This is a genomic window from Sorangium sp. So ce1153, from assembly GCF_051521595.1.
Lineage (GTDB): Bacteria > Myxococcota_A > Polyangia > Polyangiales > Polyangiaceae > Sorangium.
Genome location: NZ_CP150361.1, coordinates 10,239,486 through 10,700,858, shown reverse-complemented (window position 1 = coordinate 10,700,858; position 461,373 = coordinate 10,239,486). Strand labels below are relative to the sequence as shown.

The 461,373-nt window shown below is 71.0% G+C and carries 346 protein-coding genes, 3 tRNA genes, 1 other RNA gene and 3 pseudogenes (2 of these 353 running past the window's edge); 175 read left to right on the top strand and 178 right to left on the bottom strand.

Annotated features, from left to right (window positions below):
- Both WME85_RS38690 and WME85_RS38685 read right to left on the bottom strand, forming a co-directional pair.
- Positions 1 to 1,034, bottom strand: the 5' portion of a protein-coding gene (locus tag WME85_RS38690) for a hypothetical protein (protein WP_437828312.1). Its footprint begins 799 nt before the window's first position; the window shows 1,034 of its 1,833 coding nt (coding positions 1-1,034); the start codon lies at positions 1,032 to 1,034; its stop codon lies beyond the left edge, outside the window.
- A gap of 222 nt (positions 1,035 to 1,256) precedes the next feature.
- On the bottom strand, positions 1,257 to 3,893 hold the full coding sequence (locus WME85_RS38685) for an alpha/beta fold hydrolase (RefSeq protein WP_437828310.1): 2,637 nt from the start codon (positions 3,891 to 3,893) through the stop codon (positions 1,257 to 1,259).
- A 231-nt stretch (positions 3,894 to 4,124) separates the two neighbouring features.
- Between WME85_RS38685 and WME85_RS38680 the strand changes: the two genes are divergently transcribed.
- Positions 4,125 to 4,457, top strand: a complete 333-nt coding sequence (locus WME85_RS38680) for a transcriptional regulator (protein WP_437828308.1) — start codon at positions 4,125 to 4,127, stop codon at positions 4,455 to 4,457.
- A 44-nt stretch (positions 4,458 to 4,501) separates the two neighbouring features.
- Here WME85_RS38680 and WME85_RS38675 read toward each other — a convergent pair whose 3' ends face one another.
- Positions 4,502 to 5,512 carry a tetratricopeptide repeat protein gene (locus WME85_RS38675; protein ID WP_437828305.1) on the bottom strand — a complete coding sequence of 337 codons (1,011 nt, stop codon included), beginning with the start codon at positions 5,510 to 5,512 and terminating at the stop codon, positions 4,502 to 4,504.
- Positions 5,513 to 5,853: 341 nt separating this feature from the next.
- Here WME85_RS38675 and WME85_RS38670 point away from each other — a divergent pair, with 341 nt between their 5' ends.
- The 3 genes from WME85_RS38670 (at position 5,854) to WME85_RS38660 (ending at position 9,541) form a co-directional block, all read left to right on the top strand.
- Positions 5,854 to 6,465, top strand: a complete 612-nt coding sequence (locus tag WME85_RS38670) for a hypothetical protein (RefSeq protein WP_437828303.1) — start codon at positions 5,854 to 5,856, stop codon at positions 6,463 to 6,465.
- Positions 6,466 to 6,781: 316 nt separating this feature from the next.
- Positions 6,782 to 7,981 carry a threonine--tRNA ligase gene (gene thrS / locus WME85_RS38665; protein ID WP_437753273.1) on the top strand — a complete coding sequence of 400 codons (1,200 nt, stop codon included), beginning with the start codon at positions 6,782 to 6,784 and terminating at the stop codon, positions 7,979 to 7,981.
- Positions 7,982 to 8,107: 126 nt separating this feature from the next.
- Complete coding sequence (locus tag WME85_RS38660) at positions 8,108 to 9,541, top strand: cytochrome P450 (RefSeq protein WP_437828300.1); 1,434 nt, start codon at positions 8,108 to 8,110, stop codon at positions 9,539 to 9,541.
- Between the two features lie 16 nt (positions 9,542 to 9,557).
- Here WME85_RS38660 and WME85_RS38655 read toward each other — a convergent pair whose 3' ends face one another.
- Positions 9,558 to 10,901, bottom strand: a complete 1,344-nt coding sequence (locus WME85_RS38655) for a cytochrome P450 (protein WP_437828297.1) — start codon at positions 10,899 to 10,901, stop codon at positions 9,558 to 9,560.
- Positions 10,902 to 11,110: 209 nt separating this feature from the next.
- Positions 11,111 to 11,533, bottom strand: a complete 423-nt coding sequence (locus tag WME85_RS38650) for a Nif11-like leader peptide family RiPP precursor (protein WP_437828295.1) — start codon at positions 11,531 to 11,533, stop codon at positions 11,111 to 11,113.
- Between the two features lie 297 nt (positions 11,534 to 11,830).
- On the opposite strand from WME85_RS38650, the gene WME85_RS38645 reads away from it, so the two are divergent.
- From WME85_RS38645 to WME85_RS38635, 3 genes are all read left to right on the top strand, one after another.
- Positions 11,831 to 12,400, top strand: a complete 570-nt coding sequence (locus WME85_RS38645; protein WP_437828292.1) for a sugar O-acetyltransferase — start codon at positions 11,831 to 11,833, stop codon at positions 12,398 to 12,400.
- 438 nt (positions 12,401 to 12,838) lie between these two features.
- On the top strand, positions 12,839 to 14,101 hold the full coding sequence (locus WME85_RS38640) for a pectate lyase family protein (protein WP_437828289.1): 1,263 nt from the start codon (positions 12,839 to 12,841) through the stop codon (positions 14,099 to 14,101).
- Positions 14,102 to 14,458: 357 nt separating this feature from the next.
- Positions 14,459 to 14,782, top strand: a complete 324-nt coding sequence (locus tag WME85_RS38635) for a hypothetical protein (protein WP_437828286.1) — start codon at positions 14,459 to 14,461, stop codon at positions 14,780 to 14,782.
- A gap of 54 nt (positions 14,783 to 14,836) precedes the next feature.
- On the opposite strand, the gene WME85_RS38630 is transcribed toward WME85_RS38635, so the two are convergent.
- Positions 14,837 to 15,622, bottom strand: a complete 786-nt coding sequence (locus WME85_RS38630) for a DUF481 domain-containing protein (RefSeq protein WP_437828284.1) — start codon at positions 15,620 to 15,622, stop codon at positions 14,837 to 14,839.
- A 134-nt stretch (positions 15,623 to 15,756) separates the two neighbouring features.
- Here WME85_RS38630 and WME85_RS38625 point away from each other — a divergent pair, with 134 nt between their 5' ends.
- Positions 15,757 to 17,088, top strand: coding sequence for an aminotransferase family protein (locus WME85_RS38625; RefSeq protein ID WP_437828282.1), 1,332 nt, complete (start codon positions 15,757 to 15,759; stop codon positions 17,086 to 17,088).
- Between the two features lie 105 nt (positions 17,089 to 17,193).
- On the top strand, positions 17,194 to 18,009 hold the full coding sequence (locus tag WME85_RS38620; RefSeq protein WP_437828279.1) for a Uma2 family endonuclease: 816 nt from the start codon (positions 17,194 to 17,196) through the stop codon (positions 18,007 to 18,009).
- 158 nt (positions 18,010 to 18,167) lie between these two features.
- On the opposite strand, the gene WME85_RS38615 is transcribed toward WME85_RS38620, so the two are convergent.
- The 6 genes from WME85_RS38615 to WME85_RS38590 all read right to left on the bottom strand — a co-directional run bounded on the left by WME85_RS38615 (position 18,168) and on the right by WME85_RS38590 (position 25,439).
- Positions 18,168 to 19,451 carry an RNA polymerase sigma factor gene (locus tag WME85_RS38615; protein ID WP_437828277.1) on the bottom strand — a complete coding sequence of 428 codons (1,284 nt, stop codon included), beginning with the start codon at positions 19,449 to 19,451 and terminating at the stop codon, positions 18,168 to 18,170.
- A gap of 92 nt (positions 19,452 to 19,543) precedes the next feature.
- On the bottom strand, positions 19,544 to 19,993 hold the full coding sequence (locus WME85_RS38610; protein WP_437828274.1) for a YciI family protein: 450 nt from the start codon (positions 19,991 to 19,993) through the stop codon (positions 19,544 to 19,546).
- A gap of 199 nt (positions 19,994 to 20,192) precedes the next feature.
- The gene (locus tag WME85_RS38605) at positions 20,193 to 21,197 is read right to left on the bottom strand and encodes a tetratricopeptide repeat protein (protein WP_437828272.1); all 1,005 of its coding nucleotides are present in this window, start codon (positions 21,195 to 21,197) and stop codon (positions 20,193 to 20,195) included.
- Between the two features lie 23 nt (positions 21,198 to 21,220).
- Complete coding sequence (locus tag WME85_RS38600) at positions 21,221 to 22,804, bottom strand: protein kinase domain-containing protein (protein WP_437828269.1); 1,584 nt, start codon at positions 22,802 to 22,804, stop codon at positions 21,221 to 21,223.
- 215 nt (positions 22,805 to 23,019) lie between these two features.
- On the bottom strand, positions 23,020 to 23,808 hold the full coding sequence (locus WME85_RS38595; protein WP_437828267.1) for a VTT domain-containing protein: 789 nt from the start codon (positions 23,806 to 23,808) through the stop codon (positions 23,020 to 23,022).
- A 104-nt stretch (positions 23,809 to 23,912) separates the two neighbouring features.
- Complete coding sequence (locus tag WME85_RS38590; protein WP_437828264.1) at positions 23,913 to 25,439, bottom strand: deoxyribodipyrimidine photolyase; 1,527 nt, start codon at positions 25,437 to 25,439, stop codon at positions 23,913 to 23,915.
- A 375-nt stretch (positions 25,440 to 25,814) separates the two neighbouring features.
- Between WME85_RS38590 and WME85_RS38585 the strand changes: the two genes are divergently transcribed.
- On the top strand, positions 25,815 to 27,950 hold the full coding sequence (locus WME85_RS38585) for a S9 family peptidase (protein ID WP_437828261.1): 2,136 nt from the start codon (positions 25,815 to 25,817) through the stop codon (positions 27,948 to 27,950).
- Positions 27,951 to 28,037: 87 nt separating this feature from the next.
- Here WME85_RS38585 and WME85_RS38580 read toward each other — a convergent pair whose 3' ends face one another.
- Complete coding sequence (locus WME85_RS38580) at positions 28,038 to 28,496, bottom strand: response regulator (RefSeq protein ID WP_437828260.1); 459 nt, start codon at positions 28,494 to 28,496, stop codon at positions 28,038 to 28,040.
- A gap of 179 nt (positions 28,497 to 28,675) precedes the next feature.
- Positions 28,676 to 29,461 (bottom strand): TerC family protein, encoded by a 786-nt coding sequence (locus WME85_RS38575; RefSeq protein WP_437828257.1) that lies wholly within the window; start codon positions 29,459 to 29,461, stop codon positions 28,676 to 28,678.
- 433 nt (positions 29,462 to 29,894) lie between these two features.
- On the opposite strand from WME85_RS38575, the gene WME85_RS38570 reads away from it, so the two are divergent.
- Positions 29,895 to 32,099, top strand: coding sequence for a hypothetical protein (locus WME85_RS38570; protein WP_437828255.1), 2,205 nt, complete (start codon positions 29,895 to 29,897; stop codon positions 32,097 to 32,099).
- Positions 32,100 to 32,337: 238 nt separating this feature from the next.
- Positions 32,338 to 32,718: an STAS/SEC14 domain-containing protein gene (locus WME85_RS38565; protein WP_437304044.1), complete on the top strand. Its 381-nt coding sequence runs from the start codon at positions 32,338 to 32,340 to the stop codon at positions 32,716 to 32,718.
- Positions 32,719 to 32,806: 88 nt separating this feature from the next.
- Here WME85_RS38565 and WME85_RS38560 read toward each other — a convergent pair whose 3' ends face one another.
- Positions 32,807 to 35,182 carry an Rv1355c family protein gene (locus WME85_RS38560; RefSeq protein ID WP_437828253.1) on the bottom strand — a complete coding sequence of 792 codons (2,376 nt, stop codon included), beginning with the start codon at positions 35,180 to 35,182 and terminating at the stop codon, positions 32,807 to 32,809.
- A gap of 76 nt (positions 35,183 to 35,258) precedes the next feature.
- Complete coding sequence (locus tag WME85_RS38555; RefSeq protein WP_437828252.1) at positions 35,259 to 35,687, bottom strand: hypothetical protein; 429 nt, start codon at positions 35,685 to 35,687, stop codon at positions 35,259 to 35,261.
- Between the two features lie 643 nt (positions 35,688 to 36,330).
- Here WME85_RS38555 and WME85_RS38550 point away from each other — a divergent pair.
- From WME85_RS38550 to WME85_RS38525, 6 genes are all read left to right on the top strand, one after another.
- Positions 36,331 to 37,779 (top strand): CoA-acylating methylmalonate-semialdehyde dehydrogenase, encoded by a 1,449-nt coding sequence (locus WME85_RS38550; RefSeq protein ID WP_437828250.1) that lies wholly within the window; start codon positions 36,331 to 36,333, stop codon positions 37,777 to 37,779.
- The gene (locus WME85_RS38545; RefSeq protein ID WP_437828248.1) at positions 37,779 to 38,651 is read left to right on the top strand and encodes a nitrilase-related carbon-nitrogen hydrolase; all 873 of its coding nucleotides are present in this window, start codon (positions 37,779 to 37,781) and stop codon (positions 38,649 to 38,651) included. Before WME85_RS38550 ends, WME85_RS38545 begins: the two co-directional genes overlap by 1 nt.
- A 214-nt stretch (positions 38,652 to 38,865) precedes the next feature.
- On the top strand, positions 38,866 to 40,269 hold the full coding sequence (gene hydA, locus WME85_RS38540; RefSeq protein WP_437828247.1) for a dihydropyrimidinase: 1,404 nt from the start codon (positions 38,866 to 38,868) through the stop codon (positions 40,267 to 40,269).
- A 62-nt stretch (positions 40,270 to 40,331) separates the two neighbouring features.
- On the top strand, positions 40,332 to 41,738 hold the full coding sequence (locus tag WME85_RS38535; protein ID WP_437828244.1) for an FAD-dependent oxidoreductase: 1,407 nt from the start codon (positions 40,332 to 40,334) through the stop codon (positions 41,736 to 41,738).
- Positions 41,739 to 41,741: 3 nt separating this feature from the next.
- Positions 41,742 to 43,130 carry an NAD-dependent dihydropyrimidine dehydrogenase subunit PreA gene (gene preA / locus WME85_RS38530; protein ID WP_437828242.1) on the top strand — a complete coding sequence of 463 codons (1,389 nt, stop codon included), beginning with the start codon at positions 41,742 to 41,744 and terminating at the stop codon, positions 43,128 to 43,130.
- Between the two features lie 84 nt (positions 43,131 to 43,214).
- Positions 43,215 to 44,690, top strand: coding sequence for an NCS1 family nucleobase:cation symporter-1 (locus WME85_RS38525; protein ID WP_437828241.1), 1,476 nt, complete (start codon positions 43,215 to 43,217; stop codon positions 44,688 to 44,690).
- A gap of 28 nt (positions 44,691 to 44,718) precedes the next feature.
- On the opposite strand, the gene WME85_RS38520 is transcribed toward WME85_RS38525, so the two are convergent.
- The gene (locus WME85_RS38520; RefSeq protein WP_437828239.1) at positions 44,719 to 48,366 is read right to left on the bottom strand and encodes a DNRLRE domain-containing protein; all 3,648 of its coding nucleotides are present in this window, start codon (positions 48,364 to 48,366) and stop codon (positions 44,719 to 44,721) included.
- Between the two features lie 555 nt (positions 48,367 to 48,921).
- On the opposite strand from WME85_RS38520, the gene WME85_RS38515 reads away from it, so the two are divergent.
- The 3 genes from WME85_RS38515 (at position 48,922) to WME85_RS38505 (ending at position 51,480) form a co-directional block, all read left to right on the top strand.
- Positions 48,922 to 49,341, top strand: a complete 420-nt coding sequence (locus WME85_RS38515; protein WP_437828236.1) for a hypothetical protein — start codon at positions 48,922 to 48,924, stop codon at positions 49,339 to 49,341.
- Positions 49,342 to 49,503: 162 nt separating this feature from the next.
- Positions 49,504 to 50,634: a VIT domain-containing protein gene (locus WME85_RS38510; RefSeq protein WP_437828234.1), complete on the top strand. Its 1,131-nt coding sequence runs from the start codon at positions 49,504 to 49,506 to the stop codon at positions 50,632 to 50,634.
- A 33-nt stretch (positions 50,635 to 50,667) separates the two neighbouring features.
- Positions 50,668 to 51,480 (top strand): hypothetical protein, encoded by an 813-nt coding sequence (locus tag WME85_RS38505; protein WP_437828231.1) that lies wholly within the window; start codon positions 50,668 to 50,670, stop codon positions 51,478 to 51,480.
- A 101-nt stretch (positions 51,481 to 51,581) separates the two neighbouring features.
- Here WME85_RS38505 and WME85_RS38500 read toward each other — a convergent pair whose 3' ends face one another.
- A complete protein-coding gene (locus WME85_RS38500) occupies positions 51,582 to 52,805 on the bottom strand; it encodes a hydroxymethylglutaryl-CoA synthase family protein (protein WP_437828229.1) in 1,224 nt (407 codons plus the stop codon).
- Positions 52,806 to 53,223: 418 nt separating this feature from the next.
- Here WME85_RS38500 and WME85_RS38495 point away from each other — a divergent pair, with 418 nt between their 5' ends.
- Complete coding sequence (locus WME85_RS38495) at positions 53,224 to 54,552, top strand: hypothetical protein (RefSeq protein WP_437828226.1); 1,329 nt, start codon at positions 53,224 to 53,226, stop codon at positions 54,550 to 54,552.
- 208 nt (positions 54,553 to 54,760) lie between these two features.
- On the opposite strand, the gene WME85_RS38490 is transcribed toward WME85_RS38495, so the two are convergent.
- Positions 54,761 to 56,080, bottom strand: coding sequence for a formylglycine-generating enzyme family protein (locus tag WME85_RS38490; RefSeq protein ID WP_437828224.1), 1,320 nt, complete (start codon positions 56,078 to 56,080; stop codon positions 54,761 to 54,763).
- Between the two features lie 216 nt (positions 56,081 to 56,296).
- Complete coding sequence (locus tag WME85_RS38485) at positions 56,297 to 60,154, bottom strand: serine/threonine-protein kinase (protein WP_437828221.1); 3,858 nt, start codon at positions 60,152 to 60,154, stop codon at positions 56,297 to 56,299.
- A gap of 291 nt (positions 60,155 to 60,445) precedes the next feature.
- Between WME85_RS38485 and WME85_RS38480 the strand changes: the two genes are divergently transcribed.
- The 4 genes from WME85_RS38480 to WME85_RS38465 all read left to right on the top strand — a co-directional run bounded on the left by WME85_RS38480 (position 60,446) and on the right by WME85_RS38465 (position 67,117).
- Positions 60,446 to 61,057: a Dps family protein gene (locus WME85_RS38480; protein ID WP_437828219.1), complete on the top strand. Its 612-nt coding sequence runs from the start codon at positions 60,446 to 60,448 to the stop codon at positions 61,055 to 61,057.
- Positions 61,058 to 61,304: 247 nt separating this feature from the next.
- Entirely contained in the window at positions 61,305 to 62,045 is a 741-nt protein-coding gene (locus WME85_RS38475; protein ID WP_437828218.1) for an enoyl-CoA hydratase/isomerase family protein, read from the top strand.
- 292 nt (positions 62,046 to 62,337) lie between these two features.
- Complete coding sequence (locus WME85_RS38470) at positions 62,338 to 66,192, top strand: RHS repeat-associated core domain-containing protein (protein ID WP_437828215.1); 3,855 nt, start codon at positions 62,338 to 62,340, stop codon at positions 66,190 to 66,192.
- Between the two features lie 10 nt (positions 66,193 to 66,202).
- On the top strand, positions 66,203 to 67,117 hold the full coding sequence (locus WME85_RS38465) for a hypothetical protein (protein WP_437828212.1): 915 nt from the start codon (positions 66,203 to 66,205) through the stop codon (positions 67,115 to 67,117).
- A gap of 1,309 nt (positions 67,118 to 68,426) precedes the next feature.
- Here WME85_RS38465 and WME85_RS38460 read toward each other — a convergent pair.
- The 8 genes from WME85_RS38460 to WME85_RS38425 form a co-directional block, all read right to left on the bottom strand.
- Positions 68,427 to 68,771, bottom strand: coding sequence for a DUF4288 domain-containing protein (locus WME85_RS38460; RefSeq protein WP_437828211.1), 345 nt, complete (start codon positions 68,769 to 68,771; stop codon positions 68,427 to 68,429).
- Positions 68,772 to 69,204: 433 nt separating this feature from the next.
- A complete protein-coding gene (locus WME85_RS38455) occupies positions 69,205 to 70,284 on the bottom strand; it encodes a hypothetical protein (protein WP_437828209.1) in 1,080 nt (359 codons plus the stop codon).
- A gap of 322 nt (positions 70,285 to 70,606) precedes the next feature.
- Positions 70,607 to 72,232 (bottom strand): serine/threonine protein kinase, encoded by a 1,626-nt coding sequence (locus tag WME85_RS38450; protein ID WP_437828207.1) that lies wholly within the window; start codon positions 72,230 to 72,232, stop codon positions 70,607 to 70,609.
- On the bottom strand, positions 72,226 to 73,227 hold the full coding sequence (locus tag WME85_RS38445; RefSeq protein ID WP_437828205.1) for a hypothetical protein: 1,002 nt from the start codon (positions 73,225 to 73,227) through the stop codon (positions 72,226 to 72,228). Before WME85_RS38445 ends, WME85_RS38450 begins: the two co-directional genes overlap by 7 nt.
- Positions 73,228 to 73,397: 170 nt before the next feature.
- Entirely contained in the window at positions 73,398 to 77,168 is a 3,771-nt protein-coding gene (gene hrpA / locus WME85_RS38440) for an ATP-dependent RNA helicase HrpA (RefSeq protein WP_437828203.1), read from the bottom strand.
- A 165-nt stretch (positions 77,169 to 77,333) separates the two neighbouring features.
- Positions 77,334 to 78,032, bottom strand: coding sequence for a hypothetical protein (locus WME85_RS38435; protein WP_437828202.1), 699 nt, complete (start codon positions 78,030 to 78,032; stop codon positions 77,334 to 77,336).
- Positions 78,029 to 78,967: a PEGA domain-containing protein gene (locus tag WME85_RS38430; protein ID WP_437828199.1), complete on the bottom strand. Its 939-nt coding sequence runs from the start codon at positions 78,965 to 78,967 to the stop codon at positions 78,029 to 78,031. The genes WME85_RS38435 and WME85_RS38430 overlap by 4 nt, the downstream gene beginning before the upstream one ends.
- Before the next feature lie 12 nt (positions 78,968 to 78,979).
- Positions 78,980 to 80,314: a serine/threonine-protein kinase gene (locus WME85_RS38425; RefSeq protein WP_437828196.1), complete on the bottom strand. Its 1,335-nt coding sequence runs from the start codon at positions 80,312 to 80,314 to the stop codon at positions 78,980 to 78,982.
- 664 nt (positions 80,315 to 80,978) lie between these two features.
- On the opposite strand from WME85_RS38425, the gene WME85_RS38420 reads away from it, so the two are divergent.
- The 5 genes from WME85_RS38420 to WME85_RS38400 all read left to right on the top strand — a co-directional run bounded on the left by WME85_RS38420 (position 80,979) and on the right by WME85_RS38400 (position 85,717).
- A complete protein-coding gene (locus WME85_RS38420; RefSeq protein ID WP_437828193.1) occupies positions 80,979 to 81,626 on the top strand; it encodes an Isoquinoline 1-oxidoreductase subunit in 648 nt (215 codons plus the stop codon).
- The gene (locus tag WME85_RS38415) at positions 81,623 to 82,081 is read left to right on the top strand and encodes a (2Fe-2S)-binding protein (RefSeq protein ID WP_436621557.1); all 459 of its coding nucleotides are present in this window, start codon (positions 81,623 to 81,625) and stop codon (positions 82,079 to 82,081) included. Before WME85_RS38420 ends, WME85_RS38415 begins: the two co-directional genes overlap by 4 nt.
- A gap of 2 nt (positions 82,082 to 82,083) precedes the next feature.
- On the top strand, positions 82,084 to 84,354 hold the full coding sequence (locus WME85_RS38410; protein ID WP_437828190.1) for a molybdopterin cofactor-binding domain-containing protein: 2,271 nt from the start codon (positions 82,084 to 82,086) through the stop codon (positions 84,352 to 84,354).
- Positions 84,355 to 84,917: 563 nt separating this feature from the next.
- The gene (locus WME85_RS38405) at positions 84,918 to 85,478 is read left to right on the top strand and encodes an RNA polymerase sigma factor (protein WP_437828187.1); all 561 of its coding nucleotides are present in this window, start codon (positions 84,918 to 84,920) and stop codon (positions 85,476 to 85,478) included.
- Positions 85,475 to 85,717, top strand: a complete 243-nt coding sequence (locus WME85_RS38400; RefSeq protein ID WP_437828185.1) for a hypothetical protein — start codon at positions 85,475 to 85,477, stop codon at positions 85,715 to 85,717. Before WME85_RS38405 ends, WME85_RS38400 begins: the two co-directional genes overlap by 4 nt.
- A gap of 191 nt (positions 85,718 to 85,908) precedes the next feature.
- Here WME85_RS38400 and WME85_RS38395 read toward each other — a convergent pair whose 3' ends face one another.
- Both WME85_RS38395 and WME85_RS38390 read right to left on the bottom strand, forming a co-directional pair.
- Positions 85,909 to 86,088 carry a hypothetical protein gene (locus WME85_RS38395; RefSeq protein ID WP_437828183.1) on the bottom strand — a complete coding sequence of 60 codons (180 nt, stop codon included), beginning with the start codon at positions 86,086 to 86,088 and terminating at the stop codon, positions 85,909 to 85,911.
- A gap of 12 nt (positions 86,089 to 86,100) precedes the next feature.
- Positions 86,101 to 87,255: an SDH family Clp fold serine proteinase gene (locus WME85_RS38390; RefSeq protein ID WP_437828180.1), complete on the bottom strand. Its 1,155-nt coding sequence runs from the start codon at positions 87,253 to 87,255 to the stop codon at positions 86,101 to 86,103.
- 725 nt (positions 87,256 to 87,980) lie between these two features.
- On the opposite strand from WME85_RS38390, the gene WME85_RS38385 reads away from it, so the two are divergent.
- A complete protein-coding gene (locus tag WME85_RS38385) occupies positions 87,981 to 89,126 on the top strand; it encodes a 2'-deoxycytidine 5'-triphosphate deaminase (RefSeq protein WP_437828178.1) in 1,146 nt (381 codons plus the stop codon).
- A gap of 201 nt (positions 89,127 to 89,327) precedes the next feature.
- On the opposite strand, the gene WME85_RS38380 is transcribed toward WME85_RS38385, so the two are convergent.
- Both WME85_RS38380 and WME85_RS38375 read right to left on the bottom strand, forming a co-directional pair.
- Positions 89,328 to 89,726, bottom strand: a complete 399-nt coding sequence (locus WME85_RS38380; protein ID WP_437828176.1) for a hypothetical protein — start codon at positions 89,724 to 89,726, stop codon at positions 89,328 to 89,330.
- A 103-nt stretch (positions 89,727 to 89,829) separates the two neighbouring features.
- Positions 89,830 to 90,330, bottom strand: a complete 501-nt coding sequence (locus WME85_RS38375; RefSeq protein ID WP_437828174.1) for a CARDB domain-containing protein — start codon at positions 90,328 to 90,330, stop codon at positions 89,830 to 89,832.
- Positions 90,331 to 90,770: 440 nt separating this feature from the next.
- On the opposite strand from WME85_RS38375, the pseudogene WME85_RS38370 reads away from it, so the two are divergent.
- A pseudogene (locus WME85_RS38370) lies at positions 90,771 to 91,871 on the top strand (IS1 family transposase).
- Positions 91,872 to 92,082: 211 nt separating this feature from the next.
- On the opposite strand, the gene WME85_RS38365 reads toward WME85_RS38370, so the two are convergent.
- The gene (locus WME85_RS38365) at positions 92,083 to 92,904 is read right to left on the bottom strand and encodes an ExeA family protein (protein WP_437828173.1); all 822 of its coding nucleotides are present in this window, start codon (positions 92,902 to 92,904) and stop codon (positions 92,083 to 92,085) included.
- On the bottom strand, positions 92,891 to 94,108 hold the full coding sequence (locus tag WME85_RS38360; RefSeq protein WP_437842472.1) for a DDE-type integrase/transposase/recombinase: 1,218 nt from the start codon (positions 94,106 to 94,108) through the stop codon (positions 92,891 to 92,893). Before WME85_RS38360 ends, WME85_RS38365 begins: the two co-directional genes overlap by 14 nt.
- A 171-nt stretch (positions 94,109 to 94,279) precedes the next feature.
- Here WME85_RS38360 and istA point away from each other — a divergent pair, with 171 nt between their 5' ends.
- Both istA and istB read left to right on the top strand, forming a co-directional pair.
- Positions 94,280 to 95,767, top strand: a complete 1,488-nt coding sequence (istA, locus tag WME85_RS38355) for an IS21 family transposase (protein ID WP_437828171.1) — start codon at positions 94,280 to 94,282, stop codon at positions 95,765 to 95,767.
- The gene (gene istB, locus WME85_RS38350) at positions 95,764 to 96,552 is read left to right on the top strand and encodes an IS21-like element helper ATPase IstB (RefSeq protein WP_437826890.1); all 789 of its coding nucleotides are present in this window, start codon (positions 95,764 to 95,766) and stop codon (positions 96,550 to 96,552) included. Before istA ends, istB begins: the two co-directional genes overlap by 4 nt.
- A gap of 487 nt (positions 96,553 to 97,039) precedes the next feature.
- Here the strand turns inward: istB and WME85_RS38345 are convergent, their stop codons facing one another.
- Both WME85_RS38345 and WME85_RS38340 read right to left on the bottom strand, forming a co-directional pair.
- Positions 97,040 to 97,180, bottom strand: coding sequence for a hypothetical protein (locus WME85_RS38345; protein WP_437828170.1), 141 nt, complete (start codon positions 97,178 to 97,180; stop codon positions 97,040 to 97,042).
- A gap of 123 nt (positions 97,181 to 97,303) precedes the next feature.
- Positions 97,304 to 97,867, bottom strand: a complete 564-nt coding sequence (locus WME85_RS38340; RefSeq protein ID WP_437828168.1) for a DUF6431 domain-containing protein — start codon at positions 97,865 to 97,867, stop codon at positions 97,304 to 97,306.
- 600 nt (positions 97,868 to 98,467) lie between these two features.
- Between WME85_RS38340 and WME85_RS38335 the strand changes: the two genes are divergently transcribed.
- Positions 98,468 to 98,785 (top strand): hypothetical protein, encoded by a 318-nt coding sequence (locus WME85_RS38335; protein WP_437828166.1) that lies wholly within the window; start codon positions 98,468 to 98,470, stop codon positions 98,783 to 98,785.
- A 371-nt stretch (positions 98,786 to 99,156) separates the two neighbouring features.
- On the opposite strand, the gene WME85_RS38330 is transcribed toward WME85_RS38335, so the two are convergent.
- Positions 99,157 to 99,372: a hypothetical protein gene (locus WME85_RS38330; RefSeq protein WP_437828164.1), complete on the bottom strand. Its 216-nt coding sequence runs from the start codon at positions 99,370 to 99,372 to the stop codon at positions 99,157 to 99,159.
- 7 nt (positions 99,373 to 99,379) lie between these two features.
- Positions 99,380 to 99,925 carry a hypothetical protein gene (locus tag WME85_RS38325; RefSeq protein ID WP_437828162.1) on the bottom strand — a complete coding sequence of 182 codons (546 nt, stop codon included), beginning with the start codon at positions 99,923 to 99,925 and terminating at the stop codon, positions 99,380 to 99,382.
- Positions 99,926 to 100,123: 198 nt separating this feature from the next.
- Between WME85_RS38325 and WME85_RS38320 the strand changes: the two genes are divergently transcribed.
- From WME85_RS38320 to WME85_RS38305, 4 genes are all read left to right on the top strand, one after another.
- Positions 100,124 to 100,435, top strand: a complete 312-nt coding sequence (locus WME85_RS38320; protein ID WP_437828160.1) for a hypothetical protein — start codon at positions 100,124 to 100,126, stop codon at positions 100,433 to 100,435.
- A gap of 438 nt (positions 100,436 to 100,873) precedes the next feature.
- Positions 100,874 to 101,932, top strand: a complete 1,059-nt coding sequence (locus tag WME85_RS38315; RefSeq protein ID WP_437828157.1) for a 3-keto-5-aminohexanoate cleavage protein — start codon at positions 100,874 to 100,876, stop codon at positions 101,930 to 101,932.
- Between the two features lie 27 nt (positions 101,933 to 101,959).
- Positions 101,960 to 102,940 (top strand): quinone oxidoreductase family protein, encoded by a 981-nt coding sequence (locus WME85_RS38310; protein WP_437828155.1) that lies wholly within the window; start codon positions 101,960 to 101,962, stop codon positions 102,938 to 102,940.
- Positions 102,941 to 102,996: 56 nt separating this feature from the next.
- The gene (locus tag WME85_RS38305; RefSeq protein WP_437828153.1) at positions 102,997 to 103,902 is read left to right on the top strand and encodes a TauD/TfdA dioxygenase family protein; all 906 of its coding nucleotides are present in this window, start codon (positions 102,997 to 102,999) and stop codon (positions 103,900 to 103,902) included.
- On the opposite strand, the gene WME85_RS38300 is transcribed toward WME85_RS38305, so the two are convergent.
- The 5 genes from WME85_RS38300 to WME85_RS38280 form a co-directional block, all read right to left on the bottom strand.
- Positions 103,896 to 105,200, bottom strand: a complete 1,305-nt coding sequence (locus WME85_RS38300; protein WP_437842470.1) for an MFS transporter — start codon at positions 105,198 to 105,200, stop codon at positions 103,896 to 103,898. The genes WME85_RS38305 and WME85_RS38300 overlap by 7 nt on opposite strands.
- Positions 105,201 to 105,327: 127 nt before the next feature.
- Positions 105,328 to 106,347 (bottom strand): HTTM domain-containing protein, encoded by a 1,020-nt coding sequence (locus WME85_RS38295; protein WP_437828151.1) that lies wholly within the window; start codon positions 106,345 to 106,347, stop codon positions 105,328 to 105,330.
- Positions 106,344 to 106,895, bottom strand: a complete 552-nt coding sequence (locus WME85_RS38290) for a hypothetical protein (protein WP_437828150.1) — start codon at positions 106,893 to 106,895, stop codon at positions 106,344 to 106,346. Before WME85_RS38290 ends, WME85_RS38295 begins: the two co-directional genes overlap by 4 nt.
- A gap of 103 nt (positions 106,896 to 106,998) precedes the next feature.
- On the bottom strand, positions 106,999 to 107,373 hold the full coding sequence (locus WME85_RS38285; protein ID WP_437828148.1) for a hypothetical protein: 375 nt from the start codon (positions 107,371 to 107,373) through the stop codon (positions 106,999 to 107,001).
- A 115-nt stretch (positions 107,374 to 107,488) separates the two neighbouring features.
- The gene (locus WME85_RS38280; protein ID WP_437828146.1) at positions 107,489 to 107,944 is read right to left on the bottom strand and encodes a GNAT family N-acetyltransferase; all 456 of its coding nucleotides are present in this window, start codon (positions 107,942 to 107,944) and stop codon (positions 107,489 to 107,491) included.
- Positions 107,945 to 108,165: 221 nt separating this feature from the next.
- Between WME85_RS38280 and WME85_RS38275 the strand changes: the two genes are divergently transcribed.
- From WME85_RS38275 to WME85_RS38250, 6 genes are all read left to right on the top strand, one after another.
- On the top strand, positions 108,166 to 108,858 hold the full coding sequence (locus tag WME85_RS38275; protein ID WP_437828144.1) for a DUF969 domain-containing protein: 693 nt from the start codon (positions 108,166 to 108,168) through the stop codon (positions 108,856 to 108,858).
- A complete protein-coding gene (locus WME85_RS38270) occupies positions 108,855 to 109,811 on the top strand; it encodes a DUF979 domain-containing protein (protein WP_437828141.1) in 957 nt (318 codons plus the stop codon). Before WME85_RS38275 ends, WME85_RS38270 begins: the two co-directional genes overlap by 4 nt.
- A gap of 13 nt (positions 109,812 to 109,824) precedes the next feature.
- Positions 109,825 to 110,844, top strand: coding sequence for a DUF2891 domain-containing protein (locus WME85_RS38265; RefSeq protein WP_437828139.1), 1,020 nt, complete (start codon positions 109,825 to 109,827; stop codon positions 110,842 to 110,844).
- A gap of 851 nt (positions 110,845 to 111,695) precedes the next feature.
- Positions 111,696 to 113,192: an RICIN domain-containing protein gene (locus WME85_RS38260; protein WP_437828137.1), complete on the top strand. Its 1,497-nt coding sequence runs from the start codon at positions 111,696 to 111,698 to the stop codon at positions 113,190 to 113,192.
- A gap of 242 nt (positions 113,193 to 113,434) precedes the next feature.
- On the top strand, positions 113,435 to 114,856 hold the full coding sequence (locus WME85_RS38255) for an RICIN domain-containing protein (RefSeq protein ID WP_437828134.1): 1,422 nt from the start codon (positions 113,435 to 113,437) through the stop codon (positions 114,854 to 114,856).
- Positions 114,857 to 115,719: 863 nt separating this feature from the next.
- Complete coding sequence (locus tag WME85_RS38250; RefSeq protein WP_437828133.1) at positions 115,720 to 117,501, top strand: right-handed parallel beta-helix repeat-containing protein; 1,782 nt, start codon at positions 115,720 to 115,722, stop codon at positions 117,499 to 117,501.
- Positions 117,502 to 117,946: 445 nt separating this feature from the next.
- Here WME85_RS38250 and WME85_RS38245 read toward each other — a convergent pair whose 3' ends face one another.
- The 6 genes from WME85_RS38245 to tnpA form a co-directional block, all read right to left on the bottom strand.
- On the bottom strand, positions 117,947 to 118,150 hold the full coding sequence (locus tag WME85_RS38245; RefSeq protein ID WP_437828131.1) for a hypothetical protein: 204 nt from the start codon (positions 118,148 to 118,150) through the stop codon (positions 117,947 to 117,949).
- Positions 118,151 to 118,235: 85 nt separating this feature from the next.
- Positions 118,236 to 118,664: an IS66 family transposase gene (locus WME85_RS38240; RefSeq protein ID WP_437842468.1), complete on the bottom strand. Its 429-nt coding sequence runs from the start codon at positions 118,662 to 118,664 to the stop codon at positions 118,236 to 118,238.
- Positions 118,665 to 119,102: 438 nt separating this feature from the next.
- On the bottom strand, positions 119,103 to 119,255 hold the full coding sequence (locus tag WME85_RS38235) for a hypothetical protein (protein ID WP_437828130.1): 153 nt from the start codon (positions 119,253 to 119,255) through the stop codon (positions 119,103 to 119,105).
- Positions 119,228 to 119,794, bottom strand: coding sequence for an IS66 family insertion sequence element accessory protein TnpB (gene tnpB / locus WME85_RS38230; protein WP_437842466.1), 567 nt, complete (start codon positions 119,792 to 119,794; stop codon positions 119,228 to 119,230). Before tnpB ends, WME85_RS38235 begins: the two co-directional genes overlap by 28 nt.
- Before the next feature lie 44 nt (positions 119,795 to 119,838).
- Positions 119,839 to 119,961: a hypothetical protein gene (locus WME85_RS38225; RefSeq protein ID WP_437828127.1), complete on the bottom strand. Its 123-nt coding sequence runs from the start codon at positions 119,959 to 119,961 to the stop codon at positions 119,839 to 119,841.
- Complete coding sequence (gene tnpA / locus WME85_RS38220) at positions 119,958 to 120,131, bottom strand: IS66 family insertion sequence element accessory protein TnpA (RefSeq protein ID WP_437842463.1); 174 nt, start codon at positions 120,129 to 120,131, stop codon at positions 119,958 to 119,960. The genes WME85_RS38225 and tnpA overlap by 4 nt, the downstream gene beginning before the upstream one ends.
- Before the next feature lie 194 nt (positions 120,132 to 120,325).
- Here tnpA and WME85_RS38215 point away from each other — a divergent pair.
- Positions 120,326 to 120,475, top strand: a pseudogene (locus tag WME85_RS38215) (DUF899 family protein); the annotation flags it as partial.
- A 105-nt stretch (positions 120,476 to 120,580) separates the two neighbouring features.
- On the opposite strand, the gene WME85_RS38210 reads toward WME85_RS38215, so the two are convergent.
- Positions 120,581 to 120,826 carry a transposase domain-containing protein gene (locus tag WME85_RS38210; protein ID WP_437828125.1) on the bottom strand — a complete coding sequence of 82 codons (246 nt, stop codon included), beginning with the start codon at positions 120,824 to 120,826 and terminating at the stop codon, positions 120,581 to 120,583.
- Positions 120,827 to 121,694: 868 nt separating this feature from the next.
- Between WME85_RS38210 and WME85_RS38205 the strand changes: the two genes are divergently transcribed.
- Positions 121,695 to 122,507, top strand: a complete 813-nt coding sequence (locus WME85_RS38205; RefSeq protein WP_437828122.1) for a hypothetical protein — start codon at positions 121,695 to 121,697, stop codon at positions 122,505 to 122,507.
- Here the strand turns inward: WME85_RS38205 and WME85_RS38200 are convergent.
- The 3 genes from WME85_RS38200 to WME85_RS38190 all read right to left on the bottom strand — a co-directional run bounded on the left by WME85_RS38200 (position 122,500) and on the right by WME85_RS38190 (position 123,743).
- Positions 122,500 to 123,003 carry a hypothetical protein gene (locus tag WME85_RS38200; RefSeq protein ID WP_437828120.1) on the bottom strand — a complete coding sequence of 168 codons (504 nt, stop codon included), beginning with the start codon at positions 123,001 to 123,003 and terminating at the stop codon, positions 122,500 to 122,502. The genes WME85_RS38205 and WME85_RS38200 overlap by 8 nt on opposite strands.
- Positions 123,004 to 123,258: 255 nt before the next feature.
- Complete coding sequence (locus tag WME85_RS38195) at positions 123,259 to 123,645, bottom strand: helix-turn-helix domain-containing protein (protein WP_437842460.1); 387 nt, start codon at positions 123,643 to 123,645, stop codon at positions 123,259 to 123,261.
- Positions 123,646 to 123,668: 23 nt separating this feature from the next.
- A tRNA-Gly gene (locus WME85_RS38190) sits at positions 123,669 to 123,743 on the bottom strand.
- Between the two features lie 400 nt (positions 123,744 to 124,143).
- Between WME85_RS38190 and WME85_RS38185 the strand changes: the two genes are divergently transcribed.
- The 7 genes from WME85_RS38185 to WME85_RS38155 all read left to right on the top strand — a co-directional run bounded on the left by WME85_RS38185 (position 124,144) and on the right by WME85_RS38155 (position 131,837).
- Complete coding sequence (locus WME85_RS38185) at positions 124,144 to 124,851, top strand: FadR/GntR family transcriptional regulator (protein WP_437828118.1); 708 nt, start codon at positions 124,144 to 124,146, stop codon at positions 124,849 to 124,851.
- Positions 124,848 to 126,284 carry an FAD-binding oxidoreductase gene (locus tag WME85_RS38180; RefSeq protein ID WP_437828115.1) on the top strand — a complete coding sequence of 479 codons (1,437 nt, stop codon included), beginning with the start codon at positions 124,848 to 124,850 and terminating at the stop codon, positions 126,282 to 126,284. Before WME85_RS38185 ends, WME85_RS38180 begins: the two co-directional genes overlap by 4 nt.
- Positions 126,285 to 126,747: 463 nt before the next feature.
- Complete coding sequence (locus WME85_RS38175; protein WP_437828112.1) at positions 126,748 to 126,951, top strand: hypothetical protein; 204 nt, start codon at positions 126,748 to 126,750, stop codon at positions 126,949 to 126,951.
- Positions 126,952 to 127,082: 131 nt separating this feature from the next.
- Complete coding sequence (locus WME85_RS38170) at positions 127,083 to 128,354, top strand: hypothetical protein (protein WP_437828109.1); 1,272 nt, start codon at positions 127,083 to 127,085, stop codon at positions 128,352 to 128,354.
- On the top strand, positions 128,351 to 128,896 hold the full coding sequence (locus WME85_RS38165; protein WP_437828107.1) for a glycine-rich domain-containing protein: 546 nt from the start codon (positions 128,351 to 128,353) through the stop codon (positions 128,894 to 128,896). Before WME85_RS38170 ends, WME85_RS38165 begins: the two co-directional genes overlap by 4 nt.
- Positions 128,893 to 130,062 (top strand): MFS transporter, encoded by a 1,170-nt coding sequence (locus tag WME85_RS38160; RefSeq protein ID WP_437828104.1) that lies wholly within the window; start codon positions 128,893 to 128,895, stop codon positions 130,060 to 130,062. Before WME85_RS38165 ends, WME85_RS38160 begins: the two co-directional genes overlap by 4 nt.
- Positions 130,063 to 130,193: 131 nt before the next feature.
- Positions 130,194 to 131,837 carry a flavin-containing monooxygenase gene (locus tag WME85_RS38155; RefSeq protein WP_437828101.1) on the top strand — a complete coding sequence of 548 codons (1,644 nt, stop codon included), beginning with the start codon at positions 130,194 to 130,196 and terminating at the stop codon, positions 131,835 to 131,837.
- Positions 131,838 to 131,948: 111 nt separating this feature from the next.
- Here WME85_RS38155 and WME85_RS38150 read toward each other — a convergent pair whose 3' ends face one another.
- The 3 genes from WME85_RS38150 to WME85_RS38140 all read right to left on the bottom strand — a co-directional run bounded on the left by WME85_RS38150 (position 131,949) and on the right by WME85_RS38140 (position 134,639).
- Positions 131,949 to 133,388: a PLP-dependent aminotransferase family protein gene (locus tag WME85_RS38150; protein ID WP_437828099.1), complete on the bottom strand. Its 1,440-nt coding sequence runs from the start codon at positions 133,386 to 133,388 to the stop codon at positions 131,949 to 131,951.
- 3 nt (positions 133,389 to 133,391) lie between these two features.
- Positions 133,392 to 133,979 carry a LysE family translocator gene (locus WME85_RS38145; protein ID WP_437828096.1) on the bottom strand — a complete coding sequence of 196 codons (588 nt, stop codon included), beginning with the start codon at positions 133,977 to 133,979 and terminating at the stop codon, positions 133,392 to 133,394.
- A gap of 126 nt (positions 133,980 to 134,105) precedes the next feature.
- Positions 134,106 to 134,639, bottom strand: a complete 534-nt coding sequence (locus WME85_RS38140; protein ID WP_437828094.1) for a GNAT family N-acetyltransferase — start codon at positions 134,637 to 134,639, stop codon at positions 134,106 to 134,108.
- Positions 134,640 to 134,922: 283 nt separating this feature from the next.
- Here WME85_RS38140 and WME85_RS38135 point away from each other — a divergent pair, with 283 nt between their 5' ends.
- Entirely contained in the window at positions 134,923 to 136,194 is a 1,272-nt protein-coding gene (locus WME85_RS38135; RefSeq protein WP_437828092.1) for a carotenoid oxygenase family protein, read from the top strand.
- A 33-nt stretch (positions 136,195 to 136,227) separates the two neighbouring features.
- On the opposite strand, the gene WME85_RS38130 is transcribed toward WME85_RS38135, so the two are convergent.
- Positions 136,228 to 137,409 carry an FAD-dependent oxidoreductase gene (locus WME85_RS38130; protein WP_437828090.1) on the bottom strand — a complete coding sequence of 394 codons (1,182 nt, stop codon included), beginning with the start codon at positions 137,407 to 137,409 and terminating at the stop codon, positions 136,228 to 136,230.
- 282 nt (positions 137,410 to 137,691) lie between these two features.
- Here WME85_RS38130 and WME85_RS38125 point away from each other — a divergent pair, with 282 nt between their 5' ends.
- Together WME85_RS38125 and WME85_RS38120 are read left to right on the top strand one after the other, a co-directional pair.
- On the top strand, positions 137,692 to 143,592 hold the full coding sequence (locus tag WME85_RS38125) for an nSTAND1 domain-containing NTPase (protein ID WP_437828088.1): 5,901 nt from the start codon (positions 137,692 to 137,694) through the stop codon (positions 143,590 to 143,592).
- Positions 143,593 to 143,709: 117 nt separating this feature from the next.
- Complete coding sequence (locus WME85_RS38120) at positions 143,710 to 146,670, top strand: penicillin acylase family protein (protein ID WP_437828086.1); 2,961 nt, start codon at positions 143,710 to 143,712, stop codon at positions 146,668 to 146,670.
- 269 nt (positions 146,671 to 146,939) lie between these two features.
- Here the strand turns inward: WME85_RS38120 and WME85_RS38115 are convergent, their stop codons facing one another.
- The 4 genes from WME85_RS38115 to WME85_RS38100 form a co-directional block, all read right to left on the bottom strand.
- The gene (locus tag WME85_RS38115) at positions 146,940 to 147,356 is read right to left on the bottom strand and encodes a GFA family protein (RefSeq protein WP_437842457.1); all 417 of its coding nucleotides are present in this window, start codon (positions 147,354 to 147,356) and stop codon (positions 146,940 to 146,942) included.
- Between the two features lie 259 nt (positions 147,357 to 147,615).
- The gene (locus WME85_RS38110) at positions 147,616 to 148,710 is read right to left on the bottom strand and encodes an alpha/beta hydrolase family protein (RefSeq protein WP_437828083.1); all 1,095 of its coding nucleotides are present in this window, start codon (positions 148,708 to 148,710) and stop codon (positions 147,616 to 147,618) included.
- A gap of 508 nt (positions 148,711 to 149,218) precedes the next feature.
- Positions 149,219 to 149,728 (bottom strand): RNA polymerase sigma factor, encoded by a 510-nt coding sequence (locus tag WME85_RS38105; protein ID WP_437828080.1) that lies wholly within the window; start codon positions 149,726 to 149,728, stop codon positions 149,219 to 149,221.
- A 179-nt stretch (positions 149,729 to 149,907) separates the two neighbouring features.
- Entirely contained in the window at positions 149,908 to 151,011 is a 1,104-nt protein-coding gene (locus tag WME85_RS38100; protein ID WP_437828078.1) for an RNA polymerase sigma factor, read from the bottom strand.
- Positions 151,012 to 151,189: 178 nt separating this feature from the next.
- Between WME85_RS38100 and WME85_RS38095 the strand changes: the two genes are divergently transcribed.
- The 3 genes from WME85_RS38095 (at position 151,190) to WME85_RS38085 (ending at position 155,583) form a co-directional block, all read left to right on the top strand.
- Positions 151,190 to 152,323, top strand: a complete 1,134-nt coding sequence (locus WME85_RS38095) for a hypothetical protein (protein WP_437828076.1) — start codon at positions 151,190 to 151,192, stop codon at positions 152,321 to 152,323.
- Positions 152,317 to 153,978, top strand: coding sequence for a hypothetical protein (locus WME85_RS38090; RefSeq protein ID WP_437828074.1), 1,662 nt, complete (start codon positions 152,317 to 152,319; stop codon positions 153,976 to 153,978). The genes WME85_RS38095 and WME85_RS38090 overlap by 7 nt, the downstream gene beginning before the upstream one ends.
- A gap of 294 nt (positions 153,979 to 154,272) precedes the next feature.
- Positions 154,273 to 155,583 carry a hypothetical protein gene (locus WME85_RS38085; protein ID WP_437828072.1) on the top strand — a complete coding sequence of 437 codons (1,311 nt, stop codon included), beginning with the start codon at positions 154,273 to 154,275 and terminating at the stop codon, positions 155,581 to 155,583.
- 93 nt (positions 155,584 to 155,676) lie between these two features.
- Here the strand turns inward: WME85_RS38085 and WME85_RS38080 are convergent, their stop codons facing one another.
- On the bottom strand, positions 155,677 to 155,976 hold the full coding sequence (locus tag WME85_RS38080; protein ID WP_437828069.1) for a hypothetical protein: 300 nt from the start codon (positions 155,974 to 155,976) through the stop codon (positions 155,677 to 155,679).
- 133 nt (positions 155,977 to 156,109) lie between these two features.
- Between WME85_RS38080 and WME85_RS38075 the strand changes: the two genes are divergently transcribed.
- Positions 156,110 to 156,337, top strand: coding sequence for a hypothetical protein (locus tag WME85_RS38075; protein ID WP_437828067.1), 228 nt, complete (start codon positions 156,110 to 156,112; stop codon positions 156,335 to 156,337).
- A 45-nt stretch (positions 156,338 to 156,382) separates the two neighbouring features.
- Here the strand turns inward: WME85_RS38075 and WME85_RS38070 are convergent, their stop codons facing one another.
- From WME85_RS38070 to WME85_RS38060, 3 genes are all read right to left on the bottom strand, one after another.
- The gene (locus tag WME85_RS38070) at positions 156,383 to 157,006 is read right to left on the bottom strand and encodes a hypothetical protein (protein WP_437828066.1); all 624 of its coding nucleotides are present in this window, start codon (positions 157,004 to 157,006) and stop codon (positions 156,383 to 156,385) included.
- A gap of 286 nt (positions 157,007 to 157,292) precedes the next feature.
- Positions 157,293 to 158,171: a hypothetical protein gene (locus tag WME85_RS38065; RefSeq protein WP_437828064.1), complete on the bottom strand. Its 879-nt coding sequence runs from the start codon at positions 158,169 to 158,171 to the stop codon at positions 157,293 to 157,295.
- 497 nt (positions 158,172 to 158,668) lie between these two features.
- A complete protein-coding gene (locus tag WME85_RS38060; RefSeq protein WP_437828062.1) occupies positions 158,669 to 159,049 on the bottom strand; it encodes a hypothetical protein in 381 nt (126 codons plus the stop codon).
- A 655-nt stretch (positions 159,050 to 159,704) separates the two neighbouring features.
- Here WME85_RS38060 and WME85_RS38055 point away from each other — a divergent pair.
- Positions 159,705 to 159,866, top strand: a complete 162-nt coding sequence (locus WME85_RS38055; RefSeq protein WP_437828060.1) for a hypothetical protein — start codon at positions 159,705 to 159,707, stop codon at positions 159,864 to 159,866.
- A 177-nt stretch (positions 159,867 to 160,043) separates the two neighbouring features.
- Here WME85_RS38055 and WME85_RS38050 read toward each other — a convergent pair whose 3' ends face one another.
- Complete coding sequence (locus WME85_RS38050; protein ID WP_437828058.1) at positions 160,044 to 160,748, bottom strand: hypothetical protein; 705 nt, start codon at positions 160,746 to 160,748, stop codon at positions 160,044 to 160,046.
- Between the two features lie 843 nt (positions 160,749 to 161,591).
- Positions 161,592 to 161,935, bottom strand: a transfer-messenger RNA (tmRNA) gene (gene ssrA, locus WME85_RS38045).
- Positions 161,936 to 162,359: 424 nt separating this feature from the next.
- Between ssrA and WME85_RS38040 the strand changes: the two genes are divergently transcribed.
- The gene (locus WME85_RS38040) at positions 162,360 to 162,650 is read left to right on the top strand and encodes an oxidative damage protection protein (RefSeq protein ID WP_437828056.1); all 291 of its coding nucleotides are present in this window, start codon (positions 162,360 to 162,362) and stop codon (positions 162,648 to 162,650) included.
- Between the two features lie 195 nt (positions 162,651 to 162,845).
- On the opposite strand, the gene WME85_RS38035 is transcribed toward WME85_RS38040, so the two are convergent.
- Positions 162,846 to 163,601: a hypothetical protein gene (locus WME85_RS38035; RefSeq protein WP_437842454.1), complete on the bottom strand. Its 756-nt coding sequence runs from the start codon at positions 163,599 to 163,601 to the stop codon at positions 162,846 to 162,848.
- 392 nt (positions 163,602 to 163,993) lie between these two features.
- Here WME85_RS38035 and WME85_RS38030 point away from each other — a divergent pair, with 392 nt between their 5' ends.
- Both WME85_RS38030 and WME85_RS38025 read left to right on the top strand, forming a co-directional pair.
- Positions 163,994 to 165,034, top strand: coding sequence for an alpha/beta fold hydrolase (locus WME85_RS38030; protein ID WP_437828053.1), 1,041 nt, complete (start codon positions 163,994 to 163,996; stop codon positions 165,032 to 165,034).
- A 127-nt stretch (positions 165,035 to 165,161) separates the two neighbouring features.
- Entirely contained in the window at positions 165,162 to 166,937 is a 1,776-nt protein-coding gene (locus WME85_RS38025) for a hypothetical protein (RefSeq protein WP_437828051.1), read from the top strand.
- 288 nt (positions 166,938 to 167,225) lie between these two features.
- Here WME85_RS38025 and WME85_RS38020 read toward each other — a convergent pair whose 3' ends face one another.
- On the bottom strand, positions 167,226 to 168,827 hold the full coding sequence (locus WME85_RS38020; protein WP_437828049.1) for a BamA/TamA family outer membrane protein: 1,602 nt from the start codon (positions 168,825 to 168,827) through the stop codon (positions 167,226 to 167,228).
- 288 nt (positions 168,828 to 169,115) lie between these two features.
- Here WME85_RS38020 and WME85_RS38015 point away from each other — a divergent pair, with 288 nt between their 5' ends.
- Positions 169,116 to 170,786, top strand: coding sequence for an NTP/NDP exchange transporter (locus WME85_RS38015; RefSeq protein WP_437828046.1), 1,671 nt, complete (start codon positions 169,116 to 169,118; stop codon positions 170,784 to 170,786).
- 156 nt (positions 170,787 to 170,942) lie between these two features.
- Here the strand turns inward: WME85_RS38015 and WME85_RS38010 are convergent, their stop codons facing one another.
- From WME85_RS38010 to WME85_RS37990, 5 genes are all read right to left on the bottom strand, one after another.
- Positions 170,943 to 172,535, bottom strand: a complete 1,593-nt coding sequence (locus WME85_RS38010; protein WP_437828043.1) for a GDSL-type esterase/lipase family protein — start codon at positions 172,533 to 172,535, stop codon at positions 170,943 to 170,945.
- A 52-nt stretch (positions 172,536 to 172,587) separates the two neighbouring features.
- Positions 172,588 to 174,096 carry an FHA domain-containing protein gene (locus WME85_RS38005; RefSeq protein ID WP_437828041.1) on the bottom strand — a complete coding sequence of 503 codons (1,509 nt, stop codon included), beginning with the start codon at positions 174,094 to 174,096 and terminating at the stop codon, positions 172,588 to 172,590.
- Positions 174,097 to 174,566: 470 nt separating this feature from the next.
- Positions 174,567 to 175,253 (bottom strand): TIGR00266 family protein, encoded by a 687-nt coding sequence (locus WME85_RS38000; RefSeq protein ID WP_437828038.1) that lies wholly within the window; start codon positions 175,251 to 175,253, stop codon positions 174,567 to 174,569.
- A 15-nt stretch (positions 175,254 to 175,268) separates the two neighbouring features.
- Positions 175,269 to 175,937: a TIGR00266 family protein gene (locus tag WME85_RS37995; RefSeq protein WP_437303978.1), complete on the bottom strand. Its 669-nt coding sequence runs from the start codon at positions 175,935 to 175,937 to the stop codon at positions 175,269 to 175,271.
- A gap of 63 nt (positions 175,938 to 176,000) precedes the next feature.
- On the bottom strand, positions 176,001 to 176,696 hold the full coding sequence (locus WME85_RS37990; protein ID WP_437303977.1) for an AIM24 family protein: 696 nt from the start codon (positions 176,694 to 176,696) through the stop codon (positions 176,001 to 176,003).
- 159 nt (positions 176,697 to 176,855) lie between these two features.
- Here WME85_RS37990 and WME85_RS37985 point away from each other — a divergent pair, with 159 nt between their 5' ends.
- A complete protein-coding gene (locus WME85_RS37985; RefSeq protein WP_437828034.1) occupies positions 176,856 to 179,456 on the top strand; it encodes a protein kinase domain-containing protein in 2,601 nt (866 codons plus the stop codon).
- Between the two features lie 11 nt (positions 179,457 to 179,467).
- On the opposite strand, the gene WME85_RS37980 is transcribed toward WME85_RS37985, so the two are convergent.
- From WME85_RS37980 to WME85_RS37970, 3 genes are all read right to left on the bottom strand, one after another.
- Positions 179,468 to 179,989, bottom strand: coding sequence for a hypothetical protein (locus WME85_RS37980; RefSeq protein WP_437828032.1), 522 nt, complete (start codon positions 179,987 to 179,989; stop codon positions 179,468 to 179,470).
- A 9-nt stretch (positions 179,990 to 179,998) separates the two neighbouring features.
- The gene (locus WME85_RS37975; RefSeq protein WP_437828030.1) at positions 179,999 to 181,981 is read right to left on the bottom strand and encodes an ABC1 kinase family protein; all 1,983 of its coding nucleotides are present in this window, start codon (positions 181,979 to 181,981) and stop codon (positions 179,999 to 180,001) included.
- A 66-nt stretch (positions 181,982 to 182,047) separates the two neighbouring features.
- Positions 182,048 to 183,106 carry a serine hydrolase domain-containing protein gene (locus WME85_RS37970; protein ID WP_437828029.1) on the bottom strand — a complete coding sequence of 353 codons (1,059 nt, stop codon included), beginning with the start codon at positions 183,104 to 183,106 and terminating at the stop codon, positions 182,048 to 182,050.
- A gap of 214 nt (positions 183,107 to 183,320) precedes the next feature.
- Between WME85_RS37970 and WME85_RS37965 the strand changes: the two genes are divergently transcribed.
- The 6 genes from WME85_RS37965 (at position 183,321) to WME85_RS37940 (ending at position 192,555) form a co-directional block, all read left to right on the top strand.
- A complete protein-coding gene (locus WME85_RS37965; protein ID WP_437828026.1) occupies positions 183,321 to 184,196 on the top strand; it encodes a protein-L-isoaspartate O-methyltransferase family protein in 876 nt (291 codons plus the stop codon).
- A 533-nt stretch (positions 184,197 to 184,729) separates the two neighbouring features.
- A complete protein-coding gene (locus tag WME85_RS37960) occupies positions 184,730 to 185,947 on the top strand; it encodes a type II secretion system F family protein (RefSeq protein WP_437828024.1) in 1,218 nt (405 codons plus the stop codon).
- The gene (locus tag WME85_RS37955) at positions 185,944 to 187,479 is read left to right on the top strand and encodes a sensor histidine kinase (protein WP_437828021.1); all 1,536 of its coding nucleotides are present in this window, start codon (positions 185,944 to 185,946) and stop codon (positions 187,477 to 187,479) included. The genes WME85_RS37960 and WME85_RS37955 overlap by 4 nt, the downstream gene beginning before the upstream one ends.
- A 348-nt stretch (positions 187,480 to 187,827) precedes the next feature.
- Complete coding sequence (locus WME85_RS37950; protein ID WP_437303969.1) at positions 187,828 to 188,433, top strand: MlaC/ttg2D family ABC transporter substrate-binding protein; 606 nt, start codon at positions 187,828 to 187,830, stop codon at positions 188,431 to 188,433.
- A 154-nt stretch (positions 188,434 to 188,587) separates the two neighbouring features.
- Entirely contained in the window at positions 188,588 to 191,194 is a 2,607-nt protein-coding gene (locus WME85_RS37945) for a tetratricopeptide repeat protein (RefSeq protein ID WP_437828019.1), read from the top strand.
- Between the two features lie 80 nt (positions 191,195 to 191,274).
- Positions 191,275 to 192,555: an aspartate kinase gene (locus tag WME85_RS37940; RefSeq protein WP_437828016.1), complete on the top strand. Its 1,281-nt coding sequence runs from the start codon at positions 191,275 to 191,277 to the stop codon at positions 192,553 to 192,555.
- Positions 192,556 to 192,647: 92 nt separating this feature from the next.
- Here WME85_RS37940 and WME85_RS37935 read toward each other — a convergent pair whose 3' ends face one another.
- On the bottom strand, positions 192,648 to 194,339 hold the full coding sequence (locus WME85_RS37935; RefSeq protein ID WP_437828014.1) for a hypothetical protein: 1,692 nt from the start codon (positions 194,337 to 194,339) through the stop codon (positions 192,648 to 192,650).
- A gap of 361 nt (positions 194,340 to 194,700) precedes the next feature.
- Here WME85_RS37935 and WME85_RS37930 point away from each other — a divergent pair, with 361 nt between their 5' ends.
- From WME85_RS37930 to WME85_RS37905, 6 genes are all read left to right on the top strand, one after another.
- The gene (locus WME85_RS37930; RefSeq protein ID WP_437828012.1) at positions 194,701 to 195,738 is read left to right on the top strand and encodes a DUF4388 domain-containing protein; all 1,038 of its coding nucleotides are present in this window, start codon (positions 194,701 to 194,703) and stop codon (positions 195,736 to 195,738) included.
- Positions 195,735 to 196,763 (top strand): PAS domain-containing protein, encoded by a 1,029-nt coding sequence (locus WME85_RS37925; RefSeq protein WP_437828010.1) that lies wholly within the window; start codon positions 195,735 to 195,737, stop codon positions 196,761 to 196,763. The genes WME85_RS37930 and WME85_RS37925 overlap by 4 nt, the downstream gene beginning before the upstream one ends.
- A gap of 211 nt (positions 196,764 to 196,974) precedes the next feature.
- The gene (locus WME85_RS37920; RefSeq protein WP_437303963.1) at positions 196,975 to 197,184 is read left to right on the top strand and encodes a hypothetical protein; all 210 of its coding nucleotides are present in this window, start codon (positions 196,975 to 196,977) and stop codon (positions 197,182 to 197,184) included.
- 7 nt (positions 197,185 to 197,191) lie between these two features.
- A complete protein-coding gene (locus WME85_RS37915) occupies positions 197,192 to 197,914 on the top strand; it encodes a hypothetical protein (protein WP_437828007.1) in 723 nt (240 codons plus the stop codon).
- On the top strand, positions 197,911 to 198,477 hold the full coding sequence (locus WME85_RS37910; RefSeq protein ID WP_437828005.1) for a TlpA family protein disulfide reductase: 567 nt from the start codon (positions 197,911 to 197,913) through the stop codon (positions 198,475 to 198,477). The genes WME85_RS37915 and WME85_RS37910 overlap by 4 nt, the downstream gene beginning before the upstream one ends.
- 94 nt (positions 198,478 to 198,571) lie before the next feature.
- Positions 198,572 to 198,958, top strand: coding sequence for a VOC family protein (locus tag WME85_RS37905; protein WP_437828002.1), 387 nt, complete (start codon positions 198,572 to 198,574; stop codon positions 198,956 to 198,958).
- Positions 198,959 to 199,047: 89 nt separating this feature from the next.
- Here WME85_RS37905 and WME85_RS37900 read toward each other — a convergent pair whose 3' ends face one another.
- Together WME85_RS37900 and WME85_RS37895 are read right to left on the bottom strand one after the other, a co-directional pair.
- The gene (locus WME85_RS37900) at positions 199,048 to 199,884 is read right to left on the bottom strand and encodes an SHOCT domain-containing protein (RefSeq protein ID WP_437828000.1); all 837 of its coding nucleotides are present in this window, start codon (positions 199,882 to 199,884) and stop codon (positions 199,048 to 199,050) included.
- 100 nt (positions 199,885 to 199,984) lie between these two features.
- On the bottom strand, positions 199,985 to 201,262 hold the full coding sequence (locus tag WME85_RS37895; RefSeq protein ID WP_437827997.1) for an aminotransferase class I/II-fold pyridoxal phosphate-dependent enzyme: 1,278 nt from the start codon (positions 201,260 to 201,262) through the stop codon (positions 199,985 to 199,987).
- 469 nt (positions 201,263 to 201,731) lie between these two features.
- Between WME85_RS37895 and WME85_RS37890 the strand changes: the two genes are divergently transcribed.
- Positions 201,732 to 202,430, top strand: coding sequence for an alpha/beta hydrolase (locus WME85_RS37890; RefSeq protein ID WP_437827994.1), 699 nt, complete (start codon positions 201,732 to 201,734; stop codon positions 202,428 to 202,430).
- Positions 202,431 to 202,784: 354 nt separating this feature from the next.
- On the opposite strand, the gene WME85_RS37885 is transcribed toward WME85_RS37890, so the two are convergent.
- Together WME85_RS37885 and WME85_RS37880 are read right to left on the bottom strand one after the other, a co-directional pair.
- A complete protein-coding gene (locus tag WME85_RS37885) occupies positions 202,785 to 204,713 on the bottom strand; it encodes a 2-hydroxyglutaryl-CoA dehydratase (protein ID WP_437827991.1) in 1,929 nt (642 codons plus the stop codon).
- A gap of 71 nt (positions 204,714 to 204,784) precedes the next feature.
- Complete coding sequence (locus WME85_RS37880) at positions 204,785 to 208,393, bottom strand: BadF/BadG/BcrA/BcrD ATPase family protein (RefSeq protein ID WP_437827988.1); 3,609 nt, start codon at positions 208,391 to 208,393, stop codon at positions 204,785 to 204,787.
- Between the two features lie 320 nt (positions 208,394 to 208,713).
- Here WME85_RS37880 and WME85_RS37875 point away from each other — a divergent pair, with 320 nt between their 5' ends.
- On the top strand, positions 208,714 to 209,454 hold the full coding sequence (locus tag WME85_RS37875) for a TetR/AcrR family transcriptional regulator (protein WP_437827986.1): 741 nt from the start codon (positions 208,714 to 208,716) through the stop codon (positions 209,452 to 209,454).
- A 33-nt stretch (positions 209,455 to 209,487) separates the two neighbouring features.
- Here WME85_RS37875 and WME85_RS37870 read toward each other — a convergent pair whose 3' ends face one another.
- Positions 209,488 to 210,234: a glutamine amidotransferase gene (locus WME85_RS37870; RefSeq protein WP_437827983.1), complete on the bottom strand. Its 747-nt coding sequence runs from the start codon at positions 210,232 to 210,234 to the stop codon at positions 209,488 to 209,490.
- Between the two features lie 78 nt (positions 210,235 to 210,312).
- Here WME85_RS37870 and WME85_RS37865 point away from each other — a divergent pair, with 78 nt between their 5' ends.
- Positions 210,313 to 210,960 (top strand): YkgJ family cysteine cluster protein, encoded by a 648-nt coding sequence (locus WME85_RS37865; protein ID WP_437827981.1) that lies wholly within the window; start codon positions 210,313 to 210,315, stop codon positions 210,958 to 210,960.
- Between the two features lie 36 nt (positions 210,961 to 210,996).
- On the opposite strand, the gene WME85_RS37860 is transcribed toward WME85_RS37865, so the two are convergent.
- Positions 210,997 to 213,501 carry a hypothetical protein gene (locus WME85_RS37860; protein ID WP_437827978.1) on the bottom strand — a complete coding sequence of 835 codons (2,505 nt, stop codon included), beginning with the start codon at positions 213,499 to 213,501 and terminating at the stop codon, positions 210,997 to 210,999.
- Positions 213,502 to 213,532: 31 nt separating this feature from the next.
- Positions 213,533 to 214,222 carry a PGRP and LysM peptidoglycan-binding domain-containing protein gene (locus WME85_RS37855; RefSeq protein WP_437827969.1) on the bottom strand — a complete coding sequence of 230 codons (690 nt, stop codon included), beginning with the start codon at positions 214,220 to 214,222 and terminating at the stop codon, positions 213,533 to 213,535.
- A 28-nt stretch (positions 214,223 to 214,250) separates the two neighbouring features.
- Here WME85_RS37855 and WME85_RS37850 point away from each other — a divergent pair, with 28 nt between their 5' ends.
- Positions 214,251 to 214,409: a hypothetical protein gene (locus WME85_RS37850; RefSeq protein WP_437827966.1), complete on the top strand. Its 159-nt coding sequence runs from the start codon at positions 214,251 to 214,253 to the stop codon at positions 214,407 to 214,409.
- A gap of 140 nt (positions 214,410 to 214,549) precedes the next feature.
- On the opposite strand, the gene WME85_RS37845 is transcribed toward WME85_RS37850, so the two are convergent.
- Positions 214,550 to 217,069: an SUMF1/EgtB/PvdO family nonheme iron enzyme gene (locus tag WME85_RS37845; RefSeq protein WP_437827965.1), complete on the bottom strand. Its 2,520-nt coding sequence runs from the start codon at positions 217,067 to 217,069 to the stop codon at positions 214,550 to 214,552.
- 98 nt (positions 217,070 to 217,167) lie between these two features.
- Here WME85_RS37845 and WME85_RS37840 point away from each other — a divergent pair, with 98 nt between their 5' ends.
- Positions 217,168 to 217,725: a DJ-1 family glyoxalase III gene (locus WME85_RS37840; RefSeq protein ID WP_437827962.1), complete on the top strand. Its 558-nt coding sequence runs from the start codon at positions 217,168 to 217,170 to the stop codon at positions 217,723 to 217,725.
- 19 nt (positions 217,726 to 217,744) lie between these two features.
- On the opposite strand, the gene WME85_RS37835 is transcribed toward WME85_RS37840, so the two are convergent.
- Positions 217,745 to 218,317 carry a Uma2 family endonuclease gene (locus WME85_RS37835; RefSeq protein ID WP_437827959.1) on the bottom strand — a complete coding sequence of 191 codons (573 nt, stop codon included), beginning with the start codon at positions 218,315 to 218,317 and terminating at the stop codon, positions 217,745 to 217,747.
- Positions 218,318 to 218,471: 154 nt separating this feature from the next.
- Here WME85_RS37835 and WME85_RS37830 point away from each other — a divergent pair, with 154 nt between their 5' ends.
- Entirely contained in the window at positions 218,472 to 220,214 is a 1,743-nt protein-coding gene (locus WME85_RS37830; protein WP_437827957.1) for a carbon starvation CstA family protein, read from the top strand.
- Between the two features lie 57 nt (positions 220,215 to 220,271).
- Here the strand turns inward: WME85_RS37830 and WME85_RS37825 are convergent, their stop codons facing one another.
- Positions 220,272 to 221,321: a Glu/Leu/Phe/Val dehydrogenase dimerization domain-containing protein gene (locus WME85_RS37825; protein ID WP_437827954.1), complete on the bottom strand. Its 1,050-nt coding sequence runs from the start codon at positions 221,319 to 221,321 to the stop codon at positions 220,272 to 220,274.
- A 297-nt stretch (positions 221,322 to 221,618) separates the two neighbouring features.
- On the opposite strand from WME85_RS37825, the gene WME85_RS37820 reads away from it, so the two are divergent.
- Together WME85_RS37820 and WME85_RS37815 are read left to right on the top strand one after the other, a co-directional pair.
- Positions 221,619 to 223,148, top strand: coding sequence for an AlkA N-terminal domain-containing protein (locus WME85_RS37820; protein WP_437827951.1), 1,530 nt, complete (start codon positions 221,619 to 221,621; stop codon positions 223,146 to 223,148).
- Entirely contained in the window at positions 223,129 to 223,707 is a 579-nt protein-coding gene (locus WME85_RS37815) for a methylated-DNA--[protein]-cysteine S-methyltransferase (RefSeq protein WP_437827950.1), read from the top strand. Before WME85_RS37820 ends, WME85_RS37815 begins: the two co-directional genes overlap by 20 nt.
- Positions 223,708 to 224,104: 397 nt before the next feature.
- Here the strand turns inward: WME85_RS37815 and WME85_RS37810 are convergent, their stop codons facing one another.
- The 4 genes from WME85_RS37810 to egtD all read right to left on the bottom strand — a co-directional run bounded on the left by WME85_RS37810 (position 224,105) and on the right by egtD (position 227,965).
- Positions 224,105 to 224,812 carry a thioredoxin-like domain-containing protein gene (locus WME85_RS37810; RefSeq protein WP_437827947.1) on the bottom strand — a complete coding sequence of 236 codons (708 nt, stop codon included), beginning with the start codon at positions 224,810 to 224,812 and terminating at the stop codon, positions 224,105 to 224,107.
- On the bottom strand, positions 224,809 to 225,507 hold the full coding sequence (locus WME85_RS37805; RefSeq protein ID WP_436621635.1) for a hypothetical protein: 699 nt from the start codon (positions 225,505 to 225,507) through the stop codon (positions 224,809 to 224,811). The genes WME85_RS37810 and WME85_RS37805 overlap by 4 nt, the downstream gene beginning before the upstream one ends.
- 7 nt (positions 225,508 to 225,514) lie before the next feature.
- A complete protein-coding gene (locus WME85_RS37800; RefSeq protein WP_437827945.1) occupies positions 225,515 to 226,852 on the bottom strand; it encodes a vitamin K epoxide reductase family protein in 1,338 nt (445 codons plus the stop codon).
- 126 nt (positions 226,853 to 226,978) lie between these two features.
- Positions 226,979 to 227,965 carry an L-histidine N(alpha)-methyltransferase gene (gene egtD / locus WME85_RS37795; protein WP_437827943.1) on the bottom strand — a complete coding sequence of 329 codons (987 nt, stop codon included), beginning with the start codon at positions 227,963 to 227,965 and terminating at the stop codon, positions 226,979 to 226,981.
- Between the two features lie 193 nt (positions 227,966 to 228,158).
- Between egtD and WME85_RS37790 the strand changes: the two genes are divergently transcribed.
- From WME85_RS37790 to WME85_RS37740, 11 genes are all read left to right on the top strand, one after another.
- Positions 228,159 to 228,701, top strand: coding sequence for a hypothetical protein (locus WME85_RS37790; RefSeq protein WP_437827941.1), 543 nt, complete (start codon positions 228,159 to 228,161; stop codon positions 228,699 to 228,701).
- A 148-nt stretch (positions 228,702 to 228,849) separates the two neighbouring features.
- Positions 228,850 to 229,401, top strand: a complete 552-nt coding sequence (locus WME85_RS37785; protein WP_437827939.1) for a hypothetical protein — start codon at positions 228,850 to 228,852, stop codon at positions 229,399 to 229,401.
- Between the two features lie 94 nt (positions 229,402 to 229,495).
- Complete coding sequence (gene ygfZ / locus WME85_RS37780) at positions 229,496 to 230,509, top strand: CAF17-like 4Fe-4S cluster assembly/insertion protein YgfZ (RefSeq protein ID WP_437827936.1); 1,014 nt, start codon at positions 229,496 to 229,498, stop codon at positions 230,507 to 230,509.
- A 182-nt stretch (positions 230,510 to 230,691) separates the two neighbouring features.
- Complete coding sequence (locus tag WME85_RS37775) at positions 230,692 to 231,270, top strand: contractile injection system protein, VgrG/Pvc8 family (protein WP_437827934.1); 579 nt, start codon at positions 230,692 to 230,694, stop codon at positions 231,268 to 231,270.
- Positions 231,271 to 231,558: 288 nt separating this feature from the next.
- Positions 231,559 to 233,655: a transketolase gene (gene tkt, locus WME85_RS37770; protein WP_437827932.1), complete on the top strand. Its 2,097-nt coding sequence runs from the start codon at positions 231,559 to 231,561 to the stop codon at positions 233,653 to 233,655.
- A 385-nt stretch (positions 233,656 to 234,040) separates the two neighbouring features.
- Positions 234,041 to 234,532, top strand: a complete 492-nt coding sequence (locus WME85_RS37765; protein WP_437827929.1) for a hypothetical protein — start codon at positions 234,041 to 234,043, stop codon at positions 234,530 to 234,532.
- A gap of 197 nt (positions 234,533 to 234,729) precedes the next feature.
- Positions 234,730 to 236,217 (top strand): RCC1 domain-containing protein, encoded by a 1,488-nt coding sequence (locus WME85_RS37760; RefSeq protein WP_437827926.1) that lies wholly within the window; start codon positions 234,730 to 234,732, stop codon positions 236,215 to 236,217.
- Between the two features lie 131 nt (positions 236,218 to 236,348).
- Positions 236,349 to 237,929, top strand: coding sequence for a hypothetical protein (locus tag WME85_RS37755; protein ID WP_437827924.1), 1,581 nt, complete (start codon positions 236,349 to 236,351; stop codon positions 237,927 to 237,929).
- 257 nt (positions 237,930 to 238,186) lie between these two features.
- Positions 238,187 to 239,881 carry a serine/threonine-protein kinase gene (locus WME85_RS37750; RefSeq protein WP_437827921.1) on the top strand — a complete coding sequence of 565 codons (1,695 nt, stop codon included), beginning with the start codon at positions 238,187 to 238,189 and terminating at the stop codon, positions 239,879 to 239,881.
- Positions 239,882 to 239,883: 2 nt separating this feature from the next.
- The gene (locus tag WME85_RS37745; protein ID WP_437827919.1) at positions 239,884 to 242,685 is read left to right on the top strand and encodes a hypothetical protein; all 2,802 of its coding nucleotides are present in this window, start codon (positions 239,884 to 239,886) and stop codon (positions 242,683 to 242,685) included.
- On the top strand, positions 242,682 to 243,941 hold the full coding sequence (locus WME85_RS37740; RefSeq protein ID WP_437827918.1) for a PEGA domain-containing protein: 1,260 nt from the start codon (positions 242,682 to 242,684) through the stop codon (positions 243,939 to 243,941). Before WME85_RS37745 ends, WME85_RS37740 begins: the two co-directional genes overlap by 4 nt.
- 369 nt (positions 243,942 to 244,310) lie before the next feature.
- On the opposite strand, the gene WME85_RS37735 is transcribed toward WME85_RS37740, so the two are convergent.
- The 5 genes from WME85_RS37735 to WME85_RS37715 all read right to left on the bottom strand — a co-directional run bounded on the left by WME85_RS37735 (position 244,311) and on the right by WME85_RS37715 (position 252,671).
- Positions 244,311 to 244,532: a hypothetical protein gene (locus WME85_RS37735; RefSeq protein WP_437827915.1), complete on the bottom strand. Its 222-nt coding sequence runs from the start codon at positions 244,530 to 244,532 to the stop codon at positions 244,311 to 244,313.
- A 600-nt stretch (positions 244,533 to 245,132) separates the two neighbouring features.
- On the bottom strand, positions 245,133 to 249,299 hold the full coding sequence (locus WME85_RS37730) for a pYEATS domain-containing protein (RefSeq protein ID WP_437827914.1): 4,167 nt from the start codon (positions 249,297 to 249,299) through the stop codon (positions 245,133 to 245,135).
- A gap of 47 nt (positions 249,300 to 249,346) precedes the next feature.
- Positions 249,347 to 250,360, bottom strand: coding sequence for a hypothetical protein (locus WME85_RS37725; RefSeq protein WP_437827913.1), 1,014 nt, complete (start codon positions 250,358 to 250,360; stop codon positions 249,347 to 249,349).
- Positions 250,312 to 251,253 (bottom strand): AAA family ATPase, encoded by a 942-nt coding sequence (locus tag WME85_RS37720; protein WP_437827912.1) that lies wholly within the window; start codon positions 251,251 to 251,253, stop codon positions 250,312 to 250,314. Before WME85_RS37720 ends, WME85_RS37725 begins: the two co-directional genes overlap by 49 nt.
- Positions 251,253 to 252,671, bottom strand: coding sequence for a trypsin-like serine peptidase (locus WME85_RS37715; protein WP_437827911.1), 1,419 nt, complete (start codon positions 252,669 to 252,671; stop codon positions 251,253 to 251,255). Before WME85_RS37715 ends, WME85_RS37720 begins: the two co-directional genes overlap by 1 nt.
- A 99-nt stretch (positions 252,672 to 252,770) precedes the next feature.
- On the opposite strand from WME85_RS37715, the gene WME85_RS37710 reads away from it, so the two are divergent.
- Complete coding sequence (locus WME85_RS37710) at positions 252,771 to 254,948, top strand: hypothetical protein (protein WP_437827910.1); 2,178 nt, start codon at positions 252,771 to 252,773, stop codon at positions 254,946 to 254,948.
- A gap of 693 nt (positions 254,949 to 255,641) precedes the next feature.
- Here WME85_RS37710 and WME85_RS37705 read toward each other — a convergent pair.
- From WME85_RS37705 to WME85_RS37680, 6 genes are all read right to left on the bottom strand, one after another.
- Positions 255,642 to 256,664 (bottom strand): hypothetical protein, encoded by a 1,023-nt coding sequence (locus WME85_RS37705; protein WP_437827909.1) that lies wholly within the window; start codon positions 256,662 to 256,664, stop codon positions 255,642 to 255,644.
- Between the two features lie 47 nt (positions 256,665 to 256,711).
- On the bottom strand, positions 256,712 to 257,665 hold the full coding sequence (locus WME85_RS37700; protein WP_437827908.1) for a toll/interleukin-1 receptor domain-containing protein: 954 nt from the start codon (positions 257,663 to 257,665) through the stop codon (positions 256,712 to 256,714).
- 713 nt (positions 257,666 to 258,378) lie between these two features.
- The gene (locus tag WME85_RS37695; RefSeq protein ID WP_437827907.1) at positions 258,379 to 259,800 is read right to left on the bottom strand and encodes a putative sensor domain DACNV-containing protein; all 1,422 of its coding nucleotides are present in this window, start codon (positions 259,798 to 259,800) and stop codon (positions 258,379 to 258,381) included.
- A 359-nt stretch (positions 259,801 to 260,159) separates the two neighbouring features.
- Positions 260,160 to 261,533: a protein kinase domain-containing protein gene (locus WME85_RS37690; RefSeq protein ID WP_437827906.1), complete on the bottom strand. Its 1,374-nt coding sequence runs from the start codon at positions 261,531 to 261,533 to the stop codon at positions 260,160 to 260,162.
- Between the two features lie 726 nt (positions 261,534 to 262,259).
- Positions 262,260 to 262,889 (bottom strand): JAB domain-containing protein, encoded by a 630-nt coding sequence (locus WME85_RS37685; protein ID WP_437827905.1) that lies wholly within the window; start codon positions 262,887 to 262,889, stop codon positions 262,260 to 262,262.
- A gap of 91 nt (positions 262,890 to 262,980) precedes the next feature.
- The gene (locus WME85_RS37680; RefSeq protein WP_437827904.1) at positions 262,981 to 263,631 is read right to left on the bottom strand and encodes an RNA polymerase sigma factor; all 651 of its coding nucleotides are present in this window, start codon (positions 263,629 to 263,631) and stop codon (positions 262,981 to 262,983) included.
- 167 nt (positions 263,632 to 263,798) lie between these two features.
- Here WME85_RS37680 and WME85_RS37675 point away from each other — a divergent pair, with 167 nt between their 5' ends.
- Together WME85_RS37675 and WME85_RS37670 are read left to right on the top strand one after the other, a co-directional pair.
- On the top strand, positions 263,799 to 264,089 hold the full coding sequence (locus tag WME85_RS37675; protein ID WP_437827903.1) for a helix-turn-helix domain-containing protein: 291 nt from the start codon (positions 263,799 to 263,801) through the stop codon (positions 264,087 to 264,089).
- 346 nt (positions 264,090 to 264,435) lie between these two features.
- Positions 264,436 to 265,776 carry a hypothetical protein gene (locus WME85_RS37670; protein ID WP_437827902.1) on the top strand — a complete coding sequence of 447 codons (1,341 nt, stop codon included), beginning with the start codon at positions 264,436 to 264,438 and terminating at the stop codon, positions 265,774 to 265,776.
- A 214-nt stretch (positions 265,777 to 265,990) separates the two neighbouring features.
- On the opposite strand, the gene WME85_RS37665 is transcribed toward WME85_RS37670, so the two are convergent.
- Positions 265,991 to 266,512 (bottom strand): hypothetical protein, encoded by a 522-nt coding sequence (locus tag WME85_RS37665; protein ID WP_437827901.1) that lies wholly within the window; start codon positions 266,510 to 266,512, stop codon positions 265,991 to 265,993.
- Between the two features lie 1,631 nt (positions 266,513 to 268,143).
- On the opposite strand from WME85_RS37665, the gene WME85_RS37660 reads away from it, so the two are divergent.
- From WME85_RS37660 to WME85_RS37630, 7 genes and pseudogenes are all read left to right on the top strand, one after another.
- Positions 268,144 to 268,635, top strand: a complete 492-nt coding sequence (locus WME85_RS37660; RefSeq protein WP_437827900.1) for a hypothetical protein — start codon at positions 268,144 to 268,146, stop codon at positions 268,633 to 268,635.
- Between the two features lie 121 nt (positions 268,636 to 268,756).
- Entirely contained in the window at positions 268,757 to 269,239 is a 483-nt protein-coding gene (locus WME85_RS37655) for a hypothetical protein (protein WP_437827899.1), read from the top strand.
- 145 nt (positions 269,240 to 269,384) lie between these two features.
- A complete protein-coding gene (locus WME85_RS37650; RefSeq protein WP_437827898.1) occupies positions 269,385 to 269,696 on the top strand; it encodes a hypothetical protein in 312 nt (103 codons plus the stop codon).
- A gap of 828 nt (positions 269,697 to 270,524) precedes the next feature.
- A complete protein-coding gene (locus tag WME85_RS37645) occupies positions 270,525 to 270,824 on the top strand; it encodes a hypothetical protein (RefSeq protein ID WP_437827897.1) in 300 nt (99 codons plus the stop codon).
- 261 nt (positions 270,825 to 271,085) lie between these two features.
- Positions 271,086 to 278,828, top strand: coding sequence for a SpvB/TcaC N-terminal domain-containing protein (locus WME85_RS37640; protein WP_437827896.1), 7,743 nt, complete (start codon positions 271,086 to 271,088; stop codon positions 278,826 to 278,828).
- A 626-nt stretch (positions 278,829 to 279,454) separates the two neighbouring features.
- On the top strand, positions 279,455 to 289,603 hold the full coding sequence (locus tag WME85_RS37635) for a neuraminidase-like domain-containing protein (protein WP_437827895.1): 10,149 nt from the start codon (positions 279,455 to 279,457) through the stop codon (positions 289,601 to 289,603).
- A gap of 472 nt (positions 289,604 to 290,075) precedes the next feature.
- Positions 290,076 to 291,401, top strand: a pseudogene (locus tag WME85_RS37630) (tyrosine-type recombinase/integrase); the annotation flags it as partial.
- Between the two features lie 533 nt (positions 291,402 to 291,934).
- Here the strand turns inward: WME85_RS37630 and WME85_RS37625 are convergent.
- The 4 genes from WME85_RS37625 to uppS form a co-directional block, all read right to left on the bottom strand.
- Positions 291,935 to 292,807, bottom strand: a complete 873-nt coding sequence (locus tag WME85_RS37625) for a hypothetical protein (protein ID WP_437827894.1) — start codon at positions 292,805 to 292,807, stop codon at positions 291,935 to 291,937.
- Between the two features lie 583 nt (positions 292,808 to 293,390).
- Complete coding sequence (locus tag WME85_RS37620) at positions 293,391 to 294,716, bottom strand: Glu/Leu/Phe/Val family dehydrogenase (RefSeq protein WP_437827893.1); 1,326 nt, start codon at positions 294,714 to 294,716, stop codon at positions 293,391 to 293,393.
- A 274-nt stretch (positions 294,717 to 294,990) separates the two neighbouring features.
- Entirely contained in the window at positions 294,991 to 295,812 is an 822-nt protein-coding gene (locus WME85_RS37615; protein WP_437827892.1) for a phosphatidate cytidylyltransferase, read from the bottom strand.
- A 3-nt stretch (positions 295,813 to 295,815) separates the two neighbouring features.
- Positions 295,816 to 296,730 (bottom strand): polyprenyl diphosphate synthase, encoded by a 915-nt coding sequence (gene uppS, locus WME85_RS37610; protein WP_437827891.1) that lies wholly within the window; start codon positions 296,728 to 296,730, stop codon positions 295,816 to 295,818.
- Positions 296,731 to 296,788: 58 nt separating this feature from the next.
- Here uppS and WME85_RS37605 point away from each other — a divergent pair, with 58 nt between their 5' ends.
- Complete coding sequence (locus tag WME85_RS37605; protein WP_437827890.1) at positions 296,789 to 298,174, top strand: 3-keto-5-aminohexanoate cleavage protein; 1,386 nt, start codon at positions 296,789 to 296,791, stop codon at positions 298,172 to 298,174.
- Positions 298,171 to 300,981, top strand: a complete 2,811-nt coding sequence (locus WME85_RS37600; protein ID WP_437827889.1) for a hypothetical protein — start codon at positions 298,171 to 298,173, stop codon at positions 300,979 to 300,981. Before WME85_RS37605 ends, WME85_RS37600 begins: the two co-directional genes overlap by 4 nt.
- 40 nt (positions 300,982 to 301,021) lie before the next feature.
- Here the strand turns inward: WME85_RS37600 and WME85_RS37595 are convergent, their stop codons facing one another.
- Both WME85_RS37595 and WME85_RS37590 read right to left on the bottom strand, forming a co-directional pair.
- The gene (locus WME85_RS37595) at positions 301,022 to 301,948 is read right to left on the bottom strand and encodes a sigma-70 family RNA polymerase sigma factor (RefSeq protein ID WP_437827888.1); all 927 of its coding nucleotides are present in this window, start codon (positions 301,946 to 301,948) and stop codon (positions 301,022 to 301,024) included.
- 203 nt (positions 301,949 to 302,151) lie between these two features.
- Positions 302,152 to 303,363 (bottom strand): DUF882 domain-containing protein, encoded by a 1,212-nt coding sequence (locus WME85_RS37590; RefSeq protein WP_437827887.1) that lies wholly within the window; start codon positions 303,361 to 303,363, stop codon positions 302,152 to 302,154.
- Positions 303,364 to 303,658: 295 nt separating this feature from the next.
- On the opposite strand from WME85_RS37590, the gene pilM reads away from it, so the two are divergent.
- The 5 genes from pilM to pilQ all read left to right on the top strand — a co-directional run bounded on the left by pilM (position 303,659) and on the right by pilQ (position 309,116).
- Complete coding sequence (gene pilM, locus WME85_RS37585) at positions 303,659 to 304,720, top strand: type IV pilus assembly protein PilM (protein WP_437303898.1); 1,062 nt, start codon at positions 303,659 to 303,661, stop codon at positions 304,718 to 304,720.
- Positions 304,717 to 305,361, top strand: coding sequence for a PilN domain-containing protein (locus tag WME85_RS37580; protein WP_437827886.1), 645 nt, complete (start codon positions 304,717 to 304,719; stop codon positions 305,359 to 305,361). Before pilM ends, WME85_RS37580 begins: the two co-directional genes overlap by 4 nt.
- The gene (locus WME85_RS37575; RefSeq protein ID WP_437303896.1) at positions 305,361 to 305,999 is read left to right on the top strand and encodes a type 4a pilus biogenesis protein PilO; all 639 of its coding nucleotides are present in this window, start codon (positions 305,361 to 305,363) and stop codon (positions 305,997 to 305,999) included. The genes WME85_RS37580 and WME85_RS37575 overlap by 1 nt, the downstream gene beginning before the upstream one ends.
- 11 nt (positions 306,000 to 306,010) lie before the next feature.
- A complete protein-coding gene (locus tag WME85_RS37570; protein WP_437827885.1) occupies positions 306,011 to 306,652 on the top strand; it encodes a pilus assembly protein PilP in 642 nt (213 codons plus the stop codon).
- Positions 306,653 to 306,740: 88 nt separating this feature from the next.
- Positions 306,741 to 309,116, top strand: coding sequence for a type IV pilus secretin PilQ (pilQ, locus tag WME85_RS37565; protein WP_437827884.1), 2,376 nt, complete (start codon positions 306,741 to 306,743; stop codon positions 309,114 to 309,116).
- 54 nt (positions 309,117 to 309,170) lie between these two features.
- Here the strand turns inward: pilQ and WME85_RS37560 are convergent, their stop codons facing one another.
- The gene (locus WME85_RS37560) at positions 309,171 to 310,109 is read right to left on the bottom strand and encodes a LysR family transcriptional regulator (protein ID WP_437827883.1); all 939 of its coding nucleotides are present in this window, start codon (positions 310,107 to 310,109) and stop codon (positions 309,171 to 309,173) included.
- A gap of 370 nt (positions 310,110 to 310,479) precedes the next feature.
- Between WME85_RS37560 and WME85_RS37555 the strand changes: the two genes are divergently transcribed.
- From WME85_RS37555 to WME85_RS37535, 5 genes are all read left to right on the top strand, one after another.
- On the top strand, positions 310,480 to 311,835 hold the full coding sequence (locus tag WME85_RS37555; protein ID WP_437827882.1) for a wax ester/triacylglycerol synthase domain-containing protein: 1,356 nt from the start codon (positions 310,480 to 310,482) through the stop codon (positions 311,833 to 311,835).
- A gap of 11 nt (positions 311,836 to 311,846) precedes the next feature.
- Positions 311,847 to 313,670 (top strand): NAD(P)/FAD-dependent oxidoreductase, encoded by a 1,824-nt coding sequence (locus WME85_RS37550; RefSeq protein WP_437827881.1) that lies wholly within the window; start codon positions 311,847 to 311,849, stop codon positions 313,668 to 313,670.
- Between the two features lie 421 nt (positions 313,671 to 314,091).
- Positions 314,092 to 319,335, top strand: a complete 5,244-nt coding sequence (locus WME85_RS37545; RefSeq protein WP_437827880.1) for an AAA family ATPase — start codon at positions 314,092 to 314,094, stop codon at positions 319,333 to 319,335.
- 542 nt (positions 319,336 to 319,877) lie between these two features.
- On the top strand, positions 319,878 to 320,168 hold the full coding sequence (locus tag WME85_RS37540; protein ID WP_437827879.1) for a hypothetical protein: 291 nt from the start codon (positions 319,878 to 319,880) through the stop codon (positions 320,166 to 320,168).
- 316 nt (positions 320,169 to 320,484) lie between these two features.
- The gene (locus WME85_RS37535; protein WP_437827878.1) at positions 320,485 to 322,077 is read left to right on the top strand and encodes a peptide chain release factor 3; all 1,593 of its coding nucleotides are present in this window, start codon (positions 320,485 to 320,487) and stop codon (positions 322,075 to 322,077) included.
- Between the two features lie 117 nt (positions 322,078 to 322,194).
- Here the strand turns inward: WME85_RS37535 and WME85_RS37530 are convergent, their stop codons facing one another.
- The 5 genes from WME85_RS37530 to WME85_RS37510 form a co-directional block, all read right to left on the bottom strand.
- A complete protein-coding gene (locus WME85_RS37530) occupies positions 322,195 to 324,039 on the bottom strand; it encodes a DUF885 domain-containing protein (RefSeq protein WP_437827877.1) in 1,845 nt (614 codons plus the stop codon).
- Between the two features lie 67 nt (positions 324,040 to 324,106).
- Complete coding sequence (locus tag WME85_RS37525) at positions 324,107 to 325,303, bottom strand: hypothetical protein (RefSeq protein WP_437827876.1); 1,197 nt, start codon at positions 325,301 to 325,303, stop codon at positions 324,107 to 324,109.
- Positions 325,304 to 325,371: 68 nt separating this feature from the next.
- Complete coding sequence (locus WME85_RS37520; RefSeq protein WP_437827875.1) at positions 325,372 to 326,022, bottom strand: DNA-3-methyladenine glycosylase; 651 nt, start codon at positions 326,020 to 326,022, stop codon at positions 325,372 to 325,374.
- 14 nt (positions 326,023 to 326,036) lie between these two features.
- A complete protein-coding gene (locus tag WME85_RS37515) occupies positions 326,037 to 326,507 on the bottom strand; it encodes a peroxiredoxin (RefSeq protein WP_437827874.1) in 471 nt (156 codons plus the stop codon).
- Between the two features lie 211 nt (positions 326,508 to 326,718).
- Positions 326,719 to 328,203: a sigma-54-dependent transcriptional regulator gene (locus WME85_RS37510; protein ID WP_437827873.1), complete on the bottom strand. Its 1,485-nt coding sequence runs from the start codon at positions 328,201 to 328,203 to the stop codon at positions 326,719 to 326,721.
- 307 nt (positions 328,204 to 328,510) lie between these two features.
- On the opposite strand from WME85_RS37510, the gene frr reads away from it, so the two are divergent.
- Both frr and WME85_RS37500 read left to right on the top strand, forming a co-directional pair.
- The gene (gene frr, locus WME85_RS37505) at positions 328,511 to 329,068 is read left to right on the top strand and encodes a ribosome recycling factor (RefSeq protein WP_437303882.1); all 558 of its coding nucleotides are present in this window, start codon (positions 328,511 to 328,513) and stop codon (positions 329,066 to 329,068) included.
- A gap of 444 nt (positions 329,069 to 329,512) precedes the next feature.
- Positions 329,513 to 330,376, top strand: a complete 864-nt coding sequence (locus WME85_RS37500; RefSeq protein ID WP_437827872.1) for a Stp1/IreP family PP2C-type Ser/Thr phosphatase — start codon at positions 329,513 to 329,515, stop codon at positions 330,374 to 330,376.
- A 104-nt stretch (positions 330,377 to 330,480) separates the two neighbouring features.
- On the opposite strand, the gene WME85_RS37495 is transcribed toward WME85_RS37500, so the two are convergent.
- The 4 genes from WME85_RS37495 to WME85_RS37480 all read right to left on the bottom strand — a co-directional run bounded on the left by WME85_RS37495 (position 330,481) and on the right by WME85_RS37480 (position 334,321).
- Positions 330,481 to 331,047, bottom strand: a complete 567-nt coding sequence (locus WME85_RS37495; RefSeq protein ID WP_437827871.1) for a hypothetical protein — start codon at positions 331,045 to 331,047, stop codon at positions 330,481 to 330,483.
- A 176-nt stretch (positions 331,048 to 331,223) separates the two neighbouring features.
- Positions 331,224 to 332,387, bottom strand: coding sequence for a cystathionine gamma-synthase (locus tag WME85_RS37490; protein ID WP_437827870.1), 1,164 nt, complete (start codon positions 332,385 to 332,387; stop codon positions 331,224 to 331,226).
- Positions 332,388 to 332,403: 16 nt separating this feature from the next.
- Positions 332,404 to 333,345: a protein kinase domain-containing protein gene (locus tag WME85_RS37485; protein WP_437827869.1), complete on the bottom strand. Its 942-nt coding sequence runs from the start codon at positions 333,343 to 333,345 to the stop codon at positions 332,404 to 332,406.
- Between the two features lie 55 nt (positions 333,346 to 333,400).
- Entirely contained in the window at positions 333,401 to 334,321 is a 921-nt protein-coding gene (locus tag WME85_RS37480; RefSeq protein ID WP_437827868.1) for a hypothetical protein, read from the bottom strand.
- A gap of 266 nt (positions 334,322 to 334,587) precedes the next feature.
- Here WME85_RS37480 and WME85_RS37475 point away from each other — a divergent pair, with 266 nt between their 5' ends.
- Positions 334,588 to 335,250: a hypothetical protein gene (locus WME85_RS37475; RefSeq protein ID WP_437827867.1), complete on the top strand. Its 663-nt coding sequence runs from the start codon at positions 334,588 to 334,590 to the stop codon at positions 335,248 to 335,250.
- Between the two features lie 16 nt (positions 335,251 to 335,266).
- Here WME85_RS37475 and WME85_RS37470 read toward each other — a convergent pair whose 3' ends face one another.
- Together WME85_RS37470 and WME85_RS37465 are read right to left on the bottom strand one after the other, a co-directional pair.
- Positions 335,267 to 335,788 carry a YqaA family protein gene (locus tag WME85_RS37470; protein ID WP_437827866.1) on the bottom strand — a complete coding sequence of 174 codons (522 nt, stop codon included), beginning with the start codon at positions 335,786 to 335,788 and terminating at the stop codon, positions 335,267 to 335,269.
- A 149-nt stretch (positions 335,789 to 335,937) separates the two neighbouring features.
- On the bottom strand, positions 335,938 to 336,441 hold the full coding sequence (locus WME85_RS37465; protein WP_437303874.1) for a response regulator: 504 nt from the start codon (positions 336,439 to 336,441) through the stop codon (positions 335,938 to 335,940).
- 417 nt (positions 336,442 to 336,858) lie between these two features.
- Between WME85_RS37465 and WME85_RS37460 the strand changes: the two genes are divergently transcribed.
- A complete protein-coding gene (locus tag WME85_RS37460; RefSeq protein WP_437303873.1) occupies positions 336,859 to 337,146 on the top strand; it encodes a hypothetical protein in 288 nt (95 codons plus the stop codon).
- An 87-nt stretch (positions 337,147 to 337,233) separates the two neighbouring features.
- Here the strand turns inward: WME85_RS37460 and WME85_RS37455 are convergent, their stop codons facing one another.
- Complete coding sequence (locus WME85_RS37455) at positions 337,234 to 338,616, bottom strand: hypothetical protein (RefSeq protein ID WP_437827865.1); 1,383 nt, start codon at positions 338,614 to 338,616, stop codon at positions 337,234 to 337,236.
- A 480-nt stretch (positions 338,617 to 339,096) separates the two neighbouring features.
- Here WME85_RS37455 and WME85_RS37450 point away from each other — a divergent pair, with 480 nt between their 5' ends.
- Positions 339,097 to 339,687, top strand: coding sequence for a Uma2 family endonuclease (locus WME85_RS37450; RefSeq protein WP_437827864.1), 591 nt, complete (start codon positions 339,097 to 339,099; stop codon positions 339,685 to 339,687).
- Between the two features lie 315 nt (positions 339,688 to 340,002).
- The gene (locus WME85_RS37445) at positions 340,003 to 340,593 is read left to right on the top strand and encodes a Uma2 family endonuclease (RefSeq protein WP_437827863.1); all 591 of its coding nucleotides are present in this window, start codon (positions 340,003 to 340,005) and stop codon (positions 340,591 to 340,593) included.
- A gap of 135 nt (positions 340,594 to 340,728) precedes the next feature.
- Here the strand turns inward: WME85_RS37445 and WME85_RS37440 are convergent.
- Both WME85_RS37440 and WME85_RS37435 read right to left on the bottom strand, forming a co-directional pair.
- A tRNA-His gene (locus WME85_RS37440) sits at positions 340,729 to 340,804 on the bottom strand.
- Between the two features lie 311 nt (positions 340,805 to 341,115).
- Positions 341,116 to 342,228: a histone deacetylase family protein gene (locus WME85_RS37435; protein WP_437827862.1), complete on the bottom strand. Its 1,113-nt coding sequence runs from the start codon at positions 342,226 to 342,228 to the stop codon at positions 341,116 to 341,118.
- 81 nt (positions 342,229 to 342,309) lie between these two features.
- On the opposite strand from WME85_RS37435, the gene WME85_RS37430 reads away from it, so the two are divergent.
- Entirely contained in the window at positions 342,310 to 343,758 is a 1,449-nt protein-coding gene (locus WME85_RS37430) for an MXAN_5187 C-terminal domain-containing protein (RefSeq protein WP_437827861.1), read from the top strand.
- 48 nt (positions 343,759 to 343,806) lie between these two features.
- On the opposite strand, the gene WME85_RS37425 is transcribed toward WME85_RS37430, so the two are convergent.
- Positions 343,807 to 345,072, bottom strand: coding sequence for a hypothetical protein (locus tag WME85_RS37425; protein WP_437827860.1), 1,266 nt, complete (start codon positions 345,070 to 345,072; stop codon positions 343,807 to 343,809).
- Positions 345,073 to 345,297: 225 nt separating this feature from the next.
- Between WME85_RS37425 and WME85_RS37420 the strand changes: the two genes are divergently transcribed.
- From WME85_RS37420 to WME85_RS37405, 4 genes are all read left to right on the top strand, one after another.
- Entirely contained in the window at positions 345,298 to 346,281 is a 984-nt protein-coding gene (locus WME85_RS37420) for a hypothetical protein (RefSeq protein ID WP_437827859.1), read from the top strand.
- Between the two features lie 121 nt (positions 346,282 to 346,402).
- Entirely contained in the window at positions 346,403 to 348,742 is a 2,340-nt protein-coding gene (locus WME85_RS37415) for a transglycosylase SLT domain-containing protein (protein WP_437827858.1), read from the top strand.
- Positions 348,743 to 348,862: 120 nt separating this feature from the next.
- The gene (locus tag WME85_RS37410) at positions 348,863 to 350,179 is read left to right on the top strand and encodes a hypothetical protein (protein ID WP_437827857.1); all 1,317 of its coding nucleotides are present in this window, start codon (positions 348,863 to 348,865) and stop codon (positions 350,177 to 350,179) included.
- Positions 350,180 to 350,341: 162 nt separating this feature from the next.
- Positions 350,342 to 351,049 (top strand): DUF4230 domain-containing protein, encoded by a 708-nt coding sequence (locus WME85_RS37405; protein ID WP_437827856.1) that lies wholly within the window; start codon positions 350,342 to 350,344, stop codon positions 351,047 to 351,049.
- A gap of 55 nt (positions 351,050 to 351,104) precedes the next feature.
- Here the strand turns inward: WME85_RS37405 and WME85_RS37400 are convergent, their stop codons facing one another.
- On the bottom strand, positions 351,105 to 351,833 hold the full coding sequence (locus WME85_RS37400) for a class I SAM-dependent methyltransferase (RefSeq protein ID WP_437827855.1): 729 nt from the start codon (positions 351,831 to 351,833) through the stop codon (positions 351,105 to 351,107).
- A gap of 386 nt (positions 351,834 to 352,219) precedes the next feature.
- Here WME85_RS37400 and WME85_RS37395 point away from each other — a divergent pair, with 386 nt between their 5' ends.
- Together WME85_RS37395 and WME85_RS37390 are read left to right on the top strand one after the other, a co-directional pair.
- Positions 352,220 to 355,114: an endo-1,C4-beta-glucanase gene (locus tag WME85_RS37395; protein ID WP_437827854.1), complete on the top strand. Its 2,895-nt coding sequence runs from the start codon at positions 352,220 to 352,222 to the stop codon at positions 355,112 to 355,114.
- A gap of 98 nt (positions 355,115 to 355,212) precedes the next feature.
- Entirely contained in the window at positions 355,213 to 355,371 is a 159-nt protein-coding gene (locus tag WME85_RS37390; RefSeq protein WP_437827853.1) for a hypothetical protein, read from the top strand.
- Between the two features lie 74 nt (positions 355,372 to 355,445).
- Here WME85_RS37390 and WME85_RS37385 read toward each other — a convergent pair whose 3' ends face one another.
- The 3 genes from WME85_RS37385 to WME85_RS37375 all read right to left on the bottom strand — a co-directional run bounded on the left by WME85_RS37385 (position 355,446) and on the right by WME85_RS37375 (position 359,615).
- Positions 355,446 to 356,498: a M20/M25/M40 family metallo-hydrolase gene (locus WME85_RS37385; protein ID WP_437827852.1), complete on the bottom strand. Its 1,053-nt coding sequence runs from the start codon at positions 356,496 to 356,498 to the stop codon at positions 355,446 to 355,448.
- 182 nt (positions 356,499 to 356,680) lie between these two features.
- A complete protein-coding gene (locus tag WME85_RS37380; RefSeq protein WP_437827851.1) occupies positions 356,681 to 358,075 on the bottom strand; it encodes a serine/threonine-protein kinase in 1,395 nt (464 codons plus the stop codon).
- 1,225 nt (positions 358,076 to 359,300) lie between these two features.
- Positions 359,301 to 359,615 (bottom strand): hypothetical protein, encoded by a 315-nt coding sequence (locus WME85_RS37375; RefSeq protein WP_437827850.1) that lies wholly within the window; start codon positions 359,613 to 359,615, stop codon positions 359,301 to 359,303.
- On the opposite strand from WME85_RS37375, the gene WME85_RS37370 reads away from it, so the two are divergent.
- Positions 359,596 to 360,300 (top strand): hypothetical protein, encoded by a 705-nt coding sequence (locus WME85_RS37370; protein ID WP_437827849.1) that lies wholly within the window; start codon positions 359,596 to 359,598, stop codon positions 360,298 to 360,300. The genes WME85_RS37375 and WME85_RS37370 overlap by 20 nt on opposite strands.
- Here the strand turns inward: WME85_RS37370 and WME85_RS37365 are convergent.
- From WME85_RS37365 to WME85_RS37325, 9 genes are all read right to left on the bottom strand, one after another.
- Positions 360,276 to 360,608, bottom strand: coding sequence for a hypothetical protein (locus tag WME85_RS37365; RefSeq protein ID WP_437827848.1), 333 nt, complete (start codon positions 360,606 to 360,608; stop codon positions 360,276 to 360,278). The genes WME85_RS37370 and WME85_RS37365 overlap by 25 nt on opposite strands.
- A gap of 99 nt (positions 360,609 to 360,707) precedes the next feature.
- On the bottom strand, positions 360,708 to 361,025 hold the full coding sequence (locus WME85_RS37360) for a type V toxin-antitoxin system endoribonuclease antitoxin GhoS (RefSeq protein ID WP_437827847.1): 318 nt from the start codon (positions 361,023 to 361,025) through the stop codon (positions 360,708 to 360,710).
- A gap of 19 nt (positions 361,026 to 361,044) precedes the next feature.
- On the bottom strand, positions 361,045 to 361,308 hold the full coding sequence (locus WME85_RS37355) for a DUF3892 domain-containing protein (protein WP_437827846.1): 264 nt from the start codon (positions 361,306 to 361,308) through the stop codon (positions 361,045 to 361,047).
- Positions 361,309 to 361,618: 310 nt separating this feature from the next.
- Positions 361,619 to 362,608, bottom strand: coding sequence for a trypsin-like peptidase domain-containing protein (locus tag WME85_RS37350; protein WP_437827845.1), 990 nt, complete (start codon positions 362,606 to 362,608; stop codon positions 361,619 to 361,621).
- Between the two features lie 63 nt (positions 362,609 to 362,671).
- Positions 362,672 to 366,298 carry an effector-associated domain EAD1-containing protein gene (locus WME85_RS37345; RefSeq protein ID WP_437827844.1) on the bottom strand — a complete coding sequence of 1,209 codons (3,627 nt, stop codon included), beginning with the start codon at positions 366,296 to 366,298 and terminating at the stop codon, positions 362,672 to 362,674.
- Between the two features lie 82 nt (positions 366,299 to 366,380).
- Positions 366,381 to 369,638: an AAA family ATPase gene (locus WME85_RS37340; RefSeq protein ID WP_437827843.1), complete on the bottom strand. Its 3,258-nt coding sequence runs from the start codon at positions 369,636 to 369,638 to the stop codon at positions 366,381 to 366,383.
- A gap of 77 nt (positions 369,639 to 369,715) precedes the next feature.
- On the bottom strand, positions 369,716 to 370,678 hold the full coding sequence (locus WME85_RS37335) for a hypothetical protein (protein ID WP_437827842.1): 963 nt from the start codon (positions 370,676 to 370,678) through the stop codon (positions 369,716 to 369,718).
- Complete coding sequence (locus WME85_RS37330; RefSeq protein WP_437827841.1) at positions 370,675 to 371,025, bottom strand: TfuA-like protein; 351 nt, start codon at positions 371,023 to 371,025, stop codon at positions 370,675 to 370,677. The genes WME85_RS37335 and WME85_RS37330 overlap by 4 nt, the downstream gene beginning before the upstream one ends.
- A 502-nt stretch (positions 371,026 to 371,527) precedes the next feature.
- Positions 371,528 to 372,442, bottom strand: coding sequence for an FHA domain-containing protein (locus tag WME85_RS37325; protein WP_437842453.1), 915 nt, complete (start codon positions 372,440 to 372,442; stop codon positions 371,528 to 371,530).
- 61 nt (positions 372,443 to 372,503) lie between these two features.
- Here WME85_RS37325 and WME85_RS37320 point away from each other — a divergent pair, with 61 nt between their 5' ends.
- Positions 372,504 to 375,092 (top strand): SUMF1/EgtB/PvdO family nonheme iron enzyme, encoded by a 2,589-nt coding sequence (locus tag WME85_RS37320; protein ID WP_437827840.1) that lies wholly within the window; start codon positions 372,504 to 372,506, stop codon positions 375,090 to 375,092.
- Positions 375,093 to 375,102: 10 nt separating this feature from the next.
- Here WME85_RS37320 and WME85_RS37315 read toward each other — a convergent pair whose 3' ends face one another.
- The 5 genes from WME85_RS37315 to WME85_RS37295 all read right to left on the bottom strand — a co-directional run bounded on the left by WME85_RS37315 (position 375,103) and on the right by WME85_RS37295 (position 379,383).
- The gene (locus WME85_RS37315; protein WP_437827839.1) at positions 375,103 to 375,726 is read right to left on the bottom strand and encodes a hypothetical protein; all 624 of its coding nucleotides are present in this window, start codon (positions 375,724 to 375,726) and stop codon (positions 375,103 to 375,105) included.
- A gap of 359 nt (positions 375,727 to 376,085) precedes the next feature.
- Positions 376,086 to 376,322, bottom strand: coding sequence for a hypothetical protein (locus WME85_RS37310; RefSeq protein WP_437827838.1), 237 nt, complete (start codon positions 376,320 to 376,322; stop codon positions 376,086 to 376,088).
- A gap of 120 nt (positions 376,323 to 376,442) precedes the next feature.
- Positions 376,443 to 377,051, bottom strand: a complete 609-nt coding sequence (locus WME85_RS37305; protein WP_437827837.1) for a hypothetical protein — start codon at positions 377,049 to 377,051, stop codon at positions 376,443 to 376,445.
- Positions 377,052 to 377,488: 437 nt separating this feature from the next.
- Complete coding sequence (locus WME85_RS37300; protein ID WP_437827836.1) at positions 377,489 to 378,487, bottom strand: HupE/UreJ family protein; 999 nt, start codon at positions 378,485 to 378,487, stop codon at positions 377,489 to 377,491.
- Complete coding sequence (locus WME85_RS37295) at positions 378,484 to 379,383, bottom strand: peptidyl-prolyl cis-trans isomerase (RefSeq protein WP_437842450.1); 900 nt, start codon at positions 379,381 to 379,383, stop codon at positions 378,484 to 378,486. The genes WME85_RS37300 and WME85_RS37295 overlap by 4 nt, the downstream gene beginning before the upstream one ends.
- 257 nt (positions 379,384 to 379,640) lie before the next feature.
- Here WME85_RS37295 and WME85_RS37290 point away from each other — a divergent pair, with 257 nt between their 5' ends.
- Complete coding sequence (locus WME85_RS37290; protein WP_437827835.1) at positions 379,641 to 381,848, top strand: metallophosphoesterase; 2,208 nt, start codon at positions 379,641 to 379,643, stop codon at positions 381,846 to 381,848.
- Positions 381,849 to 382,168: 320 nt separating this feature from the next.
- Here WME85_RS37290 and WME85_RS37285 read toward each other — a convergent pair whose 3' ends face one another.
- Both WME85_RS37285 and WME85_RS37280 read right to left on the bottom strand, forming a co-directional pair.
- On the bottom strand, positions 382,169 to 382,786 hold the full coding sequence (locus tag WME85_RS37285) for a hypothetical protein (RefSeq protein ID WP_437827834.1): 618 nt from the start codon (positions 382,784 to 382,786) through the stop codon (positions 382,169 to 382,171).
- Positions 382,787 to 383,046: 260 nt separating this feature from the next.
- Entirely contained in the window at positions 383,047 to 383,244 is a 198-nt protein-coding gene (locus WME85_RS37280) for a hypothetical protein (RefSeq protein WP_437827833.1), read from the bottom strand.
- 1,299 nt (positions 383,245 to 384,543) lie between these two features.
- Here WME85_RS37280 and WME85_RS37275 point away from each other — a divergent pair.
- Positions 384,544 to 384,626: transfer RNA gene (locus WME85_RS37275), tRNA-Leu, on the top strand.
- A 512-nt stretch (positions 384,627 to 385,138) separates the two neighbouring features.
- The gene (locus WME85_RS37270; RefSeq protein WP_437303811.1) at positions 385,139 to 385,339 is read left to right on the top strand and encodes a hypothetical protein; all 201 of its coding nucleotides are present in this window, start codon (positions 385,139 to 385,141) and stop codon (positions 385,337 to 385,339) included.
- A 375-nt stretch (positions 385,340 to 385,714) separates the two neighbouring features.
- Here the strand turns inward: WME85_RS37270 and WME85_RS37265 are convergent, their stop codons facing one another.
- Both WME85_RS37265 and hutH read right to left on the bottom strand, forming a co-directional pair.
- Positions 385,715 to 386,020, bottom strand: coding sequence for a hypothetical protein (locus WME85_RS37265; RefSeq protein ID WP_437303810.1), 306 nt, complete (start codon positions 386,018 to 386,020; stop codon positions 385,715 to 385,717).
- Between the two features lie 149 nt (positions 386,021 to 386,169).
- Entirely contained in the window at positions 386,170 to 387,705 is a 1,536-nt protein-coding gene (gene hutH / locus WME85_RS37260; RefSeq protein ID WP_437842448.1) for a histidine ammonia-lyase, read from the bottom strand.
- 421 nt (positions 387,706 to 388,126) lie between these two features.
- On the opposite strand from hutH, the gene WME85_RS37255 reads away from it, so the two are divergent.
- From WME85_RS37255 to WME85_RS37245, 3 genes are all read left to right on the top strand, one after another.
- Positions 388,127 to 389,914, top strand: coding sequence for a hypothetical protein (locus WME85_RS37255; protein WP_437827832.1), 1,788 nt, complete (start codon positions 388,127 to 388,129; stop codon positions 389,912 to 389,914).
- A 229-nt stretch (positions 389,915 to 390,143) separates the two neighbouring features.
- Positions 390,144 to 390,647 carry a biotin/lipoyl-containing protein gene (locus tag WME85_RS37250; RefSeq protein ID WP_437827831.1) on the top strand — a complete coding sequence of 168 codons (504 nt, stop codon included), beginning with the start codon at positions 390,144 to 390,146 and terminating at the stop codon, positions 390,645 to 390,647.
- 52 nt (positions 390,648 to 390,699) lie between these two features.
- The gene (locus WME85_RS37245) at positions 390,700 to 391,689 is read left to right on the top strand and encodes a D-cysteine desulfhydrase family protein (protein ID WP_437827830.1); all 990 of its coding nucleotides are present in this window, start codon (positions 390,700 to 390,702) and stop codon (positions 391,687 to 391,689) included.
- Between the two features lie 28 nt (positions 391,690 to 391,717).
- Here the strand turns inward: WME85_RS37245 and WME85_RS37240 are convergent, their stop codons facing one another.
- Complete coding sequence (locus tag WME85_RS37240) at positions 391,718 to 392,488, bottom strand: NTP transferase domain-containing protein (RefSeq protein WP_437827829.1); 771 nt, start codon at positions 392,486 to 392,488, stop codon at positions 391,718 to 391,720.
- A gap of 142 nt (positions 392,489 to 392,630) precedes the next feature.
- Between WME85_RS37240 and WME85_RS37235 the strand changes: the two genes are divergently transcribed.
- On the top strand, positions 392,631 to 393,404 hold the full coding sequence (locus WME85_RS37235; RefSeq protein WP_437827828.1) for an acyl-CoA desaturase: 774 nt from the start codon (positions 392,631 to 392,633) through the stop codon (positions 393,402 to 393,404).
- Positions 393,405 to 393,508: 104 nt separating this feature from the next.
- On the opposite strand, the gene WME85_RS37230 is transcribed toward WME85_RS37235, so the two are convergent.
- The gene (locus tag WME85_RS37230) at positions 393,509 to 394,609 is read right to left on the bottom strand and encodes a hypothetical protein (protein WP_437303805.1); all 1,101 of its coding nucleotides are present in this window, start codon (positions 394,607 to 394,609) and stop codon (positions 393,509 to 393,511) included.
- A 149-nt stretch (positions 394,610 to 394,758) separates the two neighbouring features.
- Between WME85_RS37230 and WME85_RS37225 the strand changes: the two genes are divergently transcribed.
- A complete protein-coding gene (locus WME85_RS37225; protein ID WP_437827827.1) occupies positions 394,759 to 395,676 on the top strand; it encodes a TIGR01777 family oxidoreductase in 918 nt (305 codons plus the stop codon).
- Positions 395,677 to 396,279: 603 nt separating this feature from the next.
- On the opposite strand, the gene WME85_RS37220 is transcribed toward WME85_RS37225, so the two are convergent.
- Complete coding sequence (locus WME85_RS37220) at positions 396,280 to 398,151, bottom strand: HEAT repeat domain-containing protein (protein ID WP_437827826.1); 1,872 nt, start codon at positions 398,149 to 398,151, stop codon at positions 396,280 to 396,282.
- A 154-nt stretch (positions 398,152 to 398,305) separates the two neighbouring features.
- Between WME85_RS37220 and WME85_RS37215 the strand changes: the two genes are divergently transcribed.
- Positions 398,306 to 399,610 carry a glycosyl hydrolase family 18 protein gene (locus tag WME85_RS37215; protein WP_437827825.1) on the top strand — a complete coding sequence of 435 codons (1,305 nt, stop codon included), beginning with the start codon at positions 398,306 to 398,308 and terminating at the stop codon, positions 399,608 to 399,610.
- Between the two features lie 19 nt (positions 399,611 to 399,629).
- Here the strand turns inward: WME85_RS37215 and WME85_RS37210 are convergent, their stop codons facing one another.
- Complete coding sequence (locus WME85_RS37210; RefSeq protein WP_437827824.1) at positions 399,630 to 400,715, bottom strand: acyltransferase family protein; 1,086 nt, start codon at positions 400,713 to 400,715, stop codon at positions 399,630 to 399,632.
- Between the two features lie 363 nt (positions 400,716 to 401,078).
- Here WME85_RS37210 and WME85_RS37205 point away from each other — a divergent pair, with 363 nt between their 5' ends.
- The 3 genes from WME85_RS37205 to WME85_RS37195 all read left to right on the top strand — a co-directional run bounded on the left by WME85_RS37205 (position 401,079) and on the right by WME85_RS37195 (position 402,614).
- On the top strand, positions 401,079 to 401,660 hold the full coding sequence (locus WME85_RS37205; protein ID WP_437827823.1) for a thioredoxin family protein: 582 nt from the start codon (positions 401,079 to 401,081) through the stop codon (positions 401,658 to 401,660).
- A 457-nt stretch (positions 401,661 to 402,117) separates the two neighbouring features.
- Entirely contained in the window at positions 402,118 to 402,375 is a 258-nt protein-coding gene (locus tag WME85_RS37200; protein ID WP_437827822.1) for a hypothetical protein, read from the top strand.
- On the top strand, positions 402,372 to 402,614 hold the full coding sequence (locus WME85_RS37195) for a hypothetical protein (protein ID WP_437827821.1): 243 nt from the start codon (positions 402,372 to 402,374) through the stop codon (positions 402,612 to 402,614). The genes WME85_RS37200 and WME85_RS37195 overlap by 4 nt, the downstream gene beginning before the upstream one ends.
- 310 nt (positions 402,615 to 402,924) lie before the next feature.
- Here the strand turns inward: WME85_RS37195 and WME85_RS37190 are convergent, their stop codons facing one another.
- On the bottom strand, positions 402,925 to 404,433 hold the full coding sequence (locus tag WME85_RS37190; RefSeq protein WP_437827820.1) for a hypothetical protein: 1,509 nt from the start codon (positions 404,431 to 404,433) through the stop codon (positions 402,925 to 402,927).
- A gap of 2 nt (positions 404,434 to 404,435) precedes the next feature.
- A complete protein-coding gene (locus WME85_RS37185) occupies positions 404,436 to 406,673 on the bottom strand; it encodes an SUMF1/EgtB/PvdO family nonheme iron enzyme (RefSeq protein ID WP_437827819.1) in 2,238 nt (745 codons plus the stop codon).
- 471 nt (positions 406,674 to 407,144) lie between these two features.
- Here WME85_RS37185 and WME85_RS37180 point away from each other — a divergent pair, with 471 nt between their 5' ends.
- Positions 407,145 to 407,603, top strand: coding sequence for a VOC family protein (locus WME85_RS37180; RefSeq protein ID WP_437827818.1), 459 nt, complete (start codon positions 407,145 to 407,147; stop codon positions 407,601 to 407,603).
- A 38-nt stretch (positions 407,604 to 407,641) separates the two neighbouring features.
- On the opposite strand, the gene WME85_RS37175 is transcribed toward WME85_RS37180, so the two are convergent.
- Entirely contained in the window at positions 407,642 to 408,541 is a 900-nt protein-coding gene (locus WME85_RS37175; protein ID WP_437827817.1) for a hypothetical protein, read from the bottom strand.
- A 22-nt stretch (positions 408,542 to 408,563) separates the two neighbouring features.
- Positions 408,564 to 408,695 carry a hypothetical protein gene (locus WME85_RS37170; protein ID WP_437827816.1) on the bottom strand — a complete coding sequence of 44 codons (132 nt, stop codon included), beginning with the start codon at positions 408,693 to 408,695 and terminating at the stop codon, positions 408,564 to 408,566.
- Between the two features lie 305 nt (positions 408,696 to 409,000).
- Between WME85_RS37170 and WME85_RS37165 the strand changes: the two genes are divergently transcribed.
- Complete coding sequence (locus tag WME85_RS37165; protein WP_437842446.1) at positions 409,001 to 410,470, top strand: DUF4832 domain-containing protein; 1,470 nt, start codon at positions 409,001 to 409,003, stop codon at positions 410,468 to 410,470.
- Between the two features lie 153 nt (positions 410,471 to 410,623).
- Here the strand turns inward: WME85_RS37165 and WME85_RS37160 are convergent, their stop codons facing one another.
- The 11 genes from WME85_RS37160 to WME85_RS37110 form a co-directional block, all read right to left on the bottom strand.
- On the bottom strand, positions 410,624 to 411,922 hold the full coding sequence (locus tag WME85_RS37160) for a lactonase family protein (protein WP_437827815.1): 1,299 nt from the start codon (positions 411,920 to 411,922) through the stop codon (positions 410,624 to 410,626).
- 105 nt (positions 411,923 to 412,027) lie between these two features.
- Positions 412,028 to 412,717, bottom strand: a complete 690-nt coding sequence (locus WME85_RS37155) for an NrsF family protein (protein WP_437827814.1) — start codon at positions 412,715 to 412,717, stop codon at positions 412,028 to 412,030.
- Positions 412,707 to 413,408, bottom strand: coding sequence for an RNA polymerase sigma factor (locus tag WME85_RS37150; RefSeq protein WP_437827813.1), 702 nt, complete (start codon positions 413,406 to 413,408; stop codon positions 412,707 to 412,709). The genes WME85_RS37155 and WME85_RS37150 overlap by 11 nt, the downstream gene beginning before the upstream one ends.
- Positions 413,409 to 413,523: 115 nt before the next feature.
- The gene (locus tag WME85_RS37145; RefSeq protein ID WP_437827812.1) at positions 413,524 to 414,108 is read right to left on the bottom strand and encodes a hypothetical protein; all 585 of its coding nucleotides are present in this window, start codon (positions 414,106 to 414,108) and stop codon (positions 413,524 to 413,526) included.
- Positions 414,109 to 414,305: 197 nt separating this feature from the next.
- The gene (locus WME85_RS37140; protein WP_437827811.1) at positions 414,306 to 415,280 is read right to left on the bottom strand and encodes a hypothetical protein; all 975 of its coding nucleotides are present in this window, start codon (positions 415,278 to 415,280) and stop codon (positions 414,306 to 414,308) included.
- Positions 415,277 to 415,816 (bottom strand): RNA polymerase sigma factor, encoded by a 540-nt coding sequence (locus WME85_RS37135; protein WP_437827810.1) that lies wholly within the window; start codon positions 415,814 to 415,816, stop codon positions 415,277 to 415,279. The genes WME85_RS37140 and WME85_RS37135 overlap by 4 nt, the downstream gene beginning before the upstream one ends.
- 100 nt (positions 415,817 to 415,916) lie before the next feature.
- A complete protein-coding gene (locus tag WME85_RS37130; RefSeq protein ID WP_437827809.1) occupies positions 415,917 to 416,993 on the bottom strand; it encodes a hypothetical protein in 1,077 nt (358 codons plus the stop codon).
- Positions 416,994 to 417,051: 58 nt separating this feature from the next.
- Positions 417,052 to 417,945 carry an HvfC family peptide modification chaperone gene (locus tag WME85_RS37125; RefSeq protein ID WP_437827808.1) on the bottom strand — a complete coding sequence of 298 codons (894 nt, stop codon included), beginning with the start codon at positions 417,943 to 417,945 and terminating at the stop codon, positions 417,052 to 417,054.
- Between the two features lie 42 nt (positions 417,946 to 417,987).
- Positions 417,988 to 418,869, bottom strand: coding sequence for a DUF692 domain-containing protein (locus WME85_RS37120; RefSeq protein ID WP_437827807.1), 882 nt, complete (start codon positions 418,867 to 418,869; stop codon positions 417,988 to 417,990).
- Between the two features lie 19 nt (positions 418,870 to 418,888).
- A complete protein-coding gene (locus WME85_RS37115) occupies positions 418,889 to 419,281 on the bottom strand; it encodes a hypothetical protein (RefSeq protein ID WP_437303775.1) in 393 nt (130 codons plus the stop codon).
- A 196-nt stretch (positions 419,282 to 419,477) separates the two neighbouring features.
- Complete coding sequence (locus tag WME85_RS37110) at positions 419,478 to 420,335, bottom strand: hypothetical protein (protein ID WP_437842443.1); 858 nt, start codon at positions 420,333 to 420,335, stop codon at positions 419,478 to 419,480.
- A 403-nt stretch (positions 420,336 to 420,738) separates the two neighbouring features.
- Between WME85_RS37110 and WME85_RS37105 the strand changes: the two genes are divergently transcribed.
- Entirely contained in the window at positions 420,739 to 421,374 is a 636-nt protein-coding gene (locus tag WME85_RS37105; protein ID WP_437827806.1) for a hypothetical protein, read from the top strand.
- Between the two features lie 146 nt (positions 421,375 to 421,520).
- Entirely contained in the window at positions 421,521 to 421,913 is a 393-nt protein-coding gene (locus WME85_RS37100; RefSeq protein ID WP_437303773.1) for a hypothetical protein, read from the top strand.
- Between the two features lie 46 nt (positions 421,914 to 421,959).
- On the opposite strand, the gene WME85_RS37095 is transcribed toward WME85_RS37100, so the two are convergent.
- The 3 genes from WME85_RS37095 to abc-f all read right to left on the bottom strand — a co-directional run bounded on the left by WME85_RS37095 (position 421,960) and on the right by abc-f (position 426,715).
- On the bottom strand, positions 421,960 to 422,217 hold the full coding sequence (locus tag WME85_RS37095; RefSeq protein WP_437827805.1) for a hypothetical protein: 258 nt from the start codon (positions 422,215 to 422,217) through the stop codon (positions 421,960 to 421,962).
- Between the two features lie 178 nt (positions 422,218 to 422,395).
- Positions 422,396 to 424,954: an ATP-binding protein gene (locus WME85_RS37090; protein WP_437827804.1), complete on the bottom strand. Its 2,559-nt coding sequence runs from the start codon at positions 424,952 to 424,954 to the stop codon at positions 422,396 to 422,398.
- Positions 424,955 to 425,092: 138 nt separating this feature from the next.
- The gene (gene abc-f / locus WME85_RS37085) at positions 425,093 to 426,715 is read right to left on the bottom strand and encodes a ribosomal protection-like ABC-F family protein (RefSeq protein ID WP_437303770.1); all 1,623 of its coding nucleotides are present in this window, start codon (positions 426,713 to 426,715) and stop codon (positions 425,093 to 425,095) included.
- Positions 426,716 to 427,036: 321 nt separating this feature from the next.
- Between abc-f and WME85_RS37080 the strand changes: the two genes are divergently transcribed.
- Together WME85_RS37080 and WME85_RS37075 are read left to right on the top strand one after the other, a co-directional pair.
- Positions 427,037 to 428,104 (top strand): SMP-30/gluconolactonase/LRE family protein, encoded by a 1,068-nt coding sequence (locus WME85_RS37080; RefSeq protein ID WP_437827803.1) that lies wholly within the window; start codon positions 427,037 to 427,039, stop codon positions 428,102 to 428,104.
- A gap of 227 nt (positions 428,105 to 428,331) precedes the next feature.
- Positions 428,332 to 428,688 (top strand): arsenate reductase family protein, encoded by a 357-nt coding sequence (locus tag WME85_RS37075; protein WP_437500983.1) that lies wholly within the window; start codon positions 428,332 to 428,334, stop codon positions 428,686 to 428,688.
- Between the two features lie 69 nt (positions 428,689 to 428,757).
- On the opposite strand, the gene WME85_RS37070 is transcribed toward WME85_RS37075, so the two are convergent.
- Together WME85_RS37070 and WME85_RS37065 are read right to left on the bottom strand one after the other, a co-directional pair.
- Positions 428,758 to 429,471, bottom strand: a complete 714-nt coding sequence (locus WME85_RS37070) for a hypothetical protein (protein ID WP_437827802.1) — start codon at positions 429,469 to 429,471, stop codon at positions 428,758 to 428,760.
- A 222-nt stretch (positions 429,472 to 429,693) separates the two neighbouring features.
- Positions 429,694 to 431,757, bottom strand: a complete 2,064-nt coding sequence (locus WME85_RS37065; RefSeq protein ID WP_437827801.1) for a hypothetical protein — start codon at positions 431,755 to 431,757, stop codon at positions 429,694 to 429,696.
- A gap of 218 nt (positions 431,758 to 431,975) precedes the next feature.
- Between WME85_RS37065 and gndA the strand changes: the two genes are divergently transcribed.
- Positions 431,976 to 433,508 carry an NADP-dependent phosphogluconate dehydrogenase gene (gene gndA, locus WME85_RS37060; protein WP_437827800.1) on the top strand — a complete coding sequence of 511 codons (1,533 nt, stop codon included), beginning with the start codon at positions 431,976 to 431,978 and terminating at the stop codon, positions 433,506 to 433,508.
- A gap of 133 nt (positions 433,509 to 433,641) precedes the next feature.
- Here the strand turns inward: gndA and WME85_RS37055 are convergent, their stop codons facing one another.
- The gene (locus tag WME85_RS37055) at positions 433,642 to 433,941 is read right to left on the bottom strand and encodes a hypothetical protein (protein WP_437827799.1); all 300 of its coding nucleotides are present in this window, start codon (positions 433,939 to 433,941) and stop codon (positions 433,642 to 433,644) included.
- A gap of 18 nt (positions 433,942 to 433,959) precedes the next feature.
- Here WME85_RS37055 and WME85_RS37050 point away from each other — a divergent pair, with 18 nt between their 5' ends.
- From WME85_RS37050 to WME85_RS36955, 20 genes are all read left to right on the top strand, one after another.
- Positions 433,960 to 435,024 (top strand): hypothetical protein, encoded by a 1,065-nt coding sequence (locus tag WME85_RS37050; RefSeq protein WP_437827798.1) that lies wholly within the window; start codon positions 433,960 to 433,962, stop codon positions 435,022 to 435,024.
- A gap of 412 nt (positions 435,025 to 435,436) precedes the next feature.
- Positions 435,437 to 435,889, top strand: coding sequence for a hypothetical protein (locus WME85_RS37045; RefSeq protein WP_437827797.1), 453 nt, complete (start codon positions 435,437 to 435,439; stop codon positions 435,887 to 435,889).
- Positions 435,886 to 437,781, top strand: a complete 1,896-nt coding sequence (locus WME85_RS37040; RefSeq protein WP_437827796.1) for a serine/threonine-protein kinase — start codon at positions 435,886 to 435,888, stop codon at positions 437,779 to 437,781. The genes WME85_RS37045 and WME85_RS37040 overlap by 4 nt, the downstream gene beginning before the upstream one ends.
- A 60-nt stretch (positions 437,782 to 437,841) precedes the next feature.
- Entirely contained in the window at positions 437,842 to 438,102 is a 261-nt protein-coding gene (locus WME85_RS37035) for a hypothetical protein (RefSeq protein WP_437827795.1), read from the top strand.
- Complete coding sequence (locus tag WME85_RS37030) at positions 438,095 to 438,808, top strand: sigma-70 family RNA polymerase sigma factor (protein ID WP_437827794.1); 714 nt, start codon at positions 438,095 to 438,097, stop codon at positions 438,806 to 438,808. The genes WME85_RS37035 and WME85_RS37030 overlap by 8 nt, the downstream gene beginning before the upstream one ends.
- An 82-nt stretch (positions 438,809 to 438,890) precedes the next feature.
- Positions 438,891 to 439,988: a hypothetical protein gene (locus WME85_RS37025; RefSeq protein ID WP_437827793.1), complete on the top strand. Its 1,098-nt coding sequence runs from the start codon at positions 438,891 to 438,893 to the stop codon at positions 439,986 to 439,988.
- A 191-nt stretch (positions 439,989 to 440,179) separates the two neighbouring features.
- Entirely contained in the window at positions 440,180 to 441,031 is an 852-nt protein-coding gene (locus tag WME85_RS37020; RefSeq protein ID WP_437827792.1) for a PEGA domain-containing protein, read from the top strand.
- Between the two features lie 35 nt (positions 441,032 to 441,066).
- Positions 441,067 to 442,644, top strand: a complete 1,578-nt coding sequence (locus tag WME85_RS37015) for a hypothetical protein (RefSeq protein ID WP_437827791.1) — start codon at positions 441,067 to 441,069, stop codon at positions 442,642 to 442,644.
- Positions 442,645 to 442,782: 138 nt separating this feature from the next.
- Positions 442,783 to 443,139 carry a hypothetical protein gene (locus WME85_RS37010; protein WP_437827790.1) on the top strand — a complete coding sequence of 119 codons (357 nt, stop codon included), beginning with the start codon at positions 442,783 to 442,785 and terminating at the stop codon, positions 443,137 to 443,139.
- 187 nt (positions 443,140 to 443,326) lie between these two features.
- Complete coding sequence (locus WME85_RS37005) at positions 443,327 to 444,103, top strand: PP2C family protein-serine/threonine phosphatase (RefSeq protein WP_437827789.1); 777 nt, start codon at positions 443,327 to 443,329, stop codon at positions 444,101 to 444,103.
- A 406-nt stretch (positions 444,104 to 444,509) separates the two neighbouring features.
- Positions 444,510 to 445,454 carry a hypothetical protein gene (locus tag WME85_RS37000; RefSeq protein WP_437827788.1) on the top strand — a complete coding sequence of 315 codons (945 nt, stop codon included), beginning with the start codon at positions 444,510 to 444,512 and terminating at the stop codon, positions 445,452 to 445,454.
- Positions 445,455 to 445,456: 2 nt separating this feature from the next.
- Positions 445,457 to 446,539, top strand: a complete 1,083-nt coding sequence (locus WME85_RS36995; protein WP_437827787.1) for a PEGA domain-containing protein — start codon at positions 445,457 to 445,459, stop codon at positions 446,537 to 446,539.
- Positions 446,539 to 448,122, top strand: a complete 1,584-nt coding sequence (locus WME85_RS36990) for a PGRS family protein (protein ID WP_437827786.1) — start codon at positions 446,539 to 446,541, stop codon at positions 448,120 to 448,122. Before WME85_RS36995 ends, WME85_RS36990 begins: the two co-directional genes overlap by 1 nt.
- A gap of 320 nt (positions 448,123 to 448,442) precedes the next feature.
- Positions 448,443 to 448,583, top strand: a complete 141-nt coding sequence (locus WME85_RS36985) for a hypothetical protein (protein ID WP_437827785.1) — start codon at positions 448,443 to 448,445, stop codon at positions 448,581 to 448,583.
- Positions 448,583 to 450,187 carry a PGRS family protein gene (locus WME85_RS36980; protein WP_437827784.1) on the top strand — a complete coding sequence of 535 codons (1,605 nt, stop codon included), beginning with the start codon at positions 448,583 to 448,585 and terminating at the stop codon, positions 450,185 to 450,187. The genes WME85_RS36985 and WME85_RS36980 overlap by 1 nt, the downstream gene beginning before the upstream one ends.
- A 392-nt stretch (positions 450,188 to 450,579) precedes the next feature.
- Positions 450,580 to 450,960 (top strand): PEGA domain-containing protein, encoded by a 381-nt coding sequence (locus tag WME85_RS36975; RefSeq protein WP_437827783.1) that lies wholly within the window; start codon positions 450,580 to 450,582, stop codon positions 450,958 to 450,960.
- A gap of 236 nt (positions 450,961 to 451,196) precedes the next feature.
- On the top strand, positions 451,197 to 451,973 hold the full coding sequence (locus tag WME85_RS36970; RefSeq protein ID WP_437827782.1) for a PP2C family protein-serine/threonine phosphatase: 777 nt from the start codon (positions 451,197 to 451,199) through the stop codon (positions 451,971 to 451,973).
- A gap of 404 nt (positions 451,974 to 452,377) precedes the next feature.
- Entirely contained in the window at positions 452,378 to 452,692 is a 315-nt protein-coding gene (locus tag WME85_RS36965) for a hypothetical protein (RefSeq protein ID WP_437827781.1), read from the top strand.
- 516 nt (positions 452,693 to 453,208) lie between these two features.
- The gene (locus WME85_RS36960) at positions 453,209 to 453,553 is read left to right on the top strand and encodes a PEGA domain-containing protein (protein ID WP_437827780.1); all 345 of its coding nucleotides are present in this window, start codon (positions 453,209 to 453,211) and stop codon (positions 453,551 to 453,553) included.
- Between the two features lie 104 nt (positions 453,554 to 453,657).
- Complete coding sequence (locus tag WME85_RS36955; protein WP_437827779.1) at positions 453,658 to 453,783, top strand: hypothetical protein; 126 nt, start codon at positions 453,658 to 453,660, stop codon at positions 453,781 to 453,783.
- 44 nt (positions 453,784 to 453,827) lie between these two features.
- Here the strand turns inward: WME85_RS36955 and WME85_RS36950 are convergent, their stop codons facing one another.
- The 5 genes from WME85_RS36950 to WME85_RS36930 form a co-directional block, all read right to left on the bottom strand.
- Positions 453,828 to 454,316, bottom strand: a complete 489-nt coding sequence (locus WME85_RS36950) for a hypothetical protein (protein WP_437303754.1) — start codon at positions 454,314 to 454,316, stop codon at positions 453,828 to 453,830.
- Between the two features lie 399 nt (positions 454,317 to 454,715).
- Positions 454,716 to 455,858 carry a hexokinase family protein gene (locus WME85_RS36945; RefSeq protein ID WP_437827778.1) on the bottom strand — a complete coding sequence of 381 codons (1,143 nt, stop codon included), beginning with the start codon at positions 455,856 to 455,858 and terminating at the stop codon, positions 454,716 to 454,718.
- 130 nt (positions 455,859 to 455,988) lie between these two features.
- Positions 455,989 to 457,224, bottom strand: a complete 1,236-nt coding sequence (locus tag WME85_RS36940; protein WP_437827777.1) for an AgmX/PglI C-terminal domain-containing protein — start codon at positions 457,222 to 457,224, stop codon at positions 455,989 to 455,991.
- A 167-nt stretch (positions 457,225 to 457,391) separates the two neighbouring features.
- Entirely contained in the window at positions 457,392 to 457,817 is a 426-nt protein-coding gene (locus tag WME85_RS36935; protein WP_437827776.1) for a response regulator, read from the bottom strand.
- A gap of 471 nt (positions 457,818 to 458,288) precedes the next feature.
- Positions 458,289 to 461,373, bottom strand: the 3' portion of a protein-coding gene (locus tag WME85_RS36930) for a chemotaxis protein CheB (protein ID WP_437827775.1). The gene runs 1,022 nt beyond the window's last position; the window shows 3,085 of its 4,107 coding nt (coding positions 1,023-4,107); its start codon lies beyond the right edge, outside the window — the gene reads right to left on this strand; the stop codon is at positions 458,289 to 458,291.

The following is a 461,373-nucleotide window of genomic DNA, read 5'->3' as shown; positions in this document are numbered from 1 at the left end:
AGCGAGGGATACTGGCAGAAGAACGTCGTGGCGATGTGCCCGCCCTGGCCGCTGCGCGCGCCAAGGCCGCTCTTGACCTCGGAGACGCCGCTCTCCTGGGTCGCGGTCCAGCCGGAGTCCCCCGCCTCGAAGTCGCCGTTCAGCACCTGCCCCGGCGCGGGGCACTCGTGCGTTGCGTCCGGCTGGATCGCGACGTCGTCGAACGCCAGCGTGTAGCCCTGTCCGGTCGCCTCATCGCACAGGGGAGAGCGCCGGGAAGGCCCGAGGAGCAGCTCGATCGGCCCGCCGTAGGCGCGCGCCCCCAGACACACGCGCTGGGGGGTGAAGGACGAAGAGGGCATGAGATCGATGTTGCTGAAACCGCCGTTGATCCGGACCCCGACCCCCGGGGGGCCGATGCAGTCCATGGCGTCGCAGCCGATGTGCGCGGCGAAGGTGAGGAGGAGCGGCTCGGCGCACGCGAGCTCCGGCATCGTGAGCTGCTGATAGAAGCCGGCCATCTCGCACACCGCCTCTGTTCCGATGACCCCGGCCCCCGGGTTGCCGTTGCCCTCGGCCTCGGGAGAGACGAGCGCGGCGCCCCTGGTGCTCCAGCCATCCGAGCTGCCATCCGCGCTCTGGAACGAGGGGTCCAGCGGGCCTCCCTTCCAGACGCACTCGCCGTCGACCACCTCGTAACCATCGGCGCAGCCGCAGCCCGAGATACACACGCTGTCCACGCACCGGAGATCGCCGTCGCACCGGTCTTCAGGCCCGCACGGGCAGCCTTCCTCGCCGGCGGGACAGCCGGCGCCGCCCGCGCCCCCGGCACCCTCGCCGGCGCCGCCGGCGCTACCCGCGCCGCCGACCTCGCCGCCGGCGCCGCCCGCGCCTTCGCCCGCGCCGCCGGCGCCCACGGGGACGCCTCCGCCTCCGCCCTCGCCCGCGCCGCTCGACGTCGCGGGGGCAGGGCGCTGCTCCGCGTCGGAGCAGCTCGCGAGCGCGCCGACCAGGACCCAGCCGCAGCAGGTCAACGCGCGTGTCCGTCTGATCATCAAATGAAGTTAGCGGCCACCACATGCTGCTGCAAGGAAGAGACCTTATTTCAACAACAAGGCAGCGAGATAAGGAGAACTCTCAAGTGGTGTCGGGTAAAACCGTATACAGCGACGTCCGCTCGCCGAACTCGGGCTCACCGCGAGGTGCTCAACATGGTTGGGGTCGAGCGCGAGCGCCCGAGAGGCAACTCACGGTTTGGCCGCGAACGAGAGCGCGCGTCAGCTGCCGGAGGCCGCGCCGCTCGAGCCCAGTGTCGGGCCCGCTGTCGAGCCCACTGTCGGGGAAGACATGAGGCTCGATACGGGGCTCCCCCCGGCGGCGCCCGCGCCGAGGAAGGCCCGCAGCTCGGCGAGCAGCGGCCGTGGCTCGCCGACGAACGGCAGGTGGTCCTCGCCCGGGAGCTCGACGTACCGCGCGCCGCGGATGCGGCCGGCGAGATCGCGCCCGGCCGCCGCGGGCACGGCCCGATCGCCGGCCCGGTGCAGCACCAGCGACGGGGCGCTCACCCGGCCCAGCGCGGGCCGGAGGTCGGCCGCCGCGTGGGCCCGGAGCATGCGCGCCGCCCCGCTCGGGCTCGCGCCGAGCCGCAGGTACGAGGCCCAGAAGCGGCGCAGCCCGGCGTCCTCCGCCGCGGACGGGGCGAGGCGATCGAGGAACAGCGGCTCGCCCCAGCCGCTGCGCAGCGACCGCTCGGCCTCGTCGGCGTCCGCCCCCGTGAGGCCGAAGAGGCACCCCGGCCAGGCGGCCATGTGCGCCGCGCTCCCGATCGCGACCAGCGCGCGCGCCCGCGCCGGGTGCGCCGCCGCGAGCAGCGCGCACGGCGCGAACCCGGCGCCGACGCCGAGCAGCGCCGCCCGCTGCACCCCGGCCGCGTCCAGCACGGCGAGCAGGTCCTCGGCCTGCTGCTCCGCCGGCGCGCCGGCGCCCTCGCGCTCGCTCATCCCGGTGCCGCGCTGGTCGAGCACGATGAGCCGCGACCACGCGCTGAGCTCCGCGAAGAGCCGGGACATCGGCGGGTGCTCCCACGCGGCCTCGACGTGCGTCACCCACCCCTGGACGAGCACCAGATCGACCGGCCCGTCGCCCGCGGTCTTGTAGGCGAGGCTCGCGTCGGCGCTCGTGGCGAAGCGGGTCTCCGCCGCGCGCTGCGGCGCGGGCGCCCGCATGGACGAGACCGTCGCCTCCCGCGCGGCGTCGAGCCCGCGCCGCATCGCCTCCGCGAGCTGCGCGTAGGCGCCGGCCCATGCCCGCGCGGTGGCGGGCGTCCACGCGTCGCCCTCGAGCTCCTCCAGCGCCCCGAGCAGCGCGCGCCCCACGGCGTCGAAGTGCTCGGGCAGCGCGGCGTAGGCGGCGTGCCGGCGCCCGAGCGCGTCGAGCAGCTCGAGCAGCTTGTCCGGCGCGCGCAGGTTGTCGACCACGAGCTGCAGCGTCGCGGCGAGCTTGAGCCGCTGCTCGCGCATGTCCGGCGGGAACAGCGCGCGGAGCGCCGGCTCGCCGGCGAAGAGCCGCTCGTAGAAGCGCGCGACGAGCGCCTCGGCGCGCGACGCGAGGCGCGCGAACGAGGCGCGCACGACGTCCGCGTCCGTCTCCTGCGGCCCCGCCGCCCCCGACGGCGGCGCCACGGCGCGCACGATATGGAACGCCCGGCAGAGCGCCTCGGTCTCCTCGAGCGCGGCTTGCACGTCCTCGGCCGACGCGAAGCGCGCCTCGGGCGCGCGCACCACGCAGCGGTCGATGACGTCCGCCAGCATCTCCGGGACCTCGGGGCAGAGCGAGCGCAGCGGCGGGAGCGCCCGCGCCGTCACCCAGCTGGCGATGGCGTGCACCTCGAGCCCCGCGTGGGGCAGCCGGCCCGCGCACAGCTCGTAGAGGACCAGCCCGAGCGCGTAGACGTCGGAGTGGGGCGTGGCGGCGGTTCCGGCCCAGAGCTCCGGCGCGAGGTAGAGCGGCGTGCCCATCATCATGGCGCCGTCGGTCAGGCTGACGCTCGGGGGCGCGCCGAGCGCGTCGGGCGCCAAGGGGATGGCGGTCGTCACCGCCGACGGATCCGAGGGCGCCCAGGACGCGGGCGCGGCGGGGACGATGGGCGCCCGGGGCCGGGCGAGGTCGAGGCCGGCGCCGGGCTGGTCGGCGAGCTTGGCGAGCCCGAAATCGAGCAGCTTCACCTCGCCGCGCGCGTCGAGCATCACGTTCGCGGGCTTGATGTCGCGGTGCAGGACGCCCCGCCGGTGCGCGGCGGCGAGGCCGCGGGTGAGGCCGAGCGCGATGCGCAGCGCGGCCGGCCACGGGACCGGCTTGGGGAGCAGCTCGAGCGGCTCGCCCTCGACGAACTCGTAGGCGATGTACGGCCGCCCGCGCACCTCGCCGATCCGGAAGACGGCGACGACGTTGGGGTGCTGGAGGCGCGCGATCGCGCGGGCCTCGACGCGCAGCCGCTCGATCGTCCTCGGATCGGGGCTCTCCGCGGCGACGAACTTGAGCGCGACGGGCCGGTCGAGGACCTCGTCGTGGGCGAGGTACACCTGCCCCATGCCCCCGCGGCCGAGCGGCCGGATCATGCGGTAGTCGTCGAAGGTGGAGGGCGGCGCCCAGGGGACCGAGGACGACGGCGGCGGCTCGTCGCCGTCGTCCAGGTACAGCACCGTGGAGGGCAGGGCGAGCGGGGCGCCGATGTCGCTCTCTCTCGGGCGCGCGGAGATCAGCGCGCGGCAGTCCGCGCACCCGTCCACGTGCCCGCGGAGGCTCGTCGCAGCCTCGTGCGGGAGCTGGCCCTCGATCCAGGCGGCCAGGGCGTCTTCGGGCGGGCACGGGCTCATGGCGCTGCTGTTCTCCGGAGGGGCATTGTCGGTGCCCATCGCGGGCAGCGCAATGGCCGCGCGGGATCTGCCGCGCTGCGCCGCGATCTCCGGGGCGAGCCCCGCGCGCCTGTCGTGTCCTGTCCGTGGCCGCGCCGCGTCGGCGCGCGGCGCGGGCCTCGCGCGCGCCTGTCCTGGCGCGTTTGTGCGCTGGCGGTGGAGGGGCGCGCCGGCGCGCCGCGCCGGCCGGCTCTGGCCTGGCGCAGCCGGGGTGTCACGCTCTTGCGACCCATGAGCAATCCGAAGCCACCGCCGAGCCCAGCGCCCCGCTCCGAGACGGCGCGGCAGGCGCTCCTCGAGGAGCTCCGCAGGGGCGGGGCGACCGCGTGGGAGCTCTCCACGCGCCTCGGGATGCGCGAGCGCGACGTGACGCCGCACCTCGAGCACCTCGCGCGCTCGCTGCGCGCGCGCGGCGAGCGGCTCTCGGTCGCGCCGGCGCACTGCCTGCGGTGCGGCTACTCGTTCGACGAGCGGCGCTCGCTCGCGAAGCCGAGCCGCTGCCCGGCGTGCCGGGGCGAGCGCATCGAGGCGCCGCGGTTCCGGATCGACGCCGGCGACGGGTGAGGCGCGCTCGTGGGCGACGGCGAGGGAGCGCCGCCCCGGCGCGCTCACAGCGATGGCCGATCCACGGGCCCGGGGCGCCGCCGCCGAGCCGCGCGCGCCTCGACCTCGCCGAGCAGCCGCGGGCCCGCGCGGTCGCCGGCGCGGGCGAAGAACGCGCGCGCCTGATCGAGGTCGCCGTGCGCGGCGTAGAGCTCGACGAGCTCGCGCTCCGCGGCCTCGTCGATCGTCGCCTCCGGCGAGCCGGCGCGCGCGGGGCCGAGCCGCACGATCGCGCGCAGCGCCTCCATCGCCTGCTCGGTGGCGGCGCTGCCGCCGAGGCCCCGCAGGCTCCACGACTTCACGTAGAGCGCGCGCTTGCGCAGCCCCGCCCTCGCGGCGCCGCGGAGCGCGGCGTCGCAGGCGCTCACGGCCTCGTCGAGGCGCCCCGCCGCGAACGCCAGGTCGGCCAGCGCGAGGTGGGCCTCGGGCGCCTCGCTGGACGCCGGGTGCTCGAGGGCGAGCTGGCGCAGCCGCGCCTCGGCGCCGCGCAGATCCCCGCCGTCCTGGAGCGCCCGCGCGAGCCCGAGGAGCGCCGCGGGTCGCTGCCTCGCCGCGCGCAGCGCCGGCGCGTCGACGAGCGCGGCGTAGGCCGCGGCGGTCCTCGCCTGCACCCGCGCCGCCTCCGCCTCGAGCGCAGCGCGCCGCGCCGCGCCGCGCTCGCCCGCCGCGCCCGCCATGGCGGCCTCGTCGAGCACGAAGAGCTGCACGCCGATGACGCGGCGCTGGCGCGCGAGCGACTCCGCCTCCCGGAAGAGCTGCGCTGCCCTCGCCGCGCGCGCGCCGCCTCCCTGCGCGGCGCGCGCCGGAGCTCCCGTCTGCGCGCCGCCTCCCTGCGCGGCGCGCGCCGGAGCTCCCGTCTGCGCGCCGCGCGCGTCGCGCGCGTCGCCGCCACGCGCCGCGCACCCCGCCGTGGCGAGGGCGATCGCCACCAGGGCGGCGAGCCGCCGCGCCGCCGCGCCGCGCGGCTCCGTGAACCTCCCGGCGGGCCTCGCCGCGCGCTCCAGCACCCGTGACACGTCCTCTCCTCGCGGCTCGCCCGCAGGGGCGCGAAACGTCGCGCGCCCCGTCGAGCCGAATGGCGCCGGAAGATAGCCGCGCGCGCCCAGCGGACCAGGGCAATCCACGGTGGACGCGGCGATTCCTGCCCTGAACCGCGCGGAGAACACGGCCTTTCCGGCGCCCGCGCGCGGCGGCTCACACGCGGCGGCGGACACGCGGCGCGCGGCACGTGCGTCGCCGCGCGCGCCGGGAGCCCGCTCCGCGTCGGCCCGCCCGTTGCGTCTCGGCCTTCATCTTCCCCCGCTCGGGCCGGCGCTTCACACAGGGCGGGGAACGCATCGAGATGGAGAGTCACGACATGGCGACAAAAGTGAACTGCCTCCCGTTCACGATCCCCACGCTGCCGCGCCTCGGGCTCGCCGACCTCGAGAAGTGCTTCCGACGGCTGGCGCTCCTCATGTACGACACGAGCGTTCCGGCCGCGACGCTGGAGAAGGAGGTCTATCCCTACCTGTCCCCAGGTATCGAGTTCGTCAATCCATGGCGGCGCGTGCGCGGGGTCGAGACGTACCGGGTCGATCTCTCCGGAGCGCGCGGCGGCGCCCGTTTCGACCTCGACATCTCCCAGCTGCACGTGCAGCTCTCCGAGCCGCGCCACGCGGGCCGCGCCCTCGTCGACAGCACCATGCACCTGAGGCTGTCCCCGCGCCGCGCGTCCCCCGTGCGGATGATCCTGACCTACGATTTCGACCTGATCGACGCCGGCGAGCGCTTCCAGATCACGCGCCACGAGGAGATGTGGAGCTTCGGGGACATCCTCCGGAGCGCACCGCTGATCGGCCGCTCCTACGATGTCGTCCGTTCGTGCTCGGGTTACCTCTTCACCGGGGCGGTGCTCCTGTCCCGCGCCCTCGCCGGCCACCTATCCGGCGCCGCTGTCGCGCGGGACGCGCCGGCGCGCTCGCGTTGACGCGGGTTGTGACGCGCGTTGACGACAGAGCCCATGCCATGTCCGCCCGGCTGCCCCCTGACCATGCCGCCGCGCGCTGCGCCGGAAAGCAGCCACGCAGACGTCCCGCTTGACGAGTCCTGCGCGGCGCGATACACATGTCCTCGTGAACTCCGGTTTCACCGCGACCACGACGACCACCACCCGCAGCGGCGGGATTGGTCTCGTGTGCGTGCGGTGAACTGACGAACACACGAAACCAAGCCCCGCCGGAAATCCGGACGGGGCACGTCGCATCGAGCGCTCCGTCTGGCCGGCATCGCCGACGGAGACTGACATGCTCGACGAAGACGATCATCGTTCTCTAGGCCAGCGCCTCGACCTGTTCCACTTCCAGGAGGAGGCGCCCGGCATGGTGTTCTGGCACGCGCGCGGCTTCGCGCTCTATCGCCTCCTGGAGGAGGCGATCCGGCGCCAGATGATGCGCGACAGCTATCGAGAGGTCCGCACGCCGCTGATCCTGCGCCAGGCGATCTGGAAGGCCAGCGGTCACTGGGACAATTTCTCCTCGAACATGTTTCGGCTGTCCGAGGAGGATCACGCCGCGGCCATCAAGCCCGTGAACTGCCCGGGTCACATGCAGATCGTGGCGCGCATGGCGCCGTCGTACCGGGATCTTCCGCTCCGGATCGGCGAGTTCGGGATGGTGCACAGGGACGAGCCGAGCGGCACGCTCCACGGCCTCTTCCGCCTGCGGCAGTTCACTCAGGACGACGGCCACATCTTCTGTGTCGAGGAGCAGATCGAGGCAGAGGTCGCGCGCTTCGCGAGCGCGCTCCGCGACTTCTATGCTGGCTTCGGCTTCGACGACATGGTGGTTGGCTTCTCGACGCGCCCCGCCGAGCGCTCCGGGAGCGACGAAGTGTGGGACCGGGCGGAGGCGGCGCTGTCGGCCGCCGCGAGGAGCGCGGGGCTCGAGTACCGGCTGCAGCCCGGGGAGGGGGCCTTCTACGGGCCCAAGCTCGAGTTCGTGCTGCGCGACCGGCTCGGGCGGAGCTGGCAGTGCGGGACGATCCAGCTCGATCTCGTGCTGCCGGAGCGCTTCGACATCACCTATGTCGACGCGTCGGGCGCGCGCCGGCGACCAGCCCTCCTGCACCGGGCGCTGCTCGGCAGCCTGGAGCGCTTCCTGGGCATCCTGCTCGAGCATTACCGGGGCGCGCTCCCGCTCTGGCTATCTCCCGAGCAGGTCGTCGTCGTGCCGGTGACAGACGCGCAGCGCGCCTATGCCGAGGAGGTCCTGAAGCGGCTCCAGCAGAAGGGGGTGCGCGCGATCCTCGACGCGGGCGACGACTCGCTGTCGCGGAAGATCGCCGTCGCGCACGCGTCCGCGATCCCCCTCGTCGCGGTGGTCGGCAAGCGCGAGGCCGAGCGCCGCTCCGTGGCGCTCCGGGAGCGCGAGGGGGGGCAGCAGCGCGAGCTCCCGCTCGACGAGGCGGTCGTCGAGGTCGTGCGGCGGAGCGAGCTGCAGTCCTGAACGAGCGCGCGCCGGCGATCTTCCGGAACCGGACGCCGGCGCGCGTGTCGTACCGATCCCCGGCGCCCTCGCGCGTCAGGCCCGGGGACAGGACGACAACCCTCGCTTCACCCGCGGAGCCACACGATGGGAAATCTGCCGCCCGGGCCGACGTCATTCAGCCTCGTGGACTACCTCCGATCCGGATTCATCTCCCCCGAGCCCATGTTCAGGCGTTATGCCGCCGCGTATGGCCCCACGTTTCGCGTGAAGTCGACGAGCGGCATGCTCACCATCACGGGCGATCCCGAGGCGATCCGCGCGATCTACACGGCCGACCCCGACGGATTCGATGTCTGGGGCGCCCAGCTGACCGAGCCGGTGTTCGGGACGTCATCGGTCGTGGTGACGACGGGCGCCCGCCACCGGCGCGACCGGAAGCTGCTCGGGCCGCCGTTCAGCGCCGGGGCGATGCGCGCCTATGGCAAGGCGATCGCGGACATCAGCCTGGACGTCGCGTCGCGGTGGCGGCCGGGCCGCTCGTTCTCGATGCTCGCGGCGACCCAGGCGATCGCGCTCGACGTGATCGTCCGCGTCGTCTTCGGCGTGAAGGGGGAGGCGCGCGTCGGCAGGGCCCGCGAGGCCGTGCTCGAGCTGATCGAGTCGCTGAGCCCGAGCTTCATCATCCTCCCCGCGCTCCGCCGCGAGTTCGCCGGCTTCGGCCCCTACGCGCGCAACCGGCGCGCGGCCAGGGCGCTCGAAGCGTTGCTCCTCGACGAGATCCGGACGCGGCGGACGGCGGGCGACGCCTCGCAGGACATCCTCGGTCTCATGATGAGCGCTCGCCACGACGACGGCGTGGGCATGAGCGACGCCGAGATCGCGGATCAGCTCCGCGCGCTCCTGTTCGCGGGCCACGAGACGACCGCGATGTCGCTCGGCTGGGCGATGTACTGGCTGCACCGCGAGCCGGCCGTGCTCGCGCGCCTGCTCGACGAGATCGACGCGCTCGGCCCGGCGCCCGGGCCGGACGCGCTGGCGTCGCTCCCCTACCTGGAGGCGGTGTGTCTGGAGGCGCTCCGCATCCACCCGCCGGTGGTGGACGTCGCTCGCGTCGTGAAGAGGCCATTCCAGCTGAACGGCCACACCGTCCCGGCCGGCGAGGCGGTCGCGGCCTCTCCGCTGCTCCTGCACGGCCGCGAGGACCTCTATCCGTCGCCCGAGCGATTCCGCCCTTCACGCTTCCTCGAGCGGAAGTTCTCTCCGTTCGAGTTCATCGCCTTCGGCGGCGGCGCCCGCCGGTGCCTGGGCGCTGCGTTCGCGATGTACGAGATGAAGGTCGTGCTCGGCACGATCCTCGGAAAGTACCGGCTGCGGCTGGAGAGCCAGGCGCCCGTCCAGCACGCGCGACGGGGGCTCACCATGGGGCCGAGCGGGCGAGTGGCGATGATCATGGAAGGAGAGCGGGAAAGGCGCGCGGCGGAGGGCACGGACACCGCGGTCCAGGGCAGCCAGGCGGAGCCGGCGCTCGGGGACGTCACCGCGCCGCCGGCGGCGCGGTGCCCCATGGGCTTCTCCTGAGCGCCGCTCGCCGGCCTCACCGGCTCGATGCGGAGATGGCAGCACCACCAGCCACCGCATCACCCCGCAACCAGCGCTCCGTCCTGCTGCGCCGCTCCAGGAGGAGCGGCAAGCCGTCCCGCGGCACGAGCGGCCGCCGGCCGCCGACGCCCGCCTCGTACCCGGCGGGCAGCTCGAAACGGAACTCCCGCACGAGCGCGGCCAGCATCAGCTTCATTTGCAGGATGGCTGTCCGCTCGCCGATGCACTTCCGGATCCCGAGCCCGAACGGCAGGAACGCCGCCGACGGGCGATCCTCGTGCCATGGTGAGCCCGCCAGGAAGCGCTCCGGCAGGAACGCCTCCGGACGCTTCCAGTAGCGCGGGAGCCGCTGCATGACATAAGGGCTCACGAGCACCTCGTTGCCGGTGGTCACCGCGTGCGGCCCATGGCGGAACTCCCTCCGCGCCTCGCGCGCCAGCACCCATACCGGCGGGTGCAGCCGCAGCGTCTCCAGCACCACCGCGGAGAGCAGCGAGGCGCGCTCCACCTCGGCGCCGTGCGCGCCGGTCGCGTCGAGCTCCTCCTCGAGGCTGCTCCGCACCTCCGGGCGCTGAGCGAGCTCGTAAAGCGCCCAGGCCGAGGCCGCGGCCGTCGGCACGTGCGTCACCAGCATCATCACGATCTCGTCGATCATGGCCTGCTCGTCCATCTGCCCGGCGTCCACGGCGCGCACGAGCGGGTCGAGCAGATCGGGGGTACCGGGGCTCCCGGCGGCGCGGCGGTGCTCCGCCGCCTCCCTGATCGACGCCGCCAGCGCCTCTCTCGCCTGGTCGTAGGCCGCCTCGTCGTCTGCGGCGTGCCCGAGCCACGCCTCCACGCGCGGCAGCTCGGCCGCGATGTGCTCCACGACCCGCTCTCCCGCGTCGCCGAGGAGCAGCATCGACGCGCTCCGCAGGGCGACGTCCTCGAGCACCGGCAGCGCCGCGCGCGCCTCGCCGGTGCGCAGCCGCCCGAGCGCCTCGCGCACGACGCGCGCGGCGCCCTCGGCGCGCGCGAGGACCGCCTCCCGCTGGAACGCCGGCGCGAGCGCCCTCCGGCGCTCGAGGTGCTCGCTCCCCTCGAGGCGGGCGACGCTCCGCGGATACGCGTCCTGCATCCGGTGCGGCGGTGTCTTGTCGGTGAAGCCTTCCCGGTCCGAGAACACCTTCTGGATCGCGGTCGGATCCGAGACGGCAAAGTACTGCTGCAGCCCCAGACGGAACCGGAAGAAATCGCCGTACGCCAGCGTGCCATCGAGCAGGAATGCGAGGGGATCCGCGCGGAATTCCGGCCAGGAGCCGTGCAGCGGGTGCCCTTTCGGACCGGGGGATGAGCTCATGGAAAGTCCTCTTGAGAGCGCTCAACGTGGTTTGCACGCAAGGGGGTGAGATCGCGAGCACGGCGCCGCCGGCCGCGCCACGGCGGCGGGGTCGCTGTCCGGACCGCGCGCTCTCGAGGGAGCGGACGCCGGCGGCCCGACCCGAGGCTCGCCTCGGAGGTCGGGTCGGACCGATAGCGCTTCCACGCTCGAGGGCGCGCGCGGTTTGTTCAGGCAGTCATCGGGAGGCCGGCGTCCGAGGGCGCGCGGAGGCTCAGGTAGACCGCCGCGTGGCTGAGATCCGAGGGCGCGCGGAGGCTCAGGTAGACCGCCGCGTGGCTGAGATCCGAGGGCGCGCGGAGGCTCAGGTAGATCACCGGATACCCGAAGTCGTCGGCCGAGGCGCCGGGCTCGGCGCGCACGTGCTCCTCATAGGCCCTCGCGAGCTCCTGCGCGGTGCACGCACACCCCGCCTCGGCGGCGATCGCGAGGATGCGCGCCATGTCCCCGTCGGCCTCCGCCATCTTCTCGGCGAGGCGCTCGTCCACCTCGACCCGCGCCAGGAACGCGCGCGCGTCGCTCCTGTTCACGTCTCCTGCCCTCGTTCCCTGATCCATGCGAGAGAAACCGGTCGTCGCGAGCTGTTCGTTCATGGTGATGAGTCCTCCTTCGGGCCGCCCGAGGTCACGGGGCGGCGGCGGCGGCGCGCCGCGCGCCGTCCGTCGTCACTCCTCTTCACGTCAGAGCAGGTCCCGCGCCAGCGCCGCGGGCGCGCGAGATGGCCGAGAACCGGCGCGTTCGCGACGTCGGTTGCGCGCGCGGTTGAGCGCGTGATTGCGCGAGTCGCGCGTGGTTGCGCGAGATCCCGCGCAACCCGCGCGACCGCTCTCCCTGGACCGGCCGCGCGGGGCGCGGTACTTCCGGCGCATGCTCACCGACAAGGGAAGAGGATGAAGACCGAGAAAGAAAAGATGCTGGCGGGCGAGCTGTACGACTTCCGCGACCCCCAGCTGACCGCCGAGCGCCGCCGCGCGCGCGACCTGTGTCAGGCGCTGAACGCCACCCGCGACGAGCAGCAGGACGAGCGTGCCCGCCTGATCCAGGAGCTGTTCGGCGCGCCGGTCGTCGCCTGGATCGAGCCGCCTTTCTACTGCGATTATGGCACCAACATCTCGCTGGGCGAGCGGGTGTTCTTCAACTTCAACTGCGTGGTCCTGGACGTCGGCCCGGTGCGCATCGGCGACAACGTCCTGTTCGGCCCGGCGGTGCAGATCTACACGGTGAACCACCCGATGTCCGCCGCCGAGCGGCGCACCGGGGTGGAGTTCTCGCGCCCCGTGGAGATCGGCTCCGACGTGTGGATCGGCGGCGGCGCGATCCTCTGCCCCGGCGTGCGCATCGGCGCCGGCACGGTGATCGGCGCCGGCAGCGTGGTCACCCGGGACATCCCGGCCAACGTGTTCGCCGCCGGCAACCCGTGCCGGGTGGTGCGCCAGCTCCTCGAGCCACAGGGGGCATGAGGCGAGTCCGGCGCCGGGCTCGCTCGCCGCGACGTGCCGGTGATCTTCGCGCCCACGTCCTTCGAGCAGCCGCCGACCCGCGCGGCGTCCGTCAGCTCGCCTCACCCGTGAGCCGGCACGCGCGGATGGCCCACGATCGGCCAGGCCAGCGCGCGGCCGTCAACTGCAGCCGTCAACCCGTGTCAAGCGCCGGTTGACAGCTCTCCTGGGCGCCCATCCGGCGAGCGTCCCCGAGATCGCTCCCATCAAGACCGACAGGATGCCTCACCGGCCGGTCCGTCGCGCGGCGCTGGATCGCCGTGTGCATGGAACCGATCAGCGCTCGATTTCACGAGCTGCGGACGAGGCGCTTTGCTTGAGAGGGAACTCGTGAGCATCCATCATTTCAAATCTCAGCTTGATGTCGCAACGAGGAGGTCGACGCTGCGCGCAGCAGCGATGGCGCTCGGATGCGTGACGCTCCTCGCCGCCTGCGGCCAGAGCGCGACGGACGACGGCACGGAGCCCGACCCTGGAGGCGTCGCCGCTCCGGACGGCTCCTCCTCGTCGAGCGGCAGTCCCGACAGCGGATCTTCCTCGGGCGGCGGCTCGGGCACGTCGTCCGGCATCGGCACCTCGTCAGGCGGCGGCTCGGGCGCGTCGTCCACGGGCGGCGGCCCGGGCGCGTCGTCCACGGGCGGCGGCCCGGGCGCCTCGTCCACGGGCGGCGGCCCGGGCACGTCCTCCACGGGCGGCGGCTCGAATGGAGACCCCACCCTGGTGGGCTTCGCGGCCCACAGCGCCGATGGCCTGGACACCACGACGGGCGGCGCCGGTGGCGAGGTCGTGACCGTGACTTCCTATGCGGAGCTGGCCGCCGCCGTGGCCGATCACACCCCGAGGGTGATCCGGATCTCGGGCACCATCGCCGGCCCCGGGGGCGTGGAGATGCTGGACGTGGGCTCCAACAAGACCCTCATCGGCCTGGGCGCGAGCGCGACGATCGACGGCTTCGGTCTCGACGTCAACGGCTGGACGCCGGACCTTGTCGCTGCTCACGGCGTCACGTGCGATCCCGACAAGGCATCGCTCTTCACGCCCATCTCCAACGTCGTCATCCGCAACCTGACGTTCATCAACTCGACGGACGACTCGATCAACGTGCAGTGCTACTCGCACCACGTGTGGGTGGACCACAACACGTTTTACAAGAGCTACGACGGCTCCGTCGACGTCAAGCGCGGGTCGGACTGGGTGACGGTCTCGTGGAACCACTTCGTGGAGACGGACAAGACCATGTTGCTGGGCCACGATGACAGCAACGGCCCGCAGGACACCGGGCGCCTGCACGTCACCTACCATCACAACTGGTTCGACCACACCATCCAGCGCAACCCACGCGTGCGGTTCGGCCAGGCGCACGTCTTCAACAACTTCGCGAACGAGATCAACGACTACTTCATCGGCCTCGGCACGGGCGCCTCCGTGCACGCGGACGGCAACTACGTTGATGTCGTCAAGCGCACCTCGAAGGACTACGGCGGGACGGATCTGACATGGACAGACACCAACCTCGTGGGCGAGACGCTGCACGGCGGCGTCGAGAACGGGAGAGGGTTCGACCCGGGGACGTACTACGCAACCACCCCTGATCCGGCGGCCGACATCCCGGCTGTGGTCATGAGCCACGCTGGCGCAGGGAAGCTGACCGGGATGGAGTAGCCGCCTCCCCGTCACCTGGTGGCCGGCGGAGCCGACCTTGTCAGGGCGCGCCGGCCTGGGCCATCCCCGCGCCCAGAACATGTCCCCGAGCGGCAGCGCGACCGTCGCGCCCGCCTCGAGCGCGCGCTCCCAGGTCGCGCCGACGTCGGGCAGATCGAGGTGGGTCGTCACCGCGGAGCCGCCGCGCGCCTTCGGCGTGCGGCTCACCCCGCCGCGCATCTCGCCGACGCTGCGGCGGGCTCATCGGCCTCGGCCCGCTCCCCGGTCCGCGACGGAGGCCTGGCCGGCTTGTGATCCGGGCGAGCGGCTCCAGGATGTCCTTCCAGACCCACGGCGCGAGGAGGCGCGAGGAGAGCCATGCTGCAAAAACCTATCGAAGGTGGTGCGTGTTTCTTGTGCGAGGCCAGCTCGGCGCGCTGGAACGACCCGGCGGCCGCCGGGGATCCGGCCCAGGCTGGCCACGAGACGGCGGGCCTCGCGAGGCGGCTCGACGAGCTGAGGAGCGGGAAGTGCACCCCCGAGGGCCTCCGGTCCCACCTCCTGGAGATGTGCGCGATGTGTCAGAAGGTGCTGATGGACGTGGGCGACGGCGCGACCAAGGAGGAGGTCATCTCCCGGCTCGAGTACCGCGTCGCCCGCCTCCGGGACGTGGCGCAGGCGGAGGGCGGGGCCGCGCCCTGAGGGCGCTGGCGTCGCCGGCGGCGCCGGTCGGGCCGCGCGCCGGCGCGAGGCGGCTCAGAAGCTCACCTGGAGCGTGCTCTTCAGCGTCGCGTCGAGCGGGAGGACGCCCGCCGGCGGCGCGGCGTCGTAGGCCGAGCTGAACGACAGCTTGAGCGAGAGGTGCTTCGTCGCCGCGGCGAGGATCGATGTCTCGCTGAGCACGCGCACGTCCCCGGCGCGGCCGAGCCGCGGCTGGAGGTAGAAGGTGTTGCCGAGCTTGAGGTGGGGCGTGACCGAGGACGAGAGCACGAGATACGCCGACAGCCGCGCGTCGGTCACGCGCTCGCCCGCGTCCGGCTCCGGGCCCGCCGCGAGCCGCTCGTGCTCGAGCAGGAGCGCCACGCTGACGGCGGCCTCGAAGCCCTCGATGGGCGCGACCCGGAGCCGCGGCCCGGCGCCGGCGAGCGCCCGCAGCGCGAGCCGCCGGAAGTCGTCCCGGTCGTGCTGGACGAACACCTCGCCCTCGAGCGGCCCCGTGATCGCGAGCCGGTAGCGGAGGTGCTCGAGGTCCTTGTTCACGATCGGGTCGCCGTTCTCCTCGGAGAACTCGGCGCGCGTCATGAGGAAGGCCTGGTGACGCCCGGCGCGGTATCCCGCGATGGCGCTGCCGGAGAGCGCGACGAGCCGCGTGTTGCCGGTCCGGACGTCGGCCGAGCCCTCGACGGCGATGGCGAACCCGTCCTTGCCCCCGTTCGCCGCGATCAGCGGGTGGACATTGACGATCTGGGCGCCGGCCGAGGAGGCGAGGAGCGCGAGCGAGAGGGCGAGCAGCGAGCAAGCGAGGCGATAAGGACGGATCACGGCCTTCCGCTTTAGGCGATCGCGCGGCGCGCGGCGAGCGCGCGGGAGCGGGCGGGCGGCTCCGGGGAAATTCGCGTGCGAGGAGGTCGGATCACCCTCTACGCTGGGCGCCTCCTCGAACCGCGAAGGTTGCCATGAGCGATGACATCGTCGAGCTGACCACGAAGCACACGTACGGCACCTGGCGCGCCCAGCGCGGCTGGAAGCCGATCCACGTCACGCGCGCGGAGGGGTGCGCCTTCTGGGACGCGTCCGGCAAGCGCTACCTGGACCTGTCCTCCCAGCTCATCTGCTCGAACCTCGGCCACCAGAACGAGGCCGTGATCGAGGCCATCTGCGCGCAGGCGAGGCAGCTCGCCTACATCAGCCCGGCGCACACGTGCGAGGTGCGGGCCAGGGCGGCGCAGAAGCTCCTCGAGGTGATGCCGAAGGGGCTCGACAAGTTCTTCTTCGCGACGTCGGGCACGGAGGCGAACGAGGCGGCGTTCAAGATGGCGCGGCTCTACACGGGCAAGCACAAGATCATCGCGCGCTACACGTCGTACCACGGCTCGACGGCGGGCTCGGTCGCGGCGACCGGGGACTTCCGCCGCTGGTTCATCGAGCCGACGGGCAAGATCCCGGGCGTCGTGTTCGGCCCGGAGGTGAACTGCTACCGCTGTCCGCTCGGCCGGAGCTACCCCGAGTGCGGCGTCGCGTGCGCCGACTACCTGGCCTACATGATCGACCACGAGGAGAACGTGGCGGCGGTGCTCGTCGAGCCGATCGTGGGCACGAACGGCGTCCTCATCCCGCCGGCCGAGTACCTGCCGAGGATCGCGGAGGTCGCGCGGAAGCGCGGCGTGCTCCTCATCGCGGACGAGGTGATGAGCGGCTGGGGCAGGACCGGAAAGTGGTTTGCCGTCGATCACTGGGGCGTGGTGCCGGATATCCTGACGACCGCGAAGGGCGTGACGAACGCGGCCGCGCCGCTCGGGGTCGTGGCGACCTCCCGCGCGATCGCGGACTACTTCGATGACAACATGTTCGCTCACGGCCACACCTACGAGGCCCACCCGCTCACGCTGGCCCCGGTGATCGCCGCGATCGACGAGTATCGCCGGCTGGACCTCCTGAACCGCTCGACGAAGATGGGTGAGATCGTGGGCGAGAGGCTCCGCGCCCTGAAGGAGAAGCACCCCTCGATCGGCGACGTGCGCGGGCTCGGCCTGTTCTGGGCGGTGGAGCTCGTGAAGGACCGCGCGACGAAGGAGCCGTTCAACGTCCCGCAGGACAAGGCGGCCCGGCGGCCGCTGGTGGTCGACGCGGTGGTCGCCGAGGCGGCGAAGCGCGGGGTGTCCATCATGGGGTGGGTGAGCCACCTGATCGTGGCGCCGCCGCTCATCGTCAGCGAGGCGGAGATCGACGAGGGCATCGCGGCGCTCGACGCGGCGCTCGACGTGGCGGATCAGAAGCTCGCGGCCTGAGGCGCTCCGCGGGCGAGGCGGCCTCTGGCAGGCTGTCCGACCGGCCTCTGGTCGTCGCGAGCGCGCCGGGCAGGGGCGCGCGCGCGCCGTGCTATGCTCGCGAGCATGACGGCACGCACGAACGGCTTGCAGCCCCGTCCGCCCCGGGACACGGGGCCGATCGAGCTGCGGGACTTCGGCCCGACCGGCCGCCGGCTGGGCACGGAGGCCGACTGTTACGACGGCAGCCCGTGGGAGCTGCACCGCGGGGAGCTGATAGAGCAGATGGGGAGCAAGGATATCCACGGCATCGTGATGGCCCTGCTCGCCGCCCTCTTCCGCACGCACGCGCGCGAGGGGTTCACGGTGATGACGGACGTCTACTGCGACCTCAGCGACCCCGGGGGGCCGTCGCTCCGGGCGCCGGACGTGGTGGTCGTGGGCGATCTCTCGTCGCCGCGGAACGACGCATACCGCGGCACCCCGGTGCTGGCCGTCGAGATCCGGGGGACGCAGTCGAGGCGTTACCTCGAGGAGAAGGTGAAGCTCTACCTGGAGCACGAGTGGCCCTGGGTGTGGATCGCGCACGCGGAGCGGCGAGAGCTCGAGGTCGTGCGGCCGGGGACGGCGTCGATCACCTACCGGCCGGGCGCGGACGTGCCGCTCCTGCCGGAGCTGGGCAAGCACGGCCTCGGCGCCGTGCCCGTCGCGGCGCTGTTCGAGGAGCGCGACGCATCGCGGTTCACGGACGAGTGGGTGCAGGCGCGCACCCAGGCACGCGCGATCCTCGCGGTGCTCTCGGCCCGGGGGATCGCGGTGCCCGAGGCGGTGCAGGCGCGGGTGCTCGCGTGCGAGGAGCCGGCGGCGCTCGAGCGGTGGCTGACCAGCGCGGCGACGGCGGCGAGCGGGGCGGCGTTCGCAGCGGCGGTCGACCGAGGCTGATCCGGCGGCCGCCGCTCCCCGGCGGCGGGCCGCGTCTTCCCCGGCGGCGGGCCGCGTCTTCCCCGGCGGCGGGCCGCGTCTTCCCCGGCGGCGGGCCGCGTCTTCCCCGGCGGCGGGCCCGCGTCCTCCTGGCTCGCTCCGGGACGCCGCGCCCCCCGTCACCGCGGCGGCGGCGCCGAGCTGCGGGCGCACTCGGCGGCGCGCCCGAGGAGCAGCTCGCGCTCGCGCGCGTTGCGCGTGAGCGACGCCGCGCGCTCGAACTCGGCGCGGGCCTCGCCGAGGCGGCCGAGCTTCGCGAGCAGGTCGCCGCGCACGCTCGGCAAGAGGTGGTAGTTCTCGAGCGAGCGCTCCGAGCTCAGCGCGTCGACGACGGCGAGGCCCGCGGCCGGGCCGAACGCCATCGACAGCGCGACGGCGCGGTTCAGCTCGACGACCGGCGACGGCGCGACCCGCGCGAGCGCCGCGTAGAGCGCCGCGATGCGCGCCCAGTCCGTCTCCTCCGCGGTGCGCGCGCGCGCGTGGCAGGCGGCGATCGCGGCCTGGAGCGCGTACGGGCCGAGCGCGCCGCCGAGCGCCCCGGCGCGCTCGAGCGCCGCGAGGCCGCGGCGGATCAGGAGGTGATCCCAGCGCGCGCGGTTCTGCTCCAGGAGCAGGATCGGCTCTCCCGACGGGCCGACCCGCGCCCTGGAGCGCGAGGCCTGGATCTCCATGAGCGCGACGAGGCCGTGGACCTCCGGCTCCTTCGGGACGAGCTCGGCCAGGATGCGGCCGAGGCGGAGCGCGTCCTCGCAGAGCGCGGGCCGCATCCAGTCGTCGCCGGCGGTCGCCGAGTAGCCCTCGTTGAAGACGAGGTAGATGACCTGGAGCACCGACGACAGGCGGGGCGCGAGCTCCTCCCCGCGGGGGACCTCGAAGGGGACGCGCGCCTCGGCGAGGGCGCGCTTGGCGCGGACGATGCGCTGGGCGACGGTCGGCTCCGGGACGAGGAACGCGCGCGCGATCTCCTCGGTCGTCAGGCCGCCGAGCAGGCGGAGCGTGAGCGCCACCTGCGCCTCGGTCGAGAGGACCGGGTGGCACGCCGTGAACACGAGGCGCAGGAGGTCGTCGCCGACGTCGTCGTCGAGCGCGGCGTCCAGATCCGGCGCGGCCCGCGCGCGCTGGGCCTCGATCTCGTGGCCGAGCTCCTCGTGCTTGCGCTCGAGCCGCTTGTTCCGGCGGAGCTCGTCGATCGCGCGGCGCTTCGCGGTGGCCATGAGCCAGGCGCCCGGGTTGTCCGGGACCCCCGACTCCGGCCACCGTTCGAGCGCGGTGACGAGCGCGTCCTGCGCGAGCTCCTCGGCGAGGCCGACGTCGCGCACCATCCGCGCGAGCCCGGCGATGAGCCGGGCCGACTCGATCCGGAAGACCGCGTGGATCGCGCGGTGCACATCGGGGGCCGTCACGGCCGCCGATCAGAGCACCTTCCTCCGCCGGCGCAAGCCCCGTCCGCCGGGGCAGGGGCCCTCCGCCGGCGCGAGCCCCGGGCGCGCCGCGGCTACTGCTTTCCGGACGACTCCGCGCGCAGGCGCTCCTCGGTCTGCGCGCGCAGGCGGTCCTCCTGCTCCCTGAGCTCGGGCGTGAGCGCGGGGCCGAAGTCGTCCGCCGTGAACACCTGGCGGATCTCGATCTCGGACTCCTCGAGCATCGGGTTGGGACAGCGCTTCACCCACTCGATGGCCTCTTCCTTCGACTTCACGTCCCAGATCCAGAAGCCGGCGATCAGCTCCTTGGTCTCGGCGAAGGGCCCGTCGATCACGGTTCGTTTGTCGCCCGAGAACCTGACGCGCGCGCCCTTCGCGCTCGGGTGGAGCCCCTCGCCCGCGACAAGCACGCCGGCCTTGACCAGCTCCTCGTTGAACTTCCCCATCTCGGTGAGGAGCTTCTCGTCCGGAATGGCGCCCGCTTCGCTGTCCTTGGTGGCCTTGATCAGGATCATGAATCGCATGGTCGTGTCTCCTTGCTTCCGGGTTGGGGCTGGGCCTCCGGGGAGGCTCCGGCGGGGGTTGAACCCTGGCTTCATCGTCACGACGAACGGGGGTCGGCGGGATCGACACGCCGGGCGATCTTTTTGTATGACGTCTCTAAGTGGCCGAAATGTATGATGAATTCTGCTGTTTGCCCGCCCGCTGCGCCGGGCGAGGAGCTCAGAAGCGGCTGCGCAGCAGCGCGCCGCCGCCGCCGGGCAGGATCGCGGGCGTGAGGGCGACCGAGGTGCCCTGCTCCGGCGCGGTCAGGAGGAGCACCACGCCGACGCCGAGCCCGACGAGCCCGACGGCGCCGAGCACGGTGCTCGTGGTGGTGAGCGTCTGACCTCGTGACCTGAGGGACATGCCGTCATCGCTGCACCGCGAGGGGGTCGGACATTCCTCTTCGAGGTCGCCCTTCGTGCCGAGCGCGAGCCCGCCCGTGATGAGGCTCACGCCCACGGCCGCGGCGCCGACGCCGCCGATCGCGAACGCGAGCGTGCGCCGGCCGCTGGAGGGGGGCGTCGAGGGCGCGTCCCGGGGAGGCGAGGGGGCCTGCGCCGCGTCCGGCACGGGGGCCGGATGCGGCGTGGCGCCGGCCGGCACGGGTGCCGGAGGCGGCGTGGCGGCGGCCGGGGGCGGCTCGAGGCGGACGTCCTTGCGCACGCCCTCCGGGAGCGACTCGCGCGTCTCGGTCTGCCGGCCGTCTGCCCATCTCACGACGAGCACGTGGTCCCCGGGATCGACCGGGAGCTCGCTGCCGACGCTGGTCTGCGGCAGCGGGGCTCGATCGAGGAGCAGCTCCGCTGGCGCCGGCGCGCCCGGGGCGAGCTTGATGACCAGCCTGGGCAGGCGCGGCTCGAGCGACGTGAGCTCCTGCTTGGCGGTGGGGAGGCGGGGGTCGCCGGGCGCCAGCTGCGGCAGCAGCTCCTTGAGGTGCCGCCAGGCGCTCGCCACCTGGCCGATCTCCTTCTCGCACAGGGCGAGGTTGTACAGGGTGCCGCGCGCCGGATAGGTCTCCTGGCTCTTGCGGAAGAGCGGAATCGCACGGGGGCAGTCGTGCGCCTCCGCCAGCACGAGCCCCTGCTGGAAGAGCTCATAGGCCGCGTCCTTGGGGGCTTTGGGCTGCGCCGACGCCGGGTGGCTCATGGCGCAGAGGACAGCGAGCGACAGCGCGCAGCGCATCGCCGGAAGAACTCCTGTTCGCCTCAATCGAAAATCTCCCGATGGTTTCTGGGCGTCCTGGATGAGCTGGCCCCCGCTGGGGCCGACGGTCTTGCCGGGGCCGGCGTTGCGGCGCTTCCGGTCGACTTCACCTTCACCGGCGCTGGCGCCGTGGGGCGCGGCGCTGTCTTCGCCTCGGGGGCGGCGGAGGGGCTCGCGGAGGGCTCTGGGGTGGCCGCGGGCCCAGGGGGCGCGGTCTCCGTGGCGGCACCGGTGGGTATCACCGTCACCGCGCTGGCAGCGCCCGGGGACGCCGACGCGGGCTCGGGCGCCGCGGTCGAGACCAGCGGGGCGCTGGCGCTGCTGTCCGCGGGCGCGCTCGCGGTCAGCCGCCACGCGAGGGCGAACCCGGCCAGGACGAGCGCGCCCGCAGCGCCGGCGAGCAGCGCCACGCGGCTGCGCGGCACGCGGGCTCGCGTTGTGTTGCCCCAGGAAGCGTGGGGCAGCGTCCCGTGCGCCGTCCCCGCCGCGTCGCTCCCGTGCGCCGAGGTCATGTCCGGGCGAACCGGCATGGGGGCCGTCGTGTCCTCGGGCGCGCCGGGCGCCGCGTCCCACGAGGGCGAGGAGGTGCCGAGCGCGCCGCGCGCCCCGGAGGGAGCGCCCGCCACGGGCGGGTATCCGGCGCGGGCGGCGGGCTCGGGCAGGAGCCGGTCGATGCTCTCGAACGAGAGCCTCGCGCGCTGCGACCCGAAGGGCGAGAGCACGCGGCCGATCTCGGTCACGCTCTGGACGCGGGCGGCCGGGTCCTTCGTGAGGCACCTGCTCACGAGCGCCCCGACGGCCGGCGGCAGATCCGGCCGCAGGGCCATGATGGACACGGGCGTATCCATCATGATGGCCGCCGTGACCGCGGTGATGCTGTCGCCCTCGAACGGGTGTCGCCCCGTGAGCATGCGATACAGGATCACGCCGAGGGCCCAGATGTCCGTGCGCACATCCGCGTATTTCAGGCTGCGAATCTGCTCGGGCGACATGTAGTGGATGGAGCCCATGATGAGGCCTGTCGCCGTCAGGCTCGCTTCCTTCACGGAATCGCCGGTGGCGATGAACTTCGACAGGCCGAAGTCGAGGACCTTGAGGAGGGGAGTCCCGTCGGGGCGGCGGGTGAGGAACAGGTTCTTTGGCTTGAGGTCGCGGTGGATGATGCCGCGCGCGTGGGCCTCGGCGAGCGCCTCGCAGGCCTGGAGGAGGTAGTCGGCGGCCTCGACGAGCGGGAGGGGGCCGCGGGTCTGGAGCACGTGGCCGAGATCGTCGCCGGTCAGGTACTCCAGCACCATGTAGGCCGCGCCCGAGTCGAGCGTGCCGACGTCGATGACGCGCGCGATGTGCTGTCCGTCGAGCGCGGCGGCGGCGCGGGCCTCGCGGAGGAAGCGAGCGCCGGCGTCGGGGAGCGCGGCGGCCTCCGGGAGGAGGAACTTGACCGCGACGCGCCGCTCCAGGACGAGGTGCCAGGCCGCGAGCACCACGCCCATACCGCCGGCGCCGAGGACGCGCTCGATGCGGTACTTGCCCGCGAGGACGTCGCCGGGGACGGGGACGCCGGAGGGCACGGGGTGCTGCTGCTGCATGGTGGGAGGAGAGCGTAGCCGGGGGGTGGTGCGGAGTACAAGAGGCTGCAGCCGGCTGACAGGATGTCGTCAATCGTGCAGTCGCCTGCTTCGCTCCCGCCTCCGGGGCGGTTGAACAAGGCTCTCTGTGAGCCATGCAGGCCGAGCTGCGAACGCCGTCTCCCCCCGCCGGCGCGGTCAGCCTCGCCCCGCCTGGGCGGCGCCTCTGCCCCCTCTTACGGCTCGGCCCCGAGCCGCTCGGCGGCCTTCTTCTGCTGGAGCCTGTGCTTGATGGCCCCGAAGGCGAGCGGCGCCACCGAGACGAAGACGATCAGGTAGACGACCCGCTCGATCTGCTTCGCGTTGAAGATCTTGCCAAGGAAGTACCCGATAAAGGTCATCGACAAGACCCAGAGCACGCCGCCAACCACATTGAACATCGCGAAGCGCCGGTATGCCATCTGACCCACGCCCGCCACCACCGGCGCGAACGTCCGAGCGAACGGCATGAAGCGCGCCAGGATGATCGTCTTGCCGCCGTGCTTCTCGTAGAACTTCTGCGTCGCGATCAGGTGATCCTTGCGGAACAGCAGCGACTGCTCGCGCGAGAAGATCTTCGGCCCGGCGCGCCGCCCGATCGAGAAGCCCACCGCGTCGCCGATGATCGCCATCGTCATCAGCGTGACGTTCATCAGCAGCAGGTTCTCGAAGTTCGTCAGGTTGAGCGGGTTGATGAGCCCCGCGTTGACCAGCACCCCGGCGGTGACGAGCAGCGAGTCGCCCGGAAGGAAGAACCCGATGAGCAGCCCGGTCTCGGCAAAGATGATGATCATCAGGACCGGGTAGCCGCCCCACTTGAGGAGCTCCTCGAGCTCCCTCAGCTTGCTGAAAAATTCACGGAGGAGTTCCACGCCCGCTCGATAGCTCACCTCGGCGGCCGCGTCGAACCCCGCGTACGCCCCGCATCGACCCGCGCCGCCGCGGCGCGGCCAGCGCTCGGCAGCGCCGCCGCCGGCCGAGGGCACCCCCGTTCGATCGCCCCGCAGCCCAGCGCCGCGATCGCCCGGATCCCCGACGGCGAGCGCCCCGGCGCCTCGCGCGCGGCCCCCGGCGGTGCCCGCGCCCGCTGCTACCGCGCATACCGCGCCAGGTACTCCTTGAGGTGCAGCTTCCGCGCCGTGTTCTCGGACGACATGTAGCGCACCGTACCGAAGATCTCCCGCTCCGGGCCCCAGGCCCGATCGTAGCGGCCGAGCACCCAGAAGATGCCCGAATAAGAGTTCGGATCGCGGCCGTCGAGCGCATACCGGTTGTTCAGCTCGACCATCACCTCGAGCGCCTCGCGCGCGCTCGGCGACCACTCCAGGATCTTCTTGCCCCAGAGCATCCGCAGGTAATTGTGAATCCGCCCCTCGCGGAGGAGCTCGCCCTGCGACGCGTTCCAGATCCGGTCGTAGGTCGCGCCGGCCGCGAGCGCCTCGAGCGAATAGACGCGCGGGCGCCGGTCGCGCTCGTGCTTCTTCAGCGTCGCGAGCGCCCAGTCCGGGAGAGACTCGTATTCGGTCGGCTCGCGCTTCCAGGCGAGGCGCGGCCCGTCGCCCTCGCTCGCCCCCAGCGCGAAGGCGTTGAACCCGAGCTCCCGCCACGTGACGAGCTGCTCGACGAACGCCTCGGCCGAGGGGCTCATCCCCCAGAACCCCTCGCGGCTGCCGCTGGGCCGCTTGACGCCGTCGTCCGGCCGGCCGAGTCGATCGAGGCGGAGGCCCTCGCGCCGGGCGACCGCGGCGAAGACCTCGTGCGCCGCGAGGTGGCCGAAGTGCAGGTACGGCGACAGGCCGCTCGCCGCGCCGGCGTCGGGGTGATCGCGCTCGTCCAGGTAGCGCGGGAGCCGCTCCGAGACGAAGCGCGCGAGCTCCTTGCCGGCCGTCTCCGGGCCGCCGCGGCAGGGCGCCGGCGGGACCGCGTGATCGATGGGGAGCGCCGCGAGCGCGGCAGGGTCGCCCGCGAGCAGCGCCGGCGAGGCCGCGGGCCACCGCCGCGCGATCGCGCGGGGGAGGGGAGCCGCCGGCCGGAGCCGCGCCTTCTTCAGCGGATCAACCGCCGGGAGAGCGACGAGGTGATCGGCGATCACCCGCTGCCAGAAGATGCGGAAGGAGCGCGCGGTCGTGAACACGCGGTCGGCCGCGCGGACAGGCAAGAGGCCGTTCGAGTCGACCTGCTCCAGACGGACCGGCACCTGCCGCGCCGCCGAGGCGACCATCCGGGGGAGGAAGAAGCAGGGATAGTCGTCCGTCACCACCACGCACGCCCGCGCCGCGAGCGCGCCGAGCAGCCCCTTGCCGGCCCCCTCGGCCGGCTCGACGTAGGGGTGATACAGCACGTCCGCCGCCGCGAAGCGGCGCGCGTTGTCGGCCATGCCGTCGATCACGAAGCGATGGAGCCTGTCGCTCGCCCACCGGTAGCCGCACCGGAGCGCCTCCAGCACGACGAGCGGCCGATCGAGCTCCAGCGACCAGGCGATCGCGCGCTCCAGGGCGAAGTTGTGGCGTGTCCGGCGATTCGCGATCATCCAGTAAAGGACATGGTCGCCGGCCTCGCGGACGGGCATCGCGTTGCGGGTGCGGAGCCGAAGCTCGGGGACGCTGCTCGAGATCACGGTCGGGCGGTGCTCTAGCACAGCGCAGCCCGGCCCGCGCCGCCGCGCCTCCGCACGACCGGAAGACAGCGCACCTGATCACGAAGCTCAACGCGCTCACGATCACGGCGGCCGAGCAGCAGACGCACAACGACTACGCCAACATCGGGCCGTTCTCCGCGGACCCGGTAGAGCGCGATGGAGCGGCTCGGCGCCGATCCGACCGCGATGACACCAGGGGTCGACATGATCGGCCTGGCGTCGGCCGGCGTGCCGCCTGAGGGCGCGCCGGGCGACGCGGCCGTGGACCGGCCTCCGGGATCTCGGTATGACGCTCGGCGCGCGGGCGCGGCGCATGTGGGGTGCCGCCGGCGGCTCCGCGCCTCGGGTGAACCCATGAACCTGCCCCAGAAGCTCCGAACGCTGTTCCTGCTGCCCCTCGTCGCTCCGCTCGCCTGCGGCGGGGCCCCGGCGCAGGCGCCGGCGCCGCCCCAGAAGGCCGCCGCCGCGCCGCCCCCGGCAGCCCCGGCGGGCGCGGCGGCCCCGGCGGTCGCCGCCCCGGCCGCGCCGTCGCAGGCCGGGCCGCGCGCCGATGCGACGCTCGTGCCCCGGCGCCTGCTCTTCGGCAACCCGGATCGCATGTCGCCCCAGATCAGCCCCGACGGGCAGCGGCTCGGCTTCCTCGCCCCCTCCGAGGGCGTGCTCAACGTGTGGGTCGGCCCGGCCCTGGAGCCGGCGGCCGCCAAGCCGGTCACGAAGGAGAAGAGCCGCGGCGTGCGCACCTTCATGTTCCCGTACGCGAGCGACGTCGTCCTCTATCGGCAGGACAAGGGCGGGGACGAGAACTGGCACGTCTACGCCGTCGATCTCAGGACCGGTCAGATCAAGGACCTCACGCCGTTCGAGGGCATCTCCGCGACGATCGAGGGGCTGAGCCAGAAGATCCCGAACGAGGTCCTGATCGGCATGAACGACCGGGACAAGAAGCTCCACGACCTCTACCGGGTCGACGTCCGCACCGGCGAACGCAAGCTCGTGCGGCAGAACGACGGGTTCTCCGGGTTCGTCGCCGACGAGGACTTCAAGGCGCGGCTCGCGGCGCGGATGACCCCCGCCGGAGGCCAGGAGTACCTCGATCTCACCGGCAAGGAGCCGAAGCCGTTCGTCGCGTTCGGGCCGGAGGACGCGGTCACGAGCGAGGCGATCGGCTTCGACGCGACCGGCAGGACGCTCTATTTCCGGGACAGCCGCGGCCGCGACACCTCCGCGCTCGTGACGCTGGACCTCCGGACCGCGAAGCCCAAGGTGCTCGCCGAGGACGCGAAGGCCGACATCGCCGGCGCGATCGTCCACCCGAAGACGGGCAAGGTCCAGGCGGCGGCCTCCGAGCGCGAGCGCAAGCGCTGGCAGGTGCTCGACAAGAGCATCCAGCTCGACCTCGACGCCCTACGCGCCGTCGCCGACGGCGACCTGGACGTGCTGAGCCGCTCGCTCGACGACAGGCGCTGGACGGTCGGCTACACCGTCTCCAACGGCCCGGCGCGGTATTACCTCTACGATCGCACCACGAAGAGGGCGACGTTCCTCTTCACGAACCGGCCGGCGCTCGAGTCGGCGCCGCTCGTGAGGATGAAGCCCGTGGTCATCAAGGCGCGCGACGGCCTCGAGCTCGTGAGCTACCTGTCGCTGCCGCGCGCCGCCGATCCCGACGAGGACGGCAAGCCGGACAAGCCGCTCTCGACGGTGCTCCTCGTCCACGGCGGCCCCTGGGCGCGCAGCTCCTGGCGCCTCGACCCGATGCACCAGTGGCTCGCCAACCGCGGCTACGCCGTGCTGAGCGTCAACTTCCGGGGCTCGACGGGGTTCGGGAAGAAGTTCGTCAACGCGGGCAACCTCGAGTGGGCGGGCAAGATGCACAACGACCTGCTCGACGCGGTGGCCTGGTCGGTGGCGCAGGGCATCGCCGACAAGGACCGCGTGGCGATCATGGGCGGCAGCTACGGCGGCTACGCGACGCTCGTGGGCCTGACCTTCACGCCCGAGACCTTCGCCTGCGGCGTCGACATCGTCGGCCCGTCGAACCTCGTGACGCTGCTCGAGTCGATCCCGCCCTACTGGGCGCCGATGCTCGAGCTCTTCGCCAAGCGGGTCGGCGACCCCCGCACCGAGGACGGCCGCGATCGCCTGCGATCCCGCTCGCCGCTCTACCTCGCCGACCAGATCAAGCGGCCCCTCCTCATCGGCCAGGGCGCGAACGACCCGCGCGTGAAGCAGGCCGAGAGCGATCAGATCGTCAAGGCGATGACGGGCAAGGGGATGCCGGTGACGTACGTGCTGTACCCCGACGAGGGCCACGGGTTCGCCCGCCCGGAGAACGCCATGTCGTTCAACGCGATCGCGGAGACCTTCCTCGCGCAGTGCCTCGGCGGCTCGTACGAGCCGATCGGCAACGACTTCAAGGGGTCGACCGTCACCGTGCCCGTCGGCGCCGAGGCCGTCCACGGGCTCTCCGCGGCGCTCCCCGGGCGCTGAGCTCCCCGCCTCTCCCGCGGGCGCGGCGCGACGGCCGGGCCCGCGGAGGCCCGCCGCGTCGGGCCCTGGCGCGCCGTCCCGCCGCCGCTACGTCTGCTGCGGCGACGCGCTCCGCGGGCGCCGCCGCGACCCGGGCTCGCTGGCCGGAGAGACGCTCGACAGGTCGTCGAGCGTCTCGAGCAGCTGCTCCAGGTCGAACGGCTTGTTGATGATCCGCGTCGCGTCCGGGTGGTTCGGGTCGATGCAGAACCCGGGGTCGCTGAGCGCGGTCACGAGCACGACCGGCACCGCCCTCCCCTCGGCCGCGAGCGTCTCCATGAGGCGCGGCCCGTCCATGAACGGCATCACGCAGTCGAGGACGATGACGTCCGGCAGCGCCTGGGAGCGCAGCCGCTCCAGCGCCTCGAGCGAGTCGGTGTACCCCTCGACGTCGTATCCCTCGGCCAGCAGCACCTCTTCCAGCGTCTCGACGATCGCGTCGTCGTCGTCGACGATGACGATGCGCCGCCGCCTCCCTCGTACCGCGTCTCCTTGCTCGTCGCTCACGCTCACCTCGGTGGAGAACCCCGGTGTCACTTCTGGGACCGGCCGCTGTCTCCGTCGACCCTCGGGCGCCCCCCTCTGTGCGAATTGTTTACAGGCTCTCCCGGTGCTCGCGCCAGCAGCTCCAGCAGCCCCCGCCTCCGCCGCCGCTCCGGCTCTCCCGTGACGAGCCGGCCGCGGCCTCACCCCTGGCGCTGGGCCTGCCCGGCCGGCGGCGAGAGGTCTGGCGCGTTCGCCAGCTTGGTGTGCAGCTGGACAGGCTGCTGCCGCAGCCGCAGGCGCATGTTGACGAGCTCGACGCCGAGCGAGAAGGCCATGGCGAAGTAGATGTACGCCTTGCTGATGTGCTGGCCCATGCCGTCGGCCACGAGCACCACGCCGATGAGCATCAGGAAGCTCAGCGCGAGGATCTTCATGCTCGGGTGGCGGTGGATGAAGGTGCCGATTCTCCCGGCGAAGACGAGCATCACGCCCACCGCGATGAACATGGCAAGCATCATGATCGAGATGTGCTGCGCCATGCCGACCGCGGTGATGACCGAATCGAGCGAGAAGACGATGTCGAGCAGCACGATCTGCACAATGACCGACGGGAACGACGCCCCGGTCTTCGGCTGGTCTTCCTTGACGTCGGCGACCTCGAGCTTGTCGAACATCTCGTGCGTCGCCTTGCCGATCAGGAACACTCCGCCGCCGAGCAGGATCAGGTCACGCCCGCTGAAGTCGTGTCCCAGGAGGCTGAACAGGCTGGCCTTGAGCCCCATGACCCACGAGATCGTGAGCAGGAGGAGCAGCCGCATCCCGAGGGCGAGCAGGAGGCCGATGCGGCGGGCCAGCGGCTGCTGCTCCGCCGGCAACTTCGCCGTCATGATGGACAGGAAGACGATGTTGTCGATGCCGAGGACGATCTCCAGCGCGCTGAGCGTCGCCAGCGTGATCCAGCCATCGGCGTGCAGAAAGGCGCTCATGTCGGGCATCGGGGTGGCCCGTTGTAGCATGAGGCGCCGCGGTCGCCTGCAACGTCATCGTCACGCTGGCACGGGTTCCCGCTCGTTCCCCGCTGGATGCAGGGAGGATCTTGCTTCCTTGTTCAGGGAGCGCGGGCGATCGCAAGGCAGCGGCCGCGCATGCGGCCGCATGCGCTGACCGCGCGCCGGCGCTTTCGCCCGCGCTCCCACGCTCCCGCGCGCCGCTTGACGTGGCATGTTGGGATCCGGTACAGATGGTAGGGAAGTACGATCAAGTGGATCTGCCTCCTTCCTGGCTTCCAGGTGAGCTCCTGAGGGGTGTTGGCGAGCTCTCCGGTCATTGCCGTGCCTTCGCGTTGCCACACGGGCGAGGCGCCAGGGTCGCCTGTTGCTCACAGGGGACAGGTAGTCTGGCGCGAGAGGAGACGACCTCGTGACGGTGGTTCCGAAGGTCGGCCTGGGGGAGGAAGAGCGCTGGGCCGCCGGCGGCGATGACGCCATGTCGCTGGAGCGGGCCATTTTTCGGACAGATCCGCGGGCAGATCCGCAGGAAGAGCCGCCGTCGGAGCTGCCTCAGGCGTGCTGGCTGGACGGCGACGCGGTCTGGCTACGACTCGATGGGCTCGACCACGGCCACCCGGTCGTCCTGCTCGGCGCGATGGGCGCCTGGGTCGAGCCCGATTATCAGACCTCGTTTCCCTTCGGCAGCGTCGTCGGCGTGCGCCTGTACTTCCGCGGCGTCGAGATCGGCCCGCTCCCCGCCCTCGTGGGCCTGCAGTCGATGGGGCTGCGGGGCCCGCTCATCGGGCTGTGCTTCCAGGAGGTGTCCGCGCGCGCGAGCGGCCAGATCCGCGACGCGCTGCGCGCGCTCGTCGCCGCCGGCACGGCAAAGGCCGCCGCCGCCAACCTCTTCCGGCCCTCGGCCACGGGCGCCGCGCAGGTGCGCGAGATCATCGACGACCCGCGGCGGGTGCGCGACATCCTGAGCGTCCTCCTGCGGAAGAAGGGCGTCGTCCGCCGCGCCGCCGAGGGCGCGCCCTCCATGTGCGTGATGCTTAGCGAGGTGGGGGTCGGGACGGTCCGGTGGTTCGGCGTCGAGGGCTGGAGCGAGGCCGCCGCGGTCGAGATCGCCGGGCACAGCTCGGTCTTCCGGTTCAACATCCGGGCAGAGCAGGTGCGCCCGGGCGAGATCGTGTCCGCGCTGCCCGCCCGGGTGGAGCGCCTCCGCCAGAGCCTCCAGCAGCGGGGCGTCGAGGTCGAGCTCACCGCGCGCTTCCTGCACCCGCACTGGCTCCACCTGCCGCCCGTCGAGGCCGAGGTGGTCGACGTGTCGTTCTCGAGCCTGCGGCTCGCGCTCGGGGAGGGGCAGCCCCCGCTCACGCCCAGGCTCAAGCTGGCGCTGGAGCTCCCCGACGGCGATGACGGGGTGATCCACCTCCTCGGCGAGGTGCGGTCCGTCTCCGCGGGCGAGGGCGCCGCCGCCCAGCTCGGCAGCGTGCACGTCGTGGCCGCGAAGCGCGAGGACGAGCGGCGCTGGCTGCGGCTCGTGTCGCGCATCCTGCACGCGACGACCTACGGCGGGAGCGCCTGGCAGGCGGAGTTCTGGGACCTCTTCGCCTCGTCAGGCTACTTCAACCTGTCCGGGCGGCGCCCGGAGCACTTCGAGTCCATCAAGCCGTGCGTCATGAGGATGGCGCAGAAGGCCGCGGCGACGCCGCACCTCCTGCACAACGTGACCTGCCTCTCCGAGCACGGCATCGAGGGCAATTTCTCGGTGATGAAGCCTTACCACAGCACGTGGATGTTTCATCAGCTCGCGAAGCGGCCGAAGAGCGCGTCGAACCTGAGCTCCCGGCAGGTGCTCCGCGACATCTTCACGCGCTGCTGCGAGTACGCGCTGGCGGACCCGGACTGCCGGTGGGTCATCGTCTACGCCGAGGCGCACGTCGCCTGGAACGAGCGGTCGTTCTTCGAGTTCGCCCGCAGGCACGAGGCGACAGGGCTCGCCCTCGCGATGCCGTTCCGCCTGATCGGCGTCGACGTGCCGGCGCTGCCTCCGCAGGTCTCTTGGGCGGGCGCGGGCGCGGGCGCGGGCGCTGACGTGGACGTGCGCGAGAAGCCCTTCGAGATCGGCGAGGCGACCCCGGGGGAGCAGGCGGCGCTGCTCGGGCAGCTGTGCGCCACGTCGCCGCGCCTGTACACCGAGGCGCTCGACCTCGTGCCGGGCAGGCTCGCGCTCGGGCCCTGCGTCGAGCGCTGGCGCAGCGCGGGCTTCGAGCGGGAGCGCGCGCTGCTCGTCGCGCGCCAGGGCGGCGAGCCCCTGGCGGCCGCCGTCCTCGAGCTCGGCGAGCTCGGCACGAACCTCTTCCGGCTGCTCGACTCGGTCCGCCTCGTCCCGCTGTGCCCCGGCGGCGACGCCGCGTTCGGCCCGCTCCTCGACGCCGTGTGCGGCTGGTTCCAGGAGCACCACCGGACGTCGTTCATCTACTTCGGCGAGCGCGGCAGGATGACCTACTCCGGTCCTGCCAGCCTGAACGACCTCGGCGAAGGGCGGCTGTGGATCGTCGCCAGAGAGCTCGTCCCGGAGTTCGTGGAGCACGTTTACCAGCTCACCGAGCCCAAGCCGCCGCACCGCTAGAGTGACAAATGGGTTGAAACCACGAGAAAAAGCAGGAATTTTCACAGGGAGGCGGGGAGGCGGGGAGGCGGGGAGCTAAAGACGGCAAGAGAAAGAACTTCATTTTTTTTTCTTCCTCCCCGCCTCCCCGCCTCCCTGTGAAAATTCTCCGGCTTTCAACGTGATCGGTGTTCTAGCGGTCCAGGGCCGTCGGGACAGGCGCTGTCGTCTCTGGATCTCGGCTCCCCAGCGAGGAGGCATGTACCAGCTCAAGATCGACAGGATCAACGCCGTCATCGAGGTCACGTTGAAAGGCGTCGTGCGCGCCGAGGAGGCGCAGGCGTACGCCGCCGAGTACAAGAAGGCGCTCGGCTCGCTCTATGGCCGGAGGATCCGCGTCCTCGTGGACTTCCGGGGCTTCTCCATCGCCTCCGAGCAGGCGACGGAGCTGCTCCGCGATACAGGGGCGACCTCGGCCGCGATGGGGGTGATCAGGACCGCCGAGCTGGTCCAGAGCGACCTCGCCGCGCTGCAGGCGGGCCGGATCGCCCGCGAGTCGGGGACCGCGGAGCTCGTGCGCGTCTTCAAGGACGAGGGCGCGGCGCGCGCCTGGCTCTTCGGCGACCGCGCCGCGACCTGACCGCGGCCGCGGGGCTGCCCGGGCCGGCGCGCGCGAGCCGTCGCCCAGCTCGCGCCAGCGCTGGGCGACGGCTCGCGCGCCGGCCCGCTCAGCGCGCGACGAGCACTTCCTCGAGGGGCCGGCGGAGCGAGCGCGTCGACGCCGGGCCCGCGAGCGACAGGCGGAAGAGCAGGATCTCGGCCGTCGCGTCGGCGACGTCGAACAGCCGGAGGTACCGCTCCCGGAGCGCCCTCGCGACCTCGACGGTCTCCGGATCCATCCCCTCGCCGCCGCCCCGGACGAGGCGCGCGAACAGGTACGGCAGCGTCGCCATCGGGTAGACGGCGATGCCCCGCTGCGTCGCGGTCAGCCACGCCCGCTCGAGCGCCCGGCCGCCCTGGAAGTAGTCCGCGAGCCCGGCGCGCGGCATGGTGATCAGCGCGACGGCCATCGCCCCGGCGACCGCCTTGTGCGCCATCTTCTCCAGCGCGCCGCCGCCGCCCCAGCGCCGCACGAGGTCCATCGTGCGCCAGTCCCGGCAGATCCTGAACCCCGCCAGATCGGCCGGCGACAGCTCGAAGGCGCCGGCGAAGATGCCGTCCCGGCGCGCCGCGGCCTCCGCCTCGGTCCAGCGGATCTCCTTCATCATGTCGGCGTGCGTGCGCTGCGCGAGCAGCCGGGCGCGATCGCCGGCGCCGATCAGGGCGGCGACCTCCTCGAGCTCCGCCGGCGACTCGAGCAGCTGGAGGTCCGCTCCGGGGACGGACCGGACCGCGGCGGCGAGGGCCTCGCGGTGCTCGTCCGCGAGCGCCGCGCGCCCGCTCTGGCGCCGGTTCGTGTGCCGGAGCCCGATGGCGTCCGCCAGGGCATCCATCGCGTGGCCCTCCGCGCCGCGCACGGGCGCGCCGAAGAACTCGAACGCGGCGGTCAGGTCGTCGTCGCCCTCGCGCGGGAACGGCGAGACGCGCACGCTCAGCCCCTCGCGGTGCGCGGCGAGGACGACGTTCTCGGCGGCCGCGCCGAGCGCGACGACGCCGCCCGCCCCCTGGAAGTCGGCGAGCGACTCGGAGCGCGCCCGGTCGTGGAACAGCCCGAGGCGGCCCGCCTCGTACACCCACAGCCAGGGCTGGCAGTTGCCGCCCGAGGGCGCCGCGATCCCCGCCTCGACGAGCCGGCGCAGCTGCTCGCGGTCGAGCTCGACGGCGCCGGCCTCCCCGGCGGGCAGGCGCGCGAGCGACGCCGCGGCGAGCGCGGGGCGCGGCGTGGCCGACGCGGGCGGCGTGGCCGACGCGGGCGGCGTGGCCGACGCGGGCGGCGTGGCCGACGCGGGCGGCGTGGCCACCGCGGCGGCCGGCTCCTGCTCCGGGCCGCTGATGATCTGCTCCAGGTCGACGTAGTACCGGCCCGACCGCACCGGCTCGCCCAGGGCGATGCGGCGCGCCGTGTCCGCGGCCGCCGCCCCGCCGTGGACGACCGCCGACCCGAGCTGAGGCCACGTGCTCACCGTCTGCTGCACCTCGAGGAGCGTGGCGGCGAAGCGCGTGGAGAGCGTGTCTTGCCCGATGATCTGCATGACATACGGCACCTTGTCCTCGGTCGACAGGCCGCGGATGCGCTCGGGCCTGAGGTCGCCGACGAGCCCGTGGAGGATCGGCCGATCCGGCTCCAGATCGAAGCGCTCGACGTCGATGAGCCCCCGGTCGCTCGTGTCCATCACGACGGGGATGCGGTGGGCGCGCGCGCGCAGGCGGAGCTCCAGCTTGATATCGAGGCTGTCGCACTCGTCCACGGCGATATCGAGCTTGCCGCCCTCGAGCAGGAAGCGCTCCAGGTTGTCCGAATTGACCCCTTCGGAAAAGCACTTTACCTGGAGGAACGGGTCGAGCTCGGCGATGTCGCGCGCCGTGGCGACCACCTTGGGCACGTCGAGGTTGTGCACGCCGGTCCGGATCCGGTTCATGTTCGAGAGCTCGAGGTCGTCGAAGTCCGCGATGCGCAGCTCGCCGGCGCTCCGCTCGAGCGCGATGGTCAGCGCCACGGACTGGCCCACGGAGAGCCCGACGACGCCGATCCGCCGGCCCGCGAGCGTCGCCTGCTCCGCGGCGCTGATCTTGTACTTGTTGCGGTTGGTCCGCAGCTCGACGAACTCCGCCTCATCGAGCAGGTGCACGAGCCGGTGCGACCACGGGTAATGGACCCAGACGCCGTACGAGAGGCGCGGGACGCCGCGCAGGTGCTCGTCCACGAGCCGCGCGATCTCTTGATCTCCGAGGGTCCGGCGGGGGTGCCGGGTCTTGACGAGATCCCTGAGCTGCCGGTCGATCGTGTCGAAGACCTGCACGCGCGGGTCGTCGCGGAGCAGGCGCCCGAGCAGCTCGGCGTCCTCCTCGCGCGCCGGCCGGAAGAAGCGGGGCCACCACCCGGCCGACTCGGCGTCTCGTTGCGAAGGATGCGAGATGAGCTGCTGCCAGCTGGTCGTGGTCATCGTTGTCTCGGCCTCTCCCTGCGCGCCCGGCGCCGACCGTGCCAGCGCCGCCGCGACCTCCAGACGCTCCCTCGGCTCAGCGCGTCGTGCGGGGCGCCCGGCCGTCGATCTCGAGCCTCATCTTCGCGACCTTGTGGTGCACGAGGGCGGCTTCAGGCCCGTTGACCTCGAGATAGCGCAGGGCGGCAGCGATGTCGTTGCCCCGGAACGACCTGACCCGCGGGTTGAACCAGCTCAGCGCTATCCCGATCTGCCGCACGAGCAGCGCGTCGGTGCAGATGGCCACCGTGAGGGTGTGTTTGCTTACAAAATCGTTGATCGACGCGCGCTGCTTCGCGTTGGGGCCGCCACCGGCGGTCACCACCAGCGTCCTGGTGCACGTGGCCGGGAGCGCGATCACCGCCTGCATGTAGAGCTCCCAGTCCTCGTCGCTCGGCGGTTCCCTGCCATGGACGGCGATGAGCACGTGCTCCGTCGTGTCGAACAGCATGGTGGGATGGGTCATCGTCTCACCGAGCGCCCGCAGAGCTTACGTCCTCGCGCCGCCGAGCCGCCAGTTCGTGCAGGCGATCCCGGGGACAGCCGCGCGCGCGGCGGCCGGGCAGGGGTCCGCGAAGTCCATGGGTTGCACCTAGGACGGTTCGAACGACGCAGCAACGCTCCAGAGCGACTTTCGATGCGGTGCTGGCCTGATGCGCGGCGCGGCTCGCGACGAAGCGCCCGCGGCGCCGGGCCCCGCGCGCTGTCGCGTCCCCGCCGCGGCGCGAGGGGGACGCAGCGGATGACGCCGCCCGAGCGCGATGACGGCGGCGAGCGCTCGCGGCGACCGCGGCGCTCGCGTCGCTCGGTTCAAGCCGCGCGCGGCGCGCCCAGGGCGTACCCGAGTTGTTTCCAAAGGATTTCATGACGTGATGCTGGGAGTCGCGCCGGACGCTGTCAGCTGCGCTGTGGTCTATACTACGGAACGTGCGTGAGAGGTCACCCTCCCGTCGCGGCGACGCACTGCAATGCTGCACCGAGGCTTGACGGATGACCCCAACCGCATGTAGCGCTCGATCGGTGGGTTGTATTGTCCAGCAAACAGGGCCGGCGCCCTGCCTGCTCCGGATCTCGATGTGACCACCTCGCCGGGGGAGGGGAGTTTCGCGATGCGCGTGCTGGAAAACTTCGTCGGCGGCGCCTGGACTCGCTCTTCGGGGAAGACACACCTCGAGGTGAAGAACCCGGCGACCGGGGAATCTCTCGCCAGGGTCCCGCTCTCGACGGCGGCGGACGTGGACGCGGCGGTGAAGGCCGCGCAGGCGGCGTTCCCCGGCTGGAGCGCGACGCCGGCGGTCCAGCGGGCGCGCTACCTCTTCAAGCTGCGCGAGGTCTTCGACGCCCACCGCGACGAGATCGCGGCCATCTGCACCTCGGAGCACGGCAAGACGCTGGCCGAGGCGAGGAACGATTTCGGGCGTGGCATCGAGAACGTCGAGCACGCGGCCGGCATCCCGGCGCTGATGATGGGGCAGGCGCTCGAGGACGTGGCGTCCGGGATCGACTGCCAGGCGATCCGCCAGCCGCTCGGCGTCTTCGCGGCGATCACGCCGTTCAACTTCCCCCCGATGGTCCCGCTCTGGTTCCTGCCGTACGCGATCGCCACGGGGAACACCTTCGTCCTCAAGCCGTCGGAGCAGGTGCCGCTCTCGCAGCAGCGCATCTTCGAGCTGATGGAGCAGGTCGGGCTGCCGCCCGGGGTCGTGAACCTGGTCCACGGCGGCCGCGACGTGGTGAACGCCCTCTGCGAGCACAGGGACATCGCGGGCGTGTCGTTCGTCGGCTCGTCGTCGGTCGCGCGCCATGTCTACAAGAGCGCCGCGGAGGCGGGCAAGCGGGTCCAGGCGCTCGGCGGGGCGAAGAACTTCCTCGTGGTGATGCCGGACGCCGAGCGGCTGAAGACGATCGTCAACATCGCCGAGTCCATCTACGGCTGCTCCGGCCAGCGCTGCCTCGCCGGCAGCGTCGTCGTGTGCGTCGGCGACACCTACGAGACGGTGCGCGAGGGGCTCGTCCGCTACGCGCAGGCGATCGTCCTGGGCGACGGGTCGAAGCAGGGCGTGACCATGGGCCCGGTGATCTCGGCGGCGCACCGGGACCGGGTGCTCTCGTACATCAAGCAGGGCGTGGCGGAGGGGGCGACGCTGCTCCTCGACGGCCGGGACGCCAAGGTCGAGGGCTACCCGCACGGCAACTGGGTGGGGCCGACCCTCTTCGACGACGTGCGGCCGGGGATGGTGATCGCGACCGAGGAGATCTTCGGCCCGGTCGCCTGCCTGATGCGCGCCAAGGACCTCGACGAGGCGATCGCGATCGCGAACCGGAGCGAATACGGCAACGCGGCGTCGATCTTCACGTCGAGCGGCCGCGCGGCGCGCGAGTTCCAGCACCGCGTCGGGGCCGGGATGGTCGGCGTGAACATCGGGGTCGCGGCGCCGATGGCCTTCTTCCCCTTCGGCGGGCAGAAGGGCAGCTTCTTCGGCGACCTCAAGGCGCACGGCCCGACGGCCATCGACTTCTACACGGAGCGCAAGATCGTCATCACGAGGTGGTACTGATGGCACGAAACGTACTTGGCGGGCTGATCCAGTGCTCGACGCCGATCAACGACGAGGGCGCCTCCGTCGCGGCCATCCGGGACGCGATGTTCGAGAAGCACCTCCCGTTCATCGACGAGGCGGGGAAGAAAGGCGTGCAGATCCTCTGTTTGCAGGAGGTCTTCAACACGCCTTATTTCTGTCCCTCGCAGGACGCGAAGTGGTGTGACGTGGCCGAGCCCGTCCCCGGCCCGACGGTCGAGCGGCTCGCCGCCTACGCCAAGAAGTACAAGATGGTGATGATCATCCCCATCTACGAGCGGGAGATGGCCGGCGTCTATTACAACACGGCCGCCGTGGTCGACGCCGACGGCACCTACCTCGGCAAGTACCGGAAGACGCATATCCCGCACACGAACGGGTTCTGGGAGAAGTTCTTCTTCAAGCCCGGAAACCTCGGATATCCCACGTTCCAGACGCGGTATGCGCGGATCGGCGTGTACATCTGCTACGATCGGCACTTCCCGGAGGGGGCGCGGCTGCTCGGCCTGAACGGCGCGGAGATCGTGTGGAACCCCTCGGCGACGGTGGCCGGGCTCTCCCAGTACCTCTGGAAGCTCGAGCAGCCCGCGCACGCCGTGGCCAACGGCTACTTCATCGCCGCCTCGAACCGGGTCGGCACCGAGGCGCCATGGAACATCGGCAAGTTCTACGGCACGAGCTACTTCTGCGACCCGAGGGGCAGCTTCCTCGCGACAGGGAGCGAGGACAAGGACGAGCTCGTCGTCGCCGAGATGAACCTCGACGTGATCGAGGAGGTCCGGAGGACGTGGCAGTTCTACCGCGACCGCCGGCCCGAGAGCTACGGCGAGCTCACGAAGCAGCTGCCCTGAGGGCCGTCGGCCGCGGCGCGAGGACGGCGCGTGCTGACCGAGCCGCGTGTTGACCGGGCGTCGAGCGCCAAGCCACGCCGAAGCCCACCGCGAGGGCACCAGCAGCGCCGGGGCGCTGGTCGCGGGCGGCACTCTCCCCCGGCGTTTCCCTCGCCATGGCGGCGCCGCCCCCCGGAGGGGCTCGCCGCCCGGCGCTCACCCGCGGAGGAGCGACATGGGCATCCTGATCAAGAACGGCGAGATCATCACAGCGAGCGACCGGTTCGTCGGCGACGTCTACTGCGAGGACGGGAAGATCGCCGCCGTCGGCGCGGGGCTCGCGAAGGAGCGCGCGGGGGACACGGTGATCGACGCCTCGGGCCAGCTCATCTTCCCCGGCGGGGTCGACGCCCACGTACACATGGAGCTGCCGTTCATGGGGACGGAGAGCTCGGACGACTTCGAGACGGGCACCGCGGCGGGCGTCGCGGGGGGCACGACCTCGATCATCGACTTCGTGATCCCGAGCCGCGGGCAGCCGCTGCTCGACGGGCTCGCGATGTGGAACGAGAAGGCGAAGAAGGCGGTCGCCGACTACGCCTTCCACATGGCCGTCACCTGGTTCGGCGACGACACCCTCAAGGAGATGGCCGTCTGCACGCGCGAGCACGGCATCCCGTCGTTCAAGACCTTCATGGCCTACCGCGGGGCCATCGGCGTCGACGACCCGGAGCTCATCCAGGTGATGGAGGCCGCGAAGGGGCTCGGCGCGCTGGTGACCGTCCACGCCGAGCACGGGGACGCCGTCGTCGCGCTCCAGAAGAAGCTCCTGAAGGAGGGCAAGACGCACCCGCGGTACCACGCAGAGAGCCGCCCCGCGCCGATCGAGGGGGAGGCGACGGGGCGCGCGATCATGCTCGCGCGGGTGATCGGCGAGCCGATCTACATCGTCCACCTCACCTGCAAGGAGGCGCTCGCCGCCGTCACCGAGGCGCGGAGCCGGGGGCAGGTGGTCATGGCCGAGACGTGCCCGCAGTACCTCCTGCTCGACGACTCGGTCTACGAGAAGCCCGGCTTCGAGGGGGCGGCGTACGTGATGAGCCCGCCGATCCGGCCGAAGGGCCACCAGGAAGCGCTGTGGGCCGCGCTCTCGTCGGGGCTCATCCAGACCGTGGCGACCGACCACTGTCCCTTCAACCAGGTCGGCCAGAAGGACATGGGCAAGGACGACTTCTCGCGCATCCCGAACGGCGCCGCCGGCATCGAGAACCGCCTCGCGCTCCTCTGGACCTACGGGGTGCTCGCGGGGCGGATCGACGTCCACCGCTTCGTCGACCTCTTCTCCACGCAGCCGGCCAAGATCTTCGGGCTGTACCCGCGCAAGGGCTCGATCGTGCCGGGCGGCGACGCGGACCTCGTGGTCTTCGACCCGCAGGGGACGAGCACGATCTCCGCGAAGACCCACCACCACCGGTGCGACCGGAGCATCTTCGAGGGCTTCGAGGTGAAGGGGAGGCCGACGCACGTGATCGTCAACGGCCGGGTGCAGTGCTCGGACGGCAAGCTCGACGTGGAGCGCGGCGCGGGCCGCTACCTGCCGCGCCGGCTCGGCCAGGCCCAGGGCGCCCGGGCCGTGTAGGCGCGACCGGCCGTCGATCACCGCATGTACCGCACGCACCGCATGACCGCGCGAGCACCAGCATGACCCGAGCCCCAGCCAGCCTGTCAGCCCTCCCGTCCGGCCGGATCGAAGAGCGATTCGAGGACAAGAACCCGCGCTACACCGAGGCCGAGGCGTTCGCCGAGGCGAACCGGTGCCTCTACTGCGTCGACGCGCCCTGCGTGAAGGCGTGTCCGACGGAGATCGACATCCCGAGCTTCATCCGGAAGATCGCGACGGGCCAGGTGAAGGGCGCCGCGCGGACCATCCTCACGGCCAACCTGCTCGGCCAGTCGTGCGGGCAGGCCTGCCCCGTGGAGGTGCTCTGCGCGGGCGACTGCGTCTACAACGCGTGGGGGCGCGAGCCGATCGCGATCGGCCGCCTCCAGCGCTACGCGGTCGAGGCGGCGCTCGCGAAGGGCCCGGGGCTCCTGCGGGCGAAGCCGCCCACGGGCAGGAGCGTCGCGCTCGTCGGCGCGGGGCCGGCGTCGATCGCGGCGGCGGGCTACCTCGCGCTCGAGGGGCACCGCGCCGTGATCTTCGAGCGCAAGTCGATCCCGGGCGGGCTGAACACGCTCGGGATCGCGCCCTACAAGATGAAGGGGCACGAGGCGCTGCGCGAGCTCGAGTGGGTGCTGTCGCTCGGGGACATCGAGCTCCGCGCCGGCGTGTCGGTCGTCGAGCAGGCGGCGGCGCCGGGGGAGGTCTCGGCGCGCGACCTGCTGGCGGAGTTCGACGCAGTCTTCCTCGGGCTCGGCCTGGGCGACGACACGCGCCTCGGCATCCCCGGGGAGGACGGCGAGGGCGTGGTGGGCGCGACGGCGTTCATCGAGCGGCTCAAGGCCGATCCGCGCCTGGAGCTGACGGGCGTGCGGCGCGCGGCCGTCGTCGGCGGCGGCAACACGGCGCTCGACGTCGCCCACGAGCTCGCGCTGCTCGGCGTGGACGTGGCGATCGTGTACCGCCGGTCGGAGGCCGAGATGTCGGGCTACGCGCACGAGCTCGAGGGCGCGCGGGTCGCGGGCGCGCGGCTCATCGAGAACCGGGTGCCGGTCGAGGTGGCGCGCGACGGCGGGCGGCTCGTCGGGCTGCGGATCGCGCCCGCCGACGCGGGGGCGCGGCGGGAGGCGCCGCAGGGCGCCGCGCCGGCCGCGGAGGAGCTCGTACCGGCCGACCTCGTCGCCGTCGCGATCGGGCAGAGCCGGGCGACGCGGGTGGCGCTCGCGTTCGAGGGCGTGGCGCTCGACGCGCGGGGGCGCGTGGTGGTCGACCCGGCGACGCACCGCACGGGCAACCCGAGGGTCTACAGCGGCGGCGACTGCGTGAACGGCGGCAAGGAGGTCGTCAACGCGGTCGCCGAGGCGAAGATCGCCGCGCGCGCGATGCACGAGGCGATGATGCAGCGGGCGGGCGCCGCGGCGCCCGGGCCCGCACCGCAAGGGGAGTGAGCGATGGCCGATCTGTCTGTCGACTTCGCCGGGATCAAGAGCCCGAACCCGTTCTGGCTCGCCTCGGCGCCGCCGACGAACACCGGCGACCAGGTCCGGCGCGCCTTCGACGCCGGCTGGGGCGGCGCCGTCTGGAAAACGCTCGGAAACCCGATCGTCAACGTGTCGAGCCGGTTCGGAGGCATCGACTACGGCACGATGCGGCTCATGGGGCTCAACAACGTCGAGCTCATCACCGACCGCCCGCTGGAGGTGAACCTCCGGGAGATGCGCGAGGTCAAGCGGCGCTACCCGGGCCACGCGCTCATCGCGTCGCTGATGGTCGAGACGAAGGACGAGTGGCGCGAGATCATCCGCAAGGCCGAGGACACGGGCGCCGACGGGCTCGAGCTCAACTTCGGCTGCCCGCACGGGATGTGCGAGCGCGGCATGGGCTCGGCGGTCGGCAACGAGCCGGCGGTGCTCCAGGAGATCGCGCGCTGGGCCGTCGAGTTCGCGACGACGCCCGTCATCGTGAAGCTCACGCCGAACGTCGGCGACATCCTCGAGCCGGGCGAGGCGGTGCTCCGCTCCGGGGCCCACGGCATCTCGCTGATCAACACGATCAAGTCGCTCATGGGCGTCGATCTGGAGCGGATGGTCCCGCTGCCGCGGGTGGGCGGCGCGTCGACCAACGGCGGCTACTGCGGGCCCGCGGTCAAGCCGATCGCGCTCCACATGCTGAGCCAGCTGGCGCGCCACCCCGAGATCGGCCGGCTGCCGATCTCGGGCATCGGCGGCATCTCGAGCTCCCGCGACGCCGCGGAGTTCATCGCGCTCGGCGCGACCAGCGTGCAGGTGTGCACCGCGGTGATGCACCACGGCTACCGCATCGTCGAGGAGATGATCGAGGGGCTCGGCGACTGGCTCGACGAGCGCGGGATGCGGTCGGTGAGCGAGCTCCGCGGCAGGGCGGTCGCGCAGGTGCAGGAGTGGGGCGAGCTCGACCTCTCGTACCGCGTGGTGGCCGAGATCAGCGCCGAGAAGTGCATCGGCTGCCAGCTGTGTTACGTGGCGTGCATGGACGGGGCGCACCAGTGCATCCACCTGCCCGGCAGGACGGAGGCGGAGGCGCGCGCGGCGGGGCACACGCACCTCCCGAAGGTCCTCCCGGACCGCGCGGTGACGGCGGATCCGAGCGGGGTCGCGGCGCCGTCGCGGGTCCCGTTCGTGGACGAGGAGGAGTGCATCGGCTGCAACCTGTGCGCGCTCGTGTGCCCGGTGTCCGGGTGCATCACGATGAAGGAGGTGCCTTCAGGCAAGCCGCCCGAGACGTGGAACGACCGTGTCCAGAAGGGGACAGACTTCGTGCCTGGCGGCCTGGAAGCGACCGCCCGCGCGCGCAGCTCTTGATCCCGGGCTCCTCACCCGCCGGCCTGGAGCCCGCGACGACCGCGAACGCGCACGCGCCGGCGGAGCTCGCAGGGAGGAGCATCGATGTCCTTGATTAACGACGATCTCGCGCCCACGCCGGAGGCGGCGCGCACCTGGAAGCTGGGGCACTTCGCGGCGCTCTGGATCGGGATGGCCGTGTGCATCCCGACGTACACGATGGCCTCGGGGCTCATCGATCAGGGGATGAGCTGGCAGCAGGCGCTCGCGTGCGTGGCGCTCGGCAACGTCATCGTGCTGCTCCCGATGATCCTGAACGCCCACGCGGGCACCCGGTACGGCATCCCGTTCCCCGTGTTCGCGCGCGCGTCGTTCGGGGTGACGGGCGCGAACGTGCCCGCGGTGCTGCGCGCGCTGGTCGCCTGCGGGTGGTTCGGCATCCAGACGTGGCTCGGCGGACAGGCGCTCTGGCAGCTCCTCGTCGCGCTCGCGCCCTCCGTGGAGGCGCCGCTCACCTCGGCGGCGTTCAAGGGGGCGATCGGCATCCAGCCCGGCGAGCTCCTCGGGTTCGCCGTCTTCTGGCTCATCAACCTGTATTTCATCCTGAAGGGCACGGAGTCGATCAAGTTCCTCGAGACCTGGGCGGCGCCGTTCCTCATCGTCATGGGCCTCGTGCTGCTCGGCTGGGCGTACGCGCGCGCGGGCGGGTTCGGCCCGATGCTGTCGCAGCCGTCGAAGATCCCCGAGGGGCAGCTCCTCAGCGTGTTCGCGCCGAGCCTCACCGCGATGGTCGGGTTCTGGGCCACGCTCTCGCTGAACATCCCGGACTTCACGCGGTACGCGCGCAGCCAGCGCGACCAGGCGCTCGGGCAGGCGCTCGGTCTGCCGGCGACGATGGTGCTCTTCTCGTTCATCGGCGTGGCGGTCACGTCGGCGACGCCGGTGATCTTCGGGGAGCTCCTCTGGGACCCGGTGAAGCTGCTCGCCCGGGTCGGCGGCGCGTTCATCACGGTCCTCGCGATGGTGGGCCTGTCGGTCGCCACGCTGTCGACGAACCTGGCGGCCAACGTCGTCTCGCCGGCGAACGACTTCTCCAACCTGGCGCCCCAGCGCATCTCGGCCAGGGCCGGCGGCGTGATCACGGCCGTCCTCGGGGCGGTGATCCTGCCGTGGAAGCTGATCGAGTCCTCGAAGGGGTACATCTTCACGTGGCTCGTCGGCTACTCGGCGCTCCTCGGGCCGATCGGCGGGATCCTGATCGCCGACTACTTCCTCCTCCGGAGGACGCGGCTCGAGGTCGACGACCTGTACCGGCGCGGCGGGGCCTACGAGTACCAGGGCGGGGTGAACTGGCGGGCGATGGCGGCCCTCGCGATCGGGGTGCTCATCAACCTGCCCGGCTTCCTGGCCGAGGCGGTCCCGTCGATGAAGGACGGGGTGCCGGAGGTGCTGCGCTCGATCTACACGTACGCGTGGTTCGTGGGGTTCTTCGTCTCGGGAGGGCTCTACGTGCTGTTCTCGCTGGTTGGTCGACCCGCGGCGGAGCCCGCGGCGGCGCGCGGGGCGTCGGCGGCGCGCTGACGAGGGGAGGGCGCCGGCCGAGCTCCGGTCAGGGGGCGAGCTTCACGATGAACGCGCTCCCGTTGTCGTACGAGCCCGCGCCGATCACGTTGCCGGCGCTGTCCACGGCCACATCGACGATCCCGCCGTAGCTCGCCGCGCCGAGCGGATCGGCCGACCACAGCACGTCGCCCGACGGCGAGAGCTTCACGATCGCGCCGTTCGGGGTGATGATCGCGTTGCCGGCGTCGTCGACGGCGACGGACATCTCGCTGTAAGTGTCGCTCCCCGAGCCGAGGCCGGTCGTGTCGACGCTCCACAGCGGCGCGCCCGAGGCGGTGAACCGCGTCACGGCGCCGCGGAAGGCGACGACCAGATCGCCGGAGGGGGCCACGGCGACGTCGCCCGCCTGCGCCGTGCCCGAGACGACTTGACTCCACACGTGGTGGCCGGCCGCGTCGAACTTCGCCAGGTACATGCCGTCGTCCACCGGCGAGCTCGTGAGCGGCCCGCCGCCGAGGTCGACGACGCCGAAGTACTTGCCGAGGACGACGACGTTGCCGGCGCCGTCGACGGCGACGCTCCTGGGGCCGCTCTCGTAGGCGTTCGTCGGGAAGGTCTTGGCCCAGGTCGGCGCGCCCGCCGCGTCGAGCCGCGCGATCAAGAGCTCGCTGCCCGGCCCGCCGCCGAGGGTGCCGGTGCCGAGATCCACCGTGTCCCAGACGACGGCCGCGAGCGCGGCGCCCGAGCCGGCGCGGGCGATCTCGATCTGGTCGAGGCCGTCGATCTGCGCGAGGAGGCCGCCCGACGCGCTGAACCGCCGCAGCCCGAGGTCCGAGCCCGCGAGCACCTCGCCGGACCCCGACTCGGCGACGCTCAAAAAGATGCTGTCGCCTGCCGGGCGCCGGTCCCACACGTGGCGCCCCGCGGCGTCGAGCTTCACGAGGAAGCTCGTGTTGAACAGCTCGAACGACGTCGGCCCGCCCTGCCCGGCGAAATCGACGGGGCCGTAGCCGTAGCCGCCGAAGATCACGCTGTCCCCGCCGCCGACCGTGACGGTGTACGCCCGCATTCCCTCGTTCCAGCCGTTGACGAAGAGCCTGCTCCAGAGGACGGCGCCGGGGGCGCACGGCGCGCAGCTCGGGCCCCCGCAGTCCACGCCGGACTCGGCGCCGTTGCGGATCCCGTCCTCGCAGGTGTCGTGGTAGCAGACCGTGAGCGCCGGCCGCTCCGCGGCGCTCGCGCTCTCGCTGCTCCGCACGGTGCTCCGGGTGACCGCGTCCTCCTCGAGCAGCACGCCGTGGTTGCCCTGCGCGCCGCTCACCCAGGCCTGCGCGAGCGCGGTCACGTCGATGTTGCGGAAGCCGGTGGTGCCGCCGGGCCCCCCGGCGGCGAAGGAGGCCTCGACCGCCGGATCGAAGTGGCCGCCGCCGGAGTTGCCCCACGTGATCGCCGACTCCGACCAGGGGGCGGTGACGCGGTGGACGCGCACGGCGCTGCTGTCGAGCTTGTAGGTCTGGTAGACCGAGAGCGTCGCCGAGGCGATCTGCGCGCTCGCCGGGAGCCCGGCGAGGTTGAACCGGACGAGGCTCCGCCGGACGCCGCCGGTGCCGGTGCCCGTCGTGAGCGTGGTGCTCGCGCCGTCGTTCCAGGTGGGCGATACCTGCCAGATCGTCGCGTCGGCCACCTCGCCGCCGAGGCCGCGCCGGATGGTCACGCACCGCGGGTCGCACGCGTCGCCGAGGCCGTCGCCGTCGCCGTCCACCTGCGAGGGGTTCGCGGCGGCAGGGCAGTTGTCCTGCGCGTCGACCACCCCGTCCCAGTCGACGTCCTGCGCGACCTCGATGGCGTAGGCGGGAGAGCCGACCACGACCGAGGTCCCCGACACGGCGACGGCCTTGCCGAAGGCGCCGCCGGTCGGGCCGCTGCCGGTGAGCGTGGCCTGGGGGCTCTCTCGCCACTCGCCGCCTGTTGGTGAGAACACGTAGGCAGCCCCCGCGTCCGGCTGGTCGAAGCGGTCGGCCAGGATCGCGCCGGCGACCACCAGGCCCCCGGAGAGCGCCACCGCACCTCCCAGGCCGTCACCGGTGCTGCCGTTCGCGACCAGCTTGGACTCCTCGCCCCAGCCGTCTCCCACGCGGTCGAACACGTAGGCCATGCCGCTCCCGAGCTGGTACCAGGGCATCGGCGGGCTGAAGGTGCCCGGCGCGCCCACGACGATGCGCGAGCCCGAGGTCGCGACCGAGCTGCCGAACCGATCGTACTGCGTGTAGGGCGTGTACCCGGTGAGCTTGCGCATGCCGCTCCAGTCGCTCGCGTCGAACACGAACGCGGCGCCCACGCCGTCGTGGTCCAGCCACCACGCGTCCCCCGGCGAGCCCACGACCACCGTGCTGCCCGCGATCGCGACGGGCGGGGTCTCCCAGACGTTCTCCCCGACAGGGGGGGCGAGCTCGATCTCCTCGCTCCAGGCGCCGCCGCTGCGCGCGAACACGTAGACCGAGCTCTCGGCGGAGAGGACGGCCCGGTCGCCGTCGACGGCGACGGCCTCGCCGATCGGGTTCGACGCCCCGCCGCTCGCGACGAGCTTGGCCTGCTCGGACCAGACGCCCCCGCTCCGCACGAACACGTAGGCGGCGCCTGCGCCTCCTGTGCCCCAGGGCGCCCCGACCACGAGCGTGTCCGCCGAGAGCGCGACGGAGCGTCCGAAATGGCCGCCCGCGCCCCCGTCGCTGGGGACGAGCCGGGCCTGCTGCGCCCAGCCGCCGCCGCTCTTCACGAAGACGTAGGCCGCGCTCCCGGGCGCCCCGACGACCGCCGTGTCGCCCGACATGGCGATCGCGTCGCCGTTCAGGTGGACCTGGCTCGCGCCGTCGACGGCGATCAGCGCCGTCCGCTCCGAGGCGGCGAGCGGGTCGACCGTCACCGGGTACGCGGCGCCGGCGGTGTCCACGCGCAGCGACAGCGCGCGCTGGTCGGCGCCGAGCTCCATCCACGCGGGCAGGGCCCGGCCCGCGGCGTCGGTGGCGTGGAGGTCCGTGTACCGCAGCGCCACCGCGCCGGAGGGCTCGCGCAGCGCGACCCCGTCGCCGCCGCCGAGCGGCGTCGCGCTGAGCTCACCGCCGAGGGCGAGCTCGATCACGAGGTCCTGGTCCCCCGGGGCGCCGCAGGGCGGGGCCGCGGGCACGGTGAAGCCCTGCTCCAGCCCGAGCGGCCCGTTCACGTACCACTCCACGAGCTCCTCGCCCGGCGACGGGCCTCGCCGGCGAAACTCCACGCGGTTCCTCGCGGCGCTCGGCGCCGCGCTCGCCACCTCGCGCAGATCGCCCGCGCACCCGTACCGCGAGGGCGCCATCGAGAAGCTCCACCGCGCCTCGCCCTCGTCCGGCGCGATCCGCACGCCCGACGCGCTGAAGTCGGCCGCGAGCCGGTGCGCCGGGTTCGGCGCGCGCAGGCGGGCGCTCTTCCCGGACGGAGAGCCCTCGATCACCCGGTAGCTCTCGGGCGCGTCCGACTGCACGGCCGCGATGTACGCCGCGCGCAGGTGCGCGGGCGACGAGGCCGCGCGAGGCGCCGCGGGGGCCGCCGCCGCGCCTTCGGCGGGCGACGAAGGCCCGCTCGGCTCCGCGCCGGAGCCGCACCCTGCCACCACGGCGGCGGCGATCATCTGCCCGAACCACCCCATTCCAGTTCGCATCGATCGGCTCTCCATCGAGTTGAGGCTCCCTCCGCGCGGACACCCCCCGCGCGGACGCACCGGTGCGCCGGCGCGCTCTCGCGCGGAAGGGCAGCGAGCGCGCGGCCGAGCTCGCAAATCCCGCGCCTCGTCCGCGGAGGAAGCGCGCCACGTCTCCGCGTGTTTTCCGCATGAAGGCGAGGCCATTTTGCTGCCGGCGCCAGGGCCATTGGCCGGCCACGGCCGGCCGCGCGGCGGCCCTACTGCGGGCGAGAGCCGCGAGGCGCTCGCGCCCCTGCGCGGTGGCCTCCACGGTGCCGGGCGCCGCCGCCCTTTCGGGCCGCGGCGGCCGTTGGGATGGCGCGCGTCGGCCCGCCCGGACGGCGCGCGGTCGCGGGGTTCACGCGCCGCCGCGGCTGATTTCGTGACACGCGCTGCGAGGTGACCGGAACTGGCAACAGTGAGGGTGAGGAGCCCTCGCTGGAGGACACATGGTTCCCGAACATGCAGCGACGAAGACCCCGCTGAATTGCGGTCTCACGACGAGCGCCATCACGAAGAAGGGAGAGGACGAGCATGTCTGAACACAATGAGCGGGCCGAGCTGCTCGACGACCACCGTCAGGAGCTCGCGCGGCTGCTGCGGAGCCAGCCGACGCGCAGCGGCACCGCCGCGTCGCTGTCCGGGTATCTCCTCTCCCTGCGAGAGCCGACAGGCTATCTCATCGCCATCGGCCTGCAGCAGCGCGACCCGAACCTCGAGCCCGAGCGCACGCTCCGCTCGGCCCTGGCTGCCGGCGTGCGCGCGCCGACCTTGGCCGGCGTGATGGCGCGCTCGGCGCTGGCGGAGATCATTGCCCCGCTGGCGCCTGTCACGCGGGCGGTCGCCGCGGAGCTGAAGAGGCCGGTCTCTTCCGGCACGCTGCGCGTCATCGTGGCGGCGGCCGGCGGCGCGGAGCTCTTCACGGTGAAGCTCTCGGACCTGCCAGCCGGCTGAGCGAGACGTGAACCGGGTGCGTCGGCGACCGGTTCGACAGCCGCGCAGCCAGAGCACGAGCTCGTCGCGACGCACGAGCCCTGCCTCGAGCGGACTGTTCTAACGTGGTGGTCGTAGGCCGGCGGGCAACCGCCGGCCGCGCCCAGCGAGCGGGCGAACCTCATGAAGCGAGCCCTCGCCCACCTTCTCCCCCTCATCCCCCTCGTCGCCGCCGCGTGTGGACCTGCTCCTGACCCCGCGTCGGCCAGGGCGAACACGCCGTCTCCCGTGGCGAGCCCCGTTCGATTCGACTGGGCGGCGCAGCCGGCCGGGAACGCGGAACCGACGCTGGGCCCGCCTGTCTCGCTCACCACGCCCGACGGCAATCGCCTGGCGATGGTGGCCCTCGACGCGCGCGTCGTGGTCGAGGACCCCCTCGCGTTCACCGAGCTCCGCTATCTCTTCAGAAACCCCGGCGCCCGCCTCGTCGAGGGGCGCTTCGAGACGATCCTCCCCGCGGGCGCGGCCGTCAGCCGCTTTGCCATGCGAATCGGCAATCGCGTGCAGGAAGGCGAGGTCGTCGAGGCCACGAAGGCGACACGGGTCTATGAGGCGTTCCTCCACCGGCAGGTCGACCCGGCGCTGCTCGAGAAGCAGCCAGGAAATCGATTCCAGGCGCGGGTGTTTCCCATCTTCCCCGGCGAGGTGAAGGAGATCTTCCTCTCGTACTCGCAAGAGCTCGCCCGCGCAGACGAGCCGTACCGGCTGCGGTTGCGAGGCATGCCGCGGCTCGACGCGCTCGATCTCCGGATCTTCCTTGGCGCCGGCGCCGCGCCGGGACCCACGACCTCCCCGGGCGCCGCCTCGCCGGCGTTCGGGCTCTACGAGCGAGGATTCCTCCCGGATCGCGACATCGTTGTCCCCCTCGCGCGCCCAGGCGAGGAGCAGGAGCGCGCGCTCCGGTCCGGCACCAAGGTCGTCGCGCGCGTCACGCCCTTGCCCGAGGAAAAGCAGGCGCCCGCGCCCCTCAGAGGCCTCCTCGTGCTCGTCGACACGAGCGCCTCGCGCGCGTTCGGCTTTGGAGCCCAGGTGCGCTGGCTCGGGTCGCTCCTCGACTCGCTCCGGCAGAGCGCGGGCCCCGGCGCGGCGCTCCGGGTCGCGTGCTTCGATCAAGGCGTCGCCGATGTGTACCGCGGCGATCTCGCCGGCTTCGGCCCCCAGGCGCTCGAGGCCATCAAGGCCCGTGGGCCGCTCGGCGCGTCCGACCTGGAAAAGGCGCTCGACCATGCGGCGCGCGGTGGTGGCCGGATTTGAACATGAAGGCGGGAAGGCGGGAAGAAAAGATCAATGATCTTCCTGCCTTCCCGCCTTCATGTGAATCACTCCGGGGCAAATTGGGCCACCACCCGCCGCGCGGCCGGCGCCTATCTGGAGCGCCTCGCCGGCCAGTCACGGAGCGCGCTTCTGCTCGCGATCGATGCATATCGCCGTGGGGTCGAGCTCCGGCCGGACCACCCGAGCAGCCACCGCCTGCTCGCCTTCGGGCTGGCGCGCGAGGGAAGCCTGGAAGCGGCGTTCTCCGTGCTCGAAGAGGCGACGCGGCGCGCCTTCGACGCGGAGCGATTCCCGGGCGTGGATGTCGCGCTGAAAGACGACCTGGGGCTGCTCGCCGCCGCATGGAGGAAGGCGCAGCCGGCGCGCGCCAGGGAGATCGAGGGGCGCGCCGCGGCGGCAGGGGCTCGGCCGGACCGGGAGCGCTCGGTGCGCTTCGCGCTGACCTGGGAGAACGACGCGAACGACGTCGAGCTCGACATCGTCGACGACGGCGGGCCGACACCCAGGACTGGCTTCCTCGAGAAGCCGGCGCGCATCAAGGGGTGGACCCAGGCGAGCTCGGGCTACGGGCCCGAGGTGCTCGTGATCGAGACGCCGCCCGGCGGCTTCCGGTACCGCGTTCACGCGCGCTACCAGCGGCGCGGCGCGATGGGGCACGCGCTCGGCAAGGTGCAGATCATCGAGCACGACGGCAGCGGCGGGCTGCGCTTCGACGACCGCCCGTTCGTGCTGATGAACGAGGGCGGCAGCGTCGACCTCGGCGTCGTCGAGGAGGCCGTGCGCCCACGCGCCGCCGGGGCGAGCCCGCCCGCCACCGGCCCGTGAAGCGCGTCCGTTCCTCGACCACGACGGGCAGAGTCGCGGGAGCGCCGAGCGCGAGGAGCTCACCAGGCGGCCAGCCCTCATCGCGCCGAGCCCCCGAGCGCTCATGCGTTCGCGTAAATGCGCCGCTCGCTCGAGTCGAGCCCCAGGTACACGACGCGGCGGTCCAGGCTCGGGCCCCCGCGCTCGGCGTCCTCCGGCGCCGGCCGCCGGTCGGCGGCCTCGTCGCCCCTGCGCAGCGCCTCGTACTCGTCGACCGCGGCGCGCTGGCACGCGTCGAGCGGGGCGTCGATCTGGAGCTGGGCCACGAGCGCCCCGGCCTCCGGACCGACCCTGGCCGCGAAGAACTCGGCGCAGCAGCCCGATCCGTAGCTGAACAGCCCGACGCGCTTCCCCTCGAGGGCGCGGGCCTCGGCGTTGAGCAGGGACGCGAGCGCGAGGTAGAGCGAGCCCGTGTAGATGTTGCCGATGCGCGCCGGCAGGTCGAGCGAGGGCTCCACCTCGACGGCGAAGCTCTCGTCGGCGGCCTGCTCGGTCAGGCCGTCCACCATCCGCCGGTGCCGGTGGGCCTTGCGGGCCATCTTGCCGTACGGGACGTGGTAGCAGGTGCGCGCGAGCGGCTCGCCGTCGCCGCCCAGGCGGCGCCACTCGTCGTAGGCGCCGGCGAGGGCGTCCAGGTAGCACTGCACCGAGAAGTGGCCGTCGACGAGCGCCTCCTTGTGGTGCAGCGGCCGCCAGAAATCGTAGACGTCGCGCGCGTAGGTGCCGGTCCGGCCGACCTCGATCTCCACGAGGCGCGGGCGCTCGCGCACGAGCAGCGCCACGGCGCCGGCGCCCTGGGTCGGCTCGCCCGCGGAGCCGAGCGCGTAGCGCGCCACGTCGGAGCAGACGACGAGGGCGGCGCGGCCCCGGGCCGAGCCCGAGGCGATCCAGTCCACCGCGTTGAGCAGGCCCGCCGTGCCCCCGAAGCAGGCGTGCTTGGCCTCGAAGACCCGGCACGCGCTGGGTAGCCCGAGCAGGCCGTGGAGGAAGGAGGCCGCCGGCTTCGAGTGGTCCACGGCGGTCTCGGTGCCCACGACGCAGAGCCCGATGTCCGCCGGGCTCGCGCCCGAGCGCTGGAAGAGGCGGCGGGCCGCGTTGGCCGCGAGGGTGATCGGATCCTCATCGGGCGCCGCGATCGCCATCCGGCGGGTGCCCAGGCCGGTCAGGTACTTGGACGGCGCGACGCCCCGGGCTTCGGCGAGCTCGCTGAGCTCGACGAAGCGGCGGGGGACGCTGAGGGCGATCGCATCGATGCCGATGGGGGGAAAGTCAGGACGTACGCTCATCCCCTGCATCGTAGGGGCGCATTGTGCAGAGACCATCGAGCCCTCGCGGAAGCTCGGAGGAGCCCGCCGGCCCGCCGGCCGCCCAGCCGCGTTGCCGCGTTGCCGCGTCCGCTGATTCGCGGCGCCCGGCGTGCGCCGAGCTGCGGCGCCCGGCCTGCGCTGGGGCGCCGCGCCTGCGTCGCTCGGCGTGCGCCGAGTCGCCGCGCCCGCGCGCGCGGTCCGCACCCCGCCACGCACAACCACCCTCTCAGGACACATGTCATGTAACAGTCACCAGGACAGCACCAGGACAGTCAGCAGGAAAAATCGCGTTCCGGTCAAATTTTGATCACCACCTCTCGTTTCAATTGTGCAATCTAGTATGGCGCGTTCTTGCGCCCTAGCGCTCGAGGTTCATGTGAAGCTCTCCCGGTCTACCATGTTGGTTCCGCTTCTTGGGTTGGGTGTTCTGGTGATGACCGGCGCGGCGGGGTGCTCCTGCAGCTCCGGAGCGGAAGGCGACGCAGGCTCGGCGGCCGGAGACAGCAGCGTCGGTGGGGGCGGCGGCGTGGGCGGCGCGGGTACCGCCGGCGGCGGTGAGGGGGGCGAGGGCGGCGAGGACGGGATCGGCTCCGGCTCCACCGGCAACATGGGAGGCGCGCCGCCGGTCACGCCCGACACGGCGTGTGTCGCCACGGTCGCCGAGGCCACGCTCACGAAGCTGCCGGTCGACATCATCTTCGTGATCGACAACTCGGCCAGCATGGCGAACGAGATCATCAGCGTACAGAACAACATCAACGATAGCTTCGCCGCGATCATCGGCGAGAGCGGCATCGACTACCGCGTCATCATGATCTCCGCGCACGGCACCGCGCAGGTCGACGACTCCATCTGCGTCGGGGCCCCGCTGAGCTCGGCGAGCTGCGCCCCGGCCGTCCCGGAGCAGCCGGGGAACAACCCTCCTGTCTTCTACCATTACAGCCACGAGATCAGGAGCAACGACGCGCTCTGCGTCCTCCTCGGCAGCTACAACGCCGTCCAGCCAGACCAGTACGGCCTCGCGCCGAACGGGTGGTCGGAGTGGGTGCGCGAGGAATCGCTCAAGGTGATCACCGTGATCACCGACGACCACGTGGGCTGCCAGTCGACGCACCTCGAGCGCAACATCTATATCGACGACACCAGGCAAGAGCTGGACGATGTCGTCGAGGATTTCGAAGGTCTGCTGTTCGGCCTGGACCCGGCGGTCTTCGGCGACGCGAGCGCGCCCAAATACGTGTTTCACAGCATCGTCGGGCTCCAGGAGAACACGCCGGCCACGGACGCTTACGGGCCCGACGGCGACGTGGTCGAGGGGATGTGCGGCACCGCCGTCGCGCCCGGCACGGGCTACCAGGCGCTCAGCAAGCGGACTGGCGGCCTCAGGTTCCCGCTCTGCCAGACGAGCTCCTATGACGTGGTGTTCCGGAAGATCGCCGAGGGCGTCATCACCGGCGCGGTGGTCGCGTGCGACTTCGCGGTGCCGGACTCGCCTCCGGGGGAGGTCATCGATCTCTCCACCGTGGTCGTCCAGTACACGCCCGGCGACGGCGGCGAGCCGCAGTCGTTCGACCAGGTGGCGAGCGCGCAGGCGTGCGCCGCGGGCTCCTTCTACATCGCGAACGACACGATCACGCTCTGTCCCGACGCGTGCCAGGCGGTCCAGGCCGACGCCGGGGCGGCGGTCGACGTCCTCTACGGCTGCGATCCCGAAGCGGCGAAGTGAGCTCCCCAGCCGGCCGGGCGCGCTCCCGCCGCCCGGCCGGCGACCTCGCCGGGCGCGCCGGCTACCCTGGAGAGCACGCGGGCGCTGCCGCCTGGCCGGTCGCCCGGCGCGCGGCGGCGGTCGCCCCGGCTCCGCGCTTCAGGGGCCGCCCACGCCCTTCATGAAGCGCAGAGCAAGGCACGACAAGCGCGGAGCAAGGCACGACCGCTCAGAGGCAGCAGCGGAAGCCGATGTTCGGATCGGTGTTGTCGAGCCGCGGCGCGGACTGGACCGCATCGCACCTGACGTTCGTGAACTCCGTCGCCGGTTCCCCCGCGTCCGGCCGGGACGCCCGTGAGCCGCCACGGATGAGGCAGCGGCCTTCCGCGTCGCAGGAGTTCTCCCACTCGGCCGCGTTGCCGCTCATCTGGTAGAGGCCCGTCACGCCGCCTTCGCAGGCCGGGACCGGCGGGAGCGGCGCGGGAGGCACCGGCTTCCTGGCGAACTCTCCGGTCGGGTCGTCGACCTTGCACTTGTCCTCGTAGGTGTGCCCGTACGGGTACTCGTTCGTGCCCTGGCCGGAGCACGCGTTGAACCACTCGCTCCGCGAGGCGTTGGCGGCGTCGGCGGGCGAGCTCTCTCCGCCGCCGATCCTGCCGCAGAGGTGCTTGTCCACGTAGGTGCAGTACGCGTATGCATCGCACCAGTCGACGTAATTGACGGGCACTCTCCCCTCGGTGTAGGGCCACCCGTTCGAGGGCCGGTAGATGTTCCCTGCGCACGCGGCCGGCAGGCCGGCGAGCACCGGGTTCGCCTGCATGAACAGGTCATACTCCTGCTTCGTGACCTCGTATTGATCGACGCAGTAGCTGCCGCCGCCCGCCACGGGCGAGATCACCATCCACGCGGGGCACGCGCAGGTGTGGCTCGTGGCGTTGCAGATCGACGTCGCGCAGTCGGTGCTCGTCATGCACCGCTGTCCCGCGGGGCACCGGGTGCTGCACTTCGTTCCGCCGCAGTCGATGTCGGTCTCGTCGCCGTTCTTCACGCCGTCACTGCAGCTCGGCGCGAGGCAGACCTGCGCGGCACAGACGAGCTCGCTGCAGTCGGTCGACTCCTCGCACCCCTCCCCGGGCGCGCAGCCGGCGCAGAGCCCACCGCAATCGGTGTCGGTCTCGTCGCCGTTCTTCACGCCGTCGCTGCAGCTCGGCTCCAGGCACCTGCCGCCAACGCAGCTCAGCGACTCGCAGTCCGATCCGGCCGCGCAGTCCTGGCCCACGCGGCAGGGAGCGCAGCCGCCGCCGCAATCGAGGTCGCTCTCATCGCTGTCCTTCACGCCGTTGGAACAGCTCGCTCCGCCGCTCCCGCCGCTCCCGCCGCTCCCGCCGCTCCCGCCCTGTCCGCCGGTGCCGCCGCCCTGCCCGCCGGTGCCGCCGCCCTGTCCGCCGGTGCCGCCGCCGTCCCCTCCGCCCGCCCTGGCGCTGCTCGTGGTCAGGCTTCCCTCCCTGGGGGGTGGGCGCTTCTCTTCGCTGCTGCACGAGGCAGCCACGGCGAGGGCTACGAGGGGAATCAGAACAACGGACGACCGGATCATGGCGCTGCCTCCCTGCGTGCAATCACGAGGTCAGATGGAGGCGCTCAGCTTACGCGCGACGTCTCCTGTGCAGCGCGATAAAACAACTTCACCCGCCGAGGCGCCGAAAAAGGCGCGAAATGTGCTCTCCCCTTGGCGCCTGGCGGCCTGTCCCTGCAAAGGCCCGGCGCTTCACATCTCGCCTTCGTCGAGCCATCCGTGGGCGAGCGCGAGGATGCGCGCGTTGTCGGGCACGTCGCGCAGGAAGCGCTCGCGCCAGGCCGGGTCGCTGATCCTCCCGGCCCGGACGAGCAGCCCGTTGCGGGCCAGGGCGATGGCGCCCCTGGCCTCGGCCAGCTGGCCTGACGCCGCCAGCGCCTCGGCGTGGACCAGGCGCACGAGGAAGCCCTCCTCCTCGTCGCGGTCCGACTCGAGCAGCGACAGCGCCTCCGTCGTCGCCGCGAGCGCCTCGCCGGCGCGCCCGAGCTCGAGCAGGGCGCGCGCGCGGGCCGCCATGGCCGCGGGCAGCCGCTCCGGCACCGCCCTCGCGAGCGCCTCGGCCGCCCGCGACTCCTCCTCGGCGAGCGCCGGCTCGCCCGCGAGCAAGAGGACCCGCGCGAGCTGGAGCCGGCTCTCGCACTCCCGGCGCCGGTCGCCGCGGCGCTGCAGCGCCTCGATCGAGCTCCGCAGGGCCGCCCTGGCCGCGTCGACCTCGCCCGAGTGCGCGAGCGCGAGGCCGAGGTTCTGGAGGGCGTTCGGGACCCTGTCGTCGAGCGCCATCCGCTCCGCCTCCTCCAGCCCGGCGCGGAGCACCTCGGCCGCGGCGTCGAAGTACCCGAACTGGACGTAGCAGAGCCCCATGTTGAGCCGCGCCCTGCACGCCTCGCGGCGATCGCCGATGTCCTCGAACGCGGCGAGCGCCGCGCTCATGCTCGCGATGCAGGCGCTCGGATCGCCGTTGTGCTGCCGGAGCAGCCCGTGCAGGTAGAGCAGCTTCGCCTCGGTCATCAGGTCGGCGGCCGACGCGTCCTCGGTCGCCTGCTCGACCGCGTCGATCAGCGCGTCGACGCACGCGTAGCGGCCGCCGAGCAGGAGCACGATCGCCCCCTCGAGCAGGCAGGCGTTCCGCGCGATGAGCGCGCCCGCGAGCGGCTCGGTGCCGAGGACCGCCATCATCCAGCGCTCGACGCGCTCGTAGTGGCCCTGCTTGTGCCCCGCCCCGGCGAGCTGGGTGAACGCCGAGAACCACGCCACCGAGCCCGGCGCGAGGTGCCGCGTCGCCTCGACCCCGCGCTGCTCCGCGAGCGCGGGCTCCCCGCGCCAGAGCAGCGCCTCGGCCTCGACCAGGCGGAGCGCGCCCACGGTGTCCGGATCCGGGGCGCAGGCGATGCCGCGCTCGGCGCAGGCGATCGCCGCGGCGAGGTCGTTGCCGTGCAGGGCCTTGTCGGCCGCGCGCAGGTACCACTCCGCCGCCTTCTCCGCCTCCTCGCCGCGCTCGAAGTGCTCGGCGAGGACCATCGGGTCGCCCTCGCCCGCCGCCTCGAGGAAGCTGCCCGCGAGCGCGTGGCCGATGCGGAGGTCGCGCGCGGTCAGCATGCCGTACGCGGCCTCGCGCACGAGCGCGTGGCGGAAGCAGTACTCGGCGTGGTCGCGCCGCCGCCCCTCGCCCCGCCGCACGATCACCTCGCGCCGGAGGAGCTCCGAGAGCAGCGGCGCGATGTCGACGCTCCCGAGCAGCGCCGCGACCGCGCTCGCCCTGAACGTCTCGCCGAAGATGCTCGCCGCCCGCAGGAGCCGCCGCGCCTCCGCGTCGAGCGTCTCGAGCCGCGCCTGCACCATCGCCACCACCGTCTCGGGCTGGCCCTCGCTCTTGCCCTCCGCGACGGCGCGGATCTGCTCCTCGAGGAAGAACGCGTTGCCGTCCGCGCGCTCGACGAGCCGGGCCACGAGGTCGTGCCGCGCGTGCGCGCCCAGCGCCTCGCGCACGAGCCGCTCGCTCGCGCGGCGCGGCAGCGGCGTCAGGTGGAGCTCGTGCACGAGGCGGCCGTCCCAGAGCTTCGGGAAGACCCGGTGCACGTCGGGCCGCCCGAGCGCCAGGACGAGCAGCGGCGTGTCCCGGAGCAGGCGCAGCGCGCCCTCCACCATCGTGACGGTGGGGAGGTCCCCCCACTGCAGGTCCTCGAGCACGAGCAGCACGGGCCCCGCGCCGCACGCCGCGCCGAGGAAGTCCTCCCAGGCGAGGCGGAGCTGGTCGCCCATCAGCACCGCGTCGCGCCGCGCGAGCCGGAGCTGCACGTCGTTCTCGTCGGGGAACGGCGCGCCCACGAGCTCGCCGAGGAAGGCCGCGACGCGGGGGACGTCGAGCCCCGCGTGCTGCTCGACGCGGCTCCGGACCTTGCGCTGCCGCGCCTCCAGCGGCTCGCCCTCGACGATGCCGAGCGCGTGGCGGAGCGCGCTCGCGAGCAGGCCGAAGGCGGCGCCCGCGCCCATGGGGTCGCCCTGCCCGATCCAGACCTCGATCCTGTCGCCGCGCTCGCGGAGCTTGCGGATGAGCTCCTGGCGCAGGCGCGACTTGCCCATGCCGGCCTCGGCGGTCACGAGGACCGCGCCGGCGGCGCCCTCGTCGATGCAGCGCTCGACCTCCGCCTCGAGCATCGCGAGCTCGCGCTCGCGGCCGACGTACGTGGTCGGCCTGCCGAGCAGCTGCGCGGTGCGCTCGTCGCGCGCCCCGTGCAGGACGCGCCCGGCGGCGTCCTCGGTGACGTCGAACCGGGCGCCGATGAGGCCCGCGGTCACCTCGTCGATGCGGACGCCGGCGAGGGGGAAGCGGTCGTCGTCGGCCGCGAGCATCTGGAAGGCGCGGTCGATCAGCTCGCCGACGGGCACGCGCGCCGCCAGCTCCGCGCGGCCGGTGGCGAGGGCGACGGGCGCGCCGCCGAGCAGCTCCTTGAGGGCGAGCGCGCACCGGGCGGCCCGCGCCGCGAGGTCGGTGGGCGTGCCGGCGCCCGACAGCACGATGATCGGCGAGCGGCCCTCGAGGAGCTCGAGCTCGCCGCGGTACTGCTCGGCCACGTCGTGGAGCTGCCAGAGCTGCGCCCGGCGCGGCTCCTCCGCGGCGTCGCCCTCGGCGGGGCGCTCGCGGGTGACCACGAGGCACATCACGCGGCGCTCGCCGGTCGTGAGCTCCACCGCCCGCGGCGGGAAGGTGCGGGGCCCGCCCAGGTTGCTCTCGGGCGCGCCGATCTGCGCGAGCTCGTCCGCGACGGCGTCGCCGTCGGCGGGCCGGTCTGACGGGAATTTCGCGAGCGTGCGGGCGACGAGGCGGTCGAGCGCCGCGGGGATGCCGGGCCTGAGCTCGCGCACGCGGGGCGGGTCCTCGAGGAGGACCTTCATCAGGACGGCGAGCCCGCCGTTCCCCTGGAAGGCGGCGCGGCCGGTCAGGCACCGGTAGAGGATGCACCCGAGCGCGAACACGTCCGCGCGGGCGTCGACGCTGAGCTCACCGCGCGCCTGCTCGGGGGCCATGTACCCGGGCGTGCCGAGGACGAGGCCCGCGGCCGTGAGCGGCTCGTCGGTGACGGCGCGGGCGAGCCCGAAGTCGATGAGGCTGACCCGATCGAGCGAGCCTTCGTGGATCAGCAGGTTGCTCGGCTTCAGGTCTCGGTGGACGAGGCCCAGTTTGTGGATGGCGCCGAGCGTCTTCGCGACGCGCAGGCCGAGCTCCACGGTCTCCTCGAGGGTGAGCCCTTTGTGCGTGAGCCGCTCGGAGAGCGTCTCGCCGTCGAGCCACTCCATGGCGATGTACGGCTGCCCCCACGCGGTCGCGCCGTGCGCGACGTACCGCACGACGCCGGGGACGCGGGCGGCCGCGAGCGCCTGCGCCTCGCGCGCGAAGCGGCCGAGGTGCTGCGCGCCCTCGTTGGTGAGCAGCTTGATGGCCACGGCCTCGCCGGTCTCTCGATCGTGGGCCCTGTAGACGGCCCCCATGCCGCCCGAGGCGGCCAGGTGCTCGATGCGGAACCGGCCGTCTATGATGTCTCCTGCCTGCATCGCTCACCGAGGACCCCGAGGACGGTCCTCACCGGCTACCAGCGTGCCAGCGAGCGGAGCTCTGAGTCCAGTGCTCATTCAGCCGCGCTCGGCGCGCAAGACGGCGTACGCCTTGTGGAAAACCGGGCGGGGGCGGCGCCGCGAGGGCGCGCGTGGCGGGCGCCGGAAAACTTCGCGAAACAAAGCGCGGCGCGGCGGGCGAGGCGGCGCGACAGAGGAGCCAGCGCTCCGGGTGGGGTTGCCAACGGGCGACTCGAACGCGAAGAAGGCCTGGTAACGGGAGGAGCGACCATGGCGACCATGACTCAGTTTCGTGAGCAGACGACCGGGGACGGCCGGCCGGGGCCCGAGGCTCAGCCGATCTTGCGGCAGCGCGGGGAGGAGATTCAGCCCTACGGGGCGCTGGCGCGCTATCCGCTCGGCCTCGGCGACGACGTGCGCGCGGCGAGCGTCAAGGCGCTCAACCAGATCCTGAGCGACACGATGGTGCTGCGCGACATGTACAAGAAGCATCACTGGCAGGTATCGGGGGCGACCTTCTACTCGCTGCACCTCTTGCTCGACAAGCACTATGAGGAGCAGGCCAAGCTCGTCGACGACCTGGCCGAGCGGGTGCAGACGCTGGGCGGGATCGCGATCGCGATGGCGCACGACGTCGCGGAGATGTCGAAGATCGAGCGGCCGCCGCGGGGGCGCGAGGAGGTGCCGGTGCAGATCTCGCGGCTGCTCGAGGCGCACGAGCAGATCCTGATCGAGGCGCGCGAGGCGGCCGGCAAGGCGGCCGAGGGCGGCGACGACGGGACGAACGACCTGCTCATCAGCCAGATCGTGCGCGTCAACGAGATGCAGGTGTGGTTCCTGTCCGAGCACCTCGTGGACACACCGCTCGTCCGGGCGAGGTAGGCGGAGACGGGAGGGGCGTTATCGCCCTGTGCGGGCGAGGTGGGCGAGGAGAGCGCCAGAAGAGCAGGTCTGTTTTCCGCCGTTCGGCGGGGGTCGCCCTGTGGATGGGCGCGACCTGGGCGCTCGCGGCGGGTGGGGTGCTCGCGCGCTTCGGTGCCCTGCTGCAGCGCCGCGTGGATGGGCTCGTCAGGCCGGCGCCGGATGCGCAGTCTTGCGCCTTGATCGGCCCCTGCGCGATGCTCTCGCCATGCAATTCATCGAGGTGCTCACGACGGGCGGCATCGCCGAGGTCATCCTGAACCGACCCAAGGTCAACGCCATGAGCCAGGCGGTGCTCCGCGAGATAGCCGACGTCTTCCGGCGGCTCGCTGACGACGACTCCGTGCGCGGCGTCCTCGTCCGCGGCACCGGCAAATGCCTCTCAGCGGGGCTCGATCTCCGCGAGGTAGCGTCGCTCGATCGCGCGGGGCTAGCGGGCTTCCTCGACGATTTCGACGCCGCCTTCGCTGCCGCGTTCCGCTTCCCGAAGCCCTTCGCCGCCGCCGTGCACGGCCACGCGATCGCGGGCGGCCTCGTGCTCGCGCTGTGCGCCGACTTCATCGCGCTCGGCGCCGGCGACCACAAGATCGGGCTCACCGAGCTCGCCGTGGGCATCCCCTTTCCGGGCGTCGCCTTCGAGATCGTCCGCGCCGCCTGTCCCAGCCGCGCGTTCCGGAGGCTCGTCTTCGGGGCGGACCTCCATTCCCCCGCGGAGGTCTTCGAGATGGGCGTCGGCGACGCGCTCTCCGCCGAGCCGATCGAGGACGCGCGCCGCTTGCTCACCAGGGCGTGCGACCGCCCCGCCGCGGCGTTCCGCTTCGCCAAGGCGAGCCACCGAAAGGAGGCGTGGGAGCGGATCGCCGCGCCGCCGCCGCCCGCCGAGCGGGAGGCCCTGATCGACGCGCTCCTCTCCGCCAGGCAAGCCCTCGCCGCGCCGCTCGGCGGGTGAGCCTCCCCGCCACGGTGGATGGCAACGGCGCCTAGTTTCGCCCGCGAGAAGTCTGGCCAGGGATAGCCGGTTTCGCCGCGATGATGCCTGGCGACGCCATGGCCGAGCTGCGGACGCCAGGGGAGCGGTGAAAAAAGGAGCGGTGGATGGGCTCCTGCATGTTGGCACGGAGGACGACGAGGCCCGCCCCGTCCGGTGGTCGCCTGAGATCCTTGCCTCCTGCAGCCCCCGTTGAGATCATTCTGCCATGGCGCGCACGGCTCCTGTACCGAATATCCCCGCTATCCCAGGTATGAACCCCGGCGTCTTCGTCATGGGCGGCGGCGCGGGCGGCGGAGGAAGCGGCGGCGCGGGCGGCGGCGGGAAGGGCGGTGATCAGGGAGCCGGCGGCAGCAATGGGGGCAAGGGCGCCGGCGGCGGCGGGAAGGGCGCCCCGGACTACGAGAAGCACCCCGAATGCGGGTACGCATCGCATCCAGTCGACGTCGTCACCGGAAGGGCATTCACCTACCCGACCGTGGACGTGCACCTGCCAGGGCCCCTGCCGCTTCTCTTCCGACGGATGTACTCCACGACCATGGCGGCTCGGGACACGGGCCTTGGCTTCGGCTGGGGTCATACCATCGGCTGGGAGGTCGAGGTGCGCCGGCGGAGTCTCGTGATCTGGAACGAGCAAGGCATGCCCATCGAGTTCCCCATGATCCGGCCGGGCGACGAGGTCGTGGGGCCCTTTGGCTGGGCGCTCCGCCGAGAGGCCTGGGGGTTCGTGGTCGATGCAAATGACGACGTGTACCGCACTTTCTCCGAGCGTGACGAGCCTGGTCTCCGGTATCGCCTCACCGCGATCGAGGACCGGAACAAGAATCGAATCACGATCATATACCAACAGGGCAAAATCGCGTCGATTGTCGACAGCGCCGGGCGGAGCCTCCGTGTCCGCACCACCCCTGAAGGGCGCATCGCCTCGATCGAGACGAAGAACGCCGTGGCCGGCGGCGCATGGCTCACCTTCGCGACGTACCGGTACGACGGGCATGGGAATCTCGTGGAATGCAGGGACACGGACGGCTTCTCCTCACATTACGAATACGACAAAGAACACCTGCTCACAAAGGACATGGATCGCGCCGGTCTCACGTTTTATTTCGTGTACGACAGGCACCGGCGCTGCATCGAGTCATGGGGCGAGTACCCCGGCCAGCGCGATCTGAGCCTGGCGGAGGGTCTGCCGCAGGTGCTGGCGGACGGCCGGACACGGGTCAAGGGCATCAGTCATTGTAAGATGGAGTACCTCGACGACGGGTACAGCGAGGTCGCAGACTCGGCGCGCGTTCGGCGGTTTTTCGGCAATGAGCACGGCCTACTCGACAAACGCGTGGAGGGGCAAGGCGTGATCAGCTGCACGTACAACGCCGCGGGTCACCTGACCAGCCGTACGGACGAGCTCGGAGGAACGACGCTTTACGAGGTGGACGCCCGCGGCCGGCTCACGCGGCTCACGGATCCGAAGGGGCACAGTACCGTCATCGCGCGCGGCGCTTACGGCCTGCCTGTCGAGATCGTTGATCCCGCCGGCGGCGTCACGCGGATCCAGCGGGATCAGCGGGGCAACCCTGAGCTCGTCGTGGATCCCACCGGCGCGACGACGTCGTATCGTTACGACGAGCGTGGACTCATCAAGGAGATCATCAATTCACACGGACACTCCACGCGCTTTGACTATGACGCGCACGGCAACATGACGGCGGTCTTCGAGCCGAGCGGCGCGGTCACCCGGTTCGGCTACGACGCGCTGGGGCGCAGGGCGTCGGTGACCGATCCTCTCGGCGCGGTCATCCGCTTCGCGTATTCAGGCCGGGGCGATCATGTCGCGACCTACGACGAACTGGGCGGTGTGACACGATACGCCTACGATGGTGAAGCGAAGATGACGCAGGTCACCTGGCCCAGCGGGCGCGTCCGCTCGTTCCGGTGGGGAGGGTACAACAAACTCTGCGAGATCGTGGATGAGGCAGGCGGGGTCACGCGCATGCTCTACGATCTCGACGGGCTCCCGGTGGCGCTCGTCAACCCGAAGGGAGAGGAGCACCACTACGAGCACGACGCGAGCGGCCGGCTCGTCGCGGAGGTGACCTTCGACGGCGTACGGAGGAGGTACCGCCGCGATCTCGCGGGGCGGCTCGCCGCCGTCATCGGCGAGACGGGGGAGATCATGGAGTTCGTCCGCGACGCCTCCGGTATGGTCGTTGAGCGGCGCTACGCCGACGGTACGACAGAAGCGCTCGAGTACGATGAGTGCGGAGATCTCGTTCGGGCCGTCGGCCCGGACGTGGAGGTGCAGTTTCAGAGGGACGCCGCGGGGAGGATCCTGCGCGAGACGCAGCTCGTGCGCGGAGAGGCGCTCGCGGTCGCGCGCGGGCGAGAAGGTCGCGCGCACGTGACGATGACGTCGCTCGGTCACTCGATCGCGATGACGGAGGGCCCAAATGCCTTCGTGCGCCGCTACTTCCTGGGTGAGGCGCACGAGGTCGAGAGCCGCTCGGACGTCTACGGGCGCGAGGTCGAGCGGGTCTTACCCGGAGGGGGACGGCTGGAGAGCGTGTTTGACGCGATGGGCCGCCTCGCAGAGCGGCGAGCGCGTAGCCGGTTCACGACCCCCGCCGTCGGGCCAGGCCACCCCGCGTGGGTCGGCTCGCGGGACGGAGGGCTCTCCGTGCGCCGAGTCCACCACTACTCGCCGGATGGCCACATAGGGGCGGACTGGGATCTGCGCCAGGGGCAGACCCAGTACGAGGTCGATGCGCTCGGGCAGCTCCTCTGCGCCGTTCGCGAGCAAGGTCGAGAGGATCGCTACGCGTACGATGCCACAGGCAACATCGTCCGCGCCGGGAGCACGAGCTCGGTTTTCGAGCGAGGCAACCGCCTCGTCGAGCACGGCACGACACTCCACCAGTACGACGACGTCGGTCAGCTGATCGAGAAGTCGGTCGTCGGCGATGACGGCGCGAAGCGGGCCTATCGATATACCTGGAACCCCGCCGGCCGCCTGAGCAGCGTCACCTGTCCGGAGGGATTGGTGGTGCAATTCCTTTATGACCCCCTCGGCCGTCGCCTCGAGAAGCGTGTGTTCGAGGCACCAGCGCCGGGAGCGCGGGGCGCGCTCCGCTCGACCACTAAGTTCCTGTGGGATGGCGCGGCGGTCATACAGGAAATCGAGCGCTCGGCCGACGAGCTGGGCAACCCCGTCGTCGCCGATCGGAGGTACTGGGTAGCGGGAGATGGTCCCGTCGTGCTCGCTCACCGCGACGTGAGCTGGGACGCCCGCGGCGCGGCCGCCGGCGAGTGGGTGCACTACGTGAACGATCCCAACGGAGCGCCGACGCACCTCGTGGATGCCCGCGGCGCCGTCGTGGGCGAGCTCTCGCGATCCGGGCTGGGCAGGACGGTGCCCGCCCCTGGATCCAAGGTAGGCACAGCCGTTCGCTTCGCGGGTCAGTACGAGGACGAGGAGACGGGTCTCCACTATAATCACTTCCGCTATTACGATCCAGACACGGGCCGGTACCTGTCGCACGACCCCATCTCGCTACGCGGCGGACACAATTTGTACCGTTATGTGCGAGATCCCAACACGATGACGGACCCGCACGGCCTTGTTCCCTGTCAGTGTGTCATGATAACGAACAACGGGCCTCCGGAGCGGCTCGTGGGGCAGGACGCCAACGGCCATAACCAGTATGCGTGGAGGCGCAACTCTGGTGGCAGCCCACAGAACGTTCACCCGGACATCTCGGACCACATTCCCGCCGCGGACCAGCTGCCTCAGGGCTCCACGGCGAGCCCTGATCAGCGAGGAAAATGCGCGGAGCCGGCGGCGCTTACCGATTATCGCAGCTGGCTCGCGAAGCAGCCGAACCCCGGCAACGCGACCATGTTGAACCGGATCCAACAGGGGGTCGTCGCCGTTGTACCCATGAACAAGGGCGGCCCGACCTCGGGAAGCTACAAGGCGCCGTGCGATTTCTGCGGTCCGACCCTGAACAACATGGGATTGTCGAACCGGGTCATGACGCCGCAGGCCGCCGCGCAGGCCATGCCCAACATCGCCCAGGTGTTTACAATCCAGAACGTGCCCGTGTTCCGCTGACAGACCTCCTATGCGATCTCCTCTGCCCCTGCCCCTGTTTTCCCCTCGCGCTCAGCAGTTCCTCCTCTCCGCGCAGCGCGACGACAGCGGACGCGATCGCGAGAGCGTCGCCCGCCGACTGGCCGAGTGCCATCGACCGCTGTTCGCTGCGGCCATCGACTTCGAGCACCTCTACGGCGGGCTGTCGTGGGGCGAGGACACCCTCGGGATCTACTATGACGAGCCGATGCGCGACGAGAACGACCCGCTCGACCTCGACGGCACGATGGTGCCGATCGGCAGCGAGGGGGTCTGCGGCCTGTTCATGAACGAGGCTGGGGAGGTGATCACCCAGCCCAACGTCAAGAGCGCCTCGATCGAGAAATACATCGAGCAGCGCTCGTTGCTATCGGCCGCGGAAGCGCATAGCGCATACCGCGTCAAAGTCTGCCCCGCGACGGGCGACACCCTCGCGGCGTCGCTCGGTCTCACCGTCGTCTCCGAAGCGACCGACACGTATCAGGCCTACTTCGCTTCGGACGGCGTGCTCCTTCGCCACTACCGGCAGTCGGAGGTGTACGAGGCGCGCGCGGATCTCGTGCTCGCCCCCTCGCTCGAGCACGTCGCGACGATCCTGGAGTCGGCTGTCCACGTGGTCGGATCGCCTCGCGTGAGCGTTCACCGCGTGGGGGCGACGGTGGTTCGCCTGTCCGCCGATGAGGAGTCGAGCCTCCCTCCTACGGGCTCGTGGAGCGCCGCGCCCGATGCCATCCGTTTTGATTACGGCGACGAGGACGACCACCACGATGGTACCGTCTGGCTCATCGGCGCGCGCGGCTCGCGACGGATCGAGCAGTACCAGACGACCGCCGAAGGACGTCTGCTCAGCTGGACCACCTACGAGGACGGGAAAGCGACCCTGCGGCTCCCGTCAGGAGCGCCGTGACCGTTCCTGCTCGGCTCGCGGCGGCCGAGCAGAAACGGTCACGGTTCCGCGCCCCCCAAGCCCGTCCGTCGCGAGCCCCCCCGGCCCCCGCCACCCCCGCAGCGTCTTCCACGGATCGCCTCGCACGATCCTCCTGGCCCAAAACGATAACCCAGACTGCCGGTTGTTCATCAACACGGCCCCCTTGAGCATGTTCAGGGGGATAGATCTCGCCTCCCCAGGCGGTCGGCTCACCGGCATGAATGGCAGCCTCCGCCGCAATCCACTCCGTTCTCGCCCTGGTTCATCACGCCGTAGGTGCAGCCCGCCCAGCTGACGCCGCTCTCCCAGCTCGAGCCCGTCGTGCACCCTCGCGCCGCCGGGCATGGTGGAGCCGCGCCCCAGCGCACTTGCCTGGCCTGGCCGCTGACGCGATGCCGACGAGGAGATAACCACGGTCTGGATCCGCCTCTGGAGCGAGTACACCGCAGCGGACCCGAGGCCGCTCGCGCAGAGTTGCGCGCGCGGTGTCGAAGGGTTTCCAGAGCTCGCTCCCTTATGGGCACTCTTCTCCTCCTTTTTTCCAAAAGGGACTGCGGACGGAGCCCTGCGTCTCAGTCGATTCGACCAGCTGCTCATGACCATCCTGTCGGCGGAATGGCGAGACTCCTCTTGCGGTGGTTAGTCGCGACATGCGATCTGGAATGGATTTATGGCGAATGCTCTCCTGCACAGGCGACCTGTTCCTCCCACGCCGGCTGGAGCACTGGGCTGACCATAGTTTGAGCGCATTCGTAGAGCGCGCGCCCGGTCCAAAGCCGCCTGATGCTGGCTACCCCATGCTCTCAGAGGTCTACCGCCTCACCGAACGCGGGATGCGGCTCCGAGACAAGGGGCTCGACCAGCTCACGGATGCGCCAAGCCTGCCCATCGCCGGAACCGAGGCGTACTCGGCCTCAGCCCCCTGGGTGCTGCTCGAAGATCGCCGGCTCGTTCGGCTGTAACGGCCAGCCTTGGGCAGCAACTTTCGTCCGCTGTGCCGCAAGCCGGTGCTCCAAGGAGCGGGACCATGGCCATGGCGATCCTGCTGTACATGAGTCACCTCCCACGCGATGAGCTCCGTTGCGCATCGACTTACGGTGCGAACGTCGTCACGCCTTCTCGCCCTGATTCATCACGCCGTCGGTGCACGAGGCCTCCCGGCACATGCCCGCCCAGCTGACGCCGCTCTCGCAACTCGCGCCCGTCCTGCAGCCTCGCCCCGCGGGCCAGGGTGACAGGGCGGTCCCCCGCAACAGCCTGCGCATGCTCCACCCCTCCTCGTCGTATGTCAGTCAAGTCCACCGCTAAGCAGCGGCTCAAACGCGTGATATGCCCCGTAATCCTTGAAGTGTCGTGAGTAGAGCTCCGCGCCGTCGTCGAGCGTATCCGACAGAACGCGGCTTACATCTACAACGTGCTTCAGCTTCCAGTGAATCTCCTGGCCTGCGGCATTGTTGAAGCACGTCTCATGCACGCGGCTGTGTTGCTCGGCGCGCGCACGTGCCTGCTCGTCGTTGTCGGCACGGAGCAGGACGAAACACTCTTCGAACAGAGGTGTGTAGGAGGGGTCCAATGACGATGACTCGTAGAGCAGGATCGCAACATAGAGAGTTGGATTTGGGCTGGAATTCATGGATATGACTCGCTTGGATCTATGGCTCGGCCCGATGATGCTGAGGGGGCCAGGTGGAGCGGTGGGATCACGTGTCCCGCTCGATGGATCTACTTGTGATCGCATCGTCAGACAAATGCACGGAGGCCACTGCCAGGAATGGCTGGAATTTCTGGGCTACAGGCGCCCATGCCGTCGTCGCGGGAGCCGTCGAAGGACGAGGCGGCGAGCTCGCTGGCGCAACAGGAGAACCCGATGAGCCTCGCTCGAGCGTCGGTTGATGAATGGGGTAGTGCTCAGTGAGTCCTGGGCCTGACCGCCTTCCGATTCGTCCGGAGGCAGGACAGGGAAACGAGACCCTTCGGCGTGGCAACAGCTCGCCCTGTGCCGATCAGCCTCCGTCCAGGGCTCGCCCGCGCGCAGGCGCGCACCCTGCGCGCGCACGGCTGCCGGCTCACCGGCATGGCGCGCAACTGCCGCCGCAATCCACGCCGTTCTCGCCCTGGTTCATCACGCCGTCGGTGCACGAGGCCTCCCGGCACATGCCCGCCCAGCAGACGCCGCTCTCGCACTCAGCACCCGTCCTGCATCCTCGCCCGGCCGGACATCGCGGACACGGCAGCGCCCCGCAGTCGACCCCCGTCTCGTCCCCGTTCTGCTCGCCGTCGTCACACGCAGGCAGCGCGCAGCGAGCTCCGGTGCAGACCTTGCTCTGGCAATCGGCGCCCGCGCCGCACGCCTCGCCGTCGCCGCAGGGGCGGCAGGGACCGCCGCAGTCCCTCGCGGTCTCCCCGAGCACGGCATCGACAGCATTGTTCGAGCAATGGGGCGGCACGCACACCACGCCATCGCACGCCAGGCCGTTGGGGCAGTCGTTCATCGTGACGTCGCCGTCATAGCAAGCGACGCAGGCGCCCACATGACACATTCCCTGTGGCTCGCCAGGACACACCGCGCCCTCGGTGAGGGGCGTGTTGACCGGACCGCTCTCGCCGCAGCTGTCGTACGTACACGGCTCGCCATCGTCGTAGACGTTCGACGGATCCTCGATCTCGGCGAGCTCCCCCGCGGCGGTACACTCCACCCGTCGGCAATCTCCCCTTCGCTGCGAGGCGACCGGCCCGGGGTGGACCTCCACCTCGCACGCTCCCTCGACGCAGCGGCCGGCGCCGCACTCGCGGCTCGGCGGTCCCGGGCACTCGGCGTCGCTCTGGCAGCCCGCGTCGGCGCCGCCGTCGGGCGTACATTCCTTGGTGCCCGGAGCGCACTCCGAGCAGGGCCTGCACGCGAGGGGGCAATCCGGATCGCTCGACTCGCTGGGAAGGCAACAGATGTGGCTGTCCGGATCGACACACACGCACCGGCTGCCCGTGCAGACCGCGCCGGGGACGTCTTGATATCCGGTGTGGCAATCGGCATCGGCATCACAATAACCGCCGATCCACGGCGCATCTCCCGCGCAGGAGGCGACGAGCCCCGCGGCGATCGCGATGACCGGCGTGACGAGCACCACGCGGCGAAGAAGTAGTCTCATAGGAGCAGCACCTCCGGACATCCACCATCGCTCGCCAGCGAAAGCGCCAGCGGAGGCGCGCAGACTGCCCATGTGCAGTCCCTCCTATACAGGACTGGACCTGAGGACGCGCGCAAGAAATCGACAGAAAGGGCCGAGATAAGCTGGAAAATCGCGGTGCCTCAATGGAAAGTGGCGAGCTGCGCGGCCGGCCAAGGGGCCCAGCAGAAAAGGTCAGGGTGGGTTGGAAAAAAGCGCGGTGCTTCAACGGAAAGTGGTGAGCCACGCAACTCGTCGCTGCGTCCGACATAAAAGGCCAGGATTGATGGGAAATTGCGGTGTGTTAATGGAATGTAGTGGAGCGCGCCCCTGGCCAGTGGGCTCCGCAGGTGTACCAGTCGGCGCCGCAGGGTGGCTGCAGCTCGTCCTCCTCGAAGGGCCGACCTGACGCCGGTACTCGGCCCGTCGTCTCCGGGCGGGCGCGCGGCGGGACGGGCGCGGTGCGCGGCGGGGGATCGCGGGGGGCGGGCGTCGTCGGGGGGCGCTCCGGCGGAGGGTTCGCGGGGCCCAGGATCAGCGCGCGCGGGGGCGGGAGGCGGGCGACGGCCGGGACGCACGCTGTTCGGGTCAAGACGAGCTGGGACCAGGCGAAGAGCGTCGCTGCCGCAGCGAGGGCCAGCGCGCCTGCCGCGAGGGCGATCCGCCGCCGGCCGCGGCGAGGTCCAGGCGCGGCCGGCGCGGCTTCAGCCTGCGCGAGAGGCAGCGCTGCCAGCTCCCGCGATGCGACCGGAGATGCCGGCGGCGCGGGCGTCGGTGCTGGCTGCGGCGGCTCGGGCACGAGGAGCGGAGGTACCTCGGGCAGCACGGCCGAGGTCCCAGGCAGCACGGCCGAGGTCCCATGTGGGGGCGCCTGCTGCTCCTCACGGTCAGTCGAGGTGCCGAGACGAGGCGCGCGCTGCTCCTCACGATCGGCCGAGTCGACGGGGGGCGGCGTCGGCTGCCCCTCGCCGTCCTCCGAGACCCCGGTCGACCTGCCTGTCACGCCGGACGGCAGCGTCGGTGGTCCCGACGGCGTCGGCGACAGCGGCGCCGGATGCCTGGAGCGCGCGCCATCCGACGCCGGCCTGGGGCCGCGCACCCCGGAGCCCGCGCCCGGTTCCATCCCCCGCTCCAGCTCGGCCTGCCAGCGACACCAGCCCTCGATCGCCGCGTGGAGCGCCACGATGAGCTCCGTCATGTCCCGGTACCGAGCGCCGGGGTCCTTCTCGATCGCCCTCCTCACGACCCCCGCGACCGGCGGCGGTAGCGGCACGATCGTCTCGATCGCCTGGGGCACCTCGCGTTCGACACGGCAGGCGAGCTCCTCCGGCGCACCTCCGGCGAACGGCCGCCGTCGCCCGAGGAGCTCGTACAGGACGAGGCCCAGCGCGTACACGTCGGTCCGCTCGTCGAGGATCGCGGGCGTCGCGAGCTGCTCGGGCGCCCGGTGCGCCGTCGTCGCCGCGTCGAGGCCGAAGAGCTGCGCGATGCCCAGCCCGGCGAGCTGGAACGAGCCGTCGCCGAACAGGACGATCTCCTCCGGGCAGAGGCCCCCGTGGAAGATCGCCGAGGCGTGCGCGGTCCTCAGGACCTCGGCGAACTCGGCGACCTGCGAGAGCGCCCATGAAGGCCCGAGATCCCTCGATCGGTCGTCGAGGAGCGCGCGCAGCGACGGGCCATCGCACCGCTCGACGGCCACCCAGCAGAACGAGCCGCCGAGGCCTCCGTCGAGCACCCGCGGGACCTCGTCCAGGAGCAGGCTCACCGCGCGGAGCCGCTCCAGCGCGTCGAGGAACCCCTCGGGCACCGACTCGCTCACGTAGAGCAGCGCGCTCCTCCCGGCGCGATCCACCGCGGCATACACGTCCGCCCTGCCACGGCCCGCGAGCCGCGCGACGATCCGGTACCCGAGCCCGGTGCCGTCTACCACGTCAGCTCCAGGCCGAGCCCCGGGCCGACGGCGGTCAGTCTCGGGCCGTGGCTCCTTGGATAGAGGGCATAGACCAGCGTCCCCGCGCCGAGCACCGCGCCGGCGACCAGCGCGATCGCGGCGCGCTCCTCGGCGCGCTCCATGGCGTGGTAGGCGTTCTGCGCGCGCTGCAGATCCGCGCCGGCGATCCGGTAACCGCCGTGGTTGCGCGCGATCAGGTCGTCGAACCTCCGCTCGTGTCCGCGCGACTCCGTGAGGAAGATCGCGCCGAGCGTGACGCAGCCGGCGGCCGCCACGCCGCCCGCCAGGATGAGCCCCACCGCCGGTCCTTCTTCCGCCGGTGCCGCCTGCCCCGCCGGCGCTGGCAGGCGCGGCTGCGCCGGCGCGCGCGGCGCCGCCTGCCGGCCGCCGGCCGGCGCCGCCGCCGCCGCCGCCGCCGCTGCCAGGTCGATGACGACCAGCCGCGCCTCCCCGGCGCGCACCTCGACGGCCGTCTCCTTCGCCGCCGTGTCGAGCGCCGCCCGGACGCGGTGCGACCCGGGCGCGACGAACACCTCGCGGCCGAGCGGCGCGCGACCGACGGGTCGCTCGTCGATCGAGACCTGCGCGCCCGGCGGCACGGCGAAGGTCAGCGCGCCGGCCTCCTGCCTTGCTCGCGCGAGGTCCAGCGCCCGGCTCGCGTACCGCTCGCGCGCCTCGGGACCCGCCGGGGCCGGTGTCTTCTCGAGACACAGGCTGAGAAACTCCGCCGCTCTGGGCATGTCGGCGACGCGGAACGCGAGCTGCCCGACATTGCACGCCGCCCTCTCCGACGGCGCCAGCTGCCAGATCTGAAGCCAGATGTCCCGCGCCTTCGCGAGCTGACCTTCCGCGACGGCCCGGTCGGCCGAGCGCTCGAGTCGACGCTGGGCGTCGCTCGCTCCCGTGTCGGCGCGACCGGCGGACGGCAGGAAGACCGGTGCGGCGAGGATCAACGCTCGAGAGAGGGCTCTCAAGGCCGTCATGCTCATGACGAGCTACATATCAGGTCGGGTCGGGCGAAGGGGAACCTGCCAGCGCTTCTCGGGAGAGACAGAGAAACAAGAAAAGACGCTTGGTGTGGCAAATTCGTGCGTCGAACGGGAATGCGAAAAGCGGCGCCTCATCGCTCGCCGCCCCGCCCCCGTCACCCCATCATCCGCTTCCACTGCTCCGACAGCCGCTGTGTCGATACCGGCACAGCCGCCTTCAGCTCGGGCGCGAAGAGCGACACCCGGAGCTCCTCTATCAGCCAGCGGAACGACTCCAGATCTTCCGCGGGAACCCCTTTGTCGCGGAGCCCCTGCTGGTGCTTGAGGTAGTCCTGCCAGAACGGCAGCACCTGCGCTGCCTTGGCCTGGTCCTTCTGCGGCCCGTTCGGCAGCCGCTCGAGCCGGATCTGGACGGCGCGCAGGTAGCGGGGCAGGTGCGCGAGCCGGTCGAGCGGGGCGCGCGAGAAGAGCCCCACCGGCAGCAGGAGCTCGACCTGCGTGCGCGCGTCGTCGAGCGCCGGCCGCGACGCGCCCGGCTTTCCCGTCATCGACCGGAGCATCGCCTGCACGCGATCGAGCTCGACGCCAATCTCCCGCGCCAGCCCCGCGAGCCGGTTCAGGACGGCCTGCAGCGACCGCCGGCCGTCGTCGAGGCGCGCCTGGAACGCGGCCCGGGTCCTCGGGAACGCGGCAGGGTCGCCGAGCTGGAACGCCTCGTCGAGCGCGCGCAGCGCGATCTGCCGCGCGAGGCCAGGCTCGCCCGGCGCCACCTTGGCGCCAAGCCCGCTCACCGCCACCGCGCTGCGCAGCGGCTGCTCGAGCTGGCTCATCTTGCTCCCGAGCTGCAGCAACAGGAGCCGCCGCAGCCCGGCGCGCGTCGCCTCGGCGGCCGCGGCGCGCGACGCGAGCACGCGCACCGACACGGACGTCTCCCCGTCGATCAGCGCCGGGTAGCCGAACACCTTCTGCCCCCCGGCGTCGACCTGCACGCGCTCCGGCAGCGACTCCAGGCTGAACGACGTGAGCCCGTCCCGCTCCAGGCCCGCCTTGCCGACCTTCGACCAGGCGTCGCGCGCCCGGCCGGACAGGCGATCCTTGAGCTCCCTGAGGTCGCGCCCCTCGCCGATCACCCGCCCGTCCTCGCCGATCACGCGGAAATAGAAGCGCAGGTACGGCGGTAGCTCGTCGGGCCGGAACGCGTCGTCCGGCACGCGCTCGCCGGTGCGGTCCTCGACCGCGCGCGCGAGCGCCGCCCGCATCGGGCCCTGGAACGGCCGCAGATCCGCCGCGATCTCCCGGGCCACCTCGCGGAGCGGGACGAGCGCCTTGCGCAGCGCCTTCGGCAGCGACTCGAGCAGCAGCGCGATCTTCTCGGCGTGCCACCCGGGGATCATCCACTCGAGCTCGTCCGGGTCGGCCTGCGGCAGGAGCACGAGCGGCAGGGCGAGGGCGATGCCGTCGTCGTCCTCGCCCGGATCGAAGCGGTACGAGAGCGGCACGCTCGCCCCGTAGAGCTCGAGCGCGTCGGGGAAGCGCTCGGGCGAGAGCTCCGCGGCCTCGTCGAGCAGGACATCGGCGATCGACAGGTGGAGCACCCGCGGGTCCTTCGCCTCGGCCTCCTTCCGCCACGCCTCGAACGTCTTGCCGCTGTAGACGCCCTCGGGCACGCGCCGGTCGAAGAACAGCTCGAGCGCGTGCTCGTCCGCGAGCATCTCGCTCCGCCTCGCCTTGTCGCGCAGCCGGCTGACCTCCTCGAAGAGCTGGCGGTTTGCGTCCATGAAGGGCGCGCGCGTCGCGTATTCCTGCCGGACCAGGGCGTGGAGGAGGAAGATCCGGCGCGCGGCCTCTGGGCCGATCGGTCCATAATCGACCCTGCGGTCGCGCGCGATCGGCAGCCCGTAGAGCGTCACCTGCTCCTTGGCCATCACCGCCGCCGGCTTCGCGGCCCAGTGGGGATCGCCGTAGCTGCGCTTGCAGAGCGGCCCGGCCACGGCCTCGATCCACGCGGGATCGACGGCCGCCGCCATCCGGGCGAAGAGCTGAGACGTCTCGACCAGCTCGGCGGCCATGATCCACGCGGGCGGCTTCTTCGCCAGCCCCGACGAGGGGTGGAGCTGAAAGCGCGTCTGCCGGGCGCCGAGATAGACCTTGTTCTCCTGGTTCCACATGCCGATACGGCTGAGCAGGCCGGGCAGGAGCGCGCGGTGGATGGCGTCGCCCTTCGCGGGCGCCGTGTTCGGCGAGAACCCCATGTCCTTCGTGATGCGGCTGAGCTGCCGGTGCACGTCGATCCACTCGCGCATGCGCAGGTACGAGATGAAGTGATCGCGGCACGTCTTCCGGAGCTGGTTCTGGGTCAGCCGGCCCTGCGCCTCCTGGTAAAAGGCCCAGAGCTTCAGGAGCCCCGCGAAGTCCGAGCCCTCGTCCTTGAACCGCCGGTGCGCGTCGTCAGCCTGCTTCTGCGCGGACAGCGGCCGCTCGCGCGGGTCCTGCACCCCGAGCGCGGCGGCGATGATCAGCACCTCGGCGAGCGCCCCCTCCTGCTCGCCGCCGAGGACCATCCGGCCGAGCCGCGGATCGAGCGGCAGCCGCGCGAGCTTCCTGCCGATGTCCGTGAGCGCGCCCGCGTCGTCGAGCGCGCCGATCTCCTCGAGCACCCGGTAGCCCTCGTCCACGGCGCGCTTCGACGGCGCGTCGAGGAACGGGAAGTCCTCGATATCGCCGAGCCCGAGCGCCTTCATCTGCAGGATGACGCCCGACAGGCCGACGCGCAGGATCTCCGGATCGGTGTACGCGGGCCTCGCCTGGTAGTCCTGCTCGGCGTAGAGCCGGAAGCACACCCCGCTCTGCACGCGGCCCGCGCGCCCCTTGCGCTGATCGGCGCTCGCGCGCGAGATCGGCTCGATCTGGAGCTGGGTGACGCCCGTGCGGGGGCTGTACCGGTTGACGCGGGCGAGCCCCGCGTCGACCACGTACACGATGCCTGGAATGGTGAGCGACGTCTCCGCCACGTTGGTGGCGAGCACGATCCGCCGCCCGGGCAAGGGCTGGAACACGCGCTGCTGGTCGCCCTGGGGCAGCCGCCCGTAGAGCGGCAGCAGCGTCGTGTGCGGCAGGCCGTGGCGCTCGAGCTCGGCCATCGTGTCGTGGATCTCGCGCTCGCCCGGGAGGAAGACGAGGATATCGCCGCGCGGGTCTATCGAGGTGATCTCCTCGACCGTGTTGGCGACCGCGTCCGCGACCTCCGCCTCGCCGCTCTCCGGGATACGGTGGATGACCTCGACAGGATACGTGCGGCCGGAGACCTCGATGACGGGAGCCCCGCCAAAGTAGGAAGCGAATCGATCCGTCTCCAGCGTCGCGGAGCTGACGATGACGCGGAGGTCTGGCCGCCTCGGCAAGAGGCGCTTGAGATAACCGAGCAGGAAGTCGATGTTGAGGCTGCGCTCGTGGGCCTCGTCGATGATGAGCGTGTCGTAGTCCGAGAGCCGCGGATCGCCCTGGATCTCGGCGAGGACGATGCCGTCGGTCATGTACTTGACGTACGTCGCCCGGCTCGTCCTGTCCGAGAACCGGATCTTGTAGCCCACCTCCTTGCCCAGCTCGACGCCGAGCTCCTTGGCGACGCGGGCGGCGACGCTGGTGGCGGCGATGCGGCGCGGCTGCGTCACGCCGATCCGGGCGGAGAGCCCGCGGCCCATGGCCAGGCAGATCTTGGGGAGCTGCGTGGTCTTGCCCGAGCCGGTCTCGCCCGCGACGATCACCACCTGGTGCGCCTCGATGGCCCGGGCGATGTCGAGCACCCGCGCCGAGATGGGCAGCTCCTCGGGAAAGCGGACCGGGCTCCCGGACGCGGGCGGGGGCGAGGTCCTGCCGCCGGGGGCGGGCGGCGGGGCGGAATGTTCTTGCGGAACGCGGGTGCTCACGGTGCGCGAGGGGGTAGCACCTCCCGCCGCGGCGCGCCGTTCGAAGCCGTGCGCGCGGCGGGCGCGCGGCGGGCGCGCGCGCGGCTTCGAGCGGCGCGCCGGCGCTGGAGCGGCGCCAGCGACGGGGCGTTCAGGGGGTCCGGTCAAGGAGGGGGCGCGAGCGCGTCAATCGTCGACGACCTCGCACTTGGGCTTCGGGCAGCGGCCTTGCAAGATGTCCTGACAGGCCGCGTCGCGCCTCGCGGGGTCCGGCTCTTCCAGCGCGAGGTAGAGCTGCTGGAGGCGGCACTCGAACGAGCCCTCTGCCTTGAGCGTGCTGCACGCATTGAACACGGCCGACGTCGACCAGGGCGAGCACATGAGCGCGCAGCTCTCGAGATCCGGCGGCATGCCCGGGCACAGGGCCGCGTAGAGCGTGCAGATCGCCTCGCACTGCCCGATGCACCCGTCGTCGCCCGACGGGCCGAGCAGCCCGCTGGCGGTGCAGCCCGCAGGATCGCCGGTCTCCACCGCGCGGCACCCGGCGTACGCGGCGGGCAACGGCATCGCCTCGCAGACAGCGCAGCACGTCTCGACCGACGGATACTGCGGCGTGAGCTCGCACAGATCCATCGACCGGGCGCAGTGCGTCGAGCACTCGGCGTTCTCGCAGGGGCCGCTGTTCTCCGAGGCCGGGGGGTCCGGCGTGACCTCGCTCCCCTGGCTCGCCTCGCCCTCGCCGGCGTCGATCTCTCCGCCGCCCGCTTCGGTCGTGGGATCGCCGCCCTCTCCGCCGACGCCGGGCAGCGGGGCGATGACCTGGCACCCCACGAGCCACGCGGCGAGCATCGCGAGCGTCGACAGAGCAGCGGAGCGCTGTCTCATAACGTACCTCGTACGCTGATGTAGCCAGGCCCGACCGCCCAGGTGACCTTCGAGGCCGGCTCTCGCGAGCTCTCCATGCCGAGGGCGACCCCCCCGACGGCCGCGCCAGCGATGGCGAGGCCGAACCCCACGTTCGAGACCCAGCCGAGGGTGTTCGCGCCGCCCCGCGCGTCCTCGGAGCAGCTCGCCGTGCGCTGCCGGCACGCCTCCGCGAGGTCGCCCCGCGCGCTCAGGTAGGCGGCGCCCGCGCCGAGCCCCAGCGCCAGCCCGGCGCCCGAGGCCACGAACCCGCCGATGATCCACGGCGTCGCGCTGCCGGACCTGGGGGGCACCGGGGTGAGGGAGACGTCGAGCGTCGTGGTCTCCTTCTCCGGAACGTAGACCCGCTGCCGTTCGGCCACGTAGCCGTCCGCCTCGACCTCGACCCAGTGGTTGCCCGGATCGATCGAGGCGCCGTCGAGCGAGGCCTTCACTACCTGGCCGTCCACCTTGAGCCTGGCGCCGGGTGGGCTCGGCTTGATCGTCACCTTCAGCCGGGGGATGCGCTGGTCGAGCTCGCTGCGCAGGGCGTCGGCGCGGCGCCGCGCCTGCATGAACGGCCACGGCTCCCCGGGGGTCGCGTGCGACGCGGCGATCGTCGCCGCGAGATCGCGCGCCTCGCTGAGCCGCCCGATCGCGGCGAGCGTCTTGGCCACCTCGATGGAGGTCGTGGGCACGCTGACGAGCTGCTCGGCGCGCTGGTAGGCGCGGAGCGCCTCCGCGTATTTCTTCTGGGCGAAGAGCTCGTCGCCCGCGTACACGAGCTCCCGGGCCTCGGTCCGCGCCTTCTCCTCGGCCTCTCCGCCGCCGGCGCCGAGATCCTGAGCGGCGAGCGCCGGCGAGGCCGCGACGATCAGGCTGGCGAGCATCATCAGCGTCCTGGGCCGGGGGGGCATGCGTTTCCTCTATCAGAAGCCGAGGTCGCGGCGGGCGCGCGTGCGGGTCGCGACCTTCTTGGCGGGCGCCTCGGCCGGGGCGGCGCGCTTCGCCTGGACCTCGGCCGGCGCGTTCGCCGTCGCCTGCGGCGCCTTCGCGTCGGCCTGCGCCTGCGGCGCCTTCGCCGCGGCGGGCGCCTCGGGCAGAGGCAAGGGGGTCGCGCACTGGGCCGCGGGCTCGACGACGGGGCCGGCGGGCTGCGCCGCCCTGCTCCCGACCATCGCGAGCGACGCGACGTGCGCCGCCGGCGCCGCGTGCGCCGCCGGCGCCGTCCGGGTCACGCCGGAGGCGCCCGCCCAGGCCAGCGTGCTGATCCCCATGACCGCCGCTGCCGCCACCGCCCAGGTGCGCGCGCGCCCCCGCTGCCGCGGCGAGCCGGCGCCGAGCGTGGCGAACGGCATCAGCGTCGTCACGAGGGACGAGAAGCCCTCGCCCGAGGCGAGCGCGTCGCGCGGGGGCATGGGCTCGGTCTGCCCGCGGGCGACGAGGGCGGCGTCCAGCGCCTCGAGGACGGCGCGGGCGCTCTGGGCGCGGCGCGCGGGGTCGGGCTCGAGCAGCGAGAGGACCCAGGCGTCGACCGCGGGCGGCACGCCCGGGACGAGGCGGGACGGCGGCGGGGGCGGCCCGCGGTCGATCGCGACCGCCACCGCGGCGATCGTGGCGCCGCCGAACGGGATCTTCCCGGTCAGGCAGAAGTAGGCCACGACGCCGAGGGCCCAGAGGTCGCTGTGCGGTCCGACCTTCGCCCCGCCCGCCATCTGCTCCGGCGACATGAAGTGCGGCGTCCCCATGATGGCGCCGGTCACCGTGAGCGGCTCGGCCTCCTCGACGGTGTTCTTGGCGATGCCGAAGTCGAGCACCTTCACGAAGGGCTCGCGCTCGCCTTCCACGAGGAAGACGTTCTCGGGCTTGATGTCGCGGTGGACGATGCCCGCCTCGTGGGCCCTGGCCAGCGCCGCGCCGATCTGGCGCACGATCGAGACCGTCTCGTCGAGCGAGAGCCCCCGGCGGCGCTCCACGAGGTCCTGGAGCGTCTCCCCCTCGAGGTGCTCCATCACGATGTAGGGGACCCCCTGATCGGTGAACCCGAGGTCGAACACGCGCACGACGTGCGGGCTCTGGATCCGGGCGGCGGCCTCTGCCTCGCGCCGGAGGCGAACCACGGCGAGCGGGTGGTCCACGTACATGTCGCGGAGGAACTTCACCGCCACCTGGGTCTTGAGCGCTGTGTGCTCGGCGAGCCAGACGCTTCCCATCCCGCCCTGACCGAGGGTCCGGACGAGACGGAGCTGGGAGCCTACCTGCATCCCCGGTAGAGGCCCACGCTCCGAGCTCGAGGGCGCGGTGTAGCAGCTTGCCTCAGCTGGGGCGATTCGGCACGGCGATGGCTGGGTAGCCTCGCCCATTCCTACCGTCTTGCTCATGCCGGGGGGAAGCTTGCACGCGGCGAGCCAGCGCCTCGAGTCGAGGGGTTAGGCGGGCATGAGCTGGAGTCGGCATGGCGCATCGTGGCGTGAGGCCGCGCTGCAGGGAGCCCTCGTGACAGTTCGCTACAGGCATGTAAGCAGCGGAGGGCAGCTCTCGCGCGCGCTCTGCGTGTACTCACGTTCGCTGTCATCGAGCGGTGCGAGCCGCGCCACATCGCCGCGACGCCGCGACGCCGCGACGCCGCGACGCCGCGACGCCGCGACGCCGCGACGCCGGTGGCGGGCGCGGCGATGTCGCGCTGGCGGCAGCAGGTTTCCGACGCCGACCACAGCGCTGCACAGACGGGAGTCCGATCGCGCGTTTCCTCATGAGATCGCCGCAGCGGCGAGGGGGTTTCCACCTGAGGCATCACCTCAAATCGTCCGGAAAATTCACAGGGGAGGCGGGGAGACGGGGAGGGAAATCGTCAAATACTCCCTGTCTCCCTCCCTGGCGACGAAAGGCTTGTGTCGCGCGCCCGAAACAAGCAGTCTACGCCGAGCGATGCAGCCTCTCCTTCTCTGCTTCCTGGCGGGCGTCGGCCTCCTCGCCGCGGCGTGCGACGCTCCTCCCGCGGAGGCACCCAGGCCGGTCCATCTGCCGCCCGTGCCCCCGGGCGAGCTCCGCAGCCCGGAGGCGTTCTCGTCGATCCGGGACAACGACGCGCGCGCGGCCTCGCTTTTCCTCGAGGCGAGCAAGGTGCTGCTCCACCCGCGCTGCGTGAACTGCCACCCGCACGACGGTGTCCCGCGCCAGGGCGACAGCGGCGAGCGCCACAACCCGCCCGTCGAGCGCGGGCCGCACGATCGCGGGATCGCCGCGCTGGAGTGCACGTCGTGCCACCAGGCGCAGAACCTCGATTTCGCGCGCGTGCCCGGCGCGCCGGGCTGGCACCTCGCGCCGGTGGAGATGGCGTGGCTCGGCCGCTCGCCGGCGGCGATCTGCGCGCAGGTCAAGGATCCGGCGCGCAACGGCAAGAAGACGCTCGCGCAGATCGTCGAACACGCCGCGCACGACGAGCTCGTGGCATGGGGGTGGGCGCCCGGCCACGGCCGCACGAAGGCGCCCGGCTCGCAGGCGCAGTTCGGCGCGCTCGTCGATGCGTGGGTGAAGGCGGGCGCCGCGTGCCCGCCCGAGGAGGCCCGTCCATGATCATCCTGAAGGTGAACGGCGCCGAGCAGAAGCTCGACGTGGATCCGGAGATGCCGCTCCTCTGGGTGCTGCGCGACGTGCTCGGCCTCACGGGGACGAAGTACGGCTGCGGCCAGGCGCTCTGCGGGGCGTGCGTGGTGCACCTCGACGGCGAGACGGTGCGCGCGTGCGTGACGCCGGTGAAGCGCGCCGCGGGCGGCTCGGTGACGACGATCGAGGGGCTCAGCCCCGGCGGCGATCACCCGCTCCAGCGCGCGTGGGTGGAGCTCGGCGTCCCGCAGTGCGGCTTCTGCCAGGCGGGGCAGATCATGAGCGCCGCCGCGCTCTTGCGGAAGAACCCGCGCCCCTCGAACGACGACATCGACAGGTCGCTCGCCGGCAACATCTGCCGGTGCGGCACGTACACGCGCATCCGCGCGGCGGTCCGCAAGGCCGCCGGCCTGCCCACGGAGTGAAGATGGAACAGCAACGCGTCGTGCTCCTCCGCCGCTCGTTCCTCGCGGGGCTCGGGCTCGCGGTGGGCGGGCTCGCGCTCGGGCTCGCCGAGGCCGCGCCGCCCGCGCCCGCCGCGCCGCCCGGGCCTGAGCCCGCGCCGGGCGAGCCCGGGCTCCGGGCCGGGGTGTTCCTGCACATCGCGATGGACGGCACGGCGTCGATCGTCTGCCACCGGTCGGAGATGGGGCAGGGGATCCGCAGCTCGCTGCCCGTGCTCATCGCCGACGAGCTTGGCGCCGACATGGCGCGGGTGAAGATCGTGCAGGGCATCGGCGACAAGGCCTACGGCGATCAGAACACCGACGGTTCGCGCAGCGTGCGCGACGGCTACGAGCCGATGCGGCGCGTGGGGGCGACGGCGCGCGCGATGCTCGTCGCGGCCGCCGCGAAGAAGTGGCGGGTGCCCGCCGCGGAGTGCGTCGCCGAGCAGCACGCCGTCCACCACGCGAAGTCGAAGCGCTCGCTGGACTTCCGCGAGCTCGTCGCCGACGCGGCGAAGCTCCCGGTGCCCGACGCGAAGACCGTCGCGCTCCGCCCCGTCGCGGAGCTCAAGCGCGCCTTCGGCCCGCTGCCGCTGCTCGACGGCCCGGCCATCGTGACGGGCGCCGCCCAGTTCGGCGCGGACGTGCGCCTGCCGGGCATGCTCACCGCGGTCATCGCGCGCCCGCCGGTCGTGGGCGGCAAGGTCGTGCGGTACGACGGCGCGCGCGCCCTCGCCGTCCCCGGCGTGAAGAAGCTCGTGGACCTGCCTGGCCCGAAGGGCGGCGCGGTCGGCTTCCAGCCGCTCGGCGGCGTGGCGGTCGTGGCGGACTCCACCTGGGCGGCGATGCGCGGCCGGGCGGCGCTGCAGATCGAGTGGGACCACGGCCCGAACGCGGTGTACGACTCGGCGACGTACCGGGAGGCGCTCTCGAGCGCGGCGCGCGCGCCCGGCAAGGTCCTGCGGAAGGTCGGCGACGTGGACGCGGCGCTCAAGGCGGCGGCGCGCACGATCGAGGCCGAGTACTACGTGCCGCACCTGGCGCACGCGCCCATGGAGCCGCCGTCGGCGGTGGCGCGGGTGGACGCGAACGGCTGCGAGGTGTGGGCGCCGACGCAGAACCCCCAGGCGGCGCGCACCGAGGTGGCGCGGGCGCTCGGGGTCGACGAGGCCAAGGTCACCGTCCACGTGACGTTCCTCGGCGGCGGCTTCGGCCGGAAGTCCAAGCCGGACTATGTCGCCGAGGCGGCGCTGCTCGCGCGCGCCATGGGGGCGCCGGTGCGCGTGCAGTGGACGCGCGAGGACGACGTGCAGAGCGACTACTTCCACGCTGTGAGCGCGCAGCGCCTCACGGCCGGGCTCGACGCGACGGGCAAGGTGACGGCCTGGCTGCACCGGACGGCCTTCCCGCCGATCCCGTCGACGTTCGACGCGAGGGCGAAGACCCCGAGCGAGGGCGAGCTCGGCCAGGGCGTGCTCGACCTCGCGCTGTCGGCCCCGAACGTCCGCGCCGAGGCGTGCGACGCGCCGGCGCACGTCCGGATCGGCTGGCTCCGGTCGGTCTGCAACATCTTCCACGCCTTCGCGGTGCAGAGCTTCATCGACGAGATCGCGCACGCGCGGCAGGCGGATCCGCGCGACGTGCTGCTCGAGGTGCTCGGCCCGGCGCGTCAGGCGACGCTGGCCGAGCTCGGCGTCGCGAAGGTCCCGAACTACGGGGCGCCGATCGAGAAGCACCCGGTCGACGTGGGTCGGCTGCGGCACGTCATCGAGCGGGTGACGGAGCTCTCGGGGTGGGAGGCCGCGCGCAAGGCGGGGCGCGCGGTGGGCCTCGCCGCGCACCGGAGCTTCCTCACGTACGTGGCCGTCGTCGCCGCGGTCTCGAAGGACGCGCTCGGCAAGGTGAGGGTCGACGAGGTGTGGCTCGTCGCGGACGCCGGCACGGTGATCAACCCGGACCGCGCGCGCTCGCAGATGGAGGGCGCGGTCGTCTTCGGGATGAGCATCGCCTTCCACGGCGCGATCACGGTGAAGGGCGGCGCGGTCGAGCAGACGAACTTCCGCGACTACCAGGTCGTGCGGAGCCCGGAGGTGCCGAAGCGCATCCACGTGGAGCTCGTGAAGAGCGACGCGCCGCCCGGCGGCGTCGGGGAGCCGGGGGTGCCGCCGGTCGCGCCGGCGATCGCCAACGCTGTGTTCGCCTTGACGAAGACGCGCGCGCGGGAGCTGCCGCTGCGGCGCCTGGGGCTGTGAAGGGGGCGGGGGGCTCGAGTCGAAGGGTGTCGGGGGGGACGGGTGAATTGAAATTCAGCCCGGGGGCTGTCGAGAGGTAGTGGCCAAGGTTGAGTGAAACTGGCCAAGTTTGGCCAGATGTCGAGTCCTCGTCGGTAGACTTCGGCCCGAAGTAGTGCAGCCCGCGTCGGCGGCAACCGACCGGGCTGCGTGGCCGAACCCCGACAGAACCGAGGTCCGACGATGCAGTTGTACCTGATGCCACCCGACGGTGGGCAAGGCGGACGTGTACCTACACGCCGCTCGTACCATCGAAGCCGATCCCTATCCCTCACCACCAACGAGACCAGACGCCTCCGCGCTGCCCTGCGCGGGCTCAAGGCTCGCCTCGGCAGCTGGCGCGCCGTCTCCGCGGCCATGGGCGGCGTCCACGTCCGCACGCTAGCCGGCGTCGCCTGCGGCATCGGCCGCGGGTCGCCCGCGCTCGTCCTGCTGGCCGCTCGCGTCGCTGAGACGACCGTGGAGCGCCTGCTGTCGCCCGGCGTGGTCGACGCCCGCCGGTGCGCGTCCTGCGGGAGGAGCGGATGAAGCGCCCGCGGAAGGGGGCCGGACGCCCGCCTGCCGCTCGACATCCTCGGAAGAAGCCGACGATACAGGCGATCCTTGCCGAGCGCGGCATCGTCCGCGCCACGCTCGCCGGCATCCCGAAGTGCGACCGCGACGACGTGGAGCAAGAGGTCTTCCTCGGCGCGTGGCGAGCGGTGCGGCGCGGCAAGTACCGGCCGGATCCGAGGGACAAGCCGCGCGACGCGCTCCGGAAGTGGCTGCACGGTATCGCGTGGCGCCAGGCGTCGAAGTACTTCGAGAGCGCCTACGTGCGCCGCGCCATCCTGCACGCGGAGCCGCTCGGGTTGCTCCGCGGGCTCGTTGGTCCGAACCTCGACGCGCAGGTAGAGGCGCGCGACCTGCTCAGGGCGATCGAACGGCTGGAGCCGCGCCATCGGGAGATCCTCCTGGCTGTCGACGCCCCGGAGACGCTCTCCGCGTACGCCGCGCAGCGCGGGATGAGCCCAGGTACCGCGGCCAGCCGGCTCCGCATCGCGCGCGCCATGCTGGCGCTCAAGATCCGGCGGTGGCGCCGATGAAGCGGCGCAAGCGCACGAGGCGCGCGCGGGACGTCCGCGCGAAGCTCCAGGCCGAGGCGGAGCGCCTCGCCGAGGAGACGTTCCGCCTGGCGTACGCAGCGGTGAGGTTCCAGCGCGACCACCTCGACCGCTTCGAACGTGGGGCGGTCGAGGAAGCCCATGACCTGCTGAACAAGGCCTGGCGAGCGCTGGAAGCGCTCGCCAGGCGCTTGGGCGGGCCAGCCCGGAGGCGCCGATGAACACGCGCGCCCCGAAGCGGCACAGATAGCCCCACCAGTCAGGCGCACGCCCGGCGAGGTCCTGCGCGAGATCGCCGTCATGACGCGGATGGTGGGCAGCGAGGAGAGCGGTTAGAAATCCGCTGTTTGGGTCAACGAAGCGGCGGGAGCCCTGGTTCACCTTACCAGACGCGCTTAGCGCTCAGCGCCGTCTACGCAACCGTGTAGACGACCGGCGCTGGATCGACGAGCTCCGAAACCGCTTGGCGTAGTTCCGCGATAGCCTGATGTTCTAATCTTACACGCGCCGCCGCTTCGATATCTCCAGACAGGTCACTGTCCCGATCTAGCTCTTCACTTAGAAGAGAAAACAAATCGATATGAGAGCTCATGGTTCTCCTGCTCTAAGCTACGACACGCTTCCCTAGTTGAGACTCAATCTCCGCTCGTTGTGCCGACAAATCGGTAACCGCCTTGCACGAGCCACATTCAAACTTGTTATCCGCCGGAAACGCGATGAGGCCAGGTCGAAGTGGAGATGGCACGCCCAAGTTTGCCTGCAGCTTGGTGACGGCACCACACCTGCCGCATGTGACGTCCATCACAGCAACGTTGCCTGCCGCAGGTTTGGCTACGGCGGGCTGCTCCGCCTGAATCCTGTATATCTGCGAACTAGACGTCTCGAAGAGTTTGTAGACTCCGAACGAAAAAGTGACCTGCAGGAGCGCGTGGTACCTGCGGATGGCATCCGCCAACTCTGGCACCGTTGAGTAATCCGTGATGAGGAGCCTCATCGCCCTCAAGTCATCGATCTTGATTGAGCGAGAGTGCGTCCGCCAATCCTTATGATTACAGAGCCTCTCGGCGATCTCTCTCGCCCTGGCGCGACGCTCCTGCGACGTCACCTCTCGCCCGCTGCTGGAGTGCCTTGTCCAGGCTCGAAACTTGTAATCAGCCAACCATTGCTCGACGAGGATCTTAGCGAACTCAAGAGCGTTGTTGGCGTTCTCTAGCTCACCAGGCGAGATGCCCTGGAGAATAGGTATATACGCTTTGTTTAGCTGTCCGAGGCTAGCAGTTTCTTCTTTGATCTTCTTGACGCCCTCAATCAGAGCCTCCGCGGAAAACTGCTTTCCTTGCCAGGTGATCTGCGCGTCGATCGGGCCGAGAGCCGACACCGGCTCCATCAGAATTTCGTCAGCGGCCATCGCCATTATAGTACCAGCGCTCTTGGCCCACCCCGGGACTACTACTGCCATACTGGCGTATCGTCCCCTGACAAGTCGAACGATGTCCTCGACAACGGGCCCCGATCCGCCAGGAGTCTCAAGTATTATATCGATATCTTTCCCGCCTAGATTCGATAGTTGATCGTTTGTCGGCAAAAGGTCTGAGTAGTCGATTGCAATTGGAGCCGTCGACTTGCTGATATCGGCGGCGATGACTAATACGTCGCGTCCGCCCCGAAGTTGCGCAATCCGCTGCAGTTGTGCTTTCCGTTCAGCTTCAACGCCGCGGAAGTCCAGTCCGCGGCTCAGATACTCAGAATAGACTCCCATGTAGCACCGTTCCTCACCGTTGGTAGATTTCAGAGATCCGCATCAGGATGGCCCACGGGAACAGAGACCTGCATTGCCGCGACGAGGCGTGGCGTGGGACGCTATCACGTCGGCGTTCGTCTGCGGGGGTTCGCGTTACGCCGTCGGTGCGAGCTACTACGGGTGGTGGCTACCGGCGCGTGTAGCGCTACATGTAGCGTCACGCGGCGTCAACATTTTCCCCTTGACGAGGCGCGCGCGATCGCGGGTGCCGCCGCGGAGGGCGACATCTCGGACGGCGGCACTCAGGATACCCTGCCGTTTCAGTAGCGCGTCGCCTCGTCAAGTCCTAAGAAGGAGGCCGTTCTCGTCCCAGACGTCGCGGCTGAACTCGGCTCGGGTGCTTGCAGGAGGCAAGTACCACGTACGATCTGGCTGGATCGTAGCGTGCGCTTGCCGCCTGCCTCGTCCCGTACTAGGACCGACACGCCATGGCTGCGCTTGACCTGACGACTCACGAACGCGCCATACTCGTGGATATGCTGGAGTGCGCCTATCGCGCGGCGCATCGCGAAGCGTGGGAGGTTAAGCAGTGCGGAGGCACGCAGGCCCAGCTCAAGAATATGCGCGCGCGACTCGCTGCGATTGCATCTATGTTGGAGAAATGTGGGTCGAGTGCCGGAAAGGCCATGATGCCGATTAGCGGCGAGGCAGAACCAGAAGCAATATAGGGTCACAGTGCAGAGATGTTGATGTCCGGTGTTTTGCCGATCCAGGATCTAAGGCGGTTCGCTGAATCGGGCGCGATTACAGCACCTGGTGGGTTACGCACTGCACAGTTCCAGCCTAACAGCATCGATCTACGTCTCGGTCCGAAGGCTTACCGCACTAGGTGCAGCTTTTTGCCAGTCCCGGGAATGCGTAGTACGGCAACCTCGCTCATCAAGGAATTTGCCGTATATGAGATCGATCTGACCGATGGGTATGTATTTGAGTGCGACAAGACGTATCTCATCCCCTTAACTGAAGATCTAGCGTTGCCGGAGCATATCTGGGGCGCCACGAACCCGAAGAGCTCCGCAGGTCGTCTTGACATGCTAGCCCGTGTAATCACGGAGGATGGCCACGTTTTTGATTCTATACCACTTGGGTATAAGGGGAAGTTGTACCTTGATCTAATGACCCGATCATTTCCGATCAAGCTTCGGGAAGGTGACTCGTTGGTTCAGCTGCGTCTGCTGACGGGCCGGGATGCGGTGATCCCGGATGATGAGCTGCGCTCTCTCGTTGACGAACATCAGCTGGTTCGCACTGCTGCTGGTATTCCAATTGCATCCAAAGATCTCGAGATCGACGACGGTATATTACTCACCGTGCGGCTTCGTGGCAGCGGAGACGAGACGGTTGGATACGTTTCGAGGAAAGCCACCCCGATTGTAGACTTTTCAAGGAAAGACCACCAGGTTCGCCCTTATTGGACATATATACCGGGGCGTCGCAGCGAGCCACTTATCTTGCTCCCGGAAGAGTTCTACATCTTCTCATCAAACGAGAGAGTCCGCATTCCGCCGCAAATGTGCGCTGAAATGGTGGCCTTTGACGTGAGAAGTGGAGAGGTTCGCACGCACTACGCCGGGTTCTTTGACAGTGGGTTCGGGATGTCTGGCACTGGAGCCCATGTTGTTTTGGAGGTGCGTAACCGAGACATGCCATTCTTAGTTCAGCACGGGCAGCACTTATTTAGATTGCGGTATTTTCGAAATACCGACGCACCGGCTGCGCTTTATGGTGTCGACTTTGACTCTCATTACCAAGGCCAAGGGCTACGACTCGCAAAACAGTTTAAGGCGGTATCTGACCCGTTGCTTCAACTGGGCCTATGGGCAGAGTAGGGAAGGTGTGCCCTTCGCTTCTGGTCGTGGTGCCTCGCTGCCAGCGAGCGCGGTGACGGTGCCCCCGGGCCTGACGGAGAGCGTCTGGCACGGGTGTATCTGGCGCAACCACGCGCCCCTATCGCTATAATATCCGCTGTCCGAGCACCGTACTCGTCCGCGCGGTCCGGAGCGTCTAGCGCTCGGCGGAGACGTGCGTCACTAGGTCTCAAACAGCGAGAGCTGCACCATGCGCATCGCTGCGGCGAGGGCGGCGGCTCTGAAGGCGGCGGCTCCGGTTCCGGCACGGCTGCCGCGGGCGCCACGCGCGGTGGTTGCGACGCCACGCGCGCTGACGGGGCCGACCCACCCGAGACGAGCCGCAGCCAACCCTCCGGGCAGCTGCCGGACCGGCCCGGTCTGCGCCGGCAGGGTGAGCGCCTGCGGGACGAGCGGCGCGGCGGCAGGCTCCGCCAGCGCCGCCCGGACGAGATCCTCGACCGACCAGAGCTCGGCGACGAGCCCCGCAGCCATCGCGGGCGACGCGCGGAGCGACGCGTGGGCGCGCGTCAGGTTGTACGTCGCGACCGAGGGCGCCACGGCGGCGCGATGGCTGCGCAAGCTCTTGCTGAACGAGAGCGCGAGCCTGCGCCTGCGCCCGTTGATGTGCCGGGCTGTGAGGTGACAGCGACAATAGCCATCGCACGCCACCTGCTGCAGTCGGTCAGTCTTTCCCGTACTTGATGTTGTTGCTCTCGTCGGACTCGGTTATTTGGTTGGCCCAATCGGTCTTAGAGTACCAAGTTCCAATACACGACTCCATTGCGCTAACCGTCCATCCAGTGATCGTGTATGAGAACGTGCGCGACGCCCCAGCGGCAAGCGGGCCTGTGTTCGGCGCCCAGGTTCCTCCATATAGAGTGCAATTGGTCGGCTGTAGCGGGCTCACGGGTTTTCGATGGCTCACAACGGCCATCCACTCGGTGCTGGTGACACTGGCCGCCCCCTGGTTTTTGATGACAGCGGTCATCTGTACCCCTCCGGATACATCCACCACTGTGAAGCTCTGCACTACAACGTCTGGCAAAGGGGTATCGACCGTCTGCGTGGCCTGTTCAAGAGGCTCCTCGTTGCCATCCAAACCCACAGGATCCACTGCACATCCGCCTGCTGAAACGGCGAGAACTGTCACGATCACAGCCGTGCGAATCAACATCTGTTGCATGATCAGACGAACTCCAGCGCATATTACTAATAGCGGTTAGCGCACACCGCCGCATGTTGCTCATACGTCAGTCGTAAGAATGCGTCAATAGGACATGCCGCTGCGACCGTGGCCCCGCCCGTTGCAGTGTATAGAATGCTACAGTAGCGTGACTACGCGCGCCGTGGCCGGTCCACCGCTTCTCTCCGCGAGTAGTCGCTCATCGCACCCACCCCTGCAACGCGCCCCGTCCGCTATGACATCCGCTGTCCTAGCGCCCCTCTTTCACGCCGTTCCGAGCAGTTCCCTCGCTAAAGAGCCGTATAATCAGAGGACCTTAGACGAAAGCGCCCCGTCTTGGCTGGCACCAAAACGGGGCTGCGAAACGCCAGGCAGTCGCCTACCTCGCGCCCATCGCACCGCGTAGGGTACGACCGCGCCTGGGGAGAGGCAAGGGTCCCGTGGCGAACGAGCTCCCACGCGAGCGGCGGCTTGCCGTGCTCGCGGCCTTGGTGGACGGCAACAGCGAGCGCGCCGTCGAGCGCATGACCGGCGTCAGTCGGCCGACGATCAACCGCTTCGCGCTCTTGGCCGGGCAGGGCGCTGAGCGCCTGCATGACCGGCGCGTGCGAGATCTGTCCTGCTCGCTGATCACCTTCGATGAACTATGGGGGTGGGTCGCGAAGAAGCCCCACCGCGTGGACCCGATCGAAGATGCGGTCGATGTCGGCGAGGGGTGGATCTTCGCCGCGATCGACGTGTCGAGCCGGCTCTGCGTCTCGTTCTACGTCGGCAAGCGCGACCAGTAGAGCACGGACCGCTTCATCGAAGACCTTCGCGCGCGGCTCGTGGTGATGCCGCAGCTCATGACGAGCGATGGGTTCGCGCCGTACGTGTCGTCCGTGGGGACGAGCTTCGGCCCGTCGAGCACCTTCGCGCAGACCGTGAAGCACTACCGCAAGGGGAGCCGCCGCGGTCCGGACCATCGTTACGAACCGCCCCGGGACCCGTTCATCGTCAAGCGAGCGGTCTTCGGCGCGCCCGACATGGCGAAGGCGTCGACGGCCTACTCCGAACGCCTGAACCTCACCATGAGGCACGTCAACGGCCGCCTGCGTCGGCTCTGCTTGGCGTTCTCCAAGAAGATGGAGAACCACAGGGCGGCCGTCGCGCTCGCCTACACGCACTACAACTTCTGCCACGTGGTGAAGACCCTCCGCGTGACACCGGCGATGCAGGCCGGCATCACCGACCACGTGTGGTCGCTGGAGGAGCTGCTCGACGAGCTCATGTCCGACGCGCCGAGCGAGAAGCCCATCGCCCGGCCGCTCGCCCACGTGAAGCCGGAGGGGGCCGCCCGGGAACTCCCCGCAGGACGCGGGTTCTTGCGCGTGGTCCAGGGCGGCGCCGCTCCGAGCCCGCCCGTCGCCCCTGCGCCACCTCCGCCCGCCCCGGTGCCCGTCGCCGCGACCCCGAGCATACCCGTCCCCGTCGAGTCGACCGGTCAGCTCGACCTGCTCTCGTGGCGCCCGAAGCCCCGTGTTACCGAGCCGCCCCGTTGATGGCGCCGTGCCCCGCCTGGCCGATGGCCATCTCACGGCTGCTCGGCAGTGTCTCTTTCCGCCGATGGCCATCGTGGACGTTGCCCCCGGCGCCAGGCGGCGCGATGGGCATCCTGCCGGCCACCGTCGGCGCGGCGAGGCGATGGCCATCGTGGGCCTGGCGCGACACGGCCCGCGAGGCCGACGAGCCTCGCGGGCCGCGCGCTGCCGTTCAGCCGAGCGCCGAGGAGAGCGTGAGTGCCTCCGCGACGCGGGCTACCGCGTCACGGTCGACCAGCTTCCGCTTCCGGCGCGCCGATTCCCGCATCGCCGCCGAGGCGATGCGGTCGATCTCCCGCAGCGAGCCCGACGCGACCTCGTGCAGAGCGGCGAGCGACTCCCGCGAGAAGAGCTCGTGCTCGGCGCCGGCGCCCTTCAGCCGGAAGGCGACATACTCCGCCGTGTCCTCCACCGTCGCCGGCTCGATCATGAAGCGGTGATGGATGCGCGTAAGCAGCGAGCGGTGCGACCGCAGGGCCATGCGGCCCTCGAGCTCCGGAAGGCCGACAAGGATGATCGACAGGAGGGCGCGGCTGTCCCACTCGTGATTCAAGAGGATATGCAAATGCGCCATCATGTCCGGGTGCAACAGATGGGCCTCATCGAGGAGAAACACCGGATGCACCTGATCTCTTCGCAGCTCGTGGACATGCCGCTCGACCGCGAGGAACAGGTTGGCGGCGCTAGATGTCGGCTGCAGGCCGAGCGCATGGCATAGATACCGGTAGAAGTCGCGGCGGCCGAGCGTCGCATTGTGGCAGTAAGTCAGACGGAATCCTGCCTGGGGTAGCCGATGCCGTAAGGCCCTCAACACACACGTCTTCCCGACGCCGGGCTCCCCGACGAGGAGCACACTGGCACGCTCGAGGAGCGCGGCTTCGAGATCGTCGACGAGCACCTGCTTCGACGTCGGCAACCACAGCTCGGCATCCTCGAGCTCTTTGGAGAAGGGCGCGGTGCGAAGGCCGAAGAAGCTAAGCTCAGAAGATCGCATCGAGGTCCTCCTCTCCATCGGGGTCCTTCGCGTCGGCCGCCCGGGCCGCCTCGCGCACCGCCTTGTCGCGCAGCACGCCGCCTGGGTCGAAGGCGACCTGCTGCTCGGTGGGCAACGCGCCGCTCGTCGTGGAACGACGTGGCGGCCGTTTGACGTGCGCGTTGTGCACCGGGTCGACGGGGCGAAGGGGGATCCGCTGCCCCTCGATCTCGACGACCGGGGCGACTGGCTCGTCGAGCAAGCAATAGGCGACGGTCACGATGCGGCCGGCGAGGTAGCCGTGGTCGAGCTCGAAGAGCTGCCCGCGGACCGAGACGGTCGTGTCGCGGTGCACGCGCCGACGCTGCCGGATCGTGAGCGCGTCGCGCAGGCGAGTCTCGGAGAGCGCGTCGATCTCGCGCTGCCCGGGCGCGTAAACAAGCCCCGGCGCGCGCCCCATCAGGCCGGCGTGCGGGGACGCGTGGTAGTGGACATCGATGAAGGCCTGGATACGAGAGGAGATATCGTCCAGCGACGTGATCGCGCCCAGGTGGTCGAGCACCCCCTCCCGAAGCGTGCGCCAGAATCTCTCCATCTTGCCGCGCGCCTGCGGGTCGTAGGGGCGCGCGTGCAGTAGCGTGATCCCGAGGCGCGAGCAGAAGAGGCGCAAGGCGTCACCGCGATAGGTTGCGCCGTTGTCCAGGTACAGCGCGTCGGGCACGCCGTAGAGCCGGACGGCACGGACGAGCAGCCGCAACATGGTATCTTCCTTCTCGTCGCTCTCGACCGAGATGGCGACGAGGAAGCGCGATGCGTCGTCGAGCAGGGCGTGGATCCGCACGGGGATCCTTCGCCTGTCGAGATGAAGCGTCGGGCCGTGACAGACGTCGCCGTGCCAGAGCGCGTCAGGGCGCTCGGCCTGCCACTTGAGCCGGGTCGTCGGCCCCTTGCCATCGCGCTGCGGGATCTTGTCGAGTCCCTCTTGACGGTAGAGGCGACGCACGGTCGAGGCGCTGACCGTGGCGCTCAGGCGTCCGTCTTCGCGCAGCGTGCGCAGGATGAGCGGCACCGAGGCCCCGGGGTGCTCCCGCCGGATGTCGCACAGCAGCTGTCTCAACACGGGGTCGAGCTCGCGGCCGCGACCGCGATCCCGACGGGCGCGAGGGCAGAGGCCTTCGAGCCCCCGCTGGCGGTAGGCATAGAGCCAGCGCTCGAGGGTCGGCACCGCGAAGGAGCGCGTGCACGCGCTACCGGGCGGGCGCACGCGTGATCAGCGACAATTACTTCTGCCGCCTGACGACAACTAGATTTGCCGGTGGTGGCGGCCGTGCGGACGGCCTGTGCGACGGTGCGGAGCGGAGGGCTCCGGCCGGGTGCCGGGGCTCGAGGAGCCCGGATGGTCAGCGACAGGCAGGTCCGCGTGCTGAGGAAGAAGCGGATGGAAGGCAAGACGTTGGAGGCGGCTGCGGCGGCCGCCGGGATGAGCGAGAGGACGGCGCGGACGTGGCAGCGCGGGCCGCTGCCTTCGGAGACGAGGCAGCCGCGGGCGTGGCGCACGCGACCGGACCCGTTCGCGGAGATCTGGGCGACGGAGGTCGAGCCGCTGCTGGTCGCGGACAAGGAGGGCAAGCTGGAGGCGAAGACGATCTTCGACGACCTTGTGCGCAGAAAGCCCGGCGTGTTCGAGCCCGGACAGCTACGCACGCTCCAGCGGCGCGTACGGGAGTGGCGCGCGCAGCACGGGCCGGAGAAAGAAGTCTACTTCCCGCAGGAGCACACGCCGGCGCGCATGGCGTCGATGGACTTCACGCACGCCACGGAGCTCGACGTCACCATCGCCGGCGTGCTCTTCGTGCACCTGTTCTTCCAGCTCGTGCTCGCCTACAGCGGCTGGCGCTTCGTCGAGCTCGCGTTCGGCGAGACCTTCGAGGCGCTCGTCAAAGGCCTGCAGGGCGGGCTGTGGGCGCTCGGCGGGGTGCCCGACAGGATCCGTCAGGACAACCTGTCAGCGGCGACCCACGAGCTGGTGAAAACGGGCGGGCGCACGTTGACCCGGCGGTTCGCCGAGGTGGTCGAGCACTACGGCTTCCAGGCCTCGCGCATCCAGCCCGGCGAGTCGCATGAGAATGGAATCGTAGAGAAGGCACATCACCTGCTCAAAAGCGCGCTCGCTCAGGCGCTCTTGTTGCGAGGCAGCCGCGACTTCCCGACCGTCGAGGCCTACATGGCATTTGTCGGGCGCGTCGTCGAGGAGAAGTTTCACAAGGGCCGTGAGGCGCTCCTCGCCGAGGAGCGCGCCGCGCTCAAGCCGCTGCCCTCGTGCCGCGTGCCCGAGTACACGCGCGTGGTCGTTACGGTCCGCAAGTGGAGCACCATCCCGGTCGCGGGCCGGATCTACTCGGTGCCTTCGCGGCTCATCGGGCATGAAGTGGAGGCACGGCTATTCGCCGATGCCGTCGAGGTCCGGTACGCCGGCAAGGTGGTCGAGACGATGCCGCGGGTGCGCGGCGAGTGCGCGCATCGCATCGACTACCGCCACGTGGTCTGGTCGCTGGTGCGGAAGCCGGGGGCGTTCGCGGCGTATCGCTACCGCGAGGATCTGTTCCCGTCGCTGGTGTTCCGGCAGGCCTACGACGCTCTCCGCGAGCGCCGCGGCGATCGCGCGGACGTGGAGTACGTGCGCGTGCTGCACCTGGCGGCGAGCACGGGTGAGCGCGCGGTGGAACAGGCGCTCTCGGCGTTGCTCGAGCGCGGCGAAGCGTTCGACTACGCGGCGGTCAAGGCGCTGGCGCAGCCGGAGACGCCGGCGATACCGGCGCTGCGCATCGGCGCGCCCGACCTGGGCCAGTACGACGCGCTGCTCGCGGCCGGAGGTGGGTCATGAGCGCCGCGACGTACACGCCCGAGATGGGCGCGCGGATCACGGCGCTCTTGTCGGAGTGGAAGTTGCCCACGGCGGCCGGCGAGCTGGTGCGAAGGCTGGTCGCTGGTGGGCACGGCGAGGCGCTCGGCATCGTCGCCGAGGTGCTGGAGCTCGAGGCCGCGGGGCGCAAGGAGCGGCGCACCGACCGGCTGCGGCGCGCCTCGAAGCTTCCGCCGGGCAAGACGTTTGACACACTCGACAAGACGCGCGTGCCGCAGTCGGCGCTGCTGCGGGTGCAGGAGCTATCACGGGGCGACTTCGTGGATCACGCCGGCAACGTGCTGCTCTTCGGCATGCCCGGCGTGGGCAAGAGCCATCTGGCCTGCGCGCTCGGCCACGCGCTGGTGGACGCGGGCAGGAGCGTGCTGTTCACGCCGACCTACCAGCTGGTGCAGCAGCTTTTGGCAGCCCGGCGCGACCTGAGCTTGCCACGGGCGCTGCGGGCGCTGGACGTCTTCGACGCCATCCTGCTCGACGACCTGGGCTACGTGCAGCAGACCGCGGACGAGGCGGAGGTGCTCTTCACGTTGATGGCCGAGAGGTATGAGCGCCGGAGTCTGATCATCACCAGCAACCTGGTCTTCAGCGAGTGGGACCGGATCTTCAAGACGCCGATGGCGACAGCGGCCGCGATCGACAGGCTCGTGCATCACGCGACGATCATCGAGATCGAGCGCAAAAGCGTGCGGGCGGAGGAGGCGAAGAAGCGCAACGCAGGCAAGAGGAACAGCGAGGACGACGGATGAGGGAGGCGGCGACGGTGCGCTGCGAGGGGGTGGGGCGCGGGGCGCGTCGGGGCACCGCATCGCCGCTGCGGACGCGCGGCCGCGGTGTCGATGGCGTGGGCGCGAGAGGCATGGACGGCGAGAGAGCGGAAGGAGGACGGGGGAAGGGAACGGCCTCGGCACGCAGTGACGGGCCCGGGGACGCGGGAGCGCGTCGGGGCACCGCGTCGCCACGGCGGGCTCACGGCCGAGGCCTCGATGGCGTGGGCGCGAAGGAACGGGATGCGGGCGGAACGACAACTACGGCGGAGGTGACGACAACTACGCGAGGAGCGAGCGCGCGAGGGAGCGGCGGAAGTAGGACGGGGAACACGACGACAATTACGGCGGAGGTGACGACAACTACGCGAACGGGATCCCGAGGGGCGGAGCGGAACGGCGAGAGGAAGGACCTGGCCGCAACCGGCAGAAATAGTTGTCGCTGACCGGCAAGAGTAGTTGACGTCGATCACACGCGCTCCTTGGCGAGGGCGCGCAACGCTTCGACCAGATCGCCATGCTCGAGGTCGCGAGCGCAGAGCTGGCCAATGATGCCGTGGCGGAAGAGGGCGATTTCCTCCGCGTGATCTCTGGGTTTGAGGAGGTCCACGAACGGTCCTTTCCACGGGTGCGTTTCGGCGCCCCGTGGAAACCCAGTGCCCCGGATCCGTGCCGTCGTGCCCGATCCTACGGGGTGGCGTCGCCGGACCTCGCGTTTGCCTGCGAATGGCCATCACGCTGCGAGCGCGGCGCCGTGGAACGCCAGGTGAGGGGCAGGCGTGCCGGCGCTGCCCCGAGCCGACAGCGCCACGAGCTGCATCGCCGTGCGCTCGGCGACCTGCGCGCGCGTGCTGTCGGCGCCGTGACGTCCGAGCCGGGGGAAGAGCTGGCCACGGCGACTGGCGTCGATCCATCGCGACGGCGCCAGCCACCGCTCGGCCGCCGCGACGCCCAGGACCACGGCGCTGCAGACCTCGGCGCGGACGACCGGTGTGGTGGCGCCCTCGAGTCCGACGCGGGCCAGCACCCAGCCGATCGCCGCCGCGGAGTAGCGCCGCCGCGGCAGCAGCCCGCGGGGCACGACCACCACGACCGCGCCGCAGGCGGTGCAGCGGTAGCGCCGAGCCTGCACCGTAACCTGCTGGGGCGCGTCGCCCGCATCGTGTGGGCCGTACACCTGGCGCGCGCGCAGGCCGTGACCGCGCATCCCCAGCGGGCCGTTGACGGGACGGCTGGCCGCGTCGCAGCAGGGGCAGCGGGCCGGCCGCACGTGCTGAACCGTCGGGAGCACCGTCATCCAACGCTTGATGTCGACATCGGCTTGAACGATCCTGCACGGGCTCCGCTCCTCCAAGGTGATCGGAGCACGACGAGGGGAGGACGGGTCGCCACAACACGCATCCCCTCGTCGCCTATTTTGTGGCCGGCTCCGCGCCGATGCTCCGCTCCGTCGATGCCGGCCTTAGGTCAGCGGCGGCGCGGACGTGGTGCGAAGTGCAGTGGTAATTTCGGGCGTGAAGCAGGAAAGCTCAGCCACTGAGGCGCGGAGGTCGGGGATGCGAGGTTTTGTGAGAATCACGGATGCGTGACCGGAAAGTGTTGCCGATGATCGCTGGCGGGCGGCGGACCGCTGCGCCCACCCCGGCTCCTGCTCTCGGGTCCGAACCGATTCCATGATGGAGGGGCACGGGGCGATCGGCGGATATCCATCACGAACGGGGATCGAGATCGGCGGGAAGTCCACTATTGGAAGGGCGCGGTAACACCCCGGAAGCCGGTGCAGCTCTCGCTGTTCGACGACGATCCCAAGCCGAGCTGATCGAGGTACTGGCCGCCCACGTTGGGAACCTCGATGCCCGCTCGCGCATGGCGCCGGACAGGTGTAGCCTTGCCCACCATGCCGGACCTACTGAAATGGGAACGTCTCGCCCACGATGACAGCGGTGCGATGAAGACGGAGTGGCAGGAGACATACCGCGCCAAGGTTCCCGGTGGATGGCTCGTTGCCATCTGGGCCACCGTGGAGCGCGATGTGACGGGCACGCCTGAGGGGCAGGTCGCACCTGCGACTGACACGACAATCGCCGCCGGGAGGCGCGTCCCGAACGGCTACTGGGGCGGTGGGCTCACCTTCGTCCCGGATCCGAAAGACGAATGGAAGCCAGTTCTCTACAAGGAAAATAGCTCAGTGAACCCTCGCGGTAAGCAAACTTAGCCAGATCAAGCGGCTGGCCAAACTTGGCCACTACCTGTCGAGAGGGCCCCGGGTGAATTGAAATTCAGCCCGGGGGCTGTCGAGAGGGCCCCGGGTGAATTGAAATTCAGCCCGGGGGCTGTCGAGAGGGTAGTGCGGCACTTTGAGGTCTGGTGCGGTCATTTGACTCCAGCCTCGCCGTGAAGGGCTAAGTTCGGCCGTAATCAAGTGCGGTCCGCGGGCGCTGCGAACACCACGGACCGCGTGGCCGCGCTTCCGGAGGCCCGCGCTGTCCGTCGGCTCGTCGGGAGGCGAGCTCGCCGCGTCGTCGGTGGGTCGAGCGGTCACCGATCCGAGCGTATGAACGTCCAGACGCCTGGATGTCTGGGCGCCTAGTCGGGGTCCGGCAGCCCACGCGCGCGCCGCTCGCGGGCTCGACCCTCCTCCAGCCAGCACTGCGCGAACACGTACAGGAAGACGGGGAGGCCGAGGCGGAGCAGTCCCACCAGCGAGAGGGAACCTCGGTGGATGGGCGCCCCGAACCACGCCGCGGCGACGATCGCCACGCCGGAGACCAGGATGCCGACGGTTCGCAGGACCTTGCCCATGGCCGGCTCAGAGGAAGGCGCAGAGGACTCCGATGCTCCCGAGCGCGGCCCCCGAGTAGTCGGAGCAGCGTTGCGCCCTTCCCGGGCCCCTGGCGCGGGGGCAAAGCGCGGAGGTCGCGATCATCGTGGCCCCGAATATGAAGAGGCCGCACCCGAGGCCGATTGGGCTCCACCTCTGCTCCGTCACCCCGATCGGCTCGCCGCCATTCCCGGGGTCCGGTCGCTGTTCCCGGGCCGAGGCGTCGCCGCTGAGCATCGAGGCGCAGGAGACGTCCGCGTAGGCGCCCGGGTCGAGCGGGTTGAAGACGCGGACCAGCAACTCGGGCCGGTCAGCGCACGCCGCGGCGACCTCGGAGCGCCCGGCCTCAAGGATCCGGGGGATCGCGTTCTCCGGCGCCGTCGTCTGGTCGAGCTCGACGTAGAAGCTCGCCGACGGGGGCTCGGCGCCCGCCTGGATGTCGCGATCCGCTTGTGGCTCGGTCGCTCCGTCCGGTGCGCCGCAGGCTGGCGTTCCCATGAGCGCGGCCAGGGCCAGGCTGATCCTGGTGTGCATGGTCCACCTCCACGCGATGCATTCCGTCGCGCGCGGGGCTTTATTGCCAGCGGCATGCCAGGGCCAGAGAAACCAGCGCGCGCGTGAGCTCAGGGCAGGGTGAAGTCGTTGAGCTCGTCCCGTTGGCCGAGGTCATCGGGACCATCGCCAAGAACGAAGGGCGCACCCTGAGCGCCGTGCTGCGCCTTCGGCGGTGCGGTGGTGCTCAAATTAGTACTGGAGACGAAGAGAAATGGAGACTTCTCCACCCAGGTAGATGGGCGAGCGAGCAGAAAGTGGGTAACAAGCACAACGGCCCTACTAAGGTCCGTGTTTGGTGAAAACGGGTCTCATTACGAGGCCGCTATGACTCTTCAGGGAAAGATCTCCGTCTGGAAGCACCAGCTCGCCATCGAGATGTATGGCGTGCTTCAGTCCGCTGAGGAAGCATGGGACCGTGGGTACGTTTTTGAGGTGAAAGAGCTCGCGGAAGCGGAGGTGGAGGCCAGTCTCATGGACCGAGGCGAATAGTTTCTCTCGAAGGGCTACTACCAACCGGCGGCCGTTCTCGCCGGATCGGTGCTGGAGCAGCATTTGCGGTCCATGTGCGCGCGCCATGGTGTCGATACGCACAACGCGAGCGGGAAGCCGCTTACCCTTGAGCCACTGAACACCGCCCTCTGCCATCACGCGCCTCCTGCTGACGTTGAGGACGTCGACGCGCCGCCGTGGTGCCGTCTGCGCCTGCAGCTTGAGCGCGAACGCCCGCTGACGGCCCGTCAAGAGCCCGAGCGCGCGCCCGAGGAGCCATGGACGCTCACGCTGCACCCTTGCGCCCGGAGTGGCCGGGAACCAGGGAGGGACCGTGGACCTGGACGATAGAAACCCTGTGTGAGCGCGCTGATGTGCAGGAGCTTCACAGGATCTGGCGGTGCCCTGGATTCGACGCGCCCAGAAAAAGGAATACCAATGAACTTCCCGGATCGCTCCCTCCTCCCGGAGAACCAGGAGAAGCTCGTCATCACGGTGGCGCCGTACGGGCCGGAATGGGAGCCGGCCGATTTTCCGGAAGACATCGCCGTGACGATGGAAGAACAGATCCAGAAGGCGGTGGACTGTTACTCCGCGGGCGCCACCGTGCTGCACGTGCACGCGCGCGAGGCGAACGGCAAAGGCTCCAAGCGGCTGTCCAGGTTCAACGAGCTCCTGGCGGGGCTGCGCGACGCGGTGCCCGAGATGATCCTGCAGGTCGGCGGATCGATCTCCTTTTCTCCGGAGAACGAAGGGGCGCAGGCCAAATGGCTGAGCGACGACACGCGCCACATGCTGGCCGAGCTCTCGCCGAAGCCCGACCAGGTCACGATCGCGATCAGCACCATCCAGATGAACGTCGTCGAGCTGATGACCGAGGACGACTATGCCGGCAGCTCGTTCGCGCGGCCGGAGGTCTACGAGGCGTACCGCGAGATGACCGTGCCGGCCGGCCCCGCCTGGGTCGAGGAGCACCTGAGGCGGCTCTCAGCAGCGGGCATCCAGCCCCACTTCCAGCTCGCGAACATCCCCCAGATCGAGACCGTGGAGCGCCTGATCCGCCGCGGCCTCTACACCGGGCCGCTCAACCTCACGTGGGTCGCCATCGGCGGCGGTTTCGACGGGCCGAGCCCCTACAGCATGATGGAGTTCGTCCGCCGCGTGCCCGACGGCGCGTGCCTGACGGTGGAGACCCTCATGCGCAACGTGCTGCCGATCAACACGATGGCGATCGCGATGGGGCTGCACACCCGCTGCGGCATCGAGGACACGCTGTGGAGACGCAAGGGGCAGCGCATGACCTCGGTGCAGCAGATCGAGCAGCTCGTCCGCATCGCGCGCGAGCTCGGCCGCGAGGTGGCGGACGGCAGGGAGGCCCGCCGCATCTACAGGATCGGCGAGACGTACCGGGACGCCGACGAGACGCTGTCGAAGCTCGGTTACGCGCCCGAGCGCAAGGCGGGCGAGCGCGACGCCCCACGGCGCGAGGCGGCCTAGCGCCGGCATGGGATCGGGGGGAGTTCGATGGCACATGGTATCCGTTTCCACCGGACCGGCGGGCCGGAGGTCCTGCGCTGGGAGGAAGCCGACGTCGGCAGCCCGGGTCCTGGCCAGGCCCGGGTCCGTCATGTCGCCGTCGGGCTCAACTTCGCCGACACCTACTTTCGCACCGGGCTTTATCCCGTGCCGCTCCCCAGCGGCATCGGGGTCGAGGCGGCTGGCGTGGTGGAGGCGGTCGGTGAGGGCGTCACGAGCGTCGCGCCGGGCGACCGGGTGACGTACACCGGCTTCCTGGACACGCTCGGGGCGTACTGCACCGAGCGGATCCTGCCCGCGGCGCCGCTGATCCGGCTGCCGGAGGGCATCGGCTGCGAGACCGCCGCGGCGATGACCATGCGGGGCCTCACGTCGGCCTACCTGCTGCGCCGCATCTGGCCTTTGAGGGCCGGCGATGGCATCCTGGTGCACGCGGCGGCGGGCGGCGTGGGCCTCATCGTGTCGCAGTGGGCGAAGCTCCTCGGCCTCACGGTCATCGGCACGGTGTCGACCGAGGCCAAGGGGGACATCGCCCGCGCCCACGGCTGCGACCACATCATCCATCATGGCCGCGAGGAAGTGGCCAGTCGCGTGCGCGAGCTGACGGGCGGAGCCGGCGTGGCGGTCGTCTACGACAGCATCGGCAGGGACACGTTCGCCGGCTCGCTCGGCTCGCTGCGGCGGCGCGGGCTGCTCGTGTGCATGGGCACGGCCTCGGGCCCGGTGCCGCCGCTCGACGTGGCAGCGCTCGCGGCCAAGGGATCGGTGTTCGTCACGCGCCCGGCGCTCGCCGACTACATCGCCGATCCCGCGGAGAAGGCCGAGCTCGCAGGCGAGCTGTTCGGCCACGTCGCCGCGGGGCGCATCCGCATCGAGATCAACCAGCGCTACAGACTCGAGGACGCGGCGCAGGCGCACCGTGATCTCGAGTCGCGCCGGACGACCGGATCGTCGATCTTCGTCGTCTAGCGCGCGGAGCCGACCCCGGATCGCCGCGCCGGCGCCAAGGCAACAGGAGGACCAGAATGACCAGCTCAGCATTCGCCCGATCGGCCGCCGCCCGCCCCGAGACGCGGGGATCCATCCCGGTCGAGCCGCTCACCTGCACCATCGGCGCCGAGCTCGTCGGCGTGAGCCTGGCCGACGCCGCGCGCGACGACGCGCTCTTCGCCGAGATCAGGGCGCTCTTGTTGAAGCACCGGGTCCTGTTCCTGCGCGACCAGGACATCACGCGCGCGGATCACGTCGCGTTCGCGAGGCGCTGGGGCGAGCTCGAGGACCACCCCATCGCCGGCAGCGATCCTGATCATCCGGGGCTGGTGCGCATCTACAGGGACCTGACCAGCCCGCCGGAGCACTACGAGAACTCGTATCACTGCGACGCGACCTGGCGCGAGGCGCCGCCGATGGCCTGCGTCCTGCGCTGCGTCGAGACGCCGGAGGTCGGCGGCGACACCGTCTGGGTCAATATGGTCGAGGCGTACAGCCGCCTGCCCGAGCACATCAAGCAGCGGATCGCGGGGCTGCGCGCCAGGCACAGCCTCGAGGCCACCTTCGGCGGCACGATGGCGATGGAGAAGCGCCACGCGCTCAGGGCCAGGTATCCCGACGCGGAGCACCCGGTCGTGCGCACCCATCCGGAGACCGGCGAGAAGATCCTGTTCGTCAACGCCTTCACCACGCACTTCGTCAACTTCCACACACCGGACAATGTGCGCGTCGGCCAGGATTTCGCGCCCGGGGCGAGCCACCTCTTGAGCTACCTGATCAGCCAGGCGGCGATCCCCGAGGTTCAGGTCCGCTTTCGCTGGAAGAAGAACAGCGTCGCGATCTGGGACAACCGCTGCACCCAGCACTACGCGGTCCAGGATTACTGGCCTGCGGTGCGCAAGATGGAGCGCGCCACGATCATCGGCGACCGGCCCTACTGACGGTTGGCATCGATCACATCCGGGCTTCCAGGACGCTGTTGGCCCAGGGCGAAGGCCAGCGCGGCAGCGAGCGCGACGAGCGGGACGACCTGCAGGGCGCCGAGCAGGCCGATCCGGTCGGCGAGGAAGCCGGTGACCGCAGGCCCCGGGGCCAGGCCGAGCAGGTTGTTGGCCAGCGCCAGCGTCGCGAACGCCGTTGCGCGGAGGGACGCCGGGGTCATGCCGGCGACCATGGCGCTGGCCGGGCCGGCGGTGGCGCCCGCAAAGAAGGTCCCGGCGCCCATCAGCACCACCTGCACGGGGCCTGCTTCGAGCCGGAACGCCACGGCGAGCAAAGCGCAACAGGCCAGGCTGCAGGTGATCGCCATCCGCCACCGGCGAGCCGGCTGACGGCGGCTCAGACGATCGGTGAGCACACCCCAGCAGATCATGCCGACGCCGCTGATCAGGACGAAGACTGCCGCGGCGGCGCCGGCCCGATCGACCGTCATGCCGTAGTAACGGTTCAGGTAGCTGGGCAACCAGGCCAGCGCGGCCCCCATGATGAACAGCGCCAGACCGCTGCCGACATAGACACAAACGAGCGCGGGAGTGGAGAACAGCGCCTCGAGGACGCCGCGGAAGGTCATCGGCCGGCTTGCAGGGGGCCGCGCGATGGCGGCGCGCGGCCCCTCCTGCGCTGGTAGCAACCGCCGTTCTGTGATGGCGAAACGGTAGATCACGACCAGGACGAAGCCGAACAGGGTCATGACGCCGAACGACCAGCGCCAGCCCAGCCGCGCCGCGACGTGGCCGCCCAGCGCCATGCCCAGCACGGCGCCGAAGGCGCCCCCCGCCGTGAAGGCGCCGCTCAGGCTGGCCCGCTGACGGCGTGGAAACACCGACAACACCACGGCGGCACCGACGCTGCCGTAGGCGGCCTCCCCGACGCCGACCACGCAGCGAGCGACGAGCATCTCTCCGAAGTTGGCCGACAGCGCACAACCCAAGGTCGCCACGCTCCAGAGCACCGCCATGAGGGTCAGGCTCCGGACGCGTCCCCAGCGGTCGGCCAGCAGCGATAACGGCACGGTCAGCAGAGCGACCATCAGCGCCACGACGCCGCTCAGGGCTCCCACCTGGGTATCGGACAGGCCCCACTCCACCTTCAGCGACGGCGCGACCGCGTTCAGGACCTGCCGCGACATGTAGTCGGACAGCAGCAGGCCAAAGCTCAAGGCAAAGACCAGCCAGGCGTAGGCGCGCGACACGGCGGGCGTTTCGGGGAGCTCATCCGCCTCGGGCTCGCGGGGGTGCAGCGCCAAGATGTTCTCCTTTCGTGTCGAGGAGATCCCTGCGGCCTGTCGGAGCTGGGCCATCGACCGATCTTCACGTGGCACACGACATGGCAAATGGCACGCGATCTGCGGCGGTCAGGAAGACGGTTCATGCCTCACGCAGCGGCACGGCGCGCTCGCTCGCCGGCGGGCCGGCGCACAGCGGTCGTCGGCCGTGGTCCAGTCGACCCCGAGCGTCCGCGGGCACGCCGAAGGCGGCGAGGGTGAATACCGGCATGATGGCGCCGAACACGCCGAGCCCCATGAACGCCGCGATCCCGAGGTGCAGGAGGGCCGTGGCCACGATGACGGCGCGCCGGGTGAGCCGCGGCCAGATGAGGAATGCGTACCCGATCTCCACGCCGAGCACCGCCCACCCCGCGACCTGCGCGAGCCACGGGTGCCAGGCCAACCAGGAGAGATCGAGCTGGCGGTACTCCGGGAGCATGACCGAGCGCCAGATCGCCTCGCCGTTCCACCACGACGGGCCTGACGCCTTTTCCAGCCCGCTGGCCAGGTAAGCGATGCAGAGGTGCAGCTGGACGACGCGCAGCCCGAGCCGCGCGGCCATGGTCGGCTCGGCGGCCGCGCGGCTCGGCCCGCGCAGCCATCGATCGACGGACAGCGCGGCGCCTGACGGGATCCAGACGAGATAGAAGAGAAAGATGTTGGCGAAGAGATCCGCTCCGTACACGGTGGCGTCCGCCGTCACCATCAGCATCCTGTGGGTGATCCACGCGATCAGGGCAGAGGCCCTCGTCCGGAACCCGCAGAGCAGCGAGGCGAGGGAGAGCACGTAGACGACGCCGGTGAATTCGAGGAGCGATGTCTCGCCGATCCCGAGCGGGCCGAGCCGCTCGGCCAGCCAGCCGATCCCCGGCAGATCGATCTCGGCGAAGGCCTCCCGCAGCGGGCCCTGGAGGATGCCCGCTGGACCGTAGAGCTCGAAGAGCGCGGGAGCGACGAGCGCCGCCTGGACGAGGAGCACGGTCGCGAGCCCGATGCGGAGCGCCGCGAGGGGCTCCGCGGACGCAGGGGCGAGCACGAAGCGCTCGATCTGCGAGGCGACGCGCAGCGAGGCGACGCGGGAGAGCCCCGCTCTGCGCGAGATATCGCTCGGCCCGATCACGGCGCACCGCCGTTTCTCTGCCGGGCGGCCGGAACCCTGGAATGCTGGACGAGCTTCGCCTGATAGAGCAGGTCCCACGCCGGCCGGCGGCCCTCGCGGTACTGCTGCATCGAGGGCAGATCGCAGATCTCCAGCCGGACGACCACGCTCTCGGCCCCCGGGTGCCTCGCGAACATCTTACCCGCCCACGAGGCGACGAGCGAGCGCCGCAGCGGCTCGTCCTCCGCCTGCAAGAACAGCGAGAGGATGCTCCTGACGCGGAGATCCGCCTCGTGGTTCGCTCCGGACTCCAGCACCTCGGCGCGGGCCGCGCCGTTCGCGTCCGTGACCTGGAACCTGGCCCAGGGCAGCGCGCTGACGGAAGGAGCGAAGAAGTTGTAGCCGCTACCAGCCCCGGAGAGGGCCCCATGATAGGCGATCACCCGGCCAAGTCCCCCCGCCTTCTGCGGATCGACATGGAGCGCCCCGAGGACGACGCAGCCGAGGTGCGCTGCGGCGGCGGCCACGATGAAGACGGTGCGCCCACGACGTCGTGTTCTTCCACCCATGAGGATCCCTTCCGCTTCACGCGCCTGGAGGCCCTGAGCGGCCGGGCGCCGTCGAGGCGCCGAGGCTCGTCCTCGGCGCCTCGACGCTGCGAGAAGCGCGCCATCACTGACCGTCGGGGAGGTTCACCGCAGGCGTGGGAATGTCACCTTCCGGAGCCGCCTCGACCCCCGAGGAAAGCGAGCGCCACGGCCGATACCACCCGTACGGCCGGAAGCCCGGCCGGTAGCCGTACGGTCGATAGCCGTATGGCCGGTAGCCGTATGGCCGATAGCCGTACGGCCGGTAGCCATAAAGGCCGTACGGCCGGTAAGCATGATATGGGACGACCCGGGCGTCGTCGAGCACCGGGGTCGCCGTCTCCTCGACGATCACGAGATCCTGGATTGGCGTCGTGGTCTCCGCTGCTGCGAGCTGCGTCGTGCCGAGGGCGACGCCGGACAGCGCCAGCGCACCAAGGGCTTTCACCAGATTCATCATGGACTCCTTTCAACGCGAGCGGCTTGATGGGTGTCACCCCATCCACGCTGCGGCCATGATGATGCAAGCGTGAGGCCCGTTCGCGGCGTACCGCCGGCGCTCCGCGCCGCCGCCGCTACGGAGTCCCCGCCTTTCGCTGCTGGTAGATGTCCTTGACGTTGATCTCCATGAACGTGTCCGGCTTCGCGAGCGGCGAGAAGCCGAACTGCCGGTAGAGCCCGTGCGCGTCCGCGGTGGCGAGCATCGTCCGCCGCAGCCGGAGGTGACCCAGGGCCTCGGCGATATGAGCGATCAGCGCCTTGCCGTACCCCTGGCGTTGCTCCGCCTCGACGATGAACACGTCGGCCAGGTACGCGAACGTCGCGTGGTCGGTGATCACCCGGGCGAACCCGATCTGCGCTCCCGCCTTGTAGACGCCGAAGCAGAGCGAGCCCTGGATGGCCCGCTCGACCACCTCCCGGGGGATGCCGGTGCTCCAGTAGGCAGACGCGAGGAAGGCGTGGATCCGCTCGACGTCGAGGAGCGCCTTGTCCGACGAGATGACGATGTCTTCAGCTGCCTTGTGCTCCACTGTGCGATCCTCCGTTCTGCCTGCGCGCGCGGGGTCCTGGTCCCTGACGGCTCTCCAGCGACCCGCGTGTCCGTCGCTCTCCGGGGAGGCCACCCGAAGGACCGGGCGGCGTCAAGAGGAGGCGCCGGGCGCGCGGTCCGGCGCGCGCTCGATCCAGCGCGCGCCCGTGGACGGCGACCTCGCTGGCGTGCGACGTTGCCCGCGAGCACGAGGGAGGAAGCATGCTCACGCTCCTCGGGGTCGCGGTCGTGGTTGTCGGCTTCGTCGCCCGGCTGAATCCGCTCCTTGTCATCGCCGCGGCGGCCATCGCGACGAGCCTCTCGGCGGGGATGAGCCCGATCCAGGGGATCTCCGCCCTGGGGAAGGCGTTCAACGACAACCGCTATGTCAGCCTGGTCTGGCTGGTGCTGCCCGTCATCGGCCTCCTGGAGCGCTCGGGCCTCCAGGAGCGGGCGCGCGCGCGGATCTCGCGGGTGAAGACCGCGACCACCGGGCGCCTCCTGCTGGTCTATTTCGCGATACGGCAGCTCAGCGCGGCCCTGGGCCTGACCTCGCTCGGCGGCCACGCGCAGATGGTCCGGCCGCTGATCGCGCCCATGGCCGAGGGCGCGGCGGAGAACCGGCACGGGCCGCTGCCCGACCGGGCGCGCTGGCTGATCCGCGCCTCCGCGGCGGCGGCCGACAACGTGGCCCTGTTCTTCGGGGAGGACATCTTCCTCGCCATCTCGTCGATCCTGCTCATCAAGGGGTTCCTCGAGCAGAACGGCATCGTCGTGGAGCCGCTCCAGGTGTCGGTCTGGGCCATCCCCACGGCGGTCCTGGCGCTCCTGATCCACGGGACACGGCTCCTCCTGCTCGATCGGCGGCTCCAGCGCGAGATCGCCCGCGAGGGAGCCGGGGAGGAGCGCGGGTGATCTCGCTCGACCTCGCCTACGCCATGGCAGGGCTGTTCTTCGCGGCGTCGGCCGTCCTCAGCGCGGTCGATCGCGAGAACGCGAAGCGCTGGAAGAACGCCCTCTTCTGGGGGCTCCTGGCGACGAGCTTCCTCTTCGGCCCGCGCCTCGGGGACCTCGGGAACGGGGTGCTCGTGCTCGCGCTCGTGCTCCTCGGCGGCGTCGGGGGCCTGGGGCAGGGGCGCCCCGCCACCACGACGCCCGCGGAGCGGCTCGCCGGCGCCGCGAGGAGCGGGGACCGCCTCTTCGTCCCGGCGCTGATCATCCCGGCGACAGCGCTCCTCGGCACGCTGGTCCTCCGCCGCGTCTACGTCCTCGGGTCTCCCCTGATCGACCCCCGGCAGGCCACGCTGATCTCGCTCGCCCTCGGCGTCGCGCTGGCGCTCGCGGTCTCCGCGGCGTGGCTGCGCCCGCCGTGGCTCGCCCCCTTGCAGGAAGGCCGGCGGCTGCTCGACACGGTGGGCTGGGCGGCGATCCTGCCCCAGCTGCTGGCGGCGCTCGGGGTCGTCTTCGCGGCCGGGGGCGTCGGCGACGTCGTCGGCGGGCTGGCCGGGAGCGTGATCCCGCCCGGCAGCCGCCTCGCCGCGGTGGCGGCCTACACCGCGGGCATGGCGGTGTTCACCGTGGTCATGGGGAACGCTTTCGCGGCGTTCCCGGTCATGACCGCCGCCGTGGGCCTGCCCCTGATCGTGCGCCGCTTCGGCGGCGACCCGGCGATCATGAGCGCCATCGGCATGCTGTCCGGCTTCTGCGGCACGCTGATGACCCCCATGGCAGCGAACTTCAACGTCGTGCCCGCGGCGCTGCTCGGGCTCCCCGACCGCGACGCCGTGATCAAGGCCCAGCTCCCCACCGCGCTGCTCCTGCTGGCCGGCAACACGCTGCTCATGTACCTGCTCGTCTTCCCGCGCTGAGGCGCTCCTCTCCATGACGCACGCCCTGACCCCCGAGATCGCCTCGCAGCTCGCCGCCCTCGCCCTCGGGCACGTGACGCGGGAGTACCCGCACAAGCTCGATCACGTCATGGCCGGCCCCGAGGACGTGAAGGGCCCGCGCGACCTGCACCCCCTCTTCCACGGCAGCTTCGACTGGCACTCTTGCGTGCACGGCCACTGGCTGCTTGCGCGCATATACCGCCTCTTCCCCGGGGCGCCTGGCGCCGCGCCCGTCCGCGCGCTGCTGGACGCGCAGCTCACGGGCGAGAAGGTCGCGGCGGAGCTGGCCTATCTCCGGCGCCCGTCGAGCCGCGGCTTCGAGCGGCCCTACGGGTGGGCGTGGCTGCTCCTGCTCGCGGCCGAGCTCGAGCGGCACGGCGCCGAGGAGGGCCGCCGGTGGTCGGCGGCGCTGGCCCCGCTCGGCGACGCGTTCGCCGAGCGCCTCCGCGAGTTCCTGCCCACGGCCACGTACCCGGTCCGCGCCGGCGCGCACACGAACACGGCCTTCGCCCTCGCGCTCGCGCTGGAGTACGCCGCCGTGAAGGGCGACGACCGGCTGTCGCGGCGCTGCGCCGAGGCGGCGCGGGCGTGGTACGGCCGCGACGCGGACTGCCAGGCGTGGGAGCCCTCGCAGGACGACTTCCTCTCGCCGGCCCTGATCGAGGCCGAGTGCATGCGCCGGGCCCTGCCCGGGCCGGAGTTCCTCGCCTGGTTCGCGCGGTTCCTGCCGCGCGCGGCGCAGGGCGAGCCCGCGACGCTGTTCCAGCCCGCGGTGGTCAGCGACCGGAGCGACGGCAAGATCGTCCACCTCGACGGGCTCAACCTGAGCCGCGCCTGGTGCTGGCGCTCGCTCGCGGCGGCGCTGCCCGGCGGAGACCCGCTGCGCGCCCGCGCCCTCGACGCGGCGGAGCGCCACCTCGACGCCAGCCTGCCGCACGTCACGGGCGACTACATGGGCGAGCACTGGCTGGCGAGCTTCGCCCTCCTCGCGCTGGGCGCGGGCGCGGACTGACACGCCACGAGGAGCTCGAGGAGACGAGCCTCGTGGTGGGGCGAGGGCGCTGCGCGCGCGGCGTCACCGCGGCCTCGCCGGTGACGAGCTGACTCTGCAGTGTCCAGTTCACCTGTGCACCCATGGGCTCCATGGCGCGCACAAGCGCGCACAACCTGGCCATGGGGCGGTCCACGTGGGCGCGGGGATCGCCGCGGCGCCGAGCGCGAAAGCAGGGGCGAGCTGGATGGCGTGCCGGGGCTCAGCGCGCGAGCGCGCTGGCTGGGTGAATTTATGAATGCTCACAGCAGCGAATACCTCGCTTGCCGAGCGGCGGGCTGGTCGATCGAAGTTGACACGGAACATGTGAACGCTCACAGTGTCGAGCGGTCGTCATGCTTTTGCTTCGCTCCGGATGGGCCGTTATACGCATCCAGGAGACAGTCCTGAAGTAGCGCTCGACTATGTTGCTCGCGGCTGGGATCGCGGTCCTGGCCAGTGGCACCCTGATTGCAGCATCGATCCCAGCGGCCCCAGCGGCGGTGGGACCCCGGTGCAGCCGGCAGCGGCGGGAACCTCGGTGTCGACCCGACGTATCCCGCCCAGCAGCAGGCCTCTCCGGGGGGCTGCACCATAGACATCTGGTCGTGCTGTACGGCAACGCCAGCTGCTCGGTGATGGGGAGGCTCCTGCTCGTGCGCTTCATCGTCGTGCAGCAGGTCCTGAGGCGCTCGGCGCGGCGCGCTTCCTGCGCAGCCAGCGCCGGCGACGTACGGTCGAGCGCGCGGCGAGCGACCCCGATCCACGCGAGGGCGGCGTCGAGCAGTGAGAAGATTCCAGTTTCACTTACTTGATTTGACGAGGAGAACAAGATGAGGTTCGGAACCAAGCAGAGCTTGCTTGCTGCGGCGGCGACGGGCGTCCTCGCCGTGTCGTGCGTCATCGGCCCCGAGGGGGCGTACGACGCCGAGGTCGAGGAGCAAGGCTCGCTCGAGGGTGCCATCACCGTCGATACGAGCGCGGTCTACACGATCGTCGGCGTCCAGAGTGGAAAGTGCGTGCAGGTGGCCGGAGGCAGCACCGCTGATGGCGCGGCGATGCAGATCTCCAGCTGCAACGGCTCGACGCGGCAACAGTTCCGCATGGAATCGGCGGGCGGCGGTTACTATCGCATCCGCAACGTCAACAGCAACCGCTGCATGGACGTGGCGGGCGCCTCCACCGGCGACGGCGCCGCCGTCCAGCAATACTCCTGCTGGACCGGGACAAACCAGCAGTGGTCGTTCACGGACGTCGCCAGCGGCGTCGTGCGCCTCACCGCGCGCCACAGCGGCAAGTCCCTGGACGTCTACGGCCGCGGCAGCGCGGACGGCACCGCGGTGATTCAATGGGCGTCGAACGGCGGCACCAATCAGCAATTCCGCCTCACGCCCGTGAGCTCGGGAACCGGCGGCACCGGCGGGGGCGGCACGGGCGGCACCGGCGGCACCGGCGGCACCGGCGGCACCGGCGGCACCGGCGGCACCGGCGGCACCGGTGGCGGCACCGGCGGCACGTGTACCGCGTCACAACCGACTGGTCGAAACGTGTCGGGGAGCGGCCCTTATCGGGTGGTCGTCGAGACGAACTCGGACCCGGGCATCAACCAGGGCACCATCTATCGTCCGGCGGATCTCAGTGGCAGCACCAAGTTTCCGATCTTCGTCTGGGGGGAGGGCGCATGCTCGCGAGACGGGCTCGCGAATCAAGCGGCCATGGCCCAGATTGCCTCGCACGGCTACTTCGTGGTGGCGGACGGGACACCGGTCAACAGCCAGCCCAACCGCGACCTCGGGAGCGGAGGCGACGTGCTGCGCGGCTACGTCGACTGGGTGATCGCCCAGAATGACAAGCCTTGCAGCGCCTACTACCAGAAGATCGAGACCACGAAGGTCGCCGCGAACGGCTTCTCCTGCGGCGGCTTGATGGCGTCGGGGACCGCCGCGGATCCCAGAATGACGACCTGGGGACACACGAGCAGCGGCTCTTTCTCGGCGAATCAGTCGTTCTACAACTCGATTCACACACCCGTGTTGATCATCACCGGCACCGCGGATAGCCTGGGCGCGAACGTGAACGGCGCGAGAGACTTCCAGAACATCGCCGCCCTGGGTGATATCCCGGTCATGATGTTCGCCAAGGTCGGCGCGGATCACGGGGGCGACCTGTGGGCCCGGAACGGCGGCGAGTTCACTCAGGTCAACCTGGCGTGGCTCAACTGGTGGCTCAAGGGCGACGAGTCGGCCACCGGCAAGGGCATGCTCGTCGGCCCGAGCTGCCGCTTCTGCACCGACAGCACCTGGCAGGTCTCTTCCGCCAATCTGCCCTAGGGTGGCTCGCTCTCGAACCGCCTTGCTCCGAGGAGCAAGGCGGTTTGACCGACCCTGGCGCACGCGGAGGGAACCTATCCACCCCGCGCGCGTCTCGACATTCATCCGCAGCGGCAATGGCCGGCGCGGCGGCCCGCTCGGGACCCTTGAGCGCGCCGCGCGCGACCCCGACCCACGCAAGGGCGGCGTCGAGCAGTGAGAAGACGGCAGTTTCACTTACATTACAGGACGAGGAGGACAAGATGAGATTCGGAACCAAGCAGAGCTTGCTTGCTGCGGCGGCGACGGGCGTCCTCGCCGTGTCGTGCGTCATCGGCCCCGAGGGGGCGTACGACGCCGAGATCGAGGAGCAAGGCTCGCTCGAGGGCGCCATCACGGTCGATACGAGCGCGGTCTACACGATCGTCGGCGTCCAGAGTGGAAAGTGCGTGCAGGTGGCCGGAGGCAGCACCGCTGATGGCGCGGCCATGCAGATCTCCAGCTGCAACGGCTCGACGCGGCAACAGTTCCGCATGGAATCGGCGGGCGGCGGTTACTATCGCATCCGCAACGTCAACAGCAACCGCTGCATGGACGTGGCGGGCGCCTCCACCGGCGACGGCGCCGCCGTCCAGCAATACTCCTGCTGGACCGGGACAAACCAGCAGTGGTCGTTCACGGACGTCGCCAGCGGCGTCGTGCGCCTCACCGCGCGCCACAGCGGCAAGTCGCTGGACGTCTACGGCCGCGGCAGCGCGGACGGCACGGCCGTGATTCAATGGGCGTCGAACGGCGGCACCAATCAGCAGTTCCGCCTCACGCCCGTGAGCTCGGGAACCGGCGGCACCGGCGGGGGCGGCACCGGCGGCACCGGCGGCACCGGCGGGACCGGCGGCACGGGCGGGACCGGCGGGACCGGCGGCACCGGCGGCACCGGCGGCGGCGGCGGCTCCAGCGGCACGCGCAGCGCCGGCTGCGGCATTCCCACCTCCCTCGCCAGCGGTAGCCGCACCATCAACGTCAACGGCACCACGCGCCAGTACGTGCTCGACATTCCGGCGAACTACGACGCGAACAAGGCGTATCGGCTGGTGTTCGGCTGGCACTGGCGCGGCGGATCGGCCAACGACGTCGTGAACAACGGGTACTATGGGCTCAAGGCGCTGGCGAACGGCAGCACCATCTTCGTCTCGCCGAACGGCATCGACAACGGCTGGGCCAACACGGGCGGGCGCGACATCGCCTTCGCTCGCGCCATGGTCGACACCCTCAAAGCCAACCTGTGCGTCGACACGAGCCGCGTCTTCTCGACCGGGTGGAGCTTCGGGGGGATGATGTCGAACGCGCTCGGCTGTGACATGGCGGACACCTTCCGAGCCATCGCGCCGATGTCCGGCGCCCTCTACAGCGGCTGCAACCGGTCGAACACCCAGCCCGTCGCCGTCTGGATGTCCCACGGCCTGTCCGACAGCGTCGTCCCCATCTCGGCCGGAAGGGAGGCGCTCGACGTCTTCGTGCGCAAGAACGGCTGCAGCACCGAGACGAGCCCCGTCGGCCCCAGCTCGTGCGTCGCCTATCAAGGGTGCCGGGAGGGATACCCGGTGCACCGCTGCGAGTTTGCCGGTGACCACCAGCAGCCGAGCTTCGCGAGCTCGGCCATCTGGAACTTCTTCACGCAATTCTGACCTCGCACCCCGCCGACGCGGCGGCGCGGGCAGCGGCAGACGCGCCCGCCCGAGCCGCCGCGTCGCCCCGCCCCGCCCGTGAGCAGTCAGCTCTCTCTCTCCCGACGAGGAGTGGCGGCTCATTGCGGTCGGGCCGCCCAGCTGCCGCGCTCCGTGACGTGAGCCGTCAGGACCGGGGGGCGGCCACTCCATCGACGACGCCCCCGAGCGCCCTCTCTCCACATCATCCTGGAACGCACGCTCGGCGCGCCCGCCAGAAGTCCGGCCGCGGATGGCCGGTGACGACGCCGGCCGCCGTGTCGATGGTCAGCGAGCAGGCGCGCGCGCCCGTCCTTCACGAAATTCGCCCGGCCGTCGCGGGCTCTTCTCCACCGATCGACCTCGGCGGGCCGCCGCCATGCGCTCGGACGCGGCGCTTGCGCACAGGCGTTGAGCGTGACAAGTCACGTGGCATACAGTGGGCGCGGCGTGGCCGGATCCGTGCCGGCATGGGCGACGGTGCATCCGGCGCGTTGTCCGCAACAGGCGTATCGCTCTCGAAGGTAACTGTCACGGACAGCCTCGCTAGCCGTCGACGGCGAGCCAGCGCGCCCGGCGCCCAGCGTCCCTGGCGTTGACGTGCCCTCTCCGCGCCCGCCAGGACGGGCCGCCGCGCCGCGCGGCGCGCCCGCTCATGAAAATTGCTCAGGCTGGACACGGAGAGCGGAACATCGGTGTGCTCGCGTCGCGGTTGCACCGGAGGGGATGACTCTCTCCCTGGCACAGCGGTGCTCCGCTCGACTTCTGCGCTCGCTCCTTGCACCTGACAGCGACTGACAGCGACTGACAGCGACGGATCGACCCTCGTCCGAGAGGAGGTATGTGTGTTATTGGACCAGCGGTTTGTGCAGATCTGGATCGGAACACTGCTCGCGCTCGCCTCCGCTCCAGCCGGAGCGACCCCGTCCCAGGACAGCGCCAGCCGCGCCGAGGCGGGCTGGGGATATCAGCCCCCTGCGGTGGAGCGCGCTGCGTTGTCCCAGGGTTTCTGCAGCCTCGATCTGCCCTACACCGAGCCGCCCTTCATGGCAGACGAGACGACCGGCGTCGCCTGCCCTGATTTCGCCACGCAATCTCCGCTTTGCACGGGGCCTTTCTGCCCCGCCAACCGCGTTTGCCCGGGGACGAGGACGCTGCACGAGGACCTGAATGCATGTCAGGGGGCGACCTGCTGCCTGCCAGGCTCCGTCGACCCGGACGGCGTGGTCGACGTCCTGCCCTACCTGGCGAGGCCGGCGGAATGGCCCTTCTCCGCCGACGCGTCCGTCGATCACAGCACGAACGTCGACGACAGCCCGAGTATCGCGGCGGCCATCGAGTGCGCGGCGTCGCTGCCCGCCAGCAGGCGCACCGTGGTCTTCCCTGCGGGGCGCTACGTGCTGCGCACCCCGCTGCGGCCTCACTATGACACGCTCACCCTGGAGGGACCGGCGCTGTCTCCCGGGGCCAGCCCGGGCGATCCCCGGACCGCGACCCTCGTGGCGATCCCCTGCAATCCGGAGCAGTACCCCGGGGCTATCCAGGTCACCCGGGTCGTCAAGCCGGGCGGGACCGTCGTCAGCGCGGTCCGGGGGCTCTGGATCCGCAATCTGCAGATCGCGCTCACGAACGGGCCACGCGCGACGCCCAACGGCGGCATCCAGCTGAACACCTGCTCGGACTGCAAGGTGGAGAACGTCATCATGCGATACTCGCCCCTCGCGCCCCAGCTACCTTCCTGCAAGCCGAGCAACCTGGAGGGCATCGGCTTCACCTGGGGCTCCGGAGGCGTCATCCGGAACGTGCTCGTGGACGGCGTCTCGAAGAGCGGCATCTACCTGTCCTCCATCGCCGGGTACCACGACACGCCGCCCATCCTGGTGGAGAACTGCGAGATCAGGAACATCAACGGCCCGGTCGGCGCCAGCGCGATCAAGATCGTCACCGCCAACGTGACCGTGCGTAACTGCAATGTCCACCACAGCATGATTCATCCCGGCGACGGCTCGATCTCGGCCAGCGGCGGGCATGGCCTCTGGATCGCCACCCAGATCTCCGCTGGGCCCGGGATCCCGAGCCCCGTGCCGGAGAACATCGTGGTCCAGGACAGCTACTTTCATCACAACGGCGGCGCCGGCGTCGTGCTCGCGAGCGCCATCGAGGAGGACCGTCCGACGGGGGTCCTGATCAAGCGGGTCAGGTTCGCTTACAACGGGAGCCATGGCGTGCACGTCCAGGCGGGCGCCGGCGTGGCGCTCCAGGACGTCTGGTCCTGGGGAAACGCGCTCTACGGCGTCCTCCTGAGCTCGCGCACGACGCTGCCCGCGACCTCGGTCCGGGTAGGGGATGTGACCCTGGAGAACCTGCTCGTCTTCGACAACGCTCTGCGCTTCACGTCGGGCGCCTATCCCGGCATCAAGATAGAGGCCAGCGACGTCACGATCCGCGGCGGTGAGGTGGCTCGCTGCGACCCAGGGCGCGGGAGGCAAACGCGATCCATCCAGCAGCAATGCTGGCTGTCGGGGCCAGCTGGCGCCCAGGAGCTCTTCCATCCGGAAGAGAACGTCATCTCGGGCGTGCGCACCCATGGCACGAGCGCGCCGGAGGTGCTGGCGTGCCCTTATTGATGAGCGCGGGGCGCTCGCCCTGAACCGGCTCACGTCCCCGTCCTCCGCGGCTCGAGCTCGAGGTGTTGGGAACGCGGTGTCGGCGAGCGGCAAGCGTGCGTCGTGGCCACGTGGCCTCGCGCGGGTCGAGCCACCTTCAACGAAACGCTGAAACTGTTTCCGCGTGTCGCCGCTTGTCCGTCAAGGCGCGCTCCTCAAGCATGGAGGACCACCACGACGAGGAGACAAGCATGCATCGGTTTGCCCATCTCAAGCTCAAGTTCGCGAGCCTGACCCTGGCCGCGGGCGCGGCCCTGGCCGCGAGCGCGGCGGCCTGCGGCGACAGCGCCAGCCCGGCGCGGCCCCCGCAGTCCACGCTCGAGGTCCACGCTCGGCTCGACGCGACCGGCGTTGGCGACATCACCCAGATGCCCGACGGCCGCGTCATCATCGGCTTTCACCCGTTCTACACGCCCGAGGTGCAGGTGGCGCTGCTCAACCCAGACCGGAAGTCCACCACGCCGTACCCGAGCACGGCGTGGCAAAGCTGCAAGAACGCCGACGGCAGCTGGAGATCCGATTTCAACGCCTGCCTGGACTGGGTGCTCGGCCTGCACACGGACCAGAACGGCGTCCTCTGGCTGCTGGACTCGGCCAGATCCACGGACAAGGCGGCGGGGCGCCCCGCTGGCCTCGTGCCCAAGCTCGTTGGGTGGAATACCCACCAGAACGAGCTCGCGCGCGTCATACCCATCTCACCCGAAGCCACCATGACCGAGTCGCAGCACAACGACTTCGTGGTGGACCTGAAGCACAACGTGATCGTGATCGCCGATGAGGCCATCGGCGAAGGCTCGGGCGGCGTCGAAGAAGACGTGATCCTTGTCGGCGAGGACGACGAAGAAGTGTCCCTTGCGGCACGGCCCGGGCTTCTTGTCCTTCCGCTCCCGGATAGGCCCAGGCTGGATGGAGACCCCGGTGGCGTCCATGGAGAGGCAGAAGGCGGTCTCGAAGGCCTCTTTGCGCGCGGCCTCGACGATGGCGCCCAGCGTCGCGCCCGCGTCTTCGGCGTAGCGGCACATTGTGCCGCGATCGAGCGACGCCCCCTGAAGCTCCAGCTGCTGCTCCAGTCGATAGAACGGGACGCCGAGCAGGTACTTGCTGGTGAGGATGTGCGCAATCATCGACGGCGCGAGGAACGACCGCCGGAACAGCTCCTTCGGAAGCGGCGTCGTGATGAAGATCGTGCATGTCTCGCCCTTCGGCGCCGGCGGCGGCGCGTCGAGCGATGCGGAGGAAGCGCGCGACTCGCCGGCCGCTGCCGTGTCCTCCGGGCTGACGCTCGCAGCGGGCGTCGGCGTCGGGACTTCTCTCGCGACGACCTGGAGCGGGGCAGCTTCCCCCTCGCCAGAGCTGCTCGCATCCGTGACGGACCTCTCGGCCTTGTACACGACGCGTGCGAGCACAATGCGGCGCATTCCGCCGCGCTCGTAGCCGAGTCGCGAGGTCTCCTCGACCCCGATGCGCGTCGCCGTCGCATCGAGCTCAGGACAGGAGAGCTCGATGCGGACGACGGGCAGGTCCGACTCGGCCAGGTCGCGACGGCCCTTGCCGCCGGTCCTTCATTTCGGCCCTCTGGGGTCGTCGTGCTGCCGCTCGTCGCCCGTCTTGCGCTCGGCGGCGTCGAGTGCCTTCTCGAGACGCTGGACCTCGAGGAACATCGAGTCGAACGCCAGCTGCTCGGCGCTCACCTCGGCGCGCTCCGCCTTGGCCACGAACAGTCGACGTCGGAGAAGCTGCAGCTGCTCGAGCGCACGGGTGTAGGCGCGCCGGAACTGCGCGAGCGCATCGCGCGCTCCGACCAGCTCGCTCTTTGCCGCTGCGAGCTCCGCTTCGAGCTGCGCGATGCGCTGCTGCTCGGGCGTCGGCGTCGGCTTGGCGGCGGCGTCGGGCACGACGCCGCCATACGTAAGCCGAGCGTCCTTGTCGAGCGAATTCGTGCGGCCCAGTGGACGCGGCGCGGTGCGCGCCTTCGCGGTTTGGACGTGGGCGCGATCTCGATGCCGTCGAGCAGCGTCTCGAGCGTCGCGTCGTCCACCTCGACGTGCGTGGCGCCCTCGGTCGGGGGGTCGGGCAGCACGAACGCCCCGCGATCCAGGCGCTTGGAAAACAGGCAAAGCCCGCTGCCATCGAAGAAGAGGATCTTGATGCTGGTCCGCCGCTTGCCGATGAACGCGAACAGCGCTCCGCAGCGCGCCTCATACCCCACACGCTCGCGAATCAGACCCGAGAGCCGCTCGAAGCCATAGCGCATGTCCACCGGCTCCAGCGCCACGAACACCTGCACGCCGGCCGGGATCATTGCGTGCCTCCGCCGAGGGCGCGGACCACGTCGGCCAGCAGCGCGGGGTCGAAGCCCGCTGCCACGCGCACCCGCGCGCCGCCGACCTCGACCACGAGCTCCGAAGCGCTGCTCGTCACGGCGGGCGCCTTCGGCACCAGCCGCAGAAAGCGCGGCCGCTCGGTCCGCGACAGCCGGCTCGCCGGCTCGACCAGCCGTGCAGCGTCGAGGCCGCGAATCCGGGGCTCCGAGCGAACTCCTCCGCCGTTTCACCACTCTCGCGCCACGCCCGAACGCGCTCGGACCACATCACTTCGGTCGCCTTCGTCCTTGTCATGCTCGCCATCATGAACTGGACAGCGCGGCCGGGGTGAGACGGCGCTTCGCGCAGCGCTTACGATGCACCGATGAGTTCCGCGCGCTCCGGCAGTCCATCGTCCGGACCCATCCCGGCAGCGCCCGCACCGGGCGCGGCCCGTTCCCGACGACAATGGAGACTTACCCATGATCCGGATCGAACTACCGCGCGTCGTCTCGCGCGCCGAGTGGCTGGAGGCGCGCAAGACGCTGCTCATCCGCGAGAAGGAGCTGACGCGAGCGCGCGACCAGCTCAATGCGGATCGCCGGCGCCTGCCGATGGTCGAGGTGACCGAGCCGTAAGATGCGGCACCAGTGCATCAACGCCGGCGAGCCGCGAGTCCGGCGGCCGGCAAGGGTGCGTCCGTGCCCGCGGCAGCGGATGGCGACGCCGGGGAGCGATCAGCTGGGGGCCGCGGTCGGCGCCCGAGACCACGGACTGGCCGCGAGCCGCTGCCGAGCGTCGGTGTTCTCGAGGGTCTGCTTCCAGGATTTGGGAGCGAGCTCGATGAGCCGCTCGGGAGGCCAGGTTCGCAGCAGGATCAATACGTCGCGCAAGTAGGTCCAGGGCTCGATGCCGTGCAGCCCACAGGACGCGATGAGCGACACGATGGTAGCGTTCCACTCGGTGCCGTCCTTGCTGCCCACGAAGAGCCAGTTCTTCCGATTATGTGGAGCTCCACATAACTGCTGTTATGTTCCGGGTCATCGAGACCCGCAATATCAGCGAGCCCATGACGAACGCCGAAGCAGTGGGCGCAGACGCCATGATTGATATTGCGTTAATTCTCAGAGTGCTGAATGGATAGAATGGCATGTCCATTCGGCACGAGGCATCGGACTTCCACGTGGCTGGAACTAGCTGGGATGGGCATGGTCCATAGAAAGCGCTGGCTGGAACCAGGAACAAAGTCATCGTATTCGACGTTGTCGACTGTGCCCCCACGCGTGAAAACGAGACATGTCCTATTACCCGAAACGAGCTCACCGAACCCTGTCGTGACCACGGTAACCGCGCCCAAATTTCCGCCAATGACGTCCTTGACTATTGGACAAATAACACCCTGCGTGTCCCCCGACCTGTTCCAGAATCCACCACTTTTGAAATATGAAAGATGACTGTTCCCATTCTCAAACGAGCACACGGAACCGCTTACCAGTTTGGCGTCCTGGGCATGTGATATTGATGGCATCCCGAGCGTCGCCACCAAGGCAAGGCCACTCACCTGAGCCAATCGACTGTACAACCGACCTGTTCGAGCATCCATACAGAATCCCCCCCCACTTATCGACACAGCAAAACCGCGTGCCCACCACTGCGTCTTGCCTTCGCATTCGTCATGTAGTGCCATCCGCAATGCGCGCAAGTGTGGCTCGTGACATTGGCCCAAATCGGTCTCTCCGCATATCAAGCAATACGGAGGATCTCCCTACTTTGCGGGCTTTGCGGGAGAGAGCCGCTCCCCTGCTTCTTCTATTGTCCGCATGGACGACCGGCTGCGGAACCTCGCCCAGCGTGGTCGACCCCGGCGTGACGGCTTGCGAGGGCACCTCGTGCGAGGACGAGCCGCCCCCGGAGTCGGTCTGCCTCGAGCACATCGCCGCGGATATCATCGATGACGGCTGCGGCGTGTTCGTCGCCGGAAGCTTCGGGGGCGTCGACGACAGGAACCCCGGCACCAAGGCGAAGCCGGTGTACAACATCAGGCGCGCCATCGAGCTCGCGCGCACTGGACGAGGGCGCGTGTTCATCTGCAACGACGGATTCATCATGAATCCGATCACAGTGCCCTCCGGCGTGGACCTCCTCGGTGGCTTCGATTGCCGGAAATGGGGGCGTGACCCCCAGCGCCCGTGGTCCGAGCTTCAGCCCGCGGGGACCACCATCGCCCCCCCGGTGACGATCGAACCCGCGGGCCCTGAGGACAGCGGGGCCGCCGACGGGGGCTCGACGCTCGCCGATCTTGACGTGCCGTCGTGGGGCCCGCTCGGCATACTCGTCCAGTCCAACACGGCGGTGGAGATCGTGCGGAGCAACATTGCCCCGAGCGGCTCGCTGCCAGGCAGTGATGGTGAGCCGTGGCTGACCATCCCCTCCGTCTTGTTGCACTGGATCTTACGATCGCCGCCTTCCGGCGGCTCCGCCCCGAAGTCGCCCGACGCGCTGGAGCTGAAGACGGGGACTGGCCCATGGACCGGCGCACCTGCCCCTTCACCATTCTCCCACTCCTCGCGGGGAGAGCAGTCTCCCACGGTCCAGTTGCATGCCGCAAGCGACCAGATGGCGATAGCCATGATCAGCAGCAGACTTCTATTTGCGTTTATTTGACACTCCATCGAAGCACGGAACCGGCGACAACAATCACCGACGCGTGACCAGGCGGCACAAGACTGCTCCCGCCGATCCAGTCCACGTTAGCGTTCACGGACACGCCGAGCGGTCCGACAACGTACGCGTTCATCGGCGCGTGCCCGCCCACCGCCATCCCGGCGATGCGCCCGCACAAGGTGCTGCCGCACGCCGGCATGAGATAGACCGCAGCCGATGGCCCCGCGCTGACATCGCCGCTTTTCCATTGATATCCGATGGCAACGGAGGTGTGATTGTAAACGCCAGCCCCGCCTACCTGGAACGGAGGCACAACGCTGCACTGGTCGTGAACCTTGAACAAGAGGTCTCTCTCGATGCGCCATGACATCCCTGCATGCGGCCCCATCGCGAGACGCTGAGCTGTGCCGGCCTGGACCCACCCGAAGCTCACACCGGCGCTCAGCTCGGATGCTTCTCCCTGCGCTGGAACGGCAACGAGCGGGAAGACGACCATTGCCGCGCATGGTATCCGCCCGCCTCTCATGCCCATCGATTCTCCCCCCACTTCGGCGACGAACGAGCAACGTGACCACGACCCATCCTCCTGAACGTAGAAATGGACGTCAATCGGAATTCGGCGAGAACATCACCATGGACGTGAGTCGTACCGTCCGGGGCGGTCACCATTGCGCACCTCGGAATCGCTAAGCTTTCCAGCGACCGCCCCTCTCCGACCGGAAACTCCTGGCGGGATTTCTGACGCTCTGGTTCAGCCACGAGGCGTGCTTGGGCGTGAAGTGGCGCTTCCACCGGGGGTGATCGTCGAACCAGTCGAGCACGTCACCCGTATCGTGCGCAGACGGCTTGTCGCAGAGGATGTGGCCGTCGCCTTCGGGGTAGCAGGCATGTTGCGCAGCCCATGCGCGCTCAGCAGGGCGCAGGAACAATGCGTGACGGGCACCCCCGCGTCCTTGGGCGGACGACAGGCCTCGGCTTCTATCCGCGCGCAGTCGGCGGGCGAGAGAGAGGGCGGACGCCCTGACCGCGGCACATCCTCAAGCTTGCTCTCCGGAGCCAGACCGCGAAACCGCGCACGCCAGCGCTGAACGGTCCGGGGATGGACGCCGAGAATCTTGGCGACATCGTACGGCCAGATCTCTGGCGGCCGGAACTAGGTCGTGGAGCGGGAGACGGGATTTGAACCCGCGACGTCAACCTTGGCAAGGTTGCACTCTACCACTGAGTTACTCCCGCAAGCCTCGATCACACGAGCCAGGAAGCCACGTTGCGCGAACGCATGCGGGGAGATCCTGAGTGTGCCGAGCCCTCGACCGAGGTGGTCCCCGTCGAGGCGGCGGAGGAGTACCAACCGGCGTCGTCCCAGTCAAGCGCTGAAGTGCGGGACCTCGGCGCTCTTCCTCGGGCGCTCGCGCGGCCAGGCGCCTCGGGCGCTCGCGCGGCCAGGCGCGCGGCGCAGGCGGGCGCGTCCGTCGAGGGCCGGGAGCAGCGGGCGCCGCAGCCGCCTCGCGGGGCCCGCTCACGCCCTGGGCGCGTCTCTGCCCTGCTGGCGGCCTCCCGCGGGCGCCCTCCCTCCAGGTTGACATGGGAGACCCGTGTCGATAGCGTTGGTCTGACCAGAAGGCCAGAAGACAGTATGACCAGCCCGATCCGCTTCCAGCCCGTGCCCCGGTCGGCGATCTACGTGCACGTCGCCGACCAGATCCGCGACGCGATCCTCAACCGCTCGCTGTCCTCGGGGGAGCGCCTGCCGCCCGAGCGCGAGCTGGCGCAGCAGTTCGGGGTCAGCCGCGCGACGATCCGCGAGGCGCTCCGCCACCTCCAGGCGCAGGGGCTGCTCGCGCCGCACGGCCGGACCTCGCCGATGCAGGCCGCGAGCCCGGACGCGGCGGTCGACCGCTTCCGCGAGGCGCTGACCCACGTCGTCCAGCTCCAGAGCGTGCCGCTCCCCGACCTCGTCGAGCTGCGCGTCGCGATCGAGACCGCCGCGATGACGCGCGCGGCCGCCGCGCCGGTCGAGGCGCACCTCGCCGAGGCGCGCGCGGCGCTCGAGGAGATGGAGAGGCCGCAGATCTCGCCGGTCGAGTTCCACCAGGCGGACGTCGCGTTCCACGTCGCGCTCGTCGCGGCCTCGGGCAACCAGGCGCTCGCCCTGGTGATGCTCGCGGTGAGGGACAGCATCCGGCTCCACCTCGACGAGGCGCTGCGGGGGCGCTCTTTCGCGACGATCCGCCCGCGGGTGGTCGAGGAGCACCGGGGGCTCCTGCGCGCGATCGAGCGCGGCAACGCGAAGTCGGCCGCGACGCTCCTCCGGGCCCACCTCTCGGAGTTCTACGGCACATGAGCCCGCTGGACGAGCTGGTGGGCCTGCTGGGCGACGGTGTCGTCACCGACAGGGACGTGACGGACGGCTATCGCCACGACAAGGCGATCTGGGCGGTGGGCGGCTGGCCGCTCGCGCTGGCGCGGCCTTCGTCGACAGCGGAGGTGCAGGAGCTGGCGCGGTGGGCGACGCGGCACGGCGTCGCGCTGGTGCCGCGCGGCGCCGGGACCGGGGTGGCGGGCGGCGCGACGGCCATCCACGGATGTGTGGTGGTGAGCTTCGAGCGCATGAGCCGGATCCTCGCGATCGACGAGGCGGCGATGCTCGCCGTCGTCCAGCCGGGCGTGATCAACGGCGATCTCAAGGCCGCCGCGCGCGAGCGGGGGCTCTGGTATCCGCCCGACCCGTCGAGCTACGCCATGTCGTCGATCGGCGGCAACGTCGCCACGAACGCCGGCGGCCTTTGCTGCGTGAAATACGGAGTCACGGCCGACTACGTGCTCGGCCTGGAGGCGGTCCTCGCCGACGGGACGGTGATCCGCACCGGTGGCCGCAGCCGCAAGGACGTCGCCGGCTACGATCTGACGCGCCTCCTGGTCGGCTCCGAGGGCACCCTGGCGCTGGTCACCGAGATCACGCTGCGGCTGCGGCGGCCGCCCCCGCCGTCGGCCACCCTGGTGGCGACGTTCGGGTCGCTGGAGGCCTCGGGGCGGGCGGTCGCGGCGATCGTCCGCTCGGTCGACGCGTCGCTGCTCGAGATCATGGATCGCACGGCAGTCCGCGCCGTCGAGGCCCACGCGCGGCTCGAGCTCGACACCGAGGCCGCCGCGATGCTGATCGCGCAGAGCGACGCGCCCGGCTCCGCCGAGCTCGGGCGCATGCAGGAGGCCTGCGAGGGCGCCGGCGCGACCATGGTCCTCACCACCGAGGACGAGGGCGAGGGGCAGATGCTGCTCACGGCGCGCCGCCTCGCCCTGACGGCGCTCGAGCGGCTCGGCACGGTGCTCGTCGACGACGTCGCGGTGCCGCTGCCGCAGCTGCCGGAGATGTTCCGGCGCATCGACGCGATCGTGGCCGAGTCGGCGACGATGGTCGGGACGGTGGCGCACGCGGGCGACGGGAACCTCCACCCGCTGGTCGTCTTCGACCGCAACGACGCCGCGGCCGAGGCGCGCGCGGTCGCCGCCTTCGAGGCGGTGATGGCGCAGGCGCTGGAGCTCGGCGGCACGATCACCGGCGAGCACGGCGTCGGCACGCTCAAATGTGCCTTCCTCGCCCGCCAGGTCGGCGCGGCGTCGCTCGCGCTGCAGCGGCGCATCAAGGCGGCCTTCGACCCGGGCGGCATCCTGAATCCCGGGAAGGTGATCGGGCCGCCTCCGGGCAATCCGGGCAATCCGGGCAATCCGGGCAATCCGGGCAATCCGGGCAAGAAGCCTGGCGGCGATCCGACGTAAATCAGCGACAGCTCGGCCGCCTCGACCTCGACGCGGGCCGCTCGCCCGGCGCCGATCGCGGGCGAGGTGAGTCCGACCGCGGGCGCGCCTCTTCGCGGGGCAGTTTGCCACGCCGTGATCAAGGCGTCCTCGCGGGCTTTCACGCCGCAATCGTATCGCGTCGCTCGAATCATCTGCTCGCGGTGCGCGCGTCCAGAGGGCCGCGCTGCGCCCGGAGCTGCCTTGTCGGGCTCACGGATGATTGGCGCGGCGCATCCACGAATCGACTCGTCGATGATGGTATTTCATTTCAATCGAGTCGAGAGCGCGCCCTTGACCCTCATTGCTGGAACCATATAGTCCTGAGACGGTCGGGCGGCACACAATGCGTGTGCGTCGGGCCGCGGGGGCACACGACCGCAGCAGCGCGCGGGCTGTGGAGGTGTGCGTCGTTCACGCCACCATCACGTTATCGGAGGTTCACATGAAGCAATTGATTCAGCAGCTCGCCCAGGATCACCTCTGGAACCGCTGGGTCGCGGCCAACTCGGCCAGCGAGCCGACGCTCGCCGCTGGCTGCATCTCGAGGAAGGACGGCTGTGTCTCGAAGAAGGCCGGCTGTATCTCCCGGAAGGCCGGCTGCATCTCCAGGGTGCGCCGCCCCGTGAAGGCCGGCTGCATCAGCTGATAGGTCGTCCGGGCTCGCGGGCGAGGCGGGGAGATCATCGTACCGGTGGTCTCCTGCCTCGCTCGCGGCCGCCTGGACCTGTGGGCGCAACGCTTCTCGATGGCCGCTCGCCGCCTTCCTGGACTCGACCCATGGACGACCACAGACAGACGCTCTCCGAGATGATCGATCAGGTCAGGGACATCCCCATTTACCGCCAGTCGATCGAGGCGGGCTCCTTCCCGATCCTGGAGAAGCCGGAGATCGCCAGGGGCTTCCCGGACAACTGGATGACCCCGAGGCTCGCCGAGGCGCTCAGCGCCGGCGAGGCGGAGCTCGTGCTCTCGACCGGGACCAACCACGCGCGGATGCAGATCATCCGCCCGCCGTTCTTCCTCTTGCAGTCTTATTACCGGCTGTGGAGCGAGCACCCCGACGTCGCGGTCACATGGCAGCAGGGCTGTCAGCGCGTCTCGCTCACCACGGTGCTGGCGACAGAGCACGTGGCGCGGGTCAACGCGAAGAGGCGCGGCGTCCCGGCCCCGGCGCTCCCGAGCCTCGAGGAGCGCCGGCTCGACGCGCGCACGCTCTACCTGAACCTGCGGCTCGACCCGGCGCTCTGGGAGCGCGGCGACGTGGAGCGCATGCTCGACGAGATGAGCGCCGTGAAGGAGGCGCACCCGCGAGGCTGGTACCACCTCGACTGCGACAGCTACCACCTCGCTCATCTGGTGCGAAAGGCGCAGGCCTGGGGAGCGTGGCAGCGCTTTCCGCGGCCGGCCAGCGTCATCCACGCCTACGAGTACACGCCGAGGAACGTGCGGCGGTTCTTGCAGCAGCACCTCGACTGCCCGATCATCGATCTCTTCGGGAGCACCGAGCTCGGGTATCTTTACTACAGCGATCGTCACGGTCGCTACTGGCCCTACCTCGACAAGATGCACCTGGAGCTGATCCCGGTCGAGGAGGGCAGCTCGGTCTACAGCATCATCGTCTCGAGCGTGCGCAACCCCTACATGCCGCTCATCCGCTATCGCTCCGGCGACTGCGCCGAGACGGTCGATGGCTCCCCCGATCCGCTCCGGATCCGCCGGTTCTGCGGGCGCGAGCGAGAGCTGCTGCGGCTCCATCGCGGGGGGCTCCTCGCCCAGGCTCACCTCGACGACTGGATCGCCGAGGCGGCGCCCTCCGTGTTCATCTATCAGCTCCACCCGGAGGGGCCGCAGAAGGCGCGGCTCCTGTACACCACCTTCGACGACAGGCCCGTCGAGCCGAGCGCGGCGCGCGCGCTGCGGGAGAAGGTCCTGGAGGGCGCCGGGCTCGATTGCTCCCTCGAGCACCGCGCGCACATCGCGATCGGCAAGTCCGGGAAGTACGCGTGGCTGGCGCAGGGCGGCGAGGCCGCGGGAGGAGGTGGCTCGTGAAGCTCGATCGACCCAGGGTGACGACCGCCGCGCTGAAGGCGCTGCTCGATGAGGCGCTCTTCTCCGGCGTGGTGCGCCACTTCGTGAAGACCACGGGCGAGGAGCCCGCCCACGTCGAGCGTCAGGTGATCGAGTGCCTGAGGTACCTGTACCTGATCTCGCGCTATCCGGAGCCGCTGGCAGGGCTGTTCTTGCCCGTGGAGCAGGCGATCGACGAGGTCTGGCACTACCTGATCTTGCAGACGCGGGAGTACCGTGAGCTGTGCGAGGAGCGCCTGCCGGGGCGCTTCTTCATCCACCACCGCAGCCTGCCGTACGAGGACTACCACGAGGCGCAGCCCAGCCGGGAGCAGGCGCTCGAGGAGGCGCTCTGCTGGCTGCCTCTCTACCGCGAGGAGTTCGGCCCGTTCGACGAGGGCGCGCTGCCCCACTGGACGATGGTGCGGTTCCTCCACCAGCACCTCGGCCTCTCCCTCGACGCCATCGCGGCGCTCGAGGCGGAGGGCCAGGCCGCGCAGCCCGGCGCGGGGCGCGTCCGGTGATCGGTCGGGCCCTGCGGGCCGCGCCCGCCACGTCCATCAACACCCTGGTCCTGCTGCTCTGTCAGGTCCTGGGGATCGCCGGTGTCGTGTCGATCCAGTTCGTCGGCAGCCTGGTGGGCGAGCGGCTGGCGATGGACATGCGGCTCGCGACCCTGCCGGTGGCCCTGCTGGTGCTCTCCTCGGCCCTGGGCACCTGGCCGGCCAGCCAGCTGATGCGCCGCTTCGGGCGCAGGCCCTGCTTCATCGCCGCGGCGCTCCTGTCCGCCGGCTGCCTGGCGCTGGCGGCGCGGGCCGTGGACCGGTCGGACTTCGCGCTGTTCTGTACGGCGGTCCTCGGCGTCGGCCTGCAGGGCGCCTTCGTGCAGCAGTATCGCTTCGCGATCCTCGAGGGGCAGGAGAGCGCCAGGGCGCCGCGGCTGCTGACCATGATCCAGCTCGCCAGCGCCGCCGGCATCGTCCCCGGCGTCTCGCTCTTCGGCCTGCTGGAGGGGCGCACGTCCAGCTACATGCCCTGTGCCCTGCTGATCCTGGCGGCGCTCCAGGTGGCGGCCGCGCTCGCTTTCGTGGCGTACCGGCCGCAGGAAGCGCGCGTCGCCGAGGCCTCCGCCGCGCCCGACGCGGGCGTTCGCGCGATGTACTGGCCGATGGTGGCCATGGGCGCCGGCGCCTTCCTGGTGATGAGCCTGATCATGGTGCCGACGCCCTTGCAGATGTGCGGTGTCGAGCAGAGCTCGGTCGAGCAGGCGAGCTGGGTGATCCAGGTGCACCTGCTGAGCATGTACCTTCCGTCGCTCTCGGTCGGCGCCCTGCTGAGGCGGGTGTCCATCGCGCAGCTGCAGGGCCTCGGGCTGCTGTTCCTGCTCGTGGGGTTTCTGTTCAGCTGGCTGCCCGGCTTCGAGGGGCACCTGGTCGGCCTGGCGCTCGTCGGGGTGGGATGGTGTTATGTGTTCGTGACCGCGACGACCCTGGTGGCGCGCAGCCGCTCGGGCTCCGAGCGTTTTCGCGCGCAGGGCGTCAATGATCTCTGCGTGTTCGCCGCCAGCGGCGTGGCGTCGCTGACGTCCGGGGCCCTCCTGTCGGTGCTGGGGTGGAGCGGGCTTCTGTACCTCGGCCTGGCGCTGGTCCTGAGCTTGATGGCGCTCGCCTGGAGCGTCCACCGCACCTGAGCCCGGCGCCGGCGTCGTCGCCGTCGCCGTCGAGCGGGCGGCGCGACGCGGCGTCGAACGCATCTTCGCAGTCACCGCGCGGGGCGCGACGAGCCCAGGCGCACACGCACGTCCAGAGGGAGGCGAACATCATGTCTGACTCGCAGTCGAACCGTTCTGAAGAGGGGGCGGCGCCCGCCAGCCGCTTCGATGCCGTCGTCGTCGGGGCCGGGTTCGCGGGCCTGTACATGCTCCACCGCCTGCGCCAGCTCGGCCTGTCGGTGCGGGTCTACGAGGCGGGAAGCGGGGTGGGCGGCACGTGGTTCTGGAACCGCTACCCGGGAGCGCGCTGCGATATCGAGAGCATGGATTACTCTTATTCGTTCTCGCCCGAGCTCCAGCAGGAATGGACGTGGACCGAGCGATACGCCACCCAGCCGGAGATCCTGCGTTACCTCGAGCACGTCGCGGACAGGTTCGAGCTCCGCCGGGACATCCAGCTCGGCACGCGCGTGACCGCGGCTGTCTTCGACGAGGCGACGGGTCGGTGGGCGATCCGGACGGGCGACGGCGCGGGCGCGTCCGCCAGGTTCTTGATCATGGCGACAGGCTGCCTGTCCGTCGCGAAGCGGCTCGATTTCAAGGGGATCGATGCGTTCCAGGGCGACTCGTACCACACGAGCCACTGGCCGCGCGAGGGCGTCGACTTCACCGGCAAGCGCGTGGGCGTCATCGGCACGGGCTCGTCCGGCGTCCAGGTCATCCCGATCATCGCCGAGCAGGCGGCCCGCCTCTTCGTCTTCCAGCGGACCCCGTGCTTCAGCGTGCCTGCGCGCAACGCGCCCATCGACCCGGCCCACGAGGCGTCGATGAAGGCGAGCTACGACGAGCACCGGCGCAAGGCCCGCGAGACGCGCGCCGGGGTCGTCATGGAGGTCAACCCGAAGTCCGCGCTGGAGGTCTCGCCCGAGGAGCGGGAGCGCGAGTTCACCGCCCGGTGGGAGCGGGGCGGCACCGCCTTTCTCGCCACGTTCTCGGACGTGATGCGCTCTCGAGAGGCCAACGAGACGGCCGCCGAGTTCGTCCGGGCCCGGATCCGCGCGACGGTCCGCGACCCGGCCGTCGCCGAGGCGCTGTCGCCGAGGGGCTATCCGCTGGGCACCCGGCGCCTCTGCGTCGACACCCGGTACTACGACACGTTCAACCGGGACAACGTGACCCTCGTCGACGTGAAGGCGTCGCCGATCGAGGAGATCACGCCGAGGGGGCTCCGCACGCGGAGCGCGGAGTACGAGCTGGACAGCCTCGTGTTCGCGACCGGCTTCGACGCCATGACGGGCGCCTTGACCAGCATCGATATCCGGGGGAGAGGCAACGAGTCGCTGAAGCAGAAGTGGGCCGGCGGCCCGCGCACGTATCTGGGCATCGCGGTGGCCGGCTTCCCGAACCTGTTCACGATCACCGGCCCTGGCAGCCCCTCCGTGTTCAGCAACGCCGTCGTCTCCATCGAGCAGCACGTGGAGTGGATCTCGGGCTGCATCGCGCACCTGCGCGAGCGCGGGATCGAGCGCATCGAGGCCACCGTCGAGGCGGAGGACGGGTGGGTCGCGCACATGAGAGAGGTGGCCGAAGGCACGCTCTATCCCCTGGCCAGCTCCTGGTACATCGGGGCGAACATCCCTGGCAAGCCGCGCGTGCTGATGCCTTATGCCGGCGGCGTCGGGGCCTACAGGAAGAAGTGCGAGGCCATCGCGGCGCAGGGCTACGACGGGTTCTCCCTGTCGAGGGCAGGGTGACGGGCATCGGCGTGGTCTCCGCGCGACGTGCGCGACGTGCGCGACGTGCGCGCGAGCGCCGCCGGAGCGGCGCTCCTCGAGGATGGATGTGCGGGGCCGCCGGGCGTGGCGCTACGGAGCCACCCCGGCCCTCGCGAGCGCGCTGCGCACCGTCGCGAGGGCCGCGAACCGCTGCGTCAGGTACTCCTCCAGCCGCACGTGCTGGCTGAACGTCACGTTGAAGCGGATGTGCGGATCGGCCGCGTTGTCGGCCATGAACGTGGCGCCGCGGACCAGCAGGATCTTGTTGAGGTAGGCGTCCTTCACGAGCTCGTCGACGTCCACGCCGCGCGGCACCGCGCCCCAGAGGAACAGGCCGCCCTCGCCCGGGTGGTCGAGCAGCACGCCCGCGTCGCGCAGCCGGCGCGCCGCCGCGTTGCGCGCCGCGCCGAGCTTCTGCTGCAGCCGGTCGATGTGCTTGCGCCAGCGGCCGGTCGACAGGAGCTCGAGCAGCACGAGCTCGTTGAGCGCGCCGGTGGTCAGCACCGAGTAGATCTTCTCGCGCAAGAGGGGCTTCAGCAGCGCGGGCTCGGCGGCGATGTAGCCCAGGCGCAGCGCCGGGCTGAGCGCCTTGCAGAAGCTGGAGTAGTAGATGACCCCGTCCAGGCTCGAGAGCTGCGCGAGCCGCGTGGGGTGGCCAGGGTGGAAGTGGCCTTGCACGTCGTCCTCGGCGATGAGGACGCCGTGCTGGTGCGCGATCATCAGCACGCGGTGAAGGTTGGCCGCGCTCGAGCCCCAGCCGGTCGGGTTGTGCAAGACGCTCTGGATGAACAGCAGCCTGGGCCGGTGCTCGCGGCAGGCCGCCTCGAGCGCGGCCAGATCGATGCCGTCCGGCCTTCGCGCCACCGGCACGAGGCGATAGCCCGCCTCGCGGAGGCGGCCGAACATCAGGAAATAGCCGGGGTTCTCGACCAGCACCGCGTCCCCCGGCTGGAGGAAGCTGCGGCAGATCAGGTCGATGGCGTGCGTGCCGCCCCACGTGGTGAGCAGGCGGCCCGCGTCGGCGGCGATGCCTTGCGAGCGCATCAGCATGGCGATGCGCTCGCGCAGCGCCGGGAGCCCCTGCGGCGGGCAGCGCGCCGCCATGCCGGCCTCGTTGCGGGCGAGCGCGCGTTGCACCGCGGCGGCGGGGATGGCGTCGCTCAGCCAGCTCGCGGGCAGCGCGCCGCTGCTGGCCAGCAGCACGCCGGCGCGCTGGTCGTTGGCCTGCTGCGCCAGCCACACCGGCTCCTGCTCCTCGCCGGCCTCGAGCAGCGCCTCGTTGGGGATCGCTGACGCCGCCTCGCAGACGAAGAACCCGGCCGTGCCGCGCGTCTCGATCAGCCCGGCCGCCACCAGCCGATCGTAGGCGGTCACCACCGTATTCGGGCTGACGCCGAGCTGCCCCGCGAGCTGGCGGATGGACGTCAGCCGCGCGCCCGGCGGCAGCTGTGCGCCCTCGATCAGCGCGCGCAGCCGCGCCTCGATCTGATCGGCCAGGGGAACGGCGGAGTCGCGGTCGAGCGAGAACATGGGTCAGCGCAGGAGCATGAGCGCCAGCACGGCCAGCGCGCCGGCCATGATGCCATTGAACAGCCGCTGCCGTCGCCTGTCGGTGAGGAAGCGCCGGATCGCCACGCCGAAGAGCGCCCACGCCGAGATGCACGGAAAGGCGATGGCGAGGCCGACGGCGGCCACGAGCAGGGCGCCGCTCGCGACGCCCATGCCCGCCGGCATGAACACCGCGGCCAGCGTGACCGCCTTGATCCAGCTCTTCGGGTTGACGGCCTGGAACAGCGCCCCTTGCGTGAACGACAGCGGCCGCGGCATGTCGGAGCTCTTGATCACGACGCCGCCCGTGAGCCTCCACGCTAGCACCAGCAGGTACAGCGAGCCAGCCACGCGCAGCGCGCTGTGCAGCACCGGGTAGGTGACGAACAGCGCGCCCAGGCCCAGGCAGGTGACGAAGGTCTGGAGCGCTCCGCCAGCGCTGATACCGAGGACGTGCGGCAGCGATCCGCGGTAGCCGAAGTTCGCGCCCGAGGCGGTGAGCATGACGTTGTTCGGCCCCGGGGTGCTGGACATCACGAAGCAATAGGTCGCCAGGGGCAGCAGCTCGGTCATCGCGGTTGTCTCCGGTCGGGTGTGATCAGCAGCGTAGGAGGGCGCCTCTCGCCGGTGAAGGCACAAGGGCCGCGCCGCCCGGCGGCACTGTGTCAGTCGCGGCACCGGCACAGCGTCACGCCTGGTTCATGCGCGCCTAAGTTCGCTCAGGTCGAGCCGCATGGCGCAGCGCTGCCCTGGGTCGAGGCCGTTGCGCGCTTCGTTCTCGAGGATCGCCACGAGCCGCGACGGCGTCTCGGCTGGCGACAGCTCTCGAAAGCCCATGGCGGCGTAGAACGGCCCGTTCCAGGGGACGGCCCGGAAGGTGGTCAGGGTCAGCGCCCGGAGCCCAGCGGCTCTCGCCCACGCGATCACGTGGCCGAGCAGGCGTCGACCGAGCCCTTGGCCCTGGCGGTCGAGGTCGACGTCGAACTCGCGGACGTGAAGCTCGTCGCCGACCGCCTCGGCGCCGAGGAACGCGACGGGCCTGCCGGCGCCATCGTCGACCACCCAGAGCGTCCCGGCCCGCAGCGCATCTCGCCAGCCTTCCGCCGGCGTCACGCTCGCCAGGGCCTCGAGGTTGAGGTCCGTCCCCCGGAAGGCATCGCTGGCCGAGCGCTCGATCTCGGGCAAGCGCGGCAGATCGGCCTCGATGGCTGGTCGCACGAACGTCGATGTCATGGATGTCGGTGACCGGAGAATAGCCTGTTTCGCATGCCGCGATCATCGATCCTGGCGAGCGTGCCTCGAGCGCGGCCTTGCCCCGCTCGGCCAGGCGCGCCTCGGTTCGCGTGTCTCGCCGGTTGCGCCCCGCCTCGCGACTGCTACCATGGCCCGCGGGTGCGCAGGGGCGCCCATCCCGCCGAGAAGAAGCCTTCACCCTGCACGCGCGACGAACGCTGGTGTCTCATTGCGATTTCCTCCGGCCGAGGGGAGCGGGTACGGCCACGACGAGGAGAGAGCCATGACTGGACCGTGTTCGACGTCCGCGACATCGCACGAGGCGCTGCCGTTTCACCTGACCGGCAACTACGCCCCGGTGCTCGACGAGATCACCGCTCACGACCTCGAGGTGACGGGGACGCTGCCGCCGGAGCTCGCGGGCACCTATGTCCGCAATGGGCCCAATCCGACGAACGGCCCCACGCCCACCTGGTTTCTCGGCCAGGGCATGTTGCACGGCGTTCGCATCGAGGGCGGTCGAGCCCGCTGGTACAGGAACCGCGCGATCAACGCGCCGACGACGTCGAACACGAACATCGTTCGTCACGCGGGAAGGATGCTGGCCCTGGTCGAGACGGCGCCGCCTGTCGTCGTCAGCAGCGAGCTGGAGACCGTCGGCGCCTTCGACTTCGCGGGTGGCCTGACCCGTGGCATGACCGCGCATCCGAAGATCTGCCCTTTCACCGGCGAGCTGCTGTTCTTTGCCTATGGCCTGCAGGCTCCGTTCGTCACGTACTACCGCGCGAGCGCGTCCGGTGAGCTGGTCCAGTCGGAGCCGATCCAGGTCGGGAGCCCCACCTACATGCACGACTTCGCGATCACGCGACGCCACGCGGTCTTCCTCGATCTCCCCGTGCTGTTCAATGGCTGGCGTACTCCCGTGCCCATCCAGTGGAGCGACGACTACGGCGCGCGCATCGGCGTGTTGCCGCGCGACGGCCGGGGCGACCAGGTGCGCTGGTTCCCGATCGCGCCCTGCAACGTCGTCCACACCGCCAACGCGTACGAGGAAGGCGGGACGATCGTGCTCGATCTCATGCGCTCGTCGACGCTGAGCGCGCCCACCCGGCTGTACCGCTACACGCTGGACCTGGAGAGGGGCGTGGTCCATGAAGGCGCGCTCGACGCGCTGCACACCGAGTTCCCGCGCATCGACGACCGCCGCACGGGGTCTGCGCACCGGTACGTGTACGCGCTCGAGCTCCGGAACATGGTGAACGGCGTCCCGACCGACGCCGCGCTCCGCAAGTACGATGTCGCCGCTGGCCGCTCCACGGTCCACGAGTGCGGGCCGGATCGCGTCCCTGGCGAGTGCGTCTTTGTCCCCAGGGCGGCGGACTCCGGCGAGGACGACGGCCATGCCATCTGCTACGTCTACGACCGCAAGCGCAACGCGAGCGACCTCGTCGTGCTCGACGCGGCCGACTTCGCGGCGCCTGCGCTCGCCACCATCGCGCTGCCCAGGCGTGTTCCCTTCGGGATCCACGGAAGCTGGTTCCCGGACCTCGGCTGAGCCAGTCCGCCGGCCGCGCCCGCGGCGCTTCACCTACGCCGCGGCCGGATTCCCGCTCATCGGTAGCCCGCTGGCCCAGCCCCTCGCCATGCCGTGCGCCATGGCCTCGTAGTCGGTCGCCTTGCTGTTGCGATCTCTCTCCTCGCAGAGCGCTGGATCGGTCGCGAACAAGGAGCGGGCGAGGTGGCGGGCGCCCGCGGCGATCGTGGCGTTCTTGGCGCGGCGGCGCCGCGTGAACTCGGTGAACGCCGCGCCGAGGGAGGCCGCGCCGCCCAGGCAAGCGGCCAGGTGCCACGCGTCTTCCAGGGCCTGGCAGGCGCCCTGACCTGACGTGGGCAGCACCGCGTGCGCCGCGTCGCCGATCAGCAAGACGTTGTCTCGATGCCATGTGTCGATGGGATCGTGGTCGTGGACATAGATCTTGTTGATGCGCTCGATGGGCGTCCCTTCGATCAATTCCGGTATCGGGCTCGGCCATCCTCGGAAAAGGGCGCGGAGCTCATCGTGGTAATCCGCTGGCACCTTGCCTCGAACTTCAGGGCAGGCCGCGCCGCCGGCCCAGTACGCCTCGGTGCGGGACACGGGGACGACGCCGAAGCGCGCGCCGACGCCCCAGCAGTCCGTCACCTCGATCTCCGAGAACACCGCTCGCGAGCTGGTGAACGTGCCAATCCAGTTGATGAAGCCCTGGTACCTCGGACGGTTGTCGCCGTGGACGAAGTGCCTGGAGGCCGAGTTCATCCGTCCCTCTGCGCCGAGGATCACGTCCGCCGTGACCGTGGCTCCGCTCGCGAAGTGAACGCTCGCCGAGCCCGCGGCAGCCGGCTCGACCCGAGCGGCAACGTGCCCGTACTTCACGAGGACTCCCTGCTCGGTGGCGCGGGACAGCAGGACCGACTGAAGATCTTTCCGCAGCACGGAGAGGCTCGGGTAGCCCATCAGCTCGTCCAGCTTCCGGATGTCCAGCGCCCCGAGCTCCTCGCCGGCCCTGGAGACCCTTCGCATCCGGGCCGGGCGCCCCGCCAGCTCGGCGACCGCGTGCAGCAGCCCGAGCTCCTGGAGCACGAACGAGGCGTTCGGCCAGCAGACGATACCGGCGCCGATGTCCGCAGGCGCTGCGTGTCTCTCGAAGACCTCCACCTCGAACCCTCGTCCGGAGAGGGCCAGCGCCGCGCTCAATCCGGCGATCCCGCCTCCGAGAACCGCGACCTTCAATGGGATTCCTCCGGTGCCTCGTTGTAGTGCACAGGCCGCGCGCCGGCCAGGGGGAAGCATCCCGGAAGGCGACGTCAGGTGTAGGTCACGGCCTCCAGGCCAGCTCGGCGCTCCTCGCATCCGAGCCAGCTCGGCGCTCCGAGCGTGGACGCTCGGCAGCCACACGGGCCCTGGCCGGCATGAGCGCGCGAAGCCCGATGCGCTCGCGTCACGACGGCGCTGGACGACGCGCCGGCGTTGGACGACGGGCGGGGAGCGCTCCATGGAGCGGCGAGAACCGCGATGAACCCGCAGATCCTCACGCCAGGAACGGTGTTCCAGAGCCGCTACGAAGTTCTCTCGTTCCTCCGGGAGGGCAGCATTGCTGACATCTACAAAGGGCGGAAGATCGAGAGCGGTCAGCCAGTCGTCCTCCGGGTCGTGCGCCTGGTCCGGGACGAAGGCACCGCGGACCTGGCGCGGCGCCATGGTGCGCGGTTCTTGCGAGAGATGCGCGCCTGCGCGCGTCTCCAGCATCCCAGCATCGTCCGGCTCATCGATTCCGGGCGGTCGGATGATGGGCAGTTGTATGCTGTCTTCGAGCTCGTGCCCGGGCAGAGCCTGGCCGACGTGCTGTCCGAGCAGGGCGCGCTCGAGCCGCCAGAGGCGCGCCACCTGATGCTGCGGGTCCTGGAGGCGCTCGGCTTCGCGCACCAGCAGGGCATCGTCCACGGCGACCTCAGGCCGACCCACGTGATGGTGGTGCCTGCGGGAGCGCTGCGGAGCGCGGTGGTGCTCGATTTCGGTTTCGGCACGGTCGCCGCGGCAGCGCGCGCGGGCGTCGCGCCCGCGGGCCCGGGCGACGCGCCCCCCGGCGGCAGGGAGGCGCTCCTGGCCTGGCAGAACTACGCAGCGCCGGAGCAGCTCAGGGGCTTCCCGCCGACAGCGCGCTCGGACCTGTACGCGTGGGGGCTCCTGTTTCTCGAGTGCCTCACGGGCAGGCGTGCGCGTTGCGGCAGCTCGCTCCCCGCCACGCTGCTCGAGCACCCGCTCGGCGCGATCGTGCGGCGCGCGACGGCAGAGGATGTCGCGGCGCGGGCCGTCACGGCCGAAGGCCTTCTGCGCGAGCTCGACACCTGCGAGGTGGACGGGCTCCGCCGGGAGTACCTCATCGGGCCAGACGCGCCGAGCGGCGCCGGGGTGAGGCGAGAGGAGGAGAGGGACACGCGGGAAGAGGGGAAGGTGGACGCCGCGGCCCCGGCGAGCGCGTCCATGCCTTCCGGCGCTTCCTCCGTGGCTCTCGACGCGCCCACCACATCTGTGGAGGAGCGCACGCTCGCGTTCATCCACAGGTCGCTCGCCGAGCACGCCGTCAATCCGGTCTCCGGCGAGCGAGCGCGCGGGGGCGTGCCCGCCCCCCTGGCGGCCGCCGTCACGCCGGTCGAGCCGGTCGTGGACGCCCTGCCCCCGGCTGTGGGCGGCTCGATCAAACACTACGAGATCATCCGCAAGCTGGGCCAGGGCGGCATGGGGGTCGTGTTTCTGGCCCGCGATCCGAAGCTTGGCCGCCTGGTCGCGATCAAGCTCCTCCTCGAGTACAGCGGGCGCGGGATCGAGCGATTTCTCGACGAAGCGCGGGCGACAGCGCGCTGCCGGCACGAGAACATCGTGGTCATTTACGAGGTGGACGAGGTCCGTGGATATCCCTACCTCGTGCTCGAGTACATCAAGGGCCCCACGTTGCGCAGGTGGATGACCCAGCGCGAGCACCAGAGCGCGGCCGAGTCGCCTGGTCCTCACGCGCCGCCCGGCCCTCCAGCGTCGAGCGCCGTGATCGAGCTCATGGTTCCTGTCGTCCGCGCGCTGGTCTGCGCGCATGAGCTCGGGATCGTACACCGCGATCTCAAGCCGGAGAACATCCTCCTGGATGACGCCGGATGCATCAAGGTGCTGGATTTCGGCATCGCGAAGCAGCTGGAGGCCAGAATCACGGGGGCGCGGGCGGCGCGTGCGCGAGGCCCTCGGTCTCGCAAGAGCGGGCCCCTCGGCACGCCCCGCTACATGTCGCCCGAGCAAGTGCTGGGCGGGAGCGTCGATCATCGCGCCGACCTCTGGGCTGTCGGCATCATGCTGTACGAGCTGCTCACAGGGAAGCACCCGCTGAGCCCATTCTCGTTCGCGCGGCTCTCGCGCATCGCGGACCTCGATGCTCCCATGCCCAGCCTGAGCGCGATCCGCCCGGACCTGGGTGCGCTTGGCGCGCTCGTCGACCGTTGCTTGAAGAAGAGGAAGGACGAGCGCATCGGCTCCGCCAGGGAGCTGCTCGCCGCGCTCGAGGCGCTCCTGCCCAGCCGGAAGCCGCTCGAGCTCGGGGAGGACGAGAGCCCGTTCGCCGGCCTGTCCGCCTTCCAGGAGGCGGACGCTGCGCGCTTCTTCGGCCGGGACCGCGATATCGCCGCGATGGCGGCGCGGCTGCGCAACCAGCCGCTCCTGGCCGTCGCAGGACCGTCCGGGGCCGGCAAGTCGTCGCTCGTGCGCGCGGGCGTGATCCCGGCCCTGAAGCACGCGGAGGGACGCTGGGAAGCGTTCGTCCTGCGCCCGGGGCGCCGTCCGCTGTCCGCGCTCGCCGATGTGCTCCTGCAGGTCCCCGAGACGGCACCCACGACGCCGGGCGAAACGACGGGCTCACCCGAGCTCTCCGATCACGACCGGCTCGTGGCCACCCTGCGCGCTCAGCCGGGCTATCTGGGCGCGCGGCTGCGCGCTCGCTGTCGCCGCGAGGGGCCGAGGCATCGTATCCTGCTCTTCGTCGATCAGCTCGAGGAGCTTTGCACGCTCGGCGCCGCGCCCGAGGAGCGAGCGGCGTTCCTCGCCTGTCTGGAGGGCGCGGCCGACGACGCCTCGTCGCCCCTGCGCGTCCTGCTCGCCATCCGCTCTGACTTCCTCGATCGCATGGCCGAACACCGCACCTTCAGCAACGACGTGTCCCGCGGGCTCTGGTTCCTTCCGCCGATGGGGCGCGAGGGCCAGCGCGAGGCCTTGACGAGGCCGATCGAGGCAGCCGGTCATCGCTTCGAGACCACGGAGATGGTGGAGGACATGCTCCGCACGCTGGAGCGCACGCGCACCCCCTTGCCGCTCTTGCAATTCACGGCCACGAAGCTGTGGGAGGCGCGGGATCGCGAGCGCCGGCTCCTGACGCGAGAGAGCTATGACCAGCTCGGCGGCGTCGCCGGTGCCCTGTCGGCCCACGCAGACGCGGTGCTCGCGGCGCTGCCGATGGGCGAGCAGCGGCTGGCCCGGGCGGTGCTCCTGCGCCTCGTCACGCCCGAGCGCACGCGCGCGGTGGTGAGCCTCGACGAGCTCCGCGAGGTCGCGCACGACGGCGCGGGCAGCGCTGGCGACGCGATCGCGCAGGTGGTCCAGCACCTGGCCGGCGCGCGGCTCCTGCTCATCGAGACCGGCGGCGAGCGCGAGGGCGCGACGGTGGAGCTGGTCCACGAATCCCTGATCGAGCGGTGGGCGAGGCTCGGTCAGTGGCTTGCCGAGAGCGAGCGAGACGCGCAATTCCTGGCCCGGCTGCGGGCTGCGGCCCAGCAGTGGGAGGCGAGCGGGAGGGCCGAGGGGCTGCTCTGGCGCGACCGCGCCGCGGAGGACGCCCGGGCGTGGCACGAGCGCCGTCGCGCGGTGCAGGGCGCCGAGTTGCGCGTCGGCCTCGGCAAGCGCGAAGAGAGCTATCTGCTCGCCGTCGTGGCGTTCGCCGAGCGTGCGCGCCGCTTTCGCTGGCGGCTCGCCACGGGCGCGATCGTCGCGCTCACGGCGATCGCGGTCATGGTGTCGTACCTGGCGATCGATACCGACAAGCAGGCGAACCGCGCCGACCTGGAGGCGGCTCGGGCGCAAGCCGGTGCCCGGCGAGCACGCAACGCCACCCGCATGGTCGCGGTGCGCGAATTGCAATCGGATCCCACCAGCGCGCTCGCGCTCCTGCGAGAGATCGAGCCGCCCGACACGCCGCGAGGGTGGGCCAGCCTCACCCGCTCGGCGCTGCATGGCGGGGTCGCTCGCGCGGTGTTCAGCCATCCCGGATCCGTTGTGGGTGCGGGCTATAGCCCTGACGGCACGCGCATCGTTACCGCGTGCGAGGACGGGGCCGTGCGCGTGTGGAATGCCGACGGCCAGGGCGAGCCCCTGGTCTTTCGTCGGCACGAGGGCGCGGTCACGTCGGCGGCGTTCAGCCCTGACGGCACGCGCGTCGTCGCCGCGTCCTTCGACAGCACCGCGCGGGTGTGGAGTGCCGACGGCCAGGGCGAGCCCCTGGTCCTTCGGGGGCACGAAAAGGCGGTCATGTCGGCGGCGTTCAGCCCTGATGGCGAGCGCATCGTCACCGCGTCCGTCGACAGGTCCGCGCGGGTGTGGAATGCCGATGGCCACGGCGAGCCCCTGGTCCTTCGGGGGCACAGGGACTATGTCATGTCGGCTGCGTTCAGCCCTGATGGCAAGCGCATCGTCACCGCGTCCTTCGACAACACCGCGCGTCTGTGGAACGCCGATGGCAAGGGCGAGCCCCTGGCCCTCCGGGGGCACCAGGGTGCAGTCATGTCGGCGGTGTTCAGCCCTGACGGCAAGCGCATCGTCACCGCGTCGAGCGACAGGACCGCGCGGGTGTGGAATGCCGACGGCCACGGCGAGCCCCTGGTCCTTCGGGGGCACGAGGATGAGGTCTCTTCAGCCGCGTTCAGCCCTGACGGCAAGCGCATCGTCACCGTGTCCGTCGACAGGTCTACGCGGGTGTGGAACGCCAATGGCGAGGGCGAGCCTCTGGTCCTTCGGGGTCACAATGATGATATCAAATCGGCTGCGTTCAGCCCTGACGGCAAGCGCATCGTCACCGCGTCGAGCGACAGGACCGCACGGGTATGGGACGCGGAGGACAGGGGCGAGCCCGTTGTCCTTCGTGGGTACGAGAACCTGGTTCTTCTGGCGGCGTTCAGCCGTGACGGCGAGCGCATCGTTACCGTGTCCGTCGACAGGTCTGTGCGCGTGTGGAATGTCGACGGCAAGGGCGAGCCCCTGGTCCTTCGAGGGCACAGGGACAACATCAGATCGGTCGCGTTCAGCCCTGATGGCAAGCGCATCGTCACCGCGTCCAATGACAGGACCGCACGCGTGTGGAACGCCGACCGCAAGGGCGAGCCCGTGGTCCTCCGGCACGAGGATCTGGTCCTGTCGGCGGCGTTCAGCCCTGACGGCAAGCGCATCGTCACCGCGTCCTTCGACGGTAACGCGCGGGTGTGGAGCGCCGATGGCAAGGGTGAGCCCCTGGTCCTTCGGGGGCACAGGGGGGATTCGGTCTCTTCGGCGGCGTTCAGCCCTGACGGCAGGCGAATCGTCACCACGTTCATGTTCGAGCTCAACGGCGCCGTGTGGGTGAGCAATGCGGATGGTACGGGCGAGCCTTCGATTCTTCGAGGTCGCAAGTATGCGTTCAGCCCCGACGGTAAGCGCATCGCCACAGTGTCCGACTTTTCCGGTGACGGCGCGGTGCGGGTATGGAATGCCGACGGTACGGGCCAATCCCTGGTCCTGCCCGGCTACAGTACCCCGGGATACGACGTGGCATTTAGCCCCGATGGCAAACGCATTGCCATCGTGTCCGATGACAACGGGGTGCGGGTATGGAATGCCGATGGCTCTGGCGAGCCCCTGGTCCTGACCGGCTCTGGTTCCCAGGTCACCGCCGTGGCGGTCTCCCCCGACAACACCCGCATCGAGTTCTTCCCTCACGAAAAACGCATCGCGTTCAGCCCCGATAGCAAACGCATCTTCGCCGCGTCGAGAGACGGAACGGTGCGGGTATGGAATGCCGACGGCACGGGCGAGCCATTGGTCCTGACCGGCTCCAGTTCCCAGGTCACCGCCGTGGCGTTCAGCCCCGATGGCAAGCGCGTCGCCACCGCGTCCGTCGAAGCCGCGTCCGGTAAAGCGGCGTTGAGTGTGTGGTCCGACCTCGAGCCGCTCCGGGGCGTCCACGACCCGAGGCTGTGGAACGCGACTGCCTACTGCATGCCAGCCGAGCGGAGGATGGAGATCCTTCGTGTGGATGAGGTCGCGGCCCGGACCGACCTGGATGCCTGCCTGCGCCACGTGAAAGAAGCACGCGTGACGGCGCCGGAGCACCGCGCGGACCCGCCCCCTACGTGAGCGGATCCGCCGGCCGATGACGCACCCCGCGTGGCGCTGAGCGAGCCGTCACGTGCGATCGGGCGGCGTGCTGTTCCGGCAGCCGTGGTAGCTTCCGGTCGTCTTCCTGGAGGTGTCATGCGCCGCAGAGCCCACGCAGCGTTCCTTGGCCTCGTCACCCTGAGCTTGCTCGGTGTCCCCGGGTGCGCCGACGAGGAGGTGAGTCCGGTGAGCCCCGACACCCCAACGACCGGCGAGCCGCCCGACGACGGCGTCGCTCCGGGCGACGGCGTCGCGCTGGCCGGCCTCGAGGGCGATGTCGAGGTGGTGGTGGACGACCGCGGCGCGCCGCACATCTACGCGACCACCTTTCGGGATGCCGTGATGGTGCAGGGCTACCTGATGGCCCGCGATCGCTTCCCGCAGATGGAGATGATCCGGCGCAACGTCACCGGCCGTCTCGCCGAGTTCATCGGCCCGCTCTCCCCGGAGGCGTTGCAGGCGGACATCGCCGCGCGCGTGATCGGCTTCAAGCGCATCGCCGACCGCATCTACGATGAGCTCCCGGCGGACGGCCTCTCCAGGGTGGCGCTCGACGCCTTCGCTGCGGGCGTGAACGTCTATATCCAGGAGGTGCGCGACGGCAAGGTGACGCTGCCGGACGGCGCCTACCTGCTCACCGTGCTCCTCCTCTCCAAGCCCGACGTCTTCACCGACTGGACCCCTCAGGACTCGCTCGCCATCGGCCGCTTCCTCGCTCACACGCTGTCGTACGACGCCGATGAGAAGGTGCAGCTCACCCGGATGGCCGCCGCCGCGGCCGCAACCTTCCCGGCCGGCGACCCGCGCGCGGGCATCTTCCGCGACTTCTACTCTTTCGCGCCGGCGCAGGCCGTGTTCACGCGCGACGGCTTCCCGAACGTCGGCACGGACACCGGCACCCGCGCGGTGCTCCCGAAGCGGTTCGATCCTGCGCAGGCCCCGCAGAAGCGGCCGGGGCGGCCGCCGCCCGGGCCGCCTCTACCGGCGCTGGGCGTGCTCGCCGCGACGCAGGGCTTCTTCGAGCTCACCGGCCGCCTTCGCGACAAGCTCGGCGACGAGTTCCGCGGCTCGAACAACTGGGTGGTCTCGGGCGCCAAGACAGCCTCGGGCGCGCCGCTGCTCGCCAACGATCCTCACCTGTCGCTGCCGAGCCCGCCGCTCTTCTGGTATGCGCACCTGAACACCGCCCGCGCGGGCGGCGACCTCAACGTGCAGGGCCTCGCCCTCGCCGGGTTGCCCGGCGTGCTCCTCGGCTACAACGACCACATCGCCTGGGGCGCGACCACGGCCGGCCACGACGTGACCGACGTCTACGAGGAGACCATCACCGAGGGGCAGGGCGGCGCGGCCGACACGGTGCTCTTCAACGGCGAGCAGGTGCCCATCGAGATCGTCACCGAGACCATCAAGGTGGCGGGCAAGGACGACGTGGTGATCGAGCTCGAGCGGGTCCCTCACCACGGGTTCATCATTCCCACCATCGTCGACGGGAAGGTCGAGCCGCGCGCCTCGACCACCGCGCTCAGCGTGCGCTGGACCGGCGACGAGCCCTCCGGGGAGCTCGGCGCCTTCCTCGGCCTGGACCTCGCGAAGGACGTCGCCGAGGCGCAGGCGGCGCTCGAACAGTTCGAGGTCGGAGCGCAGAGCTTCGTCGTGATCGACCGCGCGGGAGACATCTTCTGGTCCACGCAGTCGCGCGTGCCCGTCCGCGCGGCGGCGGCGATGACCTGGGATCCAGAGACCGGCACGGGCCTCTCGCCCGCGATGGTGCTGCCCGGCGACGGCAGCGCCGAGTGGATCGGCACCCTGGAAGACCGCTACCTGCCGCACGACATCAACCCGGCGCGCGGCTTCATCGCCACGGCCAACAACGATCTTGTCGGCGTCACCGCGGACGGCAACCCGTTCAACGATGCTCACTACATCGGCTACGGCTTCGATCCCGGCTACCGCATCGCGCGCATCACCGAGCGCCTCGACGAGCTCACCGCCGCGGGCGGGGTGACCCCCGAGGACATGAGCCGCCTCCAGGGCGACCACCAGTCGCCGCTCGGCCGGCTGCTCGCGCCCTCGTTCGTCGAGGCCGCCGCGCGCGCGGCCGAGGAGCGCGCCGCGCCGGGCACGCACCCGGAGCTCGCCGCGCTCGTCGCGGAGGCTTCGGCCGAGGACCTCGACGCGCTCGCCGCCGCGGCGGCGCGGCTCTCGGGCTGGACTTCTCACGAGACCCCGGCCGGCGTGGACATCGGCGACGGCGCGCCCCCGGCGAGCGAGGTGGAGGACTCCATCGCGGCCACGATCTTCAACGTCTCGATGCTCGAGCTCGTGCCGCTCGCCTTCGGCGACGAGGCCACGGCGCTCGGCGCGCAGCCGAGCAGCGCCGCGATCGCCCGGGTGCTTCAGAGTGCCGTCCTTGCGCCGCAGCAGCTCGCCACCTTCGACCCCGCGCTCGGCGATACAGTGCTCTGGGACGACCTCGCCACCCCGGACATGGAGTCGCGCGACGAGCGGATCGTGCGGGCGATGCTGGCGGCCGTGTCAGCGCTCCGCGACCGGCTCGGCGCCGACATGGCTGGCTGGCAGTGGGGTCGCCTGCACACGGTCCGCTTCGCGTCGCAGGTGCCCATGCTCGCTGGCGGCAGCCCGGTCACGCTGCCGACCGAGGATGATCCGAAGTTCCCCGGGGGCTTCCCGCGCCCGGGCGACAACTTCGGCGTCGACGCCGCCAACTTCGGGATGTGGGACACCGACTCGTTCGACTACGGTCATGGCGCCGTGCAGCGCCTCGTCGTCGAGGTGACCCCCGACGGCCCGCGCGCGTGGAACGCCCTGCCGGGCGGCCAGCACTTCGCTCCGGAGAGCCCGCACCACGCCGACGAGGCCGAGCGCTGGCGGCGCAACCAGGCCCCGGAGATGTACTTCACCGACGAGGCCGTGCGGGAGCACGAGGAGTCGCGGGTCGTCTTCGTGCCGGGTCGCGCAGGTACGCGAGCGCGCGGATGCAGCTCGTCAACGTGTTGTACTCCGGGATGTCCAGGCGCTCGGCGCGGAGGTGGATGAGCCGCTCGACGAGGCCGACGAGGGGCCCCCCACGAGATTGACGTCCATCAGCCCGATCCGACCGACGGCGGAGGCGATCTCCTCAGCAGCTGGGGTCGGAGTCGGTCCAGACACCGCCGGTGCAGGTCAGATGGCTGGGCGCGTCGATCGGCTCCCCGCCGTGATGACGCCAGCGAGGGCCAAGCGCCGGCTTCCGGCTGGAGCCGTTCGGGCGGGGGCCTCGTCGTCGACGAGACGCGGGGTCGTGCCGCATGCCGTTCGGCTGAGCGTCATTCCGCAAAGCTGGACGGGCTCGGGGGCCGCTCCTCGAACTGCGGGGCGTCCCCGGCAATGTGATCCCACGGCGCCTTTGATCCGACGAAGATGTGCATCTCTATCCTGACGCCTGGATCACCATCGACGCACCCGAGCGTGACACCATGTACCTGGTCCCCGAACATGCCGCACAGGGTCGAGCCACATGCACTGCAGAAGGCCAGGCCCCAACCGTGTCCAGAGCTGTGCCTGGTGAGCTTATCTTCCCCCGCTATCCACCTGAACGTGCTGCCTGCGGCTACCTCGGCATAGGCCGATGATGCGCCGCTGAAGGCTTTGCGGCAGCGGGAGCAATGGCACGCGCGAGCATGCCGAAGTGCTCCTTCTATCCGATATCGAATCGATCCGCAGAAGCAGCCACCCTCGATCATCTCCACTCCTCCGTACTCGATGGTCAACGAGGATCCGCTCGAGCTGGTTCGTGCAACGGGTCCTCGCCGCTGCTCGAGCCTCCCCATGACGGCCGCTCGGAAGGCACCTTGCACGAGGCCGCACGAGGCCCCGCGCGCGCAGCTTGCATGGCGTGCCGGCCCGCCCCTCGCTGCGGTGCAGGCCGAGCGCCGCCGGGCCCGCCCTGTCGGTCGACCCGCCCTGCTCCGCGGAGCAAGGCGGTCTGGAGACCGAGCCGCTCTACGGCAGATTGGCAGAAGAGACCTGCCAGCTTCTGTCGGTGCAGAAGCGGCAGCTCGCGCCGACGAGCATGCCCTTGCCGGTGGCCGATTCGTCGCCCTTGAGCCACCAGTTGAGCCACGCCAGGTTGACCTGGGTGAACTCGCCGCCGTTCCGGGCCCACAGATCGCCCCCGTGGTCCGCGCCGACCTTGGCGAACATCATGACCGGGATATCACCCTGGGCGGCGATGTTCTCGAAGTCTCTCGCGCCGTTCTCGTTCGCGCCCAGGCTATCCTCGGTGCCGGTGACGATCAGCACGGGTGTGTGAATCGAGTTGTAGAATGCCTGATTCACCGAGAAAGAGCCGCTGCTCGTGTGTCCCCAGGTCGTCATTCTGGGATCTGCGGCGGTCCCCGCCGCCATCAAGCCGCCGCAGGAGAAGCCGTTCGCGCCGACCTTCGTGGTGTCGATCTTGTGGTAGTAGGCGCTGCAAGGCTTCTCGTTCTCGGCGATCACCCAGTCGATGTAGGCGAGCAGCACTTCGCCTCCGCCCCCGAGGTCGCGGTTGGGCTGGCTGTTGACCGGTGTCCCGTCCGCCACCACGAAGTAGCCATGCGAGGCGATTTCGGCCATGGCCGCTTGCGTCGCGAACCCGTCTCGCGAACATCCGCCCTCCCCCCAGACGAAGATCGGATACTTGGTGTCCCCATCGAGATCCGCCGGGCGATAGATGGTGCCCTCGTTGATGCCCGGGTCCGCGTTCGTCTCGACGACCACCTGATGAGGGCCGCTCCCCGACACGTTTCGACCAGCCGATTGTGACGCGGTGCACGTGCCGGTGAAGCCGCCGCCCTCGCCCGAGCCTCCGCTCCCGCCCGTCGTCTCCCCGCCGCCGGCAGGCGCTCCTCCGCCCGTGCCGCCGGAACCGGAGGGCTCTGACCCTCCGGCGGTGCTCTGTGAGCTGCCCGAGCCCGTGGGCAGAGGCCCTCCGGTGGTGCTCGCCTGCTCGCCGCCCGAGCCGCTCACGCTCCCTCCTGTGTCCCCCGCCGGGGCCCCGCCGCTCCCCCCAGCGTTGCCGTTGTCATTTGAGCCGCTGCAAGCGCTGACAATCATGCCCAGCGCGGCCCAGGTGAAAGCCCAAGTCGATTTAGTTTTCATAGCGACTCCGTATGGTGCCCCACCGACCCCGGCGGCACGCCGTCGATCTCCGTCGATCGCCGAAGCAAGAAGCAGAAGGATGCCCTTCGGGGTCAGTAGTGTGAGCGTTCACATGTAAGATGTCAATTCCAATCGACCGAACTGCGGCTGTCCTCGATCTCAGGGGAGGACGAGGCTGGCGGGTCTCCTTCGGAGCGCGGCGTCGGGCGAGGGCTCGTTCGGAGCGCGGCGTTCAGAGGGGTGGGCGCAGGATCGCGATCATCGCCGGCCCGCTCGACTGGCGCGGAGGCGATGTGGTCATCGACGTGTGTGTGCGTTCACAAACTTACAATCGGACGGAACGCGCTCGCGGCGAGGTGCGGGGATGAGAGCGCTGCTGTTCGGGTAGTTCGCACGGATGCAATGGCGCATGCGCCCGCTGGTCCATCGCCCAGCCGGCGCACGGCGATGGCGAGCCCCTCCGTCAGGGCCTCGCTCGGCCGAGCACCTTCTGCAGCTGCTTTCGCCCGCGGTGCATCCGCTTGTTCGTGGTGCCTGGATGGGCACCGAGCTCCGCGGCGATCTCTTCAGCGGTGTAGCCCAACGCGGCGCCCGCGAGCACGGCTCGCAGCTCGGGCTTGAGCCGCTCCAGGCCCCGAAGAGCCAGCCGGGCCTCCACCTGCTCGAACGGTGACGGCGCGTCGCCTTCAAGCCACGACGTGGTGTACGCGGTGCGCTCGTTGGACCACCGGCACACGCGCTCCCGGTAGTGAAAGATGTGGTGCCAGGTAACGGCGAACAGCCAGTGCTTCAGAGCCTTCTTCAGCGGCATGTCCGGGGAAGGCCGAAAGCTTGCGGCCTCCACGCTGCGCCAGGCGGACAGGAAGATCTCCTGCATGACATCGGGCTGATCGCGAGCAGGCACGGCGAACTGGCGCAACACGGCGCGGATGATCCCCGAGTGCCGCACGAGGGCATCGAACGGAACGCGCACTGCCGGATGCTCGACGTTCCCGATTCGACGCGGCGTGCGCCTGTGCTCCGCCATGGATCCCTTGCGTCTCCTGGATGTGCTCATTCTCCTGCCCCGGCCCAGGGCGGATCTCGGCCTGGCGTCGCGCAAGGACACCGCCGCCTCCACCGCTGGTTACGTGTTGCTGGACAGCCGACGATTCAGCGAACTTGCAGCAGCAGCGCCTCACGTTCCGCGGCGAGCTGACCTCGCGGGAACTCGATAGCGTGCATGTCGAGCAGGCGCCGCGCCTCGACGTCGGCCCTGGCGTTGTGGGCCTCGATGGCCTTGCGCGCCTGGCGGATCAGGTTCTTCTCGCGCTCGCTGGCGGTCGGGCGTGCTGCGCCGACCGGGGACGAGGCACCAGCGGCTGCCGCGGCGGGCGAGCCGGGCATGCCGTTCACCGCGTCCACTGGAGGCGCTTCCTCCCGAGGTTCGACGGGCGGCGCGATGCTCTGCCCGCTGGGCGCCGTCATGGCGACCGCTGGAGGTAGCTCGCGTTGCTGGCCGGGCGGCACGGTGCCCAGCGCCACGGGCGCGGCCGTGGGCGCGTGGACCGTCGCCGTCCGGAGCCATGCCTCGGTGCCGGACGAGGGCGGGAGCGCCGCAACGACGGCGCCGGTGAGCACGACGAACACCCCCTGCCCGAGGAGCTTCGCGCCCAGCTTGCGTAGCGAGTCGGCCGACCACTCGCGGGGATTCAGGCCGAGCGCCATTGGAACGCAGGCCTCCTCGTCCCACCCCCGCGAGCGCTGCTGGGCGATCCAGCGCCGCTTCGCTGCCTCCAGGTGCTCGCGAGCCCGGCGGTGCTGGGTCTTCACGGTCTCCAGCCTGAGCCCCAGCTCGGCGGCGATCTCGGCGAGCGGCTGCTCCTCGAGCTCGTGCCGGATCAAGACCTCGCGGTACCTGGGGTCGACCTGGCCGATCAGAGTTCGGGTGAGCGCCTCCCGATGCCGTCTGCGGATCAGGTCCTCCGGACTGGGGCGCTCGTCCTGGAGCTCGCGATCATCGAACGCGGTCAGGACCTCGCCCCGGCGGCGCGCGTTCCGGGTGTGCTTCCGCGCCTGGTTCAGGGCGATGGTGACGGAGTACGGCGCCGGATCCTCGCCCGGCTCGATCCGCTCTCGTGCCTCCCATGCCCGCAGAAGGGCATCCTGCGCGACGTCCTCGGCGTTTCGCTCGGGGACACCGACGCGCCTCGCGAGGCGCCGGAAGAGCTCGAAGCGGGGGGTGGTTCTTGCTGGCCTGCCCACAGCTGGTAGCACCCCTGAGCCGCCCGGAAGGGTTCAGGAAAGTGCATGGTCGGACAACTTTGGTAAGATGATGTGGTTCAATGTGAGATGCGAGCCTGTGATCCCCTGGCCTGGAGAGTCGACCAATCCTTTACGTCTTCGAGCTGAACTTTCCCGCTTAGCAGGTTCTTTTTCGGCGCATTTATCGCGGTTGACGCCGCGCACCGGGCGTAAGTACGTTGCCGCCATGCGATTCGTTGCGCCTTCGTTGCTGTTTTGCCTGATGTTCGGAGTCGCAACTGGCGATGCGAGCTCGGCCAGCGCTGAGGACATCTATTCAACGCTGGAAGAGGGCGAGGGTTCGATCGTGAAAGACGACGTTCGCCGCGCGAAGCGAGCCCGCGACGCAGGGCGGTGGGTCGAGGCACACGCGGCTTACAAGGCAGTCTTCGAGGCAGCGGACCCGGCGTCGAGCACGGAGAGAGAGCGCGCGGAGCTCGCCGGAGAGCTCGGCCTGTGCGAGCTCGAGCTGCGCAAGTACCGTGATGCAGCCGAGCATCTGGCCTGGAGCCTCGAGCAGCGCGACGCGCTCCCCCTTCAACTACAGCTACGGTTCGAGGCCGGGCAGCGCAAGGCAGCGCCGCACGTCGGGACGCTCTACCTCTCGGTCGATCCGCCCGATGCCGAGGTGCTCATCGACGGCAAGGTCATCAGCGCCCCTGCGCGGACCTACAGGCTGTTCCTGGAGCCCGGGGAACACATGGTGCGGGCTCGGTTTGCGGGCCATGAAGAAGCGTTCCAGTCGTTCGACGCGCAGGCGGGCAAGGCGACGACCATCTCGATGCGGGTGCCGCGCGCCGCGACGCCGGCAGCCGTCTCGAAGGACACGGCGACCGGGACTCGGGAGGCGAAGCGTTCCGAGCGAGGAGCACAGGCGTTGACCGTGGCGTCGTCCTCCACCTCCACCGCATCGAAGCTGCGCGTCGCGGGCGCGGTGCTGGCGGGGGCAAGCATGGTAGCCGGCGGCGGGTTCCTGATGTGGAGCGCCTACACCGAGGACGAGCTCCACGATCGGGCTACCGCGCTGCGTGGCGCGGATGAGGAAGCGGACCGATGTGCGCGCCAGAACGCACCGCGCGCGTGCTCGGAGCTGCGCGACCTGCAAGAGAAGCGCGATCTGTTGAGGCAAGTCGGATGGGTGAGCCTTGCGACTGGCGGCGCGATCGGTGCGCTGACGCTCGTGTCCCTGTTCGTGGATCGAGCCTCGCCGCCGAGCGATGGGGTGCGCATCGTGCCCACGGCGAGCGAGCGAAGCGCAGGGCTGACGATGATCGGTGCATGGTGATGAACGTGGAGCACGGGGACATGGATGCGGCATCGAAAGGCAGGCGCGGGGTGGTTACCCTGGTGTCCTTCGCGCTTGGAGTTGGAATCGCAGCGGTCGTGTGCGGGTGTTCCCCCGGTCCCACGGTGCCCGTTTGCGACGACGATCCCGTGGTAACGCCACCCGAGGACGGGTGCGGCATCTTCGTGAGTGCAAGCCTCGGGGACGACGCGAACCCTGGCAGCCGCGCGGAGCCGGTAAAGACATTATCCAAAGCCATCGAGCTCGCAGATACGGGCAGCCACCGTGTCTACGCATGCGCTGAGACCTTCAATGAGACGCTTGGGCTCCACAGCACGAGCATCTGGGGCGGATTCGACTGCGCGGACGGCTGGCGGCATCTCGGCGCCAGCGCGAAGACGGTTGTCGCCCCGGAGGGGCCCGTTGCTGAAGTGGTATGGCTCGGAGGACGAGCCGTTGCTACGTTCACGAACCTGCGAATCGTGGCTCCCGATGGCGATGACGTGGATGGTGACGAAAATGGATCCATCGGGATAGATACGCTTGAAGGGGTTCAGCTCAAGCTCGTGGCGAGCGAAGTCATCACCGGGCGTGGTGGAGAGCCGGGAGGCAGCTCGATTGCGATCTATCTACGAACCGGCAGCGAGATCGAGGTGATTGACAGCAATATCGTTGCGGGCGACGGAGCGGACGGTGAGCCCGGAGCCGCGGCCGGTGGCATGGCCGCAGCCGACGGAGCGACGGGGCACCCGGGAGCTGACGCGTGCACTGTGGACGCCCCGGAGTGGACGCCGGGCGTCACGACCGCGTGCGATGACGGGAGCTCGGTCAGCGGCGGCGGGGGCCTCGGGCTGGCGGATCGGGGCTCCAGCGGCGGCAACGGAGAGCCTGTCCCGGATCCCAACCCGACGGGCGCCGGTGCCGGAGGTATCGGTCAGCAGGGAAGTATGGCGTGCAGCGATGGCCAGCGCGGCCTTGACGGTGCCGTTGGTGTACAGGGCCAAGGAGCGAAACGTCCCGGCGTCGTCGCATTGGGGCGCACCCTGGGCAAGGGCCAGGACGGGCTGTTTGGGCGCCCTGGTCAGGGTGGTGGAGGTGGTGGCGGGTCGCGCGGCGGTGCGACGGCCTGTGGCGCCGGACCGACCGGTGGAGCGTTCGGCGGCTCGGGCGGGTCGGGGGGCTGTGGCGGCAAGCCGGGGAAAGGGGGGTTCGCCGGAGGGGCGAGCATCGGCATCGCTACGAGGGGGTCGAAGGTCACAGTCCGCGGGTCGACGATCCAGACGGGCCGTGGCGGTCGGGGTGGCGCGGGAGGGGCAGGCTTACCGGGAGGTAGCGGAGCTCCTGGCGGCGACGGCGGCAGAGCGGTACCTGGCACGCTTGCAGGGTGCCGCGGAGGCGACGGCGGCAACGGCGGGCCCGGAGGTGGCGGAGGCGGCGGTCTCGGGGGCCATTCGATCGGCATCGCGTACCTCGAGACCGGGGAGGTGACACGGGATGACGTCGAGGCGACGTTTCTGCTCGGGACTGCGGGCAAGGGCGGGCCCGGCGGTGACCCAGACGCCGCGGAGAGCGCAGGTGATGACGGCGTCGCGGCCGAGTTCCTGCCCTTCGTGGCTGAGGATTCAAACGATCCAGACTCCTGGGCGCGGGAGTAGGCGGCGGCAATGCGAGGAGACTCCATGACAGGCACAACATCGAGGCGCAACCGATGGCGTTGCGTGTCCGAGGCATGGCCTCTGCTGCTCGTGACCTCGTGGCTTTCCGCACTTGCGGCGACTGGATGCGGCGCCGACGCGAGTACGTGGGAGGCCTGTGAGGAAACACTCACGTGCACGCCGGTTGTGGCTTGTAATGCCGACCACGGCAACCCTGACCTTCCGGTCGACTGCGATGGTGTGTATTTGCGGCAGGATGGTCATGACGATCACCCGGGCACGCGAGAGGATCCGGTGAAGACCTTCGCGCGTGCATTCGATCTCGCGCGCGAGCACGGGATGCGCGTGTACGTTTGCGCCGATACGTTCAATGTCGAAGTGCGTGTGCCGGCAGGCATGGAGGTGTGGGGCGGGCTCGACTGCCGTGATCCCCGGGGGCATTGGCCGCTGCATCCGCTGGGCGAGCTCACGACGATCGAGCCAGGACCGAACCTCGTCCCCCTTACGGTCGCGAATGAGGCGGCCGAGCCCACGCGTGAGGGCGCCGTGGCCACAACGCTCACCAGGATGCGGATGATCGCGCAGGACGCCACCGTGCCGGGTGGCTCTGCCATCGCCATGCGTGCCTTATCGGGGGTGACGGTGGAGGTGCGCCTGAGCGAGATCGTCGCCGGCGACGGCGCAGATGGGTCTCCCGGCGCGGACGGCGGAGCAGAACCAGCACAAGAGGGAGAGCCAGGAAACCCAGGTGCGGTGGCGTGCTCCGCAGATAGGGTTGAAGGAGGCGCGCGGGTCACGACGTCCTGTGATGACGGCGTTTCCTCAAGCGGAATGGGCGGCGTTGGCACCAAGGGTGATGGTGGTGATGGAGAAGATGGTACGCCTTTGCCGGCGAGTAACTCGATGAATTTCGGACGAGGTGGGCTCGGGCAGCAGAGCATGGAATGCACTGATGGACTCCGGGGAATGTCAGGCGTCGACGGTTTTCGAGGTAACGGTGCGTCAGGGCCGGGACGGCTCACCGATGCGGGTCTGGAAGGCACTTGGGGCGGAGATGGCGAAGCTGGGCAGCACGGCTACGGAGGCGGCGGTGGAGGGGGCTCCCGCGGCGGATCTATGTTCTGCAGCGTAGACCTGTCGCAGGGTGGCGCTTCTGGTGGCTCGGGCGGTGCTGGTGGTTGCGGTGGCAAGCCGGGGAAGGGCGGCGGTCCGGGCGGGTCGAGCATCGGGATTTTGTCTCACCACGCCAGCGTCCACGTGAGCAAAACGAGCATCACCACGGGCCGGGGCGGCAACGGCGGACGCGGAGGAAACGGCCAGTTCGGCGGCGTGGGTGGTTACGGCGGCACGGGCGGTGGCAACAGAGCGGGGTCACTGCCGGGCTGCCGCGGCGGCGATGGCGGGAAAGGCGGCAACGGCGGTCGGGGCGGTGGAGGGCACGGTGGGCACTCGCTCGCGGTTGCGCATACTGCCGACCTGGGGCCGAACGTTGATTCCGACTCTGTGACTAGCCTCGGAAATCATGGCGATGGCGGAGGCGCTGGCGACTTGGACGCGAACTCGGGAGAGCCAGGTACCGCTGCTGTCTCTATAGGCTTCCAGTAGCGTCGTCCTCAAACCGCAATCGGAGATCGACAGGCGCGGTCGCGCCGACCGCACCGAGCAGTGGCGGCGCTCCGATGGAATCCGTCAGCGAGCTCAATCGCCAGCGTACTCGGTGCAGTAGTCGTGGCGGCCGGGGCCTGCATCGACACACCCCAGAACACATACCTTCTCCGCAACGACGTCGCATCCGCTATCTGTCTTCTGCTGCCACGTTAGAATGTTGCCGACACAGTAGTAACCGGAACCATGGTCGCATAGCGCTTGAGCGGTCTCCTCGTAAGATTCGATGTCGCCGTTCACATCTCTGTCATCCTCAGGATCAGGCGCACCAACACATGCTGCTACCGTGAGAACGGTAACCAGACTCAGCGCGAACTTGGATGTCAGCTTCATAGATTTCTCCTAGTTATCGGAGAGCGTCGCTCCCGTTGTTCTCGTTAAGCCGCAAGCGGGCGTGAGCAATCAGGGGAGCCCGGACCCGCGGTCCAGTCAGCACCGATCCCCTTCAGGTCACGCTCGGATCAGCATGAGGGCGGCGCTCGCGGCGGGCGACGTGGAGGCGGCGCGCATCGCCCACGAGACCATCGGGCGGCTGCTCGGCGCGCCAGGGGCGGACGCGGGCGGCATTATCGCCTCGCGGCCGAGCGCAGCCGGCGCGGCGGGTAGCCCAGGCTGGCCCGCGCTCGCGGCGGGCGGCGTGGAGGCGGCGCGCATCGCCCACGAGACCATCCACCGCAGGCTGGCTGTGGCGTGAACCGCGCGCGACGAGGGGGCGAGCCGACCTGGCGTGAGGTCGCGCTCACCGGAACGGCCAGATCGCGGCCGCGGCGACGCAGCGTAGGTCACGGATCGCTTCGAGCGCGGGCGCAGCCGGCTCATCGCGATCCGCCTCGTCGGTCGACTCGAAGATCGCGAGCGTCCGATCGGGGGGTGGGGTCTCGCACGTCGGGACGCGCTCGACCGGCCTCGAGTCGTCGAGATCCGATGGATGCGCCGCGTGCAGCACGCCGCGACGGAAGGCGAACATGCCTGCGTCCCGCATGCGCTCGCCGCTGAACATCACACCGACATCCGCGCCGCACCGCACCTGACCCTCCAGCGAGCCGCCAGGCCACGCGACGCGCGCGGTCCACGTCGATGGGCCGGCGGGCGGCACCGCTCCCCAGGCGAGCACGCATTCCCCCGGAGCCCCCGCGCGCGCGGCCTCCTGGTCGAGGGCGCGGCGCACCTGGGGGAGGACCTGGTCGAGCTCCACGCGCACGGTGATCTGCGCGGCGGCCACGATCGCCGCCGGCTCCGCCGTACCCGGCGCCGCGGCAGCCGACGCCGTGGGGTGGGGCGCCGGAGCATGCGACGGCGGTTGCGACGGCCCGCAGGCGCCAAGCAGGAGCGCTGATGCGGCGTAGAGGATGTGGCGGAGCATCGCTCGACATGTCGGCGCGGCCGCGCCGTGGGTCAAGCAGGGCGCCGCCGCGGAGGAGCGAGGGCGGGGCCTGGACGCCGATGCAGCCCGACAGCGGCTCGCTTCGTCACGCCCGACGGCGCGGCGGGTAGCGTCGGCTGCGGCGGCGCTCGCGGCGGGTGACGTGGAGGCGGTGCGCATCGCCCACGAGACGATCGGGCGGCTGCTCGGTGCGCCCTCGAGCGCATCCCGGTGCACGTGCACGCGCTCCGACGTCACGCTCCCTGACCGGACCGAGGACCCTCGTTCAGCGGAAGGCGAAGCGGTCGACCGTGATCTTGTAGCTGAGTTGTTCGCCGCGCTCGATGCGGCCACCGAGCGATATGTTGTGCTCCTCGCCGCTCGTCGCCACGTACTTCGCGTCGGCCGCCACGAACGTGCACGCACCCTCGATCGGCTGCGGGCGCTCGAAGAGGCAGCCGTAGCCGTCCTCGGTGACGGGGCGACAGATGCGGGTGTCGATCTTCAGCGCCTCGACCTCCTCGCGCGAAAACAGGCGCTCCTCGTAGGTGATCTTCATGGGCTTCTCGCAGCGAACGTAGATGGGCAGGTACTGGTGCTGCGCGTCTCGGTACACGACGCCGTCGTTGATCTCCTCGCGCGTGCCCGCGGCCACGTCCAGATAGCCCTTCAGGCGGACCGGCGCCTCGACCGCGGCGGGGAGCCCCTCGGCGGGCATCGCCTCGGCGTGCGGGTGATCGCCGGCGTAGACGAGGACGTTGAGGAAGCGTTGCCGCGCGCCGTCCCCGGCGGGGTCGAAGATCTCGCTGACCGCGTCGCATCGTGCGGCCTGCTCGGCGGAGCGGCTCTCCATGTTGTCCCCGGTCGACTCGAACCCGAGCTCGTAGACGCCCACGCTCGCTCCCCAGCCATTGTCATCCTTGGACGCGGCCAGGCCGGCGGCGTCGTTGTTTGGGACGATCCAGAGGTTGTTGGTGGTGAGCGCGGGGACGTGCGTCAGCGAGCGAACGAGGGAGCCGTTATCACCGCAGCCGCGCCCGATCTGTTCATAGGTGGTGTCTACCTCCGCCGGAGTCGACGGGGTTGCCGGCGCCTCGGTGGGCTCGGCGATCGCGTCGCCGTCCGATCCGCCGCAGCCCGCGACGAAGATGAAAGGAGCCCCCACGAGAACCAACGAACGAAAGCAGTTCCTCATGACGGCGGTGGGAGCAAAGCTCGTACCTCCCCGATCCATGCGGACTTTCCGCCCAAATCGCGGCGCGAGACGCAACGCGTGAACGGGGCGCCACACCTCGGCCGCTTGCGACGCGGCCTCTGCGACGTCATCCCTCTGCGAGGCCATCCGAGCATCTGCCCCGGGCCGGGGGGCGCCCGGCCGCCGTGCTCTCGGCGAGCGGCTCCTGGCGGCGTCCCGCTGTGGTCGCACACGGGTGCCCGGGATCCCGCCTGCCGCGAGGTACGCGAGCTCCGCTCCAGTACGAAGCCGGCAACGGGTGGGCGGAATGTTAGGGCGTGCTCAGCGAGAGCGGCGTCCGAGAGGGCGGTGAGGTCGCCGGAGTCCGACTGTATCGAGGAGGGAGCTGACCGGGCGGGTGCCAGTACGATGGCGTCGAAAGCAAGGCCACCCTCGTGGATCAGTGCAATAGGTTACTGGAGCTCGCCTCACCAAGGCACGTTTCCGATGAAACCAAGCGTCAGCCCAGCGACGAAACATATCACCCCAATCCAGGCAGTGATAGCCAGCTCCCGGGTCATTGATGCGGCGTCAGTGATCAGCTTGGTATTTACCCTGAATTTCCAGGTGGGGATCGACCATACACATACGAGGCTACATAGTACGGATATGAGCAAAAGGACTAGCGCTGTGGATAGGATCGTCTGTCCGATGTCGCTGAAGCCTGGCTTGCTTCCGAATGCAGTGAGGACGACAAAGCTGCCCGTGATCAGAGACGTGAGCCAGGTGTGAAACTGGTTGCGGTCGTTGAGCCACGTCATGACCGCTTCCATGTTCTGCTCGTTAATGGCTCCAAAATCTTTTCTCATCACCCACCTCTCGCGCGTGTGGGGGATAGGAGACACGCAGCTGCTCCACGCAGGCGTCTGGAGGCATCTCCCAGTCCTCGCTGCCGCTCCAGCTACCCCCCGGCTGCCGCCCTCTGCGAGGCCAGCGGAGATGCCGTCCCGTGTCAAGACGAGGCATGCGCTCGGCAGGGTGCCACCGGCACTGGAACGGGGGCCGGCCGGCAGGGCTCGGGGCCTGCCCGCCACCCGCCTCGCCACTCAGCCACGTCTGCTCGCTCGGCTTCGGCCTGCGCCAGCACGCCGGTTCGGACCGGGGGTCGGTCCGGCTGGCCTAGTGCCCGCCGTGGAACTCCGTGGATCCCCGTACCCTGGCGTCACCTGCCGCGCCCGCTCGCGGTGTTCCCGCCTACATTCGGACGCGCACCAATCCACCCCTGCCAAAACTTGCCAGGTCACACGCAGGGCACACGCAAAAAAAAGACACGGCTCTCGCCGTGTCTTTTCAGTGGAGGCGCCGGGAATCGAAACGCCTGCCGAGGGTGGGGATCCGCAGGGATCGCGTAGGTTTCCGCAGGCGACGGGAGCGGCAACCGTGCCATCGACGGCAGCTAAGTGCGCGAAACCGCGTCATGCAGACGAATCGCAGACGAAACCTGCGGACCCGCGAACGGTGCTCTTGGCCCAGCTCGCGGAAGGCATGAGGGCGGCGCTCGCCGAGGGCGACGTCGAGGCGGCGCGCATCGCCCACGAGACCATCGGGCGGCTGCTCGGCGCGCCAGGGGCCGGCGCGGGCGTCGTGGTCGACCTCGCGGCCGAGCGCATCCGACGCGGCGGGTAGCGCCGGACGGGGCGCCGCTCGCGGCGGGCGACGTCGAGGCGGCTCGCATCGCCCACGAGACCATCGGGCGGCTGCTCGCTGCAGCAGAGACAAGGAGGTCGAGCACTCCGGCGCGTAAGCGGCCTAACGGCTAGCCGCTCTGCCGCGCCGCGCAGCGGTGTCGGCAGCAGCGGCTTGTTAGGCAGAGTATCCATGGGGGAAGCTCTCCACAAGCAGAACTGCCGTCGGACAACTCTGGCCTCCGAGCTGTTCCACACGATCGCGTAGTTCGATCGCACGGGGCACAGGCGCGTCGGGAGGCAATGTCGCCAAGAGATCGAGGAGATCCGGATCACCCAGTATGACGCGATCGCCAGGCTGCAGCGCTTCTTGTGCGCGGGTGCGAAGTGCATCTGGCTTATCTCCGAAGCATGGGCTGAGGAGGATGCGTCGATAGGTACTTGTCTTGGCATCGCCATGCGAGAGCTGGCCGGTGCGCACAAGTTCGTCGACGAGCCGATCGGGTGCGAACAACCTGCGCATGGGGGCGCCTTCACGCAGAAGGCCGATGGAGAATCCTCCGGCCGCGAGCCCATAGACGACCGAGTCTCGAATGACAATCGCGGCGACAGAAAAGCTCCATCCCCACTCGTTCGCACGCGTTACGTCCGAGAGAGTCGCCGCCGCAGCTTCGAGCGCTTGAGTAAACTCCGTATGAGTGAAGTCTGGACCAACCGCGAGGTTCGCCGCGAGACTCTCCCGGCACCAAGCCGCCGCTTCGGCACCCGTGCCCCAAGAACCGCTGCCGTCGAATAGAACGACTATCTGGGAGCGGTCATCGGAGGAGCATCGCACCAGTGGAGGCGTCGACGATTTGTAGCGACCCGCACAGACGTCAATCATAGCCTCGCCTCTTCTGCCTAACGTCGCAATCAGTTGCGTCGCAGGGCCTAGCGGCGGGTTATGGCATGTAGGCGGCGAAGCGCCGCGGCATATCTGCGTATTCCCGTGAATAGGCAGCGACTTCCGCGACCCATCTGCGCATCTCCGAAGATAGGCCGCCGCTGCGGAGACCCGGCGAGGGCGGGGCATCGGCAACCCTGCGGATCCTGCTACCTGGTGGGGCGAGGGCGGCGTCGCGGTCGAGATACTCCAGGGTCGCCAAGCGCGATGGTTTCCCGTTGGAGCGTTCTGTGGAGGGTACGGGCGGCGTCGTCATGCTTGGAGTCCAGAGCGTTCGCGAAGATTGACAACGAGACGACCGTCTCGTTGACGGAAGATCGGGCGGCGCAACCCCACGCGCCGATGGGTGCTGTCCGCGCCGTAAGAGCGTCTCTCCGGTCCTCACTGCCGCTCAATCCACCCTGAAAATGTGGTTTACCGAACGCGTACAGCGACCCCCATGGCCACCTCGCTCTGGAGGTCAGCGGAGACGCCGTTCCGTGTCAAGAGGAGCCCGCTCGGCAGCCTCGTCTCGGATAGGTTGGGGGATCGGGGTCACCGCCGGTCCACCTACCTCCGGTCCTGCTCCACTGATCCCGGCTTCCAGCAGGGCGGACCCGGGATCCGGGCTGCGGGCCCCCACCCGGCCATCCCGCCCCGTTCCGGTCCGCCCGTTCGGCTATGGCTACCCGCTACCGGTGCCCTGCCTCAAACCGTCCAGCCCCGCCCAGACCCCTGCCGAAACTGGCCAGGTCACACGCAGATCACACAAAAGCAGAAGACACGGCTCTCGCCGTGTCTTCTTGGTGGAGGCGCCGGGAATCGAACCCGGGTCCGCAAGGCATCCAGTCTACCTTCGTTCACGTGCGTAGTCGCCATACGCTGGCGACGGCGTTCGTAGATTCGGCTACGACCTATCCCTCACTGAATCTCGGCCGCGTTATCGAGGGCGTCCTCACGCGACCCAGCCCTGTGGTTGACACCCTTAGAGTACTAGGACGACCTTCTCCTCGGATGGCTTAGCGGTTATTAGGCCGCAACAGCGAATGCGTTGTCGTTCGCAATTGTACGTCCCGCTTGATAGGCGGAGCAGGAGCCGCCAGCACGCAGACAGACCTTCAGTCCCCACGTCGAAGCCGATCGCCCCCTCGTGGTTCGTTCAGACGGACCAAACATTGCTAGAAACTGCGCTGCCGTCAACCCCTTCGCGCCAGATCGCTCCGCTGCTGAGCGCGCCCCTGGGTCCGGTTCTCCGGATCGTTCGCCTTGGCTCGAGGATCCGGGGTCCGGTCCTGCTTGCTCCGGCGCATCCCCAGCACCCGCGTGGCTCCCGGCCTCCCGGCCCCCCGGCATCCCGCCATCCCCGCGTGCTCCCGCTCTCGCCCAGCCCGCTCCCGGGTCTTCCCGTCCCCTCCCGCTCTCCTCGCCGCTCTCCCCGCTCGCTCTCCCCGCCCGCCCCCCGCGCCTCCGCTCCCCGCTGACTTCGCCCGCCCCGCGCCTCCCCGCCGCTCTCGACGGCTCCCCCCGGCTCGGCTAAGAACCTCGCGAAACGGAAAAGGAGACGGGCACGTCATGTCAAGGATGGTGCAGTGCGTGAAGCTCGGCCGCGAGGCGGAGGGGCTGGAGAAGCCGCCGCTTAAGGGCGAGCTGGGCAAGAAGATCTACGACAACGTCTCGAAGGAGGCGTGGCGGATGTGGCTGGAGCACTCGAAGATGCTGATCAACGAGTACCGCCTCGATCTCATCTCCGAGGCTGGCCAGCGGATCTGGATGACCGAACTCGACAAGTACTTCTTCACCGGCGGCAACGAGGCCGCGGCGCCCCCGCCCGACTACGTGGCGCCCAAGGACAAGCAGGAGTAGCCGCTCGCCGCGCACCGTCGGCCCTGCCGCCGGCGGTGCTCCGTCCGCCCGCACCCGTCCGGCGCCGTTCCCGCGGCCCGCACCCGTCCGGCGGCGCTCCCGCGGCCCGCACCCGTCCGGCGGCGCTCCCGCCGACCTCCGGCAGCGCCCGCCCCGCCTGTCCCGCCTCTCCTCCGCCGTAACCCCCCGCCTCCCTCACGGGAGCGACCCCGGCGCCGGCAGCGACCCGCCGTTGCGCACGTAGTCGATCAGCGCCGCGCCCATCTGCTTGTCGACCTTCTCGCACTTCGCGGTGACCGCCCCCATCGTCGCCCCCTTGCACTCTTTCCTCCGCTCGGCGATGAGCGGGCCCACCTTCTCGTCGGCCTGGAACGCGTCGCGCGTCTTCTGGTCGAGGCTCTTCCACGGGATCGGCGCGTACTTCGGCTTCGGCGGCACGTGCAGCCGGACCTCCTCCGTCATCAGCGACGCGCACGTCCCGTCCCACCGCAGCACGTCGTACCCGCCCCCGGCGCCGCTCACGACCATGCCCCCCGTGTCCGCCACCCGGCGATACAGGATCAGCACCTCCTCGTCGAAGAGCAGCTTGTCGTTCGAGGACGACCCGCCCGACGCGTTCCACGCCTCCGTGTCGCGCGTGAGGTACCCGCGCGTGAACGGCGTCCCCTTGGCGAACAGGCTGAGCGCCACGTCCGGATAGAACCCGCTGCAGAGCCGCTTCACGAACGCCGCGGGCGGCAAACACATGGTGTCCTGCTGGTCGCACGTCGTCGGGACCTGCTTCGACGCCTCCGCCGCCGCGTCGTCCTTCTTCTTCCCGGCCCCCTCCTCCGACGCCTCACCGCCCGCCTTCTCGGCCGGCGCCGCCGCCGCCTCGGCTTCCGCAGGATCCGGCTCCGCCGGAGGAGGCGTCGCTCCGCCGCAAGCGACCAGGGAACCCGTCAACAGCACAAGCGCAAAAGAGCTCTGGACAGAACGCATGGCCCAAGAACCTACCGGAGCCGCCCCGCCACTCCGCATGGAAAAACACCGCAGGCCCGCGACGCAATGCGCCAGCGCGGCGTCCAAGGGACATGGCGCATTGCAGGAGCCCGGCGCCACGCCCGCAACGCAATGCGTAAGTACGCCAGACAGGTTCAGTTTTCCGACAGTGCTTGACACAAGCCTTCCTTCAGCGGAGTCTGCGCTGATTCCGGCAGGAGGTGGTCATGCTGGATCTTTCTTCGTCGACAATCTCGATCTCGTGCGTTGGCGGTTCGCGTAAGTGCAAGTCTCACACGGACGCTCGCTCGAGGCGAAGACGGGTGTCCGCTGGTCTCGGAGGGTGTGCGATACTCGCCTCCTTGTCTCTCCTCGCCGGCTGCGGCGCCGCCGAGGAGCAGCTCGATCCGTGGGGCACCGAGGACGTGATCACGGGCGCCGGCGGCGGCTCCACGTCGGGCGGCTGGACGGACGCCGCGGACGGCTCGGGCGGCAGCGGCGGCGGGTGGCCGTCAGCCAAGCTCGGTCCGCCGTATCCCATCGTCTTCGCCCACGGCTTCTTCGGGTTCGAGGACTTCGCGGGCGCGGGATACGTCAGCTATTTTTACAACCTCAAACAGACCCTCGCCGAGCGCGGTGAGGTGGTCTACACCCCATCCGTCGACCCGTTCAACAGCTCGACCTACCGCGGCGCCCAGCTGCTCGCGCGCATCGAGCAGATCCTCGCGGAGACGGGGCACGAGAAGGTCAATATCATCGCCCACTCGCAAGGTGGCCTCGACGCCCGCGTCGTCGCGCACGAGCGGCCCGATCTCGTGGCCTCCGTCGTGACCGTCGCGACGCCTCACCTGGGCTCGAAGGTCGCCGATATAGCGCTCCAGCTCGTCGCCTACGAGCGCCTGCAGGACGTGCTCGACGATCTCCTCAACGCCATCGGGGCGCCGCTCTACGACCAGATCGGCAACGAGACGAGCGTCTTCGCTTCGCTCGACCAGTTCTCGACACCAGGCATCGCGGAGTTCAACGCGAAGTACACCGACGCGCCCGGGGTGTTCTATGCCTCCTTCGGCGGCCGGACGGACCGCGCGGTCGGCGGCAGCGACTGCCTGGCCCTCGACCCGGCGCCGTTCGTCGCGCAGTTCGACGAAGGCCTCGACCCGGTACACCCGCTGCTGTCGCTCACCGAGACCATCCTCGATGGCGGCTTCGGCGAGGCGATCCCGAACGACGGCCTGGTGCGCGCCCGCGACGCGCGGTGGGGGAACTTCTGGGGCTGTCTGCCGGCCGACCATTTCGACGAGATCGGCCAGCTCTTCGGGCAGAGCCCGGGGGAGGGGAACCCCTGGCTCTATATCGACTTCTACCGCGCCGTGATCGAGCGGCTCCGGCAAGAAGGCTTCTGACCACCGCCGATCACGGCGAACCACCCGCCGGCCACGACGACCCGCCCGCCGACCACGGCGAACGCCCGCCGCGCCGCCGTCGAAAACCGCCCCGAGCGGCGCCCCCGTCCAGTACCATCGCGCGCCGATGCTCAAGGCGCTGCTCACCGGCTCGCTCCCGCTGCTCGCCCTGCTCAGCGCGGGCTGCAGCAGCGACGTGCGCCGGTTCCCCCTGCGCGATCCGGTCTGGCGCGACGCCGACCTGAACCTCGTCTCGCTGCCCTGCCGGCCCGACCCCGAGGCGCCCAAGGACGACCCGCAGCACCGGCTCTGCACGCCCGAGGAGTACGAGTCCTCGTTCGCGTGGGACGCCGCCGACAACCTCGTGTTCCGGCCGGTGTCGCGGTTCTTCGCCGTGGAGCCAGGCGGGGAGGCGGTCAACGTCAACAGCCTCGACGAGGTGCCGGACTCGAGCTGGTTCACGAACCGGATCGGCAGGAAGCCGATCTCCGCCGAGGAGCTCGTGCGCGGGCCGTGCGGCGACAAGACGCTGGATCCCGAGGCGCCGGACGGGTCCTGGGTCATCGACATGGGCAAGCCGAACGGCGCGAACCCCGGCTTCCGCGTCAAGGTCGAGGGCGTCGGCAAGTTCATGCTCAAGGCCGACCCCCAGGACCAGCCCGAGCGGGCCACCGGCGCGACGGCGATCGCGGCGCGCCTCTACCACGCGGCCGGGTTCTGGGCGCCCTGCGACTCCGTGGTCTACCTGAAGCCGTCGGTCCTGAAGCTCTCGCCCGGGCTCACCGTGACCGACAACAGCGGCGTCAGCAGGCCGTTCGACCAGGCGGCGCTCGACGGCGTGCTCGCGAAGGCCGCGAAGCGCGGCGACCGGGTGCGCATGGTCGCCTCGCGCTGGCTGCCGGGCCGCGCGATCGGCCCGTTCAGGTACGAGGGGATCCGGGACGACGACCCGAACGACGTCATCCCGCACGAGGACCGGCGCGACCTGCGCGGCGGGCGCCTGCTCGCCGCGTGGCTCAACCACTTCGACTCGCGCGAGCAGAACTCGATGGATGTCTGGCTCGCCCAGGACGAGAAGGACAAGGACGCCTCGCCGGGCCACGTGCGCCACTACTACATCGATCTCGGCGACTGCTTCGGGAGCGAGTGGGAGTGGGAGGACATCTCGAAGCGCCTCGGGCACGCGTATTACTTCGACACCGAGTACGTGCTGCTCGACTTCATCACGCTCGGCATCCCCGAGCGGCCGTGGGACCGGGCGCGGCACGACGCGCAGGGCGATATCTTCGGCTTCTTCAGCGATCGCGACTTCCGGCCGGAGGCATGGCGCGGCGGCTACCCCAACCCGGCCTTCGCGCGGATGACCGAGCTCGACGGGGCCTGGGCCGCCCGGGCGCTCGCGCGCTTCACGCCGGAGCTCATCGAGGCGGCGGTGCGGACCGGCGACTTCACCGCGCCGCGGCACACGACGTTCCTCGTGGACAAGCTCATCCAGCGGAAGCGCGCGATCATGGCGCGGTACCTCACGCGCCTTTCGCCGATCGCCGACGTCGCCCTGGCCGCGCCGGCGGAGCTGTGCGGCGTCGACCTCGCGCGGCGCACCGGCGTCGCGCGCCCGCAGGACCTCCGGCACGCGGCCGCGATGTACGCCGGCGAGGCGCTCGCCCTGCGCGCGCGGCCGGCGGTGCGCCCGTCGCCGGACGGCCGCGTGTGCCTGTCGCTCCCGCACATCGCGCCGGACGGCGGCGCGCCCGACGACGCGCCCTCCCGCTACGCCATCGTCGACGTGGTGAACGGGCACGCGCCCGGTCCGCTGCGCGCCCACCTCTACGACCTCGGCCCGCGCCGCGGCTACAAGCTCGTCGGCATCGAGCGCCCCGAAGACGCCGACCCGCCCGGTTGACCGCGACCGCCGCGCCGCCGCTCTTCGCCGGCAGCGCCCGAAGCGGTCCCGCCGCGACATCGGGAAGGAGAGATTGAACCACAGAGCGGTCCCGCCGCGACATCGGGAAGGAGAGATTGAACCACAGAGGCACAGAGGCACAGAGGTCAAGAAGCTTTCTCTCCCTCTTCTCTCCCCTCTGTGCCCTCTGTGCCTCTGTGGTTCAATCCTTCTTCATGAACCACAAGGAACCTGGTTCACAGCCCGCGGGCCCGCCCTCTCCCCCAGCGCCGCCGGCAGCGAGGGCGCTCAGAACCCGCGGCTGGCGCCGATCATGAAGCGCAGATCCTCCGGGCGGGCGCCCTGCTCGAAGGTCTCGGTCGCCGTGCCGACAAGGAGGTCGAACGAGTGGTCGCGCGAGCTGCTCGTGCGCAGGCCGAGCACGAACGACATGCGGAGCAGGTCGAGCTCGAAGTCGCGGAGGTGCTCGCTGAAGACGTTGCCCGCGGCCACCTGCACCGTGCCGTCGACGAACGCCCAGATCGGGTAACGGTACTCGAGGGTGGCAGCGGCGGCGCTCCGCCCGCGGAGGCGCCCCTCGCGGAAACCCCGCATCGGAAGGTCGCCGCCGAGCGGGGCGAGCTCGGTGAAGGGGACCTCCGCGACGCCGAGCGGGTCGGCGAAGGACGCCCAGAGGGCGAGGCTCACGATGCGGTCGTGCCCGGTGAGGTCGACGAACCCGCCCAGCGAGCCGCCGTAGCGGACCCACCGGCTCTCCAGCGGTCGCTCCAGGTCGGCGGCGTGCTCGCCGAACAGCTCCATCCGGACGCCGTGGCCGCGGGCAGGGCGCGGCCGCCGCGAGTCGAGCGCCGCGTGGGCCCCGATCCGGTAGGCGGTGAACCCCGTGTCGAACGCGGGGGGCAGCGGATAACGGCCGTTCGCGACGCGCCAGCCGACCGTCGGCTCACAGCACACATCGTCGAACTCGACGGTCTTCGCGCCGGTGTACGCCTCGACGAAGCTGAACGCGTCGAAATCGGCGTGGAGCGTCAAGCTCCCCTGGAGGCTCCGGGCGCGGTAGCGGGCGGAGTCGCGCTCCAGGGTCCTCGGCCCGATCCCGGCGAACAGCCAGTCTGGCCGGGTGTCCGCCTCGCCGCGGAGCTTCACATACGCGCGCCCGTCGAGCGGAATGCGGTCGGCGATCGTGAGCCTCAGCCAGTCGTGCCCGCCGGTCGCCGCGTGGAGGCGAAACTCGTTTCCGGGGAAGAACAGGTCATCATAGAAGAAGTAGACGCCGACGCTCGCGCGAAAGCCGAAGTCGAAGAGCGCCGTCGGGACGATGCCAATGTTGTCGTTCGGCCCGAACGTGAAGATGTCCTTGAGGTCCTCGATCCACTCGCCCTGCTCCGCGGCGACGGTGAGGTAGCCGAGCGGCCGCCGGACGAGGTACTCGCTGACGAGGTAGGCGGGATAGAACACGACGCGCGGCACCCAGAGCAGCACGTCGCCGGCGCTCGTCCCCTCGTCCGGGCGACCATCGTAGTCCGGCAAGGGGCGCCTCGCGCTCGGCGCCTGCGCCGCCGCGGGGGGCCGCGCGGGCGACGCGGATGAGGCCGCCACTCGAGCAGCTGCCGGCGGATCCGCCGGGCTCTGCAGTGGTGTCGCGGCGGCAGGTGACGTCGCGGGCCCGCGCGGATCAGCGCCCGCCTGCGGCGTCGCGGTGTCGGCCTGCGGCGCAGCGGCGCCGGCCTGCGGGGCCGCGGTTCCCGCCTGCGGCGCAGCGGCCCCTGCCTGCGGCGCGGCCAGCGCCTCGGCGCACACGGACAGCAGGGCGAAGCTCGCGAGCGCGGCCGCGCGCCGCCGCCTCACCGTGCCGAGCGCGCGCGTCCATCCCTTCTCTCTGGTGCCCAATCCGCCTCGTCTCTCGCACGCGAACCCGTCGCCGCGCGCGGGAGCATAGCGGAGTTCCCGACCCGTACGACGTTTGTCTGCGCCGCGCGGGTCGGAGCCGTGTACGGCGCTTCACACGCCAGCGCCGCGACGGAGGTTGCCGGCCGGGAGCAGGCTCGATAGCCTCCCGCGCTCGGGCATCGGTCCTGTCGGGCATCGGTCCTGTTCCGGTGCCGCCTGATCGGCGGTCATCCCGGGATGGAGCGAGGCGTGGCAAGCACAGGCGAGACCGAGACACAATCCCGAGGGGTGCTTCACCGGCTCCTGTCGATCTTCGCCGAGGTGAAGCCGCGCGAGGTCTTCAGCGTCCTCGTCCTGACGCTGAACGTCTTTCTCCTCCTCACCGGCTATTACCTGCTCAAGGTCGTGCGCGAGCCGCTGATCCTCGCGGGCGGCGGGCTCGAGATCGGCGGCCAGAAGCTCGACCTCGACGGCCCCGAGGTGAAGGCCTACGCGGCCGCGGGCCAGGCGCTGCTCCTCGTGGGCGTGGTCCGGGCCTATGGAGCCATGGCCAGGCGCTTCGGCCGCATGCAGCTCACCACCGCGCTGACGCTCTTCTTCGCCGGGAACCTGGTCCTCTTCTTCCTCCTCGCGCGCCTCGGCGTCCCGCTCGGGGTGCCGTTCTACCTGTGGGTGGGCTGCTTCAACCTCACCGTCATCGCGCAGTTCTGGTCGTTCGCCAACGACGTCTACTCGCCCGAGCAGGGCAAGCGGCTCTTCGCCATCGTCGGTATCGGGAGCTCGCTCGGGGCCATGCTCGGCGCGCAGATCGCGAAGCGCGTCTACGTGCCAATCGGCCCCTACAACATGATGCTGGTGGCGGCGGGCGTGCTGCTCGTCTGCCTGTGGCTCACGTACCTCGTCCACCGCAACGACCTCGCGAGCCCGGGCGGCGAGAAGGCCGCCGCCGACGCCCCGCCCGGCGGCGCGTCGGGCGGTTTCAAGATCATCGCGGGCGACCGCTACCTCCTCCTCATCGCCGGCCTGACGCTCGTCCTCAACTGGGTGAACTCGACCGGCGAGTACATCCTCGATCGCACCCTGATCGAGTCCGCGACGAGCGCGCTCGATCAGGGCGGCAACGCCCCCGGCGAGCCAGCCGCCGGCGCCCCCGGCGAGCCGGGCGGCGGCGCTGGCCGCGAGCCGGGCGGCGCCCCCGGCGAGCCGGGCGGCAGCGCCGGCGGCGAGCCAGCGCCGGCCTCCGCGGCGCCGGCCTCCGCGGCGCCGGACGCGCCGCTCGCGGCGGGCGCGCCGGTCTACCTCGTCGATCCGCAGGCCTCGCGCCTGCTCGAGGGGAAGATCACCGCCGTCAAGGGCGGCGCTTTCGACGTCGAGGCAGGCGGCAAGGTCGTCGAGGGCGCCGAGAAGGGGCTCGTCCACCCGCACACGGAGAAGGGGAAAAAGGCGGCGCTCGGCGCGGTCATCGGGACGTTCAAGGGAGACTTCTTCTACTGGGTCAACACCTTCGGCGTCCTCGTGCAGCTCTTCCTGGTCTCCCGCATCTTCAAGTACCTCGGCGTGCGGTTCGCGCTGTTCATCCTCCCGACCATCGCCCTGCTCGGCTACTCGTCCCTCGCCGTCCTGCCGGCGCTCGCCGTCGTGCGCGTCGCGAAGATCGCCGAGAACAGCACCGATTACTCGGTCCAGAACACGGCGCGGCAGGCGCTCTTCCTGCCGGTCGGCCGCGACGCCAAGTACAGCGCCAAGGCGGCGATCGACACCTTCGTCGTCCGCGCGGGCGACGTGCTCGCCGCCATCGCGGTGATCGCCGGCCAGGTGCTCGCGCTCTCCATCCGCCACTTCGCGATGATCAACATCGCGCTCGCGCTCGTGTGGCTCGGCGTCGTGATCGGCATCGCCCGGGAGCACCGGCGGCGCACCGCGGACGAGGAGAAGGCCGAGGAGCTGAAGGCCGCCTAGGACACCGAACCGGTCTACAACCCGAGAAAATGAACCACAGAGGCACAGAGGGCACAGAGGAACAACAAAAAACTCTGTGCCCTCTGTGCCTCTGTGGTTCGAATCTCTTCATTCCCGGGCGTTTCGAGTCGAGCGGTGCTCTGGCGCCAGGCCGCATCAGGGCCGGGCCGCGCTCGCCTTCCAGCCCTCGTAGGCCTCCATCAAGGCCAGGTACAGCCAGCGGCCGATGACCTCGGCCCCCGCGCCCGACGGGTGCGCGAGATCCGCGCCGCCGAGCCCGCGCTGCACCCAGATCCCCATCGAGCCGGAGCCGCCCATCGCGCCGAACGTGTCGAAGTAGCCGCAGCCGACCTGCCCGGCCACCCGGCGCTGGATCGCCGCGAGCTTCGGGATCACCGGGCGGCTGCGGTAGACCTCGCCCTTTTTGTCGGCGCGGTCCATCGGGCCCACGAGCAGGCACGACGACTCGGGCAGCGCCGCCCGCACCTGGTCGAGCACCGCCTTCATCGTCGACTCGACCTGGTCGAGCGGGAACAGCTCGCCGTCCTCGCTCTCGTTCATGCCGTACTGGAACACCGTGAGCGACGGGCTCCGCGCGCGCAGCTGCTCGGCGAAGTGCGCGTCGTCGCTCTTGTCGAGGAAGCGGATGCGGCAGCCCTGGATGCCGATCGCGTCGAGCACCACCCCGGGCGTGTCCCGCTCCATCCAGACGCCGAACGCGCGCACCCCCGGGCCGTGCGCGCGCACCTCGAGCGCGTGCGGGCCGTCGGGGACCTCGTAGGTCGCGATCGCCGAGGCGGCCGCGTCGGCCCGCGTGTCGATCATCTCGCGGGTCTCGCCGTCGATCTTGACCTCCATCCGCCCGCCCTCGGGGTGCTTCAGGTAGTCGACGGCGAACCGCGAGACGGCGCGCCCGTAGCTCCCACTCTCCGCGGTGCCGAAGCGCGAGAACACCCCCGCGCCCTGCGACCGGAACGACACGCCGCCGAGCCCGTAGAGCCCGTCCTTGGCGAACGGGCCGACGACGCGGCTCACCTGCCAGCCGGGGCCGGCGAAGCGGACCACATCGTTGTGGAAATATCCCGGCCAGGCGTTCGCCATCAGCATGAAGCCGTGGCCCGCGTCGCCGAAGCGCTTCTGCAGCTTGCGCCGCAGCGTCGCCGTCACGAAGTCGCTCGCCACGATGGAATCGCCGAAGTAGGTGACGCGCGCGATCGACCCCGGCGCCTTGCGCTCCACCGCGGCGAGCGCGCGGAAGAACGGCGTCATCGCCGTGCCGCTCGGGTCCTCGATCGAGCGCGGCGGCTTGCCCTCCGACGCGACCGCTGCCGGCATGAGCTCGGCGGCCGCGGCCGGCAGCGCGACCTCCTCGGGCTGGCGCAGCTCGGCCTGCTCGGTGGTCTCCATGACGAGCGCCGTCTCGCCGACCGACGCCGAGGGCGCCGGCGCCGGGACCACGACGAGCCCCTTGCCCTCGGGCAGGGGCGAGAGCAGCCGCAGCCGCCACAGGCTCGGGTGCGCGTACGGCACGAGCACGAGCAGCGCGAGCGTCACCATCGCCCGGGCCGCGGACGAGGTGAGCCCGTTCCGCGGCGGCGAGCTCGCCGGCGCCGCGTCAGCGCCGCGGCCCTCCGGAGCACGATCGCGCCCGCCGCTCGAGGGCGCCTCGTGGGCGGGCGCCTCGTGAGCGGGCGGCTCGGGTGCGCTGGGGCGCGGCTCGGGTGCGCTGGTGCTGCGGGAGGGTGTCATCGACGCGGGCGGAGAGGGGAGGGGAGCGCTGCGGCGGCGGGAGGCCGCTCCGCTACGGGGTGCGCTTCTCCAGCTTGTCCAGGGCCGCGCTCGCCCTGTCGCGGCAGCTCGCGTCGCCCTGGTGGATGCAGATCGCGCGCAGCAGCTTGATCTCGCTGGCCGACGCGCGCCCGCCCCACACCTTCGGCTCGAGCGCCTTCCTCTGCGCCGGGTACGAGCTCGAGTCGAGCGGCGCGTTCGCCTGCGTCGCGCTCGAGTCCGCGGCCTTCGGCGCCGAGGCCGACGCCGAGGGCGTCGCCGCGGGCGGCGGGGGCCAGAACGACGTCGTGCCGCCCTGCGCCGTGTGCTCTGGCTCGGGCGGCGCCTCGGGGTCGACCTGCCGCCGCAGCTCGGCCACCTTCTCGCGGAGCGCCGCCGGGACGCTCGTCGTCTTGGCGATCTCGTTGAGCAGCGCGAGCTTCTCGGTCTTCGACTCGGCCCGCTCCACCCGCTGGAACATCCCCTCCGCCCAGCGCTCCTCGATCTGCTTCTCGACGTCCTTGAAGCGCTGCGTCTCGCGGATCGGCGCCGTCTCGCCGACCTCCTGCAGCCGGCGGTGCGCGGCGTCGATGTCCCCTGCCTGGAGGCGCTCCTGCGCCCCGTCGAGGATCTGCACGTCGTTGCCGCCCAGCTCCGGCGCGGCGGGCCGCGCGTCCGGCTGGAGCACCGGCGGCCCGCTCGAGCGGGCGCGGGTGATCGCGACCACGGCGATCGCGAGGATCACGGCGACGGCGAGGAGGATCCCCATCGCCTTGCTCGCCCCGCCCATCCCGCTGGACGACTGCACGGCAGGGGCCACGCTCGCGTAGGACCCCGGCGCCGGCGCCACGCCCGGCGTGCCGTCCGGTCCGGCGCGAAAGATCTTGCCCGCGGCGACGAAGCGGAGCCGCACGTCGCCGAGCTCGAGCGCGTCGCCAGCCTCGAGCAGGCCTCGCTTGAGCTCGACGCCGTTGATGCGCACGCCGTTGGCGCTCTGCTTGTCGACGACCTCGTAGCGACCGTTGCCGAGGCTGATCAGCTCCGCGTGCAGGCGGCTCACGGAGCTGTGGTTGATCGAGATCGTCGCGTCCTCGGAGCGCCCGACCGTGAAGCGCTCGCCGTCGAGCGGGAACTCCGCGCCCGGGGTCGGGCCGACGACCATGACGAGCCGGTTGGGGCGGGTGTGGAGCGGCAGGTGCGCCGTGCTGCGGCTGCCGGGCGGCGGCGTCGGGCTCGTCACGGCGGACGAGAGCGCCTCATCGACGATCTCGATCCGGTAGTCGCCGAGCTGCACGAGGTCGCCGTGGCGCAGGTGCTGCTCGCCGGTGACCCGCGACCCGTTGACGTACGTGCCGTTGTAGCTCTCGAGATCCCGGATGACCCAGCCCTGGCCGTTCTTGGCCAGCGTCGCGTGACGGCGCGAGACGTTGCGATCGGTCAGCCGGATCGAGTTCGACTCTCCGCGTCCGAGCGCATACTCCTCATGGGCGAGGGGAAGCCCCGTCTGTTTCCCCTCGTCATCCTCGATCGTCAGCTTCCACATAGCGGGTTCGGGGCATTCAGGCGGAGCCGGGCTCGCCCCGCGAGCCCCCTGTGGGTCCGTGGCACCCACCGCTCGCCGTGCGAGCCTCCTCAGCGAGGCCCGACTACTTTAGCGAGTCCGCCTCCGGGAAGGCAACGACGGCGCACCAGCCTCTGCCGGGCGGCCGGGACCACGCGGTCGCCGCCGCGGGGCGCGCGGGCGCGCGCGGCAAGCACCGGGCGGGCCAGGCTGCTCGCGCCGGCGGCTGGACGCGCCCAGCCCCGCGCGCCGCGTGCTCCGCGCGCTGGACGAGGCGCGCCGCCCGCGGGCCGGGCGAGGCGCGCCGCCCGCAGCAGCCGGCCGGCTGGACGAGGCGCGCCGCGCGCAGCCGGCCGGCTGCGCGGCTAGAGGCGCTGCGAGCCCGCGCGCAGCCGCGGCGGAAGACCCGCACCCGCGCATTCCGCCCCTGACCGCGGGTTTCTCGGCGCATGTCAATGGCCTCCGCCCACGGGTCGGAACGGGTGGAGGAACGCCGAGAGCGACCCCGGGTTGCGGGTCTGCAGCCAGAGCCTGCCGTGCCCCTGGAACTCGCAGACGAGCCCCTCGCCCGACAGGAACAGGCCCTTCAGGCCGGCCAGCTTGCGCACCTGATAGCGCAGGCCCTCGGTGAACGCGAGCAGGTGTGTGTTGTCGCAGATATATCCCTGGTGCTCGCGGCCGACGTCGATCGTGTGGATACCGCCGTAGCTCGAGAACCAGATCAGGCCCTCGCCATACGCGCGCAGCAGCGACAGGCCGCCGGCGAAGAAGCCCCTCGCCCCCTGCCACTTCGTGTCGAGCGTGATGCCGGGCGTGGACGCGAGGTAGGCGCCCGACTGGAGGAAGGCCTCCATCCCCGAGCGCAGGATGATGCGCTCGATCGATCCCTCGGGGGCGGGGGCGAGCCGCATCGACTGCATCGGCGCCGTGGCCGTGAAGGTGTTCTGGAAGAGGCTCTCTCCGGCCGTCAGCCTGCGCTTGAGCGCGCTGGCGAGCCCGCCCTGCAGGCTGGTCTTCATGTCGATGGCCGTGTCGCGCGCGACCATCGCGCCGCTCTCGGCGATGATCTGCTCGCCGGGGTGCTCGAACGTCACGTGGAGCACGCCGAACTCGGGGTTGTCTCGGATCTCGTCGCGCACGCCGTCCCCCGCTCCTCAAGGTTGCCGCGGCGCGAGCCGCGCGCCGATCGCCGCGCCGTACCGCCCGGCGTTGCGCGACTGCACCCACAGGCTGCCGCTGCCCTCCACGTGGCAGACGAGGCCCTCGCCCGAGAGCCACGTGCCGAGCCACGTCGACGTGTTCTTGCCGATCCGGCACGAGAGGGTCGACTCCCACGCTGCGAGGTGGCCCGTGTCGATGATGACGTGGCCTTTCACCGGGAGCTCCTCGAGCGCGCCGAAGGCGCCGATGATCATCTGGCCCTGCCCCGCCGTCTCCAGGGCGAAGAGCCCCGCTCCCGAGAAGAAGCCGCGCAGGCCGCCCGAGCGCGTCTTCACCTCGACGTCGGGGCTGGAGGCGACATAGGCGCTGCTCTGGACGCACCATTGCCTGTCACCCACCTCGAGCACGGCCATGTCCCCGGAGAGCGGTGTCGCGAACAGCACCTCTCCGGGCCCGCCCTCCGCCGCGAAGGCGTTCCGGTAGAACGACTCTCCGGCGAGCATCCGCTTCAGGCCCGACATGATGCCGCCCGACTGGGTCTCCACGCGCACGTTCGTCGACATGCCCACGAGCGCGCCGCTCTCGGCGATCACGCGCTCGCCAGGGCCGAGCCAGCACTGCGCGAGGGCCTGCGAGGGACGGTAGAGGAGATTCACCTGCATCGGACGCTTGTCTGTCTGTCTTCTTCTTCTTCTTCTTCTTCTTCTTCTTCTTCGCTCGTTCGCTCAGGGCGGGAGCAGCGGCGCGAGCCAGCCCACGAGCGCGCCGGCGCTGCGCGACTGGATCAGCACGCGCCCGCGGCCGGTGAACTCGCACACGACGCCTTCGCCGGAGACGACGAGGCCCATGAGCCCGCCCCCAGGGCTCCTGATCTTGAGCGCGAGAGACGCGTCGAACCCGACGAGGTGCCCGCTGTCCACGACGAGCGAGCCGTCGCACGGGATCTCCTCGATCGCGCCATAGCTCGTGATCCAGAGATCGCCGACGCCGGAGGCCTCGATGAAGAAGATGCCCTCTCGCGCGAGGACGGCGCGCAGCCCACCCCAGCGCACCTTGACGTCGATGTCGCCCGCGCTCGCGAGGTACGAGCCGGTGCTGAAGAGCATCGTCTCTCCCTGGAGGGCGACGTGCTTGACCCGGCCGCTGAGCGGCGGGGCGAGCCACACCCACCCGCCCTCCGGCGCGGAGATGTGGTTCACGAAGAACGTCTCGCCGCCCGCGAACTTCCGGAGCAGCGCGACGACGAGCGCCTTGAGCCGCCCGAGGAACCCGGCCCCGCGCCCCGCGTTCAGCCGGACCTCGGTGCGCAGGCTCGGCGAGCGGGCCACCATCGCGCCCGCCTCGGCGAGCAGCGCCTCGCCCGGGTCGAGGCTGACCTCCAGCAGCGAGGACGACGGCTCATGCTTGGTGCGATGCTGCATTCGTCCACCGGCGGGGGACGTACATATAACGGACCGCCGCCGGGAGCGGAAGCAGGAAGAAGGTGTGTCGAGGTGAGCTGGACTCGGTGAGTCCAAGGTTTTCTGTCCAGCGGCTCGCTCGCGCTGACTTCTACCCTTGGGCGTGAGTAGACTGAGCGCGTGAGCGACAGGCGATTCACGGCCTCCGAGCCGACGCCCCGCGCGGAGCCTCGCAGCGAGAGCCAGGGGTCCGGCTTCGTCGCGGCGCCTCAGCGCATCGCGGGGCGCTACGAGATCCTCGGCCTGCTCGGCACCGGCGGCATGGGCAGCGTGTACCGCGTCCGCGACGTGGAGCTCGACGAGGTGGTCGCCCTCAAGATGCTCCGGCGTGATCTCGCAGAGTCCGTCGGGATGATCGAGCGCTTCCGGCAGGAGGTGAAGCTCGCGCGCCGCGTGACGCACAGGAACGTCGCGCGGACGTTCGACTTCGGCGACCACGACGGCGAGAAGTTCCTCACGATGGAGTGCGTCGAGGGCGAGTCGCTGCACAACGTCCTCGCGCGGACCGGCCCGATGCCGGCGCAGCAGGTCATCGGCATCGGCTGCGCGCTCTGCGACGGGCTCAGCGCCGCGCACGCGGCGGGCATCGTGCACCGCGACCTCAAGCCCGAGAACGTGCTCCTCGACCGGGGCGGGCGGGTCGTCATCACCGATTTCGGCATCGCCCGCACCGCTTCCGGGTCGAGCGCCGGCGAGTCGGCGGGCTTCGTGCTCGGTTCGCCCGCGTACATGTCGCCGGAGCAGCTGACGGGCGAGCCCGACATCGACGCGCGCACCGACATCTACGCGCTCGGCATGATCCTCTTCGAGTGCCTGACGCACCGGCGCGCGTGGCCGGGCGCCGGCGCGATCGCGGCCGCCATGGCCAGGCTGAAGTCGCCGCCGCCCGACCCGCGCACCGTCCGCCCGGACGTGCCGCTCGCGATCGCGGACGTCGTCCTGAAGTGCATGGCGTTGCGGCGCGAGGAGCGCTACGCGAGCGCGGCCGAGGCCCACCGCGCGCTCCTGCTCGCGCGCTCGCGCGTGTCGATCGCCCCGCAGCCGGCGCAGTCCCTCTTCTCGGTCATCGCCGCGTCCGCCGCCAACTCCGCGCCGACGGCGCCGCAGCCGATCGAGCAGAACCCGACCCGCGTCGCCGCGGCGCCCGAGGCGATCACCGCGCCGCAGCAGCGGCTCATGTCGCCCACGCTGGCGGCGCCCACGCCGGTGCCCACGCCGACGTCCGCGACCTCGCCCGCGCTGAAGACGGTCGCCGTGCTCCCGTTCCGCAACGTCGGCGCGCCGGACGACGAGTACCTCGCCGACGGCTTCACCGAGGACCTCACCGACACGCTGTCGATGACCGCCGGCCTCAAGGTCCGGCCGTGCGCCGCCGTGTCCCGGGTGCGGCTCGACGGCCGCGACCCCCGGGACGTCGGCCGCGAGCTCGGCGTGCAGGTCGTCGTCGAGGGGTCGATCCGCCGCGCCGGCGGCGGCTACGGCCAGGACGGGCCGCGCTCGCAGCCCCCCGCGCCGCGCTCGCAGCCGCACGCGCCGTACTCGCGGCCGGGGTCGCGCCTCCCGCCCGGCGGCTTGCGCATGACCGTGCGCGTCATCAGCGTCGAGGACGGGTTCCAGCTCTGGGCGAAGCGGTTCGACAGCTCGCCCGAGGCGCTGCTCACGGTGAGCGACGACGCGGCGGCCGCCATCGCCGAGGCGCTCACCGTCGACGTCGCCAGCCGCGACCGCGAGGCGCCGAGCGACCCGCGCGCGATCGACCTCTACCTGCGCGCGCGCCACCAGCTGCGGCACCTCTGGTACGGCGACGCCGCGCCCGCGGTGACGCTCTTCGAGGAGGCGCTGTCGTTCTCCCCGAACGACCCGAACATCCTCTCCGGCTACGCGATCGCGTCGGCGCGGCTGATGGCCGCGCGGGGCGACGGCAGGGCGCAGCTCGCCAAGGCGCAGCAGGCCGCGGAGCGCGCGATCGCGCTGGCCCCCTCGCTCGGCGAGCCGTGGGTGGGCCTCGCGACGGTCCGGTTCAGCGCGTGCGACCCGGTCGCCGCCGTCCCCGCGCTGCGCAAGGCGCTCCAGTGCGCGCCGAGCCTGGCCAAGGCGCACGAGCTGCTCGGCCGCATCCTCCTCGAGGCGGGGCTCGTCGACGAGGCGGTCTTCCGGCTCGACACGGCGCTGGCGCTCGATCCGAGCGAGCTGTTCCCGCGCTGGGAGCTCGCGCGCGGCCGCGCCCTGCTCGGCGACTGGACGGGGGCCGGCGCGCTGCTCGACCTCCCGGCCGACGACCCGTCGAGCCGCTTCCACAAGGCGATCATGCGCGCTCGCTTCGGGCTGTGGCGCAACAAGGCGTTCCCCATCGACGACCTGCCGCTCGCGATGGAGACCATCCCGATCCAGTACGCGCGCATCTACCGCGACGTGCTCGCGACGTCGCGGCTGTCGGACGAGCAGCGGGCGTTCCTGCGCGCGAAGGCGGACAGCTCCGAGCCGGGCAGCCGCCTGCGCCCGCTCTTCCTCCAGATGTACGCCGAGATCCTCGCCCACATCGGCGACGACGACGCGCTCTTCCCCGCGCTCGCCGGCGCGGTGGAGGCGGGGCTCTTCGACGCCCTCTGGATGCAGCGCTGCGCGGTGCTCGATCGCGCCCGGTCCGACGCCCGCTTCGCCCTGCTGCGCGCGCGGGTCGAAGAGCGCGCAGCGGCCATCGTCGCGGCGCTCAAGGCGTGAGCGCCGCGCGCTCAGCCCCTGCGCGCGTTCTTGGCCCCCCGGGTCACGGCGGGCATCAGCACGTCGCCCTCCACGTGCCCGGAGACATCCAGGATGGTGCGCCCCTCCGCGTCGCGCCCCGGGCGCTCCCGCGTGTAGCGCTCCGCCGGGGCGGCGAGCACGACGCCGAGCTCGCGCGCCGCCTCCGTGAGCTCCGCCGAGAGCGCCTCCTCGACGAGACGGGCCCGCGCGCCGCTCGGGGTGCCGGGGGGGATCGCGACGGCCACCGAGCCCGCGACGACCCCGCCCTGCGCGAGCAGCCCGTGCGGCGAGCCGCTCTTCTGCGCGAGCTTCAGCGCCACGCGCGCCGCGTCGCAGCGGTCGCGCGCGGCGGCGAGCGACGCGGCGCCGCGGCGGAGCACCTCGTGCGTGTCCTCCGTCGGATCGTCGCGGTACGCCTCGGCGAGCCTCGCGTTCTCCTCCCTGATCCGCGCGATTTCGGCCTCGGCGGCCGCGACGTCGGCCTCGTACTTCGACAGATCGATCGAGCTCATGGCGTGTCGTCACCCTCGGTTCGTGAACAAGAGGCTCCCGGCGAGCAGCGCCCCGGCCGCCGCGGCGCCGTAGAGGCAATAGCGCGCGAGGGCCGCGTGGCCAGCCAGGTAGAGCTCTAGCCCCGCGAAGCCCGCGGCGATCGCGAGCGCCGCGTAGATGAGCTGGCGCACCCCGGTGTAGACGAGCGACGCGGCCTGGGCGAGGCCGCGGACCTTCACCTCGGCCTCGCCGCGGTTGGCGCGCGTGAGGTACTTGCGCAGGTCGTCCGGGATCGTCAGCGCCTTGATCCCCATGTCCTTCGCGGCCTCGAGCGCGATCTGGGCCCAGTCGCGGCTGCCGAGGACGAAGTCCTGCAGGTAGGGGCGCACGACATCCATCGGGTTGAGGTCCGGATCGAGCTGCGTGCACACCCCGGTGAGCAGCAGCAGGGTGCGCTCGAGGAGCACGAAGTCGCGCGGCACGTGGAACGCGCCGGAGAGCTCCTTCAGGCCGATGTTCATGCGCCTGAGGTCGATCAGGCTCTCGATGCCCTTCTGCGGATCGAGCTTGATGTCCTTCAGGTTGAAGGACTCGAGCTTCACCTCGTCCTGGAAGCGCTGGTGGAAGAACTCGACGACCCGCTCGCTGATGTCGACGGTGTCGCGCCGCGACAGGAAGCGCATCTTGCGCAGCGCCTTGATGATCCCCTCGGTGTCGCGGCGGATCACGGCCTCGAGGAACTCGGGGATGCCCTCGCGCATCTCCTGGGAGAGCTCGGCGACCGCGCCGAAGTCGAGCAGGATGAGCTCCCCGCCCGGCCCGACCAGCATGTTCCCCGGGTGCGGATCCGCGTGGTAGATGCCGTCGACGAAGATCTGCTGGCAGAAGACCTGCACGATGTGCCGCGCGAGCGCCTTGCGGTCGACGCCGTGCGCGTCGAGGGCCGCGACGTCGCCCACCTTGATCCCCTCGACGAACGTGGTCGTCATCACCCGGCGCGTGCAGTAGGGCTCGATGGGCCGGGGGAACCGGACCTGCGGCTGCTTCGCGAAGTTGTCGGCGATGCGCGTGATGTTCCTGGCCTCGCGCACGAAGTCGAGCTCCTCCAGGATCATCGAGCGGATCTGGTGGTGGTAGGCGTCGAGCCCCTGGATGGGGACGAACTTCGCGACGATCGCCATGATCCGGCGGATGGTGCGCAGGTCGAGGCGGACGATCTCGTCGATGTCGCGGTGCTGCACCTTCACGGCCACGTGCGTGCCGTCCATGAGCCACGCCTCGTGCACCTGGCCGAGCGACGCGCTCGCGAGCGGCTCCGTGTTGAAGCGGGCGAAGACCTGCTCGATCGGGCGCCCGAGCTCGTCGGCGATGCGCGCCTCGATCTCCTCGTAGGGGCGCGGCGGCACCTGGTCCTGCAGCCCCTCGAGCCCCGCGCGCAGCGTCGCGGGGAGGAAGTTCGCCATGATGCTGAGCATCTGGCCGACCTTGATGAAGAGCCCCTGGAGCTCGACGATCGTGCGCTCGATGCGGCGCGCGTTCCTCGCGTGGACCTCGTCGACGCGGCTCTGCGCCCACGTCTCGCCGAAGAGGCGGCGCAGGAAGAAGAACCAGAGGTAGCTCGCGATGACGGTGAACGTCGTGAGGTAGGCGCGGATGAAGCGGCCGCTCTGCGCGGCGTTCTGCCGGAGCGAGCGCGGCTTGCCAGCGGGGCTCCGGGGCGGCCGCGCCGCGCCGGCCACAGGGACCGGCGGGGCGGCGCCGGCGCCCGCGAGGAGACCGGGCGGCGCTGCGGCCGGCGGGGCGGCGCCGGCGCCCGCGAGCGGCCCTGGCGGCGCCGTCATCGGCAGGGCGGCGCCGGAGCCATCGAGCGGCCCCGGCGCGCCGTCCGCGATGTTCGGCGCGCGCTGGATCGCGCCGGCGCGCAGCTCGCCGGGCGCGCGCGCGGGCTCGGCGGGCGAGCGAGGCAGCCCGGAGGACGAGCCCAGCTCTTCGGGGGCGGCGCCGTGTGACACCGCGGCAGCCTAGCATCGGTCGGCGCCGGCCCACGAAAACGCGGGCTCGATGCGGCGCGCCATCGCTCATCGCGCCTGCGCCATGGCCTCTGCGATCGCGTCGTAGGCCGCGGGCCGCGCGCGACGGATCGCGTCGGAGGCGCGCGTCGGGTGTACCCGGTTCGTCAGCAGCACGCCGACGAGCCCCGCGTCCGGATCGATCCAGAGGCTCGTCCCGGTGAACCCGAGGTGGCCGAAGGTCCGCGGGCCGAAGCGGGCGCCGGAGCTCGGCTTCTCGCCGCTCTTGCCGTCGAACCCGGCGCGCAGCGACCCGCCCGGCCGCGGCGCGACGAGCGGCCAGAGCTCGTCGCGCGAGAGCCACTCCGGGCGCTCGTCCGCCAGCGCCTCGAGCAGCGCGACCCCGAGCCGCGCCACCGACATCGCGTCTCCGAAGAGGCCAGCGTGCCCGGCCATCCCGTCGCGCGCGATCGTCCAGGCGTTGTCGTCGTGTACCGCGCCGCGGATCACGCCCCCGCGGAACGCGACGTCCTCCGTGGGGACGACGCGCTCGTCGAACCGCGGATCGCGGCGCCTGTGCGCGCGGGCCGTCGCGACGCCGAGCCCGAGGGGCCCTGTCACCTCGCGCGCCACGATCTCGTCGAGCTCGGCCGCGCCGCGCCGCGCGAGCGCCGCGCCGAGGAGCACGTAGCCGAGGTCGCTGTAGACGGGCGGGAACCCGCCGTCCGGTGGCTCGCCCGCGCACGCCTCGCGGCGCCCGTCCGCGCAGGCGAGCAGCGCGCCGAGCGGATCGATCGGCGCGCTGTCGCCGGGCGGATGGAGCACGCGGTGCGCCTCGAGCCCGGCGCGGTGCGCGGCGAGCAGCTCGATCGGCGCGCGTGCGGAGCGTGTGTCCGCGAGCTCGGGCAGCACCTGCGCGAGCGTCTCGTCGAGCCTCAGCGTGCCGGCGCGGGCGAGCCGGGCGAGCGCGAGCGCGGTGAACGGCTTCGTCACCGACGCGAGATCGAAGATCGCCTCGGCCGCCGCCGCGGGCGGCGCGGCGCCGTGCGCGCCCGCCGGCGGGCTGTCCTCGAACCACAGGCGCCCCGCGGCTCCGAATCCGTACCGGACGTTATCTCGGGTTCGCACGGCTGCGGCGACGCATGCGCAGGGCGCGGCGCGATGTTCTTCGATCACGAGCTTCGCGACCGGCGTGAGATCGACGAGGGTCATGCCCGAAGATGAAAAGGCCGGTGCGCCCCTGTCAAACGGCCTCGGGTGGGGGCCAGATGGGGCCTGCAGAAACGCGGAACGATCCCCGAAAGATCGAGCGGCGCGGGCGGTCCTGCTTCAGGATCTCGCCGTGCCTTCCCCCACGAGCACCGAACCACGCGCTGCTGTTGCGTCGCTCGCCGCGCTTGCGGTGAGGTACGACGACCGCCGGCCCGATCGCTGGGCGCCGGTCCCCGAGCAGCTCGATGCGGTCATCGCGCACGACGTCGATCTCGCCGAGGCCGGGCGCGTCGCCCGCGCGCCGCTGGTGGTCGAGCTCGCGCGCCGCTTCGATTTCCCCGCGCACTACCTCGACGCCATCCTGCTCGTCCCGCGCGAGCGCTTCGTCTTGCCGGAGGACCTCGCGGCTTCTGCGGACGACACGCCGTTGCCGCTCGATCGTGCCGGGCACGCGACCGTGAGCGCGCCGCACGCGTACCTGCTCACGTACAGCCTGCTCGGGCTCGCGCCTGGCGATCGTCTCCTCGAGCTCGGCACGGGCACTGGCTACGGCGCGGCGCTCGCGCGGCGCATCCTCGGCCCGACCGGCCATGTCACCTCGATCGAGATCGACCCTGCCCTGCACGTGCGCGCGGCGCGGCTGCTCGGCGCGCGGCCGGATCCCCGGGGCGACGACGAGGCGCTCGCGTGCAGCGGCGCTGGCCCGTCTCACGAGGGCGCGAGCGTCACGCTGCTGTGCGGCGACGGCCGCTCGCTCGCGGAGCGCGTGCTCGCTGTCGGTCGGACGCTGCCGTCGGAGCGGCCCTGGAAGGTCGCGGTGACGTACGCGCTGACCGCGCCGCCTGCCGCGCTCGAGGACCAGCTCGCCGACGGGAGCGTCCTGGTCGCGCCGGTCGGCCCGTGGGAGGGCCACCAGGAGCTCATGCGTGTCGAGCGCCGTCAGGGCGCGCTCCTCCGCGAGGTGCACGGGGCGGTGCGTTACGTCGCGGAGCGCGGTCGCGGCTAGCGTCTCTGGATCCAGGCCCCCGGCGGTTCCGTCTCTGGATCCAGGTCCCCGGCGGTTCCGTCTCTGGATCCAGGCTCCCGGCGGTTCCAGGTGAGCGCCGGCGGGGGTCTCCGCGCGGTGGGGGCGGGTGGGGTGCGGCGAGCACCGACCGAGGTGCCATCGGGTGTCAGGGGGCGTCACGTCTCAGGCGCGCCTTGTGTGGCGCGCGACGAAACGTCCCAGCTGGCATGGCCCGAAGGGAGACATGCCGGGCGGTGTTCTCGGCGCAAGCTCCCCCGCTCCGGTCTTGGCGGATGGCCGAGCGCCCACCCGCCCCCACCGCGCGGAGACCCCCGCCGGCGCGTGCGGTTCGGATCACGCTCGTTCCGCGTTCCGCCGCCTACGTGACACCACCGCCCCCCCGCTGGATCGGAGAACGACCCACCGTCTTTGACCCTGGCCCTCCCGCAACTTTATCCTGGCGTTCCCCGAGGCGGGGCCGCCCCGGCGCGTCGGCTCGGCCCGTCGTGACCAGGGAGAAGACCGGGAGCACTATGGCGGAGTTCGTTTGGGAGGCGCGCGGCCGCACCGGAGAGATCCGGAAGGGCACCATGGAGGCCGAGAACGAGGCGGCGGTGCAGAACCGGCTCCGCGCCCAGCAGCTCAACCCGACCCGGGTCAAGAAGAAGGGCGCCCAGCTCAGCTTCAACCTGAGCTTCGGCTCCGGGGTCGAGCCCAAGGACCTCGTCAAGTTCATCCGCCAGTTCGCGACGATGATCGACGCGGGCCTCCCGCTGGTGCAGTGCCTCGAGATCCTGTCGAACCAGGAGCCGAACAAGATCTTCCAGGCGGCGCTGCGCGACATCAAGAACACGGTCGAGCAGGGCGCCACGTTCAGCGACGCGCTCCGGCGCCACCCGAAGATCTTCGACGACCTGTTCGTGAACCTCGTCCAGGCCGGCGAGGTCGGCGGCATCCTCGACAGCATCCTGAACCGGCTCGCGATCTACATCGAGAAGCGCGTGAAGCTCGCGCGCCAGGTGCGCGGCGCGCTCGCGTATCCGATCGCCGTCATCATCATCATGATCGTCGTCATGGTCGTGCTGATGTCGTTCGTCATCCCGTCGTTCGAGACGATGTTCGCGGAGTTCGGGGCGAAGGACGCGCTCCCGCAGCTCACGAAGATCGTCATCGCGGCGTCGAAGGCGTTCGTGACCTACCTCCCGCTCACCATCGTGCTGACGGTGGCGGGCGTCGTCGGCGGGGTCTACTTCTACCGCTCGCCGGCCGGCAAGCGGATGGTGCACCGCGTCCTGCTCAAGCTGCCGATCATCGGCCCGGTCATGCAGAAGATCGCCGTCGCGCGCTTCTCGCGCACGCTCGGCACGCTGCTCGGCTCCGGCGTCCCCATCCTCGACGCGCTCGACATCGTCGCGAAGACGGCCGGCAACGTCGTCGTGGAGGAGGGGCTCATGTACTCGCGCCAGAAGATCTCCGAGGGGAAGAACATGGCCGAGCCGCTGGGCGAGATGCAGGTCTTCCCCGGCATGGTCGTGCAGATGGTCGCGGTCGGCGAGCAGACCGGCGCGCTCGACACGATGCTGAACAAGATCGCCGACTTCTACGAGGAGGAGGTCGACGTCGCCGTCTCCGCGCTGACGTCGCTGCTCGAGCCGCTGCTCATGGTCGTCGTCGGCGGCATGGTCGGCGTCGTGCTCATCTCGATGTACCTGCCGATCTTCGATCTCGCCGGCAAGGTCAAGGCGGAGTGATCTCGCCCGCGGCCCCCCCGGCGAGCCCGGGCGGCGGGGCCGGCGCGCCGCCGAACCGCGCCGACGTGGACCGCGCCGACGTGGACCGCGCCGACGTGGACCGCGCCGACGTGGACCGCGCCGAGGCGGGGCCGCCCCCGGCCTCGCCGGTCGCGACGCCTCTCCCGCGCGGCGCACCCGGGGGCGCCGAAACGCCGCTCGCGAGCCGGCTCACCTGGCTCATCGCGCTTCGCCTCGCGGTGCTCACGGTCTTCCTCGTCGTGACCGCGGCGGTGTACCTCGGAGGCTTCACCCCCGGGAGCTTCTCCAGCATCGTCGCGCTCGTGACGGTCGCCGCGGCGTACGGCGTCTCCGGGATCTACGCGGTGTTCCTGCGCATGAACCGGGCCCTCCGCGCGATCGCCCGGGCGCAGCTCGTGACGGACCAGATCACCTGGACCGCGCTCGTGTACATCACCGGCGGGGCCACGAGCGGCGCCACGTCGCTCTACGGCCTCACCTGCCTCACGGGGGCGATCCTGCTCGGGCTCCCCGGCGCGATCGTCGCGGCGGCGTCGGGCGCATCCGCGTACCTGCTCCTGTGCGCCGCGCTCGGGCTGCACCTCGTCGGCGTGCCGCCGGACCAGCCCTCCGGCGCGTACGTGACGCAGTGGGGCGAGCTCCGGTACCCGATGTTCGTCAACCTGCTCGCGATCATGGTGGTCACGCTGCTCGCGAGCTACCTGGCCGAGCGGCTGCGCGCGACCGGCGGCCGGCTCGTGCAGGCCACGGCGCGCGCGGAGCAGGCGGAGCGGCTCGCGGCGCTCGGCCGCCTCGCCGCGGGGCTGGCCCACGAGATCCGCAACCCGCTCGGCTCCATCGCGGGCTCCATCGAGCTCTTGCGCACGGGCGGGACGCTCTCGGACGAGGACAGGAAGCTCTGCGAGATCATCGAGCGCGAGACGGCGCGCCTGAACGACCTCGTGGGCGACATGCTCGACCTGTCGCGCCCGCGGGTGCCGGCGCTCGAGGCCGTGGACCTCGCGGCGACGGCCCGCGACGTCGTCGTGCTCGCGGGGCGCTCGGGCCGCGGCGGCGACGTCGAGGTCCGCTTCGAGGGCCCGGCGTCCGCGCCCGTCACCGCCGACGCCGCGCAGATGCGCCAGGTCGTCTGGAACCTCGTGCGGAACGCGATCCAGGCGAGCTCGCCGGGCGCGGCCGTGACCGTGCGCCTCTGGCGCGACGCGGGCGCCTGGCTCCTCGAGATCCGCGACAGGGGGCGCGGCATCCCGGCGGGCGCCCGCGACCGCCTCTTCGACGCGTTCTTCACGACGCGCACGCACGGCATGGGCATCGGCCTCGCCGTGGTGAAGCGGGTCCTCGACGACCACGGCTTCGGCATCGACGTGGACAGCCGCGAGGGCGAGGGCACCGCGTTCCGGGTGAAGATCCCCGACCCGCCGCTCGCGGCGGGAGAGGCGGAGCGCCTCGCGGGCGCCGCGGCGGCCGCGCCGCTCTCCGAGCACCTCCCGCGCTCGCGCGCCGCGGGCTGACGCGAGGCGCCCGCTGCCGTGTTCGGCGCGCGCCACACCGGCCGCGTGGCGCTCCGTTCACGCCCCTCGCGCCCGTCGACCGACGCGTCGCGGCAGGTTGCGGCGGAGCCCGCTTCCGCGCATGAATAGCCCGCGACGACCGCCGTCTGCCCCTCGAGGCGGACCCGCGCCGGCGGATTGCTGACTCTTTTCGCGGCGTTCGTGGAGAGCAGGGACAGGACGTCACCGAGCCGCCGCGGCTCCCGTCCGACCTGGCAGGCTGTTTGCCTGGGTGCGCAGTGACAGGGCGAGCAGTACAAGCGACCGGCGGCTCGCTCGCGGCTCGCAGGTAGAGAAGGAGAACCACACGTGACACGCAGGATGAACCACCTCTTCGCGGCGACGTTCTCGCTGCTCGCGCTCACGCTCGGCCAGGTGGGCCTCGCGAACGCCGGGCCGGCGACCGACGTCGTCAAGGCCAAGCAGACGGTCCTGTTCGACCTCCTGAAGAAGGGCGGGGGCGAGAGCCAGAAGAAGGTCGGCGCGGTCTTCGACGAGATGCTCGACTACTCGGCGCTGGCGGAGAGCTCGCTCGGCAGCGAGTGGGCCGCCCGGACCGACGCCGAGAAGAAGCAGTTCAGCGATCTGCTCAAGCAGCTCGTGCGCAAGGCCTACGAGCGCAACCTGAAGAAGACGCTCGACTTCAACATCGAGTACACCGGCGAGACCGAGAGCGGCGGCGTGATGACGGTCAAGACCAGGGCCGTTTCCAAGAAGAACGCGCGCGAGGAGCCGGTCGAGATCGCCTTCAAGCTCTCCGAGAAGGGGGGCACCTGGCTCGTGCGGGACATCGTCACCGAGGGCGTCAGCCTGGTGGGGAGCTACCGCGCGCAGTTCACGAAGATCATCAAGAAGGATGGGTTCCCGGTGCTCATCCAGAAGATGAAGGACAAGCTCGCCAAGGGCGACGTCTGACCGGCCCACCGGCGAAGCTCGCCTCCTCGGCGCACGTTCCGCGCTCGTTCCGCGCTCCTTCCGCGCACTTCAGGATGCGCATCTTCACGCCAGATCCACGTCGGATCGCCGCGAACTCGCCTGAATCGCCGCAGGGTTGATACCCTTGGCGGGTATGGCTGCTGGACAGAGGCGCGGCCGGTCGGCGCGCGCGCTGGGCTTTCCGCCGTCGCTCCGCGCGCTCGCGCCCGGCGGCGGCGCCGCCCCGCGTCCGCCCGACGACCGTCCTGTCCTCCGGCTCGCCGTCAGCAAGGGGGCGCTCGCGATCGAGCTCGGCGAGCCGTTCGCGCTCGGCCCGCTCCGCGTGACCGAGCTCGTCGTGCGGCTCGCCGGCATCCGGTTCCCCGTCGACCTCTCCGGCGGCGTCGCGCGCTTCCGGCACCGGCGCGGCCAGCTCGCCCGGCTCGCCGTCGAGGCGCAGGGGGCCGATCTCGCCGGCTGGGCCGCGCCTCGGCTGCGTGGCTTCTTCGGGGAGGGCACGCCGCAGCTCCTCGTCGCGCCGGCCGAGGACGGCGCCCTCGTCGCGCTGCGGTCCGGCGAGACGGCGCTCGCGTTCGACGTCGCCATCGCGCCCGGAGAGCGCGCGCTCAGGCTGATGCCGGAGCGCGCCCGCGGCGTCGGCCTCGAGACCCCGCCGCACGCGCTCGCGCTGCGGGCGCTCTCGATGATCGCGGGCGCGCACGGGCGCGTCGTCGAGGGCGCGGTCGTGCTCGACGCCGCGGTGGAGCGGATCGTCCGCCTGCTCCTCCCCGCGGCGGGCGCGAGGGCGCCCGCGGTGGCGGAGGTGGAGTGGGCGGCGGTGTCCGCCGAGGCGGGCCGCTTCCGCGCCGAGGGCGCGCTCGGCGGGGCGCCGCCCGCGCTGAGCGACCGCGCGCTCCGGGCGCTCGAGACGGCCGAGCTCGCGGGCGCCGCCGACGAGCTCGCGCTCGCGGGCGGGCTCGACGAGGCGCGCCACGCCTACCTCGCCGCGCTGGAGCGCGCCCCGCGGCACCCCGAGATCTCCGCGCGCCTCGCCTGGATCGACCTCGTCATTGGCGATCGCGCCGAGGGGGCGCTCTCGACCGTCGTCGACGCCATGCCCGCCGTGGACGCCGGCCTCCTCGGCGGCGCGCTCCTCGAGGCGGTCGGCGATCGCGACGGCGCCTTCTCGGCGCTCGCCCGCGCCGCGCACGCCGAGCCCTACGGCCCGCTCGCCGGGCTCGCCTGGCTCCGCGCGGCGCGGCTCGCGGACGCGACCGACGTGCGCCTCGACGCGCTGAACCTCGGCGTCGCGCGCGCGCCCGGGCTCGAGTCGCTGCGCTGGGCGCGGCTCGAGGCGCGGCTCGACGTCGCGGACGTGCGCGGCGCGCTCGCCGACGCCGAGCACCTCGAGGCCTCCGCGCGCGGCGCCGACGCGCGCCACGCCGTCTTTCGCCGGGCCGCGGAGGCCTACCTCGCGCGGGGCTACGCCGCCGACGCGCGCGCCCTCTTCGAGCGGGCGCTCCGCTACGCGCCGGAGAGCCCCGATGTCGTCGCGGGCCTCGCGCGCTCGCTGCGGGCGGCCGGGGAGGGGAGGCGCGCGCTCGACCTCCTCGCCCGTGCGCGCGCGCTCGCCGCGCGCAGCGGGGCGTCCGCCTGCGCGCTCGACCTGGAGCTCGGCCGCGGCCTCGCGGAGATCGCCGGGGATCTCCCGGCGGCTGTCGCGCGCGTGCGGGCCGTCCCGCCCGGCGTGCCGGAGGCGCTCGAGGCGCGCCTGCTCGAGGGCCGCTGGTGCGCCGCGCTCGGCGACCTCGGGGGCGCGTCGGTCGCGCTCGGGCGGCTGCGCGACGCGGTGGAGCTCGCGCTCCAGGGCCGCGCCGACGACGCGGGGGCCGCGCGCGTGAAGGGAGCGCTGCCCGGCGACGGCCCCGCCGCGCTCGCGGCCATGCTCGCCGAGGCCGCCGAGATCGAGGAGCGCTCCCGGGGCGATCTCCTCGCCGCGCAGCGCCACCTCGGCCTCGCCCTGCGCTTGCGGCCGCGCGATCCGGGCATCCTCGCCGCCTTCCGCCGCCTCTCGGCCGAGATCGCGCCCGTGGCCGCGCCTCCCGCCGCGCCTTCCGCGGTCGCCGTGCCGAGCCCGCCCCCGAAGCCCCGCGCGACCGAGCAGCGGATCGAGGTGCACGTCCCCGCGCCGCGCCGGCGCACGCTCCCGCCCGGGCCGGTCGTGATCGCCGCCGCGGCGACCGCGCCCGCTGCCCCGCCACCCGCTGTCGCCGCGCCCGCCGCCGCGCGGACCGCGCCCGCCGGCCCGCCACCCGCCGTCGCCGCGAGAGTCGCCCGAGCGCCGGTCGACCCTGGGTTGATCGAGGAGATGCCCACGCTCGACAACGCGGACACGTCCACCGAGCTCGGCGCGCCCATCCCGAACAGCGTCACGCTGGCCGAGGGGCAGGGGCCGTTCGCCTACGGCCTCAGCCTCGAGGACGAGATCCTGGCCGAGCGGCTGGCCGATCGGCTCCGCGCCGATCCCACCGACGAGGGCGTGGCGGCGACGCTCGCCGACGTGCTCGCCCGGCTCGGCCGCGATCTCGATCTCCTCGCCCTGCTCTCGGCGCGCATGGACGAAGGGGACGAGGCCGTCCGGCAGGAGCTCGCGCCGCGGCGCCGCGAGGTGCTCTTGCGGCTCGCCGCGAGGGCGCGGAGCGAGGGGCGCGCGGCCGAGGCGGAGCTCTACGAGATGCTGCTCCACGCCGATCTCACCTGAGCGCCGCCCGCTTGGCCCGCGCTCGGCGCCCGTGATAGCCGGATCTCCTGCGCAGCGCGCGCAGCTCTTGGAGGTGCAGCATGGCCGAGGAGCCGCCGAACCGCGTCCAGCCTGGGAGCTCGCCGTGCGAGCCGGGCGCCTCGCCCGCGAGGGCGGGCCGCCCGATCATCGTGCAGAAGTATGGCGGCTCGTCCGTCGCCGACGTCGACCGGATCGGCAAGGTCGCCGACCGTGTCGTCGCCGCGAGGCGCGCCGGCAATGACGTCGTCGTCGTGGTCAGCGCGATGGGCAAGACCACCGACGGCCTGCTCGCCCTCGCCCGTCAGGCGGCGGGCGATCGGGCCGACCCGCCCCGGCGCGAGCTCGACATGCTGCTCTCGACGGGCGAGCGCGTCTCGATGGCGCTCCTCTCCATCGCCATCCAGTCTCGCGGCTTCGAGGCGATCTCGTTCACGGGCTCGCAGTCCGGCATCCTCACGAACGATCGCCACTTCGACGCGCGGATCATCGAGGTCCGCCCGTTCCGCATCGAGGACGAGCTCGCCCGCGGACGCATCGTGATCGTCGCCGGCTACCAGGGCATGAGCTACCGCCGCGAGATCACGACGCTCGGGCGCGGAGGCTCCGACACTACCGCCGTGGCGCTCGCGGCGGCGCTCAGCGCCGAGCGCTGCGAGATCTACAGCGACATCGACGGCGTGTACTCCGCCGACCCCCGGGTCGTCCCGGACGCGCGCCACCTGCCCGAGCTCGACTGCGCGGTCCTCCAGGAGATGGCCGAGTGCGGCGCGAAGGTGGTCTGCGCGCAGGCGGTCGAGTGGGCGCGGCGCTCCGGCGTGGCCCTCTACGCGCGGTCGACCTTCGACCCCGCCCCCGGCGCGCGGGAGACGGTGGTGCGCCGCTTCGCGCCCGGCGCCGCGTCCTCGACGATCGCCGCGCGCGCGATCGTCGCCGAGGGCAACGTCGTCCTCGCGCGCGCCCCTGCCGGGCTCCGGCTCGACGCGCTCCTCCGCGCGGCGAGCGAGCTCGGGGTGAGCTTCCGGGATCTCTCCTTCGGCCCTGGCGGCGGCGCGTTCGCGATCCCGCTCCTCAACGTGCCCGACTGGCAGGGGGCGAGGCGCCAGCTCGCCGCGCTGCTGCCGTCGCTCGAGCTCGTCGAGGGCCTCGCGTCCGTCAGCGTCGTCGGCGACGGCCTCACCGCCACGGCGGAGCCGCTCGCCCGCTTCGCGGAGGTCCTGCAGCAGGCCGGCATCGCCCCCCGCTTCACCGTCGCGGGCCCGCTGCGCCTCGGCGCGCTCGTCGACGCCGCCGAGTCAGCCCCCGCGCAGCGCCTGCTCCACGCGTCGTTCGTCGGCTCCTGACCGGCGCCCGCACCCCGCGCGGCGAGCGCCCTCTCCCTGGGCCGGGCGTCTCGGCGAGACCTCCGCGGACGCCCCGCGCGCTCCTGGTTCGGTCAGTGCTTGCGCTGCCGCGTCAGCGCGATGAGCCCTGCCGAGCAGGCCACCCACGCGACCTCGCGCGACGCGTCCCACGCGATCGCCGCCCGCGGGATCGACGCGCCCCCCTCCTCGATCGCGCCGAGCGCCGTCGCCTCGATGTCGGCGACCAGCGTCGGCCCCGCGTTCGACGGCACGTGGACCAGCTGCGCCCGGCGTTCGCCCTCGCGGGCGACCAGCGCGAGCAGCGGCGACCCCCGGTGATCGCCCGCGAAGGCGAGCGCGATGACCAGCGGGAGCCCCTCGATCACGCGGAAGGTCTCGCCCCCGTCGCGCGACACGCAGAGCAACCCGGCGCCGGCGAGCGCGATCGATCGGCCCCCGGCCGCCGCCGCCAGCCGCACGTCGTCGGCCTCCGCGGCGCGCCGCGCCGCGCCGGACAGCGGCACCACCGGCGAGCCCTCGTCGTCGCCGCGGAGCCGCTCGAGCTGCGGGCCCGCCGGCGTGCTCGCGAGCGCCACGATCACCCCCTCGCTCGCGCTCATCCGGAGCACGCCGTCCCGCAGCGCCGGCCCGAGCGACAGCGACAGCGCGCCCCGCGACGGCGCGGGCGCGCTGTCGCGGCGCGACGACCCTGGCGTCACCGCGGAGCCCGTCTCCGGCGGCACGACCACCGCGCCCGCCGCGGGCGACCACAGCGTCTTGCCGCAGAGCACCCAGAGCCGCCCCGGCGTCGTCGCGAGCGTCACCGGCGCGCCGCCCGACCCCCATGCGCCCAGCGGGCTCGCGGTCTTCCCCCGGTCGTCGCTGAGGAGCAGGTTGCCTCGGCGCGTGGCGATGAGCAACGCGGCGTCCGACAGCGCGATCGACGACGCCGACGCGTCGACGCCGGCGCGCCGCGCGGTCAGCGCCCCCGCGTCGACGACGAGCACGGTCCCGCGATCGCCGGCCGTCCGGTCCGCGCGCCGCGCGCGGCCTCCCGGGCGCGCGGCGGGCTCGCCGGTCGGCGCCGGCTCCGCGCCTCCGGCGACGACGTAGCCGCCGGCCACCGCGAGCGTGCTGCACGGCACGGCGGCGCCGGCGTCCTCGACGACGACCCACGGCAGCGCGTCCCAGACAGGCGCCTGGTCGTCCGCGAGATCGGGCAGCTCCGCGAGCAGATCCTCGCCCTCGTAGGCGCCGTCCTGATCGGCGTCGAGCGCCGGCAGCTCGTCCTCGTCCACGTCCTCCGACGGATCCTCCCCTGTCCCTTCGGCGCCGCCGTCGTCGCCGTGCGCCCCGCCGTGCTCGTCGAGGTCGTCGTGCTCGTCATCGTCGTGGCCGGGCGCCTCGTCGGACAGCCACGAGCCCGCCTCGGCGTCCGCGATCCCCTCGTGGAGCGCCCCGACGTCGACGCCCTCCTCCGCGGCCTCGTCCTCCCCGGCCCCGGCGCTGTCCTCGACGAGCTCGACGCCTACCTCGAGGTCGCTCGCGTTCACGTCGTCGAGCCCGCCCTCCGCCTCGTCGAGCGTCTGCAGCAGCTCCTCGAAGGTCTCCTCGCCTTCGTCTTCCTCGTCGTGTCCGAGCGGCGGCAGGTCGACCAGCTTGTCGTCGTGCTCGTCGTGCTCGCGCTCGATCTCGTCATCGTCGACGGCGGTCTTCGGCTGCGGTGCCGGGCACGTCTCGCGGCGCTCCGCGTCTCGCTCTCTGCAGGCTCGTGAGGCTGACATCGGCGGGAGTGTAGCGCCCCTCGCGGCGCTTTCGCCCCGCGCGGCGCCCCGCGCCGGCGCGCCGCTCCCCTCCAGCGCCCGACGGCCGAGGCCGGCCGCGGCCTCACCCCGCCCGGCCCCGCCCAGGAGGCCGCCGCGCGCCGGCGGCCTCGCCCGGAGGGGCCCGGGTCACGCCAGGTTTGTCTAACCTCTGTCAGGTGTAGGAGCTTCGCGCCCAGTATTGTAATAAAATTTACATAAATTTGGATTCAACTACATGAGTTTCCGGACGATTTCATGTCATTCCGGAGCCTGCTGTACGTATAATGTTTGTGGATGCAGTTTGACGGAGGGTGTTCATGGCCATAGAGTCGATTACGCTATGTTCGACATCGTCGTCTCCTCCGCGCCGGCAACGCCCTTTGCCCATCGCGTCGCGGCCGCGCTCCGCGAGGCCCGCATGCGGGTAGTCACCTGCGAGATCGCGCCGAACCGCCCGCCGCCGGACGCGCTGCGGGTCGACGCGGCCGTCGCCTGCGCGCAGAGCCCGGCGGCGCTCCTGGACATCGCCCGCTCGCTGCGCGCGGTGCTCGACGGCCCGCCGCCCGTGATCGGCGTCAGCTCGTCGCGCGCGATCTTCGCGATGGCGGAGCTCTCGGGGGCGCTCGCGGACGACGTCCCGAGCTCGGTGATCGCCGCGCAGGTCCAGCGGCTCGCGGCGCAGGCCGAGCGGCAGCGGAGCCGCGTCATCCTGCGTGGCGAGCTCGACGACGTGGGGCTCGACGGGCTCCTCGCCTCGCTCGCGTCGCGCAGCCGCACTTGCTTCATCCGCGTGCGCGCCGGCGCGCTCCGCGCCGAGGTGACGGTGGACGCCGGGCGGCCCATCCACGCCCGCGCGGACGGCGTGAGGCCCTCGGAGCACTGGACCGACGCGCTCGCGTCGCTCGGCGCCTGGCAGGGCGCCAGCTTCGAGGTCATCGCGAGCGAGGCGGGCGGCGCGCAGCGCGGCGAGCGCGAGAGCCAGCGCCCCCCGGCGTTCCCCGTCGACGACGCGGCCGACGTGGCCCTCGCCGCCGCGGTGGTGAACGCCTGCGCCGCCTATGCGCGCGCGTGGCTCGGGCCCCCGATGACGTCCCGCCTGCTCGCGTCGTCCTGGATCACGGCGCGCGAGCACCACAGCGCGCTCGACGCGTTCGCCATCAGCGGCGACGCGCTCGTCTCTGTCGCGCAGATCGATCGCGCCCGCTCGGCGATCCCGCAGGCGGTCGCCGCCTGGATCGTCGCCTTCTTCGACGCCGCCGCGGAGAAGGTCCCGTCGCGCTTCCAGCGCCGTCGCATCCGGGAGGTCCTTGGTGGGCTCACGCGCCTCGTCGAGCAGGTCGGCTGGGCGAGCGTCTTGTTTGAAGGAGTCGAGCGATGAACCAGATGTCGACGATGGACGAGGCGCCGGAGAGCCTCGCGGAGTCTCTCCCCGTCAGCGTGGAGCGCCTCGCCGAGATGACCTCCGACGAGGTCGACGACCTGCCGTACGGCTTCATCATGCTGGACGAGGACGGCGTCGTGCTGCTCTACAACCGCTACGAGCAGCGCATGAGCCGCCTCCCGTCGGAGCGGGTCGTCGGCAGGAACTTCTTCCAGGAGATCGCCCCCTGCACCCGGGTCGAGGCGTTCTACGGCCGGTTCCGCGCGCTCGCGCAGCAGCCGCCGGGCGCGACCGACAGGTTCGCGTTCCGCTTCCACTTCCTGCACGGGGCGCAGGACGTCCATGTCCAGTTCGCGCGCGCGCCGGTCAACCGCGTGTTCATGACCGTGCACCGCATGCCGCTCGAGCAGGGCGAGCACGAGCGCCCGGCGACGATCCGCCACGAGCGCGAGCGCGGCCGGCTCAACGGTCCGCTCGGCGCCATGTTCCCGCTCGCGTGGGATCAGGTCGCCGCGCTGCTCGCGCGCGTGGGCCACGGCGCCGCGCGCGAGCTCGGCCGGGGCGTCGGCCGCAAGATCGCGGGCGTCGCGGAGCACACCGTGGTCGAGGCGGGCGCGAAAGCGCTCGACAAGGCGCCGGTGCTGCTCGCCGTGGGCGCGCTCGACCAGGCGCTCGCCGAGCTCGGGATGGGGAGGCTCGCCGCGGACTTCTGCGCGCACCCGCCGCGCGTCGCCTGCTTCGTGCGGCCCCCGGTCGAGTCGGGGTCGGTCGAGCTGTCCGCCTTCTACGAGGGCCTCCTCGAGACGACGATCAGCGCGGCCCTCAACGCGGCGCACGTCGCCCGGTGCATCGAGGGGACCGATCTCGCGGCGCTCCCGTGGCGCTTCGTGGTCGTGCCGATCGAGCGCGCCTCCGAGCTCCGCGCCCTCGAAGGTGAGCGGCCCGACGATCTCGCGAAGCGCTTCGGCATCCTCGAGAGCGGCTCGGGGGCCGCGGATCGAGGGACGAACGCGGACTCTTGACGCGGCGCGGGACCCGGTCATCCCCGGCCGGCGTGCCCGCTGGATCCCTCCGGCGAGCGGTGCTTAGCTCCGCCCTCCAATGCGCCGGCGCGACAGCAATTCCAGGCAAGTCGCCTCCGCGCCTCCGGCCGGCGAGCAGCCATCGGCGGCGTCCACGGGGGCGCTCGGGCCTGCTCGCGGCCCTCTCTCGATTGCGGAGGCGAGCGCCGGGATGCTGGTGCAAGACGTCGTGGTTCATCCAGCGGATGTCGTGTTCGTGAAGGGCATCGTCGAGGCGAGCGACGGCGTCGCGCTCCTGCTCGGGGATCGCGGCGGGGAGCTCACCCTCGCGGCGCCGCTTGGCCGGGGTGACGAGTTCGCCGAGCTCCTGCTCGATCTGGAGCGAGACGTCGGGTTGCGGCGCCGCGGCGCGCCACGCTGAGGGAGGCATGACGGAGCGCCGCGACCCCAGCTCGGTCGATCTCACCCAGGACTCCGCGCTGGACGCCGCCGTCCACGACGGCGCGGCCCCGGGCCTGCCTGCGCCCACGGGCGCGCTCCTCGACCCGCGCATCCTCGCCGCGTGGAGGGAGTGGCTCGCCGCGCTCGCGACCGACGCCGAGGCCGCGATCGCCGCGGCGCACGTGTACGGGGAGCTCGGCCCCGAGGCGCGCGAGGCGTGGCTCGACGTGCTCGCCGAGGACGCGCCCAAGCTGCAGGTCCCGCCGGTCGCGATCTACGCGCCGCTCCTGTCGGTCGAGAGCGACGCCGCGCGCCGCGAGCGGATCGAGGAGGCGATCGGGGCGGGGGAGCGCGCGTCGGGTCCGGCGGGCGGGTTCGCGCTGCGCGGCATCGCCGCGGGGGGCGACCGGGTGGTGGCGCTGGTGACGCCGCTCTATCTCCGCTTCGTGCGGGTGCTCTGGTGCCGCTACCTCCCCGAGGACGGCATCGCGTGGGCCCGGCACGATCCGATCGTCCGCGCGGAGGAGGCGCCCGGCCCCGGGATGCTGCTCGACGGCGCGCAGCTCGAGGCCACGCCGATCAAGCTGGTCATCGAGGAGCTGTGCCACGCCATCCTCGCGCAGCAGCGCAAGGGCGCCGAGCTCCCGCCGTCGCTGCAGCTCTGCGCCGATCTCTTCGACGCGCAGCTGGAGGGGGATCCGCTGCCATGAGGCCGCTCGCGCCGGTCTGCTTGCCGCTGCTGCTGCTCGCGATCGGCTGCGGTGGCAGCGGCGACGCGGTCCGGGAGCCCGTGGCAGGACCGCCGGCCGCCGCGGCGAGCCCGGCGCGCGGACCGGCGCTGACCTTCTCGTACGAGACGCTCGACGGCCGCGAGCTCTCCACCGCCTCGCTGGCGGGCAGGCTCAGCGTGATCGGCTTCGTCGCGACGTACGACGTGGCGTCGCAGGCGGAGGCGCGGTTCCTCGCGGGGCTCTTCCGCGATCACACGCCGCGCATCAACGCGGCGCTCCTCGTCCTCGAGGCGAGCGAGAACCGTCCGCTGGTCGAGGCGTTCGTCGCCGCGCTCAAGCTCCCGTACCCGGTGGCGCTCGCGGACGCCCCGACGATCGCCGGAGAGGGGCCCTTTGCCGGGCTGCACCACGTGCCGAGCGTCGTCATCCTCGACGCCGACGGGAGGGAGGCGTTCCGGCACGTGGGCCTCATCACCCAGGAAGCGCTCGACGAGGTCCTCCGCCGGATCGAGCGCGAGAACGCGCGCTCGGCGGCGCGGTAGGCAGACAGCGCGTCGCGCCGGCCGGCGGAGCGCCGGGGACGCCGCGCCATTTCTTCGATCGGCGCGCGACGGACCGAGCGATGATGGCGCGCATATGCTCGACCACATCGGCTTTCCGGTTTCAGATTTCGCGCGGAGCAAGGCCTTCTACCTGGCGGCCCTGGCCCCCCTTGGTTACGGGCTCGTGATGGAGGTCACGCCCGAGATGACCGGGGGCGCGGGCAGCCATGCCGGTCTGGGGCCCGAAGGGAACCCGCAGTTCTGGATCGGCACGGGCGGCGCCGTGCAGGGCAGGCTGCATGTCGCGTTCGTCGCGAAGACGCGCGCCGACGTCGACGCCTTTTACAAGGCCGCCCTCGCGGCCGGCGGCGTCGACAACGGGCCGCCGGGGCTCCGGCCGCAGTATCACCCGGGGTATTACGGGGCCTTCGTGCTCGATCCCGACGGGCACAACATCGAAGCTGTGTGCCATGGCCCCTGAGGGGTGAGGGACTCAGGGGAGCACGTTCTGCGGAGCTGCGGTCTCGCCGGTCGGCGAGATCGAGAGAAGGCGCCAGGACGCCCCCGCGCTCAGAGCCTGCTCAGGAGATCCGTCTTCTTCGCGGCAAACTCCTGCTCGCTGAGGATCCCCTTTTGCCGCAGGTCGGCGAGCCGCTCGATGGCAGCGAAGATGTCCGACTCCTGAGCTGAAGAGGAGCGCGGGAGCGCGTCGACGGCCTGCGCCGGCGCCGGAGCAGGCGCGGCGCTCGGCGCCTGTTGCACGGCGGCGTCGCCGGAGATGATCGGCAGGTTGAGCACGCTCACGACGCCGTACTGGCTGGTGAACGTGACCGACGACCCCGACCCTTGCTGCTGCGACACGCCGCCGATCTGGTGATCCAGCGTGTCGTAGACGCTGACTCGCCCGTTGACGTCGACGGCCAGGCGACGCGCGCCGGGGAAATAGGCATACCGGATGTTGTTCTGCGACCCGGTGGAGCTCGGAACCCCGAGCTCCCCGGGCCACCAGCTGCCCGAGCCGCCCCCCGACGAAGGCACGAAAAGGCTGACCGGCGAGCCGCCGAAGCCACCGCCGCCGCCCTGCTGCTGCTGCTGTCCACCCTGCCCCTGGAACGAATAGCTGGCAGGCGCAGGCGCGAAGGGCTGGCTGGCCAGGAGACTGGACAGCTCGGAGCACAGGCCGTCCACCTTCGCCTTGAGGCCGTTATTGAACATGTCGCCGATCATGGTCATGCCGCCCTGCATCCACTGCCCTCCGCCGCCAAGCTCGGGGTGGTAGAACTGCGCCATCGTTCCTTGACCGTTCACGAGCGCTTGCAGCAGCGTCATCACCGCGTCGGTGCTGACGAAATAGCGCTGTGACAGCTCGGAAACTCTGCGCTGACCTTCAGGGGTGAGTTGCTGCATGATGAGGCGCTCCGGGAGGGAGCGGCGAGCGTGGCACGGCGGTCCTTCGCTCGCAATGCAGCCTGGCGGGGTGAGGGCGATTCAGCCCGCTGAGGGCGATTCAGCCCGCGAGCTTGCGCACGCTCGCGAGCTGAACACAGACCGCGACGACTTCCATCGCGACGCGGATCTGATCGAGCGGCGGCAGCGAAGGCGCGATCCGGATGTTGCGATCGCGGGGATCACGGCCGTAGGGGTACGTCGCGCCGGCGCCGGTGAGCTTCACGCCGGCCTTGTTGGCCAGGCGCACGACCTCCTTGGCGCAGCCGTCCAGGGTGTCGAGGCTGGTGAAGTAGCCGCCGCGCGGCGAGGTCCAGGTGGCGATGCCTTTGCCGCCGAGCTCGCGCTCGAAGATGCTCGTCACCGCCTCGAACTTGGGTCGCAGGAGCTCGGCGTGCCGCTGCATGTGGCTCAGCAAGCCCTTGTAATCCTTGAAGAATCGCACGTGCCGCAGCTGGTTCACCTTGTCCGGGCCGATGGTCTGGATGCCGAGGTGCTTCTTCGCGTCCGCCACGTTCGCGGGGCTCGACGCCATCGCCGCGATGCCGCTGCCGGCGAACGAGATCTTCGACGTCGAGGCGAAGACGAGCGGCCGGTTGGCGTTGCCCGCGGACTGACACGCCGACACGATGTCCGCGAGCCGGTCGCCCTCGGCGTAGAGGTCGTGGACCGCGTAGGCGTTGTCCCAGAAGAGGCGGAAATCCGCGGCCGCCGTCTTCATGCTCGCGAGGCGGCGAACGACCTCGGGAGCGTAGGTGGTGCCCGTGGGGTTGCTGTACTTCGGGACGCACCACATGCCCTTGATGGCCGAGTCCTCCGCGACGAGCCGCTCGACCTGAGCCATGTCCGGCCCGGCGTCGTTCAGATCGACGGTGATCATCTCGATGCCGTGGTGCTCGCAGATCGCGAAGTGACGATCGTAGCCGGGGCTCGGACAGAGGAACTTGACCTTCGGCTGCTTCAACCAGGCGCCGTTCCCGTCCGGCACGCCGTGGACGAGCGCGCGGACCACCGCGTCGTGCATCATGGTCAGGCTGCTGTTCCCGCCCACGATGACCTGCGCCGCGGGCACCTCGAGCAGCTCGGCGAAGATGGCCTTCATCTCCGGCAGGCCGTCGAGGCCTCCGTAGTTGCGCGTATCCGAGCCGTCGGAGGCGGTGAGATCGCTCGCGTCGGGCAGGGGGAGCATGCCGTTCGCGAGGTCGAGCTGCTCGGACGACGGCTTCCCGCGCGTCATGTCGAGCTTGAGCCCGCGGGCTTCGAAGGCGTCATAACGTGCCTCGAGCTCCCGGGTGAGCGAGGCAAGAGCATCAGGGGACAACGAGCGCAGTTCGGTCATGGCGGGCGATGTCTAGCAGAATTTCGCGCGCGCGTCCCGACCCGCGTGGACCCCCGCTATCCGCCGCGAAAATGCCGCAGCCGGGCCGCCCGCCAGCGGCCTGCCGCGCGGCGCCGCGGCCCGTCCGTCGCGCCCGGCGCCTCGCCCCCGCCTGGGCCCGCTGTGACAGGCACCCTCCCCATGATGCGTTTTGCCACGAGCGCCCGCCCACCGCGCTTCTGCCCGCGCGCCGAGGGCCATGTCGACGAGGATCTCGAGTTGCCCGAGGCCACGTATCGGCACATCGACATCTCCCATGGACAGCCGGCGGCGAGCCGGGGGCGGTCGCGGTCTGGCAGGGCTGAAGCCGCGGCTCGGGCGGCGGCGCCTGCTCGGCATGGGGAGTGCTGGGGCTCTGACGGGGCTGCTGGGATGCGGGCGAGGTCAGGCGACTGCGGGCCCGTCCGGGCCTCGGGAGGAGGATCAAGGAATGAGCGCCGGCGTCCACACGAAAGACCCTTCGCGCCTGAGCGCGCGGCCGCAGGCGAAGCGCGAGGGCGAGCTCCAGGCCGGGCTGACGCCGCTCGGGCTGTCTCCGCGGCGCGACGGGCTGCTCTACGTCCCCGCGGGGTACCGGGCGGACCGCCCCGCGCCGCTCGTGGTCCTGCTGCACGGGGCCGGGGGCAGCGCGCACCACGGCATCGCGCTCCTGAAGGAGCAGGCGGACGGGGCAGGCCTGCTCCTGCTGGCGCCGGACTCGCGCCACGCGACCTGGGACATCCTCGCCGACGACGCGTACGGCGCCGACGTCGCGTTTCTGGACCGCGCGCTCCACCAGCTGTTCCGCAGCGCCGCGGTCGACCCGGGGCGGCTCGCCATCGGCGGCTTCTCCGACGGGGCCTCCTATGCGCTGTCGCTCGGGCTCACCAACGGCGACCTGTTCACGCACGTGATCGCCTTCTCGCCGGGCTTCATGGCCCCCGCGGAGAAGCGCGGCCGCCCGCGCATCTTCATCTCGCACGGCACGCAGGACCAGGTGCTGCGGATCGACCCCTGCAGCCGCCGCCTCGCGCCGCTCATCCAGCGCGCTGGCTACGACCTGCGCTACCAGGAGTTCGAGGGCCCGCACACGGTGCCCGCGGAGATGGCGCGGGACGCCGTCGGCTGGTTCCTGCCCGGGGCGGGCTGAGCTTGAAACGGTGCGTGAGAAGAAAGGGAGATTGAACCGCCAAGACGCCAAGAGCGCCAAGATGAGAGGAGACGTAAGAAGAGAGGGATTGAACCGCCAAGGCGCCAAGAGCGCCAAGATGAGAGGAGACGTAAGAAGAGAGGGATTGCGCCGCCAAGACACCAAGGCGAGAAGAGGGCGGAAAGATTATTATCTCTCTTCTTGGCGTTCTTGGCGTCTTGGCGGTTAATTCTCTTTCCCGCTCTTCTCTCTTCTTCCGATGGCGTCCTGGCGGTTTATGCGCTCCCCGCTCGCGATGCCGGAGCGACGTGAGCGAGCGAGGAGGCCGCCGGGCGAGCCCGCCCGGCGCGCGCCTCACTCCGCGGCGATCGGCTCCACGCTGTGAACCGTGTGGCTCACCTCGGGGTTGTTCTCGAAGTACGCCTTGCCCGCCAGGCGCTTCACGAGCGGGCTGAACCGCTCCGAGGCCTTGCCGGCGAGGAGGTCGCGGACAAGCGCGACGTCCTCGCGCGCCCGGCTGAGCGTCTCGGGGTCCGTCAGGAACTCCTTTGCCGCCTTCGCCTTGGCCGGCGCTGCCTTCACCGCGTCGCGGAGCGACCCCGCCGCGGCCTTGGCCTTCACCACGGCGCGCTCGGCGGCCGTCTGCTTGATGAGCGGCGCCACCTCGTAGACGAGGTTGGCGGCCGACCCGGCGACCCGGTGCGGCGCGTGGTGGAGCGGGCTCGCGTACTTCGGGTTCTTCTCGAGGAAGGCGCGCACCTCGGCCTCGGTGACGCCAGCCTCCTCGTAGGCGCGCGCGAGCTCCTGCTCGGCCAGGATGCGCGCCTTGAACATGTACATCTGGATGCGGGAGTAGAAGTTCGTCGCGCCGTCGCCGCTCGTCTCGACCGCGCAGAAGATCGTCCCGGGGTAGCGCGACGTGATCAGCGACTGGACGCCGTCGGAGACGCCCGACGAGGGCATGCACCCGAACGGCTTCACGCTCACCGTGACGTGCGCCTTCGACTTCACGGCGTTCACGATGAGCTTGCCGACCTCCATGTGCCCCTCGCCGCCGCGGAGGTCGTTGGAGTAGTAGTCCTTCGCCACGTCCGCCACGAGCTCCATGTCCGGAAGGTGGTAGTCGAACAGGCCGAGCGGCAGCGCGAACGCCTGGAAGCCGACGCGCAGCGCCCCCTCGGCGAGGCGCATCGTCGCGAGGCGCTTCGCCACGCCGAACTCGTCGAGGCCCGCGAGGCCGTAATTGCCCTCGTCGGCGCCGCGCAGGTCGCGCCGCTCGCGGGTGTCGCGGGCGCACTCCCAGATGTTGTAGAGGAGCCACGCGGTCGTGAGCTGGATGTCGTTCTCGCCGCCCTCGCTCTCGAGGAACCGCTGCAGGGCGTAGTTGCCGTCGCCCTCGGTCGTCATCGCCCAGAACTCGCCGATGATCGACGTCTTGGCCTTGGGACGGAGCTTGTCGACCCGCACGGCCTCGAACTCCTTGCGCGCCTCGTAGAGCGCCCGGAAGACGTTCGTCTGCTCGTAGAGGGCCTTGTAGAGGATGCGCTTCGCGCTCTCCATCGCGCGGTTCGTCGCGCCGGGCTCGACCTCGTAAGGCCGGATGCGGTAGCCGAGCGCGTTCAGCGTGTCGCCGCAGACGATCGCCTTGATGATCGCGATGAAGAAGGCAGGGTTCATCTCGAGGCCGACGTCGTCGCCCGTCGCCTGCGAGAGGCCGCCCGTCTGCTGGAAGAGCATCACCCGGAAGCCGTCGAAGCCGGCGTCGCGGAGCGCCTTCCGGTACTCGGTCACGTACATGCCGAACCGACAGGGGCCGCACGCGCCAGCGGTCAGGAACACGTAGTTCTTGATGATGTCCTCGGTCGGGATCCCCTGCTTGTCGCGCAGGTCGATGAGGTGCTTCACCAGGCCGCCGACGGTGAAGTACGTCGGGTTGCACTGGCCGCGGTTGCCGAACTCCTTGCCCGCCTGCAGCCCGGCGTTGTCGCTCATCCCGAAGTAGTGGACGTTGTAGCCGAGGCCCTTCAGCGCGCCCTCGCACAGGAAGTCCTGCGCGGCGGTGAGGCCGCTGATGAGGAGCGTCACGCTGTCGCGCTCCTTCTTCGTCATCTTCGGCTTGAGCATGCCGTCGACCCACTGTCGCCGCTCGGCCTTGATCCCGAGCCGCTCGCGCTCGGCCTCCTCGAAGGCCCTGAGCTCCGCCTCGATGTCGATGTCAGCCTTGTTGGATCTCGTGTCGCCCACCAGAGGAAGGCGCGTCTTCTGCGTGATCGTCTGTTCCATGGCGTGGCTTCCCTTCGCTCGGATGCTGGAAGGGGCGGCCGCGCCGTCCCCCCCTCGACCTCGGCCGTAATTCACGCTTCCAAGGGGACGACGGTCCCGTCGGACTGCTTCTTCTTCAGCTGCACGAGCCCCGTCTTCGGCGCGTCGGGCGGCGACACCGGCGCGACGTAGCTCCGCACCCGCTCGGCGAGCGCGGCGATCTCCCGCTCCAGCGAGGGATCGGTGATCTTGCGCGCCGCCTGCTGCTCCCGCTTCAGCTGGAGCAGCTCGAGCCGCTTCTCGTCGATGCGCTGGACGAGCTGCGCCTTCTTCTTCGCCGCGTCCTCGAGCGCCTCCTCGTGCAGCTTGAGGCTGTGCGCGTACGTCTTCACGCGGATCTTGATCGAGCCGCCCGGCTTGTTCGCGTCGATGTCGTGCAGCGCGGCGTACGGCGTGGCGCTCGAGCTCACGATGCTGTCGATGATGCCGTAGGTCGGCGCGTCATGGCCGCACTTGAAGCTCGACAGATCGAGCAGCACGACGTTCGGGTGGCGGGCGGCGAACTTGACCGCCCAGACCTTCTGCGCGCTGTTCGCCGAGTAGTTCTCGGGCCAGACGTCGTTGATGTCGAGCGGGTGCTGGCCGTTCGCGATCTCGTCCTTGAAGTACCGCGCGAGGTACTCCATGTCGCGCGGGATGGACCGCACCGAGAGGATCGGATAGCCGAGCACCTGGAACTCCTCCGGGATGCCGTGGTTGAGCCCCGGATCCGAGTGGTACGGCCGCCCGACCATCAGGATGGCGACCCGGTTCTCGGCCTCGACCGTCTCCAGGATCGCCCGCCCCTTGTCCTGCAGGTCGCGCTCGAACTGCGACAGCGCCCGCATCCCCTCGCGGTGCGCGTGGTCGCTCTCGTCCTCGGTGATGCCGAGCCGCGGGCCCCAGGTCTCGAACATCCGGCGCGCCGTCAGCGTCATCTCGGAGAACGTGAGCGGCGGATCGAGGTACTCGATGCCGCGCGTCTTGAAGAAGTCGACCTCCTTCGTGAACGCGGCCTTCATGACGTCCGGCACGCCCGCGACGATCGGGCAGCTCGTCTTGTCCATCACGCCCTCGCCGAAGCTCGGCACGTGCGTGAGGATGGGGAAGAAGATGTAGTGGAGCTTCTTCTCGTCCGAGTGGTGGTGGAACAGGAGGTTGTGGACGTGGGCCTGCGCCACCTTCGAGGGGAAGCACGGGTCGATGGAGCCGTACTTGCCGCCCTCGACCCACATCTCCTCGCTCGTCGCGTCGCTGAAGACGACGTTCTGCTTGGGGATGCCGAGCGCCTCGAAGTAGGCTCGGTAATACGGGCCCGTCGAGTAGATGTTGAGGACGCGCGGGATGCCGATGCGGACGCGGCGGAGGCGCTCGCGCGTCTCGGGGCCGCTCCGCCGGAACGGGCGCGTCGTCTCCACCCGGCGGATGCCGAGGAAGCCCTTCTTGACGACGACGTCCTTCACCGGCGCTCCCTCCTCGGGCAGCGGCGCCGTGTCGTAGAAGTGCCGGAAGGCGAGCTTCGACTCGTAGTCGACGAGGTTCGGGAACTGCTTCGCGATCTTCTTCCGCTCGGCGACGAGCGCGAGCATCGCCTGCTCGCTCTCGACCGTGCCCTTCTCGCACGAGAAGCCCGAGATGTAGCGGCTCGTCGTCCCGTCAGGCCGCTTCGCGTCGATGAACGTCCGCTTGCACTCGTTCGGGCAGAAGTGGCAGACCGTCTCCTCGTCGTTCTTCGTCGTGTATTCGAGCGCGATCGCCGCGTCGATGCCGATGAACGTCGAGCGGCCCCGGCGCTTCACGACCCGGAGCGTCTCGAACGCGGCGCCGAGCGCGCCGGCCTCGCCCGTGTGCGGGTGGACGAACACCTCCGCGCCGGGGACGCGCTCCTTGATGTAGTCGACCTGCGCCTTGACCGCCGCGAGGTTGTACTGCGTGCCGCCCTGGAGCACGTAGCGCGTGCCGAGCGCCGCGAGCCGCGGGATCTGCACGACGTACTGCCACACGTTCTTCGGCAGCACCTGCGCGAGGCCGGCGAGCAGCTCCTCCTTCGAGAAGCCCTCCTTCTGGAAGTTCACCCGGTCGGTGTCGAGGAAGACGGCGCAGCCGTAGCTGAACTTCGGCGCGAGCTCGGCGCCGAACGCCGTGTCGGCGTACTCGGTCACCTTGAGGCCGAACTGGTCGGCCATCGCCTGGAGCAACATGCCGTTGCCCGCAGAGCACGAGTTGGAGAGGCGGAAGTTCGCGATGTCGCCGTTCTTCATGAACAGGACCTTGATGTCCTGTCCGCCGATGTCGCAGATGACGTCGACGTCGCCGAAGAACTTCACCGCGCTCATCATGTGCGCGACGGTCTCGACGATGTTGACGTCGGCCCGCATGCACTCCTGGAGCACGTCGGCCGCGTAGCCGGTGCCGCCGAACCCGAGCACCTCGAGCGTCGCGCCCTGGTCGGCCACGTACTGCCGGAGCTGGGCCAGGAGCTCCTTCGCGTCCTGGATCGGGTTGCCCTTCGAGAGCTGGTAGGCCTTGCAGACGATGTTGCTGTCCTCGTCGATCAAGACCGCCTTCGACGAGGTGGAGCCGCCGTCGAGGCCGATGACCCCGCGCACCACCTGGCCGGGCTCGAGCTTCATCGGCGTGAACCTCGGGATGCTGTAGAGCTTGCGGAACTCGTCGACCTCGTCCCGCGTCTTCACGAGCGGCGGGCCCGCGCTCTCGCCGAGGCGCGCCTTCCTGCCGTTCGTCATGTACTCGACGAGCCCCGCCTTGCCGGCGTAGCGGCCGACCTCCGGCGCCTCCTTGAGCCCGTACACGCAGGCGCCGAACGCCGCGTAGTACTGCGCGTTCTCGGGGACGAAGATCGTCTCCTCGACCGGCCGGTCCTTCGGCCAGGCATAGCCGCGCTCGTCCCAGGTCTCGGGGATGCGCTTGCGCCAGCACTCCTGGAGGAAGGGGAGGTAGGTGTTGGGGCCGCCGAGCAGGATGACCTTGTGCTTGAGCGTCGAGCCGCGCGTCAGCACCGACAGGTTCTGGAGGACGATCGCGTCGGCGAGCGAGCAGAGGATCTCCGTCGAGGGGATACCGCTCTTCACGAGGTTCACGATGTCCGTCTCGGCGAAGACTCCGCACTTCGCGGCGACGTGGTGGAGCTTCGAGTCGTCGAAGTGGATCTTCACCACGTCGGACGACGGGAGGCCCACCTTGATCATGCACTTGTCGATGGTGGCGCCCGTGCCGGAGGCGCACTTGTCGTTCATCGACGGGGCGGCGGTCTTGTCGCCGGTCTTCTCGTCCCGCTGGAAGATGATGATCTTCGCGTCCTGCCCGCCGAGCTCGATGACGCTGCCCACGTCGGGGTGCAGGTTCTCGACGGCGAGCGTGACCGCGTTCACCTCCTGGACGAACTTGGCGCCGAGGCCGGGGCAGAGGGGCGCCGCGCCGGAGCCCGTCATGAACACCCGCCAGCTCTCCCGGGGAGACGCGGGGAACGACGCCTCGATGACCTCGAGGAGCTCGAGCACCTTCTCCGGCTGCTTCGTCTGGTGCCGCTGGTAGTCGCTCCAGAGAATCTCGAGCGTCTGCGGATCGAGCACGACCGCCTTCACCGTCGTCGATCCGACGTCGATGCCGACCACGACCGGATCCTGGATCTGCCTTCCCATCGGGGCTCCTCCCACCGCCGTAGCCGGCCGCCAGCGGTCCGACTGACTGGCTGGTCAGTCGTGATGGCTACAACGGGATGCCCGGAAAATCAAATGATTCGGTGCGTCTCGGGCGTCGTGGAACGCCGTTTTGCCGGGATCTGTGTCCTGGGCGCTCCCGGGCGCTCCGGGCGCGCACGGTTCCGCCGTCGCGCTCGGTGCGGGGTGTCGTACGCCTACCGAGGATTTTTCCGGAGCTTGTCGCGCGGCGTTCCCGCGCGGCCCCGGGGGGAGACATCGAGCCCCAGGTGACGGGCCGGTGATGGTAAAGCGACCGGCCCATGGACAAGTCCGAGCGCCGCCAAGCCCTCCTGCGCGCGGCGCGCACCGTGTTCTCCGAGAAGGGCTATCACGAGGCGAAGGTCGATGACATCGTCGCGCTCGCGAAGGTCGCGAAGGGGACGTTCTACCTCTACTTCCCCGACAAGCGCTCGGTGTTCGGCGAGCTCGTGCGCGGGCTCTTCTTGCGGCTCGGCGGCGCCATCCTGCGCGTGGATCCGTCGGCGGACGTGGAGGCGCAGGTCAAGCACAACATCCGCGCGATCGTGGCTGTCCTGCTCGACGATCCGGCGCTGACGAGCATCCTCCTGTCGCACGCGGCGGGGCTCGATCCGGCGTTCGTCAAGGAGCTGCGCGCGTTCCGCCAGGAGGTGAAGCTGCTGCTGGAGCGGAGCCTCGCGGACGGGCAGCGGCTCGGCATCATCGAGCCGGGGGACACGGAGCTCTACGCGACGTTCACGATCGGCGCGCTGAAGGAGGTGCTGTTCGAGAACGCCCTCGAGGAGCAGGCCCGCCCGCGCGAGCGCATCGTCACGGCGCTCTACGACCTCCTGCGGCGCGGCTACCTCCGGATGGACGCCGGGCGCGCGGCGCCGCCCGCGGAAGCGGAAGGCGAGCGCGGCGAGCGCGGCGAGCGCGGGGAGGGGAGCCGCGCCCGCGCGCCCGCGACAGGGCACGCCGTGCGCGAACAGCCGGAGCGGCCGAGCCCGGCGCGCCGCCGCCCGAGGGCGAAGAGGGACTGACCGGCGCGTCAGTCAGGCGGGTAATTACCCCGGTCAGGCCGACGGCGTACGTCCGGCGCCGCGCGCGACGATGTGCTCGATGAAGTTGTGCAGCGTCCGGGTGCCGAGCTGATCCGGGGAGATGCGGGCGAGGAGGGCCGGGACGTCGAGGCCCTCGGCCGCGAGGATCTCGCGCCGCCACGCGATGTAGCCGGCGATGACGTCGTGGTCCATCTCGGGGTGGAACTGCACGCCGTAGCAGGTGTTGGTGAAGCGGATGACCTGGTGGTCATCGAGCTCGGTGAACGCGAGGCTGCGCGCGCCCTCGGGCAGCGCGCCGACCGTGTCGATGTGGGTCGCGTGCGTCTCGAAGCTCGACGGGAGCCCGTCGAAGAGAGGGTCGTCGGCGCGGCGCTGGACGCGGATCCGGCCGATCTCGCGGCCGCGCGGGTTGCGGATGACCTCGCCGCCGAGGGCCTGGGCGAGGATCTGGTGGCCGAAGCAGATGCCGAACGTCGGGGTGCCGGCGCGCACGACGTCGCGCAGCCACGCCTCGGCGCGGAGCATCCAGGGCTCGCGGTGGGGGACGTTGGCCGACGAGCCGGTGATGACGAAGGCGGCGGCCTCGTCGGCGTCGGGCGCGGGGAACTCGCCCGCGCGGGCGTCGAAGGTGGCGTATCCGCCGCGCCAGGCGGCCCCGATCGTCTGCTCGATCAGGGCCGAGAAGTGGCCGCGCCGCTCGAGGACCGGGGGAACGGGCTCGCCGGTCTTCACGATGACGATCTTCTTGTCTCGTACCACCCTTTCAACATAGCAGAGCGGCCGCCGGCCGAGGGCGGGACTTGGCAGCGCGGGGCGGGAGCGCGAAGATGCTCCCCCATGTCCGCCTATGTCGTGTCGCGCCCGGTATGGCGCCGGTTTCGCCCGCGTTTCCTGGCCCGCGCCGCGGCGCACGTCAGGGCGGGCGGACACGCGGCCATCGTGCTGCCGGACGAGCGGGTCGATCTGCTGCTCTCCGTCGACGCGCAGGGCAAGCTCACCGAACTCGGCCTGTGGTCGCTCCTGTCGATCGAGCAGCAGCGCTTCCGCCGCGTGACCGAGGGCCCGGCCCAGGGGCTCGCGACCGCGCGGGTGAAGCGGCAGTACGAGGGGTCGGTGCTCGACTGGTGCGAGCGCGACAGCGTGCACCCCGGGGCGCTCCGGGACGTGGCGCTCGACTGCCTCGCCTGCGGGGCCTGCTGCCACGACGCCAACGTGGTGCTCGACGACGACGACCTCTCGCGCTGGCGGGTGGCCGGGCGGGGCGATCTGGCGGGGCGCAGCTACGTGCGGCGGGCGCGGGACGGGAAGATCACGCTGCGCTTCGCCGCGACCGGGCGCTGCCAGCACCTCGGCGAGGACCTGCGCTGCGCGATCTACGAGCTCCGGCCGGACAACTGCCGCGCGTTCGTCGTGGGGAGCGAAGCGTGCCTGTCCGCGCGCGAGGAGACGCTCGGGCTGCGCGACGGAGCGCCGGTCGAGCGGTAGGGGGCGCCGGGGGCCGCCCGTTTCCGGACCACGACCTCACGAGTCGACGAGGAAGTCGTCGAGGTCGCCGTCCCACGTGTTCACGATGCGATCCGGCGCGAAGCCGCGAAGGCGCAGGATGCACATCCCGCAGAAGTGATCTGCGCTGGGCAGGTAGCTCATCAGGCAGGTCTTGTCGTTGAGGTCGTGGAACTTGGCGAACGTCCGGAGATCGGACGTCTGCGCGAAGGGCGGGAGGTTGCTCCGGTAGTACGGCGCGTGGCAGAGCCCGCTCGCGTGGCCGATCTCGTGCGCCGTGGTCAGGATCAGGTGCGCCCCCGCGTCGCTCACGCAGATCGCGCCGAGCCGCCGCGCGGATGTCGTGGAGAACAGCTCGACATCCATGCCGCCGGCGTCCATCTGGAAGCCGGCGAGCGCGTTGCTCCCGTCGACCGCGGCGAGCTCACCCGCGTGCAGGACGACGAGCCCCTCGCGGCTCTGGTCGTCGCAGGCTTCGATCTGCTGCTTGCAGAGGTGCTCGGCCACTTCCCGCGCCGCGCGCTTGCAGCGCGCCAGGTATGCCTTCTCCAGCGCGTTCCACTCACAATCGACCGACGGGACGCCGAGCACGCGCGCGAGCGCGCTCTGTACGTCATCACGCCCCTTGAGGAGCGCGAGCAGGATCTGGTTGAGGGGAGGACGCGCCCTCTGCGCCGCGCTCTGGCTGCTCGGCGGCGGCTCGCCGCGCTGCTTGGCCACAAGCGCGGCCAGCCTCTGCTTGCGATCGTCGATCTCGCTCTTCTTCGTGCTCGACCACAGCGAGGTGTCGTCGATCATCTGGCTGTAGTTGGACCTCCCCAGCGTGTACGCGCACACGCGCTCGACGCACTGCTCGAGGCTCCGACAGCGCAGGAGCGTCGTGTCGTCCATCTGCGGCGGATGCACCGCGACGTCGAAGAAGTGAAATTCCTTGTTGGGTGTCCCGTCGAACGCGAAGTCTTCGTCGTAGCCGTCCTCGGAGCGGATCGCGCGCCTTATCTCCTGGTGGTCGTCGGGCGGCGCGACGGGATGTACGACGTCGATGACGATCCCTGCCGGCTCGAAGAGCCTCGCCACCGCAGCGAAGTCGAGGTTGGCGACGCCCGCGTGGCTCTTCTGGTACGCGGCCACGTCGAGGCTCCGCAGCACGCGGAACTGCACGCGGGCCGAGGCTGGCAGGCCGGCAGGGCTCGTGTCGAACTCCGCGTCGTGGAGTCTCCAGGGCTGGAGCCGCCCATCGGGTCGCGCCACGAGCGCGAGGACGGCGCGCATCGCGTAGCCGTCTCCGGCGATGGTCGAGGGCCGGAAGAGGACTCCGCTCATTCCCAGGCTCGGCTCCTCCGGCTGGACGCGCGAGACCGCCGTCCACGGAGCCCGCGGTGGGATGCCCGCCATGAAGGGAAACGCGTCGGTGCCCTTCGAGGCCACGAACACGTCCGCCCGATCCCGCTTGCCGCCGTCTTGCCCATGACAGTTCCGCGAGCCCGGCGGATCGCGGCTGTCGCGACCGGACACGGTCCTGTCGAGGTAGGCATCTACGAACGCCTTGGCTCGACCGTTCTGGATGGCCAGCTCGGGGAGCGGCTCGCGCTGCCAGAGCAGCCAGAGATCGCCGAGCGCCTGCGGGACGAACACGCAGTCCTGCACCCCCTGACCGCTCGTCGACAGACGCACGGGCACCCGCGCGATCATGGGAATGTAGGGGCCCTCTCCCCACGCCTCCGCGTGCGCCGAGAACCGCGGGTCCTCGCGGCCGGTCGTGCAGTGCATGTCGTGGACGCTCTGCGCGAAGAAATTGCTGCCGAGGACGACGGCGTGCTCGGCGATCGCGCCCGGGCGAGGTGCGTCCTTCTTGAGCCTGTCGAGCACGGCCGCGTGCTCCGGGCGCGTCCTCTCGCCCCACGCGAGCTCGATGGTGTGCGCGAGGACGGCGAAATAGGTCCACGCGATCGGGTACCGGACGGGCTCCTCGCCGTGCAGCCCCATGGCCGTCACCTTGAGCTTGTAGGGCGACCGCGCCGCGGTGACGACGCCTCCCGCGAGGACCGCGCGGACGCGCCCGTCCCAGGAGGTGATCGGCGCGTTCCGGCCGTTCACGAGCGTCCTGTTCGTTTTGCCGAAGAACCACGTCTCGAGCGGCGTGACCTCGCCCGCGGCGAAGAGCTCGACCTTGAGGCCGTAGAGGCGGTCGGCCTGGAGGAGGTCCACGTCGAAATAGGACGTCTCGGCGAGGGGAGCGAACCAGTACGTGATCGGGCACGCTTGCGCCGTGTTGGCCGGGTCGAAGTGCTGGTCGAAGGTCCCGAACGACGTCGATACGCGCGTCGACCCATGGTTTCGGATCCGGATCGCGGCGACCCCCGCCTGGGACTTCATCGTCGGCACGAGCGTGTTGAGCCCCGACGACACGGTAGGACGGACGAGCGCAGGACGGGTGGGGCTGCCGAGCAGGGCGTCCGGCAGGTGGAAGCCGTCGTAATCGGGGAAGTCGGTGTGGAACACGGGTGCCGGGTAGTCGGCCATCGGTGCGAGCTCCTGTTTCGCGGCGTCGCGGTCATTCGGCGTCGTGCCGCGCCCGCAGCGCGGCGATCGTCGCGTCGTCGACGGCGCCGGTCGGCTCGAGGCCGGCGGCGGTCTGGAAGGCGCGGAGGGCCGCCTCGGTCTTTGGCCCCATCGCGGAGTCCACCGCGCCGCACGCGAACCCCAGGTTGTTGAGCCGCGCCTGGAGGCCGGACAGGGACTCGATCGGATCGAGGTGACCGATGCGGAGGGGCCAGCGCGCGAACGGCGCGGCGCCCCCGTCGCCGCGGAAGACCGTCAGCTCGCCCGTGCCCGAGGTGGGCATCACCCAGTGCTCGACGATGCCGTCGGACCCCACCCTGCCTTCGTAGCGGCGCTCGCCGAGCGTGAGCGTGTAGCGCTCGCCCGAGAGAGGATCGCCGCGCTCGTCCCTCAACGCGAAGCGGATCCGCACCGGGATGCCCCTCCGCCGGAACACATGCCGTCGCCCTGTCTCGCAGGCGGCGCTCTTCGTGCGGATCGGGATCAAGGTCACGCGATCCCCGGGCAAGAGCACCTCCGGATCCTCGCGCGCGGCCTTGAGCTCCGCGTTCGCTGGCAACTCCCAGAGCGTCTCCCAGAAGAGGCCGTGGCGTTCGGCGATGGACGACATCGTGTCGCCCTGGACAACGATGTAGTCCCCGCTTCCCGCGGGTCGCATCCCGTCGCGCACAGAGTCGGACATCGTGGGATCGATGGTAAGGGTACGGGGCTTGACCCTGCAACTCGCGCCTGGGCTCGTCGAAGGTGTCGTCGTGCGCTGGGAGTGGACGGTGCTCGGCGAGCGCGCGCTCGAGGTCACGAAGATCCCGTGCGCCGACGTCTCGCGGCCTCGGGGCGACGCGGCATCGCCCCTGGGAAAGCGACGCTAGTTCAACAACTTATCCGTGCATCGAGGCGGCCGCGGTCACTTCACAGCCTGCGGGAGCAGGCGTGGACTGCGCGCCGCCGCCGACGGCGCGTGCGTCGCCGCCCACGACCTGGCCCGGCACCACCTCGTTCACGGCCTCGTTCACGGCGCCGGGGCGTTCTGCTGGGCCGGCGCGCCTTGCTCGGCCGGGGCGCCCTCCTGCGTCGGCACATCCATGGCGCAGCGGAAGCCGATCCAGGCGTGCGCGGTCACGGGCGCCGCGGCCGTGCGGTACGTGGCGGAGATCTTCTCCGGGCCGTCCAGGAAGCTCCCGCCGCGCACCACCTTGAGCGGGAACGACGGGTCGCCCTGCGGGTTCTCGCCGCCGGGCGGCGGGAAGACGAGGCCGTCCGAGACCCACTCGGACACGTTGCCGGCGAGATCGTAGACGCCCTCCGGCGTGCGATCGCTGGGGTGGGCGCCGGACGCGCAGGTCGCCACGTCGGCGCCGCGCGCGAGGCAGCCCTCGTTGCGGTCGTAGCAGGCGCGCTCGCAGGTCGGCGCGTCGTCGCCCCAGACGTAGGCGCGCCCCGCCGCGCCGCGCGCCGCCACCTCCCACTCCGCCTCCGTCGGCAGCCGGCGGCCCCGGAAGCGGCAGTAGCTCTCGGCCTGGGAGTAGTCGACGCAGTTGATCGGGTGCCCGGTCGCGCCGCGGGGCTCGTTGCAGCGCCGCGACCAGGTCTCGGCCTCTCGCTGGTCCTCGGGCGCCGCCGGCGCCTGCGCGCCGGGCAGGAGCTCGGGCGTGAGCGAGACGTGATCGGCCGTCGAGCACATGCGCTGCTGCATGCAGGCGCGGTAGGCGCGGACGGTCACCTCGTTGCGATCGATGTAGAAACCGCGGGTGAGCGTCACCTGGCGCGCCTCGCCGGCGCCGCCGATCGTGGCCGTGAGCGGCGCGATGTAGACCATGTCGGCGGGCGGCGCCGGGAGCGCCGCCGCCGCCGGCACCGCGGCCGAGGCGCTCTCGGCGGGGACGGCGGTGTCGACCGCCGCCGCGCTGGCCGGGGCCGACGCGGCGCGCCCGGCCGGCGACGCCGCGGCCGAGGAGCGCGCGGCGGGCGCCCGCGCCGGCTTCTTGCTGTCGGGCGCCTTCGCCAGGAACAGGAAGTACGCCGCCGCGCCGGCGCCGCCGAGCAGGACCGTCGCGAGGAGGAGCCAGGGCAGCGCCGCGCGCGCAGGGCTGCGGCCGCCCTGCGGCGGGGCGACGGGCGGCGCGGCGTGCGGCGGCGCGCCCGCGGGGAGCGCCGCGTGAGGCGGCCCGCCCGCCGCGGGAGCGGGGTGCGGGGCGGCCGCCGCAGGGTGGGCGGGCGGCGGGGAAGGCGGGCGCGCCGCGGGGTACGCGGCGGGCGCGACCGTCTCGATCATGGAGTCGTCGACCTGCGCGGTCCGGGAGCCACCTGTCGCGAGCGCGCTGGCCGCCCCCGCGGCGCCGCCCGTCGCGCCGGCGGCGCGGGCGTCCGCGAAGCCGCTCGCGCCGCCGTGGCTCACCTTGACGACGGCGGGCCGCGCCGCGCCGGGCGCGAGCGAGTCGGCGAGCACCGTCGGCCCGACCGGCGAGCCGGCGTCGCCGGCCCCGACGCCGAGCCCGCGCGCGGCCGCGTACTCCGCCGTCGACAGGCCCCCGGCGTGCTCCGCGCCGGGCGCGTCGAGCCACGCGCCCGCGCCTGCGCCCGAGCCCGCGCGCTCGCCGCGCGCCGCCGCCGAGAGCGCGTCCCAGAACTCGCCCGCGCTCGTGAAGCGGTGCTTCGGCTCGATGGAGAGCGCCTTGTCGAGCACGCGCTCGATCGCCTCCGGCGCGTCCGGGAGCCCGCGCGCCCGCAGCGTCGGGCGCACCGCCGGGTCGGCCGAGGCGATGTAGAGCTGCGTGGGGTCGTCCCCCTCGAGCGCGCGCTTGCCGCTCACGAGCTCGACGAAGATGAGCGCGAGGGCGAACACGTCGGTCCAGGGGCCGGTCGCGCCGCGGGCCTTGTTGAACTGCTCGGGCGCCCCGTAGCGCGGCGTGAACGCGCTCGGCCCCTGCCGGGTCGCCGCGAGCGCCTCGGTGAAGGTGGGGTGGTCGGCGAGCACCTTCGCGATGCCGAAATCGAGCACCTTCAGCGTCCGCGCCCCGCCGACCTCGGTGAGGAACAGGTTCGCGGGCTTCACGTCCCGGTGCGCCACCTTGTGCGCGTGCGCGACCGCGAGCGCGCGGGCGGCCGGCGAGAGCAACTGGAGCGCCTCGGCGATCGACATGCCGGCCTCGCCGCGGTCGCGCCGGTCGCGGAGGTATTGCCCGAGCGTCTGGCCCTCCAGCCACTCCAGCACCAGGTAGGGCACCCACACGCCGGCCCGGGTGGTGAACGCGCCGACGTCGAGCGCCTGCACGATGCCCGACGTGGCCCGCGACAGCCGGTGCAGGATCCGCCCCTCGCCGCGCAGCGTCTCGAGCAGCGCGTCGCGCTGCGCGGCGTCGAGCGAGGTCGGCAGCTTCAGGCACTTGATCGCGATGAGCTCGCCGAAGCCCTCGTGCACCCCGCGGTAGACGACGCCGAACCCTCCATCGCCGATGACCGTGTCGACGCGGTACTTCCCCTCGATGGTGTGTCCCGCGAGGCCGAACGGGTCGTCGGAGGGCTCCGTCATGCCCCGCTCCTAGCGCGGAGCTGTCCCCAGGCAAAGGGGGTCGGCGCCCGGCCTGGCTCCGCTTGCATCCGGCGGCGCGCGGCGCCATGCCGGCGGTCATGAAGACACCGCGAGCGCTCGTGATCCTGGCCGAGGGGGCCGAGGAGATGGAAACGACCATCATCGTCGACGTCCTCCGGCGCGCCGAGGTCGAGGTCGTCCTTGCCGGGCTCGACGGCCCGGGGCCGGTGCGCTGCAGCCGCGGCGTGCGCCTCGTGCCGGACGCGGAGCTCGCGGCGGCGGCGGGCGACTTCGACGTCGTCGTCCTCCCGGGCGGCAAGGGCGGCGCCGACCGGCTGGCCGCCTCGCCGGCCGTCGGGGAGCGCCTTCACGCGCAGGCGCACGCGGGCCGCGCTGTCGCGGCGATCTGCGCGGCGCCGATCGCGCTCGCGGCGCACGGGCTGTTCCAGGGCAGGAGGATGACGTGCCACCCGTCCGTGAACGGCGTCGTGTCGGCGCACGGCGAGCTCGTCGCGAGCCCAGTCGTGGAGGACGGGCAGCTCGTGACCAGCCAGGGGCCTGGCACCGCGCTTCCGTTCGCGCTCGCGCTCGTCGCGCGGCTCCGCGGCGAGGAGGTCGCGGCGAAGGTGCGCGCGCCGATGATGCTGCCCTCCTGAGCGCGGGCCGCCGCCCGGGCTATGCGTCCTCGTCCCAGAGCGGCGCGAGATCGAGCTCGATCGCGTCGAACGGCTCGGCCCGCACCGTCACGTCGCCGTGGAACGTGGTGACGAGCAGCCATTTCCCCCCGAGCAGCCGGAAGACCTCGAGGGTCCTGATCTCCGGGTCGGCGAGCCACAGATGGCTCACGCCGCTCGCCGCATAGAGCGGCATCTTGTCGCTGCGATCGGTCGCGGCCGTGCTGTCCGCTGAGAGCACCTCGCAGATCCAGTCCGGGATGACCGTCAGGGGGCCCGTCCTTGGCGCCGCGAAGCGCGTACGGCGCCATCCAGCGAGGTCGGGCACGCGAATGTCGCCGCTGAAATCGATGCGCGGCTCGACACGGAAGACCCAGCCTCCGGGCCCCCCGTCCTTCCCGAACCGGAACGGCCCCCCGAGCAGGCTGGTCAGGTTTGACTGCGCGGCGGAGTGAGGCTCGTTCGGTCGCGGGTGTATCACGAGCTCACCGCCGACGATCTCGCCGGTGTAGCCCTCGGGGACGGCGTCGAGATCCTCCCACGTCTTCGGCAGATCCCTCGCGGCTTCGGCCATGGCGGCAGCATAGCCCAGCGGAGGAGGGGAGTCGGCCGGGCGCTCGCTGCCCGCCACCCGGCCCGCCGCCCACCACCGGCCCGCCGCTGCCCGTCGCAGATCAGGCCCGTTTGCAGGACCACAACCGCGCGCGGTTGGCCTTATACTGCGCCGCGTGCTGCCGCTGCTAGCCCTGACCGTCGTCGTCGTGCTGTGCCTTGGCTACCGCTTCTACGGGAGGCTCGTCGCGCGCAACTACGCGCTCGACGACAGCGTCGTGACGCCCGCGGTCAAGGTGAACGACGGCGACGACTACGTGCCCACGAAGCCGTTCTACCTCTTCGGACAGCACTTCAGCGCCATCGCCGCCGCGGGGCCGATCGCGGGCCCGATCCTCGCCGGCCAGGCGTTCGGGTGGCTCCCGTGCGTGCTCTGGATCTCGATCGGCGTCGTGTTCATCGGGGCGGTACACGACTTCTCCGCGCTCATCGCGAGCGTCCGCCACGAGGCCGAGAGCGTCGCCGAGATCGCGAAGCGGCACATCGGCCGGCGCGCCTGGCTGTCGATGATGGTCTTCATCTGGCTCGCGCTCGCGTACGTGATCGTCGCCTTCACGGACATCACGGCGAGCACCTTCGTCGGCAAGACCGAGGAGTTCGAGGGCGGCACGTTCCAGTTCAACCCCGGCGGCGCCGTCGCCGCGGCGAGCGCCGCGTACCTCGGGCTCTCCGTCGTCATGGGCGTCGTCGAGCGGTACCTCAAGCCGCCGCTCTGGCTCACCACCCTGATCTTCGTCCCCGCGACGCTCGGCGTCGTCTGGATGGGCACGAAGATCTCGACCGCGTTCGTGCTGCCGGTCGACAACCCGCAGCGCGCGTTCGGCCTCATCATCCTCGTCTACTGCTTCGTTGCCTCGCTCCTGCCGGTCTGGCTGCTCCTCCAGCCGCGCGGCTACCTCGGCGGGTTCGTCCTCTACATCGCGCTCGCGGTGGGCGTGATCGGGATCTTCTTCGGGAACCTCCGGTATCCGGGGGAGTTCGAGCTCCGGCAGCCCGCGTTCACCACGTTCAACGCCCCCGGCGCGACCGGCGCGCTCTTCCCGTTCCTCTTCGTCACCATCGCCTGCGGCGCCTGCTCCGGCTTCCACGGGCTGGTCTGCTCCGGGACCACGTCCAAGCAGATCTCGAAGGAGTCGCACACGCACTCGGTCGGCTACGGCGCGATGCTGGCCGAGGCGTTCGTCGCGCTGATCGCGCTCGCGACGCTCGTCATCGTGGCGCAGGGGACGAAGCTGCCCGGGCCGGGCAAGATCTACGGCGACGGCATCGGCAAGTTCCTCACGGTGATCATCGGCAAGGAGCACTTCCTCTTCGCCGCGACGTTCGGCGCGATGGCGTTCTCGACCTTCGTGTTCGACACGCTGGACGTCTCGACGCGCCTCAGCCGCTACATCCTCGAGGAGCTGTTCCACTGGAAGGGGAAGGTCGCGTCCGCGGCGGCGACCGCGCTCTCGCTGGCGCCGCCGACGCTGTTCATCATGACCGCGCGCCCGCCCGCGCCCGGCGTGCGCCCGGCGTACCTCGACTTCTGGACGCTGTTCGGCACGAGCAACCAGCTGCTCGCGGCGCTGACGCTCCTCGCGGTCACGGTCTGGCTGCACCGCGAGAAGCGGCGCATCTGGTACACGGCGGTCCCGATGGTGTTCGTCATGGCGATCACGGTGTGGGCCCTCGTCCTCCAGGTGCGGACCTCGCTCAACGCGGTGCGGACCGAGGGGTTCTCGCTGAACGCGACGACGATGAACGGCCTCGTCGGGCTCGCGCTGATCGGGCTCGCTGTGTCGCTGCTGGTCGAGGCGGTGAAGGCGATGAAGAACGGCGGGCCGGCCGCGGAGCCGGTGGCCGGCCCGGCGCGCTGAGGGGCGCCCGGGCGAACGGGGACAGCGGGCGCCGGGAGAGCGCGGCGCGCCCGGGCGTCACCCCGCCGCGGCGCGCTCGCGCAGGCGCTGCTCGGCCAGCCGCTCGGCGGCGAGGTGCGGCGGGGCGCCGTCGACCTTCGCCATGTCGAGGACCCGGAGGACCGTGTCGTAGATGGCGTGGACGCGCCGCTCGACCTCCGCGCGCGGCCAGCCGAAGAGATCCGCGCCGCCGCTCAGCACGCCGCCCGCGTTGGCGACCACGTCGGGCACGTAGAGGACGCCGCGCGCCGCGAGCGCGTCGCCGTGGCGCGGCTCGAGGAGCTGGTTGTTGGCCGCGCCGGCGACGATCTCCGCGCGGAGCGCCTGCACGGCGCGGTCGTCGAAGACGCCGCCGAGCGCGCACGGGGCGAAGATGTCGGCCTGGATCGAGGCGATCTCGTCCGGCGGCGCGACGGAAGCCCCGAGCTCGGCCGCGACGTGGCGGGCGCGCTCTGCCTCGACATCCGCGACGATGAGCCGCGCGCCCGTCCGGTGGAGCTCGGCGGCGAGCCGGCTGCCGACGCTGCCGCAGCCCTGGAGCGCGACGGTCCGGCCGGCGAGGTCGTCGCTGCCCCAGCGGTGGCGGGCCGCCGCCTGGATCGCGCGGAGCACGCCCCTCGCGGTCCACGGCGACGGGTCGCCCCCCTCGCCGGCGAGACCCTTGACGTGGCGCGTCTCGCGCCGGATGAGCTCCATGTCCGCGGGCGTGGTGCCCACGTCCTCGCCGGTGATGAACCTGCCGCCGAGGCGCTCGATGAACCGCCCGTGCGCGCGGAAGAGCCGCGCCCGGTCGAGCGGCTCCGCGCCGCTGCGGAGGATGACCGCCTTGCCGCCGCCGACGTCCATGCCGGCCAGCGCGTTCTTGTAGGTCATGCCGCGCGACAGCCGCAGCGCGTCCACGAGCGCGCCCTCGTCGCTCGCGTACCGGAGGAGCCGCGTGCCGCCGAGCGCCGGGCCCAGCGCGGTGCTGTGGACGGCGATGATCGCGCGGTAGCCCGCGGGCTCGTCCGCGCAGAACAGCACCTGCTCGTGCCCCATGGCGGCCAGGGTGTCGAAGACGCTCTTCATGCCGCGCCGAGCGTACCACCCGGCGCACTCGGCGCGGCCGCCTGGGCCGGCGCGCCCGGCGTCCGGCCCGCGCCGCGGCTCACCCGGCGCGGCGGGACGGCCAGGCTCGGCGGGCTGCGGCGGCGATGGGACCGCCGATGGCGGCGGGGGAGACCGAAGCAAATAGCAAACAAGTTCAAATACTTGGTGTCCTGAGCGAGCCTCGCTGGGGGCGCGCGCGACCGCCGCTGCCAGCGTCCTCCCTCTCAGGTCCGAAAAGCGCCAGAGGCGCGGCGTCCCCCGCGCTAGACGCTCCGCATGCGCCTCGACGAAGACGCTTGTTACCGCGCGCTCGAGACCCGCGACCATCGCTTCGACGGTCGCTTCTTCACGGGCGTGCGCTCCACGGGCATCTACTGTCGCCCGGTCTGTCCGGCGCGCACGCCGAGGCGGGAGCGCTGCGTCTTCTTCCCTTCGGCGGCCGCCGCGCAGGAGGCTGGCTACCGCCCGTGCTTGCGCTGCCGCCCTGAGGCCTCGCCTGGGACGCCCGCGTGGCTGGGCACGTCGGCGGTCGTCTCGCGGGCGCTCCGGCTCATCGCGGAGGGCGCGCTGGACGACGCGGACGCCCCGGCGCTCGCGGCGCGGCTTGGCGTGGGCGAGCGCCACCTGCGGCGGCTCTTCCTGCGGCACGTCGGCGCCCCTCCGCTCGCGGTGGCGCAGACGCGGCGCCTGCTCTTCGCGAAGAAGCTCCTCGACGAGACCGCGCTCTCCATGACCGAGGTGGCGCTCTCGTCGGGGTTCTCGAGCGTCCGCCGCTTCAACGACGCGATCCGCGCCACCTACGCGCGGACGCCGCGCGAGCTGCGCCAGGCCGCCGCGAAGCGGGGCGGCGGGGCGGCGCGAGCGGACGCCGGCGCGCCGGACATCGCGCTCCGCCTCCCGTTCCGCCCGCCCCTCGACTGGGGCGCCCTCGCGGGCTTCCTCGGGGCGCGCGCCATCCCTGGCGTCGAGTCCGCTGGCCCCGGCGTGTACCGCCGCACGGTGCGCGCGGCTGGCGGGCACGGCGTGGTCGAGGTGCGCCCGGTGCCCGGCGAGCCTTACCTCCTCGCGCGGCTGCGCCTGCCCGGCACCGAGGGGCTGATCCACTGCGCCGAGCGCCTGCGGCGGCTCTTCGACCTCGGCGCCGATCCCGACGCGATCGCGGCGCACCTCGGGGCTGACCCGCGGCTCGCCCCGTGGGTCGCGGCGATGCCGGGCGTGCGCGTGCCTGGCGCGTGGGACGGCTTCGAGCTCGCGGTGCGGGCGATCCTTGGCCAGCAGGTGAGCGTGCGCGCCGCGACGCAGCTCGCCGGCCGCCTCGTCGCGCGGCACGGCGAGCCGCTCTCGCTGCGCGGCGGCCTTCTACCCGAGGACGCCGGCGGGGCGCTCTGCTTCGTCTTCCCGGCGCCCGAGGTGCTCGCCGCGGCCGACCTGACGGATCTCGGCCTGCCGCGGGCGCGCGCGGCGGCGATCTCCTCGCTCGCGGCGCGCGTGGCGGGCGGCGAGGTCGCGCTCGACGCCTCGCGCGGCCTGGAGGAGACGGTGCGCGCGCTCGCGGGCCTGCCTGGCATCGGCGAGTGGACCGCGCACTACATCGCGATGCGGGCGCTGCGCGAGCCTGACGCCTTTCCGGCCACGGATCTCGGCCTCCGGCGCGCGCTCGGCGGCATCTCGGGCGCGGGTCTCCTGGCGATGGCGGAGGCGTGGCGCCCGTGGCGGGCCTACGCGGCGATGCTCTTGTGGATGGCGGACGCGCAGGGAGCGCGTCCTGCGGAGAGGGAGGTGTCGAGTGGAGCTCTCATTGGATGAGGTCGAGACGCCGGTCGGGCCCTTGCTGCTGGTGGCCGGGGGCGGCGCGATTCACGCGCTCGAGTTCGCCGACTGCGCGCCGCGCCTCCACCGCTCGCTGGCGGCGCGGTATGGCGCCGTCGTGCTCCGGGGCGCCGCGGACCCTTCTGGCTTCTCCAGCCGGCTGAGGGCGTACCTGCGCGGTGATCATGTCGCGCTCTCGGACATCCCTGTCGAGCCTGGCGGGACTCCCTTCCAGCGCCGCGTCTGGGCGGAGGTGCAGCGCATCTCTCCTGGCGCGACGCGCACGTACGGCGAGGTCGCCGCGACGCTCGGACAGCCGTCGGCGTCTCGCGCTGTCGGCCTGGCGAACGGCCGGAACCCGGTCTGTCTGGTCATCCCGTGCCATCGGGTCATCGGGGCCGGCGGAGAGCTCACGGGCTATGCTGGTGGCCTCGAGAGGAAGCGATGGCTGCTCGCGCACGAGGCCGGCGCCGCTGTGCGCGGCTCTCCGGAGCGCTCCGGCCTCGCGGCGCACGTGCATGCGCAGGCAGACCGCCTGACGTCCGGACGATCTTGAAATGAAACAACGTCACTGCCGTGACTCAGATGCTCATCGGGCACGGGGCCAGATGAGGTGAAGCCTGATCGCGCCCGTTGTGTTTCGGCGCCAATCGACTCCGGCGCGCCAAGGAGCCGGGCCAGCACCGTGTCGCCCGGTTTCATTCCTGGTTCCGTGTCGACCGCAGGCCCCCGGGGAGGGGGCTCGTCGCGCGGGGCAGGGGCGGGCTGATGTTTGAGCGCAATTGACGTCCTGTGTCCGGCGTGCGCAGCACGTCGGGCACAGGACGTCCCACGCGAGTTCAGCCCGTCCCTGCCCCGCGCGACGAGCCCCCTCCCCGGGGGCCGCTCGTCTCGGCACCCCCCTCCCACCTCTCCCACCTCCGAGCGCTCGCTCCCGCGGCGCCCCCCGCCGATTACTTCTTCGCCCCGAGCAGCGCTGCGATCGTCGGGTAGTCGCTGTCCTCGACGGCCCCCTGGATCACGCACGTCACCTGCCCGCTCGGCGCCGCGATCGCGTGGATCGGCAGCTCGTTCGCTTCCTTGACGCCGAGCGACCGCAGCCACCCTGCCCGCTGGGGCCCGTCGGGCAGCCAGTACGAGGCGCGCACCCCGGTGCCCGGCTGCGCCTCCAGGAACCGCGAGAGCTGCCGCTCGTCGTCGTCGATGGAGATGAACGCCAGGTCGACGAGCACGCCGGCCGCCCGGAGCTTCTGCTGCCACCCGAGCAGGCGCGGCATCTCCTCCAGGCACGGCTTGCACCACGCCGCCCAGAAGTTCACCCACACCCACTTCCCCACGCCGAACCCGATGTTCGCCGGCAGCTTCTCCGCGCCGTTGGCGGCGACCGCCGTGAGCCCGCCCGACGAGGGCGCCGGCCTTGGCGACTGCCCCGCGCACAGGAGCCGCGGCGCGGCCGGCGCGGCCGTCACCGCCGCGCTCGCGGGCGCCCTCGCGCTCGCGGTCCCCGCCGCGCCAGGCGCCGTCACCGCGTTGCTCCGCCCCTGGCCCGGCGTCGGCGGCGGCGGCAGATCCGCCTTCTTCTCCCCGTCGCACCCGCCCGCGAGCCCTGCGGCCACGGCCAGGGCGGCGAGGGCGCCGCGGAGCGCGCCGCTCCTCCTCACAGCTGGCAGTCCACCCAGGAGACGAACGCGCTCCGGTTGATGGCCTCTGCCGTACATGCCTTGTTCTTGCGCGAGACGTTCCATTGGCAGTATTCCGCGCCGAGCTGGGCGAACTCGTTCCCGAGCCACAGCATCCCGACCTTCTTGTCCAGGTCCTGCTCCTTGTACTTGTCGGAGATGTCGAAGAGCACGCTGTTCGCGCGCTTGTGCGACAGGGTCCGGTTGAACTCCGGCGTCCCCGTCTTCGACGCCCGCGCCACGATGAAGAAGTAGCGCGCGCCGCGCCGATCGAGCCACATCTCCTCGATCATCTTCTTCGAGTCGTCGTCGAGCTTCTCCGAGCCGTCGTCGAACATCACGACCCCGCCGCGCCCCTTCAGCGGCGTGAAGAGCGCGTTGAAATCGTCGTCGCTGATCGACGCGAGCGTCTTCACGTCGGCCGGCTGGCACCCGCGCCGCGCCTCGGCCCCGACCAGGCCGCACGCGTTGAGCACCCGCTGCAGCACCGTCTTGAACGCCGGCGTGCAGTACGGCGCCTCGGCGTCGTTGGCGATGGCCACCGCCGGCCTCACCGCCTCGGCCACCCCCGTCTTCAGGCGCTGCGAAGCGGCCTGCACCTGCCCGTGCACCGTCACGCCGGACGCGACCAGCATCGCGCACCCGGCCACGATCCCGATGATCCCTGCGCCTCTCATGACCACCTCACCTCGTCCGGAGGGCCGGCGCGAGCTGCCTTATCGCATACGACAGCCCGATGTCGGTATCCTCGTCACAGAGCCGCGTCGTCCCCAGGAACATCTGCGGCGTCGAGACCGGGAGCTTGTTGTCCACGATGTACCGGAGCATCCGGTTCAGCCGCAGCGCCGTCTCCTTCGAGTCCATGCACGCGTCGAGCCCCGGCCAGCGCTGCCGGATCGCCGCCTGCACGTTGGCGACGCCCGCCCCCGCCTTCGCGCCCTCGAGCAGCTCTTCCTGGTTGTCGTAGGCCCACTCGAGCACATCCATCGCCCGGTGGTCGCTGCAGAGGATCGCCTTGGAGAGGAGGCACGCGCCCGGGTGCACCGGCCGGTCGAGCATCCAGTTGCAGTCGCTGTCCAGCGGGAAGAGCACCAGGGTCGTGTCGAGCTTGTCGAACACCCCCTCGGAGACGAGCCGCTGGTGGAACGCCTTGCACGTCGGGCAGAGCGGATCGACGAAGATCGTCGCCGGCTGCACCGCGCCCGCGGGCTTCACGTGGAGCAGCGCGCCGTTCGGCTCGGTCGGCTTCTCCAGCTTGCCGCAGCCGTTCAGGTAGCTCGCGTAGCTCGGCAGCGCGCTCGCGTAGAGCAGCGCCGGCGTCACCGTGCACGCGCCGAGCGCGACCAGCCACCCCGGCAGGAGCAGCTTCGAGCCCATGCGGCGCGCCGGCGCGGGGGGCGCGGCGCCCGGCCCTTCCACGCCGAGGGGCGCCATCGGCACCGTGGGCCCCACCCCGGCCGCGCCCGCCGCGCTGGCTGCGCGCGGCGCCGCGCCGGACCAGGCCGCGGCGCGCGCCTCCCTCCGGTCCTCGAGGAACGCCCAGATGCCGCCGGCCGCGAGCAGCGCCGACGAGACGTACATGCCGACGCACGTCTTGCAGAACACCCCGAGGCGCACCGCCGAGATGATCGCCATCATGAGCGACACCGCGAGCGGCGTCAGGCCGGCGACGAAGAGGAAGTGCGCCGCGCGCCGCGGCGCGTGCTCGGCGGAGAGCAGCACGTAGAGCGCGAACGCCGCGAAGAACGCGAACGCCCCCAGCGCGAACAGCGAGATCGGGATACCGCCCCAGAAGCTCTCCCGGAACAGGGCGGAGTAGGGGCTGTACATCGCGACACGGCAGGCCGTGTCCGCGCCCGCCTGCGCGCCGAGGCCGGGGATGAAGCTGCAGTGCAGGTCGTGGACCTGCCGGTCCAGGTGCCGGATGTAGTCGAACGTCGACGAGGCGCTGAACGCCAGCCCCAGCAGCGACCCGCCGAGAGCGAGCGCCGCAGGCCAGCGAGGGCTACGACTGCGTGACATGGCCGAGTGGTTACGCGAGGGCAGGCAACGCGTCAAATAGGACGCCGGCGCGTACGGGCATCTCCCGAGGCCCCGGCGCGCCCCGCCGGAGGCCGGCGCGAGACGCGCCGCGTTGAGCCCGCCGGCTCACCGGCGCGCCGGGCGCTCCTCGGCGAGGAGCAGCGTCGTCGAGAACCGCCCGTTCGGCTCGATCCATTGCTTGGAACAGCGGAAGCCCGCGCGCTCCCCCATGCGCGCCACCCCGTCTGGCTCGTATTTGTACGAGCTCTCGGTCCAGATGGATTCGCCCTCCTCGAAGGCGACCTCGAGGTCGAGCGCGCCCACGCGGACCGCCTGCCGCCGGCGGCTGACGAGGTGCATCTCGACGCGCGCGCTCTCCGCGTTCCACGCGGCGCGGTGGTCGAACGAGCGCAGGTCGAACGTCCCGCCGAGCTCCCGGTTGATGCGCGCGAGCAGGTTCTTGTTGAAGGCGGCGGTGACGCCGAGCGGATCGTCGTACGCGAGCACGAGGTCCGCCGCGGGCTTCACGAGGTCGGCGCCGAGCAGCAGCCCGTCCCCGGGGCGGAGCGAGGCGCGCAACGTCGCGAGGAACGCCGCCGCGGCTTCCGGGTCCAGGTTGCCGATGTTCGAGCCGAGGAACAGCACGAGGACCGCGCCCCCGCCGTCCGGCCCCGCCGGGCGCCGCGCCGTCGCGCGGGACAGGCCTTCCTCGTACCTCGCCCGGTGCGCCGACGCCTCCACCCGCGGGAGGCGGCCCAGGGTCCGGCGCGAGAGGTCGAGCGCCGTCTCCGAGACGTCCACGAGGTGCACGCTGAGGCGCGGGACCCGCCTGCAGAGCGGCGCCGCGAGGAGGGCGAGCTTCTCCCCGCTGCCACAGCCGAGCTCGACGATCGAGGCGCCGGCCCCGAACGGCGCGACCATCTCCTCGGCGTGCCGCTCGAGCAGCGCCCGCTCCGCGCGCGTCAGCGGATACCAGGGGAGCTGACAGATCGCCTCGAACAGGTGCGAGCCGAGCGCATCGTAGAAATACTCCGGCGACAGGTGCTTGGGCGACGCCTTCAGGCCCGCCCTGACATCGGCCATGAACCGCTCGAGTGATTCTGTCCTCTGCATCCCAGGACCTTAGCGGCAGACCTACGAGCGCGCCTTCAAATGCGTGGGGCCCCAACGATTCCGGACGACGCCGCGCGCATTCCGCCGAGCTGCCTCGTTTTCTCCGGGGCAGCGGCGACCCGTTGCCCGCCCGATCCACCGCTGCTAGCTAGGAGCTGCCTCCGGGGGGAATCCGGGATCCAGAGCCAACCAGATGACGACCCCTGCACCCGGCGCGGCGAGCGGCGCGCCCCACCCTGTGAAGCTCGGCCCGTTCGACGCCGAGTTCCTCGCGGACCTGCCTTACGACCCCTCGGTGCTGTTCTTCGACGAGCTGCTCGAGGTGGACCCCGGGAAGGGCCTCGTGCGCTGCCGCATGCCCACCGACAGGCCGATGCCGCTCGTCGACGCGCAGCGGGCGCACCCGCTGCTGCACCCGCGCCACGTCGCCGGCGCGATCATGGTGCACGCCACGGGGATGCTCGGCTTCGTGCACGCCTACCACCTGCTCGGCCTGCGGCACCGCGAGGGCTGGATCGGCTATGGCACCAACATCCACCGGGTGGTCTTTCGCAAGCTCGTCCAGCCGGGCGCGCCCATCGAGGCCACGTGCGTGGCGAAGCGCTCCCGGATCGGTGTGACGCGGCACATGATCCGTTATGAGTTCGAGTTCCGCCACGAGGGCAGCGTCTGCTACGAGGGTGATCAGACGGCCGTGTGGATGCGCGTGCAGGACGTTCCAGCCATCGATTCCTGAACCGAGCTCGAGGAAGATGGAGCGATCCCTCGCTTGACCCGCGCGTTCGGCTCGTCTACCCGCCCACCCCATGCCTGAATTCGATGCGGGATCGATCGTCCCGTCCACACGCGATCTTCTCCAGGTGGTCTCCACCCGGAGGAAGAGCATGGCTCTTGTCGGGCTCGTTGGCTCGGAAGCGCCGGCGGAGGACGCGGCGCGGTTGCATGAGCTCAACATCTCCGCGCTGGCGTTCGCCGAGGCGGGGCCCGCCATGCAGGGGGCCGCGCGCGCGACGAAGACCGTGCCGTCGCTGTGCCTGTCGAAGGTGAGCGACCGCGACGGCGTGCTCGCGGCCCGCTACCACGGGGCGGACGGGGTCTGCATCGACGCGCTCTTGCCGCTCGACGACTGGGATCGCCTCGCGAAGGTGGCGCGGACGATGCGCATGCTGCCGCTCGCGCTGGCCGAGAGCCAGGAGGGGGCCGAGGCCGCCGCGAAGGTCGGCGCGCGCGCGGTCCTGGTCCGGGGCGCCTCGGCGGAGGCGGTGATCGCGAGCGTCGCGTCGCTCCCGAGGGCGCTCACGGTCGTCGCCGAGGTGCTCTCGGCCGACGCCGACGCGCTCCGGCGGCTCGTGGGCCACGTCGACGCGGCGGTCGTCCCGCCGGCGGTCCACACGTCGGCCCAGTTCCCGGCGCTCGTCGCCGAGGTCGACCCCTAGAGCGGCGGACGGCGGCGCGCGCGAGCGCGGCGGCCGGCGAAAAATCGAGCCGCCCCTCGACGCCCCGGGCTTCCGCCTCCACGATCTGGCCTTGATGGACCCGACCCACGAACTGGACGAGCAGCGGCGCGCGCTCCGCGAGGGGGCGCTCGTGCAGGCCATGCCCGAGCTCGGGACGCTGGTCGTCACCGGCTCGGACCGGCAGAGCTGGTTGAACGGCCTGGTCACCTGCGATCTCGCGCCGCAGAAGCCGCTCCCCCCCGGGGTGAGGGCGGCGCCTCCCGCGGGCGGGGCGTACGGGCTCAACGTGGTGAAGACGGGGAAGATCTTCGCCGAGGTGTGGATCGTCGTCGCGGCCGACCGCATCTACGTCGGCGCGCTGCGCGACCGCGTCGAGCGGCTCCGCGAGAGCTTCGAGCGTTACCTCATCATGGAGGACGCCGAGCTCCACGACGTCTCCGACGAGCACGCCTGGGTCTTCGCCCACGGCCCGCGGTCCGCCGATCTCGTGGCGGCCGGGCGCGCGGCCGGCGCGGAGGCGGCGATCGTCGACTGGACCGGCCTCGGGGGCGCGCTCTTCGTCGCGCCGCGGCCCGCCGAGGGCGCGGTCGTCGCGGCGCTCCTCGCCCCGGGCGAGGGGGGAGCCGCGCTGCCCACGACCGCGGCGGCGTGGGAGGTGCTCCGGGTCGAGAGCAACGTCCCGCGGTTCGGCGTCGACTTCGACGACCAGAACTTCCCGCAGGAGGCCTCGCTGGAGGAGCGCGCGGTCTCGTTCAACAAGGGCTGCTACCTGGGGCAGGAGACGGTGTTCATGCTCCAGATGCGCGGCCACGCGAAGAAGCGGCTCGTGCAGCTCGCCGTCGAGGGCGAGGGCGCCGTGCCCGCCGGCGCGGAGATCGCGCTGCCCGACGGCGCGGCCGTGGGCGCGGTCACGAGCCAGGTCGCGGATCCGGGCGGGCAGCGGGTGATCGCGCTCGGCTACGTGAAGTACAAGCACGCCGTCCAGGGCACGGCGCTCCAGGTCGCCGGCCGGCCGGCCGAGATCACGCGCGCGCCGGGGACGAGCGCGGCGGCGTCGGGCGCGAGCGGCGCGGCGCCGCGGCCGTGAAAAGAAAAAGCGTCGCGATGGTGGGAATTTTGATCTGCAAAGATCAATGTTAACCCCTGGGGCGAATACGACAGATCTTCGCTGGCAGACGCGCTGAGCAGTCTTGACATGGAAGGCCCTCTTGATAGGGTCGCGGCGCTTGGCGTTCCCTCGGAGACGGGGAGAGGCGCGGAGGGCTCGCGATGGCTCAACGTTCCGTTCGCCTGGAGTCGATCGCGTTGGCCGGCGTCCCTTTCGTCCTGTGCCGGACCCGACGCTCGTCCGGCGTTCATGGGCTGTACCGTTACGATGTCGAGCTCGCGGTGAACGACCTGGCGAGCCTGCGCGGCCGTGCGCTCTGGAAGAGCCGCGTGACGCTGGTGTTCGTGGCGAACGGAGAGGAGACGTTCGTGCACGGCATGGTCGCGGAGCACTCGCAGGTCCAGCACGCGGACCTGGACGGGATCAGCCTGCACCTCGCCATCGTGCCGCGCGTCTGGGAGATGACCCGGGTCACCGCGAGGGGCACGTTCCTCAACCTTGCCGTCCCCGAGATCGTGACCCGAAAGCTCACGGCCGCAGGGTTCAAGGCGGGGGAAGACTTCCGCTTGAACCTGCAACGCGAGCACCGGCCGCACGATCGTCTGGTCCAGCACGACCGGAGCGACTTCGACTTCATCGAAGAGCTCTGCAAGGTGGCGGGGCTGTCCATCTCCTTCATGCACAGTGAGGAGCGCGAGGTGCTCGTCATCTCGGACACGGAGGGCGTCTGGTGCTCATGAGACGCTCGAGCGCCCCGCCGTCCGCTGCCTCGGCCGTCGCGGCGGCCCGACTGGAGGCCCGACTGGCGGGCTGAAGAGGCGACAACTTCCCTGGCACACAGGGCTTGCTCCCGGTGCCCGTCGTCCTAGGTAGCGCTCTGGCAGGAGGCGCTCGAACGGTACGTGGCCGGCAGGCGCTCACGCCAGGACACGAGAGACGAGATCGCCGGCCGCCATCGGCCGACGATTCGCACGATTCGCGCGATTCGCGGCAACTCGCGCCGATGAGTTCGAGCCGAGGGCGGGGGCATGAACCAGGAAGAGCTCGACCGGTTGTGCGTCAACACCATCCGCTTCCTCGCGGTCGACATGGTGCAGCACGCGAACTCGGGCCATCCCGGCATGCCGCTCGACGCGGCGCCCATGGCCTACGTGCTGGCGACGCGCTTCCTCCGCAGGGACCCGGCGGCTCCGGGCTTCATCGATCGCGATCGCTTCGTGCTCTCGGCTGGCCACGCCTCGGCGCTCCTGTACGCCCTCATGCACCTCGTGGGCTATCGGGAGATGACGCTCGAGCAACTCCAGCGCTTCCGTCAATGGCAGAGCCTGACGCCCGGCCACCCCGAGAGCCACCTCACGAGAGGCGTCGAGGCCTCGACAGGGCCGCTCGGCCAGGGGGTCGCGAACGCGGTGGGCATGGCCATCGCCGAGGCGCACCTGGCTGCGCGCTACAACCGCCCGGGTCACGAGGTGTTCAACCACCACACCTACGCGCTCGCGAGCGACGGCGATTTCATGGAGGGCGTCCAGGCCGAAGTGGCTTCGCTGGCGGGGCACCTGAACCTCGGCAAGCTCATCGTCCTCTACGACTCCAACCGCGTCACGCTCTCGGGCACCACCGCGCTCACGTTCACGGAGGACGTGGCGGCCCGCTACCGCGCCTGCGGCTGGCACGTGCAAGAGGTCGGCGACGGCAACGATCTGGCGGCCATCTCGCGCGCGATCGAGGAGGCGAAGGAGGCCCGGGCGCGACCGTCGCTGATCGTGGTCAAGACGGTGATGGCCTACGGCTCGCCCGATCTCGCCGGCTCGTGGCGCGCGCACGGCAACCCGCTGGGCACGGAGGAGGTGAAGAAGACCAAGCGCAACCTCGGCTGGCCCGAGGATCCGCCCTTCTACATCCCGGCCGAGGCGCGCGCGTGCTTCCGCTCCGTCGGGGAGCGCGGCAAGGCCCTGCACGACGACTGGGACCAGCGCTTCGCCGCCTACGCCAGGGCGTATCCCGAGCTGGCGCGGGAGATCGAGCGGCGCTTCAGCGCAGAGCTCCCTGCCGGCTGGGACGAGAGCCTGCCCAGGTGGCCCGCCGACGCCAAGGGGATGGCCACCCGCAAGGCCTCCGAGGCAGTGCTGCAAGAGCTGGCGAAGACGGTGCCGGAGCTCGTCGGCGGCTCGGGTGACCTGGATCCTTCGACGTTCACCTGGCTCAAGGAGGGCGGCGACTTCGAGTCACCGGCAAGGCAGCGTGAGGGCGTGGACGGGGTCGTCGGTGGCGGCTGGAGCTACGCGGGGCGCAACATCCACTTCGGCGTCCGCGAGCACGCGATGGGCGCGATCGTCAATGGCCTGGTCTATCACGGCGGCTTCATCCCCTTCGGCGCGACGTTCCTGGTCTTCGCCGACTACATGCGTCCGCCCCTACGTCTCTCGGCCATCGCCCGGCTGCGATCGATCTGGGTCTACACGCACGACAGCATCGGCGTCGGCGAGGACGGGCCGACGCACGAGCCGGTGGAGCAGATCGCCAGCCTGCGCGCCATCCCGGGGATGATCGTGCTGCGCCCGGGGGACGCCAACGAGACCCGCTGCGCCTGGCAGGTGGCCATCGAGACCCACGACACGCCGATCGCGCTCATCCTCTCACGCCAGAGCGTGCCCACCCTCGATCGCCGCGCCCTGGCCCCTGCCGAGGAGCTGCGCCGGGGCGCGTACGTGCTCAATCGAGGCGAGGCCGATCCCGAGCTCATCCTGATCGGGACCGGCTCCGAGGTGCCGCTCATCGTCGCCGCCGAGCCGGTCCTGCGCCAGCGCGGCGTCCGGGTGCGCCTTGTGTCGATGCCGTCGTGGGAGCTCTTCGCGCAGCAGAGCGCGGAGTACCGCGAGAGCGTGCTGCCCCGCGCGGTGAAGGCCAGGCTCGCCGTGGAAGCCGCCCGATCGTTCGGCTGGGAGCGCTGGGTCGGCTCGGACGGCGACGTCCTCTCCGTCGACCGGTTCGGGGCCTCGGCGCCCGGCGGTCTCGTGATGAGGGAGTACGGTTTCTCGGTCGATCACGTCGTGGAGCGCGCCCTCGCGCTCCTCGAAAGGTCGACAGGCGCGCTGCCGCCCACGAGCCCGCCGGGGGGCGCATGAGTCAAGCTGCCTCCCGAGCAAGAATGAGATCTGGAGCGCCAAGGTCGCCGACCTGGTCCGCCACGCGGCCGCGTACGGCACGAGCTCGCTGTTCGCAAAGGTAGCAGCCCGCCCTGCAGGCCTTTGACGAGCGCCTCGAAGGCCTCGCCGAACGCGAGATCGACGAAGCGCCAGCGTGCTCATCGGCAGCAGCGCGCCCGTGAGCACGTGGAGCGTGCCGCTGGCCCGGTCGAGCGCGCACAGCGGCAGCATCGGTCGTCGGGCGCTCGCGCAGCGCTGCATCGAACGCCTACCGTTCCCGCAGATGGAGCTCCATGAGAGGCAAGCGCACGCGCGATGCGCCCGCATCGCCGGCGAAGACGAGCGCGTGCGCGAAGGAGGCAGCATGAACACGAACCGGATCCGTCTGGGGACCTCTGCGCTCTTTGCCATGGCTTCATTCTCCCTCGTGATCGCGGGCTTCACCGACACGATGGAGGGCACGGAGGACGAGAGAGAGGTGGACTGGAAGGCCTGTCAGCGGCGGCATGCCCACGCATCCAGCCAGGTGGAGCGCGTCCGGGCCGCTTACCGGGCGTGCGCCACCGACAGCGATTGCGTCATCGTCGACACGAGCACCTACTGCGGCGGCACCTGTGGTGAGGTGATCCACCGGGCGGGCGTCCAGCAGATGAGGCGCGTCATCTCTCACCTCAACGCGACGGTATGCCGCGAGAACTGGAGGATGGGCTGCCCCTACGGCACGCCTGCGTGCCTGGCGTCCAGGGCCGTCTGCGCCCGCGGGGAGTGCACGTCGGAAGCCGCGGCGACATCGCCAGGATCAGCCCTCCCGGCGGACGAGCCAGGCGCTTTACCGACATGCCCCGCGGCACACTGAAGATCCGGGCTGGCGAGAGGGTCGCGGTCATTGGCCCATCGCCGTCGCGACCTCCGCGCGAAATGCAGCCAGGCGCCGGCTCCCCGTGAGGCCCTCGGGGAAAGCGGGGACATCGGTGATCGGGCCCAACTGGACTTCTTGTCCTCCGTGCGGTAAGGGTGAATAAAGTACGCTGGGAGTGTAGCCTGATGCTTGAGATGAAGAGGAACACCCGGACGCGACCGAGCTTCTGCTCCTTTCTCGTCGTCGCCACCCTCGCTGCGGGGGCGGGATGCTCCGCTCCCGACCGGCGTTTCTCCGACACTGGCGCGGGTGGCGGAACGGGCGGCGGTCCGATCGACGGGCAGAACGGCGGAGGCGACGGCGCGTCCGGCGGGGGTGACGGCGAGGGCGGCGGGGGCGAGGGCGGCGGCGAGGGTGGCGGTGGCGCGTCCGGCGAGGGCGGGTCCGGCGGTGGGGGCGGTGGTGATCCTGGATGTCAGATCCCGCCGGACAGCCCCACGCTCGCCGACGCCGTCATGGTGGCTGCCGGCGACAGCCATACGTGCGCGATCCGGCATGACGGCTCTCTCTACTGCTGGGGGGACAACTCGTTTGGCCAGCTGGGTGTTCCGCAGGCGATGGCGGTCTCCTCGAGCACGCCGGTGAGGGTGCTTTTCCCTGCCTCGCTCGGCACGGCGACGATCACGCAGGTCGCGTTGACCGAGCGGGCGACCTTCGCGATCGACAGCCAGCTCCGACTCTGGGCCTGGGGAAACAACGAGACCGGGATCCTCGCGAACGGCTCCAAGGACGCGATGGCCCATGACGCCCCGGCGATCGTCAATGACGGTGCGGCCCCGTTGCTCGTGCGCAAGATCGCGCCAGAGTGGTACTCGGCGTGCGCGCTCACCTCGACCAGCAGCATTTACTGCTGGGGGGCCAACCTGTTCTCGAGCCTCGGGCCGGACGCGAGCGGCGAGGAGAGCCTCGTCCCGGTGAAAGCGTTCAACTTCACCGCGACGGCCGGTCCGAGGGCCATCCTCGCGCGGGGCATCGGCTCGATAGGCACCTGCTTCTCGACCGGGGCCGCGGAGGACGGGCTGCGTTGCTGGGGCGCGATCGGCGGCGGTTATATCCTCACGAACACCTCCGCCAGCTCCCAGGGCGGCGCGAACTACAGCGCGCACATGCCGCTCATCGAGGCGGGAGCGACGCTGCCATTGTCCGAGATCTCCTACGGCACGAACTTCGGCTGCGCGCGCGACGACGTGGGAGGCCTCTTCTGCTGGGGGACGAACAACAGCTCAGGTCAGCACGGCGCCGAGGCTCCCCCGGCCGGGACGGCGGCTGCGATCCCGGGTGTGTGGGGTCCGATGTCCACCGGCTACGTATTCGTCTGCGCGATCGACGACCAGCGCCGGCTCCGCTGCCGTGGCAGCAACGAGCAAGGGCAGCTCGGTCGCAGCACGCCGATGATGGGCGATAATGCGCGAATGGAGCCCGTCGTGCTTGGCGACGGCACCGCGCTCGCCAGGGTCGTCGCGGTGAGCGCCGGCTTCTTCCACACGTGCGCGATCGTCGAGGGGGCGTGCGGCCCCACGGGCCCTGGCCAGGTCCTGTGCTGGGGCAAAGGCACCCTGGGTCAGCTTGGCGACGGCGCCGGGACGAGCTCCGCGGTCCCCGTCGAGGTGAAGGCGCCCTGAGCGCTCTCTTGGACACAGGCCGCGGCGTGCGCTGAACGGCCAAGCCAGCGCGCCCGCGCCCGGCCCTGGGTCACCGGGCCGGGCCGCTCCCGCCCGCTCCAGCCGACCAGCAGCGGCGCCGCCGGCGCCTGGTGTTTGAAGATGCGCCGTGCCTCGGGGCGCTGGTCGGCACGGGAGTTGTTAGGCGTCCTCTGGGCCCCGCGTCGATGCGTCCAGACCCCGCGCAGAAGCGCCTGCGTGCGCAGCCGGTTTCGCGTCGTCAGCGAATGGCGCTGACCGGGGCGTGCGCGCTCCTTACGCAGCTCGGCGCGGCCGGGTCCGCGCGCGGCGGGGAGGAGCCGGGGTCGAGCGCCGCGGCTGACGAGGAGGCTTCTCCGCGCTCGATCGCGATCGTGAAGGACGAGCGCTGGGGAGCGTCGCTGTCGCTGGGCGTCGACGCGCTCGCCGCGGCGACGCGGGGCGATGGCGCGCGGGGCGGGCTGCGGCCGTACATCGACGGCGAGGGGTGGATCGGGTGGACGGCCGCGGAGCCGGACGCGAGTGCGCCTGGCGTGGGCCTCTTTTCGCCATCGACGCTCGATGCGCGCCGCGGCCTGATCGTCCGCGCGGGCGCGGCTGGCCTCGCCGCGGCGCGATCGACGGGCGGCGCTCGGGCGTTCGAGTGGCGCGTGGCGGAGAGCGCGACGCTTCAGCTCACGCCGGTCGTCCTGGAGCAGCGGTTCTCGTACCAGAGGCCTGTGGAGTTTACCGATCGCTTCTGGCGATCGCAGCGCGGCGTGATGTCGGTGGGCGGCCGGTTCGCTCTCCCGGGCATGCTCACGGTGCTGCCGGCGAAGGTGAACCTGATGAGCCTCGCGGTCGAGGCCGACGTGCTGCGCTCCGAGGAGGGGACCACGCAGCGCGATCTCGGGGTCGAGATGGTCGCAATCGAGTTCTTCGACCGGAGCCCCGAGCAGCCGGTCCGTGCGGCGGTCATCGATTTGAAAGTGGCGCAGCAGAACGCGCCGTTCCAGCGGAGGGAGGAGGAGCGCACCGATCTGCAGGCGCTCACGATCGAGCTCGATGTGCTGTCGCTCGCGGGCATCTCGCTGTCGAGGCGACTGTCGCTCGGGGCGCGGGGCGGCATCGGTATCGCTGTGCCGACGCACCTCTATGACGCCACGCCGCCGCCGGAGGCGCCGTCGTCGGAAGAGGGCGAGAAGGAGAGCGTCCCGAGCGTCCTGATGCCGACCCTCTTCGGGGATCTGGTCTATCGGTCGACGGCGCTGCCTTTCGTGCCGAGCTGGAGCTCTCTCGACCGGTATGTCGCTGGGGAGCGTGGGCCTGGCGCGGCGATCGGCGTCGGGACGTTCTCGCGGCTCGATCCGACAGGGAGCGCGGGCGACGTGGGGGGCCAGGTCGCGGCGGAGGGCCGGGTGCCGATCACGCGTGAGATCTACGCAGGCGGCAGCGGCACGGTCGTGCTGGCGGAGCGGGTCGTGGTGAGCGATCTGGGCGTGCCGGAAGGGGCGCCTCGGGTGGGGGAGATGATCTTGCTGGCGCGCGTGGCGGCCCAGGTGGAATGGGAGCTCACGAGGGGGGTCACGCAGCGCGCGTCTGCGTTTATCGAGCGGAGCGACCGCGATGATCCTGTGGGCCTCGGCGGCGCGCCGTCGGCGAGCTTGCGGCCGAGGTGGGGAGTGACTGTGTCGCTCGCTGCGACGGTGTTCTGAGATCCGCTGCTGCCGGCGCCGCTCGGCCGGAACGTCGGAGGTGCCGGCCGGCGCCTCGTCGTCACGCTGGAAGCGAGCCGAAGAGCGACGCCCCTACGGCGCGCGTCCGCGAGCATCGTCTGCTCGTGGTAGAACTCCGGCGTCAGGTGGCATAGGCAGGGGTGCGCGGCGCCCGCCCGCCAGAGCTCCGGCCGGTTTGCGACGCTCGGGATCTGTGCCGCGACGGGCTCCCCGTGTACGCTCTCCCTGGCCTCCTCATGTCGACATGCCCTACGTGCCGAACCGAGCATGCGGACGGCGTCGTCGCTTGCCCGCCGGACGCTGACACGCTCTCGCCAGACCCCGCGCTGCCGGGCGCCGATCCGGATCTCGCGCCAGGCACTCCGGTCGGCGAGTACCGCATCGAGGCGAAGATCGGGGTAGGGGGCTTCGGCACGGTCTACCGCGCCATGCACCCGGTCATCGGCAAGGCGGCGGCCATCAAGGTCCTGAGCCGCCAGTGCTCGGCGAACCCGCAGCTCGTCTCCCGCTTCGTCGCCGAGGCGCGGGCCGTGAACCAGATCCGGCACCGCAACATCATCGACATCTTCTCGTTCGGCGCCCTCGAGGACGGCCGGCACTACTACGTGATGGAGCTGCTCGAGGGGATGACCCTCGACGCCTACCTCCGCAAGCGCGGGCGCCTCCCGCCCGCCGAGGCGCTGCCCATCCTCGTCAAGATCGCGCGCGCGCTCGACGCCGCGCACGCCGCGGGCATCGCCCACCGCGACCTCAAGCCCGAGAACGTGTTCCTGGTCTTCGACGAGGACGGGGCGATCTTCCCGAAGCTGCTCGACTTCGGCATCGCCAAGCTGCTCGGAGAGCCCTCGACGACAGCGCACAAGACGCGGACGGGGCACCTGATCGGGACGCCGCTCTACATGTCCCCCGAGCAGTGCCGCGGCAGGAACGTCGATCACCGGACGGACGTCTACTCGTTCGGGATCCTGGCGCACGAGGTGCTCGCCGGCGCGCCGCCGTTCGACGGCGAGAGCGCGTTCGACCTCCTGACCAAGCACACGTCGGAGCCGGCTCCCCCCGTGTCGAGCCTGGCCACGCACCTGTCGCCGGCGCTCGACGCGCCGCTCTTGCGGATGCTCGAGAAGGACCCCGCGAGCCGCCCGGCGTCGCTGATCGAGGCGACCGCGGCGCTCGTGGAGGCCGCGCGGGGCGCAGGTTACGACGTGCCCACGGGCCTGCTGCGGGCGAGCGACGCCGCCGTCGGGCGCGGCGGGAGCGACGCCGCCAGGCGCCGCGCGCGCGTCGCAGCCGCGGAGACGCTGGCCGCCGGGCTCGCGCCGACGCAGCCGGGTCCCGTCGCGGGCGCGAGCACGGACCTCAACGGGACCGAGACGGTGCTGCAGCGGTCGCTGCCGGGCAAGGTGGAGAGCACACCGGCCGCGGTGTCGCGGCGGAGGGCAGCGATCGCCGCGGTCGCCATGCTCGGCGGCGCCGCGGCCGCCGCGCTCACGCTGCGCCTCACGGGCAGCGAGCATCTGGCCGACGCCCCGCGCGCGCCGGCGTCGGCTGCGCCGGAGTCGGCTGCGCCGGAGTCGGCCGCGCTGCTCGCCCCGGTCGCGCCGGCGCCCGCCGCCTCGGCCGCACCGGCGCCCGCGGACGCGCCCACGGCGAGCGCCCGCGCGGCGCCGCCCGAGGTCGAGCTCCAGATCCACGCGACGCCGAAGGGGATCGAGGTGTGGAGCGAGGGCAAGCTCGTCGGCAAGGCGCCGGGGCCGCTGCGCCTGCCGCGCGGGCGCGCCGTGAAGCTCACCTTCAAGTCGCCCGGTTACCAGGAGCAGGCGCAGGAATTCCCGGCCGAAGCGGACGGCGCGCTCACCGTGTCGTTGAAGAGGGCGGCGGCGACCACGAGGGGCACCGTCAGGAAGGGCGACCTGGAAGATCCGTTCCAGTGAGCATGCGCGCGCGATCCCGCTCCACGCGACATGTAAGGGCGGCCGCGGGCGCCGCGGCGCTGCTCGGCGCGGCGGCCGGTTCCGCCGGGTGCGACGAGCTCGGCGAGATCACCCCGGGCATCTGCGGCAACGGCGTCATCGAGCCGTCGCGCAACGAGGACTGCGACTGCTTCGAGGCCAGCGAGGCGTGCGTCGTCGAGACGAAGAACGCGCAGGGCGCGACCTCGAGCGCCGTGTGCAACCCGCCACGGAGCGAGAACGAGTGCCGCTTCGGGTGCGACGACGCCGGCCAGGGGTGCCCGAGCGGGTGGGGCTGCGGGATCGACCGCGTGTGCCGCGTCTCCACGGGCAAGTTCAAGCCGCTCGGCGCCGCGTTGCCGCTCGGCGCGCAGCGGCTGCTCACGGGCGATCTCGACGGCGACGGCCGCGGCGACCTCGTGGGCGTCGGCTCGACGAGCCTCGAGGCGCTCTACTTCGATGCGAACGGCACCGTGGGGACACAGGTGTCGATCCCCTCCGCCGGGGACACGCCCGCGCTCGCGCGCCTGACCGACGACGGGACGACCGACATCGCGCTCAGCGTGGGGCCCGGCGTGGCGATCCTGAGCGGCCAGCCGGGTCGCACGTTCGCGCCGGTCCCCGTGCTCGCGTTCGTGTTTCGCCTGGAGTCGCTGAGCGGCGCGGAGCCCGGGACGATGACCTTGCGCGGGGCGCGCCTCCTGCCGGTCGGCAGCACACCCGAGGACGGGCAGACGTGGATCGCCCTGGTCGCCGGCACCGACACGGGCGGCGCGGCGCCGGAGGACGTCATCGTCGTCGTGCAGGGGGGGCAGAGCGGCCGGTTGTCGCTCGTCGATCAGCAGCGCGGGCGGCGCGACGTCGCCGGTCCGCTCGTGAGCGCGGACCTCGACGGCGGTGGGCTCCACGAGGTGGTCGTCGCCCTCGCGGACGACTCGGCCGTGCGCGTCTACTCGCCGGACAGCGGCGCGCACACCGCTGTCGAGCTCCCGGCCGGCGCGCGGATCGCGGGCGCGCCCTTCCTCCGGGACGTGACCGGCGACGGCATCCTCGATCTGCTCGTCGGCGCCACGTGCGCGCAGCGCGATCCGGGCCTGCCCGCGGGTGCCGCCTGCTACGAGCTCGACGTCGCGGAGGGCGCGGGCGGCGGCGCGTTCGGGGACATGCAGCCTTACGGCGATCTCTCGTACCCGGCCGGCGAGACGGGCTCCGAGCGCTCGCCCGGCCCCGGGGCCCCCGTCGCCATCGGCGATCTCAACGGCGACGGGGTGCTCGACGTCGTGGATCCCGGCGCCGTGAGGCTCGGAAAGGCCCGGACGTCTCCTCCATACCAGGTCGAGTTCGACCGGCTCGCGCCGGCGAACGGCCGGCGCTGGACCAGCGCGGTGATCGCGGACCTGACCGGCAACGGCGTGTCCGACGTGATCACCGGCTCCGCAGACGCGACGGATCTGACGTTCTTCAACGGCGTCCGCGGCGCGTTGCCCTCCGACTTCAAGCTCAACGAGCTCAAGATCCCGACGCTGGGCAACGTCTCGAGCTTCGTCGTGGGCGACTTCGACGGCGATCTCCTGCCGGACCTCTCGTTCGCCGAGAGCGCCGGCAGCTCGTTGTCGAGCGCGGTCCACCCGACGCTCGCCGTCTGCTTCGGCCGGTACATGAAGGCGCCGGAGGCTCCGGTGCGGCTCGGCGCCTTCGAGGGGCTCCTCGATGTCGCGGCGGTGCGGCTGCCCGCGCCGGACGACGCCGTGGACGACCTCAGCGTGCTCTTCTCGCACGGCGGGGACATCGCGTTCAGCCTCATCGAGGGCAGCAGCTCGCGGTCGTTGCTGCCGCCGCTGCCGCTCGTCCGCGCGGGCGACGTGCGGCGGGCAGGCGAGCTGCGCGCCGTGAAGAGCGTCGCCGGCCGCTTCAGGGGCGCTCGGGCGGCGGTCGCCTCGCTGACGATCGTGCCTCCGAGCCCTGGCTCCTCCGCGGGCCTGGCCGATCTCTGGCTCCTGCCGGCGGTCGACGCGGACGCGATCGCCATGGTCGACGAGGACGAGGACGAGCAGCGCATCTCGCTTCCCGCGGAGCTCGTCCCCTCGCGGGAGCCCGCGTGGGCGCTGGATGGGGTCGCCGTCGACCTCGACGGCGATGGAGCGGACGAGATTGTCCTCTCGCTGCCGGTGGAGGTCGTGGAGGAGGAGGAGGACGCGGCGGCTGGGTCAGGGGCGCCCGCGCTGGGGGGCGCGGTCGTCCTCGTGCGCCACGGCGCGAGCGGCGCGCTCGGGGTGCCGGAGGCGGCCATCGCGCCAGCGCCTGGCACGCTGTACGGGGGGCTCCGCGCGGGCGACGTGAACGGCGACGAGCGCGCGGACGTCGTGGGCATCGCTTACCGGCTGGAGCCGGGGACGCGCAGGATCGCGGCGAGCCGGCTCGCCGTCTTCTGGAACACGGGCGACGGCGCGCTGGCCGCGCCGGTCGAGCTCGAGCCCACGGACGCCGGTCTGGACGACCTGGCGAGCGAGGTCACGAGCGCCGACTTCGCCCGCATCGACGAGGTGGCGGGAAGGGCGCTCGTGGTGCTCACGCGCCGCGCGGCCTACGCGCTCGATGCTTGCGGCGATGATGCGGCGGCTTGCCAGGACCTGGGCGGGCACCTGCTCCGCAGCCGCAAGCTGGACGGCATCCCCGGCGGCTCCGCGATCGCGACGTGCGACGTCCTCGGCGACGGGGTCGACGACCTCGGGGTGCTCAGCGACGGCGTGCTCCGCGTCCACGAAGGGGTCCCGATCCGCCGATGAGGACCTCGCTTTGCGTCGTGCTGATGGCCCTCGCGGCGACCGCGCTCGCGCCGCGTGCGGCCTCGGCCGAGGAGGACATCGAGCAGGCGAAGGCCCTCTTCAACGCCGGCGCCCAGGCCTACGCCGCGACGCGGTACCGCGACGCGGTGCAGTCCTTCGAGGCGGCGTACAGGAAGGCGCCGCGCCCTGCTCTGCTCTTCTCGCTCGCTCAGGCCTACCGCCGCCTGTATGTGGTCGAGCAGAGCCCCGAGGCGCTGAGGGCGGCCATCGCGAATTACCGGCGGTACCTGGAGGAGGTCCCGCGGGGCGGGCGCCGCGCGGACGCGACCGAGGCCCTGAGCGAGCTCGGCGTGATTACTGCGCGCCTCGAGGCGAGCGATCCGTCGTCGCCCGCCGCGCCCGCCGCGCCGGAGGCGGCGCCGCCCGACGCCAGGCCGAGGACCCGCATCAACGTCACCTCGCCGACCGCGGGGGCCCGCGTGTCCATCGATGGCCGCGCGCCGGTCGAGGTGCCGCTGATGGCCGAGGTCCAGCCGGGCAAGCACCGGATCACGATCACGGCCGACGGCCACATCGACGAGGAGCGCGAGGTGGTCGCGATCGAGGGGGACGTCCTCGGGATCGACAGGGAGCTGCGCGAGCGGCCGGCGCTCCTCCAGGTGAAGGCCCCCGTCGGCGCGCAGGTCACGCTGGACGGGCGCTTCGTCGGCACGACGCCGCTGCCGCTCATGCAGGTCGCTCCCGGCAAGCGCTTCTTCGTCGCCACGAAGAACGGCCACAAGCCGTTCTCGCGCGAGCTGTCGCTCCGCCGCGGCGAGCGCCGCGTCATCGAGGTGGACCTCTCGAGCTCCTTCCAGCGGAAGATGTCCTATGGCCTCGTCGCGGTGGGGGTCCTGTGCGCCGCCGTCGGCGTGCTGACGCTGTCGTCGAGCCTCGCTGAAGAGGAGAACGCGCGCGAGATCGAGGAGAAGCGCGGGCAGCAGGGGATCTCCGAGGAGGAGCTGGGCCAGTACCGAGCTCACCTCGACACGCGCGACGAGCTCGCGAACGCCACCACGGGCCTGTTCGGCACGGCCACGGCGTTCGCCCTCGGCGGCTTCGTGTTCTACGCCTTCGACACGCCGACCCCGCCGCCGCTGCCCGCGCGCACGGACCCAACCCCCGCGCGCACGGGCGGCCCGATGCTCGAGCTCTCCGCCGCGCCGATCCTCGGACCGGGGCTCGGCGGAGCGGGGCTCGTCGGCCGGTTCTGGTGACGGCGCCGCAGCGCCCTGGGTGGCCGGGGGCGTCCATCGCGAGCTGCACTGGTCCGAGCTGTTGAGGCGGCTAGCTAGTCGAAACTATCGATGTTTCATCCGTTCGTCCCTCGCCACCAGGGAGGAAGCCCAAGGACGAATTTGCCGTGGCGAACCGGCGCGATCCGTGGAATTCAGCGCGGTTCCGGGGAGGCGTGACGGCGGATCGCTCCGCCTCGGGAGGCATGGACCCAACCCGGGCCCAACCGGCGGCCTTCGGGGGTCGAGGGCTCGCGCCGACCGACGCGTTGCCTCGGGCCACCGTCGTCGCCTCGCTCGCCGAGGCGCTCACCCGTGCTGTCGCGCTCGGGGACGACGCGGCAGCCCGGGTCATTCACGAGGCGATTGGTCGGCTGCTCGGGTTGCCGATGGCACCGGAGGGGTGAGCAGGCTCGGGTCGAACGCTGAGCCCGCCGCTCGCGTGGACTCGCTGCCGGATCCTTGCCGCTCGTCAGCGCTCGCGGGCTCTGCTGAGATCGCCCGCGCGTAGTGGTTGCGCTTGCCCAGCACGGAGAGATCGAACAGCGAGAAGTCCTCCGCCTCGTCGAGCACGAGGTGGGCTATCGGCGCCGCGTCGATGCCGGCGGCGAGGGCGCGCAGGAAGCGCAGGATCGGGAGCTCCTCGACGTCGCTGGTGGCTTGCTTGGGTGAGCAAATCTTGCTGGCGCCCCGACCTCCACCGGAAGGCCGGGCCGCTCCGGCCTCCCTCAGGCTGTGATGGGACAGCCGGGATCTGTGACGGGATTTTCGCTCGAACTGCGCCGCGGGCGGGTCATGGCGGCGCGCGTGGACCGCTGGGCGAGTATCCCGGCCCGCACGCGCATTACGCCTCGGAGGCAGCCGAAGCCTGCGTGCCCAAGGTCCGGGTGGCGGCGCAGATCGCGCCGAGGGACGCGAGGGTTGACATGGAACTTCTCCCCGGATAGCCATTGTAGAGTGGAGGATGGAACGCGTAAGCGTAGCCGGTCGCTTCGCGCCCGGCTCCAGGGACCTCGACACGCTTCGCGGTCTCGGGCATTGTCGAGACCGCTCACGTCGTATCCCCTTGGCCCCATGCCCCTGCACCATGCCCCTCCAATGTGGCAGTCATTACCGTGACCGAGGGCGATGATGAGTTCATTTATCAGAGAGACATCTCTTCGTTAACGCCGATCACTTCAACACGTCGTGGTCTTTGGTGGCCACGAGAAAATCAGCGTCCGCGCCGTAGGTCTCAAGGGTTGCGTTCTGACCGAAGCGGCCCAAGCGCTCCTGAGCGTGGTCTAGCAGACTCATAATGCTGACGGTCTCACGCTGCGTGACCGCCTCAATCATGAGCTCCGTCAACGAAGGCGCGGCGTCAGAGGACGCGCCGCCGCCTTCGCGCGCGTCGGATTTCGTGAGGATCGCGAGAATATGGTCGCGCCGCCAGGGTGAGGCCGGCGCATTGTCGGGCGGGGGTGCCTCAGGGGACGACGCGGTGTCGAGAACCAGCAGCAACCGGCCCGCCTTGAGGTTGCGCAGCCCGTTGATAAGCGCGCGGGGGTCCATCAGCTGGGGTCGAGGTGCCGCTATCTCAGAGTCTGCCAACGCCAAATACGACACCCCGGTTTCTCTGCTTAGAACACTGTGACCGATGAAGACGACCACCACGGTTGCGTGCGGACCAGCGCGATCGAGCAGCCGCGCGAAGGCCGTCCGCAGGCCATGCTCGGTGACCGCCTCGTCAAGGAGGAGGTGCACGTTGTCGGTCTGATAGCCGGCCTCCGTGAGCGCGAGGGCGAGGCGCTGCGCCTCCGGCACGGGACGCGCGAGCCGCGGGAAACTAAGGTCGTGGTAGCGCGACACCGCCGCGATCAGAGCGTGCCCGTCGATGAGCGGCTCCGGGCGGAGCGGCTGCCGCAACGGGTCTTGGCCGGGCGCGCGGGCGTAAATGAATTGGTGCGTGGCGCCCGGGATGTTCGAAAGTTCGAGCTCGAGACGCACGCGGCCGCCGTCGGTCTCCACGCCAAGCGTGAAGGCGCCCCAGGCGAACAGGGTCTCCGCGAGCTTGCCGTCCACGACGGGCAACGCTCGGCGCATGTCGCCGAATGTCTCATGGAGGTGAAGCACGACCTCGCCGCGGAGCGGGCGGGATTGGTCGGTGGAGACGACCTCGACGGTGATCTCATAGAGGATGTCGGAGCGGCGCTCGACCCGCGCGACGACACGGCGACCGTCGCGCTCGGGGAGGCCGCCGAACAGGCCCTTTTGGGTGTCGTCGGCGCGGGGCGCGGGCGAGCTCTCTGCGATCCAGAGAACTGCGCGCGACCGCAGCCGGCTGAGCTGCTCTTTACGGAAGGCTTCGAGAATCGCTTCGACGGCCTCGGGGCGCGCACCGAGGACGAGGGTCGCCGGATCGGCCGCGTCGGCGAACACCTCGAGCGCCGGATCGCGCGCGGCCTGGCGCAGGCGCTCGCGGGCGACGATAAGCTGCGTGGCGGGCAGGGGAGCGTCGAGGCGGAGCAACCAGCGCGACGCGGGTTCGGCGCCCGCGGCGGCGTCGGACGGAGATCTTGAGCCAAGGAGAGCGCGCGCGATCGCGGCGTGGACGCGCGCGCGATCGCCTGTCGACGCGATCGCTTGGCGAACGGCCCCGAGGACCTTGGGCGCGACGTCGCCTCTGCGGGAGGCGAGCAGGGCCGCCTCGGCCGCGTATGCAGCGGCGTCCTCCGCGTCGTTGTCGCCATCGTTGATCTTGAGCAAGACGTCGCCGGAGACGTCGCCCGCGCGCTCCGCGTTCGCGGCGAACGGGGCGTGCAGCCAGCGGTGCGTTGCTTCGAGCGCCGGGCTCCCTTCCGGCGTCGCGACCTCCGATGCGGCCGTATAGGCAATCATTACAGGCACATCGATGCCGAAGGCCGCGACGCGCTCGACCATCGCCGCGTCCATCGGTCGCGAGAGATCGAGCGCCGCAGCGAACGCCGGGTCACGCGGCGTTACCGAGAGGATGATTTGGACGGCGTCCGGCAGCCGCTCAGGCATCGCCTGGGCGAGCACAACGCGCCCCGTCGACTCGTCCCTCCGCGCGGACGTGGAGTTCACAGGCCGGCTCGCCAGGGTCAGAGCGCTCTCACGCAACCGCCCATCCACCCTGTCGATTCCCTCAAGAACAACGACCGCGTGGTGCTCCTCGACCATCCGCGCGATCGAAGGAAGCGTCGGCTCACACCTGAAGATCCTCGCGCATGCGGCCGTAAAGGCGTCGAGCGACGTCTCCGATCCCTCGAAGCTCCAGGCCACGAGCGGCTTCGAGCGGTCGGCGCGTGTCGCGAGCCACCGTCGGATCACCGACGCGCGGCCGAACGCCGTGCCTCCCACGAGCATCAACACCGGCGACGACTGGATCTCGCGCGCGACCATCTCGTGCGTCTCCCGCGCGTAAATACCCGGCGTTCCTGGGTCGAGCAGGCGCGACGTGTCCCACTGCGCAGCGCCGTCGGTGGGTTGCGGGCTCATGAAGGCAGCAAGCGACGCCTCGATCCGGCTCGCCGCCTCGTCGAGCCGCGGATCGGATCCATCGATCGTGGCCGTGGGCCCGCGCCGCGCAGCACGGACGGCGGTCGCCAGCTCGCGGCGCTGCTGATCGCCGATGCTCGCGAGGAAGCGCTGCGCCTCCTCCAAGGCCACGAGCTGCTCGAACGCGCTGCGCCGCCGCTCAATGGCCTCACACCACACCGTTGTAATCAGCTCCGGCGTCGGTAGGACGTGCGGGAACGACAGCGCGACGAGCCGAGCGCCCGGGCGCCCCGTCTCGAAGAGCGCCATGACCTCTCCGACAGCAGGCCAGTCGTCATCGGTGAACGCGCGCGCGCGCGCGCGCCAGGCATCGAGCTCAGGGCGCGAGCTGACCGTCGACGGGACACGGGCCAAAAGGCCATCGATATCCCTCTCGAGCTCCTCCAGGCGAGCGCGCGCCTGCGAAAGCTCGTTGACGACCGCGAGCACGCGGTCGCCCCGCGCGCCCAGGTGCTCCCTTGGGTGCCGCGCGCTCACGTAGTGCCCGACCGCCGCGCCGTTAGCGATCAGCGGGGCGCCCGCGAGACCCGGCGCGTCGGTCATCTGGAGGTAGAAATCAAGGAGGAGATCGTCGGCCTCGCCCCTCCGTAGGCGGCCCGCTATCTCAGCCACGTTCCCCGTCGGGTACCCATACATCCGAACGTCCTGCGGTGACGCAGGGGGCGCCGCGATCCGTAAGGGTGTCACACTCAGCACCGGCTCATCGAGCCGATACACAGTCGTTCGACGACTGGGATCCTCACGCGCGATGAGCCCGCGTCGGCGAGCCCCTCCGACGTCCACCGTAACCTCCGCCCCGCCCTGCCGAGGGACTGTGACCACGAGCGTCGGTTCAACGAGGTACCCACTCGTGGTTACACCCGACGCGTGGGTGATCTTCGCGCACGCCGCCCAAGGGACCTCCTTCGCCTCGAGCACTGCCGTAGCCACCGCGGCCCGCGGTCGCACCCGCACCTCATACTCCCGCCCGTCGAGCGCCCGCACGCGCGCCGTCGCGCCGCTCGCGGGTGTGTCGGCCCAATCCTTCCCCACGGCCAGCGTCGTCGCGCCGTCCTGCGCGATCACCTCGACCACGATCGGCTGAATCGCGGGGCAGGCCAGCGTGCCCGGCCCCGGCGAGGAGACGCGCCGAAACGCGAGCCGATCGCCGCGCCGTTCCACCTCCAAGTGGGCGTCCGGCACGCCAGCGAACACCTCCGCAGGAACGTCGCCGAACGCGATCCCCGCCGGGCCGTCGACCCGCACCGGCTCGCCGCGAGGCTGCGCGTTGACGCCGAAGAGCAGCAGCCAAAACGATCGCGCCCGGCGCGCGGCCTCCGGCAGCCGCGGGAGCATCCGCGCTGCCCAGACCGCCAGCGCCGCGCGGCGCGAAGCGTCCGTGAGCATCGTCACCGCCGCCGGCCGCAGTAGCCGCTCGATCGCGGTGACCACGCCAGGCCGACGCAGCGCCTGCCAGGTGACGAGCTCCTCCAGCCGCAGGAGCGGCGACGTCCCCCGGTGGACGCGCCGGATCACGCGGTACGCCGCGGCGGCTCGCGCCGGATCCTCGAGCAGACGCGCCCGCAGCAGCGACGCCGCTTCGATCCCTAGGCGCACTGCGGTCGCGCCGCGGATCTCCACCGCGGCGTTCCACCAAAAATCGGCCTCGGCCGATGGATCCGCGTCGGGCACGAGCTCAAGCCGCAGAGCGCGCAGGAGCTCCGGCTCGATACGGACCGCGAGCGACGCCAGCGTGGCGAGATCCAGGGCCTTCGGGTTCCGGGCGGCGAGGCGCTCGATCACGCCTCGCCGCTGCGGGTGCGGCGCCTTCGCCGGCCTCCCGGGCGTCGTCACGAGGACCCCGCGGCGATCGCGCGCCGGACCCTCGCCACGCCCGTCGGCCGATCCCACGGCAGGAGCGTCAGCCTCTTGGCGAGAGCGGCCGGCCATCGCTGCTCCGGGTACGGCACGAGCACGACCAGCGCCGAGCGGTTCCTCAGGAGCACATCGGCAAGCTCGAGCCACGCGCCGGTGACGTCGGTGTCCGTCGACAGTGCCGGCGCGATCCCGAGATCGCTCATCGCGAGCACCGTGGCCCCCTCGCGCGGCGGCCGGTAGTCGCGGAGCTCGGTGGGCGCCGACTCGTCAGCCACGAGGAGCGGCGATCCCTCGAAATAGCAGACGTCGGTCCCGTCGAGGCCCACGACGAGCCGCACGGCCTCGGTCATTTCGCGGGCGTCGCGCCCAAACGGCGCCATTCCATCGCTCACGTCGACGAGCACCTGCACGCCGCGCGCGACGGTCGGCGTCCGGCGGCGGAAGAGCGCCGTCATCGGCCGCAGCCGAGCGACATGATCGACCACGCGCTCGATGTCGATCGGCCCCTGGGCCTCCGGGCGCGCGACCGCCGTCGCGATGAGCGCGCGGATCCACTCGGGCCGAAAGAGCGGCGGCAGGTAGAGAGCCGCAGCCCGCCCCGGCTCGAGCGGCGACGCGATCGGCCTCCCGACGAGCGTGCCCGACGGCGGACGCGGTGGCGCCACGGCGATGATCTCCACGTCGAGGCGATCCCGGCTCGGCTCCGGCCGGGTCTCGACCGAGCGCTTCGCGTCCGAGCGAACGACGGGGCGCACCCCCGGCGGCTTCGCGGCGCCCTCGTCCGCCGACGGCGCCTCCGGAGCGGCGAGCGCCGGCGCGGCGAGCGCCGGCGCGGCAGGCGCCGCGGGGATGCCCAGGAGCTCGGCGATGCGCGCCCGCGTCTCGCCGTCTTGCGGCTCGAGGGCCGCGATCGCTCGGAGGAGATCGCCGAGCGGCATCAGCCTGACGAGCTCCCCGGCGTCTCCTCGGGCGCCTTGTGCTTCCACATCGCCGTCTCGGCCACCGCCTTCCACGCGCCCGACGCCGTGCCCTCGATCTTCAGCGATTTGCAAGCCTGCAGCGCGTCGACCAGCTCGGCCGCACTCGGCTTGCGTAGCCTCCGCAAGCACGCGCGCGCCACGAGCTCGCCGAGGAGCTTCACCACCTCGCGAAGAAGATCCTGGTCCACGTTGGGGAAGTGCGCCATCGCGATCGCCTTCAGTCGATCGTCGGTCATCTCGGGGATGTCGTAGGCGACGCAGCGACGCAGGAAGGCCGGCGTCAGCTCGCGCTCGCCGTTCGTCGTGATGATCATCAGGATCTGGACGCCCTCCTGCTGTTTCACGACCCGATCAGGCAGGTCGGACACGCGGAACCACCGCTGGTCGAGGACCATCAAGAGATCGTTCGGCACGTCGGGGTCCGCCTTGTCGATCTCGTCGAGCAGCACGACGACGCTCCGGGGATCGTCGGGGGCGATCGCCGCGCCGTACGTCCGCGCCAGATCCGGGTCGAACGCGCGCCAGAGGACGCCCGGCTCGACGTACTTCGCCGCGTCTTGCGCCTGCGACCGCAGCGCGTCGTTGTAAGCGTCGGCGAGGCGGCGGACGGCGTCGAAGCGCCACCCCAGCGTCTGCGCCTGCGTCTTCGACGTCACCGCGACCGGATCGAAGCGCCACCCGAGCCGCCAGGCCACGTCCGCGGCCAGCGTCGACTTGCCGGACCCGGGCGCTCCACGCAGGAGGAGCGGCCGGTTCGCGGCCATCGCGACGTTCACTGCAAGCGTGAGGCCCGGCTCATACACGTACGGCACGTGGCGCTCGGGGCGGACCTTCCCCTGGGCGAGCGCTGTTGGATCGAAGAGCGGTCGGTACTGCGTACCTGCGTCGGCTGTCGTCATTAGGTGACCTCGCTGTAGGCCCATTCGAGCTCGTCGAGCCCGCTCTGATACTCCGTCATGATGGTGATCTCGGCGTCTTCAGGGATTTTCGGCTCCACGATCGGGACGCCTGGATAATCGAGCTTCACGCTCTCGGTAAGCGTCGACCCCACGAGGAGGAGGAAGCGCACCTTGGGATAGTGCTTGTGCAGCGCGGCGATCTCCTCTGGATCGGGTGGCGGGTGAGGCACGATCAATACGATCGGATGCTTCGCGTAGTTGTGTGAGGTGCTCCGCTCGCGGACCTGCGACAGCGCGCAGTTCCAGACCTTGTTGGAGCCGAGGGTGGCCTCGACCTGCGCGTGCAGCCCCGTGCCGTCCGTGAGGACGACGAAGGATGACCGCGCGCCGGGGAAGAGCCGCTCGAGGCACTTAGCCCGCAGCCCGTACCAGTCCCCGATCTGGTGGCTCGTGGCGTTCAGGAGGATCACGAGCTTCTCGCGCGTACCATCGGAGATGAGCTGCCAGAGCACCTTGAGCGCCTGGACATCGAGCCACATGCTCGCGGACATCTGAAGGATGTTCTTCGCGTACCTCTCCTCCACGGAGACCGCGAGCGGCTTGAGCGCCTCAGTCGTCGGCGTGATGCCCTGCCGCATCATCTCCTTCGCGACCTGCTTCGCCAGCTCGACGGGAAGCGTTCCGTGCGGCGACGGGATGCCCAGCGTGGAGGCGACGCTGGGCAGGGTCGCCTCGGCCGCCTTGATCCAGTCGGCGACGGCCGTGAAGAATGGCGGATCCTCGGTCGGAAAGGTGAACACCTGCCCGCGCTCCTCGAAGAGCTTTTTCGCCACGAGCGTCATGGGGACCGCGCGGAGCGTCGCTCCGCGTGGGATGCCCTGGTTGTCGCTTTCCGGCATCGAGGCTACGAGGCCCACGACGTACCCGTCCACGAGGACCGGGCTGCCCGAGAGCCCCGCCGCGTGGATCCCCCCTTCTGCGGTCGCTTCGTCGACTAAGAGCTGGATCCGGTCGCCGTAGAACGTCCGCACGGCGCCGCCGTACGACTGCCCTGCGTCTTCGGCGTCCTTCGAGAAGCCGAACGTGGTCCACCTCGGGTGGTAGGCGGGTACGAGCGGGCGGGCCTGGAAGGGCGTGAGGGGCGGCGGATCGTCGAGCCGGACGAGCGCCCAGTCATCCTTTGGGTTGAAGCAGAGGACCTCGCCCTTCGTCGGGAACGCGCTGTCGGCCACGGCGAGCCGCGCGAAGCGGACGCTGACCTTGCCGCTGACCTTTCTGACCGCGTCGTTCGGATCGTGGACGACGTGGGCCGCCGTGAGCACGTCGGTCGCCGAGATGAGGAACCCGGTGCCGCGCCGCGGCTCGCGCCCTGCGCCGAGGTCCACCACGATGCGACAGACTGCACGGAGCTCCAACAACACCGTTTCCTTTCAGGGCGTGCTGCCGAGGACTATACTCGACCGAGCTGTCGGAGCGAAGCCGCGGCACGAAGCGCGGGCGGCTCGGTGGAGGGTAATTTGCGAAGGGTGTTCGTTGCGGGCGCGGCGGCGGCGGCGCTCGCGGTGTGGGCAGGTTCACTTTTCGGTCAGGCCGGCGAGCCGTCGGGCGCGCCGAAGAGCGAAGGCGCTTCCCCCGTGGCGCCGCAGCGAGCCGAGGGGCCGCTAATCGAATCCGCCCGTGGCACGACGCAGGTGCTGCGGAGCGACGCCAAGCTGCGGATCCCTTTGGTGCTCCAGAGCGGCGTCGCGCCGGACGCGATCTGGCCGCAGGTCGCCTCGGTCACGACCTTCGGCGCCGACGATCCAGGGCTCCTGTCGGCATTCGTCCCGAAGATCGCCGTGGAGCAGGGCGCGGGGCCCGTTCTCACACTCGAGGTGGTGCGCGCGCTCCGCCCTGCGACCTACGACGTCGCGGTGGAGCTGCTCGTCCGCCAGGCACAGGCCGCCCCCGCGCGCGAGATCCTGGTCGTCCGCGTCCTTGCCGACGTAGGGGCGCTGCGACCGATCGGCCCGCTGGTCTTTGAGCAGGACCTCTCCGTCTTTCGCTCGGACGAGCCTCTCCGCCCCAGCAGCGTCTCGCTCCGCGAGACGACGGGAAAGACGGCGCTCGGGCCGATCGAGGCCGAGCAAGTCGGCGCCGCGACGTCCGGCGATCAGCCGATCGTGGCCCGGTTGGTCGTGACGCCGCCGGCGAACATCGACCCCGACGCGTCGCAGCAGGCGACCTTTACGTCGGAGGGATCGTTCCCGGCAGGCACGTCGCGCGGGAAAATAGAGATCCGATCGCCCCAACTCCGCGAGGCGATGGTCGTCGATTACGAGCTCCGCGCGCGCTATCACCACGTCTGGATCCTCCCTGTCTTCTGGGGGGCGGGGCTCCTCGGGTGGCTCTACCGCGTCGTCCTCCGCCAGCGCGAGGAGCGCCACCGGCTCGAGGTCCAAGCCGGAGGCGTCGTGGGGCGGCTTCGCGCTGAGCTCAAGCGGAACACGAGTGACGACCAGGTGACCCTTCGCGAGGGCCTCGATGCGCTGGAGCACGCCCTTCGTGACGGCGACGTCGCGGCCGTCCGTGCGGCGATCGAGAGCGCCGACGCGCGTTTAGCGAAGGCCGCGGCCGCCCGCGTGCAACGCCGGACCGAGCACCTCACCGCGATCGCGGCCCGGCAGGCCGACGTGGACGTCGCGTGGAGCCTGCCGTCAGGCGTTGATCTCTCAGCGGCCAAGCTCGCGCTCTCGACGGCGCGGAGCGCGTTCCTCGCGGACGACATGGCCGGCGGCGAGGCCGGTCTGGGAGAGGTCCAGGGCGCGCTCGCCGCCTTGCCCAAGAAGGCGATGGCCTGGATCGAGCGCATCCGGGTCGCCGTCACGCGCTTCGACCCCGGCCAGGGGCCCGTCCCCCACACAATCCGCCTGGAGAGGAAGGAGGACATCGCCAGGCTTCGAGCCGCGCTCGATGCTGCCGCCGTGTGCTGCGCGGACCCACGCGCTGCGACGAAGGATCTCCTAGCCGCCGTCCACGCCGCGCACACGATCGCCGAGGAGGTCGTCGGCCGGGCGCGGGCGAGGGTCGCGGAGGTCGCCGGCGCCTTGGCGAAGGCGATCGACGACGACGACGCGAGGAAGCAGGTGCAGGAGGCCGCGGCTCGCCTGCCGGGGGATCGCAGCGACACGGCCGGCGCGCTGGAGGTGCTCACGGGCGTGTTCGATGACATCCACGAGGCCGTGGGGACGGTGATCAAACAACAGGGTGGCGGGGCGACCTCCGATGACGCGGAGACGGCTTGGAAGGAGGGTCGCTACCTGGATGCGGTCACCGCCCCCGACTCGAGCAAGGGGGTTGCTGGGATGGGTGGAACGAATGTCTCCGACGACGGAGGCGGCGCCGCGCTCGAGCCCATGACCGTGGCCGTGGCGGCGCCGGTGGTCGTCGCGGGCGCGCAGACCTTCGCGCTCACACCGCCGGTGTCGGTCCCGCTCGACGTCTTGTTCGTGAAATCGGCCCGCCAGCTCGTGCGGGATCGCCTTTGGATCGGCCTCATCACGGCCGGTTTATCCGGCGTATTCGCGTGGCTCCTCTACAAGGATTCGTGGTTCGGCTCCCCAAAGGATTGGATCGGTGTCGCCGTGGTGGCGTTTACGTCCGACTTCACGATCGAGGCGCTGCTCGAGTCGAGCACGAGGGTAAAAAAGCCGTAGCCCGAGTTTGCCGCGGCGAAGCTTCAAAAATCCACGCAATCCCGTATTCGCCGCACAACAGCGGTACGTCGGCGTATGACCTACGCGTGCCCTACGCGGCGCGGAAGCGCGCGAGGTCGAGGTGCTGGAAGGGCGCGAGCTACTCGGCATTGAGATCGGAACGCACCGTGCGGGCGCGAGCGATTCCTCCCGTTACGTCGCGAGCCGTCGGACCCTTCGGGATCTGGGAGGCGCATGATGACGGATCGCACCCGCTCGGAAGGCGTGGACCCAACGCGGGCCCAACCAGCGAGCCCGGGGCCCGAGGAACTCGCGGCGGCCGACCCATCGCCTCCACCGCCCCGCGCGGTCGTGTTCGCAGCGCTCGCCAATGCCCTCAGCTGCGCCGTCGCCCTCGGGGACCACCTTGCGTCTCGGGTCGTTCACGAGGCAATTGGTCGGCTGCTCGGTCTAGCGCCAGCACCGGCGGGGAGGGCAAGGCCGCGCCGACGGTAGCAGGCCGCATTGACGAGGCGCCCAGATAGGACAGATGCGAAGCTCCTAAGAGGACGAGCCGCGTCGGCGTGGTACGCTAACAGCAGCTCACCTGCGGGGCGCCGTGGCGAGCGGAGCGAGCCGCTGCACCCAGCCGGGTGCAGCGGCTTCTTCGGTGACACCGCCGCGGTAACGCAACGCGGTGGCCGCTACTGCACACTAGCAGTCGTGCAGGTCACGGATGAGTTGCGGTTCGGCAAGAGACTGACGGATCAGTGTCTTGACCACCTCTCTCAGGAACTTAAGTGCCGTCTGATAGTCCGGGATCTCGCCCATTTTGTACTCGGGCTTGTCCCCGTGAGCGATGGCACTCCGGATGCCGTAGAGCTTCCTCCAGATCTGATTCCCACCGAGTTTTCCAGGAAACCACTTCTGATAGCCGAAACCTCCCGAAATCCGGTGCTCAAGGAGGCCCATCTTGCTCACGACCTGCTTCGTTAGGGACTCGTGGATGTCCTTGGGGTCGGGCTTATGCGTGAGCAAAGACTCGATGATAGTCATGTACCCCACCAAGCCAAGGCGAGAGCGCGGATCAATCGAGCGCAAGACATGAAGCTCATACAGCTTCGGCTTCAGCGCGATCACACTCTCATCGTGCGTCTGAATCTGCTTGTACAGGCGCGAAAACTGCGCAAGGTCATCCGCCGAGAGCCGACTAAGTCCCTGAGATGGTGCCCCTCCCGTGTTCGAAAGGGTCAAGAAAAATCGATGAAGATCCAGAGGACTCGTAACCGGGCTTCGTACGCGCGCATTGGGAAGTAGCATGTCTTTCGTGAATCCGATGGCCGCATACGCAACATAGTTGAGCGCGAATTCGACCTCAGCCTCTCCCGGGAGAAGCGATCCTGCCAAGCCGATTTCGTGAATTTCGTTGCCCATCCCGGTGAAGTTGACTACAAAATACCGGAAATCCTCCAGCTCTCGCGCCACGAAGCTCCATCCGCCGTCCTCCCGCGGCACCCGTTTAAATTCGTACGGAGTTGGATACGGGGTTACGCCCCAGTGTGGGACGAATGGCTCAAGGTCGCGTCGAAGTTCTTGGATCTGCATGTTGTCCGCTCGGACAAGTGTGAACCCCTCAGCGATGTCGTACGGGAGCGGGGCAGTGATCTCCTCGACATTAACGAGCAGGGCGAAGCCCGCATGGGGCGCTGGAACGGAAGGGTCGGCCGATTCGGACATGATGCACCCAAGGATGCGCGGGTTCGCGTTCTATATCAACTGCTCGGTTAGGAACTCTTCTTGTCGGCAACTACGCGCTCCTTCCATCGCGCAGGGCCCAACTCGATCGGCAGCGCCCGAATGATGGCACGCAGGCCATCCAGGTCATTTTCTACCGATATGAATACAGACCTCCTTAAGGTCTTAGGAACCTCAGCGCCATCAAAGACTAGAGTAATGATCTGAAACTTCTCGGCGCGCTCGACCTTGCGGTTCATCGCCAAATCGACCTCTTGGCCAATCCAACGATCGTCGCGAAAATCGGGCGTCACAAAGAACACCGCGGCGCAGGACTTCTCCATACCAGTTTCAAGGGCCCTGTGGAGCACGTCACCGGCTACAACCTCTTCCTCGTCCAGCCACGGTCTATAGCCGAGATCTTCCAGGACTCGGTGATATCGACGAATACGTTCTTTGTTGACCCATTTGTGGCTCAGAAATACTCCAAGCTCGCTCTCGGAAGGTATCCGGGGCAGCGGCACACCAGCCAAGTCCCTCATATCTGGATTCGTCATTGCGGCGGCCTCACGGATTCGGCGGGAAAGTTCTTCAGCGAGAGGGCGAATTACTAACGACTGGACCACACCTAGCGCGTCGGAACGCTTGTGCTTCCCAAACAGCGCACCAAAGTTTTCCGCGCGCATTTGGTTTCGTTCGTCGGAGGCGAAAGAGCGCACGAAGTCCAGGTAAATAGTCAGCTGTTCATCCTTGTTGTCCGGCAGATTGAGCGCGTCGAGAACGACACGTCGGTGCTCGCGACCGCGGGTTTGCGCGTCTAACCACGCGTTTACATCAAAGGAAGGGAGGTTGGCGAGGGCTTCCTGACAAAGTGGATTGCGGTCGAGTTGCTTGACGAACAGCCGGAGGTGGTGAAGAAAGTCGTCATCATCAGCATGGATGAGAGCGTCCCGTGCCCCTTTGAAGTCGGAAAGGGCATCGACCAAGTCTTTTCTGGTAGGCATGAAACTCCTCACTCAGTTCACTGGGGCAGAAGTTCTGTGTGGCAGTTCGGACAATGCACAGTACCACGCCACCCATCGTCTACTTTGAATGTGCCTCTACATTGCAAGCACAATATGGGAACCAAATCATCAGGTTCCGGCCCGGAAATCGGTCGAGGGCTGCGGACGGATGGGCCTGAGACCGTGATCTTGAGGAAGCTGTTCGAACGGAGGCCGGAACCAAAATTGCGAAACATTCGGAAGAGCGCTGGCTCTATGATTTCACGCCTCGCAATACGGCGGATGTAGGAGACGGTTTCAGGATGGACGAAATCCTGTCGTGGTCCGAGCTTGGCGCAGTAGGGGCAACAGGTGCTTTTGCTGTCCGTTGAGGGAGGATCCTGGCCTGCCGAGGCAATCTCGGCATCGCGGAGAGACTGCTGGAGCCACCAAGCGAGCGCGTCTTGCTGCTCGCTCACCTCGCCCTTGAGCTTGAAATCCTGGCCACAACCTGGGCACTGCCATCTAAGAAACCCGCCCGAGTCCGCCGCCACAGTGATCAAGAAGTGCTTGTTGGAGTCCTCCGTCATGGGTTCCTTCTTGTCGTGTGTCTAGCGCCGCCATGTGCTGCGGGCGAGCGCCGCGGGCGCAAAGCGCATGCAAGCTCGGCCGTCAGCACCATGCAGGGTTGGGTCGCCCTTACGATGGGGCGATCTGGTTCGACTCTGGCAAAGTCAAGCGCCGTCATCGTCATCACCAATAGGACGAATAGGAAATAGGTCACCGACGCTTGAGCAATGAGGACACGGAACCTCAAGTGGCTGCATTGCGCTGCGTTCAAGTGCAACATTGGGCCAGACGAGAAGGCGGTCTGCGACCCGCATCATGGCTCTAACATCTCCATCCTGAGAAACCACAAATCCGACACTCCCCTTATGACGGGCGCAGTAGCGCATCATCGATCGATGTCTCGTTCCCCATCGGGTCGGGTCGATTCGCTCGCCAGCTGTGCCGCATGGATTTAGAGCCAGGAACGCAAAGTCCGGATCTCGTTTCGTCACAATCTCCACACCAAAGCCGCGAATGCTCAGTCCACGCACAGCGACCACAAGGCCATCGACACCCGTGAGTGAGGCGATGAACTGCATAGTGCCTGCCTGCGCTCTGACAGCGTCTGCATTGCGACGCTCTGCTTGCTGAAGATCGAGGAGCATCACATGCAACCGTTCTTCATCGTTGGTGTCCAGTCCAAAGTGCCGGAACGCCCACGCCATTACGTCGCTGGCGCACCGCTCAACCAGCGCCTGGTCCATGCGGCAATAGTCGATTGCATGCTTGAACTTCAAGTCCGAGAGGGTGGATTTGGGCAGAAGCAGGAGAGCGCCTCCGTGCCGGAGTTGTCTAATCTGAAGCAAGACTCCGGACAGCGCTTCGAGCCATCTCTCTCTAGCGCGATCAAGCCATAGCTTAAACGGTAATTCTGGGATCTCTATGGGTCCGTAAACGCCATTGCCGTCTAGTCGGTCACTTGGGCTTTGCCATCGGCGAATAGCTTGTACCACCCTGGAAAGATGCGCGTCGGCGAGCTTGCCGAGGGCCTCGGCGATCGGACCGTCGTGGAATACATCTTGAAAATCGGTCGCAAGCGAGTCCCGCTGAAGCCTTGCGAGCAAGGCAGTATCGTGATAAACGGAGATACATCCAGGTCCGACGACTTCAATCTGAAATCTGCCGGCACGCGGATAGAACTTGTCCTCCTTGTGATGCCGAAATCCATGAACAAGGTGCTCTTGATCGATGACGGCCCAGATGATCCAACCTTCATTCGTGGTGGGACGTACGGCGATCGCACCGGCATCGGGAGGAATTGCCTGTGAGAAGCGGGCGAGGTGCTCAGGTGTGAGTGGGACGGGGTTCGCCAGCGGTACAACAGACCACCGATCCGTGCGAACTACTTGTGGCACGTCATTGGTCGTTTGCTCGGCGTCGAATACGGATACACTACAAGTGACTTTCCGCCCTTCATCTGTGATCATGCTTGCCAGGAAAGCAGTCTCGAAGAGCGATGCCAGGCGCGTTCGATCAGGGACGGCGGGCTGCTTCCGGAAATGCCGAGTGACGGCGGTGACTAGATTGCGGAGGTTGCCGGCTATCATTCTCAGTTATACGGACTATGGGACGAGTACTTACGGTTCGGCGGGTGGTGGCTTGTCAACATGTGACAGCGGAGATGTGTGCCTAGCTGCGACAACTGGTTGCCATCCGTGTTCGCTTCATGAGTACCATCTCGCAACACCTCAGGGATGTCGAACCTGCTCGATTGCGCAATCCGCCGGCCCAACGCTGGATTTTGCCGTACGCCCATGCGCTGCGCAGGGGCTTGTTAACGATAATTCAAAGTTCATTATCCATCGCAATCGTAGCGCGCGATTTGGTCTTACAGTGCGCATTGTACCGAGGTGTGGCCCGTAGCCGCTCGGCTGATAAATACTGGGCATGGTGCTCATGACTCGTCCTACAACTTCGAGGCAAGGACCGACAAAAAGCCTTCCACTGCCTCGCAACAGTGTTCGGCGAGATCGTTCACCAGGTGACCAATGGCTTGCTCTTGTTCGGCTGAGCCAACCTTTGCAGTGCGTAAGTCCATCCATGTTATCGTGATTGGTCCGCGCGCTGGATGTGCCGACACCGCATGACCGGCGGCGATGCACAGGTTGCCATCAGCCATGAGAAAGAGAGCTGCTCCGGACCAAAGCGTCACCGGTACGTCGCCAGGGCTCCTAACGACGGCTTCAATGCCGGTGTTCCACTCGTCTTCTTTGCCTGCCAAACTCTGACGAGCCATGTTGCGTATGAGCCCACCGGCGCCGAACTCGACGGGAAATGGAACCACTTCCGAGAGTTGCTTAACGAGCGGGCGAAGCCGCCATTCCAAAGTCTGGTATGCCTCCTTGGCGCGTTCCAACCGAGCCTTCTGAAGTTCGTCTGCTCTTCTGGCCGGCTCGTGCAAGGCGGCGAGTCGTGATGCAAGACTTGAGAGATCCGATGGGAGTCTGACAGACACAGGGGCGGCCAGCCAGGCGCGAAGCTCGGCGCCCATCTGGGCCATGCTCGGTCGGTCAGAAGCGTTCGGGCTCGTTGCGTGCTCAATAAGCCGATCAAGAAGGTACGCACGTGGGTGTGATATGTACGCGTCTAATACTAGGCCGCGATCTTCGACACGCTGAAGGCCGGGCGGTGGGTAAGTTTGCCCTGCAGCGAGTACCCAAAGGGTTTTGGCTAGAGCGTATACGTCCACGCTCGCGCCACTGACGCCGGGTTTGCCCAGTAGCATCTCGGGTGCGATGTAGTTCTCCGCACCCAGTTTCTCGCCGTGGACTGTCTCGGCCGTCTTTTCCGGGAAGTCAACGAGACCGAAGTCGCCGATGACCCACGCGCCGGCATGGTTGTAGAGGTTGGCTGGCTTTATGTCGCGGTGAAAGTACGAGTCTGCATGCAACGATGCTAGTGTTTCGGCAAACGTCGCGATGGCATCCACAACGTCGGCGAGAGAAGCGTCGTTTTTTCTGATGTACTTTGTAACCTCGATCGCCAGCACTGTTGCGAGCCACGGTGGTGAGTCGTGCGAAGGATGCTCCGGCGCACAGGCATCTATGAGCGCCAAGACCCCCGGTCGGGAACGCAGTTGTTGAAGGGCTGTGATCTCGTCACAGAATCGCTTGTATCGCTGGCTTCCTGGTTTCCAAAACTGTTGGCTGAGCATCTTGAGCGCTGCTCGCGAACCGTGGTCGTGTATGGCTTCCCAGACCTCAGCGTTTCCGCCCCTGCCGAGGTAACGCTCGAGTCTCCAGGGACCAACACGGTCACCCTTGCGTCGTTCTTCAGCCATGAGACTGGTCTTTCATGGTGCCGCCTTGCAGGTCGTCGCCTTCGTCCCCTGGTCCACAGAACTATCAGTCCATTGGTCCACCGAAGCCGCCGGACCAGGTCTGTCTAGATCGTCGCCTTCTGTAACCTCCCCCCACGGAAAGTCTCACGGACCGGCTCTGTGCCGCAAGGCCCGAACGCCGTCCAGCGCCATAGGGTAGATGCGTCTAACGCCGGCGGCAGTCGCTGTTTTTCCGGGGGGCCGGGGGCGCGGCCGACGCGCCGCCGGAGGCGCCGCGCATAGTTGACATGGCGCGGGCCGCCTCATCGGGAGGTTGCCGGACACATCGGCTATGACGCTGACGCGCTGCAAAACGGAGAGGTGCTTGAGTAACTCATCTTTCAGCTCCTGGTCCTCGGGTGCGTAACTGACGAAGAGCTGGAGCGCACGAAGCTCGGCCTCGGACACGGTCTCGAAGTGTTGCTGCTGGCTCGCCGAGATGCAAGACTTGGCCGGCAGAGATCGGGCGCCCGCGTTGAGCCGGAGCTTCTCCAGCTCGTGCTTGCTCAGGTCTCTCCACCAGCCAGGGGCACGGGCGATCCGGTCCGCCATCCGCCGGCCTCGCAGCAGGGCGGCGCCGTCGCCCCCGGCGACGCTCGCCCCCATGGACGAGGATTTGTCCTCGATGGCAGCGATCGCCGAGGTGGGCTGGTGTCGCGCAGCTTCGGGGGCAGGACCGGACCGGTCTCAGCGGCGGAACAGCGAGGAGAATCGCCCGGCGGGTGTGACGATGACGTGATCGGCGAGAGGTACGCCGAGCAGGTGCGCGGCGTGCTCCACGGCGTTGGTCAGGAACACGTCCTCGTCGGTGGGCTTGGGATCGCCGCTCGGATGATTGTGGCAGAGCACGAACGAGGTGGCGGCCATCTCGAGCGCGGCGCGCAGCACATCGGTCTGCTGGACCACGGTGCCGATGAGTCCGCCACGCGAGAGCATGCGGACGCCGCGCACGCCGTGGTGGACGTCAAGCGCAGCCATCCAGAGCTCCTCGTGCACGAGGTGGGCGAGCATGGGTTCGAAGAAGCGGGCGATCTCGCGCGGCGTGCGCAGGCGCCTCGGGCGGCGCGTGCGCGCGGCGTGCACGCGCCGCCCGAGTTCGAGGGCGGCGAGCAGCCGCAGCGCGTGTTCGGGTGCGAGTTCGGTCCGCTGCGCGACCGCGTAGGGCGTCAGGCGCCCGAGCTCCAGCAGGCCGTGCATGCCGAGCACGCGCGACGCCGCACCGGGCACGCCGAGCACCAGGTCGACGAGCGTGGCCTCCGGGGCGGTGGGCACGTCGACGAGCGGGGCGGCAGGGGGGCTCTCGGCCGCGTCGCTCATGACGCCCCCTTGGCGGAGGCGAGCCGCGGCGGGTCGAGGGCTGGGAGGAGATCCGCGAGCGCCTTCACGCAGGCGCTCTGCACGGCGCGGCTCATCGCGACCACCTCCGGTAGCGAGCGAGGGAGCGGGCGAACAGGCGCCGCGCCAGACGGAGCCGCGTGGCCACTGTCGGCCTTGGGATTGCGAGGGATTCGGCGACCTCGTGCATCGTCAGGCCGGTGGCGGTGAGCGCCAGGACCTCGCGAAGCTCAGGGCGGAGGCGGTTGAAGGCACGAAGCAAACCGCGCGCGACGAGGCGATCCTCCGGAGAGGAGGCAGCGAACGTGGAGAGACGCTGAAGATCGAGCGGGGCCGTTTCGTGTCGGCGGTAGGCCTTGTCACGGTAGTGCGAAGCCTGTCGCGAGGCGACTCCGGCGAGCCAGGTGCGGAGGGCGTCGGCGGGAGCAAGAGCCGGGGGCGGGCGGAAGCGGCCGGCGCGCATGCTGCGCCAAGCGCCGAGGACGGTGTCCTGCGTGGCATCGTCGAGATCGGCGGGGAGAACGCCGCGGGCGCGGAGGGTGCTGCGGATGAGCGGACGCTGTTCGAGGAGCGCGGTGGCTTCGAGGTAGACGGCGGGGTGAGATGGCTGGTGCCGGCCTCTGGGCGGACCGGCGAGCCGGCTGGAAGCAGCGGGACGGGGGCGGCGGCGGGAGGACGGATCGATCTCTTGGCCCGGTTCAGGGCGTGGACGTACTGTTTCCATGTCGGACCTCGTGCAAGCGGGGTTCGGCCACGCAGCCCGGGGCGTTGGCGCGCCCGCGGGCTGCACTTGTTGCGCTGCCCGCAGCTTATGCGCCGCGAACCAAGGCAGTCAAGGGAACATAACCTAAAGGTTGCGTTTTCGCAGGACGCGGAGGGGACGCCGCAGGTATGGAGGGCGATCATGCGGATGCGGTGCTCGAGTACATCGGGGCGAACGTGCATCGGCTTCGTGTACGGTCCGGTCTGAGCCAGGAGGCACTCGCCAAAGCGACGGGTATCAGCACCGGCTTCCTGCAGCGTGTCGAGAGGGGAAAGACGAACCTTGGGGTCGTCATTCTCGTCCGCCTAGCTGACGCGCTCGGTGTCGCGCCCGGTGCTCTGATGCGTCGCGCCACTCTGCCGGAGGCGACGGTCGGGAGGCCGCGCAGGGCACACGCGAAGCAGGGATCTTCTGGTTAGCCGAGCCCGGCTTGTCGTGCGAGGCGAAGGCCTCCGCTAGCCGGCAGTGCCGCGCTGCCGAGGAGTTTGCTCTATTGAGAGCGGAACCGGCGATGGAGGGAGCGCGACCAGTGCCGCGCCACCGGCCTGCGCAGGTCGCGCTACGCAGCGCGAACGTACGCGAGCGGGAAGGAGTCTTCCTGCGTTCACGGCACCTTGCGCCGGCGCGCTTCGCATGCAGCCCGGTAGCGGCGCTCGCGCTCCACGAGGTCCCTCAGCCCGGCGTTGGCGATCCATTGGGTCAGGTAGCTTCCGGAGTTGGTCTGCGTCGAGCACGTCGCCGCCGATATCCTCGACGACGGATGGCGTGTTCCTCGCTGGAAACGTCGGTGGCGGCGACGACAGGAACCCCGGTACGAAGGCGAAGCCGGTGTACACCGTCGCGCGCGTCGTCGAGCTCGCGCGCGCTGGACGAGGGCGCGTGTTCCTCTGCAATGAGGGATTTATCGTGGATCAGATCAGGGCGCCCTCCGGCGTGGATCTCCGCGGGGGCTTCCACTGCCGGAAGTGGGAGCGCGATCCCCTGCTCCCGCGGACCCAGTTTTCTCCCCGGCGGGTCTTCGGCCCGCAGGTGATCGTCGAGCCCGCGGGCCCCGACGACAGGGGGGCCGCGGACGGGGTGTCGACGCTCGCCGATCTCTACGTCCGCTCGTGGGGCCCGGTCGGCGTGCTCGCTCAGTCGAGCACGGAGGTGGAGATCTTGCGGAGCGAGATCTCCGCCAGCGGAGGCGATGCTGGCAGGACTGGCGAGAACTGGCCGACCATTCAACCCGACGGACCAGATGGCATGGTCGGCGGGGCCGCGTGCTCGGCGGCCGTCGTGGCTGGCGGCCCTGCGGTCGTGAACCAGTGCGAGAACGGGGTCACGAGCACCGGGGGCAAGGGAGGGGACGGGCGGCCGGACAGCGGCGAGGATGGAGGCGACGGCGAGCCCGCCGACCTCTTGCCGCCCGCACGCGGTGGTATCGGGGAGCAGGACAACCGCAGTTGCGACATCGGATCCGACGGGGGCCCGGGGGCCTCGGGGACGCAGGGCGCGCCCGGCGAGGGCATCGGGCGCCTCACCGAGACAGGATGGGAGGGCGACACGGGGGGCGAAGGGACCTGGGGCACGCCGGGCCAGGGCGGCGGCGGCGGCGGCGGTCGCTGGGGTGGGATCACCCTGTGCGGCGTGGCCTCCAGGGGAGGCCCAGGAGGAGGCTCGGGAGGGGCCGGCGGTTGCGGTGGCCGAGGTGGCCGCGGGGGAGGAAACGGTCAGCCGTCCATCGGCGTCATCGCGCTTCACGCCCGGGTGACCGTGCGCGACACCAAGATCACGACGAACTTCGGCGGCCATGGCGGCGACGGCGGGGAACCCCAGCGCGGCGGACGAGGCGGCAGAGGCGCAGCGGGCGGAAAGCTGGAGGATGAGTACACCGCCTGTTACGGCGGCCATGGCGGCGAGGGAGGGCCCGGCGGCTACGGCGGCCCGGGGCGCGGCGGCGACTCGATCGGCGTCGCCTACCTCGACGAGGACCAGCTCACGCTCGAGGGCGTCACCATCGAGACCGGACGGCCGGGCGAGGGCGGCACCAGCTGGAACCACGATGGCAGCACGACGACGGGAGAGAGCGGCAAGGCGCACGAGACGCTTAGGTTTCCCGAATAGGGCCGCCCGCATGACCGCTCGCGTCCGCTCCGCGCTCGGCGGCGATGTGGCCGAGCTCGACCAGCTGGACGGCCATAACCCCGAGCTCGCCGATGTGCACCTCGACCTCCGCGCCCGTGCCGCCGCGGGGCGAAGCCGCCAAGCTCGTCTCGATCTCCCTGCCGAGCGGCGCGGCACAAGCTCGGCCGGGTCGGCGGCGGACGCCAGGGAAGGGCTACACCGGAGCCACGAAAGTCCATGCGACCGAGAAGAGGCACATGTTGATCGTCGCCTTGCCCATCGACGCCCCGTCCATCGCCACATCCGGTACCACCTCGTTCCCGAACTCCGGTGGGATCCGTCGGTAGCCGGGGTACGTGGCCTCGATCTCCCGAGCGATGTCGCGCGCCACCGGCTCCTCGTCTGGGATGCCGGGCAGGTGGATCCCGTAGTACGGCCCGAGCAAGGACACGTGGAAGCTGAGCGCCGTTTGGTCGGTGAGCCAGATGCGGGCCGAGTACGCCGGGTCGGCCCCACCGGACAGCAGGTGGAGCGACTCGTTTTGAAGGCCGTATCGACTCCCCAGGCGGCGGATCATCGCTTTCCACGTTGGGTACTCCGCTCGCCCGCGGCTTGCGGCTTCCACCAGGCGGCGGTGCTCCTCCGTGTCGTCGTAGAAGGGCTCGTCGGGAGGTACGTGGATGCGTGCGAAATTCTGCACGCCCCGCGGGTAGAAGCGGTAAACGACGTCGAGCACTTCGGAGCGAGTTATCGCCTTTATTTCGTCACCCTAGCACCGAGCCGCGGATAGTTGGATCTGAACGTCGCCAGCATCTCGTCGATAAGCCGATGCGAGCAACGGCAGCCACCAGCGCCTGACATGGACCTCGACCTGCGCGGCCACTCCGCCCCCGACCAGGTGGACATCGGGGCGCCGGATCCATCCCCGGCCAGCCGGACATCCCGAACTCGCCGGCGTCCACCTCGACCTCGCCGCCGCTCCTCCGCCTGACGCCGCCTCAAGCGAGCGGCGCCTCCTGCGGGGTACAGCCGGCCGACCGCGTCAGCGACGACGTCGGAAGCCGAGGACGAGAGCGGCGCCCATGCCGACGAGCACGAGCAGGGCCAAGCCGACCCACGCCCAATCCCGGGGATCCGAGCTAAAGGAGACGGCCACCGCACCGCACCCGGGAGACCACGCTGTTTTCATTGAGCAGCCCATCCTCACATAAACCGCCCCCTCCGGTCCGCCGGGAGGTGCGGACCCCGCCGCGGTCGTCCTCGGCGCCGCAGCCCAGCTGTCTGCTCCGGCGCCATGTACGGCGCCAGCGCGGCGCCATGTACGGCGCCAGCGCGATCGCGAGCTCGCCGGCGTCCAGCGCCGCGACGTGGCCGAGCTCGACCAGGTGGACGGCGACGGCCCCGAGCTCGCGCGGCGCTCCTACCTGGAGGAGATGATCCGCTCGCGCTCCAGGAGCTCGACGCCGGCGGTCGAGTTGGCGGCTCCAGGAGCTCGACGCCGGCCGCCTCGACGCCCGCGGCGGCGCGCTGGCGCTCCAGGGCCTAGCTAGACGCCGGCGGCGGCGCGCTCGCGTCCAGCGCGGCCCGACGATCGCGCGTCTGAAGCGGCCAACGGCGCGAGGGTAGCTGCTCCTGCCATATGCGACCCTCCGTTGTCGTGGTGTTTCGGGCTCGGGACGGAGCATGAACGTGAGCCCGTGAGGAGGCCCGAAACGGTAATTCTGACGACCCGGTAACTCGTCGCGAGTTACCGGGATCTGGTCAGGCGGGGAAACCGTTCTGGCGACGCGCAGTTAGGCCGCTTCGAGGGAGCACCCGAGGGGTCGATTTTGGGGGGTCGCGAAGGGGTCGATTTGGTAATTCTGCGCAGGGTTGGCTGAGGGTCTCCGGCGCGCGGCGGGCACGACCGCGGGGCGGCCCGGGCGGCGCGGCGCGAGCTCCTCCCGGCGGACCGGGGCGGCCTGGGCGTTGAGCCGAGCACGCGGCGGGGCGCGAACGCGGCGCACGGGGCCGAGGAGCTCGTCCAGGCGGGAGGCTGGCGCAAGGCGGAGCTCGCCCAGGTGGACGCCAGCGCGATCCGCGGCCGCGGCGCCGGGCGACCTGGCCCCGCTCGACGGCCGGGCCGTGGGATCGCCGGCGGGGTCACCCCGCACACCGAGGTCACGTGATCGGGCCCCAGCGAATGCCAGTCAGGTCACGGTGCCACGTGAGAACCGGCGTTCTCTTGGTCGCACGCTACATCACACTTTAATGCCGCCGCCCTCGCCAGGAGCCGGCTCTGGTACTTCGCTTAAACGCTCTTTAAAGTTGAACGGAAAATGAAGGCTTCGCTCTGGCAGGTTCGTGTTTCGGTGCTTTTGTAGGCGCATGAGCTCGCGGCGCTGGTACGCGCTCGCGTGCGGAGTTGTCCGCGCGCCGAGCCACGTTCTGGAAGAGTGTTTCCAGATGAACAAGCAGACCCGGTGCCACCTGCGCGCGATCGCACGGCTGCACCCCGAGATCGGCAACCTGTGTGATCAGCTTGAAGCACCCTGGAACGCCGTGCGAAGGATCGCGCACGCGCCGGGGGCGGCGGCGCAGTGGGAGCGCGCGGCGCAGGTGCTCGGTGAGCTCGTCGAGAAGCGCCGGGCGACGGCGCCGCGCCGGTCGAGGCTGGAGGCTGCGCGCCTGGAGGCGCTGAAGCGAATGGCGCCGCCGATGGAGAGGGGAGAAAAAGCTGCCAGCAGCCTGCGCGCCGCGTGGGAGGCAGCGGAGCGCGGGACGCCCGCGGTCCCAAGCCCACGTTCGGGCGATCGGCATGCACGTCTGCCGTACGATCGGATCCTGCGCGGGACTACTTGGGACCAACAACGATCTTGAGCTTCACAACCATGCCATTGATGGGTGCGCGCGAACCCAACACGGATGGAGGTACAGCATGACACGAGCGGCTCTCGCGCGTGTATCGGCACCCCTTGCTCTTCGTCAGGCAGACAACCGCATGCGCGTGGTCGAAAGGACAGTCCCGGAGGTGTCCGCCAGAGGCCCGGGCAGCCCCCGGCGGCTCGCCCCTCCCGCGACGACGGCAACGGCGACGCTCGCGATCCCGCTGGAGGGGCTCACGCTCACAGCGCCGCAGCCGGAGATGCTCTCACAGAAGGACGTCGAGTCGGTCACCGGGATCCCGGCACGCGTGTTCCTCGACACGATCCGCGGGCGGGGCTTCCCGCTGCCGGTCACGAAGCTCGGCAAGCTGCGCCTTGTCCAGCGCGAGGCGTTCGTTGCCTACCTCCAAGCGCTGGCCCGTGACCCGGCGTCGCGCCGTGACGCAGAGGCGGACGAGGGCACGGGCGTTGCCGCCGTGTTGGCAGCTGCCGGCCTGGAGCCCGTCCCATGCGCACGCACCGGCCGAGCGGGAGCTCCTCCCGACGGCGTAACCGGTAGCAGGCTGCCGCGGAAGCAGGGTGGGCTCGTCCGACGCTGAGAATGCCGGGCGAGCGCTTCATCGGCCTCGACGCGACCGGAAACCGACCCATGACTGAGCTGGCCCAGCGGTGGCGGGCGCGTGCGAAGCGCTCGCCTTCGATCCCTGCCGCGTTCGTCCCGCCCCCCGTCAGGGGACGCGCAAGATGCGGGTGTTCGCCCCCGAGCAGGTCGAGGATCTCCGCAACGAGCTCCGGCAGAAGACCCGGCTCGGCCCCAAGCCAGTGCTCGTCGGGCTCGAAGAACTGGCGCGCCGAGCCGCGTGCTCCATGCAGACAATCCGCAGGCGCCTCGGAGCGGAGCTCCCTGCTGGTCGGAAGCTCTCCCAGGGGCCCCGCGCCTGGTGGGGCTTCACGCCGAAGGAGGCGAAGCAGATCGTCGCGTGGGTGAAGCGGCACATCCGAAGAAGGCGGCCGCGATCCCAGGCAAGGACTTCAACGGCCAAGGACGAGGGGTGAAAAGGTGCGCTCCATCGCCTTTCGCGGGTTTTCGGGAGGTTGACGACGGATCGCGCCTCCTGGCCAAGGCGCCACGCGGGTCGAAGGGCCTCGTCTGGCCCAACGAACCCGCGGCGCTGCTCATGAGGCGCTCGGAGAAGCAGACCCGGCTCGGCCCGAAGCCGGAACTCGTCGGGCTCAAGGAGCTGGCGCGCCGGGCCACGTGCTCCATGCAGACGATCCGCAGGCGCCTCGGGAGGGAGCTACCTGCTGGTCGGAAGCTTTCCCAAGGACCTCGCGCAAAGTGGGGCTTCACGCCGAAGGAGGCGAAGCTGATCGTAGCCTGGGTGAAGCGGAGCGTCCGGCGGAGGCGACGGTAAGCCCAGGGAAGAACCATACGGACGAATTTGCGGTGGCGAACCGTCGCGAACCGTTGGAGCCCTCGAGATTTTGGGGTGGCGTGACGACGGATCATACCCCCTCAGAAGGCAAGGCCCCAACCCGAACTCAACCGGCGAGCCCCAGGCATGGGGAGTTCGCGACGAGCGACGTGTCGCCTCAAGCCGCCGTCATTGCCTCGCTCGCCTGCCCCCCTGAGCCATACCGTTGCCCTTGGGAAGAGATGGCAGCCCGGGGTCGTTCACGAGACGATTGGTCGGCTGCTTGGGCTGCCGCTGGCACCGGAGGGGCGAGCAAGCCTGGGCCGATAGTCAAACCCACCGCTCGTGTCAGGGACCGCCGCTTCGGATCGCGCCCGGTCCCTGACAATAAGCGAACCGCAGGCTGTCCGTCGATATATGCCTTGATTTCTCGCACGCAGAGGCATTTGGATCGACAACGATCCAGCTCATGCTCAAGAGCAATCACTTGTCAACAAAAAATCGCGACTCTGGGCGCACCACCGTGGTGAGCGTGGTGATCATGGCATTGAGGCATCGAACCATGGGCGAAACCGCTATGCCACGCGCCCATTCGGTGTGCCTCGCGTATGCGGCGACGCCGCGAGGTGACCGCATCCCTTGTAAAGGCAGACGAGATCAACGGCCATTTGGTGCCGTCGCCGTCCTCTCCAACGTCATCACCCCGCCCACATCGCTCGGCTCACCTGTCGCCTTCTACGGGAGGCTTGACAAGGCGGGTCGACCGTGAGCTACGCTTCTATCCCTGTGGCGGGGGGTGAGGGACTGGGTAGGGTCGGACATCCGTGTGCTCCACGAGGTGTGGCGGTCGGCGGTGAAGGGCAAACTGTCTCGCCGGACTTCCGAGACAGGGTGCAACGATTCGCGGCATAAGTGCGGGGCTACGCCGATAATCCGCGTGTCTCGACTGATTGCGACGTTCTGTGAATGGTGGTCGGCAGGATCCCGGCATGGGCGAGGTTGGCGACAGACGGCGTGATGATATAGAGGAATGGAAATGGTTTCACCGAACAAGACAGCAGGTCGAACCGAAGGCGAACACACTCCAACGCCCTCGATCTCATTGCCGAAGGGCGGTGGCGCTATTCGCGGAATCGGCGAAAAATTCACCGCGAACCCGGTGAGCGGTACCGGCTCGATGAGCTTGCCCATCGCGATCAGCCCCGGGCGCTCCGGCTTCGGGCCGCAGCTTTCGCTGACCTACGACTCCGGCGCAGGGAACGGTCCCTTCGGGTTCAGCTGGTCGCTCGGCATGCCGCAGATCACCCGCAAGACGGATAAGGGGCTGCCCCGGTACCGCGATGCGGAGGAGAGCGACGTCTTCATCCTGTCCGGCGCGGAAGATCTGGTCCCGCTGCTCACCGAAGACGGCAGCCGCTTCGCAGACACCACCTCCGCGCCGGGCTACACCATTCACCGTTACCGTCCTCGCGTAGAGGGGCTGTTCGCCCGCATCGAGCGCTGGACCCGGCAGACCGACGGCGACGTCCACTGGCGTTCGATTTCTCGCGACAACATCCTGACCCTCTATGGCAAGGACGCGAACGCGCGCGTCGCGGACCCGACCGATCCACTGCGCGTCTTCACCTGGCTCATCTGCGAGACCCGCGACGACAGGGGCAATGCCGTCATTTACGAGTACAAACCGGAGGACGGCGTCGGCGTGGATCTCGCCCGTGCCTGCGAGCGCAACCGCGGCGGCCGCGATGATCTGCGGCGGACGGCGAACCGCTACATCAAGCGCATCCGCTACGGCAATCGTGTACCATTGCTGGACAGCGCGGGGGAGCGGCCACGCTGGCTGACAGCCATGCAGATCCAGGACGCCGGCTGGATGTTCGAGGTTGTCTTCGATTATGGTGAGCATGACGCAGACACGCCGGGCCCAGACGACCCCGGCGCGTGGCTCCTCCGGAGCGACGCGTTCGCGTCCTACCGCGCGGGATTCGAGGTGCGCACCTCAAGGCTCTGCCGCCGGATATTGATGTTCCATCACTTCACTGGCGAGGCCGGCGTCGGTGACGAGTGCCTGGTTCGCTCCACCAATTTCACGTATTCCCATGACGAAGATCCCGCGAGCGCCAGGAATCCCGTCTACACATTCCTGCGCGCCGTCACGCAGACCGGGTACCGGAAGCGCGAGGGCGGCTACACGAGGCGCAGCCTGCCACCGGTCGAATACGAGTACACACAGCCCCAAGTGCAGGACACGCTGCACGAGGTGGACGCCGCGAACCTCGAGAACCTACCTGCAGGGCTCGACGGCATCAACTACCGGTGGATCGACCTGCACGGCGAAGGTGTCCCCGGCGTCCTCGTCGAGGAGGCCGGGGCCTGGTTCTACAAGCGCAACTGGAGCCCCCTCGGCGGCGGACGGGCCCGCCTCGGACCGTCTGAGCTCGTCGCTGCGAAGCCCAATGTGGCCTTGGCCGGCGGGGCGACGCAGATCATGGATCTGGCCGGCGATGGTCAGCCCGATGTAGTCGTCCTGAATGGCCCCGCGCCTGGTTTCTACGAGCACGACGACGAGGAAGGCTGGAAGCCGTTCCGCCCGTTCACCTCGCGCCTCCATCTGGACGCGGATGATCCCAACCTCCGGTTCGTCGACCTCGACGGGGACGGCCGCGCGGAGGCGCTCATCAGCGAGGACGACGCCTTCGTCTGGCACGCCTCCTTGGGCGAAGAAGGCTTCGGCCCGGCGCGTCGCGTTCATCAGGCGCTCGACGAAGAGAAGGGTCCCCGCCTAGTCTTCGCAGACGGCACCCAGTCGATTTACCTCGCGGATGTCAGCGGCGACGGCCTCACCGACTTGGTACGCATCCGCAACGGCGAGGTCTGCTACTGGCCCAACCTCGGTCACGGCCGTTTTGGTGCCAAGATCACCATGGACCATGCGCCCCATTTCGATCACCCCGTTCATTTCGACCAGAGCCGCATCCGGCTCGCCGACATCGATGGCAGCGGCACGACCGACATCATCTATCTGCACCGCGATGGGGTGCGCCTCTACTTCAATCAGGCCGGGAACGGCTGGAGCGCGCCGCAGCGCCTGCGTGTCTTCCCGCGCATCGACGAGCTCGCCAGCATCGTCGTGATCGACCTGCTCGGGAACGGCACGGCGTGCCTGGTTTGGTCCTCCCCCCTGCCGAGCGAAACGCCACGGCAGATGCGCTACGTCGACCTCATGGGCGGGAAGAAGCCGCACCTGCTTGTCAAGGCCGTCAACAATCTCGGCGCCGAGACGCACGTCGATTACGCGCCGTCCACCAAGTTCTATCTGCGAGACAAGCACGAGGGCAAGCCCTGGCTCACGAGGCTCCCGTTCCCGGTGCACGTGGTCGAGCGCGTCGAGACCCGCGACCGTATAAGCGGCAATCGCTTCGTGACTCGCTACGCTTACCACCACGGCTACTTCGACGGCGAAGAGCGGGAGTTCCGCGGCTTTGGCATGGTCGAGCAGTGGGATACTGAGGAGTTTGCCGCGCTCGCAGCCGACAGCGACCTGTCGCAGACGACCAACCTCGACGTCGTGTCCCACGTGCCGCCGCTCCTCACGAGGACGTGGTTCCACACGGGCGTCCACGTGGGCGGCGATCACGTCTCCGACTTCTTCGCCGGCCTGCTCGACTGGCGCGATCGTGGAGAGTACTACCGCGAGCCAGGGCTGACCGACGCCGAGGCCCGGCGGCGCTTGCTGCCCGACACGGTCTTGCCAGCCGGTCTCACGATGGAAGAAGCGCAGGAAGCCCGCCGTGCGCTCAAGGGCGCGATGCTGCGGCAGGAGGTCTATGCGCTGGATGGCGCGGAGAAGGCCGACATTCCTTATACCGTGGTCGAGCAAAATTTCACCGTGGTGCGCCTGCAATCGCTCGCGGGCAACCGACACGCGGTATTCTTCACCCATTCCCGCGAATCTCTCCAGTACCATTACGAGCGCAACTCCAAGGATCCGCGCGTCACCCACGCGCTGACGCTGGAGGTGGACGAGTACGGCAACGTGCTCCGGTCCGTCGCCATTGCCTACGGCCGCCGCACGGACTCGACAGATCCGGCGTTGACCGCTGCAGACCTGGAAAACCAGGGTCGCTCCTTGATTACCTGGACGGAGAACCGGTTCACCAACGCCGAGCGCGGGGCCGACCATCACCGGGCGCCCGTCCCGGCCGAGACGCGGACGTACGAGGTGACGGGCTTGACGCCGGAGGGTGGCACGGCACGTTTCTGCTTCGACGAGTGGACACGCGAGGACTTCGCCTTACTGCGGTCGGCCGCGGAAATCCCGTATGAGGACGTGGGAGATCACGCGACGAGACAGAAGCGTCTCGTCGAGCATGCCCGCACGTTGTACCGGAGAGACGATTTGGCCGCTCTCTCGCCGCTCGGTCAGGTCGAGCGCCTGGCCCTCCCGGGCGAGACGTACAAGCTCGCGCTCACCCCGGGCCTGCTCGCACACGTCTTCAAGCGCAGGCGTGCCGGGCAGCCGGACGAGTGCCTGCTCTTGGATCCCGCCGCGTTGCTGGAAGGCAAGGCCGAGGATCAAGGCGGATATTTTTGGATGGATGGAGGTTGGTGGATCCCGTCCGGCCGAGCGTTCTTCGATCCGCAATCAGACGTCGCTGACCCGGCGCGATCCGCCGCGCGGGAGCTCCTGACGGCGCGCCGGCACTTCTACCTGCCGCGCAAGATGACTGATGCATTCGGCCACAGCACCGTGGTCGACTACGATCCTCACGATCTGCTCGTGATACGCGTCAAGGACGCGCTGGACAACACGGTTACAGCGGAGAACGACTACCGCGTGTTGCACCCGCGGCTCCTCACCGATCCCAACCGCAACCGCACTGCGGCTGCCTTCGACACGCTGGGCATGGTGGTGGCCACCGCGGTCATGGGAAAGGAGGGCGAGTTCCTCGGCGACCTCATCGACGACGTCGAGCTCGACCCGGCGCTGCCGGAAGTGCAAGCCTTCCTCGCCAGCCCAGAGCAGAGGGCAGCATCGCTGCTAGGAAAGGCGACCACGCGCATCGTGTACGATCTGGATCGCTACCGGCGCGCCGGCCAGCCACCCCTCGCCGCCACCCTAGCGCGCGAGAGCCACGTCCACGAGCTCTTGGGCGCACAGAGCAAGATCCAGGTCAGCATCGCGTACTCGGACGGCTTCGGGCGCGAGATCCAGAAGAAGGTCCAGGCGGAGCCGGGCAACGCCCCCGAGCGCACGGAGACGGTAGTCCTCCCCACCGGGGATGTCCGGCCCGGCGACCTGGCTCGTGACGCCCGCGGTAAACTCGTGCAGAGCGGCGCCACGCGCCGCTGGATCGGCTCCGGCCGTACGGTCTTCAACAACAAAGGCAAGCCGGTCAAGCAATACGAGCCGTTCTTCAGCGCTACACACCTGTTCGAGCCGGAGCGCGAGATGACCGACACGGGCGTTAGCGCGGTGCTGTTCTATGACCCGGCCCTGCGTGTGATCGCCAGGCTCCACCCCAACCACACCTACGAGAAGGTCGTCTTCGGCCCGTGGCACCAGACGACCTTCGACGTGAACGATACCATTGCCGCCCGCGGCGGCCAGACCGGTGACCCGCGCACCGATCCGGACGTCGCCGGGTTCGTGCGCGAGTACTTTACGATGCAGGCGCGGAACTGGCGGACCTGGTACGGGGAGCGCATCGACGGTCAGATGGGCCCGGCCGAGCGCGAGGCAGCACAGAAGGCCAACGTACACGCCGACACCCCCACCACCGCGCATTTCGACGCGCTCGGCCGCCCCTTCGCGACTGTCGCACATAATCGGTATGCCAGAAGCGGCGCCGTCATGGAAGACAGCTACGTCACGCGCGTCGAACTGGACATCAAGGGGAACCAGCGCGCCGTCATCGACGCCAAAGGGCGGGTCGTCATGCGCTACGACTACGATCTCTCGGGCACTCGCGTCCATCAGGCGAATATGGATGCCGGCGAGCGATGGACGCTCAACGACGCCGCTGGCAAGACCGTCCGCGCTTGGGACAGCCGCCGCTTCGTGCGGCGGATGGCGTACGACGAGCTGCGCCGTCCCGCCTGCCTGTACGTCACCGAAGAAGGCACCGAGCGGCTGGCCGAACGCACTGTGTATGGCGAGGGCGTCGGCGATGGGAAAAATCATCGCACTCGCGTGTACCGCGTATTTGATGGCGCGGGCATCGTCACGAGTGAAGCGTACGACTTCAAGGGGAACCTGCTGGAGAGCCGGCGCGACCTCTTGCCGGGCTACGCGCACAAAGTGGACTGGCAGCAGAGCCCCGCTGCGAACGACGGCAGCTTCACCGAACGGACGACTTACGACGCCCTCAACCGTCCGTACACCTCGACGGCGCCCGATGGCAGCGTCTACCGTGCCACCTTCAACAAATACAACTTGCTCGAAAAGGTCGACGTGCGCCTGCGTGGCGGGACGAAGTTCACGCCTTTCGTCACGGGTATCGACTACAATGCGAGGAGCCAACGCGAGCGGATTGCCTACGGTAACGGCGCGCGCACCATCTACGACTACGATCCGCTGACCTTCCGCCTGAGGCGTCTCCGGACGACGCGATCGTCCGGCTTCGATGGTGTTGCTTCGCAGTTGTTCCGGGACGCGGCCGTGGTGCAGCACCTGCGCTATACCTACGATCCCGCTGGCAACCTGACCCAGATCGAAGACGCCGCGCTGCAGGCCGTGTTCCACGATGGTCAGCGTGTCGAGGCGGTGGGCCGCTACACTTACGACGCTCTCTACCGCCTGATCGTAGCCCACGGCCGCGAGCACATCGGGCAGACAGCATACGAGAGCACCGCGGACGGGAATCGCCGAGACCACCCATTCGCCGGGCATCGTGCGCATCCGAACGATTCGAAAGCGCTGCGCAATTATACCGAACAATATGAGTACGACGCCGTCGGTAACTTCCAGGTGCTGCGTCACCTTGCCGGCCGCGGCGGCTGGACACGTCGCTACGACTATGAGGAGGACAGCGTCCTCGAAACCGGCAAGAAGAACAATCGACTGACGCGGATGGCGTTGAGCGATGGAGGCGCTCAATTCGAGCGCTACGCCCATGATGCTCATGGGAATATCGTCGCCATGCCGCACCTCGCGGCCATGGTCTGGGACTTCAAGGACCAACTGCGCCAGGTGGACCTCGGGGGCGGCGGCACTGCCTATTACGTGTACGACGCCGCGGGCCAGCGGGTGCGCAAGGTCATCGCGTCGCAGAGCGGGAATCGTCTAAAGGAGCGCATTTACATCGGTGGGTTCGAAGTGTACCGCGAATATAGCGGCGATGGCGCGACCGTGACGGGAGAGCGCGAATCGCTGCACATTATGGACGACAAGCAGCGCATCGCGCTGGTTGACACCCAGACCGTCGAGGACTGCAACCGAACCGAGGCGGCGTTGCCGCTGCAGCGTTACCAGCTCAGCAACCACCTAGGGTCTGCCAGCCTGGAACTGGCCGCTGACGGCAAAATGATCTCCTATGAGGAATATCATTCTTACGGCACCACAGCCCTACAGATCGGGCGTGGCACTGCTGAGGTGAGTCCAAAGCGCTACCGCTACACCGGCAAAGAGCGCGACGAGGAGACAGGCTTCAATCACCACGGAGCGCGGTATTATGCACCGTGGGTAGGAAGGTGGGTGAGCGCCGATCCGGCTGGCATGGTCGATGGAACGAACTTATACGCGTACACTCGTGACAATCCATTGCTCAACACCGATCCAAGCGGCACGCAGTGCGAGCCAACAGTGCAGTCATGCATTGACCCGACGCTTCCCACACCGCGCGAGGAAACATTGCAGCGGAGCCTACCGAACGAAGAGCGCTATTCGCCGCTGCCCCCCGAACCCGATATAATGTCGCCCGCTTCGAACACGTCCGCGCCTGAGCCCCAACGTCCCGTGACACAGCACGACAATGGCACCGTGGGCGAGCCTGGTCTTTTGGAGAGCTTAATTCCCATCTGGGGTTCAGGCCGTTCAGCGATACACCACTTTCAGGGGGGAAACTGGGGTCGCGCGACACTGTATACCGCATTGGCGGTTACTGATGTTTTCTTGGTAAAGTCTTTAGTCACGGCGGCCGGAAAGTTGTTTGCCAAGACGGTGGGCGAAGCCGCCATGAAAGAAGCCACGGAGATTGCTGCTAGGAACGTGGGCGTGCAGGCAGGCGAGGAAGCTCTGGCCAGGGAGGCTAGCAGCAGCGTCGTTCACCTCACGACTCCTGAAGCGAGGACGGCCATTGAAGGAGCCGGTGACATGGCCAAGGTAGGATCCAAGTGGGGCGTCTTCGCGCTCGACGCCAGTAGAGTGCCCACCTCACAGCTAGGGCGTAATGTTGCAACACTCGTCCCCGGATCTCTTGCCGGCGAGGTGCGAATCGGCGCAGAGGGCGCGAAATGGTTCGGTCGTCCCCCACTCTTCGGATTGTTCTCCGGCGCGCGCCGCTTTGCAGGAGTGCGTATGACACCGCTGGGCTCAGTGAATCTAAAAACAGGAGAATTCGTTGGAGGCGAAATCTTCAAGCGTGGAGCATTCCGAATGGCCACACGCGGAGAGTACGCTGGGCAGCTTGCCCACCAGTGGTTGCTCGATTATGGAATCGACTCGCTTATCTACGGAGGCGCAAAGGTAGGCGTCTGGACATATGGCCTCGAAGAGAACGCTAACCCGCAATTTGATTTTAACGACGATTTTGGCAGATTCGGCTCACATTGAGCAATGCGCCGATTGGATTCAACGAATCTATCGGGTCGCAAACAGAAAGCCTGACAATGGACGGCCGCGACGACAACCGATTTTTCTGGTATCATATAACAATTGTATGCATCCTGCTTGGTATCCCTCTGTTATTCGCAACTAATGACCCATTGTATGCGTCTGGCGCCTGGGCGATCCTGGTAGCGCTATATCTGGCGCTGCTCTGGATCTTTGGAAGAAAGTTTGTTCTCGAGGGAGCCATAGCAACGATGCTGCTCTCGGTCGTTGTGGCGCTCGTTATTGCTGCTTACCATAGACTGGAACGCAGCCGCACACATTCTTGGGATCATCCTCCTCGCAGTTCAATCCTGACGGAGCATGCAGCGCGCCGACGAATAGCATTATAACAATGACGTAATCAATTTTTGCGTGCCTGTGAATACGGCGGCCCTGCGGCGGATTATGCGATCACAAGTGAGTACCTCTCCCGTGTACGGTGCTCGTGGTACACGGATTCATACTGATCTATTTTACGCGTTCACGATGTGCATTCTCGCTCACATCGACTAAGATTATTGATTTACATGCCATATATGCGGAGACGACGGACGCATAGCACGTTGTGCCTGGAAGGAGACTGAGTCATGCCGAGCTTGATCATCCTGCGGCTCCATCCCGTGGAGCCAATCGACGGAGCGACGTTCCGGGATTTCCTGGCCGCTCTCACCATCAAGGCGTTCGATCTCTCGTTCGGCGACAGCGTCACGGGCGTCCACATCGGCACGGCCAGCGGCCTGGCCGATCCTCACCTGCCAAGCACGACCGACAACAGCGTCGACGTAAACAACACTTCGATCCTGCAGCACTACGTAGATTTCGTGCCACCCGGGCCGCCGGTGCCGGTCCGCATCCTCGAGGCCGCAGCGACAGCAGTTATCGTCGTGAACGCTCCGGCCGGTCATCCGGAGTATCCTTCGGGCACGTCGTTCGACATCCGGCTCGAGATCACGCGGGGAGGCATGGGCCTCGTTAATCAGGCCTTCCACTACAACGTCACTATTACGGACGTCGTCGCGCTGTCCAGCGACCAAACGAGCTACTTCGGCATGGCAGTGAGCGCGTTCATCGCGCTCCCTTCCTCGACCGTGGGTCTCGACCCGTCGCTCGCCTACGTCGATCTGCCGGCCGACGGACGTCCGCCGAGGTTCGATGATCTGGTGAAGGCCATCGACCTCGTCCTTGCCAAAGATCCGGGCGGCGCGGGCGCCACGCTCGTCGAAGCTCCTGTCCTTACCCCGGCGCAGAGTCGCCAGGTCGCCGCCGAGATCGTGTGGAATCGGGCGCTGTACCCTCCGCCGGAGCCACCCCGTTCCATCGGGGCGCTGTACACGATGCCCCCCATCGATCCGAGCGCCGACAAGGACAAGCTCGAGCGCGAGCGGAAGCAGTTCGAGGCGGAGCTCGCCGGCTACCAGACCACACATGACGTGGAAGCGCTGAGGCTGGCCGGCTTCGTGTATGCCGCATCTGCGGCGATCGCCTGTGAGATCATGAGCAAGCAGGCTAGCCGGGCGGGACTCGACGTCCCGATCATCACGGGGGCCTCGACCGGGGCCGAGCGCGCCGGCGCGCGGGTCATCCTGACCCAAGCCGGGGCGTTGAATCCATCGTTTGTGGTGCCGGCCGCCTATTTCTACGCGCTCGGCGCGATGATGCCCATGGCGGTGGCGCCGGAGCAGCGCTACGAGATGGCGCGCCTGCAGCGCGAGGCGCGCGTCGCCGGCGAGATCCAGGCCAGCGTCGACGCGGGCGTCATCGCCATGCCGGCCGCGCCGCTCACGGTCATGCCGGCGACGCCGGGCATCCAGGTCGCCCAGGCCGCGCGGCGGCTGCGCGCGCTGGGCGCGTCGCAGGGGTCCGCCGCGGAGATCACCGTCGCAGCGCCGGTCACCACCCTCGTGACCGACTGGCTCGCTTACGCCGGCTCGACCTCAGTGATCGAGGCGAGCTTCTGGGTGCCGGAGGCGGCCGCCCAGCCCGCGGCCTACCTGGATCTCCTGCTCCGGGTGATCACCGACAACCACCTCGTGCTGATGGCCGCCATCAAGGCGCCTCCGCATAACGTGGCCAGCGTCTCGGACCTCGTCGCGCTCACCGATGAGCAATGGAGAAGGTTGTTCCTGGGCCCGCCTGTCCAGGCCGCTCTCTTGCCGCCCTTCACCGAGCCGGGGACCCCGAAGGAACGCGCCGAGGCGTTCATCCGTCACTTGCGGAAGTTCTTCTCGGTACCGGCGGCCCCAGTCCCCTCGACCGGCGCCGACCCGACGTCCCCGCCAACCCTGGACATGTCCCCTGGCGATGTCCTGGCGGCGTTCGCGGACGCTTACCTCGCTCATGTCGGTGCGCAGTTCACGTTCGGAGGCGCCCTGGACGGCGCGGTCGACCAGGCCATCGTCGACGTCTTCCCCGCCGATCCGGAGGCGCGGGCCTGGCTCTCCCAGGTCCTTCACACGATCAACGATCTCTTCCAGATGACTTCGGGGATCGGCGCTCAAGAGCTGCAGTTCTCCCTGATAGAGGCGCTCTTCGCGCGTGGGATCACCGGCCCGCAGGACCTCGTGGGGCTGTCGCCGGAGGACTTCCAGGACGCGTTGGCCGGCACCGTCGGCTACGCGCAAGCTGCTGCGATCTACGCGAAGTCCGGGGCGACGCCTCCACCAGCAGCGCCCGGCCCCGGGACATTCCAGCCTGTTAATCCAGGCGGATCGCTCGTCGATTGCATCCCTCCGGAGCATCTCTCACCGCTCGGTCCGGTCGCGTACCTGGCCGAGATGTTGTGCGTGACGGCGGCGTCGACATGCGAGGCCCCGTTCCCGCAGCCGGGCGACGAACGCGCACCGGGCCTGGCTGCCCTCCTCGAAAGCCGGCGCGGCTCGCTCGGGAGCCTGCGCGCCACGCGCGCCAACCTCGTCACGCCGCTGCCGAGGATCGACCTCGTGAACGAGAGCCTGGAGGCGCTGGCGGACGGACTTCCGGGAGCAGCCTCGGGCGCGGTCTACGACACGGCAGCCGATGTCCTCGCGGGGCACAGGCTCCGCGGCCCTGGCCAGGTTCCTCCGGGCGTGCAGGAAGAGCCGTTCCTCCACGATCCGCAGACGCTGTTTGCTGCTCTCCCAGAGCACTCCTCCCCCGCGGTGCCCGTCGAGCGCCCGGGGGCCTACGCGAAGCTCGAAGCCGACTTCACCGCCCCGCTCCTTCCCTACCCGCAGGCGCTCGACATCAACCGATCGTACCTGCGCGCGCTGGGGTCGAGCCGCTTCGTTGCCATGCGGACCTTCCGCGAACAGATCACGGAGTTCGTGCTCGATCCGGCGAACGAGCCCGCCGGCTTCCAGCGCCACCTCTGGCGTTACCCGGTGCGTTTCCCCATCGCCCTCGAGTTCCTCCAGATCTCGCTCAAGGAGTACGAGCTGCTCTATAGCCAGGACATCGCCACCACGCCCGCTCCCGGCAAGCTGCTCCTGCGGGAGCTCTATGGCTTCCCGGACGATCTGGTCAACGGTGTTCCGTGGACGAAGATCGTCACCCTCGTGCCCGAGTTCTTGCGGCGCACGGGATTGACCTACTGCCAGCTCCTCGATCTCTGGCGATCCGGGTTCGTCTCCTTCGTTCGCAAGGGCCCGTCACGGGAGTTCCCGGAGTGCTTGCCTTGCTGCCCGGACAACCTCGAGATCGACTTCATCGCATCGCTCGATCCGCTGGTCGCCTTGCGCAAGCTCGCGGTCTTCATCCGGCTGTGGCGCAGGTTGCAAGAGATCGAAGGATCCAAGCTCTCGTTCGCACAACTCCGGGACATCGCCGAGGTGCTCGGGCTCTTCAAGCGCGACGCGATCCAACCGGGCTTCCTGCGCGAGCTCGCGGCGCTGCTCATGCTGCGCGACTTCCTGGGCTTGCCGCTGTCGGAGAAGGCGGAGGCGCCGGCGCCGGGCGCGACGGGCGCGGACCGGACGCACCTCCTCGCGCTGTGGAGAGGCCCCGCCCACGCGAAATGGAATTGGGCCATCGCGCTGCTGCTCGAGCGGATAGACGCCCGCGCCGAGGCCCAGAATCGCAGCTTGCGTCGCGCTCCCGAGCTGACGAAGCTCATCGCAGACAACCTCGCCCCGCTCTCGCGCCTCGCCGGGTTCAATCCGTCGCTGGCCACCGATGCCTGGAACGCGCGCCCGTCCAGCACGCTGCGCTTCGTGGAGGTGCTGACGAAGATCTATGCTTCGGGGTTCACGGCGGGGCAGGTCCTGTTCCTGTTCACGCCGGAGGTCCACCTCGCGGGGGATGATCCTTTCCGGATGGCGGACGCCAACGAGGCGCGCGAGGATCCGCTCGACCTGCCCGAGGACGACGAGCTCCACCATCTCTGGGAGCTTCGTCGGAAGCTGCTGGAGGTGCCGAGGAGCGACGAGGCGGCCGAGGAGTGGACCTGGGCGCGGATCGTCCAGGTCTACCGGGAAGAGCTGGGGTTCGCCGCGACGCCCAGCCTTCCGGATCCTCTCATCGCGCTCGGCGAGCATTTCTTTCCCTCCGCGCTCGAGCGCGCCGGCCATCCCGTATCGCTGAAGGCGCGCCAGTACCGCCTGCCGCTCGCCGCGGCCGCCACATCCCCCCTCATGTGGAATACGCCGCCGGGTGGCCCGTTCCAGTACGACCCCGCGACAGAGGAGCTCTGGGCGCAAGTACCGCTGCGGGACGACGCCGTGGCGAAGGCGCTCCAGGAGATGAGGGCCCTCACCCCCGTCGAGCAGGCGGCAGTCCAGAGCCTGTACTTCGCGCCGCGCGCAGATCTCGCGCGGCTCGCGCTCGTCTTTGGCAACTTCAGCGAGGCCGTCGACCGGCTGACCCACGAGCCCGACGAGGCCGCGCGCTGGTCCTACTTCCGCCAGGAGTTCGCGCGCTTTTACCGGCGCTGCCGCCTCGTCGCGCAGCACCTCGCGGCGCACGTCGCCGCCGAGACGGGTCGTGAGCACGCGGAGGGCGATGCCGTCGCGAGGAAGATCCTCCGGCACCTGCTCGCCGACGAGAACCTCGGAAAGGCCTCGTGGGAGCACGACGCCGGAGCGCCGCCGGGCGTCACGTGGGGACCGCTGCCCCACGGCGGCGCGTTCGCGGCGCTGCTCGGCGTGGTGGGGACAGGTCTCTTGGCCGAGTTCCGCGTCAAGGACACCACCGTCTGGCGGGACGTGGGCGGCTCGCTCAGCGCGTTCGGCGCCCTGCGCAACCAGTGGAACGCGCCGGTTCCCGTCATCGTGCCTTCTCTGGGCCTCGCGCTGACACCGGAGCAGCTCCGGTTCGTCGTCGTGCGCAATGGGTTCGCGCTGCGCGACGTCAACGGCGAACCGCTGGGCGGCGCGGAGCCCTTCGCGGTGCGGTGGAGCGGCGTGTTGATGGTCGAGAAGCCGGGCCAGTACCGGTTCCACGCGGGGGCGCCCAACCCCGACGGAGAGGAGCCGGACTTCCACGCAGCCAAAGGACTGAGGTGGCGGCTTACCCTGAAACGGGGGCAGAAAAAGTGGATCCTGCTCAACCGCCGCTGGCAAGGGGAAGACGCCCCGGACGCCTGCTCGGGCGCGCTGTCGCTGCGGCGCGGGGCCTACGAGATCGTGGTGGAGCTCGAGCAAGAGGATCCGACGTTCGCCACGGCCGAGGAGATCTGCCCGCAGCGCGCGGGGTTCGAGGTCAAGTACTCCGGACCCGACAGCGACGATCGCCTCGTGGTGATCCCCCACGAGAGGCTCTTCCGCGACCTGAAGACCGGCACGCTGAGCGCGGGCCTGCGCCTGTCCGGCGCCGCCGCGGCGTACCTCGACGCTCTCTACACCAGCACGCTCCGCGACGTCCGCCGCACGTACCAGCGCGCCTTCAAGGCGGTCCTCTTCGCGCACCAGTTTGCCCTGTCCGCGCGGCCCGTCCCTGGAGGACACCTGTCCGAGCTTGGCTACATCCTCGATCATGGCGGCGTATTCCTCGGGACCTCGCACCCGAGGACAGGCCCTGCGACGTTCGGTGTTCACCGCGCCTACCTCGATTTCAACCTGCTCCCGGTGACCGATCCGTACCACCCGCCTCCTTCGGCGGAGGATCAGCGCCAGGCGCCCAGCGCGAAGCGACAGAGCGCTCTCTACGACTGGTGGGAACGCGTCCACGACTACACCGTAATGCGGAGAGAGACGCGCGCGGCGCGCGAGCGTCCCGCGTGGCTCCTCTTCTACGAGGCATCCGAGCGGCAGCCGGACGATCCGCCGCAGCTCGTGCGCCACCTGGGCGTGGACATCCGCCACGCGCCGCTCGTGCTCAGCTACCACGCGACGCCCACGAGCCACACGATCCAGACGCCCGAGCTCGAGGACGAGCGTTGGGCCCTGCGCGTCTGGCAGGCCGAGAAGTGGGTGAGAACCCTGAAGAAGCACTTCTTCCCGAGGTGGATCGGGTCGGCGCGTCCGGCGCTCTGGGCGTCCGACGATCTCGCCGCCGTCGGTGGAGCACCGCCGGAGTCGGGGAACTCGAACCTGACACTGTTCGTCAGGAATGGCAGCTTCGAGAACGGGGATCCGCGCCGCTATGACGATGTCTCGGTACTCAACAACGGGCTGCGAGAACGAGCGCGAGCTGCGCTGCTCTCTTACCTGTGCGGCATGAGCCGCGTCGCGCTCCCGTGGGGAGGCCACGCGACGGCACCGCGCGATCTCAGCGACCTCCTGCTCCAGGACGTCGAGGTCGGGGTATGCCAGCGAGCGAGCCGGATCGAAGAGGCGATCAGCGCCGTCCAGAAGCTCGTCCAGCGGGCGCGCCTAGGGCTGGAGCCGGCGCTCGTGATCTCATCGGCTTTCGCGCTCCTCTGGGATCGCCACTTCGCCTCGTTCCGTACCTGGGAGACATGCGCGCGCCGGTCCGTGTACCGCGAGAGCTGGATCGTCTGGGACGAGATCGAGAAGGCCAGGCGCACGGAGGCGTTCCGTTTCCTTCAGAACGAGCTGCGACGCGCGACCCTCACCGTGCCAGCCCCCGGAGGCCTCGCGTACTGGCCAGGCGGCAGGCCGCCTGCCTACCCCGGGCTTACGCTGCTGCAGACCCGCGAGCCCGCCGGTATCCAGATCCTGACCCCTGGACCGGGGCCAGAGGGTCTCGATCTGCTGGGCACCCCGGAGCGGCATGCACGGCCGGCGTGGCTCGCCCCGCTGTTCCGCATGCGCCGCGCGCCGACCCCCGACGAGCCCGGCGAGGGTGAGCGCCCTCGGGATAAGCGCCATGACGGCGACCGCCAGCCTCCGATCCGCGTCGTCTCGGCGGAGCTCGCACCGCAGGAGGGCGGGAGCCTCGTCCACGCCACCGCCGCCCCGTTGCCTGTGCCGCTCGAGCGGCTTCCGCTCTGGATCCAGGCAGCCGTCCGCCTCGGGACGCGCTTCGTTCGGGTAGCGGCGGCCGGTACTCCGCCCGCGTCCACCGGCTTCTCGCCTCGGCGCCCCGACAGCAAGGGTGGTTGCTGCGCTGACTGCGGGCGTGTGCACCCGCCGGTCGTCGACGAATACTATTTCTGGCTGCAAGATGCGCGGCATTTCTCGCCTGACGACGAGATCCAGAACGCGGATCAGGGCGTCACTTCTGCCGGCGTGCTCTCCGACTGGCACAACCCGGAGAAGCTTCCGGAGCTCTTGCACTGGGACTCCCGCCCGATGGTGCTGCTTGTCTGGTGCCGGCTCCACAACGGCGAGCTGAAGCAGCCTCGCCGCTCGCACGCGGGCGTACGGATCGATCCGGCGCTCCTCGCCTCGGGCGGGAACTCGCAGCTCGCATTCATGGGCCGGACGGGAGATTCCCTCCGGTTCGAGGTGCCCGGGGCCGTCGCGCCGCCCGGCCACCACGATCCGACGCCCCCTGGCTTCCGCTACGATCTCGCCACGGACTCGGCGGTGGTGCTGCCTCTGGTCGCCGCTCCGCCAGCGCCGCCGAATGGTCCCTTCCCGGGAGGGCTGAAGGTCTACCCCTACTTCGCGTACTTCGCGCCGGGCGCTCCGCTGCTGCCGCTGACCATGTTCGCCGAGGCCGTGGCGGTGGCCGGCACCTTGCGCGCCCACTGCCGCTTTGAGGCTGCGTTGAAATGGTACGGCCTCGTCCTCGATCCGCTCCAGCGCGATATGAGGTGGGCGCAGTGCCCGCCGAACCGCCAGCGGCCGCCCGAGCGCGAGCCCCTGCACGAACTGCTCGATGAGGTCCCCACCTCCGGGATTGAGGGTGTCGAGGTCCCGGGTCGCTGCGAGCACGACGTCCCGTGCTGCCCGAGCACGCCGGTCTCTGACGCCCTCGCGCGCAGCCGCGCAGTCACCCTCGACTACCTCGAGACGTTGCTTCAATGGGGCGACGCGCTCATGTGCCGCAACACGCCGGAGGCATTCCAGCAGGCCACGGTCATCTACGACACGCTCCGCAGGGCCCTGGGGCAGCGCCCGTTGACGATCGCCGCCAGGGACGACGAGGCCCCGATGACGCTGGCGCAATTCCATCCGCGACCTGCGCCGCTGAGCCCGCGTCTCCTGTCGCTCTACGATCGCGCCGCAGATCGCCTCGCGCACGTTCACCACTGCCAGAACGGCCGGCGTCTGCGGAGCGGGCGGCCAAGCATCGACATGCCCTATTTCGGAAACAGCGGCCTCCGCGATGGCTGGCAGACGGAGGGGAGCGCCTGCGAGGATGAGAGCGATTGGTGCCTCTCCTGCTGCAGCGCCTATCGCTTCAGCTTCCTCGTCCAGAAGGCGATCGAGCTGGCAAACGAGGTGCGCGGGCTCGGCGCGGCCCTGCTCTCCGCGTACGAGAAGGGAGACGCCGAGTACCTGATGTCCCTCCGCGCGACGCACGAACGTCAGCTCCTCCAGCTCGCTCTCGGCGTGCGACAGGATCAGTGGCGCGAGGCCGACTGGCAGGTGCAGGCCCTCCAGAAGACGAAGGAGGGCGCCCAGGCGCGGTACCGTTACTACAGGACCTTGATCGCGAACGGGTTGAACGCTGGCGAGATCGGCTACGAGATGCTCATCGGGGTCTCGATCGCCTCCCGTATCGCGGGGAACGTCGTCGAGGCGATCGCGCAGGGGATGGGCATCGCGCCGGACATGTGGATCGGCATCGCCGGCATCATGGGGTCGCCGCTGCAGTTCAACCAGCTCCCCATCGGCAGCAAGCTCGCAGGGGCGTTCGCCACGGCCGCCAGGATCCTGAACGCCGTCGCCGACAACGCGTCCACCGGTGCGTCGCTCAGCCTGACGGAGGGAGGCTGGGAGCGACGCGAGGAGGAGTGGCACCACCAGGTGGAGGTGATCGGCATCGAGATCGAGCAGATCGAGCGGCAAATCCTCGCAGCCGAGCGCCGCAGGGACGCCGCCCTGCGCGAGCTCGACAACCATCAGAGACAGATAGAGAATGCAGAGGAGGTGCAGAGCTTTCTCCGCGACAAGTTCACGAGCCACGAGCTCTATATCTTCTTGCAACAGGAGACCGCTGCGCTTCTCCGCCAGTCGTACGAGCTGGCGCTGCACAAGGCGCGACAGGCGCAGCAAGCCTTCAACCACGAGCGGGGCAACACGGCGCGCATCTTCCTACCGAGTGACGCATGGGACAACCTGCAAGAGGCGCTGCTGGCCGGCGACAAGCTGCTGGCCGCGGTGCGCCAGATGGAGAAGGCGTATCTTGATGCCAATTGCCGCGAGTACGAGCTGACGAAGCACATCTCGTTGCGGCAGCACTTCCCCGCGTCGTTCCTCCTCCTCCAGATGACCGGGTACTGCGAGATCGACATTCCGGAGTGGATGTTCGACCTGGACTACCCGGGACACTATATGCGTCGCATCAAGAACGTGAACGTCACGGTTCCATGCGTCACAGGACCTTATACGGGCGTGCACTGCCGGCTCACGCTGCTGAGCAGCGTGACCCGCGTGGACCCGCGGCTCACCGATCCGCCGGCGCGCTGCTGCGACGACCCGGGTTGCTCCGACGGGTACCACGCGCTCCCGGACGACCCGAGGGTCCGAAAGGCGTACGCGGCGACCGAGGCGATCGCTACGTCGAGCGGCCGGAACGACTCCGGGCTTTTCGAGCTTAACTTCAGGGACGAGCGGTACCTGCCGTTCGAACTCGCCGGCGCGGTGAGCCGCTTCCGCGTCGAACTGCCGCCGGAGAACAACCAGTGGTCGCTCGACACGCTCGGCGACTTCGTGCTGCACCTCAATTACACCGCGCGTGAGGGCGGCGAGGTGCTGCGGCACGCGGCCAACAGGTACGCGCAGCGACACCTCCCCGGCGCCGGCGTCCGGCTCATCGACATCCGGCACGAGCTTCCCGATGCGTGGCACGCGTTCCAGGAGGCCAGCGGTCGGGAGCCCTTACGACGGGCGCTCTCTCTGCGCCTGACCCGCGCGATGTTCCCGTTCCTCTCTGGCCGGCACAACGTTCGGGTTCGTGGGTTCCAGCTTCTGTTCGAGGGGCCGGGGGCGAAGCCCAGCGCCAGCCACGTGGTCGAGTTCCTGGTGGGTCGACACGGCCACTCGCACGGGGCGGGATGCGACTGCGAGCGCCGGTTCGTCACGTGCGTCGCGAGCTCCGAATGGCCGGAATTGTACCATGGATCTCTCCAGATCGAGTCGTGGTCATTAAACGGTGACCGTGCTCAGGAGCTCGGTGTGCTCCAATTCCCATCGGCGGCGGGGGCGATCGGACGAGTTTTCTTGCTCATTGATTATCAGGTCGCCTGACGCAAGCGAGCGCGTTGGCACGCGTGAATCTGGTGAACAAGCACATCGATGTCAGACCACCGCGATCGCCAGTCTCGGGGAGTGCTCGCGCGGGTCAACGGGTGCGGTGCCCAGGTCAGACAGATCACGCTCCGGCAGCTCGAGGGTAAGCTCTTCGAGCCCACTCCCTCGTCGCCGGTCATGGGTGGCGGTTGGAGGCCGAATGGTCCGCATGGGCCTGGGCCCCGCCGGCTAACCGGAGCCCGGTGCACCCATCAAGAGCACGTTGTGCGTCTCCGCGATGGTGATGTTTGCGGCCGTGCTGCCCTCCGCCGGCCTCGAAGCTGTCCCAGGTCCGCGCACCGGGCGGGCGAGCGTTCATCCCGCAGGCGCAAGCCGTGCTAGGCTGCCGCCGAAGTAGAGCGGGCCCGCTCGGCGCTACCAACGCCGGACGGGCCCTTGATCGACCCCCGCCTTCACCGGAGACCGACCCATGACCGACGTACCCCAGCGACGGGCGCGCGCCAAGCGCTCAGCTTCGACCCCCACCTCATCCCTCCCTGCACCGGCATCGACCGACCGGCGTTTGCGCTCGAGCCGTTCTGGCGGACGCCCCACTCCGGCGGAGACAGCAGCACCCGTGGCCGACTCGCCGGGCTCGGCGAGCACAACGGAGCGCCCGAAGCTGGCCGCCCGCGGCCCCGGCATGCCAGCAGGAGAAAAGCGCGCCAATGGATCCGGCTCCGTCCGGCTGCGCAGGAAGACGTGGACCGCGCGTCTCAGCCTTGGCGAGGCCGGTCGACGCACCTTCAGCCTGCCGACGTGCCGGACCGAGCACGAAGCCAACGGGCGCCTGAAGGTGCTGGCCGACCTCGCCGGCCGCCTGCTCACAGCCGGCCAGATCGTGCTCGGCCTGCCATTGCTGGAGCAGGCTGCCGCGCGCGAGGGGAACGCGCTCCGTGATGTCCGGCTCGCGATCGACCAGTTGTGCCGGGGCGAAGCGCGGGCCCGCGCAACCGGGGAAACGACCTTCGCCGACTTCGCGGAGCGGGTTCTATCCGGGAAGCTCGCCGAGCAGTATCCGGATCATGTAAAGGCGATTCGAAGTACCGATGATTATAGAAGGAGGCTCGCTCACGTACTTGACGTGCTCGGTCCCGTCCCTCTCGTGCGTTTCACGCTCGATCACGCCGATCACGCGATGTCGTTGCTTCCAGGGCACTTGCAGCCCGGAACGCGTCAAAAGATCGCTCAGATCATCCATCGCATATTGGCACTCGCGACCTATCCGGCGCGCATTATCGCTAGCAATCCCTTGCCGCGGGGGTGGATCCCGAAAAACGATGATGAGAAGGCGAAGGGGTACCTCTACCCCGACGAGGACCATCGCCTGATGAGGTGCAAGGCCATCCCCCTGTGCTTCCGGATCTACTACGGCTTCCTCGACCGGGAAGGCATGCGCGCTGATGAGGCCGGCAAACTCCAATGGTCGGATCTGGATCTCGACCGCGGGGCTGTAGTTCTCGACGAGAACAAGACGGACGATCCCCGGGCCTGGGCACTCTCGCCCGACGTGGTGCGCGCGCTCCGCAAGTGGCGCGAGATCTGCCCGGACAAGGTACGCGTCTTCGTCGGCAAGTGGGGCAACGCCTTGCCAGGGCACAACGGGGCGAAGAACTTCAGAGATCACCTCCGCCGCGCCGGAGTCGATCGGCCAGAGCTGTTCGAGACCACGGATGCGAGGCTGAACATCCGCCTGCATGACACCCGTGCGACCTTCATTACGGTCAAGCTCGCGAACGGCCGCACGGAGACGTGGATCTCTGATCGCACCGGGCATAGTTCGAGCGACCAGATCCACAACTACAAGCGCGCCGCGCGGAAGGTCGCGGAGCTCGCTCTGGGCGACTTCGCTCCCCTTGACGAGGCGATTCCTGAGCTGAGCGGCAACGGCGGCTCGGCCGGAGGAAGCGGTCGCGCGTCCTCGGACTCCGGGGAGCCGGATGCGGGCTCGACGAGCGACGCGGGCTCCCTCGCCTCCGCGCCGTCCGACGGGGAGCTGGCCCTGGGCGACGAGGCCGCGCTCCCCGAGGTGGACACTGTGGTGGCCGAGGGGCGCCGGTTGGGCCCGCGTTGGGCCACACCGGAAGAGGGCCCGCTCGACGATGGGCGTGACCCCGCTGAAATCGTTCTACTTTCCGCCGCTCCCTCGCCACAACCAGGGAAGAAGCCCAAGTTCGTCCCTGGTTCCTCTCCTTCCTCAATCACGGAACCAGGGGCTGGGCGACGCGGTCCTGACCAGCGCGCCCGCGCCCGGCCCTGGGTCAGCCGGGCCGGGCCGCTCCCGCCCGCTCAGCCAACCAGCAGCGGCGCCGCCGGCACCTCGGGCGCAGCGGCGCCCTTCGCCTTGGCGCGCCGGGCGGCGGCGCGCTTGCGCCGCTCGTACGCGCTCGTCGCCTCGCGGGCGATCTCCGGGTGGTTGCGGAACACGAACCGCGCCGCGGCCCTGACGGCGTTCATCCGGTCGAGCAGCATGCCTGCCAGTCGGTTGCGGAGGTCGATCGCCGAGCGCGCGGGGCCGGCCAGGGCCGCGACGGACGCGGGCTTGTCGCGGAGGGCGGCCGCGATCGCATGCGCCTCGTCGATGTGCCCGGACTCGAACCCGCCGAGCCCGTGGAGCTCGTCGCGGTGGGGCTCCGCGAGGTGGGCGTAGTCGTCGAGCGCGCTCGCGAGCGCGTCGGCGCTCTGTGGATCGTCGGCGTGGGCGGCGTCCACGCGGGCGAGCTGCGCGTCCTTCTCGTCCTCGACGCCATCGTCGAAATACCACTCGAGGACGGCGGTGAGCTCGTTCAGCAGGAACCGGCCGCGCGCCGCGGGATCCTCGCCCTTCGGGTTGATGGTCAGGAGATAGCGCGTGTGGGCCTCCTGCGTCGCGCGCTGGAGCGACAGGATCTCGTCGCCGGTCTTCGCATGGATGCGGCCGACCGCGCCGGCGGGCACCTTCTTGCCCTTACCGGCCTTGCCGACCGCGGATTCGAGTCCGGGTCGCACGATCTTACCGCGCTCATCCGCTTCTGGCTTCCAGTACCTGTCAAAGAATCTGGCGACGTCGACCGCCTCTCCGAAGAGAACGTGCAGCGGCTGATTGATGACCGGCGATGCGCTATCTGCCACCTCGGCAGCGGCGCTGATCCACTGCTCCAGCTCCTTGCTCGGCTTCTTCATGTTCCTCCTGGGCCACCGCCTCGTTTTCTACGAGCCGGTGCCCGGAAAAGGGAGGTGAGCGTCTCACCCCCGAGTACGGTTGCGAACCGTATGCACGCACCTCCCGCCGGCAAGGGGCGAGCATTGCCGAGATGCTGCTCGGAGGAACACGCGTCGTGTCGCCCACAGGACGTGGGGAACACGGGCGCCCAGAACACCGATCACGTTGACCTAGCGAGAAATTAACCGCCAAGAACGCCAAGATAGGATTCTTTTCTTGGCGCTCTTGGCGTCTTGGCGGTTTAAATCTCTGCGCTTTTCAGGCAGCTTATACCCGTTTCTCGCTCTAGGTCCCGGAAGGGCGGCTACGTGTCCCGGAAGGGCGGCTACGTGTCCCGGAAGGGCTGCTACGTGTCCCGGAAGGGCGGCTGCGTGTCCCGGAAGGGCGGCTACGTGTCCCGGAAGAGCCGCCCCGTGTCGCGGAAAGGCGGTTCCCCGTCCCGGCAAGCCCGCCCCCGCCCCCCGCCCGCCCCCCTCCGCCCCGCCCCCTCAGCTCAGCCGCGCGCGCCCCGCGCCCCCCGCGCCGCGCCCCCCCGGCCCCGCCTCACGGGAAGATCTCCCTCTCCCCATACGCCGCCGCCAGCCGCTGCAGCGCCACCGCGTACGCCGCGAGCCGCAGCGTAGACTTCTTCTGCCGCGCCATCTCGGTCACGTCGCGGTAGGCCCGCTTCATCGCCTTCTCGAGCCGGGCGTCGACCTCCTCGAGCGTCCACGTCTCGGAGCGCTTGTTCTGCACCCACTCGTAGTAGCTCACCGTCACGCCGCCCGAGTTGGCGAGGACGTCCGGCAGGATGTCGACCCCGCGCTCCAGCAGGACCTTCTCGCCCTCCGGCGTGCACGGCCCGTTCGCGCCCTCGGCCACGAGCCGCACCTGGAGCGAGCTCGCCTCCTCGACGCCGATCTGGTTCTCCAGCGCCGCGGGGATGAAGATGTCCGCCTTGAGCCGGAAGAACTCCTCGCGGCTGATCGGCTTGCCCGCCGGATAGCCCGCGATCGAGCGGTGCTTCTTCACATAATCCTGCAGCTTGTGCGGGTTGAACCCCTCCGGATTGTACAGATACCCGGTGTGGTCGCCGACCGCGACGGTCGAGGCGCCGAGCTTCGACAGGAGCACCGCCGTGTGCGAACCGACGTTGCCGAACCCCTGCACGAGCAGCGTCGAGCCGCCGAGGTTCACGTCGTTGTCCTCGGCCCACTCGGTGATGCAGTGGACGACGCCCTGACCCGTCGCCTTCTCGCGCCCGTGCGTGCCGCCGGACGCCACCGGCTTGCCGGTGACCACGCCCTTCACCGCCTGCTTGAAGAGCTGGCCCACCGTGTTCATGTACGTGTCCATGGCCCACGCCATCGTCTTCGCGTCGGTGCCCACGTCGGGAGCCGGGATGTCCGTCTCCGGACCGATGTTCGATCCGAGCGCATGAAAGAACCGGCGCGTGATCCGCTGGAGCTCGGCGCGCGACACCTCGTTCGGGTTGAACTTGATGCCTCCCTTGCCGCCGCCGAGCGGCAGGTTCATGAGCGCGCACTTCCACGTCATCATCGCGGCCAGCGCCTTGAGATCGTCGAGCGACACCGTCTCGTGGTAACGAACACCCCCCTTGAACGGCCCGAGGAGGTTGTTGTGCTGGATCCGGTAGCCCTTGAAGAGACGGATGCTGCCGTCATCCATCCGCACCGGGAAATTGACGATGATCTCGTTCTTGGGCTGGCTCAGGATCGTCGTGATGTAACCCGGCAGCTCGATCAAGCGGGCAGCCTCGTCCAGGTAACCCTGGACGACTTTGAAGAACTCGTATTTGTGCTTGTGACTCGGAGCCGGAGGCGTGCTCACCGGCGGAGTCGTGGGCTTGGCACTGAATTGATCTTCCATGGCTCTGTAACTTTTTAGTCCGCTGCGCCCCTCCGTTCAATGTCAGGGCGCTCTCACGCGACGCGTTATCGCGTATCCGGAGGGGCGGGACATCGCGTCAGTCTGGGAATGCGCGATGCGGCGGCGCGTTAACGACAACGGCGGCAAGTCCGCATCGGGTGGGCGAGGCCCCGGTAAGGCCCCGGCGCGGGCACGCCGCGCGCGGTTCTCGTGTCGCTGGACGCACCTGTCTCGCGCCACGTCCGCGCCCGCAGCGCGAGGCGCGAGGCGTCGATCACGTCCTCGACCACAGGACATACAGATACGTGATCGTCCCGGTGACGAGCAGGGCGTCCACCCGGTCGAGGATGCCGCCGTGGCCGGGCACGATCCCGCCAGAGTCCTTGATCCCGAAGGAGCGCTTGAACAACGACTCGCCGAGGTCGCCCGCCTGGCCGAGGCCGCCCGCGACGATCGCGAGCGCGAGCGCGTCGACGAGCGGCAGCGACCGGAGGAACCAGAAGTGGGCGATCAGCGCGCCGATCACCGCGAAGGCCAGGCCGCCGACGGCGCCCGCGACGGTCTTCTTCGGGCTCACCGCCTCGTAGAGCTTGCGCCGGCCGAGGAAGCGGCCGGCGAAGTAGGCGCCCGTGTCGGAGAACCAGGAGAGCATCAGGGCCAGCACCACGAACGACGGGCCGTCGGCGCCGGCGTCGCGCCGGAGCAGCGCCAGCGCCCCGAGCCCGCCGCCCACGTAGAGCGGGCCGAAGGTCATCGCCAGCACGCGCAGGGCGGCGGTGCGCATCTCCCCGAGCCGCGTCAGCGTGACGAGCATCGCGGCGAACGGCAGCAGGAAGATCACCGCGAGGAGCGCGCCCGGCGAGCCCCCGAAGCGCCAGAGCACGCCGAGCACGGCGAGGGTGAGCGCGACGCCGGCGAACCGCGAGGCGCGGTCGTCCGGGTGGGTCATCGCGAAGAACTCGAGCGCGCCGACGGCGGAGGCGGCGGCGACGAGCGCCGCCCACCCCCAGGCCGGGCCGAGGTAGAGCAGCGAGAGGAGCACGGGCGCAGCCACGACCGCGGTGATGAACCGCATCGCGAGGTTGGAAGCAGCCAAGCGTCAAACCCCCGTCCGTGAGCCGTTGTGAGAGGCGAGCTCGCGCGCGCGCCACGGCCGAGCCCCGTCGAGCGCCCCGCGCACGAGGACCGGCTCGCCGCCGCCGTCACCGTCGCCGCCACCACCGCCACCGCCGGCAGCGCCGGCAGCGCCGGCAGCGCCGGCAGCGCCGGCAGCGCCGCTGCCGCTGCCCTCCGCCCTGTACGCGGGCTCGACGGCGCTGTCGCGCTGCTGGTAGGTCGCGATGGCCGCGAACAGGTCGTCCTCGGTGAAGTCCGGCCACAGCCGCTCGGTGAACGACAGCTCGGCGTACGCGGCCCCGTAGAGCAGGAAGTTCGAGAGCCGCTGCTCGCCGCCGGTGCGGATGATGAGATCCGGCTCGCCCACGCTCAGGCTCGGCAGCCGCGCGGCGAGCAGCGCGCCGTCGATCGACTCCGGGTCGAGCCGGCCGGCGACCGCCTCCATCGCGAGCTCGCGCGCCGCGGCGGCGATCTCCTCGCGCGCCCCGTAGGACAGCGCGAGCGCGAGCGTCATCCGCATGTTCGCGGAGGACGCCTTCCGCAGCGGGTCGAGCACCTCGCGCACGACCTCGGGGAGCCGGCTGATGTCGCCGATCGCCACCAGGCGGATGTCGTTCTCGAGGATCTCGCCGCGCTCGCTCATGAGGAACTCGCGGAGGAGCCCCATGAGCGCGTCGACCTCGTTCCGGGGCCGCGCCCAGTTCTGCTCGCTGAAGGCGTACAGCGTCAGCGCCTCGACGCCGAGCCTCCGGCAGACGCGCACGATCCGCCGCACGGCGGCGCTCCCGGCCTTGTGGCCGGCCTCGCGCGGCTCGCCGCGCAGCTCGGCCCAGCGGCCGTTGCCATCCATGATGATTCCGACGTGGCGCGGGAGATTTCTGGCTTCTACGAGGTTCATCGGCGGGGGGAGTTTCCCTTGTTGACTACCGACTGTCGACTGTTGAGTCTTCACGCCCATGAGCACTGGGGTTGGTCTCACGGTCACGCTGCGCGTCAGGATGGGCGCGCACGACGCACATTACGCGGGGGAGCTGTGTGACGGCGCGCGAATTCTCGCGCTCTTCGGCGACGTCGCCACCGAGCTCCTCATCCGTCTGGACGGCGACGAGGGGCTCTTCCGTGCGTACGAGGCGGTCGAGTTCCTCGCCCCGGTCCGAGCAGGCGACTTCATCGAGGCGACCGGGGTGGTCACGAAGGTCGGGGCCACGTCGCGCGCGATGGCCTTCGAGGCGCGCAAGGTCGTCGCCAGCGTCCGCGAAGCCGGGGTGGCGCCCTCGGCGGCGGACGCGCTGGCCGAGCCGGTCATCGTCTGCCGGGCGCTCGGGACGTGTGTCGTCCCGAAGGAGCTCCAGCGTCGGCCGCGCCTCGTCCTGCCGGCGCTGTCGGCGCCGCCCCCGGATCACGCGAAGCTCCCGGAGCCGCGGCCGATCATCACGCCGCCCCCCCGGATCATCGTCACGCCGCCGAACAGCGCCCTCATCTTGACGGCGGCCATCGTCGGCGCCGAGACGACCCGCGCGCAGACGCCGCACCTGCCCGTCACGGCGCGCGAGCTCGCCGACGAGGCGGCCCGCTGTCGCGACGCGGGCGCCGCCGTGGTCCACCTGCACGTCAGGAACCCGGACGGCTCGCCGAGCCAGTCGCGCGAGCTGTTCGCCGAGGCGATCGCGGCCATCCAGGAGAAGACGGACGTCATCGTCCAGACGTCGACCGGGGGCGCCGTCGGGATGAGCGTCGACGAGCGCGCCCAGCCGCTGCTCTGCAGCCCCGAGATGGCCACCTTGAACTGCGGCACGATCAACTTCGGCGACGGGATCTTCGACAACGCCCGGCCGCTCATCCGGGACATGGCGGCGCGCATCCGCGCGGCGGGGAGCGTCCCCGAGCTCGAGTGCTATGAGGTCGGCCATATCCATGAGGCGCTCAGCTTGCACGCCGACGGGCTCCTCGCGGAGCCGCTCCACTTCCAGTTCGTGCTGGGGGTGCCCGGCGGCATCGCGGCGCGAGAGGACGTGCTCCGGTTCATGATCACCCAGATCCCGCGAGGCGCCACCTGGGGGGTGGCCGCCGTCGGCCGCCACCAGCGCCCGATGACCGAGCTCGCCATGCAGCTCGGCGGGCACGCCCGGGTCGGGCTGGAGGACAACATCTACCTGGACAAGGGCGTGCTCGCGGAGGGGAGCGCGCCGCTCGTCGCGCGCGCGGCCGCCTTCGCGCGGAGCATCGGCCGCGAGGTGGTCGATCCGGACCGCGCGCGCCAGCTGCTCGGGGTCCGCTCGCGCGCCGCGGCGGCGGCCCAGGCCGGCGCCGCCGGGGGAGAGAGCGCGCTCGCGCAGGGATGATTGGAAGACCGCTCTCCACCTGGGCCGATCACCTCCGCGGCCGGCTCCCGATCGCGCTCGGCGTCGCCGTTGTCGGGGCCGCCGCGCGGCTCTCGATGCCGTCTCCGCCCGCGCGGACCGCGGACGCGATCGCCGGGATGCTCGGCGAGGCGATCGGCGGCTCGGTCAGCCCGGACGACTTCGTCTGGGAGGAGCGCGGCGGGTTCCTCTCCGACGCGCTGCTGGGCCGCCGCGTGCTGTTCCTGGGCGTCGCGGGCCCGCCGGACGTCGCGGGCCCGCCGGACGCGGAGCGCGCGCCCGGCGCAGAGCGCGCGCCGGACGCGGAGCGCGCGCCGGAGGCCGATCGCGCGCCCGGAAGGCGCGGCGCCGCCGACCTGTACCGCGCGCGCGTGCGGCTCACCCGCTCCGGCCGGCCCGTGAGCCTGAGCGGCGTCCGCAACCTGACCGAGACGCCCCTCGGCGACGACCGCAACCTCGTGGCCCGCGGCCGCCGGGTCGCGGTGACCACCTCCGCGTTCGGCGCCGTGCAGGGGATCACGCTGCTCGATCTCGGCGGCGGCGCCCGCCCGGGGGCGCCCCTCGGCGAGCGGCTCCGCGCGGCGGTCGACGGCTGGCTCGAGACGGGGAGCGCGGACGGCGCGTCGCGCACCGAGATCTCGTTCGATAGCCCGCCCGCGTCGGCGCGGCTCGACCTCGCCGACGAGGCCCTCGTGATGGCGCTCGGCCCCGAGGCGGCGCCGGCGGCGCTGAGCGCCGGCACCGGCGAGCTCGACACGGGCGGCAGCGATCCGTTCGGCGCCCGCGCGCACCGCGTCCCGCGCCGCGTGCCCTCGTTCGCGGAGCTCGCCGGGCTCTCCGCCGGTCGCCTGCTCGGCCCGGGGGCGGCCGCCGCGGTCGAGCGGCTCGCGCTCGCCGCCGACAGCGCGGCGGCGGGGCTGCGCGCCGGGCCGGACGCCGCGTACCTGACCCACGGGCCGGCGTCTCCGGAGCCCGCGCCGCCAGGGTGGCCCTCGCTCTGGCCGCCGCCGCCGGTCCAGCCGGCGGTCGACCCGCCGCTCCCGGGGGAGGGGGCCTGGGTGCTCGTGGCCCCTTCGCTCCCGCGCGTGCTCCCCGGGATCGAGGGCGACCCGCAGCGCCCGTCGAGCCCCTTCGCGGCGACGACGATCCGCCCCGATCCGCAGCGGCAAGAGGTGCGCGTCCACCTGCTCGCGATCGACACGCGGCACATCAAGTTCACCCTGCAGGCCGGCTTCGAGGCGCCCCGGCCGACCGCCGGCCCGCACGGCACGGGGACGCTCCCGGACGCGGCGGCGCTCCGCGGCGCCATCGGCCTCGGCGCCGGCCCGCGCGACCCTGTCGCGCTCCACGAGGAGGCGGAGGCGCTCGGCATGGTCGTCGGCGGCCGCCCGCTGGTGCCCCCGCGCGACGGCGCGGCGACGCTCGGGGTCGACGCCTCGGGCCGGCCCTACTTCGGCGCATGGCCCTCCGGCGCCGGGGTCGAGCGCGTGCCGTGGGCGCTCTGGCAGCGCCCGGCGGCCGCGAGCCCGGGCGAGCCCCGCGGCGAGGGGGCCAGGCGCTTCCCCTGGTCGCTCTGGCAAGGGCCGTCCCTCTTCGAGGCCGTGGGCGCCGCGGCCTCGCTCCCCGCCCTCGCCGGGGCTGGCGCGGAGCGCACCGCAGGCGACGCGACGCTCTCGCCCGCGGCGCGCGCCGCGGGCGACGCCACGCTGTCTCCCAGCGAGGGCGACGACCTCGTCGTCGAGCGCGCGGCGCTGTGCGCGACCGACCGCGGCTTCGTGGTCCACGCGTGGGGCAGCGCCCTCGACGCGGCCGCGCTCAGGGCGGCGCTCGCGCGCGCCGGGTGCGTCGCCGGCGTCTCGCTGGGCAGGGCGCCGGACCCGCTCGGGGTCGCCTTCCTGAGCGTGCAGCCGGACGGCCGCCTGACCGCGGAGCGGCTCTCGCCCGCGATGTCGCTCGCGCCGCCCGCGCAGGTCGCGTCCGCCTCCCCGGGGCCCTTCCTCTATTTCTCGTCGCGCTCGACGGACGGCCCGCCGCCGCCCGATCTGTCGCTCCCGGGCGAGCGCGGGGGCTGGACGGTCGACGGCGGCGCGCAGCCGCCCCCGGCGTGGAGCCCGGCCCTGTATGCCGTCGACACGGTGCACCTCGGCGCGCAGGTCCGCGTGCACGCCTTCGCGCCGGACCGGTTCGTGTTCCGCCTGCGCGCCGGGTCGCGCGAGATCTCGCCGCGCAACGCGCCGAAGCTCGCCGCCGAGGTGCCGGAGGACGAGCGGCAGCAGGTCCTGGCGGCGATCGGCGTCGGCACCGGCCGGCGGCGCGGCCCGCGCGGGCTCGCCGTGGGCGGCACGGTCGGCCTCCGCTTCCGGGGCGAGGGAGGCCTGCTGCTGGTCCGCCGCGGCCGCGTCGAGATCCGCCCGGCTGGCGGCGTCGAACTCGCGCCGGGCACGGACGCGACCGAGCTGCCGCTCACCGCCGACGACGGCAGGCTGCGGCCGGAGGCGCGCGAGATCGGCACCATGCGCCGGCGCGGCGCCGCGTGCGCGCTCGACGACGGGACGCTCCTCGTGGCCACGACGACGTTCGACAGCGACGAGGCCACGACCGAGGCGCTGCTCGATCTCGGCTGCGCCCGCGTCGTCGCGCTCGATCGCGGCGCGCACCGCAACGCGTTCGTGCACCGGGCCTCCGGCGACCCCGCCCTGCAGCAGGGGTACGAGGAGACGGCGCTCTTCGCGGTCGGGCTCGCGATGCCCGGCCGCGCGCGCCGGCTCACGGTGGACTCATCCCCCTGATCGCGGCGGCGGCCCGCGGTGGTCCCGGCCGGCGCCGCGGTCAGGCGTGGGACAGCATGCCGCGCAGCATCCCGAGCGCGCGCGTGTGCAGCTGCGACACGCGCGGCTCGCCGACCCCGAGCTCCGCGCCGATGTCCTTCAGCTTCGCCCCCTCGAAGTAGTACATGCCGATCACGCGCCGCTCCCGCTCGGGGAGCTGCGCGATGGCGAAGGCGAGGGCCCGCCGGGTCGCCTGCGCGGAGATCGCCTCGATCGGGTCGTCTCCGCCGGACATGTGCACCGACTCCTCGGTGGGCGTGACCTCGCTCAGGCTCACGAAGACGGTCGAGCCGCCGACCCCGCCCGCGGCCCCGGCCTCCACCGCCTCGCGCGCCCGCCGCGAGAGCCAGTCCTGCGCCCGGAGCTCATCGACGATCGCGCCGCGGATCCGGAGCTTCGCGTAGCCCGCGAACGTCTCGCCGTCGCACCCGCCGTTCTTGCGGAGCGAGTCGACCAGGCCGAGCATCCCCGCGCTGAGCAGGTCGTCGCGCTGCACGTTGGGCGGCAGGTGCCGCGATACCTGGCGCACCAGCTTGCGGACGAGCGGGAAGTACCCCTTCAGCACCTCCGGTCGGAGCGGCGCGCACGGCGCTTCGCGGTCACGCGGCCCGCTCGCGCAGGCCGCGCCGGTACAGCTTGGCGGGTCGCTCGCGCCGCGGTCCAGCTCCGCAGGCTCCCACGCTTCCTCGTAGGTGCAGGGCGACGTGCCCTCCGCGGATTCCCAGAAGTCGTGAGCGCAGCTTGACGTGAGCTCCGCGGACTCCCATGCACCGTGCGCGAGCGCCGCGCCCGACTCTCGCGCCGCGGCGACCGGCCCTGCGTCGTGGGCGTCGAGAGAGTCCAGGGAATCGAGAGCGTCGATACCCAGAGCGACCTGCGCGTCGATCAGCGCGCGATCACACGTGACGACCGGGCACGCTGTGCCCATGATGACCGGCTGGACAAGCTCGTCCCCGTCACAGCACGGGGCGAGTGACCTGGGAGAAGGGAACCCCTCCCGCTGCAGTCGGGTCGATTGCTGCACGTGAGGTGGATTGGTGCCACAACTCTCGCAGCGTGCAAGGTAGAGCCGCGCAATTGTGTCTGGTGCGGATGTTCAGTGTGTGGATTATGTCCAGCGACCTCGGCAGCTCACCTTCCGGCCGGTGAAGCGGCGGGCGCCTGGGTGGGTGCTCCTGAACCCACGCCCTGCTGCGCTTCATTGCCGCTGCGCCCCGCGTCCGAGTTTGTCCCTGTAGTATTCGCTGGTTGCGGCGGAGTGGCGCGGGGCTGGCCTGACCCATACACCTCTTCTTCCGCCGAGAGGGGGACATCTCTCGCTGCCTCGTCGGCCCCGACAGAGCCCCTCGCCCCCTCGTAGCGCGGCGGCTCTCCAGGCCTCGAGTAATCCACCCAGTAGACCTTATCTGATCTGACGTCCAGGTGAACGAACGTCGAGTTGGGGTAGTATCCCACACCCGCGCTGCGGAAACCTCGGCAGAAGTCGCGGACCACGGTGTTGGGCACCCCCTCGACCATGAAGTCGACGGCGCGGCCGAAGTTGTGGTTGGAGTGCGGCGTGTACTGGGTCGGAGTGTAGGGGCGATACCCGCTCACGACGCGGATGGTCCTGCCGCCGAAGTGGTCGCTCACCATGCCGATCAGCGTGGCGAGGCGCGGGTCGATGGGGATCGACGCGGTGGGCGACGCGCGCATCAGCCGGCTGAGCTTGGGGAGGGCCTTGGGGACGAGGCGCCCCTTCGACGTGAGCAGCTGGAGGTCGATCCGCTCGGCGCCGCGCACCAGGCGGACCAAGCCGGGGCGCTTGGGCCGCTGCACGTACCGCTTGCTCGGCGGCATCGACCGGGGGTCGGGCTTCGGGTCCCGCTTCGTCGACCCCTTGCCCAGGGGGCGAGCCTCGGCGCTCCGCTCCTTTGCACTGGCGCCGCGGCTCCGCTCCGGCCCGTCGCGCAGCGAGGCCGCCCGGTTCGGCGCGCCCGGCGCGGACCGGCCGCCCGGCTTGCCCCGCTCGGGGATCACGAGGACCAGCCCCGGGTGGATCCGCTGGCCAGGCTTGAGCCCGTTCGCCTCGCGGAGCGCGTCGACCGTGATGCGGTACCGCTTCGCGATCTTGCCGAGCGTCTGGCCGGCGTAGACGGTGTGCTGGCCGTCCTCGGCGAGCGCCGCGCCGGGGGCGGCGAGCAGGACGAAGGCCGCCGCCGCGAGGGCGGCGAGGGCAGAGCGCAGCCGCGAGGGCCGCGCGATGGCAGGCAGTGACCGAGCGCGGGGCTCCAGCGCGGCGCCGGGCGCCGCGCCGACGTCGAGGCCGCGGGGGCCGCAGAAAAGGGAGAAGTCCGGATGCATGAGGGGACTCTGACCTGACGTCATCCGTGCCCGACGACCGAGCCCCGGACGGTGCTACCCTGGGCTGGCGCGCGCCGGCCGGCCATACCGGGGGCGCCGCACCGCGTATCGGGCTTCGATAGGCGGGCGAGAGGCGAGCGTAAAGCGGTTTTTTGCCCCGCGATCGACGGCGGTGCGAAGCTTCGCCGGAAGCGACCAGAAGCGATCATCGGGGATCGGGCGCGCGAGGGCCCGGGCAACGCGGGCCCGGGCTCCCCTTTCTTCACCCAAGGCGGCGCGGACCAGGACGGACGGGATGTCGGAAGGCAAGAACTTGATCGGGGTCGACATCGGATCGAGCGCGATCAAGATCGCTCAGATCAAGGAAGGCCGTAAGGGCTACGGCCTCGTGCGGCTCGGCTACGCGCCGCTCGCGCCGCAGGCGATCGTCGACGGCCACGTCATGAACGCGCAGGCGATCGTCGAGGCGCTCGGCCGCGCCTTCTCCGACGCGAAGATCCGCCAGCGCGAGATCGCGCTCAGCATCAGCGGCCAGGCGGTCATCATCCGCAAGATCACGGTGCCGCTCATGACCGCCGCCGAGCTGGACGAGCAGATCCAGTGGGAGGCCGAGCAGCACATCCCCTTCGACATCAAGGACGTGCACGTCGACTACGAGGTGCTGCGCCGCCGCCCCGAGGCCGGGCAGATGGACCTCCTGCTCGTCGCCGCCAAGCGCGACGAGATCAACGACTACACGCAGATCGCCAGGACCGCGAAGCTCAAGCCCATGGTGGTCGACATCGACGCGTTCACCGTGCAGAACCTGTTCGAGGTGAACCGCGGCATCCCGCCGGACCAGACGTTCGCCATCATCAACGTCGGCGCGAGCCTCGCGTCCATCAACATCGTGTCGCGCGGCGCGAGCGCGTTCACCCGCGACATCGGCAACGGCGGCAACTACATCACCGAGCAGATCCAGCGGAAGCTCGGCATCAGCTTCGAGCAGGCCGAGGAGTTCAAGTGCGCCAGCGTGACCTCGGGCCCGGGCGGCGTGCCCGCCCAGGTCATCGAGACCATCGAGCAGGTGTGCGACTCGATCGCCGGGGAGATCCAGCGCTCGCTCGACTTCTTCCTGGCCACGAGCGGTGAGGGCGACATGCACCGCATCTACCTGACCGGCGGCTCGTCCAACCTGCCCGCGCTGCCCGCGGCGATCGGGCGGCGCGCCCGGGTCGCCGTCGAGCTGATCCAGCCGATGGAGCGCATCACCGTGGAAGCGAAGGAAGTCAACCAGGAGCTGCTCCGGCTCCGGGCGGCGCAGTTCTGCGTCTCGCTCGGGCTCGCGATGCGCAAGGACCGGGAGAAGCGCTCGTGATACGCGTCAACCTGCTCCCTCAACGGCGCGGCACGCGCGGGGCCGCCCCGCAGGCGAGCCAGCGCTGGCTGCTCGTCACGCTCGGCGTCGTGATCCTCGAGATCGTCGCGCTCTTCCTCTTCCACCAGACCAAGGTCGAGGAGCTCGAGGAGCAGACGCGGAAGAACTCGGTCCTCCAGAGCCAGATCCAGGACATCCGCACGCTCGTCGCGAACCACGAGGAGATCAAGAAGGCGCTCGAGGTCCTCCGCGCGCGCGAGGACGCGATCGCGAAGCTCCAGGCGGCGCGCAGCGGGCCGACCGCGGTGCTGCTCGAGCTCGCGCAGCTCCTGACGAACGGCAAGGGGCCGACCGCCGACCCGGACAAGCTGGCGCAGCTCCGCAAGGAGAACCCGCTCGCCGTCTACAACCCCTCCTGGGACAGCCGGCGGCTGTGGCTCACGAGCTACGTCGAGTCCGAGCGGACCGTGCGCGTCGAGGGGCTCGCGCGCGACGGCACCGACGTCTACGAGCTCGCCCAGCGGCTGAAGCTGTCGTCGTACTTCTACGACGTGCAGCTGCTCCCGGGGAAGAAGGAGAACGAGAAGGCGTCGCGGCTCGAGCTCGTCTCGTTCGCGCTGCAGCTGAAGGTGAGGTACTGATGGCCACGAAGCCCAACCCCGCGCCCGCCGGCTCGGCGCTCGACCGGCTGCCGCCGCTCGCCAAGGTCGGCGTCGGCGCGCTCTTCGCGGCGCTCGTCGGCATCCTGTACTTCGTCGGCTTCTACGCCGACGTGGACTCGCAGATCGAGGGCGCCGTGCAGAAGCAGCAGGCGCTCCAGGCGGAGCTCACCAAGGCGCAGGCGTCGAAGGCCGCCTACCAGAAGGACCTCGACGAGAAGACCCGGCGCGAGCAGCTGAGCCGCGAGCAGAAGAAGATCCTCCCGGACGAGTCCGAGACGCCGGCCTTCCTCTCCGCGATCCAGGGCGTCGCGACCGTCTCCGGCGTCAACCTGACGTCATGGAGCCCGACCGAGGAGATCCCGCAGGAGTTCTTCTCCAAGGTGCCGATGAAGCTGACGCTCTCCGGCAAGTTCCACCAGGTGGCGAAGTTCTTCCACGGCGTGGGGCAGCTCGACCGCATCATCAACCTGGAGGAGGTCCAGATCAAGGAGCCGAAGGTCGTGGGGACCGACGTCGAGGTCGAGGTGGAGTGCCTCGCGACCGCGTTCCGCGCCGTGCGCGCCGGAGAGACCCCGACGGCCGGCGTGAAGCGGCGGAGCGGCGGGGGTGTCCGGTGAGCGGCGGTCGCTTGCTGCTGCTCGCCCTCGGGGCGACCACGGCGTGGGCGCTCGCGCTGACGACGCTCACGGGGTGCGAGGACGAGCCGGTGATCACCTCCGCCCAGCTGCGCGGCACGGCCGCGCCGCAGGCCACCGCCTCGCCGGCGCGCGCCCCCGCGGCCGGGGCGTCGGCGTCCGCGGCCCCGGACGCCGGCGCGCCCGAGATGCCGCCGCTGCCGCTCCGCGAGTTCCAGGAGGCCGACTTCTCCGAGAGCGATCGGAGCCGCGACCCGTTCCGGAGCTTCGAGTCGCTCTTCGCGACGCAGGCCCGGGGGCGGGTGACGATCCAGCGGCAGGTCCTCGTGGACCGCTTCGCGCTCGACGAGCTCAAGCTGGTCGGCGTCGTCTCGCGCGCGCCCGCCCGCGCGCTGCTCACCGACCCGACGGGGCTCGGGTGGGTGGCGAAGGTGGGCGACTTCGTCGGCAAGGCCGAGATCGTACACGCGGGCGGCCCCACGGGCGTCGACGTGGCCGTGAACTGGCGCGTCGACCGGATCCGCGACTCCGACGTCGTCTTCATCCGCGAGGACCCGTCGCACCCGGAGATCCCGCCGACGACGCGCGTGATCGCGCTGCGCCCGCTCGGCGAGCAGAACGAGCCCGCCCCCTGACCGCCACGAATTGGGCCCGCCCCGGGCACCCGAAGTAGCCTCCCGGCAGCGTGACGCAGACCTCGCGTCACCGCGAAGCGGGAGTGCAATGAAGAGCAATCGAGACTATCGCCCGAAGCGGGGCGCGCTTCGCCGTGCCGCGGCGCTCGGGATGATGTTGATCCTCGGCGCTCCTGCGGGAGACGCAGACGCCGCGGCCCCGATCAAGGTCAGCGACGTCAGGCTCACGGCGCCGGCGGACGACCGGGCCGAGGTGGTCGTGGCGACGAGCGGCGCGCCGCGCTTCTCGGCGCGGGTGGCGGACGGCGGCAAGCGGCTCCTCATCGACCTCGACGGCGCCGAGATGAGCGGCGGGCCCGGCGCGATCACGAACGGCAACGCGATCGTGGCCGGGGTGATGACCCAGGGCTTCGGCAAGGCGGCCCAGCGCACGACGCGGGTGCTCGTGCAGCTCGCGCGCCCGGCGGCCTACCGCGTCCGCGCCGACCAGGGCGCGCTCGTGATCGAGCTCGCCGCCGCCGACGCGACGGCGCCCATGGCGGCGCGGGCCCCGGGCGCCCCCGCGGCGGCGGCGCCGGCCCGCGAGCCGGCGGCGATCACCGACGTGCGCTTCGAGCACCAGGCGACGCTCGACCGGGTGATCATCGAGCTCTCGTCGATCCCGAGCTACCGCGAGTCGACCGGCAAGGGGGGCCGCCGCGTCATCGAGCTCCACGGCGTCCGGCTCCCCGACGCCCTCCAGCGCACGCTCGACGTGGGCGCCTTCGGCGGCCCGGTGCGGGCGATCTCGACGTTCCGGCGCAACAGCGACGGCTCCAAGGTGGTCGTCGAGGTGGAGCAGGCCCAGGGCGCCTCGGGCGCCGTCGCGCGCGAGGGCAACGCGCTCGTGCTCAGCGTCGCGCGGGGGGCGCTGCCCTCGACGCTCTCGGGGATCGGCGCCGACGGCGGCGCCGCGCGGCGGACCCGCACGGTCGCGCGCGAGGAGCTCGCCGACGCCGGCGCGCCGAAGGTGGAGACGTCGTTCGAGGGCCTGGACGGGGTGGGGGCGGAGCCCGGCTTCGCGGGGCGCGGCCCCGACCAGCCGGCGGGCAGCCAGGAGTCGCTCGTCGAGCCCGACCAGGCCGGCGCCTTCATGCCCGCGCTCGCCGGGCAGCAGCGGCGGTTCACGGGGCGGCGCATCGACCTCGACCTGAAGGACGCCGACATCCACAACGTCCTCCGGCTGATCTCCGACGTCGGGCGGGTCAACATCGTGACCGCCGACAACGTGAGCGGGACGGTCACCATCCGGATGCGCAACGTCCCGTGGGACCAGGCGCTCGAGACGGTGCTCCAGGCCAAGGGCCTCGGCGTGGTGCGGCAGGGCAACATGATCCGCGTCGCCCCGATCGCCGACCTCAACAAGGAGCGGGAGCTCGCGATCGCGCGGCGGAAGAGCGAGCTCCAGCTCGCGCCGCTCGAGACGCGGCTCATCCCGATCAACTACGCGGACGCGAAGGACCTCCAGGATCGCTCGAAGGACATGCTGTCGCCGCGCGGCTCGCTCGCGGTCGACGAGCGGACCAACGTGCTCATCGCCCGCGACGTCGCGGGCAACCTGAACCAGATCGAGGAGCTGGTCCGCTCGCTCGACACGCAGACGCCGCAGGTCCTGATCGAGGCGCGCGTGGTCGAGGCGACGAGCCGCTACGTGCGCGACATCGGCATCCAGTGGGGCGGCGACGGGACGTTCAGCGCGGCGACCGGCAACCCGACGGGGCTCGTGTTCCCGTCGGCGATCGGCGTCGCCGGCGGCGCGACCGACTCGAACGCCCCGACCGGCGGCCTCTCGCCGTTCGCGAACCAGGTCGCGAACCCGAACTTCGCGGTCAACCTGCCGGCGATCGTCGGCACCGGGCAGGGCGGCGCGCTCGGCTTCACGCTCGGCTCGATCAACAACACGGTGAACCTCGGGGTCCGGCTCTCCGCGGCCGAGGCGAGCGGCATGCTGCGGATCATCTCGAGCCCGCGCATCCTCACGCTCGACAACCGGGAGGCGCGGATCAGCCAGGGCACGCTGATCCCGTTCTCGCAGATCAGCGCGCAGGGCGTGCAGACGACCTTCCAGGAGGCGAAGCTGCAGCTGCTCGTGAAGCCGCACGTCACGTCGGACGGCAGCGTCGCGATGCACGTGAAGATCAACCGCGACGAGCCCGACTTCAACCAGACCTCGGCCCGCGGCGACCCGACCATCCTGAAGCGCGAGGCGGAGACCGACCTCCTGATCATGGACGGGCACACGGCGGTGATCGGCGGGATCTTCACCCGCAACACCGGCCGGAACCTCGATCAGGTGCCGTTCTTCGGGGACATCCCCGTCCTCGGCCTGCTCTTCCAGCGGCGCCGCGCGAGCGACACGCGCAGCGAGCTCGTCATCTTCCTCACGCCGCGGATCGTGAACCGCGCCGAGGCCCTCGGCCGGTAACGCCCCGGCGGGGCGCGCGCGAGCTCGTCGGAGGGCGCGCGCGGGCCGCGCCCTTCAGATGCGCTTCCGCCGGGTCGCCTCCCGCATCTGCGGGACCGCGTCCGCCACGATCCCGCGCAGCCACACCCGCGCGGGGTCGTCCTCGGTCCGGCTGTTCCACGCCATGGCGATCTCGAGGGGCGGCAGCTCGAACGGCAGGTCGAAGGTGCGGAGCGGCAGCAGGCTCGAGAAAGCCCGGCTGAGGCGCGTGGCCACGGTCGCCACGAGGTCCGACGCCGTGACGACGTGCGGCACGAGGAACACGTGCGGCACGGCCATGACCTCGCGGCGCGAGATGCCGCGCGACGCGATGAGGTCGTCCGCGACCCCCTCGTTCGCGCCCTGGCGGGTGACGACGACGTGCTGGAGGGCGGCGTAGGTCGGGAGGTCGAGGCGACCGCGCGCGGTCGGGTGGCTCGCGCGCGCGAGCCCGGCGAAGCGGTCGTCGAAGAGCGTCGCGCGGCGGAGATCAGGGGGGAGGGCGTCCCGCGGGAGGACGCCGATCGCGAGGTCGATCTCGCCGTTCCGGAGCGCGTCCGCGGCGCGGGCGTCGAGGGGGAGCAAGTGGAGCGCGAGCCTCGGCCCGCCCACCGCGAGCGCCGCGTTCAGCTGCGGCAGGAGGAGGAGCTCCACGTACTCCGTCGTGGCGATCCGGAACGTGCGCTCGCTCCTCGAGGGATCGAAGGCCGGCGCCCTTCCGCCGAAGAGCTTCCCGAGATCGTACATGATCGCCGCGACCTGCGGGGTCAGCGCCTCGGCGCGCGAGGTGAGCGCCATCCGGCGGCCGACCCGGATGAGCAGCGGGTCGGAGAAGAGCTCGCGCAGCCGCGTGAGCGCGTGGCTCATCGCCGGCTGGCTGAGCCCCACCCGGCGCGCCGCGTGGGTCACGCTGCGCTCCTGGAGCAGCGCGTCGAGCGCGACCACGAGGTTCACGTCGATCGCCGAGAGATTCACGGTTGGAATATATACCTGGATGGGTATTCCCGGAGTGGATACTTACGTTATCTTGCGCGCCAGGGTGGTAGCCCAATTTGCCTCGGAGTGATTCACATGAAGGCGGGAAGGCAGGAAGATTATTGATCTTTTCTTCCCGCCTTCCCGCCTTCATGTTCAAATCCGGCCACCACCCGCGCCGGGCGCTGTGCGCTGCGCGCTGGAACAGGCGATGACGCGAGGCGGCGCAAGGCCAGCGAGGAGGGCGAGGTGGCGCGGCGACGCGCCGTGACGTGACCGGCCGCCCGCTCGCGGGCGCTGGTCGCGCGGCCGCCCTGGCTGCTAGGGTCGCCCGCGGCTCCCCCCTGACCGGCGGCGCCCCGCGGAGACCATGACATCGCCCGTTCTGCTCGGGGGGATCGACTTCTTCCACCTCATGAACGATCGCGCCATGCGATCGCGCGGCCAGGCCGGGAACCACTGCCTGTACGTGCTCGAGCTCGATGGCCGCCTCGACATGGCCCGGCTCGCGGCGCGCCTCGAGCGCGCCACCCAGGTGCTGCCCGAGCTCCGCTTCCGCCTCGACAACAGCGTGCTCGGCCGGGCCGGGCGGCCCCGCTGGGTCGTCGACCACCACCGGCGCGCCCCCGAGCCGCGCCTCCACGAGGTCGCGGGCGAGCGCGAGCGCGCGGCGCGCGTCGAGGCGCTGCTCGCCGACCGGACCTCCGGGGAGCGGCCGTGGGCGCTCGACGTCGTGCGCGGGGCGGGGGAGGGCGACACGGTCGTGCTCCGCCACTTTCACGCGCTCACGGACGGCAAGGGCGCCGACCGGCTCGTCGCCTGGCTCGGCTCCGGCAGCGGCGACGCGCCGGACGACCCGCCGCTCCGGCAGGAGCGGCACGACGCCCCCGAGCGCCTCCTCGCCCCCCTGAGCCGCGACGAGCGGCTCGCCCTCGCGCGCGCCTACAAGGCCCACGTCCTCGCGCTCGGCCGCGCGCCGATCCTGTCGCTGGCGCGGGCCTGCGCGAGCGACAGGAGCGGCGCGCGGGCGCTGCCCTCGCGTTCGCGCGTCCTCCGGCTCACGCTGTCGGCGGAGGAGACCCGCGCCTTCGACGCCCGGGTGCGGCAGAAGGCGCGGCTCGCCGAGTCGAGCCTCATGCTGATCGCGGCGACCCGGCTCGCGGACAGGGCGCTCGTGGGCCGCGGCTTCGCCCCGCCGCACCACGTGATCCCGCTCCCGCTCTCGCTCGACCCGAAGGTGGGCGCGCGGCGGCTGTTCGGCAATCACCTCACGATGGTCCTGCTCTCCCTCGGCCGCGACGAGCTCCACGACGAGGCCCGCGCGGTCGCCCGCCTGGCCGAGCAGCAGCGCGCCATGGTGCGCGACCGGCTCGACCTCGGGATGATCGCCGCGCTCGACCTGGCGCGCTGGCTGCCCGGGCCGGTCTACCGCTGGCTCGGCGACCAGCCGTTCCAGGGCGAGCTCGCCTCGCTGATCGTCTCGAACCCCGGCGCGGTGACGGTGGAGCGGTTCGCGGGGCTGGCCGTGCGGTCGGCGTACCCGCTGCCCGCGGTCGTCACGCCGCCGGGCTTCCAGGTCATCTTCAGCCGCTTCGGCGGGCGCCTGTCGGCGTCGATCGTCCACGGCGACGGGCTGCTCGGCCCGGACGAGGCGGCGGCGATGCCGGAAGCGCTCCGCGCCGAGCTGCTCGGAGAGCCCGGGCCGCCGGCCGCGGGCGCGGTATAAGGGGCGGCGTCATGCGCAACGTCGATATCGTCATCATCGGCAGCGGCATCGCCGGCGGCCTCCTCGCGCGGCAGCTCCGCCTGGCGTGCCCCGACCTCGGGGTCCTCGTGCTGGAGGCCGCCGAGGCGATGGAGGACTACAAGGTCGGCGAGAGCACGGTCGAGGTCGCGGCGAACTACATGGTTCGCCGGCTGAACCTCGGCACGTACCTTTACCAGCACCAGCTGCCCAAGAACGGGCTCCGCTTCTTCTTCGACTCGCCGGGCAAGGACCTGCCGCTCCCCCGGATGAGCGAGATCGGCTCCGACCACATGCCGTTCCACCCGAGCTTCCAGCTCGAGCGCGCGCGGCTGGAGCGCGATCTCGTCGCCATGAACCGCGCCGCGGGCGCCGAGGTGGAGCTCGGCGCCAAGGTGGTCGACGTCGCGATCGACGGGGGCGGGCGGCACAAGGTCGTCTACGAGCAGGGCGGCGAGCGGCGCGAGGTCGCCTGCCGCTGGGTGTGCGACGCGTCCGGGCGGCGGCACGTGCTCTGGCGCAAGCTCGGCGTGAAGGTGCACAAGGAGACGCGCCTCAACACGGCGGCCGCGTGGGGGCGCTACCGCGGCGTGGCGGGGCTCGACGCCGTCGCCGACCCGGCGTGGCGGTCGCGCGCGCGGTACACCTCGCGCCACCTGTCGACGAACCACTTCATGTACGACGGGTACTGGATCTGGTTCATCCCGCTCGCCGGGGATCTGATGAGCGTGGGTGTGGTGTTCGACAAGGACCGGATCGGCGAGGGGTCGGGGGCGGCGCTGCCCGGGCCGCGCACGCGCGCGGACTTCGAGCGCTTCCTCGGCGCCCACCGCGCCGCGCGCGAGCTGCTCGAGGGGGCGGAGCTCGAGGATTTCCAGAGCTACGCCCACCTGCCGTACCACGCAGATCGGTACTTCTCGACCGACCGTTACGCCGTCACCGGCGAGGCGGGCGCGTTCACCGACCCTTTCTACAGCCCCGGATCCGATTTCATCGCGACAGCGAACGAGTTCATCACGCAGATGATCCTCGCCGACGTGGCCGGCGACAGGGCCGCGTTCGAGGAGAAGGTCGCGGCCTACGACGCGTACTATCGATTCAAGTACGACAGCACGCTCCGGCTCTACGAGCGCATGTACCCGGTGTTTGGCTCCTTCGAGCTCTACCGGCTCAAGTACCTGCTCGACTTCAACAACTATTACAACCTCGTCGTCTGGCCGTTCATGGCCGATCGCGTGACGGACGTGGGCTGGATCCGGGAGGAGCTCAAGTTCACCGATCTCGTGCTGCGCGCCCTCTCCACGATGGGCGAGCACTTCGCGTCGCTCGCGAGCGACCTGCGCGCGCGCGGCGAGTACTTCGCGCAGAACGAGGGGCGGTTCGCCAACGGGCTCAACGGCGTCGCGCAGCTGGAGACGCGGCTCGGGCCGGCGATCGACGAGCGCTTCCGGCGGGAGCAGGTCGACCGGGCGTACGGCAGCGTGTTCGCGGCGCTCGTCGAGCGGCGGCTCGGCGAGCAGGGCCTGTCGGACCGCGCGCGCGTCGTCTCGGAGCTCAAGCTGCCGCAGGTGCTCGTGTTCCGGGACATCACGCCCGAGCGGCTCTCGCGGCTCCTCCAGCGCGTCGCGGAGCGGATAACGAGGGAGCTCCGCGACGAGTTCCCGGACGCAGGGATCGAGCGGGTGGAGCTCGGGGCGGACGGCGAGGTGTCGGTGACCGGGCTCGACGCGGCCACCGCGGCGCACGCGGCGGTGCTGTCCCGGGCCAGGGCGCTCTGGGACGCATCGGCGGGGTCGCTCGCGCACGTCGCGCTCTGATCAGGGGCTCGGGCGCGGCGGCGGAGCGCGGTGATCCCGGGCGCAGGGGCCCGTTCCCTCCACGGCAGCTCTCGAGGGGAGCAGGAGGTGGACAGCGAGGCTCCTCGGGGCGGTGGAGAGAAGGCGAAACGGCTCGCTGTGGGGCGAGGACCTATATCCGGCTGCTCGCGATATCCGCGCGATGCGGCGCGACGGGCTTGCCTTTCGTGGACGGATTGGATTGCATGAGCCTTGAACCAACCCTCGATGAGCGGGGGCTCACGACTCGGGGGAACACGGGGTCAAGGGGGCTGTGACTCCGCTGAAATGTCGAGGAGACGTGTGCCCGGGGGCCGTCATGCGGTGATCCCGGTTACTACAGGGCGACGTCGAGAGGAGCAGAGCGTTGCAGGCACCTCGGGGGTACCGGATCGAAGGCGTGATGCAAACCAACGAGGGTTGGATCACCGCCTATGCCACGCGCGAGAGCGACGGGCGGCGCGTGCTCCTCAAGGCCCACGCCGATTCACCACGTCTCGCCGCGGGCTCGGCCGCGGGCGCGCTCCTGAACGAGCTGGAGATCGCGAGAGGCCTCGACCCGGAAAGGGTGCTGCACGCCGCCGCGATCGAGCGGGAAGACAGCAGGGCTTTCCTCGTCTTCGAGGACGCGGGGCTCGCGCCGCTCGGCGCGATCCTCGAGCGATCTCCGCTCCGGATCGAGCGGTTCCTCGAGCTCGCCGTGGCCATGGCGGACGCGCTCTCCGAGGTGCACCGGGGCGGCGTCATCCACAAGGACATCAAGCCGCAAAGCTTCCTCGTCGCGCCGGAGAGCGGCGCGGTCCGGCTGACCCACCTCGTGGCCGCGACCCGCCTGCCGAAGGAGCACGCCTGGCCGCAGGGCGCGCAGAGCGCCGTCGTCGAGGCAAAGCTCCCCTACATGTCGCCGGAGCAGACGGGCCGCATGAACAGGGCGCTCGACTGGCGCACGGACCTCTACTCGCTCGGGGTGGTCTTCTACGTGATGCTGGCCGGGCGCCTGCCGTTCGACGCGGCGGGGCCGCTCGAGTGGATGCACTGCCACCTCGCGCGCCCCCCCGCTCCGCTGCCCGAAGACGCCGTGCCCAGGGCCGTGGCCGACATCGTCATGAAGCTCCTGGAGAAGGACGCGGAGGCGCGGTACCAGAGCGCGAGCGGGCTGTCTCAGGACCTGCGCGCGTGCCAGCGATCGCTGCGCGACGCCGGCCGGATCGAGCGATTCCCGCTCGGCCGACACGACGTCTCCAGCCAGCTCCGCACGCCGCACCGGCTGTACGGGCGCGAGCAAGAGGCGGAGCGCTACCTCGCGGCCTTCGACCGCGTGCTCCGGGGCAGCCGGGAGATGATCGCCGTCACCGGGTACTCCGGCATCGGCAAGTCGTCGCTCGTCCACGAGATCTACAAACCCCTCACGCGAGAGCACGGGTATTTCGTCTCGGGCAAGTTCGACCAGCTCCACCGAGGGATCCCCTACTCCGCGGTCATCCAGGCGCTCAAGAGCCTGCTCCGGCAGGTGCTGGCCGCGAGCGCGGAGAAGGTCGACGAGGCGCGGCGCGCGCTGGAGAGCGCCCTCGGGCGGAACGCGTGGCTGCTCGTCGAGATGCTCCCCGAGATCGGGATCATCCTTGGCGCCGAGCACATCGAGCCCGCCCCGCCGGGGCTCAGCCCGGCGGAGACCCAGCACCGCCTCATGCTCGCGTTCCGGAGCCTCCTCCGGGCGTTCTGCGCGCGCGAGCGCCCGCTCGTGCTCTTCCTCGACGATCTGCAGTGGGCCGACGCCGGCTCGCTCTGGCTCCTCGAGGGGATCCTCGACGGCGACGACCTCGGGCCGTTCCTCCTCGTCGGGGCGTACCGCGACAACGAGGTGAGCGACGGGGACCCGCTGCTCGTCACGCTCCGCTCGGTGCAGGCGCGGGGCGTGACCGTGAGCACCCTGGAGCTCGCGCCGCTGTCGTTCGCGTCGCTCCAGCAGGTCGTGGCCGACGCGCTGAACCTCGCGCCGGGAGAGGTGGAGCCGCTCGCGCGGCTGGTCATGCGCAAGACCGAGGGGAACCCGTTCTTCGCCGGCCAGTTCCTCCAGGCGCTCCACGCGGACGGGCTCGTCCACTTCTCCCCGGAAGAGCGCCGGTTCCGCTGGGATCTCGCGAAGATCGAGGCGCGCGGGCTCACCGAGAACGCGGTCGAGCTGATGAGCGGGAGGGTGCGCAGCCTGAGCGCCGAGACCGTCGAGATCCTGCGGCTCGCGGCCTGCATCGGCGGCACGTTCGACCTGGAGACGCTGTCCGTCATCGCTGGCCTCGACAGGGCGGAGACGGCGCGCCGCCTCGAGCCGGCGATCCGCAGCGAGTACGTGCTGTGCAGCGCGAGCGAGCTCCCGGAGATGACGGTCGACGCGGAGCCCTGCGTCCGGTTCCGCTTCCTGCACGACCGCGTGCAGCAGGCGGCTTACGGGCTCATCGAGGAGGCGCAGCGCAAGGCGGTCCACCTGCAGATCGGCCGGCGGCTGCTCGCGGGCACGACGGCCGAGGAGCGCGTCGAGCGCCTGTTCGAGATCGTCGAGCAGCTCGATCAGGGGCTCGAGCTCGTGAGCGACGAGGAGGAGCGCCTCGCCATCGCGCGGCTCAACCTGGAGGCGGCGATCCGGGCGAAGCAGTCGACCGTCTACGCCGCCGCGCGGCGCTACCTCGAGGCAGGCCGCCGCCTGCTGCCGGAGGACGCGTTCGCCGCGCACGACGAGCTCGCTTTCGCGCTGCTACGGCAGCTGGCCGAGGTGGAGTACCTGCTCGGGGCGCTGGACGCAGCGGACGCGCTGGTCACCGAGGCGCTCGGCCGCGCGCGGAACGCCGTCGAGCAGGCGGACCTCCTGCAGCTGCGCGTGGTGCAGTACACGATGCGCGCGCGCTTCGGCGAAGCGGTGGAGGCCGGGCGTGAGGCGCTCGCCCTCGTCGGCGTCGCGCTCCCGCCGCTCTCCGCCGCGGCCGAGATCGAGGCGCTCGTCGAGGTCGAGGTCGCGAGCGTCGAGCGGCTGCTCGACGGGCGGGCCCCCGCCTCGCTGATCGACGCGCCGGAGATCGCGGATGAGCGGCAGCGGCTGGCCGTCCGCGTGCTGAACGAGCTGATCCCGCCGCTCTACATGCTGAACCAGGAGCGGCTCAACTACCTCGCCTGTTGCAGCATCGTGCGGATCTCGCTCGAGCACGGCCTCGCGCCCGAGGCGTCGTACGGCTTCGCGATGTACGGCTCGTGGCTCGGCCACTTCGACGGCCGCTACCGGCAGGGCTACGAGTTTGCCCGGCTGGCCGTCGAGGTGGGCCGCAGGTTCGAGGTGCAGGGGGATCTGTGCCGCGCTTGCTACATCCTCGGCAACAACATCCAGTCGTGGGTGCGCCCGCTCGCGGAGGCGGATGCGCTGTTCCGGGAGGGCTACCGCGCCGCGATGGACGCGGGGGATCTCCAGTTCGCCGGCTACGCCCTCGCCTACCTGCTCCTCAACCCGTTCCTCCGCGGCGCGAGCGCGCGCGGCCTGCTCGAGGAGCTGCCCGGCGCGCTGCGCGTCACGCGGCGGATCCAGCACCCGCTCGCGACGGACACCCTCCTCGGCCTGCTGCTCGCGCTGCGGGACCTGACCGGCGATGAAGCGACGTCGGCCGGCGAGACGCTGACGGAGGAGCGGTACCTCGCCGACTGCGCCGCGCATCAGACCGGCTACGCGCTCTGCCATTACCAGATCCTCAAGACGATCTGCGCCTACCTGCACGGCTCGCCGGCGGAGGCGCTGCGCTTCGCGGATCAGGCCGAGGCGAACCTCGGCTTTCTCCCTGGCAAGTACCAGACGGCGGCGCTGCGGTTCTACCGGGCGCTCGCGCTCGCGGCCGTCCTCCCGGCGGCGGGGGAGGGGGAGCGGGCGCGGCTGCGCGCCGATCTCGACGCCTGCCGGGAGCGGCTGCGCGGCTGGGTCGACGGCTGCCCGGAGAACTTCGCGCACAAGCGCGCGCTCGTGGAGGCGGAGGCGGCGCGCCTCGACGGGAGGGTGGACGACGCGGCCCGGCTCTACGACGACGCCATCGCGCTGGCGCGGCAGCACGGGTTCGTCAACGTCGAGGCCATCGCCTGCGAGCTCGCGGGCCGCTTCTGGATGGCGCGCGGCAGGGCGCGCGTAGCGCACGACTACCTGGGCGACGCGCTGCTCGCCTACCGGCGCTGGGACGTGGGCCGCAAGGCGCTGCTGCTCGCCCGGGAGTTCCCCGCGACCAGGCAGGAGCGCGACGCGGCCCCCCTCCGGGCCGCGCGCGCGGACGTCTTCGACGTGGACACGCTGTTCCAGGCGGCGCGCGCGCTGTCCCAGGAGCTCGTGCTCGACCGGCTCCTCGGCAGCATGGTGCAGGTGCTCGTCGAGAACGCCGGGGCGGAGCGGGGGACGCTCCTGCTCGCGCGCGGCGAGCGCATCGAGCTCGTGGCGCAGGGGGTGGCGCACCCGCCGGAGCACCGGGCGCTGCCGTACCTGCCGCTCGAGGAGCGCAGCGGCGAGGTCTGCGCGTCCGCGGTGCGGCTCGCCGTGCGCACGCGGCAGAGCGTGATCTCGGCCAACGCGTCCCTGGATCCGGCGCTGCGGGACGACCCTCACGTCAGCGCGCACGGGGTGAAGTCGCTGCTCTGCGCGCCGCTCCTGCACAAGGGTCGCGTGCTGGGCGTCGTTCACCTCGAGAACAACCTGCTCGAGGGGCTCTTCGGGCCTGAGCGCCTCGAGCTCCTCCACCTGCTCGCCGCGCAGGCGGCGGTGTCGCTGGACAACGCCCTCGTCCACGAGAACCTCGAGCGGATGGTCGAGGAGCGCACGCGCGAGCTGCGGGCCACGCAGCAGCAGCTCGTCGAGCGCGAGGCGCACCTCCGGGCGCTCATCGACGCGCTGCCGCAGTCGATCTTGCGGGTCGATCGCGAGGGGAGGTGCTTCGAGTACCGGCCGCGCCGCGGCGGCGCGGAGCTCGGCGCGGGCGCGGTCCCGTCGTTGCTGTCCGAGCTCGTGCCTGCGGCCGAGGTGCCGCGGCTGCTCGAGCTGATCGAGCGTTCGATCGACCAGGCCACCATCGAGCGGGCGGAGTTCTGCGCGGAGGGCGCCGGGGGGCGTCGGCACGTCGAGGTGAGCGTCACGGCCCTGGGCGGCGGGCGTCTCGAGGCGATCGTCTCGCTCATGGATGTGACCGAGCTGAAGCAGCGCGAGGCGGAGGAGGCGCTGCTGCGGGAGCGGGAGATCGCGCTGGAGGCGCAGGTGGAGGCGCTCGGGGCGCTGTCGACGCCGGTCGTGCCGATCTCCCGGAACGTGGTGGTGATGCCGGTGGTCGGGGAGCTCGACGCGCGCCGTGGCGAGCGGATGCGCGCGGCGCTGCTCGAGCAGATCGCCGCGCGGAAGACCCGCATCGCGATCCTCGACGTCACGGGCGTCCCCGAGCTCGACGAGCGTGCGACGGCCGATTTCGAGCGGACGGCGGGCGCGGTCCGCCTGCTCGGCGGGGAGCTGGTGCTGACGGGGCTTGGCCCGCAGGCCGCGCGGCGTCTGGTCGAGCGCGGCATCTCGCTCTCGAGGGTGAGGACGTTTCTCACGCTCCAGGAGGGCGTCCGGTTCGCGCTCCGGCTGCGCGGGGTGGGCGCGTAGCGCCCCGCCGCCCCTGCGCCGCCGCCGGCGAGCGCGCCCCGTGGTTGGCCTGCCCGCCTCCCGTCCCGCCGCTCACCCGCGGTTTCTCCTGTACGCGCGCTCGTTCCGCAGTATCACAGGCGCCGATGCGGTGGAGAGCAGCAGGTGGGCGAGTGGGTCAGTGGGCGGTTTCCCTGGCGCTGTCGGCGGGCGCCGTTGGTGCGTGTGTGGGAGCGGCCGCCGAGGGCGGCGCGCGTCCCGCGTCGCAGGACTCCCCGGATCCCGGCTGGATCTCCGCGGCGACGCCTGACGCTGGCGGTGGTCCGCGGTGTCCGCATGGTGCGCTGGAGGATCCGCACCGTGGCTTCGTGCGGTGCCTGGAGCCGGGCGAGGCGGACGCTGGCTGGCTCCCGCCGTCGCCGCAGCCCGAGCCTCCGCCGGACGACGCTGGCGCGCCACCCGACGGTGGCGCCCCCGACGCTGCCCCGATCGACGGTGGCGTTCCCGACGCCTCGATCGTCTCGGCCCCGCCTCCGCTCGTGGAGGTCAGGGAGCCGGAGTTCATGAACGGCGATGTCCCGAACGTGGCCAAGCGGCTCGAGAAGGTCTCCACCGATCTCGCGCAGTGCGTCGCCGATCATGGCGGTCTCTCTGGCGCCTCTGGCAGCCTGAAGATCCAGTTCCTGGTCCGGGTCCGTGGCCGTGCCGAGGGTGTCGAGATCCTCGAAGCCCGTGGCGTGACTCCTGACGCTCAGCGCTGCATCCGTCAGTTCCTCAAGAACCGTCCCATCGGCACGCCCAGCGCCGACCCTGTGGGCGTCACCGTCACCCTCTCCCTGCGCGCCGCGAAATAGCTCCCCCGCCCCCCAAGATCGCCCGCCGCCACCGCCCCCAATAGGAGCCGGGGCGGGAGGGGGTGGCTCGCGGGCGGGCGGGCGGGGGTGGGCCCCACGAACCCGAGGGCCGGCCCGCACCGCAGTTCCCACCCCCCGGACCGAGTCCCCCGTTCCCACGGCATTGGCCCTCCAAAAGGCCCGAGTTCGTGGGGGGACCCCCGCCCGCCCGCCCGCGAGCCACCCCCTCACGTCCCGGCCGTCTCCCGGGGATCGGTGCATTGGGTTGACGCGGCCCCCGCCGATCCTATCCTGGCCCGCCGCTGTGCCCGACCCCATGCTCACCCGCGAGATCGCGCGCCGAAAGACGTTCGCGATCATCTCCCATCCTGACGCTGGCAAGACCACGCTCACCGAGAAGCTCCTGCTCTACGGTGGCGCCATCCAGCTCGCCGGCGCCGTGAAGGCGAAGAAGGCGCGGGCCCACGCGGTCAGCGACTGGATGGAGATGGAGCGCGAGCGCGGCATCTCGATCTCCACGAGCGTCCTCCAGTTCCCATACAAGGGCCGGCTGCTGAGCCTGGTGGACACCCCCGGCCACGCCGACTTCAGCGAGGACACCTACCGCGCGCTGATGGCGACGGACGCCGCCATCATGATCCTCGACTCCGCGAAGGGCGTCGAGGCGCAGACGAAGAAGCTCTTCCGGGTGTGCAAGCTCCGGCAGATGCCGATCTTCACCTTCGTGAACAAGCTCGACCGCCCCGGCCGCGAGCCGTTCGAGCTCATCGGCGAGGTCGAGGAGGTCCTCGGCATCGGCGTCTACCCGGTCACCTGGCCGATCTCGGTGGGCGGCAAGTTCCGCGGCGTGTACCACCGCGAGCGCAAGCAGGTGTTCCTCTTCGAGCTCGTCGCGCACGGCGCCGAGATCGCCCCGATGGAGGTCGTCTCGCTCGACGCCCCCGAGCTCGTCGAGGCGCTCGACGAGGAGGGCGCGCGGCAGCTGCGCGAGGACATCGAGCTCATCGACGCCGCCGGCGACGCGCTCGACCGCGACAGGCTGGCCCGCGGCGAGGTCACGCCGATGTTCTTCGGCAGCGCGATCACCAACTTCGGCCTCCCGCAGTTCCTGGACGCCTTCATCGAGCTCATGCCCCCGCCCGCGCCGCGCGGCAGCGACAAGGGCCCGATCGCCCCGGACGACGACCGCTTCACCGCGTTCGTCTTCAAGATCCAGGCGAACATGGACCGGGCCCACCGCGACCGGATCGCGTTCCTCCGCGTCTGCTCGGGCAAGTACGAGCGCGGCATGAAGGTGCACCACGTGCGCCTCGACCGCGACATCCGGCTCACCAACCCGGTGCAGTTCATGGCCCAGGAGCGCACGCTCGTGGAGGACGGCTTCGCGGGCGACATCATCGGCGTCTTCGACCCCGGGCTGTTCCTCATCGGCGACACCCTCTGCAGCGGCTCGCCCGTGAAGTACGCCGCGCTGCCGCAGTTCCCGCCGGAGCAGTTCGCCCGCGTCGTCATGGTCGACCCCATGAAGCGCAAGCAGCTCAAGAAGGGGCTCGAGCAGCTCGCGCAGGAGGGCTCGGTCCAGCTCTTCCGGCCGCCGGAGGGCCGCGAGGGCGAGGCGATCCTCGGCGTCGTGGGCGAGCTCCAGTTCGACGTCGTGAAGCACCGGCTCTCGGCGGAGTACGGCGTCGAGGCCCGGATCGAGCGGCTCTCGTTCAGCATGGCCCGCTGGGTCGAGGGCGAGCCGGTGCCGCTCGCCGAGCTCGAGTCGAACCTCTACGGCTACGGCGCCCTCGACGTACACGGCAACTCGGTCGTGCTCTTCAAGGGCGAGTGGCAGCTCGAGAGCTGCGCGAAGGCGTTCCCCAAGACGCGCTTCGTGGAGCTCGGCGGTTCGATCAACCCTGTCTAGTAGAGCGAGGCGCGCCCGCACAGGAGACGGGCCCAGATCGGCGTTTTCGGCGCGGAGGCGCACTCCTGTGCGCTGAGCACCGAAAACGTCGAGGTGGGCCCGTCTCCTGTGCGGGCGCTACTCCGCGAGCAGCGCGGCGAGGTGGCGGACGGACGGCGAGCCGTAGCTCAGGAGCCGGTCGTGGTAGGCGCGCTCCGAGAAGCCCGGCTTCGCCTGGTGCTCGGCGCGCAGGCGCATCATCTCGGCGAAGCCGTGGTAGTACGTGGTGAGCTGCGCGCTCGTGAGCCGGGCGCGCCGCCACTTGCCGACGGCCTCGCCTTCCTCCTGGAACGCGTCCTTCGTCATCAGCGCGAGCGCCTCCTTCTCGTCCATCGCGCCCGCGTGCACCCCGTGGTCGAGGATGGCGTTCACCGACAGGCGCAGCACCATCTTCTGGCGCTGCATCCGCACCTTCGGGCCGCCGAAGCCGTGGTGGGACATCAGCCACTCGGTGTAGACCGCCCACCCCTCGACGAACGGGCCGCTCGAGAACACCGCGCGGATCTTCGAGGGGAACCTGTTGTTGTGCATGAGCTGCAGGAAGTGGCCCGGCATCGCCTCGTGCACCGTGAGGTCGGCGAGCATGCTCGTGTTGTACTCGCGGTAGAACGAGTCGACGCGCGCCGCGGGCCAGTCCTTCGGCGTCGGCGCGATCGCGAAGAACGTCTCCTGCTTCGCCTCGAGCGGGCCGGACGCGTCGCAGTAGGCGACCGCGACGCCGCGGCGGTACTCCGGCATCTCGATCACCTGGCAGGGCTCCTCCGGGATGCGCACGAGATCGCGCTCGCGGACGAAGGCGGTCGCCGCCGCGAGCAGCCGATCCGACTCCTTCACGATGGTGGCGTTCGTCGGGCGCTCGGCCGCGAGCGCGTCGAGGACCCTCCGGATCGCGGCCATCTTCTCGTCCTGCGTCTCGACCCTCGGGAACGGCTGCTTCCCGAAGAGCGTCGGCCAGAGCTCCCGCGAGGTCTCGAGCATCTCCGCGTGCGTCTGCGCGAGCAGCGCGCGGGCGCTCCTGACCACGCCGTCGATGTCGATCGTCGCGTCGTCCAGCGCGAAGCGGAGCTTCTTCTCGAAGCGCGCGCGGCCGAGCCGGAAGTCGCCGTTGCTCCTCGGGAGCAGCTCCTTCTCGAGGAACGCCTGGAAGTCCTCGAGCGCCGCCGCCGCGGCCCGCGCCGCCGCGTCGAGCTCCGCCCGCTGCGCCGGGGCCGACGCGAAGAGCTCGGGCAGGTCGGTCTTGCAGAGCGCGATGAGCCCCTGGTTCTGCGCGATCGCCGTCTCGGTGTGGATCCGCGGGGGCGCCCCGGTGAGGCGCTGCTTCGCGGCCCGGACGAGCGCGGGGACGCCCGAGAGGCGCCCCCCGAGGCTCCGCAGGCGCTCCTCGAGCGGCGCGAAGCTCCGCGTGATCAGCGGGTCGAGACCGTCGCCGACGAGGCCCGTGGTGACCATCGGGTTCCACGTCGCCTCGCGGAGCTCGTCGATCGCGAACAGCGCGGAGCGCAGCTGGTTCTCGATCATCGCCGCGTCGACGCGGCTCTGGAGGCCGAGCTGCGCGGCGGGCACCGAGAGGAGCTCGGCCAGCGCGCCCTCGATCGCGCGCCGCCGCGCCGCCTCGCCCTGCTCGGTCACGTCCGGCCACGCGGCGTCGTACCGGTGGTCCCCCGCCTCGGTGGCCCGGACCGGCTCGTCCCGAAGGTACTCCTCGAGGACGCGCGCCGACAGCGCCGCGAGCGCCTGCTCCGCGCCCGCCCGGGCGTCGGCCGCGCTCACGACGGCCTCCTTCGCCCCGGGCTGCGCGGGCGCGAGGGCGGCGGGCTCGGTCGAGCCGCACGCGCAGAGCAGCGCGACGACGAGCAGCGGGAGGCGGCAAGGGAGCGATCGGCGGAGCGGAGGAGGTTCATCGGAGGCATCATGTCGTCGCACCTGCGCTTTCTACTGCCGGCGCGTGGAGAAGGGAACGTGCCCGGGAGAGCGGCGGCGTGGGGGCGCGTCACGGCGCGCTGCCGAGCGAGGCCTTCGCCAGGCGGGAGATCCCGTCCATGTCGCTGTGCACGGCGTCGAGCAGCGGGCCGAGCGCGAGCCGCAGCTGCTTCGAGTTCGGGTGGCGGAGGATGCGCGCCACGGTCTCGGCCGCCAGCTCGCTCAGGTCCTGCTCGGCGTAGCGATCGATGTGCGCGCTCGACAGCGCGAGGCCCGGGAACGCGGTGCGGCAGAGCGCGTCCACGAGCTCCCCCGCGACGCCCGGCGCGATCTGCGCGGTGCTCAGCGCCATCCGCGCCTTCTGCGCGCTGATCGTGCACGACTCGGTGCGCAGCTGGCTGATCACCGGCGAGCCGAGCGCCGAGTGCCAGCGGGAGAGCTCGGCGGCCCGGCTCGCCTCGAACTCCCCCGGCGGCGCCTCGGAGACCGGCAGGAGCGCCGCCAGCTGCTCGGGCGCGCCAGGATCGATCGCGACCCGGCGCACGATGATGAGATCGTGCGCTCGCAGACACCCGATGAGCAGCCGCGCCGACGTGTCGCGCAGGAGCGGCGCGAGCGCGGCCGCGATCACCGTGGGCGGCGAGCCGATGAGCCCCGGGCTCGACCCCCGCGCGGCGCTCGCCCCCACGCCGCGGAGGCGCTGCGCGCCGGAGCTCGGCGGCGAGCGCACGCTCTTCGGCGGGGGCACGCTGGAGGGCGAGTTGCGGCCGACGATCGGCGGCGCGCCCTGCATCAACCCGAGGCCGCGGGTGCTCGCCGGCGGCGCTCCCGCGCCCCAGCCCGTGCCGCTCGGCGGCGGTATGCTCGACGCCGGCTGCGGCGCGCGCGGCGCCTCCTGGACGAGCGGCGGCGCCGCGGCCAGCCCGGCGCGCCGCGCCTGCGTGGTGCGCTCGGTCACCACGTGCAGCGACGCGAGCTCGATCGCGCGCAGCGCCGGGACGTTGCGCGGCGCGCGGGCCGCGATCGCCGCGGCGAGCTCGGCCTCCCTGCCGAGCAGCGGCTCCTGCTCTCCGAGCTCGCGCAGCAGGTCTCCGGCGACCTGCGCGCACCGCTCCGCGGCCCTGTCCGCGGTCGCCTGCTTCTGCGGCTCCTTGAAATAGAGCGTTAACTTTCCCCTGATCTTCTCGCCGCGCGCGGCCGCCGTCACGATCTGCGATACGGTCTCGACGTTGGCAGGTTCGCGCCCCCCGAAAGGCCAGAATCCCATACGTCCCATTGTCGCGCGATCTCGGGCCCGGGCGCGAGCGCTTCGAGGGTCGGGCGCATCACGCCCGCTCAATGGCGAGGCGGAACGGACACATAGCGATTCCCGCGCTCGTAGAAGCGCCACGGCTTCTCCGCCCACGAACCTGCGTAGTCCACGTTGATGCGAGGCGACCTGCCGACGGGGCCCGCCTTGCCGGGGAGCAGCGAGAGCTGGGGCCCGCAGACATCCATCCCGTACGCGGCGCGGTCGAGCCCCAGCGCCTGGCAGAGCTTCCCTGGCCCGTTGGTCAGCTCGACCCGCTCGGGCGCGACGCCCCGCCGGCGGCTCATGAGCGGGAGCCCGAGCAGGGGCTCGATCGCGCGCACGAGCACCGCGTGCGGCTTCCCCTCCGAGGCCACGACGATGTTGAACGCCCAGTGCATGCCGTAGAGCAGGAACATGTAGGCGTGGCCCGCCGGGCCGAACATGACCTCCGTCCGCACTGTCCGCCGCCCTCCGGCGCTGTGGGCCGCGAGATCTTGCGGGCCGCGGTAGGCCTCGGTCTCGACGATGCGCCCGGCGGCGGCGCCCTCGGGGGTCCTGTGGACGAGCACCTTGCCGATGCACGCCCGCGCCACGACGAGCGCGGGGCGCGCATAGAACTCGCGCGGCAGCGGCGCCGCTCCTTCGAGGAGCGCGGCGCCGTCGCGGGGCGCGCGGGGCTCGGGGGCGGGACGCACGGCGGGGTGCGGGCTCAGACGTCGGGGCGCGCGGCCCGGAAGCGCTCGTTGACGAACGAGAGCACGTCGTCGCGGTGCTTCTTGGCCTGGAACTCGTGGTGGAACACCGCCGCGATCTCCATCGTGGGCGCGATGACGTAGGTGATCCGCCGGGCGACGCCGATGAGCGGCCAGAGGACGTCGTACGCGCGGCAGACGCTGCGATCGCGGTCGGCGATCATCGGGTAAGGGACCTTGTGCGTCTCGGCGAACCGGCACTGCGTCCGGTGATCGTCGGTGCTGATGCCGACGATGCTCGCCCCCGCGAGCGCGAGCTCGGTGTGGTTGTCGCGGAAGAGCTGGGCCTCGACGGTGCAGTCGCGCGTGAAGGCCTTCGGGAAGAAGTACACGACCGTGCAGAGCCCGCCCTGGGTGGACAGCACGAAGCGCTGGCCGTCGATGGCCTCCTTGTCGATCTCCGGCGCGCGCTCCCCGACCTTCAGCATGTCGCCGCAATGTGCCGCAACTCGCCGCCCGCGTCGACAGGCCAGGCGGCCGCCGAGCTGCGTCGCGCGCGGGCCCACGAGGCGGTCGGCGAGCTGCGTCGCGCGGGCCCGCGAGGCGCGCGGCGCCGGGCGTTGCGCGCGGTCTCACGGGGCGCGCGGCGCCGGGCGAGGCGCGCGGGCCTGCGAGGCGCGCGGGCCTGCGAGGCGCGCGTCACGTGTCGATGCCGAGCCGCTTCAGCCTGTAATAGAGGGTCGTGCGCTGCATCCCGAACTGCCGCGCGACCTCGGCCTTGTTCCCCCCGCAGCGCTCGAGGGCGGCGAGGAGCTCCCGCCGCTCGATGTCGTCGAGCTGGGAGCTCAGGTCGAGCTTCGGCCGCGAGGACGCCGGCGCGGCGAGCGCCTTGCCGGCCCCGTCCGCCTCCGGGCCCGCCGCGGGGGCGGCCCTCGACGCGCGGGCAGGCGGCTCGGCGGGCTGCGGGCGCGCCGTGAACGCGAGGTGCTCGGGCAGGATCACGTCGCCGCGCGAGAGGATGGCGGCGCGCTCGACGACGTTCTCCAGCTCGCGCGCGTTCCCCGGCCACGCGTACGCCGTGAGCTTCGCGATCGCCTCCTCCGAGAGCGAGGTGGCCGCGCGCGCGTTGCGGCGCGCGTACTTGCGCAGGAAGTGCTCGGCGAGGGCGCGGATGTCCTCGCGCCGCTCGCGGAGCGGCGGCAGCCTCAGCGGGAACACCGACAGCCGCGAGACGAGCTCCGGGAGCACGCCCGCGCGCGCCCAGGCCTCCTCGATGCCGGGCGTCAGCGACAGCACGACGCGCACGTCGACGCGGGCGGTCTCGGTCGACCCGAGCCGCTCGACCTCGCCGTCGGTGAGCGCGCGGAGCAGCCTCGCCTGGAGCGACGGCGTGAGCGGCGCCGGCTCGTCGAGGTAGATCGTCCCCCGGTGGGCGAGCTCGAGCCGGCCCGCGCGCTCGGTGAACGCGCCGTCGAAGGCGCCCCGCCGCCAGCCGAACAGCTCGCGCTCGAGCGCCTCGCCCCGGAACGCGGCGCACGTCACCTTGACGAACGGCTGCTCCTCGCGCGGGGAGCCCACGTGGATCGCCCGGGCGACGACCTCCTTCTCCGCCCCCTCCTCGCCCTCGATCAGCACGTGCGTGGCCGCCTTGGCCACCTCGCCGATGCGGGCGGTGACCTCGCGCATGACCTCGCTCTCGCCGGCGATCTCCCCGAAGTCGATCGGGTCCCGCTGCTCGCGCTCGAGGTAGCCGGCGTAGTGGGCGAGCTGCTCGCGCAGCCGCCGGTTCTCCCGGAGGGTCGCGAACCCGGAGATCGCCTGCCGGAGGATGACGGCGAGCTCCTTCGAGTTCCACGGCTTCTGGACGTACCTGTCGACCGCGCCCGAGTTGACGGCGTCGATCAGCACCGTCATGTCCGCGTAGGCGGTGAGCAGCACGCCCGCCGCGTCCGGCCGCCGCTCCTTCGCCTGCTTGAGGAACTCGATACCGCTCATCCCCGGCATCCGCTGGTCCGCGACGATCACCGCGGGATCGAGCCGATCGAGGAGCGACAGGGCCTCGGCGCCGCCGAGCGCGTAATGGAGCCTGAACGATTTCCTGAAGGCGAACCGGAACGCGTCGAGGTTGTCCTGCTCGTCGTCGACGACGAGGACGTCGAAGCTGTTCCAGTCCAGATCGCGCATCGGGTGGCCCTGCCTCCCAGAGTTACTACAGCTCGGCGCGACCGTGACAGCGGAGGTGGCGCGCCTGGCGCGGGCTTCCCCGGCGCGCCGGCTCGGTCGGGCGGGCGCGGGCGCGGCGCGGGCGCAGCGACCGCGCCCGCGCCGCGCCCGGCCGGAGGCGAGCATCTTTCCGACCGCGACGCGCGACGTCGGCCTGCCCGCGCGCGGGCAGATCGATTTCTCCGCCGGCCCAGAAATACGCGGTAAGCTCCGCCCCCGCCGCCGAAGAGGGCGGGCTGGGCGAGCCCCACACGGAGGAAGCCGGATCATGCTCGAGGACGTCATCAAGGAGCTGCGCGAAGGGATCGACAAGGCCATCGAAGCTCTCCGGCGGGACCTGGCGAAGGTGCGCACCGGGCGCGCGAACGCGGCCATGCTCGACGGCATCCGCGTCGATTATTACGGCGTGCCGACGCCGATCGTGCAGATGGCCACGGTGTCCGTGCCCGAGCCGCGGCTCATCACGATCAAGCCCTGGGAGAAGAACCAGGTGAAGACGATCGAGAAGGCCCTCCGGGAGAGCGATCTCGGCTTGAACCCCCAGGTGGACGCGGATCTCATCCGGCTGCCGATCCCGCCGCTGACGGAGGAGCGGCGCCGGGACATGGTGAAGCTCACGAAGAAGAACGGAGAGGACTGTAAAGTTGCCATCCGGAAGCACCGCCGGGATGCCAACGAGATGATCGACGCCCTCGAGAAGGACGGCGAGGTGAGCGGCGACGAGGCCGATCGGGCCAAGAAGAAGGTCGAAGACGTGGTGGCCGAGGGGACGCGGCAGGTCGACGCGGTGATCGCGGGCAAGGAAAAGGACATCCTGGACGTGTGAGCCGGGCCGCGGCGGCGCGGGCTCCGGAGACGCGGGACACGGGAAGATGGGAGACCGGAGAGCGGGGCCACGGCGCCTCCCGGCCGTGCACGACGGGCCGAGGCGCCGAGCGGGCCTCACCGGGATGGCCAACCCGGAGCCGGCCGCCGACCGGGCAAGCGCCTGCCGCGCGGCGTGTCGCGGGCGCCGGCGAGGATGCCGGCGCGCGACGCGCGACGCCGAACGCCCGACAATGACGCGTCGAATGAAAAAGAGGCTTGCGGTCCCCCCGGTCCGAGTCGGTAGGATCAGGAAGGTCGGCGAGCGGGCGTCTCATGACGCCCAATACGGTGCGAGAGGCCCTGCTTGACAGGTTTTCGGTAGCATGAAACGGTTGGTGTTCGAAGCCGAAGGCCCGGAGCCGTCTCAAGGATTCCCGAGGTTATGCGAGCGATCGCTTCAGGAATGACGGACGTTGGTCTCCAACGCGACCACAACGAGGACAGCTACGCCGTCCTGTCGGAGTATGACCTGTTCATCGTCGCGGACGGCATGGGGGGTCATCGCGCGGGGGACGTAGCCAGCCGGTTGGCGACCGAGTCGATCGCGGACTTCTTCCGGTCCACGTCGCGGGAGGACGCCACCTGGCCATTCCACTTCGACACCAGCCTGTCGGAGGAGGAGAACCGGCTCCAGGCGGGCATCCGCGTGGCCAACCGCCAGATCTTCGAGCGCAGCATCCGCTCTCGGGACTGCGCCGGGATGGGCACGACGGTCGTGGGGGCGCTCTTCTCGAAGAAGAAGAACCGCATCTACGTCGGCCACGTCGGCGACAGCCGCGCGTACCGCGTCCGCAAGGGCTCGATCAGCCAGCTGACGCGCGATCACTCGCTGTTCAACGACTACATCATGGCGATGCCCGAGCTCACCGAGGAGCAGCGGGCCGAGCTCCCGCGCAACGTCATCACCCGCGCGCTCGGGATGAACGACAGCGTCGCCGTGGATCTGATCAGCGACGAGCCGCAGCCCGGCGACGTGTACCTGCTCTGCTCCGACGGCCTGAGCGGGATGCTCTCGGACGACCAGATCCTCCACATCGTGAGCTCGACCGAGGAGGTGCCGGAGATGTGCCGCCGCCTCATCGCCAAGGCCAACGAGAACGGCGGCGAGGACAACATCACGGCGCTCGTGATCCGGATCGACGAGCGGGACGAGGCCGATCTCCCGAACAGCGCGACGATCGGCCCGCCCGCCGACTCGCAGCAGGTCAACAGCGGGGAGCGATCGACGGTCCCCGCGGCGTCGGCCTCGCGCTCCGAGAAGAGCTGACGCGGCGCGCTGACCGCACGCAGCCGGCGCGCGGTCGACGTGCCCCGCGCGCGGTCAGCGCGCTGTGACGTGCCCCGCGCGCCCCGTTCAGCCGCCGGCGCTGCTCAGGTCCCGCAGCTGTCGAAGGCCAGGGCGCCCCTCCTGAGCTCGCAGGAGTAGCCATCGTTCAGCATCGACGTGCACTCGAAGACGACCCAGATCTTCCCGGCGTCGATGCCCTGCTCGCTCTCGGGGACGAACCAGAACCGGCACGGGTCCTCCGGGTCGGAGACGAAGGTCTCGCCGCCCGTCCTCGCCGAGGAGAAGCTGATGCTGCCGGTGGCGGGCATCTCCGCCGTCGCCGAGGGGCTGATGCTGTCGATGTCGACGCGGATCTCCGTGGCCGTGGCGCTGTTCCTGGCCCTCGCCGAGACGCTGAAGGTGCCGGAGCCGGACACGACGCAGTCGACGGTGGCGCCTTCCTCGCCGTCGGTGAGCACCTTGGTCCTCGAGGCCGAGGTCACCTCGCCGAGGGTCTCCGAGTGCCCCGACGTGTTGCAGGATGCGCCCGGGTCGGCGAAGTTCACGGAGTAGGCGCCGCGCGGGGTAGGCGGCGCCGGGTCGCTGCAGCCGAAGCCGAGCAGGGGGAGGAAGCCGAGCACGGGCACGAAGCCGAGGCGGGCGAGTCGCATGGAGAGCTCCGGTGGGTAGATGGCGGCCCCGAGGCCGCACCTCGCTTCTATCGTACTCGGGGGCCCGCGATCAAACGGCGGCCGCGTCCGGCGCGCGCGTGCAACGACGCTGAAAGCCGCCGCGCGCGCTTCAGCCGAGCGCCTGCGCGGGCTTCAGCCGAGCGCCTGCGCGGGCTTCAGTCGAACGCCTGCGCGATGTCGTTCCAGAGGTCCTCGCTCGCCTCCAGGCCGACCGAGAGCCGGACGAGGCCGTCGGCGATGCCGAGCGTCTCGCGCGCCGCCGCGGGCACGGAGGCGTGGGTCATGATGGCCGGATGCTCGGCGAGCGACTCGACGCCGCCGAGGCTCTCGGCGCAGGCGAAGATCGCGAGCCGCTCGAGGAACCGCGAGGCGACGGGGAGGCCGCCCCGCACGACGAACGAGATCATCGCCCCGGGCGCGAGCATCTGCCGCGCGGCGAGCGCGTGGCCGGCGTGCGTGGGGAGGCCGGGGTAGTTCACCGACTGGACGGCGGGATGCTCGGCGAGCCTCCCGGCGATGAGCGCGGCCGACACGCACTGCTGGCGCACGCGCACGCCGAGCGTCTTGATGCCGCGGAGCACGAGGTAGCAATCGAACGGGCTCGGGACGCCGCCGATCGCGTTCTGCAGGAACCCGATCCGCTCGGCGAGGGCGTCCTCCGACGTGATGAGCGCCCCGCCGACGACGTCCGAGTGCCCGTTCAGGTACTTCGTCGTCGAGTGCGCCACCACGTGGGCGCCGAGGTCGAGCGGCCGCTGGAGCACCGGCGTGGCGAAGGTGTTGTCGACGACGAGGAGCGCCCCGTGCGCGCGCGCGATCTCGGCGAGCCCGGCGATGTCGAAGATCTTGAGCATCGGGTTCGTCGGGGTCTCGATCCAGATCATCCGCGTGGCCGGGGTGAGGGCCTTGCGGACGACGTCGAGGTCGCTCATGTCGACCTGGGTCGAGGCGATGCCCATCGGCCGCATGACCTTGTCGAAGAGCCGGAATGTGCCGCCGTAGACGTCGTCGCCCGAGAGCACGTGGTCCCCGGGCCGGAGCGTGTGGAGCAGGGTGGCGGTCGCCGCGGAGCCGCTGCCGAACGCGAAGCCGTGGCGCCCTCCCTCGAGGGTGGCGAGGCACGCCTCGAGCGCCTTGCGGGTGGGATTGCCGCTGCGCGAGTACTCGAACCCCTTGTGATCGCCCGGCCGCTCCTGCGCGAAGGTGCTCGCGAGCACGATCGGGGTCATGACCGCGCCGCTCGTCGGATCCGGCGGCTGGCCGGCGTGGATGGCGAGCGTGTCGAAGGCGAGCCTGTCGTGACCTACGTGGGGCTTCATGCGGTCGAGCCTTATCTCACGCGCCGCGTGCGTCCACGGTTTTGGCGCTCGGGGGACCAGCGGGGCGCGCCGCGTCCGGGCCGGGCTCTCCGGGCGAGGAGGCTGCGTCGAACGCGTCGAGCAGCGCGCGCGCGCTGCCGACGCGGCGCGCCGGGTCGCGGTCGAGCGCGGCAGCGAGCGCGCGGCGCTGCCCCGGCGAGAGCGCGTCCGCGGCCGCGAGCGCGTCGAGGCAGAGGCCCGCCTCGCTGATCTCGACCAGCACCGCGGCCTGCTCTCGCGCGCGTGTCAGCTGCGCGCCGGTGGCGAAGTGGGCGAGGGTGGCGGCCATCGCGTAGACGTCGCCGCGCTGGGTCGGCGGCGACTCGCCGCGGGCGATCTCGGGGGCGACGAACGGGAGCGTGCCCCGATCGGCTGTCTCGAGCTCCGGCTCCATGCCGCGGAAGCGCGCGGCGCCGAGGTCGACGAGGCCGATGTCGCCGAGCGGACCGAGCAGCACGTGATCGGGGCCGAGGTCGCCGTGGACGAAGCGGATCGGGCCGCCGGCGTCCTCGAGCTCCTGGAGCTCGGCGAGGGTCTCGATCGCGGCCCTGACGACGTGGACGACGAGCGAGGCGGGCGGCGGCCGGCCGCGGCCGCGCCATCCGTCGAGCACGTCGCGGAGCGAGGCGCCCTCGCGCCGGCTCTCGAGCAGGAAGGGGCCGTGGCGATCGGCGCCGACGCGCGCGAGGGCGGGCAGGGCGGGGTGCCGGGCCAGGGCGAGCGCCTTCGCCTCGCGGACCATGGCGGCCCGCCCGGCGTGCTCGTGGAGGGCGCCGGGGGCGAGGCGCTTGCACACCAGCGTGGGCCCGAGCGCCGGGCCGGGCGGGTGTCCGCCGAGCCGCACCAGCGCCACGTCGAAGGTGGCGCCGGTGCCGAGGTGCTCGATCAGCTCGGTGCCGTCGGGGGCGGGGTAGGGCATGGCGGCCGCCTATAGCGTGGACCGGGCGGGCGCCGAAGGGGCGCGCAACGGCGCCTCAGCCGTCCCCGCGCGGCGCCAGGGCGAGCTCATCGCACTCGCGGAGCCACCGCAGCGCCTCCTCCGCGCCGTCGCTGCCCCGCATCGCCAGCGTCCACCGCGCGTCGCGCCAGCGCGCGACGAACGCGCCCGAGCCCGCCGGCGCGTCGTGCCGCGCGGGGAGGGCGGAGAGGGCGTCCACCTTCTCATCGATGCTCTGGAGCGGAAACACCGGCTTGCCGAGACCGAACCTCGCCTGCGTCCAGTGCACCACGCTGATGAGGAGCCCATACCGGCAGCGGCGACTCGCCTCGTTCACGCCGACCACCGGGGACTTCCAGTCGAGATGGATGTCGTCGAGCTCCGCCAGCCGCGGCTCGCGCTTGCCCACGCAGACGTGCACCGCCTCGTGACCGGGCCGGTGCACCTCGCGCCAGGTGTCCGCGTCGAGCGGCTCGCCGCCCCGGAGGAGCAAGGCCATGCTCCCCGGGAGCGCGCCGAACAGCGCGCCCCGCTGGTGCTCGATCCCCCCGAGGATCGTGTCGCGCGCCATGCGGCGGCCGCCCGCCCCCGCGAGCTGGGCGTCGAGGCGCTCGCGCATCGCGGCCGGCTCCGCGTAGACCACCTTGAATCCCGCGCTCCCACCGTACCACACGTTGCGCAGATACCTGATCTGTCTGCACAGCCCGAGCGCAGGGTCGATGTCCCGGAGACGCTCGAAGATGCGCACAACCACGTTGACGCACGTCGGCCCGAGGCGGGTGAGCGCCTCGCCGAGGTCGCGCGGCGCGGGGGCGCCCCAGAACGCGTTGTCCAGGTTGAGCTCCGCGCCGGCCTGCCCCGAGAGCCGGTCCGCGAGGCTCCTCTCCAGCGCCTCGCGCAGCGTCCCTTCGAGCCCGTCCAGGTGCGGGCCCGCCCCGGCGTCGGGTGAACCGGCCATGCCGACATCCTATCACGGCCGCCCGCGCGCCCGGAGCGGCGAGGCGCGCCCGCGGGTCGCTTCTCGATGGCTGGGCGCCGGCTGGGCGCTGCCTGTGCGCTGAAGGCGCGCTCGCCTCGCCAGCGGGCCTGCCCCACGCGCCGCCGCGGCCGCCTGTGGGATGGCGGCGCACCTGCACGGGAGGAGGGCGGTGGCCAAGTTTTCCTCGCGTCGTGCGGCATATCACTGCGTTCAGCGCGATCGTGCTAGAAGTCTTTAGAACCAGCATGGATCCCAAGATTCTGGAGATGCTCTTCATCGCTGTTAGCAACGGCGTCGCCCTCTTCATCGGCGCTTACCTGGCGCGGAGATCGGCAGAGCTCAGCGGGGATCGCCGGGCCGAGCACGAGGAGAGAGCGGAGGTGCAAAGACAGCGGCGAGAGGCGCTCTTGGAGCTACTGACCCTCCAGCGGCGCGCCCTCGACGACTATGGGCGGATGGTGGTCCGGTGGTCCTCGACGCCGCCGTCCGGCGCGCCGCGCATGAAGGAGGAAGACCTCGCGGCGGACCAGGAGTCGCTCGCGATGTACGCGCAGATGGCCAACGCGTTCGGGAGCCGCCAGTTCGCCGAGCAGGTCGCCGCGACGCTGCACGCCGTGCGCGCCGGCCGGGGCAACGCCCAGGTGTTCCCGTTCTCGGTGCAGATCGCCTCCGCCTGCTACCAGGAGATGATCCGGGCGATCTCCGAGCTGGAGAAGGAGATCGGGCTGCCGGCGCCGCGGTCGCCCGCGCGGCCGTTCCTCCCGGACGAGGAGCTCGCGAAGGAGGCGACTCGGCTGTTCTCCAGGAACGTCGTGGAGCGCTCCGGGATCGACCTCGGCATGGTCGACCAGATCCTGGAGCGCGTCCGGGTGAACCAGTCCCCCGAGGAGGCGGACAGCCCCCGGTAGGCTCACGCCGGCGGCGTCACTGGCTCCATCCCATCCGGATGAGCGCGTAGAAGAGCAGCAGCCGGGGCACCCGGAACAGCACCAGAGGGAAGAAGTACCGCGGCGGGATGCGGTAGAGCCCCGACAGGTAGCAGAGCATCGAGAAGGGGACGGGCGAGATGCTCCCGATCGCGATCGCCCAGATTCCGTAGCGCTCGAACAGCCGGTCTATCTTGGGCCGCGTCCGCGCGAGGCGCGCCGCGAAGATGCGGAAACGCGCGAGGTGGCCGGCGAGGCGGTACCCCGTGCAGCCGGCGAGGAGCGAGGCCGCGGAGATCGCGATCATGGGCCCGACCTGCGAGCCTCCCGAGGAGATCGCCGTCAGCATGTAGAACTGCGGCGGGATGGGGAACGAGAACGCGTCGGCGAGGTAGGTGCCGACGAACATCCCGGCGAGGCCGAAGCGCTGCACGAACCCGCGGCCGAGCGCGTCGAGCTGGTCGCGCGCGAGGTGCGCCGCGAGCGCGATGAGCCCGAAGAGGGCGCCCAGGCTGAGCACCAGCTGGACGAGCGTCCGCCACAGATCGCGCCGGTCGCCGCCGGAGCGCGCCCCGCCCTGCTGCGCCGGCGGTGTCGGGTGGGGGGCTTCGTCCTCCTGCGTCGGCGATGCCGGATGGCCGCTCGAGCCGGCCTCGCCCTCCTGCGATATCAGACAGCCTCCTGCCGGCGGCGTTGCAGCCGCTCGATGATCCGCCTGCTGCGGAGGGTGCTCTGGAAGATCCGCGTCGCCTTCTCGAGCGCGTCGAGGAGCTTCTGCGCGGCGCCGTGCTTGTCGACGTAGGCGAACGGCCGGTGCGCGTTGATGACCTCGAACGAGTCCTTCTCGTCCTGGTAAGCCGAATAGAAGATCACCGGGACTTCCGGCTGCACCTTGCGGATCTGGTCGCAGACCCAGAAGCCGTCCTGCCCGGACATCCGCACATCGATGATCACCGCGCAGGTGTCCTCGGTGAAGGCGGCGACCGCGTCGAGGGCCGAGGCGCACACGACGAGGCGGTATCGCTCCGAGAGGAGGACGCCGAGCGCCTGCCAGCTGCTCCTGTCCTCGTCGACCACGAGCACGAGCGGAAGCCGCGTGGACTCGGGCTTCTCGCGATCCAGCCGCTGGGCTGGATGGGCCACGAGCAGGGTATCGGATTCCTTGGCGGACATGCGTCGATCTCGGCGGGCGCGTCAGGACGCCCATGACGCAATGTACCACGCCTGGCGGATCGAGCCAGCCAGCGGCGCGCTCGCCGGAGCGGCGCCGGGTGCGTAGTGATCCGCGCAGCGCGCGGTCGATCGCGGCGACGGCGACGGCGAGACGAGGCCGTCGCGCGGGGCTGCCGGGCGCGGGCTGCCGGGCGCGCGCCGCCGGGCGCGGGCCGCCGGGCCTTGGGCGGCGCCTGTGGATTCGTCTATGCTGGGCGCGAGGGCGTGGCCTCATGGTGAGGCTTGCAGGCCTGATGCAAAGCGCTGGTGTCGTGACGGCTCCCGCGCTCGTCTCCTCGCGCGCTGCCCCGGGCTGCCGGTCGGCATCGGGTCGCTGGCCGGGGAGGGTCGCTGTTCCACAACCGAGATGAGCTGCCCATGAAGAACGCAGGACTCCGATCGATCCCCCTCTTCATCGCCATCGTCGCCGCGCTCGGCCTCTTCGCCGCAGGGGCCTCAGGGTGCAGGGACGAAGAGAACTTGCACGCGTGCAGTGAGCTCTGCAAGCACCGTATCCTCTGCGCGGAGGAGAAAGGGACTCCGCCGCCCAGCCAGACGAGCTGTGAGACGGCGTGCCTCGGCCTGGAGGGAGAGGACCTCGTGGAACGAACCGAGGAGTGCATGGCCGAGGCGTCCTGCGATTACGTGCTGTGCGCGGACCGCTGAGGCCCTCGGGCGCGCGGGAGGCGAGGCGCCTCGCCTCCCTGTCGCCTCGTCGGCCTCCCTGTCGTCTCGTCGGAGAACGCGCCGCGATCAGGGCTCCGCGTCGCACTCGGGCGCGTCGCGGAGCTTGCCCGAGGTGTGCGGGCCGTCGAAGCGCAAGAGGTCGAGATCGACGAGGTCGAGCTTCTTGAACGTCAGGTGGAGCGGGCCGACCGACACGCCCGCTTCCGCCTCGGCGTAGGCGCGGACGCCGCCGTCGACCCGCGCGTCGTACGAGCAGTAGGGCGGCGCGGTCTCCGCCGTGACGCGCGCGTACGCCTGGACTCCGACGTTCGGGCCGAGGATGCCGTACAGGCGCGCCCGGAGCTCCGCGCCGGCGCTCACCTTGCCGGACGCCGTGATCGCGCCGGGCGCCCCGACGGAGGCTGTCCCCGTGGCCGCGCACGAGGGCTCCCAGATCGTGCTCCACGTCTCGTTCGTGTAGTCGACCCCGGCCTCGAGCTCGGCGGTCGTCTGGGCCTCGGCCGCGACCTCGGCGGCCGTGAAGGAAAGCGCCAGGTCGGCCTGCGCTCGCGGCACGACCTCCGTCGTGACGACCACGGGCACGGGGCCCACCCAGAAGGTCAGCGTCGGCAGCGGCAGGCTCGGGACGCCGCCGGCGAGCTCGAGCAGGTCGACCGTGCAGCTGCCCGTGACCGTGCCGGCGCCCTCCAGCCTGGCGCTCACGTCGAGCTTGCCGGACGCGACGAAGCGGAGCTGCTTCAGCTCCGGCACCGGGTTGAGCTTGCCTCGCGGGCCGACGTGGACCTCGAGGTCGAGCGCCGGGGAGAGCTCGGCGGTCACGTCGAGCGCCGCCGCGCCGTGCGCGGTGATCCCGCACGAGGCGGGGAGGGAGGCCGACGAGAGATCGAGGAGCTTCATCGAGGCGCCGGACGAGACCTTCAGGGCCTCTGCCTGGCTCGCGATCTGCTCGCCGTCCTCCTCGCCGAGCTCGCGGGCGCGCGCGAGGTGCTCGTCGATGGCGCGCGCGTACTCGCGAGCGTCGTAGTGGACGTGGAAGTGCCCCTCGGTGAGGAACTCCGTGAGGTCGGCGGGCGTCGTCTCGAGCGCGACCCGGGCGTCGTCGAGCGCGCGGACCCTCACGACCCGGGCGAGGTAGCCGCCGCCCGCCGTGCCGCCGAGCACGTCGCCCGCGGCGAACGGCGGCAGGCTGCCGTCGTGGGTGATGACGATCTCGTGGTCCCCGAGCTCTGCAGCGACGAACCCCGGCTCCTTCTCGGGCACGCGGGCGCGCTCTGACAGCTTGAGCGGCTGGACGACATCGACGTCGCCGGGGGCCGGCAACTCGGCATCATCCGCGGCGTCGCCCGGCGCGACGGCGCACGACGCGAGCCCCGGCGCGCCGAGCGCGAGGAGGGCGGCAGACATGAGGCGCGCGGCCAGCGCGCGGCTCCCAGGGAGAGTGGTTTTCATGGGCGCGACGCTACGCGGGCACTGTGGCAAACCGGTTACAGAAAAAAGACTTGCTGTCTCCGGGGGATGGGGCAATGGCTCACCGCGATGGATGGATATCCAGGAATCGGTGTCTCCGGGGCGCGCGAGAAGAGCACTTATTGAATCGAGCGACTCGCGAGGTGCCGTGCGGGCGCGCTCATCGTGGTTTGCCGTGCGGGCGCGCTCGTGGGTGAGCTGCCCGCCTCGCGTCGAGCGCTCGGACCGGTGGCCTGCGTCGCGCTCGGAGGCGAGTCGGCCGGGAGCAGGGGGAGGCTGTCGTGAGCTCGCCGAGGAAGGCGGAGCGTGGAGAGGGCGCAGCGCGCGGCTCTGGAGCCGCTGGCGCGTCGGGTTGATCATCAGGGTCCGGCTGATCGTCGGAGCCGCGGGTTGCGAGCCCGTGCTCTCGGTAAAGCCCCTCACCGCCTTGCCTTGCCGCGCGCGCCCGGGCAGGCTTCGCCCATGGGTCAGCCTGCCGAGAAGCAGTGCCGCGCCACGTACGCCGACCTCGAAGCCGTCCCGCCCCACAAGGTGGCGGAACTCGTCCGCGGCACCCTGCACGTGTTCCCCCGGCCGGCGCCGCGGCATGCACAGGCAGAGACCGAGCTGGCCACCGAGCTCGTTGGCGCGTTCGGTCGTGGGCGCGGGGGACCCGGTGGATGGCGCATCCTGGTAGAGCCCGAGCTGCACTTCCCCGACCCGGACGTACCTGACGAGGTCGACGCGCTCGTGCCCGACCTTGCCGGCTGGCGCCGTGAGCGCATGCCCGAGCTGCCCGAGACGGCCTACTTCGCGCTCGTCCCGGATTGGATCTGCGAGGTCCTGAGCCCGTCGACGGCGTCCTTCGACCGCGACGAGAAGATGCCGATCTACGCGCGCGAGGGCGTGCGGTACGCGTGGCTGGTCGACCCGCTCGCGCGGACGCTCGAGGTGTACGTGCTCGGTCAGGAGCGTCGCTGGGGGCCCGCGGTCGTCCACCGCGACGCCGCGCACGTCCGCGTCGAGCCCTTCGACGCCATCGAGCTCGACCTCTCGGTGCTCTGGGCGAAGTAGCAGCGGCGAGTTCGCCGGGCGGGGGGATGAGCGGCGCCCCGGCAGAAATCAGGCTGCGCGCGGCGCGCCGCCGGTGGGCCGCGCATCACGCCGACTTGCTTGGCGGCTTCAATTGCTGGCCAGTGCCATGCACACCGATCGCAAGTCATTGCAAGTCGATGGCCCATCCGGCCTGCTCCGGACACAAGGCTCGGTGGCAACGAGGGTTGATAGGCGCGGTCGTAGCCCTGAGCCGATGAGCGCCTCGACCGACGCCCCCTGCGCGTGCTCCTCCTCGCCTTGCCCCGCCGCCCGCCCCCGGGCAGGCTTCGCCCGATGGGGCAGCCCGCCGAGAAGCATCGCCGCGCCACGTACGCCGACCTCGAAGCCGTCCCGCCGCACAAGGTGGCGGAGCTCGTCCGCGGCACGCTGCACGTGTTCCCTCGGCCGGCACCGAAGCACGCCTGGACGTCGTCGGGCCTGGGAGCCGAGCTCATCGGCCCCTTCCAACGTGGACGCGGCGGCCCGGGGGGCTGGGTCATCCTGGACGAGCCGGAGCTGCACTTCCCCGACCCGGGCGCGCCGGGCGAGATCGACGCGCTCGTGCCCGACCTCGCCGGCTGGCGCCGTGAGCGCATGCCCGAGCTGCCCGAGACGGCCTACTTCGCGCTCGCCCCGGACTGGGTCTGCGAGGTCCTGAGCCCGTCGACGGCGTCCTTCGACCGCGACGAGAAGATGCCGATCTACGCGCGCGAGGGCGTGCGGTACGCGTGGCTGGTCGACCCGCTCGCGCGGACGCTCGAGGTGTACGTGCTCGGCCAGGAGCGTCGTTGGGGGCCCGCGGTCGTCCACCGCGACGCCGCGCACGTCCGCGTCGAGCCCTTCGACGCCATCGAGCTCGACCTCTCGGTGCTCTGGGCGAAGTAGCAGCGGCGAGTTCGCCGGCCGGGGGGATGAGCGGCGCCCCGGCAGAAATCAGGTTGCGCGCGGCGCGCCGCCGGTGGGCCGCGTAGGCCGCCGACTTGCTCTACCCGCTGCGCCGCCGCGTCGGGCCGTTCTACCTGGGGTGAGTAACGGGATTTGAACCCGCGACACCTGGAGCCACAATCCAGTGCTCTACCAACTGAGCTATACCCACCGTTCTTCGCGGCCCGTGGGCTGCGAAGGCCTGGCAGAATACTCAGCTCCGCGCAGAGTGCAATCGGGTAAACGCACCGTCGCGTCGCTGTTTTTGTTTTCTCCCGCCCCGGGAGGCGCCGGCAGCCGCGGCGTCCCGCGGCCTGCACGCCCCCGCCCGTGCCTGCCGCCTCGGCCGCCTCGTTCACACCCGCGCCGCGGCCGCCCCTTGCCGCGCGCCGCGGTCGCCCCCCTTGGCCGTCTGCTGCAACCCCCCCGCCCGCGGCCTCCTCCTTCACTCCCCCGGCCGCGGCGCAGCGCCGGGCGCCTCGCTCAGAGCGTCGCCCAGCGGCGCAGCGCGACCCGGCGGGCCCGGTCCAGGTCCGCGCGGTGGCGCGTCGAGACCGGCGCGCGCGGCGGCGGCGCCGATTGCCCCGGCGCGCCGGACTGCCCGGGCGCGCCGCCCGGCTCCTCCGCGCCCTCCCGACCGGAAGCCGCGAGCAGCGCCGCCGTGAGCGAGCCCTCGAGCGCGGCCAGGTCGTAGCCGCCCTCCAGGAGGAAGGCGAGCCGCCCCTTCGCCTTCGCGGTCGCCATCGCCGCGAGCCGGCGGCCCATCGCCGCGTAGGCCGCGCGCGACAGCTTCATCGTCGCCATCGGGTCGCGCTCGTGCGCGTCGAACCCCGCCGACACAAGGATGAGCTCGGGCGCGTACTCGTCGAGCACCGGGAGGATGATCTCGTCGAACGCCGCCTCGTAGACCGCGTCCGTCGCCCCGTCGGACAGCGGCACGTTCACCGTGTAGCCCGCGCCCTCACCGCCGCCGACCTCCTCCGCGGCGCCGGTGCCAGGGTAGAACGGCCACTGGTGCAGCGAGCAGAACAGCACCCGCGGGTCGTCCCAGAAGATGTCCTGCGTGCCGTTGCCGTGGTGCACGTCGAAGTCGATCACCGCCACCCGCGACAGCCCGCTGCTCAAGGCGGCCCTCGCCGCCACGGCGACGTTGTTCAGGAGGCAGAAGCCCATGCCCGCTTCGCGCGTGGCGTGGTGGCCGGGCGGGCGGAGCAGCGCGACCCCGAGCTGACCGGGGCCCGCGAGCACCGCGTCGACCAGCGCCACCGCCGCGCCGGCGCCCCGCCTCGCCGCGTCGACCGAGCGCGGGACGACGTAGGTGTCCGGGTCAAGCGCCGCGTAGTGGCCGCTGAGCCGGCCCAGCGACTCCAGGTACCGCGGGGCGTGGACCCGGGCGAGCTCTTCCTCGGCGGCGTCGCGCGACGCGACGCGCTCCAGCGCGAGGCCGGACGCGGCGCAGCGCTCGATCGCGCGGCGGGCGGCCTCGAGGCGCTCGGGGCGCTCGGGGTGCGCGCCGCGCGCGCGGTGTTGTTCGAACAGCGCATCGTCGACGACGTAGAGGCGCGGGCCTTCGGAGTGCTGATTCAAGTGCACCATGAGCTGGGTGGAGAGTTGTAGCAGCGCCGCAGCGGATGGTAGCTTGCCCTGAGCCCCGGCAAGAAGGAGTGGAGACGCAGGATGCGCGGAAAGATCATCGCAGTCTTCGCCGTGATTGTCCTCATGGTCGGAGGGCTCTCGTACGCCCTCGCGCGCGCCTCCCTCGGCGAGATCGCGAGCCCGGGCGAGGCGCCCCGCGCCCTCGCGGCCGCCATGGCGCAGCTCCAGGTGGACGGCCTCGTGCTGGAGCGGTGGCTCGCCTCCCACGCGAGCGACCCGAAGCTGCGCGAGCCGTTCAACGCCGGGACCGCCCCGGCGCGCGCCGAGGCGGCCACCAGCGCCGCCAACGCCATCCGGGAGGCGGTCGCCGCCTCGCCCGAGCTGGCCAGGACCCCGCCCTCCCTCGTGGTCCTCGTCGACACGAAGGGCGTGGTGCTCGGGCGGAACGCCTCCGCGCTCATGCGCGGGGACAACCTCGGCGCCGTCTACCCGTCGCTGAGGCTCGCCATCGAGCAGGGCGTGACCGGCTCGGACGTGTGGGTGAGCCGGGCGCGCAACGAGCAACTGCTCGCGTCGTACGCGCCCATCCGCAGCGACGCCGGGCAGATCATCGGCGCCGTCGCGGTGGGCACCGCGCTGAACGACGAGCGGCTGACGAACGCGAGCGAGCGCACGAGCGGGCGCCTCCTCGTCGTCGCGATGCAGTCGGGCGACGGGCTCGACGTGGTGGCGAAGTCGCGCGACGCCCCCGCGCCGCTGCTCGCGACGCTCACGGCGTCGCCGGCGAAGGACAGCGCCCTGCACGCGCTGACCTCCGGGCGGATGGTCGACATCGGCGGGGTGTCCGGCGAGTACAGCGCCGTCGGGCACGCGCTCGACGGCTACGGCGACGGGCGGCGGGCGGTGCTCCTCAGCATCGCGCAGCTGCGGACGCCTGGGCTCGCGAGCTCGCTCCTGTGGCCGCTGCTCGGCGTGACGGCGCTCGGGCTCGTGCTCGTCGTGTTCGCCGCCTACTTCCTCGACGCGTACATCTCGCAGCCGGTCTCCGAGATCGAGGACGGCCTGCTCGCGATCATGAACGGCCGCACGGATCTGAGGTTCGGGATCGAGCACGCCGAGCTCGGCGGGCTCGTGTTCCGGCTGAACTCGCTCCTGAACCAGCTGCTCGGCGTGCAGGAGGACGAGACCGACGCCGAGGGGCGCCCGTCGCGCGCCCCGACGTCGGCGTCGTTCCGGGACGCCCTCGAGGTCGACGAGCGCATGGCCGCGCTGCCCGCCGACGAGATCCCGGCGGACGCCAAGGCGCTCTTCGAGGAGCCGGAGGACGCCTACTACGCGCGCATCTTCGCCGAGTACATCGCCGCGAAGAAGTCGCTCGGCGACCCGGTGGATCACATCACGCGCGACGCGTTCGTCGCCCGCCTCAAGGCGAGCGAGCAACAGCTCGGGCAGAAGCACGGCAAGCCGATGCGCTACAAGATCGAGGTGCGCGGCAAGGAGGTCGTGCTCCTCGCCGTGCCGCTCGCCTGACGCGCGCGGCGCGCGCCGCCGGGACGGGTGAGCCCGGGGCCGCGCCGCTCAGTGCAGCACGGCGTCCGGGCCCTCGTGCAGCTCGACGCGCCCCGACGAGGGCTCGCGGCGGAGCGCGATCACGTCGGAGAGCTCGCAGCCGAGCGCGATCGCGGGCGACGAGGTCGTGATGATCCACTGCACGTTGGGCAGCGCCGCGCGCAGGCGCGCGGCGAGCGAGCGCTGGCGGTGCACCGGCTGCTGCGCCTCGACGTCGTCGATCAGCACCACCCCCTCGGCGAGGCGCGGATCGCCGCTCGGGTGCGCGGCCGCGAGCGCGCGGAGCGCCAGCGCGCCGAACGCGATCGTGTGCCGCGCGCTTCGCCCGAGGTCGTCGAAGTCGACGCGCTGGCCGTCCGCGCGCTCGAAGATCGGCTCGAGCCGGAGCGGATCGACGCCCACGTACCGGGCGCCGTGGCCATCGAGCAGCGCCGAGAGCACCTCCTTCAGCGCGCGATCGAGCGCGTCGAGGCGGGCGGATTGCGCGTGCGATCGTACGTTGAGCTGCGCGTCCGGCTGAGCTTCTGATTGCGCGTCTGATTGCGCGTCTGATTGCGCGTCTGATTGCGCGTCTGATTGCGCGTCCGATCGCCCATCCGCGTGCGCATCGGGGCGCGCGCTCGATGGCGCGTCGTGTCGGCCTGGCCCGTCGTGCCCGTTTCGCCCGTCGTGCCCGCCTGGCTGCGCGCCGGGCCTGTCCTTCGCGTTGCCGCGCGCGAGCGCGGCCGCGACCGGGACGAACGAGAGCACCTGCTTCGTCTCGCGGGCCAGGTCGGTCCGCGTCGCGTCGTCGAAGCTCGCGGCCGCGCGCACGTCGTAGCGGAGGATGCTGCGCTCGGGCGTCGTCAGCACGATCGAGGTGCGGGAGAACCAGCGCGCGCCCGAGAGCGCGACGAGGACGAAGCCGCCCTCCGCCGCGCGCCGCTCGAACAGCGACTGCTCCCGCCGACGCAGGAGCGCCGCGTCCTCGGGCTCGTCGAGGCGCGCGTTCGGGCTCGCGATGCGCAGCGGGTGCGCGCGCGCCGGATCGTCCGTCCCGAGCCTCCAGTCGGTGACCACGACCGGGGGCGCGCTCTCCTCACCGCGCGACCTCAGCTGTGCGACCGCGTACCCGGGCCGCGTCGACGCGATCGCCGACAGGATCGAGGTCTTGCCCACACCGTCGCCGCCGAAGAGGACCACGAGTCGGCGCGGCGTTCCGGTGGCGTCCCCGAAGGACAGCGAGAGGTCATCGAAGGGGCCGACATGGGCGAGGCGGACGCGAGAGAGCAGCACCGCTCGCGAAGCTATCACCGCGCAGCGCGCCCGCGGAACGCCCCCAGCACCGACGTTCGGCCCCCGGCGCGCCTTCGACGCGCCGTGGCATGCCCCGCGCGTGCGCGCGGCCGCCCCCGCCCCCGCGCCCCCGGTAGCGCGCGGCCGCCCGCGCCCCCGGGCCTCCGCGCCCCCGGTAGCGCGCGGGGGCGCGGCAGCCTAGAGTCGTCTTCCGGGGTCGTCACCGTGCTGCGCAAGCTGCCTCCGCCGGATTTCCGCTACGTGTGCCTCCATCCGGAGCCCGGCTCGACCGGCGCGCTCGCCGCGGCGAGCTCCGCGGGGCTCGCGGGCATCTCCGCGGCCGTCTGGAGCGCCGGCAGCCAGACGCTCTCGCTGGGGCTCATGGCCATGGGGAGCGCGCTCGGCGTGCTCGCGCTCGCCCGCGCCGAGCAGCGCCTCCCGGTCCAGCGCGGCGCGCGCGAGGTGACGATGGCGGTCGTCCCCTGGGGCATCCTCGTCGACCCGGACACGGAGCCGCGCGTGCTGCGGTGGCCCGCGGTGAAGCGCGTGAGCGTGGACGTCTCCCACACGATGCGCGGCGGGACGCCCGCCATCGTGTCGAGCCTCGTGACGGTGCACACCGAGCGCGACGTGCTCGCCGGCCGCGCCGCGGGCGCCGTGGACCTGGAGCGGCTCCTCGCCAACCTCGAGGGCTACGCGCAGGAGGCGGAGCGGCCCGTCGCCGGCGACATCGAGGGGCAGACCGTGCTCGGCGACGGCGTGACCGAGCCGATCGCCGCGGCGCTGCTGCAGGTGGCGGACGGCGTCTGCGCGACGAGCCGCGGCTCCGCGCAGCTCGCGCTCCCCGGGGGCGGCTACCGCACCGCGGCGACGCGCGCGGCGGCGCCCGAGACGATCGCGGTGCTGCGCTCGGCGCTGTCGTGGAGCTACGACTGCCCCGCCGACCCGCGGCCGCTGGCGGCCATCCTCGCGGGCGTGCTCGGGGCGGCGGAGCTCGTGCCGGAGCTCCTGCGCCTCGCGAGCTCGCCGCACCCCGTGGTCGCCGCGTTCGGCAAGGCCGCGGCGCTCCGTCTCGGTGCGCCGCCGAACCGGGCCGGCTCGCTCGATGAGGTGGCGGCCTTCCTGTTTGAGGAGGACGTCGAGATCGGAAAGCAGTGGATCGCGTCCGTCCCGCCACTTTGTTTGCGACCCGGCATCGAAGCTTGCTAGCTAGAGTGGTCGGCAGCGCGAGCGCTGCGGTGCGAGCGGCCTGCGCGCGGTGGCCGTCGCCCCGCGGGGCTGTTTCCTCGCGGCGCGCTGCCGGCGGGTCGTACACCGCGCCGGGTCGGCTATGAATCGGGCTCCGTCGTTACCGAAGCCGTCTTCACGGGTAGCGCGCCGCCGGCTGGCCGCGGCGTGTGTCCTGGGCCTCTCGCTCGCCGCGTGCGCAGAGCACCACGCGGCCGGGCCGCCGCCGTCGCAGAGCACCGCGCGCTCCGCGCCGCCGGCCGTGCCGCTCGCCCTGAACGGCGTGGCCGCCGCCGTGGCGCCGCTCGCGCCGCTCGCGCCGTCCATGGTGGACGGCGCGTGGGTCGAGGCGGTGCGGCTCGAGCGCTGGGCCGAGGCGGCGGAGCGGCTCGACGCGCTGCCCGCGGACCAGCGGTCGCTGCCCGCGATGAAGTACGCGCGGGCGCGCGTCGCGTTCGAGCTCGGCGATCACGGCAAGGCGGTGGAGCTGCTCCACGGCCTGGAGCAGGCGCTGCCGCTGCTCGCCCGCGAGGTGGCGCGCTACCGCGCCGAGGCGGCGTTCGAGGTGGGGCCGTTCCTCGCCGCGGCGGCGTACTTCGAGGGCGTCGGCGACGCCCCGGGCCTCTCGCGCGCGGCGATCGCCGCGATGAAGGGCGGCGATCTCAAGCAGGCCCGCGCGCTCGCGGATCGGGCCGTGGCGGCGGCGCAGCGCGCGCGCAGGTCGCGCGACGAGGCGGCGGCGCGGATGGCGCGGGCGCGCGTCCTGCTCGGCGTGCGCGACGCGGCCGAGCGCTCCGGCGAGAAGGGCGGCGCGGGCGCTGCCGCGGCGGCGCTCGCGCTCGCGGATCTCCGGTGGCTCGCGAAGAGCGCGCCTTCGTCGGCCGAGGGGCGCGACGCCGCGGCGCTCCTCGCCGCGATGCCGGGGCAGCTCTCGCCGCAGGATCGGCTCCAGAAGGTCGACGCCATGGTCGCCGCGGGCAGCGCGGCCGAGGCGATCGCCGAGCTCGACGCGCTGCCGGGCGTGCCGGCGTCGGAGCTCCACCACCGCCGGGCCGCGGCCCTGTACCAGGCGCGCGACTACGAGGGCGCGGCCGCGGCGTTCCTCAAGGTCGCGGCGTCGCCGTCGGCGCGCCAGGCGGAGCAGCTGCACCTCGCCGCGCGCTCGCTCTCGCGGCTACAGCGCGAGGGCGAGGCGATCGAGCGGCACCTCCAGGTCGCGCGCCGGTTCCGGAAGACCCGGTGGGGAGAGCTCTCGAGCCTGCTCGCGGCGCGGCTGCTCGTGCAGGTCGGGCGCTACGCGGACGCTGTCGCGCAGTACGGCCGGTTCATCGACGCCTACCCGAAGAGCGAGCGCCGCGGCGACGCGCTCCGCGAGCGGGCGCTCGCGATGCTCTCGACCGGCAGCGCCGCGCGCGCGCGGCAGCCGCTCGAGCAGCTCGCGCGCGACGCGGGCGCGGCGGAGGCGGCGCGGCTGCGCGAGCTCGCGGGGCTCGCGGCGCTGCGCGGCGGCGACCGCGACGGCGCGGTGCGGCTCTGGACGCAGGTGATGCGGGAGCAGCCGCTCTCGTGGGGCGCGCTGCTCGCGCGGTCGCGCCTCGCGGCGGTGGGCGCGCCCATGCCGCCGCTGCTCGTCCCGGCGTCGCTCCGGGACGCCCGCCCCGTGGAGGTGAAGCTGCCGCCGGCCGCGGCGCTGCTCGCCTCGATGGGGCTCGATCGCGACGCGGAGGCCCACCTCGCCGACAACGAGCGCCAGGTCACCGCGCCCTACGCGGGCCAGGAGAGCGAGGCGCTCTGCAGGATGTACGGCATGCTCTCGTCCGCGAAGCGCCGCTACCGGGTGGGCACGCGGGCGGTCTCCGCCGCGGCGCTCCAGCGCGCGCCCTCGCAGGCCGAGCGCTGGACGTGGGAGTGCGTCTACCCGGAGCCGTACGCCGGCGAGGTGCGCGCGCTCGAGGCGCAGCACGGGCTGCCGAAGGGCCTCGTTCACGCGCTCATGCGCCAGGAGAGCGCGTTCGATCCCGTCGTGGTGAGCCCCGCGAGCGCGGTCGGGCTCATGCAGCTCATGCCGGCGACGGCGAAGAAGGCGGCGAGCGAGCTGTCGCTCGGCTTCGAGCTCGATCAGCTCAAGAGCGCGCCGCTCAACCTGCGCCTCGGCGGCTTCTACATCGGCAAGCTGCTCCGGACGTTCGCGGGCAGCTTGCCGCTCGCGACGGCGGCGTACAACGCGGGCCCGAAGGCCGTGTCGCACTGGCTCGAGGGCAGCATCGACAGGGACACCGACGTGTGGGTGGCGCGGATCCCCTACGACGAGACGCGCACCTATGTCGGGCGTGTCCTCTCGAACCTGGCGCGGTACCAGTGGCTCGACGGCGGGGACGCGGCCGTGGAGATGCTCCCGCTCACGCTCCCCGCGGACGCGCGCGCCCCGGCCGACGCGTACTGAGGGCGGCCGCCGCCGCGACGGCGCGGGGTTCCTTCCGCGCTGAAATTGCGCTGTGTGCTTGAACTTGCGGGCGGGTGCCCTCACCGTGATGAGGTGGCAGGAACCGCTGGAAGTGACGGCGTGTTCAAGCGATGCGGGGTGGTCGTCCAGCCCTATGCGGACGCCCGGTTCATCGGCCGGATGTGGACCTCGACGCTCGCGTGGCTCCTCGTCCTTTTCTCGGTCGCCTCGCTCGTGGAGCCCCTCGCTGGACCGCTCGCGACGAGCGTCCTGATGCCGTTCGCGCTGCTCGGGTCGCTGCTCGCGCTGGTCTGCGTGATGTGCATGCTGTACGCGCCGTTCGCCTGGCTGGCAGCGGCGGTGGGCTCGTCCGGCGCGGCGGTCGTCCGCGTGAGCAGCGCGCTGTGGATCGAGCGTCCTGGCGATCGGAGATCGTTCTCGCTCCCCTCGCTCACGAGCGCGCGGCTCTCGAGCTCCGGCGGCGAGGTCGCCTTGAGGACGGACGACGGCGACATCATCCGCGTGCGCGTCGACGATCCGGGCGACGCGGAGCGGCTGGTCGGCGCGATCGCCGCCGGCCGGGCGCGGGGGACGTGGAGCGCGCGGCTCTACGACGACGTCCCGCCGCCGCTCCGGCGCCGTCTGTTCGTCGGGGTCGCGGCGCTCGTGTCGCTGATCTGCTGGTCGGTGCTGGACGCGGACGTCGCGCTGTCGCTCGGCGCCGTCACGGGCGCCGCGGCGTGGGTGCTCGCGGCGCTGCTCAGGGAGGGCTCGGCGCGCCGCGTGCTGGTGGCTGGCAGCGACGGGCTCTCGCTCCGGGACGACGCGGGCGAGCGCTTCATCCCCTTCAGCTGCATCGAGCGGGTCGAGGAGACAGCGCTCGGGGTCGAGCTCGTGCTCGCGGGGGGCGAGGAGCTCCCGCTCACCCTCGTGCCGCCGCAGCTGCTGCGCGATCCGAGCGAGACGGGGCTCAGCATGGTGCTCGCGGAGCGGCGCCGCGAGCACCTGCTCGCGCTGCTCCGCGAGCGGAGCGGGCGCGGCGCTCCCGAGGCGGGTCGCGCGGGCGCGCTGCTGGAGCGCCGCGGCCTGCCTGCGACGGCCTGGCGGGCGGCGCTGCGCCGGCTCGTGAGCGAGTCCGGCGCCGACTACCGCACGGCGAAGCTCACGCGGGAGCAGGCGCTCGCGGTGCTCGAGGACGGCGCGGCGCCGGCCGAGCTCCGGATCGGCGCAGCGCTCGCGCTCTCCGCGTGGCGCGACGGACAGACCGTGGAGCGGCTGCGGATCGCGGCCGAGGGCTGCGCGAGCCGAGACGTGCGGCTCGCGCTGGAGCAGGCGGCCGAGGGCGACATGGACGACTGGATGCTCGAGCGGGCGCTCTCGTCGGCGAGCCCGGGCCCGAGGGCGGTCGCGCCGCGGTGCACGTTGCCGGCGGCGTGAGGTCGCTTCGCGCCAGCGGGCGCGCCGCGATTGATTTCTTCTCGCCTTCCGGCCTTCCTGTTCTCAGAACTCTTTCAGGAGGACGCGCGGCTCGCTGGTCTCCGTCCAGCGGCGCTGCCGCGAGCGCTTGCAGCGCGCCCGTGGTCCTCGGAGGTAGCCCTGATGGAAGGCCCGCTCCACGACCCTTACGCTTCGGCCGCCGTTCACGTGCCGCGCCCCCGCGCGACGACGAGCAGCGCGGGCCGCGCCGCGCGCATCGCGCTGCTCGTCGTCGCGCTGCTCGCGTCGGTCGGGTTCGGCGCGCTCGTGGTGGCGCCGCGCCTCCGCGCCCCCGCGCCTCCGGACACCGTGGTCGCGCGGCCGTCCCCCGCGCTCGTGATCGCGATCCGCGATCTGGCGCGGCTCGAGACGACGGAGGTGCACGTCGAGAAGGTCGTGGATCTGGCCGACCGGCAGAGCCGCCTCTTCGGTCTGGTGCAGGCCACCGACGCCCTCCTGCTCGTCGCGGTCGGCCACGTCACGATCGGCGTCGACCTCGCGCGGCTCGGCGAGGACGACATCGCGATGGACCCGGAGACCGGCGTCGCCCGGCTCACGTTGCCGGCGCCGGAGGTGTTCTCGACGCGGCTCGACGAGGAGGAGACGTACGTCTACACGCGGTCGACGAGCCTGCTCGCGCGGCGCAACGAGCAGCTCGAGTCGCGGGCGCGGAAGGAGGCGACGGCCGCGATCGAGAAGGCCGCGCTCGAGGGGAACGTGATGGCGCGCGCGAAGGCGCAGGCCGAGCGGCAGATCACGGCGCTCGCGACCCAGCTCGGCGCGAAGCGGGTGGAGATCCGCTGGCGCGAGGTGGGGGGCGGGGGGGACTGACGCGAACGCCGAGCGGGGCCTGGAGCGACGTCGCGAAGGCCCGAGGGCGGGCGCGCTAGCGCTGGGCGGCCACCAGCAGGAACATCGGCCGCTCGCGCTCCTCCGCGAGCTCCGGCCGGGCGGCGATCTGCGCGTCGGTCGGGCCCCATTCCTCGACGTGCGAGACGGCGAAGCCTGCGCGGAGGAGCGCGTTGAGCGTGGCGCCCAGGGTGCGGTGCTGCTTCACCACGCCCTCGGCCAGCCAGTTCGTCGTGCGCGGGCCTTCGACGAGATAGCCGTCGACCGGCCAGGTCCTGCGCCCGTCCGCGTCGACGCGCCAGCCGGGGCGGCTCGGCGCCGTGTAGATCGGGTGCTCGACCGAGAAGACCAGGCGCGCTCCCGGCGTCAGGGCGCGGTGTACGGCCGCGAGCAGCCCGCCCAGGTTATCGATGTAGTGCAGGGCGAGGGAGCTGTAGGCGAAGTCGAACGCCGCCTCCGGCAGGTCCAGGCGCTCCAGGTCTGCCTGCGTATAGGCGATGACTTCGTCCGAGGCCTCTGACATGGCCCGCTGCAGCATGCGCTCGGACACGTCCACGCCGAGCACACGGGCCGCTCCGTGCTGTCGCGCCCACCGGCAGAACCAGCCGAAGCCGCAGCCGAGGTCCACCACGCGCAGGCCCGTCAGGTCGGGCACGAGGGCCCGCAGGGCCGGCCACTCCGGTGCGCCGTCGAGTCCCTCGACGGACCGGCGGAGCTGGCTGTAGGCCTCGAAGAATCCGGGATCGTCGTAGATGTTCTGGGTCATGGTCACATGCCTTTGCGACACACGCGGATAGCTGACACGAGCCGCGCCGTCGCCAGCATTCGGGACACCGGCAATCGCCGGGACCACCGCCCCGCGTGCGGTCACGGGCAACGGCGAGGGTCACGTCAGACCTTCCGATGCCCTCCGGCAGCATACCACAAAAGTGGTATATCGACCCGCCGAGCTCGGGCTTACTTTGCAGCGCGGCTCGACAGTTGAAGTCAGCCGATTTTTGAGGCGGCCCGTGAACGACCACGGCGAACCTCGCGCACGCTGTGCGGGAGAGCCTCACCGTATTCGCCAGCGCAGAGATACAGGGCCAATTCTGCGGGCCGAGCGTCAGCTCGCCTGCGCCGATATGGAGAGACCAGGAGCGAACTATGCGTGTGCGATCGAAGAAATCGCTGGTGTGGGTAGCGGGCGGCGCGGTCTTCATCGCGAGCTTGGTCATCGCAGGCGGTGCCGTCGCGTCGACCGTGTTGATCCTCAATCCCGCGGAGATGACGGGCAAGCTGTCGTTCAGCGCCGAGACGCTCACGAGCGCCACCGTGCGCGCCTCTTCCTCCGACGGATTGGAGGCGTGGGAGTCAGTCACGACGAGCCCGTATTCGCTGACCGTGGAGAGCGGCCACAATTATAACCCTGGCGTCGAGGCGTACTTCAGCAATCCTACCGCTGAGTCGACATCCCTGCGGATCAGCCGGTCGGCGTCGGTGTTTATCGACAATGCGAGCGGGCCGACCACGGTCGACTGGCAATATCCGAGCACCCGCCGCCTCAACTTCACGATCAGTGTGACTGGAGGTACGATCTCTCGTTACTTCGTGTATGCATCCGCAGGTGCTGGCGCCGAGTCTTACTTCGCGAGGACCTATCAACACCTCGCCAGCCCGCGGCCGTCGTCCGTTACGAGCTGGAATGTGATGGTTCCCCGGGATGGCGTCAGCGTGTACGGCTCGGTCGACTTGGTCGCTGCAGATGGGACGACCCAGGTCACGCGTCCCCTCGGTATGCAGACGGTCAATCTGCAAGCGGAGCCGGCGAGCGTGATCTGGCCGATCGATCTCACCAGCACGGGAACGCTGGAGGGGCTCATCGCCGTCACCCCCGGGGGCGGCATCAACAGTCAAATTTTGTATTTCCGGGGCGTCAACAACACGCCGACCCAGGGAACCAACGGCTGGCTGCAGGTACCTCCTGATGGCCACTACACGCTCGATCTTTCGCCTGGCCAGTACGACGTGTACCTGCGGAGCAGCTTCGCATCCCAGTACTCCGAGACCAGGTCGCACCGTGTCATCATCACCGCCGGCTCGACGAGCACCCAGGATTTCGTCGAGACGTTGGGCACGGGCCAGGTGACCCTGAACGTGAGCGGTCTCTTCTCCGACGCTGATCTCTCCTGGGTACATACGCAGCTCCTGCGTCAGGATCCGAGCCCGGGTATCGAGACGTCGGCCGAGCACTTCGCACCAATCGATGGTCAATTCGAACATTTACTCCCGAGCGGACTATGGAGACGCTACCTCCTGAGGTTCGGCCTCTACGACTCGTCCGACCCACAGCTCCCGCTCAACGTTCAATACTACCGTTATCGCTACAATGACAGCGGCGCCCCGCCGATCTCAGTCGCCCCGGGTACAGTGGAGAACCTCGGCGCCGAGGACGTGACGCTGGTCAAGAGCAACGCCTACTTTTCCGTCAGAGGTTCATCGACTCCCCTGGACAGCCCGTACATCGATGCCTACCGGAACGAATTCAACGGCGACGGCTCGCTGAAATATCATCGATGGTTCCGAGCGTATGGCTCCTCGACTCAGAGCAATATGCCCGCCTTGACCATGGTCGCCGAACCGGGCACCTATACGATGAGAGCGTACGCCACGGTCAATGACTCCGTGACACAGCTCAGCACCCAGGACGTCAGGTTCGGAACACCGGCGCCCACACTGCCGAGCGCGGATCCCTCTCACCCAAAGGTATTGATCAAGCCGATCGAGGGCACCGCGCTCACGGTTAGCCTGGAGTTCCCTCAGGTGACGTCGCCTGGCGTCACCACCGTGACCGAGACCCCCTTCGGTCCCGAGCCGCCGGAGGGATTCCAGGCGTTCTGCGAGAATGGGGATGTCGCCGCAGATGTCGGATGTAACCCTATCTACTACGACATCAAGACCACGGCCAGCTATCCGGATGGTCCAGACGACCGGTTGGTGAAGGTGTGCGTGAAGAGGCAGTTCTTGGGTCCCGAGCCGACCGAATTCCTCTCCCTTGGTCATTATGATGAGACGACGAGCGCGTGGGAGGTGCTTGAGCCTCCACCGGGAGCGGACAGGTCAGCGATGAATTGCATCGATGATCTTGCGGCGTGCGGTTGCGACGATGAGTCGAGCTGCGGCATAGATTACAGCGATCCAGACAATCCGATTAGCGTGGTCCAGGTCTGCGGCATGACGCGGAGCTTCTCGCCGTTCACGGTGCTGAAGGGAAAGCTCAAGTTCACCAACACGGTGGACGGCGTATCGTACGAGGGGCCGACGGGACCGCCTGCGCTGCAATCGTGGACGGTGCAGGAGAGCGGCGTTTATCGTATCACGGCAGTCGGAGCCCGCGGCGCCAGCGCCTCGCAGGCAACAAACGTCTCTGGTGGCTGCGGCGCCCAGATCGCCGGAGACTTCACGCTGTCGGCCGGTGATAACGTCGCGATCCTCGTCGGCCAGAAGGGGACCTCTGCCCCCTACAGCGGCGGCGGCGGCGGCGGGACGTTCGTTACATTGAACGGCTCCCCCCTGGTCATCGCCGGCGGGGGCGGCGGGGTCCGCTCCGGCGCGCTGGTCAATGGTCGCAACGGAAGCGTCAGCACGGCCGGTGTGAGTGGCTCGGTGAGCTCCAGCTATACGTCCGGTTTCATCGCGGGCGGCGCCAACGGCCTCGGTGGTACCAGGATCGCATCCTACGGATCCGCCGGCGGTGGCTGGCTAGGCAACGGCGCCTCCGACGGAGCTTACGGGGAAGGCGGCTTCGCATTCTCGGCGGGGATCATGGCTGGCAAGGGTGGGGTTGGAAAGTCCTGCGGCGGGTTGGCTCACGGAGGGTATGGCGGCGGCGGCGCCGGCAACGGCTGCTATGGCGGCGGCGGCGGCGGCGGTTACTCGGGAGGTGGCGGTGGCCGTGTGGGCGGCGGCGGCGGCTCCTTGAACAGCGGCGCCAACCCCGCGGGTGGGGAAGGCGTGTGCACGCCGAGCGGCCATGGCGTGGTTACCATCGAGCACCTGAGCCAGTAGCTTCGAGCTCTCCGCAGGAGACGTCGCCGACCAGGTGCTCGACCGCATAACGACCTGCCAGCACCTCACCCGGCCCGATCGGGCAGGAAGCGCCCTCGATGGAGGGCAAGGTCGGGGCGGTGCGCGTCGTTTCCACGGTTTCCACGGTGACGATGCGCCACGTGCGATATCACGGCGGCCCAAATGGCGCCATCCGCCTGTCCGGCCTGCGCGCTGCCGGGCTCATTGCGTCGGTCCTCGCGGGATTCCGATCGTAGTCGGACCAGGTCGTTCCCTGAGGCGCGTCGTCGGCCGAGCCCTCGATCGCATATGCGCCGACGCGAGGGGCGCGTCACTTCATGCTGGCGAGCCAGCGGTCGAGGATGGTCTGCGCCCGCTCGAGCTCTGCAATCTCCGTCACCTCGTTCTGGGCGTGCATTGTCCGCTCCGCGCCCGGTCCGAAATTCGCCGCCGGGATCCGGAGCGCCGCGAAGCCTGCCACTTCCGTCCAGCTCTGCCGGGCCTCCACGCCTTGAACGCCGCTCTGTTCGAGCGCGGCGATGAGCGCGTGGCTCCGGTTCGGCGGCGCCGGCTCGGAGAGCTCCTCGAACCGGACGGCCCCCACGCGGTCCACGAGCGCCATCAGCCGTTCCTGGGAGGTGTGGGAGTCCGTGCTCGGACCGAACGTGTGGTGCACGTTCACCTCCAGCTGGTCTGGCACGACGCTGCCGGCGCGGCCCCCGTGGGCCGAGGTGGCGCTCATCGTTTCGTACCAGGTGAGGCCGTCCACGACGTCGGGTACGGGCTCGAACGCGGCCAGATGAGAGAGCACGCGCGCGAACTTGTGAATCGCATTCACGCCAGCCCCGGGCAACCCGCTGTGCGCCGTGCGGCCTGCAAACGCCAGTGTCGCGTGCGTGGAGCCTCCCGAGCCGAGCTGCAGCTTGTTGTCCGTGGGCTTGAGCACCAGGGCGAAGTCGGCATCCCGGAGCTCGGCGTCCTTCGCCATGACCAGCCTGAGCTCGCTCCCGTCGAAGCCGCACTCTCCGCGAGCGTGAAAGACGAGGGTGATGTCGGCGCGTACCGGCGGCCTTCGCTCGGCCAGATCGAGCATCAGGCACAGGCCGCTCTTCTCGGCAGCTCCAGCGCCCAGCACGCGGTTGTTCTCCACCCGCGCCCCTCCTCGCTGCCCCGGGTTCGCCACGTCGAGCTGCCCGACGAGTAGAACCCTGGGGCCTCCCGACCCGCGCGAGAGCGGCGCTACCAGAGAGTTACCGTAGCGGCGCAGCGATGAGGCCAAGGGTAACGCCGCGAGACGTTGATCCAGCTCGTCGGCCAGCAAGCGCTCCTCACCTGACGGCGACGGGATCTTGCACAGCCACAGCAAATTGTCGAGTAGCTTCAAATCGACCTCCGATCAGAAGAAACGATGCGCGCTGGCCCCCGAGGAGATAGGCATCGTCCACGGCCGGCCGATCTCCCGCGCCAGGACGAACCAGACGCGAAGTTGGTCGCCGATCCGCGAGAAGGTGTCGAGATCTTCTACTGGTCCCAGCCCTCGGGCCAGGGGGAGGACACAACAACCGCTCAGTGGCGCGTCCTGAGCAGATCGCGTTCGGTGGGCCCGCCCCGCGCGCTCGTCGCGCGGTTGCCGCGGAGGGGGGGCGCGCTCCGCGGCGCCGGGCGGGGGTCGACCGGGCGCGCGGCCTGCGCGGAGAGGGGGCGCGGCGCGCCCGCGGGGACGGAGGCCTCCTCGGGCGCGGGGACGGCGGCCTCCGCCGCCGCGGCGTCGGCCGATCTCGCTGCTGGACGTGGGCTCGCCTGGGCAGCGACGCGCGCCTGCACGGCGCCACCGATCGACGCGGCGCGCGCGTCGACGCTCGACGCCCGCAGCGCGGCGGGGACCTGGACCTGCGCCCACAGCGCGCCGGTCGACAGCACGACGCCCAGCGCCACGACGAGGCCGGCCGCGAGGCCCAGCTTGCCCCGGCGCGCGAGCTCGGGTCGCGCCGGCGCCCCCGACAGGCCGACCGCGGCCTTGTAGGCGGCGATCATGGCGTCGATCGAGGGGAACCGCTCCGCCGGATCCAGGGCGAATGCCCGCGTGAACCAGGCGGAGAGCGCTGGCGGCGCCTCCGGGTACAGCGCCGGCCGCGGTGGTTGCGCGCTGGCCAGGATCGAGGCGAGCACGTCGCTCATGGTGTGGCCCGGGAAGGGCAGCCGGCCCGTGAGCGCCTCGTACGAGACGACCGCGAGCGCCCACATGTCCGAGTGCGGGTTGGTGTCCCCGTCGCACGTGTGCTCCGGGCTCAGGTACGCCGGCGTGCCCAGCACCACGCCGTCGGCGGTTCGACGGGGGAAGTCGGCTGGCAGGTCCTTTCGGATCCACTTGGCGATGCCGAAGTCTGCGACCTTGGCGCGCACCTCACCGTTGCGCTCCTCCTCGAGGAGCACGTTCGTCGGCTTGACGTCGCGGTGCACGATGCCGAGGCCGTGCGCGACCGAGAGGGCCTCTCCGATCTGGCCGAGGAGCGGGGCGAGCTCCGCCGGGGACATCGGCCCTCGCTCCTGCATGAGCTGCCTCAGGGACCGACCTCGAACGTAGGCCATGACGAGGTACGGACCCGCGGCAGGATCGTTGCCGACGTCGCGCACGGCGACGACGTGGTCCGTCTTCTGCGCCAGCTGCGCCGCGAGCTGAGCCTCGAACCGGAAGCGCTCCAGGGCGGTGCCTGCCTGGCTCTCGCGCTGGACCGTGAGGAGCTTGAGCGCGACGTCGATCCGCAGGGCCCTGTCGTGCGCGAGCCACACCTCGCCCATCGCGCCGCGTCCGAGCAGCCGCGAGAGCTTGTACCGCCCGGCGACGAGCTGGTTGCGCCGCGGGTCCTGCGCTACTTCGTCCCGCCCGGCCGCAGAAGAAGCGGGACCGGCGTCGCCAGAGCTGTTGGAGCGCGCGGCAACGGCACGCGCGCTGTCCACCATCTGGAGATTGGCGTCAGATTGTCCAGCGGAAGCCGATGCTTGCCACACGAGCGCTACCCTCCGTGCCGTCGCCGTGTCCAGGCTCGTTGACGCGCGGATGCGACAACGCTCCTGGATATCGAGACCGGGGCATGTCTTCCACGATACCACCAGGAGGGCGAAAGTGGAATCAGGAACGATGGAAGCGCCTCGCTGGGGGGTCTCCGGATCTGCCGTAAGGTGCGCAAGGGTGGTGGCTCAGCGCCATGGCGGCGCCTCGACCAGGCCGGAACGTGATCTTGATAGCGTCTGCGGCGTCTGCCGCCCTGTTCGACCGGTTGTGGTGGACGCCCGCGATGTTGCTTCGGTCGAGATCGAGCACGAACGTAGCATGGTGGCCAGGGCGGTATGGGCGCTGGCCGGGAGCGCCGCGGTCCTTGCCGCCAGCGGCGAGCGCGGCGGTGCGGAAGCGGTCGGCCGTCGTGCGGTCGTTCGACCGACTCCTGGCCACGTGATCCGTGTACGGGCGCGAGCGGTAGGTCTCCAGGTGACAGCGTCGCGCACCATGTAGATGGCACCCCAGCGAACCGCGCGGCCGTGGCGTCGGGATCGACGCCAGCGAGCTCGGGAACCTCGATGTTCGCCTGGGTGAGCGCCGAGCGGCCGTATCGACTCGTGCCATGCAACATGTGGCGCGCGAGCTCGTCGCGCGCGTCGATACTGAGGCTTTCGCGCACGGGCTTATCGCGTGCGGATGTCGAGGGGGAGATCGTGGCCGCGCGCTGACCAGCTGCGCCGACGCCTTGGGGGCTTTCGCAAAAAACCGACCCCCGATCCCGCAGCGTTGCGACGTGGCCATCTGGATGTTGCAAAAAGTTTGCCGAATTGATAAATTCCCCTCGCCGTGCGGATGGGGCACCAGCGCCCTTGGCTGGGTCGTCGCCCCCTGTCTCTCGCCTGATCGAGCTCGGTAGGTGTGCGTGGCAGCAACGACAAGCTGGACTCGGGGGGGCGCGAGGCCGTGGGCTCCGCGATGATCGCGCCCCGGCCGGGTCGCTCTGGTCATCTCGTTCCGGATCGAGCGGCCGGTGGTGCTCGCGGGGCTGACCTCGTGCAATGGCAGCTCGCAGCGCCCCGACGCCAAGACCTGCCAGAGCGCTCCACATGCCCATGAGCTTCGCCGCTCCACGGCGCAGCTGCCCCTCCAGCTTGATACAGGAAAGGAAACGGAGACCATGAAACGCACTTATCGACCGTTGCTGCTGCCTCTTACCGTCGCGCTGTTCTCGTACGTGGCCGGCTGTTCCGGTTCGGACTCGACTGCGGACGCCTCGAGCGACGGAGCGACCAGCACCTCGTCCACCTCCGGCGGCGGCACCACCTCGTCGTCGGGCGGCGGTACCGCCTCGTCCACCTCCTCCACCTCCTCCGGCGGCGGCACCGCCTCGTCATCCGGCGACGCCACCTCGTCGACCTCTGGCGGCGACGCCGCCTCGTCCACCTCCTCCGGCGGGGGGACGACCGAGAGATTCAGCTTCTTCGTGACCAGCCTCGCCGCCATGCGGGAGCTGTCGGGCTCCCAGGACGGGTTCGGGGGCGACCTCCGCTTCGGGGAGACAGGGCCGGGCGCCGGTCTCCGCGGCGCGGACAAGATCTGCGCGACGATCGCCGAGAAGAGCCTCCCGGGCGCAGGAGGCAAGACGTGGCGCGCGTACCTGAGCGCTGTGGCAGGGGAGGATGGTAACCAGGTCGACGCGATCGACCGGATCGGCGAGGGGCCCTGGTACGACAGGCTCGGCCGGCTGGTCGCGAACAACAAGGAGGAACTGCCCAACACGCGTCCGAGCGGGGCCGATGAGGCGATCGTCGACGATCTGCCGAACGAGGACGGCGTCCCCAACCACCAGCCCGATCCCGGTCAACCCGAGGTCGACAACCACGACACGATGACGGGCTCCAACACCGAGGGGCGGCTCCAGAGCGCCACGTCGACGTGCAAGGACTGGACGAGCGCGACGGGCGACAGGGGCTCCGGGGGACCGCGCCTCGGGCACTCGTGGCCGAGGGGCGGCGGCGGCGGCCCGGGCGGGGGCATGAGTGGAGCCCACTGGATATCGTCCCACGATGCACCGGGGTGCGCGCCGGGCGTCAATATCGCGGACACGGGAGGCCCGCAGCCGGGGTCGACCAGCGTCGGCTCCGGCGGCGGCTATGGCGGGATCTACTGCTTCGCCCTGACGCCCTGACGCAGGTATAGCGGCGTGCGCCGGCCCTCGGTCAGCTGACCCGCCTCAGGACGAATCACGTAGTTCACCCTGGAGAGAAAAGCGGCCAGCTCTTCTGCGCCACCGTTGGCGGCTGAGCCGGCCATGCGGGGAGCACGACCCGCTACCGTGCGCCGTATGGCGTCGGCGCCGGCCGTGCACATGACCACCGTGATATCCAGGCGAGCGCCGAGCGGAAGCGCGCGTGAGCGCCGCTTCCGCCGGCGATGGAGGATGGCGAGCCCGGTCGCCAAGGCGAGGATCAAGAGCCCCACGAGGAGGGGGCGCATGCGGCCTGCGCATCCTACGTCGAAGAAAACTGACGAGACAGGTGCGGCGCTGCCGCTCTGATTCATGCACCTTGGCCGCGCATCAGGCTGGTTTACCCGTCAACGGAAGTAATCTGTCGACGAGGCATTCGTCGCCTGAACGACTGTCAGCCCTATCCAGGCGCTCGTTCCCTGTGTAACGAGCACCTCACGGCTCTTGCCAGTCGTGGCCGCGACGGCGTTAGCTCGATCGCGTACAGTTGCCGCCGTGTCCGCGTACGAGTCGAGGAAATACATTCCCGATGGAAGGTGGTAGTGTTTGCCGTCCGCAGCAGGCACGATCCTGCTGAATCCAGCTGCCTCCATCGCGGCGTGCAGTGTGTTGTAGTCGTCCGGGGTAGCGGAGTGCAGCTCGATGCGAGTCATGAAATATGCCATGTGTTCTTCTCCTATGTGCTCAGCAGTCCGGGAGGTCGGCCAGGTTGTTTCGTGTCGTGGAGTCCCGGTCCGTTCGCAGATACCTGCCTGTGGGCCCATTCACGACTCGGACCTCGGTCCGGCGCCCGTCAGGCCAGGAAACGAAATACGTGTGAGCTCCCGAATCAATGTCGCGGATGGCTTCGCTCTTCGTCCGTGGCGACCAAGTCGTTCCAGGGTTGCAGAGCCTGGTGATGTCGCCGTTGTTGTCCTTGTCCGTCCTCGTAACCTGTCGCTCTGCCATGTGGATCTCTCCTTGTGTTCAGATCAGCTTCTTAAGTTATTATTCGTAAGGTTGAATTTGCTTGCGTTCTTTGTGTAAACAATTTTTATGGTGTCCTTCGGGTATCGTTGCGCTCCGCTGGCTCTTGCCTTAGTAATTGGGTTGCTGCCTACGATTCGTGTGTGAATCTTGTACTGCAGGTCCAGAGAGAAAAATGGTTCGATTGATTGTTGTGTGCCTCCGGAAAAGTGGAGCGTTCGCGAGGTTCGTTGAATGCCGCGTCGCAGATGACGCCCTCTGGCGCGGATCGGCGGGCGAGGGAATTCATGTCTCAACGGCATCTGCGGAGCACATCTACCACCCGATCGACATGGATCCCTTCGTTGCGGAAGAAGCGGTCCTTGGTTCCTGGCTCGAGGAGCCATCCGCCGCTGTGATGCAGCGCGACGAGCTCCCAGTGCTTGTTGAAGACGGGCGAGCCGGATGAGCCGGGCAGCGTGTCGGTCAGGTACTGCACGCGGCCCTCGCCCACGTAGACAACCAGGTTGTGGAAGAACGAGAGCTGCTTCTGATCGCCGCCGGGGTGCTGGATGATGTTGACCCGTTCGCCAAACTCGACCCGGGCCGACTGGAGCGCGATCGTCCCCCAGCGTGCGGAGGGCTCGCCCGCGACCTTGACGATCGTGCAGTCGTCGTCGCTGGAGGTAACGAAGAAGGCGTCAGGGTCGAAGCGCAACTCCTCCGGTTCCGCATCGCGGCCCTCGACGGTCTTCTGATAGTTGAACTGGACGGTCGCGTTGGCAGCGGCGTCTCGGCCACCGATGACGTGGTGATTGGTGACCAGGAGGTCACCGGGAATGAGAAAGCCCGTTCCGAGCGAGCCGGAGACCTTGATGCGCGCGACCGCCTGCTCTCGGCGTGTGCCGATCTGAAGGAAGTTCACCGGGACGAGCGCGCTCTGGGCGCCGAGGATTTTCTCCAGCGCCGGACCGCCGCTGCCCCGCCACGGAAGCGAGGTGATGCTCGGCGCTTCGACGTAGCGTACCGCTGCGCCCTCGCGCAAGCGTCTGAGGATCTCGTCCTCGGGGTACTCCTCGATCGCGCGGTCGAGCACCGCGAAGACCCACCGCGCACCCCGCTTCTGCGCCTCATCCAGGACGCTATGCCAGGTGAGGTCTGCTCGGTTGTGGAAGGCGATGCGAGTCGCGTCGAGCTTGATATCAGCGAGGAACCGGCGCACCTCGGCGTCGGACGGATATTTCCACGAAAGGGACTCTCGCAAGATGCGTATCGCTTCGGGGGAAAGAGCCTGATTCATCATCTCCTCGTTCTCCGGTGGAGCACGCCTGCGTCGCCGCCGCCTGCAGGCCGCAACGTGGGTCTCTCAGCGAGCGAGCTTCTCTGCGAGTACTTGGAGATCATCGTCGTTGGAGTACTCTCCCAGCGCGCAACGCACGATATCTGCGATTCGATGCTGTTTTCTTGCCTCCTCGAGGATAGCGTCCCAGATGTCGATGATGCTCCCGGCGATTCTGACCAAGTGCAGGCTGATTCCCGCTTCCCTGGTGATGCGCCGTGCGGTGTGCTCGGTATCGTAGAGCGCAGCGAGCGTGTCTCGGAGGCGGAATCTGTCACTGTCGGACAGCGTGGGTCGCCGCCTCGCGCTCCTCTTCGCGCGGGGGTCGACAGCGGCCAAGCCGTCGACGATCATCCAGAGGTTGCCTTCCTCGTCCCCGGCGCAGAGCAATCCGGAGCACGTTGCGACGCATCGGAACCACGAGGTCCCGACCAGGGTTCCCAGAGGCCGCCCCGTCTCCAGGCAGAAGGCCCGCACCGTCTCGTCCTCGGATGCCGTGAACACGCGCGCGCCGTCGGGCGAGACGGCGCAGCCGAACACGCGCCGGGTGTGACCGGGGATCTGGCGGACATAGCCAAGGCTCGGCAACTCGCGCACCTCGATCTGGCCGTCGGCGCGGACGAGCACCGCGCGCCCACCGTCCGGCGTTATCGCTCCGGCGAGGAGCCCGCCCGTGAGGCGGATCGACGAGGGGGCACGTGAGCCGTCGGTGAGGTGCCAGAGCTTCACCGCGCCGTCTCGAGAGAACGACATCAGCCGCTTCCCGTCGGGGGTCAGCGCGATGCCGGTGATCTGCCCCTCGTGGGTGCCGAGCTGCGAGGGCTTGTCGAGCGTCGCCTCGGAGCGGATCCAGAGCGCGCCGTCCCGGGAGGCAGTGATCATCCGTCCGTCGGGCAGGAACGCGCAGCCACTCACCAGGTTCTGGTGTGCTTTGGCGGTCTCCACGCGCACCTCGCCGCGCTCGAGATCCAGATGGAATAACAGCACGCCGCCGTCGCGCGCGCCGGCGAGCACGCGACGCCCATCGGGGGAGATCGCGCAGGCAGTCACCAGGTCGGCGTGCCCCGTCAGCGTGGCGCGGCACCCCCCGGTCGCGGTGTCCCAGAGCTTGAGCTGCCGGTCCTCCGAGGCCGAGACCGCGAGCCGGCCATCGAGGGTGACCGCGGCCGCGGTGACCGGCGCGGCGTGCCCGTCCTGGGCCATGAGGCTCTCCGGACCTCCGAGCTCCCACAGCCTGGCCGAGCGGTCGTGCGACGCGGAGATCATCCGGCGGCCGTCTGACGTCGCGGCGCATGCGGACACCGCGTTTGCGTGCGCCGCGAGGCGCAGGATGCGGCGCTCGGCGGCGAGATCCCAGACGGCGATCGCGCCGTCTGCCATCCCGCAGAGCAGGTGACCACCCCACGGGAGGATCGCGAGCGCGTCCACGCGGCCCTGGCCCGAACCGACGCGCTGGAGACATTGGCCGAGCGCGAGATCCCAGCGCGAGAGCGTGCCGTCCCCGCTCGCGGCGAGCACCTGCTCGCCGCCCGGCATGAGGGCGAGCGCGGTGATCCAACCCTGCTCCGAGGCTGCCGGCGAGGACGAGGTCGCCTGGCCCGTCGGGGAGAACTCGTACAGGCGCCCTCGGGACGCGAGGTCCCAGACGCGCACCGAGGCGTCCCGCGAGCCGGAGATGAGCTGACCCCCGGGGGTCGTCATGCACACCGTCACGTAATCGTCGTGACCCTCCAGCGTGCCGATGATCTGGAGCGAGCCTCTATCCCAGAGCGTGAGGGCTCCGTTGTCCGAGCCGACCACGAGAATCTGGCCGTCGTGGCTGATCGCGCAGGCGGTGGCCCAGCGACCGCGGTTGTCGAGCACGCCGATGCAGAGGCCTGTCGCGAGATCCCAGAGCCGCGCCGTCATGTCGACGGACGTCGACAGCGCGAGCTTGCCGTCCGGCGTCAGCGCGCAACCCGTGAGCTCGTCGCTATGTCCTTGCATCGTCGCGAGTACCTCGCCGGAGACGAGCGCCCAGTAGCGCAGCGAGCGATCGGCCGAGGCCGACAGGGCGCAGCGGCCGTCCGGGCTCACGACGCACGCCACGATCGCCTTGGTCGGCTCGCAGAACGTGCGCAGCGGCGTCGGTCCGAGGCGCACCCCGTGCAACAGGCGCAGCGGGGGCAGGTTCCCCTCGAAGTGGAGCATGCGCGCGATCTCCTCGGAGGGCCATCCGGCGCAGCGCAGGCGGTTGTAGAGCAGCGAGGGGAGCAGCCCCTGATCTCGGTAAGCGGACAGCCGGGTCGCCTCCGCGCGCACGGCGGCGAGCACGGCTGTGAGATCGAAGGTCGCGCTGCCTTCCGAGGCGCCGATGACCGCCTCCAGATCCCGCTCGATGTAGGTGACGTCGAGCTCGCGGCACTTCGCGTCCAGATAGCCGACGTCGACGCACAGGCGCTGCGCACCGTCCACGTCGCCCGCCTCGATTCGGTGCATCACCGCATGCCGGAGGGCGTAGCGCCGTCCGGCCGGGTCGCCCTCGCCAGGTGGCCACGCCGCGAGCCCTCCGAGCAGGTGCAGGTGATGGTCACGGATCACCCGCTCTCCGAGCTCGTTGACGAAGACCTCGCGCACGTGCTCGTGACGCAGCCGATAGCCGAACTGACTGTGGTCGTGCCAGTGCGTCGGCTCCTTGCGCAGCAGGTGGAACGTGGCGCGCAGGAACTCGTCGCCAGCGGCGGTGATCGGATCGCTGCCGAGCAGATCGCCGAAGACGTGCGGCGGGAGCGCCTCGCGCGCGGCGCAGGCGAGGCCGAGGCCCTTGAGGATCAGCGCGCGTCGCGCTTCGTCCAGGTCGCGGAGCTCGTCGAAGATCTGGCGGAGAAACGGGGTGAGCCCCTGCGTGATTCGCGCCGCTGTGCGTTGCGCCGGCGGCTGACCGGCGAGCCAGTCGCAGATCCCGCTCGCGTATAGCATGTTTCCTCGCGCGCTGCGCACGATCACGTCGATGAGCGAGGCGTCGAACGGCGCGGCGAGCGAGCGCGAGCGCTGCTCGCAGATGGCTCGGCACACAGCATCATTGGAGGGCGCCCACTCCTCGTCGTCGAGATCGAGCGTGCGCGCGTGATCGAGGATGCCGGGCCAGTCGTGCCGGCGGTACATCGGCCGCGATGCGCCGAGGAGCGCGACGCCCTTCGGCGGGACGCGCGGCAAGAAGCGCGGCAAGAGGCTCTTGCCGTTGCGGTCCTTCGCCGCCTCGTCGAGCCCGTCGACGACGACGACGAGCCTGTCGCCGCGAGGCACGAGGTGGCGCTTCGAGACGCGCCGCAAGAGCTCCCCGAGCCGGGTCTCCACGGGCTGCTCGGCATCCGCCAGCTCCGGGTGGATCCGCTCGATCTGCGCGCAGAGGTTGTGCACCACAGCGTCGGGTCGATCCCAGTCGTCGTGATCGCGCCGGATGAAATGGTGCGGCGTGTGCTGAGGCAACAGGTCCAGGAGGCGGTTGATGATGGCGCTCTTGCCGGCGCCGGCGCTCCCCAGGAAGAGCACCCACCCGCCACGCGGCGCGCTGTCGTCAATCAGCCAGAGGAGCCTCTCGACCACGTTGTCGCGCCCGAGCAGCTCGCCATGTCTGGATCGTTCTTCTTCGAAATCGTTGATCGCGCCGCTCACTGTGTCACTCCTCGCGCCTATGGGCACCGATGAATCCAACAATAGAAACGTGCGCCTCGCGCTCGCGCTCGCGCGCGCCGGCTCAGCGGACAGCGTCGCGCGGGCGGCGCCTCGCGAGCTTCAGGATCTCGCTCTCTGGCACCTGCTCGGCGCGGAGCAGCGGGACATCCCTCTTGAAGGCTGTCACCCGTCCATCCTGGAGCAGATGAAACTCGCCTGCTTCCTGGCCGGGAATGCGGGCGCTGACGTCCACTCGGGCGTCGCTCAGGAGCGGCTTCATCTTGTCGAGCGCAGTCTGCTGGGTCACCCGACCAACGAACCAGCTCCGGAGGTTGTCACGACACCTGTAGTCGAGGTCTCCCGGGCTCTGGGTAGCGAGCAGGACGCCGAGGCCGCCGGAGCGCGCACGGCGCAGGAGGTTCTCCATGGGCGCCTTGGTTGCTGGCTGCGACTGCGCCGGTAGGTACATGTCGGCCTCGTCGAGCAACACCAGCGCGCGCAGCTGGGGCGACGGCGCGCGGCTCACCCAGCGGCTCAGCGCGAGCAGGAGCTGCGCGACCCAGAAGAGGACACGCGCGCTGTCGCCCAGGAATTTCGTGCTGACGATGCTGAGTCGCGTCTTCCCAGGCTGCGCGTGGGGCCCGAGACCGAGGAGCAGCTCGACGTCGAGCGCCTCGCCGTCCATGGAGAGCAGGTCCGAGGTGTTTAGCTTGAGCACCTCGAGGTCGTGCACGAGGTCCTTGAACAGCCGTGTATCGAGGCGCCCGAGGGTAGCGACGAGGGCCGGATCCTCGTTCGCGATAAGGTCGATCAACGACGCGACGTCGAGCTTGCGCGAGGAGCCGTGCGCCGCGAAGAGCTGGAAGGCCTGGACGAGGATGGTGCGGAGACCCTTGTCCTTGCGCGTCTGCTTGTAGCCGAGCATGTCGCCGAGGGCGTGTGCCGCATAGCCGGCGGCCTGATCGCGCTCGAGGTCCGGGAGCGCCTCAATGCCGCTCGGCATCAGCGAGAGCCCGAGCTGGCGGCCGCCGGGGTGCCCCGGCGTGAAGAGGGCAACGTCGAGTCGCTCCGCGAGGGCTCGCCGCCGGGCGTCGAGCGCCGCCTCCGGGTGCGCGCGGGTGAAGAGCGTCTGTCGCGCATAGCCGCAGAGATCCCCCTTGCGGTCGATGAGTATGGCGGGAATGCCGTGAAGCAGGAGCTGCTCGATCACGTTCAGCGCCAGCGTGGTCTTGCCGCTCCCCGTGCTGCCGAGGAAGGCGGCGTGCGCCGTGAGCTGCCCTGCGTCGACCATGAGCTTGTGGGAGACGAGCTCCCCCGTCGTGCCGATCGCGAGGGAGAAGGCCTCCCGCGGCGCCGCTCCGTCCGCGCTGCCTGGCATCGCACCGTCGGGACCGGCGGCCGAGGCCGGTGCGCCCGGCCTCGCAGGTGACGTGTCGAAGGGCGACGGCACGGCTCCTCGCGATCGAGGCGCCGGGGCGGAGGGTGGGAGTTCCTGCTCGAAGCGGTCGAGGCGGTCGAGATCCAGCACGTGGATGAGCGGCAAGAGACGCGAGATGTGGTTCTCTTCCCTGAGCCAGTCGCGGAAATGCTCGCGTCGCGCATGGGTCTCATGGAACCTGCGGAACGCGGCCAGGGTGCGTTGATCGCTCTCCTCGAAGACCGCCTTGCGGCCGCCGTTCTTGAGGATCTCGGCGAGCGCCGAGTGCACCTGCGTGTTGGGATTGCGCGGGAACTCGCCGCAGCGGAGCAGCGCGAGGGTCCGGCGCCCGGCGCGCTTGCGCGCATTCTCGAACTGGGCTCGGAGCCCGCCGCCCTGGGGTGCCTGGTTGCAGACCACGACGAGGATCTCCTCGACGACGCGAGTCGCTCCGCCCGGGATCGGGACCCGGATGTCGATCTCGACCGCTTTGTCGCGTGGCCGAGCATCGAAGCGAACGCCACTCTCGATCTCCTCGGCGCAATGGTTTACCGCCCAGGCGAAGAGGGCGGCGATCTCGGTGTCGTCTTCGGACGGGTCGTCCTCGAACTGCGCCAGGAAGTCGTTCCACTCCTGCTCGACCTTTTCCTTGGCCGCGCGCACATCTTGATCCGCGGGGGCCCGGGGCCGTGTACTCGCAGGAGCGCTCGTGCCCCACTGCGCCACGATCCGGCCGGCGTCGATGCACGCATCCCGGAAGATCTGGCACTCGTTGAGCGCCGAGCGGACGCTCATCCCGGAGAGCTGCTCCACGAACTCTCGGGGGATGGGGTAGAGGGGATCGGCCGCGCCGTCCGCCGGCGCATGCCCCGCGGTCTCGTACAGATAGGCGAGGCGTTTCTGGATGATCTGCTCAACCTCCTCCTTGCTTCTCTCCGCGACCAGAAGAGCAGGCGCCGGGTCACGCTCGACCCGATCGAGCGTCGACCGGGTGAGGCGGACGCGCATCGTGTCGTAATAGTCCCTGAGGCAGGCGATCACGATGATCGACGAGGGCACTTGATCCGCGACCGCGCAGAGCGACGACATCACCCGCCGGAACAGGGACTCGGCATCGTTGACACGGTACGCGTCCTCGAACTGGTCGACGCAGAGGACCAGAGCGCGGGAGTCGCACGCCCACATCAATCGGCCGAGCTCCTCGACGACGCGCTGGGCGTCCTCGTCCTCGCGCTTCGGCGATAGGCCCCCGAGGAGCTTCTGCTCCCGCTCCGAGAGCACCTCGCAGCGCAGGTACTTCACGACCCGCTTCTTCAGCGCTGGATCTTGCCTCTGCAGGTAGAGCAGGGCGCGGATGAGATCTAGGTCGAGGTCGGCATAGCGGGGGTGCCTGATGAGCCTGTCGGCGGCGCGCTCCACGAGATCGACGACCTCGCCCTCGGTCAGGTTCTCGCGCTCGTTCAAGGACCGGATGGACTCCGGATCACCACACCTCGCCGCGACCGCGTTGGAGAGCCGGAGCAACCCCGAGCCGGTCCCCAGCGCCTCGTAGTAGGTCTGGTCGAGCGAGTCGACGAGGTTGCTCACCAGGTAACGGCTGTAGCTCGTGACCGATGTGGTCATCTGCATGTAACCGACGAAGCCGAGCCCGTTGAGGTGAACTTGGTTTCGGAAAGCGCGCACGAGGTGCGTCTTTCCGCTGCCGGACTCGCCGAGGAGCAGCAGGATCCGGCCCGCGTCGAGGCCGGGCGGGGTCGTCACCTGGGTGAGCAGTCGCTGGAAGGCCGTGCGGGCCTCCTCATGCACTGAATCGACGTCGAACGGATCCTCGCGCCAGATCTGCCCGCGGTGCTCCACGGAGTGGAACACGTCTTTCTTCGCTGTCGACAGGAACACGTCGAGCAGGGCGTCCTGCTTCGTCATGGTGCACCCCTTCTCCCTCTTGCTCGTCGACGCCGGCGCGCGCGACTTAAGCGCGGATCTCGTCGGCGCTCACCACATCAGATGCGCACGAAGTGGAACGTCGTGCTGAGATACCGGGTTTCCGAGGCGTCGACGTCGGCCGGGTCCATGGCCTCGACCAGGTCGGCGCGGTTGAGCGCCAGGAACCCACGGCGATGAGCGGAGACCAACCGGGCCTTGAACGCGTCCGCGTCGCCGATCGCGACGCCATCCTCGGCGAGGCGTCGGAGCACATGCGAGATGAAGACCTTGTTATCTCCGAACCGCCCACTCTTCGACGTCCGCGCCGCCTCGAGCACGCGGGCGGCGAAGGCGGACTCGTCCGCGGGCAGAGGGGCTGTCTGCGGAGCGAGCAGGCTGCGCGCTCCCGTGCCGAGGGCTGAAGCCTTTCTCACGAGCAGGTCGATCGCCTGCTTCAGTGTCCCCTGAGGAGGGGCGTCGGCTTGACGGCTCAGCAGCACCCGCATGACGGCATCCACGGTGAAGGGATCTGCCGTCGTGACGCCGATGGCACTCCAGGCGACCGCGCCGAGCACGCGTGGCAGCGATGGGGCCTGGCCAAGGTCGAGGTGAAAGGCGCTGGCGAGGAGGGGCGCGATGCTCGCGGCCTCCGCGGGGGACATGTCGACGGCCATTTCCTTCCGGCCCTTCGCCGCTGAGATCTCCACCTCGACCATCCGGGCCGGCACCAGATTCTTGATCGCTTTCCAGCTCACGGTTTTATGGTGTGTCAGGTGGAGGGCCATGCGGATGGCCCTTTGACCGTCACCGGTGATCTGATAGGACGATCTCCTCACGCGTATGGCGAAACCGGATCGCACAAAGTCGATGAGTTCGTTCTCGATGAGTCGGATCGGGTCGTTTTGACCTTGCATGCTTTTGAAAAGAAACATAAGCGTCTTCGCGATACCGCGTGGGGTGAAACCCTCACGGTCGCAGAGGAGCCGGCCGAGGACGTAGGTGCCCAGGCCGGAGAGGGAGACCTGTTCGCTGGAGCTCATCGGCCTACCTCCATCGTCCTCGCGGCGTCGAGATGGCCGCGCGCGCACATCTCGTAGATGGCGCCCACGCCCTCCATGACGAAGAGCGAGAGCTCGGCCGCGCGGAGCGCCCCGATGCTCGACGTGCCGAGGACGTGGATCCCCTGCGCCATCGCCCGGAGGATCTGCTTGTAAGGCACGGATGGGACGCGCTCGAAGTAACCGCCAGTCAGGCCGATGACGACGGGTCTGTCCAGCACCGCGCGGTAGACATCGCTCTCGGCCGCGGGCGGCAGGAAGATTGCGTCGATCTGCTGCTGGCCCTCCGCAGCCGGAAGGGTGGGACCTGTGAAGATGCAAAATTTCATGGTTTGCGCTCCGAAAGGCGCCGCTGGGCGCGCGCCGGGAATGTAATCTGGGACGTTGTCGAGCGGCTCGAGGGCCCGGATGAACACGCGCATTACCGGGATCTCGAGCTCAGGGCGGGTGCCCATCGATCCTCCAGATCCCGATCTCCGCGCGTCCTTCCTCGGGTGGCGTTGCAGCGGAGCATCCGGAAGATAGAATGGAAGTCGCCGCTTGCAAGGCGCTGTTTATTTCACATCATTTCAAGTCCGGCCCGTGCATCCGCGATCACGCATCGAAGCGCGAAGGCTCGCCGTGCTTATAGCCGGCACTGGAACGTCATCGCATTTCCGGGCGGCTGGACAGCACGAGTCGGCCAGCTGCGCGCTCAGGTGGCTGTGCGCTCCAGCCGAAGAGCACTCAGGGGGCGGCGCGCTCAGGTGGAAGAGCGCTCAGCCTGTGCATCGAGGGATCTTACATGTTGGACGGAATGATGCGCATCTGCATAGTCCGCGGTTGAAGAGGCTACGCCTTGAGCTCCTCCACACGTCCGGTCCCGAGCCGGATCTCCCCCCGCCGCCGCTGCACGATCGCAGTTCCCAGGCCGGCCTTGGCGAAGGTCCGGCGCGCGCGGTGAAGGAGGACGTTCAGGTATGTCTCCTCCACGCCGAGCCTGTCCGCTAGCGTGCTCACGTCGATCCATCCCTGCTCGTCAACGGGCAGACTCGCTTTTCCGGCGTCCTCCGCTCGCTCGCGGGCGAGGAGTAGCAAGGCATAGAAGGCTGTGAGCTGGCCGAGCGGCAGCGTCTCTTCCCCATCGACCGCTTCGATACGCACGTGTTCCTCGTTACGGCTCACATGAAAGCGCAAGGTGCACGTGGCGAGCGAGAAAGACGGCTTCGTCTTGTACGTCCCGACGACGGGCGAGGCAGGCGGCACCGTGAGCGTCCACCTCTGTCCCGCGAGCGTGATCTCCTCCCCGTCTCTCACCTGATGCAGCGACCCATCTGAGCCCTCCATGAGCCACCGGCCCGTGGAGTCCGTGATGATGGATACGAGGACGTTGTCTTGGTCCGGAAGCGCGAGCAGCCCGTCCACCGCTTGGTGGACCTCACCCGTGACAACCGCGCGGGCCACGACCACAGGTCCACGATCGTCGGTCAGCTCCCATCGCTCCGCGTCGCTGCCAAGCCGGAGGATGGACCCCTGCTTGAGGTCCGCCTTCTCCCTGGGAAGAACGCGGACCTCGTCGACGAAGGTGCCGTTGGTGCTCCCCAGATCGCGGACCTGCCAGCGCTCGCCGTTCCAGGACACCGAGGCGTGATCGTTCGACGCGGCGTGATCGGCGAGGCGCACGGCAGAGCTCGCCGCGCGACCCGCGACGGAGTGGGCGGCCAGCACCACCGACCTTCCCGAAGAAACATGCCGGAGGACTCCCATCGGGCACATGGTAATGGACAATGCTCTTGCAGTACAATGCCCTCGGCGGACGGGACGGACCATGATCGAGCGGCTATGCCTCATCGCGGAGCGGTACGGGATCGGCGGGGAAGCGCTCCGCGAGCTCACGGAGCTCTACGAGCTCGCGCTCCCGCGGACGCCGACGCAGCGCATCGGCGACCCCCATCACACCCTCCCGGCGCCGTCCGCGCCGGAGGAGCTCAAGCACCGGTATAACGACCTCGGGCTGATCGCCGTCGGCGGGTTCAGCGAGGTGCGGGAGGCCTGGGACCGTCACGTCCGGCGGTGCGTCGCGTTGAAGATGCAGCTCCCCTCGAGGAGCTCGCCGGACGACTGCGCGCGCTTCCGGCAAGAGGTCACGCTGACTGCCCAGCTGCAGCACCCGGGCATCGTCCCGCTCTACGACTGGGGCGAGCTGCCGGACGGCCGCATCTGGTTCACCATGAAGCGGGTCCACGGCGACACGATAGGCAGGCGGATCGACGCGCTGCACAGCCACAGAGGGGCCGAGTTCGTGAGGGTCCTGCGCCGGCTGCTCGACGATTTTCGTCGGCTCTGCGAGCCCGTGGCCCACGCCCATGCGCAGCGCATCATTCACCGCGACATCAGCCCTCAGAACCTCATGGTCGGCGAGCTGGGTGAGGTGCACGTCATGGACTGGGGCCTCGCCCGCAAACTCGGCGGAAGCGTGGCGGTCGCGCCAGCCGGGGCTACGGCCTCCTGGGCGCCTGCGCTGGATCCGTCGGAGACGAGCGTGCGGACGCGCGTCGCCGGCACGCCGTTCTACATGTCTCCGGAGCAGGCCCAGGGCGAGATCGCGGCCATGGGTCCGACGAGCGATGTGTACGCCTTCGGCGCCGTGCTGTACGAGATCCTGAGCGGCCGGCCGCCGTACGCACCTCCGCGCGGAGAGCGAGAGGGGCCTGAGCAGACGGTCGAGCGCGTCCGGAGCGGGCCGCCGCGGCCGATCGAGGAGGTCGCGCGCATCGAGGTTCCGAAGGAGCTCCATGCCCTGTGCCGCAGGGCGATGGAGCGGGCGCCTCGGGGCCGCTACGCTGATGCCGGCGCGTTGATGGAGGCGGTGCGCGACTGGCTCGACGGCGCCGATCGTCAGGAGCGCGCGGCGCGCATCGTGGAGGACGCGCGCGACGCGCACTGCGCGCGGATCGCGCGCATGCGGGCGGAGGCCGACCAGCACAGGGCGCGGTCGCGGGAGATCCTCGACGGGCTCCGTCCGTTTCACCGAGCCCAGGAAAAGGCGGAGGGCTGGAGACTCGCGGACGAGGCGGCCGCGATCGAGCAGGAGGCGTTGCGAGAGGAGATCTACTGGACACAGAAGCTGCGCTCGGCGCTCAACGAGGTCCCCGATCTGACACAGGCGCACACCGCGCTCGCCGAGCACTACGCGGAGAGCCTGCTGCGGGCCCAGGCCGAGCACGACCAGCCCGCGGCGACCCGCTTCGCGGCGCTCCTCGAGGATCACGCCAGATACCTTCCCCAGGGCGGACGCGCGCGCTACGAGGCTCTCCTCCGAGGCGATGCGCGGCTCACGCTGGTGACCGCGCCAGAGGGCGCTCGCGTCGCCATCAAGCCTTACGAGTCGGTCGGCCGCTACCTGATGCCGAGCGACGACAATGCGCTCACAACCATCGCGCCGCTCCGTGAGTTCGGCCTCCGGCGTGGCAGCTACCTCCTGCTCCTCACGGCGCCTGGCTATCGCGAGGTTCGTTATCCGGTAGCGCTCGGAGGCGACGAGCATTGGGACGGCGTCCGCCCTGGGGGGACAGCGCCGTACCCGATCCGCCTCCTTCGGGACGACGAGCTCGGAGCGGACGACGTCTATGTCCCGGCAGGGTGGTTCATCGCCGGCGGTGACCCGCGCGCGGGGGAGAGCCTGCCGCGGCGGCGCGTCTGGCTCGACGGGTTCGTGATCAAACAGCATCCTGTCACGAACGCCGAGTTCGTTGCGTTTCTTAACACGCTGGTCGAGGAAGGACGCGCGGATGAGGCGCGCCAGCACTGTCCACGTCAGCCCTTGGGCGCCACCATGAGCGACGACGCGCCGCTCGCCTACCTGCTCGATGCGCGCTCGGGACGCTACAGCCTCAAGGCGCACGAGGATGAGCATGCGTTGCCGGTGGTCTTCGTCGACTGGCATGCGGCGATGGCCTATGCCGCGTACTGGGCGCGCAGGACCGGCCTCCCGTGGAGGCTCCCGAGCGAGCTGGAATGGGAAAAGGCGGCGCGCGGCGTCGATGGACGGTTCATGCCATGGGGGGATCAGGTCGAGCCCACGTGGGCGTGCGTGTCGGGCAGCCACCCGGAGCGGAAGCACTTGATGCCCGTGCACAAGTATCCCACGGACGTCAGCCCTTATGGTGTCCTCGGCATGGCTGGCAATGTGCGCGACTGGTGTGTAGAGCGGTGGCTCCTCGATGGTCCGCGCGTGGAGGGCGACGTCGTACAGGTCGAGGTCGCGCCGGCGGACGACGCCGCCTACAGGCCAATGCGCGGCGGGGCGTGGATCTCGGTTGGCGACCTGATGCGCCTCGCGATCCGGTACTCCGAGCTCCCCACCATGCGCCACGGCGTGCTGGGGTTCCGCCTGGCGCGACAGATCGCTGTGTGATTCGCCAGGCTCACGAGCCGCTGCAGACACTCGTGGTGTAGTACCAAGTCCATCCGCCGATGTCGTTCGGATCCAGGCTAGGGAGTCCGTTCTCGTCCTTCACCAGCTCGAAGCTGAGCTCGCCGGGGGTAGAGCTGAACAGCGCTTTCGCGGCCTGAGTCTTGTACCATGTGATCTTCGCGAGTTTACCCTGCGCATCCTGCTCGACGAGCAGGCCGATCATCTTGGTGCTGTCGTCAGGGTCCGTCGCCTTGTAAAGACGTTTGCGCGACTCGGAGGGGCTGTACACACCGCAGCACCAGCTGGCGGACTGCGATAGGTCGAGATGCAGCGGCATGGCTCCGACGAAGCTGTCGATCGCCTGCTGTGTACCCTCGGTCCTATCGGCCTGCATGGTAAGCGAGGTGATGGAGTCGATGGATATGCCGGTGTTGCCGTGGTGGTACTCGCGGAAAGGAGATCGTTGGGGCGTCGTCTGATCGTTCATCACCACGATTCGTACAAGATCGCCCCCCGCTCCATCAGTAGCAAGGCGGATCTTCGTGATGACGCGCGTGTCCACTGGAAATTGCTCGTGCCCCGGGTCCTCATGGGCATTCTTACTTTCGTCGATATCGGAACGCACGTTGTGCATGTGTGGTCATCCTCGGTTGAAGAAGCGCATGGGAGAGCGCGCCGACGCGTCGACGCGCGATCGACGGCGATCACTTCGCCGTCACCCTCGGAAAGCTACGTCAGGTCGGCGCTCGTGGCGATTTCGTCTTATTTCTCGAGGGGGCCGCCTCCGTCACAGCGCGGTGGTGGAGGCGGGGTAACCAGGTGAGCCAGGTACTAGCGCTCCGGCGAGCCCGCGAGGGGAAACCTCTGCGGAAGCGCGCCGCGGTGGGGTGATGCGGTTCGGCTACCCGGCCGCTGGCCAAGGCCGCGCAGAACAGTAACTGACGGGTCCGGGCGAGGTCGGTCCGCCAGATGCCCCCTTTGTGTTGCCTTGTGCTATCCGAAAAGATCACCAAGGTCGCCGCATCCTAACTGTCGACGGACAGCCTGTGCGTCAGCGAATCTGCCTGAGCAGCGCTTCGCGTTGGCGACGAGCCGGCCTCGCGGAAACTCCCGCGCGTGGGCCTCCAGTAGCCGGCGCGCCTCGAGGTCGGCGACGGCGTCGTGCGCGTCGAGCGCGTTCCGGGCATCGCGGATCAGGCTCGACTCGCGCTCGCTGACGGTGCTGCGCACGGAGCTCGCCGCTTTCCCGAATAGTCGCAGCTACGTCACGAGAGGACGGCGCGGATCTCTACGACCGTTACGCGCGAGCTTCGGGATCCGAGTCCGCGAGCCAACTCACCAGGAGGCCTCTCAGGGCGTGATTTCGCGAGCTCGCCGGCGCTTCTTCGGAGGCACCTCTGGCGTGGACGCGATCAGCGGCGCAGCGAGGCCGGCCTCCTGAGCGGGCACTCCTGAGCGGGCGCCGAGCCGGTCAACGAGCGCCCTGAGCGCAGCTTGAACCGCGGCGTCGGCTTCGTGGAGCTCGTCGAGACGACGTACCCAGATCGAGGAGCGCACGCCCGGCGGTCGTCGCGGGAGCGGCTCCCGCGGGTCCGGCCCAGCGCCGAGCGCGGCCCGCGCCTTCGTCCGGCGTGCGAGCGCCTGCTCGAGGACACGCTCCTCGGGAGGTTGCCGTGTCGATGGGTAGACGAGGCCGGCGCAGCGGCGGCAGCGCAGGCCCGGCGCATCGAGGTAGAGCACGACCGCGCGCGCGGAGCACCCGGGGCAGCGCGCCCAGAGCCGGAGGCCGTCCGAGGCCACGCGGGTCGCCTCGAGCGGCAGGGTGAGCGTCCCGGCCAGCACGAGGCACGCGCCGATGATATCGAACTCGACATCGGTGTCGACCTCGCCGCGTCGGGCGGCGCTGGCAAGCGCAGCGACATTGACAGAGGCGATCGCAGTGGTCGTGAGCGTGGGCACGCCGGCAGCGTAGCAGCTTAGATGGCCGCAGGCGGCGGCGTACGTCAGGGGTCCGGCGCGACCGCGTGGTCGGTGCTGCGCGCTCTTACCTCAGCGACGACCTTTTCGTGCGGGATCCAGGGGTCCTCAGCTGCATCCGCGCCCGCCTCACGCTCCTCGTCGGTGCTGTCTCGTCCTCGATCACGGGCACCGGAGAGGCGGGAGGCGACGGATCGACGCGGTTGGAGGGGGGTGACGATTCAGAAGGGGTGCGGGGCGATTCGGTCGGGGGGAATGGGGCGGCAGGAGAGTGCTTTGGGTAGGGATTGGGGGCGAGGGGAGCGTCGGTGAGGGCGACGCTGCTTGTAGCTCGGGGAGGGGCTGGCGGCGGCTGTTGCAGCAAGCGAGGTAGAAGGTGATCGGCGAAGACGTCGAGACCGAGGCAGGCCGCGCGGACGTCAGACGTCGGGCATGAAAGCGACGACGCGCTCGAAAAACCAGTACATCGCCAGGATGCCCATGGAGTAATAACCGGCGATCGCGAACCGGAGGCCCAACGCGCGCTCGAGCCTACGCAGCGCCGCGCGGAGCGCCAGCAAGCCTCCGATGAACACCAACTGCCCGATCTCCACGCCGACGTTGAAGCAGAGCAGCGCGATGGGAAGCTCCGCTCTGGCGACCTCCAGCTCCGCCAGGGCGCTCGCGAAGCCGAAGCCATGCAAGAGACCGAACACGAACGCCACTACCCAGGGCCGCCTCCGGGTCAAGCTCGGCTGCTTCGTGCGTGCCTCGCCAGCTATCTCCACGGCAATGAACGCGATGCTGAGCGCGATGACGGCTTCGACGGGGGCGGTAGGCGGGCTGTGCAGCCCGAGGGTCGCCGCTCCGAGCGTCAGGCTGTGCGCGATCGTAAACGCCGTGACGGTCTTGATCAGCACGCGCCACGAGTCCAGCAGCCAGAGCAGCCCGACCACGAACAGCAAGTGATCCAGCCCGAGCCAGATGTGCGTGACCCCGATCCAGATGAAACTGGACGCCCCGCGCAGCGCCGTGGTATCGAGCCGCGCCTCTGACACTCGGACGTGCGGCTGCGCGGCGGTCAGGGTCAATATCCGGGTGCCGCCGTCAGCCCACTTGATCTTGATCATGCCCGAGGTCGAGAGATCGCCCAAGCCGTCGAACCCGACGCGGCCCGTCAGTCCGCGCTCGCCGCAATCGAGGCGCGGCGGCGCAAACCGGCAGTGCTCGGGGAACACGGGCTTGAGTAAGTCGTACGCCGCGCTGACGTCCTGGATGACCTGCGTGCGCTCCCAGCTAGCGATGAACTCGCCCGGCGAGCGCTCGTCGAGCGCCAGCACGCTCAGCGAGGGCGTGTGGGCGCGCGCGCTCGCAGCGTACAGGAGACACAGGGTGATCCACAGCATCGCAGCCGCTCGCAGCCGCTTCGCCCTCGTCATGGCTGCTCCTCGATCTGGACGCGCCACTTCGATGTGAGACGGGTGAGCTCCGCTTGAAACGCGCGCGCGGTCCGATCCTTGCGGTAGTCCGAGCTCACCTGCTCGCGGACGGTCGCGAGCGAGGGCTCCGACGCTGCGGTGCGCTCAGCGACACGTACGATGTGAACTCCGCTACTGGACCGCAGCGCTCGCCAGCTCCCGCTCGGGAGAGTCCAGAGCTCTTGTGCGAGCTCGGGACCGTACAATGAGGCTAGCTCCGCACCGGAGCGGCGCGAATGATCGGTCGGGATGGGCATCCCCGGCCCGTCGACCGCTTCTTGTCGTTCCAACATCGACAAGAGCCGTCGCGAGTCGCCGTCGGCGTCCGGGCCGCTGCGAATAAGGTACTCGCGATAACTGATGGTCTCAGGGACGGCGTAGTCGGAGAGATGTGCTTCGTAGTAGCTTTGTAGCTCGATGTCCGTGGGCGGCCTTTGCTCGATCTCGGCCTGCAGCATCCCGCGCACGCGGGCGATGACCTGCGCGCGCAGCATCGGGTCCGTGTGCACCAGGGACAGGCGCAAGCCCTCGCGAAACAGCGCTTCGTCTTCGACGTAGCGCCGGATAAGCTGCTCGCGCTCGGTGTCGTTCGGGGCCCTGCGCTGGCGTTGCTCGAACAACCTGGCCAGCTCTCGCTGCTTCGACACCGACACGTCGACCGTGGGCACGTCGAGCGTGCGGGTCACCAGGCGATGTCCGGCGAACACGAGCGCCCCGAGCAGCGTGAAGTGAAGGAAGGGCTCGGACGCGATGCGCCGCAACCGAGCGGCGAAGCTCTTGGCATCTCTGGCCGTGTGGCCTGATGTGCCCTCGAAAGCGGTCGAGTCAGCGATGGGAGGTGCGGCGGTGCGAGTCATGGCCAACGAGAGTGCAGCGTATCCTGCTCACGGGCTGGTGAGCCCGGCCAACGCTACCGGTGATCCGTGGCGTCTCTGTTTCAGCGGCGCGACGGCGTGGTGACCCGACGGTCAGATGACGACACTTCGCGGCGCAGCTCGGGGCGAGAGGCAACGAGCGGTAACGAGAGCTGCACGAAGTTGCCATCCGCTCCGTATACAAGCGTGAACGCGACTGGAGTCAGGCTCGTCCGTTCCTGCCAGGGGAGCACCCGTACATGACAAGACCCTATCGTTTGATGCTCATAGCAGCTGTGTTCACGTTGTGGTGCGTAGCAGCACGCTCCGCGAGCGCGCAAGCCGCGTTCTCGGTCGTGCTGATCCCCGACCCTCAGAACTATAGCGAGTTCTCCTCGTACCAGGTCTACGAGCACCAGATGCAGTGGATCGTCGATAACCGTGCCGCGCGCAACATCAAGTTCGCGGTGCACCTCGGCGATATCACCAATCACGACATCGCCAGCGAGTACGACGTGGCGAGCGCCGCGCACACGCTGCTGGACATCGCCGGCGTGCCGTACAGCATGACGATCGGCAACCACGACATCTTCCCGAGCAGCGAAGCCTACAAGCGTAGCTCGCTGTACGCGAATTACTTCGGTCAGCCGCGCTACCAGGGCGAGTCGTTTTACGGCGGTGCGTACGACGCGTCGAACATGAACAACTACACGTACTTTGAGGCCGGCGGGCTCAAGTTCATGGTGATGAGCCTCGAGTTCGCGCCGCGAAAGGACGTCCTGACGTGGGCGAATCAGGTCATCGCGAGCCACCCGGACCGGCGCGTCATCGTGGCCACGCACTGCCACATGGACAACAACGCCGAGCACGCGAGCGGCTGCGCCGACAACTACAACCTCGAGGGCCGCGACGGCGTAGACCTCTGGGAAGAGCTGATCCAGCGCCACAGCAACGTGTTCATGTCCGCGAGCGGACACATCCAGGGGGTGTCGTACCGCCGCCGCACCGGCAACAACGGCAACATCGTACACGAGATCCTGAACGACTTTCAGAGTGAGCCGGTCCTGGGCAACGGCCACGCGCTGGGCAATGGCTGGCTGCGCGTCCTCACGTTCGCGCCGGCGCAGAATCAGATCACGGTGCAGACGCTGAGCGCCGAGGACGGCAACTGCGCGATCTTCGCGAACTGCCAGGCGACGCTGTACTTGAACTACAACCAAGCGTCCAGTCCGACCACGACCAAACACAACCAGCAGAACTACACCATCAGCTACGACATGCAGTCTGCGATGCCCGCGTACGCTTACGTGGCCAACGATATCCTGTTCAAGGATCGCATGGCTAACGTGCAGCTCACGGGCAAGCATTTCGATCCCAAGATCGCGACGGCGCCCAACGGCAACTTCGTGGTGGTCTGGGAAGATGACCACGATGACAACGGCGTCGGTCAGATCTACGCGCGCGGCTTCGACCCGGACGGCAATGCGCTGTTCTCGCAGCTCGCCGTGAACAGCGTGGATGCGGGTCAGCAGCAGCACCCGGACGTCGCCATCGACGACTCGGGGCGGTTCGTGGTGGTGTGGGAGGACGATCAGGACGGCAACGGCGCCTACCAGATCCTGGCGCGCGGCTTCAACGCCAATGGCAGTGAGCGCTTTCATGACCGAACGGTGAACAGCGTGTCGGGTGGTCAGCAGTCGAGGCCCGCGGTGGCCTGCGACGCGACCGGTAACTTCGTTGTTGCTTGGGAAGACGACCAGGATGGGAACGGGTACTATCAGATCTTGGCGCGCGGCTTCACCGCGGCCGGCGCTGAGCGCATCCCGACGTTCACCGTCAACAGCGTCGCTGCGGGCGAGCAGTTCAATCCGGCCATCGCCATGGATTCCGATGGCGACTTCGTCGTCGCCTGGGAAGACGATCAGGACGACGACGCCAACTTCCAGATCTACCACCGGGGTTTCACCGCCACGGGCGGCAACCGGTTCGCGCAGAGAGCGGCCAATACGAACGCTGCCGGTCAGCACACCAAGCCGTCGATCGGCATGGCGAACAACGGGAACTTCGTGGTGGCCTGGGAGGACGACCAGGACGCAAACGGCTACTACCAGATCTATGCGCGCGGGTTCACGATCGCGGGCGTCGAGCGCTTCGGGGTGATGACCGTGAACAGCGTGGGCGACGGTCAGCAGTATGCGCCCAGCGTGGGAATGCGCGGCGACGGTGCTTTTGCGATGGTCTGGGAGGATGACCAGGACGACAACGGTGTGTACCAGATCCTCGGGCGCGATTTCACGGCCGGCGGCGCACAGCATCGGGCTGATTTCACCGTCAATAGCGACGCGAGCGGCCAGCAGCGGTTGCCTGTGACCGCCGTGGATGATCAGGGCCGCTTCGTGGTGGCTTGGGAGGATGACATGGACGGGAATGGGAAGGGTCTCATTCTCGTTCGCAACCTCAATTACTGATATTCGCGTCAGCGGCCCGGCAAGCCGGAGGCACCGACGATTTCACGGCTCCATCGCAGCGCGCAGCGGCTGCCGGCCTTGAGCCGGCTCGGCAGCCGCGGGACGGCCGAGCGAGCGCTCCTTCCGAAGGCGCGAGGCGTGGCCGGCTGCTGCCGAAGTAGCGCGGGTCCGCTTGGCGCTGCCGGCGGCGTCGCGTAGATGCGCGTGGCAGACCGGGGGCCAGCCACGACAGCGCCGGTCTCCCAGCTTCCGGTGCTGGGCGCTCCCGGGGGGCGCCCAGCACCGGGAGCTCTACCACGCTCGAGGACGCCGGAGGTCCCTCAGGGCGTGGTTCCGCGAGTTTGCTGGTCCTCTCTCGAAGGCGTCGCAGGCGTGGGCGCGGCCGGCGGCGGCGCCGGGGAAGGGGAGCCGTCCTCCTGAGCGAGCGCTCCGGAGCGGGCACCGAGCCGGTCGACGAGCACGGCGAGCGCGGCTTGCACCGCGGCCTGGGCTTCGTGGAGCTCGTCGAGGCGACGCACCCACGTCGACAAGCGCACGCCCGGCGGTCGTCGCGGGAGCGGCTCCCGCGGGTCCGGCCTGGCGCCGAGCGCGGCCCGCGCCTTTGTCCGCCGTGCGAACGCCTGCTCGAGGACACGCTCCTCGGGGCGCTGCCGTGTCGCAGGATAGACGAGCCCGGCGCAGCGGCGGCAGCGCAGGCCCGGCGCAGCGAGGAACAGCACGGCCGCCCGCGCGGAGCATCCCGGACAACGCGCCCAGAGCCGGAGGCCGCCGGCGGCCAGGCGGGTCGTCTCGAGCTGGAGGGTGATCGTCCCGGCCAGCACGAGGCGCGCGCCGACGATGCCGAGCTCGACATCGGTGTCGACCTCGCCGCGTCGGGCGGCGCTGGCGAGCGCAGCGACGTTCAGAGAAGTGAACTCAGCGGTCCTGTGCCCGGGCACGCCGGCATCGTAGCAGGGCTCGATGCCCTCAGGCGGATGCGAATGTCACGGTTCGGGGGCGAGGCATCGTGACGACCCGTCCTGCCCGTGGGCAAGCACCGCGGCCGGACGGCTCGGGTCCTGAGGGATCGGCGCGCGGCGCGTCCGCGAGGGCTCGAAGGAGCGCGGGGGTGAGCTTCGAGAGCAACAGCGGATGCTCCAGGTCATCAAGGCCGGAGCGCGCTTACCTTGGCGACGATCTCTTCGTGCGGGATTCCACCTCAACGTAGCGCGTTCTCCCGCTCCCAGCGCTCCTGCGCCGCAATCGCGTCGTCCGCGGCGCGGACACCCGAGACGAAGAGCTCCGCGTGCTCAGGGTCGTCCAGGTCGAGGCCAAACCGGAGCATCATGACACGTTCGCGCGGCGAGACGGAGCGGAGGATCTCGGCAGCTGAGTGGGCGCGGCGGTAGGAGGGCATGTTACGAGCATACCAGCGTTGCGGGGTGACGTCGTGAACGAGAAGTATACCAAGGTGCCGCTCGTCACTGCCGGGCTGCCGTGCAGGAGAGCCGTCCTCGGCTGCCCGTCTTTGGAGTGCAACAGCGGAATCCTCGACGGGACGGCGGGTCCTCCGCCTTGAGAGCTCCCCGCGGCTTCGTCGCAGCTCCAAGCGCATCGGCTGTCGCTCGTCCGTGAGCACCTCGCAACGAGCCCGCCCCAACGGCCGGCATCGCACACAGAGAGCGTCCGCGACACCGCAGGCTGCGGGGTCGACGATGGTGCTCGATCCGACCTTCCCGCTCCCGGTGATGCACCTCGGAAAGCTGCGTCTTGTCGGGTGAGCGGCGTTCATCGCCTGGCTCGACCCGGCTCGAGACGAAGCATGACGCCGCCGCCGCGCTCCCGGAGCGCGCGGCGGACGACCCCGGGCAAGGGAGCGGCGCACCGGCGGTGCTCCGTGAGGCCCGCCTCGTGCCGGGCCCCTGCGCTGGCGGGCTGCCGCAGGCGTGAGCGCGGCCGCAAATCGGGGTAGAAGAGAGCCGCCATGCCCCGCATGCCCACGGGATCGCTCTTCCGCAACGCCGCTGACCGGCTCTACGTCCGCGTCCTCGTCGGCGACAACGACCGCGAGAGCTTCCCGCTCGACCCCAAGCTGACCGAGCAGCAGGCCGAGCAGCGCAAGGAGGTCGTCGCCGACCCGGCCGCGCGGCCGCGCGGCCGCGCGCCTCGCGCAACGTCGCGCGCGACGCGATCGTCGCCTTGCTGGAGCGCGCGGCGGTACGCGAGGGCCGGGCGCTCTGCGATCCCTTGCCGTCTCCTCGCGGCGAACCCGCTCCCCCGCGGCTTCTTCCCGAAGCTCGGCCCCACGAAGGCGAAGGCGTGCCTCTACCCCGACGAGGACGCGCGTCTTCGAGCACACGGCCGAGCGGCTCCGCGCCCAGCTCCAGCTTGCCGGCAGCGACCGCCCAGAGCTCTTCGAGGACTCCGACGAGCGCCAGCAGGTGCGCGCCCACGACACGCGCTCGACCTTCATCACCGTCGCCCTCGCGAACGGCCGGAGCGAGACCTGGGTTGCCGACCGGACCGGGCACCGGAACTCGATCATGATCCAGAGGTACCGCCGGGCGGTCAGGACGTTTGCAGAGCTGGGCCTTGGCGAGCTAGCTTCCCTCGCCGAGGCCATCCCCGAGCTCGGGGGAAAAGCCAGCGGAGTAGCCAGCGATGGGGGTGGGGCGGAGCAGGTCGAGGTCACAAATATCAACAAAATCAATCACTTGGCCCCGTGGCGAAATGGCAGACGCGGTGGATTTAAAATCCGCGGCCCTCGCGGGCGTGCCGGTTCGAGTCCGGCCGGGGCTACCTCGTGATGCGGCGCGCCGAGCGTCTCTGGGGGGCGGGCTTCACCCTGGAGACCGCCTCGAGCGGCCTGGCGGATCGGGCTTCGACCTGGCGCGTCGAGCTGCGCGTCATCGCTTCACCCGCCCGGCATGCGCTCTTCCTGTAGGCCTGCGGCGTCGCGCTCTTCCTTCCTGTCCGGGGCACGCCCGCGACCACGCCGGATACACCCTCTGCCAGCGCCCACGGCCTCTCACACCGTCCGCGGTTGTGGAGCGCATCGCTCGCCTCTGCGGTGCGCTCGGGATCTTCGGCCCCCGGCGGTAGCAGCTCACCTGAGCTGCTTGCCCGTCTCGAGCGGGACCACGGCGCTCGCTGTCTCTCGTGACGCCGGCGTGCCCGAGACGTCGCGCGGCCGTCGCGCCTGATCGAGGCCTGTCGTGGTCTGAATCTGAAGGGGAGCGGCGCGCAGCTCGTTCCGTGTCCTCTGGGCTCGACAAACGAAGTGGACTCGACTAATGGGAGCGCCACACTACATGGATCTGGATATCGACTGTCTGCGTGAGGCCAAGGTAGAGAACGTAGAACGGCTTGCGCACGCTCTGGGCGTCAAGCTGCCCGTCCACAAGCGCCACGACAGGCGCGCTTACTCCCGCGAGCTCGTCCGCGTCGTGATGCAGGGCATCCGCCGCGACGCCGAGCGGTCGCGCGGCCGCCGGTTCTTCGGCCGCAGCTGATAATTCCACCTTTACGGTAGCCCCTCCTACGGATACCGACCGAAGCTGCTGCTCCTGAGGGGCCCCGCTCCTGGCAGCACCCGCTCCTGGCAGCGCCCTCCTGGCAGCGCCCGCTCCTGGCAGTCCCTGCGCTCCTTGCAGTCCCTGCACTCCTGGCAGCACTCCCATCTGGCAAGGCGGTAGGCCCCCTGAGGGGGTGTTCTCCGCGCGGGGTGGGGGATGGGCCGATGTTTGAGCCTTTGCTGTGCTCCTCCGGCTCCGCCGGAGGAGCACAGCAAAGGCGAGTTCGGCGGGGCCCCCACCCCGCGCGGAGAACACCCCCTCAGGGGGCCGATCACCCCAGAAGGCCGCCCCTCAGCCCCCAGCCCCCAGCGCCTACCGCGCCTGCGGCTTGCTCCGCACCGCCAGCCGTCCCCCCGCGACGCGGCTCCGCGCCGCCAGCAGCAGCGGCGCCGCCGGCGTGAGCGGATCCACCAGGTCGTTCACCTGGAGCATCGCCTTGTCCGTCACCTTCCACGCCGCCGCGTGACCCGACGCCCCCTGCTGGGGCGACCCCGCCAGGTCCAGCGCCCGGCTCAGCTCCCTGCCCACCCGCGCGATCCGAGCGAGCTCCTCCCGCGACGCTCCCCCGTCCTTTGCCGCCGCATAGATCGCCCGCACCACCCCGAGCAGATCTCGCACGGCATCGAATGGAAACGGCGGGCTGCTGACCGGAATGGGCACTGCGCCAATGTACAGCAACTCGCCGTTCAATGGAGCATTTGCATTCCGATGACTCGCATCAAATTTCCACAAGATCGTCTCAGTTGTAATTTCGAAAACAGAAAAAATCAGTTGAGCGGCCCGACCGCCTCCTCGACCGCGGCGATGAGCGCCCCGCTCTGGATGAGCTCCGCCGCCGCCGCGATGTCCCGGTAGAGCGGACGGTCCTCGGTGAGCTCCGGCACCACCCGCCGGATCGCCGCGTGGGCCGCGGCGACCCCCGCGCTCGGCCGGAGCGGGCGCCGCTGGTCGACGCCCTGCGCCGCCGTGATCAGCTCGATCGCCAGCGAGCTGCGGACGTTCTCGATCACCTGCGCGAGCTTGCGGGCGCTGATGCTGCCCATGCTCACGTGGTCCTCGCGGCCGGCGCTCGAGGGGATCGAGTCGACGCTCGCCGGGTGGCAGAGCACCTTGTTCTCGCTGACGAGCGACGCGCTCGCGACCTGCGCGATCATGAACCCCGAGTGCAGCCCGCTGCGCGGCGCCAGGAACGGGGTCAGGCCGATCGAGAGCGCCGGGTTCACGAGCTGCTCCACCCGCCGCTCGCTGATGTTCGCCAGCTCGGCCGCCGCCATCGCGGCCAGATCCAGGGCGAGCGCGACCGGCTGCCCGTGGAAGTTGCCGCCGGAGATGAGCTCGGCGCCCCCCTCCCCGAGGAACACCGTCGGGTTGTCGGTGACGCTGTTGACCTCGCGGGTCAGCACCTCCGCGGCCCAGGCGAGCGCGTCGCGCGTCGCGCCGTGCACCTGGGGCATGCAGCGGAGCGAGTAGGCGTCCTGCACCCGGGGGCAGTCCGCGTGGCTCTGCATGATCTCGCTGCCCGCGAGCAGCGCGCGCAGGTTCCCGGCCGTGCCGGCCTGGCCCGGGTGCGGGCGGACGCGCATGAGCCGGTCGTCGAACGGGCGCTTCGAGCCCATGAGCGCCTCCAGGCTCACCGCGCCGGCGATGTCCGCGACCGTGCAGAGCGCGGCCGCGTCTCGCAGCGCGAGCGCGCCGAGCGCGGTCATGTACTGGGTCCCGTTGATCAGCGCGAGCCCCTCCTTCGCGGCGAGCTCGAGCGGCGCGATGCCGGCCCTCGCGAGCGCCGCCGCGCTCGGCATGAGCTGCCCTTCGAAGCGCGCCTCCCCCTCGCCGATGAGCGCGAGCGCGAGGTGCGCGAGCGGCGCGAGATCGCCCGACGCGCCGACCGAGCCCTGCGCCGGGATGCGCGGGCACACGCCGCGCTCGAGCAGGGTGGCGAGCAGGTCGAGCACCTCCGTGCGCACCCCGGAGTGCCCGAGCGCGATCACCTGCGCGCGCAGGACGATCATGGCGCGCACCTCCGCCTCCCCGAGATCGGGCCCGACCCCGCAGGCGTGGCTCCGCACGAGGTTCCGCTGGAGCGCCCGGATGTCGTGATCGGCGATGCGCGTCTCCGCGAGCGCGCCGAAGCCGGTGTTGATGCCGTACACGGCGGGCGCCGCGTCGCCGGCCGCCGCGATCGCGTCGATCGCGCGGCGCGAGGCCGCGGCGCGCTCGCGCGCCTCGGCGCAGACCGCCACCGGACGGCCGCGCCGCGCCACGTCCTCGAGATCCGCGAGCGACAGAGGACGGCCGAGGAGCAACGGAGAGAGCGGAGAGGGAGCGGCGGGGCGCGGCGTGGAAGGGGTCACGGCGGCTCACGCTAGAGCGGCGGATGCCCCGAGAAAAGCCACGACTGCGGCCGAGATCGGCCGCAGTCGGTCGCAAACGCCGCCGCCCGGCCGCTCGCCAGCAGCCCGCGCCACGTCCCGGGAGCGCCCTCCCGGGAAAGCGCGGAATCCTGCTCTGTCCGGAGGGACGAAGCCGGACAGGACGGCCGGAAGACCAGGCGCATTCTCGCGTTCTTTCCGTCCTCCGGCGCACCCCCGGGGCCCGCTCGCCGCCGGCGACCCTGCCGGGGGCCCGCCGGCGACGGACGAATCCGGTGCCCCGCCGGGATCGATCCGCCTATCCTCGCCGGGCGCATTTCCCGGCCGGGCGCCGGTGCGCGCTCGCTTGCTTCCGATGCGCTTCGCCTCCGTCCCACTCGCCACCCTTGCGTTTGCTGTCGGGCTCGCCTCGAGGAGCGCCGCTCAGCCTGCGGCGGGCGCCAGCGCGGGGGCAGGAGCGCCGCCGGCCGCGCCGGATGTCGAGCGCCCCGAGGAGCGGCTCGCGCCCGACGCGGGCCGCGCGCCGCCGCCGGAGCCGGCCGCGCCGGACGTCGAGCGCTTCGAGGAGCGGCTCGTGCTCGACACGGGCCGCGCGCCGCCGCGGGCGCCGGACCCCGACCGGGTGACGTTCTCGCTGCAGGGCGAGTACCAGCTCCGCTACCACGCCATGAGCGATCTCCGGCTCCGGGCGCCGCCCCTCTCGGATCCTGGCGCGACGACGCTCGGCCAGAACCAGTACATCGCGCACTGGCTGCGCCTCTCGCCGCGGCTCCACTACAAGGACAAGGCCTCGCTCATCGCGCAGATCGACGTCGTCCGGGGGCTCCTCGCCGGGGACGTCACGCGGCACGTCGAGCAGGTGCGCGACGCGCGCGCCGCCCTGGCGTGGTACGACGTGCACCCGCGCTACCTCTACCTGGAGGTGCCGTCGACGATCGGCGTCTTCAGGCTGGGCCAGCAGGGCGCCCACTGGGGGATGGGGCTCGTCGCCAACGACGGCGAGCGCGCGACCCTCTTCGGCGACCACGAGCGCGGGTCGCTGGTGGAGCGCGTCCTCTTCGCGGCGACGCCGATGGGCCCGAGCGGGCCGCTGGTCGTGACGGTCGCGGGCGACCTCGTGTTCGAGGACAGCGCGGCCGACCTGCTCGGAAACGACGTCGAGGGTCAGGACGAAGGCGAGGGCGATCGCGCCCTCCAGGCGGTCGTGTCGGCGCTCTGGCGAGCTCGGCGCGGCGAGGTCGGCATCTACGGCGCCCTGCGCCGGCAGGCGCGCGAGCGCCGCGCGAAGACGAGCCTCGCCCAGTTCACCGAGGCGTCCACCGCGGGGGTGATCGACGTGGCGGGCAAGTTCAACGCGCCGGTGCCGGGCGGCGGCGCCCACGTCTACGGCGAGCTCGAGGCCGCGGTGGTCCTGGGCTCGGCGTCGTTCACCCCGAGCGGGTCCACGCCGCCTTCCGGCGCGGCGGCGCAGCGCGCGCCCGTGGCGATGCGCTCGGCCGGCGGCGCGGCCACGCTCGGCGCGGTGCACGTCGCGGGCCGGGGGCGGCGGCCGGCCGAGCGCTGGGGGCGCGTCGTCACGGAGGTCGAGGCGGGCTACACCTCGGGCGACGACGACCCCAGGGACGGCGTGGCGCGGCGGTTCACGTTCGACCCGAGCCACAACGTCGGGCTCCTCCTGTTCGACCAGGTGCTCGCCTGGAAGACCGCGCGCGCGGCCACGATCGCCGAGCGGGAGCGCTTCGCCGCGACGCCCGAGCCGGGCATCAGGTCGCTGCCCTCCAAGGGCGGCGTGTTCGGCGCCGCCTACGTGAACCCGCGGATCGTCGTGCGGCCGGCGCGCTGGCTCGACCTGAAGGCGGGGGCGGTCATCGCCGAGACGACGGCCGACCTGGTCGATCCGTACGGCGTCCCCCGGGCAGGCGGCGGCCTGCCCAACTACGACGGCGGCGACCGGCGCCGCCACGATCTCGGCGTCGAGCTCGACCTCGGCGTCGACGCGCGCATCGCGATGGGCAGGCTCGTCACCATCCAGCTCGGCACCGAGGCCGGCGCGTTCTTTCCCGGCGGCGCGTTCGACGACGTCGCGGGCGCCGAGCTCCCCGATCAGTACCTGCTCACCCTCAAGCTGGGCGTGATCCACTGAGCCGCGGAGGGCTCCCCGGCCCTGACCCGCTCGTCCCCGCGCCGGGCGCGATCGGCGCGCCGGCCACGCTCTCGGGCCCAGGGCCGCGCCCGCGCGCGAACCAGCAGACGAGGGCCGCGCAGGGTGCTAGAGGGGCGGCTGCGCGGCGAGCGGGGCGCGGCGAGCGCGGGCGCCGCGCCGGCGCGCTGGAGAGCAGCGGACGCCACCTGGCAGAGATCAACGAGACGCGATGCGATACCACGTCACCCTCCCATCCGGCCGAGAGATCCCCGTCGACGTGACGCACCTGCCGGACGGGCAGGTGCAGGTCTCGGTCGAGGGGCGCACGCTCGCGGCCGACGCCTTCGGGGACGGCGCCTCGACGCACCTCCGCCTGGACGGGCGCGGCGTGGAGCTCCTGCTGGAGGGCGCGACGCCCGACGTGGGCGTCGCCGCGAACGGCCGGCGCTTCACGGCGCGGGTCGAGAGCGATCGCGCGCGCGACCTGCGCAGCGCCGCGAGCGCCGGGCCGGCCATGGGCGAGGGGCTCGTGACGTCGCCGATGCCGGGCCGGGTGCTGAAGGTGCTCGTGCGCGAGGGCGACGAGGTGCTGGCCGGCGCGCCGCTCGTCGTCGTCGAGGCGATGAAGATGGAGAACGAGCTCAGCGCCGCGCGCAGCGGCGTGGTGAAGAAGATCTACGCGACCCCGGGCGCCACGGTGGAGAGCGGCGCGCGGCTCGTCGAGGTCGGGTGAAGGCGCCGGCGGCCGACGGCTTCCCCCGGCAAGGAGAGATGGGAGAGCACCGATGCGCAAGCGACTCGCGCTGAGCCACCTTCCGACCCCGATCCAGCGCCCGCGGCGGCTCGCCGAGGCGCTCGGCGTCGACCTCCACGTGAAGCGCGACGACATGACGTCGGGCGCGGAGGCCGGCAACAAGATCCGCAAGCTCGAGTACCTCCTCGCCGCCGCGCGGGAGGAGCGCGCCGACTGCGTGATCACCTGCGGCGGCCTCCAGTCGAACCACGCGCGCGCGACGGCGCTGCTCTGCGCCTCGCTCGGCCTGCGCTCGGTGCTGTTCCTGCGCACCGCGGATCCGGCGGCCGGGGCGCCGCTCGAGGGCAACGTGCTGCTCGACCGGCTGGCGGGCGCGGAGATCCGGCTGATCTCGCCCGAGGTGTACAGGACCCGCGGCGCCGTGATGGCCGAGGCGGCCGCCGAGATCCGCGCGGCGGGCGGCCGGCCGTACGTGATCCCCGAGGGCGGCTCGAACGGCCTCGGCGCGCTCGGCTACGTGCGCGCGATGGAGGAGATCCGGAAGCAGCTCGACCTCGGGCTCGCGGGGGGCAAGCCGTTCGACGTCGTCGTGCACGCGTGCGGCTCCGGCGGGACGGCGGCGGGCGCGGCGCTCGGCGCGGCCCGCTACGACGTGGCCGGCGAGGTGCGCGCGATGGCGGTGTGCGACGACAGGGAGACGTTCGCGCGCATCACGCGCGAGATCATGGACGACGCGCGCGCGCTCGAGCCGCGCCTCGGCGCGCCCGCTCAGCTCGTGATCGACGACTCCGCCAGGGGCCCGGCCTACGCGGTGTCCACGCCCGAGCAGCGAGCGCGGATCCTGAAGGTCGCGCGGCTGTCGGGGCTCGTCCTCGACCCGGTGTACACGGGCAAGGCGTTCTCCGGGCTCTGGGACATGGCCGAGCGGGGCGAGCTCTCGGGCAAGCGGGTGCTGTTCCTGCACACCGGCGGGCTCCCCGGCCTCCTCGCGCAGGGCGCGGCCTTCGCCGACGTATTCTAGCGCTCCGCCGCGGCGACCGGCAGCAGGCTCAGGTCCCGCCGCGCCACCACGCGTCGGACAGCGACGCGTCTTCCAGGGTGTCGATCTCCATGTAGCCGCCGTGGGTGTCGACCTTGTGGAGATCGGCGCCGGCCTCGAGCATGTACTGCAGCAGATCGATCAGGTAGGCGCGCTGGAACGACCGGCCCTCGCGGAACTCCGGCCGCTCCGAGAACGCGGCGCGCGCGGCGTCGAAGGCGGACAGGAACCGCGCGGCGCCGCGCGCGGAGAGCTTCATCACCCCGATGAACTCGCCCGTCGCGGACTCCGACGGGATGCGGCGCGAGATCTCGACGACGCGACCCGCCGCGTCGGCGCGGAGCTTCTCGGCGTCGGTCTCGGGGTGCTGCGATCGGTTCACATACCGGCGCCGCCAGTCCGTGTCGCAGGCGAGCGTCATCTCGTGCGGCGAGCGGACCAGATCCGCCACGATCTCGGGCCGGTAGACGATGTCCGCGTACGTCGAGACGAAGCCGCCCCCGAGGTGCTCGCGCGCGCAGAGGAGCGAGAGCAGGATGTTGTTCTGCTCCCAGTCGCGGTTCTCGACGTACGTCAGATCCGGGTACGCGGCGCGGATGACCTCGGCCTTGTAGCCGCAGACGAACACGACGTCCGACCGCCGGAAGCCCCCCGCCGCGAGCGCGTCGAGGATGCTGTCGAGCATCGGGCGGCCAAGGATGGGGACCAGCGTCTTCGGCAGCTCTTCGGTCAGGTGACGCAGCCGGCTGCCCCGGCCCGCCCCGATGATCACGGCCTTCACGACTCCGCCGTTACCACGGACGCACTCGGGCGATCACGGGAGACCTCGGAAGCAACCAGAAACCCCACGGATCCAGGCCCCGTTACGGAATCGTGACCGTGAGCTGACCCCCTGCCCCGTACCGCCGGGCTAGAAGCCGAACATGGAGATCGCGGTCGTCCTCATCGCCCACTCTACGCTGTCGGTCTTTTTCCAGACCTTCTTCCTGCACCGGTACGCCTCCCATCGGATGTTCACGATGTCGAAGCGCTGGGAGCGGATCTTTCACTTCCTCACGTACCTGACGCAGGGCTCTTCGTACCTCGTCCCGTGGGTTTACGCGATCTTGCACCGCATGCACCACGCCTACAGCGACACGCCGAAGGACCCGCACTCGCCGCGGTATTACTCGGGGGTCGCGCCGATGATGTGGGACACCGCGAAGAAGTACGACGAGATCTACGCGGGCACGGCCGACGTGGAGCCGCGCTTCCTCGGCGGCTACCCCGAGTGGCCCACGCTCGACCGCATCGGCAACTCGTGGATCAGCCGCCTCGCCTGGGGCACGGGCTACGTGGCCTTCTACGCGGCCTTCGCCTCGCACTGGTGGCAGTTCCTGTTCCTCCCGCTCCACTGGACCATGGGCCCGATGCACGGCGCGATCGTGAACTGGTGCGGCCACCGCTACGGCTACCGCAACTTCAACAGCGACGACGACTCGCGCAACACGCTGGTCCTCGACGTCGTGACGCTCGGCGAGCTCTTCCAGAACAACCACCACAAGTACTCGATGAGCCCGAACTTCGCGGTGCGGTGGTTCGAGATCGACCCGGCCTATCAGGTCATCCGCGTGTTCGCGTGGATGGGCATCCTCCAGATGTCCGAGAAGTGCCAGGTCGCCCGGCTGGAGCCCGAGATCGCGCGGGCCGAAGGGTAGGGAGCGGCCGCCCGCCGCGCGCCCCGCGCGGCTCGGGCCGGCACGCTCGCACACACGATCGTGGAGAGAGGCGCGCGGAGCCGAGGCCCCGCGCGCCTTTTTTTCTAGGCGTTCTCGAACAGCAGCCGGAACGCGCCCGGGACGTCCTTCGGCCCGAGCTGCTCCTTGCGCTTGTTGAACTCCGGCAGAGTGGCCTGGTAGGCCGCGTCGACCCGCAGGTCGCTGCCGTCCCAGCTCGGGCGCCAGATCTCCATCGTCTCGCCCGCGAGGTCGATGACGTCCTTGAACTGCCCGCGCTCCTTCAGGATCTGCGTGCTGAGCCCGTACATCAGGAGCCCGCCCGGGATCGCGCCGAGCGCCGTCGTCGCCAGGGCCGGATAGCAGATGCGCGCGGTCCGCACCCCGAACCGCTCCTGGATCTCCGCCATCGTCTTGCGCTGGAGCTGCTTCGCGCCGGCGAGGGGGCCCATCGCGTAGACAGGGTCGTCGCTCGGGTAGTCGTAGTCGCAGAAGGACACCACGCTCTCGCCCCGGGCGAGGAGCCCCGCCGCGGCGAGCGGCTCGGCCCACAGGAGCGACGACGTGCCCATGAACTTGTTCGTCCGCTCGATGTCCACGTCGTTCGCGACGTCCACCTCGACGAGCCCGAGCTTGCGGATGTTCTCGGGGCGCGAGAAGTCGGGGACCTGGAGCACCGGGTCGAACGCGACGTCGAGGTCCTTCACCTTGGTCGGGCCGTGCTCTGCGTACCGCTTCATCGCGCCGGCCGCGATGCCGTTCACGAGGTGCACCGCCCGATACCGCTCCTTCAGCGCGGCGACGACCTCGTCGATCACCTGCGGCTTCGTGGCGTCGTTGTTCCAGAAGCGCGCGGTGAGCCCCTCGGCCTCCGCCGCGTCCGAGATCGCCTTCACGTGGTGCGGGCCGATCTGCATCTTCTCGCTGTCGAAGTGTACGGCGAAGACGGCCGCCCGCTCCCCGAAGAGCAGCTGCAGCGCGAGCGCCCGGGTCATGCCGTTCGAGCCGCCCAGGATCAGCACCGCGGTGTCCGGGGCGATGCGCGCGCCGGCCGGGCTGATGCGCGCGCGGTGCGCCGCGAGCTGCTCGGTCGCCACGCGTGCGCCGTGCTCGGCCAGCGCGCCGACGAGTGCGCGGCGATCGAGGCCGCCGAGGGGAAGCTTCTTGAAGGTCTCTAGGTCATCCATCACGTCCGGCGTCTTACCGTCTCCCGCGCTCCGCGTCACGACTGGACAGCTGCCCGCCGCCTCCGTCGCCGTCGAGCGCGCGCGCGCTCGACGGCGACGGCGCCGAAGCGGGCGCCCCCCCTCCGTCCGAGCCGTGATAGATAGATCCCGTGAAGACGGTTCTTGTCACTGGCGGCAGCGGGTTTATCGGGCGCGGTCTCGTGAAGGACCTGCTCGCGCGGGGTGATCGGGTGACGGTGCTGACGCGCGACGTGGGGCGGACGCAGGCGTCGCTGCCCGGGGCGCGCGTCGTGTCGTGGACCCCCGACAGCGCGGGGCCGTGGTTCGAGGAGCTCGACGGGGTGGACGGGGTCATCCACCTCGCGGGCGAGTCGATCGTGAAGCGGTGGTCCGAGGACGCGCGGCGCGAGATCGTGAGGAGCCGCGTCGACACGACGCGCCTCATGGGCGAGGCGATCGGCAAGGCCAGGCGCAAGCCGGGCGCGTTCCTCTGCGCCTCCGCGGTCGGCTACTACGGCCCGCAGCCGGGCGACCGGGTGCTCGACGAGGGCGCGGCGCCGGGGGAGGGCTTCCTCGCCGACGTCGTGGTCCGCTGGGAAGAGGCGGCCCGCGCCGTCGAGGAGCAGCACGGCGTGCGCTCGGTGCAGCTGCGGATCGGCGTGGTGATCGGCGAGGGCGGCGGCGCGCTCGACAAGATGATCGCCCCCTTCCGGTTCTTCGTGGGCGGGCCGATCGGCGACGGCAAGCAGGTGACCTCGTGGATCCACCGCGACGACGTCGTCGGGCTGACGCTGCTCGCCCTGGACAACGAGGCGGTGCGCGGCCCCCTCAACGTGACCGCGCCGCACGCGGCGACCGGCGAGGAGCTCGCGCAGGCGATCGGCGCCGTGCTCCGCCGGCCGTCGTGGCTCCGCGTGCCCGAGGCGGTGGTGAAGCTCGGGATGGGCGACGCGGCCGAGATCATCACCACCGGGCAGCGCGTCTATCCGAAGCGCGCCGAGGAGCTGGGCTACCAGTTCCGCCACGCCCGCCTCGCGCCGGCGCTCGAGTCGATCTTCAGCCGCTGAGCGCGCGGCGTCAGGCGCCGAGCGCCCGGGCGCCAGCGCCAGCGCCTGCCGCTGAGCGCGCGGCGTCAGGCGCCGAGCGCGCAGCTCGAGCCGCCGGGCGCCCGGGCGCCAGCGCCAGCGCCTCGGTTCGCCCGGCCGGATGGGCAGGGCAGCTGGGCGCCGCGGCGCGGCGCCCAGCTGCTGCCCACGCAGCACAAGAGCCGCCGGTGGCGCGCTGAGAAGTCGACCGTTGTCGAGCAGCGCACCATCGGGAGCCCGGACGGCGATTTCCCAGCGCTCCCCCAAGCGCTCCGTCCGCTTCTATGCTTACGACATCACGCGCCGAGAATCCCTCGGGGTGAGTTGGATTGGCGAGTGCAGGGTATCCCGACTGGAGGCCGATGCGCACGCCCTCGATGAGCCCTCGAGAGACAAAGCGTTAGGGAATCCCCTTTGCCGCAGCGCACAATCGCGGGGTTGCTCGTCTGAGACGGGCTTGCGTGCGTGAGCGCAGGTGGGGACCGGGCGCAGGGGGCGGTCCGCGTCCGGACAGACGACCACCCCGGGCTTGCGTCGAGCGGGGCGGCCGGCGGACCCGCCTCAGGCGCGTGCGTGCGCGCGCGCTCAGGGGCTGATGCCGCGACTCTGGAGGATCTCGCGCACCACGGCCTGCGCGGAGCCTGGCAGCTCGGCGAGCGCCCCGCGGGCGAGCTCCACGAACTTCATGCCGCGCGCGCGCTTGAGCGCCTCGACGGCCGCGGCGCGCTCCTCGGCGCCCTCGTGCTGGAGGATGCCGAGGAGCATCTCGCCGGCCTCGAGCGTGTCTATCTTCGCGATCGCGCGCACCGCGCTGGCGCGGACGGCGGGCGCCTGCGACTCGCGGTAGATGCGGGCGAGCGGATCGAAGGCGTGGGCGAAGCGCAGCTCCTCCAGCGCGCGCGCGGCCTCGTGGACCACGGTGGGGTCGGGGTCGACGAGCGCGTCGCGGAGCGTGATGAACGTGCGCTTGTAGAGGAAGCGGGAGAGCGCGCGGACGACGGCCACCCGGATCTTCGGCTCGGGGCGGCGGAACAGGTGCTCGAGCGGCGAGAGGATCGTGTAGAGCTCGACGGTCGCGAGCTGCTCCGCGAGGCTGATGAGCTGCTGCGCGGGCGACCGGGAGAGGGGCGCGGCCTCGGGCGGCGCGCTCTCGACGGCGAGCGCCGTGAGCCGGGCGAGCATGGCGCGGCGGCGGGTGACCTCGGACCACTGCGCCGGGTCGAGCACGATGTCGCCGCACGCCTGGCTGGCGCTGCCGGCCTGCTCCCACTCGACCAGATCGATGTGCCAGACGTCGGGGAAGCCGAGCTCGTGGCGGAGGTGCGCGGGCAGCGGCGACGCGTCGATCGGCAGGTCCTGCGCGTCGACGTAGCGGCCGCCGGCGCGGGCGTAGTGCTTCTTGCGGTTCTCCTCGAGCGGCAGCTGCGTGAGGGCGCGGTAGACGCTGCCCACCTTGCTGTACTGCCCCGCCTCGCCGAGCGCGATCACCGCGGCGAGCAGCGCGTTCTCGGCGATCTCGGGCGGGGCGGCGCGCTTCTGCGAGACGGCGGACACCTCCTGCCAGAGGCGGGCCTGCGTGAGCACCGCGAAGTTGGCGACGGCGGCGAGCCCCTCCTTGCGGGCGTACGTGGCCATCTCGCGGGCGAGCGTGGCGGCGGCGGAGATCTCGCCCTGCTTCTCGGCCGCGGCGACCGCCTCCTCGTAGGACTGGAGCGCGTAGTAGCGCAGGTGGTCCTCGCGCAGGATGCGGATGACGTTCACGTAGCCCTCGAGGACGTGCTCGAAGGCGCGGCTCTCGCGCCCGACGGCGATGAGGACCTGGTAGCAGTCGAAGGCGCGCTCGCGCTGGCCGATGGTCTCGTACCGGTCGGCGGCCTCCTCGAGCAGGTGGACGGAGGCGAAGACCGCCTCGCGCGCGGCCGCGGCGTCGCCGGTGCGGAGCGAGGTGCGGGCGAGGTTGAAGCGGGCCAGGCCGGCGGCGTAGAGGTCGCTGCCCGACGAGGAGAGCAGCTGGGCGAGGCGCGACCAGAGGGCGCGGGCGCGGGCGAAGTCCTGGCCGCGCTCGCGGGCGATGGCGGCCTGCGCGACGAGGCCGGCGGCCTCGTACTCGTCGGCGGCGCGGGCGTAGAGCCGCTTCTGCCGCTCGGGGTCCTGCTCGCGCTCGGCCCAGGCGAGCATGGTGCGGGCGCGATCGATGGGCGGGACGTGGGTGATGAGGGGCCGCTGGCTGTGCTCGCTGCCCGCGTACCAGGCGACGGTGAGGGCGCTCCGGTGGTCGCCCAGCCGGACCAGCACGTCGCGGAGCTCGTCGGTCATGGCGACGTAGTCCTCCTCGCGGGCGATGGTGTGCTGGAGGGCGCTGAAGAGCGCGTCCCGCGCGCGGGAGAGATCGCTCCTGGCGAGCGCGGAGCGGGCCTCGTCGCGGAGCTCGTGCAGGGGGCGGACGCCTTGGGTCATGCGCCGGGCGAGCGTAGTACAACGCCGCGAGAGCGGCGCGCGGCGATGGAGGAACCGTCAAAAGGCGCATCGCGGGCGCGCCGTGAGGCGCCCCGCGGAACCGCGAGAACCCGGCTGACGCTGCGGCAGGCGGTCTGTTACAGCGGCGGCCGACATGAAGCTGATCCGTCGCGCCCTGCCGATCGCCTGCGCTGCTGCGTCCACCCTCTCCTGCGGCGATGCGGGCCAGCGCACGCCGCTGCTCGTCGACGCGGCGAGCGCCGAGCGAACCGCGCCGGGCGCGCTCGGCGTTGGCCGCGCCGCGCCCGACGCGCTCGCCGCGCCCGACGCGCTCGACGTCGGCCGCGCCGCGCCGCCGCGCGAGGGGGCATCCGGCGAGCACCGCTTCTGCGGCTGGCTGCACGAGTTCCTCGGGGATCCCGGGTCGACGGAGCTCGGCTACGACACCTTCGCGGCCCACGCCGGGGCGTTCGACGCCGTCCACCCGAAGTGGTGGCGCGTCGCCTCGCCGACGACGTTCGAGAACCACCCGCGCGGCCGGGCGACGCCTTTCGCTGGCTTCCACGACCGGCGCGTGCTCGACGCGATCGACGCGACGACGGGCGGAGCGGCCGGCGGCGGGCGGACCTGGCTCGTCCCGCTCGTCGCCGCGGTCGACAGGCCCGACGTCGTCGCGGTGCACGCCATGATCCACGACCCCGCGCTCCGGGCGCAGCACGTGGCGGGCCTCGCGGCGCTCGTGATGGAGAACGGCTACGACGGGATCGACGTCGACTACGAGCACCTCGCGTCCGTGCTCGGGCCGGGCGAGACCGTCGAGGCCGAGCGGTCGGCGTTCTCGGCGTTCATCGACGAGCTCGCGCGCGCGCTCCACGCGCGCGGCAAGGCGCTCTCGCTCGCGGTCCCGGCGGTCGCGTCCGCGAGGGGCGTCTTCGACTACGAGGCGCTGAGCGCCTCGGCCGATCACGTGCACGTGATGAGCTACGACTACCACTGGGGCGGCGGGCCGCACGCCGGCCCCGTCGCGCCGCTCGGGTGGATCGAGCGGACCGTCGCGTACATCGGGGGGATCGACGGCGGCGCGCGGCGCGAGAAGTTCATCCTCGGGCTGCCGAACTACGGTCTGCTCGGGCCGGAGGCGCCGGAGGGCGGTGGCGTGGTGGTCGGGTGCGAGCCGCTCCGCACGTGCCGGGAGCTCGCGGGCGACAGCTACGCGACGAGCACCGACCACATGGGCCGGTGCGAGGAGGACGGGGGAGAGCGGTTCGCGGCGGGAAGGGCGCCGAACCGGGTCCTCGCGAGCGGCGCGCACCTCTTCTTCGAGGACCTCGAGTCGCTCGAGGAGAAGGTCGTCGCCGCCAGCCAGGGCGGGCTCGGCGGGGTGACGTACTGGAGCATCGGCGGCGAGCCGGGCGGCGCGGCGTTCTTCTCGATGATCGCGCGCCACTTCCCGAGGTGATCGCGGCGCGCGCCGCGCCTCAGACCCTGAGGAAGATGCCCCGGCGATGGAGGGGGTAGAGGAGCACGAGCCAGAGGGAGACCGCCGCGAGCGCGAAGGCGAGCGAGGCGTTCAGCGGCGAGAGCCACGACGCGAAGAGGCGCGCGTACAGGAGCTCGAGCGCGCTCGTCCTCGCGCCGTCGTCTCCGGTGCTGGTCACGAAGTAGAGCAGGTGTCCCATCATGGTCGAGCCCATGTAAGCGGCGATCGGGTTCGCGCCGAAGATCAGGAACGGAGCGCCCCACCGCTGCCATCGCTTCACGTCCACGATCCACATGCAGGCGGCGAGGACGACCGCGGCCACGCCGGCGGTGAACAGCGCGAACGAGCTCGAGTAGAGGCTGCGGTTCCAGGGGAAAACGCGGCCCCAGAGCAGGCCGAGCGCGATCCCCGCGGCGCCGGCGGCGAGGAGCCCGGCGACGCGCGCGCGGAGCCCGGCGGTCGCGCCGAGCCAGCGGCCGGCGAGGCCCCCCAGCATCACGGTCATCGCCGCGGGGACGGTGGCCAGGACGCCCATGGCGTCCCAGCCCTTGCGCGCGATGTGCCCTCCGAGCAGAGCCCGGTCCACGAGGGCCGGCAGCGTCCGGTGCGGGTCGTCGAGCGGATAGCGCCGCAGGACGAGCCAGTAGCCGATCAGGGCCGCGGCGATGATCAAGGCCTGTTGCCGCGCCGTGGTCCCGAGGCTGAGGAGCGCGGCGAGCACGTACGCGGCGCCGATGCGCTGGAGGACGCCCGGGATGCGCAGCTCGGTGAGCCGCTCCGCGGGAAAGAACGGGAACGCCGAGAGGAACAGCCCGAGCAGGACGAAGATCGCGCCCCGCCTGACGACCTGGCGGGCGAGCTCGCCGTCTGTCGCGCCCCGCGCGCGGCGCGCCGACAGGGAGATGTGCAGGGTCACGCCGATGATGAAGAGGAAGCAGGGAAATATCGTGTCGGCGAGGGTGCAGCCGTCCCAGGTTGAATGAGCCAGCGGCGGATAGATGGCCGGGAAGCTGTCCTGGAAATTCACGAGGAGCATCGCGACGATCGTCATTCCACGGAAGATGTCCAGCGATTTGAGCCGCATACGATGAATGTAGTGCGCGTGGATCGATGAGCCACGGAAGCGTGGCTCTCTCGTGCGCTGTCCGTCAGCGGCCTTGCTCCTGTGGTTCTCCCTCCGTGGCTGTCCCGCGTACCCGGCTGTCCGGAGGATTCATGGCCACGGCGGCGCGCTGGAGCCTTGTTGTTCGCGTGCCTTGATGGTCTCGGTCACCGTGACCGCCCTCGGCCCTCCGGCGGCGCGAGCGCTCAGCCTGACCGGTGCGCCGAGCCAGCGGCCGCCGGGGTGGGGAGCGGCGGCGTTGCGGCGTCCGGGCGCGCGGCGCGGGCGTTCCTGCCGCCCCGCGTGGTATGGTGCGCGCCGTTACAGCGATAGGAGAATTCTGTCATGGCACGCACCCCGTCCACCATGCTCGAGCTGGGCACCCCGGCGCCCGACTTCCGGCTGCCGGATTACAACGGAAAGCCCGTGGCGCTGTCGGATTTCACGAAGGAGCGGGCGCTCCTCGTGATGTTCATCTGCAATCATTGTCCTTTCGTCAAGCACGTCCGCCAGGAGCTCGCGAGGCTGCGGCGCGATTACCGCCCCGAGGATGTCGCCATCGTGGCGATCAACTCGAACGACATCGCAGCGTATCCGGCGGACAACGCCGAGGCGATGGCGAGGGAAGCGCGCGAGTTCGGCTACACGTTCCCTTACCTCCTCGACGAGGCGCAGCAGGTCGCGAAGGCGTACAGGGCGGCCTGCACGCCGGACTTTTACCTCTTCGGCCCGGATCGCCGGCTGGTCTATCGCGGCCAGCTCGACGACAGCCGCCCTGGCAACAACGTCCCTGTGACTGGCCGCGATCTCCGCGCCGCCATCGACGCGGTGCTCGCGTCTGCGCCCATCCCCTCGGATCAGCGCCCGAGCATCGGTTGCAACATCAAGTGGAAGCCCGGCAATGAGCCGGAGTATTACGGTCAATAAGCATAGACATTCCGATGGGTTGGGCACGCGGCCTGCCCCTGTCGGGCAGAGCTCTTCGCGCGCGCACGCCCTCGTCGGGCCCTACGACGTTCAGCGCGGGGTTGTCCTTGCGCACGCGCAGAGCGAGGGTCTTCGACTTCACGGCGTCCTTGAACGCCTTGGCCACCAGCATCCATATGTTCGACGCCGTCTTCCACGCGAGCTCGCCGGCGCGGATGCGCGCGTCGAGGTCCTCGACGAACGGCTGGAGGTCCCCGCTCTGGATCGAGACGGCGAGAGCCGAGCGGTGGGTCGGCCGCGGAGCTTTTCGTCGAGGGCGTGCAAGCGGCCGACCGAGCGATCGCCGAGCAGGAGCGCTGGGAGCGGTTCGGCTGAGGGCGAGCATTCCGGTTCGCCCTGCGCGTTTTCCATGCCGTACGCCGTCGAGTCGACCGGGGTGCTGTAGTACCCTTCGGGCATGAGCCCCAGACGAGACAGCGCCGCGCCCGCCAGGAAACCCGCGATCCCTGAGGACGATCCGGTGTGGCAGGCCGTTCTGCGCGCGCCGATCGATGACGAGCCGCTGACGGAGGAGGAGCGCGCGGCGATGGAGGCTGGGGCGGACGGTCAGGGAATCCCGCACGATGTGGTCACGGCTGAGCTCCGGCGGCGGGCAGAAGCCGAAGGTGCTGGGGTCGAGTTCGACGAGCTGATGCGCGCGCGTCTGCCTCGATGAGCTGGGATGTCGAGTGGATGCCGCCGGCCATCGTCTCGCTTCAGCGGATCCACTGGCGTGACGGTGAACGCATCGACGCTGCCGTGCAGCGCTTCGCCACGACCGGCGAGGGTGCCGTGTTCCGCGTCGCCGCGGATAACGCCATTATCGTGCGCCTCCGTGTCGGGCAGTATCGCGTCCTCGGCACTCTCGATCCTTGGGACGGTCTGATGCGGATCTGGTGGGTGTACCGGGCGTAGCATCCGGTGCGTCACCGGGGCGGCGCGAGCGCCAAAACGGCAGTCGGTCGCCTGTGGTGCTGGTAGCCTGGCTGCATGGGGGACGACAACCCGACGCGTTGCGAGCGGTGCGGTATGCGGGCGCCAGAGGGGCAGACCTACTGCGACGCGTGCCAGCGGGTGCGGCGCACCCAGGCGGCCGCCGACGCTGCGGGCTGGGGTGGGCTCACGTTTATCCAGAAGACTGGGACGTTGCGGCCGGCGGTGAGGGTGGTGGCTGGGGCGAAGGTGGCGCCACCTCGGCGGAGAGCTCGACCAGATGGGGTAAGGCTCAAGGGGCATGCGAGTTCGGCGGGGCCCCCAGGCGCCGTGCGGCGGGACCTCCCTCCTCGGGCCGGTCCTGCCGGTCTTGCCGGTCTTTCTCCCCGAGGATGGCCTTCGCCGCGCTCGCCCGCGCCGCCCCGCTCGCCACGGTCGCGTGGTCGACCACCCAGTGCGCGTCCAGCAGATCCAGGTAGTCGAGGTCCAGCTGCCCCCCGGAAGGCAGCATGAACACCGCCGAGATGTGCGCGTGGTTGCGCACCGCCTGCACCATCTCCCGGGGAATGTAGAGCGCCGCGTGCGTGAAGAGGTGCACCACCGGCGTCCGCGGGTCGTGGTGCCGCGTCAGGTCGAGATCCGTCGCGAGCTCCGCGAACACCCGCGCCGGGTTCCTGCCGCGCTCCCCCTTGAACGACAGGAGGTGCGCCGTCGGGAGCTGGCCGTTCTTCGCGCGGTAGAGCTCGTAAAGCCGCGCGTCGAAGAAGCGGAACGCCACGTCCTCGCCCTCGAGCAGGAGCCGCTTGCCCGTCGCGATCGCCATCCCCCGGGCGAACGTCTGGCGATCGCCGCGCATCGACGCCGACGCGTCGATCAGCAGGTAATGGATGCGCTTCTGCTCGTCCCGGCTCTGCTCGCGGGCGAAATAAAGCACCTCGTTGTCCGCGATCCGGCGCGCGAGCTCCATGTCGTCCCAGGCGAGCTCCGTCAGCACCATGCTGTCGATCGAGCCGCGCGTGCCGAGCCCCGAGTAGCCGTGCGCCGCCGTCGTGCCCGCCGCCGGCCGCGTCTTCGTCTCGAGCACGCTCGGCAGGATCTCCAGCGAGAAATTCACGATGTCGTTCGCCTCGGGCGACGACAGCGCCGCGAGCAGGTCGACCTGGGCGAGCGCCCCGGCCGACGCCTCCGAGCCCAGCATCCCGAACAGGCGCAGCGTCTCGATGTCGAGCGCGTCCGACATCGTGAGCACGTAGAGCCGCGAGACGTCGAGCGCCTCCAGCGCCCGCTGCTCGAAGTCGCGCCGCGTCGACAGGAACAGGCCGCGGAGCTGCGGCTCGATCCCGTCGAAGAGCGCCGCGTCGACGGGGAGCATCGCCCGGTACGCCGGCGCCGTGTGCGTGCGCGCCGCGACGGCGCCGAACAGCCGCGACAGCACGACCGTGACGAGGTCGTCGTTCATCCGGAGCTGCGCCGCGCCGCGCGCCGCCTCGCTCTCGGCGAGCTCGCGGAGCACCGTCCGGTACCCCTCCAGGATGCGCTCCGCGTCGCGGAGCCGGCCCGCGAGCTCCCTCGGGTCGCAGCGCGGGCCCACCTCGAGCTGCTCGCGCGGCGTCGAGAAGAGCAGGCCCGCGTCGTGCACCAGCGCGAAGGGCAGGACCACGCCGAGCCGCTCGAGGCTCTGGTGCCAGCGGATCGCGCGCAGCGCGAGCGACGAGCTCAGCGGGCGCACCTGCGAGAACGCCAGCGTGCCGAGCGGGCCGGTGATCGAGGGGTTCGCGAGCTGCGCGGCGGGGACGGGCACGGCTACAGGTCGGCCACGCAGCGGAAGCCGATGCCCGGCGCGCTCGCCGTCGCGACCTGGTGGTAGCGGAACGCCGGGTTGAGCCAGAGCAGGACCCCGCCGTTGTAGCCGCCGCCCCGGATCGCCTTGCGATCGCCCGCCGGCGCGCCCTTCGGGTTCACCTGCTCCTCGTCCTTGTAGGTCTCGAACCAGTCCGCGGTCCACTCCCAGACGTTGCCGACGACGTCGTGGGCGCCGAACCGCGTCTTGCCCTTCGGGAACGAGCCGACCGGCGCCGTGCCGAAGAAGCCGTCGTCGGCGTCGTACATGCGCGTGCTCGGCCTGAGCCCCCGCGCCTTCTCCCACGCCGTACACTCGGTGCCGCACGCGTTCATGAACGTCTTGTCGCCCGGCTCGTCGCCCCAGGGGAACTTGCGCCCGTCGGAGCCGCGCGCCGCGTACTCCCACTCGGCCTCGGTCGGCAGGCGCTTGCCGTGGACCCCGCAGTAGGCGTCCGCGAGGCTCCACGACACGCAGTTGATCGGGTGGCGCTCGAGGTCGGGCTTGCCGAAGGTGCAGAGCTCGGCGAGGGCGGTCACCGTCTTCTGGTGCTCGGCGGCGCTCATCCCGTCCTGCTTCGGGAAGTCCGGCGTGGCCGGGGGCCGCTTGCACTCCCCCTTGTCGGAGCACGCCTTGTAGTCGCCCGCGGTCACCTCGTAGGCGTCGATGCAGAAGGTGTCGAGCGTCACCTTGTGCGCGGGCTGCCACAGCTTGAAGTCCGGCTCGTCGGAGCCCATGAAGAACTTGCCGCCCGGGACGAGCACCATGCCGGAAGGACACTCGGTCCGGCGCGCGGCCGCCGCGGCCGACGCAGGCGGCGCGGCGCTCGCCACCGCCGCCGCCGCGGCGGACGCGGAGGCGACCGGCGCGCTCCGCGACGCCTCGTCGGCGGACGGCGGCGGCGGCGCGCCGCGCAGCAGGCTCCACGCGATGGCGCCGCCGGCCGCGAGCGCGACCGCGACGCCGCCGAGCGCCAGCGCGCCCTTCGACCTCGGCGCCGCCTTCGCCGCGAGCCGCTGCGCCGCCGCGTCGTTCGCGGTGCCGCCGGTCGTGTTCACCTCGGTCCCGGGAGCGGCCCGCACGGCCGAGGGGGCGAGACCCGGCGCCGACGCGGTGGGCGGCGCCGCCATCGTCGGCGCTGTCGTCGCGGCGTGCGGCCAGGACATCCGCGGGGCGGAGATGCGGGGCGACGACCCGGCGGCCGAGGGCGCGAGGGAGCCGCCGCCCGTGGCGACCGCCCAGCCTGGCGCCTCGGGGAAGACCGCCCGGTGCAGCGCCGCCCAGAAGCGGCCCATGGTCGGGAAGCGGTCCGCCGGCGCTACCGCCAGCGCCTTCTCGAAGACCGCCTCGACCTCGTCGCTGACCGTGAGCCCCAGCGTCCGCGGGGTCGGCCGGCGCGACGGGTCGCGGCTCGCGACGGCGAGCTGGATGTAGTCGTCGCCCTGCAGCGCCGGCGCCCCGCCCAGCATCGCCTCGATCATGATGAGGGCCATCGCGAAGACGTCGGTCCAGGGGCCGGTCGCGCCGTGGGTGCGGCTGAACTGCTCGGGGGCGCCGTAGCTCGGCGTGAACGCGGTGATGTCCTTGCCCGTGTGGGCGAGCGCCGTCGCCGCCGCCGCGTGCTCGGCCATGACCTTGGCGATGCCGAAATCGAGCACCTTCACGAACGTGGACGTGTCGCGCGGGGGGCCGATGACGAACAGGTTCGCCGGCTTGATGTCGCGGTGCGCGATGCCCCGCGAGTGGACGAGCTCCAGCGCCACCGCCGCCGACTCGAGCAGCGCGACGGTCGCGTACACGTCGCGCGGGGGCAGGCCCCGGGTCGTCTCCTCGTAGAGGACCCGGTCGAGCGGCATTCCCTCGAGCCACTCGAGGACCATGTAGGGCAGCCACTGCCCGTCCGGCGCGTTGAACGTGCCGATGTCGCGCGCCTGGACGATCGCGGCCGAGCGGCTGGAGAGCTCCGCCATGAGCTTGCCCTCCTGGATGAACGCCTGGAGCAGCTGGTCGCGCTGCTCGGCCGGCGCGTTGGCGAGGAGCGTGAAGCACTTGAGGGCGACGGGCTGCTTCCAGATGACGTGCTCGGCCTTGTAGACGACGCTGAAGCCGCCCTCGCCGACGGCGTGTTCGATCCTGTACTTGTCCGCGATGAGGGTGCCGGCGATGGCGAGCGGATCGCTGCGGTCCGGGTTCTGGCTCATGAGATCCCTGCGCAGCGCGGCGGGGCGCCTGTCGGAGCGCCTCGCGCGTGCGTCGGGCCATCTTAGTGGGCCCGCGGTCGGTTGGAACCCTTTCGCGCGATCCGGCGGTCCTCCCCGTCACGCCCGCCCCGACCGTCCCGTCCGCCGCCGGGCGCGGTCCGCGCCGCGAGGGCGGTCGGGGCGCCGCGCGCCGGCGGGGGCGCGCCCGCCAGGGCGGCAGGTAAATTTCGTCCAATCCTTGGGCGGTGTGACGCTCTACAACGGAAGGCAACCCGGGACGCCGAGGCGGCGGGGGCGCGCCGGAGGACGGCGCGTTTCCCCTGGCCCTCGGCGCCCTCTCGCGGCGAGCGCTGCTCGTGCTCCGGCCTGTGCGTGCCGGGGCGCGCGAGGAGCGCCGCGCGGGCTGCGAGGCATGACCCGCCGTTCCCCTGGAGCGGCCCCGACGCGGTACGAGCACGAAGGAGCGCGACGATGACGAAGAGCCAGGTCCCCCCCATCCCGGAAGGTCAGACGTGCATTCCCTACCTGAGCGCGCGCAGGGCCGCGGAGGCGATCGACTTCTACCGACGTGCGTTCGGCGCGCGCGAGGTCGCGCGCATCGCGATGGCCGACGGGCGGCTCGGCCACGCCGAGCTGTCGATCGGCCGAGCCCGCTTCTACCTGTCGGACGAGTATCCCGAGCTGGGCGCCGTCAGCCCCGAGACGCTCGGCGGGACGAGCGCGAGCGTGGTCGTCTACGTGGAGGACGTGGACGCGCTCGTGGCGCAGGCCGCGGCGGCAGGCGCGACGGTCGAGCGGCCGCCGCAGGACCTGCCGTTCGGAGACCGGATGGCGTGGCTCCGCGACCCGTACGGCCACCGCTGGGCGTTCGCGAGCCGGATCGAGGACGTCTCCCCGGAAGAGATGCAGCGGCGCCTCTCGGCGACCTAGCACCTCGTCGCTCGAGGACGAAGTCGCGGCGCTTGCGATCAGCTGCCTTTGCAGACCTCGGCGCAGGTGCCCGTCTCGTCGACACACGCGGAGGACGCGCAGTCCGAATCGGAGAAGCAGGGCGCCCCGGCGGCGCCGAGCGGCGCGCACGTGGCGCCATCGCACGTCGCGCCGGCCGCGCAGTCTTCGTCCGACCCGCACGGACCGCCCGCCTGCTCGCGCGCCTGGCACGTGCCGTCCTGGCCGCAGCGAAGATCCTCCTCGCAGTCGAGGCTTCCCTTGCACGACTCGCCCGCGGCGAGCCGTGGCGCGCACGTCCCCGCGTCGGGCGGCGAGGGCTGGTCGCAGCGGAGCGCCTCGTCGCAGTCGAACCTCGACGAGCATGGCTGTCCGGCCGCCGCCCTCGCTTTGCACGCCGACGTCCTCTGCCCGCTCGCGTCGGTCGTGTGCAGGCAGCGGTCCTGGGCGCAGTCCCAGTCCGTGCCGCACGTCCCGCCCTCGGGCGCGGAGCCGTCCCACGCATCGAGGCAGGATGGCGTGAACTCGTCGTCCACCCCCAGAAGCACGCCCAGAATCTGAAGCTCGGCGCACGGGGCCGCGTCCACCTCGGCGAGGCACGCCTCCGCCTTTTCCGGGACGAAGGTGCCGTTCACCTCGCCTCCGCCGCTGAAGGCAACGAAGATCGCTTCGAAATCCGAGGCGCACGCGTCGGCGGAGCTCGCGTCCAGGCCGTGCGCGGCCCGGGTCGCCGCGTCGCAGCACGCGAATGTGCGGTCGCAGAGGGCCTTCGCATACCTGGAGAGGAAGTCGGTGCCTGTCGGCTCCAGCCTTCCGCTGCTCGCCCGTGTATCGTCGTCCCCGCACCCCGGCACGGCGGACATCGCGACGGTGACCGCCGACAGCAGCGTCGCGAGCAAGACAGGTCGATGCGTGCGCATGAAGAACCTCCTCGGGCTGATCTTATATGGATCGCCGGAGCCAGGTGAGCGCGATCTTCATGACAAACATCGGATTATTATCGCCGAAGTAGCTCGCCTCTTCCCCGACGAAGACGCCCGTCGCGTTGGTCGAGACGGTAGTGGATCTGGTCACATCCTCATGAGTGCTGGAGCGCCGTGAGCGCGGGGGTCGAGGAGCACGGGGCCGATCGGCGTCCAGCCACAAATCTGGCCGTTCCAGCGCTACCGTGGCCGGACGCGTCGACTTGCCGGCGCGGAACTTGAACGCGCGACGTGGCGCCGGATAATAGACGGCGCGCCCGCGGGAGCGGGCGGCCCAGCTTCATTGATTCACGAACGGAGAGAAGATCGCTTATGCTTCACGAGAGCAGCCGATCGTTGTGCCATGTCCTGTCACGCCTCCTTGACGGCGGCGTTTGCTGCCTTTCCTTGGCGCTCGTGGCGGCGTGCGGCGCTGAGTCGAGCGAAGGCAGCCCGGGCGACTCGCTCGCGTCCAGCGTCAGCGGCGCCGGCGGCGGCAGCAGCAGCGGCGGCGCCGGCGGCGGCGTCAGCGGCAACGGCGGCAGCAGCAGCGGCGGCACCGGCAGCAGCACGGGCCTCCCGCCCGGCAGCTGCGGATGGAGCGGCGCCACCGTGGAGCGCTCCTACGCGCCCAGGCTGTTCGCCGCGGGCGACGATCCCTCGGGCGACGTCGAGTGCCAGGGGGTGCGGAACCCCGAGCGCGGCGTCTTCCGCTTCATGGATCTTCGCAGCCTCGAGCCGCTCTCGGATCTCCGGGACCAGGGCTACACGCTGATCTACGGGAAGGTCCTCATCGACGACTACCGCACGCGGGACATCGATCAGAGCCTCATCGACCAGCTCGACGAGAGCTTCGCCGCCGCGCGCTCGGCCGGGCTCAAGGTGCTCCCGCGGATCTACTACGCGACGGACATCGGCGAGCCGGACGCGCCCCTCAGCCGCGTGCTGGCCCACATCGAGCAGCTCAGGCCCGTGCTCGAGGAGAACGCCGACGTCATCGCCGTGCTGAACCCCGGCTTCGTCGGCGCCTGGGGAGAATGGCACTCCTCGACGAACGATCTCACCGAGCCGAGCAACCGCAAGCAGATCTTCGACGCGCTGCTCGAGGCGCTGCCGAGCAGCCGGATGACCCTCGCGCGCCGCCCCTCCCACAAGCAGGAGGCGTACGGCGGCCCGTTGACCGAGGCGACGGCGTTCTCCGGGGCGCCGCTGTCGCGCGTCGGCCACCATGACGACTGCTTCCTCGCGAGCGACGACGACGAGGGCACCTACCAGCTGCCCGGCGAGAAGGAGTACGCCGTCGAGGACTCCGCGTTCGTGCCCGTCGGGGGCGAGACGTGCGCGGTCAACCCGCCACGCAGCCAGTGCGCCTCGGCGCTCGCCGAGCTCTCCCTGCATCACTGGAGCTTCCTCCACACCGACTATCACCCCGACGTGATCGCGGACTGGAAGGCCGAGGGCTGCTTCGAGACCATCGCCTGCCGCCTCGGCTACCGCTTCGTCGTGATGGGTCACGAGTCCCCCGAGCAGGTCGCCCGCGGGCAGTCGCTGTCCCTCCGGCTGCGCGTGTCCAACGACGGGTACGCCCGGGCCTACAATCCGCGCCCGGTCCACCTCGTGCTCCAGCAGGGCGACGCGCGGCACGTCCTCGAGGTCGACGCCGATCCGCGCCGCTGGGCGCCTGGTGCGGAGAGCGATCTCTGCCTGCAAGCGCAGATCCCGGCCGATCTCCCCCCGGGCGACTATCAGCTGGGCCTGTGGCTCCCGGACGGGGCCGAGCGCTTGCGCGACGATCCACGCTACGCGATCCGGTTCTCCAGCGGCGCGACGTGGGACAGCGCGAGCGGCGTCAACCTGCTCGACGCCACGGTCCAGGTGGTCGAGTGACCGCTCGCGCGGCGCGGGTGACCCACGCTCGAGCCGAGCTGTCCTCGCCCCTGCGGCTCTTCTGGATCGATCATTCTGGAATGATCAGTCCAGAATGCGCTGCAGGAGCGAGGGGCACGTGAGGCCGGCAGGGTGCCGGGGGAGGGCGCCTCGTCACCGCGCCGGCGGGGCCACGATCCCGACGTAGGTCGGCGCCGGGACCTCGGTGACGCGGCCGGTCGGCTCGAGGGCGCCCGTCGCCTCGTCCACGCGGAACGCGACGATGTTGTTCGAGTCCTGGTTCGCGACGAGCAGCAGCTTGCCCGCGGGCGAGATCTGGAAGTGGCGCGGCGTCTTTCCCTGCGTCGGCGCGTGGCCCACGGGGCTGAGCGTGCCGCGCTCGGGGTCGACCGCGAAGATGGCGATGCTGTCGTGCCCGCGGTTCGACCCGTAGACGAACTTGCCCGACGGGGCGACCTGGACCTCGGCGCAGGCGTTCTCCTCGGCGCTCACGCCCTCCGGCAGCGTCGAGACGGTGGCCACGGCGGAGAGCGTCCCGCGCTCCGGATCGTAGCTCAGGGTGGTGATCGAGCCCGAGCTCTCGTTGATCACGTACGCGAACCGGCCGCTCGGGTGGAAGTCGAGGTGTCGGGGGGTCGTGCCCGCGGGGAGCGCGAGGGCCGGCGGCTCGCCCGGATTCATCTGGCCCGTGGCCGCGTCGAAGGTGAACTGGGCGATCGTGTTGAGCCCGAGGTTGGTGACGAAGGCGAACCGGTTCGCCGGGTCGGTCACCGCGTGGTGCGACCTCGACCGGCGCCCGAAGGACGCCTCGTCGACCGCCTGTCCGAGCGCGCCGTCCTGGCCGACGGGGAGCACCGCCGCCGTGCCGCCGCCGTAGTTGGCGACGAGGACGAAGCGCCCCGCGCGATCCGTGGCGAGGTGGGCAGGGCCCTGGCCCTTCGAGGACGCCCTGTTGATGAACGCGAGCGTCCCGTCCTCCGGGCGGATCTGAAACGCGCTGACCGCCCCCGACAGCTCCCCGTCCACCTCGCCGAGCTCGTTCACCGCGAAGAGGCGCCCGCGCGCGGGGTCGACGGCGAGGAAGGTCGGGTTCATCTCGGCGTCGAGCGGGCCCTGCACCGGGGAGAGCGCCCCGTCGGCCTCGTCCAGGCGGAAGACGAAGATCCCTTCATGGCCGCCCACATACACGAGGGGCGCGCCCGCGGGCTGCGGCGCGCCGCCCCCCGCTCCGCCGCCGCTCGCGCTGCTCGCGCCCGTGCCGCCGCTGCTCGCGCTGCTCGCGCCTGTGCCGCTGCTGCCGGCGCCGTTGCCGCCCGTGCCGCTGCCCTGGCTCATGCTGCCACCGCCGCCGCTGGTGATCCCCGATGAGGTGCCGTCCCTCGCGGTCCCGCCGCCGGAGCTGCCGCACCCGATCCACAGCCCGGCCGCCAGCCAGAAGAGTGTGCGCTGCATCGATCGATCAACTTCCTCTGCACCAAGCGTTACCCCCGGCGAGCGCCGCGGGGCAAGCGCCCGGGCGCTCGCCGCCGCGCCGCCGGCGTCGGGCGTGCGCGGCGATCAGGCGCGGCCGCGCAGCGTCCCGGCGGCGGCGCCGAGGAGCGCGCCGGCCGCGATCGGGAAGCCGTGGGCGAAGGTGAGGTGGAGGAGATCGTCCAGCGCGCAGTGCGTCTCGAGGCCGACGGCCACGACGAGGCCGCACAGGGCCCCGATCGAGGCGCCGCGCCACGCCGGCGCCGAGAGGAACGAGCGGCGCAGCAGGAGCGCCGCCAGCGCGAACGGCGGGAGCGCGGTGCAGCAGGCGCTCGCGATGCACCGGACGTGCAGCTCCAGGGGCGGCGGCGGGTCGGCGGCGCGCGACCTCACGACGGCCGCGATCAGGAACCCGACCGGCACCGCGACGACGAGCGCCTGGATCGCCCTCACGCCGGCCGGCAGGCCCCGCGCGCGCGGCCTCAGCGCGAGCAGCAGGCCGAGGCCGGAGAGCGCCGCCGCGACGGCGAGCGGGACGATGACCCGGGGAGACCCGAGATCGTCGCGGAAGCCTTCGATCCAGCTGAAGAGCACGACCCAGCCGAGCCCGGCCATGACCGCGGCAAGGCCGCGGCGCTCGCGCGCAGGGCGCGTCGGCGACGGCTCGGCCGGCGCCTCGATCGGGGCCGGCGGGCGGGCGGCGAGGCGGGTCGCGACGTGGGCCGCGGGATCCGGGATGTCCTCGAGCCGTCTCAGCAAGTCGCGCTCATCCGTCATCGGTGCCTCCTCGGATGCCTCCCTGCTCCTTGCCGCGGCGGCCGCTCCGCTCCGGCTTCGCGGCCGCGCGCTTCCCCGCGGCCGTCTCCGCGGCGATTCCCGCGGTCTTTTCCCCGGATCTCTCGTCGTGCGGTCGCGACCTCCGCTCCTCGAGCTCGGCCCGCAGCGCCTCGTAGGCGCGGAACGCGCGCAGCTTCACCGCTGTCGCGGTCGTCCCCAGGATGGCGGCGGCGTCCTGCACGCTCAGCCCCTCGTACCGGAGCAGGATGAACGCCTCGCGCTGCGACGCCGGGAGGCTCGCGAGCACCCGCTCGACCGCCCGCGCCGTCTCGGAGGCGAGGGCGACCGCCTCGCCGTCGGCCCCGCGCGCGTCCGGCGGCTCCGCGCCCGGATCGCTCGGGAGGCGCTCGGTGCCGCGGTGCTTCTGGGCGCGCGCGTGGTCGACGTAGACGTTGCGGGCGATGGCGTAGGCCCACGGCGCGACGGCGCCGCCGCGGGCGAAGGTGGCGCGGGCGCGGTGCATCCGCAGGAACGTCTCCTGCGTCAGGTCGCCCGCGAGCGTCGCGGAGCCGCACATGCGGGTGAGGTACGCGATCAGGCGAGACGAGAGCGCGCGGTGCAGCTCCGGGAACGCGCGCGCGTCGCCGCACGCGTACCGGTCCATGGCTGCGTTGAGGGCGGGCTCGTCCATGACGGCTCCGCCGGTATACACCTTTTCGCGCGGCGGCGCGCAGCGCGGCGCGCCATGGGCCAGGGGACGCGAGCGGGCGCCTCGGATCCAGCGCCGGCCGGGCCACGGGGCCCCGTCACGGCGAGATCTGGTACACCCACGCCGTGCAGGGGACATACGTCTCGAGCGCGCAGCGCTTCACCTCTTCACAGTTCGCCAGATCGAAGCACTCGGTCATCGTCTCGAGCGCCTCGTCCGTGAAGAGCGCCCCCGCCATGCAGAAGTCCTCGAAGACGGGGCAGCCCGTCCCGCAGCGCTCCTCGAACGCTCTGGCGGCTTCGGTGCGCTCCACGGTGGAATGCTTCGAGTAGTCGAGGTAGACGTTGGTGAGGCACAGGGACGGAGAGCAGGAGTCCGCGAGGCAATCGAACAGCGGCCCTCCGGGGTGATGGAGCAGCATCGAGTCGCACTGGGCGCTGGCCTTGCAGGCGGCCGTGTCGTACGAGGGGCCGGATTCCTCATTGCAAGCGGCCTGGGCGTCGCAGAAGGCATCGTAGAGCCCGGGGCCGTCGGACGACTCGCCCCCTCCGGCGGCGCCGTCGGACCCGACCTCTTGACCGTCGCTGTCGCTGTCATCGCCGACCTGCACCCGGGCGGTGCACCCGGCGCCGAAGGTCTGGAACATCATGAGCCCGAAGAACAAGAAAATGGATGTGTCCACGAGACGTCGCATTCATATCTCCCCGGGCTTGTAAGCTCAGCCCGTCGTCACTCCATGAATGGCGTCAATCGTATGTTTTTATGATCTCCCGATCGAACTCTCGTCCGGGTGCGACGGTGGCTCTGCTCGAGGCGGAGGCGGTGGAGCCGCGCGAGGCAGCGGCAGCGAGAAGGACGAGCGCGGCCCGCTGCCTCCTGTCAGCGCTGCTCGCCTCTCAGCTCCGGAACGAGGATCTCGAGCCTGCGGCGGTAGGCAGAGCTCGGGTGCTCCGCGATGAAACGGTTCGCGCGCGCGAGCGCCTCGCCGCCGCGGCCTAGCGCCTTCAGGGCGCCGACCGCGATCACCTCGCGCTCCTGGGCGAGCGCGCCGCCCGGGAAGCGCCTGAGGTGGGCGTCGGCGAGCGCGAGCGCCTCCGCAGGGCGCGCCGCGAGCGCCTCCTGCGCGCGCTGCAGCAGGCCGAGCTCCGTCTCCGCGTCGGGCAGCGCCGCCCGCGCCGAGCCGGCCGCCGCCGGCGCGCCGGTCGTCGAGGCGGACGCGCGCGCGGGCAGCGGCGCGCTCGCTGGCGCCGGCGCGGGCGCGCGGGGCGGTTCCGGAGCAGGCGCGCGCGGTGGCGCCGCCGCAGGGGTCGCTTCCGCGGGCACCTCCGGCGCTTCTGCGGCGGGCGCGGGCGCTGCCGCAGCCCCCCTCGGCGTTGCGGTCGCGACCACCGCGGCCTCAGTCGGCGCGGGCGGCGGCTGCGAGCGCGATGGCATGAGCCACACCGCCCCGACGAGGACGACGCCCAGCGCCGCGCCGATCGCCAGGCCGGAGAGCACCGACGGCGGTGCGCCAGCCCCCGCCGCGGCGAGCCCTGCCGGAGCGAGCGCCGCCGGCGCGCCCGCGCCCCCGCCGGTCGCCGGCGCGCCCGCGCTCCCGCCGGTCGCCGGCGCGCCCGCGCCCCCGCCGGTCGCCGGAGCGCCCGCGCCCCCGCCCCCCGTCGGTCCTCCGCCATCCGCCGGACCGCCTGGGTCCTTGCCGCCTCCCGGTCCGCCCGGCAGGCCGAGCGGCAACCGCGCCGCGAGCCGCGCCAGCTGCGCCTTGTCCGGCGCGTCGCGCCGGGCCGCCTCGAGGGCCACCCGGAGCACGTCCGGGCCGCCATCCGCGCCGAGCATCTTGCGAGGATCGCCGCTCATACGCTGCTCCCCTCGGTGACCCGCGCGGCCCCGGCCCGCGTCGCGCCGAGCTCGTGCCTGCGCATCGCCGCCTCGATCTGCGCCCGCGCCGCGCGCAGCCGCGAGTACGCCGTCTGCAGCGGGCACCCCGCCGCCTTCGCGATCTCCGCCATCGGCATCTGCTCGATCTCGTGCAGGACGAACACCGCGCGCTTGTCGTCGTCGAGCTGATCGAGCGCCGCGTCGAGCCGGTCGAGCGCGCGGCGGCGATCGAGGGCCTCGTCCTGCGGCGCCGCCATGGACTGCTCGGGAACGGTGGCGGCCACCTCCTCGCGCCTCCGGTGCGGCCGCCGCCGGTACTCCGACGCGAGCCGCAGGCAGATGCCGTACAGCCACGTGCGCAGCGCCGAGCTGCCGTCGAAGGTGTCGAGCTTCCGATGGACCATGAGGAAGACTTCCTGGCAGACGTCCTCGACGTCGGCCTCGCCGACGCCGAGCCTTCGCAGCACGCGCCACACGTAGGCCGCGTTCTCTTCGAAAATCTCCTCGAGGGTCATCGCGAGAGGCCGGGGCGCAAGGAAAGCCGGCTCCAGCCCTGGATGGTTGCGAAGGCGAGATTTTATCAAAGAAAAGCGGGGCCGGGCGCCGATCAGGGAATCAGGGGAAGTCGACGCCGAGCAGGACGTCCACCGTCCCGGCCAGCGGCGCCATCTGGAAGACCTCGCGGTCCCGGCCCTCGGCGTCGGTGTAGTAGAATGTGTCACGCACGAGCGGCGCGATCAGCCCGAGGCCGCCGCCGGCGGTGAGCGGGCCGAACAGCCGCCGGACGAGGCGAACGTCGAGCGTGACGCCCGCGGTCAGGCGCTCGTCGGTGCGGTCGACGCTGAACCCGATGCCGTTGACGCGGAGCGCGCCGAGGCGGGCGCCCGCGCACGCGGAGAGCCGCGTGGCGCTCCCGATCGAGGCGGGGCACGCGGAGACGAACCCCTCGCCCCAGGAGAAGCGCGTCGTGAAGGCGCCGGTGGTCGTCTCGTTCGGGGCCCAGACCGCCCCCCCGACCTCGACCGACAAAGACCGGGGCGGCGTGAGGCGCGCGCGGATCACGGCGGCGACGCCGGGCGAGGGCAGGAGGCCGAGCCCGAAGAGCGGACCGGCGCCGACCTCCACGCGCCACGGCGCGGGCGGCGTCGCCGCCGGCGGTACCGGGATCAGGATGCGTTGCACGATGACCTGCGGCGGCGGCGCGGGCGCTGGCGAGGCCGAGGGAGGCGGCGCGGGCGCTGGCGAGGTCGAGGGAGGCGGCGCGGGCGCTGGCGAGGCCGAGGGAGGCGGCGCGCTGGCGGACAGCGTCGCGCTGGGGTCGATCATGAGCGCGATGGCCAGGGCGAGCTCGTCCTCGATCGCCCCGCAGCGCGGCGACGCCGTGGCGATCTCGCGCGTCCCGAGCACCGCGCCTTCCGCGTCGGCGACCGCGATCACCGCGCGCCACCCGCCGGAGCCGCCCGGCTCGATGCGCCCTTCGATCGTGAGGTCGGCCCGGGCGGCCGAGACGAGCGCCGCGCGCCCGAGGCGCGCCTCCACCGCCTGCGCGAGCGCGCGCGCCCCGACGCACGCCTCGGCGCCAGCGAGCCGGACCCAGCTCAGCGATGCCGTCTGCTCCCCGGACGACGCGCGCGCGGGGCGCGCCGCAGCGACGAGCGCCGCAGCGACGAGCGAGAAGAGTGTGCGCTGCATCGACCGGTCGACGTCCTCCGGGCATGCGTTACCCCCGGCCAGCGCCGCGGGGCAAGCGTCACGGCGCGGCGGCGCCGAGGAGCGCCCCGCGCTCGGCGAGATCGCTCAGGAGGGCCGCGGTGCTCTCCAGCACCGGGCCGTCGACCGGGCGTCCCAGCGCAGCGCAGCCCTCGACCACGGCGTCCCGGAGCGCGGCGCCCGCGAGGAGGCGCCCGAGGATCTCGGCCGCGAGCGGCGTGAGCTCCAGGAAGCGGACCTCGTGCCTGGCGTCGCGGTACACGAGCAGGCGCGTCGGCTCGCGCGCCGGCACGTCGCGCGCCGACTCGCCGCCTTCCAGCCTGTGGACCGCGTGCTCGTAGCGCACGAGCGCCGCGGCCCGCTGGAAGCGGGCGCCTCGGTCGAGCGAGAGCTCCTCGCGGGAGGCTGGCGCGCCGGCCGCGTCCCGCGCGTCCCGTGCCCCCGGCGCGGCGCACGCACGGGGCTCGCCGGCCTCCTCGTCCGCCTCGGCGCACGACGCCGCGAAGGCGGCGAGCTCGTGGCGCGCGAGATCCGCGAGGTACGCGGGCACCTCCGGGTCCTCGCCCCAGCGCGGCGCCGCGAAGGCGACGAACTCGAAGGCGACGTCGCGGAGGTAGCGCGACCGGGGCAGCTCCGCCTCGAGGAAGCGCGCCACGTCCGCCTCGAACCGCGCGCCGAGCCGCGCCGCCGTCCGCGGGATCCCGGCGCGGATCGCGCCCGCCAGCCCGCGGCGGATGAGGCTCCGGTAGAGGAGCAGCCGCCCCGGCGGGAGCGAGGCCATCGCCTCGAGGTCCGCCCCCTCGATCCCGGTGCCGGCCAGCCACGCCCGCGGATCCGCCGCGATCGCCGCGCCGTCCGGCGCGCTCACGGTGCGCTGGAGCGCCCGCTGCAGCGCCGCGAGCTCCGGCGGCGGCGCTTTCGACGCCTCGCTCACGCCCGCGCCTCCCGCGCGGTCACGCCCGCGCCTCCCGCGCGGTCACGCCCGCGCCTCCCGCGCGGCGAGCCCGCGCCGGTACGCCGCGTCGACCTCGGCGCGCTCGGCGAGCAGCGCCTCGAGCGGCGGCACGTCGTTGTCGCGCTCGAGCACGACCGGCACCGGCCCGGTCCGCGCGACGGCGCGGGCGAGCAGGTCGAGCACCGGCTCGATCACCGGCGCGCCGTGCGTGTCGATGAGGAGCTCCGCGTCGTCGCGCCACTCGTGCCCCGCCACGTGCATCTCCACGACGCGCCCGGGCGGGATCTTCTCGAGCAGCGCGACCGGATCGACGCCGTGGTTCCGGGCGTTCACGTAGAGGTTGTTCACGTCGAGCAGGAGCCCGCAGCCGGCGCGCTCGAGCACCTCGGCGAGGAAGTCGGCCTCGTCGAGCGAGGCGCGGCCCGGGGCCAGGTAGTAGGTGATGTTCTCGATCGCCATCGGGCGCTCGAGCCGGTCCTCCGCCTCCCGGATGCGGGCCGCGGCGTGGGCGGCGGCCGCGGAGGTGAGCGGCAGCGGCAGGAGGTCGTGGAGGAACCTGCCGTCGACGCCGGAGAAGCAGAGGTGGTCGCTATGGAAGGGCGGATCGAGGCGCCCGACGAACCGCCCGAGCTCGCGCAGGTAGCCGTCGTCGAGCGGGTCGAGCCCGCCCACCGACAGCGTGAGCCCGTGCGTCAGGATCGCGCAGCGCTCCCGGACGCGCTCGATCGCGGCGGGGAAGTACCCGCCGCGCCGCATGTAGTTCTCCGGGGAGAGCTCGAAGAAGGGGACGGGCAGCGCCGCGCTGTCGTCGAGCGTGTCGAGCAGGTCGAGCACCTCGTCGAGGAACTCCCAGCGGAGCCCGAGGCCGACGCCGGTGAGCGCGCTGCCGGTCGTGGGGGGCATGGGGCGGGCGGGGCGGCGATCAGCCGCAGGTGCCCTGGCCGCAGCCCGCGTGGCCGGCCTTCTTGCCGGCCGGCTTCTTCGCGGTGGGCTTGGCCACGGGGGGCGGCGCGGGCGCGGCGGGGGCGGGGGTGGCCGTGGGGGCGACCTGCGGCGTGGTCGCGGCGGACTGCACGTCGGTGGGCGGCGCGGGCGCCGGCGCCGCGGCGGGCGTCGCGGGGACGTCCGCGCCCGCGGCGGCGTCGCCCGAGGTGGCCTCTGTCGGCGCGGCGGGCGCGGCCGGGGCCGTCTCCTGCTGCTCCGCGGGCACCTCGGTGGCGTTGACCGGCGCCTGCGCCGCCCCGCAGCCGCTCATCACCATGGCACCGGCGCTCAGCGCGGCGAGGGTCTCGTAAATGCTCTTCTTCGACAGCATCGTGTGCTCCTCTGGTTCTCGTCTCGACGGTCCCTGTGCCCGGTACGGGCGAGGCGTGGCTCGGTTTCGCGACCGCGTCCGGAGCCCCGCTTCATCTCAGACCCGCTGCGGCGCCGCAACGGCTCGGTGGCTGGCATCGCGCGTCGCGCGTCGCGCGTCGCGCGTCGCGCGTCGCGTGGCGCGTGGCGCGCGTCGCTCACCGCGCGCCGTTCGCGGGCGCCTCGGCCGGCGCTGCGGTTGCGGCCGCGGCTGCGGCTGCGGCTGCGGGGCCGGCGGTCGCAGAGAGCTCCAGCGACACCATCGCCTCCTTGGCCACCTTGGGCGACAGCACCTCCAGCGTCTTCTGGGCGAGCTTGCCGAACGCCTCGCGCGGGCGGACGTCGTGCTCGGCGAGGCCGACGGCGAAGGGCTTCGCGGTCTTCACGGTCAGGCCGGCGAGCCTGTCGCCCTCGTACCTGAACGTCGCGATGAGCTCCACGGTCCGCGGCGACTGCCGCTGGTGCAGCAGGAAATCGCCCGACGCGGTGACGGTCACCGTCCGCTCCGCGCCGGCCATCTTCGTGAGGTCCTTCTCGCCGGAGGTCGAGATCGACCGGATCGCGAACTGCGCCTTCTCGTTCTTCTCGCGGACGGCGTCCGGCGTGTCCTTCGAGATCTCGAGCCAGGTGCGCGCGTGCTCGTTCTGCAGGTCGCTCTTCTTCTCCTCGTCGGGCTTGCCGTCGTCGCCGACGGCGGTCTGGAAGAGCTCGAGCGTGGAGAGGTCGACCGTGATGAGGCCTGTCGTCCGCGTGACGTCTGCGGGGTCGACCTGCAGCGTCCCCGCGGCGGCGCCCTGGATCCGCCCGCGGATCTTCTCCCGCGGCGCATCCATCGAGAGCTCGACCTTGCTGCTCGCCCTGTCGATCGCGAAGGTCGCGGCGGCGGGCGCCTTCGCCTCCGGCGCCTTGAGCTCGGTCGCGGCGGGGGCGAGGCGCGGCTTCTCTTCCTCGCACGCGACCGCGCCCAGGCTGGCGGCCGCGAGCGCGCCGAGCAGCAGGGTCCTTGTCCAGATCATCTTCACGCTGTTCTCCTCGCCTTCTCGACTCGAGCTCTCGACTCGATCGGGTGCGCGCCGCTCCTGGCCGCGCGCTGCTCTCAATTGAACAGGATGGCAGGGGGACGGGAAGGCCGATCGAGGTCGTCCCCGTCTCCCACCCTCTCGCTCAACATCTCCTCTGGCCACGGTGATGCCGCGGCGCCGTCGCGCGAGCGCTCGCTCGAGCGCTGCGCCCGCGGTGTCCTTGCCGTGGAGTACGCGCGAGGCCCGGCGCGGTTTCGGCGAGCGCACGCGGCCGTGCGGTCGCGGGCGCGCGGGGCGGGAGGTGCCGCCGGACCTGCGCTGCACAGCCGCGGGTGGCCTGCGGCATGCACCCAGGCGGTCGTCGAAGGTGGAACCGGTCAACGGGGGGAGAACAGCGATGAGCACGCGACGACTCGCGGCGGCGGTCCTGGCCGTCGCTGCCATGGTGGCGCTCGCCGGCACGGCGGAGGCGCAGGGCGGGGCGCGAGCGGATCAGCAGGGCCGGCCGACGGGCAACGTCCCTCCGGCGGATCAGCCGCTCATCCGGCGCATCCCCGAGCCCTCGATCGCGGTCGAGGGCGGCTTCGGCATGCTGGGGTACCTGGGCGCCACCGCGGGCGTCGGGCCCACCTGGAACGTGCGCGTGACCGGGACCATGTCGCGGCGCCTGGCCGTCGAGGGCAACTACATCGGCTCGGTGAACCAGCGCCCGACGCTCGGGAGGACGCTGGTGATGACCTCGCTCGACGCGGGGGTGCGCTACAACGTGCTGCGCGCCGACGAGGCGATCGTGCAGCCGTTCGTCGTCGCGGGCGTGGGCTACACGGGCTGGGCGGGCGAGGGCGGCGACGCGTTCGCGGTGGCGGTGCCGCTCACCGTGGGGGTGGAGCGGCTGGTCACGCGCAACATCAAGCTGGGCGCCCGGCTCAACTTCCGCCCTACGTTCTTCGACGATCTGACCGTGCGCGGCGCCGCCAGCCAGACGGGCGGGGACAGCTGGGCGCTGCTCGCGCACGGCGGCGGCGCGTTCTGACCGGGATCGCCGCGCGCGCGGCGGCCGCCCGGGCGGAGGCGAAAGCGTCAAGGAGACGGCGTTCCGTGGAGTAGTCTGCCGGGCGCGCCGGGCGGCGACCTGCCTTCCGGGTTCCCGGCCGGACCTCACCCACGGAGAACGACGGCATGAACACGCGCAGCAGCTCGCCCCGGCGGGGCCTGTTCTTCTTCTTCACGACCCTCCCGCTCGCCGCGAGCGCCGCCTGCACGACCCAGCCGCAGGCGGCGCAAGGGACGACGGCGGCGACGACGGACGCCCGGGAGGAGGCGGGCGCCAGACGGGAGAACGACTGCTCGACCGGGCCGCTCCTCGACTGCCCCGAGGGGCAGCTCGACGGCTGCGCCAACGGGACCACCACCGAGCACCGCTGCGTGGAGGCGGGGCCGGGGAAGTGCCTCGACATCCGGGCGGCGCTCGTGAAGTGCCAGGAGAGCGAGATCCTGACCCACGACGGGTGCCCCGAGCCCGCGTACATGCAGCGGTGCGCGCCGAGGCCCACGCAGCAGCAGCAGCCGTGAGGCCGGGGCCCGCCGCGGGCCGTTGTTGCCGGTAAAACCGCTGTAGTTACGCAGGCTTGCGGCCTGATTCCTCCGGGGGGAGCTTCGTGTCCGAGAACTCGGGCCCGCCCCCGTAGTTGCCGGCGCCGCCTTCGCTGCCCCAGGTCTCGACCTCGCCGGGGGGAGCGTCCTCCCGTTCGCCGGTCGAGGTGATCGCCCCGCGGACGCCGGGGACGTCCGCTTGCGGGTGCGGCTGCTTCGCCTCGCTGACCTCGTGCTCGGGTCGCGGGACGCCCAGCTGGTCCTGCGTCTTCTCGTCTCCCATGGTTCCTCCTTCCGGTGGACCTCTGGGGCCGGCGCGCTCGATCGTCCACTCCTCCGCCGGCGCCGCGCTCGCCATCCGCGTCCGCGCCGCGCCGGCCGCGCCCTTGCCGCGCCGGCCGCGCCCTCGCCGCGCCGGCCGCGCCCTCGCCGGCGCCGCGCTCGCCGCCGGCGCCCTCGGCTCAGCCCTCGTTGTCCCCGACGGGGATCGTGAACCTGAAGGTGGTCCCCACGCCCACGCGGCTGTCCACGCTGATGGTCCCGCCGTGCGCGGCGACGAGCTCCCGCGCGATGGCCAGACCGAGCCCGGTGCCCTTGTAGCCGTTCCGCTGGCCGCGCCAGAACCGCTCGAACAGGTAGGGCAGCTCGTCCTCCGGGATCCCCGGACCCGTGTCCGACACCGAGAACACCACGTGCTCCTCCCGGCGCTCGCACCGCACCGTGACCGACCCCTGGGCGCCGGTCACCTTGAGCGCGTTGCTCAGCAGGTTCGAGAGCACCTGGAGCACGCGGTCGCGGTCGCACGCGATGAGCGGCAGGTCGTCGTCCGCCGCCGCGCCGAGGCGCACCCCCTTCTCGTGGGCCTGCGACTCGAACGTCTCGACGGCCTCCCGGCCGATCTCCCGCGGATCCTGCGGCTGCCGGCGCAGCTCGAGCCGGCCGGCGCGGAGGCTCGCGAAGTCGAGCAGGTCGTGGATCAGCCGGTCCATCCGGTGCGCCGAGCGCTGGATCGCCTGGATCGCCTTCGTGTCGCCCTTGTCCCCGCTGCGCGCCGCCGCGCGCTTGGTCATCACGGCGGCCGCGGTGATGATCGCGCTCAGGGGGTTCCGGAGGTCGTGGGACACGGTGGCGAGCACGTTGTCCCGCAGCTCGATCGCGCGCTGCGCGGCCTCGTAGAGCCGCGCGTTGTCCGCGGCGAGCGCGGCCCGCTGCGCCAGGTCGTGCGCGACGGCGAGGTCCGCCTCGTCGTAGACCCGGCCGGACTCCGCGGTCGCCAGCGCGATGCAGCCGAAGGTGCGGCCCCGCGCCACCATCGGGACCAGCATGGCCGACGTGATCCCGAGCTCGCGGACGAGCCGGCGGAAGGCGGCGTTCTCGGCGAGCGGGGCGAGCAGCGGGTGGGACAGGTCCCGGATGAGCTCCGGGCGCTCCCTGCAGAGGACGTCCTCCACCAGCGCCGACAGCCCGGGCAGGGGATCGACGTCGCGGAGGAGCGCGCGCGCCTTCTTGATCGTCTCCGGGCTCGCGTGCGTCACCGTGACCCGCCGCGCCGCCTCGACCTCCGGGAGCGTCTGGATGACGCACCAGTCCCCGAGCTCGGGGACCGTGATGCGCCCGAGCCGGTCGAGCGTGCCCTGGAAGTCGAGGCTGTCGCTCAGGGAGGCGCTGGCGGCCGCGAGGAACCGCTGCGCCTGCTCGGCGCGCGTCCGCTCGGTGATGTCGAAGAAGGTCACGACGCCCGCCGAGACGCGGCCGTCCGGGTCCCGCACCGGCGTCGAGCGCACGAGGATCCGCCCCCACGTGCCGTCGCCGCGGCGCACGTCGATCTCCTCGTTGTTCACGACCTCGCCGGTCGTGACGGTGCGCGAGAGCGGCCACTCCCACGTCTCGTACGCCTTGCCGGACTGCACGTGGAAGCCGCGGCCGGTGTAGCCCTCGATGCTCTGGATGCCCTCGAACGACTGCCGGAAGATCTCGGTGGCCTGCCGGTTCGTGAGGAGGACGCGCCCCGTCTCGCGCTCGCCGATCATGAGCCCCGCCGGCATCTGCTCGATCACGGTCGCGAGCAGCGCGCGGGCGTCGTCCGCCTGGTGCCGCGAGGCGCGCTCCCGCGCGACGAGCTGCGCCTGCACGATGATCCCGGTCGCCCGGCTGGTCATCGTGCGGAGCATCAGCGTGTCCTCCTCGGAGAACTCCTCGGCGTTGCGGGAGCCGAGGATCGCGACGCCGATGGGGTGCCCGTCGTGGATCAGCGGCACCCCGTAGACGGCGCGCAGCCCCCTCGACCGGATCTCGCGCGCCGTCGCGGGCAGGGTCCGGAGCGCGGCGTCGAGCGACGCGGGCCCGCGCAGCGCGAGGACCGCGCGGGCGAACTCCCGCGTCGCCTCGAGCGGGGGGCCGAGCAGCGGCCCGTCGTCGAGGCCCGCGGTCGCGTGCACCTCGAGGGCGTCGCCGTCCCCGAGCAGGACCATCGCCACGTCCACGGCCGCCGCCGCCTCCCGCGTGGCGCGGATGAGCGCGGTGAGGAACGCGTCCAGGTCGGTGCTGCCGAGGGCGGCCGTCGAGATGAGGTCGAGCGCCTGCAGCAGGCGCACGCGCGCCTCCTGGTAGCGCGTCACCGCGTCCGCGATCGCGTCGTCGAGCGCGCCGTTCAGCCGGATCAGCTCGTGCCCCCCGTCGCCGCCGTCGCGCTCCCAGAGCTCCAGGATCACGGCGCGGAGGGCCGCGTACTCCTTCACCACATCGGCGAGGTCGTACCCGTGGGCCAGCCGGTTCAGCGCGTGGTACCCGGGCATGCCCCGGAGCTTCCGGTCGACCTCGGCCCCGGCGCCCGCCTCGCCCGTGACCTCGGCGATGTAGGCGAGGACGCTCGGGATGTGGTCGGTGAGCATCGGATCCGCCAGGTGCCGCGCCGGGCTCAGCGTCTGGACCCGCTGCTTCCATGCCTCCAGGATCGCGTCGCGGTGGCGCCGGATGAAGTCGGAGAGCCGCCCTTCGTTCGGTCTACCGAGCTGATCCATGCGGGGCCCTACGATAGCGCGAAACCTTGAGCATGTGTTCACCTCGCCGCGCGCTGCGTCGAAGCAAGCAACGTGAGCAACGTGAGTCGAGCCGGGGCGGAGCGCGCGCGGTCGCGTGTTGCGCGCCACATGAGCGCTTCAGCTCCGGAGGCCCGGCGCCTCGTGTCCGCTCTGGGCGACGTACTCCAGGTATCCGCCCCCGTAGACGTGCGGCCCGTCCGGCAACAGCTCGAGGACGCGGTTGGACAGCGCGGCGAGAAAGCGGCGATCGTGCGAGACGAACAGCATGGTCCCCTCGAACGAGGCGAGCGCCTCGACGAGCATCTCCTTGGTCGCCATGTCGAGGTGGTTGGTCGGCTCGTCGAGCACGAGGAAGTTCGGCGGGTCGTAGAGCATGATCGCGAGCACGAGGCGGGCCTTCTCGCCGCCGGAGAGGATCCGACAGGGCTTGTCGATGTCGTCGCCGGAGAAGCCGAACGCGCCCGCGAGGGTGCGGAGCGAGCCGATCGAGGCCTGGGGGAAGGCTGCGACGATCGACTCCCATACCGAGCGGGTAGGGTCGAGGAGCTCCATCGCGTGCTGCGCGAAATATCCCATCTTGACGCTCGCGCCGACGCTCACCTCGCCGGCGTCGGGCGCGGCCGCCCCCGCGATCAGCTTGAGGAGGGTGGACTTGCCGGCGCCGTTCACGCCCATGATGCACCAGCGCTCGCGGCGGCGGATCAGGAGATCGAGCCCGTCGTAGATGGGGCGGCCGCCGTAGGCCTTCTTGACCCGCTCGAGCCGCGCGACGTCGTCGCCCGAGCGCGGGGCGGGCTTGAACTCGAAGCGGATCGTCCTCCTGCGCTTCGGCGGCTCGACCTTGTCGATCTTCTCGAGCTTCTTCACGCGCGACTGGACCTGCGCCGCCTTGGCGGCCTGGGCCTTGAAGCGCTCGATGAAGCGCATCTCCTTCGCGAGCATCGCCTGCTGGCGCTCGTACTGCGCCTCGGCCTGCTGCTCGTTGATGGCGCGCTGCTGCTCGTAGAACTCGTAGTTGCCCGAGTAGCTGGTGAGCTCGCCGCCGTCGATCTCGATGATCTTGGTGACGATGCGGTTCATGAACTCGCGGTCGTGCGAGGTCATGACGAGGGCCCCTGGATACTGCTTCAGGTACCCTTCGAGCCAGATGATCGACTCGATGTCGAGGTGGTTGGTCGGCTCGTCGAGCAGGAGCGCGTCAGGCCTCATGAGGAGGATGCGCGCGAGGGCGACGCGCATCTTCCACCCGCCCGAGAGGTCGCCCACGTCGCCGTCCATCATGGCCTGGCTGAAGCCGAGGCCGGCGAGGATCTCGCGCGCCCTGGCGTCGAGCGCGTAGCCGCCGAGCTCCTCGTAGCGGGCCTGCGCGTGCCCGAAGCGCTCGATCAGGCTCTCCATTTCATCCATGCGCTCGGGGTCGGCGAGCGCCGCCTCGAGCTCGCGGAGCTCGGCGGCGACGACGGAGACCGGGCCGGCGCCGTCCATGGTCTCGGCCACGGCGCTCCTGCCCTTCATCTCGCCGACATCCTGGCTGAAGTAGCCGATTGTGACGCCGCGGTCGATCGCGACCTGGCCGCCGTCGGGCGCCTCCTCCTTGGTGATCATGCGGAAGATCGTGGTCTTGCCCGAGCCGTTCGGCCCCACCAGGCCGACCTTCTCGCCGCGGTTCACCGCCGCCGACGCCTCGAGGAAGAGGATTTGCTTACCGTGCTGCTTGCTGATGGAATCGAGGCGGATCACGAGGGGCGCTGCCGCCGGAGGCGGCTCCTTTCCGCGGACGTATACCAGACGTCCCGTCAAGCGCCGCGGCATTTCGTCCGCCTCGGGCGGTGAGCCCGCGCGGTGGCGATCCGTGTCAATCTACGCTTTGCTCGCTTCGAACGGAGGTCCTTGCGTATGAAAGCTTGTTTTTCTCCCTTGCTATGGCGAATCCTCTCCACGGCAGCCCTCGGCTGCTCTGCGGCCGCTCTCGGCTGTGGTGATGGCGGTGCGGCTCCTGCCTCTTCTTCGGAGGGGGGCGGCGAGCCAGGCGCCTCGACCGGCACCGACGGCGCGACCGTTGTGAGCGGGAGTACGGGCGCGAGCGCCGCGACGGGCGGGCCCGCGGGGACCGGCGGCAGCGGCGCCGCGGGGAGCGGGTCTGCCGGGAGCGGCGCCGCGGGGAGCGGCGGCAGCGGCGCCACGGGGAGCGGGTCTGCCGGGAGCGGCGCCGGCGGCGGGGGCGCTGGCGGCGGGGGCGCTGGCGGCGGGGGCGCGTCGATCTGCCCGGGCGGCCCGTATGCGGCGAATCCGCTGCCGGCGGGCCAGGCCCGGCGGGTGCGCGATGGGTTCGAGTATGTCGAGGGCCCGGTCTGGGTCGCGGAGCAGGGGGCGCTTTTCTTCTCGGAGATCCACCTCACCGCCGAGAACGCGCCGCCGCTCAACGGCCCGAAGGCGACGATACACAGGTTTGTGCCGCCGGGCTCGTTCGAGGTGTTCATCCAGGACAGCTCGTCGAACGGGCTCGGCCTCGACGTCGACGGCAACCTCATCGCGTGCACCCACGACACGCGGAGCATCTCGGTGTTCGATCTCGGCACGAAGGCGCGGCGAACGGTGGCCGAACGCTACATGGGAAAGCGCTTCAACTCGCCGAACGACGTCGTCGTGCGGGGCGACGGCAACGTCTATTTCACCGATCCGGATTTCCAGCTCAGAGGCCGCCCTGAGCTGCCGATGGCGGTGTACCGCGTGTCGCCGTCCGGCGACGTCAGCGTGGTCGACACGCTGGACAGGCCGAACGGCGTCGCCCTCTCGCCCGACGGCAGCGCTCTCTATGCCGGCGAGTTCGGCGGCCCGGTCTGGCGGTACCCGCTGAACGCCGACGGCTCGCCCGGCCCCGCCCGGGAGCGCATCGCGGACCTCATGGACGCCGACGGCATGGGCGTCGATTGCGCGGGCAACCTCTACGTCGGGTGGGAAGGCGGCGTCGAGGTCATCGCGCCGAGCGGCGGGAGGCTCGGCACGATCCAGGGCACGGGCAAGTCGTCGAACGTCGCGTTCGGCGGGCCTGACCGGAAGACCCTCTACATCACCGCGGCCGGCGTGCTCTACGCGGTGGAGATGAACATTCCCGGATACCCCTACTGATCGCCGGACGCTGATCAGTCGGCGCGCCGAGGTGAAGATGAAAATTTGAACCACAGAGGCACAGAGGGCACAGAGGAGAGAAAGATTGATGAATTTTTCTCTCTCTCCCTCTGTGTCCTCTGTGTCCTCTGTGCCTCTGTGGTTCATTCTCTCTTCACCTCCCCGACCTTCGACGACCACCCTCGCCGGGGCTTGCCCTCTCCCGGCGGTGAGGGCAGAAGGCCGGCATGAGCAAGGTTCAGATCCTCTCTTATGCCGGCTGCAGCACCTGCAAGAAAGCCCTGAAGTGGCTCGGCGAGCGCGGCGTCGACGTCGCGGTGCGGCCCATCGTCGATGAGCCGCCGACGGCCGAGGAGCTCGCCAGGTGGGTCCCGGCGAGCGGGCTCCCGGTGCGCCGGTGGCTGAACACGAGCGGGCAGAGCTACCGCGCGCTCGGCAAGGCGCGCGTCGACGCCGCGAGCGACGAGGAGGTCGCGCGGTGGCTCACCGAGGACGGGAAGCTCGTCAAGCGGCCCGTGCTGGTGAAGGGGAGCAAGGTGCTGGTCGGCTTTCGCGAGGACGACTACGCCGCGCTGTTCGGCTGAAGCGGCGCCCGTGCCGGCGCTGATCCGGGAGGGAGCGCGCCGCGCGCAGGCGGCGCTCGGGGCCGGGGATCAGGGCGCCGAGGTGAAGCGGCTTCCCCGGACCTGGGTCAGCACGAACGAGCTCTCCGGGTCCAGGTTCGGATCCGTGTCGCCGGGGCGCGAGCGCCTGACCACGACATCGACATCGCAGCTCTCGGCCTTCTCGTCGTTGGTCGCGTCCAGCACGTCGGCGTCGATGGTGTACGTCCCCGGGTCGCCCCCCACATCGAACGTCTTCGAGAAGATGCAGTCGCCGTCGACGTCGATCACCATGTCGTCCCCGGAGTCGCTCGGCGACCACGTGATCGTGAGCTCCTCGGCGCGCGAGACCGGCTCCTCGGGCAGCGCCTCGAGGTCGAACGGCTCGGGGAGCGTCCCGGTGTTGTTCAGCGCGTCGTCGTCCTCTTCCCGGTCCAGCAGCACCTGGACCTCGGTGCCTCCTTCGCCGAGATTGAAGTGGGCCAGGTACTCCCCGCTGCTCTCGGCCGACATCGTGACCTGTTTGTCGCCCGCCTTCGCCGCGATCCGGTCGCCCGCGCTCAGGACGACATAGGTGTTGCTCTCGTCGCCGCCGGCCTTGAGGGTCGCCTTCACGTCCGTCGACGACGCGCTCTCGGCCGTCGCCTCCAGCGTCGCCGAGATCCCCCGCGTGCGGAGCTGCTGCGAGTCGAGCGTCTCCGTGCACCCCGCGAGCAGGCCAGACGCCGCGAGCCCGAACATCGCCATCGTGGTCTTCGTGATCATGAGCTGTCCTTTCATCCGTTATCTCAATCCCGCTCGGCGCGTGGAACTGTAGTTTTTTATTGATACTACATTCGACCGCGGTTCAAGGTAGAAACGCACGGTCCCGGCGGGAATCGGGAAGGTCCCGTCATGGATTTCCCTTGCACCGCGCGTCGGAGCCTGCTTGCGGGGCGCGGTCGGGGCGGCGGCAGCGCAGCCCCGCGGCGAGGCGGCAAGGCGCCCTCAGAGCACGAGGACCGCGAGCAGCCGTGGCCCGTGGAACAGGTCGAACCCGCCGATATCGATCTTGCGGCCGATCGTGTATGTCGTCTCGTCTCCGCGCCTCGTCGCGTGGATGCTGGAGACGATCCCCTGGCCGACCGCCTCGAGGTTGTAGGAAAGCTCGGTGAGCAGGCGGAGGCGGCTCAGGTTCGAGGTCAGGCGGAGCCGGAGCCCGAGGGACAGGTTGCCCGAGAGCGCGATCATCGTCGCCTCGTCGACCTCGCGCTCGGCGCCGGGCGCGGTGGGGTCGTCCGAGAAGGCGTAACGCACCGGACCGGCGCCGCCGTACAGGCCGATATCGCCGAACGGGGCCAGGCGCGGCCACTCGCCGTTGCCCATCCGCAGGCTGAAGCCGCCCTGGTAGAACCGCGACGTCACGCTCTGAGCAGGGCTCTGCCGCTCGAAGACGTAGAGTCCGCCCGTGCCCGGCTCCTGCTCCCGGAGCGCATAGAAGATGCGCGGGAGCTTGTAATCCATGTACCGGAAGCCGGCGAGCAGCTCCTCGAGATAGAGGTCGTCCGCGGCCTCCGGGAAGAGCTTGGTGACGTCGAAGCCGACGTCGATCTGGCGGACCAGGAGCTGAAATGGCGCGCTGGCCACGACGCCCGCGTCCCGCCCGGACGCCGGATCCACGGCGATCTCGGCCACGCTCCCGGAGGTGAACCGCGCGATCTTGAGGCTCGTGCTGATGCCGACGAGGTCGGCGCCGATGTCGAAGACGTCGCTCGCGAAGCCGTTCAGCCCGATCAGCTTGCCGAGCGAGCTGTCGTACTGGATGTCGCCCCCCGACGAGAACAGCCGGTCTGTCTTGAACCCGGCGTTGAGGCGCGCGGCGTTGCGCACGTGCTCGAAGTCGTACGTGAGCATGGCCCGGCCGCCGACCATGAACACCGGGTCGACGTCGTACGCGAGGCGCCTGGTCCTGCCCCGGTAATCGTTGATGCCGCCGGAGGAGTTCGGGCTCGCGAGCTGGTGGAAGAAGAGCAGCTCCACGTCGCTGTTCAGCCGGAGGTGGACGGCGTCGAGGCTGATCGCCCTGCCCTGAACGAGCAGGCTCTCCTGCATCTCGAAGCCCGCGGCTTCCTCGAGCGGCGTCCGCGCCGGCACGGAGAGCGCCTCGGCGCAGGCGGAGAGCGCCTCGCGCTGCTCCTCGAGGACGCGGGAGGCCGCCTCGGCGCGCGCCACGGTGGCCGCGTAGCCGGGCTCGCCCCGCGCGACGCGCCGGGCCTGCTTCACGACGTAGGGCGCCACGGCGAGCGCCTCGATGTGCATCCGCAGGAGGAACGACACGGCCTGGAGGGCGTCGCGCGCGATCGTCGCGGCGGGCTCCTGCCCCGCGCTGGCGGCGCGCAGCGCGACGGCCGCGCCCGCGATGTCCCGCTGCGCTCCGGCGAGCGCCCGCCGCCGCGCGGCGGCCCTCCCCCGCGCGGCGGCGATCTCGGGCGTGTCCGGGGCGCCGAGCGGCCTCCCGGCCGAGAGCCGCGCGACGGTCCGCTCCTCGGCGGCGAGCGCCCTGGCGTGCTCCGCGAGCGCCTCCCACGCGACCGGCAGGGCGCCCGCGGTGCTCGCGGCGCCCTCGGTTGACGCGGCCGGCGCGGGCGCCGCGAGCGAGGCGAGCGCGTCGAAGAGCCGCGCGAACGCGGCCGGCGCCGGCCGAGGCCCGCTGGCGCGGGCGAGCGCCTCGTCGATCTTCACCCGGTAGAGCTTGGCGAGCGGGACCTCGTGCTCGCCGTCGTACGGGGGCGCCTCCTCGAAGCGCTCGCGCAGCCGCTCGCCCTCGTCCTCGTCGAGGCGGAGCGCGGCGACCCACGCGTCCCCCGGGGAGTACGGGGTGCGGCCGAGGACCTCGTCGGCCAGGGAGATCGCGCGTTCCAGCTCGACCGTGCGGTCGTCGATGATCGCGCGGCGGGCGTCCTCGTTCGCGAACGCGCGCGCCGCGCGGACGTTGTACGTCGCGGGGACGCAGGCCGGGGCCGAGGCTGCGACGAGGAGCAGGAGACCTACGAGCGCCGGGCCCGGTCGCACCGGCGAGAGCGTACCACGGCGCGAGCGCGGCTCCACACTGGACGCCGCGCCGCCGGCCTGCTCAGAATGCGCGGCCGTGGCTGCCAGCCGACCCAGTGAGCCCAGTGAGATCGACAGCGCGCGGGAAGGAAGATGCCTTGCTGTGCCGGCCGATCTGCGCAAGACAGGACAGCGGTCGCTGACGGAGCATGAGCAACGTGTGAAGGAGAAGAACCGGGATGAATGATGCCACATCCAGCTGCGACATCGGCATGATCGGGCTGGCCGTCATGGGCGAGAACGTCGCGCTCAACATGGCCGACCACGGGTTCAAGGTGGCCGTGTACAACCGCACGGTGCAGGTCGCGAAGGACTTCGTCGCGAGGAACCCGAGCACGCCCGGCGGCCTGGTCTACTGCGAGACGCTGAAGGACTTCGTCCGCGCCCTGAAGAAGCCGCGCAAGGCGGTGATCCTGGTCAAGGCCGGTCCGCCGGTGGACATGGTGGTCAAGCAGCTGCTCGAGGCGGGGATCGAGCCCGACGATATCGTCGTCGATCTCGGCAACTCGCTCTGGACCGACACCATCCGGCGGGAGGAGGAGTACGCGAAGCAGTGCAAGTTCTTCGGCTCCGGCGTCTCCGGCGGCGAGGTCGGGGCGCGCTTCGGCCCCTCGCTGATGCCCGGCGGCGACCCCGCGTCGTGGCAGCACCTGGAGCCGATCTGGCGCGCGATCGCCGCCAAGGTGGATCCCGCGACCGGCAGGCCGCTCGAGGGCGCGGCCCCCGGCAAGCCGGTGGAGGGCGGAGTCCCCTGCACGGCGTACATCGGGCCGAACGGCGCGGGCCATTACGTGAAGATGGTCCACAACGGGATCGAGTACATCGACATGCAGCTCATCTGCGAGGCGTACACGCTCCTCGACGGGCTGCTCGGGATGTCGAAGGACGAGATGTCGCGCGTGTTCTCCGAGTGGAACAGCGGCGATCTCGACTCGTACCTCATCCAGATCACCGCCGACATCCTCCAGCAGAAGGACCCTGTCAACAAGGACAAGCCCTTTGTTGATTTCGTCCTCGACACGGCGGGGCAGAAGGGCACGGGCAAGTGGACGAGCAGCAACGCGCTCGACATGGGCATCCCTGCGAACGCCATCGCCGAGGCGGTGTTCGCGCGCTGCCTCTCGGCGCTGAAGGACGAGCGCGTCGAGGCCTCGAAGCACCTCTCGGGTCCGACCCCGGCCCCGGTCGAGGACCGGCAGGGGACGATCACCGCGATCCGCGACGCCCTGTATTGCTCGAAGATCTGCGCTTACGCCCAGGGCTTCCAGCTCATGGCGGCGGCCCAGGCGGAGTACAACTGGAAGCTCGATTTCGGCACGATCGCGAGCATCTGGCGCGGCGGCTGCATCATCCGCGCCCGGTTCCTCCAGAAGATCACGGAGGCGTACACGCGCAATCCCGGCCTGACGAACCTCCTGCTCGATCCGTACTTCAACGATCAGATCAAGAAGGGTCAGGCCAACTGGCGCAAGGTGGTCTCGATCGCCGCGCAGAACGGCGTCTGGGCGCCGGCGTTCATGTCGGCCCTGTCGTACTACGACGGCTACCGCGCGCCCCATCTGCCCGCGAACCTCCTGCAGGCGCAGCGCGACTACTTCGGCGCCCACACCTACGAGCGCACGGATCAGCCGCGCGGCAAGTTCTTCCACCTCGACTGGCCGGACCCCTCCCGTCCTCAGCTCGATATCAAGGGCACCGGCGGCGGCCACTGACCGGAAGAACGGTCCTCGTTCTCCGTTTTCTAAGTTGCGTCCCTAATCCGCCGCTCCAGGGCCTGCGCTCCAGCAGGCCCCTGTTCTGGTCGACCTCCGCGCCGGTCCGTCTGCAACGAACCAGGGCCGCAGCTTAGGTGCCTCCGCTCGGTCGAGCTGCCGCGAACGCCGCTAGACCGGCGATGTCGAGCACCTTGCCGCCCGGTACACGACTGATAGAGGCGTGCCGGTGCGCGATGATGATGGGCACCAGTGAGCTGGCGAAGAGGTCACACTCGAACGTGCGCACCGCATCGAGCGTCCTGCCGAGATCGGCATAGGCCTCCAGGCGTGCCTTGGCGGTCTTGAAAGGGACATCGCCAACCTTGAACTTGTCGACCGATCCCACCGCCGACGTCAGCATCGTGCCATGCCGTTGCGCCCTGGATGTCATGGTTCGTAGTGTTGGACCATGGCAAAGGACACTCCCAAGACACGAGTTGCAGCAAAGGGGAAGTCTCGCATTGCGCCCGCGAGGACAAGGTCGACGACCGCGCGGCCCAACGTCCGGCCGGCGGCGCCCGCGCTCGAGACGCAGGACGAGGAGGACGCGATCTACAGCCTCGACGACCTCGTGAAGCGGCGAGGCGAGGCCACCGTCGAGGAGGTACTCGCCTACGTGGGCGGCGTCGACAAGGCCGACCTCGTCCGCGAGGGCCGGGCGGTCGCGACCTCGCGCATCGATCGGGACGCGGCGCGCCTCTACGGCAAGGCGGATGCGTTCCTGAAAAAAGCGACGGAGTCGCAGCGCGACGCCCTGCTCGGGCTGTCCGACGATCTCTTGCGGATCGCGATCTGGGCCGCGCGCCAAGGCAGCCGCCTCGCGGCCGCGCGCGATGGGAGCGTGACCAAGGCCGGCAGCGCGAAGGCCGCGCGCGAGGCCGCGGCAGAGGCGGCACGGCGCAGGGGGCGCGCCGTGCGAGAGCAGCTCGCGACCGCGCTCCGGACGTTGAGCGGCGGCGACCCGAGGCTGCTGAAGAAGATCGACGGCGCCTATGGCGTCGCCCCAGACGCCGGCAAGCTCGCCACGTCGCTCGCCGCGCTGGTCAAGGTGGGGCGTGAGACGCTCGCCGACAGGTCCGACGCCGCCGCGCAGCGGCGCAAGGGGACGCGCTTCGATGCCGCAAAGCTGGACGCGATCGAAGCGCTCGCCGGCGAGATCCGCAAGGCGGGTGACGCCGCGGCCGCCGTGACGGCGAGCGCGAGCGTCGACCAGACAGAGGTTGACACCTGGGATGGGACGAACCTGCTTCTCTTGGAGATGATCATCGACATCTTTGATGCCGGCCATGCGGTCGATCCGTCGGTGCCGCGCCTCGTCCCCATCTCGCTCGGCCGTTACTTCTCGCCGCGGCGGAGCAGGCCGGAAAAGCCCGCCGAAGCAGCCCCTGTGACCAGTCCGCAGCCCCCCGCGGCGGAGCCCAAGGCCCCTCCGGCGGAGCCACAGCCTCAGCCCCAGGCCGGCGCGCCGACGTAGCTTCGCCACGACCTCCGGCCCCACGTCTCCGAGCTTCTCCGCGCAGCCCGGTCTCCGCGGGCACAACCCAGAGCATCCAAGAACACTGCAAGGCCTCAGGGCAGGAAGCCACGGCCCCGAGGACGCAGCCACGGCATCCGGGAGCGCCGCCACGGCATCCGGGAGCGCAGCCACGGTCTCCGGGAGCGCAGCCACGGCATCCGGGAGCGCCGCCACGGTCTCCGGGAGCGCGGCCATGGTCCCGGAAACGCGGCCGCCAGCGGCGTCCCGCGACGGCGCTCTTTTCTGAGATTTCCTGCTCGTCGACTCGATAGTGCCTCTCGAAAGCGGCGTGGACGACCACTGCAGGGCATCGCGCTCCGCAGCTCGCTCTTCCGCTCTGGTCTCGCGCTCGCGCTCGCTGACGAGGAACATGGCCGTGACAGCCCGCAGCTCGACCGAACGCCTTCTCGCGACCGCGCCCGTGGAGGAGCGCACGCCCGCCGTCGATCCGGCCGCGGGGGCGCACGGCCGCGTCGAGACCGCGACGGCCCCGCTGGCCACCCACCCGCTTCCTGCAGTCTTTCGCCCGGGTTCGCCTCTACCGTGGCCGCCACCTCAGGCGGCGCCCATCCCCACCGCGACGGCTCCGCTGCCGCCCGCGCCGCTCGCTCCGGCGGCCGTCACGCGGCCCGTCGTGATCGACGTGCCCTCTCCGCCGGTGCGCCGGAGACCGCGCTGCGCCGAGGCGGACCAGCGCCCGCCGGACGCCCGCGCGATCGTTCCGCGCTCGCGTGGGCCGGCGCTGGCCTGGTTGATGATCGCATTGACGGCGGCCTTCTTTGGTATGGTGGCGGCCGCCTTGACACGGTGGTGGATGGGATGAGCCACGGGGACGACAGCGCAGGGGACGATGACGTCGAGGCGCCCTCGCCGCTAGCTCCGTACCCGCTGGGCAGCGTCGTCGCGGGCCACCGGCTCGTCCGGTTGATCGGCTCGGGCGGCCTTAGCGCCGTTTACGAGGCGGTCCACGAGTTCACGCAGCGGAGGGTCGCGCTCAAGCTGCTGCTGGCGAGCCACGCGAGCTCCGCCCAGGCGCGGGAGCGCGCTCGCAAGGAGGCCATCGCGCTCTGCCGGCTGCGGCACAGGAACATCGTCACCGTGCACAGCGCCGACACGCTGCCCGACGGCACGGTGTGGCTGGCCATGGAGCGGCTCGAGGGCCAGTCGCTGCGCCGGATCTGTCAGGTGGAGTCGCCGCTGCCGGTGGCGCGGGGGCTCCACGTCGGCATCGAGCTCGCCGACGGCCTCGCGGCGGCGCACGAGCTCGGGATCGTGCACCGCGACGTGAAGCCGGAGAACGTGTTCCTCGACCGGGACGGCGAGGTGAAGCTGCTCGACCTGAACATCGCGAAGATCCATGTCGACGGCATGCTGACCACCCGGCCGGGCCAGCGCTTCGGCACGGTGGCGTACATGGCCCCGGAAGACTGCTTCGGCGATCCGTGCACGCCGGCGAGCGACGTCTACTCGATGATGCTCGTCATCTACGAGGTCCTGGCCGGGCGCTACGCGTTCGCGACGGGCCGGGGTCTCTCGGGGCTGCCCGACGAGAAGCAGCTCGTGGCGGCGCACATGTTCCGGATGCCGGTGCCGCTGCACGAGGTCGAGCCGTCGATCCCGCCGTACTTCTGGCCGGTGTTCCAGCTCGGGCTGGCGAAGCAGCCGGACGCGCGCTTCCGGCACGCCGGCGCCGCGGCGAGCGCCCTCCGCGAGCTCCGGGAGCGTTACCTGTCGGATGTGCGCGCCGGCCGGCTGCTCGCCAGTCAGGACGCGGGACCGCCGGGGGCCCGGCGGGAACACCACGTTCCGCGGTCGCTTGAACGGCTGAGCACGGCGCCGGTGTCCACGGACGATCGGGTGATCCTCACCGGCGCGGCGGCCTCGGCCGAGCTCGGCGGAGGTGAGGCCAGTGAGCGAGGCGCTGCGGCAGCGGCGCGGGCGGCGGCCCCTGCCACGGATCCGCCGGCGCACGCGCCGCCGAACGCGCCGCCGGCGACCGAGCCTGGCTGGCCCATGGCTGTCACGCCCGGGCCCGTGACGGTGCGATCGTTGCCAGGCGGTCAGGCACCGAGCCCGCGGCCGTCCGGCGCGCCGCCGACGGACCGCATCGCCGACCGGCGGCGGCGAGCGCAGCTCCTGCGCCGCTGCATCGCGGCCGGGGTGCTGGCCATCCCGATCTCCGGCGCCGCGACCGCGTTGTACATCCACATGGATCGCGGGCGCTCCGGGGCCGCCGAGCCCGCGGCGGCGGCGCCCGCGACCAGGGCCGCGGCGGCGCCCGCGAGCGCCACCGCAGCGGCTGCGCCTGCGAGCGGCACCGCAGGCGGGGCGGCGGAGGCAGTCCCCGGGGAAGACAGGCCCGCGACGGCCGAGGGCGAAGCGCGCGGGAGCGCGGCGTCCGGGCGCGCCGCGGGCGCGGAGGTCGCTGGGGAGGCGGCGGGACCGGGGGCGGCCCCGGCGGCCGTCCCGCCGCCGCCGGCGGGCGCGCTGCGGACGACGGCGCGGCCGGGCGCGGGGCCGGCTCGATCCGCGGGGGCGCGCGGCCGGGTCGACCTGTCGGAGGATGTCTACGACGACGAAGAAGATATCTACGGGGTGCCCTCGGGCGGGCGCGTGGTCCCCTCAGGCGGGCGCGTCCCCGCGCGCACGCAGCCGGCCAGGCCACGGCGCGGCAAGGACGCCAAGGGGCCGATCGGCGGGCCGCCCCGCTTCTGAGGGCGATCGCGGAGCGATGGTTCGAAGGTGAGCGCGGAGCGACGAGCAAGGAGCGAGGACATGGCGAACGACGAACCAAGCGCGACCGATCCTTTCCTCGACGAGGTCGTCGAGCGGGCGCTCGCGCCGTATCGCGGGCTAGCGCCGCGCGAGCTGCTCGAGGCCATGCGCGAGCTGCTCATCGAGGCGCTCACGGAGGACGAGGTCGGGCGGGATCTGCTGGAGCGCGCGCGGCCTCACGCGACGCCGCTCGGGAGCGGCGTGGAGACCCGGGACGGCGCGGGGGAGCCCCGGCGCAAGGCGGGGGGCGAGGATGGATGAGCCCGGGGAGGAGAAGCGGCTCACGCCGGCGCAGCAGGCGCTCGTGGCGTCGGCGCTGCACGAGGTGAGCGGCGCGGCGCGCAGGCTGGCGCCGAGGCTTCGCAAGCACCTCTCGTTCGACGAGCTGATATCGCTCGGCCGCACGGGGCTCGTCGAGGCGGCGCTCGTCTACGACCCGGCGCAGAACGACAGCTTCCCGCGCTTCGCGCGGTACCGCATCCGGGGCGCGATGCTCGACGGCTACCTCCGGGAGGCGCAGGAGCAGGACCGGGTGCTCGCGCTGTGCATGCGGGGCGGGTACGAGTACGTCGCGCGGCGGCGGCGGCAGGGCGACGTGATGACCGACGCCGACGGCAAGGCGGAGGAGCGGCTGCTCGACCACGTCGATGGCCTCGCGGCGAGCGTCTTCGCGACGGCCGTGGGCATGGCGAAGCCGGCGACCGGGGAGGAGGCGCTGTCGCGGCGCCAGGTCCACGAGCGGGCCCACGCGCTGCTCCGGAGCTCCCTGGCGCGGCTGACGCCGCGCGAGGCCGAGGTGCTGTCGATGCACTACGTGGACGGGAGGCCGCTCAAGGAGGTCGGCGCCGCGCTCCGGATCCCGCACCCGGGCGCGTACCGGGTGCACGACCGCGCGATCGTGCGGCTCGGCAAGCTGGTGCGCGCGGCCGGGCTGACCGAGCCGCCGCCGCGGGAGGACGAGCTGTGAGCGCGGCGGTCGATCGAGGAGAGAACGGTGAGAATCGGCGCGCGCGGAGGCGATGGATCGCGGTGACGGATCGGCGGCACGGATGGGAGGCGACGCAGTGAAGGACGAGGACCGGGACGGGCGCGGAGGCCGCGAGGCGGGCGCGGCGGCGAGCGCGGACGCGCCGGTGAGCCCTGGCGCGCCCGCGAGCCCCGGCGCGGCGAGCGGGACGCCTGGGTCGATCCCGCCCGTGAGACACCCGGCGTTCCAGACGGGGGTGGTCCACGTCGAGCCGGAACTGCGCGACGAGATGCAGCGGTACTGGGAGGAATACGCCGCCTGGGAGAAGACAAGGCAAGGGCCGCCGCCCAGGGTGCCGAGCGTGAGCGTGCGCGTCGACCACGAAGGAAAGCCGACCGAGGCGGCGGGGCTGCGGCACGCCATGGCGAACAAGGGCGGGGCGAAGAGCGTCGCGGCGCAGAGCGCAGGCGCGAAGAGCGGCAGCGGCAGCCCGTGGGCGGCGGACGCGGCGGCGGGCGCAGCGGTGATCGACAAGGGCGCGCTGCCGTCGGCGCTCCGGCCGGCGAGCCGGGCGGCGGTGAAGGGTGGCGAGGCGGCGGCGCGGCCGGAGAAGGCGCGGTGGGCGGCGACGGCGGCGGCAGCGCTGGCGCTGGCGGCGGGGATCGGGGCCGCGGCGATGTGCGGGGCGAGGGAGCGGGCGACGGTGGAAGGCGCGACGGCGGCGCGGGGTACGGCGGCGCGGGGCGCGGTGGACGACGCGGCGGCGACGCGCGGCGCGAGCGCGGCGGGCGACGCGGCGGCGGGCGACGCGGCGGCGAGCGACGCGGCGGCGGCGGGCGGCGAGAGCACGGCGGGCGGCGCGGTGGCCGTCGCGGCGAGCACGCCAGGGCGCGTGACGCCCGCGGCGTCCGTCGAGCGCGCTGCGCCCGTCGTGGCTGCGGACCCAAGTGAAGCGGAGCGCGCAGCGCGCCGGAGGCACGAGCCCGAGGCGCACCCGCCTGCCCCGAGGACGCCCGCGGCGCAGCCGCCGGAGCGGCAGCCTTCACCCGTGGGCGCGCCCGACACGACGGCCCAGGCGCCGGCCGCGACCGCCACGCCGTTCCAAGATCCTGCCGGGGGAGGCGATGAACATCCTCCGATTTCCGAGCCGCCCGTCCTTCAACCCAAGCTCAAGTACTGACCATGACGATTCGCCGCTCCGCATCCATCGCCAGCCTCTTCGTTGTCCTCGCGTGGAGCCCCTCGGGGTTTGCAAGGCCGCCCGAGCCACCGCGAGCAGCGATCACGGAAGCCATGACCGAAGAGTCTCGGAAGCTCTACCTGAACGGCGTCCAGGCCGCCGCGGAGTCGCGCTGGGAAGCCGCGCACGCCATGTTCCTGGCGGCGCGCGCGCTGCACCCGCACTACACGATCGCCGGCAATCTCGGCGACTGCGAGCTCCACCTGGGCCGGTACCGCGACGCCGCAGAGAACCTCGCGCGGTACGTGCGCGAGCTGAAGAAGGACGCGACGAGCACGGCGGAGGAGCGCGCCCAAGGCGAAGCCGCGTACGCGGCGGCACGCGCGAAGGTCGGGGCGGTGGTGCTGCAGGCGAACGTGGAGCGCGCCGCGGTGCTGGTCGACGGGGTGCAGATGGGAACGACACCGATGGTCGATCCGCTGTTCGTCGAGCCAGGAACGCACACCGTCGAGGTGGAGCGCGAGGGGTACGTGACGGAGAAGTTCACCGTCAACGTGGCTGCGGGTGGCGAGATCGCGTCGGTGGTGAGGCTGAGAAGGCCGGCGGAGAACGCGCCGGCGCCGGCTCCCGCGCCACGCGAGCATGTGGAGCAGCGAGGGAGCGGTCCGAGGACGGCGTTGCTGATCGGAGGCGCAGCGACGACGGGGGCGGCGGCGGTCGCGGGCGTGGTGTTCACGGTGCTGGCGAACACGAACGCGGCGGATGCCAGCGAACAGGAGGCTGCGCTCCGCGCGACGGACGGTCCGAGTGCCTGCGCCGCTGGGCGGCACGCCGCTGAGTGCAGTGCGCTACGCGGACTGCAGGAGAACGCGGCGACGTTCGGAAATGTCGCGGCATGGAGTTTCATCGGGGCGGGCGTGGTGGGTGTAACAACCGCGATCGTTTGGGCAGTGGGTCCACGCGCCGAGAGCGAAGCAGGGTTTCATGCGAGCCCCATGGTCGGTGCCCAAGGGGGCGGGCTCGTCGTGAGGGGCGCGTGGTGACGGCCAGCGGCTGTTCGTCTCGGGAGAAACGTACGATGCGACGCAAGTGGTGGACCTCTGCGGTGCTGATGACGGTGAGCGTGACGCTGGGAGCTCCCGTTGCAGGTTGCTTCTTCGTCGCGCCAGACTGCACGCTCGGGATGTGCCTGAATGCACTGCCGCCCGGCGAGGGCGGCGGCGGCAGCAGCAACGCCGTGTGTGATGCGGATCCGACCGAGGACGCGAGCACGGCGACGGACGAGTGCGCGGTGTTCGCGAGCGCGACCGCGAAGCCGGGCGGTGACGGGACGAAGGCGAAGCCGTACGCGTCGCTCGGAGAGGCGCTCGAGAACGCGAACGGCAAGCGCGTACTGGCGTGCGCGAGCGGGGCGTTCGCGGAGAGCGTGAAGGTCGATGCGGGGGTCGAGGTGATCGGCGGCTTCGACTGCGGCGCGGGGTGGACGTGGAGCGAGGCGGCGCGGAGCGCGATCGAGGGGCCCGCGGACCAGATCGCGCTGACGCTGACGGAAGCCGCGAGCGGGGCGAAGGTGCGGAGCTTCCAGGTGAGCGCGCCGAGCGCGACGGTGGCCGGCGGCTCGTCGATCGGCGTGGCGGTCGCGGATGTGGAGGCGGAGCTCGTGCAGGTCGACGTGACCGCGGGCGACGGGATGGACGGCGCGAAGGGCGAGACGCCGATGGAGGCGCCGCAGGCGGGAGCGCCGGCCGGGGCGGTGTCGAACGCGTGCTCTGCGGCGTTCGGCGGCGAGGCTGGCGTGACGACGTGCGAGGACGGCGAGACGCGCGGCGGCCCCGGCGGGCGCGGTGGAAACCCGGGGATGGACGAGGGCAACGGGCAGCGCGGGGAGGATGGCGCGCCCTTGCCGGAGGAGAACCCCGATGAGTACGGGCTCGGCGGCGTGGGACAGACGGACGCAGCGGGAAACTGCAGGCGCGGCGAAGATGGCGCGCCCGGTGGACCTGGCGTCATTGGCGCCGCCGGCAGCGGCACGACGCTGGCGCTGACCGGCATCACCGGCGGTGATGGCAGCAGCGGCACAAGTGGGAGGCGCGGTCAAGGTGGAGGCGGGGGCGGCGGGGCGAAGGCCGGGCTGTTCTGCCCGGCCGGCGCCAGCACCGTGGAGGGCCCCGGCGCCAGCGGCGGCGGCGGCGGTGCCGGCGGGTGCGGCGGTAAAGGAGGAGGCGGTGGCAAGGCCGGCGGGTCGAGCATCGGCATCCTCAGCCTCGGCACGACGCTGGTGCTGACCGATGTGACCGTCGCGGTGGGCAAGGCGGGCAAGGGCGGAGACGGAGCACAGGGGAAGGCAGGGGCTACAGGCGGTGCCGGCGCGACCGGAGGCGCGGGTTCCGGGCTGGGCGACTCCATTCCCGGCTGCGATGGCGGTCGAGGCGGCCGAGGCGGAGCCGGCGGTCCCGGCGGAGGTGGCCGCGGTGGCCACGCCGTCGGCATCGCCTATGCGGCGGCCCCGAGCGACGCGCCGGCGGTGCAATTCACCCCCGGCACGCCCGGCGACGGCGGCAGCGCCGCGCCCGGCGGTTTGCCAGAGAGCGCCGGTGCGCCAGGCAGCGCTGGAAGCTGCTGGGACTTCGCGACCGGCGAGAGCTGCGGGCAGTGAGAGCCACCATGTCGTTCCGTGACAATCCCACGAGGCCAGACGTAAACCAGCGTCCCTTCACGGATTTCGCCGTGAAAGCGCTTGGCGAGCAGCCACGTCGGCGGCACGATGGGCGTCCTCTGCTCGAGAGGCGCGCCCATGTCGAAGCGTCGATGGTTCAGCAGCAACGGCATGCGTCGTTCGGGAAACGTGATCCACGTGAGCCCGACGCTGCTGTGGGAGCTGTCGTGGGTGCGCAAGATGGGCCTCGAGGACATCGACTGGGACCCGGAGCGCTACTGCTTGTGCTGCAGAGGGGAGCGAGCCGATCGAGGAGAGGCGGTCGAGGCTCTCGCGCCGCCGCCGTCCGAGGCGCGACCCAAGCTCCTGTTGCGGGAAGACGGCGAGGACGCGGCGGCATCCGCCGGCGCGTCACGAGCGCGCAGCGCACGGAGGGGTATGCCGAGGCACGTGAAGCTCGTGCGACTGCTGCGGCCCAAGCCCGAGCAGACGTGATCGAGGGGCACCGCACCAACGGCGCGCTTTCAGGAGAGCACGCGAGCGCCGCGAGCACGGCCCGCGCGCGCTGACGACCAGCGGCAGCGCCGCGGCGCGCTGCCCCAGAGAAATGACCTGGCGCGCTGCCATTGCAGTGCGCCTCGGCTCGGCTCGTCCTCTGGGCGAGCGCACGAGGAGGACGATCGTGTATCCACAGCTCGCCATCGAGGCGGCAGCGCACTCGGATGTGGGCCGCCGCAGGAGCCACAACGAGGACAGCTTCGCGGCGCTACCGTGCCTGGGGCTCTTCATGGTGGCCGATGGGCTGGGGGGCAATGCGGCAGGTGAGATTGCCTCACGCATGGCGATCGAGGTGGTCAAGAGCTGCTTCGAGGAGGAGGACGATCTCCAGGACACATGGCCTTACGGCACGGCGAGGCCGCACGACCGGGACGAGGTGCGCCTGGTGCTGAGCGTGCGGCGCGCTAACCGGGAGATCTACCAGGCGAGCCAGCAAGAGGACGAGATGCGCGGCATGGCGACGACCTTCGCGGGCGTGCTGCTCGCGCCCGGGATGGCGTACATCGCGCACGTGGGCGACTCGCGCGTCTACCGGATGCGCGGAGGCACGCTGGAGCGGCTCACGCGGGATCACACGCTGCTGGAGGAGCTGCTCCGAGACGGCGACGGCGCGCTGGCAGCGCTCGAGGCGCTGAGCGACCGGGCCAACGCGGTAACGCGCGCGCTCGGCTGCGACGAGAGCGTGGCGATCGAATCGCGGGTGGAGGCGACCGCGCCGGGAGACATCTTCCTCGTGTGCTCGGACGGGCTGTGGGGCCCAGTGCCCGAGGGGCAGATCGCCGGCATTCTCGGGGCGCATCGCGATCTGAGCCTTGCGGCGAGCTTGCTCGTCGACCTCGCCAACGAGCACGGGGGGCCGGACAACGTGACGTGCGTACTGGCGCGCCTCGGAGGCGGGTGACGTGGGCGGCGGTGACGTGCTGCGGGTGGAGCTGTCGCTCACGTGCGGCGAGGCGCTGCACATCGAGCGGATCGCGGCCTGCGAGAGCGGTGTCGTCGCTCTTCACGGCCGACACGAAGGCGGGATCAAGTTGACGACCGCGGCCATTCAGCCTTCGGACCTCTCCATGATAACCGAGACGGCGGCGATGGACGCACCCCTCCCGTCCCGCGCGGAGCGCGGGACAAGGGAGGGGCGGACCGCGCGCAGGCCCGAAGGGCCGAGCACGGGCCGGGGGTGGGCATCTATCATTCTCCTGCTCCTCCTTCTCTTTTCTGGGCCAAGGCCGCTCACCGACCAAGACGAGCGCGAAAGCCGCGAAGTCAGCCCTGGCGCGGCGAGCGGGACGCCTGGGTCGATCCTGCCCGTGAGACATCCGGCGTTCCAGACGGGGGTGGTCCACGTCGAGCCGGAACTGCGCGACGAGATGCAGCGGTACTGGGAGGAATACGCCGCCTGGGAGAAGACAAGGCAAGGGCCGCCGCCCAGGGTGCCGAGCGTGAGCGTGCGCGTCGACCACGAAGGAAAGCCGACCGAGGCGGCGGGGCTGCGGCACGCCATGGCGAACAAGGGCGGGGCGAAGAGCGTCGCGGCGCAGAGCGCAGGCGCGAAGAGCGGCAGCGGCAGCCCGTGGGCGGCGGACGCGGCGGCGGGCGCAGCGGTGATCGACAAGGGCGCGCTGCCGTCGGCGCTCCGGCCGGCGGTGAAGGCGGGCGAGGCGGCGGCGCGGCCGGAGAAGGCGCGGTGGGCGGCGACGGCGGCGGCAGCGCTGGCGCTGGCGGCCGGGATCGGGGCCGCGGCGATGTGCGGGGCGAGGGAGCGGGCGACGGTGGAAGGCGCGGCGGCGGCGCGGGGTAGGGCGAGCGATGCGGCGGCGCGGGGTGCGGTGGATGACGCGGCGGCGACGCGCGGCGAGAGCACCGCGGGCGATGCGGCGGTGAGCGACGCGGCGGCGAGCGGCGCGGCGGCGGCGCACGGCGAGAGCACGGCGGGCGGCGCGGTGGCCGTCGCGGCGAGTACGCCAGGGCGCGCGACACCCGCGGCGTCCGTCGAGCGCGCTGTGCCCGTCGTGGCTGCGGACCCAAGTGAAGCGGAGCGCGCAGCGCGCCGGAGGCACGAGCCGGATGCGCCGGCGTCGAGCGTGCCCGCGGTGCCGGCGCCGAAGCGGCAGCCTTCACCCGACGCGGCGCCCCATGGCGTCGCGGCATCGACGGGCACACCGGCGGCACCCGCGCCTACGAAGCCGCCGGCGCCCCCGGAGGCCGTGCCGCAACAGCCACCCCCCTACGTCGAAGGCGTCCCGGAGTTCTGACCATGAACAAGCATGCATTGCTGTGCTCACTCGGCCTCGCGATCGCGCTGACCGCGCCTGCGAGCAGCGCCCAGACAGCCGCCGGCTCCCCAGGCGCGGCAGAGGTGGATGCGCTGACGGACAAGGCGCGGCAGCTCTACGACGAGGGGCTCGCGGCGCTCAACCGATCGCGCTGGGCCGAGGCGCACGCGTCGTTCCTGGCGGCGTGGAGGATCAAGCAGCACTACCAGATCGCCTCGAACCTCGGCGTGGCCGAGCTGCGTCTCGGCAAGCACCGCGACGCCGCAGAGCACCTGTCGTGGTACCTGCGCGAGGCCCCCGCGGAGCGGACCGCGCAGCGCCAGCGCGCCGAGGCGCTGCTCAAGGAGGCGCTGGCGAAGGTGGCATCGGTCACGGTGAGCACCGTGCCGGCCGGCGCGGAGGTGACGGTCGATGGCGCCGTGGTGGGACGTACGCCGATGACATTGCCGGTGTTCCTGGAGCCGGGGCCGCATGTGATCAGCGCGGAGCTCGACGGGTACAAGCCGGCGCAGGAGCAGACCGAGCCGGCGGTAGGCGATGCGATCGGGATCACGCTGCACCTGGTCCGGAGCGATGCGGGCGCACCCGCTGCGATGGCTGCGCCGGCGACGGCGGCACCACGGGCGGCGAGCGGGACCGGGCCGACGAAGCTGCGGGAGACGACCGCGGCGCCACCGGAAGCGCGGAGCTGGGTGCCCGCGATCGTGCTGGGGGCGGCGAGCGTCGTGGGGCTCGGCGTGGGCGTCGGGTTGACCGTCGCCGCGAACGACGCGAGCGCGGAGACGAGCTCTCAGCGAGTCGCAATCTGGAACGCGGGCGGCGGCTGCATCGATGCTCCAGCGGAGCACGTCGGAGGGTGTGCGAAGCTTCGTGATGGAGAAGCGCGCGTCGATGCCTTCTCAAACGGAGCGCGCATCGCCTACACGACCTCGGGGCTGCTGCTCGCAGGAGCGCTGACGTACTGGCTGTGGCCAGCCACGCCCTCGGGAAACGTGAGTCGTGTGCAGTTGGTTCCCAACCTCGGTGCACGCCGCGCCGGCATCATTGCGCAGGGAGCTTGGTGATGGGATATCGCAAGCAATCAAGCTCGGCACGGACGCCGACCTCGACGCTCGGCATGGTCGGGTTCACCATCGCCCTCCTGGGCGGCTGCGACGGAGTGTGGAGCGATCGCGCGAACGACTGCAAGCTCACACTGATGTGCGAGGAGCACCGTGGGCTCTGGAACCGCGATGCGGGCGTTACGGGCTGCGTGCCGAGCGAGGAGGGCAACGCTGTAGAGGATCGATGCGGCGTGTTCGTCGCGGCGAGCGGCGACAACGCCAGCGCGGGGACCAAGGAGGCGCCAGTTAAGTCGCTGCGCGAAGCGATCGCGCGGGCAACGGACAAGGGGGGCGCGGTGTATGCGTGCGCGGAGGAGTTCGCCGAGGCGGTCGAGGTGCCCGCCGGCGTGACGCTCTTCGGCGGCCTGGACTGCGCGAACGGGTGGCAATGGATCGGCGAGCAGAAGAAGACGACGGTGGCGCCCGGCATCAAGGCGATCCCGCTGACGCTGGCGCGCGGTGAGGGCACGACGCGCGTCGAGGATGTCGAAGCGGTCGCGCCCGACGCGCAGGCGAAGGGGGGGAGCTCGATCGCGGTGCTCGCTGACGGTGCCATCGCGGAGCTGGCGCGCTGCGCGCTCGTCGCGGGCAACGCGGCGGACGGGGCGGACGGCGACAACGCGCCGAGCGAGGCACCCGAGCGCGCGCCCAGCGGCAGCAACGGCGTCGATGCGTGCAGCGACCTCGACGGCACGGAAGGGCCTGACACGACGCTGGCGGGCGGCGCGCAGGTGGTCAACAGGTGCGGCGGCGAGCTGTCCATCGGCGGGCGCGGCGGTGATGGCAACGAGAGCAACGGTGGCGGCGGGCAGATTGGAGAGTCTGGCGTGCTGGGTGCAGCGGGATCTGGAGAGCCCACAGTGGCCGATTGGAGCTGTGCTGCCGGCGGCACGGGCCAGGGCGGCGACAACGGCACCCCAGGCACCTCCGGCGCCGGCGCTAGCGGCCTGGGCGCGCTGAGCGCCACCGGCTACACCGGAGTGTTCGGCGGCGACGGCACGCCCGGTAAGCCCGGACAGGGCGGCGGCGGCGGTGGCGGCGCCAGGGGCGGCCCGGTCTGCGCCGGCGGCGTCGCGGGCGCGGGCGCGAGTGGCGGCAGCGGTGGCGCCGGCGGTTGCGGCGGCCTGCCTGGACGAGGCGGCGGTCCGGGTGGCGCCAGCATCGCGCTGGTGAGCGTGGAGGGAAAGGTGACGCTGACCGACTGCTCGCTGAAGGCCGGCAGCGGCGGCAAGGGAGGCGCTGGCGGCGACCTGCAGCCGGGCGGCGCCGGGGGCGTGGGCGGACTCGGAGGCATGGGCGTCGGCGGCTCGAAGAACGCATGTGATGGCGGCAGGGGAGGCCAAGGCGGCAACGGCGGCCCCGGCGGCGGCGGCCTCGGCGGCCCCTCGCTCGCGATCGCGTTCCGCGGTGGGTCGGTGAAGCAGGAAGGCAAGACGACGCTGACGCCCGGTGTCTCGGGCAAAGGTGGCCTCGGCGGGAGCAACAACCTGTCGATGAACGCTGGAGCTGACGGGGTGGCAGCCCCGGAGCAGGAGCTTCCGTGATGCTGAGGTGATGCCAAGCGCCGTATAAAGCGACGCCGACGTCGCGGTGTGATGCGGCGCGGAAGCGAGCCGAAGGCGCGCGAGAGCGGCTCGCGCGCGGCGGGTGAGCGAGGCGAGAAGATGCTCCGCCGTCGTGGCGGAACAGAGCGTTGGCGTGCGCATGGAGCGGTGCGAGCGCGGCGCGCGCAGAGGCGAGGTGCGCCCTGCGACGGCGCGCGGTGTGTCGAGGGCGAATCGTGGGACGAAGGCAGCGATGAGGATGAGAGCGACAAACAGCATGGAGGCGAGCAAAACATCCCGTCCCGCGCGGAGCGCGGGGCATGGGCGGGCTGGGCACGGAAGGGCCGCAGGCTGCGAGCGAGGCGTCTCGGGCGAAGCTGCCGGAGAACTCGACGGAGGTGTTGATACGACCCCACGTCGGCCTGCACGGCAGCGGCATCATCGTCGTGGGGGCGCGGTGATGAGCTGGAGAGATCAGGCGACGAGACGTTGGAGACTGCGCGCACTCACGTTAACCACCGCAGCCATCGTCGGCGCCAACGGTTGCGATGGGCTCTGGTACCACATTCAGGACGACTGCGAGGAGATGCTCACGTGCGAGCACTTTCTCCCGACGACCAGCAGCGGCGGGTCGGCCGAGGGATGCGTACCGAGCGAGAACGAGGCAAGCGTCGGCGATGCGTGCGGCGTGTTCGTCGCGGCGAGCGGCGACAACGCCAGCACGGGGACCAAGGAGGCGCCCGTCAAGACGCTGAGCGAGGCGATCGCTCGGGCCGCGGCCAAGGGGACCGCCGTATACGCGTGCGCCGAGGAATTCGCCGAGGCGGTCGAGGTGCCGGCCGGCGTGACGCTCTTCGGCGGGTTGGATTGCGCGAACGGGTGGCGATGGATTGGCGAACAGAAGAAGACGATCGTGGCGCCAGACGTGGACGCGATCCCGCTGAGGCTCATGCGCGGTGAGGGGACGACGCGCGTCGAGGACGTCGAGGCGCGCGCGCCTGACACGCTGGCGAACGGCGGCTCGTCGATCGCCGTGCTCGCCGCCGGTGCCACCGTCGAACTCGCGCGCTGCGCCCTCATTGCCGGCAACGCGGCCGATGGTATCGACGGCGACGATGCACCGAGTGAGGCGCCGGAACGAGCGCCGGGCGGCAGCGACGGCGCCGACGCGTGCAGCGACCTCGACGACGTGGAGGGGCCGGACGCGATGCTGTCGGGTGGCGCGCAGGTGGTCAACGAGTGCGGGGAGGAACTGTCCATCGGAGGCAGCGGCGGCGATGGCAACATCAACAACGGCGCCGGTGGCGTGTCAGGCCAGACCGGCGTCGAGGGACAGGCTGGCGCCGGCGAGCCACCGTCGATGAACGAGAGATGGAACTGCGGCGCCATCCCGAATGATCCGACCAAGGGCGGTGGCAGCGCCGGCGCAAACGGCACCCCCGGCACCTCCGGCGCCGGCGCTAGCGGCCTCGGCGCGCTGAGCGCCACCGGCTACACCGGAGTGCCCGGCGGGGACGGCACGCCCGGCAAGCCCGGACAGGGCGGCGGCGGCGGTGGCGGCGCCAGGGGCGGCCCGGTCTGCGCCGGCGGCGTCTCGGGCGCGGGCGCCAGCGGCGGCAGCGGTGGCGCGGGCGGCTGCGGCGGCCTGCCTGGACGAGGTGGCGGTCCGGGTGGCGCCAGCATCGCGCTCGCCAGCGTCGACGCCAGCGTCACCCTCATCGATTGCACCCTCACCGCCGGACGCGGTGGCAACGGTGGCAAGGGTGGCAACCTCCAGCCGGGAGCCTCTGGCGGCTCGGGTGGCCGAGGTGGCGTCGGCCTGGGTGGCTCCAGCGACGGCTGCGCCGGTGGCCAAGGTGGCAAGGGCGGCAACGGGGGCCCCGGCGGCGGAGGCATCGGCGGGCCATCGCTCGCGATCGCGTTCCGCGGTGAGCCAGTGCAGCAGCAAGGCAAGACGATGCTGATGCCCGGTACCCCGGGCGCCGGTGGTCCTGGCGGGAGCAACAACGTGGCGAGCAACGCGGGAGCGGACGGCATGACGGCCGCGGAACAGGAGCTTCCGTGAGCGGTCTGGCGCAACCTGCAGCAGCGGACGGTGTATCGAAGGCAAGACTTGGACGGAGGGCAGCGATGAGAACGATGAGCAGCAAGGCATCCCCTCACGTCCCGCGCGGAGGCCGGGACGTGGGACGGGCCGGCCGCGCGCAGGCGCGAAGCGCCGAGCACCGCCGGGGCGTGGGCATCCCTCATTTCGCCTCGCCAGGGTTCGCCATCCTCGTGATGGCGGCGGGAGTTTCCCTCGCCGGATGCGCCATTCGGCCTGCGGATGCCACGGCGGCGCCGACGCACCCGTCATCGTCCCTGCAGGAAACACCCGCGGAGCGGACAGCGCAGGGGGAGCGCGCGAACTGCTGGAGAGCGGACGTCACGAGCAATCCAGCGCAGCAGTCCTCGTCCGTGGAGCTGACGCCCGAGGAGACGACGGAGCTGGAGCAGGCCGCGGTGAGGCTGAACGAAGTGCTGGCCAGGATCGTGTCGCTCGAGGTTGCGACAGTGCCGGAAGGCGCGCAGGTGACGGTCGACGGATGCGTTAGGGGGCGGACCCCGCTCTTGTATCCGGTGTTCCTGGAGCCGGGTCCGCATCTGATCCGTGCGGCGCTCGAGGGCTACATGCCGACGCGGCATGTCATCGAGACGACGGCGGGGGAGACGCTGGGGCTGACGGTGCATCTGCGTCCGTCGCACACGGAGGTGCCCGCCACGATGGATGCACCCGGTGAAGGAGGCGCCGCTTGCGGCGAGCCACGTCGCCGCGGAGTCGGAGCGTTGATGGAGTGAGCGCGCAGCCCTGAGACGACGAGGAGGTGCGCGTGAGACGTGGCGACGTCGCGCGAGAGTCGATCGAGCGCGACGGCTGATCGAGGCGAGACCGCGCTCCGCCATGGCGGAGCGGTAGCGACGTCGCGAAGGCCGCGCGCAGCGCGGTCTGATCAGAAGCAGAGGAACGCGCGCCGCCGTCTGCGGCGCGCCATGGCTCGGCTCGTCCTGTCGACGAGCGCACGAGGAGGACGATCGTGTATCCACAGCTCGCCATCGAGGCGGCAGCGCAGTCAGACGTGGGCCGCCGCCGCAGCCACAACGAGGACAGCTTCGCGGCGCTACCGTGCCTGGGGCTCTTCATGGTGGCCGATGGATTGGGCGGCAACGCGGCCGGAGAGGTGGCGTCGCGTATGGCCATCGAGGTGGTCAAGAGCTGCATCGAGGAGGACGAGGAGCTCGAGGATACGTGGCCGTACGGCACAGGAAGCGCGCACGACCGAGACGAGGTGCGGCTGGTGCTGAGCGTGCGGCGCGCTAACCGGGAGATCTACGAGGCGAGCCAGCAGCAGGACGAGGTGCGCGGCATGGCGACGACCTTCGCGGGCGTGCTGCTCGGGCCCGGCATGGCGTACATCGCCCACGTGGGCGACTCGCGCGTCTACCGCATGCGCGGCGGCCGACTCGAGCGCCTGACGCGGGATCACACGCTGCTGGAGGAGCTGCTCCGGGACGGCGATGGCGCGCTCGCGGCGCTCGAGGCGCTGAGCGACCGGGCCAATGCGGTGACTCGGGCGCTCGGGTGCGACAAGAGCGTGGACATCGAGTCGCGGGTGGAGGCGACGATGCCGGGCGATCTGTTCCTCGTGTGCTCGGACGGGCTGTGGGGCCCTGTGCCCGAGGCGCGGATCGAGGGCGTGCTGGGAAGGCACCGGGACCTGAGCCTCGCGGCGAGCCTGCTGGTCGACATCGCGAACGAGCACGGGGGTCCGGACAACGTGACGTGCGTGCTGGCGCGCCTTGGAGGCGGGTGACGTGGTCGGCGGTGACGCGCTGCCGCGGCTGAAGGCACCGCTCGCGTGCGGCGAGGTGCTGCGCGTCGAGCAGGTCGACTTACGAGGCGGCGCCGTCGCTCTTCACGGCGAGATGACGGTACGATCAAGATGAGGACCACGGCCATTCAGCCTTCGGACCTCTCCATGACAACCGAGACGGCGGCGATGGACGCACCCCTCCCGTCCCGCGCGGAGCGCGGGACTTGGGAGGGGCGGACCGCGCGCAGGCCCGAAGGGCCGAGCACGGGCCGGGGGTGGGCATCTATCATTCTCCTGCTCCTCCTTCTCTTTTCTCGGCCAAGGGCGCTCACCGACCAAGACGAGCGCGAAAGCCCCGAAGCCAGCCCTGGCGCGGCGCGCGGCACGCCGGGTCGATCCCGCCCGTGAGACACCCGGCGTTCGAGACGGGGGTGGTGCACGTGGAGCCGGAGCTGCGCGACGAGATGCAGCGGTACTGGGAGGACTACGCGGCGTGGGAGAAGACGAGGCAAGGGCCGCCGCCCACCGTGCCGAGCGTGAGCGTGCGGGTGGACCACGAGGGGAAGCCGAGCGAGGCGGCAGGGCTGCGCGACGCCTTGGCGAGGAAGGGCGCGGGAAAGAAGGGCGGCGGCGGCATCGCTTGCGATCGCGTTTCGCGGCGGATCGGTGAAGCAGGAAGGCACGACGACGCTGACGCCAGGTACTCCCGGAGCGGGTAGTCCTGGTGGGAGCAACAACGTGGCGAGCAACGGCGGAGCCGACGGCGTGACGGCTGCGGAGCAGGAGCTCCCGTGAGCGCTCCGGTGCGGCCAGGCCGAGCGCCGTGTGGAGCGCGCTCTGGGTGTCCGCAGGGGCGAGGTGCGGCCTGCCGCCGCGCGCGGGACATCAAGGGCAAGGCGTGCGATGAGGCAGCGATGAGAACGATGGACAGCAAGTCAGCGACCAAGGCATCCCCTCGTAGGGCGCGCAGCGCGCGGGAGGCGGGAGGAGCCGGAGGCGGGCAGGCACAAGGCGCCGGACACCGCCGGGGCGTGAGCCTCTCTCATCTCGCACCGCCACGGGTCGGCGTCCTCGCGCTGGCCGCCGGGCTTTCGCTCGCCGGATGCGCTGTTCGGTCCGCGGACGTTGCGGCGACCCCGACGCTCGCGCCGTCGTGCTGCTGCTGTGCGGACATGAGGAGGGGACCCACGCAGGAGCCGTCGTCCGTTCAGCTGACGCCCGAGGAGATGGCGGCGATGCAGGAGCAGGCCGAGGCGGCGTTGAAGGAGGCGCTGACCAAGGTCATGACGCTCAAGGTGACGACAGTGCCGGAAGGCGCGCAGGTGACGGTCGATGGTCGCGTGGTGGGAAGGACGCCATTCGCGTATCCGGTGTTCCTGGCTCCCGGCGTGCATTGGATCGACACCGAGCTCGAGGGCCACATCCCGAGCCGGGATGCCATCGAAGCAACGGCAGGGAAGACGGTGAACCTGACGGTGAATCTGAGTCCGTCGAAGGCGGAGGTGGCCGCCACGACGGATGCGCTGCTGAAGCAGGCGTCGCCTGTGGCGACCCATGTCGCCGAGGAAGCGGAGCGCTGACGCAGGTGATGATGGCGCCATCCCGCCTGCGCTCGCATGGATCCTCAGCGAGCTTGCGCCGCTTCTCCGCGATCCTGTGGGTGTGCCATGACGAGGAAGAGGACGTGTCGGACGAGAGGAACGAGAGAATAGAGGTGCTCGATGAGCACCCGGTGGTCAAGGATCACGCTGGACGTGCGGTCCTTCAGGTTGCGCTGCTTGTGACGGTGTACTTCGAGGACGCGTACTAGCCTGAAGTGCGCGAAGCGGTTGTCTCATGCTGCGCAGGCTACTTTCAGGTGAGGCTGATGCGCGGCCGCAGGTTCCGCTCCCGCAGGAAAGGCTCGATGTCGTCCACGACGTCGAGCTGCACGCCCGCCAGGCTCATCGCCGCCGCGATCGTCTGGATGCCCATGCGCCCCAGCTTGTTCATCTCCGGCGGCGGCCGGACCACGATGTGCTCGATCTTGTCGCGCACGCTGAGGCCCCACTGGGTCAGGACCACGCGCGCCTCGGTCTCGTAGCGCACCATGAGCGCCATGTCGTAGATGAAGAACGCCCGCTCGCCCGGGCGCATCACGCTCACGAGCTTCTGGTAGGCGTCCACCGAGATGAACCGCGCGATCTCGCCCGTGGCCACCGTCTCCCGCACGAGCTGCACCAGCATCCCGGCCGGCTGCGTGATCCACACGCCGACGCTCCCGCTGTCGTCGAGCAGGTGCGGCTGCCTTCGGAACGGGGGCTTGCGGCTCGACGGAGGCATCTCTCTAATGACAGTAGCCATTCTGGCGATCTCGTCTCGCCCGTGGCAACCGGCCGCACCCCGTTCGCCCGATCCAGGCGGCAGAGCCGACGCGCGCTGCTGTCTCACAACTCACCGGGGAGCTCCCTCCCACATCGTTCACGCTGCGTCATCGTGGTCGTAAACGGCGGATGCGGCCAGAAATGTGCGCCCAGCCGTCCGGGACTGCCCGCGGGGGCGCGGCGAGCGGGTAGGCAGACCGGTGTGCAGGCCGCCACGGACGGGCCCTGAAACCGAGGCAACCCTGGAAGATCGCTGGCTTTTCTCCCGCGCTCCGGCCCTGCTGCTCAGCCCGGGCGCCGCCGGTCGGGGCACCCGTCGCGCGCGATGGCGTACGGCGCGTGCGGCGCGTGCGGCGGGGTACTTCGGGCGCGCGGCCGATCAGGCGAACAGCGCGGCGCAGGCGGACCCGATCAGGTTGACGTGCTCGAGCCGCGCGATCCGGGGCTCGACGCGCGAGCCGAGGAGGGCGCGCAGCGTCTCGTTCACCCGCGGCGCATAGCGCGGATCGCCCCAGAAGAGGCTGCCCTCGGCGAGGACGCCGAGCCCCGGGGGGCCCTCGAGCACGTCGGCGACCGCCGCGAGCCCCGCCGCCACGAGGTCCGCCGAGCGCTGCAGCAGATCGCCGGCCACCCGCCGCGCCTCCGCCGTGCCCTCCTCGCGGAGCCGCACGAGGTCCGCGGCGCTCGTGAGGGGGGCGTGGTCCGGGCACAGCCGCCCGAAGAGCCGCGGCAGGTAGGCCCCGGACACCGCCTTCTCGAAGCGCTGGGCCCCCGGGTTCTCCGAGCTCGCGTCGAGCTCCGCGTCGAAGGGCTGGAGGTGCGGCGGGTTGAAGTTGCCGTTCTCGAGGTTGACCGCCATCGGCGCGACGAAGTGCCCCGTCTTGAGCTTCGGGATGCGACCGGCGGGGAGGAAGGTGGCCATGTTGGTCCCCGTCCCCACGATGAGCCCGATGAAGGCCGCGGGCTGCGACCCGCCGTGCGCGAAGGCGCCCCCGAGCAGGCTCGCCACCGTGTCGTTCAGCACCCGGACCGGGCCGGGCCGGAGCTTGCGCGCGGCGAGCGCCCGGCCGAGCCGCTCGCCCACGCTGGTGCCCTCGACCCCGGCGATCTGGACGCCCTTGGTCCAGCGGAGCAGCCGCGCGTCGAGCGACGGCAGCGTCTCCGACGGGTACGAGAAGCAGTAGCCCACCGGCAGGCCGTGCACGGCGCCGAGGCGCTCGACGAGCTCCGCCTGCACGTCGAAGAAGGCGTCGCCCGCGACCTCCGGCCCGCCCGGGAACTTCGCCGGCTCGGGCCCGGCGACGATGCGCGACACGCCGCCCGGCAAGAGCTCCACGATGGCGGCGCGCAGGTTCGTGCCGCCAGCGTCGACCACGACGGCGCGCCCGGTCATCCCATCCGGCGGCGGCGCGAGGTAGGCGGGGAGCGCGGCGATCTCGGTGCCGGGCGTGGAGAGGCCAAAGACGATGCGCGCCGCCAGGGTGCGGCGGATGTCCTGGAGCTCGGTGAGCGAGAGCTTCATCAGGGGAATTCTTACCCTCGGGCTCCTGAGAAGGAAATAACTTTGCACGTCGCGCCGCGAGCATGCTTGACGCAGGCCTCGCTCGGACGGCGGAACGGCAGCGGCAGGCCGCTGGCGGTTGCGCCGTGCGTCACCTGGCGGACGTGGCCGAAGAGCGGTTGTCGTCCACACCGAAGACGACGGGATAGACCACCGTCGCGACGCTCTTGCGATCCGCCGCGGAGGGGAATCGGAGGCCGCGGAAGACCTCGAGCACGCAGCCGATGACCTTCTCGTCGCGGAGGGGCGGCGCGGGCGAGGACGGCGCCGCCGCGCCGGGCGAGGGGAGCGCAATCAGCAGGGGCGCGTCCGCGGGCGGCCGATCGGCGTCGCCTGCATACGTCACCTTTCCCTGGCCGTCGACGGCGAGGTGCACGGGTATGCGCCCTTCGAGCTTGGGATTCTGGCGAAGGCCCTTTTCGTAGCAGGCGCGCATGGCGCCGAAGTTCTCCTGGACGACGCGGCGCACGACGTGGGGCGGGATGTGGGATTTGCCCTTGATCGGCTCATAGGGGTTGCTCTTGCAACGGCCGACGATGCTCCTCACGACCTTCGCGTCCTTGTCGAGCTCCCGCTCCAGCCCGGCGCGCGCCGCGCCTGCCTTCTTCAGGTTGGGCTTGTTGAGGATGAGCGACGCCCGCAGCTTGCGGATCGCGGTGCTGGTCCGGTCGAAGCTCTCCCGGATGTGCCTGGCCTCGCGGGCGAGCTCGGGATCGGCGAGGCGGACCGCGGGCGCGCCGGCCCAGAGGTCGAGCCGATCCGCGATCCGCAGCAGCACCTCGGGCGGCGTGCTCAGGTCAGACTCCCGGAGCACCTCGATCATCCGCGAGGCCTTCTGCACCTCGGGTCCGAGCGCCTCGCAGTCGGCCTCGACCGAGCGCGCGGGGCGCCCCTTCACGGGCCTGTCGGCCTTCGGTGCAAGGGCGCGCTCCTTGTCCTTGTCCGGCGCGCGCTCATTCGACGACATGGGCGACGACATGGGCGACGACCTGGGCGACAGCGCGGCATCGGGCTTGCTGTCGGCCTTGGAGGCAGGGGCGCGCGCCTTCTCGGGCGCGGACGCGCCTTCGCGGGCGCGCTGGCTCCCGGGCGAGCGCAGCGCGACGCGCTCCTTCTCCTCGGGCGAGCGCAGCGCGACGCGCTCCAGGTCGGCCCACGGGGCGTCGTCCCGCGCCTCCGCCGCCGAGGTCTCCAGGCGCTGGTGTTCCGGGGCGGCTTCCGTGACCAGCGCGGCGCGGGCGGCGGCCACCGGCTCGCGCCGTGACGGCGCCCCGCCGCAGCCGAGCAAGGCATGAACTCCGACGAGGACGAGCAACGCGCTTCGCATCGGTTCCTCCGACGTGCGTCCGACGTACGATCCGACGATCCGATACAGTACACCGGTCCGATCGGTGTCCGCACGCGAAACGGCGGGGCGCTTCCGGTAGGTGGGATAGGCGGGGCAGGGACGGTCGGTGCTCCGAGGTTCCGCGAGAGCGCCCCGGAGCGCACGGCTCAGTACGGCGAGGAGGGGGGCCGGGTTACATTGTCGGGCTCGACGGGCGGGGACTTCGTCGAGGAGGCGATGAGCTCCCGGATGCTCCGCTCCAGCTGCTCTATCCTGATCGGTTTGCTCAGGAACAGCGCGTTCTCCACCTGACGGAGGCTCTCTCGGATGGCCGGGTCACGCGTCCCGGTGAGCAGGATGATCGGGAGGTCGGCGCGGATCTTCCGGACCATGGAGACGAGCGTCAATCCATTGATGTCCGGCAGGTAGTAATCGGTGACGAGGACGTCCGCCTGCATGATGAGCGTCCGGTCCTCCAGCGCTGTCCTGCCGTTGAGGAAGCACTGCACGCGGTGCCCGTCGAGCGACAGGATGTCCTGCCACCCCTCACACAGCTCCTCGCTGTCCTCTACGATGATGATGTTCAGGAGCATGCTCCCACCACCATGTGGACCTGCGTGCCGGGCATTCATCACGGAGTAGCAGCTCACACGACGGGCGTCGAGGGCCCCAGTCCCCAGGGATTCGTCCCGCCCGGAGAACTGGCCGCATCCGAGATCCTGCACGGAAGCCCGTGTAAGGATCGTCCTTAGGTAAACTCAGGTAGTTTACGAGAAAAACGAACGGGCTCAAGCGGATTCAGCCGGGGCCCGAGGCCTCGGCGCCGCTCATCGACCGCGCCGGAGGGGCGCGTCGGAGGGAGGGGCGCGTCGGAGGGAGGGGCGCGTCGGAGGGAGGGGCGCGTCGGAGGGAGGGGCGCGTCGGAGGGAGGGGCGCCGTCGGAGGGGCGCGTCGGAGGGGCGCGTCAGAGGGGCGCCGAGGGGGCAGACGCGCCAACGCCCGTCACGCCGGGAAGGCCCATCGCGCCCGCTTCGCCACGCATCCCCGTGCGCGCCCGTGCGGCCTCAAACTTGCTTCTGGGGTAGCTCCAGCTCGAAGCAGGTATTCTTTTCCTCGGTGGCGAGGCGCAGATCGCCGCCGTGGTGCTGCGCGATGTTCCGCGAGAGGCTGAGCCCGAGCCCGGTGCCGTGCTCTTCCTTCTTCGTCGTGAAGAATGGCGTCATGATCTTCTCGGCGAGCGCGGGGTCGATCCCCTTGCCGCTGTCGATGATGCGCACGTTGACCTTGCCGTCCGACGATCGCGCCTCGATCCGGATCCATCGCTCCCGGAGCGCCGAGATCGCGTCCACCGCGTTGTTGATGAGGTTGATGAGGATCTGCACGATCTGGACGGGATAGCAGTCGATGACGAGCTCTTCCCGCGGGAGATCGAAGCTCAGGTGGACGCTCGCCTGCTGGAGCCGGAAGCCGCTGACGCGGACGGCCTCCCGGACCAGCTCCTGGACGTTGTGCGGGCGGAGCTGCTCCGACTCCATCCTGGTGATCGACTTGAGGCCAGAGATCACGTTGGTGATGTTCTCGACCATGCCGTCGATGTCGGTCGCGACCCGGGCGAGGCGCTCCTTCTCGAGCTGCCCTCGGTCCGCGAGCCTCTTCAGGAGATCGGTCTTCGTGGTGATCACGTTGAGGGGCGTGTTGATCTCGTGGGAGATCCCGGCAGCTACCTCGCCGAGCGAGGCGAGCTTGCTGAACCGCGAGAGCTCCTCCTGCTGGGAGAGGATGATCCGCTGGGCCTGGACACGCTGCGTGACGTCGAAGAGCAGGAGGATGAGGTAATTCGGCTCCTCGCCGCCGAAGCTGATGGTGGCGGTCCTGAGCTCGACCCAGAGCTCGCCGCCCGCCTTCTCCGCGAGGTTGATGGTGAACGACGCGAGCGGCCGCTGGCGGGCCGCCTCCGAGAGCTCGGCGGTGCGCGGCGACTCCGCGTCGCTCAGCACGATCTCGAGCAGCTCGTCGAGCGGCAGCCCGTGGAGCTCGGGCGCGCCCTTGCCGATCTTGTCGGCGAACTCGTTCGAGGCGAAGGTCACCTCGTAGGCCCCCTCGTGCGACTCGAGGATCGCGAGGCCCGCGTTGGACGCGGAGACGACCCTCTTGAAGACCTTGAGGTGCTGCTCCTGGAGCACCCGCTCGGTGATGTCGAGCGCGATCGTGCACACGGACTGCGCGGTGCGCCGGTCGTCGAGCAAAGGGAACTTCGACGATAGCCAGTAACGGAGCTTCCCGCCCACGTGCAGGCTCTCCTCCAGCCACATGGGCGACCGGCTCTTCAGCACCTCGAAGTCGCGCTCTCGCAGCGCGCTGCCGGCCTTCGGGCCGAACAGCTCCTCGTCCGTCCGCCCCAGCACCTCCTTCTCGGAGCGCCCGAGGACGTCGCAGAAGCGCTGGTTGACGTAGACGTAGGCGCCGATCGAGTCCTTCATGGTCACGAGCGCCGGCGTGTTGTCGACGATGGCGGAGAGCCGCTCCTTGCTGACCCGGCTCTGGGTGAGCGCGTGCACGAGCTCGGTGTTGTCGACGAAGCTCAGGACGAGCCCGTCCACCTCGCCCTTCGACCCGTCGATGAGCTGGACGCACGCCTCGAAGTGCCGGTCGAGGACCTCCAGCTGGAGCCGCATGGCCCGCCGCTCGCGCAGGCTCTCGCCGATCATCTCGAGGACGGGCTCGACGCTCAGGTGCGAGAGGGCGGCGCGGATGTGCTGGCCGCGGTCCACCTCCGAGATGCGGAAGAGGTAGCGCGAAGCGGGGTTGTAGTCGGTCAAGCGGAGGTTCTTGTCGACGACGAGGAGGGGATAGGCGATCGCGTTCTGGATGGCGACGAGCCGCTGGTTGAGCGTCACCAGCTCGGAGGACTTGACGTTGATCTCCTGGTTCAGCGTCGTCAGCTCCTCGTTCGCCGACTGGAGCTCCTCGTTCGTCGTCTCGAGCTCCTCGTTCGTCGACTGGAGCTCCTCGTTGGACGACTGGAGCTCCTCGTTGAGGGCCTGGAGCTCCTCGGTGGCGGTGTCGTGCTCCTCGATGACGGTCTGGAGGTGCTCCCGCGCCGCCGCGAGCTCCTGCTCGAGCCGCCGCATCTGCTCCTCCGGCGCGAGGCGGGAGCTGCCCGCGGTCGACTTGACGGGGCGGAGCGCGTCGTGCGGCGCCTGGCTGAAGCAGACGATGAACTCGACCCGGCCGTCGGAGGGGAGCGGGGCGACGGTGAGCTGGATCCTCCGCTCGTCGCGGTCGATGACGAACCTGTGCCGCTGGTCCCCCTTCGCGGCGTGGCCGGACCGCTCTGCCCGGTGGAGCAGCGCGCTGACCTCGACCGCCACGTCGGACGGGAGCAGCTTCTGGATCGTGACGGACGGCTCGCCCTTCGGGAAATGCAGGTACCGGTTGGCGCCCCCGAAGACGTGCCGCACCCGGTGGTCCTGGTCGACGAGCACCGAGTCCGGGGCGAAGCCGTTCACCATGGAGGTGAAGAGATCCATCGCCGTGGTGGACTGGCGATCCTTCGTGATGAGCGCGCTCTCGCGGTTGAACTCCTGCCTCGAGTACGAGCGCGGGAGATCGCCCTTCTTCGCGGACCGGACGAAGATCTTCGCGTTCTTGTCCGTGAGCTCGAAGAGATCGCTCACGGTGGTCGCGGACTCGGATTTGCCGAGGAACAGGACAGCCTGGTTGTCCATCGCGAAATGGAACGTCTTGAGCGTGTGCTCCTGGAGGTGGGAGTTGAAGTAGATCAAGACGTTGCGGCACGAGACGAGGTCCAGCTTGAGGAAGGGCGGGTCCTGGGCGACGTCGTGGCGCGCGAAGACGATGGCGTCGCGGGCGTAGTCCTTGATCCTGAACCACTGGTCCTGCTCGTCGAAGTACCTGGACCGCAGCCTGGGCGGGATGTCGGCGACCGACGCCTGCTGGTAGAGCCCCTTGCGCGCGACGGACATCGCCTGCTCGTCGATGTCCGTCGCGAAGATCTGGACGTTGAGCTGCTTGTTCGCCTTCGCGAGCGCCTCGAAGACGAGGATGGCGATCGAGTACGCCTCCTCCCCCGTGGCGCAGCCGACGACCCAGGCGCGGAAGCTGTCGCCGGTCCGCTTCTGGTCGATC

Bases quoted from the DNA above. Each gene is read 5' to 3' on its own strand.
- WME85_RS37900 (WP_437828000.1), bottom strand. From the start codon at position 199,884: ATGCAGCAACTCACCCCTGAAGGTCAGCGCAGAGTTTCCGAGCTGTCA.
- WME85_RS38435 (WP_437828202.1), bottom strand. From the start codon at position 78,032: ATGAGACAGCGCTCCGCTGCTCTGTCGACGCTCGCGATGCTCGCCGCG.
- WME85_RS37650 (WP_437827898.1), top strand. From the start codon at position 269,385: ATGCGGGTGTTCGCCCCCGAGCAGGTCGAGGATCTCCGCAACGAGCTC.
- WME85_RS37500 (WP_437827872.1), top strand. From the start codon at position 329,513: ATGACGGACGTTGGTCTCCAACGCGACCACAACGAGGACAGCTACGCC.
- WME85_RS38635 (WP_437828286.1), top strand. From the start codon at position 14,459: ATGCTGCAAAAACCTATCGAAGGTGGTGCGTGTTTCTTGTGCGAGGCC.
- WME85_RS38640 (WP_437828289.1), top strand. From the start codon at position 12,839: ATGGCGCTCGGATGCGTGACGCTCCTCGCCGCCTGCGGCCAGAGCGCG.
- WME85_RS37315 (WP_437827839.1), bottom strand. From the start codon at position 375,726: ATGCACAACGTGCGTTCCGATATCGACGAAAGTAAGAATGCCCATGAG.
- WME85_RS38330 (WP_437828164.1), bottom strand. From the start codon at position 99,372: ATGGGCAAGGTCCTGCGAACCGTCGGCATCCTGGTCTCCGGCGTGGCG.
- WME85_RS38140 (WP_437828094.1), bottom strand. From the start codon at position 134,639: ATGACATCGACGTTCGTGCGACCAGCCATCGAGGCCGATCTGCCGCGC.
- WME85_RS38430 (WP_437828199.1), bottom strand. From the start codon at position 78,967: ATGCCCCCCCGGCCCAGGACGCTGATGATGCTCGCCAGCCTGATCGTC.
- WME85_RS38420 (WP_437828193.1), top strand. From the start codon at position 80,979: ATGCAGCCTCTCCTTCTCTGCTTCCTGGCGGGCGTCGGCCTCCTCGCC.
- WME85_RS37910 (WP_437828005.1), top strand. From the start codon at position 197,911: ATGAGGCCGCTCGCGCCGGTCTGCTTGCCGCTGCTGCTGCTCGCGATC.
- WME85_RS37390 (WP_437827853.1), top strand. From the start codon at position 355,213: ATGGAGGGCAAGGTCGGGGCGGTGCGCGTCGTTTCCACGGTTTCCACG.
- WME85_RS37350 (WP_437827845.1), bottom strand. From the start codon at position 362,608: ATGATGAATCAGGCTCTTTCCCCCGAAGCGATACGCATCTTGCGAGAG.
- WME85_RS38550 (WP_437828250.1), top strand. From the start codon at position 36,331: ATGCGCGTGCTGGAAAACTTCGTCGGCGGCGCCTGGACTCGCTCTTCG.
- WME85_RS37925 (WP_437828010.1), top strand. From the start codon at position 195,735: ATGAACCAGATGTCGACGATGGACGAGGCGCCGGAGAGCCTCGCGGAG.
- WME85_RS37110 (WP_437842443.1), bottom strand. From the start codon at position 420,335: ATGATCTGGACAAGGACCCTGCTGCTCGGCGCGCTCGCGGCCGCCAGC.
- WME85_RS38290 (WP_437828150.1), bottom strand. From the start codon at position 106,895: ATGGGTGGAAGAACACGACGTCGTGGGCGCACCGTCTTCATCGTGGCC.
- WME85_RS37775 (WP_437827934.1), top strand. From the start codon at position 230,692: ATGGCTCAACGTTCCGTTCGCCTGGAGTCGATCGCGTTGGCCGGCGTC.
- WME85_RS38110 (WP_437828083.1), bottom strand. From the start codon at position 148,710: ATGATTGTCAGCGCTTGCAGCGGCTCAAATGACAACGGCAACGCTGGG.
- WME85_RS37450 (WP_437827864.1), top strand. From the start codon at position 339,097: ATGGGTCAGCCTGCCGAGAAGCAGTGCCGCGCCACGTACGCCGACCTC.
- WME85_RS37020 (WP_437827792.1), top strand. From the start codon at position 440,180: ATGTTCCTGGCGGCGCGCGCGCTGCACCCGCACTACACGATCGCCGGC.
- WME85_RS37590 (WP_437827887.1), bottom strand. From the start codon at position 303,363: ATGCATCCGGACTTCTCCCTTTTCTGCGGCCCCCGCGGCCTCGACGTC.
- WME85_RS37820 (WP_437827951.1), top strand. From the start codon at position 221,619: ATGCGCCTCGACGAAGACGCTTGTTACCGCGCGCTCGAGACCCGCGAC.
- WME85_RS38460 (WP_437828211.1), bottom strand. From the start codon at position 68,771: ATGAATTCCAGCCCAAATCCAACTCTCTATGTTGCGATCCTGCTCTAC.
- WME85_RS37480 (WP_437827868.1), bottom strand. From the start codon at position 334,321: ATGGCCGGTTCACCCGACGCCGGGGCGGGCCCGCACCTGGACGGGCTC.
- WME85_RS37655 (WP_437827899.1), top strand. From the start codon at position 268,757: ATGCGCGTGGTCGAAAGGACAGTCCCGGAGGTGTCCGCCAGAGGCCCG.
- WME85_RS37790 (WP_437827941.1), top strand. From the start codon at position 228,159: ATGACGACCCCTGCACCCGGCGCGGCGAGCGGCGCGCCCCACCCTGTG.
- WME85_RS37680 (WP_437827904.1), bottom strand. From the start codon at position 263,631: ATGGAAACAGTACGTCCACGCCCTGAACCGGGCCAAGAGATCGATCCG.
- WME85_RS38010 (WP_437828043.1), bottom strand. From the start codon at position 172,535: ATGACACCCTCCCGCAGCACCAGCGCACCCGAGCCGCGCCCCAGCGCA.
- WME85_RS38385 (WP_437828178.1), top strand. From the start codon at position 87,981: ATGTTGATGTCCGGTGTTTTGCCGATCCAGGATCTAAGGCGGTTCGCT.
- WME85_RS37475 (WP_437827867.1), top strand. From the start codon at position 334,588: ATGGATCCCAAGATTCTGGAGATGCTCTTCATCGCTGTTAGCAACGGC.
- WME85_RS37685 (WP_437827905.1), bottom strand. From the start codon at position 262,889: ATGAGCGACGCGGCCGAGAGCCCCCCTGCCGCCCCGCTCGTCGACGTG.
- WME85_RS37130 (WP_437827809.1), bottom strand. From the start codon at position 416,993: ATGCAGCGCACACTCTTCTCGCTCGTCGCTGCGGCGCTCGTCGCTGCG.
- WME85_RS38395 (WP_437828183.1), bottom strand. From the start codon at position 86,088: ATGAGCTCTCATATCGATTTGTTTTCTCTTCTAAGTGAAGAGCTAGAT.
- WME85_RS36990 (WP_437827786.1), top strand. From the start codon at position 446,539: ATGGGATATCGCAAGCAATCAAGCTCGGCACGGACGCCGACCTCGACG.
- WME85_RS38115 (WP_437842457.1), bottom strand. From the start codon at position 147,356: ATGATCGAGGGTGGCTGCTTCTGCGGATCGATTCGATATCGGATAGAA.
- WME85_RS37555 (WP_437827882.1), top strand. From the start codon at position 310,480: ATGACATCGCCCGTTCTGCTCGGGGGGATCGACTTCTTCCACCTCATG.
- WME85_RS37355 (WP_437827846.1), bottom strand. From the start codon at position 361,308: ATGGCAGAGCGACAGGTTACGAGGACGGACAAGGACAACAACGGCGAC.
- WME85_RS37210 (WP_437827824.1), bottom strand. From the start codon at position 400,715: ATGCGGCTCAAATCGCTGGACATCTTCCGTGGAATGACGATCGTCGCG.
- WME85_RS37150 (WP_437827813.1), bottom strand. From the start codon at position 413,408: ATGGACGAGCCCGCCCTCAACGCAGCCATGGACCGGTACGCGTGCGGC.
- WME85_RS38080 (WP_437828069.1), bottom strand. From the start codon at position 155,976: ATGAAGCTGACATCCAAGTTCGCGCTGAGTCTGGTTACCGTTCTCACG.
- WME85_RS37890 (WP_437827994.1), top strand. From the start codon at position 201,732: ATGAGCGCCGGCGTCCACACGAAAGACCCTTCGCGCCTGAGCGCGCGG.
- WME85_RS37625 (WP_437827894.1), bottom strand. From the start codon at position 292,807: ATGAAGAAGCCGAGCAAGGAGCTGGAGCAGTGGATCAGCGCCGCTGCC.
- WME85_RS37960 (WP_437828024.1), top strand. From the start codon at position 184,730: ATGGCGGAGTTCGTTTGGGAGGCGCGCGGCCGCACCGGAGAGATCCGG.
- WME85_RS37750 (WP_437827921.1), top strand. From the start codon at position 238,187: ATGTCGACATGCCCTACGTGCCGAACCGAGCATGCGGACGGCGTCGTC.
- WME85_RS37330 (WP_437827841.1), bottom strand. From the start codon at position 371,025: ATGAAATTTTGCATCTTCACAGGTCCCACCCTTCCGGCTGCGGAGGGC.
- WME85_RS36960 (WP_437827780.1), top strand. From the start codon at position 453,209: ATGCAGGAGCAGGCCGAGGCGGCGTTGAAGGAGGCGCTGACCAAGGTC.
- WME85_RS36980 (WP_437827784.1), top strand. From the start codon at position 448,583: ATGAGCTGGAGAGATCAGGCGACGAGACGTTGGAGACTGCGCGCACTC.
- WME85_RS37885 (WP_437827991.1), bottom strand. From the start codon at position 204,713: ATGGAACAGACGATCACGCAGAAGACGCGCCTTCCTCTGGTGGGCGAC.
- WME85_RS38400 (WP_437828185.1), top strand. From the start codon at position 85,475: ATGAAGCGGCGCAAGCGCACGAGGCGCGCGCGGGACGTCCGCGCGAAG.
- WME85_RS38475 (WP_437828218.1), top strand. From the start codon at position 61,305: ATGCAATTCATCGAGGTGCTCACGACGGGCGGCATCGCCGAGGTCATC.
- WME85_RS37320 (WP_437827840.1), top strand. From the start codon at position 372,504: ATGATCGAGCGGCTATGCCTCATCGCGGAGCGGTACGGGATCGGCGGG.
- WME85_RS37035 (WP_437827795.1), top strand. From the start codon at position 437,842: ATGGCGAACGACGAACCAAGCGCGACCGATCCTTTCCTCGACGAGGTC.
- WME85_RS37025 (WP_437827793.1), top strand. From the start codon at position 438,891: ATGGGAGGCGACGCAGTGAAGGACGAGGACCGGGACGGGCGCGGAGGC.
- WME85_RS36985 (WP_437827785.1), top strand. From the start codon at position 448,443: ATGGGCGGGCTGGGCACGGAAGGGCCGCAGGCTGCGAGCGAGGCGTCT.
- WME85_RS38255 (WP_437828134.1), top strand. From the start codon at position 113,435: ATGAGATTCGGAACCAAGCAGAGCTTGCTTGCTGCGGCGGCGACGGGC.
- hydA (WP_437828247.1), top strand. From the start codon at position 38,866: ATGGGCATCCTGATCAAGAACGGCGAGATCATCACAGCGAGCGACCGG.
- WME85_RS37070 (WP_437827802.1), bottom strand. From the start codon at position 429,471: ATGATCACGAAGACCACGATGGCGATGTTCGGGCTCGCGGCGTCTGGC.
- WME85_RS37180 (WP_437827818.1), top strand. From the start codon at position 407,145: ATGACGAAGAGCCAGGTCCCCCCCATCCCGGAAGGTCAGACGTGCATT.
- tkt (WP_437827932.1), top strand. From the start codon at position 231,559: ATGAACCAGGAAGAGCTCGACCGGTTGTGCGTCAACACCATCCGCTTC.
- WME85_RS37185 (WP_437827819.1), bottom strand. From the start codon at position 406,673: ATGAGCCAGAACCCGGACCGCAGCGATCCGCTCGCCATCGCCGGCACC.
- WME85_RS37415 (WP_437827858.1), top strand. From the start codon at position 346,403: ATGAATCGGGCTCCGTCGTTACCGAAGCCGTCTTCACGGGTAGCGCGC.
- WME85_RS38660 (WP_437828300.1), top strand. From the start codon at position 8,108: ATGGGAAATCTGCCGCCCGGGCCGACGTCATTCAGCCTCGTGGACTAC.
- WME85_RS37140 (WP_437827811.1), bottom strand. From the start codon at position 415,280: ATGAGCGGCGATCCTCGCAAGATGCTCGGCGCGGATGGCGGCCCGGAC.
- WME85_RS37845 (WP_437827965.1), bottom strand. From the start codon at position 217,069: ATGACGGAGCCCTCCGACGACCCGTTCGGCCTCGCGGGACACACCATC.
- WME85_RS38680 (WP_437828308.1), top strand. From the start codon at position 4,125: ATGAGCAATCCGAAGCCACCGCCGAGCCCAGCGCCCCGCTCCGAGACG.
- WME85_RS37490 (WP_437827870.1), bottom strand. From the start codon at position 332,387: ATGAAGCCCCACGTAGGTCACGACAGGCTCGCCTTCGACACGCTCGCC.
- WME85_RS38415 (WP_436621557.1), top strand. From the start codon at position 81,623: ATGATCATCCTGAAGGTGAACGGCGCCGAGCAGAAGCTCGACGTGGAT.
- frr (WP_437303882.1), top strand. From the start codon at position 328,511: ATGCTCGAGGACGTCATCAAGGAGCTGCGCGAAGGGATCGACAAGGCC.
- WME85_RS37990 (WP_437303977.1), bottom strand. From the start codon at position 176,696: ATGCAGCATCGCACCAAGCATGAGCCGTCGTCCTCGCTGCTGGAGGTC.
- WME85_RS38685 (WP_437828310.1), bottom strand. From the start codon at position 3,893: ATGGGCACCGACAATGCCCCTCCGGAGAACAGCAGCGCCATGAGCCCG.
- WME85_RS37880 (WP_437827988.1), bottom strand. From the start codon at position 208,393: ATGGGAAGGCAGATCCAGGATCCGGTCGTGGTCGGCATCGACGTCGGA.
- WME85_RS37705 (WP_437827909.1), bottom strand. From the start codon at position 256,664: ATGTCCGAATCGGCCGACCCTTCCGTTCCAGCGCCCCATGCGGGCTTC.
- WME85_RS37200 (WP_437827822.1), top strand. From the start codon at position 402,118: ATGAGCCCCAGACGAGACAGCGCCGCGCCCGCCAGGAAACCCGCGATC.
- WME85_RS38605 (WP_437828272.1), bottom strand. From the start codon at position 21,197: ATGCGCTGCGCGCTGTCGCTCGCTGTCCTCTGCGCCATGAGCCACCCG.
- WME85_RS36945 (WP_437827778.1), bottom strand. From the start codon at position 455,858: ATGAAGCTCTCGCTCACCGAGCTCCAGGACATCCGCCGCACCCTGGCG.
- WME85_RS38670 (WP_437828303.1), top strand. From the start codon at position 5,854: ATGGCGACAAAAGTGAACTGCCTCCCGTTCACGATCCCCACGCTGCCG.
- WME85_RS38120 (WP_437828086.1), top strand. From the start codon at position 143,710: ATGCGCCGCAGAGCCCACGCAGCGTTCCTTGGCCTCGTCACCCTGAGC.
- WME85_RS37765 (WP_437827929.1), top strand. From the start codon at position 234,041: ATGAACACGAACCGGATCCGTCTGGGGACCTCTGCGCTCTTTGCCATG.
- WME85_RS37690 (WP_437827906.1), bottom strand. From the start codon at position 261,533: ATGGCTGAAGAACGACGCAAGGGTGACCGTGTTGGTCCCTGGAGACTC.
- WME85_RS38305 (WP_437828153.1), top strand. From the start codon at position 102,997: ATGACCAGCTCAGCATTCGCCCGATCGGCCGCCGCCCGCCCCGAGACG.
- WME85_RS37675 (WP_437827903.1), top strand. From the start codon at position 263,799: ATGGAGGGCGATCATGCGGATGCGGTGCTCGAGTACATCGGGGCGAAC.
- WME85_RS38525 (WP_437828241.1), top strand. From the start codon at position 43,215: ATGTCCTTGATTAACGACGATCTCGCGCCCACGCCGGAGGCGGCGCGC.
- WME85_RS37045 (WP_437827797.1), top strand. From the start codon at position 435,437: ATGGCCGTGACAGCCCGCAGCTCGACCGAACGCCTTCTCGCGACCGCG.
- WME85_RS38275 (WP_437828144.1), top strand. From the start codon at position 108,166: ATGCTCACGCTCCTCGGGGTCGCGGTCGTGGTTGTCGGCTTCGTCGCC.
- pilQ (WP_437827884.1), top strand. From the start codon at position 306,741: ATGAAGAGCAATCGAGACTATCGCCCGAAGCGGGGCGCGCTTCGCCGT.
- WME85_RS37455 (WP_437827865.1), bottom strand. From the start codon at position 338,616: ATGAAAACCACTCTCCCTGGGAGCCGCGCGCTGGCCGCGCGCCTCATG.
- WME85_RS37255 (WP_437827832.1), top strand. From the start codon at position 388,127: ATGCGCTTCGCCTCCGTCCCACTCGCCACCCTTGCGTTTGCTGTCGGG.
- tnpA (WP_437842463.1), bottom strand. From the start codon at position 120,131: ATGTGGTCCGAGCGCGTTCGGGCGTGGCGCGAGAGTGGTGAAACGGCG.
- WME85_RS37405 (WP_437827856.1), top strand. From the start codon at position 350,342: ATGGAAGGCCCGCTCCACGACCCTTACGCTTCGGCCGCCGTTCACGTG.
- WME85_RS38075 (WP_437828067.1), top strand. From the start codon at position 156,110: ATGAGGGCGGCGCTCGCGGCGGGCGACGTGGAGGCGGCGCGCATCGCC.
- WME85_RS37245 (WP_437827830.1), top strand. From the start codon at position 390,700: ATGCGCAAGCGACTCGCGCTGAGCCACCTTCCGACCCCGATCCAGCGC.
- WME85_RS37640 (WP_437827896.1), top strand. From the start codon at position 271,086: ATGGAAATGGTTTCACCGAACAAGACAGCAGGTCGAACCGAAGGCGAA.
- WME85_RS37015 (WP_437827791.1), top strand. From the start codon at position 441,067: ATGCGACGCAAGTGGTGGACCTCTGCGGTGCTGATGACGGTGAGCGTG.
- WME85_RS37865 (WP_437827981.1), top strand. From the start codon at position 210,313: ATGTCCGCCTATGTCGTGTCGCGCCCGGTATGGCGCCGGTTTCGCCCG.
- WME85_RS38155 (WP_437828101.1), top strand. From the start codon at position 130,194: ATGTCTGACTCGCAGTCGAACCGTTCTGAAGAGGGGGCGGCGCCCGCC.
- WME85_RS37400 (WP_437827855.1), bottom strand. From the start codon at position 351,833: ATGACCCAGAACATCTACGACGATCCCGGATTCTTCGAGGCCTACAGC.
- WME85_RS36940 (WP_437827777.1), bottom strand. From the start codon at position 457,224: ATGCGAAGCGCGTTGCTCGTCCTCGTCGGAGTTCATGCCTTGCTCGGC.
- WME85_RS37995 (WP_437303978.1), bottom strand. From the start codon at position 175,937: ATGCAGGTGAATCTCCTCTACCGTCCCTCGCAGGCCCTCGCGCAGTGC.
- WME85_RS37485 (WP_437827869.1), bottom strand. From the start codon at position 333,345: ATGCCCTACCCCGCCCCCGACGGCACCGAGCTGATCGAGCACCTCGGC.
- WME85_RS37100 (WP_437303773.1), top strand. From the start codon at position 421,521: ATGAACACGCGCAGCAGCTCGCCCCGGCGGGGCCTGTTCTTCTTCTTC.
- WME85_RS37930 (WP_437828012.1), top strand. From the start codon at position 194,701: ATGTTCGACATCGTCGTCTCCTCCGCGCCGGCAACGCCCTTTGCCCAT.
- WME85_RS38315 (WP_437828157.1), top strand. From the start codon at position 100,874: ATGAACTTCCCGGATCGCTCCCTCCTCCCGGAGAACCAGGAGAAGCTC.
- WME85_RS38495 (WP_437828226.1), top strand. From the start codon at position 53,224: ATGTTGGTTCCGCTTCTTGGGTTGGGTGTTCTGGTGATGACCGGCGCG.
- WME85_RS38565 (WP_437304044.1), top strand. From the start codon at position 32,338: ATGTACCAGCTCAAGATCGACAGGATCAACGCCGTCATCGAGGTCACG.
- WME85_RS37010 (WP_437827790.1), top strand. From the start codon at position 442,783: ATGTCGAAGCGTCGATGGTTCAGCAGCAACGGCATGCGTCGTTCGGGA.
- WME85_RS37915 (WP_437828007.1), top strand. From the start codon at position 197,192: ATGACGGAGCGCCGCGACCCCAGCTCGGTCGATCTCACCCAGGACTCC.
- WME85_RS37430 (WP_437827861.1), top strand. From the start codon at position 342,310: ATGCGCGGAAAGATCATCGCAGTCTTCGCCGTGATTGTCCTCATGGTC.
- WME85_RS38240 (WP_437842468.1), bottom strand. From the start codon at position 118,664: ATGATTGCGCACATCCTCACCAGCAAGTACCTGCTCGGCGTCCCGTTC.
- WME85_RS37535 (WP_437827878.1), top strand. From the start codon at position 320,485: ATGCTCACCCGCGAGATCGCGCGCCGAAAGACGTTCGCGATCATCTCC.
- WME85_RS37600 (WP_437827889.1), top strand. From the start codon at position 298,171: ATGATTGGAAGACCGCTCTCCACCTGGGCCGATCACCTCCGCGGCCGG.
- WME85_RS37935 (WP_437828014.1), bottom strand. From the start codon at position 194,339: ATGTCAGCCTCACGAGCCTGCAGAGAGCGAGACGCGGAGCGCCGCGAG.
- WME85_RS37215 (WP_437827825.1), top strand. From the start codon at position 398,306: ATGAAGCTGATCCGTCGCGCCCTGCCGATCGCCTGCGCTGCTGCGTCC.
- WME85_RS38510 (WP_437828234.1), top strand. From the start codon at position 49,504: ATGAAGCGAGCCCTCGCCCACCTTCTCCCCCTCATCCCCCTCGTCGCC.
- WME85_RS37645 (WP_437827897.1), top strand. From the start codon at position 270,525: ATGCTCAAGAGCAATCACTTGTCAACAAAAAATCGCGACTCTGGGCGC.
- WME85_RS37660 (WP_437827900.1), top strand. From the start codon at position 268,144: ATGAGCTCGCGGCGCTGGTACGCGCTCGCGTGCGGAGTTGTCCGCGCG.
- WME85_RS37280 (WP_437827833.1), bottom strand. From the start codon at position 383,244: ATGCCCTCCTACCGCCGCGCCCACTCAGCTGCCGAGATCCTCCGCTCC.
- WME85_RS38135 (WP_437828092.1), top strand. From the start codon at position 134,923: ATGACTGGACCGTGTTCGACGTCCGCGACATCGCACGAGGCGCTGCCG.
- WME85_RS38645 (WP_437828292.1), top strand. From the start codon at position 11,831: ATGAAGACCGAGAAAGAAAAGATGCTGGCGGGCGAGCTGTACGACTTC.
- preA (WP_437828242.1), top strand. From the start codon at position 41,742: ATGGCCGATCTGTCTGTCGACTTCGCCGGGATCAAGAGCCCGAACCCG.
- WME85_RS37510 (WP_437827873.1), bottom strand. From the start codon at position 328,203: ATGCGCGATCTGGACTGGAACAGCTTCGACGTCCTCGTCGTCGACGAC.
- WME85_RS37365 (WP_437827848.1), bottom strand. From the start codon at position 360,608: ATGCGCCCCCTCCTCGTGGGGCTCTTGATCCTCGCCTTGGCGACCGGG.
- WME85_RS37220 (WP_437827826.1), bottom strand. From the start codon at position 398,151: ATGACCCAAGGCGTCCGCCCCCTGCACGAGCTCCGCGACGAGGCCCGC.
- WME85_RS37295 (WP_437842450.1), bottom strand. From the start codon at position 379,383: ATGACTCGCACCGCCGCACCTCCCATCGCTGACTCGACCGCTTTCGAG.
- WME85_RS37460 (WP_437303873.1), top strand. From the start codon at position 336,859: ATGAAGAACGCAGGACTCCGATCGATCCCCCTCTTCATCGCCATCGTC.
- WME85_RS38655 (WP_437828297.1), bottom strand. From the start codon at position 10,901: ATGAGCTCATCCCCCGGTCCGAAAGGGCACCCGCTGCACGGCTCCTGG.
- WME85_RS38500 (WP_437828229.1), bottom strand. From the start codon at position 52,805: ATGAGCGTACGTCCTGACTTTCCCCCCATCGGCATCGATGCGATCGCC.
- WME85_RS38185 (WP_437828118.1), top strand. From the start codon at position 124,144: ATGACCAGCCCGATCCGCTTCCAGCCCGTGCCCCGGTCGGCGATCTAC.
- WME85_RS37030 (WP_437827794.1), top strand. From the start codon at position 438,095: ATGGATGAGCCCGGGGAGGAGAAGCGGCTCACGCCGGCGCAGCAGGCG.
- WME85_RS38025 (WP_437828051.1), top strand. From the start codon at position 165,162: ATGCTCAAGGCGCTGCTCACCGGCTCGCTCCCGCTGCTCGCCCTGCTC.
- WME85_RS37945 (WP_437828019.1), top strand. From the start codon at position 188,588: ATGGCTGCTGGACAGAGGCGCGGCCGGTCGGCGCGCGCGCTGGGCTTT.
- WME85_RS38390 (WP_437828180.1), bottom strand. From the start codon at position 87,255: ATGGGAGTCTATTCTGAGTATCTGAGCCGCGGACTGGACTTCCGCGGC.
- WME85_RS37250 (WP_437827831.1), top strand. From the start codon at position 390,144: ATGCGATACCACGTCACCCTCCCATCCGGCCGAGAGATCCCCGTCGAC.
- WME85_RS37340 (WP_437827843.1), bottom strand. From the start codon at position 369,638: ATGACGAAGCAGGACGCCCTGCTCGACGTGTTCCTGTCGACAGCGAAG.
- WME85_RS37160 (WP_437827815.1), bottom strand. From the start codon at position 411,922: ATGCAGCGCACACTCTTCTGGCTGGCGGCCGGGCTGTGGATCGGGTGC.
- WME85_RS37745 (WP_437827919.1), top strand. From the start codon at position 239,884: ATGCGCGCGCGATCCCGCTCCACGCGACATGTAAGGGCGGCCGCGGGC.
- WME85_RS38050 (WP_437828058.1), bottom strand. From the start codon at position 160,748: ATGATTGACGTCTGTGCGGGTCGCTACAAATCGTCGACGCCTCCACTG.
- WME85_RS38625 (WP_437828282.1), top strand. From the start codon at position 15,757: ATGAGCGATGACATCGTCGAGCTGACCACGAAGCACACGTACGGCACC.
- WME85_RS37290 (WP_437827835.1), top strand. From the start codon at position 379,641: ATGACAAGACCCTATCGTTTGATGCTCATAGCAGCTGTGTTCACGTTG.
- WME85_RS37175 (WP_437827817.1), bottom strand. From the start codon at position 408,541: ATGCGCACGCATCGACCTGTCTTGCTCGCGACGCTGCTGTCGGCGGTC.
- WME85_RS37495 (WP_437827871.1), bottom strand. From the start codon at position 331,047: ATGCGACTCGCCCGCCTCGGCTTCGTGCCCGTGCTCGGCTTCCTCCCC.
- WME85_RS37760 (WP_437827926.1), top strand. From the start codon at position 234,730: ATGAAGAGGAACACCCGGACGCGACCGAGCTTCTGCTCCTTTCTCGTC.
- WME85_RS38405 (WP_437828187.1), top strand. From the start codon at position 84,918: ATGAAGCGCCCGCGGAAGGGGGCCGGACGCCCGCCTGCCGCTCGACAT.
- WME85_RS37575 (WP_437303896.1), top strand. From the start codon at position 305,361: ATGGCCACGAAGCCCAACCCCGCGCCCGCCGGCTCGGCGCTCGACCGG.
- WME85_RS38480 (WP_437828219.1), top strand. From the start codon at position 60,446: ATGGCGACCATGACTCAGTTTCGTGAGCAGACGACCGGGGACGGCCGG.
- WME85_RS36995 (WP_437827787.1), top strand. From the start codon at position 445,457: ATGAACAAGCATGCATTGCTGTGCTCACTCGGCCTCGCGATCGCGCTG.
- WME85_RS38125 (WP_437828088.1), top strand. From the start codon at position 137,692: ATGAACCCGCAGATCCTCACGCCAGGAACGGTGTTCCAGAGCCGCTAC.
- WME85_RS37375 (WP_437827850.1), bottom strand. From the start codon at position 359,615: ATGGCGGCGAGGCTGGTCACGAAGAAGCTGAATCTCTCGGTCGTCCCC.
- WME85_RS37270 (WP_437303811.1), top strand. From the start codon at position 385,139: ATGGATCTGGATATCGACTGTCTGCGTGAGGCCAAGGTAGAGAACGTA.
- WME85_RS38410 (WP_437828190.1), top strand. From the start codon at position 82,084: ATGGAACAGCAACGCGTCGTGCTCCTCCGCCGCTCGTTCCTCGCGGGG.
- WME85_RS37515 (WP_437827874.1), bottom strand. From the start codon at position 326,507: ATGCTGAAGGTCGGGGAGCGCGCGCCGGAGATCGACAAGGAGGCCATC.
- WME85_RS38325 (WP_437828162.1), bottom strand. From the start codon at position 99,925: ATGCACACCAGGATCAGCCTGGCCCTGGCCGCGCTCATGGGAACGCCA.
- WME85_RS37380 (WP_437827851.1), bottom strand. From the start codon at position 358,075: ATGGTGGACAGCGCGCGTGCCGTTGCCGCGCGCTCCAACAGCTCTGGC.
- WME85_RS37050 (WP_437827798.1), top strand. From the start codon at position 433,960: ATGGCAAAGGACACTCCCAAGACACGAGTTGCAGCAAAGGGGAAGTCT.
- WME85_RS37740 (WP_437827918.1), top strand. From the start codon at position 242,682: ATGAGGACCTCGCTTTGCGTCGTGCTGATGGCCCTCGCGGCGACCGCG.
- WME85_RS37360 (WP_437827847.1), bottom strand. From the start codon at position 361,025: ATGGCATATTTCATGACTCGCATCGAGCTGCACTCCGCTACCCCGGAC.
- WME85_RS37905 (WP_437828002.1), top strand. From the start codon at position 198,572: ATGCTCGACCACATCGGCTTTCCGGTTTCAGATTTCGCGCGGAGCAAG.
- WME85_RS37825 (WP_437827954.1), bottom strand. From the start codon at position 221,321: ATGAAGAGCGTCTTCGACACCCTGGCCGCCATGGGGCACGAGCAGGTG.
- WME85_RS37800 (WP_437827945.1), bottom strand. From the start codon at position 226,852: ATGTCACGCAGTCGTAGCCCTCGCTGGCCTGCGGCGCTCGCTCTCGGC.
- WME85_RS37325 (WP_437842453.1), bottom strand. From the start codon at position 372,442: ATGGGAGTCCTCCGGCATGTTTCTTCGGGAAGGTCGGTGGTGCTGGCC.
- WME85_RS37155 (WP_437827814.1), bottom strand. From the start codon at position 412,717: ATGACGGATGAGCGCGACTTGCTGAGACGGCTCGAGGACATCCCGGAT.
- WME85_RS38515 (WP_437828236.1), top strand. From the start codon at position 48,922: ATGTCTGAACACAATGAGCGGGCCGAGCTGCTCGACGACCACCGTCAG.
- WME85_RS38620 (WP_437828279.1), top strand. From the start codon at position 17,194: ATGACGGCACGCACGAACGGCTTGCAGCCCCGTCCGCCCCGGGACACG.
- WME85_RS38090 (WP_437828074.1), top strand. From the start codon at position 152,317: ATGGTGATGAACGTGGAGCACGGGGACATGGATGCGGCATCGAAAGGC.
- WME85_RS38470 (WP_437828215.1), top strand. From the start codon at position 62,338: ATGAACCCCGGCGTCTTCGTCATGGGCGGCGGCGCGGGCGGCGGAGGA.
- WME85_RS37445 (WP_437827863.1), top strand. From the start codon at position 340,003: ATGGGGCAGCCCGCCGAGAAGCATCGCCGCGCCACGTACGCCGACCTC.
- WME85_RS38365 (WP_437828173.1), bottom strand. From the start codon at position 92,904: ATGCGATCTTCTGAGCTTAGCTTCTTCGGCCTTCGCACCGCGCCCTTC.
- uppS (WP_437827891.1), bottom strand. From the start codon at position 296,730: ATGAACCTCGTAGAAGCCAGAAATCTCCCGCGCCACGTCGGAATCATC.
- egtD (WP_437827943.1), bottom strand. From the start codon at position 227,965: ATGCAGAGGACAGAATCACTCGAGCGGTTCATGGCCGATGTCAGGGCG.
- WME85_RS38040 (WP_437828056.1), top strand. From the start codon at position 162,360: ATGTCAAGGATGGTGCAGTGCGTGAAGCTCGGCCGCGAGGCGGAGGGG.
- WME85_RS37785 (WP_437827939.1), top strand. From the start codon at position 228,850: ATGGCTCTTGTCGGGCTCGTTGGCTCGGAAGCGCCGGCGGAGGACGCG.
- WME85_RS38425 (WP_437828196.1), bottom strand. From the start codon at position 80,314: ATGCAGGTAGGCTCCCAGCTCCGTCTCGTCCGGACCCTCGGTCAGGGC.
- WME85_RS38170 (WP_437828109.1), top strand. From the start codon at position 127,083: ATGGACGACCACAGACAGACGCTCTCCGAGATGATCGATCAGGTCAGG.
- WME85_RS37120 (WP_437827807.1), bottom strand. From the start codon at position 418,869: ATGCCCCCCACGACCGGCAGCGCGCTCACCGGCGTCGGCCTCGGGCTC.
- WME85_RS38265 (WP_437828139.1), top strand. From the start codon at position 109,825: ATGACGCACGCCCTGACCCCCGAGATCGCCTCGCAGCTCGCCGCCCTC.
- WME85_RS38610 (WP_437828274.1), bottom strand. From the start codon at position 19,993: ATGCGATTCATGATCCTGATCAAGGCCACCAAGGACAGCGAAGCGGGC.
- WME85_RS37595 (WP_437827888.1), bottom strand. From the start codon at position 301,948: ATGGGCACAGCGTGCCCGGTCGTCACGTGTGATCGCGCGCTGATCGAC.
- WME85_RS37075 (WP_437500983.1), top strand. From the start codon at position 428,332: ATGAGCAAGGTTCAGATCCTCTCTTATGCCGGCTGCAGCACCTGCAAG.
- WME85_RS38560 (WP_437828253.1), bottom strand. From the start codon at position 35,182: ATGACCACGACCAGCTGGCAGCAGCTCATCTCGCATCCTTCGCAACGA.
- WME85_RS37605 (WP_437827890.1), top strand. From the start codon at position 296,789: ATGAGCACTGGGGTTGGTCTCACGGTCACGCTGCGCGTCAGGATGGGC.
- WME85_RS38150 (WP_437828099.1), bottom strand. From the start codon at position 133,388: ATGTTCTCGCTCGACCGCGACTCCGCCGTTCCCCTGGCCGATCAGATC.
- WME85_RS38520 (WP_437828239.1), bottom strand. From the start codon at position 48,366: ATGCGAACTGGAATGGGGTGGTTCGGGCAGATGATCGCCGCCGCCGTG.
- WME85_RS38260 (WP_437828137.1), top strand. From the start codon at position 111,696: ATGAGGTTCGGAACCAAGCAGAGCTTGCTTGCTGCGGCGGCGACGGGC.
- WME85_RS38555 (WP_437828252.1), bottom strand. From the start codon at position 35,687: ATGACCCATCCCACCATGCTGTTCGACACGACGGAGCACGTGCTCATC.
- pilM (WP_437303898.1), top strand. From the start codon at position 303,659: ATGTCGGAAGGCAAGAACTTGATCGGGGTCGACATCGGATCGAGCGCG.
- WME85_RS37920 (WP_437303963.1), top strand. From the start codon at position 196,975: ATGCTGGTGCAAGACGTCGTGGTTCATCCAGCGGATGTCGTGTTCGTG.
- WME85_RS37805 (WP_436621635.1), bottom strand. From the start codon at position 225,507: ATGAGAGGCGCAGGGATCATCGGGATCGTGGCCGGGTGCGCGATGCTG.
- WME85_RS37620 (WP_437827893.1), bottom strand. From the start codon at position 294,716: ATGGAAGATCAATTCAGTGCCAAGCCCACGACTCCGCCGGTGAGCACG.
- WME85_RS37090 (WP_437827804.1), bottom strand. From the start codon at position 424,954: ATGGATCAGCTCGGTAGACCGAACGAAGGGCGGCTCTCCGACTTCATC.
- WME85_RS37525 (WP_437827876.1), bottom strand. From the start codon at position 325,303: ATGGGATTCTGGCCTTTCGGGGGGCGCGAACCTGCCAACGTCGAGACC.
- ygfZ (WP_437827936.1), top strand. From the start codon at position 229,496: ATGGACCCGACCCACGAACTGGACGAGCAGCGGCGCGCGCTCCGCGAG.
- WME85_RS37895 (WP_437827997.1), bottom strand. From the start codon at position 201,262: ATGACCGAACTGCGCTCGTTGTCCCCTGATGCTCTTGCCTCGCTCACC.
- WME85_RS37465 (WP_437303874.1), bottom strand. From the start codon at position 336,441: ATGTCCGCCAAGGAATCCGATACCCTGCTCGTGGCCCATCCAGCCCAG.
- tnpB (WP_437842466.1), bottom strand. From the start codon at position 119,794: ATGCGCTATGGCTTCGAGCGGCTCTCGGGTCTGATTCGCGAGCGTGTG.
- WME85_RS38145 (WP_437828096.1), bottom strand. From the start codon at position 133,979: ATGACCGAGCTGCTGCCCCTGGCGACCTATTGCTTCGTGATGTCCAGC.
- WME85_RS38060 (WP_437828062.1), bottom strand. From the start codon at position 159,049: ATGAGAAAAGATTTTGGAGCCATTAACGAGCAGAACATGGAAGCGGTC.
- WME85_RS38200 (WP_437828120.1), bottom strand. From the start codon at position 123,003: ATGGTCGTCTTCCCGCTCGTTGCCGTTCCAGCGCAGGGAGAAGCATCC.
- WME85_RS36950 (WP_437303754.1), bottom strand. From the start codon at position 454,316: ATGGCTACTGTCATTAGAGAGATGCCTCCGTCGAGCCGCAAGCCCCCG.
- WME85_RS37635 (WP_437827895.1), top strand. From the start codon at position 279,455: ATGCCGAGCTTGATCATCCTGCGGCTCCATCCCGTGGAGCCAATCGAC.
- WME85_RS38485 (WP_437828221.1), bottom strand. From the start codon at position 60,154: ATGCAGGCAGGAGACATCATAGACGGCCGGTTCCGCATCGAGCACCTG.
- WME85_RS37235 (WP_437827828.1), top strand. From the start codon at position 392,631: ATGGAGATCGCGGTCGTCCTCATCGCCCACTCTACGCTGTCGGTCTTT.
- WME85_RS37550 (WP_437827881.1), top strand. From the start codon at position 311,847: ATGCGCAACGTCGATATCGTCATCATCGGCAGCGGCATCGCCGGCGGC.
- WME85_RS38335 (WP_437828166.1), top strand. From the start codon at position 98,468: ATGCCGGACCTACTGAAATGGGAACGTCTCGCCCACGATGACAGCGGT.
- WME85_RS37135 (WP_437827810.1), bottom strand. From the start codon at position 415,816: ATGACCCTCGAGGAGATTTTCGAAGAGAACGCGGCCTACGTGTGGCGC.
- WME85_RS37695 (WP_437827907.1), bottom strand. From the start codon at position 259,800: ATGATAGCCGGCAACCTCCGCAATCTAGTCACCGCCGTCACTCGGCAT.
- gndA (WP_437827800.1), top strand. From the start codon at position 431,976: ATGAATGATGCCACATCCAGCTGCGACATCGGCATGATCGGGCTGGCC.
- WME85_RS38585 (WP_437828261.1), top strand. From the start codon at position 25,815: ATGAACCTGCCCCAGAAGCTCCGAACGCTGTTCCTGCTGCCCCTCGTC.
- WME85_RS37105 (WP_437827806.1), top strand. From the start codon at position 420,739: ATGAGCACGCGACGACTCGCGGCGGCGGTCCTGGCCGTCGCTGCCATG.
- WME85_RS37980 (WP_437828032.1), bottom strand. From the start codon at position 179,989: ATGAGCTCGATCGATCTGTCGAAGTACGAGGCCGACGTCGCGGCCGCC.
- WME85_RS37230 (WP_437303805.1), bottom strand. From the start codon at position 394,609: ATGGATGACCTAGAGACCTTCAAGAAGCTTCCCCTCGGCGGCCTCGAT.
- WME85_RS37095 (WP_437827805.1), bottom strand. From the start codon at position 422,217: ATGGGAGACGAGAAGACGCAGGACCAGCTGGGCGTCCCGCGACCCGAG.
- istA (WP_437828171.1), top strand. From the start codon at position 94,280: ATGGTCAGCGACAGGCAGGTCCGCGTGCTGAGGAAGAAGCGGATGGAA.
- WME85_RS38600 (WP_437828269.1), bottom strand. From the start codon at position 22,804: ATGCAGCAGCAGCACCCCGTGCCCTCCGGCGTCCCCGTCCCCGGCGAC.
- WME85_RS37040 (WP_437827796.1), top strand. From the start codon at position 435,886: ATGAGCCACGGGGACGACAGCGCAGGGGACGATGACGTCGAGGCGCCC.
- WME85_RS38180 (WP_437828115.1), top strand. From the start codon at position 124,848: ATGAGCCCGCTGGACGAGCTGGTGGGCCTGCTGGGCGACGGTGTCGTC.
- WME85_RS38005 (WP_437828041.1), bottom strand. From the start codon at position 174,096: ATGTGGAAGCTGACGATCGAGGATGACGAGGGGAAACAGACGGGGCTT.
- WME85_RS38650 (WP_437828295.1), bottom strand. From the start codon at position 11,533: ATGAACGAACAGCTCGCGACGACCGGTTTCTCTCGCATGGATCAGGGA.
- WME85_RS37545 (WP_437827880.1), top strand. From the start codon at position 314,092: ATGCAAACCAACGAGGGTTGGATCACCGCCTATGCCACGCGCGAGAGC.
- WME85_RS37205 (WP_437827823.1), top strand. From the start codon at position 401,079: ATGGCACGCACCCCGTCCACCATGCTCGAGCTGGGCACCCCGGCGCCC.
- WME85_RS37435 (WP_437827862.1), bottom strand. From the start codon at position 342,228: ATGGTGCACTTGAATCAGCACTCCGAAGGCCCGCGCCTCTACGTCGTC.
- WME85_RS37195 (WP_437827821.1), top strand. From the start codon at position 402,372: ATGAGCTGGGATGTCGAGTGGATGCCGCCGGCCATCGTCTCGCTTCAG.
- WME85_RS37875 (WP_437827986.1), top strand. From the start codon at position 208,714: ATGGACAAGTCCGAGCGCCGCCAAGCCCTCCTGCGCGCGGCGCGCACC.
- WME85_RS38375 (WP_437828174.1), bottom strand. From the start codon at position 90,330: ATGCAACAGATGTTGATTCGCACGGCTGTGATCGTGACAGTTCTCGCC.
- WME85_RS38575 (WP_437828257.1), bottom strand. From the start codon at position 29,461: ATGAGCGCCTTTCTGCACGCCGATGGCTGGATCACGCTGGCGACGCTC.
- WME85_RS38340 (WP_437828168.1), bottom strand. From the start codon at position 97,867: ATGACGGTGCTCCCGACGGTTCAGCACGTGCGGCCGGCCCGCTGCCCC.
- WME85_RS38070 (WP_437828066.1), bottom strand. From the start codon at position 157,006: ATGCTCCGCCACATCCTCTACGCCGCATCAGCGCTCCTGCTTGGCGCC.
- WME85_RS37300 (WP_437827836.1), bottom strand. From the start codon at position 378,487: ATGACGAGGGCGAAGCGGCTGCGAGCGGCTGCGATGCTGTGGATCACC.
- WME85_RS38285 (WP_437828148.1), bottom strand. From the start codon at position 107,373: ATGATGAATCTGGTGAAAGCCCTTGGTGCGCTGGCGCTGTCCGGCGTC.
- WME85_RS37700 (WP_437827908.1), bottom strand. From the start codon at position 257,665: ATGCCTACCAGAAAAGACTTGGTCGATGCCCTTTCCGACTTCAAAGGG.
- istB (WP_437826890.1), top strand. From the start codon at position 95,764: ATGAGCGCCGCGACGTACACGCCCGAGATGGGCGCGCGGATCACGGCG.
- WME85_RS38505 (WP_437828231.1), top strand. From the start codon at position 50,668: ATGATCTTCCTGCCTTCCCGCCTTCATGTGAATCACTCCGGGGCAAAT.
- WME85_RS38465 (WP_437828212.1), top strand. From the start codon at position 66,203: ATGCGATCTCCTCTGCCCCTGCCCCTGTTTTCCCCTCGCGCTCAGCAG.
- WME85_RS37335 (WP_437827842.1), bottom strand. From the start codon at position 370,678: ATGAGCTCCAGCGAACAGGTCTCCCTCTCCGGCCTGGGCACCTACGTC.
- thrS (WP_437753273.1), top strand. From the start codon at position 6,782: ATGCTCGACGAAGACGATCATCGTTCTCTAGGCCAGCGCCTCGACCTG.
- WME85_RS37115 (WP_437303775.1), bottom strand. From the start codon at position 419,281: ATGCTGTCGAAGAAGAGCATTTACGAGACCCTCGCCGCGCTGAGCGCC.
- WME85_RS37940 (WP_437828016.1), top strand. From the start codon at position 191,275: ATGGCCGAGGAGCCGCCGAACCGCGTCCAGCCTGGGAGCTCGCCGTGC.
- WME85_RS38455 (WP_437828209.1), bottom strand. From the start codon at position 70,284: ATGAGACTACTTCTTCGCCGCGTGGTGCTCGTCACGCCGGTCATCGCG.
- WME85_RS38535 (WP_437828244.1), top strand. From the start codon at position 40,332: ATGACCCGAGCCCCAGCCAGCCTGTCAGCCCTCCCGTCCGGCCGGATC.
- WME85_RS38545 (WP_437828248.1), top strand. From the start codon at position 37,779: ATGGCACGAAACGTACTTGGCGGGCTGATCCAGTGCTCGACGCCGATC.
- WME85_RS37835 (WP_437827959.1), bottom strand. From the start codon at position 218,317: ATGGCCGAAGCCGCGAGGGATCTGCCGAAGACGTGGGAGGATCTCGAC.
- WME85_RS37855 (WP_437827969.1), bottom strand. From the start codon at position 214,222: ATGTCCGACTCTGTGCGCGACGGGATGCGACCCGCGGGAAGCGGGGAC.
- WME85_RS38310 (WP_437828155.1), top strand. From the start codon at position 101,960: ATGGCACATGGTATCCGTTTCCACCGGACCGGCGGGCCGGAGGTCCTG.
- WME85_RS37720 (WP_437827912.1), bottom strand. From the start codon at position 251,253: ATGACGACAGCCGACGCAGGTACGCAGTACCGACCGCTCTTCGATCCA.
- WME85_RS37055 (WP_437827799.1), bottom strand. From the start codon at position 433,941: ATGACATCCAGGGCGCAACGGCATGGCACGATGCTGACGTCGGCGGTG.
- WME85_RS37540 (WP_437827879.1), top strand. From the start codon at position 319,878: ATGAACGGCGATGTCCCGAACGTGGCCAAGCGGCTCGAGAAGGTCTCC.
- WME85_RS37860 (WP_437827978.1), bottom strand. From the start codon at position 213,501: ATGGCCGACTACCCGGCACCCGTGTTCCACACCGACTTCCCCGATTAC.
- WME85_RS36935 (WP_437827776.1), bottom strand. From the start codon at position 457,817: ATGCTCCTGAACATCATCATCGTAGAGGACAGCGAGGAGCTGTGTGAG.
- WME85_RS38175 (WP_437828112.1), top strand. From the start codon at position 126,748: ATGAAGCAATTGATTCAGCAGCTCGCCCAGGATCACCTCTGGAACCGC.
- WME85_RS37840 (WP_437827962.1), top strand. From the start codon at position 217,168: ATGAAGACACCGCGAGCGCTCGTGATCCTGGCCGAGGGGGCCGAGGAG.